The sequence below is a fragment of the Agrobacterium sp. MS2 genome, assembly GCF_003261015.1.
Classification (GTDB): domain Bacteria; phylum Pseudomonadota; class Alphaproteobacteria; order Rhizobiales; family Rhizobiaceae; genus Agrobacterium; species Agrobacterium pusense.
On sequence record NZ_QLNF01000084.1, the window covers coordinates 7916 to 461295 of the forward strand.

At 59.1% G+C, this 453380-nt stretch carries 456 protein-coding genes, 7 tRNA genes, 1 pseudogene and 1 riboswitch; of the genes and pseudogenes, 229 read left to right on the forward strand and 235 right to left on the reverse strand.

All coding sequences use genetic code 11. The annotated features are described in order from the left end of the window. Together DOU54_RS28290 and DOU54_RS20085 are read right to left on the reverse strand one after the other, a co-directional pair. Window positions 1-202 (reverse strand): annotated as a pseudogene (locus DOU54_RS28290) (methyltransferase); the annotation flags it as partial. A gap of 6 nt (window positions 203-208) precedes the next feature. Next, window positions 209-439 carry a putative signal transducing protein gene (locus DOU54_RS20085; RefSeq protein WP_004440111.1) on the reverse strand — a complete coding sequence of 77 codons (231 nt, stop codon included), beginning with the start codon at window positions 437-439 and terminating at the stop codon, window positions 209-211. Between the two features lie 111 nt (window positions 440-550). On the opposite strand from DOU54_RS20085, the gene DOU54_RS20090 reads away from it, so the two are divergent. The 4 genes from DOU54_RS20090 (at window position 551) to moaB (ending at window position 5080) form a co-directional block, all read left to right on the forward strand. Next, window positions 551-1567, forward strand: a complete 1017-nt coding sequence (locus DOU54_RS20090) for a polyprenyl synthetase family protein (RefSeq protein WP_004440110.1) — start codon at window positions 551-553, stop codon at window positions 1565-1567. 142 nt (window positions 1568-1709) lie between these two features. Then, window positions 1710-3602 (forward strand): tetratricopeptide repeat protein, encoded by a 1893-nt coding sequence (locus tag DOU54_RS20095; protein ID WP_162749558.1) that lies wholly within the window; start codon window positions 1710-1712, stop codon window positions 3600-3602. Window positions 3603-3608: 6 nt separating this feature from the next. Beyond that, entirely contained in the window at window positions 3609-4508 is a 900-nt protein-coding gene (locus DOU54_RS20100) for a 4-(cytidine 5'-diphospho)-2-C-methyl-D-erythritol kinase (protein ID WP_113380948.1), read from the forward strand. Between the two features lie 26 nt (window positions 4509-4534). Further along, window positions 4535-5080 carry a molybdenum cofactor biosynthesis protein B gene (gene moaB, locus DOU54_RS20105; protein ID WP_006699469.1) on the forward strand — a complete coding sequence of 182 codons (546 nt, stop codon included), beginning with the start codon at window positions 4535-4537 and terminating at the stop codon, window positions 5078-5080. Window positions 5081-5363: 283 nt separating this feature from the next. Here the strand turns inward: moaB and DOU54_RS20110 are convergent, their stop codons facing one another. From DOU54_RS20110 to DOU54_RS20135, 5 genes are all read right to left on the reverse strand, one after another. Then, the gene (locus DOU54_RS20110) at window positions 5364-6239 is read right to left on the reverse strand and encodes a dienelactone hydrolase family protein (RefSeq protein ID WP_113380947.1); all 876 of its coding nucleotides are present in this window, start codon (window positions 6237-6239) and stop codon (window positions 5364-5366) included. A gap of 118 nt (window positions 6240-6357) precedes the next feature. Continuing rightward, window positions 6358-7386: an alcohol dehydrogenase AdhP gene (gene adhP / locus DOU54_RS20115; protein WP_113380946.1), complete on the reverse strand. Its 1029-nt coding sequence runs from the start codon at window positions 7384-7386 to the stop codon at window positions 6358-6360. Between the two features lie 150 nt (window positions 7387-7536). Then, window positions 7537-7938 carry an MAPEG family protein gene (locus tag DOU54_RS20120; RefSeq protein ID WP_193603441.1) on the reverse strand — a complete coding sequence of 134 codons (402 nt, stop codon included), beginning with the start codon at window positions 7936-7938 and terminating at the stop codon, window positions 7537-7539. Window positions 7939-8050: 112 nt separating this feature from the next. After that, window positions 8051-9556: an IMP dehydrogenase gene (guaB, locus tag DOU54_RS20125; RefSeq protein ID WP_037090860.1), complete on the reverse strand. Its 1506-nt coding sequence runs from the start codon at window positions 9554-9556 to the stop codon at window positions 8051-8053. A gap of 179 nt (window positions 9557-9735) precedes the next feature. Then, window positions 9736-10737, reverse strand: coding sequence for an MBL fold metallo-hydrolase (locus DOU54_RS20135; protein WP_004440094.1), 1002 nt, complete (start codon window positions 10735-10737; stop codon window positions 9736-9738). Window positions 10738-10946: 209 nt separating this feature from the next. Between DOU54_RS20135 and DOU54_RS20140 the strand changes: the two genes are divergently transcribed. Then, entirely contained in the window at window positions 10947-12344 is a 1398-nt protein-coding gene (locus tag DOU54_RS20140; protein WP_004440092.1) for an MDR family MFS transporter, read from the forward strand. On the opposite strand, the gene DOU54_RS20145 is transcribed toward DOU54_RS20140, so the two are convergent. The 3 genes from DOU54_RS20145 to DOU54_RS20155 form a co-directional block, all read right to left on the reverse strand. Further along, a complete protein-coding gene (locus DOU54_RS20145; RefSeq protein ID WP_112555802.1) occupies window positions 12345-13085 on the reverse strand; it encodes an RlmE family RNA methyltransferase in 741 nt (246 codons plus the stop codon). After that, window positions 13082-14713: a Ppx/GppA phosphatase family protein gene (locus DOU54_RS20150; RefSeq protein WP_162749557.1), complete on the reverse strand. Its 1632-nt coding sequence runs from the start codon at window positions 14711-14713 to the stop codon at window positions 13082-13084. The genes DOU54_RS20145 and DOU54_RS20150 overlap by 4 nt, the downstream gene beginning before the upstream one ends. Window positions 14714-14924: 211 nt before the next feature. Then, a tRNA-His gene (locus DOU54_RS20155) sits at window positions 14925-15001 on the reverse strand. 314 nt (window positions 15002-15315) lie between these two features. On the opposite strand from DOU54_RS20155, the gene DOU54_RS20160 reads away from it, so the two are divergent. After that, window positions 15316-19059: an ATP-binding protein gene (locus DOU54_RS20160; protein WP_113380944.1), complete on the forward strand. Its 3744-nt coding sequence runs from the start codon at window positions 15316-15318 to the stop codon at window positions 19057-19059. A 79-nt stretch (window positions 19060-19138) separates the two neighbouring features. Then, window positions 19139-20803, forward strand: a complete 1665-nt coding sequence (locus DOU54_RS20165) for an ABC transporter permease (RefSeq protein ID WP_162749556.1) — start codon at window positions 19139-19141, stop codon at window positions 20801-20803. Between the two features lie 304 nt (window positions 20804-21107). Here DOU54_RS20165 and DOU54_RS20170 read toward each other — a convergent pair whose 3' ends face one another. The 5 genes from DOU54_RS20170 to DOU54_RS20190 form a co-directional block, all read right to left on the reverse strand. Next, a complete protein-coding gene (locus tag DOU54_RS20170) occupies window positions 21108-21920 on the reverse strand; it encodes an ABC transporter permease (protein WP_113380943.1) in 813 nt (270 codons plus the stop codon). Window positions 21921-21924: 4 nt separating this feature from the next. Next, complete coding sequence (locus DOU54_RS20175) at window positions 21925-22833, reverse strand: ABC transporter permease subunit (RefSeq protein ID WP_004440081.1); 909 nt, start codon at window positions 22831-22833, stop codon at window positions 21925-21927. A gap of 11 nt (window positions 22834-22844) precedes the next feature. Continuing rightward, a complete protein-coding gene (locus DOU54_RS20180; RefSeq protein ID WP_022555646.1) occupies window positions 22845-24002 on the reverse strand; it encodes an ABC transporter ATP-binding protein in 1158 nt (385 codons plus the stop codon). A 134-nt stretch (window positions 24003-24136) separates the two neighbouring features. Continuing rightward, the gene (locus DOU54_RS20185; protein ID WP_037090882.1) at window positions 24137-25234 is read right to left on the reverse strand and encodes a polyamine ABC transporter substrate-binding protein; all 1098 of its coding nucleotides are present in this window, start codon (window positions 25232-25234) and stop codon (window positions 24137-24139) included. A gap of 152 nt (window positions 25235-25386) precedes the next feature. Then, window positions 25387-26802, reverse strand: coding sequence for a helix-turn-helix domain-containing protein (locus tag DOU54_RS20190; RefSeq protein ID WP_112555808.1), 1416 nt, complete (start codon window positions 26800-26802; stop codon window positions 25387-25389). A 255-nt stretch (window positions 26803-27057) separates the two neighbouring features. On the opposite strand from DOU54_RS20190, the gene aceA reads away from it, so the two are divergent. Continuing rightward, window positions 27058-28347, forward strand: a complete 1290-nt coding sequence (gene aceA / locus DOU54_RS20195) for an isocitrate lyase (protein ID WP_004440074.1) — start codon at window positions 27058-27060, stop codon at window positions 28345-28347. Between the two features lie 84 nt (window positions 28348-28431). Next, window positions 28432-28689: an SMc00767 family acetate metabolism repressor gene (locus DOU54_RS20200; protein ID WP_004432604.1), complete on the forward strand. Its 258-nt coding sequence runs from the start codon at window positions 28432-28434 to the stop codon at window positions 28687-28689. A gap of 65 nt (window positions 28690-28754) precedes the next feature. Here DOU54_RS20200 and DOU54_RS20205 read toward each other — a convergent pair whose 3' ends face one another. From DOU54_RS20205 to DOU54_RS20220, 4 genes are all read right to left on the reverse strand, one after another. Continuing rightward, window positions 28755-29078: a hypothetical protein gene (locus DOU54_RS20205; protein ID WP_006698168.1), complete on the reverse strand. Its 324-nt coding sequence runs from the start codon at window positions 29076-29078 to the stop codon at window positions 28755-28757. Window positions 29079-29220: 142 nt separating this feature from the next. Then, window positions 29221-30093 (reverse strand): LysR family transcriptional regulator, encoded by an 873-nt coding sequence (locus DOU54_RS20210; RefSeq protein WP_113380941.1) that lies wholly within the window; start codon window positions 30091-30093, stop codon window positions 29221-29223. A 255-nt stretch (window positions 30094-30348) separates the two neighbouring features. Then, a complete protein-coding gene (locus DOU54_RS28295; protein WP_262621252.1) occupies window positions 30349-30483 on the reverse strand; it encodes a hypothetical protein in 135 nt (44 codons plus the stop codon). 358 nt (window positions 30484-30841) lie between these two features. Beyond that, entirely contained in the window at window positions 30842-32026 is a 1185-nt protein-coding gene (locus tag DOU54_RS20220; RefSeq protein ID WP_107340487.1) for a BaiN/RdsA family NAD(P)/FAD-dependent oxidoreductase, read from the reverse strand. 123 nt (window positions 32027-32149) lie between these two features. Here DOU54_RS20220 and DOU54_RS20225 point away from each other — a divergent pair, with 123 nt between their 5' ends. From DOU54_RS20225 to DOU54_RS20250, 6 genes are all read left to right on the forward strand, one after another. Further along, window positions 32150-33589: a glutamine synthetase family protein gene (locus DOU54_RS20225; protein WP_022555640.1), complete on the forward strand. Its 1440-nt coding sequence runs from the start codon at window positions 32150-32152 to the stop codon at window positions 33587-33589. Between the two features lie 12 nt (window positions 33590-33601). Continuing rightward, entirely contained in the window at window positions 33602-34888 is a 1287-nt protein-coding gene (locus tag DOU54_RS20230; RefSeq protein WP_113380940.1) for an NAD(P)/FAD-dependent oxidoreductase, read from the forward strand. 136 nt (window positions 34889-35024) lie between these two features. Next, entirely contained in the window at window positions 35025-36500 is a 1476-nt protein-coding gene (zwf, locus tag DOU54_RS20235) for a glucose-6-phosphate dehydrogenase (RefSeq protein WP_004440062.1), read from the forward strand. Window positions 36501-36510: 10 nt separating this feature from the next. Further along, complete coding sequence (pgl, locus tag DOU54_RS20240; protein ID WP_006698174.1) at window positions 36511-37209, forward strand: 6-phosphogluconolactonase; 699 nt, start codon at window positions 36511-36513, stop codon at window positions 37207-37209. A 124-nt stretch (window positions 37210-37333) separates the two neighbouring features. Continuing rightward, window positions 37334-39154, forward strand: coding sequence for a phosphogluconate dehydratase (gene edd, locus DOU54_RS20245; RefSeq protein ID WP_004440058.1), 1821 nt, complete (start codon window positions 37334-37336; stop codon window positions 39152-39154). 218 nt (window positions 39155-39372) lie between these two features. After that, window positions 39373-40737: a metallophosphoesterase gene (locus DOU54_RS20250; RefSeq protein ID WP_113380939.1), complete on the forward strand. Its 1365-nt coding sequence runs from the start codon at window positions 39373-39375 to the stop codon at window positions 40735-40737. 20 nt (window positions 40738-40757) lie between these two features. Here DOU54_RS20250 and DOU54_RS20255 read toward each other — a convergent pair whose 3' ends face one another. From DOU54_RS20255 to DOU54_RS20280, 6 genes are all read right to left on the reverse strand, one after another. Further along, entirely contained in the window at window positions 40758-41114 is a 357-nt protein-coding gene (locus DOU54_RS20255; protein WP_034496014.1) for a hypothetical protein, read from the reverse strand. 237 nt (window positions 41115-41351) lie between these two features. After that, on the reverse strand, window positions 41352-42440 hold the full coding sequence (locus tag DOU54_RS20260; RefSeq protein WP_113380938.1) for an ABC transporter ATP-binding protein: 1089 nt from the start codon (window positions 42438-42440) through the stop codon (window positions 41352-41354). Between the two features lie 20 nt (window positions 42441-42460). Continuing rightward, window positions 42461-44116, reverse strand: a complete 1656-nt coding sequence (gene bglA / locus DOU54_RS20265) for a beta-galactosidase BglA (protein ID WP_113380937.1) — start codon at window positions 44114-44116, stop codon at window positions 42461-42463. A 37-nt stretch (window positions 44117-44153) separates the two neighbouring features. After that, window positions 44154-45314 (reverse strand): carbohydrate ABC transporter permease, encoded by a 1161-nt coding sequence (locus DOU54_RS20270; RefSeq protein WP_022555635.1) that lies wholly within the window; start codon window positions 45312-45314, stop codon window positions 44154-44156. A 1-nt stretch (window position 45315) separates the two neighbouring features. Next, on the reverse strand, window positions 45316-46329 hold the full coding sequence (locus tag DOU54_RS20275) for a carbohydrate ABC transporter permease (protein ID WP_022555634.1): 1014 nt from the start codon (window positions 46327-46329) through the stop codon (window positions 45316-45318). A 105-nt stretch (window positions 46330-46434) separates the two neighbouring features. Then, complete coding sequence (locus DOU54_RS20280; protein ID WP_113731774.1) at window positions 46435-47796, reverse strand: ABC transporter substrate-binding protein; 1362 nt, start codon at window positions 47794-47796, stop codon at window positions 46435-46437. A gap of 274 nt (window positions 47797-48070) precedes the next feature. Between DOU54_RS20280 and DOU54_RS20285 the strand changes: the two genes are divergently transcribed. Next, entirely contained in the window at window positions 48071-49096 is a 1026-nt protein-coding gene (locus DOU54_RS20285) for a LacI family DNA-binding transcriptional regulator (RefSeq protein WP_004440041.1), read from the forward strand. A gap of 16 nt (window positions 49097-49112) precedes the next feature. Here DOU54_RS20285 and DOU54_RS20290 read toward each other — a convergent pair whose 3' ends face one another. The 29 genes from DOU54_RS20290 to motA form a co-directional block, all read right to left on the reverse strand. Further along, complete coding sequence (locus tag DOU54_RS20290) at window positions 49113-50012, reverse strand: bifunctional methylenetetrahydrofolate dehydrogenase/methenyltetrahydrofolate cyclohydrolase (protein WP_113731775.1); 900 nt, start codon at window positions 50010-50012, stop codon at window positions 49113-49115. 77 nt (window positions 50013-50089) lie between these two features. Then, entirely contained in the window at window positions 50090-51862 is a 1773-nt protein-coding gene (locus DOU54_RS20295) for a GumC domain-containing protein (protein ID WP_113731776.1), read from the reverse strand. A gap of 114 nt (window positions 51863-51976) precedes the next feature. Continuing rightward, window positions 51977-52651, reverse strand: a complete 675-nt coding sequence (locus tag DOU54_RS20300) for a WecB/TagA/CpsF family glycosyltransferase (protein ID WP_113731777.1) — start codon at window positions 52649-52651, stop codon at window positions 51977-51979. Window positions 52652-52859: 208 nt separating this feature from the next. Continuing rightward, complete coding sequence (locus tag DOU54_RS20305; protein ID WP_004440034.1) at window positions 52860-53399, reverse strand: flagellar basal body-associated FliL family protein; 540 nt, start codon at window positions 53397-53399, stop codon at window positions 52860-52862. Beyond that, window positions 53399-53767 carry a hypothetical protein gene (locus DOU54_RS20310; protein WP_006698182.1) on the reverse strand — a complete coding sequence of 123 codons (369 nt, stop codon included), beginning with the start codon at window positions 53765-53767 and terminating at the stop codon, window positions 53399-53401. The genes DOU54_RS20305 and DOU54_RS20310 overlap by 1 nt, the downstream gene beginning before the upstream one ends. A gap of 29 nt (window positions 53768-53796) precedes the next feature. Continuing rightward, window positions 53797-54354 carry a rod-binding protein gene (locus DOU54_RS20315; RefSeq protein ID WP_006698183.1) on the reverse strand — a complete coding sequence of 186 codons (558 nt, stop codon included), beginning with the start codon at window positions 54352-54354 and terminating at the stop codon, window positions 53797-53799. A gap of 115 nt (window positions 54355-54469) precedes the next feature. Next, on the reverse strand, window positions 54470-54889 hold the full coding sequence (locus DOU54_RS20320; protein ID WP_004440029.1) for a hypothetical protein: 420 nt from the start codon (window positions 54887-54889) through the stop codon (window positions 54470-54472). Between the two features lie 14 nt (window positions 54890-54903). Beyond that, window positions 54904-55659 (reverse strand): flagellar biosynthetic protein FliR, encoded by a 756-nt coding sequence (gene fliR, locus DOU54_RS20325; protein WP_004440028.1) that lies wholly within the window; start codon window positions 55657-55659, stop codon window positions 54904-54906. Further along, on the reverse strand, window positions 55656-57743 hold the full coding sequence (flhA, locus tag DOU54_RS20330) for a flagellar biosynthesis protein FlhA (RefSeq protein ID WP_004440025.1): 2088 nt from the start codon (window positions 57741-57743) through the stop codon (window positions 55656-55658). The genes fliR and flhA overlap by 4 nt, the downstream gene beginning before the upstream one ends. A gap of 159 nt (window positions 57744-57902) precedes the next feature. Continuing rightward, window positions 57903-58169, reverse strand: coding sequence for a flagellar biosynthetic protein FliQ (locus tag DOU54_RS20335; RefSeq protein WP_003515115.1), 267 nt, complete (start codon window positions 58167-58169; stop codon window positions 57903-57905). A gap of 49 nt (window positions 58170-58218) precedes the next feature. Continuing rightward, window positions 58219-58689, reverse strand: coding sequence for a flagellar hook assembly protein FlgD (flgD, locus tag DOU54_RS20340; protein ID WP_004440022.1), 471 nt, complete (start codon window positions 58687-58689; stop codon window positions 58219-58221). Continuing rightward, window positions 58680-59129: a flagellar biosynthesis repressor FlbT gene (gene flbT, locus DOU54_RS20345; protein ID WP_004432543.1), complete on the reverse strand. Its 450-nt coding sequence runs from the start codon at window positions 59127-59129 to the stop codon at window positions 58680-58682. Before flbT ends, flgD begins: the two co-directional genes overlap by 10 nt. Next, entirely contained in the window at window positions 59126-59470 is a 345-nt protein-coding gene (gene flaF / locus DOU54_RS20350) for a flagellar biosynthesis regulator FlaF (protein ID WP_004440020.1), read from the reverse strand. Before flaF ends, flbT begins: the two co-directional genes overlap by 4 nt. 34 nt (window positions 59471-59504) lie before the next feature. Then, window positions 59505-60608, reverse strand: coding sequence for a flagellar hook-associated family protein (locus DOU54_RS20355; RefSeq protein WP_006698186.1), 1104 nt, complete (start codon window positions 60606-60608; stop codon window positions 59505-59507). 3 nt (window positions 60609-60611) lie between these two features. Next, complete coding sequence (flgK, locus tag DOU54_RS20360) at window positions 60612-62105, reverse strand: flagellar hook-associated protein FlgK (protein WP_004440016.1); 1494 nt, start codon at window positions 62103-62105, stop codon at window positions 60612-60614. A 22-nt stretch (window positions 62106-62127) separates the two neighbouring features. Next, window positions 62128-63408: a flagellar hook protein FlgE gene (locus tag DOU54_RS20365; RefSeq protein ID WP_004440014.1), complete on the reverse strand. Its 1281-nt coding sequence runs from the start codon at window positions 63406-63408 to the stop codon at window positions 62128-62130. Window positions 63409-63513: 105 nt separating this feature from the next. Continuing rightward, complete coding sequence (locus DOU54_RS20370; RefSeq protein WP_006698188.1) at window positions 63514-64185, reverse strand: response regulator transcription factor; 672 nt, start codon at window positions 64183-64185, stop codon at window positions 63514-63516. Window positions 64186-64467: 282 nt separating this feature from the next. Continuing rightward, the gene (locus tag DOU54_RS20375; RefSeq protein WP_374709461.1) at window positions 64468-64998 is read right to left on the reverse strand and encodes a lytic transglycosylase domain-containing protein; all 531 of its coding nucleotides are present in this window, start codon (window positions 64996-64998) and stop codon (window positions 64468-64470) included. Next, window positions 64982-66340 (reverse strand): flagellar hook-length control protein FliK, encoded by a 1359-nt coding sequence (fliK, locus tag DOU54_RS20380; RefSeq protein WP_022555626.1) that lies wholly within the window; start codon window positions 66338-66340, stop codon window positions 64982-64984. The genes DOU54_RS20375 and fliK overlap by 17 nt, the downstream gene beginning before the upstream one ends. Further along, window positions 66337-67608: a chemotaxis protein MotC gene (gene motC, locus DOU54_RS20385; protein WP_022555625.1), complete on the reverse strand. Its 1272-nt coding sequence runs from the start codon at window positions 67606-67608 to the stop codon at window positions 66337-66339. The genes fliK and motC overlap by 4 nt, the downstream gene beginning before the upstream one ends. Beyond that, complete coding sequence (locus DOU54_RS20390) at window positions 67605-68909, reverse strand: MotB family protein (RefSeq protein WP_113380932.1); 1305 nt, start codon at window positions 68907-68909, stop codon at window positions 67605-67607. Before DOU54_RS20390 ends, motC begins: the two co-directional genes overlap by 4 nt. Continuing rightward, window positions 68906-69556, reverse strand: a complete 651-nt coding sequence (locus tag DOU54_RS20395) for a hypothetical protein (protein ID WP_035209056.1) — start codon at window positions 69554-69556, stop codon at window positions 68906-68908. Before DOU54_RS20395 ends, DOU54_RS20390 begins: the two co-directional genes overlap by 4 nt. A 303-nt stretch (window positions 69557-69859) precedes the next feature. Next, window positions 69860-71176: a flagellin N-terminal helical domain-containing protein gene (locus DOU54_RS20400; protein WP_113380931.1), complete on the reverse strand. Its 1317-nt coding sequence runs from the start codon at window positions 71174-71176 to the stop codon at window positions 69860-69862. A 305-nt stretch (window positions 71177-71481) separates the two neighbouring features. Further along, window positions 71482-71919 carry a BspJ family T4SS effector nucleomodulin gene (locus tag DOU54_RS20405; protein ID WP_113380930.1) on the reverse strand — a complete coding sequence of 146 codons (438 nt, stop codon included), beginning with the start codon at window positions 71917-71919 and terminating at the stop codon, window positions 71482-71484. A 5-nt stretch (window positions 71920-71924) separates the two neighbouring features. Then, window positions 71925-73007 carry a flagellar biosynthesis protein FlhB gene (flhB, locus tag DOU54_RS20410; RefSeq protein WP_004439997.1) on the reverse strand — a complete coding sequence of 361 codons (1083 nt, stop codon included), beginning with the start codon at window positions 73005-73007 and terminating at the stop codon, window positions 71925-71927. Between the two features lie 126 nt (window positions 73008-73133). Then, the gene (fliG, locus tag DOU54_RS20415; protein WP_004439994.1) at window positions 73134-74177 is read right to left on the reverse strand and encodes a flagellar motor switch protein FliG; all 1044 of its coding nucleotides are present in this window, start codon (window positions 74175-74177) and stop codon (window positions 73134-73136) included. Between the two features lie 27 nt (window positions 74178-74204). Then, window positions 74205-74744, reverse strand: a complete 540-nt coding sequence (gene fliN, locus DOU54_RS20420) for a flagellar motor switch protein FliN (RefSeq protein ID WP_113380929.1) — start codon at window positions 74742-74744, stop codon at window positions 74205-74207. Between the two features lie 64 nt (window positions 74745-74808). Then, window positions 74809-75768 (reverse strand): FliM/FliN family flagellar motor switch protein, encoded by a 960-nt coding sequence (locus DOU54_RS20425; protein ID WP_022555618.1) that lies wholly within the window; start codon window positions 75766-75768, stop codon window positions 74809-74811. Then, window positions 75765-76637: a flagellar motor stator protein MotA gene (motA, locus tag DOU54_RS20430; RefSeq protein ID WP_004439982.1), complete on the reverse strand. Its 873-nt coding sequence runs from the start codon at window positions 76635-76637 to the stop codon at window positions 75765-75767. The genes DOU54_RS20425 and motA overlap by 4 nt, the downstream gene beginning before the upstream one ends. Before the next feature lie 185 nt (window positions 76638-76822). On the opposite strand from motA, the gene DOU54_RS20435 reads away from it, so the two are divergent. From DOU54_RS20435 to DOU54_RS20525, 17 genes are all read left to right on the forward strand, one after another. Next, on the forward strand, window positions 76823-77602 hold the full coding sequence (locus DOU54_RS20435; RefSeq protein ID WP_045532749.1) for a DUF1217 domain-containing protein: 780 nt from the start codon (window positions 76823-76825) through the stop codon (window positions 77600-77602). Between the two features lies 1 nt (window position 77603). Continuing rightward, a complete protein-coding gene (gene flgF, locus DOU54_RS20440; RefSeq protein ID WP_004439975.1) occupies window positions 77604-78338 on the forward strand; it encodes a flagellar basal-body rod protein FlgF in 735 nt (244 codons plus the stop codon). Between the two features lie 11 nt (window positions 78339-78349). Next, window positions 78350-79756, forward strand: a complete 1407-nt coding sequence (gene fliI / locus DOU54_RS20445) for a flagellar protein export ATPase FliI (RefSeq protein ID WP_004439972.1) — start codon at window positions 78350-78352, stop codon at window positions 79754-79756. Window positions 79757-79797: 41 nt separating this feature from the next. Continuing rightward, window positions 79798-80322: a hypothetical protein gene (locus DOU54_RS20450; protein WP_373969202.1), complete on the forward strand. Its 525-nt coding sequence runs from the start codon at window positions 79798-79800 to the stop codon at window positions 80320-80322. A gap of 170 nt (window positions 80323-80492) precedes the next feature. Next, entirely contained in the window at window positions 80493-80885 is a 393-nt protein-coding gene (gene flgB / locus DOU54_RS20455) for a flagellar basal body rod protein FlgB (RefSeq protein ID WP_004439967.1), read from the forward strand. Window positions 80886-80888: 3 nt separating this feature from the next. Next, entirely contained in the window at window positions 80889-81308 is a 420-nt protein-coding gene (flgC, locus tag DOU54_RS20460; protein ID WP_004439964.1) for a flagellar basal body rod protein FlgC, read from the forward strand. Then, a complete protein-coding gene (fliE, locus tag DOU54_RS20465; protein ID WP_022555613.1) occupies window positions 81305-81640 on the forward strand; it encodes a flagellar hook-basal body complex protein FliE in 336 nt (111 codons plus the stop codon). Before flgC ends, fliE begins: the two co-directional genes overlap by 4 nt. Before the next feature lie 18 nt (window positions 81641-81658). Continuing rightward, entirely contained in the window at window positions 81659-82447 is a 789-nt protein-coding gene (gene flgG, locus DOU54_RS20470) for a flagellar basal-body rod protein FlgG (protein WP_003503427.1), read from the forward strand. Between the two features lie 20 nt (window positions 82448-82467). Further along, window positions 82468-82956: a flagellar basal body P-ring formation chaperone FlgA gene (flgA, locus tag DOU54_RS20475; RefSeq protein ID WP_004439958.1), complete on the forward strand. Its 489-nt coding sequence runs from the start codon at window positions 82468-82470 to the stop codon at window positions 82954-82956. Beyond that, the gene (locus tag DOU54_RS20480; protein WP_113380928.1) at window positions 82953-84074 is read left to right on the forward strand and encodes a flagellar basal body P-ring protein FlgI; all 1122 of its coding nucleotides are present in this window, start codon (window positions 82953-82955) and stop codon (window positions 84072-84074) included. The genes flgA and DOU54_RS20480 overlap by 4 nt, the downstream gene beginning before the upstream one ends. Further along, entirely contained in the window at window positions 84071-84607 is a 537-nt protein-coding gene (locus DOU54_RS20485) for a MotE family protein (RefSeq protein WP_004439951.1), read from the forward strand. The genes DOU54_RS20480 and DOU54_RS20485 overlap by 4 nt, the downstream gene beginning before the upstream one ends. After that, on the forward strand, window positions 84604-85323 hold the full coding sequence (flgH, locus tag DOU54_RS20490) for a flagellar basal body L-ring protein FlgH (RefSeq protein WP_004439948.1): 720 nt from the start codon (window positions 84604-84606) through the stop codon (window positions 85321-85323). Before DOU54_RS20485 ends, flgH begins: the two co-directional genes overlap by 4 nt. Before the next feature lie 27 nt (window positions 85324-85350). Continuing rightward, entirely contained in the window at window positions 85351-85851 is a 501-nt protein-coding gene (locus DOU54_RS20495; protein ID WP_006698201.1) for a flagellar basal body-associated FliL family protein, read from the forward strand. Then, entirely contained in the window at window positions 85848-86585 is a 738-nt protein-coding gene (fliP, locus tag DOU54_RS20500) for a flagellar type III secretion system pore protein FliP (RefSeq protein WP_004439940.1), read from the forward strand. Before DOU54_RS20495 ends, fliP begins: the two co-directional genes overlap by 4 nt. A gap of 374 nt (window positions 86586-86959) precedes the next feature. Then, on the forward strand, window positions 86960-88144 hold the full coding sequence (locus DOU54_RS20510) for a flagellin N-terminal helical domain-containing protein (protein ID WP_022555610.1): 1185 nt from the start codon (window positions 86960-86962) through the stop codon (window positions 88142-88144). Between the two features lie 401 nt (window positions 88145-88545). Continuing rightward, window positions 88546-89757, forward strand: coding sequence for a flagellin N-terminal helical domain-containing protein (locus DOU54_RS20520; RefSeq protein ID WP_022555608.1), 1212 nt, complete (start codon window positions 88546-88548; stop codon window positions 89755-89757). A 259-nt stretch (window positions 89758-90016) separates the two neighbouring features. After that, the gene (locus DOU54_RS20525) at window positions 90017-91228 is read left to right on the forward strand and encodes a flagellin N-terminal helical domain-containing protein (protein WP_022555607.1); all 1212 of its coding nucleotides are present in this window, start codon (window positions 90017-90019) and stop codon (window positions 91226-91228) included. A gap of 201 nt (window positions 91229-91429) precedes the next feature. Here the strand turns inward: DOU54_RS20525 and DOU54_RS20530 are convergent. Continuing rightward, a tRNA-Thr gene (locus tag DOU54_RS20530) sits at window positions 91430-91504 on the reverse strand. 155 nt (window positions 91505-91659) lie between these two features. Between DOU54_RS20530 and DOU54_RS20535 the strand changes: the two genes are divergently transcribed. The 10 genes from DOU54_RS20535 to DOU54_RS20580 all read left to right on the forward strand — a co-directional run bounded on the left by DOU54_RS20535 (window position 91660) and on the right by DOU54_RS20580 (window position 98488). Further along, window positions 91660-91926, forward strand: a complete 267-nt coding sequence (locus DOU54_RS20535) for a hypothetical protein (protein ID WP_113380927.1) — start codon at window positions 91660-91662, stop codon at window positions 91924-91926. Between the two features lie 102 nt (window positions 91927-92028). After that, window positions 92029-93321, forward strand: coding sequence for a UDP-N-acetylglucosamine 1-carboxyvinyltransferase (murA, locus tag DOU54_RS20540; protein WP_004439925.1), 1293 nt, complete (start codon window positions 92029-92031; stop codon window positions 93319-93321). Window positions 93322-93435: 114 nt separating this feature from the next. After that, window positions 93436-93876 carry a DUF2948 family protein gene (locus DOU54_RS20545; protein WP_004439923.1) on the forward strand — a complete coding sequence of 147 codons (441 nt, stop codon included), beginning with the start codon at window positions 93436-93438 and terminating at the stop codon, window positions 93874-93876. Between the two features lie 120 nt (window positions 93877-93996). Continuing rightward, entirely contained in the window at window positions 93997-95295 is a 1299-nt protein-coding gene (gene hisD, locus DOU54_RS20550) for a histidinol dehydrogenase (protein ID WP_113380926.1), read from the forward strand. A gap of 3 nt (window positions 95296-95298) precedes the next feature. Beyond that, entirely contained in the window at window positions 95299-95772 is a 474-nt protein-coding gene (locus DOU54_RS20555; protein ID WP_004439916.1) for a UPF0262 family protein, read from the forward strand. 2 nt (window positions 95773-95774) lie between these two features. Then, window positions 95775-96263 (forward strand): arsenate-mycothiol transferase ArsC, encoded by a 489-nt coding sequence (locus DOU54_RS20560; protein WP_022555605.1) that lies wholly within the window; start codon window positions 95775-95777, stop codon window positions 96261-96263. 144 nt (window positions 96264-96407) lie between these two features. After that, window positions 96408-96626 (forward strand): translation initiation factor IF-1, encoded by a 219-nt coding sequence (infA, locus tag DOU54_RS20565; RefSeq protein ID WP_003503453.1) that lies wholly within the window; start codon window positions 96408-96410, stop codon window positions 96624-96626. 31 nt (window positions 96627-96657) lie between these two features. Further along, complete coding sequence (locus DOU54_RS20570; RefSeq protein WP_004439909.1) at window positions 96658-97281, forward strand: Maf-like protein; 624 nt, start codon at window positions 96658-96660, stop codon at window positions 97279-97281. 3 nt (window positions 97282-97284) lie between these two features. Continuing rightward, window positions 97285-97512: a DNA gyrase inhibitor YacG gene (gene yacG / locus DOU54_RS20575; protein ID WP_004439907.1), complete on the forward strand. Its 228-nt coding sequence runs from the start codon at window positions 97285-97287 to the stop codon at window positions 97510-97512. Between the two features lie 139 nt (window positions 97513-97651). Next, window positions 97652-98488 carry a DUF6030 family protein gene (locus tag DOU54_RS20580; protein WP_113380987.1) on the forward strand — a complete coding sequence of 279 codons (837 nt, stop codon included), beginning with the start codon at window positions 97652-97654 and terminating at the stop codon, window positions 98486-98488. 12 nt (window positions 98489-98500) lie between these two features. Here the strand turns inward: DOU54_RS20580 and galE are convergent, their stop codons facing one another. The 3 genes from galE to mscL all read right to left on the reverse strand — a co-directional run bounded on the left by galE (window position 98501) and on the right by mscL (window position 101610). Continuing rightward, a complete protein-coding gene (gene galE, locus DOU54_RS20585) occupies window positions 98501-99532 on the reverse strand; it encodes a UDP-glucose 4-epimerase GalE (RefSeq protein WP_113731778.1) in 1032 nt (343 codons plus the stop codon). 334 nt (window positions 99533-99866) lie between these two features. Further along, window positions 99867-101033 carry a pyridoxal phosphate-dependent aminotransferase gene (locus DOU54_RS20590; RefSeq protein ID WP_006697663.1) on the reverse strand — a complete coding sequence of 389 codons (1167 nt, stop codon included), beginning with the start codon at window positions 101031-101033 and terminating at the stop codon, window positions 99867-99869. Window positions 101034-101181: 148 nt separating this feature from the next. Continuing rightward, the gene (gene mscL, locus DOU54_RS20595) at window positions 101182-101610 is read right to left on the reverse strand and encodes a large conductance mechanosensitive channel protein MscL (RefSeq protein WP_004439896.1); all 429 of its coding nucleotides are present in this window, start codon (window positions 101608-101610) and stop codon (window positions 101182-101184) included. A 217-nt stretch (window positions 101611-101827) separates the two neighbouring features. On the opposite strand from mscL, the gene DOU54_RS20600 reads away from it, so the two are divergent. Further along, complete coding sequence (locus DOU54_RS20600) at window positions 101828-105337, forward strand: PAS domain-containing hybrid sensor histidine kinase/response regulator (RefSeq protein ID WP_113380986.1); 3510 nt, start codon at window positions 101828-101830, stop codon at window positions 105335-105337. Window positions 105338-105391: 54 nt separating this feature from the next. On the opposite strand, the gene DOU54_RS20605 is transcribed toward DOU54_RS20600, so the two are convergent. From DOU54_RS20605 to DOU54_RS20665, 13 genes are all read right to left on the reverse strand, one after another. Then, window positions 105392-107239 (reverse strand): methyl-accepting chemotaxis protein, encoded by a 1848-nt coding sequence (locus DOU54_RS20605; protein ID WP_113380924.1) that lies wholly within the window; start codon window positions 107237-107239, stop codon window positions 105392-105394. Between the two features lie 97 nt (window positions 107240-107336). Then, window positions 107337-108038 (reverse strand): transcriptional regulator VisR, encoded by a 702-nt coding sequence (visR, locus tag DOU54_RS20610; RefSeq protein ID WP_034496317.1) that lies wholly within the window; start codon window positions 108036-108038, stop codon window positions 107337-107339. A gap of 53 nt (window positions 108039-108091) precedes the next feature. Further along, the gene (visN, locus tag DOU54_RS20615) at window positions 108092-108823 is read right to left on the reverse strand and encodes a transcriptional regulator VisN (protein WP_193603427.1); all 732 of its coding nucleotides are present in this window, start codon (window positions 108821-108823) and stop codon (window positions 108092-108094) included. A gap of 372 nt (window positions 108824-109195) precedes the next feature. Next, window positions 109196-110878: a flagellar basal-body MS-ring/collar protein FliF gene (fliF, locus tag DOU54_RS20620; RefSeq protein WP_004439882.1), complete on the reverse strand. Its 1683-nt coding sequence runs from the start codon at window positions 110876-110878 to the stop codon at window positions 109196-109198. Window positions 110879-111006: 128 nt separating this feature from the next. Further along, window positions 111007-111390 (reverse strand): chemotaxis protein CheT, encoded by a 384-nt coding sequence (cheT, locus tag DOU54_RS20625; protein WP_004439880.1) that lies wholly within the window; start codon window positions 111388-111390, stop codon window positions 111007-111009. 13 nt (window positions 111391-111403) lie between these two features. After that, window positions 111404-111949, reverse strand: coding sequence for a chemoreceptor glutamine deamidase CheD (gene cheD, locus DOU54_RS20630; protein ID WP_004439878.1), 546 nt, complete (start codon window positions 111947-111949; stop codon window positions 111404-111406). Continuing rightward, the gene (gene cheY2, locus DOU54_RS20635) at window positions 111946-112335 is read right to left on the reverse strand and encodes a chemotaxis response regulator CheY2 (protein ID WP_003503467.1); all 390 of its coding nucleotides are present in this window, start codon (window positions 112333-112335) and stop codon (window positions 111946-111948) included. Before cheY2 ends, cheD begins: the two co-directional genes overlap by 4 nt. Further along, entirely contained in the window at window positions 112335-113390 is a 1056-nt protein-coding gene (gene cheB / locus DOU54_RS20640; protein WP_004439876.1) for a protein-glutamate O-methylesterase CheB, read from the reverse strand. The genes cheY2 and cheB overlap by 1 nt, the downstream gene beginning before the upstream one ends. Continuing rightward, window positions 113387-114295, reverse strand: coding sequence for a protein-glutamate O-methyltransferase CheR (gene cheR, locus DOU54_RS20645; protein ID WP_004439874.1), 909 nt, complete (start codon window positions 114293-114295; stop codon window positions 113387-113389). Before cheR ends, cheB begins: the two co-directional genes overlap by 4 nt. Before the next feature lie 13 nt (window positions 114296-114308). Continuing rightward, window positions 114309-116570: a chemotaxis protein CheA gene (locus DOU54_RS20650; protein ID WP_035206775.1), complete on the reverse strand. Its 2262-nt coding sequence runs from the start codon at window positions 116568-116570 to the stop codon at window positions 114309-114311. 16 nt (window positions 116571-116586) lie between these two features. Next, window positions 116587-116952: a chemotaxis response regulator CheY1 gene (gene cheY1 / locus DOU54_RS20655; protein WP_004439870.1), complete on the reverse strand. Its 366-nt coding sequence runs from the start codon at window positions 116950-116952 to the stop codon at window positions 116587-116589. Beyond that, window positions 116949-117248, reverse strand: a complete 300-nt coding sequence (locus tag DOU54_RS20660) for an STAS domain-containing protein (protein WP_113380923.1) — start codon at window positions 117246-117248, stop codon at window positions 116949-116951. The genes cheY1 and DOU54_RS20660 overlap by 4 nt, the downstream gene beginning before the upstream one ends. Next, the gene (locus DOU54_RS20665; protein ID WP_286079949.1) at window positions 117248-118843 is read right to left on the reverse strand and encodes a globin-coupled sensor protein; all 1596 of its coding nucleotides are present in this window, start codon (window positions 118841-118843) and stop codon (window positions 117248-117250) included. The genes DOU54_RS20660 and DOU54_RS20665 overlap by 1 nt, the downstream gene beginning before the upstream one ends. Before the next feature lie 93 nt (window positions 118844-118936). Between DOU54_RS20665 and DOU54_RS27570 the strand changes: the two genes are divergently transcribed. The 8 genes from DOU54_RS27570 (at window position 118937) to mnhG (ending at window position 125841) form a co-directional block, all read left to right on the forward strand. Then, a complete protein-coding gene (locus DOU54_RS27570) occupies window positions 118937-119278 on the forward strand; it encodes a hypothetical protein (protein ID WP_162749555.1) in 342 nt (113 codons plus the stop codon). 79 nt (window positions 119279-119357) lie between these two features. Next, window positions 119358-119735, forward strand: a complete 378-nt coding sequence (locus DOU54_RS20670; protein ID WP_112555888.1) for a hypothetical protein — start codon at window positions 119358-119360, stop codon at window positions 119733-119735. 105 nt (window positions 119736-119840) lie between these two features. After that, window positions 119841-122759: a monovalent cation/H+ antiporter subunit A gene (locus DOU54_RS20675; protein ID WP_004439862.1), complete on the forward strand. Its 2919-nt coding sequence runs from the start codon at window positions 119841-119843 to the stop codon at window positions 122757-122759. Continuing rightward, complete coding sequence (locus DOU54_RS20680; protein WP_003514993.1) at window positions 122759-123094, forward strand: Na+/H+ antiporter subunit C; 336 nt, start codon at window positions 122759-122761, stop codon at window positions 123092-123094. Before DOU54_RS20675 ends, DOU54_RS20680 begins: the two co-directional genes overlap by 1 nt. Next, window positions 123091-124737: a monovalent cation/H+ antiporter subunit D gene (locus DOU54_RS20685; RefSeq protein ID WP_004439856.1), complete on the forward strand. Its 1647-nt coding sequence runs from the start codon at window positions 123091-123093 to the stop codon at window positions 124735-124737. Before DOU54_RS20680 ends, DOU54_RS20685 begins: the two co-directional genes overlap by 4 nt. Then, window positions 124734-125222, forward strand: coding sequence for a Na+/H+ antiporter subunit E (locus tag DOU54_RS20690; RefSeq protein ID WP_004439853.1), 489 nt, complete (start codon window positions 124734-124736; stop codon window positions 125220-125222). The genes DOU54_RS20685 and DOU54_RS20690 overlap by 4 nt, the downstream gene beginning before the upstream one ends. After that, window positions 125219-125500 (forward strand): K+/H+ antiporter subunit F, encoded by a 282-nt coding sequence (locus DOU54_RS20695; protein WP_004439850.1) that lies wholly within the window; start codon window positions 125219-125221, stop codon window positions 125498-125500. The genes DOU54_RS20690 and DOU54_RS20695 overlap by 4 nt, the downstream gene beginning before the upstream one ends. Continuing rightward, the gene (gene mnhG, locus DOU54_RS20700) at window positions 125497-125841 is read left to right on the forward strand and encodes a monovalent cation/H(+) antiporter subunit G (protein WP_004439848.1); all 345 of its coding nucleotides are present in this window, start codon (window positions 125497-125499) and stop codon (window positions 125839-125841) included. The genes DOU54_RS20695 and mnhG overlap by 4 nt, the downstream gene beginning before the upstream one ends. A 926-nt stretch (window positions 125842-126767) precedes the next feature. Here mnhG and DOU54_RS20710 read toward each other — a convergent pair. Then, window positions 126768-127559 (reverse strand): helix-turn-helix domain-containing protein, encoded by a 792-nt coding sequence (locus tag DOU54_RS20710; protein WP_193603429.1) that lies wholly within the window; start codon window positions 127557-127559, stop codon window positions 126768-126770. A 148-nt stretch (window positions 127560-127707) separates the two neighbouring features. Between DOU54_RS20710 and DOU54_RS20715 the strand changes: the two genes are divergently transcribed. The 41 genes from DOU54_RS20715 to DOU54_RS20910 all read left to right on the forward strand — a co-directional run bounded on the left by DOU54_RS20715 (window position 127708) and on the right by DOU54_RS20910 (window position 154150). Then, window positions 127708-127968 (forward strand): helix-turn-helix domain-containing protein, encoded by a 261-nt coding sequence (locus DOU54_RS20715; RefSeq protein ID WP_113731780.1) that lies wholly within the window; start codon window positions 127708-127710, stop codon window positions 127966-127968. Window positions 127969-128028: 60 nt separating this feature from the next. Beyond that, window positions 128029-128580, forward strand: a complete 552-nt coding sequence (locus tag DOU54_RS20720) for a hypothetical protein (protein ID WP_113731781.1) — start codon at window positions 128029-128031, stop codon at window positions 128578-128580. Continuing rightward, complete coding sequence (locus DOU54_RS20725) at window positions 128580-128858, forward strand: hypothetical protein (protein WP_113731782.1); 279 nt, start codon at window positions 128580-128582, stop codon at window positions 128856-128858. Before DOU54_RS20720 ends, DOU54_RS20725 begins: the two co-directional genes overlap by 1 nt. 8 nt (window positions 128859-128866) lie before the next feature. Beyond that, window positions 128867-129238 carry a hypothetical protein gene (locus DOU54_RS20730; RefSeq protein ID WP_113731783.1) on the forward strand — a complete coding sequence of 124 codons (372 nt, stop codon included), beginning with the start codon at window positions 128867-128869 and terminating at the stop codon, window positions 129236-129238. After that, window positions 129239-130084, forward strand: coding sequence for a ParB N-terminal domain-containing protein (locus DOU54_RS20735; protein WP_113731784.1), 846 nt, complete (start codon window positions 129239-129241; stop codon window positions 130082-130084). It abuts the gene before it with no gap. Beyond that, complete coding sequence (locus DOU54_RS20740; RefSeq protein WP_113731785.1) at window positions 130081-130545, forward strand: hypothetical protein; 465 nt, start codon at window positions 130081-130083, stop codon at window positions 130543-130545. Before DOU54_RS20735 ends, DOU54_RS20740 begins: the two co-directional genes overlap by 4 nt. Then, on the forward strand, window positions 130542-130769 hold the full coding sequence (locus DOU54_RS20745) for a hypothetical protein (RefSeq protein WP_113731786.1): 228 nt from the start codon (window positions 130542-130544) through the stop codon (window positions 130767-130769). Before DOU54_RS20740 ends, DOU54_RS20745 begins: the two co-directional genes overlap by 4 nt. Continuing rightward, window positions 130766-132787, forward strand: a complete 2022-nt coding sequence (locus DOU54_RS20750; protein WP_113731787.1) for a transposase domain-containing protein — start codon at window positions 130766-130768, stop codon at window positions 132785-132787. The genes DOU54_RS20745 and DOU54_RS20750 overlap by 4 nt, the downstream gene beginning before the upstream one ends. Window positions 132788-132884: 97 nt before the next feature. Then, window positions 132885-133886 (forward strand): AAA family ATPase, encoded by a 1002-nt coding sequence (locus tag DOU54_RS20755; RefSeq protein WP_246754055.1) that lies wholly within the window; start codon window positions 132885-132887, stop codon window positions 133884-133886. Further along, complete coding sequence (locus DOU54_RS20760) at window positions 133883-134194, forward strand: hypothetical protein (protein WP_113731789.1); 312 nt, start codon at window positions 133883-133885, stop codon at window positions 134192-134194. The genes DOU54_RS20755 and DOU54_RS20760 overlap by 4 nt, the downstream gene beginning before the upstream one ends. After that, on the forward strand, window positions 134191-134502 hold the full coding sequence (locus tag DOU54_RS20765) for a hypothetical protein (RefSeq protein ID WP_113731790.1): 312 nt from the start codon (window positions 134191-134193) through the stop codon (window positions 134500-134502). Before DOU54_RS20760 ends, DOU54_RS20765 begins: the two co-directional genes overlap by 4 nt. After that, the gene (locus DOU54_RS20770) at window positions 134499-134792 is read left to right on the forward strand and encodes a hypothetical protein (RefSeq protein ID WP_113731791.1); all 294 of its coding nucleotides are present in this window, start codon (window positions 134499-134501) and stop codon (window positions 134790-134792) included. Before DOU54_RS20765 ends, DOU54_RS20770 begins: the two co-directional genes overlap by 4 nt. A 2-nt stretch (window positions 134793-134794) precedes the next feature. Next, window positions 134795-135448, forward strand: a complete 654-nt coding sequence (locus tag DOU54_RS20775; RefSeq protein WP_113731792.1) for a DUF3164 family protein — start codon at window positions 134795-134797, stop codon at window positions 135446-135448. A 10-nt stretch (window positions 135449-135458) separates the two neighbouring features. Continuing rightward, a complete protein-coding gene (locus tag DOU54_RS27575; RefSeq protein WP_193603431.1) occupies window positions 135459-135605 on the forward strand; it encodes a hypothetical protein in 147 nt (48 codons plus the stop codon). After that, window positions 135602-136036, forward strand: coding sequence for a hypothetical protein (locus DOU54_RS20780; RefSeq protein ID WP_113731793.1), 435 nt, complete (start codon window positions 135602-135604; stop codon window positions 136034-136036). The genes DOU54_RS27575 and DOU54_RS20780 overlap by 4 nt, the downstream gene beginning before the upstream one ends. Continuing rightward, on the forward strand, window positions 136033-136239 hold the full coding sequence (locus DOU54_RS20785; RefSeq protein WP_113731794.1) for a hypothetical protein: 207 nt from the start codon (window positions 136033-136035) through the stop codon (window positions 136237-136239). Before DOU54_RS20780 ends, DOU54_RS20785 begins: the two co-directional genes overlap by 4 nt. Beyond that, window positions 136232-136630, forward strand: coding sequence for a hypothetical protein (locus tag DOU54_RS20790; protein WP_113731795.1), 399 nt, complete (start codon window positions 136232-136234; stop codon window positions 136628-136630). The genes DOU54_RS20785 and DOU54_RS20790 overlap by 8 nt, the downstream gene beginning before the upstream one ends. Window positions 136631-136724: 94 nt before the next feature. Beyond that, window positions 136725-137813 (forward strand): glycoside hydrolase family protein, encoded by a 1089-nt coding sequence (locus DOU54_RS20795; RefSeq protein WP_113731796.1) that lies wholly within the window; start codon window positions 136725-136727, stop codon window positions 137811-137813. Then, on the forward strand, window positions 137740-138201 hold the full coding sequence (locus tag DOU54_RS20800) for a gp436 family protein (RefSeq protein ID WP_113731797.1): 462 nt from the start codon (window positions 137740-137742) through the stop codon (window positions 138199-138201). The genes DOU54_RS20795 and DOU54_RS20800 overlap by 74 nt, the downstream gene beginning before the upstream one ends. Then, entirely contained in the window at window positions 138198-138680 is a 483-nt protein-coding gene (locus DOU54_RS20805; RefSeq protein ID WP_113731798.1) for a phage virion morphogenesis protein, read from the forward strand. The genes DOU54_RS20800 and DOU54_RS20805 overlap by 4 nt, the downstream gene beginning before the upstream one ends. Then, on the forward strand, window positions 138677-139306 hold the full coding sequence (locus DOU54_RS20810) for a hypothetical protein (RefSeq protein WP_113731799.1): 630 nt from the start codon (window positions 138677-138679) through the stop codon (window positions 139304-139306). Before DOU54_RS20805 ends, DOU54_RS20810 begins: the two co-directional genes overlap by 4 nt. Further along, on the forward strand, window positions 139299-139832 hold the full coding sequence (locus DOU54_RS20815; protein ID WP_193603433.1) for a phage baseplate assembly protein V: 534 nt from the start codon (window positions 139299-139301) through the stop codon (window positions 139830-139832). The genes DOU54_RS20810 and DOU54_RS20815 overlap by 8 nt, the downstream gene beginning before the upstream one ends. Before the next feature lie 12 nt (window positions 139833-139844). Then, window positions 139845-140090 (forward strand): hypothetical protein, encoded by a 246-nt coding sequence (locus tag DOU54_RS20820; protein ID WP_113731801.1) that lies wholly within the window; start codon window positions 139845-139847, stop codon window positions 140088-140090. Between the two features lie 20 nt (window positions 140091-140110). Next, on the forward strand, window positions 140111-140506 hold the full coding sequence (locus DOU54_RS20825) for a GPW/gp25 family protein (RefSeq protein ID WP_146617395.1): 396 nt from the start codon (window positions 140111-140113) through the stop codon (window positions 140504-140506). Next, window positions 140503-141441, forward strand: coding sequence for a baseplate J/gp47 family protein (locus DOU54_RS20830; protein ID WP_113731803.1), 939 nt, complete (start codon window positions 140503-140505; stop codon window positions 141439-141441). Before DOU54_RS20825 ends, DOU54_RS20830 begins: the two co-directional genes overlap by 4 nt. Then, window positions 141441-141665 carry a hypothetical protein gene (locus DOU54_RS27580; RefSeq protein ID WP_193603435.1) on the forward strand — a complete coding sequence of 75 codons (225 nt, stop codon included), beginning with the start codon at window positions 141441-141443 and terminating at the stop codon, window positions 141663-141665. Before DOU54_RS20830 ends, DOU54_RS27580 begins: the two co-directional genes overlap by 1 nt. Continuing rightward, on the forward strand, window positions 141658-142314 hold the full coding sequence (locus DOU54_RS20835) for a phage tail protein I (protein WP_193603437.1): 657 nt from the start codon (window positions 141658-141660) through the stop codon (window positions 142312-142314). Before DOU54_RS27580 ends, DOU54_RS20835 begins: the two co-directional genes overlap by 8 nt. After that, entirely contained in the window at window positions 142311-144599 is a 2289-nt protein-coding gene (locus DOU54_RS20840) for a hypothetical protein (RefSeq protein ID WP_113731805.1), read from the forward strand. The genes DOU54_RS20835 and DOU54_RS20840 overlap by 4 nt, the downstream gene beginning before the upstream one ends. 10 nt (window positions 144600-144609) lie before the next feature. Beyond that, complete coding sequence (locus DOU54_RS20845) at window positions 144610-144792, forward strand: hypothetical protein (RefSeq protein ID WP_113731806.1); 183 nt, start codon at window positions 144610-144612, stop codon at window positions 144790-144792. Next, window positions 144764-145516 carry a hypothetical protein gene (locus DOU54_RS20850; protein WP_113731807.1) on the forward strand — a complete coding sequence of 251 codons (753 nt, stop codon included), beginning with the start codon at window positions 144764-144766 and terminating at the stop codon, window positions 145514-145516. The genes DOU54_RS20845 and DOU54_RS20850 overlap by 29 nt, the downstream gene beginning before the upstream one ends. Beyond that, window positions 145509-146180, forward strand: coding sequence for a hypothetical protein (locus DOU54_RS20855; RefSeq protein WP_113731808.1), 672 nt, complete (start codon window positions 145509-145511; stop codon window positions 146178-146180). Before DOU54_RS20850 ends, DOU54_RS20855 begins: the two co-directional genes overlap by 8 nt. A 4-nt stretch (window positions 146181-146184) precedes the next feature. Further along, a complete protein-coding gene (locus tag DOU54_RS20860; RefSeq protein WP_113731809.1) occupies window positions 146185-146565 on the forward strand; it encodes a hypothetical protein in 381 nt (126 codons plus the stop codon). A gap of 300 nt (window positions 146566-146865) precedes the next feature. Next, the gene (locus DOU54_RS20865; RefSeq protein ID WP_113731810.1) at window positions 146866-148122 is read left to right on the forward strand and encodes a phage tail sheath protein; all 1257 of its coding nucleotides are present in this window, start codon (window positions 146866-146868) and stop codon (window positions 148120-148122) included. A gap of 11 nt (window positions 148123-148133) precedes the next feature. After that, the gene (locus DOU54_RS20870) at window positions 148134-148679 is read left to right on the forward strand and encodes a phage major tail tube protein (RefSeq protein ID WP_113731811.1); all 546 of its coding nucleotides are present in this window, start codon (window positions 148134-148136) and stop codon (window positions 148677-148679) included. Window positions 148680-148856: 177 nt separating this feature from the next. Further along, window positions 148857-149288 carry a hypothetical protein gene (locus tag DOU54_RS20875; protein ID WP_146617396.1) on the forward strand — a complete coding sequence of 144 codons (432 nt, stop codon included), beginning with the start codon at window positions 148857-148859 and terminating at the stop codon, window positions 149286-149288. Window positions 149289-149460: 172 nt separating this feature from the next. After that, on the forward strand, window positions 149461-151572 hold the full coding sequence (locus tag DOU54_RS20885) for a phage tail tape measure protein (RefSeq protein ID WP_113731813.1): 2112 nt from the start codon (window positions 149461-149463) through the stop codon (window positions 151570-151572). Continuing rightward, complete coding sequence (locus DOU54_RS20890) at window positions 151569-152036, forward strand: hypothetical protein (RefSeq protein ID WP_193603439.1); 468 nt, start codon at window positions 151569-151571, stop codon at window positions 152034-152036. Before DOU54_RS20885 ends, DOU54_RS20890 begins: the two co-directional genes overlap by 4 nt. Next, entirely contained in the window at window positions 152033-152254 is a 222-nt protein-coding gene (locus DOU54_RS20895) for a tail protein X (RefSeq protein ID WP_113731814.1), read from the forward strand. The genes DOU54_RS20890 and DOU54_RS20895 overlap by 4 nt, the downstream gene beginning before the upstream one ends. 3 nt (window positions 152255-152257) lie before the next feature. After that, entirely contained in the window at window positions 152258-153259 is a 1002-nt protein-coding gene (locus tag DOU54_RS20900; protein WP_113731815.1) for a phage late control D family protein, read from the forward strand. Between the two features lie 61 nt (window positions 153260-153320). After that, complete coding sequence (locus tag DOU54_RS20905; protein ID WP_113731816.1) at window positions 153321-153875, forward strand: hypothetical protein; 555 nt, start codon at window positions 153321-153323, stop codon at window positions 153873-153875. Continuing rightward, on the forward strand, window positions 153872-154150 hold the full coding sequence (locus DOU54_RS20910; protein WP_113731817.1) for a type II toxin-antitoxin system RelE family toxin: 279 nt from the start codon (window positions 153872-153874) through the stop codon (window positions 154148-154150). The genes DOU54_RS20905 and DOU54_RS20910 overlap by 4 nt, the downstream gene beginning before the upstream one ends. A gap of 213 nt (window positions 154151-154363) precedes the next feature. On the opposite strand, the gene DOU54_RS20915 is transcribed toward DOU54_RS20910, so the two are convergent. The 5 genes from DOU54_RS20915 to DOU54_RS20940 form a co-directional block, all read right to left on the reverse strand. Further along, window positions 154364-154439 (reverse strand) — tRNA-Phe (locus DOU54_RS20915). Window positions 154440-154723: 284 nt separating this feature from the next. Then, window positions 154724-155155: a hypothetical protein gene (locus DOU54_RS20925; protein WP_045532852.1), complete on the reverse strand. Its 432-nt coding sequence runs from the start codon at window positions 155153-155155 to the stop codon at window positions 154724-154726. A gap of 155 nt (window positions 155156-155310) precedes the next feature. Beyond that, window positions 155311-157527: a 3-hydroxyacyl-CoA dehydrogenase NAD-binding domain-containing protein gene (locus tag DOU54_RS20930; RefSeq protein ID WP_113380921.1), complete on the reverse strand. Its 2217-nt coding sequence runs from the start codon at window positions 157525-157527 to the stop codon at window positions 155311-155313. 138 nt (window positions 157528-157665) lie between these two features. Then, a complete protein-coding gene (locus tag DOU54_RS20935; RefSeq protein WP_004439838.1) occupies window positions 157666-158874 on the reverse strand; it encodes an acetyl-CoA C-acetyltransferase in 1209 nt (402 codons plus the stop codon). A gap of 36 nt (window positions 158875-158910) precedes the next feature. Then, entirely contained in the window at window positions 158911-160707 is a 1797-nt protein-coding gene (locus DOU54_RS20940) for an acyl-CoA dehydrogenase C-terminal domain-containing protein (RefSeq protein WP_113380920.1), read from the reverse strand. A 377-nt stretch (window positions 160708-161084) separates the two neighbouring features. On the opposite strand from DOU54_RS20940, the gene podJ reads away from it, so the two are divergent. The 4 genes from podJ to DOU54_RS20965 all read left to right on the forward strand — a co-directional run bounded on the left by podJ (window position 161085) and on the right by DOU54_RS20965 (window position 167435). Beyond that, a complete protein-coding gene (gene podJ / locus DOU54_RS20950; RefSeq protein WP_113380919.1) occupies window positions 161085-164828 on the forward strand; it encodes a cell division protein PodJ in 3744 nt (1247 codons plus the stop codon). A 261-nt stretch (window positions 164829-165089) separates the two neighbouring features. Further along, a complete protein-coding gene (locus tag DOU54_RS20955; protein ID WP_004439829.1) occupies window positions 165090-166016 on the forward strand; it encodes a sulfite exporter TauE/SafE family protein in 927 nt (308 codons plus the stop codon). Further along, the gene (locus tag DOU54_RS20960; RefSeq protein ID WP_035206762.1) at window positions 166013-166840 is read left to right on the forward strand and encodes a TIGR02186 family protein; all 828 of its coding nucleotides are present in this window, start codon (window positions 166013-166015) and stop codon (window positions 166838-166840) included. Before DOU54_RS20955 ends, DOU54_RS20960 begins: the two co-directional genes overlap by 4 nt. 157 nt (window positions 166841-166997) lie before the next feature. Next, complete coding sequence (locus DOU54_RS20965; protein WP_006697645.1) at window positions 166998-167435, forward strand: universal stress protein; 438 nt, start codon at window positions 166998-167000, stop codon at window positions 167433-167435. Between the two features lie 14 nt (window positions 167436-167449). On the opposite strand, the gene pdeM is transcribed toward DOU54_RS20965, so the two are convergent. Together pdeM and DOU54_RS20975 are read right to left on the reverse strand one after the other, a co-directional pair. Further along, window positions 167450-168178 carry a ligase-associated DNA damage response endonuclease PdeM gene (gene pdeM / locus DOU54_RS20970; protein ID WP_004439820.1) on the reverse strand — a complete coding sequence of 243 codons (729 nt, stop codon included), beginning with the start codon at window positions 168176-168178 and terminating at the stop codon, window positions 167450-167452. A gap of 46 nt (window positions 168179-168224) precedes the next feature. Continuing rightward, entirely contained in the window at window positions 168225-170816 is a 2592-nt protein-coding gene (locus tag DOU54_RS20975; protein WP_286079950.1) for a ligase-associated DNA damage response DEXH box helicase, read from the reverse strand. A 49-nt stretch (window positions 170817-170865) separates the two neighbouring features. Here DOU54_RS20975 and DOU54_RS20980 point away from each other — a divergent pair, with 49 nt between their 5' ends. Together DOU54_RS20980 and DOU54_RS20985 are read left to right on the forward strand one after the other, a co-directional pair. Next, window positions 170866-171369: an RrF2 family transcriptional regulator gene (locus DOU54_RS20980; protein ID WP_004439813.1), complete on the forward strand. Its 504-nt coding sequence runs from the start codon at window positions 170866-170868 to the stop codon at window positions 171367-171369. A gap of 107 nt (window positions 171370-171476) precedes the next feature. Next, window positions 171477-171938 carry a carboxymuconolactone decarboxylase family protein gene (locus tag DOU54_RS20985; RefSeq protein WP_006698962.1) on the forward strand — a complete coding sequence of 154 codons (462 nt, stop codon included), beginning with the start codon at window positions 171477-171479 and terminating at the stop codon, window positions 171936-171938. 26 nt (window positions 171939-171964) lie between these two features. Here the strand turns inward: DOU54_RS20985 and DOU54_RS20990 are convergent, their stop codons facing one another. The 3 genes from DOU54_RS20990 to DOU54_RS21000 all read right to left on the reverse strand — a co-directional run bounded on the left by DOU54_RS20990 (window position 171965) and on the right by DOU54_RS21000 (window position 174361). Next, window positions 171965-172606 (reverse strand): YitT family protein, encoded by a 642-nt coding sequence (locus DOU54_RS20990; protein ID WP_112555903.1) that lies wholly within the window; start codon window positions 172604-172606, stop codon window positions 171965-171967. Window positions 172607-172677: 71 nt separating this feature from the next. Beyond that, window positions 172678-173289: a YitT family protein gene (locus DOU54_RS20995; protein ID WP_006698960.1), complete on the reverse strand. Its 612-nt coding sequence runs from the start codon at window positions 173287-173289 to the stop codon at window positions 172678-172680. A gap of 130 nt (window positions 173290-173419) precedes the next feature. Next, window positions 173420-174361 carry a class I SAM-dependent methyltransferase gene (locus DOU54_RS21000; protein ID WP_022555586.1) on the reverse strand — a complete coding sequence of 314 codons (942 nt, stop codon included), beginning with the start codon at window positions 174359-174361 and terminating at the stop codon, window positions 173420-173422. A gap of 167 nt (window positions 174362-174528) precedes the next feature. Between DOU54_RS21000 and DOU54_RS21005 the strand changes: the two genes are divergently transcribed. Both DOU54_RS21005 and DOU54_RS21010 read left to right on the forward strand, forming a co-directional pair. After that, the gene (locus DOU54_RS21005) at window positions 174529-174795 is read left to right on the forward strand and encodes a DUF6460 domain-containing protein (protein WP_004439806.1); all 267 of its coding nucleotides are present in this window, start codon (window positions 174529-174531) and stop codon (window positions 174793-174795) included. Window position 174796: 1 nt separating this feature from the next. Beyond that, the gene (locus DOU54_RS21010) at window positions 174797-175294 is read left to right on the forward strand and encodes a CAP domain-containing protein (protein WP_004439804.1); all 498 of its coding nucleotides are present in this window, start codon (window positions 174797-174799) and stop codon (window positions 175292-175294) included. Between the two features lie 105 nt (window positions 175295-175399). On the opposite strand, the gene DOU54_RS21015 is transcribed toward DOU54_RS21010, so the two are convergent. Further along, entirely contained in the window at window positions 175400-176491 is a 1092-nt protein-coding gene (locus DOU54_RS21015; protein ID WP_004439802.1) for a quinone-dependent dihydroorotate dehydrogenase, read from the reverse strand. Next, window positions 176491-176844 carry a DUF952 domain-containing protein gene (locus tag DOU54_RS21020; RefSeq protein ID WP_037092338.1) on the reverse strand — a complete coding sequence of 118 codons (354 nt, stop codon included), beginning with the start codon at window positions 176842-176844 and terminating at the stop codon, window positions 176491-176493. Before DOU54_RS21020 ends, DOU54_RS21015 begins: the two co-directional genes overlap by 1 nt. A 241-nt stretch (window positions 176845-177085) precedes the next feature. Between DOU54_RS21020 and DOU54_RS21025 the strand changes: the two genes are divergently transcribed. Both DOU54_RS21025 and DOU54_RS21030 read left to right on the forward strand, forming a co-directional pair. Then, window positions 177086-177736 (forward strand): response regulator, encoded by a 651-nt coding sequence (locus DOU54_RS21025; RefSeq protein ID WP_006698958.1) that lies wholly within the window; start codon window positions 177086-177088, stop codon window positions 177734-177736. 112 nt (window positions 177737-177848) lie between these two features. Next, the gene (locus DOU54_RS21030; protein ID WP_004439793.1) at window positions 177849-178496 is read left to right on the forward strand and encodes a S24 family peptidase; all 648 of its coding nucleotides are present in this window, start codon (window positions 177849-177851) and stop codon (window positions 178494-178496) included. 68 nt (window positions 178497-178564) lie between these two features. On the opposite strand, the gene DOU54_RS21035 is transcribed toward DOU54_RS21030, so the two are convergent. Continuing rightward, entirely contained in the window at window positions 178565-179317 is a 753-nt protein-coding gene (locus tag DOU54_RS21035; RefSeq protein WP_004439791.1) for a polysaccharide deacetylase family protein, read from the reverse strand. A gap of 26 nt (window positions 179318-179343) precedes the next feature. Beyond that, window positions 179344-180642: a Wzy-type polysaccharide biosynthesis protein UppY gene (gene uppY / locus DOU54_RS21040; protein ID WP_004439789.1), complete on the reverse strand. Its 1299-nt coding sequence runs from the start codon at window positions 180640-180642 to the stop codon at window positions 179344-179346. Between the two features lie 268 nt (window positions 180643-180910). Here uppY and uppX point away from each other — a divergent pair, with 268 nt between their 5' ends. Further along, window positions 180911-182215, forward strand: a complete 1305-nt coding sequence (gene uppX, locus DOU54_RS21045; RefSeq protein WP_162749554.1) for a Wzx-type polysaccharide biosynthesis protein UppX — start codon at window positions 180911-180913, stop codon at window positions 182213-182215. 42 nt (window positions 182216-182257) lie between these two features. Here the strand turns inward: uppX and DOU54_RS21050 are convergent, their stop codons facing one another. Next, window positions 182258-183019, reverse strand: coding sequence for a transporter substrate-binding domain-containing protein (locus DOU54_RS21050; protein ID WP_112556146.1), 762 nt, complete (start codon window positions 183017-183019; stop codon window positions 182258-182260). Between the two features lie 170 nt (window positions 183020-183189). On the opposite strand from DOU54_RS21050, the gene DOU54_RS21055 reads away from it, so the two are divergent. Continuing rightward, complete coding sequence (locus tag DOU54_RS21055) at window positions 183190-185127, forward strand: glycosyltransferase family 2 protein (RefSeq protein ID WP_162749553.1); 1938 nt, start codon at window positions 183190-183192, stop codon at window positions 185125-185127. 182 nt (window positions 185128-185309) lie between these two features. Here DOU54_RS21055 and DOU54_RS21060 read toward each other — a convergent pair whose 3' ends face one another. The 4 genes from DOU54_RS21060 to DOU54_RS21075 form a co-directional block, all read right to left on the reverse strand. Continuing rightward, window positions 185310-185603 carry a hypothetical protein gene (locus DOU54_RS21060; RefSeq protein WP_004439782.1) on the reverse strand — a complete coding sequence of 98 codons (294 nt, stop codon included), beginning with the start codon at window positions 185601-185603 and terminating at the stop codon, window positions 185310-185312. A 52-nt stretch (window positions 185604-185655) separates the two neighbouring features. Beyond that, window positions 185656-186381, reverse strand: coding sequence for an aquaporin Z (gene aqpZ, locus DOU54_RS21065; RefSeq protein WP_113380918.1), 726 nt, complete (start codon window positions 186379-186381; stop codon window positions 185656-185658). Between the two features lie 140 nt (window positions 186382-186521). Continuing rightward, a tRNA-Gly gene (locus tag DOU54_RS21070) sits at window positions 186522-186595 on the reverse strand. A 58-nt stretch (window positions 186596-186653) separates the two neighbouring features. Then, window positions 186654-187751 carry a 2'-deoxycytidine 5'-triphosphate deaminase gene (locus DOU54_RS21075; RefSeq protein ID WP_045533194.1) on the reverse strand — a complete coding sequence of 366 codons (1098 nt, stop codon included), beginning with the start codon at window positions 187749-187751 and terminating at the stop codon, window positions 186654-186656. A 73-nt stretch (window positions 187752-187824) separates the two neighbouring features. After that, a riboswitch (SAM riboswitch) is annotated at window positions 187825-187903 on the forward strand. A gap of 43 nt (window positions 187904-187946) precedes the next feature. On the opposite strand from DOU54_RS21075, the gene DOU54_RS21080 reads away from it, so the two are divergent. Further along, on the forward strand, window positions 187947-189131 hold the full coding sequence (locus DOU54_RS21080; RefSeq protein ID WP_113380917.1) for an O-succinylhomoserine sulfhydrylase: 1185 nt from the start codon (window positions 187947-187949) through the stop codon (window positions 189129-189131). 233 nt (window positions 189132-189364) lie between these two features. After that, window positions 189365-189757: a Co2+/Mg2+ efflux facilitator ApaG/CorD gene (apaG, locus tag DOU54_RS21085; protein WP_006698948.1), complete on the forward strand. Its 393-nt coding sequence runs from the start codon at window positions 189365-189367 to the stop codon at window positions 189755-189757. A gap of 44 nt (window positions 189758-189801) precedes the next feature. Here the strand turns inward: apaG and DOU54_RS21090 are convergent, their stop codons facing one another. The 3 genes from DOU54_RS21090 to DOU54_RS21100 form a co-directional block, all read right to left on the reverse strand. Then, window positions 189802-190791 (reverse strand): Hsp33 family molecular chaperone, encoded by a 990-nt coding sequence (locus tag DOU54_RS21090; protein WP_113380916.1) that lies wholly within the window; start codon window positions 190789-190791, stop codon window positions 189802-189804. Between the two features lie 237 nt (window positions 190792-191028). Beyond that, entirely contained in the window at window positions 191029-191946 is a 918-nt protein-coding gene (argF, locus tag DOU54_RS21095) for an ornithine carbamoyltransferase (protein ID WP_113380915.1), read from the reverse strand. 57 nt (window positions 191947-192003) lie between these two features. Next, complete coding sequence (locus DOU54_RS21100) at window positions 192004-193203, reverse strand: aspartate aminotransferase family protein (RefSeq protein ID WP_113380914.1); 1200 nt, start codon at window positions 193201-193203, stop codon at window positions 192004-192006. Window positions 193204-193633: 430 nt separating this feature from the next. Between DOU54_RS21100 and DOU54_RS21110 the strand changes: the two genes are divergently transcribed. Continuing rightward, window positions 193634-194167, forward strand: a complete 534-nt coding sequence (locus DOU54_RS21110; RefSeq protein WP_113380913.1) for a GcrA family cell cycle regulator — start codon at window positions 193634-193636, stop codon at window positions 194165-194167. Window positions 194168-194456: 289 nt separating this feature from the next. On the opposite strand, the gene phoB is transcribed toward DOU54_RS21110, so the two are convergent. The 7 genes from phoB to phoR form a co-directional block, all read right to left on the reverse strand. Next, complete coding sequence (phoB, locus tag DOU54_RS21115; protein WP_003493692.1) at window positions 194457-195140, reverse strand: phosphate regulon transcriptional regulator PhoB; 684 nt, start codon at window positions 195138-195140, stop codon at window positions 194457-194459. A 30-nt stretch (window positions 195141-195170) separates the two neighbouring features. Beyond that, a complete protein-coding gene (phoU, locus tag DOU54_RS21120) occupies window positions 195171-195896 on the reverse strand; it encodes a phosphate signaling complex protein PhoU (RefSeq protein WP_004439770.1) in 726 nt (241 codons plus the stop codon). Window positions 195897-195991: 95 nt separating this feature from the next. Then, a complete protein-coding gene (gene pstB, locus DOU54_RS21125; protein ID WP_003519986.1) occupies window positions 195992-196807 on the reverse strand; it encodes a phosphate ABC transporter ATP-binding protein PstB in 816 nt (271 codons plus the stop codon). A gap of 14 nt (window positions 196808-196821) precedes the next feature. Beyond that, on the reverse strand, window positions 196822-198141 hold the full coding sequence (pstA, locus tag DOU54_RS21130; protein ID WP_006698947.1) for a phosphate ABC transporter permease PstA: 1320 nt from the start codon (window positions 198139-198141) through the stop codon (window positions 196822-196824). Then, window positions 198138-199622 carry a phosphate ABC transporter permease subunit PstC gene (gene pstC / locus DOU54_RS21135; RefSeq protein ID WP_004439765.1) on the reverse strand — a complete coding sequence of 495 codons (1485 nt, stop codon included), beginning with the start codon at window positions 199620-199622 and terminating at the stop codon, window positions 198138-198140. The genes pstA and pstC overlap by 4 nt, the downstream gene beginning before the upstream one ends. Window positions 199623-199894: 272 nt before the next feature. Further along, entirely contained in the window at window positions 199895-200929 is a 1035-nt protein-coding gene (locus DOU54_RS21140) for a substrate-binding domain-containing protein (protein ID WP_004439763.1), read from the reverse strand. Window positions 200930-201123: 194 nt separating this feature from the next. Further along, entirely contained in the window at window positions 201124-202392 is a 1269-nt protein-coding gene (gene phoR, locus DOU54_RS21145) for a phosphate regulon sensor histidine kinase PhoR (protein ID WP_113380912.1), read from the reverse strand. A 230-nt stretch (window positions 202393-202622) separates the two neighbouring features. Here phoR and ppk2 point away from each other — a divergent pair, with 230 nt between their 5' ends. After that, window positions 202623-203519 carry a polyphosphate kinase 2 gene (ppk2, locus tag DOU54_RS21150; RefSeq protein ID WP_006698945.1) on the forward strand — a complete coding sequence of 299 codons (897 nt, stop codon included), beginning with the start codon at window positions 202623-202625 and terminating at the stop codon, window positions 203517-203519. Between the two features lie 33 nt (window positions 203520-203552). On the opposite strand, the gene DOU54_RS21155 is transcribed toward ppk2, so the two are convergent. Next, window positions 203553-204698, reverse strand: a complete 1146-nt coding sequence (locus DOU54_RS21155; protein ID WP_004439757.1) for a hypothetical protein — start codon at window positions 204696-204698, stop codon at window positions 203553-203555. Window positions 204699-204951: 253 nt separating this feature from the next. Here DOU54_RS21155 and DOU54_RS21160 point away from each other — a divergent pair, with 253 nt between their 5' ends. The 4 genes from DOU54_RS21160 to DOU54_RS21175 all read left to right on the forward strand — a co-directional run bounded on the left by DOU54_RS21160 (window position 204952) and on the right by DOU54_RS21175 (window position 206953). Beyond that, window positions 204952-205914 (forward strand): NAD(P)H-dependent flavin oxidoreductase, encoded by a 963-nt coding sequence (locus DOU54_RS21160; protein WP_022555560.1) that lies wholly within the window; start codon window positions 204952-204954, stop codon window positions 205912-205914. A 136-nt stretch (window positions 205915-206050) separates the two neighbouring features. Continuing rightward, window positions 206051-206126: transfer RNA gene (locus DOU54_RS21165), tRNA-Thr, on the forward strand. A gap of 108 nt (window positions 206127-206234) precedes the next feature. Next, a complete protein-coding gene (locus tag DOU54_RS21170) occupies window positions 206235-206393 on the forward strand; it encodes a YqaE/Pmp3 family membrane protein (protein ID WP_004439740.1) in 159 nt (52 codons plus the stop codon). Between the two features lie 317 nt (window positions 206394-206710). Next, the gene (locus DOU54_RS21175) at window positions 206711-206953 is read left to right on the forward strand and encodes a DUF982 domain-containing protein (RefSeq protein ID WP_006698942.1); all 243 of its coding nucleotides are present in this window, start codon (window positions 206711-206713) and stop codon (window positions 206951-206953) included. 99 nt (window positions 206954-207052) lie between these two features. Here DOU54_RS21175 and DOU54_RS21180 read toward each other — a convergent pair whose 3' ends face one another. From DOU54_RS21180 to DOU54_RS21205, 6 genes are all read right to left on the reverse strand, one after another. Beyond that, complete coding sequence (locus DOU54_RS21180) at window positions 207053-207445, reverse strand: PRC-barrel domain-containing protein (protein WP_112555918.1); 393 nt, start codon at window positions 207443-207445, stop codon at window positions 207053-207055. Window positions 207446-207568: 123 nt separating this feature from the next. Further along, window positions 207569-208450 carry a helix-turn-helix domain-containing protein gene (locus DOU54_RS21185; RefSeq protein ID WP_162719254.1) on the reverse strand — a complete coding sequence of 294 codons (882 nt, stop codon included), beginning with the start codon at window positions 208448-208450 and terminating at the stop codon, window positions 207569-207571. Window positions 208451-208559: 109 nt separating this feature from the next. Continuing rightward, window positions 208560-210767 (reverse strand): TonB-dependent siderophore receptor, encoded by a 2208-nt coding sequence (locus tag DOU54_RS21190; protein WP_162749562.1) that lies wholly within the window; start codon window positions 210765-210767, stop codon window positions 208560-208562. Window positions 210768-210926: 159 nt separating this feature from the next. Continuing rightward, complete coding sequence (locus tag DOU54_RS21195; protein ID WP_113380911.1) at window positions 210927-212603, reverse strand: ABC transporter permease; 1677 nt, start codon at window positions 212601-212603, stop codon at window positions 210927-210929. A gap of 72 nt (window positions 212604-212675) precedes the next feature. Next, window positions 212676-213692, reverse strand: a complete 1017-nt coding sequence (locus DOU54_RS21200) for an extracellular solute-binding protein (protein WP_113380910.1) — start codon at window positions 213690-213692, stop codon at window positions 212676-212678. A 147-nt stretch (window positions 213693-213839) separates the two neighbouring features. Further along, complete coding sequence (locus DOU54_RS21205; protein WP_113380909.1) at window positions 213840-214892, reverse strand: ABC transporter ATP-binding protein; 1053 nt, start codon at window positions 214890-214892, stop codon at window positions 213840-213842. Between the two features lie 354 nt (window positions 214893-215246). Between DOU54_RS21205 and DOU54_RS21210 the strand changes: the two genes are divergently transcribed. From DOU54_RS21210 to DOU54_RS21220, 3 genes are all read left to right on the forward strand, one after another. Further along, window positions 215247-216959, forward strand: coding sequence for a long-chain fatty acid--CoA ligase (locus DOU54_RS21210; RefSeq protein WP_004439720.1), 1713 nt, complete (start codon window positions 215247-215249; stop codon window positions 216957-216959). 110 nt (window positions 216960-217069) lie between these two features. Further along, complete coding sequence (gene pgi, locus DOU54_RS21215) at window positions 217070-218695, forward strand: glucose-6-phosphate isomerase (protein WP_022555553.1); 1626 nt, start codon at window positions 217070-217072, stop codon at window positions 218693-218695. Between the two features lie 133 nt (window positions 218696-218828). Beyond that, window positions 218829-219383, forward strand: a complete 555-nt coding sequence (locus DOU54_RS21220; RefSeq protein ID WP_162749552.1) for an NUDIX hydrolase — start codon at window positions 218829-218831, stop codon at window positions 219381-219383. A gap of 61 nt (window positions 219384-219444) precedes the next feature. Here the strand turns inward: DOU54_RS21220 and DOU54_RS21225 are convergent, their stop codons facing one another. From DOU54_RS21225 to DOU54_RS21305, 17 genes are all read right to left on the reverse strand, one after another. Next, a complete protein-coding gene (locus tag DOU54_RS21225; RefSeq protein WP_113380907.1) occupies window positions 219445-220173 on the reverse strand; it encodes an esterase family protein in 729 nt (242 codons plus the stop codon). Next, the gene (locus DOU54_RS21230) at window positions 220170-221135 is read right to left on the reverse strand and encodes an acetylxylan esterase (protein WP_113380980.1); all 966 of its coding nucleotides are present in this window, start codon (window positions 221133-221135) and stop codon (window positions 220170-220172) included. Before DOU54_RS21230 ends, DOU54_RS21225 begins: the two co-directional genes overlap by 4 nt. A 125-nt stretch (window positions 221136-221260) precedes the next feature. Beyond that, window positions 221261-222187: a carbohydrate kinase family protein gene (locus DOU54_RS21235; RefSeq protein ID WP_037089369.1), complete on the reverse strand. Its 927-nt coding sequence runs from the start codon at window positions 222185-222187 to the stop codon at window positions 221261-221263. Between the two features lie 98 nt (window positions 222188-222285). Further along, entirely contained in the window at window positions 222286-222984 is a 699-nt protein-coding gene (locus tag DOU54_RS21240; RefSeq protein WP_004439706.1) for an orotate phosphoribosyltransferase, read from the reverse strand. Window positions 222985-223131: 147 nt separating this feature from the next. Beyond that, the gene (gene pyrC / locus DOU54_RS21245; protein ID WP_112766107.1) at window positions 223132-224169 is read right to left on the reverse strand and encodes a dihydroorotase; all 1038 of its coding nucleotides are present in this window, start codon (window positions 224167-224169) and stop codon (window positions 223132-223134) included. 112 nt (window positions 224170-224281) lie between these two features. After that, entirely contained in the window at window positions 224282-225319 is a 1038-nt protein-coding gene (locus DOU54_RS21250) for a 4-hydroxyproline epimerase (RefSeq protein WP_112766106.1), read from the reverse strand. Between the two features lie 124 nt (window positions 225320-225443). Further along, complete coding sequence (locus tag DOU54_RS21255; RefSeq protein ID WP_004439698.1) at window positions 225444-226766, reverse strand: alpha/beta hydrolase; 1323 nt, start codon at window positions 226764-226766, stop codon at window positions 225444-225446. 187 nt (window positions 226767-226953) lie between these two features. Then, window positions 226954-228450 (reverse strand): succinyl-CoA:acetate CoA-transferase ScpC, encoded by a 1497-nt coding sequence (gene scpC / locus DOU54_RS21260; protein WP_113380906.1) that lies wholly within the window; start codon window positions 228448-228450, stop codon window positions 226954-226956. A gap of 294 nt (window positions 228451-228744) precedes the next feature. After that, the gene (locus tag DOU54_RS21265; protein WP_113380905.1) at window positions 228745-229545 is read right to left on the reverse strand and encodes a phosphodiesterase; all 801 of its coding nucleotides are present in this window, start codon (window positions 229543-229545) and stop codon (window positions 228745-228747) included. Window positions 229546-229608: 63 nt separating this feature from the next. Next, the gene (locus DOU54_RS21270) at window positions 229609-230901 is read right to left on the reverse strand and encodes an ABC transporter substrate-binding protein (RefSeq protein ID WP_072493937.1); all 1293 of its coding nucleotides are present in this window, start codon (window positions 230899-230901) and stop codon (window positions 229609-229611) included. 42 nt (window positions 230902-230943) lie between these two features. Continuing rightward, a complete protein-coding gene (locus tag DOU54_RS21275; protein ID WP_045532917.1) occupies window positions 230944-231765 on the reverse strand; it encodes a carbohydrate ABC transporter permease in 822 nt (273 codons plus the stop codon). Continuing rightward, window positions 231765-232691: a carbohydrate ABC transporter permease gene (locus DOU54_RS21280; RefSeq protein WP_113380904.1), complete on the reverse strand. Its 927-nt coding sequence runs from the start codon at window positions 232689-232691 to the stop codon at window positions 231765-231767. Before DOU54_RS21280 ends, DOU54_RS21275 begins: the two co-directional genes overlap by 1 nt. Next, window positions 232688-233833 (reverse strand): ABC transporter ATP-binding protein, encoded by a 1146-nt coding sequence (locus DOU54_RS21285; protein WP_072493935.1) that lies wholly within the window; start codon window positions 233831-233833, stop codon window positions 232688-232690. Before DOU54_RS21285 ends, DOU54_RS21280 begins: the two co-directional genes overlap by 4 nt. Before the next feature lie 200 nt (window positions 233834-234033). Beyond that, window positions 234034-234846, reverse strand: a complete 813-nt coding sequence (locus tag DOU54_RS21290; RefSeq protein WP_112555941.1) for a class I SAM-dependent methyltransferase — start codon at window positions 234844-234846, stop codon at window positions 234034-234036. Between the two features lie 184 nt (window positions 234847-235030). Further along, window positions 235031-235107, reverse strand: a tRNA-Arg gene (locus DOU54_RS21295). A 217-nt stretch (window positions 235108-235324) separates the two neighbouring features. Beyond that, window positions 235325-236743: an ATP-binding protein gene (locus DOU54_RS21300; RefSeq protein WP_006698926.1), complete on the reverse strand. Its 1419-nt coding sequence runs from the start codon at window positions 236741-236743 to the stop codon at window positions 235325-235327. 244 nt (window positions 236744-236987) lie between these two features. Then, on the reverse strand, window positions 236988-239042 hold the full coding sequence (locus DOU54_RS21305) for a methyl-accepting chemotaxis protein (RefSeq protein ID WP_112555943.1): 2055 nt from the start codon (window positions 239040-239042) through the stop codon (window positions 236988-236990). A gap of 351 nt (window positions 239043-239393) precedes the next feature. Between DOU54_RS21305 and rpmH the strand changes: the two genes are divergently transcribed. The 4 genes from rpmH to yihA are packed head-to-tail and all read left to right on the forward strand — an operon-like array spanning window position 239394 to window position 242402. After that, window positions 239394-239531 carry a 50S ribosomal protein L34 gene (gene rpmH, locus DOU54_RS21310; protein ID WP_003493611.1) on the forward strand — a complete coding sequence of 46 codons (138 nt, stop codon included), beginning with the start codon at window positions 239394-239396 and terminating at the stop codon, window positions 239529-239531. A 35-nt stretch (window positions 239532-239566) separates the two neighbouring features. Further along, complete coding sequence (gene rnpA / locus DOU54_RS21315) at window positions 239567-239950, forward strand: ribonuclease P protein component (protein WP_004439680.1); 384 nt, start codon at window positions 239567-239569, stop codon at window positions 239948-239950. Beyond that, on the forward strand, window positions 239950-241752 hold the full coding sequence (gene yidC / locus DOU54_RS21320) for a membrane protein insertase YidC (protein WP_004439678.1): 1803 nt from the start codon (window positions 239950-239952) through the stop codon (window positions 241750-241752). The genes rnpA and yidC overlap by 1 nt, the downstream gene beginning before the upstream one ends. Next, on the forward strand, window positions 241749-242402 hold the full coding sequence (gene yihA / locus DOU54_RS21325; protein WP_004439676.1) for a ribosome biogenesis GTP-binding protein YihA/YsxC: 654 nt from the start codon (window positions 241749-241751) through the stop codon (window positions 242400-242402). Before yidC ends, yihA begins: the two co-directional genes overlap by 4 nt. A 12-nt stretch (window positions 242403-242414) precedes the next feature. Here yihA and DOU54_RS21330 read toward each other — a convergent pair whose 3' ends face one another. After that, window positions 242415-242792: a hypothetical protein gene (locus tag DOU54_RS21330; RefSeq protein WP_113380979.1), complete on the reverse strand. Its 378-nt coding sequence runs from the start codon at window positions 242790-242792 to the stop codon at window positions 242415-242417. Between the two features lie 266 nt (window positions 242793-243058). Here DOU54_RS21330 and argB point away from each other — a divergent pair, with 266 nt between their 5' ends. Further along, window positions 243059-243943, forward strand: a complete 885-nt coding sequence (gene argB / locus DOU54_RS21335) for an acetylglutamate kinase (protein ID WP_004439672.1) — start codon at window positions 243059-243061, stop codon at window positions 243941-243943. A 46-nt stretch (window positions 243944-243989) separates the two neighbouring features. On the opposite strand, the gene DOU54_RS21340 is transcribed toward argB, so the two are convergent. After that, window positions 243990-244907: an EamA family transporter gene (locus DOU54_RS21340; protein ID WP_113380902.1), complete on the reverse strand. Its 918-nt coding sequence runs from the start codon at window positions 244905-244907 to the stop codon at window positions 243990-243992. A gap of 106 nt (window positions 244908-245013) precedes the next feature. Between DOU54_RS21340 and DOU54_RS21345 the strand changes: the two genes are divergently transcribed. After that, entirely contained in the window at window positions 245014-245727 is a 714-nt protein-coding gene (locus tag DOU54_RS21345; protein ID WP_022555532.1) for a pyrimidine 5'-nucleotidase, read from the forward strand. A gap of 100 nt (window positions 245728-245827) precedes the next feature. After that, entirely contained in the window at window positions 245828-246424 is a 597-nt protein-coding gene (locus DOU54_RS21350) for an EF-hand domain-containing protein (protein ID WP_045532928.1), read from the forward strand. A gap of 41 nt (window positions 246425-246465) precedes the next feature. Here the strand turns inward: DOU54_RS21350 and DOU54_RS21355 are convergent, their stop codons facing one another. Together DOU54_RS21355 and DOU54_RS21360 are read right to left on the reverse strand one after the other, a co-directional pair. After that, complete coding sequence (locus DOU54_RS21355; protein WP_003503706.1) at window positions 246466-246723, reverse strand: BQ00720 family protein; 258 nt, start codon at window positions 246721-246723, stop codon at window positions 246466-246468. Between the two features lie 56 nt (window positions 246724-246779). Further along, complete coding sequence (locus tag DOU54_RS21360; protein ID WP_006698921.1) at window positions 246780-247205, reverse strand: Hsp20 family protein; 426 nt, start codon at window positions 247203-247205, stop codon at window positions 246780-246782. A 203-nt stretch (window positions 247206-247408) separates the two neighbouring features. Here DOU54_RS21360 and DOU54_RS21365 point away from each other — a divergent pair, with 203 nt between their 5' ends. Next, a complete protein-coding gene (locus DOU54_RS21365) occupies window positions 247409-248353 on the forward strand; it encodes a nucleoside hydrolase (RefSeq protein ID WP_004439655.1) in 945 nt (314 codons plus the stop codon). A gap of 69 nt (window positions 248354-248422) precedes the next feature. On the opposite strand, the gene DOU54_RS21370 is transcribed toward DOU54_RS21365, so the two are convergent. Beyond that, window positions 248423-250756: a methyl-accepting chemotaxis protein gene (locus DOU54_RS21370; RefSeq protein WP_004439652.1), complete on the reverse strand. Its 2334-nt coding sequence runs from the start codon at window positions 250754-250756 to the stop codon at window positions 248423-248425. A gap of 166 nt (window positions 250757-250922) precedes the next feature. Next, a complete protein-coding gene (locus tag DOU54_RS21375) occupies window positions 250923-251783 on the reverse strand; it encodes an LOG family protein (RefSeq protein ID WP_004439649.1) in 861 nt (286 codons plus the stop codon). A gap of 143 nt (window positions 251784-251926) precedes the next feature. Between DOU54_RS21375 and dapD the strand changes: the two genes are divergently transcribed. Genes dapD through DOU54_RS21390 form a run of 3 tightly spaced genes read left to right on the forward strand, consistent with a single transcriptional unit; the run spans window position 251927 to window position 254573 of the window. Further along, on the forward strand, window positions 251927-252781 hold the full coding sequence (gene dapD, locus DOU54_RS21380) for a 2,3,4,5-tetrahydropyridine-2,6-dicarboxylate N-succinyltransferase (RefSeq protein ID WP_113380901.1): 855 nt from the start codon (window positions 251927-251929) through the stop codon (window positions 252779-252781). A 15-nt stretch (window positions 252782-252796) separates the two neighbouring features. Then, entirely contained in the window at window positions 252797-253993 is a 1197-nt protein-coding gene (dapE, locus tag DOU54_RS21385) for a succinyl-diaminopimelate desuccinylase (RefSeq protein ID WP_006698916.1), read from the forward strand. Beyond that, window positions 253977-254573, forward strand: a complete 597-nt coding sequence (locus tag DOU54_RS21390) for a hypothetical protein (protein ID WP_004439642.1) — start codon at window positions 253977-253979, stop codon at window positions 254571-254573. The genes dapE and DOU54_RS21390 overlap by 17 nt, the downstream gene beginning before the upstream one ends. Window positions 254574-254585: 12 nt before the next feature. Here the strand turns inward: DOU54_RS21390 and truA are convergent, their stop codons facing one another. From truA to def, 3 genes are read right to left on the reverse strand one after another with little or no spacing between them, the layout of a single operon-like run. Further along, window positions 254586-255386, reverse strand: a complete 801-nt coding sequence (gene truA / locus DOU54_RS21395; protein ID WP_113380900.1) for a tRNA pseudouridine(38-40) synthase TruA — start codon at window positions 255384-255386, stop codon at window positions 254586-254588. Further along, on the reverse strand, window positions 255386-256321 hold the full coding sequence (fmt, locus tag DOU54_RS21400; protein WP_113380899.1) for a methionyl-tRNA formyltransferase: 936 nt from the start codon (window positions 256319-256321) through the stop codon (window positions 255386-255388). Before fmt ends, truA begins: the two co-directional genes overlap by 1 nt. A gap of 45 nt (window positions 256322-256366) precedes the next feature. Next, a complete protein-coding gene (gene def, locus DOU54_RS21405) occupies window positions 256367-256879 on the reverse strand; it encodes a peptide deformylase (RefSeq protein WP_004439632.1) in 513 nt (170 codons plus the stop codon). 149 nt (window positions 256880-257028) lie between these two features. On the opposite strand from def, the gene DOU54_RS21410 reads away from it, so the two are divergent. Next, window positions 257029-258222 (forward strand): DNA recombination protein RmuC, encoded by a 1194-nt coding sequence (locus tag DOU54_RS21410; protein WP_162749551.1) that lies wholly within the window; start codon window positions 257029-257031, stop codon window positions 258220-258222. A 54-nt stretch (window positions 258223-258276) separates the two neighbouring features. After that, window positions 258277-259176: a ribokinase gene (locus DOU54_RS21415; protein ID WP_035206699.1), complete on the forward strand. Its 900-nt coding sequence runs from the start codon at window positions 258277-258279 to the stop codon at window positions 259174-259176. 63 nt (window positions 259177-259239) lie between these two features. Here DOU54_RS21415 and trmB read toward each other — a convergent pair whose 3' ends face one another. The 27 genes from trmB to sppA all read right to left on the reverse strand — a co-directional run bounded on the left by trmB (window position 259240) and on the right by sppA (window position 288507). Next, window positions 259240-259938: a tRNA (guanosine(46)-N7)-methyltransferase TrmB gene (gene trmB, locus DOU54_RS21420; RefSeq protein WP_006698911.1), complete on the reverse strand. Its 699-nt coding sequence runs from the start codon at window positions 259936-259938 to the stop codon at window positions 259240-259242. 170 nt (window positions 259939-260108) lie between these two features. After that, the gene (metK, locus tag DOU54_RS21425; protein ID WP_004439623.1) at window positions 260109-261371 is read right to left on the reverse strand and encodes a methionine adenosyltransferase; all 1263 of its coding nucleotides are present in this window, start codon (window positions 261369-261371) and stop codon (window positions 260109-260111) included. A gap of 191 nt (window positions 261372-261562) precedes the next feature. Beyond that, window positions 261563-261982, reverse strand: a complete 420-nt coding sequence (locus DOU54_RS21430; protein ID WP_004439621.1) for a helix-turn-helix domain-containing protein — start codon at window positions 261980-261982, stop codon at window positions 261563-261565. 132 nt (window positions 261983-262114) lie between these two features. Beyond that, window positions 262115-263704 carry an apolipoprotein N-acyltransferase gene (gene lnt, locus DOU54_RS21435; RefSeq protein WP_113731818.1) on the reverse strand — a complete coding sequence of 530 codons (1590 nt, stop codon included), beginning with the start codon at window positions 263702-263704 and terminating at the stop codon, window positions 262115-262117. 204 nt (window positions 263705-263908) lie between these two features. Next, a complete protein-coding gene (locus tag DOU54_RS21440) occupies window positions 263909-265048 on the reverse strand; it encodes a hemolysin family protein (protein WP_004439615.1) in 1140 nt (379 codons plus the stop codon). A 15-nt stretch (window positions 265049-265063) separates the two neighbouring features. Next, window positions 265064-265570 (reverse strand): rRNA maturation RNase YbeY, encoded by a 507-nt coding sequence (gene ybeY / locus DOU54_RS21445; protein ID WP_006698908.1) that lies wholly within the window; start codon window positions 265568-265570, stop codon window positions 265064-265066. A 10-nt stretch (window positions 265571-265580) separates the two neighbouring features. Beyond that, a complete protein-coding gene (locus tag DOU54_RS21450) occupies window positions 265581-266636 on the reverse strand; it encodes a PhoH family protein (RefSeq protein WP_004439610.1) in 1056 nt (351 codons plus the stop codon). 40 nt (window positions 266637-266676) lie between these two features. Next, window positions 266677-268116, reverse strand: coding sequence for a tRNA (N6-isopentenyl adenosine(37)-C2)-methylthiotransferase MiaB (gene miaB, locus DOU54_RS21455; protein WP_022555517.1), 1440 nt, complete (start codon window positions 268114-268116; stop codon window positions 266677-266679). A gap of 62 nt (window positions 268117-268178) precedes the next feature. After that, entirely contained in the window at window positions 268179-268976 is a 798-nt protein-coding gene (gene olsA, locus DOU54_RS21460) for a lyso-ornithine lipid O-acyltransferase (protein WP_113731819.1), read from the reverse strand. A gap of 30 nt (window positions 268977-269006) precedes the next feature. Further along, a complete protein-coding gene (locus tag DOU54_RS21465; protein ID WP_004439602.1) occupies window positions 269007-269435 on the reverse strand; it encodes a Fur family transcriptional regulator in 429 nt (142 codons plus the stop codon). A gap of 64 nt (window positions 269436-269499) precedes the next feature. Beyond that, on the reverse strand, window positions 269500-269994 hold the full coding sequence (locus DOU54_RS21470; protein WP_006698905.1) for a GNAT family N-acetyltransferase: 495 nt from the start codon (window positions 269992-269994) through the stop codon (window positions 269500-269502). Between the two features lie 43 nt (window positions 269995-270037). Further along, window positions 270038-270706 carry a tRNA (adenosine(37)-N6)-threonylcarbamoyltransferase complex dimerization subunit type 1 TsaB gene (gene tsaB, locus DOU54_RS21475; RefSeq protein ID WP_113380896.1) on the reverse strand — a complete coding sequence of 223 codons (669 nt, stop codon included), beginning with the start codon at window positions 270704-270706 and terminating at the stop codon, window positions 270038-270040. Between the two features lie 17 nt (window positions 270707-270723). Next, window positions 270724-271287: a NifU family protein gene (locus DOU54_RS21480; protein ID WP_006698903.1), complete on the reverse strand. Its 564-nt coding sequence runs from the start codon at window positions 271285-271287 to the stop codon at window positions 270724-270726. A 144-nt stretch (window positions 271288-271431) separates the two neighbouring features. Continuing rightward, window positions 271432-271923, reverse strand: coding sequence for a universal stress protein (locus DOU54_RS21485; protein ID WP_003503758.1), 492 nt, complete (start codon window positions 271921-271923; stop codon window positions 271432-271434). A 113-nt stretch (window positions 271924-272036) separates the two neighbouring features. Beyond that, window positions 272037-273101, reverse strand: coding sequence for a tryptophan--tRNA ligase (trpS, locus tag DOU54_RS21490; RefSeq protein ID WP_072493875.1), 1065 nt, complete (start codon window positions 273099-273101; stop codon window positions 272037-272039). 103 nt (window positions 273102-273204) lie between these two features. After that, window positions 273205-273609, reverse strand: coding sequence for a VOC family protein (locus tag DOU54_RS21495; RefSeq protein ID WP_113380895.1), 405 nt, complete (start codon window positions 273607-273609; stop codon window positions 273205-273207). Further along, entirely contained in the window at window positions 273609-275198 is a 1590-nt protein-coding gene (gene murJ, locus DOU54_RS21500; protein ID WP_113380894.1) for a murein biosynthesis integral membrane protein MurJ, read from the reverse strand. Before murJ ends, DOU54_RS21495 begins: the two co-directional genes overlap by 1 nt. A 7-nt stretch (window positions 275199-275205) precedes the next feature. Further along, window positions 275206-278034: a [protein-PII] uridylyltransferase gene (locus DOU54_RS21505; RefSeq protein WP_113731820.1), complete on the reverse strand. Its 2829-nt coding sequence runs from the start codon at window positions 278032-278034 to the stop codon at window positions 275206-275208. 96 nt (window positions 278035-278130) lie between these two features. Beyond that, window positions 278131-280782: a DNA mismatch repair protein MutS gene (gene mutS / locus DOU54_RS21510; RefSeq protein WP_113380978.1), complete on the reverse strand. Its 2652-nt coding sequence runs from the start codon at window positions 280780-280782 to the stop codon at window positions 278131-278133. A gap of 189 nt (window positions 280783-280971) precedes the next feature. Continuing rightward, a complete protein-coding gene (olsB, locus tag DOU54_RS21515; protein WP_113380892.1) occupies window positions 280972-281853 on the reverse strand; it encodes a l-ornithine N(alpha)-acyltransferase in 882 nt (293 codons plus the stop codon). Between the two features lie 93 nt (window positions 281854-281946). Next, window positions 281947-284193 carry a hybrid sensor histidine kinase/response regulator gene (locus tag DOU54_RS21520; protein WP_113380891.1) on the reverse strand — a complete coding sequence of 749 codons (2247 nt, stop codon included), beginning with the start codon at window positions 284191-284193 and terminating at the stop codon, window positions 281947-281949. A gap of 55 nt (window positions 284194-284248) precedes the next feature. Then, on the reverse strand, window positions 284249-284737 hold the full coding sequence (gene lspA, locus DOU54_RS21525; RefSeq protein ID WP_004439571.1) for a signal peptidase II: 489 nt from the start codon (window positions 284735-284737) through the stop codon (window positions 284249-284251). Then, window positions 284737-285594 carry a TrmH family RNA methyltransferase gene (locus DOU54_RS21530; RefSeq protein ID WP_113380890.1) on the reverse strand — a complete coding sequence of 286 codons (858 nt, stop codon included), beginning with the start codon at window positions 285592-285594 and terminating at the stop codon, window positions 284737-284739. Before DOU54_RS21530 ends, lspA begins: the two co-directional genes overlap by 1 nt. Further along, the gene (locus DOU54_RS21535) at window positions 285591-286724 is read right to left on the reverse strand and encodes an RsmD family RNA methyltransferase (protein WP_113380889.1); all 1134 of its coding nucleotides are present in this window, start codon (window positions 286722-286724) and stop codon (window positions 285591-285593) included. Before DOU54_RS21535 ends, DOU54_RS21530 begins: the two co-directional genes overlap by 4 nt. A 93-nt stretch (window positions 286725-286817) precedes the next feature. Continuing rightward, on the reverse strand, window positions 286818-287159 hold the full coding sequence (locus tag DOU54_RS21540) for a LapA family protein (RefSeq protein WP_004439562.1): 342 nt from the start codon (window positions 287157-287159) through the stop codon (window positions 286818-286820). 64 nt (window positions 287160-287223) lie between these two features. Then, on the reverse strand, window positions 287224-287526 hold the full coding sequence (locus tag DOU54_RS21545; RefSeq protein ID WP_003493505.1) for an integration host factor subunit beta: 303 nt from the start codon (window positions 287524-287526) through the stop codon (window positions 287224-287226). 27 nt (window positions 287527-287553) lie between these two features. Next, window positions 287554-288507 (reverse strand): signal peptide peptidase SppA, encoded by a 954-nt coding sequence (gene sppA, locus DOU54_RS21550; protein ID WP_004439548.1) that lies wholly within the window; start codon window positions 288505-288507, stop codon window positions 287554-287556. 233 nt (window positions 288508-288740) lie between these two features. Here sppA and lptC point away from each other — a divergent pair, with 233 nt between their 5' ends. The 6 genes from lptC to ptsN all read left to right on the forward strand — a co-directional run bounded on the left by lptC (window position 288741) and on the right by ptsN (window position 293857). Next, window positions 288741-289406 (forward strand): LPS export ABC transporter periplasmic protein LptC, encoded by a 666-nt coding sequence (gene lptC / locus DOU54_RS21555; protein WP_035206688.1) that lies wholly within the window; start codon window positions 288741-288743, stop codon window positions 289404-289406. A gap of 13 nt (window positions 289407-289419) precedes the next feature. Further along, a complete protein-coding gene (locus tag DOU54_RS21560; protein ID WP_004439544.1) occupies window positions 289420-289983 on the forward strand; it encodes an LptA/OstA family protein in 564 nt (187 codons plus the stop codon). Window positions 289984-289992: 9 nt separating this feature from the next. After that, window positions 289993-290802 carry an LPS export ABC transporter ATP-binding protein gene (gene lptB / locus DOU54_RS21565; protein WP_006698893.1) on the forward strand — a complete coding sequence of 270 codons (810 nt, stop codon included), beginning with the start codon at window positions 289993-289995 and terminating at the stop codon, window positions 290800-290802. Between the two features lie 153 nt (window positions 290803-290955). Then, window positions 290956-292506 (forward strand): RNA polymerase factor sigma-54, encoded by a 1551-nt coding sequence (rpoN, locus tag DOU54_RS21570; RefSeq protein WP_113380887.1) that lies wholly within the window; start codon window positions 290956-290958, stop codon window positions 292504-292506. Between the two features lie 234 nt (window positions 292507-292740). Continuing rightward, complete coding sequence (hpf, locus tag DOU54_RS21575) at window positions 292741-293313, forward strand: ribosome hibernation-promoting factor, HPF/YfiA family (protein WP_003520085.1); 573 nt, start codon at window positions 292741-292743, stop codon at window positions 293311-293313. An 82-nt stretch (window positions 293314-293395) separates the two neighbouring features. Next, window positions 293396-293857: a PTS IIA-like nitrogen regulatory protein PtsN gene (ptsN, locus tag DOU54_RS21580; RefSeq protein WP_004439537.1), complete on the forward strand. Its 462-nt coding sequence runs from the start codon at window positions 293396-293398 to the stop codon at window positions 293855-293857. Between the two features lie 82 nt (window positions 293858-293939). Here ptsN and grpE read toward each other — a convergent pair whose 3' ends face one another. Next, window positions 293940-294575, reverse strand: a complete 636-nt coding sequence (gene grpE, locus DOU54_RS21585; RefSeq protein WP_004439535.1) for a nucleotide exchange factor GrpE — start codon at window positions 294573-294575, stop codon at window positions 293940-293942. Between the two features lie 112 nt (window positions 294576-294687). Beyond that, window positions 294688-295779: a heat-inducible transcriptional repressor HrcA gene (hrcA, locus tag DOU54_RS21590; protein ID WP_022555500.1), complete on the reverse strand. Its 1092-nt coding sequence runs from the start codon at window positions 295777-295779 to the stop codon at window positions 294688-294690. A gap of 136 nt (window positions 295780-295915) precedes the next feature. On the opposite strand from hrcA, the gene rph reads away from it, so the two are divergent. The 3 genes from rph to hemW are packed head-to-tail and all read left to right on the forward strand — an operon-like array spanning window position 295916 to window position 298499. Further along, window positions 295916-296632: a ribonuclease PH gene (gene rph / locus DOU54_RS21595; protein WP_003503798.1), complete on the forward strand. Its 717-nt coding sequence runs from the start codon at window positions 295916-295918 to the stop codon at window positions 296630-296632. Window positions 296633-296649: 17 nt separating this feature from the next. Continuing rightward, window positions 296650-297294 (forward strand): RdgB/HAM1 family non-canonical purine NTP pyrophosphatase, encoded by a 645-nt coding sequence (gene rdgB / locus DOU54_RS21600; protein WP_004439530.1) that lies wholly within the window; start codon window positions 296650-296652, stop codon window positions 297292-297294. 5 nt (window positions 297295-297299) lie between these two features. After that, complete coding sequence (gene hemW, locus DOU54_RS21605; protein ID WP_035206815.1) at window positions 297300-298499, forward strand: radical SAM family heme chaperone HemW; 1200 nt, start codon at window positions 297300-297302, stop codon at window positions 298497-298499. A 67-nt stretch (window positions 298500-298566) separates the two neighbouring features. Here hemW and dnaA read toward each other — a convergent pair whose 3' ends face one another. The 4 genes from dnaA to mutM all read right to left on the reverse strand — a co-directional run bounded on the left by dnaA (window position 298567) and on the right by mutM (window position 303055). Next, window positions 298567-300030 (reverse strand): chromosomal replication initiator protein DnaA, encoded by a 1464-nt coding sequence (dnaA, locus tag DOU54_RS21610; protein ID WP_006699682.1) that lies wholly within the window; start codon window positions 300028-300030, stop codon window positions 298567-298569. Window positions 300031-300895: 865 nt separating this feature from the next. After that, window positions 300896-301162, reverse strand: coding sequence for a 30S ribosomal protein S20 (gene rpsT / locus DOU54_RS21615; RefSeq protein WP_004439523.1), 267 nt, complete (start codon window positions 301160-301162; stop codon window positions 300896-300898). Between the two features lie 195 nt (window positions 301163-301357). Next, window positions 301358-302131: an enoyl-CoA hydratase gene (locus DOU54_RS21620; protein WP_004439522.1), complete on the reverse strand. Its 774-nt coding sequence runs from the start codon at window positions 302129-302131 to the stop codon at window positions 301358-301360. Window positions 302132-302158: 27 nt separating this feature from the next. Then, window positions 302159-303055 carry a bifunctional DNA-formamidopyrimidine glycosylase/DNA-(apurinic or apyrimidinic site) lyase gene (gene mutM, locus DOU54_RS21625; RefSeq protein ID WP_045532975.1) on the reverse strand — a complete coding sequence of 299 codons (897 nt, stop codon included), beginning with the start codon at window positions 303053-303055 and terminating at the stop codon, window positions 302159-302161. 143 nt (window positions 303056-303198) lie between these two features. Between mutM and ubiE the strand changes: the two genes are divergently transcribed. From ubiE to olsE, 3 genes are all read left to right on the forward strand, one after another. Then, window positions 303199-303975: a bifunctional demethylmenaquinone methyltransferase/2-methoxy-6-polyprenyl-1,4-benzoquinol methylase UbiE gene (gene ubiE / locus DOU54_RS21630; RefSeq protein ID WP_045532977.1), complete on the forward strand. Its 777-nt coding sequence runs from the start codon at window positions 303199-303201 to the stop codon at window positions 303973-303975. Between the two features lie 36 nt (window positions 303976-304011). Further along, the gene (gene ubiB, locus DOU54_RS21635) at window positions 304012-305586 is read left to right on the forward strand and encodes a 2-polyprenylphenol 6-hydroxylase (protein WP_113380886.1); all 1575 of its coding nucleotides are present in this window, start codon (window positions 304012-304014) and stop codon (window positions 305584-305586) included. Window positions 305587-305746: 160 nt separating this feature from the next. After that, window positions 305747-306661, forward strand: a complete 915-nt coding sequence (gene olsE / locus DOU54_RS21640; RefSeq protein WP_112766085.1) for an ornithine lipid hydroxylase OlsE — start codon at window positions 305747-305749, stop codon at window positions 306659-306661. An 8-nt stretch (window positions 306662-306669) separates the two neighbouring features. On the opposite strand, the gene DOU54_RS21645 is transcribed toward olsE, so the two are convergent. The 3 genes from DOU54_RS21645 to DOU54_RS21655 all read right to left on the reverse strand — a co-directional run bounded on the left by DOU54_RS21645 (window position 306670) and on the right by DOU54_RS21655 (window position 310001). Next, window positions 306670-307044 (reverse strand): MmcQ/YjbR family DNA-binding protein, encoded by a 375-nt coding sequence (locus DOU54_RS21645; RefSeq protein ID WP_113380885.1) that lies wholly within the window; start codon window positions 307042-307044, stop codon window positions 306670-306672. Further along, entirely contained in the window at window positions 307041-308246 is a 1206-nt protein-coding gene (coaBC, locus tag DOU54_RS21650; protein WP_113380884.1) for a bifunctional phosphopantothenoylcysteine decarboxylase/phosphopantothenate--cysteine ligase CoaBC, read from the reverse strand. The genes DOU54_RS21645 and coaBC overlap by 4 nt, the downstream gene beginning before the upstream one ends. A gap of 171 nt (window positions 308247-308417) precedes the next feature. Next, entirely contained in the window at window positions 308418-310001 is a 1584-nt protein-coding gene (locus DOU54_RS21655; RefSeq protein ID WP_022555492.1) for a peptide chain release factor 3, read from the reverse strand. Between the two features lie 90 nt (window positions 310002-310091). Here DOU54_RS21655 and dut point away from each other — a divergent pair, with 90 nt between their 5' ends. The 3 genes from dut to cysK all read left to right on the forward strand — a co-directional run bounded on the left by dut (window position 310092) and on the right by cysK (window position 312376). Next, window positions 310092-310562 (forward strand): dUTP diphosphatase, encoded by a 471-nt coding sequence (dut, locus tag DOU54_RS21660; RefSeq protein ID WP_004439510.1) that lies wholly within the window; start codon window positions 310092-310094, stop codon window positions 310560-310562. An 86-nt stretch (window positions 310563-310648) separates the two neighbouring features. Beyond that, window positions 310649-311266 (forward strand): LysE family translocator, encoded by a 618-nt coding sequence (locus tag DOU54_RS21665; RefSeq protein ID WP_006699689.1) that lies wholly within the window; start codon window positions 310649-310651, stop codon window positions 311264-311266. A 141-nt stretch (window positions 311267-311407) separates the two neighbouring features. Then, entirely contained in the window at window positions 311408-312376 is a 969-nt protein-coding gene (cysK, locus tag DOU54_RS21670) for a cysteine synthase A (protein WP_006699690.1), read from the forward strand. A 201-nt stretch (window positions 312377-312577) separates the two neighbouring features. Here the strand turns inward: cysK and DOU54_RS21675 are convergent, their stop codons facing one another. The 10 genes from DOU54_RS21675 to rsmI form a co-directional block, all read right to left on the reverse strand. Then, window positions 312578-314110 (reverse strand): YifB family Mg chelatase-like AAA ATPase, encoded by a 1533-nt coding sequence (locus tag DOU54_RS21675; protein WP_113380883.1) that lies wholly within the window; start codon window positions 314108-314110, stop codon window positions 312578-312580. Window positions 314111-314293: 183 nt separating this feature from the next. Further along, window positions 314294-315253 carry a glutathione synthase gene (gene gshB, locus DOU54_RS21680; RefSeq protein ID WP_113380882.1) on the reverse strand — a complete coding sequence of 320 codons (960 nt, stop codon included), beginning with the start codon at window positions 315251-315253 and terminating at the stop codon, window positions 314294-314296. Between the two features lie 237 nt (window positions 315254-315490). Further along, window positions 315491-316003, reverse strand: coding sequence for a cupin domain-containing protein (locus tag DOU54_RS21685; RefSeq protein ID WP_004439501.1), 513 nt, complete (start codon window positions 316001-316003; stop codon window positions 315491-315493). A 110-nt stretch (window positions 316004-316113) separates the two neighbouring features. Continuing rightward, on the reverse strand, window positions 316114-317214 hold the full coding sequence (locus DOU54_RS21690) for a sn-glycerol-3-phosphate import ATP-binding protein UgpC (RefSeq protein WP_022555486.1): 1101 nt from the start codon (window positions 317212-317214) through the stop codon (window positions 316114-316116). A 10-nt stretch (window positions 317215-317224) separates the two neighbouring features. Beyond that, the gene (gene ugpE, locus DOU54_RS21695) at window positions 317225-318067 is read right to left on the reverse strand and encodes a sn-glycerol-3-phosphate ABC transporter permease UgpE (RefSeq protein ID WP_035206675.1); all 843 of its coding nucleotides are present in this window, start codon (window positions 318065-318067) and stop codon (window positions 317225-317227) included. Between the two features lie 11 nt (window positions 318068-318078). Beyond that, entirely contained in the window at window positions 318079-319047 is a 969-nt protein-coding gene (locus DOU54_RS21700; protein ID WP_193603440.1) for an ABC transporter permease subunit, read from the reverse strand. 82 nt (window positions 319048-319129) lie between these two features. Further along, window positions 319130-320428, reverse strand: a complete 1299-nt coding sequence (locus DOU54_RS21705; RefSeq protein WP_022555483.1) for an extracellular solute-binding protein — start codon at window positions 320426-320428, stop codon at window positions 319130-319132. Window positions 320429-320535: 107 nt separating this feature from the next. Continuing rightward, window positions 320536-321096, reverse strand: coding sequence for a sugar O-acetyltransferase (locus tag DOU54_RS21710; protein WP_072493861.1), 561 nt, complete (start codon window positions 321094-321096; stop codon window positions 320536-320538). Between the two features lie 10 nt (window positions 321097-321106). Then, window positions 321107-321475, reverse strand: a complete 369-nt coding sequence (locus DOU54_RS21715) for a YraN family protein (RefSeq protein WP_004439484.1) — start codon at window positions 321473-321475, stop codon at window positions 321107-321109. Further along, on the reverse strand, window positions 321465-322406 hold the full coding sequence (gene rsmI, locus DOU54_RS21720; RefSeq protein ID WP_072493860.1) for a 16S rRNA (cytidine(1402)-2'-O)-methyltransferase: 942 nt from the start codon (window positions 322404-322406) through the stop codon (window positions 321465-321467). Before rsmI ends, DOU54_RS21715 begins: the two co-directional genes overlap by 11 nt. Window positions 322407-322671: 265 nt before the next feature. On the opposite strand from rsmI, the gene dnaN reads away from it, so the two are divergent. The 6 genes from dnaN to DOU54_RS21750 all read left to right on the forward strand — a co-directional run bounded on the left by dnaN (window position 322672) and on the right by DOU54_RS21750 (window position 327389). Beyond that, entirely contained in the window at window positions 322672-323790 is a 1119-nt protein-coding gene (gene dnaN / locus DOU54_RS21725) for a DNA polymerase III subunit beta (RefSeq protein ID WP_006699698.1), read from the forward strand. Window positions 323791-323984: 194 nt separating this feature from the next. Continuing rightward, on the forward strand, window positions 323985-324578 hold the full coding sequence (pmtA, locus tag DOU54_RS21730; RefSeq protein WP_006699699.1) for a phospholipid N-methyltransferase PmtA: 594 nt from the start codon (window positions 323985-323987) through the stop codon (window positions 324576-324578). 93 nt (window positions 324579-324671) lie between these two features. Continuing rightward, entirely contained in the window at window positions 324672-325268 is a 597-nt protein-coding gene (locus DOU54_RS21735) for a histidine phosphatase family protein (RefSeq protein WP_113380977.1), read from the forward strand. Between the two features lie 4 nt (window positions 325269-325272). Beyond that, complete coding sequence (gene pyrF, locus DOU54_RS21740; protein WP_004439469.1) at window positions 325273-325980, forward strand: orotidine-5'-phosphate decarboxylase; 708 nt, start codon at window positions 325273-325275, stop codon at window positions 325978-325980. A 20-nt stretch (window positions 325981-326000) separates the two neighbouring features. Further along, window positions 326001-326288, forward strand: coding sequence for a DUF1330 domain-containing protein (locus tag DOU54_RS21745; RefSeq protein ID WP_004439466.1), 288 nt, complete (start codon window positions 326001-326003; stop codon window positions 326286-326288). A gap of 120 nt (window positions 326289-326408) precedes the next feature. Continuing rightward, window positions 326409-327389 carry a complex I NDUFA9 subunit family protein gene (locus tag DOU54_RS21750; protein WP_035206671.1) on the forward strand — a complete coding sequence of 327 codons (981 nt, stop codon included), beginning with the start codon at window positions 326409-326411 and terminating at the stop codon, window positions 327387-327389. Window positions 327390-327969: 580 nt separating this feature from the next. On the opposite strand, the gene DOU54_RS21765 is transcribed toward DOU54_RS21750, so the two are convergent. Beyond that, a complete protein-coding gene (locus tag DOU54_RS21765; protein ID WP_037089424.1) occupies window positions 327970-328776 on the reverse strand; it encodes an undecaprenyl-diphosphate phosphatase in 807 nt (268 codons plus the stop codon). Window positions 328777-328935: 159 nt separating this feature from the next. Here DOU54_RS21765 and DOU54_RS21770 point away from each other — a divergent pair, with 159 nt between their 5' ends. From DOU54_RS21770 to guaA, 13 genes are all read left to right on the forward strand, one after another. Continuing rightward, window positions 328936-329628, forward strand: coding sequence for a glutathione S-transferase family protein (locus DOU54_RS21770; protein ID WP_006699702.1), 693 nt, complete (start codon window positions 328936-328938; stop codon window positions 329626-329628). Window positions 329629-329706: 78 nt separating this feature from the next. Further along, entirely contained in the window at window positions 329707-330858 is a 1152-nt protein-coding gene (queG, locus tag DOU54_RS21775; RefSeq protein WP_113380976.1) for a tRNA epoxyqueuosine(34) reductase QueG, read from the forward strand. Window positions 330859-330861: 3 nt separating this feature from the next. Continuing rightward, window positions 330862-331734, forward strand: a complete 873-nt coding sequence (locus DOU54_RS21780) for an SDR family oxidoreductase (RefSeq protein WP_113380881.1) — start codon at window positions 330862-330864, stop codon at window positions 331732-331734. A gap of 428 nt (window positions 331735-332162) precedes the next feature. Then, the gene (locus DOU54_RS21785; protein ID WP_113380880.1) at window positions 332163-332528 is read left to right on the forward strand and encodes a septal ring lytic transglycosylase RlpA family protein; all 366 of its coding nucleotides are present in this window, start codon (window positions 332163-332165) and stop codon (window positions 332526-332528) included. A 61-nt stretch (window positions 332529-332589) separates the two neighbouring features. Continuing rightward, complete coding sequence (locus DOU54_RS21790) at window positions 332590-333879, forward strand: RsmB/NOP family class I SAM-dependent RNA methyltransferase (RefSeq protein WP_113380879.1); 1290 nt, start codon at window positions 332590-332592, stop codon at window positions 333877-333879. A gap of 154 nt (window positions 333880-334033) precedes the next feature. Continuing rightward, window positions 334034-335311 (forward strand): imelysin family protein, encoded by a 1278-nt coding sequence (locus DOU54_RS21795; protein WP_004439448.1) that lies wholly within the window; start codon window positions 334034-334036, stop codon window positions 335309-335311. Between the two features lie 61 nt (window positions 335312-335372). Beyond that, on the forward strand, window positions 335373-336896 hold the full coding sequence (locus DOU54_RS21800; RefSeq protein WP_113731827.1) for a di-heme oxidoreductase family protein: 1524 nt from the start codon (window positions 335373-335375) through the stop codon (window positions 336894-336896). After that, window positions 336896-338017, forward strand: a complete 1122-nt coding sequence (locus tag DOU54_RS21805) for an imelysin family protein (RefSeq protein WP_113380878.1) — start codon at window positions 336896-336898, stop codon at window positions 338015-338017. Before DOU54_RS21800 ends, DOU54_RS21805 begins: the two co-directional genes overlap by 1 nt. Window positions 338018-338021: 4 nt before the next feature. Further along, window positions 338022-339116: a DUF1513 domain-containing protein gene (locus DOU54_RS21810; protein ID WP_113380877.1), complete on the forward strand. Its 1095-nt coding sequence runs from the start codon at window positions 338022-338024 to the stop codon at window positions 339114-339116. A gap of 51 nt (window positions 339117-339167) precedes the next feature. After that, window positions 339168-339620: a TspO/MBR family protein gene (locus DOU54_RS21815; RefSeq protein ID WP_113380876.1), complete on the forward strand. Its 453-nt coding sequence runs from the start codon at window positions 339168-339170 to the stop codon at window positions 339618-339620. 78 nt (window positions 339621-339698) lie between these two features. Then, complete coding sequence (locus DOU54_RS21820; protein WP_113380875.1) at window positions 339699-340151, forward strand: PaaI family thioesterase; 453 nt, start codon at window positions 339699-339701, stop codon at window positions 340149-340151. Continuing rightward, complete coding sequence (locus DOU54_RS21825; protein ID WP_113380874.1) at window positions 340148-340786, forward strand: 5'-methylthioadenosine/S-adenosylhomocysteine nucleosidase; 639 nt, start codon at window positions 340148-340150, stop codon at window positions 340784-340786. The genes DOU54_RS21820 and DOU54_RS21825 overlap by 4 nt, the downstream gene beginning before the upstream one ends. Window positions 340787-340869: 83 nt before the next feature. Beyond that, the gene (gene guaA / locus DOU54_RS21830) at window positions 340870-342447 is read left to right on the forward strand and encodes a glutamine-hydrolyzing GMP synthase (RefSeq protein ID WP_072493853.1); all 1578 of its coding nucleotides are present in this window, start codon (window positions 340870-340872) and stop codon (window positions 342445-342447) included. Window positions 342448-342517: 70 nt separating this feature from the next. Here guaA and DOU54_RS21835 read toward each other — a convergent pair whose 3' ends face one another. Together DOU54_RS21835 and DOU54_RS21840 are read right to left on the reverse strand one after the other, a co-directional pair. Beyond that, the gene (locus DOU54_RS21835; RefSeq protein ID WP_006699713.1) at window positions 342518-343006 is read right to left on the reverse strand and encodes a hypothetical protein; all 489 of its coding nucleotides are present in this window, start codon (window positions 343004-343006) and stop codon (window positions 342518-342520) included. A gap of 139 nt (window positions 343007-343145) precedes the next feature. Beyond that, complete coding sequence (locus DOU54_RS21840) at window positions 343146-343724, reverse strand: TetR/AcrR family transcriptional regulator (protein ID WP_113380872.1); 579 nt, start codon at window positions 343722-343724, stop codon at window positions 343146-343148. 417 nt (window positions 343725-344141) lie between these two features. Here DOU54_RS21840 and DOU54_RS21845 point away from each other — a divergent pair, with 417 nt between their 5' ends. Further along, a complete protein-coding gene (locus DOU54_RS21845; protein WP_077986565.1) occupies window positions 344142-344858 on the forward strand; it encodes a 2'-5' RNA ligase family protein in 717 nt (238 codons plus the stop codon). A gap of 169 nt (window positions 344859-345027) precedes the next feature. Here DOU54_RS21845 and DOU54_RS27585 read toward each other — a convergent pair whose 3' ends face one another. Next, window positions 345028-345195, reverse strand: coding sequence for a hypothetical protein (locus DOU54_RS27585; protein ID WP_003503889.1), 168 nt, complete (start codon window positions 345193-345195; stop codon window positions 345028-345030). 234 nt (window positions 345196-345429) lie between these two features. Between DOU54_RS27585 and DOU54_RS21855 the strand changes: the two genes are divergently transcribed. The 3 genes from DOU54_RS21855 to DOU54_RS21865 all read left to right on the forward strand — a co-directional run bounded on the left by DOU54_RS21855 (window position 345430) and on the right by DOU54_RS21865 (window position 347592). Further along, on the forward strand, window positions 345430-345777 hold the full coding sequence (locus DOU54_RS21855; protein ID WP_035206648.1) for an ArsC family reductase: 348 nt from the start codon (window positions 345430-345432) through the stop codon (window positions 345775-345777). A 12-nt stretch (window positions 345778-345789) separates the two neighbouring features. Further along, window positions 345790-346266 (forward strand): Cys-tRNA(Pro) deacylase, encoded by a 477-nt coding sequence (gene ybaK / locus DOU54_RS21860; RefSeq protein WP_004439416.1) that lies wholly within the window; start codon window positions 345790-345792, stop codon window positions 346264-346266. Between the two features lie 87 nt (window positions 346267-346353). Next, the gene (locus DOU54_RS21865; RefSeq protein ID WP_112766070.1) at window positions 346354-347592 is read left to right on the forward strand and encodes an aminopeptidase; all 1239 of its coding nucleotides are present in this window, start codon (window positions 346354-346356) and stop codon (window positions 347590-347592) included. 6 nt (window positions 347593-347598) lie between these two features. On the opposite strand, the gene pecM is transcribed toward DOU54_RS21865, so the two are convergent. Then, on the reverse strand, window positions 347599-348462 hold the full coding sequence (pecM, locus tag DOU54_RS21870) for a 4-hydroxybenzaldehyde efflux transporter PecM (protein ID WP_113380870.1): 864 nt from the start codon (window positions 348460-348462) through the stop codon (window positions 347599-347601). Between the two features lie 81 nt (window positions 348463-348543). Here pecM and DOU54_RS21875 point away from each other — a divergent pair, with 81 nt between their 5' ends. From DOU54_RS21875 to DOU54_RS21885, 3 genes are all read left to right on the forward strand, one after another. Next, entirely contained in the window at window positions 348544-349044 is a 501-nt protein-coding gene (locus tag DOU54_RS21875; RefSeq protein WP_113380974.1) for a MarR family winged helix-turn-helix transcriptional regulator, read from the forward strand. A gap of 104 nt (window positions 349045-349148) precedes the next feature. Further along, on the forward strand, window positions 349149-349856 hold the full coding sequence (locus DOU54_RS21880; RefSeq protein WP_004439405.1) for a FadR/GntR family transcriptional regulator: 708 nt from the start codon (window positions 349149-349151) through the stop codon (window positions 349854-349856). A 54-nt stretch (window positions 349857-349910) separates the two neighbouring features. Further along, entirely contained in the window at window positions 349911-351113 is a 1203-nt protein-coding gene (locus DOU54_RS21885; protein WP_113380869.1) for a mandelate racemase/muconate lactonizing enzyme family protein, read from the forward strand. On the opposite strand, the gene xseA is transcribed toward DOU54_RS21885, so the two are convergent. Then, complete coding sequence (gene xseA, locus DOU54_RS21890; protein ID WP_113380868.1) at window positions 351114-352712, reverse strand: exodeoxyribonuclease VII large subunit; 1599 nt, start codon at window positions 352710-352712, stop codon at window positions 351114-351116. It abuts the gene before it with no gap. A 188-nt stretch (window positions 352713-352900) separates the two neighbouring features. Here xseA and DOU54_RS21895 point away from each other — a divergent pair, with 188 nt between their 5' ends. Next, window positions 352901-353143, forward strand: a complete 243-nt coding sequence (locus DOU54_RS21895) for a hypothetical protein (protein ID WP_006699721.1) — start codon at window positions 352901-352903, stop codon at window positions 353141-353143. A gap of 13 nt (window positions 353144-353156) precedes the next feature. Next, window positions 353157-353528 carry a hypothetical protein gene (locus tag DOU54_RS21900; protein ID WP_048902645.1) on the forward strand — a complete coding sequence of 124 codons (372 nt, stop codon included), beginning with the start codon at window positions 353157-353159 and terminating at the stop codon, window positions 353526-353528. Here DOU54_RS21900 and DOU54_RS21905 read toward each other — a convergent pair. Then, window positions 353525-354508: a Gfo/Idh/MocA family protein gene (locus DOU54_RS21905; RefSeq protein WP_113380867.1), complete on the reverse strand. Its 984-nt coding sequence runs from the start codon at window positions 354506-354508 to the stop codon at window positions 353525-353527. The genes DOU54_RS21900 and DOU54_RS21905 overlap by 4 nt on opposite strands. A gap of 178 nt (window positions 354509-354686) precedes the next feature. Between DOU54_RS21905 and DOU54_RS21910 the strand changes: the two genes are divergently transcribed. The 4 genes from DOU54_RS21910 to DOU54_RS21925 all read left to right on the forward strand — a co-directional run bounded on the left by DOU54_RS21910 (window position 354687) and on the right by DOU54_RS21925 (window position 357732). Next, window positions 354687-355247 carry an isochorismatase family protein gene (locus DOU54_RS21910; RefSeq protein WP_045533036.1) on the forward strand — a complete coding sequence of 187 codons (561 nt, stop codon included), beginning with the start codon at window positions 354687-354689 and terminating at the stop codon, window positions 355245-355247. Then, window positions 355247-356230, forward strand: a complete 984-nt coding sequence (locus DOU54_RS21915; RefSeq protein WP_006699725.1) for a GlxA family transcriptional regulator — start codon at window positions 355247-355249, stop codon at window positions 356228-356230. Before DOU54_RS21910 ends, DOU54_RS21915 begins: the two co-directional genes overlap by 1 nt. 107 nt (window positions 356231-356337) lie before the next feature. After that, window positions 356338-357288: an aldo/keto reductase gene (locus DOU54_RS21920; RefSeq protein ID WP_113380866.1), complete on the forward strand. Its 951-nt coding sequence runs from the start codon at window positions 356338-356340 to the stop codon at window positions 357286-357288. Beyond that, window positions 357289-357732, forward strand: a complete 444-nt coding sequence (locus tag DOU54_RS21925; protein ID WP_035206628.1) for a GNAT family N-acetyltransferase — start codon at window positions 357289-357291, stop codon at window positions 357730-357732. It abuts the gene before it with no gap. Here the strand turns inward: DOU54_RS21925 and DOU54_RS21930 are convergent, their stop codons facing one another. Further along, complete coding sequence (locus DOU54_RS21930) at window positions 357733-358623, reverse strand: LysR family transcriptional regulator (protein ID WP_004439376.1); 891 nt, start codon at window positions 358621-358623, stop codon at window positions 357733-357735. Window positions 358624-358739: 116 nt separating this feature from the next. On the opposite strand from DOU54_RS21930, the gene DOU54_RS21935 reads away from it, so the two are divergent. Beyond that, on the forward strand, window positions 358740-359741 hold the full coding sequence (locus DOU54_RS21935) for an aldo/keto reductase (protein WP_113380865.1): 1002 nt from the start codon (window positions 358740-358742) through the stop codon (window positions 359739-359741). 53 nt (window positions 359742-359794) lie between these two features. Here DOU54_RS21935 and pheT read toward each other — a convergent pair whose 3' ends face one another. The 6 genes from pheT to infC form a co-directional block, all read right to left on the reverse strand. Continuing rightward, window positions 359795-362218 (reverse strand): phenylalanine--tRNA ligase subunit beta, encoded by a 2424-nt coding sequence (pheT, locus tag DOU54_RS21940; protein ID WP_113380864.1) that lies wholly within the window; start codon window positions 362216-362218, stop codon window positions 359795-359797. A 24-nt stretch (window positions 362219-362242) separates the two neighbouring features. Beyond that, window positions 362243-363325 carry a phenylalanine--tRNA ligase subunit alpha gene (pheS, locus tag DOU54_RS21945; protein WP_004439367.1) on the reverse strand — a complete coding sequence of 361 codons (1083 nt, stop codon included), beginning with the start codon at window positions 363323-363325 and terminating at the stop codon, window positions 362243-362245. Continuing rightward, window positions 363318-364196: a lipopolysaccharide kinase InaA family protein gene (locus tag DOU54_RS21950; RefSeq protein ID WP_113380973.1), complete on the reverse strand. Its 879-nt coding sequence runs from the start codon at window positions 364194-364196 to the stop codon at window positions 363318-363320. The genes pheS and DOU54_RS21950 overlap by 8 nt, the downstream gene beginning before the upstream one ends. 162 nt (window positions 364197-364358) lie before the next feature. Then, complete coding sequence (rplT, locus tag DOU54_RS21955; protein WP_003493358.1) at window positions 364359-364763, reverse strand: 50S ribosomal protein L20; 405 nt, start codon at window positions 364761-364763, stop codon at window positions 364359-364361. A gap of 40 nt (window positions 364764-364803) precedes the next feature. Further along, window positions 364804-365007 carry a 50S ribosomal protein L35 gene (gene rpmI / locus DOU54_RS21960; protein WP_003493355.1) on the reverse strand — a complete coding sequence of 68 codons (204 nt, stop codon included), beginning with the start codon at window positions 365005-365007 and terminating at the stop codon, window positions 364804-364806. A gap of 184 nt (window positions 365008-365191) precedes the next feature. Further along, window positions 365192-365728: a translation initiation factor IF-3 gene (infC, locus tag DOU54_RS21965; protein WP_004439353.1), complete on the reverse strand. Its 537-nt coding sequence runs from the start codon at window positions 365726-365728 to the stop codon at window positions 365192-365194. Between the two features lie 187 nt (window positions 365729-365915). Here infC and DOU54_RS21970 point away from each other — a divergent pair, with 187 nt between their 5' ends. Together DOU54_RS21970 and DOU54_RS21975 are read left to right on the forward strand one after the other, a co-directional pair. Next, the gene (locus DOU54_RS21970) at window positions 365916-366704 is read left to right on the forward strand and encodes an alpha/beta hydrolase (protein ID WP_113380863.1); all 789 of its coding nucleotides are present in this window, start codon (window positions 365916-365918) and stop codon (window positions 366702-366704) included. A 118-nt stretch (window positions 366705-366822) separates the two neighbouring features. Then, window positions 366823-367437: a transglutaminase-like cysteine peptidase gene (locus DOU54_RS21975; RefSeq protein WP_004439350.1), complete on the forward strand. Its 615-nt coding sequence runs from the start codon at window positions 366823-366825 to the stop codon at window positions 367435-367437. 58 nt (window positions 367438-367495) lie between these two features. On the opposite strand, the gene mbfA is transcribed toward DOU54_RS21975, so the two are convergent. Then, entirely contained in the window at window positions 367496-368479 is a 984-nt protein-coding gene (gene mbfA, locus DOU54_RS21980) for an iron exporter MbfA (protein ID WP_006699734.1), read from the reverse strand. A 140-nt stretch (window positions 368480-368619) separates the two neighbouring features. Between mbfA and DOU54_RS21985 the strand changes: the two genes are divergently transcribed. After that, complete coding sequence (locus DOU54_RS21985; RefSeq protein WP_022555454.1) at window positions 368620-369093, forward strand: group III truncated hemoglobin; 474 nt, start codon at window positions 368620-368622, stop codon at window positions 369091-369093. A gap of 185 nt (window positions 369094-369278) precedes the next feature. Further along, window positions 369279-370382: a TRAP transporter substrate-binding protein gene (locus DOU54_RS21990; RefSeq protein ID WP_004439343.1), complete on the forward strand. Its 1104-nt coding sequence runs from the start codon at window positions 369279-369281 to the stop codon at window positions 370380-370382. A gap of 7 nt (window positions 370383-370389) precedes the next feature. On the opposite strand, the gene DOU54_RS21995 is transcribed toward DOU54_RS21990, so the two are convergent. After that, the gene (locus DOU54_RS21995; protein WP_162749549.1) at window positions 370390-371484 is read right to left on the reverse strand and encodes a helix-turn-helix domain-containing protein; all 1095 of its coding nucleotides are present in this window, start codon (window positions 371482-371484) and stop codon (window positions 370390-370392) included. 140 nt (window positions 371485-371624) lie between these two features. Here DOU54_RS21995 and DOU54_RS22000 point away from each other — a divergent pair, with 140 nt between their 5' ends. After that, complete coding sequence (locus tag DOU54_RS22000) at window positions 371625-372698, forward strand: alpha/beta hydrolase family protein (protein ID WP_113380972.1); 1074 nt, start codon at window positions 371625-371627, stop codon at window positions 372696-372698. An 18-nt stretch (window positions 372699-372716) separates the two neighbouring features. Here DOU54_RS22000 and DOU54_RS22005 read toward each other — a convergent pair whose 3' ends face one another. The 3 genes from DOU54_RS22005 to DOU54_RS22015 all read right to left on the reverse strand — a co-directional run bounded on the left by DOU54_RS22005 (window position 372717) and on the right by DOU54_RS22015 (window position 374327). Beyond that, window positions 372717-373235, reverse strand: coding sequence for a GNAT family N-acetyltransferase (locus DOU54_RS22005; protein WP_022555450.1), 519 nt, complete (start codon window positions 373233-373235; stop codon window positions 372717-372719). A 19-nt stretch (window positions 373236-373254) separates the two neighbouring features. Beyond that, window positions 373255-373836, reverse strand: coding sequence for a helix-turn-helix domain-containing protein (locus DOU54_RS22010; protein WP_112766057.1), 582 nt, complete (start codon window positions 373834-373836; stop codon window positions 373255-373257). Window positions 373837-373925: 89 nt separating this feature from the next. Beyond that, entirely contained in the window at window positions 373926-374327 is a 402-nt protein-coding gene (locus DOU54_RS22015) for a ketosteroid isomerase-related protein (RefSeq protein WP_004439334.1), read from the reverse strand. Window positions 374328-374399: 72 nt separating this feature from the next. Here DOU54_RS22015 and DOU54_RS22020 point away from each other — a divergent pair, with 72 nt between their 5' ends. The 3 genes from DOU54_RS22020 to lepA all read left to right on the forward strand — a co-directional run bounded on the left by DOU54_RS22020 (window position 374400) and on the right by lepA (window position 377773). After that, window positions 374400-375008 (forward strand): GNAT family N-acetyltransferase, encoded by a 609-nt coding sequence (locus DOU54_RS22020; protein ID WP_162749547.1) that lies wholly within the window; start codon window positions 374400-374402, stop codon window positions 375006-375008. After that, a complete protein-coding gene (locus tag DOU54_RS22025; RefSeq protein ID WP_113380859.1) occupies window positions 375005-375874 on the forward strand; it encodes a carbon-nitrogen hydrolase family protein in 870 nt (289 codons plus the stop codon). The genes DOU54_RS22020 and DOU54_RS22025 overlap by 4 nt, the downstream gene beginning before the upstream one ends. Before the next feature lie 72 nt (window positions 375875-375946). Then, window positions 375947-377773, forward strand: a complete 1827-nt coding sequence (gene lepA / locus DOU54_RS22030; protein ID WP_082074379.1) for a translation elongation factor 4 — start codon at window positions 375947-375949, stop codon at window positions 377771-377773. A 71-nt stretch (window positions 377774-377844) separates the two neighbouring features. On the opposite strand, the gene DOU54_RS22035 is transcribed toward lepA, so the two are convergent. Continuing rightward, window positions 377845-378252: a DUF2000 family protein gene (locus DOU54_RS22035; RefSeq protein ID WP_004439326.1), complete on the reverse strand. Its 408-nt coding sequence runs from the start codon at window positions 378250-378252 to the stop codon at window positions 377845-377847. 94 nt (window positions 378253-378346) lie between these two features. Here DOU54_RS22035 and DOU54_RS22040 point away from each other — a divergent pair, with 94 nt between their 5' ends. Then, window positions 378347-379123: an AraC family transcriptional regulator gene (locus tag DOU54_RS22040; protein WP_162749560.1), complete on the forward strand. Its 777-nt coding sequence runs from the start codon at window positions 378347-378349 to the stop codon at window positions 379121-379123. On the opposite strand, the gene DOU54_RS22045 is transcribed toward DOU54_RS22040, so the two are convergent. Beyond that, window positions 379124-380011, reverse strand: coding sequence for an NAD(P)/FAD-dependent oxidoreductase (locus DOU54_RS22045; RefSeq protein WP_113380858.1), 888 nt, complete (start codon window positions 380009-380011; stop codon window positions 379124-379126). A gap of 152 nt (window positions 380012-380163) precedes the next feature. Between DOU54_RS22045 and DOU54_RS22050 the strand changes: the two genes are divergently transcribed. Further along, complete coding sequence (locus DOU54_RS22050) at window positions 380164-380622, forward strand: Rrf2 family transcriptional regulator (RefSeq protein ID WP_004439321.1); 459 nt, start codon at window positions 380164-380166, stop codon at window positions 380620-380622. Window positions 380623-380699: 77 nt separating this feature from the next. On the opposite strand, the gene DOU54_RS22055 is transcribed toward DOU54_RS22050, so the two are convergent. After that, window positions 380700-381017, reverse strand: coding sequence for a hypothetical protein (locus DOU54_RS22055; protein WP_004439319.1), 318 nt, complete (start codon window positions 381015-381017; stop codon window positions 380700-380702). A 73-nt stretch (window positions 381018-381090) separates the two neighbouring features. After that, a complete protein-coding gene (locus DOU54_RS22060; protein WP_113380857.1) occupies window positions 381091-382533 on the reverse strand; it encodes an aminotransferase-like domain-containing protein in 1443 nt (480 codons plus the stop codon). Window positions 382534-382637: 104 nt separating this feature from the next. Between DOU54_RS22060 and DOU54_RS22065 the strand changes: the two genes are divergently transcribed. Further along, a complete protein-coding gene (locus DOU54_RS22065) occupies window positions 382638-383513 on the forward strand; it encodes a DMT family transporter (RefSeq protein ID WP_113380970.1) in 876 nt (291 codons plus the stop codon). 13 nt (window positions 383514-383526) lie between these two features. Here the strand turns inward: DOU54_RS22065 and DOU54_RS22070 are convergent, their stop codons facing one another. The 4 genes from DOU54_RS22070 to DOU54_RS22085 form a co-directional block, all read right to left on the reverse strand. Next, window positions 383527-384624, reverse strand: coding sequence for a glycoside hydrolase family 25 protein (locus tag DOU54_RS22070; protein WP_113380856.1), 1098 nt, complete (start codon window positions 384622-384624; stop codon window positions 383527-383529). Window positions 384625-384798: 174 nt separating this feature from the next. Further along, window positions 384799-384987, reverse strand: coding sequence for a YegP family protein (locus DOU54_RS22075; RefSeq protein WP_004439314.1), 189 nt, complete (start codon window positions 384985-384987; stop codon window positions 384799-384801). An 82-nt stretch (window positions 384988-385069) separates the two neighbouring features. Next, on the reverse strand, window positions 385070-385768 hold the full coding sequence (locus tag DOU54_RS22080) for a type 1 glutamine amidotransferase (protein ID WP_045533058.1): 699 nt from the start codon (window positions 385766-385768) through the stop codon (window positions 385070-385072). 135 nt (window positions 385769-385903) lie between these two features. Next, window positions 385904-386353 (reverse strand): DoxX family protein, encoded by a 450-nt coding sequence (locus DOU54_RS22085; protein WP_004439312.1) that lies wholly within the window; start codon window positions 386351-386353, stop codon window positions 385904-385906. Between the two features lie 134 nt (window positions 386354-386487). On the opposite strand from DOU54_RS22085, the gene DOU54_RS22090 reads away from it, so the two are divergent. Both DOU54_RS22090 and DOU54_RS22095 read left to right on the forward strand, forming a co-directional pair. Continuing rightward, window positions 386488-386793 carry an Rdx family protein gene (locus DOU54_RS22090; RefSeq protein ID WP_113380969.1) on the forward strand — a complete coding sequence of 102 codons (306 nt, stop codon included), beginning with the start codon at window positions 386488-386490 and terminating at the stop codon, window positions 386791-386793. A gap of 119 nt (window positions 386794-386912) precedes the next feature. After that, window positions 386913-386999, forward strand: a tRNA-Leu gene (locus DOU54_RS22095). Between the two features lie 221 nt (window positions 387000-387220). Here DOU54_RS22095 and DOU54_RS22100 read toward each other — a convergent pair. Next, complete coding sequence (locus DOU54_RS22100) at window positions 387221-387631, reverse strand: pilus assembly protein N-terminal domain-containing protein (protein WP_004439310.1); 411 nt, start codon at window positions 387629-387631, stop codon at window positions 387221-387223. A gap of 414 nt (window positions 387632-388045) precedes the next feature. Here DOU54_RS22100 and DOU54_RS22110 point away from each other — a divergent pair, with 414 nt between their 5' ends. The 9 genes from DOU54_RS22110 to DOU54_RS22150 all read left to right on the forward strand — a co-directional run bounded on the left by DOU54_RS22110 (window position 388046) and on the right by DOU54_RS22150 (window position 396952). Next, a complete protein-coding gene (locus DOU54_RS22110) occupies window positions 388046-388231 on the forward strand; it encodes a Flp family type IVb pilin (RefSeq protein ID WP_004439309.1) in 186 nt (61 codons plus the stop codon). Between the two features lie 123 nt (window positions 388232-388354). Further along, a complete protein-coding gene (locus DOU54_RS22115; protein WP_113380855.1) occupies window positions 388355-388867 on the forward strand; it encodes an A24 family peptidase in 513 nt (170 codons plus the stop codon). Between the two features lie 127 nt (window positions 388868-388994). Beyond that, on the forward strand, window positions 388995-389801 hold the full coding sequence (cpaB, locus tag DOU54_RS22120; RefSeq protein ID WP_022555430.1) for a Flp pilus assembly protein CpaB: 807 nt from the start codon (window positions 388995-388997) through the stop codon (window positions 389799-389801). Then, window positions 389798-391381: a type II and III secretion system protein family protein gene (locus tag DOU54_RS22125; protein ID WP_113380854.1), complete on the forward strand. Its 1584-nt coding sequence runs from the start codon at window positions 389798-389800 to the stop codon at window positions 391379-391381. Before cpaB ends, DOU54_RS22125 begins: the two co-directional genes overlap by 4 nt. A gap of 56 nt (window positions 391382-391437) precedes the next feature. Further along, complete coding sequence (locus DOU54_RS22130; protein ID WP_045533066.1) at window positions 391438-392118, forward strand: CpaD family pilus assembly protein; 681 nt, start codon at window positions 391438-391440, stop codon at window positions 392116-392118. Between the two features lie 34 nt (window positions 392119-392152). After that, window positions 392153-393436: a CpaE/TadZ family protein gene (locus DOU54_RS22135; protein WP_060942482.1), complete on the forward strand. Its 1284-nt coding sequence runs from the start codon at window positions 392153-392155 to the stop codon at window positions 393434-393436. Between the two features lie 33 nt (window positions 393437-393469). Then, the gene (locus tag DOU54_RS22140) at window positions 393470-394936 is read left to right on the forward strand and encodes a TadA family conjugal transfer-associated ATPase (protein WP_035206587.1); all 1467 of its coding nucleotides are present in this window, start codon (window positions 393470-393472) and stop codon (window positions 394934-394936) included. A 15-nt stretch (window positions 394937-394951) separates the two neighbouring features. Beyond that, window positions 394952-395956, forward strand: coding sequence for a type II secretion system F family protein (locus DOU54_RS22145; RefSeq protein ID WP_004439301.1), 1005 nt, complete (start codon window positions 394952-394954; stop codon window positions 395954-395956). A 9-nt stretch (window positions 395957-395965) separates the two neighbouring features. Beyond that, the gene (locus DOU54_RS22150; RefSeq protein WP_004439300.1) at window positions 395966-396952 is read left to right on the forward strand and encodes a type II secretion system F family protein; all 987 of its coding nucleotides are present in this window, start codon (window positions 395966-395968) and stop codon (window positions 396950-396952) included. Between the two features lie 71 nt (window positions 396953-397023). Here the strand turns inward: DOU54_RS22150 and DOU54_RS22155 are convergent, their stop codons facing one another. Then, the gene (locus tag DOU54_RS22155) at window positions 397024-397734 is read right to left on the reverse strand and encodes a tetratricopeptide repeat protein (RefSeq protein ID WP_161794456.1); all 711 of its coding nucleotides are present in this window, start codon (window positions 397732-397734) and stop codon (window positions 397024-397026) included. A gap of 256 nt (window positions 397735-397990) precedes the next feature. Between DOU54_RS22155 and DOU54_RS22160 the strand changes: the two genes are divergently transcribed. Next, a complete protein-coding gene (locus tag DOU54_RS22160) occupies window positions 397991-399385 on the forward strand; it encodes a leucyl aminopeptidase family protein (RefSeq protein WP_113380853.1) in 1395 nt (464 codons plus the stop codon). Between the two features lie 42 nt (window positions 399386-399427). Here the strand turns inward: DOU54_RS22160 and pncB are convergent, their stop codons facing one another. From pncB to DOU54_RS22195, 7 genes are all read right to left on the reverse strand, one after another. Continuing rightward, window positions 399428-400732, reverse strand: coding sequence for a nicotinate phosphoribosyltransferase (pncB, locus tag DOU54_RS22165; RefSeq protein WP_004439297.1), 1305 nt, complete (start codon window positions 400730-400732; stop codon window positions 399428-399430). Window positions 400733-400942: 210 nt separating this feature from the next. Next, window positions 400943-401302: a hypothetical protein gene (locus DOU54_RS22170; RefSeq protein ID WP_072493832.1), complete on the reverse strand. Its 360-nt coding sequence runs from the start codon at window positions 401300-401302 to the stop codon at window positions 400943-400945. 93 nt (window positions 401303-401395) lie between these two features. Continuing rightward, window positions 401396-402247, reverse strand: a complete 852-nt coding sequence (locus DOU54_RS22175; protein ID WP_112556036.1) for a C40 family peptidase — start codon at window positions 402245-402247, stop codon at window positions 401396-401398. Window positions 402248-402265: 18 nt separating this feature from the next. After that, window positions 402266-402610 carry a MarR family transcriptional regulator gene (locus tag DOU54_RS22180; RefSeq protein ID WP_035206798.1) on the reverse strand — a complete coding sequence of 115 codons (345 nt, stop codon included), beginning with the start codon at window positions 402608-402610 and terminating at the stop codon, window positions 402266-402268. Between the two features lie 360 nt (window positions 402611-402970). Continuing rightward, window positions 402971-404077 carry a DUF475 domain-containing protein gene (locus DOU54_RS22185; RefSeq protein ID WP_004439293.1) on the reverse strand — a complete coding sequence of 369 codons (1107 nt, stop codon included), beginning with the start codon at window positions 404075-404077 and terminating at the stop codon, window positions 402971-402973. Between the two features lie 279 nt (window positions 404078-404356). Further along, window positions 404357-405274: a DMT family transporter gene (locus DOU54_RS22190; protein WP_006699764.1), complete on the reverse strand. Its 918-nt coding sequence runs from the start codon at window positions 405272-405274 to the stop codon at window positions 404357-404359. Window positions 405275-405397: 123 nt separating this feature from the next. Then, a complete protein-coding gene (locus DOU54_RS22195) occupies window positions 405398-406279 on the reverse strand; it encodes a LysR family transcriptional regulator (protein WP_004439288.1) in 882 nt (293 codons plus the stop codon). Window positions 406280-406384: 105 nt separating this feature from the next. Between DOU54_RS22195 and DOU54_RS22200 the strand changes: the two genes are divergently transcribed. Continuing rightward, window positions 406385-407881 carry a CoA-acylating methylmalonate-semialdehyde dehydrogenase gene (locus tag DOU54_RS22200; RefSeq protein WP_113380852.1) on the forward strand — a complete coding sequence of 499 codons (1497 nt, stop codon included), beginning with the start codon at window positions 406385-406387 and terminating at the stop codon, window positions 407879-407881. A gap of 90 nt (window positions 407882-407971) precedes the next feature. Here the strand turns inward: DOU54_RS22200 and DOU54_RS22205 are convergent, their stop codons facing one another. Then, a complete protein-coding gene (locus DOU54_RS22205; RefSeq protein WP_052114182.1) occupies window positions 407972-409021 on the reverse strand; it encodes a Fe(3+) ABC transporter substrate-binding protein in 1050 nt (349 codons plus the stop codon). A gap of 173 nt (window positions 409022-409194) precedes the next feature. Here DOU54_RS22205 and rirA point away from each other — a divergent pair, with 173 nt between their 5' ends. Further along, a complete protein-coding gene (gene rirA / locus DOU54_RS22210; RefSeq protein ID WP_004439283.1) occupies window positions 409195-409665 on the forward strand; it encodes an iron-responsive transcriptional regulator RirA in 471 nt (156 codons plus the stop codon). A 23-nt stretch (window positions 409666-409688) separates the two neighbouring features. On the opposite strand, the gene DOU54_RS27590 is transcribed toward rirA, so the two are convergent. After that, complete coding sequence (locus DOU54_RS27590) at window positions 409689-409844, reverse strand: hypothetical protein (protein ID WP_156779248.1); 156 nt, start codon at window positions 409842-409844, stop codon at window positions 409689-409691. Here DOU54_RS27590 and DOU54_RS22215 point away from each other — a divergent pair. The 6 genes from DOU54_RS22215 (at window position 409837) to DOU54_RS22240 (ending at window position 415433) form a co-directional block, all read left to right on the forward strand. After that, a complete protein-coding gene (locus tag DOU54_RS22215) occupies window positions 409837-410883 on the forward strand; it encodes an AbrB family transcriptional regulator (RefSeq protein WP_035206796.1) in 1047 nt (348 codons plus the stop codon). The two genes, DOU54_RS27590 and DOU54_RS22215, sit on opposite strands and share 8 nt — an antisense overlap. A gap of 122 nt (window positions 410884-411005) precedes the next feature. Continuing rightward, a complete protein-coding gene (gene osmF, locus DOU54_RS22220; protein WP_006699768.1) occupies window positions 411006-411917 on the forward strand; it encodes a glycine betaine ABC transporter substrate-binding protein OsmF in 912 nt (303 codons plus the stop codon). Window positions 411918-411998: 81 nt separating this feature from the next. Further along, window positions 411999-413165 carry an ABC transporter permease gene (locus tag DOU54_RS22225; protein WP_162749546.1) on the forward strand — a complete coding sequence of 389 codons (1167 nt, stop codon included), beginning with the start codon at window positions 411999-412001 and terminating at the stop codon, window positions 413163-413165. Continuing rightward, window positions 413162-414100 carry an ABC transporter ATP-binding protein gene (locus DOU54_RS22230; protein WP_004439277.1) on the forward strand — a complete coding sequence of 313 codons (939 nt, stop codon included), beginning with the start codon at window positions 413162-413164 and terminating at the stop codon, window positions 414098-414100. Before DOU54_RS22225 ends, DOU54_RS22230 begins: the two co-directional genes overlap by 4 nt. Continuing rightward, entirely contained in the window at window positions 414097-414837 is a 741-nt protein-coding gene (locus DOU54_RS22235; protein ID WP_113380851.1) for an ABC transporter permease, read from the forward strand. Before DOU54_RS22230 ends, DOU54_RS22235 begins: the two co-directional genes overlap by 4 nt. 107 nt (window positions 414838-414944) lie before the next feature. Beyond that, window positions 414945-415433, forward strand: a complete 489-nt coding sequence (locus DOU54_RS22240; RefSeq protein ID WP_072493826.1) for a gluconokinase — start codon at window positions 414945-414947, stop codon at window positions 415431-415433. On the opposite strand, the gene DOU54_RS22245 is transcribed toward DOU54_RS22240, so the two are convergent. The 7 genes from DOU54_RS22245 to DOU54_RS22275 all read right to left on the reverse strand — a co-directional run bounded on the left by DOU54_RS22245 (window position 415430) and on the right by DOU54_RS22275 (window position 425487). Beyond that, entirely contained in the window at window positions 415430-416731 is a 1302-nt protein-coding gene (locus DOU54_RS22245) for an NAD(P)/FAD-dependent oxidoreductase (protein WP_162749545.1), read from the reverse strand. The genes DOU54_RS22240 and DOU54_RS22245 overlap by 4 nt on opposite strands. 1 nt (window position 416732) lies before the next feature. Next, window positions 416733-418094: a glutamine synthetase family protein gene (locus tag DOU54_RS22250; protein WP_004439273.1), complete on the reverse strand. Its 1362-nt coding sequence runs from the start codon at window positions 418092-418094 to the stop codon at window positions 416733-416735. A 172-nt stretch (window positions 418095-418266) separates the two neighbouring features. After that, window positions 418267-419514, reverse strand: coding sequence for an NAD(P)/FAD-dependent oxidoreductase (locus tag DOU54_RS22255; RefSeq protein ID WP_004439272.1), 1248 nt, complete (start codon window positions 419512-419514; stop codon window positions 418267-418269). Window positions 419515-419614: 100 nt separating this feature from the next. Beyond that, window positions 419615-421255 carry an ABC transporter ATP-binding protein gene (locus DOU54_RS22260; protein WP_113380967.1) on the reverse strand — a complete coding sequence of 547 codons (1641 nt, stop codon included), beginning with the start codon at window positions 421253-421255 and terminating at the stop codon, window positions 419615-419617. 5 nt (window positions 421256-421260) lie between these two features. Continuing rightward, on the reverse strand, window positions 421261-422406 hold the full coding sequence (locus DOU54_RS22265; protein WP_004439269.1) for an ABC transporter permease: 1146 nt from the start codon (window positions 422404-422406) through the stop codon (window positions 421261-421263). Beyond that, window positions 422406-423500, reverse strand: a complete 1095-nt coding sequence (locus DOU54_RS22270; protein ID WP_022555406.1) for a microcin C ABC transporter permease YejB — start codon at window positions 423498-423500, stop codon at window positions 422406-422408. The genes DOU54_RS22265 and DOU54_RS22270 overlap by 1 nt, the downstream gene beginning before the upstream one ends. A 142-nt stretch (window positions 423501-423642) precedes the next feature. Then, window positions 423643-425487 (reverse strand): extracellular solute-binding protein, encoded by a 1845-nt coding sequence (locus DOU54_RS22275; protein ID WP_113731822.1) that lies wholly within the window; start codon window positions 425485-425487, stop codon window positions 423643-423645. A 199-nt stretch (window positions 425488-425686) separates the two neighbouring features. On the opposite strand from DOU54_RS22275, the gene mepA reads away from it, so the two are divergent. The 4 genes from mepA to dapB all read left to right on the forward strand — a co-directional run bounded on the left by mepA (window position 425687) and on the right by dapB (window position 429224). Beyond that, entirely contained in the window at window positions 425687-426742 is a 1056-nt protein-coding gene (mepA, locus tag DOU54_RS22280) for a penicillin-insensitive murein endopeptidase (RefSeq protein WP_113380848.1), read from the forward strand. A gap of 99 nt (window positions 426743-426841) precedes the next feature. Next, the gene (locus DOU54_RS22285) at window positions 426842-427225 is read left to right on the forward strand and encodes a methylglyoxal synthase (RefSeq protein WP_004439265.1); all 384 of its coding nucleotides are present in this window, start codon (window positions 426842-426844) and stop codon (window positions 427223-427225) included. A 22-nt stretch (window positions 427226-427247) separates the two neighbouring features. Then, window positions 427248-428270, forward strand: coding sequence for a glucokinase (locus DOU54_RS22290; protein ID WP_113380847.1), 1023 nt, complete (start codon window positions 427248-427250; stop codon window positions 428268-428270). A gap of 126 nt (window positions 428271-428396) precedes the next feature. Next, on the forward strand, window positions 428397-429224 hold the full coding sequence (gene dapB / locus DOU54_RS22295) for a 4-hydroxy-tetrahydrodipicolinate reductase (protein WP_113380846.1): 828 nt from the start codon (window positions 428397-428399) through the stop codon (window positions 429222-429224). Between the two features lie 21 nt (window positions 429225-429245). Here the strand turns inward: dapB and phnF are convergent, their stop codons facing one another. Beyond that, window positions 429246-429983: a phosphonate metabolism transcriptional regulator PhnF gene (gene phnF / locus DOU54_RS22300; protein WP_004439262.1), complete on the reverse strand. Its 738-nt coding sequence runs from the start codon at window positions 429981-429983 to the stop codon at window positions 429246-429248. Between the two features lie 82 nt (window positions 429984-430065). On the opposite strand from phnF, the gene phnG reads away from it, so the two are divergent. The 16 genes from phnG (at window position 430066) to DOU54_RS22380 (ending at window position 444382) form a co-directional block, all read left to right on the forward strand. After that, window positions 430066-430527 carry a phosphonate C-P lyase system protein PhnG gene (gene phnG / locus DOU54_RS22305; protein ID WP_113380845.1) on the forward strand — a complete coding sequence of 154 codons (462 nt, stop codon included), beginning with the start codon at window positions 430066-430068 and terminating at the stop codon, window positions 430525-430527. After that, a complete protein-coding gene (gene phnH / locus DOU54_RS22310) occupies window positions 430527-431135 on the forward strand; it encodes a phosphonate C-P lyase system protein PhnH (RefSeq protein ID WP_162749544.1) in 609 nt (202 codons plus the stop codon). The genes phnG and phnH overlap by 1 nt, the downstream gene beginning before the upstream one ends. Before the next feature lies 1 nt (window position 431136). After that, window positions 431137-432246, forward strand: a complete 1110-nt coding sequence (locus tag DOU54_RS22315) for a carbon-phosphorus lyase complex subunit (RefSeq protein WP_113380843.1) — start codon at window positions 431137-431139, stop codon at window positions 432244-432246. Window positions 432247-432379: 133 nt separating this feature from the next. Beyond that, the gene (locus tag DOU54_RS22320; protein ID WP_004439252.1) at window positions 432380-433282 is read left to right on the forward strand and encodes an alpha-D-ribose 1-methylphosphonate 5-phosphate C-P-lyase PhnJ; all 903 of its coding nucleotides are present in this window, start codon (window positions 432380-432382) and stop codon (window positions 433280-433282) included. Then, window positions 433279-434055 carry a phosphonate C-P lyase system protein PhnK gene (phnK, locus tag DOU54_RS22325; protein ID WP_004439249.1) on the forward strand — a complete coding sequence of 259 codons (777 nt, stop codon included), beginning with the start codon at window positions 433279-433281 and terminating at the stop codon, window positions 434053-434055. The genes DOU54_RS22320 and phnK overlap by 4 nt, the downstream gene beginning before the upstream one ends. Window positions 434056-434059: 4 nt before the next feature. Beyond that, the gene (phnL, locus tag DOU54_RS22330; RefSeq protein WP_004439247.1) at window positions 434060-434767 is read left to right on the forward strand and encodes a phosphonate C-P lyase system protein PhnL; all 708 of its coding nucleotides are present in this window, start codon (window positions 434060-434062) and stop codon (window positions 434765-434767) included. Further along, window positions 434764-435381 carry a transferase hexapeptide repeat family protein gene (locus tag DOU54_RS22335; protein ID WP_113380842.1) on the forward strand — a complete coding sequence of 206 codons (618 nt, stop codon included), beginning with the start codon at window positions 434764-434766 and terminating at the stop codon, window positions 435379-435381. The genes phnL and DOU54_RS22335 overlap by 4 nt, the downstream gene beginning before the upstream one ends. 215 nt (window positions 435382-435596) lie before the next feature. Next, window positions 435597-436457, forward strand: a complete 861-nt coding sequence (phnC, locus tag DOU54_RS22340) for a phosphonate ABC transporter ATP-binding protein (RefSeq protein ID WP_006699785.1) — start codon at window positions 435597-435599, stop codon at window positions 436455-436457. Window positions 436458-436543: 86 nt separating this feature from the next. Beyond that, window positions 436544-437449: a phosphonate ABC transporter substrate-binding protein gene (gene phnD / locus DOU54_RS22345; protein ID WP_004439243.1), complete on the forward strand. Its 906-nt coding sequence runs from the start codon at window positions 436544-436546 to the stop codon at window positions 437447-437449. A gap of 70 nt (window positions 437450-437519) precedes the next feature. Next, window positions 437520-438506 carry a phosphonate ABC transporter, permease protein PhnE gene (gene phnE, locus DOU54_RS22350; protein ID WP_004439242.1) on the forward strand — a complete coding sequence of 329 codons (987 nt, stop codon included), beginning with the start codon at window positions 437520-437522 and terminating at the stop codon, window positions 438504-438506. Continuing rightward, on the forward strand, window positions 438506-439855 hold the full coding sequence (phnE, locus tag DOU54_RS22355; protein ID WP_113380841.1) for a phosphonate ABC transporter, permease protein PhnE: 1350 nt from the start codon (window positions 438506-438508) through the stop codon (window positions 439853-439855). The genes phnE (DOU54_RS22350) and phnE (DOU54_RS22355) overlap by 1 nt, the downstream gene beginning before the upstream one ends. Window positions 439856-440129: 274 nt before the next feature. Next, a complete protein-coding gene (locus tag DOU54_RS22360) occupies window positions 440130-440828 on the forward strand; it encodes a DUF1045 domain-containing protein (RefSeq protein WP_162749543.1) in 699 nt (232 codons plus the stop codon). Beyond that, window positions 440825-441961: an alpha-D-ribose 1-methylphosphonate 5-triphosphate diphosphatase gene (locus DOU54_RS22365; RefSeq protein WP_004439239.1), complete on the forward strand. Its 1137-nt coding sequence runs from the start codon at window positions 440825-440827 to the stop codon at window positions 441959-441961. Before DOU54_RS22360 ends, DOU54_RS22365 begins: the two co-directional genes overlap by 4 nt. Next, complete coding sequence (phnN, locus tag DOU54_RS22370; RefSeq protein WP_162749542.1) at window positions 441958-442554, forward strand: phosphonate metabolism protein/1,5-bisphosphokinase (PRPP-forming) PhnN; 597 nt, start codon at window positions 441958-441960, stop codon at window positions 442552-442554. Before DOU54_RS22365 ends, phnN begins: the two co-directional genes overlap by 4 nt. Before the next feature lie 86 nt (window positions 442555-442640). After that, window positions 442641-443681, forward strand: a complete 1041-nt coding sequence (locus tag DOU54_RS22375) for an AraC family transcriptional regulator (protein ID WP_113380840.1) — start codon at window positions 442641-442643, stop codon at window positions 443679-443681. 455 nt (window positions 443682-444136) lie between these two features. Continuing rightward, window positions 444137-444382, forward strand: a complete 246-nt coding sequence (locus DOU54_RS22380) for a response regulator transcription factor (protein ID WP_022555391.1) — start codon at window positions 444137-444139, stop codon at window positions 444380-444382. A gap of 220 nt (window positions 444383-444602) precedes the next feature. On the opposite strand, the gene DOU54_RS22385 is transcribed toward DOU54_RS22380, so the two are convergent. From DOU54_RS22385 to DOU54_RS22420, 8 genes are all read right to left on the reverse strand, one after another. Next, window positions 444603-445592 (reverse strand): Ldh family oxidoreductase, encoded by a 990-nt coding sequence (locus tag DOU54_RS22385; protein ID WP_022555390.1) that lies wholly within the window; start codon window positions 445590-445592, stop codon window positions 444603-444605. Between the two features lie 119 nt (window positions 445593-445711). Further along, window positions 445712-446641, reverse strand: coding sequence for a TonB family protein (locus DOU54_RS22390; RefSeq protein ID WP_006699792.1), 930 nt, complete (start codon window positions 446639-446641; stop codon window positions 445712-445714). Continuing rightward, window positions 446638-447123 (reverse strand): TonB system transport protein ExbD, encoded by a 486-nt coding sequence (gene exbD, locus DOU54_RS22395; protein WP_006699793.1) that lies wholly within the window; start codon window positions 447121-447123, stop codon window positions 446638-446640. Before exbD ends, DOU54_RS22390 begins: the two co-directional genes overlap by 4 nt. A 6-nt stretch (window positions 447124-447129) precedes the next feature. After that, on the reverse strand, window positions 447130-448287 hold the full coding sequence (exbB, locus tag DOU54_RS22400; RefSeq protein WP_162749541.1) for a tonB-system energizer ExbB: 1158 nt from the start codon (window positions 448285-448287) through the stop codon (window positions 447130-447132). 189 nt (window positions 448288-448476) lie between these two features. Continuing rightward, window positions 448477-449214: a histidine utilization transcriptional repressor HutC gene (hutC, locus tag DOU54_RS22405; protein ID WP_113380839.1), complete on the reverse strand. Its 738-nt coding sequence runs from the start codon at window positions 449212-449214 to the stop codon at window positions 448477-448479. Window positions 449215-449248: 34 nt separating this feature from the next. Further along, window positions 449249-450034: an ABC transporter ATP-binding protein gene (locus DOU54_RS22410; RefSeq protein ID WP_004439229.1), complete on the reverse strand. Its 786-nt coding sequence runs from the start codon at window positions 450032-450034 to the stop codon at window positions 449249-449251. Then, on the reverse strand, window positions 450034-450807 hold the full coding sequence (locus DOU54_RS22415; RefSeq protein ID WP_004439228.1) for an ABC transporter permease: 774 nt from the start codon (window positions 450805-450807) through the stop codon (window positions 450034-450036). The genes DOU54_RS22410 and DOU54_RS22415 overlap by 1 nt, the downstream gene beginning before the upstream one ends. Before the next feature lie 134 nt (window positions 450808-450941). Further along, window positions 450942-451883, reverse strand: a complete 942-nt coding sequence (locus tag DOU54_RS22420; RefSeq protein ID WP_113380963.1) for an ABC transporter substrate-binding protein — start codon at window positions 451881-451883, stop codon at window positions 450942-450944. Window positions 451884-452088: 205 nt separating this feature from the next. Between DOU54_RS22420 and DOU54_RS22425 the strand changes: the two genes are divergently transcribed. After that, on the forward strand, window positions 452089-452799 hold the full coding sequence (locus DOU54_RS22425) for a YoaK family protein (protein WP_112766038.1): 711 nt from the start codon (window positions 452089-452091) through the stop codon (window positions 452797-452799). Window positions 452800-452811: 12 nt separating this feature from the next. On the opposite strand, the gene DOU54_RS22430 is transcribed toward DOU54_RS22425, so the two are convergent. After that, complete coding sequence (locus DOU54_RS22430) at window positions 452812-453330, reverse strand: hypothetical protein (protein ID WP_006699798.1); 519 nt, start codon at window positions 453328-453330, stop codon at window positions 452812-452814. Window positions 453331-453380 lie beyond the last annotated feature (50 nt).

The window sequence follows — 453380 nt, forward strand, 5'->3', positions numbered from 1 at the left end:
TTTCGAGCCGCGCCGCAACCGCCATGCCGGCGGCACCGGCACCGGCACCCAGATCGGCAATCCGGCAGGGGCGGTCATCCGCCACCAGCGAAGCCAGAAGCATGGCGTCCATGCCGGCCCGATGCCCCCTGCCCTTCGGCTGGATGATATGAAACCGGCCCCGATGAAAGGCATCGATCGTTTCGGAAATGCCGTCGTCCACCGTCGTTCAAGCCTCTTCGTTGCGCAACTCGTCGCCGAGCCCGGCATCGATGAGGATACGGCGGGCCTGAGCCGCCCGATCTTCCTCTACCAGAAACCGGCGGGGCAAAAGGCCGAGAGATCCCTCCAGAATGCTCATTGCCTGATCGGCAATGAGGCAATGGATGCCGGCATCCTTCATCAGGCTTTCGGCGAAGGAGAGCAGCACGGCATCGTTGGTACGGATCAGTTCACGCATGGATAGACCTTAAATTCCCATCTTTTTGAATGGCTAGCGGCAATTCGCCCCTTGCCGCGCAAGGCGTCAGTTTTTATTGTCGAATTCAAATTCGAACTGGAGTCCTGTCCCTTGGGCGTCGTCATACCGCTTGAAGAAAGCAAAAACAAACTCGCATCCGTCAAGCCGCTTGTCGACCTGACCCGCCCCGACATGGAACGGGTGAACCAGCTTATCCTTTCCAAGGCCGGTTCCGACGTTCAGATGATACCCGAGGTGGCCAACCACCTCATCTCGTCCGGCGGCAAGCGCCTGCGGCCGATGCTGACGCTCGCCTCGGCCTCGATGTTCGGTTATGAGGGCGACAACCACATCAAGCTCGCCACCAGCGTGGAGTTCATGCACACGGCGACGCTTCTGCATGACGACGTGGTGGATGAAAGCGATCTGCGTCGCGGAAAATCCACCGCACGCACCATCTGGGGCAACCAGGCAAGCGTTCTCGTCGGTGACTTCCTGCTTGGCCAGGCCTTCCGCATGATGGTGGATGTCGGCTCTCTCGATGCGCTCGACGTGCTCTCCACCGCCGCCTCGGTCATCGCCGAGGGTGAGGTACTGCAGCTTTCGGTCGCCAAGAACATGGAAACGACCGAGGACGATTATCTTCAGGTGATTCGCGCCAAGACGGCTGCCCTCTTCGCCGCCGCGGCCGAAGTCGGCCCCATCGTCGCCAAGACCGACAAGGCGACCCGCAGTGCACTGAAATCCTATGGCATGAATCTCGGCCTCGCCTTCCAGCTGGTCGATGACGTCTTGGACTATGGCGGCAAGTCCGCCGATCTCGGCAAGAATACCGGAGATGACTTCCGCGAGGGCAAGATCACCCTGCCGGTCATCCTGTCCTATCGCCGCGGCACGCAGGATGAGCGCGCTTTCTGGCGCAATGCCATCGAAAATGGCGAGAGCAGCGACGAGAACCTCGAAAAGGCGCTCGGCCTGATCACAAAATATAACGGCCTCGGCGATACGATAGGCCGTGCAACGCATTATGGCACCATTGCCCGCGATGCGCTTGCACCGTTGCCGCAGAGCCCCTGGAAAAATGCGCTTCTGGAAGTGATCGACTTCTGCATCGAGCGTCTGAACTGACGCCGCAGGCCAGGCGAAAGGCGGATGGAACACAGCATCCGCCCGAGGTTGCGGGCCTTGCTCTCCGCGAGGCGTGATTGTGGCCGGGGCCATAATTTCTTGCGGGGTTGCTTCAAAAAAGCCATTCTGTAGTGACCAAACAATGGAAACTGATTTTTCCGTGCTTCTGCACAAAGGCAAAGGTTCCCTCATGCGGCGTAAACCAGCACTCCGTCTTCTCTGCAGCGCGGCTCTTGCCGCCGCTCTCGCAATCGGCGCGGGTGCAAGCCCCGGCTTTGCGGAGACGAAGGCGACACCGGAAGACAAGGCCGTTACGTTCGACCCCGGCAAGGTCAACACCTTCTCCGGCGCCTTCCTCGCCGGACGCAATGCCGATGTCGATCAGGATTATCCCACCGCAATTTCGCTCTACAAGAAGGCGCTGGAATTCGACCCTGCCAACTCGGAAATCCGCCAGCGGCTGATGATCGCCGAACTTCTGAGCGGCAACTTCGAAGCCGGCGCCAAGATCGCCGATTCGATGAAGGACGATACCTCGGTGGAACGCGTCACGACCATCGTGCGTGGCCTCGACGCCATCAAGGACAAGGAATTCGCCAAGGCCGAGAAAATCCTGAAATATTCCGGCCCGAACGATCTGGACCGCATGGTCAACACGCTTCTGACCGCCTGGGCGCGCGCGGGTTCCGGCAAGCCGAAGGAGGCTCTGGCGCTCGTCAACAACATGAAGGGCCCGGGCTGGATTTCGATCTTCCAGAAATACAATGCGGCAGCCATCGCGCTTGTTTCCGGCAACACCGAGGCCGCCCGCAAGAGCCTGAACGAAGCGGTAACCGACCGCGAAGGCGGAGCGACCGCCTCCGATACCTATATGCGCGCAGTGATGGCGCTCGCAAGGCTGGAGGCTTCCGCCGGCAACAAGCAGAAAGCGCTGGATGCGATCGCGGTCGGCGACACTTTCGCGCCGAATTACGCACCGCTGAAAGCGCTCCGCCAGTCCATCGAAAAGGGTGAGAAGCCGGAGCAGCAGATCACCAATGCCGTGGAGGGCGCCGCCAGCGTCATGTTCTCCATCGCCGGTGCGTTGAACCGCGAAGGCGCCGAAGAGATCGTCACGCTTTATCTGCAGACGTCGCGCGCGCTCGATCCGAAGAGCCCGGATACGCTCATTCTTCTCGGCGGACTTGCAGAAGCCACGAAGAAGCCGGAACGTGCCATCGCCTTCTATCGTGAAGTGCCGAAGGACTCGCCGATGTATCGCATCTCCGAGCTGCAGCTCGGACTGACGCTGGCGCAGACCGAAAAGGTGGAAGAGGCGCGCAAACACCTCAAGTCTCTCCTCGAATCCGACCCCAAGGATATTCGTTCCTACCTCGCCTATGGCAGCGTGCTGTCCGATGCCAAGGACTACAAGGCCATGGCGGAGAATTACGACAAGGCCGTTGAAGTGATCGGCGCCGTGCCGCAGAAATCCGACTGGACGGTGTTTTTCCAGCGCGGCATCGCCTACGAGCGCCTGAAGCAATGGGACAAGGCCGAACCGAATTTCAAGCGGGCGCTGGAGCTCAACCCCGAGCAGCCGCAGGTTCTGAACTATCTGGGTTATTCCTGGGTGGACAAGGGCATCAATCTCGATGAAGGCATGAAGATGATCAGCCGCGCCGTCGAGCTTCGGCCGAATGACGGCTATATCGTGGATTCGCTCGGCTGGGCGCATTATCGCCTCGGCGATTTCGACGATGCCGTGACCGAACTGGAACGGGCAATCGAACTCAAGGCCGGTGATCCCACCATCAACGACCATCTGGGCGATGCCTATTGGCGCGTCGGCCGCAAGATCGAGGCGGTCTATCAGTGGAACCGCGCATTGATCGGCGACAGCGACGACGTGGACAAGGCCAAGGTGAAGGAAAAGATCGCCAACGGCCTGCCGCCAGTCGAAAAGGATGCCGAGAATACGGCCAAGAAGGACGTCGCGCCGCAGCCGCCGGCTCCTCCGGCCCCGGCGACCCCTGCTCCGGACAAGAAATCCTGACGCCGCATGGCGATGCAGGGAATTTCCGGGGCGGCCGAGACAGTCGAGGCGGCCCCGGCCAAGGTTAATCTGGCACTCCACGTCACCGGGCAGCGGGCGGATGGCTACCATCTGCTTGAATCGCTGGTGGTGTTTACCGAAGCCGGCGACACGATCCATATCCAAGACGCCGATGTCGACAGCTTCTCCATCTCAGGACCGTTTGGCGATCTTCTACACGCCGGCGACGGCGGCAATAACCTCGTCACCCGGGCCAGAGATTTACTGCGCAACGCGCTCGCATCAATGGGTCAACCAGCGCCCCCGGTCGCCATTCACCTTGAAAAGAATCTGCCCGTTGCATCAGGTATAGGGGGCGGCTCGGCGGATGCGGCGGCAACGCTGCGGGCGCTTCTGCGCCATTGGCGTGCCGGGATGACACCGGATAGGATTTCGTCCATGGCACTGACGCTCGGCGCGGACGTGCCTATGTGTCTTGAAAGCCGATCGCTGATCGCGCGCGGCATCGGCGAGGACATCGAACCGGTCAATGACCTGCCGGAACTGTTTCTGGTGCTGGCCAACCCGCTGAAAGCGGTCTCGACGCCGGAGATTTTCCGGCGATTGCAGAACAAGGCCAACCCGCCTTTGCCGACGCCAGCCAAGGTTGGCGAGGTGACAACCGGCTGGATGGATTTTCTCGCGGAAAGTCGCAACGATCTGCAACCGCCGGCCCAGGCGCTTCTGCCTGACATCGGCGAGATCATCGGGTTGCTGTCTGAGGAGGGCGCCACCCTTGTGCGCATGTCCGGTTCCGGGGCAACCTGTTTCGGGATTTTTCATTCCTTCGATGCCGCCCAAAACGCGGAAACATCGCTTCGGAAGAAGCGCCCAGGCTGGTATTTTCAGGCAACGCGGACCATTTGAGGGCCGGATATTTCGAGGACAAGGCCATGGCAGGCGATAGACCCTTCATTCCCCTTGGCATTGCGGTTCTGACCGTTTCGGACAGCCGCACGCTGGAGAATGACAAGTCCGGCGATACGCTGGTCGCAAGGCTGGAGGAGGCAGGCCACAGGCTCGCCGCCCGTGCCATCGTGCCTGACGACAAGGCGGCGATCGCAGACACGGTGCGCGAATGGACGCTCACTGACGGCGTGGATGTGGTCATCACGACAGGCGGCACCGGCTTTACCGGCCGCGATGTGACACCCGAGGCGCTGGAACCGCTGTTCGAAAAGCGCATGGACGGGTTTTCGGCGCTGTTCCATCGCATTTCCTACGACAAGATCGGCACCGCCACCATCCAGTCACGCGCGACCGGTGGTGTGACGAATGCGACCTTCATCTTCGTGCTGCCGGGATCACCGGGGGCTTGCAAGGATGCGTGGGATGGCATCCTCAAGGCGCAACTCGATTATCGTCATCTGCCGTGTAATTTCGTGGAGATCATGCCGCGGCTGGATGAGCATTTGAAGCGTGGAGCTGGTGGGGTTTAGGGCACTTGATCGAGGGTGCGTGGAGCTTTACCCCCCTCTGCCCTGCCGGGCATCTCCCCCTCAAGGGGGGAGATCGACTTGAGGCGAGGTCTCGCCCATCTTAGGGCTTGAGAATAAAGTGGCGGTAGCGCCTCTTGCAGATCTCCCCCCTTGAGGGGGAGATGCCCGGCAGGGCAGAGGGGGGTGAGCCCGACGCGCCTCGGTTCGCTCTCAATGGACAACATCCAAAAGCATTTCCGCCTCCTCCACCGGCGAGAAGAACAGCTGCCCGCTCAAAACCCAATCACCCCAGATATTTCCTGAAAAACTCCACCGTCCGCCCCCAGGCGAGATCAGCAGCCGCCTTGTCATAGCGCGCCGCGGAGGTATCGTTGTTAAAGGCATGGTTGACGCCGTCATAGACGAAAATCTCGAAGGTCTTGCCGTTCTCCTCCAGCGCCTTCTTGTAAGCATCGATGCCGGCATTGATGCGCTCGTCGAGACCGGCGTAATGCAAAAGCAGCGGTGCCTTTATGGCCGGCACATCGGCCGCCGGGACCTGCTGGCCGTAATAGGCGACACCGGCATTCAGGCCCGCCGATTTGGTGGCGAAACGATTGACCAGCCCGCCGCCCCAGCAGAAACCGATGGCGCCGACCTTGCCATTCGCCCCTTGCCTTGCCGCAAGCCAGACCCGTCCCGCTTCGGCATTGGCGACAGTTGCATCCATGTCGAGACCACTGAACATCTGCCGCGCCTTCTCCTCATCAGCGGGCGTACCACCCTGCGGCGAGAGGAAATCGACCGCGAGCGCCCGAAATCCGGCGAGCGCCACGCGTCTGGCCACATCACGGATATGGTCGTTGAGGCCGCGGTTCTCGTGAATGACGATGACGGAACCGATGGGGCCGGACGCCGATTTCGGCGTGACGAGATAACCCTTCATCTCGCCGCCGGGCGCCGGATAGGTCACGTCTTCCGCAACAATGCCAGCATCGTCAGGCGCGACGATGGCGGCGCGGGCGCTGTTGGCGGAAAGAAGGGGCGCAATTGCCGCCGCCGCCGCGCCGGAGCCGGCCAGCACGGTGAGCTTTTCCATGAATTTGCGGCGATCAAGGCTGAGATGGGTATACTCATCATAAGCGTCGATCATGGCCTGCGTAATCTTGGGCTTGTCCATCGCTCTATCCTCCTTGGACGCACGGATGCGGGAGGATAACGCAGATCTAAGGGCGGGGAATAATGCAGTCGGAAGGGGCGCCACACATTTGCGTGAGCGCCGCTTCCGGATTTTCACATCAGGCGGCGAGGTCCACGACGATACGGCCGTCGATCTTGCCCTCTTCCATGCGGTGGAAGATATCGTTGATGTTTTCGAGCTTATCCCACGAGAAGTGAGCAGCCACCTTGCCTTCGCCGGCGAAGGTCAGCGCCTCCTCCAGATCCTGTCGTGTGCCGACGATGGAGCCGCGCACCGTGATGCGCTTCAGCACCGTGTCGAATACCGGAATGGAGATGAAGCCCGGCGGCAGGCCGACAAGCGCCATGGTGCCCTTGGAGCGCAGGAAGCCATAGGCCTGTTCCATGGCCTTCGGCGATACCGCCGTCACCAGCGCACCATGGACACCGCCGGTCGCCTTCTGCACCTGCTCCACGGCGTCTGGCGCACGGCCGTTGACGACGACATCGGCGCCGAGTTTTTTGGCAAGCGCCAGCTTGTCATCGAAGATATCGGCGGCAACAACATGCATGCCCATGGCCTTGGCATATTGCACGGCCATATGGCCAAGCCCGCCAATGCCCGAGATGACCACCCATTCACCGGGCCTGACTTCGGTTTCCTTCAGACCCTTGTAGACGGTGACGCCGGCGCAAAGGACAGGTGCGGCCGGGCCGAAGTCGAGATTATCCGGCAGGCGGCCGACGAATTTCGGATCGGCAAGACCATATTCGGCGAAGCTGCCGTTGACGGAATAACCGGAATTCTTCTGGCTCGGGCATAGCGTTTCCCAGCCCGTACGGCAGGGGACGCAGCATCCGCAGGCCGTATAAAGCCAGGGCGTGCCGGCGCGATCACCTTCCTTGATGCCCGTGACGCCAGCGCCGATCTTTGCGACATAACCGACACCTTCGTGGCCGGGGATGAAAGGCGGATTGGGTTTGACCGGCCAGTCGCCGGTTGCGGCGTGCAGGTCGGTGTGGCAAATGCCCGTCGCCTTGTAGTTGATGAGAATTTCACCGGGGCCGGGATCCGGTATCGCCACTTCCTCGATGGTCAGCGGTTTTCCAAATGCGCGGACGACTGCCGCTTTCATTGTCTTAGCCATGACATACTCCCTAATCTCTGCTCGCCTGAAATCCTCGACGGCGAGGCAGAGATTAACGGGGATGGGGCATCATGGAATTGACCCATCGCAAATCGCACCATTTTGCAGGCCGGGATTGTCTCACTTATGAAGCAACCTCACGGTGCTGATTTACTCCAGCGCCAACCATATGGCGAGCCATCCCCACAGGCAGACGACCAGCGCAAAACCAATACCAAACAATGCGCCGCGCTGACGCAGGCGGTTGCTGGTCACGTGGAAATAGGAATGAGCATAACGCGAAAGCACAAAAAGCCATGCCAGGACAACGGTCACGATATTGTCCGCATCCGTGATGTAGAGCAGCAGGCAGGCGATGTGGAACAGGACCGGCACTTCGAACTGGTTGGCGATGTTGCGGTTCACCAGACGGCTTTCGCGTGCCTCCTCGCCGTGATCCCGGAGGCGGATCGCCGATTCGCGATCCTTGAATGCATATTTGTTGCGCCGAACGATCAGAAGCGCATAAAGCCAGAAGACCAGAACGACATGGGCGATCATCGGCCAGAACATTGCGGTCGTGGGTGACATGCTTTTCTCCAATCATGAAAACGCTCCCCGATCCGGCATGAATCGGGGAGCGCCAAATAACTAGCCTATCTTTTTACGGATTCGGCTCGAAAGATCAAACCGCACCGGGGTAGTTCGGGCTTTCGCGGGTGATTGTCACGTCATGGGCGTGGCTTTCACGCAGGCCAGCGCTGGAAATACGCACGAAAGTGGCGCGTTCCTGGAATTCCTTGATGTTGCTGCCGCCAACATAACCCATGGCAGCCTTCAGGCCGCCGGCCAGCTGGTGCAGAACGCCGGAGACCGGGCCCTTATAGGGAACCTGGCCTTCAATGCCTTCAGGCACGAGCTTCAGTGTGTCGCGCACTTCAGCCTGGAAATAACGGTCGGCAGAACCACGCGCCATGGCGCCAACGGAGCCCATGCCGCGATAGGCCTTGAAGGACCGGCCCTGATACAGGAATACTTCGCCCGGGCTTTCATCCGTGCCGGCAAGCAGCGATCCGATCATGACGGCCGAGGCGCCGGCGGCGATCGCCTTGGCCAGATCGCCCGAAAACTTGATGCCGCCATCGGCGATGACGGGGATATCAGCCGCGTTGGCGACTTCAACCGACGACATGATCGCGGCAAGCTGCGGCACGCCGACGCCGGCGACGATGCGGGTGGTGCAGATGGAGCCGGGGCCGATACCGACCTTGACGGCGTCCGCGCCGGCATCGATCAGAGCCTTGGTGCCGTCGGCAGTGGCGACATTACCGGCGATGATGCGAACCGAGTTCGACATCTTCTTGACCTGAGAGACGGCATCCAGCACGCGCTGCGAATGGCCGTGCGCGGTATCGACAACCAGAAGGTCGACGCCGGCATCTATGAGGCGCTCGGCGCGCTCGATGGCGTCAGCACCAACGCTGATGGCGGCAGCGGCGCGAAGGCGGCCCTGCGCATCCTTGGTGGCATTGGGGTTCAGCTGCGACTTCTCGATATCCTTGACGGTGATGAGGCCGACGCAATTGCCCTTGGCGTCCACCACGAGCAGCTTTTCAATGCGGTGCTTGTGCAAGAGGCGGCGTGCTTCCTGCTGATCAACGCTGCTTTCCTTGACCGTGACCAGGTTTTCGCGGGTCATCAGTTCGTAAATCTTCTGCTGCGGATCGGAGGCGAAGCGCACGTCGCGGTTGGTCAGAATGCCGACCAGACGGCCGTTCTTGTGGCCGCCGGAACCGCCGTTTTCAACCACCGGAATACCCGAAATGCCATGCGCCTTCATCAACGCCTGGGCTTCGGCAAGCGTCGCATCCGGGCCGATGGTGACCGGGTTGACGACCATGCCGCTTTCGAACTTCTTCACCTGCCGGACTTCTTCGGCCTGTTCGATGGGGGTCAGGTTGCGGTGGATGACGCCGATGCCGCCGGCCTGGGCCATGGCAATGGCGAGGCGACCTTCGGTGACCGTATCCATGGCGGAGGAGAGGATAGGCAGGTTGAGATCGATATCGCGGGCGATGCGGGTGGCGATATTCGTCTGTCCCGGCATGACTTCGGAATGTCCGGGCTGCAGCAACACATCGTCAAATGTGAGAGCGTCCAAACCAGTGGGTGTTTGAATGATGCGTGCCATGACCAAATTCCTTCATACTGAAAATGCGTGGCCGCTCCGGAACGAAAAGTTCACCCCGGCGCCGTGCAAGGATTGCTTGGAAGTTGGCGAGGGCTGGTAACACGTTCATGACAGGAAGGGAATAGAAAAAACCCGGAATCGGCTTCCGGGCTTTTCCTGTTGCTGCATTGCAGCAGATATCAGATATCAAACTGGTAAGATTTCGGCACGAAACGATAGCCCGTATCCAGCTTCTCTGCGTAACCGACAGACGGGAAAGGCATATGGTAGCCGAGGAAGGGCAGCCGGTCGGTGGCAATCATGTCGAAGACCTTCTTGCGGGTCGCAGCGGCTGCCGTCTTGTCCATGTCGAACTTAACTTCCCAGTCAGGTCTCTGCAGCGACAGCACGAAATGATTGGCCGTATCCGCCGTCAGGATCAGCTGCTTGCCTTCCGATTCGACACGGAAAATCATGTGCCCCGGCGAATGGCCGAAGGCTGCTATGCCTGTGATGCCAGACACCACATCTTGACCGTCGCCGATGAAGGTCGCCTTTTCGGCCAGCGGCTTCACGTTGGCGAGAACACCCTTGTGACCGCCCTCTGCCGGCGTGCCGACGCGCTTTTCATCCGTCCAGAAATCATATTCCGTCTGGCCGAAAACATAACGTGCCTTGGAAAAGGCCGGCGCGCCCTTCTCCATCAGGCCGCCGATATGGTCGCCATGCATGTGGGTCAGCACCACCACTGTCACATCTTCAGGTGCGTAACCGGCGGCTGCCATGCCCTCGATCAGGCGACCATTGCCCGCACCGCGCCCGGCCTCACCGAAACCGGTGTCGAACAGCACGAGGTCGGACCCTGTATTGACGAGGACGGGGGAGAAGGAATTGACGAACTGGTCCGTCGGCAGAAAATTGTCTTCCAGCAATTTACCGACCGTCTCGGCCGACTGGTCTGTGCCGAAGGTCTCGCCGGGATTGGGGGCCGCGCGCGCGCCATCCTTCACCACCAGCACTTCGAAATTACCGAGCTTGAAGCGGTTGGTTTCGGGCGGCATGGCGTGCTCTATCTCCATCGAGGTCTGCGGCTGGTTGGTCTGGGCATTTGCGCTGCGCGCCATCAAAAACGGCGCGCCGAGAACGCTTGCGCCGGCCGCACCGATCAGGCCGCGTCTGCTCATGTTCAGGGATTGGGTCATCATCTTGTCTCCGATATCGCCAACTGGCCGTGATTGCCAACTGAACTCACCCAACGGACAATAGAGCGAGAAAGTTGCAAGGAAACCGGCCTCACGCAGGTTTGATCGGAACATCAGAAATTGGTAATTAACGTGTTGGCAAGCCCGCCTATCAGGCGTAGGACGGACGGCGATATCCCTTGTCGCAGCGGAAAGCCGCAGGCAGCCTCATGAACCGCATCATTCCCCTCATCCTGGCAGTCGCTCTTTTTATGGAGCAGATGGACTCCACCGTCATCGCCACCTCGCTTCCGGCAATTGCCGCAGATCTCCACGTCGGCCCGATTACGCTCAAGCTGGCTTTAACGGCCTACATGGTGGCTCTGGCGATCTTCATTCCGATCAGCGGCTGGATGGCCGACAAATACGGCGCGAAGAAAATCTTCCGTTTTGCCATTGGCGTCTTCGTCGTGGGGTCGATCTGCTGCGCGGTCTCGTCGTCGGTGTTCGAATTCGTACTCTCGCGTTTCCTGCAGGGTATGGGCGGAGCGATGATGACACCCGTGGGCCGCCTTGTGCTTTTGCGCACGACAAAGCGCAGCGAACTCGTCTCCGCCATGGCGCTGCTGACAATACCGGGGCTCGTGGGGCCGCTGACCGGTCCGCCCATCGGCGGTTTCATCACCACCTATTTTTCATGGCACTGGATCTTCCTGATCAATGTGCCGATCGGCATCATCGGCATCTGGCTTTCGACGATCTTCCTGCCGGAAATCGAAACCACCAACCCGCCGCCAATGGACGGAAAGGGTTTCGTGCTGTCCGGCATCGCCGCCTCCGGCGTGGTGTTCGGCCTCTCCGTCGTCAGCCTGCCTGCGCTCCCGCCAGCCATCGGCATCGCGTCGACCATCATCGGTTTCATCTGCGGTTTTCTTTATATGCGCCACGCTGCGCACCACCCCGCCCCCATTCTGGACTTTCGAATTTTCCAGAACGCGACCTTCCGGGCAGCCTCCGTTGGCGGCACCATCTTCCGCATCTCCACGGGCGCCATTCCCTTCCTGATGCCGCTGATGCTGCAGATCGGTTTCGGATTGAACCCGTTCCAGTCGGGCATGATAACTTTCGCCGGCGCCATCGGGGCGATCACCACCAAGTTCATGGCCAAGCGGGTGTTTGCGGCGACCGGATTTCGCTCGACGCTGATCGGCGCGGGCATCGTCGGCGCGTTCACGACGCTCGCCAACAGTTTCTTCACGCCTGAAACGCCATACCCGTTGATCATGATCTTTCTTGTGACGGCCGGATTTGCCCGGTCCTTCTTCTTTACCGGATCGAACGCGCTCAGCTATTCCGATATCGAGGACAGTCAGGCGAGCCAGGCAACGTCCATGGCCTCCGTGCTGCAACAAATCAGCCTGGCGCTCGGCGTTGCATTCGCCGCTTCCATTCTGGAAGTCAGCAGCATGATGTCGGGCACGCATCTGCAGCTCGCCGATTTCCACATCGCCTTCACCATCGTCGCGCTGGTATCGCTCTTCGCCATCGTGCCGATCATCCGCATGGACGCACAGGCGGGTGCGGCCGTTTCCGGCCACCGCGGCAAGGTCTCGCAACCGGCAGAGTAATCAGTCTTTCGAGGCCTCTTCGGCTTCAGATGCACCCGCCGCCTCGGTCTTGCGGCCCTTGAAGTGTTTGGCAAGCAGGAACATTTCCACCGATTCCGAGCGTGACGACGCTGGCTTGATGTGGAGAACCTGCTTGAAGTTCTTCTTCAGCATATCCAGCAGCTGCTTTTCCGTGCCGCCCTGGAAGGTCTTGGCAAGGAAATGGCCACCTTCCGCAAGCACCTGAACGGCAAAATCGGCCGCGACTTCGCACAGATGCATGGTGCGGATGTGGTCGGTTTTCTGGTGCCCGGTGGTGGGTGCTGCCATGTCCGACAAAACAAGATCGGGCGTGCCACCAACGGCCTCCATCAGCTTTTCCGGCGCGCTCGGGTCGAGGAAGTCGAGCTGCAGAATTTTCACGCCGGGAATGGGATCGATCTCGAGGAAATCGATCGCTGCAACGCGGATATCGTCCTCGGTCGAATCCGTCACCTTGGCGGCGATCTGCGACCAGCTTCCGGGGGCGGCGCCAAGGTCGATGATGCGGGTTGCCCCTTTCAAGATCTGGTGCTTGTCGTTGATTTCCAACAGCTTGAAGGCGGCGCGGGCGCGATAGCCTTCCAGCTTGGCGCGCTGCACATAGGGGTCATTGATATGACGTTCGAGCCAGCGGCGCGACGAGGCCTTGAGCTTGGTCTTCTTGACCTTCTGGCCGATCTTGCGGCCGGTGCGATTGGTGCTTGTTGGCGCCTTGCTCATGTCAAACCTTCCGTCCTGTCCTGCCGTACCATCTGCATGCGCCTTATGCGGTTGCGCCGCCATGCGCCGTCATCCGCCATCATATCCGTCAGCAGGCCTTCGCGCAGACCGCGATCCGCCACGCGCATTCGGCGCGCCGGCCAGCGGCGGCGAATGGCCTCGAGAATCGCGCAGCCGGCGAGAACCAGATCGGCCCGGTCGGGCCCGATGCAGGCATTGGCGGCGCGGCCGGCGAAATCCCATGCCAGCAACTTGTCCTGCATCGCCGTCACCTCGGCATCGGAAAGCCAGAGACCATCCACCTTGCGGCGATCATATCGCGGCAGATCGAGATGAACGCCCGCGAGCGTCGTCACCGTGCCTGATGTGCCGATGAGGTGAAAATCCTCGTGATGCGTTTGCGGCGCGAGCGGCGGGCAATGGAAGGCGTCGAGCAGGCCTTCGACTTCCCGCACCATCGCGGCAAAAACGTCGGGCGTCACATCACGGCCGCCATGGCGTTCGGAAAGCGTGACGACGCCGACGGGCAGCGAGGTCCAGTGGGTGATGTGGTTGGCAAGCCGGTTCGAGCGATTCTCCCCGACCTTGATGACGGCGATCTCCGACGATCCGCCGCCGATATCGAACAGCACGACGGAACGCGCTTCACGGCCGACGAGGGAGGCGCAGCCCGAAACCGCAAGGCGGGCTTCCGTCTCGCGGCTGATGATTTCGAGTTTAAGCCCCGTTTCCCGCGTAACACGCGCCAGAAACTCCTCGCCATTCGACGCAGCGCGGCAAGCCTCGGTGGCGATGAGCCGCATGCGCCGGATCGGGCGGCCGGAGAGTTTTGCGGCGCAGACCTTGAGTGCTTCAACCGCGCGGTCCATCGCATCATCGGAAAGCCGGCCGCTCGATACCAGCCCTTCACCCAGCCGCACGATGCGCGAAAACGCATCGACCACCCGGAACTGGCCGGGCCGCGTCGGCTGCGCAATCAGCAGGCGGCAATTGTTGGTGCCGAGATCAAGCGCGGCATACATATCCGCCGGCGCGTCCGGGCCATGCTCGTGCTGCCGCCCTGGGTGACGGGCTGATGTTTCCGATTGCTGCCGATGCTGGTCCTGAACGGAGCCGCCGGCGCGACCGTTCTGCTTGCCAACGTGTTTCGGTGCATGGCTGGGGACAAGCGGGCGGCCCTGCGGATCACGTCCGCGCGGATCGCGATGCCCGCGTTTGCGGTTACGCGACTTTCGCCCGCCACCGGGTGGTACGGAGGATGGATTGGCCGGGTCAATTGCAGCTGAAGCCTGCACCTGTACAGGGGAAGCCGCAGATGCAGGCTGAGACGCACCCTTGCCTCGAGAACGCCTGCGACGTTTTCTCTTGCGCGGCTCAGCATCCGGCTCGAGCGCCGATACATAGGAGGAACCGGCCGGAACATCCGCGGCAACATCATGCAACAACACAGAGGCGTCACGGGGCTTACCGTCACGCTTGTGTTTCTTGCCACGACGGGAACGCTTCGCTTTCCCTTTGTTTGCCACCGACGCCCCTTGTTCCGACGGCTTTGGGCCGTTTCCGGGGTCGATCACTGTCTTGTCCATTTCGCCGCGCACAAGCGTAGACGCTATGCTGCAGGCTTTCATAAGGTTTCGTTGGGCAGACAATACCAGCGCAAGAGATTTTAGCCAAATGGTTTTTGCCGGACTGAAACCGCAGGGCCCCTGACACGACCCGCGCGCCGTGTGACCGCAAAGATTATTTTCCGGGAAAACGGGATATCTGACCAGCGGTGGAAGAGACTTTCCCCTCTCCCGGTAAGTCCTTGTGACATATAAACTTACTGGGAGAGGGGAATGGTACGGTTGAGTGGGGTCGAACCACCGACCTCAGGTGCCACAAACCTGCGCTCTAACCAACTGAGCTACAACCGCACATCAAACGCCAAAGCGGCGCCACGGGGGGTCACATAAAAGGTGTTTTTCCCATTTGCAAGTCCCTATCCGAATTTTGCGAAAAAAGGCAGCGAAAGGCAAGCGCTTTTCCAGCGCGGGCTGACACCGGAAAGCCGGCATTGAGGCTGTTGATGTTAACTCTATTTGGCGATTCATAAGCCGGGCGGTGGACCCGGCGACCCTGTGAAGTTATTTAAAATTCTGTTAACGTGATGCCTCGGCGGGTTTACGTTTCGGTTTCATGAGGAAGCCGGGAGCCCGCAAGGTCCGGTAGTGCCAGAATAGGTTTCGACATGCCCGCCGTCCAGTATCCCTTTATCGATATCGCAGTGCATGAACGGGTGCGTGAAGGTTTCGGGCGCGGTGAAGCGATGGCTTTGTTCTCGCTCGATCTTGGACATGTTCTATGGGCCAATGGACGCGGCGCTGCCCTGTTTGGCACGCCGATGGTTTATGACTTTCTGGAACAGGGGCCGAAGCGGCAGGATGTGACATTCCGCCAACTGGCGGCCACGGCGGCGCGGCTTTCAAAGACCGGCGACAGCCTGCCCTTCACGATCCGCATCACCTCCGGTTTCCGCAGCATTGCCGCGACTGCGCGCGCGGAGATCATTGAGGCCGAGCCCGGCCAAACCGCGATACTCTTTTCTGCCCGCGCCGATCAGGCCGAGCCCGACATGGCGGAATGCGCCCGGCGCATGATCGAAGGCTTCGACGACCCCGATATCCATATGGCAGTCACCGATGGCGACAACCGGGTCGTTGCCGCCTCGCCCGGCTTCTCTACACTCGGCATCACCCCGCATACGGCCAGAACACTGGTTGGAATGGCGGCGCGCCAATCGGGGCATCTCGTCAAACGCCCGGTACCCACCGGAAAGGGTTATCTGCCCGCAGCCGCCGGCCAAATCACCACCACGCCCGAACTCAACCTGATCTTCGTGGTCGAAACCGCACTGGGCACACTCGACCCCGATGGTTTTGCCGAGGACAAGCCGCAGGACGTCCCGGTCGCCGAGCCTGCGTCCCCGGTTGCAGAGACGGCGCCTGTTGTCGCAACGGCCGCCTCTTTCGACGCCGTTCTCGATGCTGTAGCAGACATCGAAGAGGTGGAAGACCCGCAGGAGCAGCCGTCCGACGCGGAGGAAGAAGCGGTATCCGGACAGGATGAAGACAGGCTTATGCCCTTTGCGGAAGAGAAGCCGGAGGCCCCCGCAGCGCTTTTCACGCAGGACGCCGATGCGGCTGCGGACGTGGCGATGACTGACGACATTGCCGATCTTTTTGAACTGGATGAGGATGAGGCGGAGGCGCCCTTCACCAAGAAGACGGACGACGAACCCGCCGAAGAGGCTCTCGATGCGGAGAGTTTCGTCGCAAAGGACGAGATAACCGAAAACGCGGCATCCCCGGTTGCGCCACCGGCGGACGAGGATGCTGCAATTGAGACCGCAGCAGTCGAACAGGCCCAGCCTTTTGCCTTCAACGCCGGCGCCCGCGCATCCCGTTTCGTCTGGAAAATCGACGCTGAAGGACGGTTCAGCTCCATCTCTCATGAATTTGCCGAGGCCGTGGGTGCCAGGGCGGCTGCGGTGGAAGGCATGGGTTTTGCCGACGTTGCGGCCCTGTTCAATCTCGATCCCGACGGCAAGATCCGTGAGCTTCTCGGCCGCCGCGACACGTGGTCGGGCAAGACAATCCATTGGCCGGTGGAAGGCACATCGCTGATGGTGCCGATCGATCTCGCCGCCCTGCCTACCTATACCCGCTCACGGGAATTTGACGGTTTTCGCGGTTTCGGCATCGTGCGCCTGGCCGACGCCACAGAGGACCCGCACGCCATCGGCCTTACCTTCTTGAAGGGCGAAGAGTCTGATCCGGCGGAGGCTTCTCCGGAGCCAACCGTCGACAGCACGAGCCATGAATTGCTGGCCTTCATCGATGAGGATGACGATGCGGAGGACACTCCCGGATCGGCTACTGACGATGAAATCCCGGCCGCGGAGGTCGGAGCGGCAGACGATGCAGCGGACGACGTTTCGACCGACGAACAACATCATGATTACACCCCGCCCGAATTCGAAGCCCCGGCAACTGCACCGGAACCGTCTTCCTCCGACAAGATCGTTCGTCTAGAAGAGCGCCGTTCGCGCTCCCGCGAAGGCCTGACCGCCGGTGAGCAGGCCGCCTTCCGCGAAATCGGCCGCGCCCTGGCGCCAGCGGATACTGCTTTCGAAGACGGCCGGGAAACGGATGCGGAAACCGTTTCCATCGATTTGGACACGCATGATATCCAACAGGACGTGGATGCGGATGCGCCTGACAGCGCACCTTCCGAGACTGACCTCAAGGCCACGGCGCCAGCGCAGGACGACGATCTTTTTGCCGACTATGTTCGGGGTGAACAGCCTGCGGCCGTCAGCGAACCCGTAGCGGAAAGCGGTTCGGACGAAATGCAGCAGCAGGCCATCGCCGAAGAGCGGCCGGTTGCCGAAGTCGCGGCAGCAATGGTCAGTCCTGTACCTCGCCCCGCCGACGCGCTGACGGCCGAGACGCTGGACCAGATGCCCGTTGCCCTTCTCGTGCATGCCGGCGACAGGCTGATCCACGCCAATCCGGATTTCCTGCGGCTGACGGGCTATGACTCTCTGGCCGAACTCGAAGAAGTGGGTGGGCTGGAAGCCCTGCTGCAGAGGCAGGAGCTCGAAGACATGCCTGACAATGAAGGCGGCATGGTGGTTGTCAGCGCCGAAAACGATATCATTCCTGTCAGAGCGCGGCTGCAATCCATCCGCTGGGAAGAGACGAAGGCGCTGATGCTTTCTCTCGTTCCGCTGGAAGAAAAAGCAGCGCCGGTTGCCGCCGCCAATGAAAACACTGCGGCGCAGAGCGCGCAAGCCGGCAGCATTTCCCTGCTTCAGGGCGAAGTCGAGGAACTGCACTCCATTCTTGAAACGGCCACTGACGGCGTGGTGCTTTTGGGCGACGAAGGCGAAATCCGCTCCCTCAACCGCTCGGCCAGCGCGCTGTTCAACTATGACAATGGCGAAATTGCCGGCAAGCCTTTCGTCACGCTCTTTGCCCATGAGAGCCAGCGCGCCGTGCTGGACTATCTCTCCGGCCTCGCCAATAACGGTGTTGCGAGCGTGCTGAACGATGGCCGCGAAGTGATCGGCCGCGAAGCGTCCGGCGGTTTCCTGCCGCTGTTCATGACCATCGGGCGGCTCAAATCCTCACATGGCTATTGCGCCGTAATCCGCGACATCACCCAGTGGAAGCGCACCGAAGAAGAACTGCGCAACGCCAAGCGCGCGGCGGAAACCGCCAATGCCCACAAGACCGACTTCCTGGCGCGCGTCAGCCACGAAATCCGCACGCCGCTCAACGCCATCATCGGCTTTGCGGACATGATGGCGACCGAACGTTTCGGGCCGATCGGCCATCCGCGTTATGTGGAATACGCCAATGATATCGGCCGTTCCGGCCGCCATGTGCTCGATATCGTCAATGATCTCCTCGATATATCCAAGATCGAGGCGGGGCAGATGGATGTCGACTTCATCGCCGTCCCGCTCAACGAAACGGTGGCCGAAGCGGTCTCGCTGGTGCAGCCGCAGGCAAACAACCAGCGCGTCATCATCCGCACGGCGCTTGCGCAATCCGTGCCGCAGATCGTCGCCGACCTGCGATCGATCAAGCAGATCGTGCTCAACATCCTGTCGAACGCCATTCGCTTCACCCCGTCAGGCGGGCAGATCGTTGTATCCACCGCCTATGAGGCCAATGGCAGCGTGTCGCTTCGCATCCGCGACACCGGTATCGGCATGACGCGGGCGGAACTGGAACAGGCGATGAAGCCGTTCCGGCAGGTGGCTTCTTCCGGCAAACGTGTACGCGGTGACGGCACCGGGCTCGGCCTGCCGTTGACCAAGGCCATGGTGGACGCCAACCGGGCGAATTTCTCCATCACCTCGACACCCAACGAAGGCACGCTGGTGGAAATCACCTTTCCGTCACAGCGGGTCCTTGCCAACTGAGGTCATGCGGGCGTAGCAATGCGAAAGCCGCCGGCTGGAGAACCAGCCGGTCAAGGCCTATGCAGGACAGCAGGCTCGCATGCCCATGACGGTTCCCCTTCCCGCGACAAAACGCGTTTCTCTATTGCCGATTGCGGCCATCATTGTTTCGGCCATCGCCGCCATGCCAGTTCTGGCGATCTTCTGGCTGGCGCTGACCGGCAGCACGGAGGGGTGGCGACATCTTCTCGTCAACGTCCTGCCGCGAGCCGGATTTCGTACGTTCATACTGCTCGGAGCAACGGCAGCGACGACCGCTTTCTTCGGCATTGTCTGCGCCTGGCTTGTCACCACGTTCGAGTTTCCGCTGCGGCGGCTGCTGTCGGCGGCGCTCGTCCTGCCGCTCGCCATTCCATCTTATCTCGCCGCTTATGCGTTCGGTGAGTTTCTCGACTTTACCGGGCCCGTGCAGAGCTTATTGCGTGCTGCTTTCGGCTATCACAGCATACGCGACTACTGGTTTCCTGATATCCGTTCCCTCGGCGGTGCGGTCATCGTCCTGAGCTCGGTGCTCTATCCCTATGTCTATCTCTCGGCCCGTGCCGCCTTTTCCATGCAGGGGCGTTTTGCAGCCGAAGCCGCACGCACGCTCGGCGCAAAGCCTCTCAACGTGTTCTTCTCCGTACAATTGCCCATGGCGCGACCGGCGATTGCCATCGGGCTTTCTCTGGTCTTGATGGAGACCCTCAACGATATCGGCGCGGTCGAATATCTCGGCGTGCAGACGCTGACCTTCACCATTTACGAGACCTGGCTCAACCGCGGCAATCTCGCCAATGCAACGCAGATCGCCGCCGTCATCCTCATCATCGTCGGCGCGCTCATCGTAATCGAACGCAACGCCCGGGAAAAACAGCGCTTCGGCGCACCCAAGGCGACAAACATGACGCAGCGCCATCGGCTGAAGTCGCTGACCGGCTGGCGGCGCGGCGCGGCAACTGTTTTCTGCTTCCTGCCCGTGACGAGTGGCTTTGTCATTCCCGTCATCGTGCTGGGTGGTTACGCGGCCAAACGGTTCGATGCGCTGCTTGCGCCGAAGCTTCTCAAGGCACTAGGGCACAGCCTCGAAGTTTCCTTTGCCGCGGCCCTGGTAACGCTGGTTGCGGCTTTCGTCTTTTCATACGCAATCCGCACGGGGCGGTCACGAACCTCGAAGTTTGCCGCCCGCTTCGGCTCCATGGGATATGGGGTGCCGGGAACGGTGCTCGCCATCGGCGTGCTCATTCCACTCGCGGCTCTCGACAACGGGGTGGACGGGTTCTTCCGTACACATTTCGGCTTTTCCACCGGCCTGCTGCTCTCCGGCACCGCCTTTGCCATCATCTATGCGCACGCCGTGCGTTTCATGACCATGGCGGAAGGCACGCTGGACGCCGGTTTCCAGAAGCTTTCGCCGCATATCGACATGGCTTCGCGAACGCTTGGGCGGAGCCGGGCGCAGACGCTGTTCAGGGTGCTGTTGCCCAATATGCGGCCCGCGGCGTTGACCGCTTTCCTTTTGGTCCTGATCGAATCCATGAAGGAGTTGCCGGCAACCATCCTGCTGAGACCCTTCGGTTTCAATACGCTTGCCACGCTTGTTTACGAGAATGCCTCACGCTCCAAGGTGCAGGATGCCGCCGTACCGGCGATCATCATCATCATCGCCGGGCTTGTCCCCGTCCTTCTCGTTTCCAGGTCGATGGATCATCCTGAAAACCGATGAGCGTCCCGCCACAAAAAAAGAAAGGCGGCCTTGCGGCCGCCTGGATAAGGTGTGCTTTTCAACGAGAGAAAGGGGGACAATCTCGCCAGATGGAAATTATCAATCCCGGCCATCAGTCATATGACGACCCTGCGTTGGGTTTACTTTCCGCCAACTCCCATTAACAAGCAGTTAAAACCAAAATCGATCAATCACCGACGAAAATTCCTATTCTGGAACCGTAAAGCCCCGAAACTAAATTACAGGTTTCTGATTTTATTGGCGTTTCAACAGTAACGCGAAAAAATCGTAGAGTTCTCTCCGGTCAGTTTCGCGCCGCGGCGTGTTCATCGCGCATCCGCTGCAACTCCGTGCGCTTCGAGGCGATTGAGGCGACGATGACGCCGACGGTCACAAGCCCGATCAGGATGGTGCAGATGGCATTGATTTCCGGGGTCACGCCGAGGCGAACCTGCGAATAGATCTTGATCGGCAGCGTCGTCGCACCCGGTCCGGTGGCGAAGCTGGCAATGACGAGATCATCGAGCGACAGGGTAAAGGCCAGCATCCAGCCGGCAATAACGGCGGGAAAGATCAGCGGCAGGGTGATACGGAAGAAGGTCTTGACCGGTGGGCAGCCAAGATCAAGCGCGGCTTCCTCGAGACTTCGATCAAAGGTCAAAAGACGCGACTGCACCACAATCGCCACATAACACATGGTAAAAGTGGTGTGCGCAATGACCACCGTCCAGAAACCGCGATCCACTCCGACGGCCACGAAGAGCAGCAGCAGCGACAGGCCGGTAATCACCTCCGGCATGACGAGCGGGGCATAGATCATGCCGGAAAACAGCACCCGGCCCGGAAAACGCGCAAAGCGCGTCAACGAGAGCGCCGCGAGTGTCCCGAGGATGGTGCCGATGGTGGCGCTGAGGATACCCACGCGCAGCGTCACCCAGGCGGCATCCATCAACCCTTCATTCGACCACATGGACCTGTACCATTGCAGCGAGAAGCCGCCCCAGACGGTGACAAGCTTGGAAGCATTGAAGGAATAAACGATCAGGATGATGATCGGTATGTAAAGAAAGGCAAAACCGAGTGTGAGGACGGTGACGTCAAATTTTCCGCGCTTCATGGCCTCACCCCACCTTCTTTTGCTGGTTCTGGAAGATGGCGATAGGCACGACCAGCAACAGCAGAAGCAGCACGGCAACGGCTGATGCCAGCGGCCAGTCGCGGTTGCCGAAGAATTCCGTCCAGAGCGTCTTGCCGATCATCAGCGTCTGTGCGCCGCCGAGCAGATCGGGGATGACGAATTCACCTGTTATCGGGATGAAGCAGATCATCGAGCCGGCCACGACACCCGGCAGGGAGAGCGGGAACGTAATCTTCCAGAAGGCTTTCCAAGGCGGGCAACCCAGATCGGCGGCCGCTTCCAGCAGCGTATTGTCGAGCTTTTCCAGCGCGGAATAAAGCGGCAGTACCATGAAGGGCAAGTAGGAATAAACGATACCGATGAAGATCGCGGTTTCGGTGCGGAAGATGTTGACCTGCTGGTCCGGCCCGAGCAATCCGAGCCACTGGAACAGCACCGTCAGCAGGCCTTCCGGCTTCAGAATCCCGATCCAGGCGTAAACGCGGATCAGGAACGAAGTCCAGAACGGCAGGATCACCAGCATAACCAGCGTCGGCCGCACGGAAGACGGCGCGCGGGCCATGGCCAGCGCCATGGGATAACCGATCAGCAAAAGCAGGAAGGTGGAAATGAAGGCGATGCGCAACGACGACAGATAGGCGTCGATGTAGAGCGGGTCTTCCGTCAGGAAGAGGTAATTTTCGAAATCCAGCTGCGAAAAGAAATCACCGAGCCTCGAGAAGCCTTCGAAGACAGGGGTATAGGGCGGCATGGAGATCGCCGTATCCGACAGCGAGATTTTGAAGATGATGAAAAAGGGGGCCGCAAAAAACAGCAGCAGCCAGAAATAGGGAACCGCGACGACCAGCCAGCGCCAGGGGCTTTGCCGGTTTTCGGGAGTGGTGATCGCCATCGAAGCCTCCCTCAGCGCGTCAGGACGAGGCCGGAGTCCGGCTTCCAGTTTAGCCACACCATATCGCCGAAGGTAATCGGGCGATCCACGAGACGCGAGACATTTGCCTGTGCGGCGCGGATGACGCGGCCATCGGCAAGCTTGACGATGAAGACCGAGAAGTCGCCCAGATAGCCGATATCCCATACCTCGCCATAGGCGGAGTTAATGCTGCTATCGGCAGGCTGATCGAGCGAGATGCGCACCTTCTCCGGCCGGATGGCGAAAGCCACCTGGCTACCGGCGGCAGCGGCACATTCCTGCTCAACCGCCACCTTCAGCCCGTCGCAATCCAGTGTCACGAGGCCGGGCCTGCCGATATCGGAAGCATTGGCGACGACATTGGCGTCGAAAATATTGATGTCACCGATAAAATCGGCCACGTAGCGGCTGTTCGGCGCTTCATATATCTCGGCGGGCGTCGCCACCTGCACGACAATGCCCTTGTCCATGACGGCGATGCGGTCCGACACCGTCATCGCCTCTTCCTGATCGTGGGTGACGATGAGGAAGGTGAGACCGAGATTGGTCTGGATATCCATCAGTTCGAATTGCGTTTCCTCACGCAGCTTCTTATCGAGCGCGCCGAGCGGCTCATCGAGGAGAAGCACCTTCGGCCGCTTGGCAAGCGATCGGGCAAGCGCCACGCGCTGCCGCTGCCCGCCTGAAAGCTGGCTCGGCTTGCGTTTGGCGAATTCCGTGAGCTTGACGAGGCGCAACATTTCCTCGACCCGGGCGACGATGTCCGCCTTGGGCAGGCCATCCTGCTCCAGACCGAAAGCGACGTTCTTTTCTACCGACATATGCGGGAAAAGCGCATAGGACTGGAACATCATGTTGGTGGGCCGCTTATAGGGCGGAACGCCGGAAATATCCTTGCCCTGCAGCAGGATGCGGCCCTCGGTCGGCTCCTCGAAACCAGCCAGCATGCGCATCAGCGTGGTCTTGCCGCAGCCCGACGGACCAAGCAGCGAGAAGAACTCACGCTCGTAAATATCGAGCGTCAGATTGTTGACGGCGACGAAATCGCCAAAACGTTTGGTGACGTTTTCAAAGCGGATGAAGGGCACCGCATCGGGATTGTCCCAGGGGCTAAATTTGCGTTTGACCGGCCCTAGAGTTTTCGCCATTCACCCTACCCTCAAATCCCGTTGGTCTGTCGATCGATGCTTCGGGGCGGGCAATACCGGCAGGTAACGGACCTGCCGGCAAAGTATCAGAGGAACAGGCCCGCCGGCCGTTCCTCAACCAGCGGGCGGAGGTGTCAGCTGCCGGTCTTTATCTGCGTCCAGACGCGGTTCAGCACGCGCTGTTCCTTGGGTCCGTAAGGCGAGATCGTGAAGAGCTTCTTCATCGTCTCGGCATCGGGATAGACCGCCGGGTTCTTGGCAACAGACTCATCCATCAGCGCCTGCGAAGCAAGGTTGCCATTGGCGTACTGAACGTAGTTCGACGCCTTGGCGATGACTTCCGGCCGCATCAGATAGTTGATGAAGGCGTGCGCTTCTTCGACATTCTTGGCATCCGCCGGGATGGCAAGGTTGTCGAACCACATGTAGGTGCCTTCCTTCGGGATGACATAATTCACCTCGACGCCATTCTTGGCTTCCTCGGCGCGGCTCTTCGCCTGGAGGATGTCGCCCGACCAGCCGATGGTGATGCAGCTGTCGCCATTCGCCAGTTCATCGATATAGGCGGAGGAGTTGAAGGTCTTCACATAGGGGCGGATCTTCATGTAGACATCGCCGCCCGCCTCGAGATCGGCGGTTTCTTTGCTGTCCGGGTTCTTGCCGAGATAATTCATGGCAATGGCGAAGGTCTCATCCGAGGCATCGAGAATATTGATGCCGCAGGATTTCAGCTTTTCAGCATTTTCCGGCTTGAACAGAATATCCCAGCTATCGACCGGAACATCGCCCAGCGCAGCCTTCACCTTGGCGACGTTATAACCGATGCCGGTGGTGCCCCACATGTAGTTCACGGCATATTCGTTGCCGGGGTCGTATTTCGCCAGACGCTCGGAAACCTCGGGCCACATGTTTTTCAGATTCGGCAACTTGGACTTGTCAAGTTTCTGGAACACGCCGGCATTGATCTGGCGGGCGAGAAAGGGGCCGGTGGGCACGACGACATCATATCCGGAGCTGCCGGCCAGCAGCTTCGTTTCCACAAGTTCATTGCTGTCGAAAACGTCATAGACGACCTTGATGCCGGTTTCCTTGGTGAAATCGGCGAGGATCGATTCGTCGATATAATCCGACCAGTTATAGACGTGGACGACCTTTTCCTGGGCCATTGCCGAGCCTGCTGCAACGAGCGCGGTGGTGAGAGCCAAGGTCAGGCGGAGAGAACGGTTTTTCATGATGTCTCCTGTTAACGCATCCTCACGACGGGAGCGTGATCCCCTTTTTTCGGAGAGACTAGAAAGGAAAACAGAAGGGAGCAAGGGGGAAATGTGCAGCACAGCATTTTCAACCAAATGTGTTCCGGTCGCAAAAAAGCGAATGAAAACACCTACTGGAAGTCGAAAACACTGAGGCCGGTGACCATTTCATCCAGCCCCAGCGGCCGCGTGAGCGGCGCTTCCGCCCGCGAAAGACAGCCCTGTCTTTCGCACAGCCGGCACGAAGGACCGACGGCGACGGGCGCAGCGCCCGAAGCGGCCGGGCCATAGACGGTCTCTGCCGCCTGAGCGAAATCGCAGCCAAGAAGCACCGCCGTTCGCCGCACCCTCTCGCCGAAACCAGCCTGCGGACCTTCTAGCGTGCGCGACACCGTGAGGAAAGCATCCCCGTCGGGCATCTCGACCGCTTCCACGAGCACTTGTCCCGGCTGGGCGAAAGCCGCATGAATATTGAGACGCGGACAGAGGCCGCCAAAACGCGCCCTTGGAAAACCGCCGGCCCCCGCAAGGCGAAAACGGTTACCGGCATTGTCGATTTCCATCAGGAAAAACGGGATCGCCGCGGCTGACGGCCGCTGCAGGCTGACGATGCGATTGGCCGCCTGTTCAAACGATACGTTGAAGCGCGACCGCAAGACTTCGAGATCGTACTTCGCCCGCTGGGCGGCGCCGAGGAATGCGCCATAGGGCATCATCAACGCATGAGCGGCGTAACGCGCCAGTTCGAAGCGGGCAATGCGTCTCGCCTCTTCCCCTTTCAGGCCAAGCCCTTCAAGCTCCGTACCGATTTCTTCGCGCAGCGCCAGAAGGCAGGTCTCCATCGCCATTTCCCTCAGCTGATCCGGCTGCGACAGGCGCTCGGATAAAAAGAGCCGCATGGAATGCCGGTCGTAACGTCGCCGGAGGTTCGGCATAGCGTGAACCGGCAGGGTGCGGACCACGATGCCGTGGTTTTTCTGGAGCCATGCGCGAACGCCGGAGGCGAGATCATCGCCCGTCGACAAATGTTTGTGGAGGTCTTCCGCAGCCGCATCGATGGAATGGAAGTAGGCCGGGCGGTTTTCAAAGACGTGTCGCACCTCGTCGATCGGCAGGCGGGTGGAGGAAAGCATCGTTTCATGACCCTCCCGCGCCAGAAGATCGGAGAGATCGGAGAGGCGCTGCGCCTGTTCCCGGTAAGCCCGGTATAGCTTGAGAACACCACTTGCCGCATTGGGCGCGGCATCGGCGACCTCAATCAGTTCCTGCGGCGACGGCACTTCGCCGACCAGCAGCGGATCGGCGAAGACCTCGCGCAGCTGCCCGGCGGAACCGGCGCTTTCGCCCTGCAGGTCATCCAGATCGACCTTGTACACAGAGGCGAGCTTCAAAAGCAGCTGCACCGTCAGCGGCCGCTGGTTGCGCTCGATGAGATTGAGATAGGACGGCGAAATCGCCAGCGCCTCGGCCATGGCCGTCTGCGTCAGCGCGAGACCGTTGCGAATGCGGCGCACGCGCGGGCCCGCAAAAATCTTGTTTTCCGACACAGCCTTTCCCCTCCACCCCCGTCAACACATACAATTCTATTACAAATCGACGGATTATACTCTTTTACAAAATTTACATTTTTACAGCGTCATTCTGTCATGCACACTACAGGATAACCTCTTTCAAGTCACTGTTTTTATGTTTGTTCTGGCGATCAAATCTCGAAAAATGTAAATGTAGTCACATCAAACGGCGCCATATGATGTTCAAGACGGCCCGCTACGAAAACCGCATTTATCATGGGAGAGAGAATTATGACGGATTTTTACAAACTTGTTCCGGGCGCACCGCAGGGACGTTTCGACGGCATCGAGCGCACCTATACCGCCGCCGACGTGGAGCGGCTGCGCGGCTCTGTCGAAATCCGCCATTCGCTGGCCGAAATGGGTGCGAACCGGCTGTGGAAGCTGATCAACGAGGAGAATTTCGTCAATGCGCTGGGTGCGCTCTCGGGCAACCAGGCCATGCAGATGGTTCGCGCCGGGCTGAAGGCGATTTATCTTTCGGGATGGCAGGTTGCAGCGGATGCGAACACGGCCTCGGCCATGTATCCGGACCAGTCGCTCTATCCCGCCAATGCAGCGCCGGAGCTGGCCAAGCGCATAAACCGCACCCTGCAACGCGCCGACCAGATCGAGACCGCGGAGGGCAAGGGCCTTTCTGTCGACACCTGGTTCGCGCCGATCGTTGCCGATGCGGAGGCCGGTTTCGGCGGGCCGCTCAACGCCTTCGAGATCATGAAGGCCTTCATCGAGGCAGGCGCAGCAGGTGTTCACTATGAGGATCAGCTGGCATCGGAAAAGAAGTGCGGCCATCTCGGCGGCAAGGTTCTGATCCCGACGGCGGCGCACATCCGCAACCTGACGGCAGCGCGGCTTGCGGCCGACGTTATGGGTGTACCAACGCTGGTCATCGCCCGCACGGACGCGGAGGCCGCCAAGCTTCTGACCTCTGACATCGACGAGCGCGACCGTCCCTTCGTGGATTACGATGCCGGGCGCACCGTTGAGGGCTTTTATCAGGTCAAGAACGGTCTGGAGCCCTGCATTGCCCGCGCCGTGGCTTATGCGCCCTATTGCGACCTGATCTGGTGCGAAACATCAAAGCCGGATCTGGAACAGGCGCGCAGGTTTGCTGAAGGCGTGCACAAGGTGCATCCGGGCAAGAAGCTCGCCTACAATTGCTCGCCGTCGTTCAACTGGAAAAAGAACCTCGACGACGCGACGATTGCGAAGTTCCAGCGCGAGCTAGGCGCGATGGGCTACAAGTTCCAGTTCATCACGCTCGCTGGCTTCCACCAGCTCAACTACGGGATGTTCGAACTGGCGCGCGGCTACAGGGACCGGCAGATGGCGGCTTATTCCGAGCTTCAGGAGGCGGAATTCGCAGCAGAGGCCAATGGTTACACCGCCACCAAGCACCAGCGCGAAGTCGGTACCGGCTATTTCGACGCCGTGTCTCTGGCGATCTCTGGCGGCACGTCGTCCACCACGGCCATGAAGGAATCCACCGAGCACGACCAGTTCCGCCCGGCGGCCGAATAAATCAAGAAAACCGCCCTTCCCCATCGCGGGAAGGGCTTGCAAAGCAGATCAAAAACCCCTGACAATAACGAGAGGAGAAATGCCATGAACGCCCACAATCCCATCAAGACGCACGTCAAGGAACGCGCCGAGGAGCAATCCTCCGCCATGACGCAGGATCAGCAGGCTGCCATCCGCATGCTGGCCAATGACCTGCACCGCCTCAACCAGGCCGTCATGAAAGCCGTCGAGGCCGGCGTTTCCGTCGAGCTGGTCCGCTCGGCCCGCCACCATGGCGGCGGCGGCAACTGGGGTGATCTGCTTATCCCCGTCATCGTTGCGCAGGGGCGTGACGCCGCGTGAAACGAAAGACCGGAACATCATAATCGATGTTCCGGCCTTCAGTGCAAACGTCAGAAGTGGCCGCCTCAGAAGCTCGCCGACACGGAAACGCCGATGCTTACATTGACGCCCATCGCCTCCACGTTACCCTGGAGTTGAGGCGCATAGGGAGCGAAGCAGGCAAGTTGCGTCAGGGGAATCGGGTTCAGAACGGCCGGCGATTCCCACGCCAGATGCATCGCCACGCCTCCCACGAGCTTTTCCCAGCCTGCGATTTTGGTGCCTGAGGCTGCCGGCGCAATTGCCGTGACGGATTGCGAAAGAGCATCGGCAACAACTGCCGCGAGCCCCTTACTGACTGCTGCATAAAAGAGCTTTGCTGCTTCTTCCGGCGTTCCTGCTGCGGACATCGCATTTACGTATGATGCTGAAATTATCATGGCGGCCTCAACCTGAAAGGGTTAAACTTACAAAAAGCAACCTATGGATATTTTGATGCGAACGCAACTATAAATTATTAAAATTTATTTATACAACTGAACGTGATTTCATCTATGCCGGGCGGCCCTTGCGTCCGGCGTAGAGATCGGAATGGCTCTTGATCAGACGGGTCATCCGATCCGCCACCGTCCTGATATCGGGTCGGTGGCGATCGTCATTATTCATGACGATCCATTGATTGTGGCGCAGCGGTTCGATTTCGCCGCCCTCCCGGACGAGGCGCGCATCCGCATCGCCCACGAAACAGGGAAGCACCGCGATCCCCGCCCCTGACAGGACAAGATCGAGAAGCGCCGTTGGCCGGTTCACCGTTACGACGATCTCGTTGCTCCGGTTTTCATGCGGCCAGCGAAGATAGGTTGAAATGGCGTTTTCCTCGGCTACCGACAGCCAGCGGTCAGCGACAGTGGCGGCGGCATTGCGCAGCCTGTAGGGAGCGTAGGCAACCTCCCCCGTCTTGATGGCGGCGAGATTGCGCTCCTGCGGCTCGAAAGCGCGGATACCGATATCGTTTTCGCGATGCGCCAGAGACGCCCTCTGCTCGGCGATAAAAAGGTCGATGCGGAAATCATCGCGATCCGTGCAGATGGCGGAGAAGTTGCTGGTCAAGAGCCAGGCATTCCAGGTGCCCACGGCAATCCGCACGATGGACGAGGCCGATGACGCCTTCTGCCACCCCTCGATATCCCTGGCCGCATTCTCCATGGCCTGAAGTCTGTCGAACAACGCACGGCCGTCCACTGTGAGGGCGTATCCCGTCTGGCTGCGGTTGAACAGCGCCTTGCCGATCCGCTCCTCCAGCTCGACCATGCGCCGCCCTATGGTCGCGGGGCTTAAGCCCGTCAGCGCGGCGGCACCCGTCAGGCCACCGCTGCGTGACACATCGAGGAAAAGCTGGTAGGAATCCCAGGTGACGTTTTTCATAATTGAAAAACGTAGCGCATTTTCTTGCGCAGATAAATCAAAAAACGGCGTGCATCATGGCCCTCTGCAGTAAGAAGGAGAGCGAACATGCACGCGATTTTTGCAGCACGGGCCATTATCGAAAATCAGCGACCGCGCACACGCCGTGAAGCGATTCTGCAGGAAGAAAAGTTTTACAGGGATATGGCCGAGGCATCACGGATGTCACGGTTTTTCAGCGCGCTTATCAACTTTGTGAAGGCGAGAAGCCGTCGATCAATGGAAGAGGGCGATAAGGGCTGCGAGAGCACCGGCTGCGATGAGGCTCAGCCGAAAGGCCAACTGCCGGCTCTCGTTGTCAGTGCGGGCGATGGCAATGGCGCGAGGGCGGCGATGTGCAGATCTGTTCATGCGCGGGCTCCAGACGAAAAACTCAACCGACCCATGCCCTGTTAAGGGCTTCCAGCGTGACATCATGTGCAGCGGGATCATTGAGCGATCCGGCCTTGCTGGCATTTGGTCAGGATGACTCCTCCCCCGTTAACAGATTATTAAAAAAGCGAGGAAGGGCCACAACTTTACCAACTGAAACTGGGTTGGCGAACAGGTCTCATCAGCTCCGTCACCCCGGACTAGTTCCGGGGTCGAGCGCGATCAAGTCCTTGATCACGAAAGACTCTTTACGGCCCAGAAGCGCCATGGCTGGATGCCGGATCAAGTCCCGCATGACAAAGGAGAGAGGTCCGATCTTTTCCACGGCCAGAGACGATCACGCGAATTCGCCGGCCGCCTGCCCGGACGCCCAGGCCCACTGGAAATTATAACCGCCGAGCCAGCCGGTCACATCGACACATTCGCCGATGAAATAGAGGCCGGGCACGGATTTCGCCGCCATGCTGCGGGAATCGAGGCCGGTCGTGTCCACGCCGCCGAGCGTGACCTCCGCGGTGCGATAACCTTCCGAACCGGCGGGCTTGATCTGCCAGTCCTGCACCTCTGCCGCCAGCTTCGCCAGAGCCTTGTCGGACATATCGGCAAGATGGCCGGTGAGGCCGGATTGTTCGACGACATGCTGGGCGAGCCGCTTCGGAAGGATCTCCGACAGGGCGGTCTGGGCGGACTGACGGCCGTTTTTCTGTTTGGCCTGCTTCAACACCGCGGCCAGATCGCGATGCGGCTCAAGCTTCAGGCGGATGGGATCACCCTCGCGCCAGTATGAGGAGATTTGCAGTATGGAAGGACCGCTCAAACCGCGATGGGTGAACAATAGCGCTTCCTCGAACGAGGTTTTGCCATGGGAAACCTCGGCCGGAACAGCGACACCGGCAAGCGGGCTCAGCTTTTCCAGAAGACCGGGATCAAGCGTCAGCGGAACGAGGCCGGGGCGGGTTTCAATGAGCTTGAGGCCGAACTGTTCGGCGATCTGGTAGGCAAAACCGGTCGCGCCCATCTTCGGGATAGACTTGCCGCCTGTCGCGACGACGAGGCTCTCCGCCTCGATGACGCCACCCGAGGTCGACACCCGAAAACGGCCGCCGTCATGGGTCACGGCGGAGACTGACGTTTCGAGCCGAAGCTTCGCATTCACCGCCTGCATTTCAGCCAGCAGCATGCGGATGACATCCTTGGCGCTGTCATCACAGAAAAGCTGGCCGAGCGTCTTTTCGTGCCAGGAGATACGGTGTTTTTCGACAAGGGCGATGAAATCGCGCGGCGTATATCGGGCAAGCGCGGATTTGGCGAAATGCGGGTTGGCAGAGAGATAATTCCTCGGCCCGGCGTGGATATTGGTAAAGTTACAGCGACCGCCGCCGGAGATGCGGATCTTTTCGCCCGGCGCTTTCGCGTGGTCGAGAACGACGACGGAGCGGCCGCGCTGGCCGGCGCGGATGGCGCACATCATGCCGGCGGCGCCCGCCCCCAAAATCAGCACGTCACATTTATCTGCCATCATTCCATCCGTTTCGTTTCCTTTCCTCTTTTCCAAGTGCCGCCGCTTGTCAATGGCGCTTTCCCCCTCGCCAATTGCCAAACTACGGTTATGATGGCGACAGTCGAAACACAGACCCGGTGATACATGCCCGCCAAGAAAACCATGCTCCGCCCGAAAAAACAGGCAACCATGGCAAAGAAGACCCCTCCCCTCGACCTTTCCTCCACCCGTGGCGTTTCCTCCTGGCGCGAAGCCGCGCAATGGCTGAGGGCGCGTGGGATAGAAGACATAGAATGCATCACGCCCGACCTTGCCGGCGTACCGCGCGGGAAAATGATGCCGACGGCGAAATTCACGGGCGATACCTCGCTTGCTCTACCCTCGGCGCTCTATCGCCACACGATATCGGGCGAATATCCCGATGAGACCGCCAATTTCCGCTACGAGCCGCGCGACAGCGATCTGAAGCTGGTGCCTGATCTTTCCACCCTCTCCGTCGTGCCCTGGGAAACCGACCCGACCGCGCAGGTGATCTGTGACGTGGTGGATGCGGAAGGCAATTTCGTGCCATACACGCCGCGCAACGTTTTGAAGAACGTGCTTTCGCTCTATACCGAAAAGGGCTGGAAGCCGGTGGTGGCACCGGAAATCGAATTCTACCTCGTCGCCATGAATGACGATCCGGACTATCCGCTGCATCCGCCAAAGGGTCGGTCGGGACGCTCCATCGTTGGAGGTCAAAGCTATTCCATCGCCGGCATCAACGAGTTCGACGAACTGATCGACGATATCTATCACTTCTCCGAAAAGCAGGGTCTGGAGATCGATACGCTCATCCATGAGGAAGGGCCGGCACAGCTGGAAATCAACCTGCGTCATGGCGATCCGATCGAGCTTGCCGACCAGGTGTTCCTGTTCAAGCGCACCATTCGCGAAGCCGCGCTGAAGCACGGCATCTATGCCACCTTCATGGCCAAGCCCATGCAGGGCCAGCCGGGTTCGGCCATGCACATCCACCAGTCGGTGGTAGAAATCGATAGCGGCCGCAACATCTTCTCCAATGAAGATGGCAGCCCTTCGAAAGAATTCTTCTCCTTTGTCGGCGGCATGCAGCGTTACGTTCCGAATGCGCTGGTCATGCTGGCGCCCTATGTGAATTCCTACCGCCGCCTGACGCCTGACATGGCCTGCCCGGTGAACAATGCCTGGGGTTACGACAACCGCACGACGGCCTTCCGCGTGCCGATTTCCGGCCCGCAGGCGCGGCGCGTCGAAAACCGCCTGCCGAGCTCGGACGCCAACCCCTATCTGGCGCTCGCGGCCTCGCTCGGCTGCGGCTGGCTCGGCATCGTCAACAGCATCGAGCCGACCGAACCCACCGCCGATACTGCCAATGAGGGCTCTATCGACCTGCCGCGTGGCCTGCTTGAAGCGGTCGCCTTGCTGGAGGGCGAAGCACAGTTCGACCGGATCTTCGGTCACGAATTTGTCGGCCTTTATGCCGGTCTGAAGCGGGGGGAATTCGAGACCTTCATGCAGGTCATCAGCCCCTGGGAGCGCGAGTTCCTGCTTCTCAACGTGTGAGGAATCCCGAGCATGACATGGCAAAGCCCGATTGCGCCGGGACTATCCTGGTATCAGGCAACCGTCGGTGAGCGGCCGGACTATCCCGCGCTCGATGGGTCGAAGCAGGTGGATGTCGCGATCATCGGCGGTGGTTACACCGGTCTTCAGGCCGCCTGTAATCTCGCTGAAAACGGCGTCTCGGTCGCCCTCATCGAAGCGCATCGTTTTGGCGATGGTGCTTCCGGCCGAAATGGCGGCCAGTTCGGCACCGGCCAGCGCTCTTTCCCCGATGAGCTTGAGGAAGAGATTGGCTTCGAGCAATCGAAGCTGCTGTTCGACATCGCCGAAAACGCCAAAAATTATGTGCGCGATTTCGCAAGCAGCCGCGGCATCGACATGGATTATCTGCCGGGCCAACTCTATGTGGCGCACAAGGCAGGTTACGAGGACGACTATCGCCGCAGCGTCGATGCGATGAACAACCGCTACGGCTATCCGCATATTTCCTACATGGAGCGTGGCGAAGCGCGCAAACGCGTCGGCTCCACTCATTATTTCGGCGGCACCCGCGACACCGGCACCGGCCATATACACCCGCTTAAGCTGCTGGTCGGGCTTGCGAAAGCCGCGAAAGATGCGGGTGCTCAGATTTACGAGATGACGCCTGCGAAATCCATCCGGCAAGTGGGCGGCAAGACCATCATCGACACCCCTTTCGGCACCATCACTGCGCCACGGGTGTTGATTGCGACCAATGCCTATATCGGCAATCTGGAACCGATAACGGCAGCCCATATCATGCCGATCCGCTCCTTCATCGGCGCAACCGCACCGCTGGATGCCTTCCCCGGCATCATTCCAGACCGGGAGGCCGTGGCGGATTCACGGTTTGTGGTGCGTTACTTCCGCAAGACGGCCGATAACCGGCTGTTGTTCGGCGGCCGCGAAGCTTACACGGCAGATATGCCGCGGGATATTTCCAGCCATATCCGCCGGCAGATCGCGGAAATCTATCCCGAGCTGAAGGATATCGACATCACCCATTCCTGGGGCGGCTCCGTCGGCATTACCCTGCCGCGCAAGGTCTTCGTGCGTGAGGTCATGCCAGGTGTCACCTCCATCGGTGGATATTCAGGCCACGGCGTGATGCTGTCGAATTATTGCGGCAAGCTTTATGCCGATCTGGTGCTCGGCAAAAAGGACATGCTGGCGCCATTCGCGCGGCTGAAAGTGCCTGCCTTTCCGGGCGGAACGTCACTGCGCGCGCCGCTGCTTTTCCTGGCGCTTTCGTGGTTTGCATTGCGAGACAGGTTTTAGTCCAATGTTTACAGTCCATTACCGGCGGCAAGCACACCGGCAAAAGCAAAATTCATAATTTCACATAACTGAGTCTGGCATTTTTAAATCGATTAGATTATTGATGCCCCAACCCTTGAAGATCGAGAGAATCGATATGAGCAGTCAGATCATTCCTGTTGAACCTTTTGATTGTGTCGTTTTCGGCGGCACGGGCGATCTTGCCGAGCGCAAGCTTCTGCCGGCCCTTTATCACCGGCAGATCGAAGGGCAGTTCACGGAGCCGACCCGCATCATCGGTGCGTCGCGTTCGGTCATGACCCATGAGGAATATCGCAAATTCGCACAGGACGCCCTGAAGGAGCATCTGAAGGCCGGCGAGTATGACGACGCGCAGGTTGCCGTGTTCCTGAACAGGCTTTTCTACGTGCCCGTTGACGCCAAGGGCAACAATGGCTGGGACGTGCTGAAGAAGCTGCTGGACGAAGGTAAAGAGCGCGTGCGCGCTTTCTATCTCGCCGTCGCGCCCGGAATTTTCGGCGATATCGCCGACAAGATCCGCGAACACAAGCTCATCACCCGCTCGACCCGTATCGTCGTTGAAAAGCCGATCGGCCGCGACCTCGCCTCGGCGCAGGAACTCAACGACACCATCGGCCATGTCTTCAAGGAAGAGCAGATCTTCCGCATCGACCACTATCTCGGTAAGGAGACGGTGCAGAACCTGATGGCGCTGCGTTTCGCCAACGCGCTTTACGAGCCGCTGTGGAATTCCGCCCATATCGACCACGTGCAGATCACGGTTGCCGAGGCGGTCGGTCTCGAAGGTCGCGCCGGTTATTACGACAAGGCCGGCGCGTTGCGCGACATGGTGCAGAACCATATTCTCCAGCTGCTCTGCCTGGTCGCCATGGAGCCGCCGGCTTCCATGAACGCCGAAGCCGTGCGCGACGAAAAGTTGAAGGTTCTGCGTTCGCTGAAGCCGATCGACACCAGCAACGTCGAAAAGCTGACGGTTCGCGGCCAGTACCGCGCCGGCGCTTCCGCAGGTGGCCCGGTCAAGGGCTATCTGGAAGAGCTGGAAGGCGGCGTTTCCAACACCGAAACCTTCGTCGCCATCAAGGCTGAGATCGCCAACTGGCGCTGGGCGGGCGTTCCCTTCTACATCCGCACGGGAAAACGCCTCGCGACCCGCGTTTCGGAAATCGTCGTCACCTTCAAGCAGATCCCGCATTCGATCTTCGACGACGCGGCCGGCAAGATCGAGGCCAACAAGCTGGTCATTCGTCTGCAGCCGGATGAAGGCGTCAAGCAGTCGCTCCTCATCAAGGACCCCGGTCCGGGCGGCATGCGCCTGCGCCAGGTGTCGCTGGACATGAGCTTTGCCGAAGCCTTCAACGTGCGCAGCCCCGACGCCTATGAGCGCCTGCTGATGGATACCATCCGGTCCAACCAGACGCTGTTCATGCGCCGCGACGAGGTCGAGGCCGCATGGGACTGGATTGACCCAATTCTCAAGAGCTGGGAAGAGCTTGGTCAGGGCGTGCAGGGTTACACGGCAGGAACCTGGGGGCCGAGCGGCTCGATCGCACTGATCGAGCGTGACGGTCGTACCTGGCACGATGCCGACTGAGGGCGCACGGATGAGCGAAACAATCCACGCCTTCGATAGCGCCTCCGATCTTGCCAATACGCTTGCGGCTGATGTCGCCCAGCGGCTCGACGCGGCAACCAAGGAACGGGGGACCGCAAGCATCGCGGTCTCTGGCGGCTCTACACCGAAGCTGTTCTTTCAGGCGCTTTCCCAGCACGATCTCGATTGGCCCAATATCAGCGTGACGCTGGTGGACGAGCGTTTCGTGCCGCCGGAAAGCGATCGCTCCAATCATCGTCTCGTCGCCGAGAATCTTCTGCAAAACAAGGCGAAGGCGGCTTATTTCGTGCCGCTGTTCCAGCCGGCGGCCTCGCCGGAGGATGCGGCAACGCTTGCGACCGTCAAGACCGAAGCGATCTGCGATCCCTTCGATGTTGTCATTCTCGGTATGGGAACGGATGGCCACACGGCCTCGTTCTTTCCCGGTGGAGACAATCTCTACGAAGCGCTTGATCTCGATGAGCCGCGCGGCGTTTTGACCATGGCGGCCGAGAATGCCGGCGAGGAACGGTTGACCTTCAACTTCTCCAGCCTGCACGATGCCGGTTTCCTGGTGCTGCATATCGAAGGCGCCGCCAAGAAGGCGACGCTGGAGAAGGCGCAGTCGGGCGAGGATGAGGAAGAAATGCCCGTCCGTGCCGTGCTGAACCGGGCAGAAACGCCAGTGGATATTTACTGGGCGCCATAAGCCGACGCGACGGCCGCTCCTGCGGTCCGCGACAAGCGCCCCGAAGACATGAAGACTGAAACACGACAACCGGCATTCGCCTCCCGGAACGCCGGCTGTCGACCAACGAACAGGATGAACGCCCATGTCCGCCGATTCCCGCATTCAGGCCATCACCGCCCGCATCGTCGAACGTTCCAAGCCCTATCGCGAGACCTATCTCGAGCGGCTGCGGCTGCAGGTCTCAAAAGGCGTTCACCGTTCCGTGCTTTCCTGCGGCAATCTTGCACACGGGTTTGCGGTCTGTTCCCCCGCCGACAAGGACATCCTTGCCGGCGACCGGGTTCCCAATCTCGGCATCATCACCGCCTATAACGACATGCTCTCGGCGCACCAGCCCTATGAGACCTTCCCGGCCATCATCCGCGATGCAGCCAAGGAAGCGGGCGGTATCGCTCAGGTTGCCGGCGCCGTACCTGCGATGTGTGACGGCGTCACCCAGGGGCAGCCCGGCATGGAGCTTTCGCTGTTTTCCCGCGATGCCATCGCCATGGCTGCGGGGATCGGCCTCTCGCACAACATGTTCGATGCCGCCCTCTATCTTGGCGTCTGCGACAAGATCGTGCCCGGCCTCGTGATCGCCGCACTCGCCTTCGGTCACCTGCCCGCGGTCTTCATTCCTGCCGGTCCGATGACATCAGGCCTCCCGAATGACGAGAAGTCGCGTATTCGCCAGCTTTACGCCGAAGGCAAGGTCGGTCGCGCCGAGCTGCTGGAAGCGGAATCCAAATCTTACCACGGTCCCGGCACCTGCACCTTCTACGGCACCGCCAATTCCAACCAGATGCTGATGGAGATCATGGGCTTTCATATGCCTGGCTCCTCCTTCATCAATCCCGGCACGCCATTGCGTGACGCGCTGACCCGCGAGGCTACCAAGAGAGCGCTCGCCATCACCGCGCAGGGCAACGAATTCACCCCCGCCGGCGAGATGATCGACGAACGATCCATCGTCAACGGCGTCGTGGGTCTGCATGCGACCGGTGGTTCCACCAATCACACCATGCATCTGATCGCCATGGCGCGCGCCGCAGGCATCATCCTCACATGGCAGGATATTTCTGATCTCTCTGACATCGTGCCGCTGCTGGCCCGCGTTTATCCCAACGGGCTGGCCGATGTGAACCATTTCCACGCTGCAGGCGGCATGGGCTTCCTCATCAAGCAGCTCCTGAAACAAGGCTTCGTGCATGACGACGTGCGCACCGTCTTCGGACAGGGTCTGGCCGCCTACACCGTGGATGCACTACTGGACGAGAAGGGCGCGGTCACCCGCCAGCCCTCCCCTGAACAGAGCCACGATCCGAAGGTTCTTTCCAGCATCGAAACACCGTTCCAGCCCACCGGCGGCCTGAAGATGCTGACCGGCAATCTCGGCAAATCCGTCATCAAGATTTCCGCCGTCAAGCCGGAGCGCCATATCATCGAAGCACCCGCGATTGTTTTCCACGACCAGCAGGAGCTTCAGGACGCCTTCAAGGAAGGCAAGCTTAACCGCGACTTCATTGCGGTCGTCCGCTTCCAGGGGCCGAAGGCGAATGGCATGCCTGAGCTGCACCGCCTGACGCCGCCGCTCGGCGTCCTGCAGGACCGCGGCTTCAAGGTGGCGCTTGTGACGGACGGGCGCATGTCCGGCGCATCCGGCAAGGTACCGGCCGCGATCCATGTTACGCCTGAGGCTTCCGATTGCGGGCCGATCTCGCTCATCCGCGATGGCGATATCATCCGTCTCGACGCCGTTTCCGGATCGCTCGAAGTGCTGGTGTCCGCCGCCGAACTGTCAAAACGCGAACCGGCGCGCGCTGATCTCTCCGGCAATGAATGGGGCATGGGCCGCGAACTTTTCGCCCCCTTCCGCCGTAATGCCGGTCCTGCCGATCAAGGTGCCAGCGTCCTGTTTCATTGATTTCCAAAAGGCGAAGGCTGGATGCGGCTTTCGCCTTTAAACCCCGCTCTGCGGCATCGTCACACCGCACTTTCACGCCCGGGACGGGCGGACGCAGAAACAGCTTTATTTCCCATGCCTTAAACGCCAAACTTGTCATGCGGCTGTGATGATCGCCTCTTAAGGCGTTCCCGACCAGCCGTGGGATGACGGCGCAGTTTCGGATAATGGGGCATGACATGACGATTTTTTCAAGCAACCGCCGCGATGTGCTGAAGCTTATGGCGGGCACCGCCATGCTGCCACTGATGGTAGCGGCCATGCCGGCAGCGGCGCAGGATGTAGCCCTGCGTGCCATCGTCATCTCCGATCTGCATTCGGCCTATGAGCGTATCGGCCAGCTTCTCGGGGCCATCGAAACGCGTATCGCGGCCGACAAGGCGCCCCACATCATCCTGCTAAATGGCGACCTTTTCGAACTCGGCAACGCGGTGGCCACACGTTCGGCCGGCGAAATCGAATGGACCTTCCTTGCGGCGCTCGCCAAGCTTGCCCCCACGGTCATCAATATCGGCAATCATGAGCCCGATATTGACAATGACCTCGCCAATTTCGTCAGCCGTGCTCAAGCCCTCGGCATCACCGTGCTTTCCAACATCATCGACAAGCGAAGCGGCAACCCCTATGCGCCGTCCAGTGCCGCGGTGAAGGCCGGCGAACGGGCGGTCATCGTCGCGGGCCTCGCGACCAATGCGATCAATACCTATCCGAAGGCGACGCGCGAGATGCTGGACATTCCTCAGCCGGTGGAATGGGCGAAGGCCAATCTGCCCGAAATCGTCAAAGCGGATGCGATCAATATTGTTCTGAGCCACGCCGGCGTTGTCGCCGACCGCGATATTCTGCCGGTGCTGCCTGACGGCACGCTGCTGGTGGGCGGCCATGATCACCTTAATTTCGTGCACGAAGAGGGCGCGACGCGTTATGTCCACACCGGCTCCTGGTGCACCTCCATGACGGTCGCGACAATTACCGGTCCCGGCAAGGCCGCCGCCATTGAGACGGTCACCATCGATCGTGATGCTCCCGCCTCGCCGGCTCTCAAGACCCTCATCGAGCAGACGCTTGAAAAGCACCTGACCGCAGAAGAACGGGAAGTTGTCGGCAAGGCCGCCAAGGCGATGACCGTCGACGAAGCAGGGCGCCATGTGGCGCATCTGATCGCCGCGAAGACCGGCGCCGATGTCGGTTTCATCGGCCACACCTCTTTCGGCGCAGGCCTGCCTGCAGGCGATATTCGCCGTTATGATTTCAACGCCTCGCTGCGCTTCGACGGTAAGCTGATGGTGACCGAAGTGGACAGCGAGACGCTCGTCCAAATCCTAAAGCGATGCAATCAGGACAGCAACATTCCGCTCGCCGCACGCACGGGCGACTATCTCTACGCCATGCCGGAAAAGCCGGAGAAGAAAGGCCGTTACAAACTGGTCTGCAACGACTGGTCCGCTACCAACCAGAAATCCTATTTCGGCCGCAGCGATCTCGCCTTCATCGAAGTGCCGGATGTGAAGCTGAAGCAGACCGTTCTGGGCGGGCTTTCCTAAAGCCGCAAATCGTCAGGGTCTTAGAACGACCGGATATCCAGCTTTCGGTCCTTGTGGGCCGGGTGCGTGCTGAATACGAAAATTCGATCCAGCTCCTTCTGCGTCAGCATACGCAGGAAACGGACATGGATGGTGTTGTTGGCGTTGACGCGCAACATCACGCAGCCGATCTTGGTAATGCGGGCATCGGGGATATCGAGATAGAACTGGTTCGGCAGGTTGTACTTGGTCAGTAGCGCCAGCACGGCCTCTGTCTGGGAGATGCGAATGACGTCGCAGCGGCGTGCCGCCATGTGCATCACGGCCTTTTCGGTATATTCGATGCGCGCCGCGTTCATGGTGTCTTCCATGCGGAACCGGCTTTCGCGGTCATACATGAAGGACTCTTCCTTGCTCAGATAATGATTTCTGATGACACCCGCACCGCTCTGCACGCCCGAACTCCCAATGCTTATCAATAGGACGAGACTAGGCCATAGTCTTTAACAATTCATATCAGCGTCAGCTTAAACAGGACGGAAGCGGGACATTTCCGACGTTTTTCCACACGGCTGATAACCAGTAAAAAGCCCCGGAACGGACAGTTCCGGGGCTTGTTTCAGTATCGCCACCGTTTACTTGCGGTAGGCTTTGCCTTCCGCATCGAAAAGATGAAGCTTCTCCTGCAGGGCGGAAAAGCGCAGGGTTTCACCCTTACCCACGGAAACAATGCCCGGCACCTTTACGATGATCGGCTCCTGGCCCTTGGGCGCTTCGAGATAAAGCAGGGTCACCTCACCCAAGGCCTCCACGATCGCGACTTTTCCCTCGAATAGATAGTCGTCGTCCGTCGCGATGCTCAGGTCTTCCGGCCGAACGCCAAAGCTTGCGGCCTTGCCCTGCTCAGATGCGGATGTGGGAACATCGACGACCAATGTCTTGCCGCCGGCAAGTTCGATGGAGGTCCGTTCACCCGTGCCGGTCACTTTCGCACCGATAATATTCATGGCGGGCGAGCCGATGAAACGCGCCACGAAAAGATTGGCCGGCCTCTCATAAAGCTCGAGCGGCGCGCCGACCTGCTCCACCCGCCCCGCGTTCAAAACGACGATGCGGTCAGCGAGCGTCATCGCCTCCACCTGGTCGTGGGTAACGTAGATCATCGTTGTATCGGCCATCTGCTCGTTGAGCTTGGCGATTTCGATGCGCGTGGCGACACGCAGAGCCGCATCGAGGTTCGAGAGCGGCTCATCGAACAGGAAGACCTTGGGGTTGCGGCAGATCGCGCGACCGATGGCGACACGCTGACGCTGGCCGCCGGACAGCGCCTTTGGCAATCGCTCCAGATATTGCGTGAGCTGCAGGATTTCGGCGGCGGCGCGAACGCGGCGGTCGATCTCCTGCTTGCTTTCCCTGGCAATCTTCATGCCGAAGGCCATGTTGTCGTAGACAGTCATGTGCGGATAAAGGGCATAGGACTGGAACACCATGGCGATGCCCCGGCGCGAAGGCGGGATTTCGTTGACAAGCTGGCCGTCAATATACATCTCGCCGCCGGTAATTTCCTCCAGCCCGGCGATCATGCGCAGCAGGGTCGATTTTCCGCAGCCGGAGGGGCCAACAAAAACGATGAATTCGCCCTGTTCGATATCGAGATCGATGCCGTGCAGCACCTTCACCTGTCCGTATGATTTACGGATATCCTTGAGAACGAGACTTGTCATGGGTGTTCCTCCCTCATCTGTCAGGCGTAACGGGCGAAGAAAGCGCCCCATGCCGGAAGTTCGACGCTTCTGCCCTTCAGTCCGCTTGCAAAGCCATGGCCTTCAAGAACCTCCCAGTTCCCTTCCGGCAGCGTGGCCTCTGCCGGCGTCGCTGACAAGTTAAAGACGCAAAGAACGGTTTCGTTGCCCAGCTTGCGGGTATAGCTCAACACCTCACCCTGCACGGGCTGAAATTCGATGCCGCCCTTTGCGAAAGCCGGATGCTGCCTGCGGAACGCGAGGAAGCGGCGGTAATGCTCCAGCACCGAAGCCTCATTGCCCTGTTGGGCGCTGACGGCACGCTGCTTGTGCTCAGCGGGAATGGGCAGCCACGTTTTGTCGGCCGTCGAGAAACCGGCCTGCGCATGGCCGGCGTCCCATACCATCGGCGTACGGCAACCGTCGCGGCCCTTGAATTCAGGCCAGAACTGAATGCCGTAAGGATCCTGCAAATCTTCGAAAGCGATATCGGCTTCGGTGAGGCCGAGTTCTTCGCCCTCATAGATGCAGACGGAACCGCGCTGGGTCATGAGAAGTGCCGACAGTACCTTCGCGAAAGCATCCTTGTCCTCGACATGCTCGCCCCAGCGGCTGACATGGCGCACGACATCATGGTTGGAGAAAGCCCAGCAGGCCCAGCCTTCCGGTGCAGCTCTCGCAAAATCCGCCTGTACATCGGCAACACGCTGCGGGGTCAGCGCATCGGGCGCGAGGAATTCAAAGGCGTAGCACATCTGCATCTTGTCATCGCCGGACGTATATTCGCCGACGATTTCGAGGCCACGCTGGCTGTCGCCCACTTCGCCGACGGCGGCGATATCAGGGAATTCGTCCAGTACGGCGCGGAAGCGCTTCAGGAAGGCGATGTTTTCCGGGCGGTTCTTGTCGTAGAGATGCTCCTGGAAGTTATAGGGATTGACCGCAGGCGCGGTGGAGGCATTGCGCCGTTCCGGCGCCAGCGCCGGATTATCGCGCAGCTCAAGGTCGTGGAAATAGAAGTTGATGGTGTCGAGGCGGAAACCATCGACGCCGCGCTTCAGCCAGAAGCGTGTGATATTCAGCAGCTCTTCTTGCACTTCCGGATTATGCAGGTTGAGGTCCGGCTGCGAGGTCAGAAAGTTGTGCATGTAATATTGCATGCGGGTCGGATCCCACTGCCAGCCCGAGCCGCCGAAAATCGACAGCCAGTTGTTGGGCGGCGTGCCATCCGGCTTGCTGTCCGACCAGACATACCAATCCGCTTTCGGATTGTTGCGGCTGGCGCGGCTTTCCACGAACCATGGATGCTGGTCCGAGGTGTGCGACAGAACGAGATCGATCATGACGCGGATGCCGAGACGGTGGGCTTCGGCGATCAGCCCGTCGAAATCGGCGAGCGTGCCGAACATCGGATCGACATCCACATAATTCGAGACGTCGTATCCAAAATCCTTCATCGGCGAGGTGAAGAAGGGCGAAATCCAGATCGCATCGGCACCGAGGCCTGCGATGTGATGGAGGCGATCGGTAATACCCTTGAGATCGCCGATGCCGTCGCCATTGGAGTCCTGATAGGAGCGCGGATAAATCTGATAGATAACAGCGCCGCGCCACCAGTCCTTGTTGGGCGTCAAAGCGGAAGTCACCGAAGCGGTCATAGAAGTGTCCTGTGTGGTATGGGCGTTCATGGAATGATCAGCCTCCCTTGACGGAGCCTGCCAGCAGGCCACGCACGAGATAACGTTGAAGAGCGAAGAAGACGCCGAGCGGCACGACGATGGTGACGAAGGCCGAGGCAGTGAGAATTTCCCAGTTGCCGCCGCGCGAACCGAGCAGCGCGTTAAGCGCGCCTGTCAGCACCAGCTCGTCCTTCTGCGTGCCGAGGAAGACCATGGCGACGAGAAGGTCGTTCCAGGTCCAAAGGAACTGGAAGATGGCGAAGGAAGCGAGTGCCGGGAAAGAGAGCGGCAGGATGATCTTGACGAAGATTTCGAAATCGCTTGCGCCATCGACACGGGCGCTTTCGATGATCTCTTTCGGCAGGCCGGAAATATAGTTGCGCAGCAGATAGATGGCGAGCGGCAGGCCGAAAGCGGTATGCGCCAGCCAGATACCGGCATAGGTCTTGGACGGCACGCCGAAGATGGTGCCAATTTCATTGTACAGTCTCAGAAGCGGGATCAGCGACATCTGCAACGGCACGACGATCAGGCCCACCACCATGGCGATCAGCAGATTGCGGCCGGAAAAGTTCATCCATGACAGGGCATAGGCGGCAAAGGCGGCGATGAGGATGGGGATGACGGTTGCAGGTACGGCGACCGTCAGCGAGTTGACGAAGGACTGGCCGATGCCTTCCGATGTTAGAACCGTACGGTAGTTGTCGAGAGTGAAGACGGGCGGCGTTGCGACAGAGATGTAGACGCGCTTGCCGCGCGAACCCTCGAAGCTTGCGGCTTTGCTATATTCGTAAGTGCCGTCTTCATTGATAAGCAGCGTCTCGCCATCGCCGATGTCAGCGGCTTCACCTGCCTTGAAAGCTGTCGGCTCCTGCACGCGCACGCCGAAGGCCGCAACCTTTCCGCCCTGGCCGTTTTCGAAGACATTGCCTGATATGACGTAGCGGCTGCCATCCTGCTTCTGAGCCGAGGCATCGGCCAGACGAACGGCTTGCGTTTGTTCGGAGCTCGAAAAAGCGGTCCACCAGCCCGACACCGTGATCTGATCCTTGTCGCGCAGCGAACTCACGAGAATGCCGAGCGTTGGCAAGAGCCAGAGCAGCACGACGATCAGAACGCTGGCGTGAACGATGAGCCGCGGCAGGCCGACGCGGCGGAGGCGTTTGACAATATCCATCTCAGCGGCCCTCCATCTCGCGGTTTGCCTGGCGGATGTTCCAGACCATGATCGGGGTGACGGCCGCCATGATGATGAGCGCGATAACAGCACTTCGGCCGCTATCACCGCCGCCGCGGAACATCCAGTCGAACATGAGATTGGCCAGAACCATGGTGTTCCATTGCCCGTTGGTCATGGTCAGCACGATATCGAAGACCTTCAGCACGAGAATGGTGATCGTCGTCCAGACGACGGCGATAGTGCCCCAGATCTGCGGAACCATGATCTTCCAGAAGATCTGCCAGCCATTGGCGCCATCGATGACAGCCGCCTCGATGGTCTCTTCCGGAATACCGCGCAACGCCGCAGAGAGGATGACCATGGCGAACCCGGTCTGAATCCAGATGAGGATGACCATCAGGAAGAAGTTGTTCCAGAAGGGCATGGAAATCCAGACCTGCGGATTACCACCGAAAAACTCGACGATGGCGTTCAGCAGGCCGATCTGCACCTGACCTTCGGCGCGGTATTCATAGATGAACTTCCAGATGACGGAAGCGCCGACGAAGGAGATCGCCATCGGCATGAAGACGATGGACTTGGCGATGTTGCCCCACCAGATGCGGTCCGTCATGACCGCGATAACGAGGCCGAAGAAGGTGCAGGCGGCCGGCACGACGGCGAGCCAGAGAATGTTGTTGAAGATCGACTGACGGAAACCGGCGTCGAAAAACGCCCAGCGATAATTGGCGAGACCGACGAATTCGCTGCCGGTGCGGTCGTAGAAGGAGAGGATCAGCGTCGCGATGACGGGATACACAAGATAGACGAGCAACAGGATCAGCGCCGGGCCGATGAACAGCCAAGGCCGGACGGCGGCGCGGCGGTTTAAGTTGCGGGATGCGTGAATGACGTCTCCCGAGCGGACGGGAAAGATTGCCTGCAACGCCTTATCGGATAGCCAGTAATAGGCAGCACAGGCAAAAACGCCCGCTACCATAACGCCGATGGCGGACACCAGTTGTTGAGCCATGTTCCCTCCCTGATCCTCTCCGCGCCGCGTTGATTTATGCAGCTGTCGGGCCGTTCCTGCGGAAGAGGCCCGGCAGCGAGCCGCCAGGCCTCGTCTTAATCCGTGTTACTTCAGGCCGTCCCAGGCCTTCTGGATATCGGCGGCGACCTGATCGGCAGACTTGCCACCGACAAAATCGATCATGCCGGTCCAGAAAGCGCCGGCGCCGATCTTGCCGGGCATCAGGTCGGAACCGTCAAAACCGAAGGTCGTCGCCGTGGTCAGGATTTCACCCTGACGCTTCATCTGCTCATTGGCATAGGTTTCGACATTCACACCCTTGTACGGCGTCAGGAAGCTGGACTGCGCCATCCACACTTCGTGGGCGATCGGCGTCTGCAGGAATTGTACGAATGCCTTAGCAGCGGGCGCTTCCTTAGTGATGGTGACGAGCGTGCCGGCACCGAGAACCGGCTTGCCGAGGTCCGGCTTTGAGGCATAGGTCGGCATGTAGAAGAAATCCGCATCCGTTCCGACCTTGGTGCCCTCAGGGAAGAACGAGGGAATGAACGATGCCTGATGGTGCAGGTAGCACTTCGGCGGAATGTCGAAGAGGCCCTTGGGGCTGTCGCGGAAGTCGGTGGAGGCTACGGCCGCAACGCCGCCACTCACATATTTCTCGTTCTTGGCAAATTTGCCGAACTCGTTGATCGCCTCGACCACGGCCGGATCGGTGAATTTCACCTCGTTGGTCGTCCACTTCTGGTAGACATCCAGCGGCTGCGTGCGCAGCATCAGGTCTTCCACCCAGTCGGTTGCCGGCCACCCGGTCGCACCACCGGAGCCGAGACCAATGCACCAGGGCGTGCCGCCATCAGCGACGATCTGATCGGTGAGCTTGAGCAGGTCTTCCATGCTCTCGGGAACTTTATATCCCGCTTCCTCGAAATTCTCGGGAACATACCAGACGAGCGACTTCACGTCGGCCTTGAAGGGGAAAGCGAAATAGGCCTTGTTGCCGTCCTTGCCCTTATAACTGCCGAGATCGACCCAGGATTTACCCGCGCCGTAATTTTCCTCGACCCATTTGGCCGTGTCGTCGCCGAGCGGCACAAGAAAACCCTTGGCGGCGAGATCGGCAAGAAGGCCAGGCTGCGGCAAAATGGCAATATTGGGCGGCGAGCCGGCCTGTGTGTCGATAACGATCTGCTGCTCGTAGTTTTCCGACGAGGAATAACGGACATTCACGCCCGTCGCGTCAGCGAAATAGGCGAGAACGGACTGGAACAATGCCTCGTCCTCACCACGCCACGGGCCGAAAATCGTCAGCGTCTGGCCTTTAAGGTCAGCATGGGCCGCCTTGAAGTCTTCGTAGCTTTTCCAGTTGAACTTGGCGTCCTGGCCCGGCGCGAATTTCAGATCGGCGGCAAAGGCCGAACCCGACAGCAGCACGATTGAAGCAGCCGTCGCCAAAAGGGTCTTCCGCATGTGATTTACCTCCCATCACATAAAAGGCTCAAAGCGTCCTCTCCAATCAAAGCGCTTTGGCTGCCTATTCATCTCATTGTCATCAAGATGGAGTCAAGAGGCTCTTTATTCGGAAACGCTGCCTAACCTTCCAAATAGTCATATTGATTTAGGAAGGCGGCTATCATTTTCGATTGAGAAAAGCGGACAGGGCTGTTAAAAATCTAAAGCGCTTTGGGAAAATGAGGAGGGGCTTTTGGCCTTTTCCGGGCGCGCGCATGGAGGAATGACAGACATGAACCTGAAACAGCTGTCGCAACTGCTGGGCATTTCGCAGACGACCATCAGCAGGGCGCTCAACGGCTATCCCGAGGTCAGCGCGGAAACGCGCCGCCGCGTCATGGAAGCCGCGGAGAAGACGGGATATCGCCCTAATGCCGCGGCACAGCGGCTGGCAACCGGCAAGGTCGGCTCCATTGGGCTCGTGATGCCGATTGGCGAACATCACCGTTCGGATGTGCATTTCGGCGAATTCCTGAGCGGTCTTGGCGAGGAAGCCTCGCGCAGCGGCTTTCATCTCGTCATCATGCCCACCGAGCCGGAAAAGGAACGCGAAGCCCTTCGCGGGCTCGCCGCTAGCGGCAGCGTCGACGGCATCTATCTCGCTTATATGAAGAATAACGATCCACGCATCGCCATGATGCAGTCGCTTTCCCTGCCCTTCCTCGTGCATGGCCGCTCCATCGGCGTGGAGGAGGATTATCCCTATCTCGACGTGGACAATGAAGGCGCCTTCCGTGATGCGACCCAGCTTCTGCTTCAGCTTGGCCATACGCGCATCGGGCTGCTGAACGGTCCGGAAGGCTATGATTTCACCTACCGGCGCTGTCTTGGGGTGGAAAAGGCGCTGGCGGCAAACGGCCTGGCCTTGCACGCAAGCAATAAGAGACACGGCAGCATGACCGACGAGGAAGGTTATCTCGGCATGGAGGCCCTGCTTTCACGCCCCGAGAAACCGACCGCCATTCTCTGTGCCAGTACCGCGCTTGCACTTGGCGCGATCCGCTCGCTCAACCAGCGAGGCCTGAAACCCGGCAAGGATATTTCCCTCATCGCCCATGACGATGTGCTGCCGCTTTTGAAACCCGATAATTTTTCCGTGCCGCTCACCACCACGCGCTCGTCGCTGAGAGCGGCAGGCGTCCGCGTGGGCCAGCGCCTGATCAATCGTATCAAGAACGACCAGACGGAGCCGTATCAGGAACTCTGGAAGGCGGAACTGGTGGTCCGCGCCTCGACGGGGCCGGCTCCGAAAGCGTAGCCGGCCGTTTCAACGCCTAGAACTTCGGCGCCGCCAGGCCTTCGGCGCGATGAGCGGCGATGACGGTGTTGGCCATCAGCATCGCGATCGTCATCGGGCCGACACCACCGGGAACAGGGGTGATGGCCGCGGCAACGGCGCTTGCTTCATCATAGGCGACGTCGCCCACCAGCTTCGACTTGCCTTCACCCTTTTCGGGTGCGGGAATGCGGTTGATGCCGACGTCGATGACGGTCGCGCCGGATTTCACCCAGTCACCCTTCACCATCGCCGCGCGGCCAACCGCCGCCACCAGAATATCCGCCGTCTTGCAGATGCCGGCCAGATCCTTGGTGCGCGAATGCGCCATCGTCACAGTGGCGTTGGCATTGAGCAGAAGCTGGCCCATGGGCTTGCCGAACAGGTTGGAGCGGCCGATGACAACGGCGTTCAGGCCGGAAAGGTCGTCTCCGTGAATGCCGCGCACCAGAAGCATGGCGCCTGCGGGCGTGCAGGAAATGAGACCGGTGGCAAGATCGCCGGTCGCGAGCTTGCCGGCATTCAGCACGCTCAGGCCATCCACGTCCTTCTCAGGCAGGATCGATTGGATTATCTCGTCTGAATTGAAATGTTTCGGCAGCGGCAGCTGAACCAGAATGCCGTGGATGGAGGCATCGGCGTTCAATTCGCCGACCAGCTTCAGGAGGTCAGCCTGTGTGGTCTCCTCCGGCAGCGTGTGCTGGATGGAATTGAACCCGCATTGCTTGGCCATCTTGCTCTTGGAGTTCACATAAGCGTGGCTGGCCGGATCATTACCGACGATGACGACCGCGAGACCGGGCTTGACGCCCTTTTTCGCCTCAAGCGCTTCTGCCGATGCGCGGACCGCCTCCGTTACCGAGGCCGCCTTCGCCTTCCCGTCAATCACAACTGCCATGCGTCCTGCTCCTCATGGGTTACGTAGGCTCCGTATGGTGCCCCCGTCGCAGGAATGCAAGCTAAAATGCGGCGTTTTCAGGCGGTTTTGCGGTAGTCTTCTTGGTGGTCGGCATAATCGACGAGACGCTCCCTCAGAAGCGCCAATTCCCGTCGCAATTCCATCAGCTCCTCCGCTTCCGCCTGGGCATGATCGGCGTGGCCGGCAAGCGCATCAGCCAGCAGCGGCGGCAGCGCGGACGGTGCCTGACCGGCGATCCCAACCGTGCGGTTGCCCATCAGAACCTGCCTTACACGCTCGTCGAGCGGCATGCGCTCATCGTCGTTAACCGCACCGCCGTAATAATCGGCGAAGCTCTCCTCGTCGTGGCCAGCATCCAAGCCGGCCGTTTCGGCATCAGGAGATTGCAGATCGTCAAACACAGCCGGTTCGATTGGCTCGAATTCGGAAAATTGCGCGGGTTCCTCCTCGGGGAGCCGGATTGCCGCTTCCGGTTCGAAGGCGGAGGCATCCTGCTCTTCCTCGTCAGGGCGACGGTACGTCAGAAGATAGAGACTGCCCAGCAATCCGATCAGGCCGCCGCCGCCCGCCATCATGGCGGCCTGGGCAAGATCACGCGATAGCTCTCCCGGACCTGCCTTTTTCGCGAGGCGGGTCTCAAGGGCAGGCGTCGCAGCAGAGGAGAGATCGCGGCGTTCGCTCGCCTCCAGATAGGTGTTTCTCGCCGTTTCGAGCTCCCCCTGCAGTCTGGAGAACTCTCCCGGAGCAACACCGAGACCATTCAGGCGATCAAGGTTCTTTTTCCGCTCGGCTTCAGCATCGGCGATTTCCTCAGCGATGCGCTTCTCGTCCGCTCGCAGTGCATCGAGCAGTTGGCGCAATGCTGGAGCAGCGAGTGCCTGTACGGCATCCACCGCGTTCCGGGCGGCGATGTGTCGGGGATGTTTCGGGCCGTAATCGACCGAGATGCTGGAAAGCGCCATACTGGCGGCGGCATGTTTCTGCCTGATATCCTCGAGTGCAGAAAAGGCGATGCCGGAAGGAAGCGGTTTGGAGAACAGATCGTTGGGTTTCAGGGCCGAAGCCGCCGCCAGATCCGCCTGCAGCGACTGCTGTTGTCGGGTCGCCGCGGTGATTCTGTCGTTCACGTCACGCAATTGCTGCTCGAGCTGCTGCACCTCGGTCACCGCATCGCCATGGCGCATCTGGAAACCGCTTAGCGCCGCCTCGGCCTCGTCCATCCTTGTCCGCGCCCGCTCCATCTCCCGCATAGCGGGCATCATGGTGCCGGCCTTGCCGTCCGCCATGATACGCATCGAAAGATAGTCGGTAAGCCGCATGGCCGCTTCTGGCGTCGCAGCCCTCGAAGTCACGATCAGCGTCGTCTCGTCGGGCGACAGTTCAAGCCCTATCCCATCTCCCACCGCGCCGTTAAGCGCCTCACGCGGGGAGAGCGGACGCGCATCCGCGCCGGTCAGAAGATCGACAAGCAGGTGAAATTCACCCTGTTTGCGAACGCCGACCAGATCGGCAGGCTTCAGCTTGAGATCGCTGCTGATCCGGTCCAGCCCGCGAGGTGAAAGCAGGGTGCGCCGCGCCATCGCCAGAAAGCGGGTCGCATCTGGTGCATCATAAGCGGTCTGTGATACCTCGATCTGCGCCTGCGAAACATAGCCGCGAAAACCGGAATCAACGAGCAGCAGCGGAAGGGCTGCGCCGGTTACCGTGGCGGCCGCAATGCATCCGGCGGTCAAAAGCCGAAGACAATGCCTGCGCCACTGCGACGCGGGCGCGGCAATCTCATCCCCTTCCGGGCGGGTCGCCGTCATATCTGGACTGTGATCAACCATCTGAAGCCGTCTGCCACCTTCACCGCCGCCCGCGGACGGACAGCTGTCAAAACCTTACGAGAGGTTAAAGGATCGTGGCAAACAAATGGTTAACGGACCTTCGCCGAACTCGCCTCAGCCCTTGCCAAGGGCGATATGCCAGGGTTCGGCGCAAAGGCTGTAAAGCCAGCTCATATGCAGCCTGCGGAAGATTTCAGGCATGCCTGCCACTTCGGACGATAATATCTTGAAAAGCGGCCCGACTGCGATGGCGACTCGCGCGTCCTCGCGGTTGACGGTGCGATGCAGCCACATCTCCTGATTTTCCTTCGTCATTCCCGCCAGCAGCATATCCACTTTCACGCCGGACGTCTCGCCGCTCAGCATGACGAAGTCGTGCCAGGGCGCATGGCTACGCAGCTTCGTAAGAACGACACCGAGCTGGGCTGCATCGTCACCCGCAACGCCGATCCGTTTCGGTACTGCCATATAGGTGAGAAGCGCCATGACAAAGGCGACGCCATCGATCACGACCGGCAGAGGCTCACCATGTGCGCGCCGCGCGGCAGCGTTCAACGCCTTGCCCTGCGGGAAAAGCAGGCAGCTTTCGAGGACCTGCCGATAGCCGATGTCCTTGAGTGAAAGCTTTGCCTTTTCAAGGGAGAGAAATGAGAGCGACGTGTGGCCCTCAGAGGCGGAAGCCCTGTCGCTCACATGTTCCAGCGCTGCGTTCCAGTCGAGGTCGCAGAAGTGCAGCCCGTAAATGTCCCGCTGCTGTCCCGGTCGTGCAAAACCCGTCGTTACGTTCATACCCAGCCCCCGATGCAAGCCCCGCCCGTCACGCGCAGGTTTCTGCGGGTTCGCGGTTCATGGACCGTTTATACATGTGCTGGTTGAATTTACGCTGAAAGCAATCAATAGAATTCCAAGGCCGACGCAAAGGAATGATTAACCACGTGGATCACGCGACCGTCCCTTGCCTCTGGCCATGCCGAAGGCACGAAGCGGGGCGGCGCTATCAGTGGCCTGGCGCGGCGGCCGCTTCCTTGCCGGCGTCGGCTTTTTCACCTTCGACGATCTTGATGGAACGGGGTGTTCCATTCCCGTTCTGCTCACGAATGTCGGCTTTGGACAGATAATCGAGTTGCTCGATCAGCACGTCCTCGACCACCTCGTCATCGAGCCTCTTGTTCAGCCCCTCGCGGATGCGCTGCTTGAAGGCGTCGGGATCGAAGGTAGAGATATTGGCGATGTTGACCATGGAAGAACCCGCCAGGAGCGTGAACAGCTCATCGGTCATCAACTGGGTTGCCGGCAACTCGATTTTCGCCATCTTGTCCTTGTCGACGCGCAGCGAAATACGGCTTAGGAAATAACCGTTTACCCCGCCATCATTGATGACGGGAATGGTGATGCTTTCGCCCTTGACCAGTTGCAAGCTGGCCTTTTTTGCGCCCGCCTCATCCGGCGCGGGCGCCGTCGCCATCTGGACGGAGAAATACACCGCGCCGAGCGTGACGGCGCAAACCCAGACGCCGGTGAGAAGAAGCTTCAACATCAGGAGGCTGCGCCGTACATGAACTGTTCCTGGGAGTAGGTACCATCCGTGTCGGCTTCCTGGATTGCGTTCTTCAGGAGGTCGGCGACCGCACGAACTGCATTCAGATGTGCCTCGACGCGGCTGGCATTGGTGGCTAGCTTGGACTTGATGCCCTTGACCTGCTCCATGTAACCGGCAGCGATTTCCTCGCGCGGGGTATCCCGGAACAGCATCGTCAGCTCATAAAGGCACCGGCTCTTATGGGCATTGGAGACCTTGAAGTCGAACCGCGGGTCCTTACCGATATTGTCGTTCTCATGGTCGATGATCATTTCAAGGCGGCCGAGAACGGATTGGATACGGTGGTCGTTCGACATAAGGTCCATGCTTGTCTCCTCGTTAGGGTTTTTCATTCTCAAGCCTCGTCCGTTTTCTCATTGGAAACGCCGAGGACCTGCCGCTCGAACTCCGCCACCATCCGAATTGCAGCATTATGGTCTTTTTCATTCATCGATACGTCGGTTATGCCTTTGCTTTCGGCCTTCCGAAGCGCATCCTTGTATGCCTGCTCTGCAATGCCGACACCGCCATTTCTGGAGATCGTGTCGGCAAACTGTTCGGCCATCATGCTCTTCCAGATTTCGCCGGCATTACCTTTGCCGTAAACTTCCTCGCTGTCTTTCGGCAGCATGTTGGCTACGAAGGTCTGGAGGACAGAGGCCTCATATTTGCGATATGTTTCAGGAATTTCGGTGCGAGCCGCGCGAATATTCGTATTGCCAAGGCCCGCCTTCGAGGAGGCGCCATCCAGCATATCCACCGCGGCGCCAAAGCCCTTGCCGGCATCTGCAAGGCTGGTTGCGGCAAAAGCCGCCTTATTGGCCTTGAGTTTCTCCTGGGCAACCTGGACTTCCTGGGGGTCCGCAGCACGCACCACATCCATCACCAGATCACTTATAACCGATATCGCCACGTCCCGATCTCCCGAGCTGATGAACGCGCGGCACGAACCGGCACGTTCACCCAATCAAGAAACATCGCTTTAGGCGTCCTCAAAAAAAACGCCCGCGATGCAACAATGGAGCAGACTATGAATCGCCAACCTTGCTGGAGGCTGGTGTCCGGGAAGCATTCGTAATTTCTAACAAATCATAGATTGCATTGTCGTCGGCCTCGCGATCCTCGAGATCACGGGCCAGGTGCATCCTGTCCTCCAGCCTGTCGGCCTTGGTTTTTTCTTTGAGCACCCTGTTTTCCTGCAATTGCTGCACGCCGGAGAGCTGACGGTCCTTGACGACCAGACGGCCGTAACGATCCGAATAATGCCTCGAGAATGTCTGATGCACCGGCTCCATCGAACTCATGGCTTCCAGCACGCTGTCCATCGATTGCGCCACCTCGCTTCGCGTGCGGGTGGTGTCGGCCAGTTCGACCTCGGCCATTTTTTCCATGTGGCGCTGGACCGTGACCAGACGCTTGAGTTTCTCCGACCGCTTGTCTGAGGCCACCGCGTTTCTCCCGATCAAAAGCCGATGAAGACCGGGCCGAAGCCATCCACGAACTGGCGGATGAGGGCCGCGACCGACAGATAGAGCATGAAGATGCCGCCGGCGAGAACAAAGGGCGTCGATATGAAGTAGACGGGGATTTGCGGTGCAAGCTTGTTGATGAGGCCGACCGCGACGTTGAACATCAGACCGTAGATCACGAAGGGGCTAGCAAGCCGAAGCATGATCGAAAACGACGCCCTGAGCGTGTCAGTCAGCGTAATCAGCATCTTCTGGCCGCTGATGAGCGCGCCGACCGGCGTGGCGGTATAAGAATCCACAAGGGCCTTGAGGACGATGTGGTGAAAATCCAGCATGAACAGTACCAGCAGTCCGCCGAAGGTGATGAAGTTGGATATCTGGTTTTCCTGGGCGTCTTCGATGACATCGGCGCCGCCGGGCGCACTGAGGCCGACCGATGCGCCAATAAGGGCGCCGGTGAACTGAAAACCAAGCGTGTAAAAGCGCGCGATCAGCCCGTACATCGCACCGATCGCGATCTCCGTGGCGATGAGGCCGACGACAGTGCCCTGATTCGCGCCGGAAATTTTCGGATAGATCGTATCCCACAACACCGGCAACAGGGCCATGGACACAGCCACACACAGCAACATGCGAATCTGCGGTGAAATGCGCGAGCTGGAAAAGCCCGGCATGGTCATGAAACAGGCGCCGATACGGCAGATGGCAAGGAACAACGCGATAATGGTTCCCTGCGGGTCGGTTATCATGAAATGGCGCCCAGGATCTTGATCTCCAGCCCCTTGGCAAGTTCCACATGCGAGAGAACCGGCAGGGTCGCGAAGAGTCGCTCGATAATCATGCGCACATAGGACCGCGTTTCCGGTGAGGTTACAAGCACAAAGGGCAGGCCGCGATCCATGAATTCACGGATAACTTTCGACGCCTGTTCGGAAAACTCCTCGAGATGGCGGGGGTCGATATCGAATTCGACGATTTCGCCCTTCTGGTCGCGCTTCAGCGCCTGATGGAAGACCATGTCCCACTTGTTGCCGAGACGCAGGACGCGAAGCACGCCATTGTCGGCCAGATCACCGCAGAGCTGCTGCGACATCCGCACCCGCACATGTTCGACGATCTGCTCCGTCTTGCGCACATGCGGCGCAAGTTCGGCGACGGCTTCGAGAATGAGATGCAGGTTGCGGATCGACACACGTTCGGCAAGCAGCAATTTCAGCACGGCCTGCAGGCCGGAATAGGACATGTGCGACGAACAAATCTCGTCGGCGAGCTTCTTGTATTCGGGATCCAGCCTGTCGATGAGTATCTTGACGTCCTTGTAGGACAGAAGCTGCGGCAGATTGTTGCGAATGACTTCGCTCAGATGCGTCAGTACAACGGAGACGTTATCGATCGGATGGAAGCCTTCGCGCTTGAGATCCTCGGTGAAAGTTTCGAGGATCGATACGGCCGGCATGCCGAAAGCGGGTTCGCGGATTTCGTCGCCCGGGATGCTCGGCTTGCGCCCTGCCCCTGTCACGACGAGAACATCTCCGACGCGCAGATTGCTCGATGCGATGGTCGTGCCGTGAACGCGGATCTGATAGGCCTTCTCCGGGATCATGATGTCGTCGGAAACCTTGATCTCCGGCACGACGAAACCGTATTGCGTTGCGAATTTCTTGCGCATCTTGCCGACGCGGAAAGCCAGTTCCTGATGCGCGCCGAGAAGGCGGGTCGAAACCTGTTTGCCGAGCGCCAGTTCGATCTCGGCGGTTTTCAGAACCTGCTTGACCGAGTCTTTTTCCGCCTCTGTCGTCTGGAGAATCTTGCTCTCCTCCTCCTGGCGACGAAGCGCGCTTTCGGCTTCAGCCTGGCGCGGAATATACCAGCTGCCGAAAGCCATGATGCCACCGAGGAACATGAAAGGCAGGAAGGGCAGGCCCGGAATAATGGCAAGCAGGCCCATCAACATGGCAGAAACCATCAATGCGCGCGGATAACCGCTGAGCTGATTGACGACCGCCTGATCCGTGGACCCCGCCGTGCCGCCACGCGACACAAGCAGGCCGGCTGCCAGCGATACGATGAGGGCTGGAATCTGCGAGACGATACCGTCACCGACGGAAAGCTTGACGAAAACATCGGCCGCTTCGCCGATCGGCATGCCGTGCCGGAAATAACCGATGATGATGCCGCCGAAAATGTTGATGGCGGTGATGATGAGGCCCGCAATCGCATCGCCGCGGACGAATTTCGAAGCGCCGTCCATCGAGCCGAAGAAAGAGCTTTCCTCTTCCAGCTCGCGGCGGCGGCGCTGCGCCTCCTTCTCATCGATGATGCCGGCGGACAAGTCCGCATCGATCGACATCTGCTTGCCGGGAATGGCGTCGAGGGTAAAGCGTGCGCCGACTTCAGCGATACGCGTCGCACCCTTGGTGATGACGATGAAGTTGACGGTGATCAGGATCAGGAAGACGATCAGACCGATAACGAAATCGCCTGACATGACGAGACTGGAGAAGCCGGCGATTACACCGCCGGCCGCCGTCGGACCCTCATTGCCGTGGGAGAGGATGACGCGCGTCGTCGCGATGTTCAGCGACAGGCGGATCATGGTCGCGATCAGCAGCACCGTCGGGAATGACGAGAAATCCAGCGGCCGTTGTATCCATAGCGCCACCATGAGGATGAGGACCGAAAGCGCGATGGAAAACGCCAGGCCGATATCCACCAGAACGACCGGAATGGGCAGGAACAGAACGCAGAGGATCGCCACGATGCCCAGTGCGAAGCCGATGTCACGCGTGCTCGGACTGACCTTGGGCAAGGAAATGACTGGTGGTTGCGCCATAAATTTCGTCCTGTCTCTTCATGAGAAGGGCGACGGAAAAGCCGCCGCACGGTTCCGCGGCATCGTTTCGCGAAATCGCTCACGCAATTCGGCCCGATGCTTCAACCTATCCCTAGCCGCCGAAGCTTGCGCGAGGATGGCATCCTGGCCGGATCGATATCAGAAGCCCGATTGCACGCGTGAAAAGACGAGATTGGAAAAAAGCGCTATCTGCGCGCCCACAAAGGGGGCGGCAACGCCGAGAACAATCATGATCGTGACGATCTTGGGAACAAAGGTCAGCGTCATTTCCTGAACCTGCGTCAGGGCCTGAATGAAGGCGATGGCGACACCGACGATCATCGCGGCGAGAACCGCAGGACCGGCCGCGACGAGAACCGTCCACACTGCCGCCTGCATGATATCAAGCGCATCGGCCTCGTTCATCGTCGCATCCCTCGTTCCGGAAAGGCGGCATTATACCGCCTTATCAATATCAGGAACCAGCTGGCGTATCCGAATCGGTTCCGCTATCAGATTTATCCGTGATCGGACCGTTGGAGAAGGTCACACCGGCCTGCAGCAGCACCTTGTCACCAGCTTCGGTGATGGCAACGACGCCGTCTGAATAGACTTCGACTTCCTTTACCACGCCCGTGACGGTATCGTCGGCGCTCTTTACCGTCTTGCCGACCAGATCCGACGCACGGGTCAGTGCTTCGGCCTGCAGCATGCTCTTCAGATGGGTGTTCGTCTTGATGGTCTGCTCGACCTGCGAAAAGCTTGCAAGCTGCGACATCTGCTGACCAGCATCCATCGGGCTGGTCGGATCCTGGTTCTTCATCTGGGCGATGAGGAGCTTCAGGAAGCTGTCATAGTTCAGCGAGGCCGCGTTCTTGTCGTTGCTGCTCGCCCCGGCATTCGCCCAGGGGTTTGCCGCCGCCGCATTGACTGCATCTACCGCCATGGTGCGATCTCCTTGCGAATCTGTTCGATCGTTGCAGGGGTCATTTCCTGATTGTTGAGGATTTTCTCCTCGATCGGGTAAAGGCCGCGGATGGCCTTCAGCGCTTCGAAAGCCTTGCCGGAGGCAACCAGCCCGTCTATGCGCTTTAGCTCCGCCAGGACCTCGTCATGCTGGAAGCAATTCAAGAGCATGCTCACGGACTTGCGGAACATGTTGGTGGACTGTTCCCGCCCCTCCGGATTGATGAGAATCATCTGCGCGATGAAATAAAGCTGTCTCAGCGGGGTGGTAGCCTGGTCGGGCTGCAATACGTGGTTCTCGAGCAGGAACGTGACATCGTTCAGGAATTCCAGCGCCACCTTGCGATCCACACGCAGAACTGCGCCGTTGATGAAAATCTTTTCGCCCGACTTCAGCGAAATTCGAAGTGTACTTTTCATTTCAGTCCATCCCTGATGATGGTTGTCACGTCAATTATGCCCTGGAAATTCGTCGACTGACGTTTCCGGATCAGTTCGCACTCTTTCAGTATCCAGATCGCGATCGAAATCAGATTGGCCCGCAGTTCCATGGCCAGTTGATTATCCGGCTGCTTGAGATCCTCAATGAAGCGGATCCAGACCCGTCGAGTGTAAAAAAGCGCTTCGATCGTGTGCCGCTGAGAAGAGGAGTCCTTCGCCTCCGCAAGCAGTTCGATCGATTTGGTCAACGCCTGTCGCTCGCGGTCTTTCGCGTTGGCGACACCATCCTCCATGATTTCGGCGTAGGAAAACTGGTACATTCATGTATCCTTTATCTGCCGCCACCCCTGTTCATCAGAGGTAGTTCACCAGACTCATTTTTTGCAGACGCGACGTGAGGCTGTATGCGATCTCAATCTGCTGCTGCAGCAGATCGAGGCGGGTCTTCGCCTCGTAGGTATCGATCCCCTCGATATCCAACAGATGTGTTTCGATGATCTTCTTCTGGGCAGCCAGAGAGTCATTCGACTTTTTGACGCGCTCCTGCGAAAGGCCAAGACTGCTTGCCTGCTGGTTCAGCCCACTGATCGCCTTGCCGATAGTCGTCACCGACTGGGTGGCGACCGCCTCGCGGACCGTGCTCGAAACATTGTCCTTGAGGAAGGTCATCGCCGTGATTGCCGTCATCGCGAAGTAACGCATGCCCTGCGAATTGCTGTTGGTCGACGTTTCGACCACTTCGTTCTGGCTGATCCGGCTCGTCATGTTGGTATCGCTGGCGTTGGAACCGAACCTCGTCCAGAAATCGACATTCTGTCCCACAGCGAGACTGCTGTGTGGCGGGTTGGTTACGGTCGTCGTACCGTTGAATACGCCTTCCATATGCGTCATGAAGGCGTTGACCTGATCTTTGGACAGGTCCGAGATACTCCCCACGGCCGGCGTCTGTGTCGCCATGAAATGGTTCAGTTCGGCGTCATAGGCGGCTTTCAACGGCGAACCGTCGGCGAAATAGTCCTGGACCGGCTTCACATCCGTATTCGTACCGGAAAACAGATACTCACCATCCACGGCCGTGTTGGCAAAGCTGGTGAAATTGTTGAAGGCGATCGTGATTTTCTGGTTGACGGTGGCAAGCGTGGGCTGCTCGCTACTCGTATTCGGCACCAGAACATTGAGGATTTCCTGGGCGGCCTTTGCCATGCCGTCCAATGCGGTCTGCGACGATTCAAGACGCTGTGTGGCGAAGGAGTTGACCGTGACGAGCGAGGAAATCCGCTCCACGTCCCTGTTGAGATCGAGGCTGCGGGCCGTATTGGCACCCAGCGTCACACCAAGATCCGCGTGCTTGCCCGTTGTCAGCTCGGTATTGAGATTCGTCATCTCAAGCTGAGCCTTGAGGATGGTGCTGCGCATGCTGTTCTGCATCGCCAGCGATGAAATGAATGACGTTTTCATCCTTTACCTCACCATGTCCATCAAGGACTTGAGCATTTCATCAACGGTCGTCACCAGTTTCGTGGCCGCCTTGTAAGACTGCTCGATATCCATGAGCAGCGACAGCTCCTCGTCCAGGCTAACCGCCGTATTGTTCGAATAGGATGTCGCAGAGCGCTCATAAAGCGCGCTTTTCGCTTCGTTTGCCGAAGTCGCACCGGACCGTTCCTGTTCGAGCCAACCCATCGAGTTGGTGCCGTATTTCAGGATGCTGGTATTCGTATCGATACGTGTCGACGCGGCGAAATTCATGGGCGCGTCGAATGCGGTCACATAGCTGTCGATCAGAGCGGAAAACCCGGTTCCGCCCGTAGCTGCGGGATTGACTATATAAGCGGTACCGTTGATGCCGCCGTCGCGCAACAATTCCGGATTGCCACCTTGCGAAATAATTAACGCGGAGTTGACGGTAATGGTCGCAGCGAGCCCCGGGACGACGACGCCGGCGGGAGGAATCTCGCTCGTTGCGGTTGCCGTCGACCAGGTGAAAAGGCCGGGCTTCGCCGTCAGAGGCGTCGCAGGCGGCGCCGGCTGGGTAATCGGCTTTTCCGCAAACATCGTGATCAGGCCGCGCGCGATTTCGTCGAGCTGGCTCTGCATGGTCGGCGCAAGTTCATCGCGAACCTGCATCAAACCCTGAAGCGATCCTTCCGCCGTCGTGTTGCTGCCGCTGCCGGCCTTGAGCGCCACACCGTCCACATAAATCGCGTTGCCGGTGGTCGTCGCGTCGTAGCCCGGCTGCGCCTTGAAGGTTACCGGACGCGGTACGATCTCGAACAGCGTGGCGCCGTCGGTCGTGTAAAGCGCGACGTCATTATTCGGGCGGTTGACGACATTGATGCCGATGATGGACGAAATGTCCTTCAGCAAGGTCTCGCGCTGATCGAGTGCGTCACTCGGATCGCCGCCGATCGCTGTCTGCGCCTTGACCTCGTTATTGGCTTCCTCGAATTTCGCGAGCAGGCCGTTCAGCTTGTCGACCTGAAGGGAGATTTCTTTGTCGGCACGCAGACGCATCGCCTGCAATTCGGCAGACGCCTTGTTCAATGAGCTGGCGACATCCGCGGCGGAAGTCACGGCCGTTGCGGCAAGAGCAGCATTGCTCGGCTTGGCGGCATAGCCGCTAAGGCTCTTGAGCAGTTCCTTCATGTAGGTGGACGGCGCGCTCTCGTAGTCGTTGCCGCCGAAAATGCTCTTCATCTCCTCGAGACCGGTCAGAACAGTGTTCTGCCCGGTGGCCAGCGAGGCGCTGGAAATCGTCTGCCTGAGAAGACTTTCATTCTGGGCACGGCCATTGGAGACGATACTCGCTCCGGCCATGGTCGTGCCGAGAATGGCGGTTCGCTTGACGTAGTTCGCATTGCCGACATTGGCAATGTTTTTCGAGGTAACGTCCGTCTGCTTACCTGTATTATTGAAAATCGACTGCGCAGTATTCATTGCTGACGTGAGCGACATTCATCTGTCCCCGTAGGAATTACTATCTCTTCAGATTGATCAGGACGTCCATCAAATCCGATCCAGTCTGGAAGACCTTCGAATTCGCGGTATAGATGCGCTGGGATTCAATCATGTCGGTGAGTTCGCTGGCGATATCGACGTTCGAGCCTTCCAGCGCGCCCTTCTGGACGTAACCAAAGCTGCCCGATTGCGGGAAGCCGATGGTAACGACACCGGACTCGTTGCTCGGAAGATAAACGTTGCCGTTCTGCGGGCTCAGGTTGTCGACGCTCGGCACGGTGGCCAGCGCCAGCTGGTAAATGTTGCGGCGGCCGCCATCCTGGTAAACTGCCGTCACTACGCCATCCTTGCCGATTTCGACATCCTTGATCTGGCTCGGACCGTTACCGTTCAGGATCGCCGTGCCGGGCGTGAACTTCGACGAAAACTGGGTCATGTCGGACAGGTCAATGTTGATCGCCTGCGCCACGCCGCTGTTGTTGTCGTCGATGGTGATGGATTTGGGAGACGTAGTCGTCAGCTTGTTGGTCGCAGGATCGAAGGTCAGCGTGACGCTTTCCTGCACAAGGGATGCCGGCGCAGTCGCCGTATAGGGGAAGCCACCATTGGTCGACTGATCCTGACGGTAGACCGCCACTTCCCAGGTGTTGTCACCAGTCTTGGTGTAATAGAAGTCGTAGAGCACCTTCGCGCCGCCGCTATCGAATGCGGTCAGCGAAGTCTTGTTGCCGAACTTCGCCGTTGCGGAGTTGGTGCTGGGGAGCGACGCCGCCGCTACGGCCGTATCGTCACGATTGAGGTTGGCCGGGAAGCTGCCCTGCGTGGAGGGCGATGCCGTCAGGCCGAAATTGTTGACGTTAATGGCTTCAAGACCTGTGAAGCCGTTAACGACGGCAGCCGGCGGGTTGGAACCGTAGGGGTAACCCATCAGCTGGAAGCCAGCGGCGTTTTCCAGATAGCCTTCCGAGTTTTTCACGAAAGAGCCGGCACGGGTGAGATAAGGCGTGCCTGCACCATCCTGGACAACGAAGAAACCGTTGCCCTGAATGGCAAGGTCAGTACCCGAGGTGGTGTAGGAGAGGTTGCCCTGCTCCGAAATGCTGTAGCGAACGTTGGACTGCACACCGCCAGAAGCGTAGCTGCCCGACGAGGAGGGCAGAACGAGCGACGAGAACGACGTCGATGCACGCTTGTAACCGGTGGTGCTTGCGTTGGCGATGTTGTCGCCGACGGTGCCCAGCTTGTTCGCCTGTGCATTCATGCCGGACACGCCGGTTCGCATAGTGCCGAAAATACTCATTCAAAAACCCTCGTGGTCATCTTTCAAGGAGAAGGTAAAGCGTTTGGCTTGCGTGAAGCTGTCTGAAATACCGCGTTTGAAAAAGACCACGCGGGTCAATGAAAATCATTGCCAATCAATGCTGTAGCCGAGGAACCGCTTGGAATCGACCGGGTCGTAGCCAAGTTTCTTGCGCAGCTTCTTGCGCAGCTTGCTGATGTGGCTTTCGACGACGTTTTCTTCGACGTCATCATCGAAGATGCCGTAGATGGCATTGAAAATCTGCGCCTTGGAAACGCGGCGTCCGCGATTGGCGATCAAATATTCAAGAATGCGGCGCTCGCGGCGCGGCAGGGGAAATACCTCGCCGCCCACTTCCGGGTCGCGTCCATCGGAGAAGACCCGGATCGGACCGGCGTCGGTGAAATTCGAAATGACCTGCAGCCGGCGGCGAATAGCCGCCGCACGTGCGAGGATTTCCCGAGGGTGAACGGGCTTGCGCACGACATCATCGACGCCGCTGTCGAACAGCGCGAGTGTCGCTTCCAGCGAGGGCTGGTCGCTCACCGCGATGACAGGCGCCGTCGTGCGATCCCTGATCGCCTTTGGCAAGGAGAAGCTCCGGTCGCCCTGGCCGATCAGGAAGGCTTCCACAGCCGCAAGATCGCTTTCCGCCGCCGTCGAGACCCATTCCCCGAATTCGACCGGATCGAACCCGGTCGAGGGAATGCCCTCACGCCCAAATAGAGATGTATAGCCGTCTTTAACGAGCTCGCGCTCATCAACCACTACGATCATTCGTCCGCCTCCGAATCAGTGTGGTGTTTTCCAATGAGGCATTGGTACGAATCGGGGGATTCAGCGACAACTGTAGGAAATCATCGATAGTTATTAATAATTGATTAACCATTTTGTGCCGATTTGATCTATATATAGTGGGTATTAACCATATATGGCACAAAATTTTTGTGCAAAAATTTCCGAAATCGCTAAAAAACGCTTGAAACGCCTTTTTTCGGGCTTTGTCTCGCCACATTTCCGATAACGAGTCCCAACCCCTGATAAAGCAATTTCAGGTTGTTATCCTTCGCAGAAATTTTTAGCGTTGGGCGTCCATTTCCCGTAGCCCGTCGCCACCAGATTGGCGATGACCCGGCAGACATATTTCTTCTGGGCCGGGTCATTATTGGGCCCTGCGTGATAGCGGGCAACCGCCATCGTCCAAGTCTCGTGTCTGTTGTGGAGGTTACGCAGGAACATGGCGGCATATTCGACATTGCGACGCGGATCGAACATTTCGCGCGCAGATGTGAAATTTTCGCCGTGGAAATAATGATTTATCTGCATGCATCCAAGGTCGATCAGCTTGGCGCCATTGCGTTTGGCAGCCTCAAAAGTCATCAAGGCCTCTTCGGTAGAGGCCGCAAATACCGGTTTTCCTTCGATATTCATGGCGTTGGGGTCGAGCCGCCCCTTGCGGCCAGTCTCCGTCAGGCCCACTGAATAGAGAATTCCCTCCGGCACGCCGTATTTGCGTGCCGCAGACTGGATCTCTCTTTCACACACGCCTGACGTTGCCGAGGCCGATGCGTTCTCAGAGATAGACGCCATTGTCAGCAGAAGTGCGGGCAGAGCCAAGAGCGCCGTCCATGCCTTCATTATGCACCCCCAAATTATCGCCATTGCCTTGCCGGCCGCCTCGTGCACCGGACTCGTCACGGTTGCGGCCCGCAGCCGCCTGCTGGCCCTGCTGCTGCGCCTGCTGATTTTGCTGATTGTTGGCTTGTGTGCCCGTTTGGTCACTCTTATCGGAAGAAGCGATGCTGATCGTGATGTTATCGACCGTCAGACCCTGCGCCTTGAGGCCATCAAGGATGCTCTTGCTGTCTTCCTGGAGCTTTTTATAGGCCGCGACGCTCTCCACAGTCATGTGCACGGCGAGTTCGTCACCGGCAAGACGCAGTGACATCGTCACCGATCCAAGTTCGATCGGCGTCATATGCAGCTTCAGCGTATGCACGACCTTGCCGGTGCTGCTCTGGGCGGCTGCGTTGGACAGCGCTGAACCGGGCTGCATGGCGCTGACCCATTCCGGATCATTGGCGATCAGGCCGGTCAGAGCCGAGGCATTGGAGGAGGGCGCCAGACCGATGAAGCGCCGGGAATCGAGAACCGTTATGGTATCGGCCGCCTTGCCGCTGCTTTCCCGCGTGTCGAACTCCACGCGGCCTTCGCGCTGAACCGTGCTCATATCAAGAGCGCGGGCTGTACCCGAACGCGGAGACGCGAAGCGGAATGACGAGGCATCGCCTTCGTTTTCCGAAGCCGAACCCGCCGCATCATTGGCAGCTGCAACCCCAGTCGGCATGTCTTTGGCCGGATGTTCAGCCTTGCTGCGGACAGGTTCAGCCCTGTCGGACTTGACCGTGTCGGTCTTGCCGGCAATTGCCTGCGCAATTTCTTCCAGCGGCGTCTTGGCCGTGGCCATTGCCCCGGCGCTGGCCGTAACCAGCTGCAGTTCGGCGAGCTTCGGATCGAGAGTATCCGTTATCGCCTCGGCATCCTTATCCGCCTCATCTTTAAGCTTCTTGCCAGGCTTGCCGTCCCCCAATTGTGCCCGCGAGGATTTGACCGCGTTCTGGAACTCGGCAGCTGTGTCGTGAACTCGACCATCCCCGGCATGCTCGTTGACGATGACATTCAGGAAGGCTGCAGGCCGTTTGACCGGGACATCCATCTTTTCCCCCTCGCCGTCGGCCTGTCCGTGCTGTTGCCCTGCTGAACCAGAATCGTCCGACCGCGAATGCGGCGCCTGCGGCGGTCGCTCGTCACGAACCGTGGAAAGGGCATCGCCAAAGCTGCCGCCTCTCGCCTCGTCACGTGCGGCAGCACTGCCTGCGCGCGGATCGGACGGTGGCGCATTCGTTAGCGCATTGATGGTTGCGTCGATCATGGTGCCCCCTCGCCTTTCTTCAACAGGCTGTCGATTTCATCGAGCTTGCTGCGGCCGCTTGTCACGAGCTGCCGGACATTCTCACCGCCATCGTCGGCCTTGTGGGTTTCAACCCGCCATATGCTTTTTTCCCCGCCAGCCACCGCATCATTTTTGGCTGCGTTCTGTCTGGCGCCCTGCGCCGCCGCGTCGACATCAGCACCTGATAGCGAGGGAGGACGAACCACCTGTTCGGCGATCGCCCTTGCGGCATCTCTGAGGGCCCTGTCCCGGTCCGAAAGCTGTGTTTCGGGAATTTGTCCGATCGTCTCGATCGCGCTCACCACATCGGGTGTTCCAATGTTGGAAAGGCTTTCGTAGAGATTGGCCTGCGCTTCCGGTTGATCCGGCGCGGCGGACGACAGCGTCTTCGCTTTAAGCGCCGCCATGCGGGCCAGCGAATCCTTGCCGCTGATCGCCGCAAGACGCGAAAGACGCAGATAGGCTTCCTTCTGCCTTTCCGCATCCATCATCGCGAAGGTCTCCACTATCGCGTCTTCGCCGAGGGAATCAGAGCGTTTGACCACCAGCGAGACCAGAAGATCCGCGAACTGGCTTGCATAGGGCGAATGCAGGAACCGCCGCGCGTAACGCTGTGCGTATTCGACGCCGCGTTTTGCATCGCCGTCTTCAACCGCAATGGCGAGCGAGCGGCGCAATGCCGCCTCCTCAACGATTGTCCCGGGCGCTTCAAGCCGGGCAATGTCGTAAAAGCCGAGCGCGGCCAGAGGATCGCGCGGGATCGTCACATTGCCACCGATCAGCGCCAGATAGGCGCCTATCCGGGTGCCGCGATATTCAGGCACCATTGCCGCGATGCTCTGCGCCACCAGCGTCCCCTTGCCTGACAGATACTTGCGCAGGATATCGGCGACGCGGCTGTCGAAATTGCCGTCCACATCGCGCGCGACCAGCAATTCAAGCGTGGCGGGATTGCCGCCGCTCATCGCATAGATCAGCGCCGCATCGACATTGCGTGGGTCCTTGAAGATCGCCGAGGGCGCGCTCTTCAGCCGCTCGTCAATGGTCTGGAGCAGGAACCGCTGCATTTCCGTTGCCGAATGGTCTCCCTTGGCAACCGAATCCTGCACGAATTGCAGGGAGCGCAGCATGGCATAGGGCATGAGATTGTCTTGCGACTGCGAAAACGCCTTGAATGGTCCGGCACCGAGACCACAAAGCGTCGCCGCAAGAAGAAGCCAGCGTTTCGAGGTTTTCGTCACACTCACCCCCGATCAGCCTCAAGCAGGATTTCGATACGGCGGTTGGCATCCGCCAGGGGATCTGCCGGGACCTGCAATCTGCGGTCCGCAAACCCAGAAACCTGCTTTACCCGCTCTTCCGACAGGCCGCCGCGCACCAGCATGTAATAGGCGCTGTGCGCGCGGTCCATGGAGAGCCGCCAATTGTCGTTGGCCTCGCCCTTGAACTGCCGCCCATCGGTATGGCCGCGAATTACCACGCTGCCACCGCGCTCCTGAAGCAGTTTGCCAATCTTTTCCATGGCAAGAACCATTTCGCGCCGGGGAACGGCCGATCCGATATTGAACATCGGTGTTTCCGTCTGGTCGGAAATGGTCAGCAGCAATCCGCCTTCCGCAGGCGTAACGACCAGCCCTTCCGAGAGCCTGCCGGTTATGCCGGATATCTGTTTCTCGATTTCTTCGCGCAGCGTATCGGCCTTTTCCCATTCAGCATCGCTCGCTTTTTGCTGAACATCCTTCGCCTCTTGCTGCTGGTCGGGCCTGGGCCGTACAAGCGCTGCCTGCTCGGCGGCATCCGGCCGTTGCTGCGGCACAACGGCGGCGACGTCCATGGGCCTGCCGTCTTGCGCCTTGTCTTCCTGCGCCTGAGACGATTTAACCGCAACGGCCTGAGCGCTGTCAGCAGCATTCTCCTGCTTGTTTTCGGCGGCCTGCTGCTCAACCGGTTTTTGTTGCTGATCGGCGCGGGTGATTTTCACCTGCTGCGTCCAGAAATCAGGATCGAAGGGATCGCGATAGGCCTCGCCGCCGCTTGCGCCGGTTGCAGGGCCGGAATCGGCAGCACCGCCCTCGCCCTTGGCGCTGACGTTGGCCTGCTGCCCGACCTGCTGGGCGATTTCCGCCAGCACGGAATAGGGATTTTCGAAAAAGTCCGCTTCGGAGAAATTCGACTGTTCACCTGTCTGGGACGTCAGGTCTTCGCCCGTCGCCGCGGCGGATCCCTTGGTCACTTTCTCTGCCTGAATGTTGGACTGGTCCTTTTTCTGGACGCCCTCTTCCTTGTCCACGGGCTTTTCCAGCCCCTTGGACGAGGGTTTCTCATCGGACAGTTTTATCGGATTGAAATAGCTCGCGACCGAGGCCTTGGTTTCCTCATTGGCGGCATTGACCAGCCACATGACGAGGAAGAACGCCATCATCGCCGTCATGAAGTCGGCATAGGCGATCTTCCACGCACCACCATGCGCACCATCGTGGCCACCTTTATGGCGCTTGACGATGATGATCTCGTTTTTGCCGTGGTGATGGTTTTCGCCTTCACTCATTTCATCACCTTGCGAAGACTGGAGGCCCAGGCGGACATGCGCGTCACGAAGACGCTCTCACCCAGCTCGACTGAAAGATCGATATCGGCGGTCTCGGTAAACTTCATCGTCTCTTCTTCAAAGCCGGGCTGGGTCTTCAACTGCTCGAACAAATCCTTCGGACCTTTCACGACAAGCGTGACGGCGTCACCATCCGGCATGGAAGCGCGCACCACATCCGCCAGCGCCGAGACTGCTTTAAGCGACAGTTCTTCCGTCAAAACCGGAGCAAGGATTGCGGCGGTCTGTTCGCTGAGGGTGGCGGCAATCGCATCAATGCCCTCTCGCAGCCCGCGCGACAGAAAGACCGCGATTTCCTCGAGATAGGCGGATCGCAGCGCCTCCAGCTCAGCCGAATGGGCGGCCAGCAGCTCGTCGCGTTCCGCCTGCATCTTTTCGGTGATTTCGCGTGTCGCATCCTCATGGCCACGGGCGTAAGCGGCCTGCCTTTCACTCTCCACGTCGACGGATTCGAATTCATCGAAACCGGATGCAGCGTCGGCAAATGGCGAAACGCCATCGGTATCCGCCAGGGGATCGCCGAAGGCCAGTCCTGCCGGCTGAGCGTCACCGAAGTCCTTCAGATATCTTGCGATGGAGGTGGTCATGCACGCCCCCGGCAAAACAGGGGACGAGACATGTTTCGCTGCCTGCGATCTGGAACGTTCTGTCGCATTTCCGGGCGGAAAACCGAGGTCCGCTTTTCCTGGAAATGCTCTAAGCCGTTTGGCGGCACCACCGTCATCCTTGCTACCCTGCCCGTCTCTTCCATGATTGCCGGAGGACCGCGCCATGCGATCCGCCCCCATATTGCCCCGACGTTAGGTGTTCAAACTTGTGCGAGGATGAAGGCGGAACTGTTCAGCACGTCTGCGCCACGTTTCCGCGCATGCCCGTGCGAGGAAGCTCCATTACTTGAAGAGCTGAAGAATATTTTCCGCATTGGCGTTGGCGATGGAGAGTGACTGGATACCGAGCTGCTGCTGTGTCTGGAGCGCCTTCAGCTTGGTCGATTCCTCGTTCATGTCAGCATCGACAAGACGACCGATGCCCTTGTCGATCACGTCCATCAGGCTCGACACGAAGTTCTCCTGCATGTCGATACGGCTCTGCAGCGAGCCCAAGCTGGACGCCGCGCTGGTCATCGCTTCGAGCTGGCCGTCGACAAAGGACATCATCGCATCCAGCACGTCGGCTTCGGTATATTGCTCTCCCGTCATGGTTCCCATTTTCTGGGCGAGATCGGTGAGCTTGTTGATGTCGAGCGTGGAGACGGAGATTCCGAGTTTACGAGTGTCGGGGTCAATTGCCGCAGTGACATCGTAATACCAGTTGGTGCTCGGCGATGTCGTGGTCGCGACGGGGGTCGTGCTGTCGGTCGCCGGAGCGCCCGCCGCTGCCGGGTCGGTGGAGGTGAGCTTTACCCACACACCATCACCGATCTTCAAATAACCCTCCGTATTGGCGGCATTGGTATAGATGCCGGTCGCCTTGACGGAAAAACCTGCCAGTGCCGCCAATTCGCTATCTTTCAGCGTCGGAACGACATAATCCTTGTCGGTGACGGTGGGAGCGGCGGGTGCCGCGGGCGTATCGGTCGTGCGCATCGTCACGATCGTCTCGTTCTTGCGCAGGAATCGCGCTTCAGTGTCGAGAATGCCGAACTTGCCGCCGCTCAGATCGAAAAGCACCGTGCTCGAATCGAGTGAATAATCGACCGTCGTCACCCCGACTGCGCCTGCGGCGGTGCGGGTAAATGAAGCGACGATCTTCTTGATGACCGGCTCTTCCGCGGGCGGCGTCTTGCCGTCGCCGATCTTCGCCTGGAGCCAGTTTTCGCCGGAGAAAGACGCCGATTCGGAGATGCTCTTCAGCTGATCCTGAAGCTGCTTGATTTCTTCCTGGATCTTCGTGCGGTTGCTGCCCACGCCATAGGCGGCAACCAGCTTCGCCTTCAGCGATTTGACCGTCTCAATAGCACTTTCCACGGCTTCGAAGGCGGTGTCGACCTTGGCGGCGCCGAGACCAAGTGCGTCCTGAACGGCCGAAAGCGCCGCATTGTCCGAGCGCATGGTCGTGGAGATAGACCAATAGGCCGCGTTATCCGCTGCCGTCTCGACGCGGTAACCGGAGGAGACGCGCGCCTGCGTGGTCTCGAGGTTCTTGTCGATCATGCGCAAGGTTTGCAGCGCGGCCATTGCCGCCGCATTGGTCATAATGCTGGTCATGGGTTCCACCCAATTCAAAATGTAAGAAAAAATCCGGCGCTGCGCCGGAAACGAGCAGAGGCATCATGCGCATCGGCGGTGGTTGAAATGATCCACCGCGACCTGCCGTTCGTTAACAAATCGTTAATTCGATAGGTACCAAACAACAACGCTGATTTGCAAGGCGTTCCTCGCTTTCCCATAACGGTTTTGCGCGCGGTGGCAGGCTTCGGGCAAGGTCGGGTGAAAAAGCGATCAGGCAAAACCGTCGCGACCGCCGTTTCGGCAGTCGCAACGGGTCATTGGCTGGGTATTCGGCGGATGGTTCAGGCCGCTTTGCCCTGGTGGGTCGAAACGAATCGGGCGGCCATCAGGCTATGGCGGAGGAACTCGGTGTTTTCGTCCGGATTTTCCGAAGGGTTCTGAAACGACACATGATTGATTTCGACCGCCGCATGTTCATTGGCCAAGATCAATTGTGCATAGACCGTGGCGCCGATCGGTTTGATTTCGAGATCGAGAACGATCTCCGGCGCGCCTTCCCATTCGAGTTTATATTCACCGCCGGCGCCGAAATTGATCGTACCGGGATGATAATAAAGCTCCGCAGCCGATGACACGAGATCGGCAATGCTGCCGTAGCACTCGAATCTGAGCAGCGAAATCAGGTCGGCCGGGTCTAGCAATCGTAGTTCTGTAGCGATCGGGTTGATCGCCTCTGCGACGATCATTTCCCGCTGTTCAGAATAGGCGGATTTTTTCATTGGTCTTATTGAACCCGTATTTTCGATGACTTCATGGCGTAAACCCGATGAACAAGCTCAGCCACAGCCTTATAAAAGGCTGGTGGAATCACACTATCGATCGAGACTTGCGCAAACATGGAGCGCGCAAGCGGCGGGTCCTCAAAAACGGGGATATTATTTTCTTCCGCAATCTCGCGGATTTTCAATGCGATAAGGTCCTGGCCCTTGGCAACGACAACAGGCGCGTCGCTTTCTTCACGCACGTAACGCAACGCCACCGCAAAGTGTGTCGGGTTGGCGATGACGAGGGTCGCGCGAGGCACGTTGTTGATCATACGGCGGCGGGCACGGTCGCGGGCAATCGATCGCTGACGGGATTTGACAACCGGGTCGCCCTGCGACTGCTTGTATTCTTCCTTCACCTCATGCTTCGTCATTTTCAGCTGGGTGAACCAGTGATGGCGCGTCCATAAAACGTCCACGGCGGCGAGCAATGCGGTCGAAAGCAGGATTACGATCATCATCTTTTTGACGATCTCGACGACCCGGACAAAAATAACCTGCGGATCGGAAAACATCAGATCGATGAGGCTGTAGAACTCGCCGCGCAGAGCGAAGAACATGATGGTCGAGACGATCATGATCTTGAAAACGGACTTTCCGAATTCCACGAAACCCTGCTTGCTATAGATGCGCGTGAAACCCTTGGCGGGCGATACGCGGGACCATTGCGGGCGCACCCGTTCCAGCACCGGCGACGGCAGGTTCTGGAAAAACGAAGAGGCGAGGCCGAAGACGATGAACATGATCATGGCCGGCATGAGCAGATAGGCCATGGACGTGCCGAGGAAGTACAAAAGCGACAGGGCGTCTGGCCTGGTGCTCAGGTCCCATTGTTCGGGCTGGCCGAACAGGTCCTTCAGCGTCTCGCCGATGCGGCTGGCACCGTCGGGCAGAAAGAAAACGAGATAACAGTAAAAGGCCAGTGACGACGCAAAGATCGGCACTTCACGGGAAAAGGGCAGATTGCCCTTTTCCGCCGCATCACGGAGTTTTTTCTCCGTTGGGGCTTCTGTTTTACTGTCCTTGTCCTGATCGTCTGCCAAGGCACGTTCCCGGGATAAAAAAAGGCCCGCCGATCCCGGCAGGCCGTCGTCCCGAAACTAGCGCCGGCGGCTGGCCACCGCAATGGCCGCCTGCAGCAGATGGGCCGGTTATCAACCGGCTTCCACTCAGGCCGCCGCCGATTGTTCTTCCGCGGCAGCGTCCTTCAGCTGGATCTGGCCGGAATTGGCCAGCCGGATCGCCTCCTGCGCAACGGCACGGCGGGCAATCGCCACTTCGCGGGTGTTGATCGAGGCCTGCGGCACCGCAAGGTCCGATTCGATCATGCGGCGCTGGCGCGGACTGATGCTGGAAAGCACACATTCCTTGATTTCCATCGTGGCGCCGCGCAGCGCCATCGTCAGAACATCGGCCGACACATCGTTCAGCAGCATGACGCGGCTGCGCTGCGGCATGAACATGAGGTCGTCGAAGAGGAAGATCTTCGGCTTGACCTTGTTTGCGGCTTCCTTGCTGAGCGTCTCGAGCGAGCTGAGCAACGTATCGACCTGCGGCTTGTCCAGTTCGTTCATCAGGTCGGCAACCTTCGTGGAACCGCCGGCATTGCGCTCGGCTTCGATTTCGTTGATGAGGTTGACCACACGCTTCTCGATGATCTGGGCGGCCGTCGGGCTCACCTCCTTCATGTTCACCGTGCGGTTCATGATATCGGCGCGCTGCTCTTCCGGAATGGTCAAAAGAACCTTGGCACCGAAGGACGAGGGCAGCATGGAGAGAATATAGGCAATGGTCTGCGGATGTTCGCGCAGCAGGAACTTGCCGACGAATTCCGGCTCTGCTTCCTGCAGGCGGTCCCAGATCGATGCTTCATAGGCCTGGAACGCTGCGCGGCGGCCGAGAAGGCTGTCCACTTCTTCAGGGGTCAGACCTTCTTCCAGAATGCTCTCGATTGCCTTGGCATTGTCCATCAGACCCGTTCCTTCGGTGAACAGGTCCTCGAACTCGGCCACGATCTGCGCAAGTTCATCGGGAGGAATGACGCGAAGGGTCTGGGCCGAGGAAATGATCATCTGCAATTCGTGCTGCGTGAAAAACTTCAGCAGCTTGCCGGCGACGCCCTTGCCCATGGCAAGAAGCACCGCGGCCGCCTTGTCGGCCTGAGACAACGGCTTGCCCGCAATTGGGTTACCGAAATCTTCAAAGTCCATCATGGTCTTTCCTCTCCGTCCCCACAGGGATCAGGCTTTCTTCGTACTCAGTACTTCAATCAATTTTACGCCGAAGCGCGTATCGTCGTCTTCCAGAACCGTTATTTCACCGCGCGCAATACGGCGGCCATTCACCATGATCTCGACCGGCTCGCCGATCTTGCGGTCGAGTGCGATCGTCGCGCCCTCCTCCAGGCTCATCAGCCCCGAGACGAGCATTCGGCTGGTGCCGAGAACGATCTGGACATCGATCGGGATATCCATGATCAGGTCGATGTTTTCGGACAGGCCGCTGCCCAGCGGTGCCTTTACGCCCACAACCTGCGGGGCGGCGGCAAAATCGTCCATCGCAAAATCGGCCGCTCCGCCACCGAAGGCGGAAAGGTCGGTATCCGTAGAAACCTCGTCCGTACTTCCGAAATCGCCGAAGTCGCCAAAATCGGAGAGCGAGCCTTCCGCATCCGTCTTGAGGACGCCACGCAGATCGCCGATAGCCTGGTCGAGGTCGCCGCCGTCTTCAAACGACGGCAACGCCGCATCATCGGTCACAGGTGTTTTCTTCGTAGCCATGCGCTTATTATTCCCTTTGAAACTTGCGTCAGCCTGCCCAAACCCAAAAAGGTCGGGCAGGATTTTAACCCATCAAATGTCGTAAGATCTCGTCGTCCGTGCTGACATTGTTCTTGACCCGAACCATGTAGCGGTCGCCTGACTTGCCGAATTCGCAATTATAGAGCTTGGAACCGTTAGCACTGACCTCAACGCCGATATCGTCCTGGTTGAGGGCCTGAAACGGAATGACATCGCCGGCCACCAGCTTCGAAATCGTACGGAGTGTCAGCGTTTCGAGCTTGATGCGCGCCTCAAGCGTGACCTGCGATCTCTTCACCTGTTCCGAGATCATCTCCATCCACTCTTCCTGCTTCTTCAGCGCCTGCGCTGAAGCCTTGGGAGCGACGATGGATGTCTTGAGCAACGGACGCTGCGGTATGATCAGCGAGAATTCCGACGACACTTTGCCAATGTCGATTTTCATGCGGATGTTAACGCCGTAGAGGCCCGCAATCATCTCGTCGAAGGCACTTTTGCCATTGGAATTGAACGGCGGCTCGATAGCCGCTTCAAAACCGCCCGGCGCGTTGACTCCGGAACGGAGCACGCCACCGATACGTCCAAGGACCATGGCAGCCAGATCGAGCTCGATATGGGAAAGACTGCGCTCATCGGGTTCGCCGATGCTGTCCGGTGCTGCACCGAGCATGCGCTCCATGAGCGCGATGACGAAGCCATTACCGACCGTCATCATGAAGTTCGGGCACCAGTTGCGCAGGGAACAATCGGCCACCGCGACATTCTGCCCGACATTGGCGATCAGGTCGGTCATGAGCCCCGATTCGGAGCCGATATATTCGACGTCTATCGCAATGCCGGTCTCGCTGTGAAAAATATCCGGCAGGAATTCGCTGTAGAGGTGGCCGATATCGGAACCGATCTTCGCGATCGTCCTGCGGTCGGAAAGCCCGCCGGTGAGTTTCGCGAGCAAGGCGGTGTCGATGGCGGGAGCTTTTTGCGCTGCAGCTTTTGCCATGGTCATGCCGCCTTGTTCTCGCCGCCGGGATTCATCATCTCCTGCTCGACGGCGTCGATGGACGGCCGCTCGTAGTTGGAGATGGTCTTGCGGCCATATTCAAGCGCAACCTGCGGCACCGAACCGTTCATGTAGGCGATCAGCGTCTGCTTGACGATGATGTAGAGGCGATGCTGCTTGGTGCGGACGATCTTGACCTGCGAGGCGAGCGGATTGCAGATCGAATAGGACAGGATGATACCGAGCATGGTGCCGACCAGCGCGGCGCCGATGAGGCCGCCCAGCACTTCAGGCGATTCATTGATCTTGCCCATCGCCTTGATGACGCCGAGAACCGCTGCGACGATACCGATGGCAGGGAAGGAATCGCCCATCGTGGTGATCGCGTGGTAAGGCTTCAGCTTGTCGTGGAGGATGGTCTCGATTTCTTCATCCATCAGCGCCTCGATTTCGTGGCTGCGGGCATTGCCGATGATGATGAGGCGGACATAGTCACAAATGAACGAGGTCAGTTCCTTGTTCTTCAAAACCGATGGCGCGCTCTGGAAGATCGAGGATTCCTCGGGATTGTCGATATGGGCCTCGATCTCGTTGCGCGATTTCGTGCGCAGGTCTCGCATCAGCGAATAAAGCACGCCGAGCACGTCGAGATAGTTGCGCTCCTTCGGAACCGAGTGCTTGAAGGCCTCGCCGAGCGCCTTGCCAGAATCCTTCACGACCTTCATCGGGTTCGCCATGATGAAGCCGCCGAGACCGGCGCCGCCGATGATCATCAATTCGAACGGCTGAATCAGCACGTCCAGATGACCGCCCATCGCCATGTAGCCGCCGATGATGCAGCCGAAGGTGATTATAAGTCCAATTACAATATTCATTGATCGACCACGCCCGAACAGTGTTCCATGCCGCCATGTCTAAAAAATGTGGCTTGCGTGAACCTGTCCGCAAAGCCTCTCCGCGCTTCAGCCTCCAGCCAGTTTCGCACAAGCAAGCCGCGGCACTATGCCGGCAAAGGCGGACGTGCGCCTTGAGATCGGGATCAAACGAGAGCGGCGGTTCAGTGACTTCCACCTACACCAGCTACAGACTGATCAGTCAGGATATCGGCAAGTCGCTTGAGCGGGTGTCGAAGCAGCCGGACGTGGCGCGTGAGACCGAATATTACCGCGCAAAGATCGGCGACGTGAAATCCATAGACGATTTCATGGCGGATACCCGCCTTTACAATTACGCGCTCAAGGCGCACGGGCTCGAGGATATGGCCTATGCGAAAGCCTTCATCCGCAAGGTCCTGACAGAAGGCACGACCGACAAGAATGCCTTCGCCAACAAGCTTTCTGACAGCCGTTACGCGGATTTCGCGAAATCGCTGAATTTCGCGGATCTGGGTGCGGCGGCGACTTCGGTCGATGCAGCCCAGTCGGGCGTCATTACCAAATACACCCGGCAGACGCTGGAACAGGAAGCGGGCGACGACAATAACGGTGTTCGTCTCGCCCTTTATTTCGAGCGCAAGGCGCCGACGATCAAATCCGGCCTCGACTTTCTGGCCGACGATGCGCTCGCGCAGGTGTTTCGCACGGCCTATAACCTGCCCGACGAATTCGCCGGGGCAGATGTCGAGAAACAGGCCGCCCTCATCGAAAAAACCATCGATGTCAAGGACCTGCAGGATCCTGAAAAGGTCGGCAAGCTGCTCGAGCGTTTCACCATCATGTGGGAAATGCAAAACCCCTCGACGACCTACGATCCCCTCGCCGTCTTCGGCTCCTCCAGCGGCTACGGTATCTCCGCCGACCTGCTGATATCCATCAACTCCCTGAAACTCGGAGGCAAATGATATGCAATCCGGACTATACGTCGCCTTGTCCTCGCAGATCGCGCTGGAGCGTCGTCTTACCACCATTTCCGACAATATGGCGAATGTGAACACGGTCGGCTTCCGCGGTTCCGAAGTGAAATTCGACGAAATGGTCGCCAAGAACCATAATGACATGAATGCCAAGATCGCCTTCGTGTCCCAGGGCAACGACTATCTCTCCACGCGCCAGGGCGCTTTCGAGCAGACCGGCAATTCCTTCGATTTCGCCATCAAGGGCGATGCCTGGTTCTCGCTGGATACGCCCGACGGTCAGATTCTGACCCGTGACGGCCGCTTCACCATGCGGCCTGACGGCGCGCTCATCTCCTCCAGCGGTTACCCGGTCCTCGACGCCGGCGGCGGCCCGATCCAGCTCAATCCGAATGGCGGCCCGATTACCGTGGGTCTTGACGGAGCCATCAGGCAGAACGAAAACATCGTCGCCACGCTTGGCATCTTCCAGGCGGATTTTTCGCAAGGTTTCCTGCGCCACCCCAATAGCGGCGTGAAGCCCGTGGCTCAGCCGGTCCCCGTCGTCAACAATCACGAGGTCGGCGTCGTTCAGGGTTATCTCGAACAGTCGAACGTCAACGGGATTTCCCAGATGACGCAGCTCATCCAGGTCAACCGTGCCTTCGAAAGCATCTCCTCTCTGATGCGCGATACCGAATCGACGTTCGGTGAGGGCATCAAGACGCTTGGTGGCGCGCGCTGAGGAATTGACCAATGACAATGCCGGTATCCATGCTTTCGGCTGAAGCCATCTCACCGAAGCTCGCCCAACTGGCCGGCCTTGCCGGACATTATGCCGATCCGGAATTTTCGGTGGCGCCGGGCGGCCACGTTCGCACCATCGCAGCCGGGCACTATACCGTGTCCGGCCTGTCCCGGCATGTGCGGCTCGGCGAGTTTGTTGCCCATCGCAGCCCGACCGGCATCCATCTCGGCGAAGTGGTGCGCGTTGAGCCGGATATCTGCTACGTGTGCCCTATCGAGCCGGGCGAACCGATCGGCATTCACGATACCGTCATCCGCAAGGGCGCCTTCCGTGTCGCGCCTGATGATAGCTGGTGCGGACGCACCATCAATGCGCTTGGTGAACCTATCGACGGTCAGGGACCGCTTGCCGCTGGCCTTGAACGCCGTTCGATTTCCAACAATGCGCCACCCTCAATGACCCGCAAGAGGGTGGAGACCCCGTTCAAGACCGGGGTGCGGGCAATCGATATTTTTTCGCCGCTGTGTCTCGGCCAGCGCCTTGGCATTTTCGCCGGCTCGGGCGTCGGCAAATCCACGCTGCTGTCCATGCTTGCAAAGGCTGACGCCTTCGACAAGGTGGTGATTGCACTGGTCGGCGAGCGCGGACGTGAAGTGCGCGAATTCATCGAAGACACGATGGGCGAGAACATGAGCAAGTCCATCGCCGTTGTCGCGACAAGCGATGAAAGCCCGATGCTGCGCAAGATGGCGCCGCTTTCCGCCGTCACCATTGCAGAGCATTTCCGCGATCAGGGCGACAATGTCCTCCTCATCATTGACAGCGTGACGCGATTTGCCCATGCGATCCGCGAAGTGGCCGTTGCTTCGGGTGAACCGCCGGTGGCGCGCGGTTACCCCGCCTCCGTCTTCACCGAGCTGCCGCGTCTTCTCGAGCGGGCGGGACCGGGCGCCGAAGGCACGGGCACCATCACCGCCATCGTTTCCATTCTGGTGGATGGAGACAATCATAACGATCCGATCGCCGATTCGACCCGCGGTATTCTCGATGGTCACATTGTGCTCGACCGCAGCCTTGCAGAAGAAGGCCGCTACCCGCCGATCAATCCGCTCGCCTCGATCTCGCGTCTCGCCAAGAAAGCATGGACGCCGGATCAGGAAAAGCTGGTGTCACGCCTCAAGGCGCTGGTGCATCGCTTCGAGGAAACGCGGGATCTTCGCCTCATCGGCGGTTACCGGCCGGGCACCGACCCAGACCTCGACATGGCGGTGAAGCAGGTTCCGATCATCTATGAAACGCTGAAACAGCTGCCGAACGAACCGGCGGCACAGGATGCCTATGCTGACCTTGCGACCGCATTGCGCGGCGGCGCGCAGAACGGCCAGCCGCAGGTAACCCCGAGAATGAGAGGCTGACCGTGAAGAAAAAGCGGAATAACGATAGCTACGATGAAGACGTGCTGCCCAAGCCCGTTTTCTTCACACCCGACCGTATTCTGGCATGGACAGGCATCACGCTAGCCGCTGCAGCGGCCTTCTTCCCCTGGTACGTGTTCTTCAACGAGGAAAAATTCGGCATGAAGGTGGCTGGCGGCGACCGCACCCGCGATCTGCCCCATACCGGCCCGCGGGAAGTCTTCAGTGTTTCTCCGATGGCGATGACCAATCGCAACAAGGAAGACACCCCACCGCCGGCCGAACTGCCCGACATGCTGACGACGGCGACCGTGAACGCAGGCGGCAAGGAAAAACAGAACAATCTCGCAGCCGGGGTCGAGGACCAGCCCTTCCCCGGCCAGACCGCCTTCCGTCTGCTGCATGTCTCCAACGGCCGCGCCCTGATCGAAGACGGTTCGGGCATGTATATGGTGAGGGTCGGCTCGACCCTGCCTGATAATGCGCTGCTGACGAAAATCGAGCAACGCAACGGCGAGTGGTTGATAGAGACATCCTCTGGAAAAACCTATCACCCCGAAAAATAAAAGAATTTTCTTCCGATCAAAAGGCGCGCGGCATCTGCTGGTGCGCCTTTTTTCTTTTTGCAGGCCGCGCATCCATGTGCCTTTTCCCGTCGTCGCACCCCTTCGTCTTCTCCGCAAGTCTGACGCAAGATTAGCCCCGTAGGTTCGGGGCATACGAGATGGAGAAGTCTATGCAACCGATTCAACTGTTCGAACTGGCATCCCGCCAAGCGGAATGGCTGAGCGTGCGGCAGGAAGTCGTGGCGACCAACATCGCCAACGCCAACACACCCAAGTTCCACGCCAAGGATGTCAGCCCATTCGAAGCGGTCATGCAGGCCACCAGCCAGCAGGTCGGCATGGCGAGGACCAACCCTGCCCACTTCGGCGAGAGCACACTCAGCGACAATATCGCGGTGCGCGACAACCCGGTCAACAACGAGATCGGCATGCAGGAATCGGGCAATTCGGTCGCGCTTGCGGAAGAAATGACCAAGACCGGCGAGATCAAGCGGCAGTACGAGCTGAATGCCAATCTCGTCAAATCCTTCCATCGCATGATGCTGATGACGGTTAAGAGGTAAGCCATGGATCCCTTGAGTGCGGCGAGCAAGATCGCCGGCAGCGGCCTGGAAGTGCAGTCCACCCGACTGCGCATCGTGTCTGAAAACATCGCCAATGCCAGATCGACGGGTGACACACCAGGCGCGGACCCCTATCGCCGCAAGACAGTCACCTTCGGTTCGGAACTCGACCGTGTCAGCGGCGTCGAGCGCGTGACGGTGAAAAAGCTCGGCGTCGATCGCGGCGACTTCATCAACGAATACGACCCCGGCAATCCGGCCGCCGACGCAAACGGCATGGTGAAGATGCCCAACGTCAACATTCTGATCGAAATGGCAGACATGCGCGAAGCAAACCGCAGCTACGACGCCAATCTTCAGGTCATCCGCCAGACACGCGACCTCGTCGCCTCCACCATCGACCTTCTGAAGGCATCGCAATGATCGACGGCATCAAACAACTCGGCTCCCTCTCGCTGACGCGCGGCGCCGGCAGCGTTTCCTCGCTCACCGACAATATTTTCGGCAGCGAGAAGACGACACCAGCGCAGCAGACCGGCCAGAGCTTCGCAAGCGTTCTCGGCAATGTTTCCGTTGACGCGATGAACAACCTCAAGAAGGCCGAAGTCGCTTCTTTTGAAGGCATTCAGGGCAAGGCGAATACGCGTGAAGTCGTCGATGCCATGCTTTCGGCCGAGCAGTCGCTGCAAACCGCCATCGCGCTCCGAGACAAGATCGTGTCGGCCTATCTCGACATTACCAAGATGCAGATCTAGCCCAGCAGGAATATTGACATGAGAGCTCTTGCCATCGCTGCCACCGGTATGGACGCCCAGCAGACCAATCTGGAAGTCATCGCCAACAACATCGCCAACATCAACACCACCGGTTACAAGCGCGCGCGGGCGGAGTTCACCGATCTTCTCTATCAGACCGAGCGCATGCAGGGTGTGCCAAACCGCGCCAACCAGGCGATCGTGCCCGAGGGCGCCAATATTGGCCTCGGCGTGCAGACCTCGGCCGTGCGCAACATCCACACCCAGGGCAACCTGATCGAGACCGGCAACAAGCTCGACGTCGCGATCATCGGTCAGGGCTGGTTCCAGATCGAGGCGGCCGATGGTTCGACGCTCTACAGCCGCGCCGGCGCCTTCAACAAGAACGCCGATGGTAATCTCGTGACGGTGGATGGCTATAACGTCATTCCGAATATCAATATCCCGACCGACGCGCAGGACATCACCGTTACCCGCACGGGTCAGGTGACGGCCCGTATCGGCAACGCCGCCGACTTCACCGAGCTTGGCCAGCTGACCATCGCCAACTTCGCCAACGAAGCCGGCCTGAAGCCGCTCGGCGACAACCTCTTCGCCCAGACACCGGCTTCCGGCGACGCCGTCATCGGCGTGCCCGACGATCCGAGCTACGGCTATATCAAGCAATCCTACCTCGAAGGCTCGAACGTCGACGCCGTCAAGGAAATCACCGACCTCATCACGGCGCAGCGCGCCTATGAGATGAATTCCAAGGTCATCACCACCGCTGACGAAATGGCTTCGATTGTCAGCAAGAACCTGAAGTAAGAACGGAAAGGCAGGCGAACATGAGGTTTGGCCGGAAAAATAACAGCTGCAAAAGGGCACTCGCCCGTATGTGCCTGGCGTCTGCCTTTTCAATCGGCGCTTTCGCGCCTGCCTTCTCCCAGGCGCCAATGGCGCTGGTTCCCGTGCGTACCATCTATCCGGGCGAGACGATCACGTCCGAACAGGTGAAGCCTGTGGAGGTGACCAATCCCAATATTTCCGCGGGTTACGCGAGCGACATCAGCGAAGTGGAAGGCATGATCTCCAAGCAGACCCTGCTTCCCGGCCGCACGATCCCCGTTGCCGCCCTGCGCGAACCCTCGCTCGTCACGCGCGGCACCAGCGTCAAGCTCGTCTTCACCATCGGCAATATGACGCTGATGGCTTCGGGAACACCGATGACTGATGGCTCGCTCGGCGAAGTCGTACGGGTACGCAACATCGATTCCGGCGTCATCGTCAACGGCACGGTCATGAAGGACGGAACCATTCAGGTGATGGCGAAATGAGAGTGCTTCGTATCCTGGTCGCGGCCATCCTGTTTTCGGCCCAGCCCTTCCTTTCCGTTCCGGCAGCCCATGCGGATACGTCCCGCATCAAGGATATCGCATCGCTGCAGGCGGGGCGTGACAACCAGCTCATCGGTTACGGTCTCGTGGTCGGCCTGCAGGGCACGGGCGACAGCCTGCGTTCTTCGCCGTTTACCGAGCAATCCATGCGCGCGATGTTGCAGAATCTCGGCATCACCACGCAGGGCGGCCAGTCGAATGCCAAGAACATCGCCGCCGTGATGGTGACGGCCAATCTGCCGCCCTTCGCGAGCCCCGGCAGCCGCGTCGACGTGACGGTGAGCTCGCTCGGCGATGCCTCTTCGCTGCGCGGCGGCAACCTCATCATGACGTCGCTTTCCGGCGCCGACGGGCAGATTTACGCGGTCGCGCAGGGCGCACTGATCGTCAACGGCTTTTCGGCGCAGGGCGATGCGGCAACGCTGACCCAAGGTGTCACCACGTCGGCGCGCGTGCCAAACGGCGCGATCATCGAACGGGAGCTGCCGTCGAAGTTCAAGGATTCGGTCAATCTGGTCCTACAGCTGCGCAACCCCGACTTTTCGACGGCCGTGCGCGTCGCAGACGTCGTCAACGCCTTTGCCCGCGCCCGTTATGGCGATCCGATCGCCGAACCGCGCGATTCGCAGGAAATCGCGGTGCAAAAGCCTCGCGTCGCGGATCTCACCCGGCTGATGGCGGAAATCGAAAACCTGACCGTCGAGACGGATACCCCGGCCAAGGTCGTCATCAACGAACGCACCGGCACGATCGTCATCGGTGCGGATGTGCGGATTTCGCGCGTCGCCGTCAGCTACGGCACGCTGACCGTGCAGGTGACCGAATCACCGCAGGTCATTCAGCCGGCACCCTTCTCGCGTGGCCAAACGGCGGTACAGCCGCAGACGGATATCATGGCCATGCAGGAAGGCAGCAAGGTCGCCATCGTTGAAGGGCCTGACCTTCGCACGCTGGTTGCCGGTCTCAACAGCATCGGGCTCAAGGCGGATGGTATCATCGCCATCCTGCAAGGCATCAAATCCGCCGGCGCCCTTCAGGCGGAGCTTGTGCTGCAATGATGGAACGTCAGACCAAAAATCCGCTTTCGAATGGCCTCGTCCGCTTCGCGGCGGTCGCGTCGCTGCTGTTCCTGCTGCCGGCCGCCGGCGCGGAGAGCCAGCAGAACGTGGTTTCAGAACTCAGCACGCAGGATGAAATCCAGAAATTCTGCACCAACATTGCCGATGCGGCCCGGGATCAGCGTTACCTGATGCAGAAGCAGGAGCTTGAGAAGCTCCAGTCCGACGTGAACGAGCGCATTTCCGTGCTGGAAAACCGCAAGGCTGAATATGAAGACTGGCTGGCGCGCCGCGAACATTTCCTCAACCAGGCCAAAAGCAACCTCGTCGACATCTACAAGACGATGAAGGCGGATGCCGCCGCACCGCAGCTTGAGAAGATGCATGTGGAGATTGCTGCCGCCATCATCATGCAGCTGCCGCCGCGTCAATCCGGCCTCATCCTCAGCGAGATGGACGCGCAGAAAGCTGCCACCGTCGCCGGCATCATGTCGCAGGCAATCGACAAAAACACTTCGAAGGATCCTTCATGAGCACGCGTCGTCTTCCGGCCCTCCTCCTGCCGCTCGCTCTCCTGGCAGGCTGCCAGAACAACCAGACCCTGAAGGAAATCGGTAACGCACCGGCGATGAGCCCGATCGGCAGCGGTCTGCAATTCAGCCAGACACCGCAGATGGGCATGTATCCCAAGCAGCCGAAACACATGGCAAGCGGCTATTCATTGTGGAGCGACAGCCAGGGCGCACTTTTCAAAGACCTGCGCGCGCTGAACATCGGCGACATCCTGACCGTCAACATCCAGATCAACGACAAGGCCGATTTCGACAACGAAACCGAGCGTAACCGCACCAATTCCAGCGGCTTGAACTGGAAGGCAAAAGCCCAGATCCTTGGCTGGACGCCGGACGCGGATTCCAACATCAAATACGGCTCCGACACCGATACCCAGGCCAAGGGCAAGACAAAGCGGTCTGAAAAGCTGACGCTACTCGTGGCCGCCGTCGTGACGGGTATTCTCGAAAACGGCAACCTCATCATCAGCGGCTCGCAGGAAGTGCGCGTGAACCATGAAATCCGCATCCTCAACGTCGGCGGCATCGTGCGGCCGCAGGATGTGGATGCTCAGAACATGATCTCCTACGAGCGCATTGCCGAAGCGCGCATCTCCTACGGCGGTCGCGGCCGTCTGACGGAAGTGCAGCAGCCTCCGGTCGGGCAGCAGGTCGTCGACCTGTTCTCGCCGCTCTGACGCCGCACACGGGGAACGGACTGATCCATGGAAAACGAACAGGCAGAGGGCAAGAAGAAATCCTCCCCTCTGATCATGACCATCGCAGGTGTTGTGATCCTCACCCTACTCGGCGTGGGCGGAGGCTGGCTCGTCGGCGGCATGATCGCACCGAAGATTGCCGCAACCGAGGCCCATGCCACCGCTGCGGCCGGTGGTCATGGCGAGAAGAAGGAAGAGGGTGTCGAGAAAATCGCGGCCGAACCGAACGGTATCGTCCAGCTCGATCCCATCACCACCAATCTCGCCTACCCCTCGACGAACTGGGTGCGGCTGGAGGTGGCGCTGATGTTCAAGGGGCCGGTGGAAGTCGGACTGGCCGAGGATATCCATCAGGATATCATGGCCTATGTCCGCACCGTTTCCCTTCAGCAGCTGGAAGGGCCGCGCGGCTTTCAATATCTTAAGGATGACATTCAGGAACGAGTTGACCTGCGCTCTCAAGGGCGCGTATCCAAGGTCATGTTCCGGACCTTTGTCATCGAATGATTCGATTTCTTGTAACGATCGCCGTCCTCCTCGCTTTGCCGGGCCTTGCCAATGCCCAGCAATTTCCGTCCGATCTGTTCAACACGCAGATAGACGGGTCTGTCGCGGCATGGATCATCCGCACCTTCGGGCTTTTGACGGTTCTTTCCGTCGCGCCCGGCATCCTGATCATGGTCACGAGCTTTCCGCGCTTCGTGATCGCTTTCTCTATCCTGCGCTCCGGCATGGGGCTCGCTTCCACGCCGTCGAACATGATCCTTCTGTCGATGGCGATGTTCATGACCTTCTACGTCATGTCGCCCACCTTCGACAAAGCCTGGACCGATGGCGTGCAACCGCTGTTGCAGAACCAGATCAACGAGCAGCAGGCCGTGCAGCGCATCGCCGAGCCCTTTCGCACCTTCATGAACGCCAATACGCGTGACAAGGATCTGAAGCTGTTCGTGGATATTGCCCGCGAACGCGGCCAGGAAGTGATGACCGACAACGTCGTCGATTATCGAGTGCTGGTTCCGGCCTTCATGCTGTCGGAAATCCGGCGCGGTTTCGAGATCGGTTTCCTTATCATCCTGCCGTTCCTGGTCATTGATCTGATCGTCGCCACCATCACCATGGCCATGGGCATGATGATGCTGCCGCCGACTTCCATCTCCCTGCCCTTCAAGATCCTGTTTTTCGTGCTGATCGACGGCTGGAACCTGCTTGTCGGCAGCCTCGTCAGATCGTTCAACTGACGGGCATCCGTGCCGCATTGACACGCATTAACCCTGTTTCTTAACCCCGCAGCCCCACGGCCGCGGGGTTTTGTCGTTTTAATGCTTTGGTTACCATTTTTGCCAAGCAATAAATAACCATATACCGCAGGAAAGAAGTAACCATTTTAAATAACATTAAAATAACCATAAGTAATTCGTCACAAAAGCGAGCTCCAAAATTAAGAATTGTGCAATTTTTCGCTGGGAAACTCCAATTCACACGCAGCGTGTTTGGTTCCCAGAACATAATAATTCTGAACCGAGTGGCATGAAGCCGAAACGTTGCGGCCGGTAATACCAAGTCCGGAATGTCCCCACTCCAGTATCTCGTAAAAACAAGGGACACATTTATTATGGCAAGCATTCTCACCAACATTAACGCCATGTCTGCTCTCCAGACGCTGCGTTCGATTTCTTCCAACATGGAAGACACCCAGAGCCGCATTTCTTCGGGTTTGAAGGTTGGCTCCGCTTCCGATAACGCTGCCTACTGGTCGATCGCGACCACTATGCGCTCCGACAACGAAGCGCTCGGCGCTGTACAGGACGCACTCGGCCTCGGCGCTGCCAAGGTTGACACGGCTTACGCCGGTATGGAATCGGTCATCGACGTCGTCAAGCAGATCAAGAACAAGCTGGTAACGGCTCAGGAATCGTCTGCTGACAAGACCAAGATTCAGGGCGAAATCACCCAGCTCCAGGACCAGCTGAAGGGCATCGTCGAATCGGCTTCGTTCTCTGGTGAAAACTGGCTGAAGGCTGACCTTTCTGCTGCTGCAACCACCAAGTCTGTCGTCGGTTCGTTCGTTCGCGAAGGCGGCACTGTTTCGGTCAAGACGATTGACTACCTCATGGACGCGTCCAAGGTTCTCGTCGATACCCGCGCTACGGGCACCAAGACCGGTATTCTTGACAAGGTTCAGGACGTTGGCGTCGACACCGTAACGCTGACCATCAATGATGGCGGCACCCTGAGCGAGCACACGGTTCAGGCTTACTCGCTGGATACGCTGACCACGGCTGGTGCAGAATTCCAGGGTAACTTCGCCAAGACCGCTACCGACAACTACGTAAAGGTCGAAGGTTCGTGGGTTAAAGCAGTTGCCTCCGCCGGAACGCAGGAAATCGCATCCACGACCACGGCTGCGGGCACTATCACGGCAGGTACCTGGATGGTGGACACGACCAACGCCGGCGCAGGCACGGTTGCGGCCTCCGGTTCGGTTCTTTCCATGAACATCTCCTCGCTGACGGGCACGCAGCTTTCTGCTCTGGTCAAGGCGGTAGATAAGTCTCTTACCGAACTGACCAGCGCTGGCGCACAGCTCGGTTCGATCTCTTCCCGTATCTCTCTGCAGGAAGACTTCGCGTCGAAGCTGAAGGGCTCCATCGACAAGGGCGTCGGCCGTCTCGTTGATGCCGACATGAACGAAGAGTCTACCCGCCTGAAGGCGCTGCAGACCCAGCAGCAGCTGGCGATCCAGTCGCTCTCGATCGCAAACAGCGACTCGCAGAACATCCTGTCGCTGTTCCGTTAATAAACGGCATTCTCGTAGCCCATTGGGGCTGGGGGATTTAATATCGAACTGACTGTTCGGGGGCTGACCGGACAATCAACGAGATAGACAAGAAATGGCTGGAAGGCTGAACCAGCCAAATCAAAATAAGGCCGCCCCTTGAAAAGGGGGCGGCCTTATCTTTTTTTTAATGTCTTTTTGATACGCACGCGCGCACGCAAGGGTGGAAAAATTAAATCAAAAGATGTGATGTTTTCTTGTCTGCTTAGGGGTTCATTAACCAAACAGGGATTAGCTAAGGCCATCGAAACGGCGAGCTAACCTTTAAAAATCAGCTGGTTAGCAGGCATGACGCTGCGCGCCGTTCCCGGTGAAACCGGAATGTCCCTTTTTTAATCAGCCATTCAAGGGGCACCTTTATCATGACGAGCATTCTCACCAACATCGCAGCAATGTCTGCGCTCCAGACCCTGCGCTCTATCGGTCAGGACATGGAAGCCACTCAGGGCCGCGTCTCTTCCGGCCAGCGCGTTGGCACCGCATCCGACAACGCTGCTTACTGGTCTATCGCGACCACCATGCGTTCCGACAACATGGCGCTTTCCGCCGTTCAGGACGCTCTCGGCCTCGGCGCAGCCAAGGTTGACACGGCTTATGCCGGTATGGAATCGGCTATCGAAGTCGTTAAGGAAATCAAGGCCAAGCTTGTAGCCGCCACTGAAGACGGCGTTGACAAGAACAAGGTTCAGGAAGAAATCACTCAGCTTCAGGAGCAGCTCCGCGGCATTTCCGAAGCAGCTTCGTTCTCTGGCGAAAACTGGCTGCAGGCAGACCTTTCCGTTGCTGGTGGCACCGTCACCAAAGATGTCGTCGGTTCCTTCGTTCGTGATGCCAACGGTATCGTTTCCGTCAAGAAGATCGACTACACTCTCGACACCGATAGCGTTCTCTTCGATACCCGTGCAACGGGCACGAAGACCGGTATCCTGGACAAGGTTTACACAGTCGCAGAAGACGGCGTTACGCTCAGCATCAACACCGGCGGCGTGACTTCCGAAGTTACTGTAAAGTCCTTCTCCATCGACAGCCTCATCAAATCCGGCGCTGCATTCCAGGGCAACTACGCAAGCGTAACGACCGCCGCTGCTGGTGGCGCAGGTGTCGGCGACTACGTTAAGGTCGAAGGCACATGGGTTCTGGCTGCTAACGCAACCACCGCTCCCACGCAGGAAATCGCTGCTACCACCACTACGCCGGCGGCAGCAAGCTGGATCGTCGCCACGGCCAATGCACCGACCACGACGCCTGCCGTAACCTCTCTCGACGGTATCAACATCATCGGCCTATCCGGCACGCAGATCAACCAGATGATGAAGGCCGTTGACGCCGCCCTGAAGGACATGACGAGCGCCGCTGCAGACCTCGGCTCGATCTCCATGCGTATCGGCCTGCAGGAAGACTTCGTCTCCAAGCTGACCGACTCGATCGACTCGGGTGTTGGGCGTCTGGTCGACGCTGAAATGAACGAAGAGTCCACCAAGCTCAAGGCTCTGCAGACTCAGCAGCAGCTGGCCATCCAGTCGCTTTCGATCGCAAACAGCTCTTCGGAAAGCATCCTGTCGCTCTTCCGTTAATCGGCACAAAATCCAAAAAAACGGGCCGCGCTTTTTCGAAAGCGCGGCCTTTTTTGTTTACCCGGATCGTCGCCATTCACATTTATTAATTTTTCCAGTTTGCGCTTTAGGTTTTGTTAACCATTCGAGCCTTAGAAAAGGCCCATCGAAACGATTGGTTAACCAAGGCGAAAAAGAGGTTAACAGGCATCAGGCCGCTCAATCGTTCCCGGCGATCCCGGAATGTCCCTTCTCCATTAGCCAATCAAGGGGCACAAAGATGACCAGCATTCTGACCAATATCTCCGCAATGGCAGCTCTCCAGACCTTGCGGTCTATCGATGCGAAAATGGAAACGACACAAAGCCGCGTTTCCTCGGGCCTGCGCGTAGGCACGGCTTCCGACAATGCGGCCTACTGGTCCATCGCCACCACAATGCGCTCTGACAACATGGCGCTCTCCGCAGTTCAGGACGCTCTCGGTCTTGGCGCGGCAAAGGTCGACACGGCTTATTCCGCCATGGAATCGGCTGTCGAAGTCGTAAAGCAGGTCAAGGCGAAGATGGTCGCAGCGACGGAAGAAGGCGTAGACAGAAGCAAAATCCAGGAAGAAATCTCGCAACTGCAAGAACAGTTACGCAGTATCTCCTCTTCTGCCTCCTTTTCCGGCGAAAACTGGCTTCAGGCGGATCTGACCTCAGCTACCGGCAATGCAGTTACCAAAAACGTCGTTGGCTCCTTCATCCGCACGGCAGACGGCTCCGTATCTGTTAAAAAGATCGATTATCAACTGGACAGCACGACTGTACTTTTTGACGAAGGGGGCCAGCTCGGTATTATCGATCGCGTCTTCAACGTCACTCCTGCGTCCACGACCTTGAAGATCAACACCGGCGGCACAATCAGCGAGCATGCCGTTCTCACCAATTCCGTCGACAGCCTCATCAAATCCGGCGCCACATTCGAAGGGAACTATGCAAACGTCACCACGGCCGTTGCAGGTGGTGCAGCAGCGGGCGATTATGTGAAGGTAAACGGCGTATGGGTTAAAGCCGTCGCAGCAGCTTCCAACCCCGGGCAGGAGATCGCCGCAACCAGCAATGCTGGCGCCAACCAGTGGGTAGTCGATGTAACTCCCATTCCCGCAGGAACGGTTGTAACAGCCGCGGCATCGCTCGACACCGTCGACATAAGAACTCTGAGCAACGAAGAGCTCGACGTCATGGTTCGTGCAACCGACGCAGCACTAGAGGCAATCACCAGCGCAACTGCCGATCTTGGCTCCATCTCCATGCGTATCGCCATACAGGAAGACTTCGTCTCCAAGCTGACCGACTCCATCGACAAGGGCATCGGCCGCCTCGTCGACGCGGATATGAACGAGGAATCCACCAAGCTCAAGGCGCTCCAGACGCAGCAGCAGCTGGCCATCCAGTCGCTCTCCATCGCCAATACCAGCTCCGAAAATATCCTGTCGCTATTCCGCCAGTAAGCGGCGCCCATTGGCTACGGGCGGTTTCGTCCCGCTCTGGCAGCAACAGAATATTCGGATGTGGAAACCGCGCTTCGCAATGGGCGCGGTTTTCCCGTTTGCGAAGCTTTCACGAAGCGGCAACACTCCGGAATACGGTGAGCAACATGCAGGGTGTAGGGCTTGAGTAAGCGCGCAACTTCTTGAATTGTCGAGGTAAAATGGTGCTGCTAGAGAGATTTGAACTCTCGGCCTCTCCCTTACCAAGGGAGTGCTCTACCCCTGAGCTATAGCAGCATCCGGTGCCGAAGCGATCGCTTCAGCATCAAGCGTGGCGGCCTATTGCCACAGGTTTTTGACGAGCGCAAGTCGCAAAACGATATTCTTCATCAAGCGGCGCAAAAAAGCGCCCCCCCTGTTGAAAACAGCATTTTTCAGATATTGCTGAATCTATGACCGAACATCACGACAAACAGGTGAAGACAGCGCTCTGCGGGGACTTTTCCACGGGCGCATCCGACACGGCGGCCAGCGGCAAGCCGCAGGCGGGGCCCGGCGAAAAGGCGCGCCAGCGCGAGGCGGAACGGAAGGCGCGTGCCGCGAAGAAACTTCGCGAAAATCTTTTGAAGCGCAAACAACAGGTTCGCGCGCGCCGTGCTGGCGACGCAGACGACACCATCGGCCTGCCTGCCGCAAAAACGGACGAATCATCCTCATAGAGAATTCACAGCATAAAATTGAAACGCCGCGGAAATTCGTCTAAGGACGCGCCTTTCCGCAAGGCACGATAAAGAAAGGCGGGCACAGGCCCGTAGGGACGCATGGATCGCATCAGAATTACGGGTGGCAACAAGCTCAACGGCATCATCCCCATCTCCGGCGCCAAAAACGCCGCCTTGCCGCTGATGATCGCATCGCTGCTGACCAGCGATACGCTGACGCTCGAAAACGTGCCGCATCTGGCTGACGTGGAGCAGCTGATCCGTATCCTCGGCAATCATGGCGTGGATATTTCCGTGAATGGCCGCCGGGAAAGCCAGGGCGAAGCTTATTCCCGTACCGTGCATTTCACCTGCCGCACCATTGTCGATACCACCGCTCCGTACGAGCTGGTCTCCAAGATGCGTGCAAGCTTCTGGGTCATCGGCCCGCTTCTGGCGCGTGAGGGCCGCGCCCGCGTCTCCCTGCCTGGCGGCTGCGCCATCGGCACGCGTCCCGTTGACCTGTTCATCGAGGGCCTGCAGGCGCTCGGCGCGACGATGGAGATCGATGGCGGCTACATCAATGCCTCGGCCCCCAAGGGCGGCCTCATCGGCGCGGTCTATACCTTCCCCAAAGTTTCGGTTGGCGCGACGCATGTGATGCTGATGGCTGCAAGCCTTGCCCGCGGCACAACCGTCATCCACAACGCCGCCCGCGAGCCCGAGGTTGTCGATCTGGCGCACTGCCTGATCGCAATGGGCGCGAAGATCGAAGGCGCCGGCACCTCCACCATCACCATCGAAGGCGTTACCTCGCTTTCCGGCGCGCGCCACCGGGTTTTGCCCGATCGTATTGAAACCGGCACCTATGCCATGGCAGTGGCCATGACCGGCGGTGATGTCGTGCTGGAAGGGACGCGCGCATCGCTGCTCGACAATGCACTTGATACGCTCAGGCTCGCGGGCGCTACGATCAGCGAGACGGAAACCGGCCTGCGCGTGGTGCGCAACGGCAACGGCATTCAGCCGGTCGATGTCGTCACTGAACCGTTCCCCGGCTTCCCGACAGACCTGCAGGCGCAGTTCATGGCGCTGATGACCCGTTCCCAAGGCGTTTCCCACATTACCGAAACGATCTTCGAAAACCGCTTCATGCATGTGCAGGAGCTTGCCCGGCTCGGTGCGAAGATTTCGCTTTCCGGTCAGATGGCTCGCATCGAAGGCGTTTCCCGCCTCAAGGGTGCGCCTGTGATGGCGACCGATCTGCGCGCTTCCGTGTCGCTGGTCATTGCCGGCCTCGTGGCCGAGGGCGAGACCATGGTGTCGCGCGTCTATCATCTAGACCGCGGCTTCGAACGCCTCGAGGAAAAGCTCACCCGCTGCGGCGCGTTGGTCGAGCGCGTCAGCGATTGATCCATTCATCGCCGCTCATCCGTTTTCTACCCGTTGCACAGCGGGCCGGGACTGCCTATTTCCATTGTAAGTCATGGAAATAGCGGTCCTCACCGCACAAGAAGGAAGAAAAAGATGAGCGGCCTGAAATTGCTCGCGCTGGATACTGAAGATCTCTCCGTCATCTCGACCCATATGCAGGACAGTGTCTTCAAGCTGAAGGATGTTGCCTTCGAGCCGAAACACGGCCAGTTCACCTTTTCCGCCAACCGTTTCGTCTGGGAAAGCGCCGATAAAAAGCACCTGCCACCGGAACGCTGCCGCACAGTTGTTTTCCTGAAGCGTGTCTCCGCCGTTCGTTCGCAGTCCATCAACCTGGCCGACAGGGAGCAGGTTCTTTCGCTTCTGGCGATACGTTTCACACCGAATGGCGAAGGCCCGGATGGCCTTGTGGAACTGGCCCTTTCCGGCGGCGGCACCATCGCGCTTGATGTCGAATGCATCGAGGCGCAGTTGACTGATGTGAGCGGTGCGTGGGAAACCGCCACCAAACCGCATCATCCCGACAGCGAATAAGCTTTCCGGACTGTCGGGACGGTTGCCTTTCCGTCCCGTTTCGATTTATGCCACATACCAGAGCTGCAATCGTTCTGCGGTAAGTCGTGCACCCCGTGGGGACAATGAAAGGGTAATGGCGTGGCAATCTGGCTGGAGCAGGCATCGGCTGATTTCGAACAGAAATTCGCTGCCTTCCTGACAACCAAGAGAGAAGTTTCCGAAGACGTCAATGCGACCGTTCGCGACATCATCAATGATGTCCGACATCGCGGCGATGCGGCCCTCGCCCATTACTCCCGGAAATTCGACGGCATCGATTTTGCCGCGGTGCCGATGCGGGTAACGACTGATGAAATCGATGCGGCGATTGCCGCCGTCGACACGAGCGTGATCGAAGCGCTTGAACTCGCAGCCCGGCGTATCGAAAAACACCATGCGCGACAGATGCCGAAGGACGATATTTACGAGGACGATATCGGCGTCGGCCTCGGCTCGCGCTGGACCGCAATCGAGGCCGTGGGCCTTTATGTGCCCGGCGGCACGGCCAGCTATCCAAGCTCAGTGCTGATGAATGCCGTGCCCGCCAAGGTTGCCGGTGTGGAGCGCATCGTCATGGTCGTGCCCGCGAATGGCGGCGCGGTCAATCCGGCCGTTCTGGCTGCCGCGCGTATTGCGGGCGTCGAGGAAATCTATCGCATCGGTGGCGCGCAGGCCGTGGCGGCACTGGCTTATGGCACTGAAACCATCGCGCCGGTCGCCAAGATCGTCGGCCCGGGCAATGCTTATGTGGCGGCCGCCAAGCGTCAGGTCTTCGGCACTGTCGGCATCGACATGATCGCCGGCCCTTCCGAAGTGCTTGTTATCGCCGACAGGGATAACGACCCCGACTGGCTTGCTGCCGATCTTCTGGCGCAGGCGGAGCATGATCGTGGTGCGCAATCCATCCTGATCACCGATGATGCCGAGCTCGGCAAGGCGGTGGAAGCAGCCGTCGAGCGGCAGCTGAAGCGTCTCTCGCGTTCCGAAACAGCAGCGGCGAGCTGGGCGGATTTCGGCGCGATCGTTCTGGTCGAAAAGCTCACCGATGCCATCCCGTTGGCCAATCGGATCGCCGCCGAACACCTGGAACTTGCCATCGATGACCCGGATGCGCTAATGGCCCACATCCGCAATGCCGGGGCGATTTTTGTCGGGCGCCACACCCCCGAAGTGATCGGCGATTATGTGGGCGGTTCCAACCATGTTCTGCCGACGGCGCGCTCGGCCCGTTTTTCCTCAGGCCTTTCGGTGCTGGACTTCGTCAAGCGCACGTCCATCCTGCGGCTTGGTCCCGAGCAGCTGCGCCAGCTTGCGCCGGCAGCCATCACCCTTGCCCGTTCCGAGGGGCTGGACGCGCATGCGCGCTCCGTCTCCATCCGCCTCAACCCGGAAAGTTAAACGATGGCGTCAGGCGACTTCCGGCTCTGCGACGTGGTACTGGACGACAGCATCGGCCGGTCCACGCCCGACGTGGAGCATGAACGCGCCGTCGCTATTTTCGACCTGATCGAAGAAAATACCTTTGAGCCTGCCGGACATGACGGCGGGCCGTACCGGCTTTATATATCGCTCGTCGATTCCAAACTGGTTTTCTCCATCAAGACCGAGGACGACAGGGATGTCTCCACCCATATCCTGTCGCTGACGCCGTTCCGTCGCATCATCAAGGATTATTTCCTGATCTGCGAAAGCTATTACGAGGCGATCCGCTCTTCCACGCCGAGCCAGATCGAGGCGATCGACATGGGCCGGCGCGGCATCCACAATGACGGGTCGCAGACGCTGATGGACCGGCTGTCCGGCAAGATAAAGGTGGATTTCGACACGGCGCGCCGGCTCTTCACCCTTGTCTGTGTGCTTTATTGGCGGGGTTAGAGATGAGCGATCCTGCCGCAGCGCCAAACGAGGGACGAGCGCCGAAATCGGTCCTGTTCATGTGCGGCATGAATTCCATCCGCTCCCCCATGGCCGAGGTGATCGCCAAACGATTGGTCGCGCCCGGCATCTACATCCAGTCGGCAGGTGTGCGGGCGGGCGAGCGCGATCCCTTCGTGGATGCGGTGCTGGAGGAGCAGGGTTTTTCGCTCGGCAAGCACAAACCGCGTACTCTGGACGAGATCGAGGATGATTTTTTCGATCTGATCATTACATTAACACCAGAAGCTCATCACGCCGCACTGGAACTGACGCGCTCGAACTCTCTCGATGTGGTCTATTGGCCCACCATGGATCCGACGGTGGTCACTGGCACGCGGGAGCAAATACTCGACGCCTATCGTGAGGTGCGGGACCATCTTGCAAAACTGATTGCCGAACGCCTGCCGAAGCGGCAACAGCCGGTGGCGGATACGCTTTCAAAAGACTGAAAACTGCCTCGGCCTGTTAAAATCGATCGCGATTTTCAAGCCGATGCTTTAGAGGTTCACAAATGTGCCGGGATTGTGTAGTTTCCGCGCAATTTTCCCGGACAGGACACGGTCCGGCACTATCAACAGGAAGAAAACCCTTACATGACAAAAGAAGAAGTCCTTGAATTCCCGGGCATCGTAACCGAATTGCTGCCGAACGCAACATTCCGCGTGAAGCTTGAGAACGACCATGAAATCATCGCCCATACGGCGGGCCGCATGCGCAAGAACCGCATCCGCGTTCTCGCAGGCGACAAGGTTCTGGTCGAAATGACGCCTTACGACCTGACCAAGGGCCGCATCACCTATCGCTTCAAGTAATCCGTTTCCGCATCCTACGCCCGGCAGCGCAATGACGAATTCAAAACAAAAGCTCGTTCTGGCTTCTGGATCGCCGCGGCGTCTGGAGCTGCTGCATCAGATCGGCATCGAGCCGGCTCGCCTGATGCCGATGGATATTGACGAGACGCCCGTCAAGCTCGAGCATCCGCGAACGCTCTGCCGCCGTCTTTCCTTGCAGAAAGCGGAAGCGGCGCAGGCGGCGCTGAAAAACGAGCAGGCCTGGAAGGACGCCTATGTTCTGGGGTCCGACACGGTCGTTGCTGTCGGTCGACGTATCGTGGGCAAGGCCGAATATACGGAAGAGGCTTCAGCGGCCCTGCATCTTCTTTCCGGACGCAGCCATTGGGTCTATACCGGCATCTGCCTCGTAACCCCGGGCGGCAAGATCCGGCAGAAAGTGGCGGAGACCAAGGTACGCTTCAAACGCCTGTCGACCCGTGAGATAGATGCCTATATCGCCTCCGGGCAATGGCGCGGCAAAGCGGGCGCTTATGGTATTCAGGGCATCGCCGGCGCGTTTGTGCAGAAATTGACGGGCTCTTACACCAATGTCGTCGGTCTGCCGCTCTATGAGACCATGTCGCTTCTTGCCGGTGAAGGGTTCGAGGTGACGTCTGGCTGGCTGGAGGGATAGGCTATGGCAAAATCCTCCACCGAAGGCGCTGGAAACGTTACGCCGCTCCGCAAATCCCAACCGTGCCCGGAATGCGGCCGACCATCGACGCGGGAAGACTACCCGTTCTGCTCGGATCGCTGCCGCTCGCTCGATCTGGCCCGCTGGCTGAACGGTTCCTACGCCATTCCCGTGGCGGATGATGAGAGCAGCGCCGGCGGACGGGATGGTGACAAGAATTCCTCCGACTGAGGACGTCCGCCGGACATTCCGGCGGAACCAGATATTTTAGAACTTTTACTCGCAATTGATATTCGCCGGACCGCCAATGGTCCGATAATTCGCTCCAAACCGGCTGATGCCTATAACAGACAGCCAACAAGGTCCCATGATGGACGCAGGCCCGCAAAAGAGAGTCAGTCTCCGCGCGCTGCTTGTTGCGGTGCTCGTCGTCTGTTCCGCCATATCGGCAACGGTTCTGCTCGCCAATGACAAAAAGCATCTGAGAAGCCTGCTCACCTATCTCAATCTGGCGCCCGCTCCTCTTTCCGCCGTACCATCTGCCAGGGCAAAACCCGTCAAACGGCAGAAGCCTGCCGCGAGAACCATTTATCTGCCACCTCACCTGCTGAAATTCGAGCGCAATGGCGCCAGAGCGTCTTTCGCCCGCGATTTCATCATCTCCGGTAAAGACCTTTGCGACCGGTTCACGGCCGAAGGCTTCTCCAGCCCGCGAGGCTGGCATCCTAGTCCGGTGAATAACCGCAGCTTCGAATGTATGGCCGATCTGGGCAAGGCAACGACGGCGGACCCGGCTGACGCGGCGTCGCTTTTCCTGGAAATCCGCGGCAAGGTTTCCGGGGAAATCCGGTCCGTCAGGCTGAAGGCAGTTGCACCGCAGACATCGGCCGGACGCGCTGTCAACGCGAAGCTTGCGGCAGCACTTGCCATGATTATCGAGCAGACCCGTTGGAGAGATATTGGCTCGGTGCTTGAACCGGCGCAGAAGATGCAACAGTATCAGGCGCGACACTTCGGCATTTCGGCTTCCGTGAAGCCGGAACCCACCGCGCCGCACCGCGTGAATGTGATTTTGCTCGCGACCGAAACTTCGGCCGGACTGAAGCTGACACGCAGCTTCTTCGATCGTGATCGATGGCTTCGCCCCGCCAGCGCGTCAGACCGCCCGACTGACTATCGTTCAGTCAAGAAAAACAGGGCAAGGTGATGCGCAGCCGGTTCATCCTATCGCCGCCAGTTTACGCCGTATTGGAGGAATTATCTCGTTTTTCTGGGCCTGGCGCTTGGCCTCCCATTGCAACGCGGTGCGGACGATGGTCGAAAGATCGTTGAAGCGCGGACGCCAACCAAATTCTGACTGGATGCGTCCCGAATCCGCCACCATGGTGGCGATGTCGCCGGCCCGGCGCGGACAGTGGATGACCGGAAAATCATGTCCGGATTCCCGCTGCACGGCATGCAGGACGTCAAGCACCGAATAACCGACGCCATAACCGCAGTTGAGCGTTCTTGTGCCGCCGCCGGCGCGCAAATGGGCCATGGCCAGCATGTGCGCTTCGATGAGGTCGCTGACATGGATATAGTCGCGAACGCCGGTGCCATCGGCTGTCGGATAATCCGTCCCGTAAACCTCCACGTGATCCCGGCGCCCGGTTGCAGCTTCGCATGCCACCTTTATGAGATTAGCGACGCCTGTTGGCGAAGGTCCGGCGCGACCCTGGGGGTCGGCTCCGGCCACATTGAAGTAACGCAACGCCACGTAGTTGAAGTCATGGGCGCGCACGACATCGCGTAGCATGATTTCAGAAGCGAGTTTCGACAGACCGTAGGGATTTTCGGGGCTGAGGACCGCCGTTTCCGGCACCGGGCCTTCGAAAGGCTTGTTTCCATACACAGCGGCTGTGGAGGAGAAGATGAAATTGCGGATATCATTCCGCACCGCGGCAGCGACAAGCGCGCGGGTGGTGCCGGTGTTGTTTTCGTAATATTCGAGCGGCCGGCTGATGGATTCGGGAACGCTGACGGAGCCGGCGAAATGGAAGATGGTCTCGATCTGATTTTCTTCGAAAATCTGGTCGAGCAACGCGGGATCCGCCGCATCGCCGAGATAAAAACGCGCCGCTGGCGCGACGGCCCAGCGCGATCCGGTCGAAAGCCGATCGACAACGACGACTTCTTCCCCGGCATCGAGCAAAGCCCACACCATGTGGCTTCCTATATAACCGGCCCCACCCGTGACCAGAACAGCCATGACACTACTTCCCTGTTTGCTTTTCTTGAGCTCATCAAAGCCAATAATTCTTCATCATTGATTACTTGCACAGCGAATACCCAGCCAATCCTCCGCCTCTGTGAAAAGGTGGCTTACGATTGGTTAGTGCGATGCAAGGCATTTTATTTATTGTATGAAAATGTTCTCATAGACGGAACGAGGGCGCATTAGCACAAAAAAACCCGCACGTCGATGGCTACGCCGTGGGGTTGTAATTTTCGCGCTTCGGCGTGATGCCCAAAGGCGCGCCGGACAGAGTCGTGCCGATGCTATGTAGGCGCCGTGAAAGGGCAGAGATGCCGGCGAGCGAGGCTTACCGACTAAGGATGTAAGAGGCCAGCCTGTCGGCCGCGTCTTCTATCTGCCTGGGGTTGCGCAGGAAGCAGGCGCGGAGGAACAATTCTCCCCCTGGGCCGAAGGCAGTTCCGGGCGCAAGGCCGACGCCGGTCTTATCGACGATATCAATCGCGGTTGCGCGGCTGTCCGTCACTCCATCGATCTTGAGGAAGGCATAAAGAGCGCCATCCGGTTTCAGAGTTTCGACGCGGTTCGTTGCAATCAAGGCGTCACAGAGAATATCGCGTGAGGTCAAAGCGCGCTCGTAATTCTCGCGAATGAAACCATCGCCCTTGTCGAGGGCCGCGACCGCGCCGCGCTGCATGAATTGCGCCACGCCTGACGTGGAATATTGGATAAGGTTTTCGATCACCTGGCCGATGACTGGCGGAGCGACAAGCCAGCCGACCCGCCAGCCGGTCATCGACCAGTTCTTCGAGAAGGAATTGGCGAAGACGATCTTGTCGTCCGGCTCCATCACATCGAGGAAGGACGGCGCACGGCTGCCGGAATAATGATAAAGCGCATAAATCTCGTCGGCGACGATCCAAAGATCATGTTTGCGGGCAAGCGCCAGAACATCACGGAGATTGTCTGCCGTCGCTGTCCATCCAGTCGGGTTGGAAGGCGTATTGATGAAAAGCGCCTTCGTCTTGCGGGTAATCGCGCTTTCCAGCCTGTCGATATCGAGATCCCAGCGGCCATCACGAAAATCGATGCCGACCGGAACCGCCTTCGCCCCTGCCACACCGATGGCGGCAACGATATTCGGCCATGTGGGTGAAAGATACACCATCTCGTCGCCCGGTGACGTCAATGCCTGAACGGCAAGCACAATCGCCTGCATACCTGAACCGGTCGCATAAAAATGCTCCGGCGGCAGCGATGCCGCGAAATGGCGTTCGTAATAACGGCTCAGCGCCTGGCGCAGTTCTGGAATACCGCGCTGCCAGGTATAGAAGGTCTCGCCATTGTTCAGACCATCGATGGCGGCCTGATTGATGAAGTCGGGGCTTGGCAGATCACCTTCGCCAACCCACAGCGGCAGGAGGTTGTCCCGCCCCCGGGCATAATTCACGACTTCGACAATACCGCTCTCGGGAGCCGCAAGAGAGCGTGCACTCAGACTGTTCAAAATGGACATTAAAGACACTCCGTTTGGTGCCTTCTTATCGCATCGCACCCGCCATGTGCATGATAATCCGTGAGGCGGCCATGGATTTTCTTTATGGATCATCCCGGCAGGAGATCGCCGGCCGCATGGGCCGGCGGTTAAACCAGATATATCTGGCTCAGCGCGTCTTCAGCAGATCGCGAATTTCGGTAAGGAGCCTCACGTCCTCCGGCGGCGGGGCAGCTGCCGGCTTTTCCTCGACCTTCTTGCGTTCGACGGAATCGCGAAGCTTATTGACGCCCTTCACCATCAAGAAAATGATCCAGGCGAGGATGAGGAAGTTGATGAGAACGGTCAGAAAGTTACCGTAAGCGAAAACGGCGCCCTGCTCGCGGGCTGCGGCGAGCGAGGTGGCATTGACGTTAGAGCTCAGTGGCAGGAAGTAGTTCGAGAAGTCGAACCCGCCGAAGATTGCGCCGACGATAGGCATGATAAGATCGTTGACGACGGAGTCGACGATCTTGCTGAAAGCGGCACCGATAATAACACCCACGGCAAGGTCCATGACATTGCCGCGGGCAATGAAGGTTTTAAATTCGTTAAGCATTCAGATTGTCCCTCTCGTGCTTTGCGAGCTGAAGCTATGTGACTGTCCCTACACCTTCAACCATACAGATTCCCTTACACTTTTGGAATTCGTCAAGATTGCATTTATCGGGTTTTTTGCGCGCTGATCTTGAACTTTATGATCAGACCGCGCTCATTCTCAATGGCGCGGATTTCGCCTATGCTTGATATCAGGAAACTCTTGCATGGGAGGATGCGTGCTTCCTGGGTGGATCATATTCGGTTCGGCTTTCGCCTATATCCTGCTGCTGTTTGCTGTTGCGAGCTACGGGGACAGGAAGAGCCGTAAGAGAAACGCGCCGAAAAAGGGGCGTCCGTTCGTTTATGCGCTCAGCCTTGCGATCTATTGCACCTCCTGGACCTATTTCGGTGGTGTTGGGCTTGCAGCCGACAAGGGACTGGAATTTCTTGGCATCTATACCGGGCCTATCCTTGCCTTCACCCTTGGCATGCCAATCATCCGACGCATCGTTGAGCTTGCCAAAACGGAAAAACTGACCTCGGTTGCAGACTTCATTGCCGCCCGTTATGGCAAGAATTCCACCGTGGCGATGATTGTCGCCATCATCGCGCTCGTCGGCGCCATTCCCTATATCGCGCTGCAGCTGAAAGCGGTTTCCAGCTCGGTGGCGACGATGGTCGACCCCGGTGATTACGGCATCGGCAGCGGCAACCTCTATTTCCTCGATCTGCCGCTTGTTGTCACCATTGTCATGGCGGGCTTCGCCGTCATGTTCGGCACCCGCCACACGGATGCAACCGAACATCAGGACGGGCTCATACTGGCGATCTCGATGGAATCGCTGGTCAAGCTCGTCGCCATGTGCACCGTCGGCTTCTATGTGCTCTTCGTGCTCTTCGATGGTCCCGTGCATCTATGGCAGCTCGCCTCCGCCAATGAACAGGCGATGCAGGCCATCTCCTATCACACGCCCGTCAGCCGCTGGATCGTCATGACCCTGCTTTCCGGCTTCGCCATCATCCTGCTGCCGCGTCAGTTCCATGTCACAGTCGTGGAAAACCGGACGCCGGAAGAGTTGCGCATGGCGGGGTTCCTGCTACCGCTCTATCTCATCGCCATCAACATCTTCGTACTGCCGATCGCTCTTGCCGGCATTCTGACGCTCGGCGCCAATGGCGACGCCGATCTCTACGTGCTGCAATTGCCGCTCAACCATCAGATGCCGGTCGTGTCCCTGATCACCTTCATCGGCGGTTTTTCGGCCGCGACCGCGATGGTGATCGTCGCGTCGGTCGCGCTGTCGATCATGATTTCCAATGACATTGTCATGCCGATCTTCCTGCGACAGAAGCTGTTGAATCGCTCACCGCACCGGGACAACTTCGCCAAGACCCTGCTCAACATCCGCAGAACGGCGATCTTTGCCGTTATGCTGCTGGGTTATGGTTATTATCGCGCCGCCGACAGCGCCACGGGTCTCGCCTCCATCGGCCTGCTGGCCTTCGCTGCAATTGCCCAGATGGCCCCTGCCCTTTTCGGCGGCCTCTTCTGGCGGCGGGCCAATGCGCGCGGCGCAATCGCGGGGTTGAGTTCCGGCTTCTTCGTCTGGGCCTATCTGCTTTTCCTGCCGAGCTTCGGCGGGCCTGACAATTCCGAGGTTGCGGCGAATATTCTCGGTTTCCTGTTTTCCGGCAGCACCGTGTTCAACGGGCCTGAAGCCGATCCATTCGTGAATGCAGTCATTCTCAGTCTTCTCGTCAACAGCATGGCGTTTGTACTCGGCTCGCTTTCGCGCAATCCAAGACCGGTAGAACGCATTCAGTCCGGCATCTTCGTCAAGCGTCATTCAAAATCGCAATTCGCTACCCGCGGCTGGAAAACCCGTGTCAGCGTCGGCGATCTGAAAAGCGCGATCGCCCGCTATCTCGGCGAAGAGCGCATGCTCCGTTCATTGGCCACCTATGAAAAAACGGCCGGCAGAAAGCTGAATGACGACCAGCCGGCGGACATGGCGCTGATCCACTTCTCCGAACAGTTACTCGGCAGCGCCATCGGCTCTTCCTCCGCCCGCCTGGTGCTCTCGATCATTCTGCAGAAGGCGGAAGACACCAGCGCAGACACGGCGTGGCTGCTCGACCAGGCAAGCGAAGCGCTGCAGTATAATCAGGACATGTTGCAGACGGCGCTGGCGCAGATGGACCAGGGTATCGCCGTTTTCGATAGCTCCCAGCAGCTGACGATCTGGAACCGGCGCTTTCGCACTCTTCTGGACCTGCCCGAGCAGTTCGGCCAGGTGGGCGTACCACTAACTGACATCGTCTCCATGCTGCAGGAACGAGGCGACATGCCGGCCGGTGATACGGAACAGTTGATCACCAGCTTTCTGACCATGGACCTGCCATTCCCTCTGGTGCTGGCGGGCGGCGAACGCATCATCGAGGTGCGCTCCAACACGATGCCGGACAAGGGCATTGTCGCAACCTTCACCGACATTACCCAGAGGGTGGCAAGCGATCAGGCGCTGAAACAGGCGAATGAAACGCTGGAACAGCGCGTGGTGGAGCGGACCGCCGAACTGACCCGCGTCAACCGCGCGCTGGCTGAGGCGAGAGCGGCAGCCGACGAGGCGAATATCGGCAAGACGCGGTTTTTCGCCGCCGCCGGCCACGATATTCTCCAGCCACTGAATGCCGCCCGTCTCTACTCATCCTCGCTGGTCGAACGGCTCGGAGAATCGGGAGAAAGCGAACTCGTGCAGAATATCGACTCGGCGCTGGAATCGGTCGAGACCATCCTTGGCGCGGTGCTCGATATTTCCCGTCTGGACACCGGCTCGATGAAGGCGCGCATGACATCCGTTCCGCTGAACGACTTTCTGAAGCGGATCGAGACCGATTTTGCGCCGATGGCGCAGGAGAAGAACCTCAACCTCGTGGTCATGCCGACTTCGCTGACGGTACGGTCTGATCCCAACCTCCTGCGGCGTCTGATACAGAACCTGGTTTCCAACGCCATCAAATACACGTTGAAGGGCAAAGTGGTTGTCGGCGCGCGCCGCCGGGGCGGCGAAGTGGTCATTCAGGTGACGGACTCCGGCATCGGCATACCCGCCTCCAAGTTCCGCACGGTCTTCAAGGAATTCGCCCGGCTGGACGAAGGTGCAAAAACGGCCTCGGGGCTCGGCCTTGGTCTTTCCATCGTCGACCGGTTGTCGCGCATGCTGCACCATCCGGTTCAATTGATTTCCACGCCGGGCAAGGGCACGACCTTCCGTATTCACCTCACGCGTGAGGAAGATCGTGTCGCACCCGCGAAGTCGGGCGGCCCCATCGCCAATCCTGCTGCCAGCGATCGCCTCCAGGGCGTGCGGGTGCTGTGCATCGACAACGAGCCAAAAATCCTTGAGGGCATGACGCTGTTGCTGACGGGATGGGGCTGCGACGTTTTACCAGCGGGATCCGTGGCGGCGCTGGAAGAACCGTTTCTTTCTCTGACCGCAGCACCCGACGTCATCGTCGCTGATTATCATCTTGATGATGGCGATGGCATCAGCGCCATCCGCCTCATCAGGACATTTTATGGCAAAACGATCCCGGCTCTGCTGGTAACGGCGGATCGCAGCCCGGAAGTGCGCAGCGATGCCGAAAAATACGGAATTGCCGTCCAGCACAAACCGGTGAAACCGGCGGCGCTGCGCGCCTATATCAACCAGATATCCAGTACCGTGCGGGCAGCGGCCGAGTAAAAACTCCCGGACCTTGCGATCCGGGAGCGGTATCTATCTTCAAAAACCGGCGTATCAGGCCGCTTGATTGTACCGGTCTCGGCCTGTCGCCGAGCCCTGCTCCATCTGGAACCGCTGCACGAGTTCGAGAAGCGCCTTGACTTCACCGGACAGTATCATGCTGGCCGCGCTTGACTGTTCGGCAAGCGCCGCGTTCTGCTGGGTCATCTGGTCCATCTGGTTGACGGAACTGTTGACGTTGTGAAGTGCGGAAGACTGATCCTGCGTTGCCGTCGCAATGGTTTCGACATGCTGGCTGACGGTAACGATCTGCTGGCTGATGGCGGAAAGAACCGTGCCCGCCTCCTGCACCAGCTTCGACCCGGAACTGACCTCATGCGTCGACTGATTGATGAGCTGCTTGATCTCGCGGGCTGCGTCGGCGGAGCGCTGGGCAAGCTCGCGCACTTCCTGCGCCACGACGGCGAAGCCCTTGCCGGCCTCACCAGCACGTGCGGCCTCGATACCGGCATTGAGCGCCAGAAGGTTGGTCTGGAAAGCAATGTCGTCAATGACCTCGATGATCTGTTCGATCTTGCGTGAGGCATCTTCGATGCGGCCCATGGCGTCGACGGCATTGCTGACGACCGAACCGGAGCTGTCGGCGCTCTGCTTGGTAATGCGAACGGCCTCATTGGCCTCGCGCGCCCTTTCAGCCGATGACTTGACGGTAGCGGTGATTTCCTCGACAGCGGCAGCGGTCTCCTCCAGCGAGGCGGCCTGGTTTTCGGTCCGCTTCGACAGATCGACCGAAGATTGCTCGATTTCGATACCGCTGTGCTGAATGATGAGCGTGCGCTCCCGGATCTGACCCAGCGCATCCCGCAGGTTGAGCAGGGAACTGTTGAAGTCCGTGCGCAGCCGGTCGAGGCGACCCGAGAAGGGCGTATCAATCGTACGGCTGAGATCGCCACGCGATAGCCTGCCGAGACCGGACGCAATCTCGTCGACCACGAATTCGATCTGGCCGTCCAGCTCCCGTTTCTCGGCGTCATTGCGGTAACGTTCGGATTCGGCCGCAGCACGTTCCTCGGCGCTCTTGCCCTCAATCGCCAGTTTCTCAAGTGCATTTTCGCGGAAAATCACCAAAGCGCGGGCAATGTTGCCAAACTCATTGGTGTTGGTGGCATAGGGGATCGGTGTATCGAGATTGCCGTCCGAAAGGGACTTCACTGCATCGGTCAGCTTGCCCAGGGGCTGAAGCGTACGCTTGATGACGAAATAGGCGAGCAAACCGACGCCAAGCATGGCGAGCCCGCCACAGATCAGCATCATGTCGCGCAGGCTGTATATCTGCGCATCGTAGACATCCATGGGAACACCCACGAACAGAATGCCGACGGTTGCGCCGGTTTTGTTCGTAACGGGCATATAACCCGTCATGTAGCTGGTGCCGAACAGCGTCGCGGTGCCAAAATAGGATTCACCCTTGGAGACTTTTTCGAAAGCGGGATGATCGGTCGCAAGCTTGGTTCCTGCTGCTCTCTCGCCCTTTTCGTTCTTCAGATTGGTGGTCATGCGAATGAATTCGCCGCCTCTGGCTTCAAAAACAGTGGAGATGCCACCGTTTCCGGCTGCGGTGCGGTCGACGAGATCATTATCGCGCATCGTTCCGATGCTGGCGCGGCCCACGCTCTTGAGGTCGCCATCCACCAATTCGAGGGCAACACCACCAACTTTCAGTTCGTAAAGGATCGCCATGCTGCGCATTGCGCTGTGCGTATCACGCAGCGCGGTGGTGATGATGTTGTCCTTCAAGCGAATGTAAGTCGAAAAACCAACCGCCGCCACGCTGAGCGCGATCAGACCGATCGTCAAAGCTACGACCTTGCCAGCAACGGACTTAAAGAGCCGGTTGTGCATGAAACAGTTCCCCAAAGCCAAACTTATAAAAGTTCTAATGGGCAACTGTTAAAAAAACGCGAAGTGCCGGCGAAGGGGGCGGTAGACCCGCCCGCCGTTAATGGATGTAGCCGAGCCGGATGGCTTTCGCGATCGCCTGGATACGGTTGACGGAATCAAGCTTGATCGTCGCCGAACCAAGATAGGCGTTGACGGTGTGGACCGACAGCCCGAGCTTGACCGCGATTTCTTCGCTGATACGGCCATCGCCCGCCAGTTGCAGGCAGGCGATTTCCCTCTCGCTCAACGCTTCCGAGGGCGCCGCCTTGCGCTCGTCCAGCGCCAGCATATCGACCATGATCTCGCAGCACTTGATGTGCTGTTCGATCACCACTTCATTGTCGAGAACGAGATTGGTGCCGCAGAAGACGATATAGCCGTTACCGATGGTGCCGAGGCGCACCGGTAGCGCCAGACCCGCATAGGGCAAAGTATCATTCTCGATCCGGCGCAGAAGCGCAGGCACGTCGGGGAGATCGGCAAAACCGCCGGCATTCTTGTTGCGCCAGATGACCGGCAGAAGCGACGTCTCGATGTGATCGAGAAGAATATCGCCGACAGCGCGAATGAACTGCGTGCTCTGCTCCGCGGCATTCATGCCCCAGTTTTCCAGCTCGCAGGTCAGCTTCTTCTTGTTGGGGAAACCGGAAGCGGCCGCCTTCGTCACCACGAAATTGCGCGCGCCGACCAGCTTCTGCATGGCGACAAGCTTCGGAAACAGATCCGACCGGCTCGTCACGACAGGGCTGCGGTAAAACATGCCCGTTTGACCAGTACCCTCATTGTCTTTCGTCTGTACCATCCGTCCGACCATCATACGAGGTTGTTGCGCACGGCGTAGGCAATTGCCTCCGAGCGGGTTTTTGTCGCAGTTTTACGCATCACGCTTGTGATGTAATTATTGATCGTATTGCGTGAAATGCCAAGGATCATCGCAATTTCGTCACTCGTCTTGCCTTCCGCGATCCAGAAAAGGCACTCCAGCTCGCGCTCGGTGAGCGTCGATTCGCGCACGGCTTTTGCCTCGCTGGCAATGCCGAAACTGACGCAATAGCCCGTCAGAAGCGCGATTTCACGCAGGCGTTCCGGCGACGGAACCGCTTCCTCGGGGAACAGCAGCAGGAGAGAAAGGCGAATGCGCCCCACGCAGAAAGAGAGCGCAGAATACTGCCGGTCTATGCCATAGGGAACCGAAACGTCCTCTGGAAGCAAGAGCAGCCGCGGCTGCAGAAGCGAAAGGCATTTTTCCATTTCGCTCGAACGGTTCTGGCTATTGGCAAGCTCAACGCCCAACCGGCGCACCAGATCGAAAGGCCAATCGGATGTGACTATGAATTTAAGCCCGGTTTCTTCGAGAAGGTCATCCCGCGCCAGCAGGTAGTGCGAGGCGCCAGCGTAAGTCACGAGCAAATCAAGCGCGCCTGCAACGTTACCGGCAGCAGCCGTGGCTGCGACGTTCTTGGCAAGCTGATCACGCGGCAGGGGCTTACCCATGCCCTCCATAGGCTTGGCAGACAGCCTGCGGATATCAACATCGACTTTCAATCGCCTACGCCCTCTTGCTCCCAGTGGGAGATTATACCTCGGGATGGAATCATTCCATTCGAGAAGCTTACCAAAATGGGACGGCAAGCCCCCGGAGACCGAATCATTTCATTTTATGGAACGGACTGGGATTTGCCATTACCTGACACCAGCCTTTCCACGTATTTCACCGTTCGTCTATTGCTAAAAAAACATACTGAAAAGCTGTTCAATCCATAAACGGCATTCTCAGCCAATTCCCAGCAAACTGTATCGTTGCTGAATTTTTTGTAAACACTGTCCTAAAACGAGATTGCCACGATGCGTCCGCCAAGGATAGCGAAAAGCCCAAAAACGGAAAAAAGGCCGGGTAAAACTCCGGCCTTTTCGATATTACGCTGCTTTTTCCACTGCCCATTTGCGCAGAATCTTGGCGGCTCTTTCCTCGCTGATTTCCACCATGCGGGAGAGCCTGCGTTCGGGCCCTTCGCGTACCCGGCGGTTGAAGGTGCCTTCGCCATCGCCGCCCGCCAGAAGATCGTCGGTGCTGTCGAAGCCGAAATCCGCCCCGAACCCTTCCATGAGACCGCCCGCGCCCGCATCCATGCCGGGAGAGAAGTCCGGCAGTTCGAGACCGGCGGCTTCCTGGCTGAGTTGGCCTGCGGCCGCGCCATTGCCGGTAACCGTGCGGACCAGCGGGCGTACACCGAGCCAGACGACAAGGAAGGCGACCGCGACAAAGGCGAGGGAATTGATGATGCCGGCGGAATTGCGGCTCAGCACTTCCATGACACCCGGTCCGCTGGCGGCCTCGTCAAGCAATTGGGTTTCGAGGAAATCCATTGCAGTCAAGGTGACCATATCGCCGCGGTCGGACGAAATGCCGGCGGCGGAGGTGACGATCTTCTGCATTTCGGCGAGGTAGGCGTCGATCTTGGCCTGATCGGCGGGTTCACCGACCATCTTTGCGATACGCCCCTTGTTGACGACCACCGCGACGGAAATCTTTTCGACCGTATAGCCGTTCTTCACCGTGGCGACCGTCTTGGAGTTGATCTCGTAGTTGGTCTGTTCTTCTTTCTTCGCCGATTCGTCCGACGATTGCGGCGTGCTGCCGCCGCCCTGAGGTGCGGCCTGCGGAACATTCTGCTCCACGGTCGCGGCCGTGTCGGGCTGCGTTTCCTGCGACTTCTGGTCTTCTTTGACGGTCCGCACCGACCGTTCGACACGCGATTCCGGATCGTAGACGGTTTCCTGAATCTGGCGGCTGTCGGTATTGAGCTGCGCCGTCACGCTCGAGCGGAAATTGTCCATGCCGAGGAAGGGCGCCAGCGCCTTGTCGATATTGGTTTCGATTTCCTGCTGAACGTTCTGCGCCAGCGTCAGCGAACGGTTCATGGCGGCATTGGTGACGTCGTCACCGGACGCCAGAAGCTGACCCGTGGAATCGAGCAGGGTCACATCATCGACTTCAAGGCCGGGAACGGCCGATGCAACGAGGTGACGAATGGAAGCGGAGGCCTTGCGGCCGGCGGAGGCGCTCGCACGGATCATGACAGATGCGGTGGGCTTCTGTTCGCCGCGTCGGAAATTGCCGACGTCGGGCATGACGATATGCACGCGTGCGGCTGCGATGCCATCGATCTGCTGGATGGAGCGGCCGATCTCACCCTCAAGGGCGCGAACGCGCGTCACTTCCTGCATGAAGGAGGTCAGGCCGAGAGAACCGACATTGTCGAAAAGTTCATAACCGGCATTGGCGCTGTCGGGCAGGCCACGTTCAGCCAGAAGCAGCCGCGCCTTGCTGGTAAGCCCGACCGGGACCTGAAGGCTGGAACCATCGGTCCCCACCTGAAAGTCCAGACCCGACTCGGCGAGCGCAATGCTGATCTTGTTGAGGTCGCTCTTTTCAAGCCCCACATAAAGGGTCTCGTAAGCGGGACGGTTCACATAAAGCGCTGCAGCGAGGATAATGGCCATGGACACAACGCCCACGCCGCCCAACATCAGCAGCCGCGTCTGCCCCAGCGCCGCGACATTCTTCAAGACCTGAGGGATTTGATTTAACAGATTCATTCTGTTCCGCACCGTCATTCATAGAGTCCGAGACCTTTTGGCCCCGTGATGACAATAGGGTGCGAAGCTTGCGCGAGCGTTGCCTTTCTCCGCATTCTGCGAAGAGGCAGGCGCCGCTGGAAACAGCGCTAGAAGAGGTCGAAGTCGCCGGAGGCCTTGTCGAGCGGCTGGGAATGGCCGTGGCGGAAGGCCGCGCCGAGGGCCTTCTGCATTTCAGCAAGCTTGACGAGGCTGAGCGCGGTGGAGACATCCACGATCCAGTCACCCGGGATGGAGCCGGTGATGGTGTCTATGAACTCGGCCAGGCCACGCGTCTTCTGGACCGCAAGGTCGATGCCCTGCAGCAGCTTGACGCCTTCGCTCGACAATTGGCCGCTGGTCACCTCAAGCAATTGCGGCTCGATGCGCTCGATGAGATAGGCGACATCGTGCAGTTCCGATACCACACGCATCAGAACATCCGGCAGGGCTTCTTCGAACGGAGTGGTGGCGGTGTGCTCTGCAAGCTGCATTGGAAACTCCGTACTAGAAAAATTCGATATCGTTGGCGACGGGTTTGGGCGCCGGCACCGGACGCGTTTCCATGGCCACCGTCTTCTGTGTTTCCGCGCCGCTGAGCGGATGCTGGCGGGCGCGGCCCGAGACCGGCCAGAATTCGATCTTGCGGCCATGTTCCCCGCCCGTGGAGGAGCTTATGACTGGAATGCCTTCATCCTTGAGAAACTTCATGGCGAATATGGCATTCTGCTCACCGACATTGGAGAAGCTGGCGATCGTCTTCGCGCCGCCGAAAATCTTGGCCTCCAGCCGGTCACGACGGGCGCCCTGCTTCAGCAGGCCGTTGATCAGAAGTTCCATGAGATGCACGCCATAACGCGTCGCATCTCCGCCGGTCACGCTACCGGTTCCCGGCAGCAGGAAGTGGTTCATTCCTCCAACGCCGGAAACGGGGTCTCTCAGACAGGCAGCCACGCACGAACCGAGTATCGTCGTCAGCACCACATCGGGATCGCTGACGACCTTATACTCGCCCTGAATGATATGTACGCGCTTGGCTGCAGCTTCAATCATTTCAGCGATCCGAAAACCGCTTCGATGGCAGCGCGCATCTTGTCGATGGTGAAGGGCTTGGCCAGCACGTTGTTGGCGCCGAGCTGGGCAGCCTTCTGCACCAGCGCGCGGTCGCCCTGCGCGGTGAGAATGATGAAGGCGGCCTTCTTGGTGGTCGGGTTGGCCCGCACGGCGTGCAGGAAACCGAGACCATCCATCTTCGGCATGTTGAAATCGGAGATGACGAGATGATGGGGCTGCTGCTCCATGATCTTCATTCCCTGCTCGCCGTCACCTGCGGCGGTGATCTGCTTGAAGCCGAGCTGTGTCAGCGCATCGCTGAGGAGCAGCCGGCTGGTCACCTGATCGTCAACGATCAGAACTTTGATCTTTTCTGCGAGAGACATTAGTCAGCACCTTCTTTGCGGGCAGTGGTTAGTTTGAGGATTTCTTCGCCGATGGAGCCCAGCGGCAATTGCTGTTCAACCGCGCCTAACTCGTAGGCCACACGGGGCATGCCATAGACGACACAGGTTTTTTCATTCTGGCCGACGGTACGCGCACCGGCATGGCGCATTTTCAGAAGTCCGGCGGCACCATCGCGCCCCATGCCGGTCAGGATGACGCCGACGGCGTTGCGTCCGGCAAGTTCGGCTACAGAGTCGAACAACACATCGACGGAGGGCCGATGGCCGTTGACGGGATCGCGCTCCACGAGCCGGCAGCAGGGCGCCGAACGATTGGCGATCTGCAGGTGACGCTCGCCGCCCGGCGCGAGGTAGATCTTGCCGGTCTGCAGGCGGGCGCCATCCGTCGCCTCTTCCACCACGGGAGCGCAGATGCGGTTCAGCCGTTCTGCGAAGCTCTTCGTGAAGGTGGGCGGCATATGCTGGGTAATTACGGTCGGCGGGCAATTGGCCGGGAATTTCTGCAGCACCGCGATCAACGCTTCGACACCCCCCGTGGACGAACCGATGGCCACGACCTTGCGCCCCGCACGATATTCGCTGACCGGAACCGGCTGCGGCGCGGCTGCGGCTTCCGGCCGCGCCGCGCGGTAAGCAGCGTGTTGGGAGCGCGCGGCAGCCTTCACCTTGTCAGCCAGATCGCCGAAGGGGCGCGCATCGCCTGGTGCCGGCTTGCCGACACAGTCGAAGGCGCCGATTTCGAGTGCCGCGAGCGATGCGTCCGCCCCGCGATGTGTCAGCGACGAGACCATGATGACCGGCATGGGCCGCAGGCGCATGATCTTTTCGAGAAACTCCAGCCCGTTCATTTCCGGCATCTCGATGTCGAGTGTCACGACATCGGGATTGAGCTGCTTGATGGCGGCACGCGCTTCCATGGCGTTGCCGGCCTGCCCGACGACCTCGACCTCCGGATCGGCCTTGAGAACAGCCGAAATCAGGCCGCGCATGGTCGGACTATCATCGACGACGAGTACCCGTGCGAGTGCGCTCATGCCTTCCTCCCCGAAGCGTGACCGATGTAGCGATAGGTGGTGATACCCGTATTATCGAACAGGTTCTTGGCGTCACCGGAGACACGTTCGGAATGACCGATATAAAGATGACCACCTTCCGGCAGCAGGCCTGCAAAACGCGACCAGATGCGCATCTGCGTCGGCTCGTCGAAATAGATGACGACGTTGCGGCAGAAGATGACGTCGAAATTGCCCTTGAAGGGCCATTGCGTCATCAGGTTCAATTCATTGAAGGTGATGAGGCGCTTGACCTTGTCGTCGATCTGGAACTTGCGGCGGCCGCCAGCATCCACTTCCGTGAACCATTGCTTGCGCATGGCGGGAGACACGGTTTCGAGCGCATTATCGTCATAGACCCCGGCACGGGCCTGCGCCAATATCTTGGGGTCGATATCCGTGGCCAGGATTTTGAAGTCGTAATCGGCTGCATTCGGAAACATGGCGAGCACGGTGAGCGCTATGGAATAGGGCTCCTGTCCGTCGGAGCAAGCGGCGGACCAGATGCGAACACGCCCGCCGCTCTTAGCCCTTGCAATGAGGCCAGGAAGAACCTCGTCACGCAAATGTTCGAAATGATGGTTTTCGCGGAAGAAGCGGGTGAAATTCGTGGTCAGGTGCGACAGCATTTCGCGCCGCGCCTGCGCGCCATCTGGAGATGACACCAGAACACAATATTCACGAAAGCCCGAAAGGCCGAGATTGCGGATGTGTTTCGACAGGCGGGAGTAAACCAGCGACGCCTTGGTGTCGTTGAGATAGATGCCCGCATCGGCATAGATCATCGCCGCGATTTCCGAGAGGTCACGTCTCGTCAGCGGGTATTCACCGCTGGCAAGAACGTCATCCGGAGACTGGCGCTGGTCGTTGAAATTAAGTGCTGCCATGAATGATCCGCTTTCAACCCGCCGCCGCGAGCGACATTTCCTGCTTCAAGGGCTGTCCGCGCGAGGCGCTGACGATGGCATCGACATCCAGAATGAGAGCGACGCGCCCGTCGCCGAGAATCGTTGCGGCGGCAATGCCCGGAACATGGGTATAGTTGGCCTCCAACGACTTGATGACAACCTGGCGCTGACCCTGGATCGCATCGACCATCAGGGCACGCTGGCCGCCGCCTTCCGATTCCACCAAAAGAGCGACGCCTTCGACCGGATCGGCCTGCGTCGGGCGGAAATTCAGCACGCGGCCGACATCCACCAGCGGGCAGAAGGAGTTGCGGATGGAGATCAGCCGCTGGTTCGCACCGAACGAGTGAATGTTCTTCGCTTCCGGCTGCAGGGTTTCCACGATCGCGGTCAACGGCACCACCAGTGTCTGGCCGGCAACCGTCACCACCATGCCGTCGAGAACGGCAAGCGTCAGCGGCAGGCTCATGGTGAAGGTGGAGCCTTGGCCGGGGCGCGAGGAGATGTTGATGCGACCGCCGAGCGCCTGAATGGAGCGCTTGACCACGTCCATGCCCACACCGCGGCCGGAAATGTCGGAAATCTTGTCGGCGGTCGAGAAGCCGGGGGCGAAGATGAGATTGTCGATCTCTTCATCCGTCAGGTTCGCATCGGCAGCGATGAGATCGTTGTCGATCGCCTTCTGGCGCACGCGCTCGCGATTGATGCCGGCACCGTCGTCCTGAAGCTCGATAAGGATGCGGCCGGAGCGGTGTTTGGCCGAAAGCTTGATAGTGCCTTCCGGGTTCTTTCCAGCGGCTTCGCGCTTTTCGGGCGTTTCGATGCCATGATCAACGGCGTTGCGGATCATATGCGTCAGCGGTTCGGCCAGCTTGTCGATGACCGTCTTGTCGACTTCGGTGTTCTCACCTTCGGTGACAAGACGGATCTGCTTACCGATCATGTCGGCGACTTCGCGAACGATACGCGACATGCGCTGGAACACCGGTTTTACCGGCTGCGCACGGATCGCCATGACGCTGTCCTGGATTTCGCGCGTCAGCTGCTGCAGCTCGTCGAGACCCATATTGACGGCTGACGTACCGCTCGCATCGTTTTCGATGACGCTCTGCGACAGCATCGCCTGATTGATGACGAGCTCGCCGACGAGATTGATCAGGCGATCGACACGGTCGAGATCGACGCGAATGGTCTGGCCGGCACTTGCATTGGCAGCGGCATTGGCGTTTGCCTGCGCTGCGGCAGGTGCTGCCGCAGCTTCACGCTTTTCGATGGCGGCATTGACGCTCTGGGCGATCTGCGTCGTTGCGACGGCCGTTTCGACAGCTGCCGCAACATAAGACGCTTCCGCCGTGGCGACTTCAACAACGGGCTGCTCTTCCGCGCCGCTATCAAGCGCCGAAAGGTCGAACGGCACGGGGATCATCGGGAGTTCTTCCTCGTCGGCAGCGGCCTCCGAAAGAACTGGCGTGATTTCGAGATCGCAATCCCATTCGGCAAATTCGAAGACGCTGCGGATACCTTCTTCACCCTTGTCGGTCGTGATCGAAACCGTCCAGGAGAGATAGGATGCTTCAGGATCGAGTTTGTCGAGCGAAGGCAGCTCGGACATGTCGCAATTGATGCTCATCTCCCCAATGCGGGAAAGATCGCGCAGCAGAAGTGCCGCCTCGTTGCCCTTTGAATAAAGCGATGCATGCGGCTTGAAGGTGATCTGGAAGGATGGCGCTTCCATCAGCGGCGTGGTTTCGTCGGCAAAGTCCGTGAAGGAGAAGGGGATCGGCTCGAAGCCGCTCTCATCCGTCGGTTTGGCCTTCACGGGTTCCGGCGCCTTTACTGCGACGGGAGCGGGCGCGGATGCCGGAACGGCTTCGCCGTTTGCCAGCGCCTCCAGTTCCTTCACGAGGCCACGGGTGCGGCTTTCATCGACGCTGCCACCGTCTCTTGCGGCATTGGTGAGGTCTGCCAGCACGTCGGCAGAGCGCAGCATGACTTTGAGAACATCCTGCGTCGGTTCCAGCTTATTGGAACGCACGCAGTCGAGGGTCGTTTCAAAGACGTGCGCAAAGGCCACGAGATCATCGAGACCGAAGGCACCTGCTCCGCCCTTGATAGAATGAACGGCACGGAAAACGGCGTTGACGGTTTCCGGATCACGGTCGCCGTCATTCAATTTAAGAAGCCCCGATTCCAGTTCGGCGAGCTGCTCCTCGCATTCCTGGAAAAAGATTTCCTTGATTTCGTTCATATCCATCGTGAAATGTCCCGTATCAGGCGGTTACGCGCTCAATGGCATCGATGAGTTTGGCAGGGTCGAACGGCTTGACGATCCAGCCCGTCGCACCGGCCTGGCGGGCGCGGTTCTTCTTCTCTGCATCGCTTTCGGTCGTCAGAACGAGGATAGGGATCGCACGGTACTTTTCGTTGCGACGAACACCCTCTATGAAACCGAAACCGTCGAGACGGGGCATGTTGATGTCAGTCACGATGACGTCGGGGTTGCTCTGCTCGAGCACTTCGAGGCCCTCGACGCCGTCTTCGGCCTGAATGGTTTCGAAACCGGCATTGTTGAGCGTGACCAGGAGCATGTTCCTGATCGTCCGGGAATCATCCACGGTAAGAACTTTTTTCTTCACTTTTGCATCTCCTTCAGGAGCAAATGATCGATATCGACGCCTATCAGTTTCATGGTCCTGTCGAATGCATCGGACACGCTGGCAAAGCCGAAGCGTTTGCCGTCCTCTTCCCAGGATTTGGCGCCGGCCATGAGGACCTGCGCACAAAGGGCGCCGATACGTTCCACCTCTGACGCATCCACCGACAGCGGTGCTCCCCGCAACGTCATCAGCTTGCCGTGCAGGGCCGATGCTTCGTTGAGGTCCAGCACCGGTGACAGTTTCAGCGTCGCCTCAGCTGCTTTTCTGGCTGCCATTACATGACTCCCTGACGTCTGAATTGTTGGTAATCCTGGCGGTAATCCGTGCGGCTATCCTCACGGGCCATAAATGATGATTGCTGCCGATCCGCACCGATGGCGGCAGCGAAATGTTCCTGGCGGGCAATACGAAATTCGCGCACGGTGCGGCCGAGTTCCAGAATGACGGTTTGAAGCGTGTCGGCCTCGGAGGCGCTCGCGCTGATATCGACGGCATTGCGGTCCGCCTGCCGTTGCTGCCCGCCAATATCGGCGGCAACAGATTGCAGTTCACCGGCCTGCTCGGCCGTAAGCCGCGAGACTTCAGCGATCATGTCGTTGATGCCCGAGACCTGCCGGACGACGCCGCCGATTGCGTCCTGTGTGCGGTTGACCATGCGGACGCCGCCCTCGACCTGGGTCTTCGTGGTTCCGACAAGGCTCTTGATCTCCCTTGCGGCATCTGCAGACCGCTGGGCGAGCGCCCGGACTTCCTGTGCGACGACAGCGAACCCACGACCGCTTTCACCCGCACGCGCCGCCTCGATGCCGGCATTGAGCGCGAGAAGGTTGGTCTGAAAAGCGATCTCGTCAATCGTACCGATGATCCTGCCGATCTGTTCGGCGGATTGTTCGATGTCCGACATGGCGTCGATCGCCTCGCCGATCGCACGGCCACTTTCGACCGCCGCGTCGCGGGCGCTCGAAACCGCCTTTTCCGTCGCCGCAATGCGAGCGCCGTTTTCGGCAACGTTCCCGATCAGGGCCTGAATCGCATGCGAGGTTTCGGCAAGGGCTTCGGCCTGCTGGCGTGAACGCTCGGCAATGGAACGGCCGATATCGGCAAAACGTCCGCTCAAGGCCTCCGCCTCGCCGACGCTGTTATGGGCCGCCGTCAACGACGCGCCTATGGTTTCAAGGGCCGTGTTGAATGTTGTCGCGACATCCCGATAGGCGTCTGGAACGTCACCGTCTATCCGTGCGTGCAAATCGCCTGCCGCAAAAGCTTTCAACGCGACGCCGAAGAGGTTTGCCGCTTCAGCCCGGTCATTGTCGCGTTGTTCCTGAAGTTCGCGGCCATGACGCAGGCGTAGTTCATTAAAGCGCAGCGAGACCGCTATCTCGGTATCGACCATCACGAGGCGAACGACATTCTTTACCGCTTCGGCGAGCTCACGGCTCTTCTTGCGGCTACCCGGCAGGATGGATCGGGGTGCGTGTTCCGCCACCAGTCCACCAACGAGGTGCTCCAGAACGACGGCGTGGCTGGCGATTTGCCAGCGCGGATCGAGACCCATGCGGCTGGCATTGTCGGAAAGCACCTTCACCCGCTCGGCATAGAGCGCATCGAAACGTGCATCCGTCAAAACGCTCCAGTGCGACGATTGCAGATCGTGCAGGCGTTCGAGCTGGTTTTCGCTGTCGAAGGACGGGGAACAGTCCGGCATGGACTGGAAACGGGTCATCACATCGCGCAGGCCGGCCTTGACGTAAGGCTCCAGCATGCCGCGATAGCTGCGCAGGAAGTCGGATTGCGTCTCATCGAGGCCGGCAAAACGCAACCGCCCCGCCAGGCTTCCGCCTGCCGATCTGCGCGCTTGATCTGATGGCAAGTCCTGCCCCAACCGACGTCCCCAACAACATGACGGCCGGTGACACCCGGCCAATTTGCCAAGGTTCAGAACGCCAGCACCCTGAGGGGATTTTTGAACGAACACACCCATCGCGGACGATGCGGCATCGACGCTTGCCAGACCTTCTTGAACCAAGAAACGAAATACCGGATCGGCACCGGTACGGCAGTGCGGCGTCATGCCTGGAAGGGGAGAGACCCCATTCCGCCGTGGAAATACCACCAATCTTTATGGTTAATTCCTTGCTTGAAAGTTAAGAAACGCGGCGTTGCGGGTCAAACGGTAAAATTTGTAAAGTCTTTTAACGGCCCCTGCCCCGACTTTGCCGCAAATGAGCAAAAACAAAAAGGAATCGAGCGCTTCGGGCGGTTTTTCCGGCCTCTGTGCTGGACAAGCGCGGGTGGCTTCCCCTAAAACAAATCAACGGGATATTCGCGCAGCGGTGATGCTTTAAAGAGACGTTTTCGATCAAGGAGATGCCAACTTGCAATGGATGGAGAAAGGCCGCAGTTCAAGGCGCCATCCGCAAGTGCTGATCGGTCTCGTGGTCGCCAGCCTTCTTCTCATGATCGGCTTCCAGGCGCCTTCGGGTATCAAGCCGCTTTCCAAGACCAGCCGCCTCGAACGCATGCAGACCGTCGATCTTGGCCGCTCCCTTTCGCTTCGCGACAAGGATTGCGACAACGGCGGTGATTTCGGTTGCCGGTCAGGCAATGCGGCCCCGGGTATTGGTCACGACGCGTTTTCCTTAACCGCCGTCAGTGTTGACCTTGAGGCAAAGGCGCGGCTCGTTGCTGTTGCCGTCGCGCCACAAGCGTCCCGAGACTTTGCCAGCGTGGTACCACGCGCGCCTCCGCATCTTATGTACTAGTCATTCCGGCGGTCATCATCATTGGATTCATTGGAATCCTGAGGGATTGGAGTCGTCGGAAATCCGCCGCAAGCTCCCATTCCAGAGAGAAAACCGCCGCCGCATATGACACTTGCAACCATTCTTCCTTTTATTGTCGCATTGCCCTTCGTCGGCGCACTCCTGACGGCGTTCATGCCGCGCGAGGGTGCTGCTGCAGCTCCCGCTTCCGTTGCGGGGGCAGTTGCCCTTTTCGGGCTGGTCAGCAGTATTTTCCTTTATACCAGCGTCAGCGGGGGCGCCGTTCTTAAATACGATGTGGAATGGCTGCCGCAGCTCGGTTTGAACTTCACACTGCGGCTCGACGGATTTGCCTGGATCTTCTCGATGCTGATTACCGGCATCGGCCTGCTGGTGGTGCTTTACGCCCGCTACTACATGTCGACTGAAGACCCCATACCGCGCTTCTTCGCCTTCCTTCTCGCCTTCATGGGTTCGATGCTCGGCGTCGTCCTATCCGGCAACGTCATTCTGCTGTCCATCTTCTGGGAAATGACGAGCATCTTCTCATTCCTTCTGATCGGCTACTGGCACCAGAATGCCGGCGCCCGCGACGGCGCTCGCATGGCGCTGACAGTGACGGGGATTGGTGGCTTCAGCTTGCTGGCGGGTCTGCTGATCCTCGGTCACATGGCCGGCAGCTACGATCTCGACAGGATCATCGAGGCCGGCGCCGCCATTCGCGCGCATCCGCTTTATGTGCCTGCGCTCATTCTTATTCTCGGCGGCGCTCTGACGAAGAGCGCGCAGTTTCCCTTTCACTTCTGGCTGCCCAATGCCATGGCGGCACCAACACCCGTTTCCGCCTATCTCCACTCGGCTACCATGGTGAAAGCGGGTGTTTTCCTGCTGGCAAGGTTCTGGCCGGTGCTTGCGGGCACGCCGGAATGGTTCTGGCTGGTCGGCGCGGCCGGCGTCATAACTCTGCTGCTCGGTGCCTATTTCGCCATGTTCCAGCAGGATCTGAAGGGATTGCTGGCCTATTCCACCATCAGCCATCTCGGGCTCATCACCACGCTGTTAAGCCTTGGCAGCCCGCTCGCTGCGGTGGCGGCCATCTTTCACATGGTCAACCATGCCACCTTCAAGGCCTCGCTCTTCATGGCGGCCGGCATCATCGACCATGAGACCGGAACACGTGACATGCGGCGGCTGAGCGGGCTCTATACCTATATGCCGGCAACGGCGACACTCGCCATGGCGGCAAGTGCGGCCATGGCCGGGGTTCCTCTGTTCAACGGGTTCCTCTCCAAGGAAATGTTCTTTGCCGAGGCCGTCGAAACCCATGCCGACTCGCTTCTCGACCGCGCGCTGCCCTATGTGGCCACATTATCTGGCGCATTTGCCGTCGCCTATTCGCTGCGCTTCATTCACACGGTGTTCTTCGGCCCCAAGCCAGTCGACCTGCCAAACCCCAATCCGCACGAGCCGCCGCGCTGGATGCGGTTTCCGATCGAATTCCTCGTCTTCGCCTGCCTGATCGTCGGCATCGTTCCGAGCCTTTCCATCGGCCCGTTCCTGCATACGGCCGTGCTTTCCGTTCTCGGCGCACAGACACCCGTGTACAGCCTGTCGATCTGGCACGGTTTCAATCTGCCGCTGATCATGAGTATCGCGGCGCTGATCGGCGGGGTAACGATCTACGTCCTGCTCGGCGGTTATTTCTCGCGCTGCGATGACGGTCCGCCGATCTTCCGGCATTTGCGGGGTCAGCGCATCTTCGAGCGCATTCTCGTCACCGTGTCCTGGAAGTGGGCGCGGTGGCTGGAAAGCACGCTCGGCACCCGGCGCCTGCAGCCGCAGCTGAGGCTTCTTATCCTCGTGGCGCTTCTTGCCGGTTTCTCGCCGCTCTTCCTTTCGGAGTTCTCCCTGTCGCTGCCGCGGGTAACAACCTTCGATCCGATCTTCGCCATTCTGTGGCTGATCGGTATGATTGCGGCCATGGGTGCTGCCTGGCAGGCGAAATATCATCGCCTCGCAGCCCTTGTCATGCTTGGCGTTTCGGGGCTCGTCACCTGCCTCACCTTCATCTGGCTTTCCGCACCGGATCTGGCGATTACCCAGCTTTTGGTGGAAATCGTCACCACCGTTCTCATCCTGCTCGGCCTCAGGTGGTTGCCGAAACGCTTCGAAAAAGTGGACAGCAGCGACGAGTTGCCGGCGCAGCTTCGCCGTGCCCGCGACTTCCTGCTGGCAGCCGCCAGCGGCATTGGAATGTCCGTCATCGCCTATGCGGTGATGACGCTGCCAGTGCCGAATGCCATTGCGACCTATTTCCTCGAACGCGCTTACAGCGAAGGCGGCGGCACCAATGTGGTCAACGTCATCCTGGTCGATTTCCGTGGCTTCGACACCTTCGGCGAAATCGCGGTTCTGGCCATCGTGGCGCTCACCGTCTTCGCGCTGCTTCGCCGTTTCCGTCCCGCCCATGAAAGCATCGGACTTCCGGAACAGCAGCAGATGCAGAACGCCTTCGATGCGGAGCGCCCGGATCGCAGCAAGGGCGATACCGTTCGCGACTATCTCTACGTGCCATCCATCGTGATGCAGTGGATGTTCCCCGTCATCATCACCTTTTCCATTTTCCTCTTCATGCGCGGCCACGATATGCCGGGCGGCGGTTTTGCGGCCGGTATCACCATGGCGATCGCCTTCCTTCTGCAATATCTCGCCGGCGGGGCGCGCTGGGCCGAGGACCGCATCCGCATCCTGCCGCTGCGCTGGATGGGCTTTGGCCTCTTGATGGCGGCGGCGACGGGTATCGGCTCGTGGTACTTCGGCTACCCGTTCTTGACCTCTTATTTCCAGTATACGGAGATACCCTATATCGGCAAAATGCCGACGGCTTCCGCCCTGCTGTTCGATCTCGGCGTCTTTTCGCTGGTCGTCGGCTCCACCGTTCTTATCCTGATAGCACTGGCACACCAATCGTTGCGCAACTACCGCGTTCGCACGCCTGACGCCGCAAAAGCGGAGGACGTGTAATGGAACTCATTCTTTCAATCGGCATCGGCATCATGACTGGCTCCGGCGTATGGCTCATCCTGCGCCCGCGCACCTATCAGGTCATCGTCGGGCTTTCGCTTTTGTCCTATGCCGTGAACCTGTTCATCTTCGGCGTCGGCGGCATCAAGACCAACGCACCCCCGGTGCTGGTGAACGGCGTCGACAGTTCGACGCTTGCCGACCCGGTGCCGCAGGCGCTGGTGCTGACCGCAATCGTGATCGGCTTTGCCACGACAGCGCTTTTCCTCGTCGTGCTGCTCGCAGCGCGCGGCCTCACCGGCACTGACCATGTGGATGGGAGGGAGTCGAAATGATGTCGTTCCCCTTCCACATCGTCATCGCACCCATCCTGCTGCCGCTCATTACCGCCGCGCTGCTGCTGTTCTTTGACGAGCGCCAGCGTGTGGCCAAAGCCGCGATCAGCTTCACCTCCACGGTGCTGCTGCTGGTGGTTGCGATTCTGCTGTTTCGCGAGGTGAACTCAACCGTTAATACCGAGATCGCTGCTGTGGTTTCGAGCGGCGTCTATCTGCTCGGCAACTGGCCGGCACCCTTCGGCATCGTGCTCGTCGCCGACCGCCTGTCGGGCCTGATGGTCCTGTTGACCGCATTGCTCGCCATTCCCTCGCTCATCTATTCGATGGCGAAATGGCACAAGGCGGGCGCCCATTTCCATTCGCTGTTCCAGATGATGCTGATGGGCGTCAACGGCGCGTTCCTGACCGGCGACCTCTTCAACCTCTTCGTATTCTTCGAAGTGATGCTGGCGGCATCTTACGGGCTGCTGCTGCATGGCTCCGGCCAGCAACGCGTCAAGGCGGGGCTGCACTATATCGCCATCAACCTCGTTGCCGCCTTGTTTTTCCTGATTGGCGTCAGTCTGATCTATGGCGTGACGGGCACGCTGAACATGGGTGATCTCGCCCACCGGATCGAGGGGCTGAACCCCGACCAGCGCATGCTGCTGGAAACCGGCTCGGCCATCCTCGGCATCGCGTTTCTGGTCAAGGCCGGCATGTGGCCGCTGAATTTCTGGCTGCCCTCCGCCTATGGTGCGGCATCTGCACCGGTCGGCGGGCTATTCGCGATCATGAGCAAGGTCGGCATTTATGTCATTGCCCGCCTGTCCTTCCTGCTGTTCGGGCAGACGGCCGGGGAATCGGCCGGTTTCGGCCACGATGCGCTGCTGGTCGGCGGCATCGCCACCATCATCTTCGGTGCCATCGGGGTTCTGGCGTCGCAGGCGCTGGGACGGCTTGCCGGCTTTTCGGTTCTGGTCTCATCGGGAACGCTGCTTGCAGCCATGGGTACCGGCAATCCCACGGTGGCGGCCGGCGCACTTTATTACCTTGTCAGCTCCACCCTCACCATCAGTGCCTTCTTCATGCTCATCGAACTTGTCGAGCGCGGGCAGGATGCGGGCGCAAACGTTCTTGCCGTAACCATGGAGGCTTATGGCGAAGGCGAGGAAGAAGACGAGGAAGAGGAAATCGGCGTGACCATGCCTGCCACCATGGCCGTGCTGGGCGCATGCTTTGCCGCCTGCGGCATCCTGCTCGCCGGCCTGCCGCCGCTTTCCGGCTTCATTGCCAAATTCTCGATGCTATCGGCCATTCTCAATCCGTCCGGTCTCGGCGCCAATGACAGCATCTCCACCCTGTCATGGTGGATCGTCTTCCTGATCGTCTTTTCCGGCTTCGCTTCACTGATCTCGATGACCCGTGCCGGCATCCGTACTTTCTGGGCCTCCATCGAAGGCACCGTGCCGCGCGTGCTCGTCATCGAAATCGCACCCATCATGCTGCTTCTCGGCCTGACACTCGCCATGACCGTTCAGGCGGGGCCGGTGATGCGTTACATGCAGGAAACAGCGCGCATCCTCGATCTGCCCGCGAGCTATATCCAGGGCGTCATTTCCGCGCCACGGGCGGGCGGCAATCCGGAGGCAGAGCCATGATGAACCGTGTCCTGCCCTACCCGCTACTGACCGTTTCCCTGATCTTCTTCTGGATGACGATCAACAGTTTCTCGCCGGGGCATCTGCTGCTCGGAACTGCGGTGGCGCTCATCGCTTCCTGGGCGATGGCGTCGCTGAGGCCGGCAAAACCCCGCATCCGCAACTGGCATCGGCTGGTGCAGCTGATCCTTATCGTGCTTTACGATATCGTCAGGTCCAATCTCTCGGTCGCGAAGATCATTCTGTTCAGGCGCGAAAGGGACCGCAAATCGGGTTTTCTGGCCGTGCCGCTCGATATACGCGATCCCATGGCGCTGGCCGTTCTGGCGACAATCCTCACCTCGACGCCGGGAAGCGCCTGGCTTGAATATAATTCCAGTCAGGGCACGCTCCTGCTCCACGTCCTCGACGACGTGGACGAGGCCGCGTGGATAAGCCTCATCAAGAACCGATATGAAAAACTGCTGATGGAGATATTCGAATGAGTTCGATTATCCTTTTCTGGTCCTTTTCGCTGGCGCAGCTGATGCTGGCCATTGCCATGACGATTTCGGTCTATCGCATCGCCATTGGCCCGCGCGCGCAGGACCGGGTGCTCGGCATGGATACGCTCTATGTCAACGCCATGCTGCTGCTGCTGACCTTCGGCCTGCGCACCGGCAACGACATTTATTTCGAGGCATCGCTGCTGATCGCCATTCTGGGCTTCGTGTCCACCGTCGCCCTTTCCAAATTCCTGATGCGCGGGGAGGTCATAGAATGAGCAACGCCGCAGAATTTCCGCTCTGGGCCGCCATCGCCGTAGCTTTTTTTGTCCTGCTGGGCGCCTCGTTAACGCTGATCGGCACCATAGGCTTTGCCAAGCTCAACAGCTTCTATGAACGCCTGCATGCGCCCACACTCGGCACCAGCTGGGGGACCGGCGGCATCGTCATGGCCTCCATCATCTATTTCTCCGTCTCCGGCGGCCGCTTCGCCTTCCACGAAATCTTCATCGGCATTTTCATGACGGTGACGACGCCGGTTTCCCTGATGCTGCTGGGGCGGGCCGCGCTTTATCGGGACCGGGCGGAGCAGAATTCGGATAACCGAGAGCATTTGTAATTGCTTAGGTGCGCGTTGAAGCAATGACTTTACGAAAAGTCAGGGAAATCCTCCTGCTTCGAACGGTCTTCACCCCGTTCACAATATCCGTATCCCGGATAGTCGGAAAACTGAAACGGGTACGCAACCGGCCTGGCAAAACCACTGCGTTCAGCAGCCCGATCCATATCAAAGGCTCCATCGTAGTGAGAACTGTTTACGACAGTAATTGCAACTTTGCCGGAGCTCAAAAGATGGGCTGCGGCACTCCCAAGAAAACGGCGATCAATTTTGTTGTCACGAGCATTTCACGCCGAACGGTCACGGGAATGGCAAATCGCCAAGCTGGGCAAAAAATCCATTAAGCAGAGGTTAAGTATCTGCCAAACATTTGATATTTCTAGGATAATGTTAGCGGACGAAATACACTCACCCAAAAAACATATTTACGAGGATTTTCGCCTACCCCCCCACGAGGCAAATTGTTGTCTGACACATAGAACCGGAATAATGGGAACAGGTGATAACAGCCGATAACAGCTGATAACCAGCAAGGAAAAACAATACCTTGAGGCGATTGGCGTTATGGCCACGCGCTGCGGTTTCTGACACGAGGTTTTGGGCAGAAACGTTCGGAACAGGCAAAATCGACAGCGGAGACGCGTCGCTTCAAGAAAAGCCTCAAAAATCTTCGAGATGCCTTTGAGGCGGCTTCAAGCCATTGAAAAATAATGACCGAGGCATTTTGGCATAGTCCGCCTAGCGGTCTGGATGACGCCTCTTGGGGGGCGAAATTCCAATTTGAGGTTCCCTACTGAGGCGGAACCTCAGATTTTCGGAGGGGCTGAGAGAGAGAAAAGCCCGGATTTCCGGGCTTTTTTAATGCTTTCGTACGCAATTCGAGGGATTTTCAAGGCCCCGCAAGGTTCCTCCTGGCTGCCGCGATTTCAGCGCTTCCGACTGCGCCTTGAGGCGACATATTTGTACGTCCTCTCAAGCTCGTCGTTGGCCAGTTCCTTGATGCTCTCGCTCCCGAAATTCTTCAGAGCATAAGCACGCAGCGCGGCTTCATCATCGGGGGTCTTGGTGTTGGCCCAGATTGCCTGGATCTTGCGCTTGCGCCAGTCCTCGCCATCCTTCAGCGGCGCCGAGCGCATGCCGTGCAGGCTTCCTATCCACTGGTTCAAATAGCTGCGGGCTTTTTCGAAGTCCGCCGCCGCGATGAGCTGATAGCTGTTCACCTTGCAGTGCTTGTTCAACGCGGCCCAGACAGCCCTATAGGATTTGGGCGCCTTTTTCAAAAGCTCTTCCTTCTCGACGACCTTGTTTACCAGTTCGGTCAAAACGGCACGCTGCTCGATCGAGATATGCTCCTCACCCGGCTTTGTCTCGGGGCGGACCGTGGTGCGGTGGGTCTGGGTGTTGACGATGCTGATGTTCGCGCCGGCTCCGGCAAAGCCGACGCCTGAAACATTGCCCTGGATGACCTGCTTTTCGAAGCCGACCTCGTCGGCAACTTTTTCGACGTTAGTCGAGCGAACGCCCGTCAGCACATATTGGACATCCATCCCGGCAGCAGCAGCGGCCACAAGCACTCCGCTTTTGAACTCATTTTTCCCCGACTCGACATTCGCCAGCGTCACTCGCGTGACGTTCAGCAACCGCGCAAAACTCGATGCGGTATAGCCCAGACGCTCACGCTCCTGCGCGAAACGGGCGCCAATCACCTCAAAATCCATATTCGACCCTTCGGGGCGCATAAAACTTTTGACATGCAAAATGAATTATGCACACTACACATGAAGCCGCTTTGATACGGCTTCGATTGATCCAAACCATTCAACAAAAAGCCGATGCGCCAACACCGGCTTCCTGAGGAGTACACAGATGACCAAGCCCAAGTGGGACCGGCATTCCATTCTCGGCGAATTGCGCCGCCGAGGCATGACGATGAGCAAGCTTGCAGAACTTCGCGGGATCTCTCCCGGCGGGTTCCGCACGATCTGGACGCGCCAGAACGAGAAGTCCGAACGGGCGATCGCGGAGTTTCTTGGCGTGCCAGTCGAAGAGCTGTTCCCCGACCGCTACCCCAAGACCGCCGCGAAGATCCTCGCCCGCGAATACCAGACGTCCGGCAAGGCCGCCTGATCGTTCCTGCGCGGCTCTCGCCGCTGCAGGCCTATCTTCATCTTTACCGCGAGTCGATCAATGACAAAACGCGACGAGAGAATTACCTGCTTCGACCTTCAATCCTTCGGTCAGCGGTTCCGCGAAGAGTGCGGCAGCTGGCGCGACGACGAGCTGTCGGAGTGCCTGACCCTGACGCCATCGGCGATCGAGAAGATCCGGACAGGCCGCATCAATCCCGACGGGTATCTGCTGTTCAGCATGGCGACCTGCGGGATGGACATCCAGTACATGATCAGCGGCGTGCGCGCGGGCAATACCTATGACGTTGCCGCCTCGATCAACCGGTTCGACGAAATGGAAATGGAGGAGCGCGATCTTTCGCCCGAGGAGATCGCGGTCGCCGAGACCATGGCACACAAGCCGATCTGGGCGAATGGGCGCCGGCCAAAGTGGTGGAGCCATATCGGCGTCAGGGCCGTTCTCACCAGCGCGCACCGGCAAATGACGATCGAGGGGGCGCTGTGGCGGGTGCGACACCTGTTCGGGGCGGCGCAAGTGCCGTCGCGAAGCTCGGTCGGTCGCTACTGGCAGAGGCTGGACGCGCTGCACGAGCAACGGGAGGCTGCGTGATGCGTGACGCCAGCCGCACCGCTGTTCTCGCCCTCTACCTTGCGGTTCGCAGGGATCTGATCCCCGGCGGACAGACCCGGCCAGCCAGCGTCACGACCCGAGCTTCCGTCAAATTGGGTGCGCTGCCAATGGCGAAAGCGGGTGGCGAAATCGCCAACCGCAACCCGTTTATTCCCTCCCCCTGTCCGGCCTGCCAGGTCGCGGACCTGATCATGATCTTTTCCATCGTCGCGAGTGCGCTTGCGGCGAGCCTCGTCCTCCTTCTCGCCCAGTTCTGAGAGGCCCCATGCTTAATCCCTATTCAGAAGACGAACGGCTGCAGGCGATGATTTCGGCCTGCTACCGCGCCAGCCGATCGCATTTCAACCACATCGCCATTCGCGACATCATCGCGCCGCCGCGCGAGATGTTCGATGCGAAGCTCGCCCGGCAGATCGCCATCCATATCCTGAATGTCGAATTTTCAATCCCGCGCCGCCGACTGGTGATGATCCTGACAGTTGCGCGCACCACGATCCTGGGCGCTGTTCGCACCGTCGACGAGCGGATGCACGACCCCGTGTTCGAGCGGGCCTATCAGCGGATCTCGGCGCGGGCGAAGGACCTGTTCATGGCCGAGCTGCAGGACGCCGCCCGTCGCGACGAGGAGGCGGCATAAATGGCAACGTTCAAGACCGTTTCGATTGCCTCGATCCATGTCGGCGAACGGGCTCGCCCGATCGACGAGGATCACGCCGCCGCCATCGCTGCATCCATGGTGGATCGCGGGCTGATCAACCCGCTCACCGTTCGCTCAACACCGGCTGCCAATGGCGGTAAAACCCCGCTAACACTGGTGGCTGGTGGTCATCGCCTTCGTGCGGCCGAGTTGAACGGCTGGGAAGAGATCGATGTCATCGTCGTCTCTGCAGATGCTGTCGAGGCGCAGCTGATCGAGCTTTCCGAGAACATCTACCGCAACGAGCTCACTCCCCTTGATCGCGCGCTCTTCGTTCTGAAGTTTCGCGAGGTCTATGAGGAGAAGTTCGGAAAGATTGATCGCACGAGGAACCTCAAGGTCGGCAAAAATCTCCCGAAGGGGCACGATGCACTTTCGGTGTTTTCACCTGGGCGGGAGCTGTCTCGGCACGTTCAAGAGCGCCTTGGTATTGGCCCCGACACTTATAAGCGTGCGACCCGGATTGGGCAGAAGCTGACGCCTGCGCTTCGTGCTGCGGTACGGGGCACACCAGCCGAGAACGACCAGAAGGAGCTGCTGAAGCTCGCCAAGCTGCCCGCCGACGATCAGGGCCGCGTTGCTGCCGGTTTGCGCGAGGGCGCCGATCTCAAGACCATCTGGAGCTGGCTGAAGCCGAAGGTCCAGCTCAATGCCGCAGCCTTGCAGGACGAGACCTACAACAGAATTGTCGCGCTCCTCGCCAAAGCCGACGAGACCACGGTCCGGCGTGTGCTCGACCACATTGTCGACATGCGCGGCTCCTCCAGCCTGGAGGCCGCAGAATGAAGCGCGACCCTGCCCAATTCGATTTCTGGCCCTCGGCGGTCTTCCCCGTTCGCGCCGCCAAGGAACAGATCGACCTTGATCGTTTCCGCTCGCGGCTCAAGCGGGAGATGGCACGCGCCATTCGCGAATGCCCGCATGACCGCCCGACGATTGCGGCCCGCATGGCCCATTATCTGCGGCTTGAAGCCGTCTCGAAGGGGGCTCTCGATGCCTATACCGCCGAGAGCAAGACCGGCCACGATATCAGTCTCGTCAGGTTCAAGGCCTTTGTGCGCGCCACCGGGGCAAGCTGGCTATGGGATGTCGTGCTGTCGGATGACGGGCTGCTTTTGCTTGAGGGCGACGAGGCGCGGCTCGCGGAAATCGCGCGTCTGCGCCAGGAGCAACGGGCGCTGACACGCGAGCTCAACCGCCTGACCTCAACCCCGGTCACCATTCGCCGCAAGGGAGACCTGAGGTGAAGAAGATTTCGATCATCGGACAGATCGCCGAAATAGACCGCGAGATTGCCATGCGCCAGCGGGTTTATCCCGAGCAGGTGCGCACCGGCAAGATGCGCCAGGCGGAAGCCGACATGCTGATGGAGCGCGCCTACGCGATCCGGGCAACCTTGATGTTCTGCCGCGAGCACGAGGCCGATATCCGCGCCTACATGGTTTCCCGTTCGAAGGGAGGTGAAGCATGAAAGAGTGGTTCACCCTTTCCGATCTGGCGGAAGCCAAGCTTCCCGACATGCCCTGGACGATCAAGGGCTATGACAAATACATCATCCGCCATGGGTGGCGGGCCATTGGCAAAGTGCGCAAGCGCGAGGGTCGCGAAGGCGGCGGTGGCTTCGAATATCATATCTCACTTTTGCCCGATCCAGCCCGGCAGAAGCTTGCTTTCCTGCATTCGGCCCCTGTCGGCGGTGACGGCGACCGCTCCGCGCTTTTGTGGCGCAAATACGAGGCGCTGACGGAGACACAAAAGACCGTCTGTAAGGAGCGACTTGCGATCATCTGCTCTGTCGAGGACATGAAAAAGTCCGGCATCAGGGCGCTCGACGCGATCAAGCATGTCAGCCGCAAGGCCGATATCTCCGTCTCCACTTACTACCAGTGGCAGTCTTTGGTCGAAGGTCATGCCCGGCAGGACTGGCTTGCGGCCCTTGCTCCATCCTCATCGAAGATTGCCGAAGGTGTCGTCGCCGATCTCGCCCCTGTGCATCCCGACGCCTGGGACATGCTGGTTTCGGATTACCTGCGCCCGGAAGGCCCGGCCTTTGCCGCATGCTACCGGCGCATGGAGGAAGTGGCCAAGCGGAAGGGCTGGGAACCGATCCCGCATGAGCGGACGCTTCGCCGCCGGATCGACATTCAGATCCCCAAAGCAGTGCAGGAACTTGCGCGCAAGGGCAAGGAAGCCGCCAAGAGGCTCATTCCGGCCCTGCGGCGCTCGGTCGCCCATCTCCACGCGATGCAGATGGTCAACACCGACGGTCACAAGCTCGACCTGCATGTCTCCTTTCCGGGCCGTGAGAAGTGGGGCCGCGTCTATCTGATGGCGATCCAGGACATCTATTCGCGCAAGATCCTCTCCTGGGTGCTGTGCGAGGCCGAAACCTGGGAAGCGGTGCGCACTGTTATCGGCAACATGGTCGAGACCCATGGCATTCCCGACCGCATCTACATGGACAACGGCCGCGCCTTTGCCTCGAAGATGATCTCCGGCAAGGCCAAGCGCCGCAACCGGTTCAAGATCACCGAAGACGAGGTGGCGGGGCTCTTGAAGACGCTCGGAATTGATGCCCGCTTCGTCAATCCCTATTCCGGCCAGTCAAAGCCGATCGAGCGCGGATGGGGTGACCTTGCCGAGAACATCGCCAAGCATCCGGCCATGGCCGGTTGCTATACGGGCCGCAGCACGCAGCACAAGCCGGACAACTACGGCTCACGGGCAGTCCCAATCGACGAGCTTGAGCGGCATGTGGCGATGTGCATCGAGGAGCACAATGCCAGGACCGGTCGCAAGACCGAGACGGCCAAGGGCCGGAGCTTCGACGCGGTATTCGCCGAGAGTGTTGCGAACCCCGCCAATACCTATGTGCGCTTTGCCAGCCCGTCGCAGCGGGCGCTGTGGATGCTCGCCGCCGTCAATGTGACGGCCCGCAAGCCTGACGGCGCGATCCACCTCTTCGACAACCGGTACTTCCACCCGGCGCTCAACAACTGGATCGGCAAGAAGCTCAAGGTCCTGTTCGATCCGTCCGACCTGCATGGCGCGGTCAAGGTCTACGCACCTGACGGCCGGCTCCTCTGCGATGCCGAGTGCGTGGACAAGACCGGCTTCGATTGCGCCGACGCCGCGCGCGAAATCGCCCGTGCCCGCGCCATCAAGAAGAAAGACCAGCAGGCGGCGCTGAACAGTGCCCGCAAACTGTCCGATCTCGAACTGAAGGAGCTGACGGGCCGAAGCGGCAGCCGCAAGCCGGCAAAGCCGAAACCTGCAGCGCCCGTCGTCACACGGCTGATCACCCGCACACCTGTCGCAACCAAGGTTGTGGAGGTGCCGGAGGTGACCGTCGACGAGCATCAGTACGAGGACGCATTCAGCCGCGGGCTTGCCCGCGTGGCAGGTGGCGATGCCGCCATCATCGAATTCCCGAGAGGGGATCGCCCGACAAGTGGTGCGTTCGGGCGCAGACCGAGAACCGAGAAGTAGTGCGTACGGTTCCACCGAAAAAAAGAGGGCGGGTCAAAGTGACCCGCCCGACAATCAAAAGCACAGGAACCCTTAAATGCTAAAGCCGAAGAATACAATGCAAAACTGGACTTTCCCGACGCCCGCGCCTGAGTTTCTTCAGCGCCACCCGGAACCGGATGTCGAAACATGGCGAAAGCTCTTGAGCCGCGTCATCGACGCGGCCAATGCAAACTCCTGGAACAAGGCCGAAGTTGCCCGCCGCGCAGGCATCAAGGACGGCACCTTCTCGCAGTGGTCCAATGGTAACTATCCGGGGGTTCTCGCCAACATCAACGAGCAGGTCAGCAACTGGCTGGAAGCGCTGGAAGAGAGCGCCAGCATCGCAGCAAGCCTTCCGGTCTCGCCTACCTTCGTCAAGACCATGGTCGGGGCCGACATCTATAATGTTTTGCTGTTCACGCAGATCACGGCAGGCTTCACCGCAATCACCCTGCCCTCCGGCTCCGGCAAGACGACGGCTGCGCGGCATTTCTGCAATACCCGCCCTCATGCCTGGATCGCCACGATCAGCCCGCACACCAAAACCGTGCACGCGATGCTCATCGAGCTTGCCGCCGAACTTGACGTTCAGGAAAACAACCCGACCAAGCTGGTCAGGGCGATCGGCAGGAAGTTGCAGCGCCTGGGCGACGGCACGCTTCTCATCATAGACGAGGCGCAGAACCTTGTGCCGGACGCAGTCAACCAAATCCGCCATTTCGTGGACATCAACAAATGCGGCGTCGCCCTTATCGGCAACGAGGATACAGCCGTTTCCTTCGTGAAGGACAAGGGATCGGTCGCAAGCCGCGCCCAGGTGGCGACACGCTTTGACCGCCGTCTGAAACGGGAGCGTGACCCCGTGCACGACGCCGCCATGCTGATTTCCGCCTGGGGTATCACCGATCATGATTGCGTGCGCTTCCTGCACAATATCGCGACGAAACCCGGTGCCCTGCGAAACATCGACAGGACGATCAAAGCCGCGATGATGGCAGCGCTCGGAAACGGCGAGGAGCTTAACCTCAGCTACCTGAATGCCGCCTGGCGCAACCGCGACATGGGAGACATTTCATGAGCAACGCGCCTCATAACCTTAGCGAAACCCTTGCTCTCCTTGTGTCCGATTTTGAATGCGTCCCCGCTGTCGGAGCTTCGGTCACTCTGGATGCAGGCGAGTTCGAACGGCTCATAGACATTCTGCGCGCTTCGCACTCCCTTGCCGCCAACCTCGAACTTGAAGTCCGCCTTCTCCGTGACATGGAAGCTGGACGCGAGATCCGGTCGAGCCTTGACCGCGAGACTGCCGACCAGATCAAGGCGCTGCGCGCGCCGGGGGGCGACAACGTGGTGCGGCCCAGCTTCCGGAAAGGAGCGAAATCATGATGACCGATCCCTTCGCTTCAGACCTTATTGGAAATGTCATCCAGGCGTTCTGGCCCCACCGCGAGACCGGTATGATCCTTGCTCCGAAGGCGGTGGACACGCTGATCAGGAACCTGCGCACCATCCAGGAGGTCGCCGCCAATACCGAGCAGGAGTTGGCTATCCAGATAGAGATGTCACGCATTGACATCGGTCGCCGTAGTGTTCGCGTGACCAATGGCCTCGATCAGATCGGTGGCAATGTCATCCGGCTGCCGACGCGTCTGCGGACCATTGAGCACAGCCCCGACGGAGGTGATGCGGCATGACCGACGATCACATCCTCGTCCTTGCTGAAGTCCGCATCCCGCTTGATCGCATCATCGATCAGGTCGGGGCCGGCGTCTCCACCACACTGGTCGGCGCTAGCACCAATCCGAAGAGCGGCAGCAAGAAGAGCCGCACCTTCTTTGTCATGCAGCGCGTCGAACAGGTCGTCGCCGCCTTCGATCACCAACAGCTCGCCAGCGGTACCGCCGGCGAGAAGGAAGCCCGCAAGCGCCTGCATGATTCCCTCCTGCGGCTGCGCACGTCCTACCTCAAGCACAAGGTGTCCTGATCATGGAAGCCGTCATCATTGAAGAAAAGCCAGAAGCCGGTGTGGTCGTAGTGACCGGCCGCGAATACATGCACGACTCCAAGGGTCACCTCGTTCCCGTCGTGAACATCAAGGCTGAAGACAAGCTCGAAGACGAGATGGTCCGCAAGATCATTGGCTTTGCGCGCGACCTCAGCGCTCAGATCACGCGTTTCCGCGATCATACCATGGCCGATATCACCGCCTTCGATCAGCTGATTGCCCAAGAGTATGGTGCGACAGTCGGAGGCAAGAAGGGCAACAAAACCTACTCCAGCTTCGATGGCCTGATGCGCGTCCAGGTGCAGGTTGCCGATCAGATCGCGTTTGGTCCTCAGTTGCAGATCGCGAAGGCTCTGATCGATGAATGCCTGAATGAATGGTCGGCCGACAGCCGGCCGGAGATCCAGTCGATCGTCACACGGGCTTTCAATACCGACAAAGAAGGCCAGATCAATAAGTCGGAGCTGTTCATGCTGCTTCGGCTGGAGATCGCGGACGATCGTTGGAACCGGGCGATGGACGCGATCCGGTCGTCGATTAGGGTCACCGGCTCGAAAGAGTACGTCCGCTTCTACACCCGCGAGTCGATCGAGGACGGCTGGTCAGCCATCACGATCGACCTCGCCAAGGCGTGAGGGCGGGGCGATGGATATCAATACTCTGAAAATCCTTGGCATGCTTGTCGTCTTCGCCGCCATCTTGATCGCGGGCTTCCTTGTCGTCACCGACAAGCCCAGCTGGGGCTGGTTTCTGCTCGTCGCAGTATTGATGGCAGGGGCGATTTTTCCATGACCTCGGCCGTCATTACCCTCGTTGCACAGAGCAACTGCCCGATTTGTGGAAGCCAGATCACGAGCGGAGGCGGCGGCGTCGCCTTCGCCTCGGCCACTTTCGCCTGCGGCAGCGAGTTGCAGACGGCCAACGGTCAGATTGTCATCGGCACACCGTGCCCGGCGCCGAGTTATGTGGCCGTCCGAGCGCTCAATAAAACCTTCGATTCTCAGATGCCAACGCCTCCCGGTAACCAGATCCGGACAGCGGAGTGCGATGGCGAGGACGCTGTGCCGGTGACCGGGCAGCTGCCGGTAGGCACAGCGTCCAACCCGTCAATCGGCCATCGCGCTAAGGTCACGGTCAATCCGCACAGGCCGCAGATGAAGTCTGCAGAAGAGCGCGCAGCCTGTGCGGAAGCGCGAGCAGCCAGAAAGGCAGGTGAAGCATGACCGAGTTCACCCGCCGGGAGCGCATCCGCACCATCCTCATTGAAGAGTTCAAGGGCGACGGTCACGAGCTGTTCGAGCACGAAGGCGAGACTTATGCGCGCCTGCCCGCACCCGCATTCACCGGGAAGAGCAGTTGCGCGTCCTTACCGCCCGGCAGATTGAAATCGAGCTTAGGCTTGGGATTGCGGGGCGAACATGACTAGCCTTCCAGGAATCCTCGCGGACATTGCCGATATCGCTGGTACCGACGTCGCCTATGAGATTGCTCGTAGCCACGGTGGTACGCGTGTTTCCATTCCTCCGCGCGCTGTTGCAGGACACTGGCTGACAGAACTTGTCGGCTTCGAGACGGCCGACAAGATTTGCCAGGGACTGGCGACACTCGATCCGGATGGAAAGCTGCGAGGCGTGCAGCACGAGGTTATTCCGAAAGGACCTGCGGCGGTCCTCAAAGCTGCACGCCGGCAGGCGCGCACGGCACTGGCGAGAGGCGTGAGCGTCCGAGAAGCCGCCCGCATCTCGGGCTTGCACGAGCGCACAATTTGGCGCATGAAAGCAGACGAAGACGACGACGCCCAAGGCAGTCTCTTCTGACCGGCTGACAGCTGTCAGCCCCGCAAATCCCCCCTTGATTGCATAGTCGCTCCAGATCACCGCCCCTCGGCCGTTCGCATTTCTGGAGCCAATCATGACACGTTCTGTGAGCCCGAAGGGGCGGAAGTTCCTCTACGCTCACGAGGGTGTGGTGAAGAAGGCCTATCGCTGCCCGGCCGGCATCTGGACGATCGGCGCGGGCCTGACGACGGCGTCTGGCGTCATCATCGTCAAGCCCGGTATGGTCATCACCGAGGAAGAGAACGATCGCCTCGTCGACCTTGCGCTGAAGCGCAACTATCTGCCGCGCGTCCTGAAGGCTCTTGGCGACAGCTGCAGCCAGCACGCGCTCGATGCCAGCACGAGCTTCGATTACAACACCGGCAAGATCCACTCAGCCTCCTGGGTCAAATCCTTCCTCGCGAATGATCCCGTCGATACCCGCCGCCGGCTGCTGATGTGGAATAAGGGCAACGGCCGGGTTCTGCCTGGGCTGACCCGTCGTCGGGGTGAAGAGGCGACCCTACTGCTCGACGGTCGCTTCCCGGCCGAAATCGAACGCTCGGTCATCGGCTTTCAGCAGACGAAGCCGGGTGCGTATGCGGCCATCGTCGTTTCACTGACCACGGCTGAGATCGAAGAGGCCAAGAAGGCGCTGGTGAAGCTTGGCTACAATGCCGGCGCACCCACGGGAGCCATCGATCGCGTCGCTGTTGAGCTCTTCCAGAAGGCGCATGACCTGACAGTCGACGGCAAGGTCGGGATGGCCACGCTTGCCACTCTTCAACGCGAACTCGATGCCCGTTCGAAAGCCGCTCAAGGCTCCGTTGCCACGGCCGGCGGCGCGGGTGTGGCTGGCGGCGACCAGGTGGCGGGAGCGGTCACGGGGCCAGCACCCGTTGATCCCACCGCTGTCGCTCCCGATCAGATTGCCACGCTCGTGGGTCTCGGCATCGCAACCGTCGCGATCGTCTATCTTGGCTGGCAGGCCTATCGGTACCGCGACGTTATCGCTGCGCGTAGGCGAGGCCCGCGCGCACGGTGCCTGCAACGTCTGACAATGGACGTGACAGCCGGGAGAGACCGGCACCAATTTTCAAGAGGACGCCATGCAGCCCTACGCCACCATCGCAGATATCGAAGCCCGGTTCCGCGATCAGCTCACGCTGGTGGCGGCCGATGAGCAGACGGGCCTGCGCGATGATCTCCGCATCGAGAAGGGGCTGCTCGACGCCTCGATCGAGATCCGCGGTATCCTCGCCGGCCGCTATTCGCCGGCCGAGCTTGCCAGCCTCGACGCCGATTCGCTTTCGCTTCTGCGGCTCTACTGCATCGACGTGGCCTTCTACCGGATCGCGCTCGACTTCTCGCGATCGACCGAGAACATCAAGGAGCGCTACGACCAGACCATCAAGCGGCTGGAACAGATCGCGGCCGGCAAGGGGGCACTGACATCGAGCGCGCCTTCCGGCGGTGGCGACACGATCGATGCCGGCGACATCGGCCAGAACGAAGTCGTGCTGCAGGCGCCGGAGCGCATGTTCACCCGAGACCGGTTGGGCAGCATATGAGCACCTCCATCACCATCGACGTTTCCGAGCTGGACACAGCCTTCGTTCGGCTGCGCCCGATCTTCGAGTTCGAACCCTCCGAGCTGATGACCGCGATCGGCGCGCTCGGCGACAGCCAGACGCGCCGGCGCATCGAAGAGGAAAAGACCGCGCCCGATGGCACGCCCTGGCTGCCCAACACGCAGCGCACGTCGATCCTGATGGAGACCGGCCAGCATCTTCTGGCGTCGCTGGTCTGGACGGCATCCGCTGAGCAGGCCGAATGGGGCGCTGCCTGGGAATATGCCCATGTCCACCAGGAGGGCATGACGATCGTGCCGAAGAACGGCAAGTCGCTCGTGTTCACGCTCGGCGGCAACGCCCAGGTGATCCATGCGAAGAAAGTCACGATCCCGCCGCGTCCCTTTGTCGGCCTCTCCGATGACAACATCGAAGAGATCATCGACGTCGTGACCGACCACTTCGGAGTGATGCAATGATCGCGCCGAAGCCCCTCGATCAGCTGCTCGCCACCGATGCGCTCGGGCCGCTGCAGGCCGCGATCGTCTCGACGCTTGCCACGCTCAATCCGGGCGTGACCGTCACGGCCCATCCGGGGAAGGTCGATATCTCCGAACTCATCAACAAGACCGTCGTCAAGTCGCCCGGAATCGGCGTCGGCTTCTCGAAGATCAAGACCGGCCAGCAGTCAGACGGGCACTTCTGGCTGGTGATCGAATGGGTCGCTTATGTGGTGGCCGAAGCCAAGGTCGTTGGCGCGAGGCGCGTCGAGAAGGAAGCCGTGGGTCTCGCGATCGGCGGGCGGGTCTTGGAGATCCTCGCCGACCTCGAAACCTCGCTCTGGGGACGCACCGGCGTTTTCCCACCTGAGACGACGCCGCCCGCTGAGCTTAAACCCCTCTTCACGATCAAGGATCAGTCGCAGGGCGTGGCCTATTACACGGTGACCTGGACACAGATCATGGCCGACCAGGGGATGAGCGTGTTCCCTGATGATGCCGGCCGCTATGACGAGGAAAGCGGCCTGATCCTCTATGATGATCCTGCCTCGATCGAGCAAATGGCACGTTTCATCCCGGCCCGCGAGGTGGATGACGATGCGTGATCCCGTCGCCCTTGAGCTGCGCCGCCAGGTGGCCCGGATCGAAGCGGCCGAGCGTCGGCTTGCCCAGACCGTGCTGACCGGCAAGGTCGCTGCAGTCGATCGGGAAAAGCGGAAGCTGCGCCTTAAGTTCGGTACCAACTCCAAGGGTGAGGACGTGCTCGGCCCCTGGGTGCGCTGGCAGGAGGCAGGTGTTGGTGTGTTCTCGATCCACAGCGAGCCACAGCAAAATGAGCAAATGGTCATGGTGTCCATGTCCGGAACAATTGGCTCCGGTTCGTTCGTCGTCCCCGGCAGCTTCGATCAGGACAACCCGTCGCCATCCGATGCCAGCGACGAAACCGTGATGAAGCGGAAGTCCGGCAAGTTTCACCTGGTCGCAACCGACGGCTTCCTCTTTGAAGGTCCGGTAGAGATCAAGGGTGATTTCCAGGCGCGCGACGGCACCTTCCGGCACAACGAAAAGAACGTGGGCGATACCCACGGCCACGTATCTGCACCGCCCGGCATCCCCGGCGGCCCCGTTTAAAGGAGAAAGACCTTGGTCAAGACACCGAAACGCCCAGCCTCGGCCTCCGCATCCTCAGGTGCCGCACCTGTCAGCCCGCTGCCGGCAGGCCTTGAGGATTACATCGTCAATGAGGCTGCGCCCAGCCATGTCGCCGGGCGGCGCGTCGAAAAGGGGCAGACGATCACGCTGTCGGAAGAGCAGGCACGCGGCGAGCTGCTGGCCCAGCACATCCGGCCGGCGCTTGCCGTCAAGGGCTCTGAAGACGCCGATAAGTGAGCTTTGAAGGGGGTTTGAAGATGGCGGGAGAGATCCGCTACAGGACTGGACGAGATCAGCGCACCGGGGAGATGATCTCCGGTCCGCGCCATCTTGCGCAGTCGCTGGGCAAGATCATCGACACCCGCCTCGATACCATGCCGATGCTTCTGGATTTCGGGATGGATCTCAGATCCTACCTTTCGGAAGATCTGACGCCGGCGCTCGCACTCAGCATCTACACCGATATCGCCGCTGCGTTTGCCCGTTCTGAGCCCGAATACGAAATCCGCCAGGTACAGCTGGTGAGGTTGACCGATGGCGGTGCGCTCGGTCTGCGCCATGGCGGGCTCTACTATCCTGAAGGGCGGTTCGGAAACTATGACCTGGCCGTGTCACTTGCGCTCGATCCCCGGCGCGTCGGAGTGCGCTCATGACCTCTGCTCCGACCGCCATCGATCTCTCCCGGCTGCCGGCGCCGACCGCAATCGAGCCACTGTCGTTCGACGTGCTGCTGCAGGGCGCCATCGACCGGTTCGTTGCCGATTATGCCAGTGCGCGCGCGCTTGATCCGTCTCTGCCGGCCTATAGCGTAGAGATGCTGCAGACCGATCCCGTCATCATCGAGCTGCGCACCTGGTCGAACCTCAGGCTTTACGATCGCCAGCGGGTCAACGACGTCTTCGAGGCCCTGCTGGCGGCGCGTGCACGCGGCAGCAATCTCGACGCCATCGCCGCCGGCCGCAACATCGAGCGGCAGACCATCGTCGCGGCGACGTCTACTGCGGCTGCAATTATGGAAAGCGATACCGGCCTGTTGCGGCGGTATCTCTTGTCTTTCGACGTTCCGGCGGCGGGATCTGCAGGACGATATCTGTTCGACGCCTGGACGGCTTGGCCGCACGTCAGCGACGTGTCTGGAATGCTCGATGCCCGCGTGAATGGCTATGCGGTGCACGGCCGGCGCGGCGACATTGATCTTGTCATTACCGGCCCCGGTGGCGCTGTCCCAACGACGGAGCAGATCCTGACAGTGCGCAATGCCGTGACTGACATCAACCGCGCGCCGGAGGGCGTGGCAATTACGGTGCTCGGTGCGGTGCGTGTTGAATATGCCGTGTCGCTGGTGGTCGAGGTTCCGCAGTTCGGCCCCGCGCCGGAGCTTATCAGGCAGGAAGCCCTCGCTCGCGTCAATGCTGCTGCCAAGGACCGTCTGCTGATCGGTGGCGAGATCCCCGCAGGGTTTCTGGCTGGTGCTGCCTACGGCCCCAATATCATCAAGGTTCGTGATCTCGCTCCGGTGCTGATCGAGCCTGACCCTTACAAAATCCCGGTCATGACGGCTGTGGAAGTCACGGTTGAGGTGCGGTGATGTCTGAGCTAGCACCTTCTCAAAAGGTCATCACCTCCGCATCCGCTCTCATTACCAGGCGCGGCAATGCGCCGGAATCGTTGTTCTTCGATCTGCTTGAGGACGGTGTGACCGTCGCTAGTGCTCCTTGTGTTGAGACCGATGGACAACTGTTGGCCAGGTTTGACAAACCAGTCATCATCAAGGCTGGCGCTCGCTATGAATTGGCGGTGCGCCATGTCTGACGTCAAAGCAATCCTCCCGCCATCTTCTGGGCCATTCGAGCGCGCGATTGCGGCCGGCATGTCCGACACATTGCCGGTGCCCTATGCGGAGCTTTTCGACCCTTACACCACGCGGGAAGATCTGCTGGCGTGGCTTGGTGCCAATGCCAGCCTAGACCTCTGGTTTGACGACTGGCCACTTGCGCGCAAGCGTGAGGCGATCGCCCAGGCGGCTGGATTGTCTGAGCTATACGACGGCGAGCTTGCGGCACTGAAGACGACGCGCGGCGGAGCGATCCGGTATCTTGCGCTTGTCGACGGCACCGTTGTCGATGCGGTCTCCTATCCCGCGCCGGCCTTTGCCGACGATGCCTTCTGCGATTCCGCCATCATCGACCACCCGCCGTTCCTTGCGACTTATCTGGTCGGCGTCGAGGTGCTGGATGCTGAGGGCACCTATGCCGACCAGGGCTATGAAGGCGAGGCATTCGCAGAGGCGCCGATCACCGAGCCTTATGACCGATGCCTTGCGGCGTTGCGCGCGGCCAAGGCCGAACACAATGAAATCCTGGTCGACTTCACGACCTTCCGCGTCATCACAGCCGGCGACGGCCTGACCGCAGGCGGCGGATATACCGCCGGCCAATACATTGCGAGGACGAAGCTTTGAGCAAGCGCAAGATTTTCAACCTGAACGAAAAGATCACGTCTCCTGATCTGACGGACGTCGGGATTCACGCCAAGGAAACGACCGGGAACATCGTAGGGGACGCCATCGGCTACCCCAACCACTATGCGACGGTGACGGTGAGCGAGGGATCGGCGGTGACGGCCGTCATCAACCCGGGCCGGCTGTTTATCAACGACAAGCTTTATGACCTGGACGAGGCGTTCTCGCTCGACCTGACGGAGCGCCTGCCGTTGGTTCTTGGGGATACCGTCTGGGTGGCGCTGCTTCTTCGCGGCGCCACGGAAACTGAAACGGCGCTGCGCAACGTCCGTGTCGATGCTGATACCGGCGCGACCGTCAACCAAGTCGTACCGAAAACGGAGAAGTTGACCGTCCAGTGTGTTCCGCAATCAGGTATCCCCGGTCCGACGCCGCTGAAGCCTACTGTGGCCGCCGGCGAGTGCATCGTTGCCTGGGTGCTGCTGTCACAGACCGGCATTCAGTCGATCGAGATGCACACCCCGCACCGGGTCAAGACGCTTCACGAAGTCGAAGGGCGGGTGACGATCCTCGAAGCCCGCATGGATTCGATCGAGCAGGTGGCGGCATCGCTGCGCACCGACTTGTCGGCCATCTCGGCAAAGCAGCGTGAGGCGGTTCGACCAGAGATCTTCAATCAGGTCCGGCTCGACATCTCGGCCATCAAGCGATTGCTGCGCGTGTTCGAGAATGAGCCGCGTGCGCAATACTACGACCCGGCGCTGGTCAAGGATGGATGGGACACCGACAACAGTCTGTGGCTTGCCCGCATTGCCGAAGGCATCCGGTTCCAGTTCGCCAATTTCCGCGATAGCCAGTTGGCGCTTGCCAACCCGGCCAACCCGGATGTGACCATCACCAACAATCTGATGCTGCCGAAGTGGACGGAAGAGGTAAAGCTCTCGGTCTCCGGCGGCACGGGCTCGAAGAACATATCGCAGTTGGTCCACACGGAAGTCACGGCGATCCGGCGCGAAATCTCGCGATCGTCCGTGTCTTATGGGCCGATCGTTCAGGTCTGCCAGAACCAGCAGGATTGGGCGGCGGCGGGGCTTGCCGACGCGAGGGCCGGGGCAACACTCGCGGTTGCTGGCGAAACATTCCAGGTCGTTGGCCAGTCTTCGAGCGGCGTCGGCGGCGCATGGAATGCCGACCCGGCCTCTACCGGCCACAAGAATTACGACGTGCAGTCGGTGTCCGTCTCCACATGGACTGAGGTCTATTGGGATTACGTTACGGAGACATTCGGCCTTAACGGTTCGGTCTACGGCCAGACCTTCCTGAACAGCCAGGCCATGATTATGACCGGCCTCAACCTGCGCTTTACCCGCGTGGGCACGGACGGCGATGTGCATGTCTGCGTCTGTGAGGTGGGCGACGACGGTGCCCCGCGCACCGATCGCGTCTTGGAGCGGGCGACCGTGACCCGAGCCAATCTGTCTGTCGGCAAGGTGCGCTTCGGCTTCCGCCCGATGCTGCTGGAACCGGGCAAGCGATATGCTTTTTTCCTGACCACCACCGGCAATCACCAGATTGCCTTCGTGTCGGAGAACAAGTTCGCGCAGGGCTCGCTGTTCCAGATCACGGACGGCATCTGGGCGCAGGGCTCGGCCACCGAGGATCTGGAATTTGACATCCTCGGCGCAAAGTTCGCATCGACCCGCACGGTCGTTGAGTTCGACGCACTGACGCTTGATGCTGGCATGTCCTATCTGCGGCTTGTAGCGGCCGGCTGGGCACCATCAGGGACAAGCCAGATCTGGCAGTGGCAGCCGCAGGGCGATACCGAATGGTATGACCTCAGCCCCGAGAATGCTGACATCCTCTATGGCTTGCCGCCGCTGATCCGGCTCAGGCTGGTCATGGTCGGAACCACGGACCTTGCCCCGGCCATCGTGCTCGACAACAAGGCGCGCGGTGAAACGGGGCGTACCCGTGGCGACATCCGCGCATTGACCGAGGTCATCAACTTCGGGGTCACAACGACGAAGGTCACGGTCGATCTGACGATTGATCGCTGGGTTAACGCCGAGCACACGGCCGTCGTCAAGCTGATTTCCGGCGGTGTCACGCGAGACGCCTTTGCGACAAGCACCTGGCAAGATCCGGACAATCCACTGCGCCGCCGATTGACGGCAGTTTTCGACAGCATCCCGTCGACAACGTCGGCTGCGGTTCAGATCGAAGGCACGAAGACGGGCGTCGATGAGTGGTTTGGCGAAAGCCTGTTCGTGATGGCGGATTGAGGACAAGACAATGGCAAAAGCTGCAACCCCGACATTTGAGCCGGACACGACCTACCGCTTCCGGCTCCTGAAATCGGTGAAGGCGCCTGTGCGTCTTTCCCGCATGGATGAGCACCAGGGCAAGGGCGCGCTCTTGAACCGCATTGTTGAATTGGAGGGCGCAGATGCCATCGACACCGCCGAGCCAGTCTAACAAGTATCGGTTTGAGGCCGACACGCCGCTCGATCCGCCCACCCTTAGCGGCATCATGGAGAGCATCCATGACCGCATTGCTGCGCAAGAGGCGCTGGTTGTCGATTACCAGGCGGCGATCGACAACCTCAACAATCTCGGCCTGCAGGTCATTGCCGAAAACCTTGCGCCGCAGATCGAAGCCGCGCGCGAGCAGCTGGATGCATTGCAAGAGCAGGCCGACGGCGTCGAGGATCAGATCGCGGCGCTGCTTGCAAGCGGCCTTGCCGCGACTGGCGTTTCTCTGACTGCGATTGATGGGCTGACGGCCACAAACGCGCAGGCTGCTTTTGCCGAGATCGTGGACGACATCACGGGCCTAGCCGAGGCGCTGGGTGAGATCGAGACGGATGTTGCGGCGGCGATTGCCGGTATCAGCTTCACGGCGATCCGCCCTGTCATCACGGTTACGGCTGCTCATACGGCTGTCGCAGGCCAGCGCGTCCAAGCCGACAGCACGGGCGGCGCGTTCAACGTCACTTTGCCGCAAGACGCCGCACAGGGTGCGACGGTTGACGTTGATCCGGTGGGATTCGGCGTTTCCGTTGTGCCAAACCCGGCCGGGGCCGCAACTACAATTGAGGGCCATTCTTCCATCACCATCGACCAGCCGAATGTCGGGCTCACGCTGACGTTGCGCGGGACGGTCTGGAAGATCGAGCGCAGGAGTATCGTCAATGCCTAATCTGAGCGATCTTTTCCCGTCGAGTGGTGGTGGATCATTGCCGGGGGGAATGACGAAAGACCCGAGGCTGTTGCCTTGTTATGATGCAACGGGAGTGCTGGAATTGAGGCAAGCGAACACCGGAGCCCAATGTACTGTCGCTTCTCTTCAATTCTGGGATTCCATTGGCTGGCACGGAGCATTTGCGGCGTCTTCAACAGACGATACGTACAACACTGTTTGCGACATAACCGGATCTGGGTTTCTGTTTCAGGTAATCTCCCAAGCGATCACTAATGTCACAGATGATGTAACTTTCCGCATTACCGTGGATGGTACTGAATATGTCATCGCAAAAACTCAGACATGGGCTTCCGCGGTCAGTGATAACGGTCGCCGCGTGGTCTTAGGGGCGTGTGGTAGTGTCGCAAACTTTTACGATGCAGCGAATGGAACATGGCTGAGAGGTTTCCCAAGCAATGCGTCGAGCGCCTCCATCCAATCTTTCAGGTCGTTTGGGAGCGGTGCGGCTGCTCACCTACTCGCACCTGAGAGCATCGTTACGCATGGATTAGGGCCTTACGTGCGCTTCGATGCAAGCCTCAAAGTCGAAGTTAAGGTGACAGACGTCTACACGGTGCAGACCTACGGCGGCCGCTGCGGCGCAACCTACATACTGGATTAAGCCGATGATGATCGAAAACCTCACATCACCCGGCGTTGATCCTGTTGACGGCGATCTTGTCCGCATCACCCATGGCAATGGCGCGATTGAGATCAAGCAGTATTTCACCCCGGCACCTCCTAGCCCGCCAGAGCCGCCAACCCTTCCCCCGCTCACTCGCCGCCAGCTACGTCTAGCGCTGCTGTCCATCGGTGTGACCGCTGACCACGTCGAGACCCATATCGCCGATATCACGGACCCGGTAGACAGGGCAGCGGCCCTGATCGAATGGGAAGACGCCACGCATTACAAGCGGGATCATCCCCTTGTCGCTGATGTTGCGGCGGCTATGCAGCTACCACCCGAGCAGGTGGACGCGCTCTGGGTATGGGCGGCGGGGATTTGAGATCCCCGTCGGATCGGACCCACGAAGCGCTGAAGGCAGACGGCGCCCCGCGATGGCGACGGCTCGTGATGTTCCTCGCCGTTGTTCTCTGGCGATACAGCTGACTAAAACGTACCCGCTAACTGAGGCGGCGGCGTGATCGTATTGATTTTCGGCTGTCGAAAGCGCATGCTAAAGCCTTGGTGACCTCCTAGCCAGATCGTTCGCAGAAACCCCTCGGCTGACAGCTGTCAGCCGAGGGGTTTCGCGTTCCAGCGCTAACGTCCTTCCAGTCTTGCACTTCACAGACAGGAATGACCGATGTCAGGCACCACGGATTTCGTCGGCGTACGCCGGTTTTCCAATCTTCTCTCGACCGTCGCCAAGATCGACACGCGCGATAGCACCCGGCCTGCCATGGTCGTGCCGGCGCCGCTTGCGGACGAAGACGCTTTTCCGCTCAATGAACTCGTTTCGCTGTCGCTCGACAATCCCGAGCAGCTCGGGCTCTTGGGTGCCGGCATTGCCCGCGACGCCTGCGATCAGTTGCTGATGGAAGGCATCGTCACCGACGTCGCCTTCGTCCGCACACCGCATTCCACGGAGGCCGATCCAGCGGACAAGCTGGAAGCCGAAATCAACGGCATCGTCGGCTCGGCCGGTGCAAAAACCGGCATGTACGCGCTGCTCGATGCCAAGAGCAAACTGAAGTTCGAGCCAGGTGCGATCATCTCTCCCGGCTATATGAGTGCCCGCCTGGGTGACGCCGCAAACCCGGTTGCGGCTGCGGCTCGCATCGTGGCCGATCGCATCATCGATTGCCTTGTGGTGGCCGACACGCCCTCGAACACGCGCGAAGCGGCGATCGAGTGGGCAGAAGACTTCGCAACCGCCCTGAACGTCGTGGCGCTCTATCCAGGCGGCACGTACAATTTCGGAGCTGGCAACGTCGTCCGGCCCCTTTCCGCGTCCTATGTCGGCCGGATGATCCGCCGCGACAAGGAAACCGGTGGACCCTACAAGGCCTGCTGGAACCGGCCGCTGCAGGGTGTTCTCGGCCCCTCGGTGCCGGTTGGCTACACCGACGGCGACGTCGGCTCCGAGGCCAATCTCCTGGCGCAGGCGGGCGTTGGCACAATCATCGAAGGCAATCTGCTCTGGGCGCCGTTCACAACCGCGATCGATCCGACCGTGAAAAGCTGGCGTTCGGTCAAGAAGATCCGGACGCGCCTCGCCGTCTCCAAGGCCATGCTGCGCCCCATGCGCCAATATGTATCCGAGGACATCACGCCGCACATGGTCACACTGATCTACCGTGCTGCCGACCAGTTCCTGTCTGACCTGGTCACGCTTGGCGCGATCATCGACTACGAGCTTTTGTGGTCGAAGGCGTTCAACCCGTCGACGCTGCTGGAGGCCGGGGGGCTCCGGGCCAAGATGCGCTGGGCAGAGACGCCGGATCTCGTGGATCTGCAGCTCTATGATGAGCCGATGCCTGAGGCCTTCGACGTGCTCAACGCGGCGATCGCCAGCGCGCTCTCGCAGCTCGGCTCCACCAACATCCGCGTTACCGCTTAAGGAGAGCCATCATGGATCGCATCATTCGAGGCGCAAACTGGTATTGCGGCGAGATCAACCAGCGCCAGCGTATTGACGAAACCACACTGCCGGAGCTTTCCCGCGAGATGCTGCCCTTCGTCATGGGCGGCGGCTGGTTTGCAATGGAGCTGCCGGCCGAGATCGCACCGCTCACCTGCGAGATGGCCGTCAACGGTGTGCACGAGGATCTGAAAACCCGCTTCGGCCGCGAGCCGGGCGACTGGACCACGCTCGCCTACTACGAGAACCTTCTCAACGTTTTCCCGGCCTCGTCTGACGGCTCGGTGAACCCCGGCAATGGTCCGCAGCTGCGCGGCCGCGTGGTGACGATGAAGGGCCTGTTGAACGGCTATGCCCAGGGCGGCGTCAAGGGTCAGAAATCCACGGCCCCGACCCGGCTGCGCTGGTCAACCATCGTGCTCTACCAGGACATGATGGACGGCGTGATCGTCCACAAGCTCGATATCCAGAACAACATCCTGATCATCAACGGCGTGAACTACACCGCCGAGCACAACAGGATCATCGCGGCCTAGCGCCTGAGGCGAATACCCCGGCGCGCCCACCGACCGGCGCGGAACTTGAGGCTGGTGGCGCGCGGTGGCGCGGCCAGCCGCTCCTTTTAAAGAGGCTTCAAGATGACTTCGAACCCCGGTCAAACAGCGCTCAAGGCCAAGGTTTCCGAGCCGCAGTCGAAGGATGATCCGACCGACGTGAAGTTCGTCGAGATCGAGCTTCCCCCGCCGGAAATGTGGGATGAGCTGGATAACAGCGGCAAGGGAAACGCCGAGCCGGAGAAGGTGGCGGAGAAGGCGGACGCCATTCCGACCGATCCGATCGAGGAGCTTGATTTTGTCGGCGATGCCCATCTCAAGATCGTACACTTGGCGCATCCTTTTCGCTGGAAAGGTGACATCAAGACCGAAATCATTGTTCAGCGGCTTCGCATCGGAGATGTTGATCGTTTCATCAGGCGCGCGGGCCTTGGCAGTTTTTCGACGTTTGAAGTCTATGCCGAGATGACCGGGTTTCCGGCGTCTGTCCTTCGCGGCCTGGTGGATGAGGACGGCGATGCAGTCACCGACGCGTGCTACGATTTTTTGCCCCCATCTCTGCGTCCGGTACCCGCGTCTTCGGAGAGCTGAGGAACTGGCGCTCCTATGCCGCTCGCGTCGCAGCCTATTTGCACACACCGCTGCCGGTCATTGCGGCCATGTGGTGGGACGAGGTTCTGCTTTGGCACGAGGAGGCGCGCATGATCCACAGAGAGAGTTTTGGCCTGCTGTTGCCGCAGTCGGTTCAGCCGAGAGGTGAAGCATGACGCTTGATGTGTCGCTCAGGCTCCGCCTGCAGAATCAGCTTTCCAAAGATGCCAAGGTCGCAGAGCGCGATCTAAAAGAGTTGGGAGATGAAGCCCGCAGACTCGGCAAGGGAAATGGAGCTGATAGGCTCGGCCGTGATATCCGGGAGATCGGTCGAGAGGCTGGGCGTGCTGAGCGCCCGATCGAGGCCCTGGATCGTCAGGCGCGTCGGATTGGCAACATCTCGGCCGATAAGACACAGCGCGAGATCAAGGGCATCGGAACCGCTGCGACGCAGACACAGCAGCAGCTGAATCGCCTGCATGGCAAACTACGCGAAGTCGGACAAACTGATGTCAACAAGATCGACAAGGTGAACCTTGCCGCCGGGCGGTTAGGCGGTGCGCTTGGCCTGATTGGTGCCGGTGCTATGGGCGCGATCAGTGGGCTTGTTGCCTTCGCTTCGGTGGACAACATCGTTCGGGGGCTTGAAACGCTGGCCGATCGGTTCCGAGCCTTGAACAAGGAGATTGCCGGCGTCGCAATCACGGCCGACATGAAATCTCCCGAGGGTATGGCGCGCATTAAAGCTTCGAATGAGAAGCTCGGGATTAGGTTTGGCCTGTCACAAACGGATGTCAACGCGGCCAGGTCTGACTACACCGCAGCCGGAATCGGCTTTGACTCGCAGGAGCAGGTGCTGGATCCGACACTGAAGACTGCGGTTGCGCAGAATGCATCGCCATCAACTGTCGCAACGTCGGTTGTCTCGATGCTGCAGAACCTTGGCATCAAGGAAACGGAAGTGCCCCAAGCTCTCGATATGATGGCGAAAGGGACGGATCTGGGCCGTTTTGAGGTCGAGGCTTTCGCAAAGAACCTACCGAAACTTGCCACCATGTATGCCGGCACTGGCCGGAAAGGTCTGCCCGCCCTGGCTGAGCTGGTTACTGCAGCTCAGGTGGTCATGAGATCATCCGGATCTGAAGACATCGCGGCGAACAATTTAGATAACCTCATTGGCAAACTCTCCGCGCCGGACACGGTCGAAAACTTCGCGGATGCCGGTGTAGACATCGAAGCAATCAAGAAAAGGTCAGTAGAACGCGGCACGCCGTATATGCTTGACGTCGTCGACGAAGTCATGCGGGTGACGGGCGGAAACGAGTTTCGCATCGGAGAGCTATTCGGCGACAAAGAGGCGAAGATGGCCCTCGCGCCGTTGATCGACAATCGTGCACTATTCGATGAATGGCTCAGTCAAATCCGAGATGGCTCGACCGGCATGGTCGACGACAACTTCGCGTTTCGGCAGACTACGCAGTCACAGAAATCAGCACGTCGAGCAGCTGCGCTAGAGGTCACGGGCAACAAGGTCGGCGAAGTCTACGACCGGCAGATGAGCCCGCTGGCTGATCGTGTTGTGAGGCTGGTTAATCCGGAATATGACCGGCTGCGGACAATCGAGGAAGAGCCTGAGCGGCTGAAAGAAACGGGCGAAGAACGACTTCGTTTGGAAAACGAGCTGCTCCGTCTGCAAGGCATGCAGCGCGACATGGGCGGCGGTGGAACGGCACTCGGGCCACAGATCAATCGCCTGCGCGAGCAGCTCAGCACTCTTGCCGAGGAAGAGGCGGCGATCATCCAGAATGCACGCGATGCCGCCGATGAGGACAATGCGCCGCCGCCAACAGTTTCGCCGAATGGCGACCTCGGGGTCAGTACGGGTAAGATCCCCATTCCATCTCCGAGGCCAATAGAGCAGAAGCTTGGTGGCGACCTCTCCGGCGCGGCCGACAAGGCGATGACTGGGTATAATGACACACTCGGCAAGGAACTCGACAAGGCGATTGCCATCTCAGCTGAGAAGGCTGCCGAGATGCAGCGGATCCTCAACTTCACGGCGCAGCCGACTATTCAACCGAACTTCCTGCCGCCGGCATCTTCTGTACCGTCGCCAGCGCCGGGCCAGCAGTCTTCGATCAGCCCGAGCAACTATCGGATCAACCAGACGATCACGGCTCCCAATCCGCAACAGGCGGCACTGCGCGTGCGCCGCGAGCAGGCCCGCGAGATCCGCCAGGCACAGGCGCGCTCGCTCTATGATACCGGCAGGAGGCTTGCGTGAGCGTCTTTCAGCCCAATGGTGCTTTGATCTCGATCGGCGGCGCGATCCTCTACACGATCGGGCTCAACCCGCAGCGGATCGGTCTGTCATCGACGGCGCGTTTTCCGGTGCATCCTGTGCAATCCGGGGTTCGGATCCAGAAGACGGGGCTCGACGCGCAGCGCGTGACGATCGAGGCAAAGACCTTTCCCCATGTGGTGGGCGGGCTGGACGCCTATGCGGTGCTCAAGGGCTATCACGAGGCACAATCCGTCGTTCCCTATGTGCGGCTGCGCGGCAACTATCTGGGCGAGGCCGGAGGCCTTTGCGCCATCGAGACGCTCGACACGGATGAAGAGCGGCTGCATCCGTTTGACGGCGTCGGCCGGGAGGTGGATGTGGTGATTGGTCTCTTGCTTGTTCCCTACAAGGCAGCGCTCGGCGGCCGGCTCGATGTCTCAAGTCTCGGAGGGCTGATCCGATGAGCCGGTATACTGTCAAGCTCGGCGGCGAGCGGCTCGATCGCCTGGCCAAAAAACTGATGCAGACCGAAAAGCGCGGCACCGTCGAGGCTCTTCTTCGGACGAACCCGGATCTTGCTGCGCGCCTGGTCGACGGCGTGGTGCCGGCGGGCACTGTGATTGAGGTGCCGGAGGCCTTTGAGCCGGATCCGGTCGAGAGCTTCACGCTGGCCTGGGAGTGATCGATGCGCAAACCTGTGGTGCGAGTGATCGGGCAGTCCGGACGCAACCTGGTCGAAAGCTGGGGCAGCGATCTGATCGCAGTCCGGTTCACCGACAATGAGGGAGGTGAAGCCGATGAGATCGAGATCGAGTTTTCGGTTTCCCCCCCGTTTCCAGGGCCACCTGCCGCCGGCACGCGGTACCGGCTTTCCTATGGATGGGAAGGCGGTGGCCTGCGCGATGCTGGGCTCTTCACCTATCAGAACGCCCGCCTGACACCATCGCCGGGCTCTGGTTGGACGATGACGATCGTCGCTCGATCGGCTGATTTCGTTGAGGCGGACAAGTCGGCCGACAGTGAACATTTCGAGGAGACCACGGCGGGCGATATCTTCAAGCGACTGGCCTCCGATGTCGGCAAGGCGGCGAAGGTTCACCCCTCGATCGGCGATGTCGAGATCCCCTTCAGGCTCCGGTACCAGCAATCACCGCTTGGCTTCGCCCAGTCGCTGGCCGACGAACTGGGTGCGTCTCTGAAACCGGCGAACGGGCAATGGCTGGTGACCAAGAAAAACAGCGGAGAAACGGCATCTGGCTCCACAATGCCGCCGATCATCATTGATGCTTCCGAGATCATGGACGGAACCGAACTGATGGCCGAGGAGCGGCCGCGCCACGGTCAAATCCAAGCCGGCTTCTTCGACCCTGAGCAGGGCGTGTCCCTGCTGGAGAGCATTCCCGGCCTGGGCGGAGCGGCGCGCTTCCTCGCCCTTCATCCGGCCGCGTCCGCGACCGAAGCCGTCAAGCGCGGCGAGGCCGAGGCGCTGGATCTGGCGCGTGCGACGATCACCGGAACGGTTGTGGTCGAAGGAAGGCCCGAAGCGATGGCCGGAGCTCCGGTTTCGCTCACGGGCTTTGGTGCCTGGTCGGCCTTCGGTCTGGTCACGCCGACGATCAGCCACGAGTTCACCTTTGATGAGAGCGGCGGCTGGCTGATGACACTGGAGTGTGCGGCGAAGACTTGAGGCAACGCAGGTGAAACCCTTTGCGCGTTGTGCTAGTTTCCGACCAAAGGAGACAAAGTCCATGCTCGCCGATCTCACCATCGATCAAGCCCTGTTCAACGCAGCTTTAACGACATCACCGCCCGCGCTCGTTCGGCCCTATTTCGACTTTGCGGATAAGGAAGAAGCTTTCTTGGCAGAGAACCGGGCGCGGCTAGCCGCTACGCTGGAGGACGTTAAGGCTTTCGAAGAACGCGGAGAGATAGCCCGTCGTGGCCTAGAACAGGCGTTCTCGACCAACTTGGTAGAGGCTCATCACATCGAGAACCTGTCTGCAATGATCTCTGTCATCGAGCAGAAAGCCGAGCTTTTGTCCGACGAGCTGCAGGGGATTTTCAAGCGCGGCAAAGGCATGTTCAAACAGTTAGAGGCTTACTTCTCGGAAGATGGTCGCAAAGCACTGCGGGCTCTGCATGAGGGAATGATCGCCTCAAGCCGTCGGGAGATTGATGAGCACAGCAACATGGCACTGTTCATGCGAGCGCTAAGAGCGGAGTACGATCCGCAGAACCCCACGATTGGGTCCTTTTCAGATGCGAAGGAACTTGGCGCGTACCTGAACACGCTGATTGCATGAAGTGTAATGTCACAGTTCGTGAGAGCTTTAAGAAAGGCCTGAAGTCGCTTCCGCCAGATAGGGCAAAGGCGGCGATACAGACCATCGAGCTGTTCATGCAAGAGCCGGCTCGGCCGAGGTTTAACTATCGGCAGCTTCAAGGCTCGAAAGGTTACTTCATCATCAACGTGAAGCGTGGCGATCGAATCATCCTGCAGAAACTGGATGACAACAGCTACGTGGCTCTAGACGTCGGCCCTCATGACAACATCTATCGGCGCTGGAACAGGCTTTGAGGGCACTTCGAGACTGCCTTGAATGCGCTTAACTCATTTTTTGACACGTGAACTGGAAATCCATTTTTTCCGGATTTAGCTGTCAAATTTCCGGATTTTCGCGTCCGGCTACACAAATGTTTATTGCCATTATGGCTATCGTTGAATCCCACAAGATTAGATCGGATCGGTCCGAACACGCACCTATATAAATTTATCAGTCTGGAGATTTAATGGTGCCCGGAGGCGGATTTGAACCACCGACACGCGGATTTTCAATCCGCTGCTCTACCAACTGAGCTATCCGGGCACTTCAGGTCCTTGAAGAACCTCCGCTTTTCGCGGTCGGGGTCGTTTGCGCCCCGAAAGTGAGCGGGGTTATAACATCTTGTTCGAACATGGCAAGCGTCCTTCCGAAGTTTTTTGACAGTTTTTTCACGGCGCCTGTGGATGGCTGGAAAGAGCGCAGGGCGAAGGCCGGTTCACGCAGCAAAACTCACTGTATGGCCTACTGATGCCAGAGCGCATTTGCCCGCCGTCATGTTTGCGAGGGACCGATCCCGGCCGGTGGCGGGCGCAGCATGGCAGGTGGGGCTATGCCCCTTCGCGGCGCCGTGCTGCGAAACCAAGCGCGAAAGGCACCACGGCTACCAGCGCCGCCATGACGGGCGAAGACGCAAAGATGCGGCTTGCAAGCGAGGTGACGGCTACGGAGCGCACGACCGTCATCAGGCGGGAATTCTCGCGGTCGCGCTCATGGTGGGGCTGTGCGGGCCTGTGGCGGGACATCTCGGCCGCCTCAAGCCGCTTGACATCACGCCGGATCTTTTCGACCTGTTGGCGAAGTTCGTCCAGTTCGGCACGCAGCGCCGGGTCGATGGTATTGGCGGCAGGTGTCCTCCTGGCTGCGGTTTTTTCCACCGTCTCTTCGGCGGCCACGGCTTCCGCCTCTTCGTCCAGTTCGGCCAACTCGTCGTCCAGGTCTGATGGCTTATCGAAACCGTGGGATCGCAGTGGTGCTTTCATCGCTGTCTCCTGAGGCGTGCTGAATTGCGGCGGCGGGCGCTTTTGCCCGGTCAGACTTTTCAACGCCTCAGCCCGGCAAAGGATGCATGGAAAGCGGGTAGACAGGCATAATAAAACAGGCCCCGAAGGGCCTGTTCAATCATCTCGCTGGAGCCTCAGGCCGCCTTCGCGGCGCTGGCATAGGGATCGAAGCGACCGTAGAAGGTCTCGCCCTTGGCGGCCATATCCTTCAGCAGCGGCGTTGGCTGGAAGCGCGGTCCGTATGTCTCGCTGAGCTTTTCGGCGAGCGCCACGAAGCTCTTCACGCCCATGCCGTCAATGTAGGACAGCGCGCCTCCGGTATAGGGCGCGAAGCCGAAACCGAGGATGGAACCGACATCCGCCTCACGCGGATCGGTGACGATGCCCTCTTCCACCGTGCGGGCGGCTTCCAGCGCCACGGTGACGAGGAAGCGCTGCTTCAGCACCTCCATATCCACGTCTTCAGGCTTCTGCTGCGGATAGAGGTCCTTCAGGCCAGGCCAGAGGGACTTCTTGGCGGGCTTTGGCGGGTAGTCGTAAAAGCCCTTGGCGTTCTTACGGCCAAAGCGGCCCTCGCCTTCCACCAGCTTCTTCACCAGCTCCATATGGCGCGGATCGACCGCCTTTTCGCCGAGATCGGCGACGGTGGCTTTCAGGATCTTGTAGGAAAGATCGATCGCCACTTCGTCGTTTAGCGCCAAGGGGCCCACCGGCATGCCGGCGAATTTCGCGGCATTTTCGATCATTGCGGGCGGCACGCCTTCGATCAGCATGTCGTAGCTTTCGGCCATGTAACGCAGCACGCAGCGATTGACGAAGAAGCCGCGGGTGTCGTTGACGACGATCGGGGTCTTCTTGATCTTGGCCACATAATCAAGTGCGACGGCAAGCGCCTTGTCGCCGGTTTCCTTGCCCAAGATGACTTCCGTCAGCATCATCTTCTCGACCGGCGAGAAGAAGTGGATGCCGATGAAATCGGTCGGACGCCTGGAGTTCTTTGCCAGCCCCGTGATTGGCAAGGTGGACGTGTTGGAGGCAAAGATTGCGCCTTCGGGCAGAACGGCTTCCACGGCTTCGATGACGGCTTTCTTCACGTCGCGGTCTTCAAAGACGGCTTCGATGACGAGATCCGCATCAGATAATGCAGTGTAATCCGCCGTTGGGGTGACGAGATCGAGCAGGGCCTTGCCTTCATCCTGCGTCAGCCTGCCCTTGCCGATGGCGGCCTTGACGCTTTCCTCGCAATGGCCCTTGCCCTTGTCTGCGGCTTCCTGATCGCGATCCACCAGCGTGACGGGAATACCCGCTGCGGCGGTGACGTAAGCGACCGCCGCCCCCATGAAGCCCGCGCCGACGACGCCAACCTTTTTGAACTCCGTCTTGGGCTGGCCGGCCGGACGGCGCGCCCCCTTGCCCAGCTCCTGCATGGAAATGAACAGCGAGCGGATCATGCCGAAGGCTTCCTTCGAGCGAAGGATTTCGGTGAAATAACGCTGCTCCACCTTCAGCGCCGTATCGAAAGGCAATTGCAGCCCTTCATAGACGCATTTGAGGATGGCGAGTGCGGCCGGATAGTTGCCGGCGCTTTCGCGGCGCAGGATCGCCGGAGCGGCGGGCCACAGCTGGGCAGCGGCGGGCGTCCAGATGCCGCCGCCGGGCGCCTTGAAGCCCTTTTCATCCCAGGGCGCGACCGGCTTCAGACCGTCCTTGATCATCTGCTTTGCGGTTGGAACCAGCTGATCCGGCTCGACTACCTGGTGCACCAGCCCCATGGCCTTGGCGCGCGCGCCGGTCAGCGACTGGCCCGTCGTCATCATCTGCAAGGCGGATTGCGCGTCCGTCAGACGCGGCACACGCTGCGTGCCGCCAGCACCTGGAAAGATGCCGACCTTGACTTCCGGCAGTGCAATCTTGAGGCTCTTGGCGCTGGAGGCCACGCGGCCGTGGCAGGCGAGTGACAGTTCGAAAGCGCCCCCCATGCAGGTGCCGTTGATGGCGGAAACCCAGGGCTTGCCGTTGGTCTCGATCTTGCGGAACAGGCCGGTCATGCGGCCCACCAGCTCGAACAGCTTTGCTGCCGCCTGATCCGGGTTCTTCGTCTTCTCGTCATTGTAGAAGGAGAACATCGACTTGATCATCGACAGATCGGCGCCGCCGGAAAAGGTACTTTTGCCCGACGTGAAGACGACGCCCTTGACGGCGCTATCGGCGACGGTGGCGTCGAGAATGGCGTTCAGCTCGTCCATCACCTCTGACGTGAAGACGTTCATGGACTTTTCCGGCATGTCCCAGGTGACGAGGGCAATGCCGTCTGCGTCCGTCTCGATGGTGAAATTGGTGTAAGTGCTCATTTGGGATTCCTCTTCCCTGAATCGTAATGGCCGCTTCGCTTTCCTCGTCATCCTCGGGCTTGACCCGAGGATCCAAGCACCGGGGATAGATCCTCGGGTCAAGCCCGAGGATGACGGAAGCGGGCCGTAGCCGCTGCCTTAAACCCGCTCGATGACGGTTGCTGTACCCATGCCTGCACCGATGCAAAGCGTGACGAGCGCGGTGTTCAGATCGCGCCGTTCCAGCTCATCCAGCACCGTCCCGAGGATCATCGCGCCGGTTGCACCCAGCGGATGACCCATGGCGATTGCGCCGCCATTGACGTTCATCCGGTCGTGATCGATGTCGAAAGCCTGCATGTAGCGCAGGACCACGGCGGCGAAGGCTTCGTTGAGTTCGAAGAGATCAATATCGGCAAGCGACATGCCGGTCTTTTTCAGAAGCTTTTCGGTAACATCCACCGGGCCGGTCAGCATCAGCGCCGGGTCGGAGCCGATATTGGCGAAAGCCTTGATACGGGCACGCGGCTTCACGCCCATTGCCTCGCCGCCCGCTTTCGAACCAACCAGCACGGCGGCAGCACCATCAACGATGCCGGATGAGTTGCCGGCGTGATGGACGTAATTAATCCGCTCCACTTCCGGATGCGCCATGATGCCGACAGCTTCGAAGCCGCCCATTTCACCGGGCATCTGGAAGGACGGGTTGAGCGAAGCCAGCGCCTGCATATCGGTGCCGGGGCGCATGTGCTCGTCGCGGTCAAGGATCGTCAGGCCGTTCTGGTCCTTCACCGGAATGACCGATTTGTTGAAATAGCCCTTTTCCCAGGCATGCGCGGCGCGCTTCTGGCTTTCGACGGCATAGGCATCGACATCGTCACGGGAAAAACCGTATTTCGTGGCGATCAGATCGGCCGACACGCCCTGCGGCATGAAGAAGGCCGGAAAGTTGACCGAGGGGTCCATGTACCAGGCGCCGCCCGACATGCCCATACCGACGCGCGACATGCTTTCGACACCGCCGGCGATGACGATATCGTCCGAACCGGCCTTGACCTTGCCGGCTGCGAAGTTGATGGCATCGAGACCGGAGGCGCAGAAGCGCGAGATCTGCATACCCGGCGCCTTGTTGGAGTAACCGGCCTCGAAGGCGGCGGCCTTGGGGATGACGGCGCCGGCATCCATGACAGGATCGACACAGCCCATGATGATGTCATCGACAGCGGAAGTGTCGAGCCCGTTGCGGTCGCGGATGGCTTCCAGCGTCTTGGCGGCAAGGCGAACGGACGGCACCTCATGCAGGCTGCCATCCTTCTTGCCGCGTCCGCGCGGGGTGCGGACATGGTCGTAGATAAATACGTCGGTCATAACTCTCTCCCTGTGGCGTCAGAAACGCCAGATGTCTCAGAATGCTTCCGCGGCCAGTTCCATCATGGTGTCCGCACCGGTTTCGATGCGGGCCTTGCGCAGCGCCGTTTCCGGCATGATGCGCTCCATGTAAAACTTCGCCGTGACAAGCTTGGTCTTGAGGTAATCCTCATCCGAGGCGCTGCCTGCCGCAAGCGCTTCGCTGGCGGCTTTCGCCATGCGCGCCTGCATGTAACCCAGCACCACGATGCCGAAGAGATGCATGTAGTCGGTCGAGCCGGCACCGGCATTGTCGGGCTTTGCCATGGCGTTCTGCATGAACCACATGGTTGCGGCCTGAAGATCGTTCAAGCCCTTCTTCAAACCCTTGGTGTAGAGGCTGAGCTTTTCATCGCCGCGGTTTTCCTCGCAGAAATCGCCGATTTCCTTGAACAGCGCCATGACGGCGCGGCCGCCATTCATGCCGAGCTTGCGGCCGACCAGATCGAGCGCCTGGATACCGTTCGCACCCTCATAGATCATGGTGATGCGCGCATCGCGGACATATTGGCTCATACCATGTTCTTCGATGTAGCCATGACCGCCAAACACCTGCTGCGCCATCACGGCGTGGTCGAAGCCCTTGTCAGTCAGAACACCCTTGAGGATCGGCGTGACGAGACCGAGCAGGTCGTCTGCCGCCTGCCGCTCCTTCTCATCGGTCGAGCGGTGGGCGATGTCCGATTGCAGCGCTGTCCACAAAAGGAAAGCGCGGCCAGCCTCGTTATAGGCCTTGATGGTCATCAGCGTGCGGCGGATATCCGGGTGCACGATGATCGGATCGGCCTTCTTGTCCGGGAACTTGGCACCGGACAGAGAGCGGCCCTGAATGCGCTCACGGGCATATTCCACCGCATTCTGATAGGCGATTTCGCCCACGGAAAGCCCCTGCAGGCCGACGCCGAGGCGCGCCTCGTTCATCATCACGAACATGGCCGAAAGGCCCTTGTTTTCCGCACCGAGCAGATAACCCGTCGCATCATCGTAATTCATGACGCAGGTGGCGTTGCCGTGAATACCCATCTTGTGCTCGATCGCACCACAGGTGACGCCGTTGCGCTCACCGGGCGTGCCGTCTTCCTTGACCAGGAATTTCGGCACGATGAAAAGCGAAATACCCTTCGTGCCTTCAGGTGCGCCCTCGATGCGGGCGAGCACCAGATGGACGATATTATCGGTCATGGAATGTTCACCAGCCGAGATGAAGATCTTCTGGCCGGAAATCTTGTAAGTGCCATCTCCCTGCGGAACCGCCTTGGTGCGCAGGAGACCGAGATCGGTGCCGCAATGGGGTTCGGTAAGGTTCATGGTGCCGGACCAGGTACCTTCAACCATATTCGGCAGATAGGTTTGCTTCTGTTCCTGCGTGCCATGCACGAGGATGGCGGCAATAGCGCCCTGTGTCAGGCCGGGATACATCATCAAGGACAGGTTGGCGGAAGACATATATTCGCCGATCGCCGCATGCAGCGTATAGGGCAGGCCCTGCCCGCCAAATTCCTGGGGAACGGCAAGGCCGATCCAGCCGCCTTCGCAATAGGCGTCATAGGCTTCCTTGAAACCATCGGGCACGGAGACAGAACCGTCATCGGCGCGCTTGCAACCCTGCTGGTCACCGGAAAGATTGAGCGGGAAAAGTCGTTCCTCGGCAAGCTTTGCCGCTTCGCCGGTGATTGCCTCGATCATGTCCGGCGTCGCATCCTCGAAGCCGGGCAGGTTGTTATACCGCTCCAGGCCGAGAACGTCATTCAGGATAAAAAGCGTGTCCTTAACTGGGGCCTTGTAAACAGGCATTACCGATGTTCCTCCGCATCGTGGGCGCCGGAGATAATCCGGCAGATATCGAGTGACAATATTTGACGTGCGCGTAAACGTCAAATAAATTCCATGGGGTTATCGCTATCCCTTTTTGCGTAATTGGCCTCCGCACCACCGCGGAGCTCGGCCTGCACCGCAAAAGTTAAAAAATTCCGACCTTGGTTAACCACTTCTTTACCACGTTTCGTGAATTCTCCCGATGGAGGTAACTGCTTCGTTCATCGGCGCATTTTCCTCCACGGGGGCAAATACCGGCTCTAGAATTGCTGCATGTTGCGGCGACGGCGTGTCCAAACAGGCAACGTCGCGACAGATAACCGGGCACGGCGGGCGGAAGCGAAGCGAGCGAAAAGATGAACGGATTGCGATCGAAAACCCAACAGCCAAGCGACAGGTCGTCTCTTGATGCTCTCAATCGCACCATTGAAGGCCTTGAAGCCCGCATCGAAGGGTTGATGAGCCAGAAGTTTCCGCGCGACCAGCGGGCCGCTGGCGCCCCGCCGGAAACGAAGAGCGAAACCTATGCCGCACCACGCGAGCCACGCACAAGCGTGACGCCACCGCAACTTGATCCCGTCAACGAAATACGCCAGCGCCAGCGTCTGCTGGAGACCAGCTTCCAGCGACCGCAGGAACCTGCCGCCCGCGCGGAACGCACGATCACACGGCCGCTCGCGCCGGAATATCGGCAGAGGGAGCCCCAGCCGGCTCCTCAGGCCGCACCGCGCGCACGCGCCATCCCGCCCTATCAGGAGCCACGCAATGACGCGGCCCTGCAGGAAATCGCGCAGGCACTCGTCAACCTTCGCCACGAATTGAAGCACGATATTGCCGAGGGCGTTGCGCGGGAGGCGCAGGGACTGCGCGCGGAAATCCGCAATATCCGCGCCGCGGCGGAAGACCAGCAATTCATCGGCGATCTGCGCGATGACATCGCACGGCTTGCCGGAAGCATCGACCAGCTCGGCAATCTGGCATCTCCGGATGTCTATGCGCTGCGCAACGAATTCGAGGACCTGCGCCTCACCATTGACCAGCTGGCGCGCGAAGACAGCGTCCATCGGATCGAAAGCCGCTGGAACAATGTGGAAGACACGCTGCGCGGTTTCGATGCCGGCGCCCTTCAGGATGAAATCGTCTCGCTCGCTTATCGTCTCGATGACATCAAGACGCAACTCGGCGGCATGAGCAACAATCCGGCCGTTCGCGTGCTCGAGGAGAAGCTGATCGCGATCGCCAGCGCGGTCGAGCAACTCGGCAAGCACATGCAGCCGAATGAAGCGGTCTTCAGCGAACAGTTTTCCGGTCTCGATCAGCGGCTGGACGAAATCAGCCGCGCCATTGCGGCGACCGGCACACGCGCCAATGCGCAGGCAACCGACAATGCGCTCGCCCAGCGACTGGAAAACCGCCTGAACGGCCTCGCCGAACAGCTCGGTGATATCAACCGCCTCGCCGCCGCAAAACCGGAACCCTCCGTTGATCTTACTGCGCGCCTTGAAGCGCTGGCCGGCAAGATCGATGAGCTGAGCACCGCGCGCGATGCAGCGCAACTGCATGAGAGACTGGACCAGCTTTCACTGCTTCTGGAACGGTCGCAGCGCCCCTCGCAGCAGGCGGAGCTGACGTCTTTCCTCAGCGACATTTCCCGCAAGATCGATGCGCTCGACCACGGCACCGTCAATGAGGGTCTGGCCGAACGGCTCGACACGCTCTCTCGGCAGATCGAGGAGCTCGATTATCGCTATAGCCAGCCGCAGCTGGCATCGGGCCTCAGTGAAAGCGCCTTTTCGCGCCTGGAAGAGCGGCTTGGCACTATCGCCGCGCGACTGGATGAGACCGCCCATGCCGCCCCCGCTGACAGCCATGCGCTGGCGAGCCTTGAAAACCAGATCGCCCATCTCTCGACGCTGATCAGCCAGCCGGTGCAGATGCAGGCCGCAGGCATGTCGGCTGAACTCGATGCGCGCATGGCGGCGATCGAAGACTATATGGCTTCGAACGACGAATATATCATCGAAGCGGCCCGGCAGGCAGCCGAGGCCGTTCTCGACGCCTATACCCGCAACAACCTCTCGGCCGGCGCGAACATCGCCGACATGTCGATGCTGACCGACCTTGCGGCCGATTTGCGCAACCTTGAAGCGCTGAGCCGCAACACCGAAGAGCGCACGCACCGCACCTTCGAAGCACTGCACGAAACGCTGGTGCAGATTGCCGGCCGCCTGGATAATCTCGACAACGGAACGCCCTACCGCGAAGAGCCCACCCGTCACGTTGCACAGCAGGCTGTTGCCGCAGGCCGCGACGACGTCGCGATGCCGGCCGCCATATTCCCGGAAGAGGGCTATATAGCCGAAGAGCAGGCCATTCTCGAGGATGTCAGCGACAACGACGCGACCGCCATCGTGCCGCCCGCTGCCGTCAAGCCCGCAAAAGCAGAGAAAACGAGCCTGCTCGCCGGGCTGACGAAGCGCTTCAAAACAAGCACGGCGAAGCCCGCAAAGACCAAGGAAGAACCCGTATCGGCCTCTTCCGCCCGCACCCAGGTTGAGCCTGCCCCGTCGCTTGATCCGATCGACGTTCTGCCAGCCGGTCAGGAGAACGAACTCCTGGAGCCCGGTTCGGGCGCGCCTGATATCAAGAAAATCCTGGAACGCGTGCGCGCCAGCCAGATGGCCGCCACCGGCAAGGCCGTGGACGCGGAAGGACGGACGGACTTTATCGCCGCCGCCCGCCGTGCCGCGCAGGCCGCCGCGATGGAAACAGCGCCGGAAAAGCTTGAAACCGGCAAAAAGAAAAGAAAGACCGAAACTTCGGCTCTTTCGCGTTATCGCCGGCCGCTGCTGCTCGGTATCGGCGCGATCCTTCTGGCGATGATGGCCATGCCCCTCGTCAAGACACTGATCAGCGGCACGGAAGCCCCGGCGCCGGTGATTGAACAGAAGATGGACAATGCACCGGTTTCCGCCCTTCCCGAAACCGGCGACAAGGCCGTCACCATACCGTCTGACCTCGCGATCGGATCCGAGCAGGCAGCCCCGGCCGACAGCATCGAGAACTCCGCTCCGGCACAGAATACCATTGACCACCGGACCATTGGCGGTGCGCCGCTACCCGAGGAGCCGCCGGTCGCCGATGTTCCCGCCGTGGATCCCGCAAAATCCGGCACCGTCGCGCAGGCGGAACCGCCGAAACCGGCTGAGGCCGTCGTCACGGCCGCTCCCGCCGACGGCGCCATCGTCGTTCCCGCCGGGATAGAGCCCGCATCACTTGCTGAAGCCGCCGCCAAGGGCGACACGCAGGCGCTTTTCGAAATCGCAGCCCGCTACACCGACGGTCGCGGCGTTGCCGCCGACCGTGCCGAAGCCGCGAAGTGGTACAAACTGGCTGCCGATCGCGGTCTTGCGCCCGCGCAATATCGTCTCGCCAATCTCTACGAGAAGGCGAACGGCGTCGAACGCAACCTTCCGGAAGCGAAGCGCTATTACACGCTGGCCGCCGAACAGGGCAATGCGGGGGCCATGCACAATCTCGCCGTCCTGCTCGCTTCCGACGCGGCTGGCCAGCCGGATTTTGCTGCCGCCGCGCAGTGGTTCATCAAGGCCTCCGAACTCGGCGTCCGCGACAGCCAGTTCAACCTCGCCATTCTTTATGCCCGCGGCAGCGGGGTTAAGCAGGACATCGAGGAATCTTACAAGTGGTTCGCCATTGCCGCCAAGGATGGCGATGCCGATGCCGCCCAGAAGCGCGACGAAGTGGCGGGGGCCTTGAACCCGCAGCAGCTCCAGAGCGCCAAGGCCAAGGTGGAGGCGTGGAAGGTCAAGCCGCTTTCGGAAGATGCCAACAGCGTCAACCCGCCGGAAGAGTGGGCTGGCAAGGAAGGCGTGAAAACCGCCTCCGTGGACATGGAAAAGGCGATCCGCAACATTCAGGCGATCCTCAACAAGAACGGCTTCGATGCCGGGCAGCCGGACGGCAAGCTCGGCAAGAACACCGTGACGGCCATCAAGGACTTTCAGAAATCCGTGGGCCAGACCCCGGACGGGCGCATTACCAACGAACTGGTGACAGCGCTTCTCGCCCGCAATAAATAATGGTTCTGAAACCCAAAAAGCGGCCCCCGGCCGCTTTTTTGCAACGCCTGACAGGAATGTGGGCGGCTGCCTTCGCCAGACCTCTATCTTTCCAAATTATCAACGTATTTACCGTTGAATGTTGACAGGTTAGGCCCTCGCGGGCATGACGGATGAAGGCTGGGCATGCCCGGTCTTTTCAGACAGAAAGTATAAATCGCGGCAAGGCCCCCTCACCGGACAAGCCATGCCGCCCGGAACCATTTGCCCGAGGTCCGAGCCGTGACTGTCTATCTGCCGATCGCAGAACTGTCGGTGAATATTTTCATCATTCTCGGCATGGGCGCGGCCGTCGGTTTTTTGTCCGGCATGTTCGGTGTGGGCGGTGGCTTTCTGATCACCCCGCTGCTGATTTTCTACAATATTCCGCCAGTCGTGGCCGTGGCGACCGGTGCGAACCAGGTGGTCGCCTCCTCCGTTTCAGGCTCGATCACCCATTTCCGGCGTGGAACCCTCGACGTCAAGCTCGGCAGCGTTCTGCTCGTCGGTGGCCTTCTGGGGGCGACGGTCGGCGTGTGGATATTCTCCTTCCTGCGCAGCATCGGCCAGCTCGATCTCATCGTTTCGCTGCTCTACGTCATCCTGCTCGGCACCGTAGGCGGGTTGATGCTGAAGGAAAGCATTTCGGCACTTCGCCGCGCCGCCCGCAACGAGACGGTGACGCTGCGCCGGCCGGGACACCACAACTGGGTACACCGCCTGCCGCTGAAAATGCGGTTCAAGAAATCGAAGATCTATCTCAGCATCATTCCAGTCGTCACGCTCGGTTTCGGCATCGGCATACTCACCTCTATCATGGGTGTGGGCGGTGGTTTCATCATGGTGCCGGCGATGATCTATCTATTACGCATTCCCACCAGTGTGGTTGTTGGCACCTCACTGTTCCAGATCATTTTCGTCACCGCATACACGACCGTCGTACAGGCAGCGACCAACTACTCCGTCGATGTGGTGCTGGCCTTCATCCTGATGGTGGCTGGCGTCATCGGCGCGCAATATGGTGTACGCGTCGGCCAGAAACTGCGCGGCGAACAGCTGCGTGCGCTGCTGGCGCTTCTTGTCCTCGCCGTCGCCCTTCGCCTTGCGGTGTCGCTGGTGGTGCGGCCGGAAGATCTGTTTTCGGTCGCCGTCGGGGGGTTAGGTTATTGACCCGCTATTTGTTGCTTGCCGCCCTTGCCCTGCTCTCCTGTCTTGCCTTCGGGCAAACTGCTTCCGCCCAGACGCCGCCGCTTGCGCTGCCGCCGGGTCCGCAGCAGCGCCCCCTGCAGGAAAACATCGAAATCGGCGCTTCGACGACGGAAATTCCGATAGCCTCGGATTTTCGCGGGGCGGATTTCACGCTCTTCGGGGCGCTCAACAATACCGACCAGCTGCTGCTGGCCATCGGGCAATATGACATCGTGGTGACGCTGGAGGGACCGAGCGACTACATGACCGTGCGCAAGAAGGAGCGTGTGGCAGGCATCTGGATAAATACCAGCGCCATCACCTTCACGCCGCTGCCGGAATCCTACTCCATGGCCAGCACCCGCAATATCAGCGATGTCGCCTCCCCCGGAACGCTGCGCGCCATGGGGCTCGGCGTCGACCATCTATCGCTCAAAAGCGCTGTCTTTTCGGGCGTGCCCGACAATGTCTTCGATTTTCAGGAGGCCTATCGTCGGCTCAAGCTTTCGAGCGGCATCTACCGCAATGACACGACAGGGGTGCGGCTGGAACGCACGGGCCTGTTTTGGGCGACCTTGCGCCTGCCCGCCAACGTCCCAAACGGGGTGCACACGGCACGCGCCTATCTCTTCAAGAGCGGCAAATTCATCGCCCAGCGCGAATTAAAACTGCGCGTCGTCAAGACCGGCATGGAACAGGCGATCACCGATGCTGCGCATCAGACGCCGCTTGCTTACGGCGCGCTTTGCGTTCTGCTCGCCGTCGTCACCGGCTGGGGCGCCAGCATCATCTTCCGCAAGGACTGAGCGTTTTCAATCGCGCAAAAGAGAGCGTCTGCCACCCGCACGGGCAAAGATAGCATTCGCTTCCTTCCGGGGTTTGCTGTAAAATTCAAGGCGTTACAAACGCACGAAGCTGATGGCGGCAAGTGCGGTTGTAACGGGGATGAAAAGGAGAAATGTCATGTTCAAGCACATTCTCATTCCCACCGATGGCTCGCCGCTGGCGCAGATCGCAATCGACCAAGGGTTCGCTCTCGCCAAGGAGGCAGGCGCAAAGGTGACCGTGGTGACGGTATCGGAACCCTTTCATGTGATTGCCAGCGATGTCGAGGACATTGCCGCCATTGCCGAAGAGGAATTCCACCGTTGCGAAGAGGCGGAGCATCTGCTTCGCGATACGCAGGCGCATGCCACCGCCATGGGGCTGGATTGCGAGGCCCTGCTGGCGCGGGCGGGGCGGCCGGACGAGGCGATCATTGAAATAGCCGACAAGACCGGCTGCGACCTCATCGCCATGGCCTCGCACCGGCGCAGGAGTTTCGTCGAGATGCTGCTCGGCAGTGTGACCGCCAAGGTGCTGAAGAATTCGAAGATACCGGTATTGGTCTACCGCCAATAGGCTGCGCTAAAATCTCAGCCGAGCAGACTGGAAAACCGCACCGAGTAGATGCGATCTCTCCCCATCAGATGCGCGACGAGAGCGGCATGATCGAACAGGCCGCGCATTGCCTTGTGGCGCAAATCCAGCCCGCCGCTCAAGACCCCGAATGCCGGCATCAACAGACGCGAACCATCGGTGGCGAAACAGGGCCGCCGCACTGTCTTCTCGCGGCGTCGCACAGTGGCGGAGGGATGCAGATGACCGGCGATTTCACCGGCCGCATCGCCCGGCTTAGGCTCGTGGCGGAAAACGAGATTGCCGTAAAACATCTCATCCACCGAAGAACCCGGCAGATCGACCGTGCCATCGGGGTCGTGGTTGCCGTTGATCCATATCCATTCGCGACCGCGGGCCATCTCGCGGATGAGTTCGCGCAACGGCAGCGGCAGGTGCTGGGAGCCAACGCGATCATGAAAATTGTCGCCGAGGCTGACGACGATCTTCGGATCGTAGCGGCTGACGAGGGAAGACAGTATCTTGAGGGTGGCGATGGTGTCGTAGGGCGGCAGCATGCGTCCACGCCTTGCAAAAGCCGCACCCTTTTCCAGATGCAGGTCGGAAACGACGAGCAGCGACAGGTCGGGCAGGTAGAGCCCACCCAAAGGGTCGCACCAGGCGGAAACGCCGTTGATGGCGGTCTCGCTGCCCAGGCATTCGAAGCCGTTGGAAAACCTGTCGCTCAATGTCAGCCGGCTCAGCACTTTTGTCGTTGTTCCTTCAATGCATACTTCAGCACATGGGCATATTTCAGGACATGGCCTCGGCGATCAGCTCATCGGCAGCTTCCGCCAGCACATCGTCCATCGCTTCGCCCGCCACCGTCTCCCGGCCGATTTCCAGCATGACCGGAACGGCGAGGGGCGAAACGTGCTCCAGCGCGCGATGCGTGGTGTGTCCCTTGATTCGCTTCAGCATATCGCCAAGGCGGCCAATATCCAAAAGTCCTGCTGCGGCATCGCGTCGCGTCGCTTCCAGCAGGATATGATCCGGCTCATGGCTACGAAGAACGTCATAAATAAGATCGGCGGACACCGTGACCTGCCGGCCGGTCTTTTCCTTGCCGGGATGGCGGCGTTCGATCAGCCCGGAAATGACTGCGCAATTGCGGAAGGTGCGTTTCAGCATGAAGGATTCGTCAAGCCATGCTTCCAGATCGTCGCCAAGCATGTCCTCATCGAGAAGGTCGGCCAGCGACAGGCGGCGGGATTTCAGCCGCATGCCGATATCCTCCATGGCCCAGATGGCCAGCGAATAATCGGTGGCGACGAAACCCATCGGTTTTGCCCCGGCCCGCTCCAGCCGCCGCGTCAGAAGCATGCCCAGTGTCTGATGCGCCAGCCGTCCCTCGAAGGGATACATGACCATGAAGAAGCGCTTGCGGAAAGGGAAGGTCTCCACCAATAGCTCGTCGCGCTTGGGAATGATCGACTTCTCCTTCTGGATTGCCAGCCAGTCGCGAACCTGATCCGGCAGGGCATGCCACCGTGTCGGGTCTGCCAGCATGGAGCGCACTTGATCTGCCAGGTAGGTGGAAAGCGGAAATTTGCCACCGGCATAGGAGGGTATCTTCGGATCCATGGAAAAGGCCTGTGAAACCAGGCATTCATTCTCCCTGATGCCCTCGAACCGCAGCACCTTGCCGGCAAAGAGAAAGGTATCGCCCTGCACCAGCTGCTCTAGGAAATATTCCTCGACCTTGCCGAGCGACATGCCACCGCGACCGACCGTGCCCTTGGCATTGCGCTTGACCATGCGGACATTGAGTTCCGCCGCCTCGACGATGGTGCCGAGGTTGAGGCGATATTGCTGCGCTACCGCCGGATTGGACACGCGCCAGCGACCGTCCTTCATCTGGCGGATGCGGGCATAACGTTCATAGGTGCGCAGCGCGTAGCCGCCGGTGGCAGTAAAATCCACCACCCGATCGAAGGTGGCACGCGGCAGGTCGGCATAGGGCGAGGCGCTGGTGACTTCGCGATAAAGTTCATCCGCATCGAAAGGCTCGGCACAGGCCATGCCGAGTACGTGCTGGGCGAGAACATCAAGCGCGCCTTCGGCGATCGGCGGCGTATCCTGCGCGCCGATATAGTTGGCATCCAGCGCTGCCCGGCATTCCATCACCTCGAAGCGGTTGGCGGGAACGAGGATCGCCTTTGACGGCTCATCCATGCGGTGGTTGGCACGGCCGATACGCTGAGCGAGGCGGCTAGCGCCCTTCGGCGCGCCGACATGCACGACAAGGTCAACGTCACCCCAGTCTATGCCGAGATCGAGGGTGGAGGTGGCAACGACGGCACGTAACCTGTTTTCCGCCATGGCCGCTTCCACCCTGCGGCGCTGCCCGGCATCCAGCGAGCCGTGATGCAGTGCGATCGGCAAATTGTCGTCATTGATCGTCCAGAGCTCCTGAAAGACCCTTTCCGCCTGCGAGCGTGTGTTGACAAACACCAGCGTCGTCTGATGCTGCTTCAACGCTTCGTATAAGTCCTTTCCGGCATAACGTGCCGAATGGCCGGACCATGGGATGCGTTCTTCCGTGTGCAAGATGGAAATATCCGGCTTTGCACCGCCTTCGACGGTTATCAAACCGGCGGGCGGCTTCCCCTGCCCCTGCGGTGCAAGATAACGGCGCAAATCCATCGGCTCCGCCACCGTGGCCGAAAGGCCGATGAAACGGACATCGGGCGCATGCCGGCGCACGCGGGCGAGCGCCAGCGACAGCAGATGGCCGCGTTTGGAGGTGACGAGCGAATGCAGCTCATCCAGCACCACATATTTCAGGTCACGGAAAAAGCGCTCGGCCTCCTTGTTGGCGAGCAGCAGCGAGACCTGTTCCGGTGTGGTCAGCAGGATATCCGGTGGGCGCACCTTCTGGCGCTGGCGTTTCGCCTGGGGCGTATCGCCGGTGCGGGTTTCGATGACAATCGGCAGACCCATTTCGGAAACGGGCTTGGTGAGATTACGCTCGATATCGACTGCAAGCGCCTTCAGCGGTGAGATGTAGAGGGTGTGCACGCCGACAAAGCCGGAGCCAGGCGGTATCTTGCCCCGCTCTGCCAGGTCGGTGAGCGAGGCCATGAAGCCGCCCAACGTCTTGCCAGCACCGGTGGGCGCGATCAGCAACATGTTCTCGCCGCCCCGTGCCCGCGCCATAAGCTCCAGCTGATGGGCGCGCGGAGACCACCCTTTTTCGACAAACCATTTCTGGAATGAAAGGGGCAAGGTGCCGACATCTATGCCGGAAATGGGGGACTCGGTGTGTTTCACGCCTTTAACGTAGTGAAAAACCTGAGAAAAAGAAGGGCGGAACAGGGCCGCTTGACAGGAAAACAGAATCATGGATAAATAATATCCATGATAGCGCAGCAACAAGACATGGAAAAGACCGATGAAACTCGGGGACGGCGTTGAACAGGCCATTCACAGCGTGGGAATGCTGGCGGGACTTTCCGAAGGCGGCGTGCTGTCCGCAGCCGCGCTCGCGGAATTCCACGGCGTTTCCACCAGCTATCTTCTGAAGCACCTGCAATCATTGTCCAGCGCCGGAATAGTTGCCACGGTGCCGGGGCCGAAGGGCGGCTATCGTCTGGCGCGACCGACTGACAAGATCACCCTGCTGGACATCGTTCTGGCCGTTGAAGGGCCGCAGCCGGCTTTCCGTTGCGCGGAAATCCGGCAACGCGGTCCAAACCCATTGCCGGGCCGGTATTTCACCAAGCCCTGTGGTATCAATGCAGCGATGTTGAAGGCGGAGAAGGTCTATAGGGCGGAACTCGCCAAAACCACCATTGCCGATATTCTGGGCGATCTTGCCGCCACTGACGATGGTGGGATTGCTGCGCGTGGCTGTGCCTTCCTGGAGTTGAACGAGCGCAAGACAGCAGCGCGCTGAGACTGGAAAACAGGCTCCGAAGAAAAACCGATCTACGCTGGAGGGCTTCGTCGCTTTCCGGACTGATGACGCATGACTTCAAACTGACCCAACCAACGGAGAGACCCATGAAAACCCGTATCAACTATGCCAAAGCATCCCCCGAAGCCTTCAAGGCCGTCATGGCGCTTGAAAATTACGTTCAGGGCAGCGGACTTGAACGCCGTTTCGTTCACCTCATCAAGCTGCGTGCCTCGATCATCAATGGCTGCGCCTTCTGCGTGGATATGCATGTAAAGGAAAGCCGCCATGACGGGCTTTCCGAACAATGGATCAACCTGATGAGCGTGTGGCGGGAATCTCCCGTTTATACACAGCAGGAACGCGCATTGCTCGGCTGGGTGGATGCGGTGACGAAGATTGCTGAGACCGGAGCTCCGGACGATGCCTTCGAAACGCTGAAAGCACATTTCTCCGATGAGGAAATCGTGAAGATTACGGTGGCCATCGGCGCCATCAACACCTGGAACCGTATTGCCGTCGGTTTCCGCTCGCAGCATCCGGTTGATGCGGCTGCGAAGGCGGCCTGACCTCGCAAACCCGCGACCGGCGGCCGCTACATGGCAATGTAGCGGTCGTTCCTGTGATTGATAGCAAGCGTGAGGTTCATAACCAGTGCTCCGAGAACGGAGCAGATAATGACAAAAGGTGTGGCAACGAAGAATGAGCAGGCCAGCACCATGCCGTCAAAGGCGAGCTGCACGAGGCCGGCGCGCCAGCCGAAACGATCCTGCAGATAAAGCGCCAGAATGCCGAAACCGCCGAGGCTGGTGCGATGACGAAACAGCGCCAGCATGCCCGCCGCAACCGTCAATCCGCCGAAAAGTGCTGCGGCAACCGGATTGATGCTCTGAAAGGCGAAAAAGCCGGGCATATATTCCGACAGCAGCGCTGTCAAAGCGATGGCGCAGAAGGTCTTGACCGTGAAGGCGAGGCCGAGGCGGCGGAAGGCGAGATAATAAAACGGCAGATTGACGATGAAGAAGACCGTACCAAAGCTGAGGTCGGTACCGTAATGCACGAGGAACGCCAGACCAACCGTGCCACCCGTCAAAAGACCGGCTGCGGAAAACAGCGTGACGCCGAGCGATACCAGCATGCTGCCCGCAAGAACGCCCTGCGCATCTTCCAGCAGCGAATGACGATCCGGCGCGGAGGCCCAAAGATTAAGACGCCTTCGCGCGCTCGTATCGTCCATGCCTTGTCCCCTGAATACCAAGCCCTGCCGAGCTATTGCGCTGAAGTGCGGGAGATTTCAACCACCCTCGCTCAGCGCACGACGATATATCTGTCCGAACGGTGATTGATGGCCAGAAACATGTTGAGGACAAAGGCGCCGACGATCGAATAGACAACCGTGACCGGATCGATGACGAGGAAAGCACAGAGCATGACGAAGGCATCGAAGGCGAGCTGGATCAGGCCGGCGCGGATGCCAAAGCGATCCTGAATATAGATGGCCAGAATGCCGATGCCGCCAAGGCTGGCGCGGTGGCGATAAAGCGCCAGCAATCCGTAACCCAGCAGCAGACCGCCGAGCAGCGCCGCCCACAGCGGATTGATGCTGTCGATCACCATCCAGCGCGCTTCCACTTCCGTCAGCACCGAAACAAGGCCGATGGCGATGAATGTCTTGAAGGAAAAGGCGAGGCCGAGCCGACGGAAGGACAGGTAATAGAATGGCAGATTGACGAGGAAGAACAGCAGCCCGAAGCTGATGCCGAAGGCATAATGCAGGAGAAAGGCGACACCGGCGGTCCCGCCCGTCAAAAGGCCGACCTTGTTCAGCAGATAAAAGCCGAGCGCCGAGACAATGGCGCCGGTGACGATGCCCTGCACGTCTTCCACCGGCGCGTGTCTGGCCGGATCGGAACTCCACATGCCGTAAACGCTTCTCGTTCTCAAGCTTTGCCCTCGGTTTCTTTCATATTTTGCACTGCAAAACGAACCCGATCAAGATGGATACGTAAGGAAGGCTGACCTATCGAGAAAATGGAAAGAAATGAGATGTTCAGACCTTGGCCCGGGCAAGAAAAAGAATGCCGGAAAGGGGTTTTCCGGCATCCTTGCGAATGGTGGTCTTGCGAATTTCCATGAGATCAAAACCCGCCCGTTCCAGAAGACCGCTGACATAGGTTTTCGAATGGGCGTAACGAAGGGATTCCCGCAGAACGAAACCATCCTCCCCTGCCGCATCCTCAACCGAAAAGGCAAAGAAGCCGGAGGGCGCCAACAGGGCGGAAACGAGGGGCATGACGGTTTCGAGACTGCCGAGATACATCATTACATCGGCGGCGGCGACGAGATTGGCGCGCTTCGGCGCCAGGGTCGTGGTGAAGAGCCCCGAAGTTTCCGCTTCGAGGGAAAGATCGGCCTGGCCGAGGTGATCGTAGAGATCTTTTTCCTCCGCCTTGGCAAGCATGTTCTGTGAAATATCGAAACCTTCCAGCCGCTTTGCGAAGGCTCTGATTTCAACGCCGAGGAGTCCCGTGCCGCAGCCGATGTCGACGACAGTGTCGAATACCCGGCCATCCGCCGCCTTCTCGATCAGTTCCGCCAGTTTCTGCGGCACGCTGTAATCGAGCTTTTCGACCAGCGAAGTTTCGAAACGATCGGCATAATCGTCGAACAGCCCTTCCACATAACGGCTCGGCGGCTGTTCCGGTGTTTCTGCGGCGCCGAGAACCGCAAGCTTCAGTTCGGCTGCAAACAGGCCTTCCTCATCCATCTCGGCGACCTTTTCGTAAGCCGCCACGGCCTTGTCCGTTTCCCCCGCCTTTTCGTGATATTCCCCGAAGCGAAACCAGCCCGCCGTCCACCGTGGCGCTAGTTCCAGCGCCTGTTCCATGAGTTCGGCGGCGGCGGGATAATCACCGCCCTCCGCCAACATGCGGGCATAGTCCGCCCGGCGGTCGGCAATGACGTCACCGGAAGAAAACTGGTTTGGGGCCATTCAAGATTCCTGAGAAGATGCGCGCTGTCATTTATCAAGCCATAAAAAAACTCAAGTCCTATTTCATGGCGCACTCGTGGAATTGGCTGATATGCGCGATATAGTGCGCAAAAACTTGCATCGATGTGGTCCGTTTCATATGTCAGGACAAAACAGGAGACTTGCTGATGGCCGGTGAGGTCAACAAATTGCTGGGCGACACAGTGGCCCGAACGGTGGTGAAGCTGCTCGTGGTCTCACTGCTCGTCGGCTTTCTGATGGCGATCTTCGGCTTGACGCCGTGGAACATCATTTACGGCGCGCGCGACTTCGTCGTCGACCTGTGGCGCAGCGGTTTCCATGCGCTGGGGGCGATCGGCGACTATCTGATCCTGGGCGCCACGATCGTCATTCCCGTCTTCATCATCCTGCGCCTTCTGAGCTATCGCCGCTGACATGACCGACACTTCTCTCCAGACGCTTACACGGCGCGGTTTCGTGCTGCTTTCCGCCGGTTCGGTTCTTTCAGCCTGCGTTTCCGTTCCAACCAACAAGGGCGTACCTTCAGGCACCCGCGATGAGACCGCAGCGGCGCTTCCAATGGTCAACGACCTGCGACGCTCGAAAGGACTTTCGCCGCTTTCCATCAATGGTGCAGCCAGCAGCGCCGCCGCCTATCAGGCCGGACGCATGGTCAAGGCGCAGAAGATGGCGCATCTGATCGGACTGACCGACAGTTTCCTGATCCGAATGAAGGAGGGGAATGTGCCGCTTCCTGCGGCGGAGAATGTGGCCGCCGGTCAGGATAGCGTGGAGCGGGTGGTGAAGGCCTGGATCGGCTCCAAACACCACCTCGAAAACATGCTTGGGCCTTATAACGGCCTCGGCGTGGCGGTCGCCTACGATGCCACCAGCCGCAACCGGCCCTATTGGGCTATGGTGCTCTGCGCCTGAGGTAAAGGGCGGGAAACCAGCCTCTTCCCTCACTCCTGTGACAAGCACAGGGATGAGGAAGGAGAGCCCCTGAGGAAGCGCTGCCTCGACCTTCCAGGCCCGCTGTCAGCCGAGCTTACGATCCGCCCAGCGGTCAACCGCGCTGTCACGCAGATCACGGATCGATTCCACGCCCTCACGGGCAACCAGCTTCGACAGGCCCTTGACGATGGCAGATGGCAGACCGGGGCCTTCATAGACCATGCAGGAGTACAGCTGTACCAGATCCGCACCTGCCCTTACCTTTTCCAAAGCCGTTTCCGGGGACGAAACGCCGCCGACACCGATGATGGGCAAATTGACGCCGACGCGGCGGCGCACCTTGGCCAGAACCGTGGTGGAGAGTTCGAAGAGAGGCTTGCCGGAAAGGCCACCCGCCTCACCCTTGTGCGGGCTGGCTCGCAGGCCGTCGCGTGAGAGGGTGGTATTGGAAACGATCAGGCCGTCCAGATCATGGGCAAGCGCTTCTTCAGCAACGTCGTCCAGTCCCTCTTCGGTCAGATCGGGAGCGATCTTGAGGAAGACGGGGATGCGTCTGCCGAAACGTTCAGCTTCCGCCCTGCGGCGTTCCAGCACGGCCGAGAGAAGGGCGGCAAGGCTTTCGCGTGCCTGCAGGTCGCGGAGACCGGGTGTGTTGGGGGACGAAATATTGACGGTGAAATAGGATGCGACCGAATAAAACGCCTCGATGCCCTGCACATAATCGGCGATACGGTCTTCACTGTCCTTGTTGGCGCCGATATTGACGCCGACAATGCCACGCAGATGCGCCTGCTTCAGACGCTCCAGCGCAGCGGCATGGCCTTCATTGTTGAAACCGAGGCGATTGATGACGCCCTCATCTTCCACAAGGCGAAAGATACGCGGCTTCGGATTGCCGGCCTGCGCCCGCGGCGTGACGGTGCCGATTTCAGTGAAGCCGAAACCGAGCTTCAGAAGCGGTCCCGGTACTTCCGCATTCTTGTCGTAACCCGCCGCCATGCCGAGCGGATTGGGGAAGACAAGGCCCGCCACGGTCTGCTGCAGTCGCGGATCGTGCGGCACCATGCAGGTGGGCAGGAAGCCGCTTTTCAGGGCCGCAATGGACAGCCCATGGGCCTTTTCCGGATCGACCAGGAACAGGCCCTTGCGGCCGATCGAGGAAAATAATCCGCTCATCACAAAATCTCCGGAAACTGGTGCTGGCCGTCGTGATCGAGTGCAAGCGGCGTCTCCCAGAGCACGGCGGTCAAGGGAAGAGGCCCATAAAGGTGAGGGAAAAGATCGCCGCCTCTTGAGGGTTCATAGACCAGCTTGTCGCCGAGGGCCGCGCCGTCGACTGCGATCAGCAGCAGATCGGCCTGGCCGGAAAAATGCCGCGCGGCTGTTTCCGCCACCTGCCTGGCCGTGGAAAAATGGATGAAGCCATCGGTCAGGTCGATGGCGGCGCCGTCGAAGGCACCCTTTGCCCTGGCCTCGTTCCACAACGTCTCCGGCACGATTTTATAGATGATCGCGGGCGTTTCCTGCATGCGCTCTCCATGGCTTTCCAACCATCGCGGTTTGCCGTAAAGCTGGGGGATTGTCCACAGTTTCCACGGTATTTTTATTGCTGAAAGCCTGAAAGACCGCCTGTCCACAAGCTTTTCCTTGTAAAGAGGAACCGATTGGCGCAACCTTTGGCGGAGGAGCCGGGCGTGTTTCGACCACCGGCAAAGGGAGTGAGTCAATAACTGGAAAAGAACCGCATAATGCCCTTGGGAGGGGGCCAGAATGTCGGAACTTGTCATTATCATTGCAGATGATCATCCACTTTTTCGCGGTGCCCTGAAACAGGCCGTATCCGGCCTCGACGGACACCAGACCATCGTTGAAGCCGGTGATTTCGAGGCTGCCAGACGCGCAGCCGCAGCCCGCAACGATGCGGATCTGATGCTGCTTGACCTTGCCATGCCAGGGGTCAGCGGGTTTTCGGGCCTCATGGCGCTACGCGCAGAGTTTTCCAGCCTGCCGATCGTCATCGTATCGGCGACGGATGACGCGACGACCGTCCGCCGCTCAATCGAACTCGGCGCTTCCGGTTTCATTTCAAAATCCTCCGGCATCGATGACATCCGTGATGGCATCCGCGCGGTTCTGGAAGGCGACCTGTGGGTACCGGCCGGCCATCACGGCGAAAAGGAGCACGATCCGGATGTCGCCGATCTCATCGGCAGGCTGCGAACGCTGACGCCGCAGCAGAGCCGTGTTCTCGGCATGCTGGCAGAAGGCCTGCTGAACAAGCAGATCGCCTATGAACTCAATGTCTCGGAGGCGACGATAAAGGCACATGTCTCCGCGATCCTGTTGAAGCTCAAGGTGGACAGCCGCACGCAGGCGGTCATCCAGCTCGCCAAGATCAACACATCGGCTCTTGTGGCGTAAGCAAGGATTTTATTCCTTTCCTTCCTTTACTCCGGACCGGATATGGTCTAGATTTCGAGGTGTTAACGACAGGAGCTTTTCCGCTATCGGCTCCGTTTGCGGGCTTTCTACCATGCTTTCACATGAGACGATCTGGAGCGCCATCGATACGCTTGCCGAACGCCATCAGCTGACGCCTTCGGCATTGGCGAAGCGTGCCGGTCTCGACCCTACTTCATTCAATAAGTCGAAGCGTTTCGGGCCGGACGGCCGCAAACGCTGGCCCTCGACGGAGTCCGTTTCCAAGGTGCTCGAAGCAACGGGAGCGAGCGTGGATCAGTTTTTCGGTTATGCTTTCGGAAAGGCGCAGACGCGACCTGCCGGTGCGGAAAGTGCCATCCCCCTGCTCGGTTTCGCTCAGGCCGGTTCCGGCGGTTTTTTTGACGACGGCGGCTTTCCGGCAGGTCAGGGCTGGGACGTGGTTGAGTTTCCCTCGTCTCCCGAACGCAAACAGGGAGTCTACGCGCTGGAAGTGCAGGGAGAGAGCATGATGCCGCTTTACCGCGACGGCGACATCCTCATCGTGGAGCCTGGCGCGCAGGTACGGCGCGGCGACCGCGTGGTGTTGAAGAGCCGTGACGGTGAAGTGATGGCCAAGGTGCTGGCGCGGCAAAGCCCCAAGAGCATCGAACTTCTTTCGCTCAATCCTGAGCATCCCAATCGGAGCTTCGAGATGGCCGATGTGGAATGGATCGCCCGCATCATATGGGCCAGCCAGTAGGCCGATAGCCTACACGTCATAATCGCTTTCACTGCGACGGCTAAAAGCGCGCAGCACTGTGCCGTGCCTTAGAGGCCGAGTGCCGTCACGGCCGCGTCAACCGTCATGACTTTTGCGCCACCGGATGCCGCCTTACGCACGAAACCCTGAAACCTGTCTTCCGGGCAACCGTAAAAGCTTGGCGCAGACGACACGTCATGGGTAAAAATGACGAGCCAGCCGCCGTTTTGCAGGACGTCGTCAAGCCAGCGATCAGCGGCATCGAGATAGTTCGGATCGGGCCGCAATTCGACGGCAGCAAGATTATGCGGATCGATGCTGCCGCGGTTGATGCCGGGCATGATCCCGCGGGCGGTCCTGAACCTGCGCCGCAGCATAGGCTGCATGAGTGGCGAAGCCATGCCGAAGGGGGTGGAGAAATTCCGCCTGTGCCCGTTTTCATCGAACGAGGCCAGCACCTTTTCATTACGATCGAGATCCTCTTCCAGCCCTCGCCGTGAAAAGCTCGAGAGTTTGCGATGGGAATAGGTATGGCAGGCGAGCTCATGACCGGCCGTAGCCAGTTCCGAACAGCCCCTCGCGGAAATCATGTCCTGCGGTTCGTCATGCCTGTCGATGAAGACCCCGGAAATATAAAAGGTCCCGCGAACATTCTCGTTTTCCAGAATGCGGGCACCGCTGGTCCAGGCGCTCGCCGGAACATCGTCGAATGTGAAGGAGACAATCGGTTCGGATGTCTCGATCCGCGCCGTCGGTCCAGGGAAATACCGCACCAGCCGGTTATTAACCCGGTCTGCGATCGTTCCGATTTTCTGCGTCATACTAGCCCCCCGGCCCGCCGTGCAAATTACTGTCCCTGTTCCAGTATGTCGTAAGCCTGATGTCTCAAACAATAGATCGCAATAAGAAGAGAAGACCAGATAGGCCCGGTTCCGGTAAAGAAATTACTCTCAAGACAGGAAGAAAGCAGCGCATATACCCAAATTCGCCCAAAAAGCCGCGTCAGGCCGGGATCCGTGCCTCTGTCCACCGCTGTTCGGAAATCATTTGCGGGGATGATCACGAGCCATATGAGAGTGAGGACAAAGGCGGGCAATCCGCCATTCAAAAGGCTCTCGACATAGCCATTATGCGCGTGAAAGGCCGTGACCGCCCAAGTCTCGGAGATATCGGCCTGTGACAGAAGCCGGTCGCTTGTCCAGAAGGCCTGGAATCCCTGTCCGAAGATCGGCGATTGCGCAAAGGTGTCGAAAGACAGGCGCCATATATCCGTCCGTCCAGTGAACGTGGAATCGATGCCCAGGCTTTCGACGAGGCTCTGTATGCTCGGGAAATAGGTGGAGCCGATTGCAACGATATTGAGAAACGCCAGAAGGCCACCGATCATCAGCAATGTCCGCCCGGCATGCCGCTCCATGACCCAGACCAGGGCGATGGTGACGGGCAAAAGCATCGCTGCAGTTTTCCCGTTGGTCTTCCAGAGAAAAAAGCCGGCCAGCAGCGTGATCGCTATTCCGCCCAGCGTGGACCAGGCATTGCGCAGATAAAGGCCCACCATGAAAAGAATGATCATTGCCGGCGCGGCGGCGTTCTTATGATTGAATATTCCGCGCCAATCGCCTGCAAGCGCCTTCTCATCGAGATCGTAAGGCTGATGGATTGCGCGCGAACTCAGGAAGATAACCCCGAGATAACAAAGCGCCAGCAGGAGAATGGCGAAAACGGCCATCATCCGGTCGAATTGCCGCCTGTCGCGTGGCATGACGACCAGCACGCTGGTGATAAAACACAGGAGCGCCGTGAAAATCAGGCGCTGCAACGACGTGCCGGGCTCCGCACCAAGGACCGAACAAAGCGCGAGCCAGGAAAAGAGCAGCAGGATTGGCAAGCGGGGCCTCAGCAAAAGCCCCGTCAGACGATGGCGCAGTGCGAAGACACCGAGGATGAGCGCGATCACCAGACCGGTCAGCTGATTGGCGGCGGCGCGCGGCACGGGCGGCGCCGCGAGATTTTCAAAGGGCGCGACAGAAATCCAGATGTAAAGCATCGTTGCGACAAAAAAAATCGCGTCGCGACGGCCGCCCGAAAGGGACATGGCACTGCTGTTTTCCGCAGAAATGGACCGCGTATCAGCAAAACGCGGCATGGTAGCCTGCTTCGGGAACGGAAAATCGGATCATGGACCTGCCCTGCAACGAACAACGAAACCCTTCTGAACCGGGCGATGTCCTAATAACCATAAACAGTCATTATCATCATTATTGTGTAATTGCTTTAACCCTCTCTTACCTCAACAGGGCTAAGACAGGAGAAACTGTCATTCATTCAGGTCGTCGGTGTCGAATACCGCCCGGTTGCCGCCCTTTCAGTTCGTAAGACTTTAAAAGGGACAGTCCTTTTGAATTCGCCCGGCAATGCCGGAAAAAACGGAGAATGAGGTGTCGTTGAACACGCCGCGGCTCGGCCATCTTGTCAGACTTGGATTGGCCTATATGGCATCCGGAGGCGCGCTGCTGATGTCCAGCGCCGCCCAACTCTTGACCTTCGCGCTGCTAGCCCGCCATCTGGGTGTCGAACAATTCGCGCTTTACGCTTCGATCACGGCCGTGACCAATCTGGGCGTTCAGATTTGCGGTATCGGCTCACAGGAATCGCTCATTCGTCGCGTGGCGCAGGATCGCGGCATGTTCCCCGTCATGCTTGGCCACAGTTATCTCCTCAGCGCGGCAACGGGTGTGGTCCTGACGCTCATCGGCATGGTGACGATCCCGGTGTTTTTCCCGACGTCGGAAACGTTGCTGCACACGCTGATCACCACTTTCCTGATCCTGTTCACCAACCTCGTTCTCCTGAAGGTTATTTCGCTTTCCACGCAAAGCTTCATCGCCCATTCCGACTTTGCCTCGGCCAACAAGCTGGAGGTGATGTTTGCCATCGCCCGCACCATTGCTGCCGTGGTTGCCTGCCTCGTCTTCAAGGTGGAAACGGTCGAGGCCTGGGCACTCTGGAACCTCGCCGCCCACACGATTGCAGCCGTGATTTCCGTCAAGGCAATAGGAAGGCTCGGCCGACCGGTCTTTCGGATCGTCCGGGAGGAAATTCGCATCGGCATCCTGTTTTCCACCCAGTTCCTGTTCAAGGCGGTACGCGGCAATGCCGATATTCTCGTCCTTGGAGCCATCGCCAGTGCGGAGGTCCTGGGCAGCTATTCCATCGCCCGGCGGATTCTCGACAGCTCCTATCTTTCCGTCGAGGCTCTGAACCGGCTCATCTATCCCGGATCCGCCTCTGCAGCGCTGCAGGGTATCAGCAAAACCATCGAACGCGCCTATAATGTGCTGAAAGCGGCGCTGTTCATCGCGACAGGCAGTGCGCTGGCAATCTTCATCATCGCGCCCTTCCTGCCGCTTTTATTTGGCGACGAATATGTTTCGCTTCCCACCATCACCCGCGTGCTTTGCTGGGCCGTACTGCCGATGGCCGTGGCGGCTACCGCGCTGGAGGCGCTGGGCGCCTCCGGGCGCCAGGATATCCGCGCCAAGATATGGAACAGCGGCAATCTCATAGGCTCCGTCGTCGTTGCCTTCTTCACCTGGTCTTTCAGCATTTCGGGAACGATCGGCAGCTATTTCATCGTCGAAACCGCCATAGCGGCAGCTGTGTGGGTGGCGCTTCTACGGCTGCGGCGGAACGAAGAGGCTTTCGCTGCGGTCAAATAGAGCCCGCCTCATTCAGTTGAATCGAGTCGGTCCGGGTCTCTCCTAATAGAGCCCGTAGGGAAAATAACGACGATAGATCTCTTCGAGCCGGCCGTTGCGGGAAAGAGCGGCAAGCGCCTGATCGAAGGCCGGCACCAGCACATTATCCGGATCGACCGTCATGATGGAAAGGCCCTCGCCGAGGAACCTGTCCGACATATAAGGCCCCCCAAAAAGAGCGCAGCAGCCTTCGGATGCGCTTCCTGAAACCCAGAACGGCAAGCGCAGGGCATCGGCAAAGATGGCGTCGACCTTACCGGCCTTCAGAGCACCGTACATGGGTTCGTAGCCGTCAAAACCCTCAACCGCCGCCTTGGGAAAAAATGCCTTGAGCATCTGTTCGTGCCGGGAACCGGTCACCACGCCCACTTTCTTGCCAGACAGTGCATCGGCGCCGGAGCCGGCAAGTTTCGTCGCCTTGTTGACAGCCAGCCGGGCCGGCAACAGAAGATAGGGCCGCGAAAAGGTGAAGCTCTTGCGCAGCTCGGCCGTGACGGCGAGACCGGAAATCACCGCTTCGCCCTCTCCCATCTCCAGAGCCGCCTCCAGCTCGTCAAAGGGTAAGGCCTGTACCTGACATTTGCTCTCCACCTTGAGCTGCGCGCACACCTCGCGGACGAGATCGACATGGAAACCCGCAAGCCGGCCTTCCTGATCGGTAAAATTGAAGGGCGGAAAATCCACCGACATCAAAAACCTGATGCGGGGGACGGAGGAAAGGTCGCCACCGGGAAACCGCTCCTGAGCGTCGAAAAGCACTGGCATGCGGTTCCCGTCCGACAGGCCCTCCGCATGAAGCTTTTCGAAAATACCGACAACTTGCAAAGCGAACACTAAAGTAAAAACAAGAATTATATTTCGCGTTACAATCGTCATTCTCATCTATACTATCCGCAGCAGGAAGTGGGGCGTTACCATGACGGTGGCGGCAGTGCATGGATTATTTGCGACACTATACACGAGAATCGTTTCGCACGACGTCTGCCGGGCGAAAAATTGTATTTTCCCGCATACGCGACAATCCACCCCAGACGGTTCCTGATCGGGGTGAAGCCGGACACATGCGCTTCCTTCGGGCGCTGGGATTTGGCAAGCCCTACATCAGCGCGTGCGAACGGCTGGCGCTGGAAAACGGCTCGACGCTGGAAGCGGAACTGCTGGCCGGCGGCCTTGTCGCGACGGATGCCTATTTTGGCGCTTTCGCCAGGTTTTTGCGGTTACCCTTTGTCGCGGAGATCGATCCGGACCGGATCGCAGATGTCCATCGTCTCGATACGCAGCTAGCCGAGCCGCGCTTGCTACGGCTGACGCCTACGAACGGTAAACCAGCACTTCTGATCGTGCCAGAGCTGGCGCGGATGGAATTACTGAAAAGCCTGCTGGATCGACATCCGCATCTTCTGGACGAACTCGTGGTGACGACGCCGCATGCCATGCGCGATGCGATCTGGAAGGCGGGTGAAACACGCCGCTGTCGTGAGGCTCGCCAGCAACTCTTCAACACCGCGCCGCAGTACTCTGCCAGGATCACGCTTCAAGGTCATCAGGGCTTTTATAGCGGTGTCGTCGTCACCCTGCTGACGCTCTCGCTGCTGTTTCACACACAGACGGCCATGGCCGTCATCCACGTCGCCCTGACGATGCTTTATTTCTTCACACTGCTGTTCAGGCTGTTTGTGCTGATGCAGACTTCAGGAGAGAAAGACACGACGACCGCAGCTGCGCTCGAACCCGACGGAAATCTGCCGGTCTATACCATTCTGGTGGCGCTCTATCGTGAGGACGCCATCGTCAGCCAGCTCATCGGCGCGCTGGAGCGGCTCGACTGGCCCAAATCCCGACTGGATATCAAGCTCGTCTGCGAGGCAGATGACGGGGCCACAATCGACGCCATCCTTAGATTAAATCCCGGACAGCATATTGAGATCGTGAGAGTGCCGCCTTCCCTGCCGAGGACCAAGCCCAAGGCGCTTACCTATGCGCTCTCCGGCGCGCGTGGGGCGTTCGTTGCCATCTATGACGCGGAAGATCGGCCACATCCGCTGCAATTGCGTGAAGCCTATGCGACCTTCCGCCATCAGCCGGAGAACGTGGCCTGCCTGCAGGCGCCGCTTATCATCAGCAATGCGCGCTCTTCCTGGATCAGTGCCTGTTTCGCCCTGGAATATGCCGGTCTGTTCCGTTCAATGTTGCCCGTGCTTGCGGCGCACCGGCTACCGCTGCCGCTTGGCGGCACGTCCAACCATTTCCGCACCGCCGTATTGCGTCGCGTCGGCGCCTGGGATCCTTACAATGTGACTGAGGATGCCGATATTGGCCTCAGGCTGCACCAACTCGGCTATCGATGCGGCGTCATATACCGCCAGACGCTGGAGGACGCGCCCACCACGCTTCCCGTGTGGCTCAACCAGCGGGCACGCTGGTACAAGGGTTGGCTGCAGAGCTGGCTGGTGATGACCCGCGCGCCCGTTGCGACGGCGCGCCGCATGGGATGGCTCTCCTATATCGTCTTCCAACTGTTGATCGGCGGCATGCTGGTGTCGTCGATGGCTCATCCCCTGCTCTTCGTTTCCGTGGCGTGGATGGCCACGGCTATCGGGGACAGCGGTGCAGACATGCTGTTTTCGTGGCAGGGCGTTCTGTTTCTTACCGATACGCTGAACATCGCCGGCAGTTACGCCATATTCGTGCTGATGGGCAGGAACAGGATGATCGATTACGAGAGGAGGCAGGTGGGAAAACGCTGGCTGGCAATTCCGCTTTATTGGCTGATATTGTCTCTGGCGGCCTGGCGTGCCGTGCTTGAGTTAAAAACCAAACCTTTCGTCTGGAACAAGACGCCTCACGTACCAAGCGTTAGCAACACTACCTGAAACGGTTGCCGCTTCGATCCTTTACCTGGTCGCAGAAGGCGGCTTCTATTTTCTGCCGATATCGTCGCGATTTGCAAAACCGAAGCCGGCCTTACGCAACTCGCCCACCGATGCGCATATAATCGACGTCTGCCGGAGCGCTTCGTCCGGCAGACGTCCCGTTTCATTTCAAGCGCGGTCGGTTATCGTGCAACAAGCTTGTTCTTGATCAGGCCGACGATGACCTGGACGATCAAACCGCCGACACCGCCGCCAACGAGCTGGCCGGCAAGGACGCCGATATCCACACCGCCAGCCGCCGCGTCTCCCGCCGCCCCAAGCAGCGATCCGAGCACGGTTCCACCGCCAATACCGCCAATGGCGCCGGCAATCAGGTTGCCGAGCGCGCCAAGGTCAGAGTCCTTCAGTATCTTTCCACCGGCTGTCCCACCAGCCGCACCGCCGATGATCTGGGCCAATATCGAAGCAAGATCCATGTCATCCTCCTCACTTGTTTTCCCGACCATTCGGAAAAACAAAGCCTCCTAATCACGTCTGTGGGGGCTGGATGGAGCCGGCATGGCCGACCTTCTCTTCCTCACCGAAAATTTTCCAGATTACAGCGCCAATCGCCCCACCGACGATCGGGGCAAGCCAGAACAGCCACAGCTGCTGCAGAGCCCATCCACCGACAAACAGGGCCTGCCCCGTGGAGCGGGCCGGGTTGACCGACGTGTTGGTGACCGGAATGGAGATCAGATGAATGAGAGTAAGCGCAAGACCGATGGCGATCGGCGCGAAACCGACCGGCACCCTGCCATGCGTCGACCCCAGAATGATGATCAGGAAAAACGCCGTCAGAATAACCTCGATCAGCAACGCCGACAGGAGCGAATATCCCCCCGGCGAATGCTCCCCATAGCCATTGGCAGCAAAACCGCCAATGTCCGCCCCCGCCTTGCCGGTAACGATCACGTAAAGAGCCGCCGCGGCAACGACCGCCCCCAAGACCTGCGCAACGATATAGGGCAGTAGGTTTGCTGCCGGAAATTTACCGGCAACGGACAGGCCGACCGAAACAGCTGGATTGAAATGCCCGCCGGAAATACCGCCAACCGCGTAGGCCATGGTCAGAACCGTCAGGCCGAAGGCGAACGCGACACCCAGGAAGCCAATGCCGAGTTCAGGAAAAGCAGCAGCAAAAACCGCGCTGCCACAGCCACCAAAGACCAGCCAGAAGGTTCCCAAAAATTCAGAAAGAAGTTTGCGACTCATAACATTTCCCCATCATGTTACGACTGGATCAACTATTACGTGCAATTTAATCGTAGTCAAGCAAAATCACATAGTCCCGCGGCCACCGACGTGGCAGCAGACAGGGGGCCGATCTTTTTGGCGAGGGGATCAAGGGAGACTGGAGCGGGTGAAGGGAATCGAACCCTCGTATTCAGCTTGGGAAGCTGCTGCTCTACCATTGAGCTACACCCGCACCCACAAACAAGACATCGGATAGTTCGCGGCGGGTGTCAAGCGCCCGCCGGGGCTCATTATGCGGCGCGAAAGTGCTTGGAGAGCTTCAGCCCCTGCGCCTGATAGTTGGAGCCGAGACCGGTGCCATAAAGGCCTTCCGGTTTCTGCAGCATATGCTCATAAACCAACCGGCCGACGATCTGGCCATGCTCGAGAATAAAGGGCACCTCGTGGCTGCGCACTTCCAGCACGGCGCGGCTGCCGGTGCCCCCCGCCTGCGCGTGGCCGAAGCCGGGGTCAAAGAAACCGGCATAGTGCACACGGAATTCGCCCACCAGCGGATCGAAGGGCGTCATTTCGGCCGCATAAAGCGGCGGCACGTGGACGGCTTCGCGCGAAACGAGAATATAGAACTCGTCCGGGTCGAGGATCAGTTCGGCGCGGCCGCGCGCATAGAGCGGTTCCCAGAAGTCGAGAACATCGTGCTGGGCCTTCTTGTCGACATCCACCACCGCCGTATGGTGTTTGCCGCGATAACCGATCAGCCCGTTTTCGCCAAATCCCTTGAGGTCGATCGAGAGTGCGATACCACCGCCCGTCACGTTCGGGCTTTCGCTGGCGACCAGCGTTTCCGTCTCGTGCAGTTTCAGAAGCTCGCTTTCATTCAGCAGCGAATGGCCAATGCGGAAACGGATCTGCGACAGGCGCGAGCCACGGCGAACCACCACGGGGAAGGTGCGCGGGCTGATTTCCAGATAGAGCGGACCTGTGTATCCCGCCGGTATCTTGTCGAATTCCTGCGCATTGTCGGTCATGACGCGGGTGAAGATATCGAGGCGACCGGTCGAACTCTTAGGATTGGCCGAGGCCGACATGTCCGCCGGCAGCGCAAGGCTTTCCATCAGCGGAACGATATAGACACAGCCGGTTTCCAGCACCGCGCCCTGACTGAGATCCACCTCGTGCAGGCTGAGACGATTGAGCTTGTCGATGACCTTGGTTCCGGGGCCGGGCATGAAACTTGCACGAACACGATAGGCCCTGGAGCCAAGCCTGAGGTCGAGGCTGGCGGGCTGCACCTGATCGACATCGAGATCGGCCTCGCTTTTCAGCTTGCCGCCTGCAAACAGCGCGCGGATTGCGCCATCCGCCAAAATGCCCGTGGTTCTCATCATGGTCGTCATTCCTTTTTACGGCGACAAAACCAAAAGGAAAGCATTGACGCAAGCCGGTAACGGCAGTATGGCAAGCTTATCCCGTGGTGATTTGGCCGGTCGGCTTGCAGCCACGTTAAACAAGTGGCTAAAAAGACCGGGTGCTAGGAACCGGTCTGCTTTTGCGGCCGGTTTTTTTGTTTTGAAGGTGATCACATGAGCAATAAATGGCGCCCGGCAACCCAGCTCGTTCACGGCGGTACGCTACGCTCCCCTTACGGTGAAACGTCGGAAGCGATTTATCTGACCCAGGGTTTCGTCTACGAAAACTCTGAAGCAGCCGAAGCGCGCTTCAAGGGTGAAACCGACGGCTTTATCTACGCCCGATACGCCAGCCCGACCAATGACATGTTCGAAAAGCGCATGTGCCTGCTGGAAGGCGCTGAAGACGCCCGCGCACTTGCTTCGGGCATGGCCGCCGTCACCGCCGCCATCATGTGTCAGCTGCGCGCCGGCGACCATATCGTTGCCGCCCGTGCCCTCTTCGGCTCCTGCCGCTGGGTGGTTGAAACGCTCGCGCCGAAATATGGCATCGAATGCACGCTGATCGACGGACGTGATCTCGGCAACTGGGAAAAGGCAATCCAGCCAAACACCAAGCTGTTTTTCCTCGAAAGCCCGACCAATCCGACACTCGAAGTGGTGGATATCGCCGGCGTAGCGAAGCTTGCCAACCAGATCGGTGCGAAAGTGGTCGTTGACAATGTCTTCGCCACGCCGCTTTTCCAGAAGCCGCTCGAACTCGGCGCCCATATCGTCGTTTATTCGGCCACCAAACATATTGACGGCCAGGGTCGCTGCCTCGGCGGCGTGATCCTTTCCGACAAGAAATGGATTGAGGAAGAGCTGCAGGATTATTTCCGCCACACCGGCCCGGCCATGTCGCCGTTCAATGCCTGGACGCTTCTGAAGGGCATCGAGACGCTGCCGCTGCGCGTGAAGCAGCAGACGGCCAACGCCTCGAAGATCGCGGACTTTCTTGCCGATAGCGCTAAGGTCGCCAAGGTCGTCTATCCCGGCCGCGCCGATCACCCGCAGGCCGACATCATTGCACGGCAGATGTCCGGTGGTTCGACGCTGGTGGCTTTCGAATTGAAGGGCGGCAAGGAAGCGGCCTTCAAACTGCAGAACGCGCTTGAGATCGTGAAGATTTCCAACAATCTGGGCGACGCCAAGAGCCTCATCACCCATCCCGGCACCACGACGCACAAGAACCTTACAGACGAGGCACGGGCGGAACTCGGTATCTCCGGCGGCACTTTGCGCCTTTCCTGCGGCATCGAGGATACGGACGATCTGCTGGAGGATCTAGCAAAGGGTCTGGCAGCCGTTTCGGCCTGACATTCATATTCAATAATCGACATGGCCCCGCGGGAACGCCGGGCCATGTCGCGTTTGATGGCCTCGAAAGCCAGTATCAGGCAACCATTATTTACCTTTTCCGTTATCCCTAACGGTAAAAAACAGCGCAACGGGAGACAGCTCCTGCCCCTCAAGTCATTCATTTTCTTGACGATAGCCAGAGCCTATAGTGTAGGATAAACGGGCAGGGAAAATATCGAGGTGTGGCGCGTATGTATCGTGCTCTGACAAGGGATATCGAGGTGACGGTTGATCCGTATTATCTCGAAGAACAATCCGACCCGGATGACGACCGCTACGTCTGGGGCTACAAGGTCGTGATCGCGAATAACTCGGATGTTCCCGTTACTCTCGTCAATCGCTATTGGCATATCACTGACCAGAACGGCCAGGTGGACGAAGTCTACGGACCGGGTGTCGTGGGAGAACAACCGCATCTCAAGCCCGGCGACACCTACGAATATTCCTCCGGCTGCCCGTTGGACACGCCGTCCGGCCTTATGTTCGGACATTACGAGATGGAAACGGAAAGCGGAGAAGTGTTCAACGTCACCATACCGGCTTTTTCGCTGGATTCTCCGGGGCTGATGCGGGTCTTGAACTGACCCGCAGGCCATGAAAACCGCGCCTTTACAGGCGCGGCCCTTATTCAGGCGTTTTCAAATTCGCTGACATCGTAGCGATAAGTGGTCGAGCAGAACTCGCAGGTCACGGCAATCGCGCCGTCTTCCTCGCTTGCCTTGATCTCTTCGGCGGTAAAACCCGAGAGCACGCCCTTGATCTTATCCCGCGAGCAGCTGCAGCGATCGAAAATGGACTGCGGATCATAGATGCGCACGCCGCTTTCATGGAACAGCCTGAAGAGGAGTCGTTCCGCCGGCACCTGCGGATCCGTCAGTTCGTCCGTATCCACGGTGTTCAAAAGCGTCACGGCTTCCGTCCAGGCATCGTCCTCCTGCACATCGTGACCGCCTTCATCGCCATCGCCGCCGTGCAGGTCACGCATACGCAGCCGCTCTGGCGCCTGCGGCAGGAACTGGGCGATAACGCCGCCCGCACGCCAGCCATGACGCGGCTTGCCTTCCCCGTCGCGATCGAAGAATTCGGCCACACCGAGGCGCACACGGGTTGGAAGCTGCTCCGACTGACGGAAATAAACCCCGGCAATGTCTTCCAGCGACGAGCCATCGAGTGGCACGATGCCCTGATAGGGTTGCATGCCCGCGCCCTGATCGATCGTGAAGGCCAGAATACCGTTGCCCAACAATTGTTCCGGCGAAGTCGCCCCTGCCGCAAGCGCCTCCGCCAGCCGCTCCTCATCAAAACGGGCATAAGCGCGCATGCTTTCCGGCGCGGTGAAATCCGCCACCAGCAGGTCCACCGGACCGTCGCCCTTGGTCTGTACCGTCAGCTTGCCGGAAAACTTGAGCGATGTGCCGATCAACGCCGTCAGAACGGTCGCTTCCGCCAGCAGGCGGGCGACCGCAGCCGGGTAATCGTGGCGCTCGAGAATGGCATTCAGCAGCGGACCCACCTGCACGGCGCGGCCGCGCACATCCAGACCTTCGACCTGAAAGGGCACGACCTTGTCGTCGCCAGCAAAATCGAGATCGTCCAGTTCAACCGTTACATCTGCCATGTCATACTCCCTGGCGCAGCCGTGGCGCCGCTACCGTCCAAAAGTCCGGCTTTCGAAATGTGCTTTTTCCGCTTGTCGCACAGAGACCCGGGAAGAGAAACCGCTTCCGGGGAAAAACGTGCAAATTGTGACGATGGCCCGCCAGAAAACCGACGAGCCTCTTCGAAGTCCAACAGATGGTAATCGCTGCCGAGAAGTTCAAGCACCCGCCCGACGTTGATCAAACGGGTGATATTTTCAGATGACGCCCATGCACCAGGCGATGATGGATTTCTGCGCGTGGAGGCGGTTTTCCGCCTCGTCGAAGACCACCGATTGCGGGCCGTCGATCACCGCATCCGTCACCTCTTCGCCGCGGTGAGCCGGCAGGCAATGCATGAACAGCGCGTCTTTTTCCGCCTTGGCCATCAGGGCTTCATTGACCTGATAGGGCTGGAAGATGTTGTGGCCGCGCGCCTTGTGTTCCTGATTCATTGAGACCCAGGTATCGGTGACAACGCAGTCGGCGCCCGCCACCGCCTTGTCGGCATCGTGGCACAACATTATCTCGCCGCCATTGTTGCGGGCCCAGTTCAGGAACTTGTCATGCGGTTCGGAGCCCATCGGCACTGCCATCGTCATGCGGTAGCCGAAACGGGCCGAGCCCTCCACGAAAGAATGCAGGACATTATTGCCGTCCCCTGTCCACGCAATCGTCTTGCCTTTGACCGGACCGCGATGTTCTTCGAAAGTCATGATGTCAGCCATGATCTGGCATGGATGCGTGTCATCCGTCAGGGCGTTGATGACAGGCACTGTCGCATGTTCGGCAAGCTCGAGCAGGCGCGAATGATCCGTCGTGCGGATCATGATGGCGTCGACATAACGCGACAGTACCTTCGCCGTATCACCGATCGTTTCGGCGCGACCGAGCTGCATTTCAGTACCAGAGAGGAAAAGCGTCTCACCGCCAAGCTGGCGCATGCCGACATCGAAGGAGACGCGGGTGCGGGTGGAAGGCTTTTCGAAGATCATCGCCAGCATCTTGCCGGCAAGCGGCTTTTCCGCCGTGCCGGCCTTGGTGGCTGCCTTGCGCGCGCGGGCATCATCAAGAATCGCCCGCAGATCCTGCGAGCCGACGGCCGACAGGTCTAGAAAATGTTTAGGTGAAGCCATTTCAAACTGTCCCATGCTCGCGAGCCCCGGCAAAGAGGCCCGCCCTTTAATGTTTCCTCAGGCGATTTTCGCCTGTTTTGCGGTCAGGGATGCGGCGGCCGCTTCCACGCGTGCCAGACCCTCACGGGCCTCTTCCGCCGTGGTAACGAGCGGCGGCAGAAGGCGGATGACGTTGTCGCCAGCGGGCACGCCGAGCAGATGTTCCGCACGCATTGCCTGCAGCAATTCGCCCGAGGGAATTCTTGCCTTAATGCCAAGCAGCAAGCCTTCGCCACGAATTTCCTCGATAACGTCAGGGTAGCGATCCTTCAGCGAGGCAAGGCCCTGGCGGAAGACCAGCGTGACATCGCGGACCTTGTCCAGAAAGCCCTCGGCGAGAACGACATCGAGCACGGCATTGCCAACAGCCATGGCCAGCGGATTGCCGCCATAGGTGGTGCCGTGCACGCCGGCCGTCATGCCGGAAGCGGCATCCGCCGTTGCGAGGCAGGCGCCAAGTGGGAACCCGCCGCCGATACCCTTGGCAACTGCCATGATATCGGGCGCGACACCGGCGTGCTCATAGGCAAAGAGTTTGCCCGTGCGGCCGACGCCGGTCTGGACCTCATCGAAAATCAGCAGCATGCCATGCTCGTCGCAGAGCGACCGCAGCAGTTGCAGGAATTCCTTGGCCGGCGCGCGGATACCGCCTTCGCCCTGAATGGGCTCGATAAGCAGCGCTGCCGTCTCGGCCGTAATGGCAGCTTTCAGCGCATCGACATCGCCGAAAGGTACCTGGTCAAAGCCTTCGACCTTGGGACCGAAACCTTCGAGATATTTCTGCTGGCCGCCGGCTGCGATCGTTGCAAGCGTACGACCATGGAAGGCGCCTTCGAAGGTGATAATCCGGAACTTTTCCGGGTGGCCCTTGGAATAATGATAACGACGCGCGGTCTTGATTGCACATTCCAGTGCTTCCGCGCCGGAGTTGGTGAAGAAGACCTTGTCTGCGAACGTTTCCTCCGTCAGGCGCTTGGCAAGCTTTTCCTGGCCCGGAACTTCATAAAGGTTCGAGACATGCCAGACCTTTTCGGCCTGCGTCTTGATCGCGTCGACAAGATGTGGGTGGGCATGGCCCAGCGAATTGACGGCAACGCCGGCCGCAAAATCGAGATATCGTTCGCCGCTTTCCGTGTACAGCCAGACGCCCTCGCCTCGCTCGAAGCGCAGGGGGGCTCTTGCAAATGTATCGAACAATGGCGCGGCGGCTTCGGCCATGGCTGTATCACTCCTTGCGCGGATGCGCTGTCAGACGGTTGTCAATAGGCTTCAAGGGTTATCCCTCGCCTGAAAATCAAAAATGCCGCCTCGCGGCGGCAGGGGCACTATTGTCACTTCGCTTGCCGATGTCAACAAAAGTCCGTATTTCCTAGGCTTCTCAAGCCCTAGTAGGTGGCAGGTCGCAAGGCCCAAGGTGTTGCCTTTCTGACTCAACTCGCCAGCAAGTTGGGGAAAACCGGAAAATCGATTCGAGATGATTCCCGCGACTCTTGCCACGGAGTCTGCGTGGCACTAGGTTAATCGCTAATTACTAGACTGCATTGCGGCGGAACTAGTCACCAAAAATCAGGCAGAAACCACGCTCGCGGCATGCCCGCGAGACGGAGAAGGATTCTGTCGAAATACGCGCGAAAAGCGGAGAAGCGGCATGAACTGGACAGACGAGCGGGTCGAGAAACTCAAGAAATTGTGGGCCGAAGGTCTGAGCGCCAGCCAGATAGCAGCTCAGCTGGGCGGCGTCAGCCGCAATGCCGTGATCGGCAAGGTCCATCGTCTTAATCTGCCCGGACGCGTCAAGGCTGGCGGCCCGGTGACGTCGGCGCGTTCTGCGCCCAAGCGGACTGCTGCACCTGCCCCGCGCACGGCGAATTTCGCTGGCCGCGTCAACGCTGCACCTGCTCGGATCCTGACCCGCGCCAACGCGGCGACCGCTCTTCAGGAAGAGGTTGGCATCGAAACTGCGGAAATTCTCGATTACGTTCCTTCCAGAAACGTCGTTACTCCGATCTCCCGCCGGCTGACGCTGACGGAACTGACGGAGCGCACCTGCAAGTGGCCGGTCGGCGACCCCCTGAAAGATGATTTCCATTTCTGCGGCTGTGAAGCGCTGGAATCTTCGCCTTATTGCAAATTCCATGCGAAACTCGCCTACCAACCGGTCAGCGAGCGCCGCAAGGCTTGAGTGTTGCGGCACACATTTGACACTCAAAAACTACGGGCCTTCGGGCCCGTTTTTTTGTGACAAAATACCGCGCTTCCCGGACAGCGACAGCAGAACATCAAGGCTTATTCATCGTCGTCGGGTTTCGCCCCTCAATCGAATTTCGGTGGACTCTCAACCGCTCGTCAAAGAGATGAAATTATCGTGCTTGCGGAAGGTTCAAAATAAAAAGGCCCGACACCAGACCGGTTTCGGGCCTTTTTATTTTGGCGGAACGTCATGCTGAGGGGAACCCTCAGTTCGGTTCCGATCAGGCTTCCATCGAATATCCGGCACCGCGCACGGTGCGGATGACATCCTGCATATGGGAAAAATTGAGCGCCTTGCGCAGACGTCCGACATGCACGTCAACCGTCCGCTCATCCACATAGATATCGTGACCCCAGACGCCGTCCAGCAATTGCGAACGGGAGAACACGCGGCCCGGAGAGGTCATCAGGAATTCCAGCAGGCGGAACTCCGTCGGACCGAGACGCACCTCGCGGCTTTTGCGGTGAACGCGATGCGTCTCGCGATCCAGCTCGATATCGCCGCACTTCAGCACCGAAGACAGAACCTCCGGACGGGCCCGGCGCAGCATGGCCTTGACGCGGGCCATCAGTTCCGGCGTGGAAAACGGCTTGACCACATAATCGTCCGCGCCGGTGGCGAGGCCGCGAACCCGTTCGCTTTCCTCGCCGCGCGCCGTCAGCATGATGATGGGAAGGCGCTCGGTTTCCGGCCGCATCCTGAGCCTACGGCACAGCTCGATACCGGAAACGCCGGGAAGCATCCAATCCAGGATGAGCAGATCCGGAATACGTTCCTGCAGCCTGATCTCTGCCTCGTCTCCACGGGGTATGGTGTCGACGTCATATCCCTCAGCCTCGAGATTGTAACGAAGCAGGACGCTCAGCGCTTCCTCATCTTCCACAACTGCAATCTTGGGCACCATATGCTAACTCCGCAAGCCGCTGCTTGTCTGTTACTCGGTCACCGAACCGAGCGTGTTGGAACTGTCGTCCTTCGGACGCTCGCCTTCCGGCTGGCTGCCGGTGGTCATGTAATAGATCGTCTCGGCGATGTTGGTGGCATGGTCACCGATGCGCTCGATATTCTTGGCGCAGAACAGAAGATGCGTGCAGGTGGTGATGTTGCGCGGATCTTCCATCATGTAGGTCAGAAGCTCGCGGAAGAGCGAGGTATACATGGCGTCGATTTCCTCGTCGCGCTCGCGAATGGCATTGGCCTTTTCGGCGGAACGTGTCGAATAGACGTCAAGGACTTCCTTCAGCTGCACCAGCGCCAGCTCCGACAGGTGCTCTATGCCGCGGGCGAGTTTGCGCGGCACGCCCGTTCCGGCGACCGCGATGACGCGTTTTGCGGTGTTCTTGCCGAGGTCGCCAACGCGTTCGAGGTCGGCGGCGATCCGTAGGGTGCCGATGATTTCGCGAAGGTCTGCCGCCATCGGCTGGCGCTTGGCGATGGTGACGATGGCCTTGTCGCCGATCTCTCGCTCGGAATGATCGAGGATAGCGTCATCGGAAATGACCTTCTGGGCAAGCGCGGCGTCGGAATTGACGAGCGCACGCACGGCGTCGGCACACATCTGCTCGGCGAGACCGCCCATCTCGGCGATGCGTCGCGTCAGGAACTTCAGTTCGTCATCATAAGCAGACAGAATATGCGAATGGGTCGTTGTCTGGTTCACGGTCTATTCCTCCGGCTTGGCCTCGCATGCGACCGCCCGAAGCGGGGCCGCAGCGGCACCAGTCTTGTTGGGTTGCGATAAAGCGCCGGCCGCGATCAGCCGAAGCGGCCCATGATGTAATCCTGCGTGCGCTGGTCATCCGGATTGGTGAACATCTTGTCGGTTTCATTTTCCTCGACAAGGTGACCGAGATGGAACATGGCCGTACGCTGGGAAACACGTGCCGCCTGCTGCATGGAGTGCGTGACGATAACAATCGTATAATTGGTGCGCAGTTCGTGGATCAGTTCCTCGACCTTGGCAGTGGCGATCGGATCCAGCGCCGAGCAGGGTTCGTCCATCAGGATCACTTCCGGGCTGACGGCAACGGCGCGTGCAATGCACAGACGCTGCTGCTGACCGCCGGAAAGACCGGTGCCGGATTCGTGCAGGCGATCCTTAACCTCGTTCCAGAGACCCGCCTTCTGAAGGCTCTGCTCAACGATCTGGTCCATATCCGCCTTGTTGCGGGCGAGACCGTGAATGCGTGGACCGTAGGAAATGTTTTCGTAGATCGACTTCGGAAAAGGGTTTGGCTTCTGGAACACCATGCCGACGCGGGCGCGCAACTCCACGACGTCAATCGCCTGATCATAGATATCGTCGGTGTCGAGCGTGATCTTGCCCGTGACCCGGCAACCGTCGATCGTGTCGTTCATACGGTTCAGGGTACGCAGGAAGGTGGATTTGCCGCAGCCGGACGGGCCGATAAGCGCGGTTACCGTATTTTCGCGAACGTTGAGGTTCACGTCGTAAAGCGCGCGTTTTTCGCCGTAATAAACCGAAACGTCCTTGCCGATCATCTTGTATGAGACTTCATTCATTTTCTTGTCCAGCGCCTTTTCAACTGCTGCTTCCGACAACATGTTCATTGCTCAATCTCCCTTTACCAGCGCCGTTCGAAGCGGCGACGCAACAGGATTGCGCCAACATTCATGACGATAAGGAACAAAAGCAGGATGATGATAGCGCCTGAAGTCCTTTCGACAAAGGCGCGCTCCGCTTCATTCGCCCACATGTAAATCTGCACCGGCAGGGCCGTGGACGGGTCCATCGGCGTTGTCGGGTAATTTGCTACGAATGCCACCATGCCGATCAGCAGCAGCGGCGCAGTTTCGCCCAGCGCGTGTGCGAGGCCGATGATGGTGCCGGTGAGGATGCCGGGCATGGCGAGCGGCAGCACGTGGTGGAAGATCGTCTGCATCTTGGACGCGCCGAGGCCCAGGGCGGCGGCGCGGATTGACGGCGGCACGGCTTTCAGGGCAGCGCGGGTCGCAATGATGATCGTCGGCAGGGTCATCAGCGTCAGGACGAGGCCGCCGACCAGCGAGGCCGAGCGCGGAAAGCCCATGAAGTTGATGAAGACGGAGAGGCCGAGCAGACCATAAACGATCGAGGGAACAGCCGCGAGATTGTTGATGTTCACCTCGATGAGATCAGTCAGACGGTTCTTCGGAGCAAACTCCTCAAGGTAGATCGAAGCTGCAACACCGATCGGCAGCGACAGCACCAGCACGATCAGCATCATGTAGAAGGAGCCGATCAGCGCCACGCCGACACCCGCCGCTTCGGGACGGCTCGAGGCGCCGTTGATGAAGATGCCGGTATTGAAATGCTTGCCAAGCTGCCCGCTTTCGGCGAGTTGGTTCATCCAGCCGAGCTGCTGGTTCGAGATACGGCGATTGGCTTCATCCGCCGTCAGATCGACCTGGCCCTTGAAGGCGCTGTCGACGTCGCCCGAGGCCAGCAGCGTCACCGTGCGGGTGGTGCCGATAACGGCGGGGTCGGCAACGACGATATCGCGAAGCTGCGTACGTACGCTATCGGAGATCAGAAGGTTGACGGCGCGAAGACCGGTGCGGTCCGTTGGCGCGACGCCCAGAACCTTGGCAACCGCATCACGGGCAAGAACGGGATAATTGGCCGTCATAAGCTTGGCCGGATTGGTGGCACGCTCGTTCTTGGGATCGATGATCTGTTCGGAGAACTCGACCGGAACGGTGATCATCGTCTGCTGGAACGCGGTGTAACCCTTGGAGACAACCGAGAAAAGCAGAAGGAAGAGAAAGATGAGGCCGAAGGAAATCGCTGCCATGCCATAAGCACGGAAACGGCGTTCCGCGGCATAACGGCGCTTGATGCCGATATCACGACGCGTCGCCTTGACGGCGTTCGCACCAGCTGCGGGAGAGGCGATGTCGGTCATTCATATTGCTCCCGGTATTTGCGCACGATGTAAAGCGCGTAGATATTCAGGCAAAGCGTGATGGCGAAAAGCGTGATGCCAAGCGCAAAGGCAACCAGCGTCTGCGGTGAGGTGAATTCAAGGTCGCCCGTCAACTGGCTGACGATCTTGACCGTCACCGTGGTCATGGGCTCGAAGGGATTAAGCTGCAGTCGGGCAGCGACACCTGCCGCCAGAACCACGATCATGGTTTCGCCGATGGCGCGCGACGCCGTCATCAGCACGGCGCCGACGATGCCGGGAAGAGCAGCCGGAAGAATGACCCTCTTGATGGTTTCGGAGCGCGTGGCGCCAAGTCCGAGCGAACCATCGCGCAGCGAACGCGGCACGGCGGTGATGATGTCATCCGACAGCGACGACACATAGGGGATCAACATGATACCCATGACGAAGCCGGCGGTGATGACACTCTGCGCCTGGATGAAGTTGGCGTAGTTACCCGTCGCCAGCCCGTTGATCTGCGCAGAAATGTCTCTGAGGAAAGGACCGACCGTCGTCAGCGCGAAAAAGCCGTAGACGATGGTGGGGATGCCGGCGAGCACCTCGAGCAGCGGTTTTGCCACCGAGCGCAGGCGGGGTGAAGCATATTCCGACATATAGATCGCCGAAAACAGTCCGACGGGAACGGCAACCAGCATGGCGACGAAGCCGATATAAAGTGTGCCGGCAAGCAGCGGGATCAGGCCGAACTGTCCCGATGAATCGGTCGCACCGGCAGCCGCAAAACGCGGATCCCACACCGTGCCGAAGAAGAACTGGTGAGCCGGAACCATGTTGAAGAACTGGATCGCTTCCGTCAGCATCGACAGAACGATGCCGATCGTTGTCAGGATAGCGATGGAAGATGCGACAAGAAGAGCGCCGAGAATGACCTTTTCGACCTTGTTGCGTGCCCGGAAGCGCGGTGCAATCGCCCGCAGCGCATAGGTGGCGCCGCCAAGCGCGGCCAGCAGCACGACAGCGATCATCGCAAGACGGCTCGTGGCGGTCATGGTGTTCAGCGTTTGGGCGGCGTCAACCATGAACCGTTCCGGATCACCGGCAATCGCCACGCCCTTGGATGCAAGCAGAGGCCTCACCGCGCTTGTGTCCGCATCGACCTGCGCCGTTTCTTCCGGTGTCAGCCGCTGAAGGCCGCGGGCGATGGAGGTTACCATGCCGTAGGTCAGGCTCTGCTGCGCCTCGGATTGCGCCCGGATGTCTTCCGGGAAATCGCCGCGGACCGCTGACGTCACGATGAGCGGGCTGATAATCAGCCAGACGCTGAGAATGAACGCCGCGGGCAGTACCGCCCAGACGACCGCGTATGAACCGTGATAACCGGCTCGGGAATGCATGCTGGAAGGACGCCCACCAGACAGGGCAACGGCACGGCGGCTGCCGAGCAGATAACTGCCGATGCCGATCAGCGCCAGTATCAGCAAAAGGATCGATGTGTTCATTAGAGTTCCCTCGGCGTGCCGCAGGAGCACGGTGCGATATAGGGCAAATCAAAAAGTCATCAAAACGAGACCGCTGGACCATCCCGGAATGCCTGCCAAGTGACTGTATCAAAGTCCGGCAAGCGTCAAGGTTGATACATCCTATCCATCTGTAATCCATAGACAATCATGTGGACGACGATGAATAGGAACTGTCAACCGGAGACATTCGCCCAAGCGGAGAGGCACCGGATGGTATGAGGGGCGCGGCAGGCCGCACCCCTCCTTCTTCATTACATCGTGGAACCGGCCGAGAACTTGGCACGGATTTCTTCGCGCTCTGCGTCCGGAGCGGCAACCAGGCCGTAATTTGCGAGCGGGGAATCCGGGCCGATCATTTCGTCGGAAACGAAGAACTCGACATATTCCTTAAGGCCCGGGATAACGCCCAGGTGAGCCTTCTTCACGTAGAAGAACAGCGGGCGGGAAACCGGGTACTTGCCGCTGGCAACGGTTTCAGTGGACGGAACAACGCCCGAAACGGTTGCGACCTTCAGGCGGTCGGCGTTGTTTTCATAGAAAGCGAGGCCGAAGACGCCGAGGCCGGTCTTGTTGGCGTCGATGCGAGCGAGCGTCTCGGTGTAGTCGCCGTCGATGTCGACTGCAGCGCCGTCCTTACGGACTGCTACGCACTTGGCAGCAGCCTGCTTGGCGTCGGTGATCAGCGTCTTGATGACGTCGGTCGCCTTGGCTTCCTTGCAGCCGTCAGCCATGATCTTCTCTTCGAAGACTTCGCGGGTGCCGTGCTTGGAACCCGGGATGTAAGCGGCGATCGCTACATCCGGCAGTTCCTTGTTGATTTCCGACCACTTCTTATAGGGGTTGGCAACGAGCTTGCCGTCCTTGACGATTTCAGCGGCGAGAGCGAGGTAAAGGTCCTTCGGCTCAAGCTTGATGTCCTTGTTGGAAGAATCCATTGCGAAGACGATACCGTCGTAACCGATCTTCACTTCCTGAACGTCGGTAACGCCAGCAGCCTTACAGGCGGCCAGTTCGTCGCTCTTGATCTTGCGCGATGCGTTGGCGACGTCGATGGTGCCTTCGCCCACGCCCGAGCAGAACGCCTTCAGACCACCACCCGTGCCGCCCGACTCGACGACCGGAGCCTTGAAGTTCGGGAAGGTTTCGGCAAAAGTCTCGGCAACGATCTTGGCATAAGGCAGAACCGTGGAGGAACCGGCAACCTGGATCTGGTCGCGAGCAGCGGCGGCGCCAGCGAAGGCGACAGAAGCCACCAGAGCTGCTGCGGAAAATTTAACGAAGTTCATTTGTCTCTCCCGTCGTGGGCTTGTTTGTGGACGCAGCCGATAGCGGCACTCGCTCTTAGCATGCGCTCGGCGACCTCTTCTTAACCACCGTAGCCCCATCCTTTTATGTCACTTCGATGAAAGATTTGTGACAAGCTAAATAATTGATTTAAAATGCAAATTTACGTGATATTTTGTATGTACGGGTATTTATGTCAGAATCTGACGGTAAAATCCGTGCCGCTGCCCAGTTCAGATTTAATGATGAGCCGAGCGCGGTGGCGGGTGAGAATGTGCTTCACGATGGCAAGACCAAGCCCCGTTCCCTTTTTGGAGCGGCTGTCGGCGACGCTGACGCGATAAAACCGTTCCGTCAGACGCGGCACATGTTCGGCCGGTATGCCCGGCCCCCGGTCGACGACGCTCACCTCTACCGGTTTGCCGGGCTCAGCCCGCAGCCAGACATCAACAATCTTGCCTTCCTGGCCGTATTTGCATGCATTTTCCACGAGGTTCTGGAATACCTGCACCAGTTCGTCGCGATCTCCCTGCACCTCCGCAGGACCATCCGGCAGATGCAGGGTGATATCGACATCGAGTTCGTTGGCAAGCGGCAGAAGCGTATCGCGCACATGGCCTATGACGGGAACGAGATCGACCTTCTGATCCGGCGCGATATTGGCGCGCAGCTCCAGCCTCGAAAGGGACATGAGGTCATCCACGAGCCTGCTCATGCGGGTTGCCTGATCGAGCATGATGGCGAGGAAACGCTCCTGCGCCTTGGGATCGTTGCGCGCCGGCCCCTGCATGGTTTCGATGAAACCGCGCAGGGAAGCCAGCGGAGTGCGCAGTTCATGGCTGGCATTGGCGACGAAATCGCTGCGCATGCGGTCGATGCGGCGAAGTTCCGAGACATCGCGGAATGACAGGATGTAGAAAAGCGGGCCCGCCCCCTCGCCCATATCCGCACGGGCGATACGGACGATGAAGACCCGTTCCGAGGGGAAACGCTCGGAATGTTCGACCTGATTGGGCTCACCGGTGGTGATGGTTTCGCGAATGACATCCAGCAGGCCCGGCGAGCGCAGCCTTGCGGAAATATGCGCCCCGGCGGGAAGCTGACCAAACGCCCGTTCGGCCGCGCCGTTCTGAAACAGCACGCTGGCATTCTTATCGAGAATGAAAACGGGCGTATCCAGCACGGCAAGGCCCGCCCTGACGCCGGAAATGACACTTTCAGCCGGAACATCAGGCTCATCCACCTGTCCGGCCGCGTTTTTGGCCTTTTCGGAAAAGGCCGGTTTTTCGCGAACGGCCAGAATGGCGATGACCGCGCAGAGCCAGAGGACGGCCAGCATATAGGGCGTGTGCAAATCGGAAACTGCCACGATGGCGAGCATGCTGACGACGAGCACAGGCAGCCAGTTCCGGCCAAGCTTCTTTGCCAAAAGCCTTAATCCACCATCGCCTTCCATGACTGCCATTTCAGCCTGCTTTCCACTCTCGCTCGACAGCGCATCGAAATCTCATAGGCCAGCTTCATGACAGAGATTCATCACCGCATATTTTCCACAGCGTATATGTGCAAATTCCACGCTGCAATCGTCACACCGCCACAGCTTTCTCAAGCAATCCTCTTTCGCTTGAATTCTGCCGGGCGATGTGAACTCATTGGCGGCGAGTTGCCTTTACACAACAACAGCCGGAGGAAACCATGGCCGATGAAACGAAGAAGCGGACAGTCGAGATTACCGTTGGCGGAAAGCTGCGCAGCTTTGACATCGACGATCCGGTTCTTCCCGACTGGGTGGAGGAAAACAAGCTCTCGGCCGGCAATTTTCCCTATGACAAGAAAATGAAGCGCGAGGAATACGATGCCGCGCTGGAGGCGCTGCAGATCGAGCTCGTGAAGGTCCAGTTTTGGCTCCAGGCCACAGGCAAGCGGGTCATGGCAGTTTTCGAGGGCCGCGATGCGGCCGGCAAGGGCGGCGCCATCTTCGCGATCCGGTCTTATCTCAACCCACGCTATGCCCGCGTCGTGGCGCTGACCAAGCCGACGGAAACCGAGCGTGGGCAATGGTATTTCCAGCGCTATATCTCGCATTTTCCCACGGCAGGCGAACTGGTTCTGTTCGATCGCTCCTGGTACAATCGGGCCGGAGTGGAACCGGTGATGGGTTTCTGCACCCCCGAGGAACATAAGCGCTTCCTCAAGGAAACGCCGCGCCTGGAAAAGATGCTCGCCCACGAGGACATCCACTTTTTCAAGTTCTGGCTCGATATCGGACGGGAAACGCAGATCGACCGTTTCCACGATCGCCGCCATAGCCCGCTGAAGTGCTGGAAACTTTCGGACATGGACATAGCCGCGCTGACGAAGTGGGACGACTACACGCAAAAGCGCGACGAGATGCTGGAAAAGACCCATACCGATGTCGCGCCCTGGACGGTGGTACGCGCCAATGACAAGCGCCGGGCCCGGGTCAATCTCATCCGCCACATTCTCAATTCGCTGGACTATGAAGGCAAGGACAAGAAGGCGATCGGCGAGATCGACAATAAGATATTGGGGGCGGGCCCGAATTTTCTCGGAAAAGCCGAAGAGAAATGAGGAGAGCCGCCTTTGGCGGCTGCTCGTACCCTTTTACTGACCCGGCAGGATGCGCACGGAATAAAGGTTGACCGGGCGGCCGCTGCCATCGATATCGCTATTGATGAAAATCCTGCCCGGCGCGTTGGGGGCCAGCGAACGCTCGAATGTCGCGTTCAGCAGCATGTCGGCGCGCTCGGCCGTGGCCGTAAAGCGGTGGCGCGAACAATCGCCCAAGGTAGCGAAATCGCATGCGACGGACACCTGTGTCTGCCGGTCACTGGAGGATTGCAGGGTAATGGATATGGTCGAGGATTTCCCGGCCATGTCCCGCATCACTTCGACTGGAACCTCGATGCTGACGGCGCCATCCTGCGCCACGCTCCTCGACGTCACCCGAATTGCCTTGCCGGCGGGCGTTGCGATATTTTCGACATTGGCGCGTGGACCTGCCGAAACTCCGGAATTACCGCGCTCGGCGTTAAAAACCTCGACCCAGTCGTCGGAAAAACCACGCCCGGCCGATAGGCTCGGGGCGGGTTCGGCGCCATTAAAGTCCTCTGCCTGCACCTGCGCCGGCGGATTGGGCACGCTGGTATCCCGCTGTTCCGGAGAGAGCAGGACACCCGAGGAATAGGCCCACCAGGCGCCGAAACCGACAAAGGCCAGAAGCGTGACATAGATGAAAAGCCGGGCAAAAAGCCCGCGGCGCTTGCGGCGACCAACAGCACCTTCGGGGCGGAAGGCAAGCGATGCGTCAGCCGCGCTGGAACCTCTCCTCGATGGTTTTCCGCCGCGCCGGCCTGGTCGGGGGGATTCCGGGGCCGTGGCGGCACCGGGTCGCGCATCGCGCGTTTCACCGCGCAGTTCCGGCTCGACAGCCACTTCATCCCGATGGGGCGGCTGCGAAACGGGATAGACGGAATCATCATCCTGCGCCGCGCTTTCCTGCACGGGCGGTCGCAATTGCTGCTCCACCCTGTCCAGAAGCCGGTTGCGTTCCTCGTTCTCGATGAGGTGGATCAGGCTTTCAAGCCGCTGGCGCTGCTGGGCAACAATCTGCGGGTCGTCGATGCCCTGCTTGCGCAGGCCCGCTTCCAGCGCCTGACGGGACGATTGATAAATACGTGCACGAACTTCGGCGTTCGATCTGTCCGATTTTTCCAGAGCATTTCTGATTGCCGTTTCCAGTCCGCTCACGACCGATCCTTGTTCTAATGCGCTTTGCAAAATATGCGGCGCTGCGCCATGGGTTCACGATTCGGTAACGGCTATGCCGCCCCTCCGCAAGCATCGTTTGTGATAAAGACCGGATTGTCTTGGGGAAAATCGATCTATTGTGGCGCTACGAACGCAGGTTCGGCGACGCCTCGCGTTACTGTTTTCGCTTCCAATCCAACATCGAACACGATAATGACTTACGTGCGCGTAAACGTAATCTGGGGGAGGAGCCATGCTACCGTCCGTACTGAAAGACAATCTGCGTCTTCCGGTCATAGCGTCACCATTATTCATCATTTCGCACCCGCAACTGACGCTGGCGCAATGCAAGGCGGGCGTCATCGGCGCTTTCCCGGCGCTGAATGCGCGGCCGGAAAGCCAGCTCGATGAGTGGCTGGCGATGATCACCGAAGAGCTTGACGCGCACAACCGGGCCAACCCGGATCGTCCGGCCGCGCCTTTCGCGGTCAATCAGATCGTGCATATGTCCAACCGGCGACTGGAACATGATCTCGGCCTTTGCGTGAAATATAAGGTCCCGGTGGTTATTTCCTCGCTCGGTGCCGTGCCGGAAGTCAATGCGGCCGTGCATTCCTATGGCGGCATCGTCCTGCACGATGTCATCAACGATCGCCATGCAAGGTCGGCCATCCGCAAGGGCGCGGATGGGCTGATCGCCGTCGCGACGGGCGCCGGCGGCCATGCGGGCACACTTTCTCCCTTCGCTCTCGTGCAGGAAATCCGCGAGTGGTTCGATGGCCCGCTGCTGCTTGCCGGCGCCATTGCCAATGGCGGCTCCATCCTCGCGGCACAGGCGATGGGCGCGGACATGGCCTATATCGGCTCCCCTTTCATCGCCACGCAGGAGGCCCGCGCATCCGAAGCCTACAAGCAGGCAATCGTCGATGCGCAGGCCAAAGACATCGTCTATTCGAACTATTTCACCGGTGTTCACGGCAATTATCTGAAAAGTTCGATCGTCGCCTCCGGCCTCGACCCCGACAAGCTGCCGGAAGCGGATCCCTCAAAGATGGATTTCGAATCGGCTTCCGGCGGCGCAAAAGCCTGGAAGGACATATGGGGCGCGGGCCAGGGTATTGGCGCGGTCAAGGCGGTGGAGCCGGTAGCGGCTCTGGTTGATCGGCTGGTCCAGGAATACGAGGTTGCGAGGGGCCGCATCTGCGCCTTAGCCTGATACGCCCCTTAAACATTGGACAGGCAAAGCTTTTTGCGGAAATTTCAAAAGCCACGCATTCAAGGCTTGAAATCCGTCGGCATTGCCTGTATCAGCCCGCCATGAAGCTGATCCGTGACAGACGGATCACAACCGGGCCGCTTTAGCTCAGTCGGTAGAGCACATCATTCGTAATGATGGGGTCACGTGTTCGAGTCACGTAAGCGGCACCATTTTCAAACAAAAATCCATCTCAAAAAGCACGTCCGTGCTTAAGTGAAACCAAACCGCCCCACACACGTTCTCCGGCTGGTCAACAGTCAACCGGAAGGCCTGTCATCGTGGACGTCATTCGTATTCTCATCGCCATCATCCTGCCGCCGGTTGGTGTATTTCTCCAGGTCGGACTGGGGCTGCACTTCTGGCTCAACATTCTTCTGACGCTGTGCGGTTATGTGCCCGGCATCATCCACGCGATCTGGGTGATCGTGCGGAGGTGACGTTCCGCACCGCGTGACGATGGAATGTCCGCAATTTTTTAGCACGTGATTAAATTATCATGTGCTTCTGGAACCGCATCTTCTCCTTCACGTTATGGTGATGACATAGACAAGGAGAAAATCATGAACCAGATCATCTACATCGTCGGCCTCGTCGTTATCGTCCTGGCGATCCTATCGTTTTTCGGCTTCCGCTGATCACCGTTGTCAATTCCATTGCTTGCGCTTATCCTAGGCGGCAGTGACACAGGACAGCGTTCATGGGTTGCTCCGCTGTCGGGTTTGTTTCGGGATCGCGTTGCTCTGGGAGGTGCACGATGAAGAACGAGAGATGGACAGAGCCTGTTGAGGTCAATCTGGATGCGAACGGCAAGAGTGTCGTCGCCGGCCCATTCGAAGCACTGACATTGTTGACCGAAGGCTGGCCAAATCGGCGCGGATTGAGTTTCGTGAGAGCCAGAAGTGCCTGCCGCGCTGCACTAGACGGGCGAAAATCGCCGGAGGAAGCGCGTAAGTGCTTCACAGATGCGGTTTCCGACATGCAGAAGAACCCACATTAATACAGAAAAAACGGCTCCTACAGGAGCCGTTTTCGTCAGGCGTTTCCGGCTGAAGATGAGCCGAAAACGCCACAATGCCCATTGGCAAGATTATTCGCCTTACATCCAGTAGGGGGCGACGCCGTAATAGTCGTAGACCTTACGATCCCTTGCGTTCAGCAATTCGTCATCATCGAGATTGGCGAAATGCGGGGCATTTTCGATCTGTTCCTTCGTCAGGTCGATGCGGTAGCCGTCGAGCTCTTCGTCGTAATGCAGCTTCTCCCACGGCAGCGGATAATAATCGTCGCCAATGCCGAGAAAACCGCCGAAACTCAACACCGCATAGGCTACGCGGCCGCCGCGCTTCTCAAGAATGATGCGCTGGATCGAGCCGATATGCTTGCTGTCGGCGCCATAAACGCGGGTGCCTTCAACCTTGTCGCTGGCGATGAGGCTGGGCGTGTCCTTCACATAGGGGTCCTGGCCGGCGCGGGGTTCCTGATGCAACATGATAGTTTCCTCCTTGATTTCCTCAATGGGTCACGTCTGTAAACCCGTCGCCGGAGAAATCGTTCCGGTGCGTTTCAGATGCCGTCAGGGAATTTTTTGGAGAAAGAACGGAACAAAAGGCAGCTACTGGCGGCTCCTCTGCCAGACCGAGGGGGACACCCCGACCATCTTTCGAAAGACGCGGGAGAAGTGCGCCTGATCGGAAAATCCGGCTGCGATGGCAATGTCGGTAAGCGCCATCTCGGTTCGCATCATCAGATCCTTGACCCGATCAATACGCGCCTGCATCTGCCACTGGTGCGGCGGGACGCCGGTGGAGGCCTTGAAGGCATGGCTGAAATGGGATTGCGACAGGTTTGTAAGTTCCGCAAGTTCCTCCAGACGGATCGACCGAAGGCAATGTTCGCGAATATAATCCGTCGCCGCCCTCAATTGCCAGGCGGCGAGCTTGCTGCGCTTTTTGACCGGCTCCCGCCTCACTTTCAGAAAATCCGTCAGCAGCGCCAGCACGAGGCTCTCGCCATAGAGATCGTGCAGCGGATCGGGATTGTCGCATTCGGCTGCGATCAACCGCGCCAGCGCCAGCAGGCGCTCATCCTCGAACATCAGATGCGGGTCGAGCAAACCGTGCGGATCGAAACCCTGCACCAACCGAGCCCCCAGCAGTCCAGCGTCGAAGTGCAGATCGAGGTGGCGGAGGAAGGAAACGTTGCTCAACTCCGCATGCACATCCAGATCGGCAGGCACGAAGGAAATACGGTTCACCTCGGAGGCAATATACTTGTCGCGGCGGCAGCCGTTCATGACGAACCTGCCATCATCCTTTCCATCCATCTCCAGCAGAAAAACAAAACGCGGGTCCTTGCCGACATAACGTCCACCTGCTTTCGGTGCACAACGCACGTCCCAGAGATCGGCAACGATGCCGTTCCAGACCCTTGAGCGCGGGCCGCCTATAACGGCAAAACCGTCGATCTCATTTTCCATCCGCACGCGGAAAGCCATGGCTTCTCGATCCCGCAGGGCGCGCCATGGCGCCACTATAACATGATAAGTTTATTCATGTTTATAGTGGCAAACCAATTTTCCCGCAACTGCGGCCTTTGACCAGGCCTTACCACTTCTTGGAAAGCTTGAAGGTGATGGTTCGGCTGTCACCCCAGCCACAGACGGAGACACCGGCGCAGCCCTTGACGTATTCTTTGTCGAAGACATTGGCGACGTTGATGGATGCGGTCCAGTCGTCCTTCTGGTAACGGACCGCGGCATCGAAAACAGCGGCGTCAGGAACGCGCAATGTATTCGCCGCATCCGCCCAGGATTTGCCCTGATAGCGCACGCCACCGCCGATGCTCAGTCCGTCAAGTGTATCCGTGGTGAAAGCATAGTCCAGCCACAGCGACGCGGTATGGGCGGGCACGATCCATGGCGATTTGCCAATGAGATTTGGATTGGCATCGCGGGTAATGTCGATATCGGTGTAGGAATAGGAGGCGAGTGCCTTCCAGTTTTCATTGAGATTGGCTTTGGCCTCCAGCTCGAAGCCGGTGGATTCGACCTGTCCGAACTGGCCGCTGGTGGTCACCCCACCCGCCGTATACGACACGATAGCATTATCCTTGACCAGTTTGAAGACCGAGGCGGTGATGCTGCCATCGAAGAACGTCGGCTCGTATTTGATGCCGGCTTCGAACTGGTGGCCTTCTTCCGGCACGGCGGGTGTGCCGTCTGCAAGCGTATCGATAAGCGGATTAAAGAAGGTGGCGGCGGAGACGTAGGGCGTCAGGCCATTGTCGAATTCGTAGGCAAGGCCGGCGCGGCCGCTCAGCGCGTCGTCACTGGAGCGGCGGGACAGGCCCGTCGGCAATCTGTTGTTCAGCTCCGTATCGACATAGTCGTAACGGCCATTCAGCGTCACAAGCCAGCCATCTCCGAACCGCAGCTGGTCCTGCGCATAAATGCCGATCTGCTGTTGGGTCACGATGTTATCGGCATAAACGAAATTCGTTCCCTGCGCCGAACCGTAAACCGGATTGAGCGCGCCGATCGCATTCGACCCGCAGCAGGCCTGCACCTGATCCAGCCGGTAATATTTATAGTCCAGACCAAAGAGCAGTGAATGGCTGACAGCGCCGGTATCGAACTGGCCTTCCACTCGGTTATCCACACCGAAGCTATCGACCTTCGACACGCCGTCGTAACCGAAGCGGGTCAGCATATAGTCCTTGGTGATCGGATCGAGTCTCGGCTGGCCGTTGGCATCGGCATTTGCCCAGCCGCCGGGATAGGGCCCGGTCTCGTGCTTGTACAGATGCCCATAGCGGGCGTTCTGACTGATCTTCCAGCCAGTGTCGAATTCATGGCTGACCTCGTAGCCCACCATCGATTGATAGACGCGGCCGTTATCAAGGTCCGGCTCACCATAAAAGGCTTCACGGTTGAGCTTGCCGAAGGGCGCGTCGGCCACGGTGCCGACATAAGGCAGGAAACCGTTGCCCACATGCACCTGGTCAAGCGCCGAAAAATACCCATAGAGCGTGGCGCTTGTCTGCGCATCCGGCTCGAAAGTGACTTGCGGCATGATGAAGCCGCGCAAATCCTCGGAGTAATTCGTATAGTTGTCGCCGCCCGAGACCTTGCCGGTGACGCGGTATTTCCATACGCCCTCATCATCCACCTTGTCGCCGAGATCGAAACCGAAGAAAGCGTTGCCGAAATTATTGATGCCGATTTCCGTTTCGCGAACGGGTTCCTCCTGGGTGCGCTTGCGGATCATCTCAACGATGCCACCGGGATTGGCGCCGCCGTAGAGCACCGACGCAGGCCCCTTCAGGACTTCAACCCGCTCCAGACCATAGGCATCCATCTGGAAACCGCCGAAACCGTAACTGAACAGGTTCAGCCCATCCAAAAACACCCCAGTCTGGGTGGCCTGAAAACCGCGAATGTAAAACCAGTCTGTATCCGGATCCGTGCCAAAGGGCTCCGCCGTCACGCCTGGGGTATACCGCAACACCTCGTCGATCTTCGTCACCGCGCCGCGGTCGTTCATTTCCTGGCGGCCGACGACCGATACGGATTGCGGAATATCTCTGGTTTCCGTTTCGGTTTTTGAACCCGTCGCGCTTTTCTTCGCGACGTAGCCCCGGACGGGGCCAGTTGCGTTTTCCGCGCCCTGCCCGTCAACGGTAATCTGCTGAAGGACGGTTGTGTCCTGCGCGTGCACCATCGCAGGCGCCAGCAAAACTACGGCAGCCGTTCCCAAAGCCAGATGGCGCAAAAACATCCCATGCAAATTTTTCAAGATATGCCCCGAAAACATCGCGACCATATTGATATCCCAAGGGTCGCAGCACCTCAATTAAGCTGAGTGTTTACATCAGGATTAAGGCCCGATGCTTGTCGTTTTCTGGGTGGATTTGAAGCTTATTGGCCTCTTGCACAATTTTTCGCCCGCAATTTATCCGGCGGAGCTTCGATGTCAGCTCTTGCGCCGGCCGATCCTTGCAAGTTGCATGACCGGAAGCATGCCGATGACGACGATTGCCAAGGCTGCGATGGCCGCCTCCTCGTAGGTGCCACGCGCCGCTTCGCCATAAAGATGGGTGGCAAAGGTTTCGAAATTGAGCGGCCTCAACAGGAGCGTAGCGGGAAGCTCCTTGACGCAATCCACGAAGATCAGCAGTGCCGCAGCCGCAAGTGAGGCCTTGGAAAGCGGAAGATGGACGTGTCGGAATGTCTGCGTTGCGGATCGCCCGAGCGTTCGCGAGGCGTGATCGAAGGACTGCGGGATGCGGCTGAGGCCAGCATCCACCCCACCAGCGGCAATGGTAAGGAAACGTGCGGAATAGGCGTAGATCAGCGCGGCGCCACTGCCGATGAAGATGAGGCCTGTCGATAGGCCGAACCAGTCGCGCATGGTCTCGTCGACAAAGCGGTCAAAGCCGCCGAGCGCGATCAGGACGCCGATGGCGATGACCGTTCCGGGGGCAGCATATCCCACCGTCGAAAGACGATAGGACCAGAGCGACAGGCGGCCCGGCGCAAGGCGCATGGCGTAAGCGACGACAAGGCCGAGGATGAGGGTGATCACCGTCGCCACCCCGGCAAAGACGATGGTGTTCAGGGCCTCATCGGCAAAACGGGGGGACAATCCGTTGAAACGAAACCGCTTCCATGCCTCGGTGACGAGATAGCTGGCTGGCGCCATAAAACCGATCAGGACCGGCAAGCTGCCCAACAAGAAAGCGGCCCAACCCTTCAGGCCATTGAGCCGCAGCGGCTCCAGTTGCCTGCTTTTCTGCGCAGAGACCGCGTAGCGCTGCTTGCGTCGCGCCCAGCGCTCAAGCGCCACGAGGGCGACAACGATGAACAGCATGGAAAGTGCAATCTGCGCTGCACCCGGCAGGTCGGATTTCGTGACCCAGGTGGTGTAGACGGAGACGGTGAGTGTGCGGACGCCAAGAAATTCGGACGCGCCGATATCGTTCAGCGCTTCCATCAAGGCAAGGCTGACGCCGACCGCAATCGCCGGGCGCGCCAGCGGCACCGCTACCTTGAAGAAAGCCGCACGTCTGGAGACTCCGAGCGTGCGCGCCGCTTCCAGCAGGTTGCCTGCCTGCGTGAGGAACATGGCGCGCACGGGAATATAGACATAGGGAAACAGCACGAAGCCCAGAAGGACGATGCATCCGGTCATGGACCTTATGTCCGGAAGACGGAATTCACGCGGGCTGGAATAGCCGAGCAGCCAGCGGATCGCGCCCTGCACAGGCCCGATGGGATGCAGAATATCCAGATAGGCGTAAGCGACGATATAGGTGGGCATGGCCAGCGGCAGCAGCAGCGCCCATTCCAATATTTTGCGGCCGGGAAAATCATAGGCGGTGACCAGCCAGGCGGCACAGGTTCCGACGATACCTGCCAGCAGCCCGACACCGGCAAGAAGGATCGCCGTATCCGGAAGCGCCGTCCAGAGCACGGTTGAGCCCAGATGCGACCAAAGGCCATCAGAACCCTGCAACGCCTGCGAGACAAGCGCCATAACCGGAACCATGGCGCTGCAAACCGCCAGCACTGAAAGGCACAGCCACCAGAAGGAGGATGAAAATCTGGCTCGGGCACGAGGTGACAATGGCTGGGTGGCGTCTGGGTTCATGTGCTTCTGGAAAATACGCGGAAAGGCGCCCGCAATTGCGAACGCCTTTCACATGTTATCGCTGATTGGCCTTTACTTGTCGAAACCGACCTTGTCGACCAGCTCGCTCGCCTGCTTGCGATGCGATACGATTTCCGTCAGCGGCTTGTTATCGATCTTCAGCGTGCCGAACGAAGCGACGATCTCGTTGAGAGCCGCGCCCTGCTTGACCGGATATTCGTAGTTGGCCTCGGCATAGATCTTCTGGGCTTCGTCGGAAACGAGATATTCCAGAAGCTTGACAGCTTCCGCCTTGTTCGGCGCATTCTTCGCCACGGCTGCGCCGCTGATATTGACCTGCGTGCCGCCATTCTTGAAGGTCGGCAGAACCACCTTGATGGCGTCGCCCCACTTCACCTGCTCCTCGCCGCCCTTGCCCGAGCGCATCAGGCCGACATAATAGGAGTTGGCGATACCGATATCGCAAATGCCGCCGAGGATGTCCTTGGCGACATCGCGGTCACCGCCACCTGCCTTGCGGGCGAGGTTTTCCTTGACGCCGGCAAGCCACTTCTCGGTGTCTTCAGCGCCATAATGGGCGATGTAGTCCGCAAACAGCGCCGTATTGTAGGGATGCTGTCCGGCGCGAATGCAGACCTTGCCCTTCCACTTCACATCAGCGAGATCTTCATAATTGAAGGAAGCGAGATCGAGGTCCTTGGCTGCATACAGAACGCGGGCTCGCATGGAAAGCGCGAACCAGTGACCCTTGGCATCGCGCAGTTCAGCGGGGATCGCCTCGCTCAGGGTCTCGGATTCGACCGCCTGCGTTACGCCCTTTTCAGCGAGATCGACAAGATTGCCGGCGTCCACCGTCATCAGAACGTCAGCCGGCGAACTCGCGCCTTCGCTCAGAACACGCTCCGCAAGGCCGTCCTTCAAAAACACGGTATTGACCTTCACGCCGCTCGAAGCGGTGAAGGAGTCCAGGAGGGGCTGAATGAGGCCCGGCTCGCGGGTGGTATAGATATTGAGTTCAGCGGCATTGGCTGCGCCGGCTGCACAGGCAACCGTGCTAGCAAGCAGGGCGAACCCGGTAAATTTCTTCATGTTTTGTCTCCCTCTCCGATAACGGCAATAGGGGGAGCAGACATCATACATGATGATACAAATCAAGTTTTATTTCGCCATTTTCCGCCGCATTTTGATCACCAAGAGTTGAAAACGTGCAGAAAAAGAACATGCAAATGCGATCATTCAACTTGAGGTAAATATCAGCACGCCCTTCGGATCAATTCCGAAGCGTATCGCCCGCGTCTTGGCGGCTGTACGCTGCATTGTTCTGACGCGAAGATCAGCTGGTAATCCGGGCACGGCGATGCCGAGCTGTTCGATCTCCCCCAAGAAGACCCGGCTCGATATTTCGCCAGTGATACCTTCTTTCGCGGCGTCTTCGATAATCGAAATCGCATTGGGCCGAACATAGGCAACCGCCGCGAGGCCATCGGGCAGATCGGAGGCATCCCCCAGCAGGCCAAGCGGCGTTTCCACGCGACCCTGCCTTACCCGTCCTTCAATCTTGTTGAAGGCGCAGAAAAAATCAGCGGCATAGCGGGTCTTGGGATGGTCGTGGATTTCGTAACCCGTGCCGCTTTGCACGATCCGTCCGCGCTGCATCAGAACCACGCGATCGCCCGCCGAAAGCGCTTCTTCGGGATCGTGAGTAACCATGATTGCCGTCGTACCCAGCTGGCGTAGAAGACCTAGCGTCTCTTCGCGCACATCGTCACGCAATCCCCTGTCCAGATTGGAAAAAGGCTCGTCCATCAGCAGAAGGCCAGGCTGCGGGGCGAGTGCACGGGCAAGCGCGACGCGCTGCTGCTCACCGCCCGACAGCGTATGGGGATAACGTTTCGCAAGTTCCTTGAGATGCACATGTTCGATCATCTCCGCAGTGCGCGCCCGGGCCTGCGCTTTCGGCAGCGAGCGGAGGCCGAACATGACGTTCTGCTCGACGGTAAGATGTGGGAAGAGCGCATAATCCTGAAATACGAAACCGATATTGCGCTTTTCGGGCTCGATGAAAGCTCCAGACCCGGCCACGACAGCGCCGTTCAGGGAAACGCTGCCTTTATCGGGTGTCTCCACGCCTGCGATGATACGCAGCAAGGTTGATTTTCCGCAGCCGGAACGCCCTACAAGACAAATGATCTCACCGCTTTCGACGGACAGATCGATGTCGGACAATACATCCGTATCGCCGAATTTCTTGCCCACCGATTTCAGTTCTAGCGCTGCGCTGCCTGCCATTTCCAATCCTGCCTTGCTTTGCGAATTATGTTGATCGCTCAAATCAGGATTAAAGTCAAAAAAGACCGGGAAAATGCGTTTTCCATCACGAGTTGGCGAGATGTGCGGCAGCAATATTGACGTTTACGTTAGAGTTAAATAGGTTTCGCCGACAAGATGGACGTCAAGGGATTACGCGTCTATCATTCGTCACCGGGGAGCGGGAGGAGCAGTCGATCCGGTGACGTCACAAGTGGTTCCCTCACGCCGGCAGATGCCGGCAGGTGCGGGAGCCTCGTGAACATCAGGCAGCCGAAAGCGCTGTTCACGCGTTCCACAGAATGCGCGGCGCGAAGAGACTCTGGGAGGAGCAGCATGAGTGAATTGTCCCTGGGACACCCGCAGAACGCCGTCATTGGGAAGCGCTGGCTGTCTTCCTATCCGCCGGGCGTTCCTTCCGAAATTCCCGTATCGACCAATGCCTCCCTCGTCGATCTTCTCGAAAAGAGCTGTGTGCAGTTTGCCGACCGGAAGGCCTTTTCCAGCATGGGAAAGTCGCTGACCTACCGGGAACTGGACGCTGAAACCCGAGCCGTCGCCGCCTGGCTGCAGTCCAGAGGACTGGAAAAGGGCGACCGGGTTGCCGTGATGATGCCGAACATCCTGCAAAATCCGGTTGCGGTCTATGGAATCCTGCGGGCAGGCATGGTGGTGGTCAATGTCAATCCGCTTTACACACCGCGCGAGCTGGAACATCAGCTGAAGGATTCCGGCGCGAAGGCGCTTTTCGTGCTGGAGAACTTTGCACATGTGGCGCAGCAGGCGGTGCCGAAAACCGCGGTGCGGCACGTGGTCGTCGCGGCGATGGGCGATCTTCTCGGCCTCAAGGGACATATCGTCAATCTGGTGGTCCGCAAGGTCAAGAAACTGGTGCCCGCCTATACCATTCCCGGCTCCATCAGCTTCAAGGCGATGCTGAAGGAAGGTCAGGGATTTTCGCTGAAGCCGGTCAGCCTCACGGCGCAGGACATTGCTTTCCTTCAATATACCGGGGGCACGACGGGTGTATCCAAGGGTGCGGTTCTCACGCATGCCAACCTTCTGGCCAACAAGCTTCAGATCAGCCTGTGGCTGGACGCCGCCTTCAACGGCCAAAAGGATCGCCCGGAAGTTCTCAACTTCATCTGCGCGCTGCCGCTCTGCCACATCTTCGCCTTGACGGTGAATTCGCTGATGGGCATTGCGCTTGGCGGCCACAATCTGCTGATTGCCAATCCGCGCGATATTCCCGGTTTTGTGAAAGAATTGTCGCATTATCAGCCGCATATTTTCCCCGGCATCAATACGCTTTTCAACGCGCTGATGAACAACGAGGATTTCCGCAAGCTCGATCTGTCGTCGCTCATTCTGGTTCTCGGCGGCGGCATGGCGGTGCAAAGGCCTGTCGCGGAACGCTGGCTTTCCATCGTCGGCTGCCCCATTGCGGAGGGCTACGGCCTCTCCGAGACATCGCCGGTTGCCACCGTCAACCGCCTCGATTCCACGGAGTTCAGCGGAACCATCGGCTTGCCGATCTCTTCCACCGAAATCGATATTCGCGACGAGGACGGCAACAGCCTGCCCACCGGAGAGGTCGGAGAAATCTGCATTCGTGGGCCGCAGGTGATGGCGGGTTATTGGCAGCGGCCGGACGAGACGGCAAAGGCGATGACATCAGACGGCTTCTTCCGTTCCGGCGACATGGGCTTCATGGATGAACGCGGTTATACCAAGATCGTCGACCGCAAGAAGGACATGATCCTCGTCTCCGGCTTCAACGTCTATCCGAACGAGGTGGAGGAAGTGGCCGCCAGCCATCCAGGCGTCCTGGAATGCGCCGCCATCGGCGTTCCGGACGAGCACTCCGGCGAAACCGTCAAGCTTTTTGTGGTCAAGAAGGACCAGTCGCTCACGGAAGCGGAACTCAAGGCGTTTTGCGCCAAGAACCTGACAAACTACAAGCGGCCGAAGATCATCGAGTTCCGTACCGAGCTGCCGAAATCGAATGTCGGCAAGATCCTGCGGCGCGAATTGCGCAATCTGAACTGAACGAAATCGAGCCGGGTGACCGGCTCTTTTCTTTTATCGAAGCCGCCTTGATTTGGCCGCCTGAAAAAGAATAGTTTCCTCATCCTTCCACGGAAGCCGAGGAGCACAAGATGCAGGCCACCATCGAAAAACTGAAAGCAACGGCGAGCAGCACAGCCGCAACCGATCTTCGCGCCGCCTTTGCGGCCGATGACAAGAGATTCAGCCGTTTCAGCGCCAAGTTCGATGACCTGCTGATGGATTATTCCAAGTGCGCCGTGAATGAAGAGATCGTCACGCTTCTCGAACAGCTTGCACAAGAAGGCGGCGTCGAGGCCAAGCGCGAGGAGATGTTCTCCGGCAAGGCGATCAATTTCACCGAAGACCGTGCCGTCCTGCATACCGCGTTGCGCAATCGCGCCAACACGCCGGTTCTCGTTGACGGCAAGGACGTGATGCCCGATGTGAACGCGGTTCTGTCTGCCATGGGCAAGTTTGCCGATGCCATCCGTTCCGGTTCGCTGAAGGGCGCGACCGGTAAAAAGATTACCGATGTCATCAATATCGGCATTGGCGGTTCCGACCTCGGCCCGGTCATGGCGACGCTGGCGCTGGCACCTTTCCATGACGGCCCGCGGGCGCATTTCGTCTCGAACATTGATGGCGCGCATATCGCCGATACGCTGAAGCTCATCGACCCCGAGACGTCGCTCTTCATCGTGGCGTCGAAGACCTTCACCACCATCGAGACGATGACGAACGCCGCCACGGCGCGCCGCTTCATCGCCGAAAAGCTGGGTGAAGACGCCGTCAAGCATCACTTTGCCGCGGTTTCCACAGCGCTGGACAAGGTTACCGCCTTCGGCATCGAAAGCGACCGCATCTTCGGTTTCTGGGACTGGGTTGGCGGCCGTTACTCGATCTGGTCTGCCATCGGGCTGCCGCTGATGATCGCCATCGGTCCGGATAATTTCGGCAAGTTCCTGGATGGCGCCCACGCCATGGATCGCCACTTCCGCGAGGCGCCGGTCCGTGAAAATCTGCCGATGTTGCTCGGCCTGATCGGTTTTTATCACCGCAACGTACTGAATTACCCGACGCGGGCGATCCTGCCCTATGACCAGCGGCTCTCGCGTTTCCCGGCTTATCTGCAGCAGCTGGACATGGAATCAAACGGCAAGGGTGTGACCATCGACGGCACGCCGGTCGAAGGCCAGTCCGGCCCGGTTGTCTGGGGCGAGCCCGGCACGAATGGTCAGCACGCCTTCTATCAGCTGATCCACCAGGGCACGAGCGTCATCCCGGCGGAATTCATGATCGCAGCCAACGGTTTCGAGCCCGAACTGCGCCACCAGCACCAGCTTCTCATCGCCAATTGCCTGGCGCAGTCGGAAGCGCTGATGAAGGGACGGACGCTGGCTGAGGCAAAAGCCCAGCTCACCTCCAAGGGCGTGGATGACAGACATGCGGATTTCATTGCGCCGCACCGTGTCTTCACCGGCAATCGTCCGTCCATCACCTTCGTCTACGACAAGCTGACGCCATTCGCGCTTGGCCGCCTGATCGCGCTTTACGAACATCGCGTCTTCGTCGAAGGCGTGCTGTTCCGCATCAACTCCTTCGACCAATGGGGCGTGGAGCTTGGCAAGGAACTGGCGACCGGCCTGCTTCCGGTCGTCGAAGGCAAGGAAAGCGCCGCTGGCCATGACAGCTCTACGCAGGGCCTGGTGAAGGCGCTGGCGGGTCTGGCGGGGTAAGTTCTGCAATATTGATCAGAGCCGGGAGGATACTTTCGGCTCACAATCGACTAGCAAAAGCTGTCACGAGGCTGATAAGCAAGGTTGCTAAGCCGTCAGTATCACTTCGATTTTACGCGGGGATAAGATGGACATGTTTGAACCCACTATGCGGGCGTTGCTTGATGCCTATCCAAACACACATGTCACATCTGGCCTCCAACCCGTCTCATTGAGCGATTTCCAAGCTCAAAAGGACAAACATCTTTCCCGTAATGCCTTGGGCGGAGCAATAGGCGTTATTAGAACACCCGAGAACCGTGTTGTTCTGGTCGAACGCAGCACTATGCACGCCGGCTGGGCCCTGCCAGGTGGCACTGTGGAGCAGAACGAAGATTTCACGGAGGCCTTTCTTCGTGAAATCCACGAGGAGATCGGCATCGATCTAATTAATGTGCGGCTGTGTGAGTTGGAAATAAAGACATTCCTCTCACCAGTCGGCGACTCCCTGAAGTTTGCATTGGCTGTTTTCGCCGCCAAAACCGGGATTTACGCCCTTCCGGAAGCTACGGCCGACGCCGCAGCTGAGGGTCTGACAGCATCTCTTTTTCCTATAGATCGCCTTCCGGACAGGATGATATTGGGCGACCGGCAGAAAACAATAGCGTATGGCGGGCATGAGGCCATTTCCGGCTCCGTGCAAACTTAGTCAGTTCGCTATCGCTGCCTCCTTGCAGCACCGGGCAAGGCGAACGACCTTCACTCACCTATTAAATATAAAGCGCCGCCATCTTGCGCCACGCACCCGCCCGATGCGCGCGGCCTTCCCAGACATGCATCTGGTGCCCCACCTGCTTGCCTGAAAGCACGCGGCTTAAGTGGTGATTGTTGTCCAGAAAGGGGTCAGCGTCGCCAATGGTGAAGACCATGTCGATGCGGCGCAGGTGATCGAGCCGCCATGGGCAGTTCAACCCGGGAAGAAAGTGGCTCGGCATGTGGAAATAGACGTCATCGTCATAATAGCCGTCGAACAGATCACCGAAAGACTCCACCTCCATCGTCAGGTCATAGCGGCCGGAAAAAGCGACGAGCTTGGTGAAGAGATGCGGGTGACGGAACACGAGGCTGGCGGCCTGAAAGGCACCGAGGCTGCAGCCCTGCACGATGGTGCTGCCGTGCGGATTTTTCTCTGACATCAGCGGCAGCACTTCGCCCAGAATATAGGCCTCGAGTGCGGCGTGACGTCGGAGACGGTCAGCGGGGTGGTTGTGGCCCGCGTAGAAACTTTCCCGTGCCAGACCCTCGATACAATAAAGCTGGAGGTGGCCGGCCTCCAGCTTGTGGGAAAGACTTTCGACGACGCCCAACTCCTCATATTCGAAGAAGCGCCCGTCGCGTGTCGGGAACATCAGCACCTTCGCGCCGGCATGACCGAATATCAGGAGCTCCATGTCGCGATGGAGCCTGTGACTATACCAGCGGAGATATTCGCGTTTCATGGCACATTGAAAAACCGTCTGACCTTGTCCTTATGGACCGCATCTTGCGATGCGCTGTCAGGGTATTCGAAATGCCCGGCGTCGAGGATGAAGATTTCATTAAATTTTGACGGCGGCAATGCGTTGGCCACCGCGAACTGGCAGGGCGGCGCCACGGCTGGATCAAAAAGCGCAGGCGCAATCAGCATGGGCACGCTTATGCGGGCGGCCGCGCAGGCCGCATCGAAGAGGCGCAACGTTTCAAGCACATGGGCGTGCGTCTTCGCATAGGTCTGGACGGCGTCCGCGCTGCCGACCGTTGGCAGCGTCAGCCAGAACGGTCGGTGGCCGAAGGTCGGCACAACGAGATGGCCGCGGTCGATACGCTTATCATAAGGGATCGCAAGAGCGCCGATACCACCCCCGAAGCTGATGCCGCTATAACCCACCTGCCCTTCCAGCCAGGGATAAAGGCTGAGAAGCGTCGAGACCGCGATCCAAAGGTCATCGACACAGCCTCCGATAATATAATCGTCTTTCCGCTCGATATTATAGAGAACGTGAAGGGCCGGATCGGATGAAATCGGCGGACAGGCACTCAGCGACAGTCCACGAAAGCAGGGAAACAGCACGGCTGTCTCTTCCACCGGCACATCGAAATCAGGCTCGCCGCGCCCGCCATAACCGTGGCCGACGACCAGGCCGCGGCGGACCTGTCCTTCGCGCGGCAACAGCAGCCATCCACCGATACGGAAACCGTCGGTGGAGGTGTAGGTGAGATCGAGGACCTGCCAACGGGGATCGCTCAGCTTGCTCCGGCGCAGCACCGGGCGCGGATCAGTGGCAAGCGCGCGGCGATAGCGCTTCTCCCAGAAGTCATCGAAACCGGGTGGCGCTTCCGGGGGCGTGATGGCAAGCAACTGCTCGCGTTGCATGCCGTAGGTCGGATCGAAATCAAAGGGATGGGCTGTTGAAACACTCATGCGACGCTTGTTTCTCGAAAAAACAGCAGACACAAGCTTGATAATACCGAAATAACGGTTTTTCACGATTTTGGCGGCGTGATGCGTGTTGAACCATCTTTTCAAAATGGTTCAACCCTAACCCATCACAAGCCGATTTCGTGCGCGAAAGGCGGATTGGCGCCAGCGCGCGAAACGGTGACTGCCGCCGCCTTTGCACCGAGCGCAAGCGCCTTTCTGATCTGCTCTTCCGTCAGTGACGCCACCTGCGCCTTGGTCAGCAGGCCCTGCATTTTCAGCGACGCAAGAATGCCGGCATCAAAGGTGTCACCCGCACCGACGGTGTCCACCACCTCCACGCGTTCAGAAGCAACTTCGACCTTCAGGCCGGTCGTATAGCCAACGGCACCTTTCGCACCGCGGGTGACGACGACCAGCTTTGCGCCATGGTGGAGCCAGTGGCGGGCAAGCGTGTCCTCATCGCCTTCAAGACCGAACCAGGCAAGGTCCTCATCCGAGAACTTAACGATATCGGACATGGCGGCCATGCGGCGGATGCGGGCCATATGCGACTGCTTGTCCTTGATGAAGCCGGGGCGGATATTGGGATCGAGCGAGATGACACGGCTTTCTTGCTCACGCGTCATCAGCGCTTCATAGGTGCTGCCGCAGGGCTCGGGGATGAGGCTGATGGCTCCGAAATGCAGCGCTTCGCAATCGGCGCCCAGCGCCGGAAGCTCGGCTTCGGTAATCATCCGGCCGGCGGTGTTCTCGTCATAGAAGGCATAGGTCGCGTGGCCGTCGACCAGCTTTACGAAGGCGATGGTGGTGGGGCGCGAGAGGGTGGCGCAATAGCTGAAATCGACATGGCTCGCCCTCAGGGTTTCCCGCAGGATATCGCCCATCATGTCATCTGAAAGACCAGTGAAAAAGGCGGAGGGAACGCCGAGACGTCCCAGCGCAATGGCCGTGTTGAAGACCGCACCGCCTGCATAAGGGGCAAAACCCGCCTCTCCCAGCGTTGTCTGCCGGGGCAGCATGTCGATCAGGGCTTCACCACAACACAGGATCATTACGGTCCTCCTCAAAACAGCAAATCAAATGGACTTAAATCGATTTAGACGAAGATGGATCGGAAGGCCAGCCACAAGCTGGCCACCCGCATCCGAAATTAGGATTGCGGCAATTCGCTGACACCGCCGCGCTTTGCCGACCAGGGCAGCGGGTTATCGAGGAAGGCTTCAACCTCGGAGAGGGTCTTTTCATCGAACAGTTTTTCAGCCCGGGCAACGGCCAGAACATCGCGCCAGGTCGTCAGGTAATGCAGCTTAACATTGCCGTTGGCAAAGCGTGCTTCCGCCTCCTGGAAGATGCCGTAATAGAAGAGTGCGATGCCGTGATCGACGATGCCGCCCGCCGCACGAATGGCGTCGATAAAGGTAAACATCGAGCCACCTGCGGTCGTCAGATCCTCGATGACGAGAACGCGGGCACCCTCGGGCATATGTCCTTCGATCTGGGCATTGCGGCCATGGCCTTTCGGCTTCTTTCGGCAATAGATCATCGGCAGGCCGAGGCGCTCGGCAAGGAAAGCGGCGAAGGGAATGCCCGCAGTTTCGCCGCCGGCCACACAGTCAAACTTCTCGAAACCGGCCTCGCGCAGGACAGCCGCCGCCGCAAAATCCATGGCTGCGGAGCGAATGCGCGGGAAGGAGATGAGCTTGCGCATGTCGATATAGACAGGGCTCTTCATGCCTGACGCGAAGGTATATGGGCTTTCGGAATTAAAATGGACCGCCTTGATTTCCCACAACATTTTCGCAACCAGTTCGGCAACGACGGCGCGATCGGTGAATGTGAAGTGGTTCATAGGCGTTCTCCTTTTAGGCCTTGGTTTCTCGCTCCGAAAACCCGGATCGGTGTTCGGAAAGCACGCGTCTTTGTTCGGTATTTCGTGCGCCAGCCGAGGTGCCGGCGGACCATAACAAAACCGCCGGCAGTGCCGGCGGTCATAAAATCAGTTTACATCCCAATGAAGCGGGAACATCGGATCGAATACGGTCACCGGCCCGGCGCCCGTTTCGATCTTGGCGGGGAATGACACTGGCTCGTCGCGCTTGACCAGCGTGATCGTCTCCTCATTCGGCGCCAGACCATACCAGGCCGGGCCGCTGAGCGAAGCGAAAGCTTCCAGCTTGTCGAGAGTGTTTTCGTCCTCGAAGACATGGGCAAGGCAGCTCATCGTATTGATGGACGTGTAAATGCCCGCGCAACCGCAGGCGCATTCCTTCAGCGGGTCCACGTGCGGAGCGGAATCCGTGCCAAGGAAAAAGCGCGCATCGCCAGAGGTCGCGGCAGCCCGCAGCGCAAGCCTGTGCTCCTCACGCTTGGCGACGGGCAGACAGTAATAATGTGGCTTGATGCCGCCAACCAGAATGGCGTTGCGGTTGATGATGAGATGATGCGTGGTGATCGAGCCGGCCAGATTGGCCTTGGAAGACTTGATATAGTCAACGCCATCGCGGGTGGTAATGTGCTCCATCGTCACCTTCAACTCCGGCAGGCGCTGGCGCAGCGGTTCCAGAACCGTCTCGATGAAGACCTTCTCGCGGTCAAAAATATCAACTTCCGGCGTTGTTACTTCTCCATGCACGCAGAGGGGCAGGCCGATCTTCGCCATGCGCTCCAGAACAGGCATGGCCTTGTTAAAATCGCGCACACCGCCGTGGGAATTGGTTGTGGCACCGGCGGGATAAAGCTTTACAGCGGTAATCAGGCCGCTTTTCTTGCCCTCTTCCACGTCGTCGGCCTGCGTGTCCTCGGTCAGATAGAGCGTCATCAAGGGCTCAAAGCTGTCGCCCGCGGGAATGGCCTTGACGATGCGGTCGCGATAGGCGCGGGCATCTGCGGTGGTGACGACCGGCGGCACCAGGTTCGGCATGATGATGGCGCGGGCGAAATGCCGACTCGTATCCCCGATCACCCCTTCCAGCATGGCGCCATCACGAAGATGCAGGTGCCAGTCATCAGGGCGGCGCAGGGTGAGCGACTTCATCGGGATACCTCGGAGCATGATGGAATTGCGCCCGCTTAGCATCTTTTGTCGCGGGAAAACAGCCGCCCGACACGATCAGGCAGCCGTAAATGTCATTTTTTTGAAGCGCGCTTCAGATGTTGCCCGCTTCCGGACCCCAGACGTCGGTCATGGCAAAACCATCGGCCAATGGGTCGAATGGGTCGAGGCCGACCTGATGCAGACCAAAGGTAAAGCCGCGCCCGGCAATCGTGGGAATGACGGCCGGACGGCCCGCCACCTCGGTGACGGCGGAAAGGCCGACATCAAATTCCGAACCGATGATCGAGCGGGATTTATACTCGTCGCCCACCTTCACCTTGCCGCGCGCATAAAGCGTGGCGAGATTGGCGGAATTGCCGGTGCCGCAGGGCGAACGATCCGCCCGGCCGGGCCACATGGTGGTGCAGGTGCGGATGGAGCCATCGGCGTCCACATCGCGGAACATCACATAGGCCACGCCCGATATGGCGGGGATTTCGGGATGCACAACGGTCATTTCGCGGTTGACCAGATCCTTAAGGATCATGCCCGCAGAGACCAGCTTCGCGGCATTGGCTTTTTCGATCGTTAGACCAATCTGACGCACATCCACCAGCGCATAAAAAATGCCGCCATAGGAGATGTCCATCGTCACCTTGCCCCATTGGGGCGTGTCGATGCTGACATCAAGCGCATGCACGAAAGACGGCACCATGGTCAGCTTGACCTTTTCGCAGCGCCCGTCACGGCAGGTGGCCGTTGCCTTCACCAGACCGGCCGCCGTTTCCAGAATGATGACGGTTTCCGGTTCGTGCATCTCCACCATGCCGCTTTCCAGAAGTGCCGTCGTCGCGCATATGGAATTCGATCCGGAGCTGGCATGCGCCTGGTCCGGCTGAAGGATGACGAAGGCGGCGTGCGCATCCGGATGCTTCGGCGGCAGCAGAAGATTGACCGAGCCCATGGGCGTGCCGCGCGGCTCCAGCGTCAGGAAGCGACGAAGCGCCTCTCCCTTTGGGTCGGTATTCATCCAGTGAAGCTGTTCAGCCACCGTATTGCCGGGAATTTTCGGCGCGCCGCCGGTGACGACACGGCCGATTTCGCCTTCGCAATGAACATCGAGAAGCTGGAGGGTGCGTTTCCAACGCATGGGGTCTTACTCCGAAAGGGGTTGTCGACCGACCATACAGATAAAAATACAAGCTGTATACAAATCTGCGACGCTCTGTGACAAAAAGCGCCTAGCGTTCCCGCTGCCCCTAACGCATCGCAGTTTAGCGATTGCGGCATTCCGCCCGGTTTCGATTGGCAGCGGCATCGCAGTTGATCCTTGACGACTGAAGCGCCTGATCGTCCACCACGGAGCCGGCCGTATCACCCACCGATCCGACGGTATTTTCCACCGAGCGGCCAAGCCGCTCCACCTGCCTGCCGTAGTTTTCCCGCGTGCGGGGATCGAACACAGCAATTGGCGCGCTGACCACAACGCTCGCTGCTGTTCCCACCGTCTGCGCGGCACCGATGCTGACGGCGCCCAAGGCTTCGCCCAGGCCGACATCAGAATCCGTCACGGTCTGGCCCGCGATGAGGCGGTCGCCGATCAGACGCACGACCTCCGGGCTTTCGGCAAACTTGCCGTGGTTCAGGCGGTCACCCGATTGCAGCTTCGTCAAATCGAGAACCGTGATACCGGCCTTTTCCAGCTGGCTGCTGTAGGGCTCAACGGAAGGATCGATCTGGCCAAGACGGTCAACATTGCCGGAAATGCGGCGCGACAGGCTGAGCGCGCGGTCATCCTGCGAAACGAAGAGCGTGAATTTCGGTGGTGTCTTGCCGAGGCTTGCGAACTGGCGGCTGAAGACATCCACGTCGAGATCAGGTGCTGCCAGAATGACGTTGCCGATCTTCGGATCGACGCGGCCATTGCGGATAGCCATCTGCCGCAACGCCTCCACCGCAAGCCAGGTGCCCATGGAGTGCGCCATGACCGTGACTTCACGGATGGATTTGTCTTTCGCCAGCCGCGTCAGCATCTCTTCCAGCGCGTCACGGGAATAGTTCGTGCTTTCCTTGTCGTAATTATAGTCGAAGATGCTGGCGCGTGACGGCCAGGTGAAGACGACGGGCACGACATCGGTTCTGGAATCATGGACGATCTGGGCAAAGCGATAGACGGATTCCTCGTAGCGGTTGTTGAAACCATGCACGAAGACCAGCACGCGGCGGTCCTTTTCAATATGCCGGCCGATCCAGCTTCGCGTCTCGGCTTCGGAGCGGATGGGCTCGACCGCAACGGTAGTGAAATCCTTCAGCGGATTGGGCGGCAGCTTCTTCGGCCACTGCACCTGCCCAACCTTGCGGTTGGCGTCTGGCGGTATCGAGACGGTGACCGCGTCGACCTTCAGCCCCGTACCCCGCTCGCCGCCGAAAAGAACCGCGGGATTGTCAGACGGCGCGCGTGTCGTCGCGACAAGGAGATTCACCGGCGTCGTACCGGCCACTGTTTGTCCCGTTGGCGTCATCACTCCGATCGGCCGCCCACCGCAACCGGCAAGCAGGGCAACAATCGCGATCATGGCGACGAAGCGAATGGGCATCACATCACTCTCCTGCAACCCTGAGGCAGCCGGGTCGCTGCCGAGAGAGAGGATTTTCTACCGGAGGCGGAACTGACGCGCCAGCAACCACAGCGAAGTGGCGGATGATTTCCGTTCCGGTGTGTCCAAACGGACCCAATTTCGCGTAGGCGCGTCCGATACCTCAGGCTGGTTTCCTGGTCCGCCGCTATTTCTGCGGCAGCATGGTGCCCCTTTCACGCAGGGCGCCATGCCACGATAGCGCTTCTTCGATGAGATGCGGTGTGTGCCCTCCCCGCGAGACTGCCCGCTGGAAATAGTCCGTCAGCGCATCACGATAGGCCGGATGCACGCAGTTCTCGATGATGACCGCCGCGCGTTCACGAGGCGCAAGGCCACGAAGGTCGGCAAGGCCCGTCTCGGTCACGAGGATATCGACATCATGTTCAGTGTGATCGACATGGCTGACCATGGGAACGACGCTCGATATGGCGCCGCCTTTGGCGATAGACTTGGTGACAAAGATGGACATATAGGCGTTACGGGCAAAATCCCCCGAGCCGCCGATGCCGTTCATCATATGCGTTCCCCCGACATGGGTCGAATTGACGTTTCCGTAAATATCGAATTCCAGCGCCGTGTTGATGCCGATGATACCGAGGCGACGGATAACTTCGGGATGATTGCTGACCTCCTGCGGGCGCAGAATGAGCCTGCTTTTATATTCGGCCAGACGCGGCATGACCCGCTCATTCATGGCGGAGGACAAGGTGATCGACGAACCCGACGCGAAAGTCAGCTTGCCCGCATCGAAAAGTTCGAATGTGGAGTCCTGCAGTACCTCCGAATACATTTTGAGATCGTGAAACGGCGTATCAATGAAACCGTGCATCACAGCATTGGCGATCGTGCCGATGCCGGCCTGAAGCGGCTGAAGTTCGTGGGTCATACGGCCTTGACGCACCTCTTTCAGCAGGAATTCAGTGAGGTGGCCGGCAATGGCCCTGGTTTCATCATCCGGCGGCAGCACTGTCGAGAAGCTGTCGCTCTTGTCACTCAGGACAATAGCGGCGATCTTTTCCGGCGGCACCGGAATGAAGGGCAGTCCAACGCGGCTATCCGTCGCCACCACCGGGATGGGCATGCGGGTCGGACGTTTTGCGGGAATGAAGATGTCGTGCAGCCCCTCCAGCACCTCGGGCTGGGACAGGTTGATCTCGACGATGACCTTATCGGCCAGGATGGCGAAACTCGCGGAATTGCCAACGGAGGTGGTGGGCACGATGCCACCTTCAGCCGTGATCGCCACGGCTTCAACGATGGCGATATCGACGCCGTGAATCTGACCACCGCGCAATTGCTCGACGGTCTCGGAGAGATGCTGGTCAATGAACATGACCTTGCCGTCATTGATCGCCTTGCGCAAAGCCGGATCGGACTGGAACGGCATGCGACGCGCCAGCATGCCCGCCTCGACCATGGTCTTGTCGAGATCATTGCCCAGCGATGCCCCCGTCATCAGGGTGATTTTCATGGGATGCAGCTTGGCACGCTCCGCCAGCGCCAGCGGCACCGCCTTGGCCTCGCCGGCACGCGTGAAGCCACTCATGCCCACAGTCATGCCATCCCGAATGAGACTGGCGGCCTCTTCGGCACTGACGATCCGGTTCAAAAGGGACGCGTTGCGAATACGCTTTTCAAGCATGCACTTCTCCATGATCTGCAATCACGATGGCACGGCATTCGGCTGGCCACCTATTCGGCGACTATGGCGTGCAATTTCATCGATGAAACTGACATAGATCAAGGGCAAGAAGGGAACCATCACTTCTGCGTATCAAATCCCGTTCAGCGACAATAAGTGACGCATTGGCGCGACAGGCTGGCAGTCCCTCACACCATACCGGCCCTGCGATCGGCAGGAGACTTCCGTTACGCCGTGACCGGCGAGGAGTGACGAGCCCACTTCGCGTCATCGCAGTGAGGAAAAAGCAACTCGTCAGGGGCCTTCGCAGACAGGCGCCCGCCCAAGCACGACCTGCCCCACTTCCACATCATAGGCACGCAGGCCGAACGCACCGAGGCTTATGACCCGGTAACAGGGATTGCCGCCCGTCCACAGGGGATCGACGACGTCGATATCAGTGATAAAGCGATGCGCGCAGGCCTGACCGGAACTATAAGCGATGCCTCCGGCCGTCGTGCCTGCCATCGGCACATGGATATGGCCAAAGATAATGTGACGCACACCGGCCGGGTGAGCGGCGAGCAGGCGCATGACAGCCCCGTCATCATGCATGCCGATATGTTCAAAATGGCGGATGCCACAATCCATCGGCGGGTGGTGAATGAAAACCGTCACGGGCAACTCGCCCGCGCTTTCCAGCGCGCTCTCCAGCCATGCCAGACGATCCTCACCATACATGCCGCCTATGACATCGGCTTCATGGCTGTCCAGAAACAGTAAACGACCAAAATCGGTGTCGATGAAGGACTGGATGTAACCGTTATCGTCGCGCGGCTGTTCGGGAAAGGCGGCCACGAATTCCGGGCGGCGATCGTGATTGCCGAGCATCAGCCGCACCGGCATGGAGACCGACGCGAGGATGCCGCGCAGCAGCTCATAGGCTTCCGGCTCACCGTAATTGCAAAGATCGCCCGTCATGACAAGAAGATCGGCGTCGGCGTGTTTTTCAACGATATCGGCGATTGCCGCGCGCAGCTGCTTTTCCGGGTCGACGCCATTTATGGCGACGCCGGGCAGCAGAAGATGGGTATCGGTGATCTGGATAATCTTCATTTGGGGCTTCCTGCGCAAAATGGCTGCGGGAACGGATTTCCCGCAGCCTCTCGATGGTGCTGATTATTTCAGCAGGGCGTTGGTCTGCTCGACGATCTGCTTGAGACCGGCTTCCGGCGTCACCTCACCGCGCATGACGGTGCCGATGATATCGCGCTGGGTGCGCCAGATGCGGACGGAATCGCCACCGGGGTAACCGGCCCAGGGCAGAGAACGGTCAGCCTGAAGCGAAGCGGTTTTCACATTCGGGTTCTCGACGTAATAAGGAGCGAGGAAGTCCGGGCCGGTTGCCAGCTTGTTGGTCGGCAGGTAACCGGTGATGCGAACGATGGTGTTCTGCGCTTCCGGACCGGTGATCCACTTCAGGTATTTCCAGGCAGCATCCTGCTTGGCCTTGTCCTGCGTCAGGATAACGGCAGAGTTACCGCCGGTCGGAACGCCGCCCTCTTCCTTGTTGTCCAGCGGGAAGGTCGCCGTCTTCAGCTTGAAGCGATCGCCAACCAGGCCCTGGATCGTCTGAACGTGAGCGGGCGTCGAGAAGATGAAGCCGGTGAGGCCTGCACCGAACTGCTGGCGGGACTGGTCCCAATCGAGCAGGTTCTGGCCACCTTCGGTGACGAACTGGCGGGTCATCTTCAGGGCGTTGAGGCCGATCTCGTTGTCGAAGGCAACGGTCTTGGCCTTCTCGTCAACGAGCTTGCCGCCCTGTTCGACGATGAGCGCCTGCCACAGCCAGTCATCCGGCCAGCCGTTGATATCGTAGCTCATGCCAGCAAACTTGGGGTCGAGAGCCTTGATCTTCTTGGCAAGAGCGATGAGCTCCGCAAAGGTCGTCGGCATCTTGTCCGGGTCGCCGCCGGCCTTGGTGACGAGGTCCGAGTTGATGTAGATGATCGGCGAGGAAGCGTTGACCGGCAGACCATACTGCTTGCCGTCGATCTGGCCGAGTGCCGCCATCTTCGGGCTGTAGTTCTTGTCGAGGAACGCCTGACCGCCTTCAGCCTGAATGAACGGGCCGAGATCGGTGATCTGGTTACGCGGTGCGAGCGTGTGCACCAGTTCCGCCGTCAGATTGTAGCCCGAGAAATAAACGTCGGGCAGATTACCGGTAACGGCAGAGCGCAGAACCTGCTGCTGGCCTTCGTTATAACCGGCAGCCGGAGCGAGGAAGTTTATCTTCACGTCCGGGTTCTTCTTCATGAATTCATCGGCCAGCGGCTGATGGAATTTCGTGAAGCCCGGCAGGTTGTAGAGAACATTGAGCGTGATTTCGTTGGCGAAAACCGGCTGAGCGAGGCCCGCAAAAGCCATGCCAAGGGCCAGACCGCCCATCACAGCGCGTCGGTTGAGTTTCATGTCAGTCTCCAGAGAGGTTGGGAGGAGGAAGTCTGAACGGCGTCACTTGACGCCGGTCATGGTAATACCGGCGATGAAATGCCGCCGTGCCAGGAGGAAGCACAGCACCATCGGCGCGGTAATCAGTGTCGCGCCCGCCATCAGCGCGCCGTAATTTGCGCCGGATTCAACATCGGCGAAAAACATCATGCCAAGCGGCGGTGGCGCGAGATTGGTGTCAGAGATAACGATCATCGGCCAATAAAGGTCGTTCCAGTGGGCGACGAGCGAAAAGACCGAGAAGGCGGCGAGTGAAGGCAGCGAACCACGCAGCACAAGCCCCCAGCAGATCTCCATTTCAGAGAAGCCGTCCATGCGTGCCGCTTCGATGATTTCATCCGGATAGCTGCGGAAGGACTGATTGAACAGGAAGATGGCGAAGACGGAGAGAAAGAAGGGCATCATCATCGCGAAATACGTGTTCAGCAGCTCCGTCTTTGCCAGACCGACGAAAAGCGGCAGGGCAAGGGCCTGGATGGGGACGCAGAGCGCGGCGACGACCAGGCCAAGAAGCAGCTTGCGGCCCGGGAACCGCAGTTTCGCCAGAGCGTAGGCCGCCGGCACAGATGTCAGTATCTGGACGAAAAGAATACCGAAGCAGACGATGACGCCATTGAGCATGAAGCGTGCCATGGGCACTTGCCCGGCTGCGCGGGTGTAATTATCGGCCGCGTCGAATTTCTCCGGGATCGGCCAGAGCGAAACGTTGAATATTTCCGCCGGCGAACGGATTGACGTCAGCACCATCCAGTAGAACGGCAGGAGCATCAGGAAAGCGCCGAGCGCCAACACAAGATGCGGAAGATATTTGCGGAGTGCGGCCATCAATAATGCACCTTCCGGTCCATATGCAGCGTCTGGCCGATCGAAAGCACCAGTACGATTGCGAGGAAGATCACCGTCAGCGCGGCGGCATAACCGGTGTTGGAATACTCAAAACCTTCGAGATAGAGATCGAACAGCAACGTCTCCGATCCGAAACGGCCCTTGGTCAGCACTGCCACCGTCTCGAACACCTTAAAGGCCGAGATGGAGGTGGTGACCACAACGAACATGGTCGTCGGTCCGAGCATCGGCCATGTCACCGTCAGGAAGCGGTCCACCGGGTTCTTGGCGCCATCGAGACGCGCCGCCTCGTGCAAATCCTTCGAAATGGCGGTGAGACCGGCAAGGAACAGCACCATGTTGAAGCCGAGTATCTGCCAGACGCCCATCAGCGCCATGGTAGGGATAAGGAGAACGGGGTTGGAGAGGAAAGCGACGGGCTCGAAGCCCATCCACTTGATCGCCGCATTCACCGGGCCGAGAGATGGATGGAGCAGGAATTGCCAAACGGTCGCCATGGCCACCAGCGTTGCGGTGACCGGAAGGAAGTAAGCTACTTCCCAGAAGGCGCGGCTGCGCTTGCGATTATAGACAAGCAAGGCTACGCCGAGCGCCAGAAACACGCCGAAGGGAATGACGATGGCAGCGTAGATAGCCGTATTCGTCAAGGCACGCAGGAAAACCGGATCCTGAAACGCCTTGACGAAATTTCCCAGCCCCACAAAGCGCGTGGACAGCGCGCCAAGCTGATAATCCGTGACGGAAAAACCGGCGAGAACGAGCATCGGCACGATATAGATCGCCAGAAGCAGCAAGCTTGCGGGTGCCGCAAAGATCAGGCCGCGCCGGATCATCCGCCGGTTGGCCTTTGAAAGCCGCGGGCGAGCGCTGGCACGCGCCGCGCCAGAAAAATCAACCGCCGTCATGCCGGCACCTGCTCGCGAACGGTCACCTTGCGGCGGAGACCATCGGCGGCGAAAAGATGCGCGCGCTCCGGCACAAAACCGAGGGTCATGACGCCATCCGCATCAGCGCCAAGCGTTTCGCCGGCACCCTGTCGCAGGGTTATGGCCACCGTCTCATCACTTAAAAGACGGCAACTCACGAAGCGGTCTGCGCCATGGGTTTCGCTGCGGACCACGCGCACGGCCAAACCTTCCGCGCCGGGACGCAGATCCTCTGCGCGAAGACCAAGCGTTGCGGGACCGGCGTCGCGGCCCGCGGCTTCGAGACCAAGATCCCGGGCGAAAGCCGTCACCTTGCCGCTGGCGGCGATTTCGACCGGCAGCAGATTGATGGAGGGCGTCCCGATGAAGCGCGCGACGGTGAGCGTGGCGGGTTTGCGGTAGAGTTCATCCGGCGTGCCGAGCTGCTCGATACGACCTTCAGACATCAACGCGATACGATCGGACATCGTCATGGCTTCGATCTGGTCATGGGTGACATAGATGAAAGTTGCGCCGAGCCGCCGGTGCAGGCCGGCCAGCTCTTCGCGCATGTGGGCGCGAAGCTTCGCATCAAGATTGGAGAGCGGTTCGTCCATGAGGAAGGCGGCCGGCGAACGCACCAGTGCCCGGGCAAGCGCAACACGCTGACGCTGGCCGCCGGAAAGCTGCGCCGGCTTGCGATCCAGCAGATGCGCGATCTGCAGCGTCTCGGCCGCCTGCTCGACGGCTGCTTCGATCTCTCTCACCGTTTCGGCCGGGGCCGCAAACCGCCCGATCAGCGGTAGCCGCGCGGCAAAGGGCAAACGCCGCATCCTAAGCGGCGTCGCGATGTTCTGGCGCACGCTCATATGCGGATAAAGGGCGTAGGACTGGAACACCATCGCGAGATTACGGTCGCTCGGATCGATCTCGGTCACATCCTGTCCGCCGATGGACACCGAACCGCGATCCGGCGTTTCGAGCCCCGCTATGATGCGCAGCAGCGTGGACTTGCCACAGCCCGACATGCCCACCAGGGACAAAAACTCTCCGGGGCGGATGGAAAGATCGATCTCTTTCAGAACATCGTCGGCGCCGAAGCCTTTGCCGATGCCCGAAAGTTCAAGTGATTGTGGCGTCATTCTGCGCTCCTTTTCTGAAGCGCATATGCTTATATTGTATGACAATATGACGAAGGTTTGAGGAAAGTTCGATGACACGCGAAAGCCCGGAAATCTCGGACAATCGGAAACCGCGATGAATAGGCCTTTACTCAAAACCACTAATATTGATGGGCATTTCCGCGCTTGTCCGTGAACCGAAAATCGCTGGGGGCGCAGACTTATAATGCGGCGAGAATCACATGCGCCTGAATTTTGCCGGTAACCTCACCGCTGCCATGGCGGGCTTCAATGGCTGCGGTGACGTAATCTGTCGCAGCATCCAGTGTTCCGGGGGCCCTTGCCTCGATTTCCGTGCGCAGAACCGTTCCCTGGCAATAAGCGACCGCCGGAACACGGGGCGAAGCGGCCCGACTTTGCGCCGCCACCGTCTCGATCGTCACCCGCGAAAACCCCGCGTCCTCCAGTTCGCGACGGATCGCGGCCACATCATGATAACCATGCGGGGTGCGTGCCAGGAAGCGGGGTGGATCATCGGGAAACAGGCGCGCCAACGCGTTTGTCACTTCATCGGCGAAGTGGTTTTCCCCGATGCGATCCCAGACATTGAATAAATAATGCCCGCCGGGCTTCAGTACCCGCTTTGCCTCGCGATAGGCCGACGGCCGATCACCAAAAAACATTGCGCCGAACTGACAGAAGACAAGATCAAAAACAGCGCTTGCAAAAGGCAGGAGCTGGGCATCGGCCTGTTGCCATTTTATGCGGTGATCCGGTGCCTGCTGCGACGCGGCAAAGTCGAGCATAGGCTGATTGAGATCGGTCACCACATAGCTGGCGGCAGGCAATAATCGGGACGTGAGTTCGCGCGTGACGGCGCCGGTTCCCGCAGCGACCTCCAGAATATCAACCGGCATCAAGGCCGCCGCCCGCCGCGCCAGATCAGTGGCGAAAGGTGCGAAAATCAACGGCACCATATAGCGGTCGTAATTTTCCGGGATCGACCCCGCAAATACCTTATCCGCTTCCAACATGGCTTTCACCCCGAGCCATCTGACGATCGGATGATTTTAACATATATTCGGGATGTGTGGAATTCGTTCGGTCCTGCCGCGTGCCAGAGGGGCCGAGGAATCTGGCGGAACGGACTTGCTCATCCAAGCCGCATACGAGGCTAGAAATATCGCGTGTTTCAATGCTTGTTTTTAAGAAAGGAAATGGCGCACCCGAAGAGATTCGAACTCCTGACCCCCAGATTCGTAGTCTGGTGCTCTATCCAGCTGAGCTACGGGTGCGTGCCGTTCCGGTCGTTTCCGGTGGCGTGGCGATCCTCTAAAACGTCCTCATTCCGATTGCAAGCGATTTTGCTTCGAAATTGTCATTTTTCCGCAGCAATTCAATTATCGCATTGAAAATAAACGACATTCCTAAACGTGCGTTTTCGAGAGCGCGTGAGCCGCATATCATCCAGCGGGTATGAAGGCTGCGCTGGACTATCCGGGTGGGGGTCTTTCAGGCGGTTCTGGCCGCCTGCACCGTCGTGGCGCGATCGGCGATTTCGATGCGGAACTGCGTGCCGGGGCCCGGCTTCTCGACAAGCGCGATGGTGCCGCCGTGGGCCAGCACCAGTTCGCGGGCGATGACCAGGCCGAGCCCGGTGCCGCCGGAACGGGCCGAGCCCCTGAAGGCGGAAAACAGGTTCTCCTTGGCCTTCCGCGGCATACCCGGACCGTTATCGTCGATCACGATGCTGACGACGCTGCCGGCCCTCTGGCCCGAGATGGAAAGATACCTCGGCGCGGCATTGGCGGCATCGGATTGCAGGGCCTGGACGGCATTGCGACACAGATTGTGGATTACCCGGAATAGCTGCTCCGAATCCGCATCCACCGTCAACTCCGCGGGCACGCTGTCGCGGAATTCAATACCGCTGTCCGGCTCCAGCGCCAGGATATCGCGCACGTCCCGCACCAGAAGGCTCAACTGCACCATCTTGCGTTTCGGCGCACCTTCCGTCGCCTGGCCATAGGCCAGAACTTCGCCGGTATAGGCAACGGCACGGTCGATGGTACGCAGCAGTTTCGGCGCGAAGCTTCGCACCATCGGGTCTTTTGCGTCCACCAGACGGTCAGACATCAACTGCGCGGATGAGAGGATGTTGCGCATGTCGTGGTTTATCTTCGAGACGGCGAGGCCGAGATCCACGAGGTTTTTCTGTTGCCGCAGCGTTTTCTGCAGTTCCGTCTGCATATCGGCGAGATGACGCCCGGCAACGGCCAGCTCGTCCGTTCCCTCCTCCGGCACGAAAATCCGCTCCGGGTTGCCAGGATCTTCCGAAAAATTCTGCATGCCGAGCGTCAGCCGGCGTATCGGCCGTATCATGATGCGGTTGATGGAGATGAAAATGAGGCCGGCGGTGATCAGCGACAGAACGATGGAAATGAGGAACACATTGCGGGCATAGGCCAGCATGGCAGCCCTGAGCTTGTTCTCGCCCAGCACCAGTTCGATGATGGTGTCGCTGTCGCCAACGACATCGAAAACGCGGATGACGCGGTTACCGCCGAACAGCAGGGTGGAAAAGGCATCGCGTACTGCGGCCACCTGCGACACATCGGAAAGATCATATTGCTCATCGACGCCGGGCGGGGTTTCCGCAGCCGCCAGCAGCCGCGACGTACCGTCCTTGCGCAGGGCTATCAGTTTTGCCCCTGTCGCCATCAGGGTATCGTTCTGCACACTTCGCGGCAATTCGGCCTGCAGTCCGTCAATCACCGCGCCGGCCGCGGCAGCCGTATTCAGACGATCCCGCAACCAGGACAGGCGCATATTGGCGACGGAAGGCACGAAGATGAGCACTTCCGCGATCATGACAAAAATGACCGTGAGCAACAGCAGCCGCCCGGAAAGACCGGCAGTCAATCCCGGCATGCCGTGCGCCGGATTGTCTTCCGTGCGGTCCAAGCTGTCTACGCCTTTAGAAAACACCGGGCCCTGATCCTGTATGCGCGCCGCCGCTTCGGTTGAACGGCTCGGTTTATATGCACCAACGATAATAGGACCTAACGGATTTTTTTCCAATGCGCTGCGACGCAAGGTTTTCATCGCAATAAAACAAACGCCGCCACAAGGCGGCGTCTGAAGCAAGAAGCGGCTTAGTTATCAGGTAACCCCGTCAGAATTCCTGCCAGTCCCCCTGCGCCGGCGCTACGGCTGGCTGAGCGCTGAGTGCCCGGCTGACGCTGTTCATCAATTTGCGCGCCGGAGAAGCCACCGCCGTCGTTCTGTCTGACACTGCAACGGGCCGCATGGGCTGCGCGGCGCGGGCCGGACGCGACACGGTCTCGGCGCGAAGGTTCCGCTGAACACCATCCGCGCCGACATTGAAGCGGGTCACCAGCGTGACAAGATGGTCCGCCTCGCTGCTGAGCTTATGGGTTGCGGCCGAGGTTTCCTCCACCATGGCGGCATTACGCTGTGTAACCTGATCCATCTGGTTAATGGCCGTATTCACCTCGTGCAGGCCTGTGGACTGTTCCTTCGCCGCGGTAGCTATGGAGTGGATATGCTCGTTGATCGCCAGGACGCGCGTTTCGATCTCACTCAAAGCGCTGCCGGTTCTCTGGACCAGCGATACCCCGCGCCCGACTTCCTCACCGGACTTGGTGATCAGCGCCTTGATGTCCTTGGCCGCCGTTGCCGAGCGCTGTGCGAGCTCGCGCACTTCCTGAGCGACGACTGCAAAACCCTTGCCTGCCTCGCCGGCCCTGGCCGCTTCCACGCCCGCATTCAGGGCAAGGAGATTGGTCTGGAAGGCGATTTCATCAATAACATTGATGATCTGGCTGATTTCCCGCGACGCATGCTCGATACGGTCCATCGCCGAAACGGCATCGCGTACGACATTGGCGGATTCTTCGGTCTTCTGCTTGGTTTCAGCCACCATGGCGCTGGCTTCCTGGGCGCGGTCGGTGGAATTTCGGACGACGGCAGTGATCTCGTCCAGAGCGGCGGATGTTTCCTCGAGCGCCGCGGCCTGCTGTTCCGTTCGCCTGGAAAGATCATCGGCGGCCGAGCGCAATTCGCCGGCATTACCGCTGATACCCTCCGTGCTGCTGCGCACTTCGCGCATTGTTTCCCGCAGCTTGGCCAGCGTCTGGTTGACGTTCGACTGGAGTTCGGCGAACACGCCGCGGAACTCGCCATCCATCTTCTCCGTCAGATCGCCCCGCGCAAGACCTTCGATGACTCGGCTGGTCTCGGAGACACCATTGTCCACGCCGATGAGCAGGGCGTTGATCGTGGCTGCGAAACGGTTGAGGTTGTCGTCGCCATAATCCTTGTTGATACGGCGGCTGAAATCCCCTGCGGCGGCGGCATCGACGACAACGGCCATGCCGGCCTGCAGGTCGTCACTCTTGGCCCGCATGGCGGATTCCTGAGCGTTCATGCGGCGCACTTCGCGGCCATTGGTCTTGAAGACCTCGACGGCCGCGGCCATTTCGCCGATCTCGTCCTTGCGCCCAAGGTAGGGAACTGCCGCATCCAGATTTCCGTCGGCCACCTCGCTCATGACTTGGGATACCCGGCGGATCGGCGCACTCAGTTGACGCGTTCCGATATAGAGGCCGAAAGCAGCCCCCGCCCCCACGCCGGCGACAGTCACCGCGACAATTACCCAGAATATGGCAGTGCTGAAAGCGTCGACCCCCGCCTTGACGACTTCAAGCTCGGCAATGTCGTTTTTCACGATACTGTCGATCTCCGCCTGATAGGCCTTGCGATTGGCGCGGTTTGCTTCGTTGTTGCCCTGCTGGCTCGCCGCCTGCGGCCCGCTTTCCTTAGCCAGCCGGACGGTCTCCAGGCGGAAAGTCCGGAATTCCTTCGAGCGGCCGGCAAGCTTGTCGAAACCAGCCTTCTGTTCCGCCGGCACGAGCGGTGCCCAGCTGGTAATGAGCTTGTCCATGGCGTCGAGGTTCTTGACCATGCCGTCGGCAAAGGGTGCGGCCGCAGCAATGTCCGCCGCTGCATAGATGCCACGCGCCTCCATGACGACTGCCGTTACCAGACGGTTGAGCGCCTCGCCCTTGTAAGCCCGTTCGGCCGCTTGCTCGAAATGGTGCGACCGAACCCAGAATTCGTTGATCGCATAGATGGACAGCCCGCCGATGGTACAGGCAACGAGGCTCATCAGCCCGACAAGTAGATTGATACGACCGCGAATTCTCAATTTCGTTCCCCCAACAAAAACCAGCTGCGCTATGAAAATGGGAAGCTGGCATAACTTTTCGCGTCACAAGATTTATCAATGCGGCCTTAAGAAAGAATTTCAGATTTTATCGATTGCGGATGGGAATCGGCCCTTATCTGTCGTCGACAAGAGAAATCGCGGTGCGTTTTCCGCAAAAGGTGAAGGGCGAAAACCCCTTCGGCAATTGACTTTGCTTGGCCTATGCCCTTATAAGCCGCGCACGCTCGGCCATTGAAAGCTCGCCCAGGCGGGTTTAGCCGTGCAAAAAACGAAACGCTCTTGCAAATAATTGCAAATTCAAGAAGGGCCGCACACCGCGGTATTAAATAAATGTCGAAGCGTACCTACCAACCGTCCAAGCTTGTTCGCAAGCGTCGTCATGGTTTCCGTGCCCGCATGGCTACTGCCGGCGGCCGCAAGGTTCTCGCAGCCCGCCGTGCGCGCGGCCGCGCTCGTCTGTCGGCTTAATTGCCGATCTGTGGCCCGATGAAAGTCGTGGGCACATGAGCGAGACTAAGAAAAGCCCCGGCCGGCTTAAAAACCGGTCGGAGTTTCTTGCCGTTCAGGCAGGTGAAAAACGGCGGGGAAGCACCTTTCTTCTGGAAGTGCTTGATCGGAAATCCCCGGAAACCGAGCCTCGCGTCGGTTTCACCGTAACAAAAAGACAAGGCAACGCGGTCGAGCGAAATCGCATGCGCCGCCGTCTGAAGGAAGCCGTCAGGCTTTCTGCCGGGGTCGCAATGAAGCCCGGTCATGACTATGTGATTGTCGCCCGCAGGGATGTGCTTGATACGGCCTTCCCGAAACTTCAGTCTCTCCTTGCCGAGCGCATTGAAGGAACGGCGAAACCGAAACGGTCCCAGGAGACCCGCTCCAGGAAAGAATGATGGAAAAGAACCGCAATTACTTCATCGCGATAGCCCTTTCGGTTGTCATCGTCCTCGCCTGGCAATTCCTTTACATGAATCCGCGTATCGAGCAGCAGCGCCGCGCCGAAGAGGCCCGCCAGGCGCAGCAGCAGACCACGCAGCAACAGCAGCCGGCGCCGGGCGCCGCACCAGGTGCTGCCGTTGAAGGCGCACCGCCCGCCTCCTCACCGCAGACTGCCGCAACGGCGACCCGCGAAGAGTCGATTGCAAGAACCCAGCGTGTGGCCATCGACACCAATGCCATCGCCGGCTCGATCAATCTCACCGGCGCCCGCTTCGACGACATCCGGCTCAAGGACTACCATGAGACCGTCGATGACTCGAGCCCGATCATCACGCTGTTCTCGCCCGCTGACACCAAGGACGGTTACTTCACCGAGCTCGGTTACGTTGCAGCGCAGGAAGTCGGCGGCGTTCCCGGTCCGACCACCGTCTGGACGCTCGCAAGCGGCGACAAGCTGACGGAAAACACGCCCGTCACCCTCACCTACACCAATGCCAAGGGTGTGATTTTCTCCCGTACGGTTTCGATCGACGAGCATTACATGATCTCGGTCGCCGACAAGGTTGAGAACCCCGGCCAGGCGGCCATCTCCTTCGCCACCTATGGCCGCGTGACGCGCAACAACAAGCCCGCAGTTCCTCCGGTCTTCGTCATCCATGAAGGTTTTCTCGGCGTTTCGGGCAAAGACGGCAGCCTGACGGAAGAAAAGTACAAGGACGTCGAAGAAGCACCGGTAACGGTTGCCAAGGCGACCGGCGGCTGGCTCGGCATCACTGACAAGTATTGGGCTGCGGCCATCGTTCCGCCCCAGACGACGCCATTCGAAACCCGTTACTCGCACATCACCGGCAATCAGCCGAGCTATCAAGCAGATTTCAAGAGCGACCCGATGACGGTCGAGCCCGGCCAGTCGATCGAGCTGAAGAGCCTTGTTTTCGCTGGCGCCAAGGAAGTGCCGCTGGTTGACCGTTACGAGACGACCTACGCAATTCCGAAGTTCGACCTTCTGATCGACTGGGGCTGGTTCTACTTCATCACCAAGCCGATGTTCAAAATGATGGATTTCTTCTTCCGTTATTTTGGTAACTTCGGCGTAGCGATCCTGCTTACCACCATCGTCGTCAAGGCCCTCTTCTTCCCGCTCGCCAGCAAGCAATATGCTTCCATGGCGAACATGAAGCGCGTGCAGCCGAAGATGGAAGAGCTGAAGGCCAAGCACGGCGATGACCGCATGGCCATGCAGCAGGCGATGATGCAGCTCTACAAGGAAGAAAAGATCAATCCTGTTGCCGGCTGCTGGCCGATGCTGCTGCAGATTCCGGTCTTCTTCGCGCTCTACAAGGTCATCTACGTCACCATCGAAATGCGGCACGCGCCGTTCTTCGGCTGGATTCACGACCTTTCCGCGCCGGACCCGACATCGCTGTTCAACCTCTTCGGCCTTCTGCCTTACGATGTGCCGCACTTCCTGATGATCGGTGTCTGGCCGCTTGTCATGGGCATCACCATGTTCCTGCAGATGCGCATGAACCCGACGCCGCCCGATCCGACGCAAGCGATGATCTTCAACTGGATGCCGCTGATCTTCACCTTCATGCTGGCCTCCTTCCCGGCCGGTCTGGTCATCTACTGGGCATGGAACAATACACTCTCCATCACCCAGCAGGCGGTCATCATGAAGCGCCAGGGCGCCAAGATCGAGTTGTTCGATAACATCAAAGGGCTGTTCAAGCGAAAGCCGGTGCAATCGAAATGAGTGAAACCGGCGCGGCAACCGAAAAGCCACTATTCGGACGACCCTGGATTTTCATTCGCGGCGTCCCCGCGATGAAATTCCTGCCGCCTGAAGGGCCGCCGGAAATTGCCTTCGCCGGTCGTTCGAATGTCGGCAAGTCCTCGCTCATCAATGCGCTGGTGGGCCACAAAGGGCTTGCCCGCACCTCCAACACGCCGGGACGCACCCAGGAACTGAATTATTTCGTTCCCGATGGTTACTCCGGTGCAGAGGGCGATCTTCCGCCGATGGCGTTGGTCGACATGCCGGGTTATGGTTATGCGCAGGCCCCCAAGGATCAGGTCGATGCCTGGACGAAGCTCGTCTTCGATTACCTCCGCGGCCGTGCGACGCTGAAGCGCGTCTACGTGCTGATCGATTCCCGCCACGGCGTGAAAAAGAATGACGAGGAGGTTCTGACCCTCCTCGACAAGGCGGCTGTGTCCTACCAGATCGTGCTGACGAAGACGGACAAGATCAAGGATGCCGGCGTGCCGCGGCTGATTGGCGAAACGCTTGAGAAAATCCGCAAGCGCCCTGCCGCCTATCCGGAAGTTCTCGCCACATCCTCGGAAAAATCAGTCGGGCTGGATAACCTGCGGGCCGAGATCATCAGAACGATCTCTCTTTGAGAGGCGTGCCTCTCAGGCGATGGTGAAAAGCAGAACGGCGGTCCAGAGCATCGCCGTCAAAGCCAGAAGGCGCCAGAAGCGCACGGAATGCCATATCTCCGAGAGCATGGCTGCTAACATGCTGCCACTCCGCAACGGCTGGCTCCTGAATGGCAGGCCCGATCGGCGGGGGTCCCGTTCCAGCAACGCAGCGACGGTCGCATTTTCGCGATATTCGGTTTCCGCCAGATTGTCACGCCAGCGCCTGACCATGGCCGCGAACTGCCTGTCGCGTTTTACGCGCTTGGCAAGCTCCGCCATGCTTTCCGGCGGCAGGGCACCCAGCACATATTCGCCGGCGAGCACTTCGTCCCGCAAACCGCTTTGCTTGTCTCGATCGGGTGCCGTCATGTATTTAATCACTCCTCGGTCGTTCAGGTGCACCATTTCCACGGCGCGAGACATCTTCATCACCCTGAATTAACCCCTCCCCTTCATCAGCAAGGCTGGTCCCATTGGCCCTTTATGTCAATCTCATTACAGGGCCGGAACAGGCAAAAAAAAGAAATTTGACCGCAGCCGACACAATAAGGCCCGGAGGTTATTTCATCCGTCAAAGACTTGCTTTAGAGCGGTGACAGGCTTCAACGGCCGCAACCACAGACCGAGGTTTTTAGATGACGTCTTCCGAAAGCGAAACTCAGGCGCGGCTGCTCGCACAGGCTCTGCCTTTCATGCAGAAATACGAGAACAAGACCATCGTGGTGAAATATGGCGGCCACGCCATGGGCGATTCCACGCTTGGCAAGGCATTCGCGGAAGACATCGCCTTGTTGAAGCAGTCGGGAATCAACCCCATCGTCGTGCATGGCGGCGGCCCGCAGATCGGCGCCATGCTGAGCAAGATGGGCATTGAGTCAAAATTCGAGGGCGGCCTGCGCGTCACCGACGCCAAGACGGTCGAGATCGTTGAAATGGTTCTGGCCGGCTCGATCAACAAGGAAATCGTCGCCCTCATAAACCAGACGGGCGAATGGGCCATCGGCCTGTGCGGCAAGGATGGCAACATGGTCTTCGCCGAGAAGGCGAAAAAGACCGTGATCGACCCCGACAGCAACATCGAGCGCGTGCTCGACCTCGGCTTCGTCGGCGAAGTCGTGGAAGTCGACCGCACACTGCTCGACCTGCTCGCTAAATCGGAAATGATTCCGGTCATCGCACCGGTCGCCCCTGGCCGCGATGGCGCGACATACAACATCAATGCCGATACCTTCGCCGGCGCGATTGCGGGTGCACTTCACGCTTCGCGTCTGCTGTTCCTCACCGACGTTCCCGGCGTTCTCGACAAGAACAAGGAACTCATCAAGGAGCTCACCGTCTCGCAGGCACGCGCCCTCATCAAGGACGGCACGATTTCCGGCGGCATGATCCCGAAGGTCGAGACCTGCATCGACGCCATCAAGGCTGGTGTTCAGGGTGTGGTGATCCTCAATGGCAAGACGCCGCACTCCGTCCTTCTGGAAATCTTTACCGAAGGCGCCGGCACGCTCATCGTGCCCTGATGTGCTTCAGGGTGGCGGACGGCAAACCTGTCCGCCACATCAGGCATTAGCCGAATGCCAGAAGCGACAGCACACCGACCACAATCAGCAGACAGCCGGACAGTTCAAGCCGGTTGATCTTCTCCTTGAAGAAAAGCACCGTCGAGGCGAAGGCGAACAGCATCTCCACCTGCGCCAGTGCCTTCACCACGGCGGCCTGCTGCAGGGTCATTGCCGTGAACCAGCCGAACGAGGCCGTGGCACCCACGAAACCGACCGCAAGCGACGGTTTCCACACCCTGACGATGCGCCGCAGTTCTTCCCTCTCCCGCCAGATGATCCACAGGAACATCGATACCGTCTGCATGACGATGACGATGACGAGGGTGAAGCCCGCCTGCATCATCGCATCCGGGGCAGGCAGGCTTGGTGCTAACGCCAGCGATGCCGACCGATAGGCAACAGACGACAGTCCGAAGAACGCACCCGAGGCGAGGCCGATACCCGCCGTTAGGCTGAAGATCGAGGTCATGAAGGAAGCGGGCGTTACTTCCGTGCGCGCCACGGAAATCAGCATGACGCCGGCGACCGAAATCGCTATCGCCGCCAATGTACCGCCCGTGACGCTCTCGCCTATGAAAATGAGAGCAAACAGCGCCGCCTGTGCCGGCTCCGTGCGAGAATAGGCCGTGCCGACAGCGAAATTGCGGAAAGAGAACAGGTGCACCAGAAGGAATGTGGCGGCGATCTGCGCCATGGCCCCGACCGTTGCCCACACGGCGAAGGCCATGTTCGGCACCGGCAGCGGACGGCCAAGCCCAAGATGCAGGAATGCAAGATAAGCGAGAGCGAAGGGCATGCCGAACACGAAGCGCACAAACGTTGCACCCGTGGTGCCCATCATGCCCTTGAGGTGTTTTTGCAAAGTCGAGCGCAGGTTCTGCAAAAACGCGCTTGCGAAAGTAATGCCTATCCAGAGTTCCATGGCTTTGGCGGTATCATGCGCGCGAGGCCGCAGCCAAGCCCGAATTTCTGATCAATCGTCCTCTTTTCGATTTTCTTCAGCATTCGAAACAGGCATAAAGCTGCCCATGGACACAAAGCCGAAAAACCTGCCAGACGCCGCCGATTTCGCCCATGTCAGCGAATGGGTCTTCGATCTCGACAACACGCTCTATCCGCATCACGTCAATCTGTTTTCCCAGATCGACCGCAACATGACGGCCTATGTGGCGGAGCTTCTGAAGCTCGACCCCGACGAAGCGCGCGCCTTGCAGAAGCGTTATTATCACGACCACGGCACGACACTGCAGGGCCTGATGATCCATTACGGCATCAGCCCGGACGAGTTTCTGGAACGCGCCCATGCAATCGACTACTCGGCGCTGAAACCGCATCCGGAACTGGGTGAGGCCATCAAGGCTTTGCCGGGTCGGAAGTTCATCCTCACCAATGGCAGCGTCAAGCATGCGCAGGCTGCCGCCGGAGCGCTCGGCATTCTCGATCAGTTCGAGGATATTTTCGATATCGTCGCCGCGGGTTATTTGCCGAAACCTGCCAGCGCAACCTACGAGAAGTTTGCAGCACTTGCAAAACTCGATACGAAAAAGGCTGCGATGTTCGAGGATTTGCCGCGCAATCTCGCGGCCCCGAAAGCGCTGGGCATGAAGACCGTGCTACTCGTGCCATCAAATCTTGAGGGCGTCATCATGGAACGCTGGGAAATCCCTGATGTGACGGATGAGCATATCGACTACATTACCGACGATCTGACCGGGTTCCTGACAAAAACCATCGCCCGCTGAGTAGCGAACATTACCGAAGCTTCATGCACCTTACGGATGTTTAAGTGGTGGGGCTTGCTGGACGTCACTATCTTTTCTTCAGGGACACCAAAGAAAGGTAATGACGATGACCACACGCAAAATCGCCCTGTCTGCTCTTGGCGCAGCCCTTGTGCTCAGCACGGCCGCAACGGCCAGTTTCGCCGCACCTGGTAAAGGCCATAAGGATCGCATGCCGATCCGCCAGGAGGCTGCCTTCGTTCACCTGCTGAAGGTGGCCGACACGAACAAGGATGGCAAGATTTCCAAGGAGGAATTCACCGCCCGTCAGGATGCCCTGTTCGCTGAGATCGACAAGGACAAGGACGGCTCGATCACGCCAAAGGAAATGCGCGAATATCGTCAGGCAAAGATGGAGGCCTTCCGGGCCGCTCACCCGCGCCCCGAGCGGGAAGAGGCCAAGGCGGATGAAGCCAAAGCCCCTGAGGGCAAGCGTGCCGAGCGTGACCATGGTGGTCGTTTCGGCCATCAGGGCTGGGGCAAGCACGGCGGTAAAGGTGGCGGCTTCGCGCTGATCCGCTGGGCCGATACTGACGAGAACGGCCAGGTCAGCAAGGCCGAATTCGCCGCCGCCGGAGAAAAGATGTTTGAACGGCTGGACAAGAACAAGGACGGCGTCATCTCCATCGACGACATGCCGGACCGGCCGTTCCTCTAAGCCAAAAAAGCAGAAAGCCCGCTCAACCGGCGGGCTTTTTCTTAATGCAGGCTGACGGTTTTAAGATCGTCTTCCGCCGCCTTGAAGAAGGTGCTCGAACGATTGTCTGTCAGGAGAATTGGCGTCCCGTCCGCGCCGAACAATGCCCAAAGGTCCAATTGCGGATCGAGATCGGGCGCCTCCGGGAAACAGCGGCTGACGTCTTCCGCTCGGATCTTGCGGATATATCCCACTTCTCCTTCGCCGATATGGGCGAGCTGGGATTGGGTGAGACGCGCATGCGCTTCTTTCAAAAGCATATTTCAGCCTCCTTCTTCACGCCGAGCGATTCATGTCCGATTCCGGCGTTCATGGTCTACTCTGAGACGGAAATATTAATTTTCTTTACCACGTTTGAAATTTCGGGCCGGACCAGATCGATGGAAAGAAGGCCGTTGCGCAGGCGCGCCTCCCTGACCTGCATGCCATCGGCAAGCACGAAGACCCGCTGGAACTGGCGTGCCGCGATGCCTCGATAGAGAAAATCGCGCTTCTCCTGTTCCTGCTGGCGTCCGCGAATGACGAGCTGATTATCAGCCGTCGTCACGTCGAGATCATCCTCGGAGAACCCCGCCACGGCAATGGTGATGCGCAGGCGTTCCGGTACGTCATCGCTGCCGGGCAGGCGCTCAATATTGTAGGGAGGATAGCCGTCATTGGCCTTCGCCATGCGCTCCAGCGTCTTTTCCATGGCATCGAAACCCAGCAAAAGCGGGTGGGTGAATGGCGTCATGCGGCTCATATCTGTTCTGTCCTTGCAACCAAGCGACGTTTAGCGGCCCCGCTTCCGGCAACCTCGCCGGTCAATCGCACCGGCCCCTGCAATATGGGAAGCCGAACCGCGATGCGCAAGTCAAAGTGACCGGTGAGCGGCGGCAGGAATGAGGCTTGACAAGTGAGCACCCGCGGCTCGAAAAAAGCGCTCATCTCAACGGCGGGCAAGACATGGCAGAACGCAGAAAAATCATTATCGACACCGATCCCGGACAGGACGACGCAGCCGCGATCATGCTGGCCTTCGGCAGCCCGGAAGACATCGAAATTCTGGGGTTGTGCGCAGTTGCCGGCAATGTTCCCCTGAAGCTGACAAGCCGTAACATTCGCATCATCTGCGAATTGTGCGGTCGCACCGATATTCCCGTTTACGAGGGCGCCGAAAAGCCGCTGGTGCGCAGGCCCATCACCGCCGAACATGTTCACGGCAGTACAGGTCTCAACGGCCCGGTTCTCGACGAACCGACCATGGAGGCAGAAAAGCAGCACGCGGTCGACTTCATCATCGAGACGGTGATGCGGGAGCCTGAGGGCACCGTTACCCTCTGCACCCTCGGGGCCTTGACCAACGTGGCGCTGGCGCTCCTGAAGGCGCCGGAGATCGCCGATCGCGTCAAAGAACTGGTGATGATGGGCGGCGGCTTCTTCGAGGGCGGCAACATCACGCCCGCGGCGGAATTCAACATCTATGTGGATCCGCAGGCTGCCGACATCGTCTTCCGCTCCGGCATGCCCATCGTCATGATGCCGCTCGATGTCACGCATCAGCTGCTGACGACCAAGGCACGCGTCAATCGCATTCGGGAGATCGGCACGAGGCCGGCGATCGCCATGGCGGAAATGCTGGAATTCTTCGAGCGGTTCGACATCGAGAAGTACGGCTCGGATGGCGGTCCGCTGCATGACCCAAGCGTTATTGCCTATCTCATCAAGCCCGAACTGTTCGAGGGCCGCGAATGCAATGTCGAGATCGAGGTCCATTCCGAACTGACCATGGGCATGACCGTGGTGGACTGGTGGCGCGTGACGGATCGCCCCGCCAATGCCCGCGTGATGCGAAAGGTGGATGCGGATGGTTTCTTCGAGTTGCTGACGGAGCGTTTCGCGCGTCTTTGACGGACGCTGATAATAAAAAAGGCCGCTGGCGATACCAGCGGCCCTTTATATTTCAAACGGAAAACCGCATCAGAATTCCGTCCAGTCATCCTGAGCCAGCGCATTTGCGCCGCTGGTTCTAGGACGCGCGCGGGGCGCAGCTGGACGGGCGGACGTCGGGGCGGCAGCAGCGGGAGCGCGCATGGCCGCAGCGGCGGCACGCAATTGCTGGCTGGGCTGACCGCCGGAAACTACGAAACCGGCGACAAGCGATTTGAGCGTTTCGGCCTCGCTGTTGAGCGTCACGCTGGCCGCAGTGGTTTCCTCCACCATCGCCGCATTTTGCTGGGTGACCTGATCCATCTGCGTAACGGCGGAGTTGATTTCCTTCAGGCCCACCGCCTGCTCACTGGCTGAGGCCGAAATCTGCCGTATAAGCTGGTTGATCTGCAGAACTTGATCGGCGATCTTTTTCATCGTGTCGCCGGCCTTGCCGACCAGCTGAACACCCTCGCCCACCTGCGTGGCCGAGGTGTTGATGAGACCCTTGATCTCCTTGGCAGCAGTTGCAGAGCGCTGCGCGAGTTCGCGCACTTCCTGTGCGACAACGGCAAAGCCCTTGCCGGCATCACCCGCGCGGGCCGCTTCCACCCCGGCGTTCAGCGCCAGAAGATTGGTCTGGAAGGCGATCTCGTCGATGACCCCGATGATGCGAGAGATTTCCGCCGAAGATTGCGCAATGCCCTGCATGGAGTTCACGGCCTGCTGCACGACCTCGCCAGACTTGCCGGCGTCTTCACAGGCATGGCTGACGGCACCGGCCGCCTCTGCGGCGTTTTCGGCGCTGGAATTGACCTGGGCGGTCAGCTCGTTAAGCGCAGCGGCAGTTTCTTCAAGGCTGGCGGCCTGCTGTTCCGTGCGATGCGAGAGATCGCTGGCGGCGCGGGTGATCTCACCGGTGCCATTGCCGATGCTGACGACGGTTGCGTTGACGGTGGAAACCGTTTCCTCGAGGCTGGCAAGCGCCGAGTTGAAGTCCTCGCGCAGCTTTGCATACTCACCCGGGAACTCGTCCTGAATGCGGTAGGTCAGATTGCCCTGCGACAGGGCATTCAGGCCGGAACCGAGAACGCTGACAATGTGCTGCTGCATACGGCTGTTTTCATTGCGCTCGAATTCAGAGCGCTGGCGCTCCGTCTCGGCGTGACCACGCTGGGCGTCGGCTTCGGCCTCCATCTCACGGATGCCGGCAAGCTTGGCGCGGAAACCTTCAAGCGCTGTCGCAACCGAACCGGTCTCATCCTGCCGGTCTTGACCGGAGACGGGCACATCGTAGCGACCGTCGCTCAGCGTCCTGACGTCGGTAACCAGCGATGCAAGCGGGTTGCGGACGAAATAACGGACTGCAAAATAAAGCGCTGCAATGACGGCGGCAAGAATGACGATCGCACCGATGATCATCAGATAGGTCTGCTCCTGAACCGGAGCGTTCAAGGCCTGATGGGGAATATCAACAAGGACGACCCAGGTTGCGTTGAGCCCTGGAACGGCGAAGGGATAAACGAGACGGTTATACGGCGCGTCGGTATCAAGGCCGAGGTCTTCGATGAGGCCCTGCTTGCCCGAAGCGATCGCGGTCTGGACAGTGGCTGCGCCCTCTCCGTCATAGGCTTTCATGTTCTGCTCGGGCGTCGGCGGCACCAGCCACTGGCCACCCTGGGAGACGAGCGTCACACGGCCGGTCTCGAAAGGATGCAGAGCCTGCAGTTTCTGGGTGAGAGACGCGAGCGAAATATCGACACCCGCCACGCCGATCATCTTGCCATCCGACATGACGGGATAGGCAAGCGAGGTCATGGTGGTCGGCACTTCCGTGCCTTCGGCGAGATAAGGTTGGGTAATCGCTCCCTTGCCGGTCTTGGCGGCCAGCGCATACCACTCCGCTGCGTAATCGTTCTTGAAGGTCGAGAACTGGATATCGCCCTTCTGGGTCTTGGACCAGTAAGGTGCGAAGGCGCCGGTCGCGTTGGTGCCGAGATCGAGCCTGTTGGCGATCTCTGTCGTCTGACCATCGAAAAGACCGAGCTGTTCGCAGAACCAGCTGCCGAATGCAAAAGTATTCTGCTCGACATTGGCCTTGAGGATGTTGACGATGCCAGGGCGATCCATCGACTTCGCCTGATGCGCCCGACCGATGACGCCAGCCATCGAGCGGGCAGCGCTGCCGAGTTCACCGACATCGGCGGCGATGACGTTGGCGATGGCGCGGGCTTCCGTATTGGCCTGATCCATGGTCAACGCGTGCACGCGCTCACTGGTCTGGGAGATGAGGAAAGAATTGGATGCAACGAGAACCGTGGTGATGGCACAGCCGGTTACGAGGATCAGCTTGGTCGCAAGCGACTTCACTTTGAGATTGAACATTTAGGCCCCAATGGAAATCGTCAACCCGAAGGAGCTGACGTCAACGGATGACAATCTCCGTCATGGAGGCCCGTCCGCATGGGACAGTGCGCTGCAGCGCGACAGGGCGAAGTTAGAATATGATTGCTAATTAAGCCCTAATAATACTTCGCCGCGCCGTGCATCTTCAGTGTTCGTAGTAGTCGGAGATGATCTTCCAGGCATCGTCTGCCGTTTCGGCAAAGTGCAGGAGATTCATATCCTCGGGAGCGATGGTGCCGAAATCCGCCAGGAACTCGAAATTGACGACGGATCGCCAGAACTTTTCTCCAAAAAGAATGAGAGGGATCGGGGCCATGCGCTTGGTCTGGATCAGCGTCAAGGCTTCAAAAAGCTCATCGAGCGTGCCAAAACCGCCGGGGAAAACCACCACGGCCTTTGCCCGCATCAGGAAGTGCATTTTCCGGATCGCGAAGTAGTGGAAATTGAAGCTCAGTTCCGGCGTTACATAAGGGTTGGGCGCCTGCTCGTGCGGCAGGACGATATTGAGGCCGATGGAAGGGCCGCCGGCATCCATGGCGCCCCGGTTACCCGCCTCCATGACGCCGGGACCGCCGCCGGTGACCACCACATATTCCAGGTGACCGGATTTCGCGCCGTAGTCGGTGCAAAGGCGGGCGAATTTGCGCGCTTCGTCGTAATAAACCGAGGACTGCTCGAGATTGCGCTTCTGCGTTTCATTGCGCGCGGCCCAGGCCTCTCCTCCCGGTTCGGGAATGCGGGCGCCGCCAAACATAACGACGGTGGAATTGATACCGCGTTCGGTGAGCGCCATTTCCGTCTTCAGAAGTTCCAGCTGCAGCCTGACGGGTCGCAATTCCTCGCGGCAGAGAAAGTCCGTATCCACATAGGCCAGCCGGTAGGACGGGGAGTCCGACTGCGGCGTCTTGACAACGACCTCGGCCTGCTGCTTGTCCACAGCGCTGCGCTTCAACGGGTCCCATACCCCGTCCTTGCGCCGCAATTTGCCGTTTTTCAGTCGTGTCATTTCCATGCCCTTCATCTGCGGCGCCAAATCACCCAAATCGCATTGACGCCTTTCCAACACTCCCTTAGATCAAATGGCCAAAGCCTTCCAGCGGCACGGAACCCGCCGTGACCACGAACACACGCGACTTTAAGGAATTTTCCATGAGCCTCACGGATCTCTCTTCCCTCGAAACGATCATCCAAACCGCCTTCGACAACCGCGACAGCGTGAATGTATCGACGAAGGGCGAGGTTCGCGACGCCGTGGACACATCTCTTCAACTTCTCGACAGCGGCGAGGCACGCGTTGCTGAAAAGCAGGCGGATGGAAACTGGAAGGTGAACCAGTGGCTGAAAAAGGCCGTGCTTCTCTCCTTCCGTCTCAATGACATGGAAATCGTGACCGGTGGTCCGGGCGAAGCCACCTGGTGGGACAAGGTTCCGTCGAAGTTTGAAAACTGGGGTGAAAATCAGTTCCGCGCCGCCGGTTTCCGCGCGGTGCCAAACGCCGTCGTGCGCCGCTCGGCTTACGTTGCCAAGAACGTCGTGCTGATGCCTTCCTTCGTCAATCTCGGCGCCTATGTTGATGAAGGCACGATGGTCGATACCTGGGCAACGGTCGGCTCCTGCGCGCAGATCGGCAAGAACGTGCATCTCTCCGGCGGCGTCGGTATCGGCGGCGTTCTGGAGCCGCTGCAGGCAGGGCCCACCATCATCGAAGACAATTGCTTCATCGGTGCGCGTTCGGAAGTCGTGGAAGGCTGCATCGTGCGCGAGGGTGCTGTTCTCGGCATGGGCGTCTTCATCGGCAAATCGACCAAGATCGTTGATCGCGCCACCGGCGAGATCACCTACGGCGAAGTCCCTCCCTATTCCGTCGTCGTTGCCGGCACCATGCCGGGCAAACCGTTCCCGAATGGCGAGCCGGGCCCCAGCCTCTATTGCGCCGTGATCGTCAAGCGCGTCGATGAAAAGACCCGCTCCAAGACCGGCATCAACGAGCTTCTGCGCGACTGATATAAAGCTGATACCATGACCACGACCGATCCCGTTGCCAATCTCGCCGCCCTCATCCGTTGCCCTTCGGTGACGCCTGCGGAAGGCGGCGCGCTTACTCTGCTCGACAACCTGCTTTCGCCGCTCGGTTTTGTGGTGGAAAAAATGGTGGCGAGCGAGGCGGGAACACCCGATGTAGAGAACCTCTATGCCCGTCTCGGCAACGAGGGGCCACATCTGATGTTTGCGGGCCATACGGATGTGGTTCCCGTTGGGGATGAGGCCGCATGGAGTCACCCGCCTTTTGCCGCAGAGATTGCCGGTGGCGAAATGTTCGGTCGCGGTGCGGTGGACATGAAGGGCGGCATCGCCTGTTTCGTGGCAGCCATTGCCCGCCATATTGAAAAACACGGCAAGCCGCAGGGCTCCGTCTCCTTCCTGATCACCGGTGACGAGGAAGGCCCATCAATCAACGGCACTTCCAAGCTGCTGGAATGGGCTGCTGCAAAGGGCGAGACGTGGGACGCCTGTGTCGTCGGGGAACCGACCAATCCCGACCAGCTGGGCGATATGATCAAGATCGGCCGCCGTGGATCGCTCTCCGGTCGCATCACGGTCCATGGCGTGCAAGGCCACGCCGCCTATCCGCATCTCGCCGACAACCCAATTCGCGGTCTGCTGCAGTTGACGCATGCGCTGATGCATCCGGCCTTCGATCACGGCACAGATGATTTCCAGCCATCGAATCTGGAAGTGACGACCGTCGATACCGGCAATGCTGCCACCAATGTGATCCCGGCGCGGGCGACAGCCGCCTTCAACATCCGTTTCAACGACACCTGGACCGCGGAGAGCCTTCGGGCGGAAATCATCCGCCGCCTGGATGCCGCTGCGGCAGACGGCGAGCTTCGCCCCGACCGCACACCGGTAAAGTACGAGATCGTCTGGGCGGACCGACCGGCCCATGTCTTTTTGACCCGGAACAATGCCCTCATTTCGTCGCTGTCAGGCGCGGTGGAGGCCGTGACCGGCAAGGAGCCGAAGCTTTCAACCACCGGCGGCACGTCGGATGCGCGCTTCATCAAGGACTATTGCCCTGTCGTGGAGTTCGGCCTTGTCGGGCAGACCATGCACATGGTCGATGAGCGGGTAGCCATTGCCGATCTTGAGACGCTGACGCGCATTTACGAAACCTTTATCGAGCGCTGGTTCGCCCATGCCGACGGCAAGTGAAGTCAGGCTCTATCTGACGGGCCTGTGGCTGTTGCTGCTCGGCGACCATAATGGCGCACGTTACTTGGACCTGACCGAACGCGGCATGTGGCGGTCCTTCTATTCCGTCCTTTGGTGCCTGCCCGCCATGCTGGTTTCCTGGCTGTGGCTGCGGGCAGCGTTTCTCGCCAGCTATCCGCCGGGAACAGGAACGGGGTTCATCTTCTTCTTTCGCCTGGCGATGGTGGAGGCCATTTGCTGGATCGTGCCGCTGCTTTTGATCGGCATGTTGCTCTTTGCCTTTGGCGCACGTGAAAAATTCACGCCTCTCGTCACCACCATGAACTGGCTGTCGCTGCCCTTCTCATACGCCTACGCCGTTCTGATCCTGATTGCGTTCTTCCTGCCACCGTTGCAGGGGCTGATCGCGATTTTGTGGCTGGCGCTGCTTCTGTCGCTGGTCTTTGCCTTTTCACGGATCGTGCGGTTTTTTATCCGCGACCAGTCGCTGCTCGTCTCCGCCATCGTCATGACGCTACTGGTGCCCGGCATGCTTCTGTCGGAAGCGTTGCAGCGCTTTCTCGGTGTCTATCCGGCCTGAGAGAATTAGACGTCAATACGCATCCTGAGTGACCTCGGCTTCGGGGTGGCGGCGCGGCGGAATGACGTCGGGATAATCGACCTGCATGAAATAAAGACCGTCCGGTGGCGCGACCGGGCCACAGGCCTTTCGATCGCGTGCCTCGAGTGCGGCACGCACGTCCTCTGGCGTCATCGTGCCCTCGCCTGCCAGTTTCAGCGTGCCGGCGAAAGAGCGGATCTGGTTATGAAGGAAGCTCTGCGCCGTCGCGCGTATCTCGATGAGATCGCCATCGCGCGTCACATCCAGCCGGTCGAGCGTGCGGACGGGGCTGTTCGCCTGGCAGTGCACGGAGCGGAAGGTGGTGAAATCATGCCGGCCGACGAGCATCTGGGCGGCTTCATGCATGCACTCGTGATCGAGGTCCTTCGACACCCACCACGCCCGCTTGTGCTCCAGCGCCAGCCGGGCTTTGCGGCAGATGATGCGGTAGAGATAGTGCCGACGAAGGGCGGAAAAACGGGCGTCGAAATCCTCAGTCACGGAAGCGGCATCGAGCACGGCCACCGCTTCACCCGCCATGGCGAGATGCGCATTGATGGCATTGCGAAGCTTGTAGGGCTCCCAGTCTCGCGAGAGATCGACATGAACGACCTGCCCAACGGCATGCACGCCGGAATCGGTGCGGCCAGCGCCGCGAATGGAAACGCTCTCGCCGGTCAGCGACCGAACCGCAGCCTCCAGCGCACCCTGAACCGAGGGGCCGTTTTCCTGTCTCTGCCAGCCATAATAGGGCGTACCGTCATATTCGACGGTCATGCGGAAGCGTGGCATCAGCCGAGCCTTGTAGTGGCCGGAACCGGGGTACCGCGCACGAAATCGGCCGCCGACATCGGCTTGCCACCCGCCTTCTGCAAACGGGTAAGCCGCACGGCGCCGCTGCCGCAGGCAATGGTGAGAACATCATCCAGTGCGCTGCCTGCCTCGCCCATTCCGCTGGCGAGCTCGGACGCCAGTACCTTGACGCGCTCGGGCTTGCCGCCGATCTCCATCTCCAGCCATGCGCCGGGAAACGGCGAAAGGCCGCGAATATGATTATGCACATCCTGCGCCGGCCTTGAAAAATCGATACGGGTTTCACCCTTGTCGATCTTTGCGGCGTAGAGCACACCCTCTTCCGCCTGTGTGACGAGGGGCAGGTCATCTGCTTCCAGCTTGTCCATCGCCTGACGCATCAACCGAGCGCCTGTCAGCATCAGGCTGTCATGCAGCTCGCCGGCCGTCATGTTCTCGGCAATCGCGACTTTAGCGGTCAGCGCGACAGGGCCGGTATCCAGACCCTTTTCCATTTTCATGACCATCATGCCGGTTTCGGTGTCACCCGCCATGATCGCCCGCTGGATGGGAGCCGCGCCGCGCCAGCGCGGCAGCAGCGAAGCGTGACCATTGTAACACCCAAGCCGCGTGCCGGAGAGGATCGCTTCAGGCAGCAGCAGCCCGTAAGCCACGACGACCGCGACATCGGCATTGAACTCCCGAAACTGCTGGCGATCTTCCTCCGCCTTGAAATTCAAGGGTGTCAGTACCGGTAAGCCCAGCAGTTCCGCAGCCTGATGCACCGGCGATTTCTGCAGATCAAGGCCGCGACGGCCGCCTGGACGCGGTGGCTGGGTATAGACAGCAGCAATCTCGTGGCCCGCTTCCACCAGTGCACGCAACGTCGGAACGGAAAAATCCGGCGTGCCCATGAATATGATGCGAAGAGCCATGATTGCCCCCTGCCCTGTCTTCCGCTCCGTCAGCTGTGCGACGGATCAGACTTTTGCGCGGGCTGCTTTCGTGAATTTCTTGATGACCATGTCCCGCTTCAACCGCGAGATATGGTCGATGAACAGAACACCATTCAGGTGATCGATCTCATGCTGAAGGCAGGTTGCCAGCAGACCATCCGCCTCGACCGTCTGCTGCTTGCCGTCACGACCGACATATTGCACCGTGAGCGACGCAGGGCGCTCCACCTCGGCATAATAATCGGGAATCGAGAGACAGCCTTCCTCATAGGTGGAAATGTCATCGGAAACCTTGAGGATTTCCGGATTGATGAAGACGATCGGGGTCTTTTCTTCGCCTTCACGCGCAACATCGATCACCAGCAACCGGCGCGGCACACCGATCTGGATGGCGGCAAGGCCGATGCCGGGGGCATCATACATCGTTTCCAGCATGTCGTCCGCCAAACGCAGCACCTCGGCATCCACCTTTTCGATGGGCTTCGATTGCTGGCGCAGCACGGGATCGGGCAAAATGATAAGCGGTTTGATGGTCATGGCTTCCCATAACGTATCTCTCGCGCGGAGGAAATAAAAAACACGACGATGAAAACGGTTCGCGGCATCCGTTCTGCCGGACTCATTTCCGCCGCAGGAATGTTCTTGTTTTGATCTTCCGAATCAATCGAAATCTGCTAGATTTAGTCATGAACACAGACTTCTCCGTTCTCCTTCAACCCGCGCTGCGGGCCGGCTCAGTCGACATCAGCTTCGGCGCGCTTTTCGCTGCCGCGATTTTCGGCCTTGTCGTTACATGGCTTGTGACGGCGAACCGGTCGAAGAAAGCTGGGGCCGATGGCGAGATCTCCGACCTGCTCAAAACCCAGTCCGAACTGCATGGCCGGATCGCGGCCATGGCGGAAACGCTCGGCACGCGTCAGACGGAGATGAGCCAGACGCTGAACCAGCGTCTTGATGGCATGTCGCAGCGGCTGGGCGAAACGCTGACGGAGCAGACCCGGTCTACCCATGAAAATCTGAGCCGCCTTCAGGAGCGCCTGGCGGTCATCGATGCCGCACAGGGCAATATTCAGGATCTGGCCAAGGACGTGGTCGGGCTTCAGGCGATACTTTCCAACAAGCAGACACGCGGAGCCTTCGGACAGGCGCGCATGGAGACGCTGATCGCCGACGCCCTGCCGCCGGGTTCCTTCCAGCTGCAGCCGACACTTTCCAACGGTTACCGGCCGGACTGCACCATCAAGATGCCGAACAATGCGCCGCCGCTCGTCATCGATGCCAAGTTTCCGCTGGAAGCCTGGAACGCCATCAAGGCGGACGAGACGCCGGAAACCAAACGTGCCGCCGTGCAGCAGTTCCGCAGGGACATGGAGGTGCATATTCGCGATGTCGCCGAGAAATATCTCATTCGCGGCGAGACACAGGATACCGCCTTCATCTTCGTGCCGTCGGAATCGATTTTCGCCGATATCCACCAGCATTTCGAATATCTGGTGCAGCGCGCCCATCGCGCCCGGGTGGTCATCGTTTCGCCATCGCTGCTGATGCTGTCGGTACAGGTCATCCAGTCCGTGCTCAAAGACCAGCGCATGCGCGAACAGGCGCATCTCATTCAGGGTGAAGTGGCGCTGCTCATGGACGATGTGCGGCGGCTGGACGACAGGACGCGCAAGCTGCAGGCCCATTTCGGGCTGGCGCAGAAGGACGTCGACATGATGCTTATCTCCTCCGACAAGGTACTGGCGCGCGGACAGAAAATCGAGGGGCTCGATTTCTCACCAACGGAAAAAGACGCGCCGCACGGAGAAATCGAGCAGGCCCGGCGCTTTGCCGAAAACCGAGCCGGTGCGGCCAAATTGCGGGTGGTTGACGACGAGTGATCGTCTCGGGCAAAGTCGCCGCCTTGCTTAAATTTCATACGGACCCAGCGCCCCATGATTACTGTTTTCGGCTCCATCAACATGGACCTCGTCGCGACCGCCAAACGTCTGCCCAAGCCCGGTGAAACCGTAACGGGAGAGACATTCTCCACGGCCGCCGGCGGCAAGGGAGCCAATCAGGCGCTGGCCGCACGGCGTGCGGGCGCCACGGTCAAGATGGCGGGCGCTGCGGGTGATGACACCTTTGCCGCTCCAGCACTGACCTTGCTGCGGGACGCGGGAACCGATCTGTCATTGGTCAAAACCGCGCCCGGCCCGACTGGAACGGCGGTTATCCTGATCGGTGAAGGCGGAGAGAACATGATCTCGGTCATTCCCGCTGCGAATGGTGAGGTCTCGGCATCCGACGCGGCAAAGACCATATCCGAAATGGCTGCAAGCGATATTCTCATGCTGCAGTTCGAGATACCGGCACCCGCCATCGAAGCTGCACTAACGGCCGCAAAGGCGAAACGCGTCACCACCGTCATCAACACAGCACCGCTGACCGCGGACGGACCGCGTCTCGCCGGCCTTGCCGATATCGTCATCGCCAATGAAACCGAGTTCGAGCTGCTGATCGGCAAGAATGGCCTCTCCAGCGACGAGCGGGAAAACGAACTCAAGGCCCTTCACGAGAGGACCGGCCAGACTTTGATCGTCACGCTTGGTGCGGATGGCGTGATCGCCATTCGTAATGGCAAGCTCTACAGGGCTTCCGGCCTGAAGATCGAGCCGGTCGATACGGTTGGTGCGGGCGATACCTTCTGCGGATACCTCGCCGCGAGCCTCGATCAGGGAATGGATTTCGAAAGGGCTCTGAAGCGCGCCGCGGTTGCGGGCTCGCTCGCCTGCACGCGTGCCGGCGCGCAGCCTTCCATTCCGCAGGCAGCGGAAGTTGACGCGGCCCTTTAAGGGGTCTTGCCGTTAGCGCATTTTCTAGACGTGAAACCGCTGCGCACTTTTACTGGAAATGCTTTAGCGACGGATGAAGGTGAGATAGGCCGAGCTGCGGCCTTCTCTTTTCGCCTTGTTCTCGTAACGCGTGCCCGGCCAGTTGGCATAGGGCGTGCGCCAGTCATCAGCGCTTGTCGCCGTCCATTCAAAGCCGCCGTGCCGGGCGCAATGCTGCAGCGTCCAGTTGACGTAAGTGTCGATGTCAGACGCAAAGCAGAACCTGCCGCCGGGTTTCAACACACGATGGAAACGGGCGAGATTGACGTCTGACACGAAACGCCGCTTCCAGTGCTTCTTTTTCGGCCAGGGATCGGGATAAAGCAGATCGATGTGATCGATCGATCCCTCAGGCAGCCAGTCGAGCAGCTGCGTCGCATCATCGTCGTAAAGGCGGATATTCATCAGTTCACGTTCGCGAACCGTGGCGAGCAGCTTGGCCATGGAATTGACGAAGGGCTCGACACCGATGAAACCCGTCTCGGGATTTTCGACCGCGCGGTGGGCGAGATGTTCGCCACCGCCGAAACCGATCTCAAGACGGATCGATCGCACATCTGCCGGAAAGAGCGCGGCGAGATTTTGCGGTGGCACGCTTTCCAGATCGATTTTCAGCAAAGGCAGCAGATTTTCGATCGTATCGACCTGCTGATTGCGCAGGGGCTTGCCCTTGCGCCTGCCAAAAAACGCTTCCGTCGCGCGCGAACGCCGTTCTTCCGTCATCTCATACTCTCAAGACCAAATAGACTTAACCCGCACAGCACCCCGTGAGGCACTGTGCGGGTTACAAAACTCGGTGACGGTATCTCTCAATCGCCGCCAAATAACAAGCGCGATATCCAGTTGACGCATTTTCCGGACGTAAAACCGCTACGCACTTTTACTGGAAATGCTTAAGCGCTCAAAGCTTCCTTGAGCGGCTTCACCAGATCGAGCTTCTCCCAGGAGAAGGAGCCGTCGCGGCCAGCCTTGCGGCCGAAGTGGCCGTAGGAAGACGTCTTGGCGTAGATCGGCTTGTTGAGATCGAGATGACGGCGAATGCCCGATGGCGAAAGGTCCATGACCTTGCGGATCGCGGCCTCGACCTGATCTTCGCTGACCTTGCCGGTGCCATGCAGATCGACATAGATCGACAGCGGCTGCGCAATGCCGATTGCATAGGAAATCTGAATGGTGCAGCGCTCGGCGAGGCCGGCAGCCACGACGTTCTTCGCAAGGTAGCGGGCGGCATAGGCGGCGGAACGGTCGACCTTGGTCGTGTCCTTGCCCGAGAATGCGCCACCACCGTGCGGGGCAGCACCGCCATAGGTGTCAACGATGATCTTGCGGCCGGTCAGGCCGGCATCACCATCGGGACCGCCGATGACGAACTTGCCGGTCGGGTTGATATACCACTGGCAATCGTCGGCGATCTTCAGGTCGCCAAGCGCTTCGCGGATATAGGGTTCGACAACAGCACGAACCTTCTTCGAATCCCAGCTTGCATCGAGATGCTGCGTGGACAGCACGATGGAGACGGCTTCGGAAGCCTTGCCGTCGACGTAACGAACCGTCACCTGGCTCTTGGCGTCGGGGCCGAGCTTGGCCGCCTCGCCTTCGCCGCTTTTACGGGCGGTGGCGAGCAGCTGCAGGATACGGTGGGAATAATAGATCGGCGCCGGCATGAGGTCAGGCGTTTCCTTGCAGGCGTAACCGAACATGATGCCCTGGTCGCCGGCACCCTCGTCGCCCTGCTTGTCGGAAGCGTTGTCCACACCCTGCGCGATATCAGCCGACTGCGGATGCAGGAGAACGTCGATCTTGGCGGTCTTCCAGTGGAAACCATCCTGCTCGTAGCCAATATCGCGGATAGCCTTGCGGGCGGCGGATTTGAACTTCGAGGGATTGATAACCGGATGGCCGGCTGCGTCCTTGAGGACCTTGCCGTCCTTGTCCTTCTTCAGCAGCGTATCGGGAACCCGAACCTCACCCGCAATCACGACGCGGTTGGTCGTTGCAAGCGTTTCGCAGGCGATGCGCACGGTCCACGGGTCCACGCCCGTCTTGGCCGCTTCACGGTAAATGAGATCCACGATTTCATCGGAAATACGATCACAAACCTTGTCCGGATGACCCTCGGCCACGGACTCGCTGGTGAACAGATAATTGGCACGCATGCGGGATTCCCCTCAAAGAACGGTCTTCGAGTTTGTTAGTCATTTCGGCCGCGAAAAACAAGGACACAACCACATAAATATATCTTTATGTGAGAATTCCTTTCTAATCTGGCACAAAAAAACGGTCCCTGCGGACCGTTGAGTGCCCGGCATCCCGTGCCGGAAATTTTCTGCGCTGCAGGGGCCAGGCCCTACTCGGCATCGCCCTCGGCGGCGAGCGCCTTGACGAGATCGACCAGACGGCGACGGACCTTCGGGTCGGCGATCTTCACGAAGGCGCGGTTCAACTGCAAACCTTCCGCCGAAGACAGGAAGTCGACGACGTAATTGGAGCTCGAGGCTTCCGCCATGCCGGATGTACCGCCAGCCTGATCGCCGGGTGCATCTTCGAAAAAAAAGGAAACCGGTACATTGAGGATCGCCGAGATATTCTGCAGGCGGCTGGCGCCAACACGGTTCGTGCCCTTTTCGTACTTCTGAATTTGCTGAAAGGTAATTCCGAGACTTTCACCCAGTTTTTCCTGGCTCATGCCGAGCATGGTTCTGCGAAGACGAATTCGGCTTCCGACATGAATGTCGATGGGGTTAGGCTTTTTCTTATTTTCGGTCATCATGCGGTCCTGACACTCGGATGGGTTGATATCTCGCTTCATTACTATTCGAAGAAATGAGCCGGTATTTCGACAGCAGCTAAACTTGTTTTACGACTGACGTATTCACTATGCAATTGCAGGAGTTCCCGGTCAATTCTGGCACCGGGCAAAACTCCAGGCAGGAAATACCGCAGCGATCATCATCACGGAAAAAATCAACCAGAAATACGTCCGATGTGTGTCGTAAGTAAATGCGTCGTTTGACCCACCACTCAAAGTGGCGTCAACAATGCCCACCCGACCGTAATCCAATCCGGCAATAATGCGGCCATAAGGGTCTATAACCGCCGAGATACCCGTATTGGCACCGCGAATCACCGGCACACCCGTCTCAACCGCCCGCACTCTGGCCTGAAGAAAGTGCTGATACGGCCCAGGCGTATCACCAAACCAGCCGTCATTCGTCACATTGAGGATCGCCGCCGAGCCAGCGAGAGCCGGAGTCATCTCACCGGGAAAAATGATCTCGTAACAGATCAGCGGATAAAAGGTCTTTCCGGATGGAAGCGTCAGGGGCGTGCGCGAAGAGGCTGCTGAAAAGCCCCCGGGCAGGGCGATGACATTATCAATGCCAAACTCCCGCAGGATACCCTCGAAGGGAACATATTCTCCAAAGGGGGTCAGATGGACCTTGTCCGTCGCGCCGATGATTTCTCCCTGACTGTCGATGGCGTAGACCGAGTTATAATAACGCGGCGGCCTGCCAGCACCCGCATCTTCCATCCTGACGGCTCCGGTGAAGAGCACCTGCCCGTCTTGCAGCGTCTTTGCGATCTCGGCCAGCGCGTCGGGATTTTGCGTTAGGATGAACGGCACCGAGGTTTCGGGCCAGACAATGATGTCGGGGCGCTTTTTGCCTTCGCCCGGAGGCAGGGCTGTCAACCGCAGATGCTCGCCGAAAATCTCGGCGCGGTCATCATTCAGCATCTTGCGAGACTGATCGATGGACGGTTGGACGATTCTGACTGTCACCGCATCTGCCGGTGTCTCCGCGGGTGTCTGGAGGCGGTAGAAGCCATAACCCACATGGCTGGCCAGCAGCAGCGCCGCCAGGGAAAGGCCGGGCCACATGCCTTTTCTCGTGGCGATGAGCGCGGGGGACGCGAAGATGAAAACGGCAAGCGTGGTCACACCAAAAAGACCGATCAGATGCGCCGACTGCATCATGACCGGGATCGGCATGATGCCGTAACCTATGGCGTTCCACGGAAAGCCCGTCGCCAGGAAACTGCGCAGCCATTCCGTAAATCCGAATGCGGCGGCAAGGGCGGCGATCCGACCTAGACCGTTTGACCACACAAGATTGGCCGCAGCAACCGCGAAACCGTAAAACAGCGCCAGAAAGGCCGGAAGCCCAAGGATGGCAAGCGGCAGCGCCCAGGCAAATTCATCCGCTTCAAGCAGAAGCGCGTTGCCCAGCCACCACAGGCCAGCCACGAAATAACCGAGACCGAAACACCAGCCTATACCAAAAGCGGGAAGGATGCGGCTGAAGAGGCCGCCGCCCGGCTTGCCGGTGCAGCCATCCACCAGCCAGACCAACAGGGTGAAAGACAGGAAAAGCGCTGCGAAGAAACCGAATGGAGGAAGGGCGAGCGCTCCGACCGCGCCTGCAGCAATCGCCATCACTGCGCGGCTCATGCCGCCGGCCAGCATCACCCTGCCTGCAAGACGCTCCATGCCATCTCCGTATCATGCGCATCCGGAAACCCGCTCCAGGCAAGCCATTCCGCGAAATTTCCCTTTCTTTCGACGTAAAGGAAAAAAGATCCGCCGTCCACATCAGGCAGGGCAGATGGAGCGGGATCTCATGCCCGGGTAGTCGAACCCGCAGAATCCGGAAGATCAAACGGCGGGATCGACGGGGGCTACCCGTCTATCCTTTCAGTCCACGTTCTGCTGATGGGCGATCAACCGCGTCTCCGGCGGCGGCAATGCAATCACCTCACCGGCATCGCCAGGGGCGCGGTCGTCTTCCCCTTCGGAGCCGTGATCGCGTACGATACGAACGCCCTTGATACGCCTCGTATCCGCATCGAGGATCTGAAACTCGAAACCGGGCACGGCGCGAACGACCTCGCCCTTGGCGGGGATACGGCCCAGCGCGAAGAAGATGAGTCCACCGAGCGTATCGATTTCTTCCAGATGTTCGCGCACGTCGAATTCCGGACCGATAGCCTCGGCAAGTTCGGTGAGTTCCGCGCGGGCATCCGCCACGAGCACATCGGCAGAAAGACGCGAGAACATCGCCTCGTCCTTGTCGTGCTCGTCGTCGATGTCCCCAACCACCATCTCGACGATGTCCTCATGGCTGACAAGACCGTCGGTACCGCCATATTCATCGATCACCACGGCGAGCTGGGTTCTCTGGGCCTGCATGGTCTTCAGAAGATCGGAGGCCAACATGGAGGGCGGCGCGAAAAGAATCTTGCGCACCAGCCCGGCATCGGCAACCGTCTTTTCCAGATCGACCCGCGCAAGATCGAAATTCGGCCGCGGCGACCGCGGCGCCTTCACTTCACCGTAAGCGACGCCACGCGATCCCACCCGGCGCTTGTTGCGAGCCTGTTTGGCAACATAAGCAAGCAGATCGCGGATATGGATCATCCCCTTGGGGTCGTCCAGCGTCTCTTCATAAACCGGCATACGGGAACGTCCGGTTTCCTCAAACAGGATCAGCGCGTCACCGATCGTCATATTCTGATCGAGACCGTCAATATCCACCCGCGGGATCATGATATCTTCGACCCTGATCTCACGGAAACGGAGGATGTTGTGTAGCATCGCCCGTTCTTCGGGCGTAAAGGCGGCGCCTATTTCAGTGTCGTCCATCAGCGCATCGGTCAGATCCTCGCGCAGGCGCTCACCCTGAGACGGTTTCAGCAACCGCGCGATGCGCGACCAGATGGTCGATCTCGGTTTGGCATTGTAGTCCTGACGTAAGTGACTACTGCCCTCCTCCGAAGAGGACTGCTCGCCGTTTTCTCTGCCCTCATTGGCAGGTCGTGCAGAATGTTCGTTCATGGCTCCAGACAATATTTAAAGCGGTTCTTGACCCGCATAGGGATCAGATAGGCCAAGCACCGCCAAAATGCGAGTCTCAAGCGACTCCATTTCTTCCGCTTCTTCCTCGTCCATGTGGTCATAACCAAACAAATGCAGGAACCCATGAACGAGAAGATGGGTCAGATGATCCTCGAAACTCTTCTCAAGTTCAAGGGCCTCTCGCTCTACCGTTTCTCTCGCGACGACGATATCGCCCAGCATAGGGCCGGGCATTCCGCCCGGTTCCAGCGGAAAAGCAGGGAAAGACAAGACGTTGGTCGCCTTGTCCTTGTCACGCCACTCGGCGTTGATTTCCCGGATATTTTCATCGTCGGTGAAGACCAGCGAGAGCTCGACCGGCATTTTCGGGAAGGGTTGATCCTCTTCCCGCTTCAGAAAATCGACCGCCGCATCCAGCGTCTTTGACGCAAAGGCAGACAGGTCCTCTTCCGAGGACCAGCCTTCGGCCTCGACGCTGATTTGAATATCCAAAGCTGTCATTGTCTTTTCGTCAGTCGCCCTTCAGCAGGCTCTCATCCGGCACAGCCGTATGGGATTCATAGGCCCGGACAATGCGCGCCACCATCGGGTGACGGACAACGTCCACATCCTTGAAACGCACAACGGACACGCCTTCCACATCCGTGAGGATCTGCAGGGCTTCCACGAGGCCAGACTTCACGCCGCGCGGCAAGTCCACCTGGCTTGGGTCGCCGGTCACAATCATGCGACCGTTTTCGCCAAGGCGCGTCAGGAACATCTTCATCTGCATGGTAGTAGTATTCTGGGCTTCGTCCAGAATGACGGCGGCATTGGCAAGCGTGCGGCCGCGCATGAAAGCCAGAGGTGCAATTTCGATGACGCCCGCCTGAATGGCGCGCTCCACTTTGTCGCCGGGCATCATGTCATACAGCGCGTCATAAAGCGGGCGGAGATACGGATCGACCTTTTCCTTCATGTCGCCGGGCAGGAAGCCCAGACGCTCACCCGCTTCAACGGCGGGACGCGAAAGGATGATGCGATCGACCGCGCCACGCTCCAGAAGCTGCGCGGCATGCGCCACGGCCAGATAGGTCTTGCCCGTGCCGGCAGGACCAACACCGAAAACGAGTTCGGATTGTTCCAAGGCGCGCATATAGACGTCCTGCGTGGGCGTCCGCGCCGAAATGGTTTTCTTGCGCGTTGAAATCTGCGCCATGGAAATCTTCGCCTTGCGCTCCATGGTCGGCAGCGTCAGCTGGTCGTCCGCTGCGACGGCCATGCGGATCGCCCCCTCGACATCAGAAAGCTCGACGGCGCCACCCTTCAGCAAACGCTCGTAAAGGAAATCAAGCGCGCGGCGGGCCTGATTGGTGGAGACCACATCGCCGGTGATGGCGACTGAATTTCCACGCGGACGAGCGTCGATATTGAGGCGCTGCTCCAGAAGCTTCAGGTTCTGATCGAACTGACCGAATAGCTCTCCTGCTATCCTGTTATTCTCGAACGTGAGGACGAAGTGATTGGCGTCGGTCGCGGCTTGGCGTGGCTGGCGCGATGAATTTGATACCAATTCGTGTGCGTTCAAGCGGTCAGGCTCCTGTCCCAATCAGTGTAGGCTCCCCACTCTAACTCTCTGCCACCTCGGCAAACAAGCTGTTTGGACCCGTTGCGGTGATTCGTACATTAACAATGTCACCGATTTTCAAAGTCTTTGCATCAAGATTCACGGATTGCAGCCACGGAGAACGACCTATCAACTGCTCAGTCATGCGGCCGGGCTTTTCCAGCAGCACATCCATGGTCTTTCCGACCAGCGACTCCGCAAATTCCTTCTGTTGCCGCAGCAAGAGAGCCTGCAATCTTTCCAACCGCTCGGCCTTCACGTCTTCCGCAACCTGGTCCGTGAGGTCGGCCCCCGGCGTGCCGGGACGGGTGGAGTATTTGAACGAGAAGGCCTGCGCGTACTTTACCGTTTCGACCATCGCCATCGTATCTTCGAAATCGCGATCCGTCTCGCCGGGGAAACCGACAATAAAGTCTCCAGACATGGCAATATCAGGGCGGGCGGCGCGGATTTTTTCAATAAGCTGGATATATTCCTCGCCCGTATGGCGACGGTTCATCGCTTTCAGAATTCGGTCCGAACCGGACTGAACCGGCAGATGCAGATAGGGCATCAGGATGCGCAGGTCGCGATGGGCGCCGATCAGGCGATCGTCCATGTCGCGCGGATGGCTGGTGGTGTAGCGAAGCCTCGCAAGGCCCGGAATTTCCGCCAGCCGGTAAAGCAGTTCGGCAAGGCCCCATTTTTCGCCCTTCGGGCCTTCGCCCTGCCAGGCGTTGACGTTCTGGCCGAGCAGCGTGATCTCACGCACGCCGGCATCGACAAGCTTCATCGCCTCATCAACAATCTGGCGCACGGGACGGGAAACCTCCGAACCGCGCGTATAGGGCACGACACAGAAGGTACAGAACTTGTCGCAACCTTCCTGCACGGTCAAAAAAGCCGTAACACCGCGCGTTCGCAGCGTGGATTTCTCGGCAACCGGCAGGTGTTCGAACTTGTCCTCAACCGCGTATTCGGTCTCGATGACGCGCTCGCCTCCACGTACCCGTTTCAGTGCTTCCGGCAGGCGGTGATAGGTCTGCGGGCCGATGACGACATCCACGGCGGGCGCCCGGCGAAGGATTTCCTCGCCTTCCGCCTGCGCCACGCAGCCGGCAACGCCGATCATGAATTCCCGACCCTGCTCTTCGCGCGACTTTTTCATGTCCCGCAGGCGGCCAAGCGCAGAGTAGACCTTTTCCGCCGCCTTTTCGCGAATGTGACAGGTATTCAGCAGAACCAGATCCGCCTCGCCCATATCCTCCGTCTGAACATAACCGTCCTTCGCCAGCGCATCGCTCATGCGGACGGAATCGTAGACGTTCATCTGACAGCCATAAGTCTTGATGAAGACCTTTCTGCTGTTTGCCCCATCGCGCGCGATGGATGCGGGCTGGCTGTTCGAACCCTCGCGGGCGATCATGGGTGGGGCGTCAAGGCCAAGCGTTTCCTGGGTCATGGCGGCTATCTAGTGTTTTTCACGGCGAGATTAAACAGAAAAATGCCGGAAAAGCTACGATCTCACGAATTCCGCCAGCCGCCGCGCAAGCTGAAGGCCAGCATTGAGCGGATGGAGGCGGCGATATCGGTCGCCAGTCGCTTGCGGTTGTCGGTGCTGTGGAACCGGACGCTGTCACCAAATGTCACGTCGACATCGATGGCGCCCGCTTTGATGATGCCGAGCAGATGCGGCACGAGCGTGATGCTGCCCGGCCAGGCGGCGATGACGCGATGGTAGCGCCCCATCGCCATGCCATGCAGCCGCGTATAGGCGATGGCGACCGGCTGGACATAAACAAGCTTGCCCGGTACCTGTTCTGCGGCGGTGGACGCCGCACCGAAGAGCGAGGATTTGACGGCCAGCATGCGGTTTCCGTCCGAGGTGGTTCCTTCGGGAAAGAGGACAACGATCTCGCCATCGGCCATGCGGCTGGCGATCTCGCTCACCTGCATGCCGGTGCTGCGTTTCTGCTCGCGTTGAACGAAGATGCTTTTCTGCAGCCGCGCGAGCCAGCCGAAAACCGGCCAGTCGCGCACCTCGGTCTTGGCGATGAACACCACGTCGGCAATGCTGCCCAAAACGAGGATGTCTTTCCATGAGGCGTGATTGACCGCGAGCATTAACGGCTTTGCCCGCTCCACTTCCCCGTGGACATGCACGCGTATGCCGAGAACATGGCAGGCGATACGATGCCAGACGCGGGGAATGCGGCGGCGGAGCCGCCAGTCGAAGGCAAGGCCCAGCAGTTGAAGCGGCAGCAAAACAAGCGTGACGATCAGGAGTACGACCGCAATATAGGCTGTCCGCAGCCACATCATGATGGGAACGCCCGCTTGTTCACCGGCGTCTCAGTGTTCGCCAGGCTTCAATGGCACGCCGTAAAGTTCCAGCCGGTGATCCACGAGCCTGAAGCCGTGTTCGCGGGCGATCTTCTCCTGCAGAGCTTCGATCTCGGCCGAGTGAAATTCAATGACGACGCCATTCTTCAGGTCGATCAGGTGATCGTGATGCTCTTCAGGCACGGTCTCGTAGCGTGAACGGCCGTCGCGAAAATCGTGACGCTCGATGATGCCGGCATCCTCGAACAGCTTCACCGTTCTATAGACGGTGGAAATCGAGATGCGCGGGTCCACGGCGGAGGAACGGCGGTAAAGCTCCTCGACATCTGGATGGTCGGCCGATTCCTGAAGGACGCGGGCGATGACACGGCGTTGGTCGGTCATCCGCATACCGCGTTCGGCACAAAGCTCCTCCAGCGTTTTCGAAAGGTCTGTCACGTCTTATGGCCTTTTGAGAATTCCGGTTTGCGGCTTTCGCCGAAAAAATGCCTGTCGCAGGGAACTAGCGAAGATCGCGGCGCATGACAAGCGCCGTCGACTTCGTTCCATCCTTGGCGGTGTAATAGGCCTTGCGTTCCGCGACGGTTTTGAACCCGAGCTTCCTGTAAAGACCCAGAGCGGACGCGTTGTTATTATCAACTTCAAGGAACATGGTTTCTGCGCCGCGCATCATTGCCTCGCGGATGGCCGACTGCATCAAACGCCAGCCGAGACCCGCACGTGCGAACTTGTCGGCAACCGCCACGGTCAGGATTTCAGCTTCTCCCGCCACTTCCCTCGCCAGCACGAATCCACCGAGCGGCTTGCTGAAAAAGGCGTTTGTCTGCCGGGCAACGGCACCGAAAACCGATCCCTGCGTCAGCAGTCCCGAAAACTCCCCGTCGTTCCACGGGCGCGGAAAGCGCAACGCATGCAGTTCCGCAACCGCGGCGCAATCCTCATGCTGCATCGGCACGATCTCGAAATAGGGCTTCCAGCTTAGATATTCGTCAAACATATCAGGAATCGGGAATCAGAAACATGCACTCATGCATGCCGTATCAGGCAACGTCCTGACGTGCCAGCGCAAAACCGGTTTGTGGCCGGGCATCCGGCCCACGCAGATAAAGCGGTGCCGGTTTCGCCTGCCCTTCCGGCTTGCGCGCGCCAGCACGGGCAACGGAGGCGATCGGAAAGTGGTCCGGCCCGGACCCGCTTTCCTCTCCTGCAAACAGCGGCGCGGCGGAGCCGATGACGGGACCATTAAAACCGGAAAGAACACTCTTGGCGTCATCCAGAGACAGAAGCGCCGCCTCGTTGAGTGGTAATCCGTCCATGCCGAATGTCTGGAGATAGGTTTCGCCACGTTTGGCATCCAGACCGACCGCCACTGGCCGGTCGGGGTTTTGCAGCAGATGATGCAGGGCGAGCGTTTCTAGCGTGGTGACGCCGACGGCCTCGACGCCGAGCGACAGGGCAAAACCGCGCGCCGCGGCAACACCGACCCGGATGCCCGTGAAGGACCCGGGGCCGATGGTCACGGCAATACGCCCGACATTCCGCAGCGACAGTTGCGCCTGCTCCAGAGCCCCATCGATCACGGCCATCAGCCTTTCGGCATGGCCCTTGCCAATTGTTTCGCAGACTTCCCCAAGCACCCTGTCCGAGGTGCTGTCATAGATACAGGCGGAACAGTCCACACCTGCGGTGTCGAGTGCGAGAACAATCATGATCTGGCTTTACAGCATTATACCGCTTCGACTTCGCGCACTTCCGGCACGAAATGGCGAAGCAGATTCTGAACACCATGCTTCAGCGTGGCGGTGGAGGATGGGCAGCCCGAGCACGCGCCCTTCATGTTCAGGAACACCGTGCCGTCGCGGAAGCCGCGGAAGGTGATGTCGCCGCCGTCCTGCGCCACGGCGGGACGGACGCGGGTTTCCAGCAGTTCCTTGATGGTGGCGACGATGGTTTCATCACCCTCTTCGAAGAACTCGCCTTCCTCATCCGATACTTCGGCCGCAATGGCAGTGCCCATGATCGGGCGGCCGGACATGAAGTGTTCCATGATCGCGCCCAGAATGGCGGGCTTCAGGTGCTGCCATTCCGCGCCGTCCTTGGTGACGGTGATGAAATCGAAACCGAAATAAACGCCGGTCACACCCGGTATCATGAAGAGGCGCTCTGCCAGCGGCGAAGCTTGGGCCTGCGACGGGTTGAGGAACTCCACCGTTCCGCTTTCGAGCACGACCTTGCCCGGCAAGAACTTCAGCGTTGTCGGGTTCGGCGTGGCTTCCGTCTGAATGAACATCGTCAGTCTCCTTCGAGGTCGCCGTTCACGCCCCGCAATTTAGAATTCTTCCAAAAAATACGCCCGGCGAAGCTACACTTCAAGCCCTGACATGATAATTACATTCAAGAAATCGTCAGGCCCTGAATCTCGCCCGAAACCGGATCAGCAGAGAGCGTCGATTTCCTCATCGGACAAAGTATCCGGCAACACGGTGACGGGGATCGGGAAGGCTGCCCCTCGCCCGGCGATGGAGGAAACGAGCGGTCCCGGACCTTCCTTCGTCGATCCCGCCGCCAGAACGAGAATGGCGATATCGCGGTCTTCCTCGATCAGCCCGTGGATCTGCTCGGTGGCGCTGCCTTCGCGGATCACCGCTTCCGGCTCGATGCCGATCGTCTCGCGCACCTTCTGGGCGATCTTGGCAAGCGTGGCTTCCGCCTCCTCGCGCGCCTCGGCCCGCATGATCTGCTCGACGCCAAGCCACTGCTGGAAATCGCCTTCCGGGATCATGTAAAGCAGCACCAGCCCGCCATTGGAGTTCTTGGCGCGACGACCGGCATAGTGCACGGCCCTCTCGCATTCCGGCGTGTCATCGATAACTGCAAGAAACTTGCGCCGATGCCCTTCCAGACGCGACAGCCGTTTTGAAACCATTCTGCACTCCCTAGGTCCGCCGTGATCCGTAAACCGCCCGACGGTTCGGGCGGAGATTATATCAAATCACGACAGGCGCAAACCACCCGACGCATTCGAGCAGCGGCGACCTGTCAGCGCAGGAAGCCGATGATGTCGCGCACCTCGTTCATGGTCTTTTCGGCAATGGCGCCCGCCCGTTCGCCGCCCTGCTTGAGGATGGCGTCGATATGGGTCGGGTCATCGAGAAGGCGGCGCATCTCATTGTTGACGGGGGCCAGCACATTCACCGCGAGCTCGACCAGGGCCGGCTTGAAAGCCGAGAACTGTTGTCCGCCAAATTCGGAAAGAACCTCGGCCTTCGTCTTGTCGGAAAGCGCGGCATAGATGCCAACGAGGTTGTCGGCCTCGGGGCGACCTTTGAGGCCTTCCACTTCGCTCGGCAGCGCATCAGGATCGGTCTTTGCCTTCTTGATCTTCTTCGAGATGGCATCGACATCATCCATCAGGTTGATGCGCGACAGATCGGACGGGTCGGACTTCGACATCTTCTTGGTGCCGTCCTTCAACGACATCACGCGCGGAGCCGGACCGCCGATCAACGGCTCCACCATCGGGAAATAGGCGTGCACCGGCTCATCGCCGACCGTTATATCGAGCCCGAGGCCCGCCTTGCGGATATGGTCGCTGAAATCGATGTTGAATTTCTGGGCGATGTCTCTGGCGAGTTCCAGATGCTGTTTCTGGTCGTCACCAACAGGAACATGGGTGGCACGATAAACGAGAATGTCGGCAGCCATCAGGCTCGGATACGCAAGGAGGCCGAGCGACACCTGTTCGGCATTCTTGCCGGACTTGTCCTTGAACTGCGTCATCCGCTCCATCCAGCCGATGCGCGCCACGCAGTTGAACACCCAGGCCAGTTCCGCATGCTGCGGCACGGCCGACTGGTTGAAGACGATATGCTTCACCGGATCAATGCCCGAGGCGATGAAGGCGGCCGCGATAGAGCGGGTCTGCGCCTTCAGGTCCGAGTGAACGAGCTGGGCGGTGATGGCGTGCATGTCGACGACGCAATATATGCAATCATTATCTTCCTGCAGCGCCACGAATTTGCGGATCGCGCCGAGATAATTGCCGAGATGCAGATTGCCGGTCGGCTGGACGCCCGAGAAAACCAGCGGCTTGAATGCGTTCATTGTCGTCCTCGAAAAGGCTTGTGGAGGGCCCCGCCCCGTGATTGGAATTGCACGCGCGCTTATGCACCCGCAGCCCCTCGCAATCAAGCGCTTTCAGGGCCTGTCAGCCGCGCGGCTCCAGAAGATCCCAACGATTTCCATAGGGATCGACAAAGACCGCAACGGAACCGTAAACCTCATGGCGAGGCTGTTCCAGAAAGCGCACGCCGCGGGCAAGCATCGTCTCATAATCGCGTTGGAAATTGTCGGTATGCAGGAAAAACCCGACACGGCCGCCGGTCTGGTTGCCGATGGCAAGGCGCTGCTCTTCACCATCGGCCTCGGCGAGCAGAAGGGCGCCACCGTCAGCGCCCTGCGGCTTGACCACCAGCCACCTTTTGCCGTCGTCCAGTGGCTGATCGGAGAGGCACTCGAAGCCGAGAACATCGCAATAAAACGTCTTCGCCCGATCGTAATCATCAACCACGAGGGTAACGAGGGCGATGCGGCGGTTTTCAGCAAAGGACATCAGCCAGCCTCCGTCTCGACGTTCTTTTTTCCGCGCTTGCGGACGGCCCGCTTCACCATGCCGATGTCGGCACCTCCAGACACGAAAGCCAGGACGAAATAAACCAGCATGGCGGCAAAGACGAGGCCCATGATCGTGCCGGCCCGCACGAAAATGGACGAGGCGGAAGACAGCTCGAAGGTCAGCCACGTCAGCGCATAATGCACAAATACGGCCATCAGTGCCGCGGCCAGGAGCAGGCGCGGGATACGGGTGAGTAGCGGAATATCCAGGTGCCAGTGACCGCGCCACAAAAGCATGCCGAACAGCAGGGCGGCATTCACCCAGCCGGCGGTGATTTCGGCAATGGCAATGCCCGGGCCGCCAAGACGCGGGAAAAGCGTCAGTGCCAGCGAGACGTTCACGACAACCGAAATCGCCGCGAAAATCATTGGCGTGCGGGTATCTTCGCGCGCGAAGAAGCCCGGAATAAAGGCCTTGATGAGCACGAAAGCCGGCAGGCCCAGACCATAGATGCCAAGAATTTGCGCAACGGTGAAGGTGGCCGAGGGCAAGAAATTGCCGCGCTCGTAAAGGAAACGAACGATGGGTTCGGCCATGACGAGAAGAGCGGCCGCAGCGGGCAGGGTCAGGAACAGCACGAACTCGACCGCGCGGTTCTGCAGGCTTCCGGCCTCCACCATATGGCCGCCGCGCAGCGCCCGCGCCAGTTCCGGCAGGAGCACCGTGGCAACAGCAATGCCGACGACGCCGAGCGGCAGTTGATAGATTCGGTCCGCATAGGCAAGCGAGGATATGACGCCCTCGCCGCCGGAAGCGATGTTGGTGTTGATGAGCAGATTGATCTGGGTAATGCCGCCGGTGATGGCTGCCGGCAGGGCAAGGACCAGAAGCCGCTGCACGTTCTTGGTCAGCCGTGGTCTGCGGAAACCAATGCGCATGCCGGCATTGCGCACCGCAATCCAGACGATGGCGAGCTGCACAAGACCTGCCACCATCACGCCCCACGAGAGCGCGTAACCGACCTGAAGCGGATCGTAATTTTTCCACCATGCCAGCGCGAGCACACCGATGAGAATGATGTTGAGGAAAACGGGAGCAATAGCAGCCGCAAAATAACGGTGCAGAGAGTTCAGCATGCCGCCCATCATCGCCGCCAGCGACATGCAGGCGAGATAGGGGAACATGATGGTGGCAAGGTGGATGGTGTTTTCGAACTTCACCGGGTCATCGACGAAGCCGGGAGCAATCACCGTGCGCACGATGAAAGGCATCGACAGTTCCATCAGGATCGTCAAGGCCAGCAGCACCGTGAACAGGACGCCGAAGACCTCTTCCGAGAAACGCCGCGCGCCTTCCATGCCGTTCGCCTCGATCTCCTTGGCGAAAAGCGGCACGAAGGCAGAGTTGAATGCACCCTCGGCGAAAAGCCGCCGGAAGGTATTGGGAAAGCGGAAAGCGGCGTTGAAAGCATCCGCCACCGGCCCGGTGCCGACGGCGGCTGCCATCAGCGTTTCACGCAGGAAGCCGAAGATGCGGCTGCCGAGCGTGGCTGTGCCGACTGTGGCGAACTTGCCGATGAGACTCATGGGACTTTCAAGCCTTTGCCGTGCGCGCGGCCGGCAGCGCCGCCACGTCTGGATGGGCGATGATGCCGTTTGGCATGCGGTCGCGCAATTCGTCTTCCTGCTCGCTCATGACCGCCTTCAAACGTTGCGCGATGCTGGCCTGCCGGTTGTCGTTCGTCACCTTCTGACCGAAGAGATCAGTGACGTAGAAGGTATCGATGACTTTTTCACCAAATGTCGTGATGCGGGCGGAGTGAATGTCGAGTGACAGGTCGGCGATGACAGCCGTCATGTCGGCCAGAAGCCCCGGCCGGTCGAGGCACTCGACCTCGATCACGGTGAACTTGTTGGACAAGCCATTCGAGATCGTCACCGAAGGCGGAATGGTGAAGGCGCTCTTTTTCTTCCGGCTCTTGGTGCGGGTGGCGATCATTTCCGGCAGGCGCTGCTTGCCGGAGAGAACTTCCTCGATCAGTTTGCCGACATTGTTGCCACGCCGCGTCTCGTCCTCGTCGATCGGAAATTCGCGGTTGATGAGGATCGTATCGAGCGCCCGCCCGTCTGAGGTGGTGAAAATCTGCGCATCGGCAATGTTGGCGCCGGCCGCGGCGCAGGCGCCGGTTATGATCGAAAGCAGGCGCGGATGGTCGGGCGCCAGAACGGTGATTTCCGTGATGGCGTGGAAGGAATGGGTGCGCACCATGGTCGAGAGTGCCTTTTCCTGCTTGTCCGCCTCGCGGATGAAGCGGGTGTGTCGCACCTGATCTTCCAGCGCCACCGTCAGGAGATAAGGCTCGTAATGCAGCTTGGTGTATTTGCGCCGCGCCTTTTGGCCCCAGTCATCAAGGGCGTCGTAGAGCGCCTGCCGGGCAATCTGCGCGCGCTCCTTGCGCGAAACTTCCGAGAAACCGCCGGAGAGAAGCAGTTCCGTCTCATAATAGAGCGAGCGCAGCAGCTGGCCCTTCCAGCCGTTCCACACACCCGGACCGACAGCCCTGATATCGCAGACGGTCAGGATGAGCAGCATCTTCAGCCGCTCCATGGATTGCACCTTGTCGGCAAAATCGGTGATGGTCTTGCGGTCGTGCAGGTCGCGCGTTTGGGCAACCATGGACATCAGAAGATGCTGCTCGATAAGCCAAACGACGGTTTCGGTCTGCTTGCCGGTGAGACGGAAGCGCTGGCAGAGCTTGCGGGCGACGCGGGCACCGGCGATCGAATGATCTTCCTGCCGGCCCTTGGCGACATCGTGCAGCAGTACCGCCACATAAAGCGCCTCGCGTTCCTCGACGCCGGGCATCAACTGATTGGCGAGCGGATGGGCATCGACAGCCGTTCCCTTATCCACTTCCGACAGCACGCCGACCGAACGAATGAGATGCTCGTCCACCGTGTAATGATGATACATGTTGAACTGCATCATCGCGACGATCTTGCCGAATTCGGGGATGAATTTGCCGAGCACGCCGGCCTCGTTCATGCGCCGTAATGTCAGCGCCGGATCACGCCGCGATGTCAGGATCGACAGGAAAAGCCGGTTTGCTTCCTCGTTTTCCCGCAGCTCGTCATTGATGAGCGAAAGCGAACGGGTGACCACGCGCAAGGCATCGGGGTGCAGTTCGAGATTGTTGATATCGGCGATATGGAAGAGCCGGATGAGGTTGACCGGGTCGTTCTTGAAGACGTCGGGTTTCGCGAGCGCGATGCGCCCCCGGTCCTCGACGAATTCCACGGAACCCGGAATCTTGCGAACGCGGTGGGCGAAGCGGCTGAGCACACCGGAAAGGCCCGGCACGTCCTTCGCCTGCCTGTCTTCCAGCCCGGCGCAGACGATGCGGGTGAGATCACCGACATCTTTAGCGACGAGGAAATAGTGCTTCATGAAGCGTTCGACGGCGGAGAGGCCTGGGCGCGGCTGATAGTTCAGCGCATCGGCAATTTCGCGCTGAATATCGAAGGAAAGGCGTTCTTCCGCCTTGCCGGTGATGAAATGCATCTGGCAACGGACGGCCCAGAGAAAATCATCGGCCTTTTCGAACAGTTTCAGTTCTGACCGCGACAAAACGCCGAGTTTGACGAGATCGGCCGTATCACGGACGTGGTAATAATATTTGGCAATCCAGAACAGCGTGTGCAGGTCACGCAAGCCGCCCTTGCCTTCCTTGACGTTCGGCTCCACCAGATAACGCGTATCGCCGGCCTTGCGGTGGCGCTGGTCACGCTCGGCGAGCTTGGCGGCGATGAATTCCGGGCCGGTGCCGGTCACGACTTCTGACTCGAAGCGTTTTTCGAGATCGTCGGTCAGGGATTTCTTGCCGCAGATCGCCCGCACTTCCAAAATAGCGGTGCGGATCGTCATGTCGGATTTGGAAAGCCGAATGCACTCATCCACCGTGCGGGTGGCGTGGCCGACCTTGAAGCCGAGATCCCAGAGGAGATAGAGCACGAACTCCACGGCCTTGTGCATGTCAGGCGTGTTCTTGGTGGGAAGCAGGAACAGGAGGTCGATATCCGATCCCGGCGCCAGCGTGCCGCGTCCATAACCGCCAACCGCGGCGACAGCGATCTGCGGCGCATCTTTCGGATAGACGTATTGGCAGGAGAGATCATAGAGCGTTTCGATCAGACGATCCTGCAGCCAGGAGATGCGGCGGGCGCAATCAATACCGCTGCCATCGGCCTTGAGCAGTTCCCTGGCCTTTTCCCGGCCTTCCGTACTGGCCTTGCGGAAGATCGGCAGCAGATCGGACTTGATATCGGCGATGCGTCTGCCGTCTTCCCTGAAGATGACGTCGCAGTCTCGCTTCAGCGCCGATACATCGAGAATGTCGGAAAAATCCAGGTCCTTGATGGCCATCTATGCCGTTACCCATGTCCTGTGGGAAACCCCACCGCTTGCGATGGGAGTGTCCTATAAAGAGTTTCAGAGGCTATGGACAGGCACTCTATGCCTTCAAGCCTTGCCAAGTTCTTTCTTCAACGCATAGAGCGCGTCCAATGCCTCACGCGGTGTCATTTCGTCCGGATTGAAGCTTTTCAGGGCTTCCTCCACCTTTGATGGTCCTGCCTTGCGGGTTTCCTCGCGGCGAACCGCGATCTGGAACAGCGGGAGATCATCAATCAGCTGGCTTGCCGGGTTCTTGCGGTCGGCATCTTCGAGCTTCGTCAGCACCTCGCGGGCGCGTTCCACCACCGAAGCCGGCAAGCCCGCAAGCCGTGCGACCTGAATGCCGTAGGAACGATCCGCAGCGCCCGGTCCGACTTCGTGCAGGAAGATGACGTCACCTTCCCACTCCTTCACCCGCATCGTGGCATTGGAAAGGCGGCCAAGTTTTTCCGACAACACCGTCAGCTCATGAAAATGCGTCGCGAAGAGGCCACGGCAGCGATTGACCTCATGCAGGTGCTCCACCGACGCCCAGGCGATGGAAAGTCCGTCGAAGGTCGCTGTACCCCGGCCGATCTCGTCCAGAATGACCAGCGAGCGGTCCGTCGCCTGATTGAGGATGGCGGCAGTTTCCACCATCTCCACCATGAAGGTGGAGCGGCCACGCGCCAGATCGTCAGACGCGCCGACACGCGAAAACAACCGGTCCACAACGCCGATATGGGCAGCTTCCGCCGGCACGAAGGAACCGATCTGCGCAAGGATGGCGATCAGCGCATTCTGGCGCAGGAAGGTCGATTTACCGCCCATGTTGGGACCGGTGAGCAGCCAGATCGCGCCGTTCTTGCCGCCATTGATCGCCGACAGATCGCAATTGTTGGCGATGAAGGGCCCAGCTGACTGCCGCCTGAGCGCCTGCTCCACAACCGGGTGCCGCCCACCCTTGATCGAGAACGTCATGGAGGCATCGACGATCGGACGGCAATAGGCCTGTTCGGTGGCGAGATAGGCGAGGCTCGAGGCGACATCAATGACCGCTAGCGCCAGCGCGCCGGCCTTGATCGCGTCGGCCTGCTGCACCACCGCCTTGACCATCCGTTCGAAGGCTTCCAGCTCCATGGTCAGGGCTTCGGCAGCAGCATTGGCGATGCGGCTTTCGAGATCGGCAAGCTCGGTGGTGGTGAAACGCATGGCACCGGCCATCGTCTGGCGGTGGATGAAGCGGGCCTTCGCCTCGTCGGTCGCCGTCATCATATCGGCATTGCCCGCCGTCACCTCGATGAAATAGCCCAGCACATTGTTATGCTTGATCTTGAGCGACTTGATGCCGGTCTCCTCGGCATATTGCAGCTGCAGCCCGGCGATCACCCGACGCGACTGATCGCGCAGCGCCCGCACCTCATCGAGTTCGGGATTGGCGCCCTCACGCAGGAAGCCGCCATCGCGCTTCAGAAGCGGCAGATCGTCGGCCAGCATCGAGCCGAGCATCGCTTCCAGCCCGCTCGGCAAGGCTTTCAGATCCGCAAGGGCTGAGGCAAGCTCCTCCGGCAACAGCCCCTGATCGAGAATGGCGGCAATTCTCTCGGCCGACGCCAAGCCCTGCCGGATCGCGCCGAGATCGCGCGGGCCGCCGCGCTCCAGCGCAAGGCGGGAAAGCGCGCGCGGCATATCGGCCACCTGCTTCAGCGCATCGCGCAGACCGTCGCAGAGGGAGACGTCGTCAATCAGATAAGCAACCGCGTCGAGACGGGCATTGATCCTCTCCGGATCGGTCAAGGGTGACATCAGCCGCTCGGCGAGAAGCCGCGCACCGCCGCCGGTGACCGTTCGGTTCAGCGCATGCAGCAACGAGCCGTCCCTCTCACCCGAGAGAGTCTTTACCAGTTCCAGATTGGCTCGGGTGGCGGGATCGATGAACAACGTGGAGGCAGCGCTTTCGCGTTCCGGCGCGCCGAGCGGCGGGCGCTCGGCGATCTGCGTTTTTTCGACATAGGCAACGGCGGCAGCGGCCGCGGACATTTCCACGCGCGAAAACGTGCCGAAACCATCGAGCGTCGAGACGTTGAAGTAACGCGCGATCCGCCCTTCAGCCGTAGCGCTGTCGAACAGAATGGCCGGCTGCGGCACCGCCACGCGGCCCAGCATATCGAACACCGGCCGCAATTCCTCGTCGTGGAACAGGCTGTCGGCAACGATCAGCTCGCGCGGGTCGATACGCCAGATATCGGCAAGAAGCCGCGTCAGCGTCGTTTCCGCCAGACGGAAGACGCCGGTGGAAATATCAATCCAGGCAAGCGCGAACTGTGCCTCCGCACTGCCGCGAATACGAGCAAGCGCCATCAGATAGTTGGATTCCGTTGGCGAAAGCAGCTTTTCTTCGGTGAGCGTGCCAGGCGTGACAAGCCGCACCACATCGCGTTTTACCACGGATTTCGATCCGCGCTTCTTCGCCTCGGCCGGGTCTTCGACCTGCTCGCAGACGGCAACGCGATAGCCGCGCATGATGAGCTTCTGGAGATAATCATCCGCAGCATGGACGGGAACGCCGCACATGGGAATATCGTGACCCATGTGTTGGCCACGTTTCGTCAGCGTGATACCGAGAGCGCGGGAAGCTTCCACCGCATCGTCAAAGAACAATTCGTAAAAATCGCCCATGCGGTAGAAAAGCAGCGAACCGGGATTGTTCGCCTTGATCTCGATATATTGCTCCATCATCGGAGTGGCCGTCGCGCGGCTCTCCTCCGAGATCAGGGAAGCGGTTGTCAGAACGTCCGTCAATGGCCTGCCGATGTCATATCGTGTTGCGGAAAAGGAGCGCTGACACTAACGGGAATGGCTACCCCAAGACAACACGCACGGCACCGCTGCCCACAGGAACATCCCCTCCGGCTACGCAGAACCCGCTCAGCCGTTGATACGTTCGGTCTCGCCGCCATAATAGCTGATGTATCGGCCGGCGATCGACGAAACCGGCAGGACCACCAGCACGTCGGTCGTGTTGAAGGCGTGGTCTACCACCGCGCCGGAGCCGAACATGGCGCCGAGGCGCATATAACCCTTGATCAGCGGCGGCATGGCGTTCAGCGCCTTGCGGGCGTTCAGGGCTTCTGCCGGAACGAGGTCCATTTCATGGTAGAGCTCAGGAAGAGCAACCGCCTCCCACTCCCCCTTAGCAAGGCAATTATGGTGCAGGAAAGACAAGGCGAGCGCATGTGCTTCCGGCTGCACACCCGGGAAGGAGGCGCAGCCGATCATGGCGTCCATCCGGTGTTTAACGGCGTAGGACCAGTTGCCCTGCCACAGAAGCTCGACGGTGCGCTTGGTGCGATATTCCGGCAGCACGCAGGAGCGGCCAAGCTCCATGAAGCGCTTGCCTGGGTGGCGCGCAACGAGACCGGCGATGTCAAATTCGCTGGCGGAATAAAAGCCATTATTGGCGAGCGCGACTTCCTGACGCAGCAGGCGATAGGTGCCGACGATCTGATCTTCGCTGTCACCCTCGATCGACTTATCGAGCACGAGCAGATGGTCACACACACTGTCCCAGGCGTCGAAGTCGCGCTGGCGCCGCATCGCTTCTGCCGGAAGCCTTGCCTTCATCTCCTCGACGAACACCCGGTACCGTACGGACTGCGCAGCATCAATCTCGCGTTCATTTCTGGCAAGCCGGGTTTCCAGCGTGCCGATGCGACCGAAAAGGCCCTCATTGTCCTGAGCTGTCTCCGGACGAGCAGTAATGACAACATTGTTTTCACAAATGTCGTGATTGAGGATTTCGGCAACCATGGGGAATCGCTCCGCCACCAAAGATTTTCCTGTCATAAATCACTATTTAACGACAGAATAGTGACAAAATGCAGCCAGAGCGAGTCTGTCAATTTACGATAGCGACAGGCGTTTCGCCTCCAGCAGACGACGGATTTCCTCAACCAGCCGTCGCGGGTCGGCAGGTTTCGTCAAAATCGCGCCAACACCAGCCTTCAGCAGGATTTCGGCGGTCGCGTCACTGGTATCGCCGCTGAGCACGATGACAGGAATATTTCTTTCGCCCTGCAGCATATGGAGGAGGTCAGGGAGCGCTTGGAGCCCGTCGCCGCCCGGCATGTTGAGGTCGGAGACTATGAGATCAGGCAAACGGGATACGCCCTGCTCCAGAGATTGCCGCAACGCCGCAAAATCCCCGACGGCGCGGACGATATAGCCGCTTTTTTCCAGAACGGCGCGGATGATGCGCTGATTAACAGCATCGTCTTCCGCCACGAGTATCTCGATACCACTCGCCCCCTCCACCACCCGCGAGGAAAATCCCACATCCGGGTGGTTGTCGTTGATGGCGTCCCGTCGCTCTATGCCGCGCAGACGACCGCACAACACGTCGATCAGGGATTTTTCCCGCAGCGGCCGGATCAACCACGCGTCGAAGGCCACATGCATTGTCGACGGCCGCTCTTCGGGGCTGACGAGCAGCGTGCGGCGGACATTGCCGTCCGGCCAATCCTTCAGTGCATCTTTGAACAACGGCGAAATGCGCCGGTCGACGATGACATCGGTAAGGGGGGCGGTCCCGATGGCGGAACTCTTCCTCAGCTTTTCCAGATCTTCAGGCTGATGGATAAGTGTGCATTGCCCGCCGAAGGCCTCGATCGCCTCCATCGTGACCGCTGCCGCCACACCCCCTGGTGCGACGAGCAGGACATTTGTATGTCGCAGGCAATGGCGTCGCGCCGGATCCGCCATTTCGGCAGGCGCGCCTCCCGGGCGAAACGCCAGCTTGAAAGTGCTACCCTTGCCCTTGCGGCTGGAAACCGTGAGACGGCCGCCGAATTCCCGCACGATACGGGCGGAGATCGCAAGTCCAAGGCCCGTGCCTGCGCTTCGCTGCGACAACGGGCCAGCCTGTTCGAATTCCCCAAAAATACGGGCCTGTTCCGCCCGGCTCATGCCCGGGCCGGTGTCTTCGACGGCGATGTGCAATTCGTCACCGATCATGCGCGCCCGGATGACGACGCCGCCTTCCCGCGTGAATTTGACGGCATTGCCGAGGAGATTGAAGAGGACCTGACGCAGCCTCGCCGGATCGAAATCGAGATGATCGGGTACTTCAGGCGCAACGAAGGATGTAATCTCTATACCTTTTTCATGGGCGCGATGGGCGAGCATCTCAACGATGCTCTCAATCAGCCGCCGCAGGTTCTCCGCGCGCGGATTGAGCCTGAAGCGGCCAGCCTCCATGGTCGAATAATCCAGCAGATCCTCGACCAGCTGCACCAGCGACTGGCCGGATTGCCGCATGCCATCGAGATAGTTGCGCTGCTCGTCGCTGAGTTTCGTCTGCGACAGAAGATGGTTCATGCCGAGCATGCCGGAAAGCGGCAGGCGGATTTCATGACTTACTGTGGCAAGCAGCCTCGCCTTTTCCGCCTCGGCCTTTTCGGCGCGCAGGCGGGCATCTTCCCTTTCGGCAAGTGCAAGCCGCTCCTCAGTCACATCTCTGGCGATGCTGCTGATGTGAAGACGGCTGCTTGCCAGATCGCGGGTCACGACATCATGCCAGGAGAAGATGCGCTGACCGAACGGGGTCGCGATCTCCACATCATAAGCGTGGACCTTTTCGCCCGGGCGGAAAGCGATGCCGATTTCCTCGCAGCTCAACCCTTCCGGGGCCGTGCAGCCGGTCATTTCGCGAAACACTCTATTCGCCTCGACAATACGCCGGTTCATGTCGCGGATCACGACTATATCGCCCATGAACTCCTGCATTTCGGCAATCAGAGACCGGTTTTGCGTCTGGCGCAGCCGGAGATCTGCTTCTGCAGCCAGGGCATCGGGCCGATGCAAAGACTCATCAAAGAGCGCATGGAAAAGGACACCGACGAGCACTGCGCCGAAGAAGATCGCCATCGCAACAGTGACAGCATAAGGCACTGCAAGCGCGATCAGGGCAGCGGAAAAAGCCCCCACCGATAACGACACGGCGACATAGAGCGCAATCGACCCGGTACCGGTCGCATGTCCTTCATCTGCAGGGCGTGCCGTCGTATCGAGACGATCCGCAGGCTGCACCGCCGTGGCAGCCAGGCCAAGGCCATCCGAGACTTTTTGCCGAAGTTTTGCCAGTTCGCTCATAGGCAACCGCTACCACGGCAGCGGTTTTGATATGTTTGGCCGAAACGGTAAAATTTTACTTTTTAGCCGCCCGGGCGTGCAAAAACTCGTCGAGAATGACGCAGCCTGCACCGATGGTTATGAAACTGTCAGCAAGGTTGAAAACAGCGAAGGACCATGTCTGTGTGTGGAACAGGATATAGTCGATGACGTGCCCGTAAAAGAAGCGGTCTAGAAGATTACCCGCTGCTCCGGCGATGATGAAGGCAAAACCGAGATGGGCGAAGGTGCGATCGGCAGCCGTCTTGCGCCATAGCCACAGAACGAAGACAACGATGACGAGCCGCATGCTGACGATGAACCACCCGTGCATGTCTTCGAGCATGGAAAAGGCGACACCAAGATTGTAGGTGCGGTAAAGCGCCAGAAACGGCGCGACAGGCACCATCTCCTGCAGCGGCAGATAGGCTTCGACCAGCTGCTTGACGATTTGATCCAGCACCAGCGCGGCGACGATCAGGGCAAAGGCCGGGCCAAATTTCGAGAACAATGCCGCCTTGGCCATTACGTCACCGGTGCGAGTTCGAGGAGATGTCGCCGTGCTTCGAACAGCATGACGGCGGTTGCGATGGCGAGATTAAGGCTGTCTGCGCGACCCTGCTGGGGAATGCGCGCCAGCTGGTCGGCCTTGCCGGCAAGCTCCGGCGGAAGGCCGGATTGTTCATTGCCCATCAGGATCACGACCGGCTTGCCGGCATAATCGATCTTTCGATAATCCACAGAACCGGCAAGATGGGTGGCGACGACGCTGACATGTGCCGATTTTTTCCAGGACAGGAATTCCTCGACCGAGGCGCGCGCAACGGGCGTGGCGAAGATCGAACCCATGGTGGCGCGTACCGTTTCCAGCGAAAATGGGTCCGTGCAATCCCCGACCAGAATGACCCCCGAGGCACCAGCCGCGTCCGCTGTGCGGATGATGGTGCCGAGATTGCCGGGATCACGAACCCGGTCGAGTGCGATATAGGTCTCGCCCTTTTCCGGCCGGATATCCTTCAACGGCTTCCATTTCTGCTCGAAAATGCCGACGACCATTTGCGGATTGTCGCGGCGGGTGATCGAGGCGATGACCTTTTCGCTGACTTCGAGCACCAGCCCGCCGGATGCGACCGTCTTCACCGCCGCCTGCTCCACCAGCGGCTTGCCCTTGGCGGCCTTGGCGTAAACCAGCGTCTTTATCGTCCAGCCGAGTTCGAGGGCATCGATGACCAGCTTCAGGCCTTCCGCCATGAAAGTGCCGGTCTCCTCCCTGCCCTTTTTCTGGGTGAGCGCCTTAATGTCCTTGATGATGGGATTGGCGAGGCTGGTCACTTCCTTGACCTGACCAACCCGGCGCGTTGTATTTTCGCGCATATCCTTCATTTCGGCTCCCAGCGGCTGAACAGCGATGTGGAAAGCACGCGGCCCGGCGTCTTGCCGTCCAGCCCGGCTTCACGGATGACAAGTTCGCCGGACGTGACGACGCCAGCGGCGCCGCGCATGGTTTCACGCATCAGCTCATGCATTGAATAGAAGCTCGCCCTGATCGAATAGGCTGTCAGCACCAGGCCGAGCGCCTTGGGCGACAGGATTTCCCGGCAGATGTCCAGCATCAGAGGCAGATGGTCGAACAATTGCCAGACCTCGCCGTGGGTCCCGCGGCCGAACTTCGGCGGGTCGGTGAGGATGATATCGTAGCTGTTGCCGCGGCGTTCCTCACGCTGGATGAACTTCATGGCGTCTTCGCAGATCCAGCGGATCGGCGCCTGCTCGAGCCGGGCAAGGGCCTGATTTTCCTTGGCCCACCCGATCGCCTTCTTGGAGGCATCGACGTGGGTGACTTCAGCGCCCGCAGCCGCCGCAACCAGCGAGGCGACGCCTGTATAACCGAACAGATTGAGCACCTTCAGCGGCCGGTCAGCCGTCTCGATGGAATGTTTCAGCCACTCCCAATGAACGATCTGCTCGGGAAAGACGCCAACATGCCGGAAAGCCGTGAAGCGGCCGAGAAAATCGACGCCCAAGAGCGACAGGGGCCAGGTTTCTCCGAGCGCTTCCTTGGGAAACCGCCAGCGGCCCATGCCGTCCTCGTCCGTATCGCCGGTAAAAACGGCATCGGCATTCTGCCATACGCGGTCGGGGATCGACGGTCTCCAGAGCGCCTGCGCCTCGGGACGGACGATGCGATAATCGCCATATTGCTCGAGCTTCAGGCCGTTGCCGCTATCGATGAGGTGAAAATCACCGGCGCCGCTCGATTCCAGAATGACGGGAACCTGTTCCGCAGGCAGTGCGCCGGTGCGCTGGATCAGTGCGCGCGCAGGAACCTGTTCGATGGCGGCGGCTACAACGGTTTTTTCCTTCGGTGCGGCCTTCTGCACGCTGCGCACCGCATCAGGCTCGCGCTTTTTCGGCGCGGCATCCGCGCGGCGCGCCGCCTTTACGGCATGAGGCTGTTTTTTCTCGTTTCCGGCTCGCGCGCGATTGCCCGGCCGGCTGTCTTTTTTCTTCAATGGAAATCTTTCCGCTTTTGCCCGCGTCTTATCGCGCCAGCAAATAACATTCCGTAGGCCGCTCGACTAGAGCCGGGACCAATGCTGGCGCCATCACTTTGCCGGGAGTTGTCCCGCCTGTGGAAGCTGGCCGGCCGCGGCAGCCTTTTGACGGTTGGCCTCGTCGTGCCAGCGAACGGCTTCCTTCGCCTCGATGCGGGCGCGTTTGCGATGTTTGCCCTGAGCGAACCAGGTGGCCGCAGACCCCAGCAGCACACCAAAAATGACCGCCAGAAACAGGAAAACGAAAAATGGCGCGGTGAAGGACAGAACGCCATCTTCCGGTCGGAACGGATTGAGCGCCAGCGTCACGGACTGGCGGTTGGCCACGCACAGGATGACGAGGATAATCGCCAGCGGAAGCAGGATGATGAGGTTGATGATTTTTTTCGACATCCGAGAATACTCCATCGCTGCGGGGCTCCGCTAGCTCCGTTTCCGGCGCGGGCAGTGAGGACGATCAATCGTCCTCTTCGTCACCCATGCCGGGGTTCAGGCGCTCGCGCAGTTCCTTGCCCGTCTTGAAGAAAGGCACCCATTTTTCCTCGACGAAAACCGACTCACCCGTGCGCGGGTTCCGGCCCGAGCGCGACGGACGGTTTTTCACCGAAAACGCGCCAAAACCGCGGAGCTCAACACGATTTCCTGCCGCCAGAGCGTCGGTGATTTCATCCAGCACCGCATTGACGATGTTTTCCACGTCACGGTGATAAAGGTGCGGGTTACGCGCAGCAACGATCTGCACCAGTTCAGATTTGATCACGGTTGCCCCCCTGAAAGAATTGGATTTTTAACGCGGCTCAACCTGCCAAACGGAAACAAGACCGTCAAGAAACAACTTGTCCGTACCGAGCTGGCCAGGCCCTGCGAAGGGAATTAAATCGTCATATCCCAGAAACTTCGCTATTTGCGCAACACTGAAAAGCGCGAAAGGCGAATTGGAGGACGGCGCACGCCATTCGACAATCGGCAAATCCTTTGCCACACCGCGGGTTTCGAAATAGGTGCGAATTTCCTTTTCGCCGCCGAGCGTGTCGACCAGCCTGTTGGCAAGAGCCTGACGGCCGGTATAGATCGATCCATCAGCCAGTTTCAGCACATCCTCGCGTGGCAGTTTGCGGCGATCTGCCACAAGGTCCACAAACCAGCCATAGCTGTCCATCACCATGGCGCGGATCATCGTCTTTGCTTCTTCCGGCGCCTCGTGGAACGGTGAAGGCTCCGCCTTCATCGGCGACGACTTGATTTCCTGCAACGAGACGCCGAGCTTGTCCATCAACTGGCCAAGTTGGGGATATTGGAAGATCACGCCGATCGAACCGGTGATCGAGGTTTCGCCGGCAACGATGACATCGCCCGCCGATGCGATCATGTAACCTGCGGAGGCAGCGAGCGTGCGCACATCCGAAACGACCGGCTTCTTTTCTGCGACCCCTCGAATGGCCTTAAAGATGCGCTCACCGCCATAGGTGGTGCCGCCTGGCGAAGAAATCGACACGATCAGTCCTTTGACATTGTCGCTCTTGGCGATCCTGTCGAGCCGCTCGAGAAGTTCGGTATTGTCGGTGATCAGGCCAGAGACCTCGACGCGGGCAATATGGGGCTTCGCACTCTGCTGCGGTCCATCCCAGAAAAGACGGTAGAGGCCGAAGAAACCGGCAACGAGCAGAAGAACGGCGGCAATCCGCCAGAAAGTCAGCTTGCGGCGCAACCGCCTGCGATCCGCTATCGCCATATTGTCCATAAAAACCTCTGTCATCCGCTCTTGCGCTTCAGGCCATATGGTTCTTCTAACGCGAAGCCGCAAGGAAACAATAAGGAAACCAGAATTACGATAAAATTCGCATTTCCCTTGCACCTTTCCAGACAAAAACCATATTGGCAGGACAAAGCACTCGTGCCAAAGACATTTAGATAGAGACACAAGCTTCAATTGTGCGCCTGAAAGGCGCCGAGAAGCATTCCGGACCCGCTCTTATGCTCGAAAGACTCCGCGAACCCGCGCCAGCATTTCCGCTGCCCAATGACCAGAACGGCGCTTACGGGCGTGCGCTCCGGCATTCAGCGCGTGTGAAACGGCTGAAAATCATTCTGCCGCTCGCGGCGGCAATCGTTTCGCTTGCCTTCATCGCTGTCTCGGTTATCCGAACCTGGGCGCCTGAAGAAGTCTCCCTCGAAAGCGCGAGGATAGAAGACGGCAAGATCGTGATGGAAAAACCTGCCGTTGCGGGCCGCAACGAGAAGGGAATCGATTACTCCATGAACGCCGACCGCGCGTTGCAGGACATCGCCAACCCCAATCTGATGACGCTCGAAAAGGTTCTGGCGGCGGTTCCGGTAAACGACAGTGTCGCGCAGGTGATCGCCCAGGAAGGCATTTTCGACCGCGCCACGAACAAACTAAAGATGACCGCCCCTTTTGACATCAATCTCAGCAATGGCATACAAGCGAAATTCCAGTCTGCGGAAGTCGATCTGAAGGCCGGGAAAATGAGCAGCCAGCAGCCGGTTTCAATCAAAACAAACGACGGCTCGATTGTTGCGCAATCGATTGACATCGCCGATAATGGCAAGACAATTACATTTTCGGGGCAGGTACGGGCACGTATCGCTGCATCCAATATCAAAAATGAAGGCAAGTGAGAGCCCGGTCCAGATGATGCAAATTTCCCGTCCCGTTTTCCTTGGCAAATCCGCAGGCTTAACAGCCGCAGGTCTTGTTTTTTCGTGTCTTGCAACTGTGGCTTTCGCCCAGAACACCACCAGCAACATGCAGGGTGTCAAGCTTTCCGGCGATCAGCCGATTGCGATTGAAAGTGACCAGCTCGAGATTCGCGATCAGGAGCGTAAGGCATATTTTACCGGCAACGTGAAGGTTGTGCAGGGAACGACCACCCTGCAGGCCGGCAAGATGACGGTGAATTACAAGGGCGAGGGTTCTTCGCTCACCAGTGGCGACGCCAACATCGAAAAAATCTTCGTGGACAATAATGTCTATCTGACGTCCGAGACCCAGAAGGCCACGGCTGATCACGGCGAATTCGACATGGCGGCGCAGACCTTCATTCTGACGGGCAAGCAGGTCGTGCTGTCCGAAGGCACCAATGTCTTCACCGGCTGCAAGCTCACTGTTCTGATGAATACGGGACAGGCCAAGCTCGAAAGCTGCGGCGGTCCTGTCCGGATCATGCTCGATCCGAAATCGCAGAAGAAACAGTAGTCTTTCCTCGTGAAGATACCCTCGATCTCAAAAATATTCGGCGGCGGGCGCCACCGATCCGCGGACTCCGCCTCACCGGCGGACAAGACCCCCTATCAGGGCACGCTGATCGCGCATGGTTTGACCAAGACCTATAATACGCGTCGCGTGGTCAACGGTGTTTCGCTGGTCGTTCGTCGCGGCGAGGCTGTGGGCCTGCTCGGGCCGAACGGCGCCGGCAAAACCACCTGTTTTTATATGATCACGGGCCTGGTTCCAGTCGATACCGGCAAGATCGCCATCAACGGCAATGATGTGACCACCATGCCGATGTATCGGCGCGCCCGTCTCGGCGTCGGTTACCTGCCGCAGGAAGCCTCGATCTTCCGCGGGTTGACCGTGGAGGAGAACATCCGCGCCGTACTGGAAGTGCACGAGCCGGACGCAGCCAAGCGCAACCGCAAGCTCGATGAGCTGCTGGAAGAATTCCATATCGCGCAGCTGCGGAAGTCGCCCGCCGTGGCGCTTTCGGGTGGCGAGCGCCGCCGTCTGGAAATCGCACGCGCGCTTGCGACAGATCCGACCTTCATGCTGCTCGACGAGCCCTTCGCAGGCGTCGATCCGATTTCGGTCAGCGACATCCAGAATCTGGTAAGGCATCTGACAGCGCGCGGCATCGGTGTTCTCGTCACTGATCATAATGTCCGAGAAACGCTTGGCCTCATCGACCGCGCTTACATCATCCATGCAGGCGAGGTGCTGACGCATGGACGTCCCGACGATATCGTCAACAATCCGGATGTGCGTCGCCTCTATCTCGGCAATAATTTCAGCCTTTAAGCTGTAGGGCGCGAAAGATTCTTCGTCGCGCCCTGCCCTGACGCTTGACCAAACAAAATAAAAAAGCAATTTTTGGGCCAAGTTCTGTCGTCTCGGTAAAATTTCTGGAAAATCTGGCGACGGAGAAGCTGTAAAGGGAGTTTCGCGTTCGCCATGGCATTGTCTGCCAGCCTTTTGCTGCGTCAAAACCAGTCTCTCGTGATGACACCGCAACTGATGCAGTCCATCCAGCTGCTTCAGATGACGCATTTCGAGTTGACGCAGTTTATCGCGCAGGAGGTGGAACGTAATCCGCTGCTGGAAATTGCGGCAAACGATGGCGATTTGAGCAATGAAATGCCGGCGGAAGCCGACAATTTCGGCGACAGCGATGGTGACGGCGCGGGAAAATCCCCCAGCGTGACCGCGGATAGTGAAGACTGGTACGGGGATCGCGCCGCCAATCTTGGCGATCAACTCGACACGAGCTTCGAAAACGTCTTTCCCGACGATGGCGAGCCGAGAAAGGCCGATGCGCCCGAACTGGCGAGCCAGTGGAAATCGATGCCGGGCCAGGAATCCGGCGAAAGTTACGATCTCGATGACTTCGTCGCTGCAAAACAGAGCCTGGGCGACCATCTCAGTCAGCAATTGCCGCTCTCCATCTCTTCCCCCGAAGACAGGATGATCGCCGATGTGCTTATCGGCCAACTCGATGAGACCGGCTATATCGCCGCAGACGCTGTCGACGAGGTCGCCGAGCGGCTGGGAGCGGCTCCTTCGACTGTCGAGCGGGTTCTGAAGACACTCCAGGGCTTCGATCCTCCGGGCGTATTTTCACGTTCACTGAGCGAGTGTCTGGCGATCCAGCTCGCGCAGAAGGACCGGCTCGACCCGGCCATGCGGGCTTTCATCGACAATCTCGAGCTTCTGGCGAAACGGGATTTCGCCTCCTTAAAGAAACTCTGCGGGGTCGATGAAGAAGATCTGCTCGACATGCTGGCGGAAATCCGCACGCTCAATCCACGCCCCGGTGCAGGCTACGATTCAGCGGTTTCGGAGACCATCGTTCCCGATATCATCGTTCGCCCCTCCTCTTCCGGCGGCTGGCTGGTGGAAATCAATCCTGAGACCCTGCCACGCGTGCTCATCAACCAGAGCTATTTCGCCGAAGTCTCGAAACACAAGGCTCGCGCAGGAGAGGACCAGGACTTTCTGGCTGAATGCATGCAGACCGCCCATTGGCTGACCCGCAGCCTCGACCAGCGCGCCCGGACGATCATGAAGGTTGCGACGGAGATCGTGCGTCAGCAGGATGCCTTTCTCCTCAATGGCGTGGATCACCTGCGGCCGCTGAACCTGAAGACGGTTGCGGACGCCATCAAGATGCACGAATCCACCGTCAGCCGTGTGACATCAAAGAAATACATGCTGACGCCACGCGGGCTGTTCGAGCTCAAATATTTCTTCAGCGTATCGATCAGCGCTGTGGAAGGCGGTGACAGCCATTCAGCGGAAGCAGTTCGTCACCGCATCAAGGCCATGATTGCGCAGGAAGCGGCTGATGCGGTGCTTTCCGACGACGATATCGTAGACAATCTAAAGAAGAACGGTATCGATCTCGCCCGCCGCACCGTCGCCAAATATCGGGAGGCGATGAACATCCCCTCCTCCGTGCAGAGACGCCGGGAAAAGAAGGCTCTTGCCAGGTTGTCCGCCTTCTGAGCGATGAACCCGATCACGTTTATGGCGGTTTTTTGCCGCACCATTGACTCTTGTCGCGGCAAGGGCTAGAAGCCCGCCGCACACGTAAGCAAGGTCATTTGTAACGGATTCATCTCCACCGTCCATGGGCGTAAAATTCGAATGAGGGCTTTTTAAGGTCTTCGAAACGCTTGGATGCGCGCGCGGCTTGACGTAAGCTGGTACTCGCAAATCACTACAAAAAGGAAAATTTCCATGAGTGTGCGTGTATCTGGTAAACATATGGAGATCGGTGAATCTTTCCGTCAGCGGATTGAGGACAATATAGGTCTGGCGGTTACCAAATACTTCGATGGGGGGTATTCAGGCCAAGTGACCGTAGAGAAGTCCGGATCGCGTTTTGCGGCCGATTGCAAGCTGCATCTCGATACGGGCGTTGTATTGCATGCGGCGGGTCAGGCGAATGATCCGCAAGCGAGCTTCGATGCCGCCGCCGAGCGGATCGAAAAGCGCCTGCGTCGCTACAAGCGCAAGCTCAAGGACCATCACAATGGTGCGAACGGCGTGTCGCAGGAAATCGCCTATACGGTGATGGATGCTATTCCCGATGAGGACCACGAGGTCCCCGAAGATTACGCACCCACCATTGTGGCCGAGAGTTCGAAACAGATTAAGACCATGTCTGTTGCCAGTGCCGTGATGGCGCTCGACATGACCGACGAACCGGTTCTGCTGTTCCGCAGCCCGGGCAAGGAATATCTCAACATCGTCTACCGGCGTCACGACGGCAATATTGGCTGGATCGACGCGGAAACGATCAAGAGCTGAACAGTCTGACAAGACGTGGAAGGCAGGACGCGAAAGTGCATCTGCCTTCCGCCTCGTCTCGATGGCATGAAGGAAAAAGAGAATGGCGTTGGCAGATTTGCTGCAACAAGATGCGATTATTCCCGCCCTCAAGGTGAATTCCAAAAAGCAGCTGCTTCAGGAGCTGGCCGCAAAGGCAGCCAGAATTACCGGAGTCTCGGAACGGGAAGTGTTCGACGTCATCCTCCAGCGTGAAAAGCTCGGTTCCACCGGTGTGGGGCACGGCATTGCCATTCCCCATGGCAAGCTCAACAGCATCCAGCAGATCACCGGTGTTTTCGCACGTCTTGAAACGCCGGTCGATTTCGAAGCGCTGGACGATCAGCCTGTTGATCTGGTTTTCCTGCTGCTGGCGCCAGAAGGTGCCGGCGCCGACCATCTGAAGGCACTTTCACGCATTGCGCGTGCCCTGCGCGACCCTGAACTGGTGGCCAAGCTGCGTGCTACAGATTCCGATACGGCGATCTACGCCTTCCTTAATCAGGAACAGGCAACGGCTGCCTGACGGCAGGCCTTCCTTTCCCAGTTAATGGCAATAAAAAACGCGCCCTGAAGGCGCGTTTTTCGTTAAATCGGCACAGATGGCCTCAAGCGTCTTTTTCATTGACCGACGCAGTGCCCGGTTCAGCCGAGGCAGCGGTTTCCGCCTTCGGGCCGCCCTTGGAGACACCGACCATGGCGGGGCGCAGAACGCGGTCGCCAATGGTGAAACCGGCCTGAATTACCTGCAATACGGTATTGTTGGGAACCGTCGTGTTGGGAATTTCAAACATGGCCTGATGGAAATTCGGGTCGAACTTCTGGCCTTCGGCATCGATCTTCTTCACGCCATGGCGTTCCAGCGTCGACAGCATCGAGCGCTCGGTCATTTCGACACCTTCAATCAAGCCATTCAGACCGGCTTCGCCATTGGTCTTGAGCTCAGCGGGAATGGCCTCGAGAGCGCGGCGAAGATTGTCTGAAACCGCCAGCATGTCGCGGGCAAAAGCGGCCATGGAATAGGTCTTGGCATCTTTTACGTCGCGTTCTGTGCGACGACGAAGATTGTCCATTTCCGCGGCAAGGCGCAGGAACTTGTCGCGCAGGTCGGCATTTTCCGCCTTGAGCACTTCGACCGGATCAGGCTCCGCCGTTTCAGCCTGTTCTTCACCTGCCTGAGCAGGATCGACAAACTCTTCCGCGACGTCCGCGTCAGGTCCGGGCTTTTTTGTATCGTCGGTCATGACGTTCTCCAGATTTGAATATTGTTGGTTGCGCCCGATATCGAGCTTTGGCGGGCAAAAATCAAGGCTTGCGGCGAAAAGCTTGCCGCATTCTCCTTCCTTGCCGGCTTGTCTATCTCTGTTTGCGGGAAAGGCGGGCCATGATCTGCGCGGTGTAATCCACCATGGGCACGATACGGGCATAATTCAGCCTGGTGGGCCCGATGACGCCGACCGCACCAACGACACGATTGTCCTCGTCACGATACGGCGCGACGATGAGCGAGGAACCCGAAAGCGAAAAGAGCTTGTTTTCCGAACCGATAAAAATCCTCACTCCCGACCCACTTTCCGCGAGGTTGAGGATTTCAATGAGGTTTTCCTTACGCTCCAGATCGTCAAAGAGCAGGCGAACACGATCGATGTCTTCCTCGCCGGCCAGTCCCTCCAGCAGGTTGGACCGTCCGCGAACGATGAGACGACCAAGCTTGCCGTCCTCGCTATCGCCCGCCCAGACAGCCAGACCGCGTTCGATGAGATCCTGTGCCAGCGTGCCGAGTTCGGATTGCAGCTCCGCCTGCTGCTTCTGGAACTGGCCGCGCAATTCCTGCAGCGTCTGGCCGGACAGATGGGCATTGATGAAATTCGCAGCCTCGGTCAACTGTGACGAAGAAATGCCAGTCGGTAACTCTATGATGCGATTTTCGACCTGATTATGATCACCCACCAGCACGGCGAGCGCCTTGGTCGGTTCGAGCCTGATGAATTCGACATGCTTGAGCACCACATCGTTCTTGGCCGTCAGCACCAGGCCTGCGCCCCGCGACATCCCGGACAACATGCGGCTCGCTTCCGTCAGCAGCCCTTCCAGCGATTGCTCGTGACCGGCGACCGGCCCGATCTGGCGATCGATGCTTGCGCGTTCCTCCGCGGGCAGATCGCCTACCTGCATGAAGGCATCAACGAAAAAGCGCAACCCGGTCTGGGTGGGAAGGCGCCCAGCGCTGATGTGAGGGGAATAGATGAGGCCCAGTTCCTCCAGATCGCTCATGACGTTCCGTACGGAGGCCGGTGAAAGCGACATCGGCAGCAGCCGCGACAGGCTGCGTGAGCCCAACGGTTCGCCGGTATCGAGATAACCTTCGACGATGCGCCGGAAAATTTCCCGCGACCGTTCATCGAGAAGCGATGCCTGATCTTTTGAAAGCGGTGCAGAAAAGCCCATTCGTCCGTTCTTTGTCGTCCATATCCTGTCTGCCATCAATATAATGCGTCGCGCGGCCGCGGCAAAATGGAAATTGGCTTTGCAAAAGCCAGGACCTCGCCTTAGAAGGCAGGGACCAACATGGAGAGTGGATCATATGCGGCCTTCAGGCAGAAAAACCGACCAGATGCGCAAGGTTTCCTTCGAGCGCAATTTCTCGAAACATGCCGAAGGCTCCTGTCTCGTGAAATTCGGCGACACGCATGTGCTCGTCACCGCAAGCCTCGAAGAAAAGACGCCGCCGTGGCTGCGCAACAGCGGCAAGGGCTGGGTTACCGCAGAATATGGCATGCTGCCGCGCTCCACCCATGAACGCATGAAGCGCGAAGCTGCTTCCGGCAAGCAGGGCGGCCGTACGCAGGAAATCCAGCGCCTCATCGGCCGCTCGCTGCGCGCCGTCGTTGACCTGCAGGCGCTCGGCGAACGCCAAATCAGCATCGACTGCGACGTCATCCAGGCCGATGGCGGTACCCGCACCGCCTCCATTACCGGCGCGTGGATCGCGCTGCACGATTGCCTGAAGTGGATGGAAACCCGCAACATGATCAAGGTCGAGAAAGTCCTGAAGGATCATATCGCGGCGATCTCCTGCGGTATCTTCGCCAACCAGCCGGTTATCGATCTCGACTATCTGGAAGATTCCTCCGCCGAGACCGACGCGAATTTCGTCATCACCGGCTCGGGCGGCATCGTCGAGGTTCAGGGTACTGCTGAAGGCGCGCCCTTCTCCGAAGAAGAATTCCTGACGCTGCTCGGCCTGGCCAAAGCCGGCTGCAGCGAATTGGTCGCCCTTCAGAAGCAGGCTATCGCCTGAGCCGACAGGAAAGCGTGATGCGCAAGCTCGATACCAGAACCATCGTCGTCGCCAGCCACAACAAAGGCAAGATTGCCGAAATTGCCGATCTCATCGGCCCTTTCGGCTTTTCCGCCAAGTCGGCGGCTGAGCTCAACTTCGAAGAGCCGGACGAGACAGGTACGACCTTCGAAGAAAATGCCGCCATCAAGGCGCTTGCCTCTGCGAAGGCATCCGGTCTTCCGGCTTTGTCCGACGATTCCGGTCTGGTTATCGACGCGCTTGACGGTGCGCCCGGTGTCTACACCGCCAATTGGGCGGAGACGGCCGACGGCACACGCGACTTCGCCATGGCGATGCGGAAAGTTGAAGATGCGCTGGCCGAGCACGGCGCATCGAAACCGGAAGATCGCACGGCCCGCTTTGTCAGCGTGCTGTGCCTGGCCTGGCCCGACGGTCATGTCGAGTATTTCCGTGGCGAGGTGGAAGGCACTGTCGTCTGGCCACCGCGCGGAACGAGCGGATTTGGCTATGATCCGATCTTCAAACCCGAGGGTTACGACACCACATTCGGTGAGATGACCGCGGACGAAAAACACGGCTGGAAACATGGCGACAGCTTTGCGCTATCGCACCGTGCCCGTGCGTTTAAAAAATTCGTAGAAACCTGCCTGGAGGCATGAACCCGATGGTCGGGGAGCATCAACTTTCTGCCCCCGGCGCATCGCTTCTGCCGGATACGGGCGATCCCGGTTTCGGGATTTATCTGCATTGGCCCTTCTGCGCGGCCAAATGCCCCTATTGCGATTTCAACAGCCATGTCCGCCACCGGCCGGTGGATCAGGAGCGGTTTACGGCTGCCTTCCTGCGTGAAATGGAACATATGCGGTCGCTGAGCGGCCCGCGCGTCGTCACCAGCATCTTCATGGGCGGCGGCACGCCATCGCTGATGGACCCGCAGACAGTCGCAGCACTTCTTGATGGCGTCTCGCGCTTCTGGCATGTGCCGGATGGCATCGAGATCACCATGGAAGCCAATCCTTCGAGCGTCGAGGCAGAGCGGTTTCGCGGTTACCGGGCGGCGGGCGTCAACCGCGTCTCTCTCGGTGTGCAGGCGCTGAATGACCGCGACCTGAAATTCCTCGGACGGCTGCATGATGTCGCTGACGCCCTGAAAGCCATCAGGCTGGCGCGTGAGATTTTCCCGCGTATGTCCTTCGACCTGATCTATGCCCGCCCGAACCAGACGGTGGCCGAATGGGACGCCGAGCTGAAGGAAGCAGTCTCCTATGCCGTTGACCATCTGTCGCTCTATCAGCTGACGATAGAAGAAGGCACGCCCTTCTACGGCCTGCACAAGGCCGGCAAACTCATCGTGCCAGATGGCGAGCATTCGGCCGTGCTTTATGAAGCCACTCAGGAAATCACCGAGCGTTACGGCATGCCGGCCTACGAGGTTTCCAACCATGCCCGGCCCGGTGCTGAAAGTCGCCACAACCTCACCTATTGGCGTTATGGCGATTACGCGGGCATCGGTCCTGGCGCGCATGGGCGCCTGACGCGCGGCTCCTCCAAGCTCGCAACGGCGACCGAACGCCACCCTGAGACCTGGCTGGAAACCGTTGAGCGGGAAGGCCACGGCATGATCGATCAGGAACTCCTCGGCGTCGATGAACAGGCCGACGAATTGCTGCTGATGGGCCTTCGCCTGCGGGAAGGCATCGATCTCGCCCGCTGGAGTGATCTTTCCGGACGCGACCTCGACCCGGAAAAGGAAGAGTTTCTTCTCCAGCACGGCTTTGTGGAGCGGCTCGGAAACTCCCGGCTGCGCTGCACCCCATCGGGCATGCTCATTCTGGACGCCGTCGTCGCCGACCTCGCCTGCTGACACCCGCGCATCGGCTTTAGTCATCAAACAAGAAGAGAATAAAAAAGCGGCCCGGAGGCCGCTTTTTTCATGCGTTGTTTTCGTTGATCAGGCGCTTCAGCAGTTCGACCTCATGACCGAGCTTGGTATCGCCGGAGATCAGCTCCTCGATCTTGCGCACCGCATGCAGAACCGTGGTATGGTCACGTCCGCCAAAACGGCGGCCGATCTCCGGGAAAGACCGCGGCGTCAGCATCTTCGCCAGATACATGGCGATCTGGCGTGGCTTGACGATGACTCGGGTGCGGCGGTTGGACACCAGTTCCTGCCGCGACACGTTGTAATGCTTGGCGACGATCCGCTGAATATCCTCAATACGCACGCGCTTGGCCTCGCCCGTGCCGACGAGATGCGACAGTAGTTCATCGACCCGGTCGACCGACAGATTCGGTTCGAAAGAGCGCCGGAACATCAGCTGGTTGAACGCACCCTCAAGTTCGCGACCGCTCGCCGTAACGCTTTTGGCGACATGGGTCAGGATTTCGTCCGAAATATCAAAGGAAGGATCTTCCTGACGGGCCGAACCGAGGCGGCGGTTGAGCATTTCATAACGCATGTCGTAATCGGGCCCTTCGATCTCGATGGCCATGCCGCCCTGAAGGCGGGAGCGCACGCGCGGATCGAGCGATTCCAGTTCCCATGGAGCGCGGTCAGCCGCAACCACGACCTGCTTGGCGCTGTCGAGCAGCATGTTCAGCAGGTGGCAGAATTCGTGCTGGATCATCTTGCCCTGCAGAAACTGCATGTCATCGATGACGAGCAGATCGATATTGCGTAGCGTATCCTTCAGCGTCAGAGCGTCATTGTCACGGATCGCGGTTGCGAAACGCCACATGAAATATTCGGCCGTCAGATAAACCACGCGCGGATTGCGCGGGCTGTCGATGGCCGCATTCGCGATAGCCTGCAGAAGATGTGTCTTGCCGAGGCCCACACCCGCATGGATGAACAGCGGATTAAAACGCACAGCGCCGGCGCCGGCTTCTGCGATCGTCTTTGCGGCTGCAAGCGCAACACGGTTGGAGGAACCTTCTACAAACGTCTCGAAGGTGAAACGGGTATCTAGCGGTGACCCGAACAGCGGACCGGAGCCGCCCTGACGCAGGGTTGCCTGCGCGGCCACGGGCTGCGCAGAAGGCGCCGCCGCGGGCTGCTGCGGGACAAAAGGCTTGTTGCGCTGAACCGCCCCGATTTCCTGAGCGGGCTGTGTCCGTTCCTCAGCCTGGGCCGGGCGCACCGGGCGGCTGGCCGAGCGGACCAGAATCTCCACCTTCAGCACATCCGGATCCTCGCTCTGCACGAGGCTGGTGATCAGGTCCATATAACGGTTATTGATCCAGGACTTCAGAAAGGTCGTCGGAACGGTAAAACGAACGACGCTTTTCGAAACGGAATGGAGTTTCAGCCGTGCAAACCAGCTCGCATAGACTTCCGGACCAACCTGTGCCTTGAGCCGCGCGCTAAAACGTTCAAACAGCGCATCATGCTTCATTGCCGATTTGTCCCCTGCCGCCTCTGAGCAAGCTGCATCACATGCCTTTGGTGCGCGGTCCCCATCAGCCACCGCACCCATCGCCAAATTCAATTGCATATTGCCGCCTTTCAAATTGCCAATCATAGCCTGACGACCAAAATAGATCGCCAGAGATCCCCCTCGTTTATTCCCGCCCTCAGCGTTCCCCTCGAAAGAACGTCAAAGACTATTCTCGTTTGCGAGCCGGTTTCCCATTTCCCTCTCCCTCATGGAGAGGCCTGCGACACGCTCAAAACGCTCCTTTCGCCACAACCTTAAGGCGCATTTTTGAGGACAAAAAGCTCCCGCCCGTTCCGAGACCGAAACGGTACAAAAAGCTCCATGACCTGAAAAAACGGACCTCGAAAGACCCGTCAGCAAGAAGGTGAATATCGTCGATACGAACATCGAGATAATCTGTGGACTGAGATCCGCACCCCTTGTTGGAATGCATTTAGGCAGGATCGTGGAGAGAGATCAATGGCGTTTTTTCTGCAAAAACGTAGATCGGCCATTGACTCGCAAAGGCCGTTTTGCATCACCGTCAAGGTTCAAAGCAGAATCGCTTATGAATCAATGAGATTCAATTTTGGCGTTTTTTGAGAGCCTGTTTTGGCAAAAAAATAAAAATCTTCTTGACTCAAAACTTGCCCCGACTTCCGTAGAGCAAGCTTCCCATTTTGGAGAAGACCTCCAGCAAGTAATTGTTTTTGCTTAGTTTTTCCTGTCGTTCAGTTGACACGCATTTGTCACGTTACGGGAGGAATGATTAACAGGCGGTTAGAATCAGAAAAAGCCCGGTCAAAGACCAGGCTTTTTGAATAATTATTTGTAATTAGCCGGATTAGGCGGAAAGAGCCTTCACGCGCTGTGCAAGACGCGACACCTTACGGGATGCCGTGTTGCCATGCAGAACGCCCTTCGTAGCGGCGCGCTGGATCTCGGGCTGAGCTGCCTTCAAAGCTTCGGTAGCGACAGCGAGATCACCGGTAGCGATTGCTTCCTCGACCTTGCGGATGAAGCCGCGAACGCGCGAACGGCGAGCCTTGTTGACTGCGGTACGGCGAGCGATCTTGCGGGTCGCCTTTTTCGCCGAAGTTGTATTGGCCATGTATGCCTCTCTTCGAATTCAAACCAAATTCCGCAACCAGAGGATCGGGTCTTTCGAAGACCTCACGTAACCCAAGAATGCGGGAGTAATTTCGGACAAGCCGGATGGCTTTCCTTAACCGTGGGCGGGCATATACCGCTAAAGCTTACGCCCGTCAACGCGCAAAACGCTTAAAAGCGCCGATATTCCGAATCCTTAGCGATTCCGGAAAGCAGGTTTGCGCTTTTCGACGAAGGCCGCCATGCCCTCCTTCTGATCTGCCGTGGCGAAAAGCGACTGAAAGGACCGTCTTTCATATCTCAGACCTTCCGAAAGCGGCACTTCGAAGGAACGATTGACACTTTCCTTGGCCATGAGCACGGAGGCACGCGACAGCGACGCGATGCGGGTGGCGGCCTCCACCGCCTCGTCCATCAGGTTCGCGGCCGGTACGATTCTCGATACGAGACCGGCGCGCTCGGCTTCCGCCGCATCCATCATGCGGCCAGTCAGAACGAGGTCCATCGCCTTTGCCTTGCCCACCGCACGCGTCAGCCGCTGGGAGCCGCCCATGCCTGGAATGACACCCAGCGTGATCTCAGGCTGGCCGAACTTTGCCGTATCGGATGCTATGATGAAGTCGCACATCATGGCGAGTTCGCACCCGCCCCCGAGGGCAAAGCCGGAAACGGCGGCGATGACGGGTTTGCGGGTGGCCGCAACCTCGTCCCAGCCGCCAAGAAAATCGCCGACATAGGCATCGACGAAATCCAGCCCCTGCATTTCCTTGATATCGGCACCCGCCGCAAATGCCTTCTCAGAGCCAGTGATAACGACCGCACCGATGGAATCGTCTACGGAAAATGAAGACAGGATGTGTCGCAGCTCTTTCAGAAGCACGGAATTGAGAGCGTTTAGCGCCTTTGGACGATTGAGCGTGATGACCCCTACCTCGTCGCGCTTTTCGACCAATATCGTTTCATAATCCACGGCAGTCTCCCCTTCTCCGTCGTTCGTTCATTTCTGGCAGGCGGCGCAATAAAAGGTGGAGCGGCCAGCCTGCACCACCCTTTCAACCGTACCCCTGCAGCCGGGGGTACGGCAAGGCTGCCCCTCCTGATCGTAGACCGAAAAGGAATGCTGGAAATAACCAAGCGTTCCGTCCGTCTGTATATGGTCGCGCAATGATGAGCCCCCGGCGGCGATGGCATCGGCGATGACATCGCGGATTTTCTCCGTGAGATCGACAAGCTTCGCTGTGGGCTTGCCACCTTTCGTTACCAGCGTTCCGGCGGCACGCAGGGGGGAAAGATGGGCGCGCCACAGCGCCTCGCAGACATAGATATTGCCGAGGCCGGCAATAACCTTCTGGTCCAGCAGCGTGCTTTTCAGCGGTTGGCTTTTACCGTCGAACCGGCTCGCGAGATAATCCGCGCTCAGCGTATTGCCTGTTGGCTCCGGACCAAGTTCCGCAAAGGCGGGATAAAGATCGAGCTTGCTGCGCTCCACCAGATGCATGAAGCCGAAGCGACGCGGATCATTATAGATAACGCAGATGCGCTCTTCGCCTTTATCCAGATGAAAGACGACGTGGTCGTGCTTGCCGTCCTTCGAGCGGGGATGGTGGAACACGCCGGGTATGCTGCCTTCTGCATCGGCTTCCGCTTCCACGCGGAAAGAGCCGGACATGCCGAGATGGGACACGATTGTCAGCCCGTCCTCCAGCTCGATCAGAAGATATTTTGCCCGCCTTCCGAGCGAGATGATTGTCTTCCCCTCGATAAGCTCCGCGAAATCCTCTGGAAACGGAAACCGCAGGTCGGGGCGGCCGAGATGGAGCTTGCGAACCCTTGCCCCTTCCATGGCGGGAGCAAGGCCGCGTCTGACGGTTTCGACTTCTGGCAATTCTGGCATCTGGCTTATCCGGCAGTTTTTCGTTAGGACCATGTGGTCTATAAAGTGCACGCGAAATGTCGCGCCCAGGCGATGCGGCAACAGATAGCGTCGCCATGGCGTTTCCGCTATGGTCCGCCACGCAATAAATATGGAGACAGACGATGACCGACGCCCGTACCACCGCCCAAGGCGGCATGGAAACGTCCTATGGCTTCCACAAGGTGGACGAAGGCCAGAAGCAGGGGATGGTCAACGAGGTCTTCCACAAGGTGGCCAAGCGCTACGATATCATGAATGACGTGATGTCGGCCGGCCTGCACCGGCTGTGGAAGGACGCCATGGTGTCCTCGCTTTCGCCGCGCAAGGATCCCTCCTACAAGGTTCTGGACGTGGCTGGTGGTACCGGGGATATTGCCTTCAGGATCGTCGAAGCTTCCAACCGTCTGGCGCATGCCACCGTTCTCGATATCAATGGCTCGATGCTTGCCGTCGGCGAAGAGCGCGCGGCGAAAAAGAAGCTTTCGGACAATTTGACCTTCGTGGAGGCCAATGCCGAGGAACTACCTTTTGAGGCGAACAGCTTCGACGCCTATACGATCGCCTTTGGCATTCGCAATGTTCCGCGCATCGACGTTGCGCTGAAGGAAGCGCACCGTGTGCTGAAGCGCGGCGGGCGGCTTCTGGTGCTGGAGTTTTCCGAAGTTGAGATGCCGCTGCTTGATCGCGTCTACGACGCGTGGTCGTTCAATGCCATTCCGCAATTCGGCAAGATGATCACCGGCGACGCTGAACCCTATCAGTATCTGGTCGAATCGATCCGTAAATTCCCCAATCAGGAGGATTTTGCGACGATGATCCGCACCGCCGGCTTCTCCCGCGTGACCTATACCAATTACACCGGCGGCATCGCCGCCCTGCATTCCGGCTGGAAGCTCTAAGACCATGGCCGGCACAGGCAGGAGACAAGCATAAGCATGAGCACTTTGGGCGCATATTTCCGCCTCGCAAGGGTAGGCTGGGTTCTCGTGCGCGAAGGCGTCGTCCTGGCCCTGCCGTCCGATGATCTTCCTGCGCCCGCGCAGGTGTTAAAAGCCCTGCTGAAGCCATTCGCCCGTAGCAAGGCGAAAAGAGCGCAGCGTAGCGATCGGCTGGCGGTGGCCGTCGAGCGGCTTGGACCGTCCTATGTGAAGATGGGTCAGTTTCTGGCCACCCGTCCGGATGTGGTGGGCGCGGAGTTCGCGGACGATCTCGCAAGCCTTCAGGACCGCATGGCCTTTTTCCCAGCCGCAGCCGCCAAAGCGAATATCGAGGGATCGCTCGGACGGCCGGTTTCGGAACTCTACAGGGAATTTGGCGACCCGATCGCCGCCGCCTCCATCGCCCAGGTCCATCCGGCGATTGTGGATACGCCAAAGGGGCCACGCAAGGTTGCCGTGAAGGTGATCCGTCCCGGCGTGCGACAACGCTTCCAGAACGATCTCGAAGCGATGTATCTGATCGCCGACCTGCAACAGCGCTTTGTCCGCTCGGCCCGTCGTCTGCGCCCAGTCGAAGTGACGCGCACGCTGGAGCAGACCACCAAGATCGAGATGGATCTGCGGCTTGAGGCCGCCGCCCTTTCCGAGCTTGCGGAAAACACCAGGCAAGATCCCGGTTTTCGTGTTCCCGAAGTCGACTGGGAACGCACCGGTCGTGACGTCGTCACCATGGAGTGGATCGACGGCGTCAAGATGTCGGACATTGAAGGCCTGAAGGCCGCCGGTCACAACCTGAACAAGCTCGCCGACACACTGATTCAGTCCTTCCTGCGGCACACCCTGCGCGACGGTTTTTTCCATGCCGACATGCATCCCGGCAATCTTTTCGTCGATCCGCAGGGCATGATAGTCGCGGTCGATATGGGCATCGCCGGACGGCTCGGGAAAAAGGAGCGGCGGTTTCTCGCCGAAATCCTCTACGGCTTCATCACGCGCGATTACATGCGGGTGGCGGAAGTACATTTCGAGGCCGGTTACGTGCCGGGCCATCACGACATAGCGAGTTTCGCGCAGGCGATCCGCGCCATCGGCGAGCCAATTCACGGCCAGCCGGCCGAGACGATCTCCATGGGCAAGCTCCTGACCCTTCTCTTTGAAGTCACTGAGCTTTTCGACATGGAAACCCGGCCGGAACTCGTGATGCTGCAAAAGACCATGGTGGTGGTTGAAGGCGTGTCGCGTATGCTCAATCCGCGCTTCAACATGTGGAAGGCGGCTGACCCTGTTGTCAGTGGCTGGATAAGGGACAATCTTGGCCCGAAACGTATCGTAACCGATCTAAAAGACGGCGTGAAGGCCGCCCTGAAGCTCGCCGAGGCAGCGCCGGAGATCGCCGCCAAGACGGAGAAGCTGCATTCCGAACTGATGTATATGAGCGAGCACGGCTTGCGTTTCGACGCCCAGACCGCAGAAGCCATCGGCAGGGCAGAAGCGCGCCATACCAGATGGGGGCGGATAGCGCTGTGGGTTATTGCGCTGACGCTTGTCTTTATTGCCATCAAGGTAAGCTGAACATCTCGGCACGTTTTCGTGCCATGTTTGTGTAACGTCTCGAGGTAATAAAGACTTCGCCTTTCTTCGGGTCAGGCAGTTGTGCGGGTAAGGGCTGCTTTGAAGCCGCGATAGTGCGCGGGTATTAGAGACGGATGATGCCGGTCGGGATTTGATTGTGATGGCAAAAGCGCAGATACTGAAACAGACCCTCTCCTATTCCTCCTGGCCACTCGTCTTTGTTGGCGGCCTCGTGGGGTCATATTTCGCCTTCTCGAGCAGCCATCCGATCGCGGCGTTTCTCAGTGTTTATGCCTGCGCGGTTATCACTCTCTTTCTTCTCGAACGCTATATTCCCTATGAAGTCGAATGGCTCGAAGGGGATGGCGAGACAATGACGAGCATCGGCCACACGCTTTTGACCAAGGGGCTGGTGCAACTTGCCGCCGCAGCATCGGCCATCTTCCCGATGCTGGCCGCGAACGTGCTCCAGCCGCTCGCGGCAATGCGCTTTGACCTGTGGCCATCGCATCTGCCACTGGTGGTGCAGGTCTCGCTTGCGGTAACGATTGCCGAATTCGGTCTCTACTGGGCCCATCGCATCGCGCATGAAACCGTTTTTTTCTGGCGGTTCCATGCCCTGCATCACAGCGTCGTACGGCTATGGGTCGTCAATACCGGGCGGTTCCATGTGGCCGATTCCCTGTTCAAGATCGCGCTCAGCCAGATTCCGCTTTATTTCATGGGGGCGCCGCTGCAGGTGTTCTGGTGGCTGGGTGCTGTGACCGCATTCATCGGAATCTTGACCCATTGCAATGTCGACATGAAAACGGGTGTGCTCGACTATGTCTTCAGCACGCCGCGCCTACATCGTTGGCACCATTCAAAACAGCTTCCGGAAGGCAATACCAATTACGGCGAAAACCTCGTCATCTTCGATATTCTCTTTGGCTCCTACCATAACCCTAACCGACCCTCATCAACTGATATCGGCATCAAGGGTGAGATCGCCAAGGGGTTTTTGCCACAGCTCGTGCAGCCCTTCACCAAAGAAGGCGTCCGCCAGATCATCGGCAAGGACAAAAAGGTCAATTGAAGCGGGAATTATAGGGCGGGTGCGGGATCGATCACGATGCCCAGCTCGCCCCGCAGTTTTTTTGTCAGGCCGGCTGCCACAAGCTCATAGGAGCGGCGCACATAGTGCTCCACTTCTTCCCGTTCGAGCGGAGAATGATCGGCAATCGATATCCATTTGCGTTTGGCAAAATACGGCGCCTGGGCGATACCGTCGAGCGCAGTGAGGATTTCAAAGCTCTCCTCCGAGCATTTCACCACCAGCCGCCAGTCTTCCCGTTCGCCCAGCACGGCAAAGACCTTGTCGCCCACCTTGGCAACATGCGAATCCCATTGATCGACGAAACGCACGCCCGGCCATTCGCCAAGCATCCTGTCGAATGTCTTGCGATCAAAGATGGTCATGTGAGTTTCTCCGCGACAAAGGCTGCCAGACGTTTTGCCACTTCGGCCTTATCGAGATCCGGCCATGCCTCAACACCCTCAGCCGAAATGATTTTCACGCTGTTGCGGTCTCCACCCATGATTCCGGTTTGCGCCGAGACGTCGTTGGCGACGATGTAATCCGCGCCCTTGCGTTCCAGTTTGGCGCGACCGTTTTTTTCCACGTCCTGCGTTTCGGCAGCGAAGCCCACCACTAGCTTCGGACGGTTTTCATGGTGGCCGACGGTTTTGAGAATATCGGGATTTTCTGTCAGCTGGAGCGCCGGCGGCGCATCACCTGGCTGTTTCTTGATCTTTTGTTCTGATGAACCCGCCACCCGCCAATCGGCGACGGCGGCAACCATGACGGCGATATCCGCCGGCAGCCTTGAGATCACCGCGTCCCGCATTTCTTCGGCGCGCTCGATATGGATTACCGTCACACCGGCGGGATCAGCAATGGTCACCGGCCCGGAAACCAGCGTTACGTCTGCACCGAGTTCCGCGAGAGCCGCTGCAATCGCATGGCCCTGCTTGCCCGATGAACGGTTGGCGATGTAGCGCACGGGATCGATCGGCTCATGCGTAGGGCCGGAGGTCACGATCGCCGTCTTGCCCTTCAGGGGCATCGTCCCCCCATCCAGCAGCGCTTCAACGGCTTGGATGATCTGTAAAGGCTCCGCCATTCGGCCGAGACCTGCCTCCCCCTTCTCAGCCATCTCGCCGGCCATTGGTCCGACGAAAAACACACCATCTTTCTTCAGCGTATCGACATTGCGCATTGTTGGCTTTGCCGACCACATTTTTGGGTTCATCGCCGGCGCAACCAGCACCTTGCGGTCGGTCGCAAGAAGGACCGCCGAAGCTAGATCATCGGCCAAACCATGTGCCATCTTCGCCATGAGATCGGCGGTGGCGGGCGCCACCAGCACGAGATCGCAATCGCGCGCCAGCCTGATATGACCGACATCCTGCTCGTCCTGCCGTGAAAAAAGCTCCGTGAAAACATGGGTGGCGGACAATGCACCAACGGCGAGCGGGGTGATAAATTCCTGCGCGCCTTTCGTCATGACAGGCGTAACCTTTGCGCCGCGCTCTTTCAGACGGCGGATGAGGTCAAGGCTCTTATAGGCTGCGATGCCGCCTGAAATGATGAGGAGAATATGTTTGTCTGAAAGCGTCATGATGCCGGACCAGTTTCCCGTTTCAGCGGGAAACTAGAGCATTTTCGGTGAAAACGTAATCACCTTCAATGCTCTAGCTCTTTGTTTTCCGCATTTCTGGACGGAAAGACGCTTGCGCATTTTTCCTGAAAACGCTCGGCCCTTGGCATGCAAAGTGCAACCCGGCCGATATCACGCCGCCTTGGCGACGTGATATTCCTTGATCGCAACCATCTTGATAGCGGGGAAACGCTCGGATTCATAACGCAGCGAAAAGGCATCCTGCGCCAGAAATACCGGATCGCCATCCAGGTCGCGGGCGATATCGCCACGCTTGACGTTGAGGAACTTGTCCATTTCTGCCGGCTGATCGGACGAAATCCAGCGGCAGACCGAGAAGCGCGACATTTCGAAGGAAACCGGCAGGCCATATTCGCCCATCAGCCGTTCCTTCAACACGTCAAGCTGCAGCGCACCGACGACGCCGACGATGGCTGGCGAGCCGTCTTCCGGCGAAAAGAGCTGCACGACGCCCTCTTCGGCCATTTGCTGCAGGGCTTCCTTCAGCTTCTTCGCCTTCATCGCATCTTCCAGACGCACACGGCGCAGGATTTCCGGCGAGAAGTTCGGCACACCCTGGAACACGAGGTTTTCACCCTCGGTCAGCGTATCGCCGATGCGGAGCGTACCGTGGTTCGGAATGCCGACCACATCACCTGCAAAGGCTGTGTCGGCCAGCTGGCGTTGCGAGGCGAAGAAGAATTGCGGCGCGGTGAGCCCCATCTGCTTGCCGGTGCGTGACAGGCGCGCCTTCATGCCGCGCTCAAGCTTGCCGGAGCAGATGCGGGCAAAGGCGATACGGTCGCGGTGGTTCGGGTCCATATTGGCCTGAATCTTGAAGACGAAGGCAGTCATTTTGTCTTCGGCCGCATGCACGGTGCGGGTATCCGCCACCTGATCGCGCGGCGGCGGTGCGAAATCACCGAGCGCATTGATAAGGTCACGCACACCGAAATTGCGCAGCGCCGAACCGAAGAAGACCGGCGTCATATGACCTTCGAGGAAAGCCTGCCGATCGAAGGGACGGCAGGCTTCCATCGCCAGTTCCGTTTCTTCGATGAAAGCATCGCGCTCATTTTCCGGCAGTCGATCCGCCACCGCCTGCGGACCGTTAACCTTCATGGCCTCCACCTGCGTGTCGACGCCGCGGAACGTGCTGTCGGCAAGATGATAGGCGCCGCAGAAGGTTTTGGCGCGGCCCACCGGCCAGGTGATCGGCGCCGTATCGAGCGCCAGCTTCTCCTCCACCTCGTCCAGTATCTCGAAGGGGTCGCGGCTTTCGCGGTCCATCTTGTTGATGAAGGTGATGATCGGAATATCGCGCATGCGGCAGACTTCGAACAGCTTCAGCGTGCGCGGCTCGATACCCTTGGCGGCGTCGATGACCATGATCGCCGCATCCACGGCCGTCAGCGTACGATAGGTATCGTCGGCGAAATCTTCGTGGCCGGGCGTATCGAGGATGTTGAAGACGCGGTCGTTATATTCGAAAGTCATGACCGAGGTGACGACCGAAATGCCGCGCTCGCGCTCGATCTTCATCCAGTCCGAACGGGTCTGGATGCGGTCCTTTTTCGCCTTCACCTCACCGGCAAGCTGGATCGCTCCGCCGAACAGCAGCAGCTTTTCGGTGAGCGTGGTTTTACCCGCGTCCGGGTGCGCGATAATAGCAAAGGTGCGGCGGCGGGAGACCGCCTCGGCAAGTGTTTCGGCCATCTGACAAATCCTGTGGAATTGCGGGGTATCTAGCGTTTCAGGCCCGGTTTTGCAATTGACCTTGCCGCGATCTCGGCAAACTAATGCCGCATGACCGTTCAAAACAACAATCTGCCTCCTCTTCGTCTCGCCCGCCTCGCCCACGGCGCGGGCCTTGAACTCCCCTCTTACGAGACCGGCGGCGCCGCCGGCATGGACCTGCGTGCAGCTGTGTCCGTGGGTGAGCCGTTGACCCTAAAACCCGGTGAACGGGCGCTGGTGCCGACCGGCTTCGTGTTCGAAGTTCCCGCCGGATATGAGGCGCAAATCCGCCCCCGCTCCGGCCTTGCCATCAAGAACGGCATCACCTGCCTCAATTCCCCGGGCACGGTGGACAGCGATTATCGCGGCGAGGTGAAAGTCATCCTCGCCAATCTCGGTCAGGACGATTTCGTCGTCGAGCGCGGCATGCGCATTGCGCAGATGGTCATCGCGCCCGTGACGCAGGTGACTGTTGTCGAAGTGATGGAAACTTCGCAGACGGCGCGTGGCGTCGGCGGTTTCGGCTCTACCGGCGTTTAGCGACACCCCTGGTGCAGAGGAGCGGACTGATTGTCTTTGCCCGGCATTTTCGCTATGGATCTGGCGGATTTTCAGGGAACACGATCATGACGCTGACCACCCTATTCGCTTATGCCACCGCACTCTTCATCGCTGCCGCCATTCCCGGCCCCGGCATGACGGCAATCGTGGCGCGGGCGCTGGGTTCGGGTTTTCGGGAAACCTTTTTTATGGGTCTCGGGCTGGTGCTTGGCGACATGATCTATCTGACCGCTGTGATCCTGGGGCTGGCCTTCGTCGCGCAGACCTTTCAGGAGGCCTTCATGGTCCTGAAATTTGCAGGTGCGGCCTATCTTCTCTATATCGCCTGGAAGCTCTGGACCGCCGGTCTCTTGCCGCAGGACCTGAAGGCGAAGAAGAGCACCAGCATGTCCATGTCCTTCCTGTCCGGCCTGCTGATCACCCTCGGCAATCCAAAAACCATGCTTTTTTATGTGGCGCTGGTGCCGACGCTGATCGACATCCGCATGATCGGCCCTTCGGAATATGCAACGCTTCTTGCCATCACCTTTGTCGTGCTTATGGCGGTTCTCCTGCCTTACATCCTGCTTGCGGCCAAAGCGCGCAACCTCCTGAAAAGACCGAGCGCCCTGACAATTCTCAACCGCACCGCGGCGGGTATTCTGGCCGGAACCGCGACGATGATTGCCATCCGCAGCACGTAAAACAAATTCGTGCATTTCAGCAATCTGACGTGAAATTATTCCCGCAATTCACGGATATTAGGACGAACGTTCGCTAGCTTGCGGAGGTTATTGCTCCTATTCTGCCGCTCAAATCTTGCGGTCTTTACACAGGAGAGCATCATGCCGGAAGCCAGAAAGCCCGGACGCGGACGCGTCTATTCCTCGATTACGGAAACAATCGGCGATACACCGATCGTGCGGCTCGACAAGCTGGCGAAGGAAAAAGGCGTGAAGGCCAACCTTCTTGCCAAGCTCGAATTTTTCAATCCCATCGCTTCGGTGAAGGACCGCATCGGCGTCGCCATGATTGAAGCTCTGGAAGCCCAGGGCAAGATTACGCCCGGAAAGACGACGCTGGTGGAACCGACCTCCGGTAATACGGGGATTGCGCTCGCCTTCGCTGCCGCCGCGAAAGGCTACAAGCTGATCCTGACCATGCCTGAAACCATGTCGGTCGAGCGTCGGAAAATGCTGGCTCTCCTGGGCGCGGAACTGGTGCTGACCGAAGGCCCGAAGGGCATGAAGGGCGCCATCGCCAAAGCGCAGGAACTGGCAGAAACCCTGCCTGACGCCATCATTCCGCAGCAGTTTGAAAACCCCGCCAATCCGGAGATCCACCGCAAGACGACGGCTGAAGAAATCTGGAACGACACCGAAGGCACGGTTGATATTCTGGTCTCGGGTATCGGCACCGGCGGCACGATCACAGGCACGGGTCAGGTTCTGAAATCCCGCAAGCCCGAGGTGAAGGTGATTGCGGTGGAGCCCGCCGACAGCCCCGTTCTTTCCGGTGGCAACCCCGGCCCCCACAAAATTCAGGGCATCGGCGCCGGTTTTGCCCCCGCCATTCTCGACACCGGCATTTATGACGAGATCGTCACCGTCACCAATGATGAGGCTTTCGAAACCGCACGTCTGGCGGCGAGGCTGGAAGGCGTGCCCGTTGGCATCTCCTCGGGTGCGGCGCTGGCGGCGGCAATCAAGGTCGGTGCGCGTGAGGAAAATGCCGGCAAGAACATTGTCATCATCATTCCCTCCTTCGCGGAACGTTATCTTTCGACAGCACTTTTCGAAGGGCTTGGGCTCTAGCCCCTTCTCGGCACCCAGTTGCGGAAGAGCGAATATTTGACGTGCCGCCGGTTTGCCGGCGGCACTTCCGTTTCAAGGCCCCCTCATTCGGCCCATCACCTACCGAGCTGTCCAAACAGCATTTTACCCGTCATTCCCGGAACCACCTGATTGACCGGCAGGCATAAGCGTCCTTCCCAGACAAAGTGCCCGTAGCTGGTTTTACGCCGCGGGGGTTAGCCTTTCGCCGGCGATACGATAGGACACTGCTTCGGCAATATGGATACGCCCAACCGTTTGTCTGCCATCCAGATCCGCCAGGGTGCGGGCCACCTTGAGAATGCGATGGTAACCGCGCGCGGAAAACTTCATGCGCTCCGCCGCATCACGGAGCAATTGCAGCCCGGACTGGTCCGGTTCGGCGTATTTTTCGATCATTGCTGTCGTGCAGCGGGCGTTGGTGCGGATGGCAGGGAAGCCCGCTGCCGCATAACGTTCCTGCTGAGCAAGGCGCGCTTCGGCGACGCGCGCCGCGACCACGGCGCTCGGTTCGGCCGTCACGGGCCGAATGAGATCGGCGGCGGAAACGGCGGGAACGTCGATACGGATGTCGATGCGATCGAGCAGCGGGCCAGAAATGCGAGCCTGATAGTCTGCCACACAACGTGGGCCTCTGGCACAGGTAAACCCCGGCTCTCCCGCCATACCGCAACGGCAGGGATTCATTGCCGCGACAAGCTGGATTTGCGCGGGATAGCTGACACGGTGATTGGCTCGCGCAATAATGCATTCGCCGGTTTCGAGCGGCTGACGCAGGGCATCCAGCACCTGCGGCGAAAATTCCGGGAACTCATCCAGAAAAAGAACGCCATGGTGAGCAAGCGAAGCCTCGCCCGGTTTGGCCCGCAGCCCGCCGCCGATCAGGGCCGCCATGGTGGCGGAATGATGCGGCGTGCGGAAGGGCCTGCGATCCGAAAGCTTGCCACCCGACAATTGGCCGGCAATGGAATGGACCATGGACACTTCCAGCAGTTCTGCCGCCTCCAGCGGCGGCAGGATCGAAGGCAAGCGGGCGGCGAGCATGGATTTTCCCGAGCCGGGCGGGCCGACCATCAGCAGATTATGGCCGCCGGCGGCTGCCACCTCCAGCGCCCGCCGGGCGCTCTCCTGCCCCTTTATGTCAGCTAAATCAGGCAGATTGACCGGATTGGCGCGAATGGCGGGCGTCGGGCGCGAGAGGATCTGCGTGCCACGAAAGTGATTAGCGAGCGCAATCAGGCTGCGCGGGGCGAGAATATCGATCCCGGCTCCGGCCCATGCCGCCTCCGGGCCGCTATCAGCCGGGCAAATCAGTCCCTTGCCAAGCGCATTGGCCCCGATCGCGGCCGGAAGCGCGCCCGCAACCAAGCCGATAGTACCATCGAGATTGAGTTCGCCAAGGACCACGTAACGCCCCAGCGCTTCGGCCGGTATGGCTCCCAGGGCGGCCATGAGGCCAAGGGCAATGGGAAGATCGAAATGCGATCCTTCCTTCGGCAGATCGGCAGGGGCAAGATTGACCGTGACCTTCTTTGCCGGCAGCGCCAAGCCTGAGGCATGTAATGCCGCCTGCACGCGCTCCCGGCTTTCGGCGACGGCTTTATCCGGCAGACCGACAATCTGGATGCCGACCCTTCCCGGTGCGACCATGACCTGCACCTCAACAGGCACACCCTCTATGCCCTGAAATGCCACCGTATTGACCCGTGCCACCATGGCCTGCCCCCGCAAACCGTCGCGCTTTCAGAGCCTTATGCCCCATCCACGACCATTGCCAAGCAACGTGACACAGCTCAAAGAATAAAACAAGAACATCCAGCGAACAATTTATCGCATCCGCTGTATTTTAGTTGTATCGAGTTGTATAGCCGGAACAAACCGAGAGCGATTTATGTCTCGTCAAAAATCCTGAGCTTCGCGCTTTTTCTCGATGGCGTCCCACAGCAGGCTCGCCACATCGGCGCCGCCGAATTTCCGCACCTCTCGAATGCCGGTCGGCGAGGTGACGTTGATTTCGGTAAGGTAATCGCCAATGACATCAATTCCAACGAACAGGAAACCACGCTCGCGCAGGGCGGGGCCGATACGGCGGCAGATTTCCTTTTCGCGCTCGGTCAGTTCCGTAGGCTCAGGGCGGCCGCCAGCGTGCATGTTGGAACGGGCATCGTTTTCCGCTGGAACGCGGTTGATCGCACCCACCGGCTCTCCATCCACCAGCAGGATGCGTTTATCGCCCTTGCGGACGTCGGGCAGATATTCCTGAGCAATGTAAGGTTCGCGGAACATCTGACCGAACATTTCCAGCAGCGAGGAGAAATTGCGGTCGTCCCGCGCTGAATGGAAGACGCCCGCACCGCCATTGCCATAAAGCGGCTTGAGAATGATATCGCCCATTTCGTTACGGAAGCGCGCGATTTCCGCGACATCCTTCGTGATCAGCGTCTTCGGCATGAGATCCGCGAATTCAGTGACGAAGATCTTCTCCGGCGAATTGCGCACCCAGGCGGGATCATTGACCACCAGGGTCTTCGGATGAATGCGCTCCAGCAGATGGGTGGAGGTAATATAGGCCATGTCGAATGGTGGATCCTGACGCAGATGGATGACATCCATCGTGGAAAGATCGACGCGCTCCGGTTCGGAAAGCGAGAAATGGTCACCCTTGATGTCGCGCAGTTCCATCTGCTCGACGGTCGCGTAAATCTTGCCGTCGCGCATGGAAAGGCGGTCGGGCGTGTAATGGAACAGCCGATATCCGCGCGCCTGCGCTTCAAGGCTCATGGCGAAGGTGGAATCACCGCCGATGTTGATGCCGGAGACATGATCCATCTGGATCGCGACGTTCTTGATCTTCGCCATGCGCATGTTCCTCTCGCAGCATACGGACGCCTGCGATCCGCCATGCCGTGTCTCATCTTTCAAGCGTTCCGGCAGGACCGGAAGAGACCCGGAAATGCTTCAGAAAACTTGAAAGATGTAGGGCAGCGACCATTCAAACGCAACTGCTGCGAGCCGTGGTTTCTGTGAGTTTTATTGATCCTTCATAATTCCTGCGGCGAAGTCACACCCGCGCCCGCCAACGGCATGGGCGACGGCTCAGGCTGCCAGCTTGTAGGAGCGACCGGCGAACAGCTTGTTCTTGACGCGATAGGCAAATGCCAGCGCCGTGGGGAACGGACGACGCATGAAGGCAACCTTGCGCACATAATGATCAACACGCCAGGTGGCCCATGTTCCGGCCCTGAAATAAGCGACGTCACCGACCCGCAGGATGCTGACCGAGCCGTCCTCGGCCGTCACATGCACCTCGCCTTCCAGAATATAGACGGTCTCATCCCAGCCGAAGAACCAGCGGAATTCGCCTGCAGTGCAATCCCACATGGCAGTGCTTGAGGCACGGTCGCCGCTTCGGGAATGATCCGCAGCACGTGCCTGCGGGTTGCCGGCAATGATCCATTCAGGATTGATAGGCGCCGGCTGAAGCCGCAGATCGGTGCAGGATGCGCTGACCACGGCATCGTCTTTTTTCCGACGCAGATAGGCCGGCAATATCGGCACCGTACGGATAGCCATGGTTGCGGCCGCCGCGAACATCATTTTGAACGACATATGAGAAAACCCCCGTGAAATATCGGAGGCCTTTTATCATCGGGATCGTAACAAACCAGTTTTGACAATCGGCGCAATTTTAGCCATCGCGCCGATTTCAGGTGACGCAATCAGGCCGTCGCCAGTTGAGCGTCCTGCGCCACCGTCTGTTCCGCTCTGCTGGCGATACGCTTGCCAGTTTCGCTGGCGAAGAAGTGCAGTTTTTCCGGAGCAATCGTCACCGAAAGCGCGGACGGAACCTCGACATCAGGCGGAAAGGCCACGGTCAGGCTCTGATCGCCGATCATGCCGTGTATAAGGCGTTGCGAACCCAGCTCCTCAATATAATCCACGCGAAGTGCGAAACCCTGGGCGTCAGCAGCAGCGAGACGAAAATCTTCCGCCCGCATTCCAACAGTCACCGGGCCGGACGTGGGGGCGAAGCCATTGAGCGCAAACAGCGACGGCCCGATGGCAAGGCTATCGCCGTGCAATTCGGCGCTGAGAAGATTCATGGCCGGAGAGCCGATGAAACTTGCGACGAAGGTTGAGGCAGGCGTGTGATAGACATCCAGCGGTGCACCGATCTGCTCGATACGGCCGCCATTCAGCACGACGAGACGGTCGGCCAGCGTCATGGCTTCCAACTGGTCATGGGTAACGTAGATCGATGTCGTGCCGAGACGTTTTTGCAGCCGCTTGATTTCGCCGCGCATGGAAACACGCAACTTGGCATCGAGATTGGACAGGGGTTCGTCGAACAGGAAGGCAGCAGGCTTGCGAACGATCGCACGCCCCATGGCGACGCGCTGACGCTGACCACCGGAAAGGGCGCGTGGCTTGCGGTCCAGATAGGGTTCGAGTTGCAGCATACGCGCCGCTTCAGCCACACGGGCGTCAATTTCCGCCTTGGGTGTCCTGCGGTTCTTCAGCCCGTACTCCAGGTTCTCGCGTACCGACATATGCGGGTAAAGCGCGTAGTTCTGGAAGACCATGGCGATATCGCGGTCGGCCGGATCGGTCTGGTTGACCACCCGGTCGCCGATCTTCACCGTGCCTTCTGAAATATCCTCAAGCCCGGCGACCATACGCAAAAGCGTGGACTTGCCGCAGCCGGAGGGACCGACGAGAACGATGAACTCGCCGTCCTTGATGTCGATATCGACATGATGCACGGCGCGCACGCCGCCATGATAATCCTTGCAGACCTGACTGATTTCTATCGCGGCCATTTCGGTCTCCTTATTTATCGCTCTCGGTCAGGCCCTTGATGAACCAGCGCTGGAAAATAACGACGATCAGCACGGGTGGCAGCATGGCCAGCACGGCGAGCGCGAAAGCTTCGTTGTAATCGGGGATTTGCGAACCGACCCAGACCTGCAGGATCGACTTGATGCCACGCATCAGGGTGAAGAAACTCTCATCCGTCGTCATCAGCATGGGCCAGAGATACTGATTCCAGCCATAGACGAACATGATGATGAAGATTGCCGCCATCATCGTGCGCGACAGCGGAATGAGAACGTCGATGAAAAATTTCACTGGCCCCGCACCATCGATACGGGCAGCCTCCAGCAGCTCTTCAGGCACGGATTTGAAGAACTGCCGGAAATAGAAGGTGCCCGTCGCCGAAGCGAGAAGCGGCACGATCAGACCGGTATAGGAGTTCAACAGTCCGAGTTTGCTCATTACCTCGTAGGACGGCATGATGCGCACTTCGAGCGGCAGAAGCAGCGTGGTGAAAATGATCCAGAAGGCGAGCGTCGCAAAACGGAAGCGGAAATAGACGATCGCATAGGCCGCCGTCATCGACAGGACAATTTTGCCGACGGCAAAGCCGATGCCGAGGATCAGCGAATTCAACACCATGTTCAGGCCTGTAACCTGTCCGGTGAAACCACCCTTCTGGGTAAGGACCTTCTCATAGGTTTCGATGAAATTGTCGCCGGGAATGATCGCAAGGCCGCTGCGGTGAATTTCAGCCGCCGTGTGGGTGGACGTCATGAAGGCCACGACAACAGGCAGGATTAGAAACAATGCGCCAATGATCAGCACCAGATGATCGAGGGGTTTGGTCTTGTACATCGTCTTTTCCCTCAATTGTAATGGATGCGCTTCTCGATGAAGCGGAACTGGATGATGGTGAGGACGAAAACGACCAGCATGAGGATGACGGACTGGGCCGAGGAACCGCCGATGTCATTGCCGCGGAAACCGTCGAGGAACACCTTGTAGACCAGCGTGATCGGGTTGTTCGCGGCCTTATCCTTCACCATCACGTCGATGACACCGAACGTATCGAACAACGAATAGGTGATGTTGATGATGAGCAGGAAGAAGGCCGTGGGCGCCAGGAGCGGCATGATGACGGTCCAGAACCGGCGGAAGCCCGAACGGCAATCGATGGAGGCGGCTTCCCGCACGGAGACCGGAACGCCCTGGAGACCGGAGAGGAAGAAGATGAAGTTGTAAGGAATCTGCTTCCAGACCGCGACAACGATCATGGCAAAGGCCGTATCGAAATAATTGAGGCCGACCTTCATGTCCCAACCGAGAAACGCGGCCATCTTCACGAAGGGGCCGATATGCTGGTCGAAAAACATCATGCCGATAAGGCCGGCGACTGGCGGCGCAATGGCGTAAACGGAAATCAGCAGCGTCTTGTATGTCGAACTGCCGCGAATGACCGCATCCGCCTTGACGGCGAGCAGCAGGCCGAGCGCCAGCGAAAAGAAGGTGACGAGCACGGTGAAGACTACCGTGAATTTCGCGATGCTGAGATATTCGGGGCTGAAGATCGCATCCGAATAATTGGCGAGTCCAACGAAGGAAGCGCCGAACCCGAACGGGTCTTCGATATAGAAAGACGAATGGATGGCCTGAACGGATGGCCAATAGAAGAAGATGAAAATCACCGCAAGCTGCGGTGCCAGAAACAGATAGGGCACAAAGGACGAAGAGAACTGCACGCGCTTCATGCCGGCTTCTGCGGGCTTGGCGGGTTTTCCAGCCTTTGCGGACCGACCGGAGAAAAACCGGCGCGGTTGAGACGATGTATAGGCCACGCTTGCGCCTCCTTATCCAGAAGTGAGCCTCCCTTCCGTCAGAAAGGAGGCTCGACAAGATCAACGGTTTCGAAGAGATCGATCAGCCGGCCGTCTTGGCGAAGCGGGCCAGAAGGTCGTTGCCTTCCTTCTCGATGATTTCGAAAGCAGCCTTCGGCGTGACTTCGCCGGAGAAGATGCGGTTATATTCGCGTTCCATCACGGCGCGGATCTGCGGGTAGAAGCCGAGGCGATAACCCTTGGACCAGTCGCCACCCTGCAGTGACAGCTGCTGGATGCCGACTTCGGCGACCGGCTTTTCCTTGTAGTAGCCTTCAGCCTTGGCCTTTTCATAAGCGGCCTTGGTGATGGCGACGTAACCGGTTGCCTTGTGATAGAAGACCTGGATTTCCGGCGAGGTCAGGAACTGGAAGAAGTCGGCCACGCATTTGTTTTCGGCTTCGGACTTGCCCGACATTGCAAAGAGGGCGGCGCCGCCGATGAAGGAGTTGGTACCCGCGCCCTTGATGGAGCCCCAGTAAGGGAGGAAAGTTGCCGAGAATGGCATTGTGGCCGTCTTCTGAAGGCCGCCGAAGGAACCCGACGAACCGATCCAGAGTGCTACCTTACCTTCTTCGAAGGGCTTCTGGTTGTCGTTCCAGCCGGCGCCATAATAGGCAAACAGGCCCTTGTCCTTCCAGTCCTTCAGCTTCTCGAACATCATGACGAGGTTCGGGTCGGTGACCTTGAGCTTGGTGTCGGTGACGCTGTCGTAACCATTGTTGTTCGTGGCGAACTGGATGTTGTTACGCGAGAAGAAGTTCTCCGTGAACTGCCAGGTCAGCTGCGACTGGACGAGCGGAATATAGCCGGCTTCCTTCAGCTTCGGCGCGACCTTTTCAAAGTCTTCCCAGGTCTTCGGAGCTTCGACGCCGGCCTTCTTCAGGGCCTCGTCGTTGATGTACATGATGGGAGCGGAGGAATTGAACGGCATGCCGACGAACTTGCCGTCAGCGGCAGCGTAGAAGTAGCGCACGCCGTTGATAAAGGCGTCGCGATCGAACTTGTAACCGGCCTTGGTGATCAGGTCTTCGGCAGGAATCACCGCGCCCTTGGCGTTGATGATGGTGGCAGCACCTGCATCGAAAACCTGAAGAATGTTCGGCTGTTCGCCCGAACGGAAAGCTGCGATGCCGCTGGCGAGAGCTTCTTCATAGGAGCCCTTGGAAACCGGCGTCAGCGCGCATTCTTTCTGGGCTTCGTTGAATTTCTGGGCGACTTCGTTGATGACTTCGCCGTTACGGCCGCCCATGCCATGCCACCAGGTGATGTTGGTCGCAGCCATGGAAGAGGTCGCGGAGATGCTGACAGCCACAGCGGCCATGGAAATCTTCTTGAACATATCAAATCCTCTCCACCATTTATTGGGGTGAGGATGCGAATAGAGAGGTTCAATGACGCCTCTTTGACAGTTCCATGTCAGATTTATTACAGCGGCGGATGAAAATCTCAGTCGGATATGCGTTTCAGGGGCCGCGCCGGGTTCCCGACCACCGTCACGCCAGCAGCGACGTCGCGTGTGACGACCGAACCGGCACCGACAATCGCACCGTCACCCACTGTCACGCCCGCAAGCAGAATCGCTCCGCCGCCGATCCAAACGTCGCGACCGATTGCCACGGGTTTTGCGATTTCAATGCCTTGGGCACGCGGCACCGGGTCGAGATGGTGTTCCGCACAGTAAATCTGCACCGCAGGCCCCAGCATCGCGCCGTCGCCTATCGTTACCTTAGCGGAATCGAGAATGGTGCAGCCCGCGTTGAGATATACATTCTTTCCCAGCGCGATATTAAAGCCGTAAGCGCAATGAAACGGCGCTTCGAGAAACGCGCCTTCCCCGACAGAATTAAACAGCGCGCGCAGCAGCGGTGCAATTGCCCCGCGCTCATCCGGCGGCATCGTATTGTGCTGGTGGACGGCCCCTCGTGCGCGCCGGCGCAATATATCCAGCTCGCCATCCATGCAGCTGTACCATTCGCCCGCGGCCATTTTTTCACGCTCGGTGGACATCGTCTCCCCTTCAAAAGGCATCGATAAAATGCTGCGGCAGACCTCGCGGCAGAATGGCGACGATATCGAAGCGCAGTGAAAGCCGCCCGGCATCGCCGTGGCGGGCCAGCCACAGGTCCGCAGCCGCCCGGATGCGTTGCTGCGAATGAAAGCCGACGGCATCGATCGCGCTGATGCCGGACGGCCGGGCCTTGACCTCCACAAACGCGACGACGTCCGCCTTGCGGGCGACAAGGTCAATCTCCCCCAGCCGGGTGCGATAACGAATGGCGAGAATGCGATATCCCTTCAGCAGCAGAAAAAGTGCCGCCCAATATTCCGCAGCATGACCACGCCGCTCGGCTTTTCGCCTTTTATCGTTTCGCCAGTTAGCGGCCATCCGCTTCCTTCATGTCCAGCAGCCTTTGATAAAGCTCCTTGCGCGGCAGGCCCGTCAGCTTCGCGGCTTCGCCTGCAGCCCTTGCGGCGGGCATGGTGGCGACCAGATCCTTCAGCAGCTTCTCGACATCCTCGATATCGGGAATCTCGTCATAGGAAGGCGGCTCCACCAGAAGCACGATCTCGCCCTTCACTACACGGTCACCGTCATAGTAATCCGCAAGCTCACCGAGCGTGCCGCGGCGGAATTCCTCGAACGTCTTGGTCAGCTCGCGGCAGACCACGGCACGGCGCTCACGCCCGAGCACTTCCGATGCGACCTTGATGGAAGCGCTGATGCGGTGCGGTGATTCAAAAAAAATGAGGGTCGCGGGGATTTTCGCCAGTTCGGCAAAACGGTCGCGCTTGCCGCGGTCCTTTACCGGCAGGAAACCCGCAAACAGGAAGGCGTCACTTGGCATGCCCGAACCGACCAGCGCGGCTAACGGCGCCGAGGCGCCCGGCACCGGCACGACGCGATGCCCGGCCTCGAGTGCAAGCTGGCCAAGCCGGTAACCGGGATCGGAAACAAGCGGCGTTCCCGCATCCGACACCAGCGCCACGGATTTTCCTGCTTCCAGCGCCGCGATGAGCTTTGGCCCCACTTCGTTCGAATTGTGCTCGTGATACGCAAACGGACGGGTACGGATACCGTAACGCTCGAGCAGGATGCGCGTGACGCGGGTATCCTCGCAGGCGAGAACATCAGCAGAAGCCAGCGTCTCCAGCGCGCGAATGGTGATGTCGCCCAGATTGCCGATGGGGGTAGCGACGAGATAAAGCGCGCACTCCAGCGGACGCGCGGGAATTGTGGCCGCCCCGATCCTGAATTCCTTCACCGCCTGCCTGGCGTCAATCTTCGATGTTTCTTCCGTCACACGGCTTCCAATCATTCTTGCCGATCATTTCCGGCCGGTCGCTCCAGTTATTCCTCTTTATGGGCAATTGAAAACCGGCGAACAAGGGCAACGGACGGCGCCAGCCTGTGGATCATGCTGTATAGCAGCAAAATGACCCGCGGCAGACGAACTCGGCTCTTGCATTCTCCGCAATAACTCTGCCATTTTGCCCGTCCACATTATCCGGCATTTGCCGGTGAAGACTCTTCTTGCCGATCCGGCGGTGGCCGGTTCGCAACGGTTGAAAGCGGTAGTGTCCATGCGTATTACTCTTGAGCGGTCGAACCTTCTGAAATCGCTGAACCACGTCCACCGGGTCGTCGAGCGTCGCAACACGATCCCGATCCTGTCGAACGTTCTGCTGCGCGCTTCCGGCGCCAATCTTGACATGAAGGCGACCGACCTCGATCTCGAAATCACCGAAGCGACCCCGGCCATGGTGGAGCAGGCGGGCGCCACCACCGTGCCGGCACACCTGCTCTATGAAATCGTGCGCAAGCTGCCGGATGGTTCCGAGGTGCTTTTGGCGACCAATCCGGACGGTTCCTCCATGACCGTTGCGTCCGGCCGCTCGAAATTCTCGCTGCAATGCCTGCCCGAGGCGGATTTCCCTGACCTGACCGCCGGCACCTTCAGCCACACCTTCAAGCTGAAGGCGACCGATCTGAAGATGTTGATCGACCGCACGCAATTCGCGATTTCGACTGAAGAGACACGTTATTACCTGAACGGCATTTTCTTCCACACCATCGAAAGCAATGGCGAGCTGAAGCTGCGCGCCGTTGCCACCGATGGTCACCGTCTGGCACGCGCCGATGTGGACGCGCCGTCCGGTTCCGAAGGCATGCCTGGCATCATCATTCCGCGCAAGACTGTCGGCGAATTGCAGAAGCTGATGGACAACCCCGAGCTTGAAGTCACCGTCGAAGTCTCGGATGCGAAAATCCGCCTGACCATCGGCTCGGTCGTTCTGACCTCGAAGCTGATCGATGGGACTTTCCCGGATTACCAGCGCGTGATCCCCACCGGCAACGACAAGGAAATGCGGGTCGACTGCCAGTCTTTCGCCCAGGCTGTCGATCGCGTTTCGACCATTTCGTCCGAACGTGGCCGCGCCGTGAAACTCGCCCTCACCAATGGACAGCTCACTCTTACCGTCAACAATCCCGATTCGGGCAGCGCGACGGAAGAAGTTGCCGTCGGCTATGACAATGATTCGATGGAAATCGGCTTCAACGCGAAATATCTGCTCGACATCACCTCACAGCTTTCCGGTGACGACGCGATTTTCCTTCTGGCAGATGCAGGGTCGCCGACGCTGGTTCGTGACACCGCCGGCGACGATGCCCTGTATGTTTTGATGCCGATGCGCGTGTGAGTACGCTGATTTCTTTCCATTTTAGTCAAAACGCCGGTGGATCGCTCCGCCGGCGTTTTTTGATTCGATTATCGCCACCTTGGGCCCAGAGGTGAATTTTCCCAGCTACGACATTTTGCCTTGTTTTTGCGTCAAATGGGATCAACATTGCGTAACAGTTTTTTGACAATGACCAAATGCATTTGAGGGGAATTATGGCACTTAACCTGAAGCAACGCCTTGAACAGAAATTCGAGGAAGAAATCCGCTTTTTCAAGGGCATGGTCAGCCAGCCGAAAAAAGTCGGCGCCATCGTACCGACATCAGCCATCACAGCGAAAAAGATGGCGAGTGTCATCAATCCCCATTCCGGCCTGCCGGTTCTTGAACTCGGCCCAGGAACGGGTGTCATCACCAAGGCCATCCTGGCGCGCGGCATCAAGCCGGAGAACCTGACCGCCATCGAATATTCGACCGATTTCTATAATCAGCTGCTCAAAAGCTATCCTGGCGTCAACTTCGTCAATGGGGATGCCTTCGATCTTGATGCAACGCTCGGCGAACACGGGCATCAGATGTTCGACAGTGTCATTTCAGCCGTGCCGATGCTGAATTTTCCGATGGCCGCCCGCATCAAGCTTCTCGACGAATTGCTGAAGCGCGTGCCGCATGGCCGCCCCGTGGTGCAGATATCCTATGGCCCGATCTCGCCGATCGTCGCACAGCCGCATCTTTACCACATTCGTCATTTCGATTTCATCGTGCGCAATATTCCGCCGGCGCAACTATGGACCTATACTCGGGCCTGACGTCCGGCAGATCGAGAAAATCCGTCATTTCCCGGTCGTAGCGCATGGTTAGGGTGTCGATGCCCTTCCATGGCCTTTTGGGGACCGATTGCCGTGCATGCACTCTACATTACCCACCCCCAGGTCAGAATAGATCCGGCTGTTCCCGTTCCTCAATGGGGGCTTTCGGAAAGAGGTGCCGAGCGGTCGCGAGAGGCAGGCCGCCTGCCTTGGGCGCTGGCATTGCGCCATATCGTTTGCAGCGCCGAGACGAAGGCGATTGAAACCACCCGTATCCTTGCCGAGACATCCGGAGCGGAGATAGAAATCGTCGAGGAGATGCATGAAAACGACCGGTCCTCCACCGGTTTCCTGACGCCACCGGAATTCGAGAAGGCGGCGGACTGGTTCTTCGCTCACCCGCAGGAAAGTTTTCGCGGCTGGGAGCGGGCAATCGATGCGCAGGCGCGGATTGTCAATGCCGTCAGAGCTATTCTTGACCGGCACGATACACAGCGGCCTATCGCCTTTGTCGGCCATGGCGGTGTGGGGACACTTCTGAAATGCCATATAGAAGGCCGCCGCATCAGCCGCGGCGAGGACCAGCCACCCGGCGGCGGCAATCTCTTTCGCTTCTCCATCGCCGACTTTTCACTTGCAGCCGCCTCCCCCGCATGCGACTGGACGGCAATGGAAACATGGCAGGGATAAGACAATGACCGCGCGCGAAAAACTCATCGTCGGGCTCGATGTTCCGACTGTGCAGCAGGCCGAAGACATCGTTTCAAAAATCGGCGACGAGGTTCTTTTCTACAAGATCGGTTATCAGCTCGTCTTCGCCGGCGGTCTGGAATTCGCGCGCGACCTTGTCCAAAGCGGTAAGAAGGTCTTCCTCGACATGAAGCTGCTCGATATCGACAACACCGTCGCCTCCGGTGTCGAAAACATCGCCCGGATGGGCATGTCGATGCTGACGCTTCATGCATATCCTAAAGCCATGCGTGCTGCCGTCAAGGCAGCGGAAGGTTCCGGCCTCTGCCTGCTCGGTGTCACGGTGCTGACGTCGATGGATGACAGCGATCTGGCCGAAGCCGGTTACGCCGCGGATGCCCGTTCGCTGGTGCTGCGCCGCGCGGAACAGGCGCGCGAGGCGGGCATGGGCGGCATCGTCTGCTCGGCGGAAGAATCGACCGCCGTGCGCGAAATCCTCGGCCCCGATCTTGCCGTCGTTACCCCTGGCATTCGCCCCGCGGGCGCCGATCTCGGCGATCAGAAACGGGTGATGACGCCTTACGACGCCATCAAGGCTGGTTCGAGCCACCTGGTCGTCGCCCGACCGATCGTCAGGGCGGAAGATCCCAAAGCGGCGGCCCGCGCCATTCTCGATGACATGCTGCGCGCCAGCTTTCCAGCCAATCAATAATGACGACGGGAGGAGATGAAATGGCAAAGGGATATTGGATCGCCCGCGTCGATGTTCGCGATAGCGAGCGTTACAAGGACTACGTCTCAACGGCAAAACCCGCCTTCGAGCGGTTCGGTGCGAATTTCCTCGCTCGTGGCGGTGCTTTGACCGAGCTTGAGGGCAAGGCACGGGCGCGCAACGTCGTCATCGAGTTTCCTTCGGTGCAACACGCCATCGATTGCTATAATTCCCCCGAATACCAGGCAGCCGCCAAAATCCGCCAGGAAGTCGCGGATGCGGAAATGGTGATCGTCGAGGGAATTTGACGGTCGTCAACCCTATGTCCCAAACCCGCCTCTCCCCGGCGAGAACATCTCTTCCCGTGCGCGCGGCTTTGGGCTAAGAGACTGAAAAACGCTTTATCGACAGCTTCTGAGGAGCCTCCCATGACCTTGGCCAACCTTCCCCCCCTCGTCACCGTATTCGGCGGTTCGGGTTTTGTCGGGCGGCATGTGGTGAGACTGCTCGCCAAGCGCGGTTATCGCATTCGTGTCGCCGTGCGCCGACCCGATCTCGCCGGCTTTTTGCAGCCGCTTGGCAATGTCGGCCAGATTTCCTTTGCGCAGGCCAACCTGCGTTACCGCGATTCCATCGTAAAAGCCGTGGAAGATGCGGATCATGTGGTCAATTGCGTCGGCATCCTGACCGAAAGTGGCCGCAACACCTTTGACGCCGTGCAGGAATTCGGCGCGAAAGCCATCGCCGAGGCCGCCCGCGATGCCGGCGCCACGCTGACGCATATTTCCGCCATCGGCGCGGAAGCCGGTTCATCCACGGGTTACGGCCGCACCAAGGGCCGCGCCGAAGCTGCTATCCATTCCGTTCTGCCCGCCGCCGTTATCCTGCGTCCTTCGATCATCTTCGGACCGGAAGATGATTTCTTCAACAAGTTCGCGAAGATGGCCCGCGGCATGCCCTTCCTGCCGTTGATCGGTGGCGGAAAAACCAGGTTCCAGCCGGTTTATGTCGAGGATGTCGCGGAGGCCGTCGCCCGTAGCGTTGACGGCAAGCTGAAACCCGGCGCCATCTATGAGCTCGGCGGCCAGGATGTAATGACGTTCCGCGACTGTCTTGAGGCCGTTCTTGCCGCTACCTATCGCGAACGTCCGTTCGTCAATCTGCCTTTCGGCGTTGCCTCAATGATCGGCAAGGTTGCTTCGATGGTGCCGCTGATCACGCCACCGCTGACATCCGATCAGGTGACCATGCTGAAAAAGGACAACGTCGTTTCCGCCGAGGCGGAAAAGAACGGCCTGACGCTGGAAGGCATCGGCATTACGCCCGTTCGTGTTGCGTCTGTTCTGCCGTCCTACATGGTGCAATATCGCCCGCACGGCCAGTTCTCGAATGCGGGCAAGGCGGCCTGAGTTCTGTCGCCATGCGGCACCTACTTGAAAGGCGGGACTTGTTCCCGCTTTTTTTTGTGCATTCTTCATCGCAACCAAACCGCTTTCGGTGCATTTCTCCTTCGATAACGGGAAGGAGACGACATCAATATCGGGGCTGGCGAGCCGCTGGAAAAGGTTAACGGCGGAAAGGTCTCCGCAGGCAAGCGTGGCACAAGCGCAACTGTGGAAAAGACTTCGCATTAACCCGGTATTCAACAAGCTGCTTTATTGATATTCGCCACATTCCAAACATATCCCGAACTCTCAATTCACACACGGCGGCACGATCCGCGCGAACGAACGTCTGAAAGGCAATCATAAAATGGGCAGATCTATCGCACTCTTTTTTGCGTGTGCGGCTTTGGTGGTTCTGGCGGGTTCATTCATGGCACCGGGCACGGTTGCAGCGGGCAAGAGCGGTTGTGCTCCGGCTTATGGCGTGGACCCCTGTGCGACGGCTTCGATCAGCACCAACTGACCAGCCTTTAGAAGTTTAAAAAAAAAGCGCCGCCGGTTTTCCGGGGCGCTTTTTCTTTTTCAGTCCATATAAATTAAAGCCTCAGCCCAGGACCAGAAGCGCGATAAGTCCCAGCGACCCGATGGCGATGCGCCACCAGGCGAAGGGCGCGAAGCCCCGTCGCGAGACGAAATCCAGGAGCGAGCGAACGACAAAAAGACCCGAGACGAAAGCGGCGATGAAGCCGACGGCGATCAGAGCGCCGTCATCGAAACTCAGGGCATCGCGGTTCTTGTAAAGATCGAGCGTGAACGCGCCGAGCATGGTCGGCATCGCCAGGAAGAACGAAAATTCGGCGGCGGAGCGCTTGTCCGTGCCCATCAGCAACGAGCCGACGATCGTGGCACCGGAACGCGATGTGCCGGGAATCATCGCGAGGCACTGGAAGAGGCCGATCTTGAATGCAAGCGACGGCGGATAATCCATGATGTCGGTATATTTCGGATTCAGCGGCATGCGGTCGACGGCAAGCAAAATGACCCCGCCGATGATCAGCACCACGCAGATGAGCATGGGCGTTTCAAACAGCACAGTCTTGATGAAGTCATGCGCCAAGGCGCCGATGATGGCCGCCGGCAGGAAGGCGAGAGCGACGGCCAGCACGAAGCGGCGCGCTTTCGCGCTTGTCGGCAGAGCGAGCGCAATCGATACAAGCTTTTGGAAATAAACAAGAAGTATCGCAAGAATCGCACCGAGCTGGATGAGAACCGCAAAGGTGTTGCCGGGTGATTTGAAGCCGAGGAAGTGCCCGGCCAGCAGCACATGCGCCGTTGAGGAAACGGGAATGAACTCCGTCAGACCCTCGATGATACCCAGCAGAAGCGCGCTGATGATCGATTGGTCACCCATGGGGAATCCTTCTTTTCAGGGGGGAAGTGGCAATGGAAGGCAATTGCGTTAAACTTGTTTTAAAGTAGCCAAGCTCTTATAGCGTCTTGATGAAGCGAAACTGAAAAAGTTTTCCGGCAGATGCCGATCATGACAACCAATCGTAAAAATTGAGTACCGATGCCAACTCTCTATCACTCTCCGATGTCGACCGCATCCCGGTTCGTTCGTCTGATCCTTGCGGAATACGGGTTCCAGACCGATCTCGTGGAGGAGCAACCGTGGGAAAGACGGCGGGAGTTTCTGGCGCTCAATCCGGCCGGCACCCTGCCGGTCTATCTCGACGACAATATGCGCTCCCTCAGCGGGCCTTACGTGCTTGCGGAATTTCTCGATGAAACCCATGGGGTTTTGAAGCGTGACAGGCGTCTTCTGGCGGAAGACCCGTTTCAGCGGGCGGAAATTCGCCGCCTGACGGAATGGTTTCTGCAGAAGATGGAAAATGACGTGACCCGGCCGCTGGTACGGGAGCGTGTTTACAAATTGCAGATGACGACCGCGCAAGGCGGCGGCCCGCCGGATTCCAAATTGCTGCGCACAGCCCGCAACAATATCCGCCAGCACATAAAGTATCTGGAATGGCTGGCCGGTTCGCGCACATGGCTGGCGGGTGATCGGCTGAGCTATGCCGATCTTGCCGCCGCAGCCGCGGTTTCGGTTCTGGATTATCTCGGCGAGATCAACTGGCTCGAGGCACCCATCGCCAAGGAATGGTACCAGCGGGTGAAATCCCGTCCGTCCTTCCGGCCGTTCCTGAGCGAGCGTATTCCACGCCTCGCCCCCTCCTCCCATTATGCCGATCTGGACTTTTAAGTTCAGCCTTTCGGTTGTTTGCTGCGGCCCGGGACTGCGCCTATATATGACGCGCAACAACCCGCAGGAGAGACTACCATCGACGTTGCCGACGAGAAGCAGCGGATACGCGCGCGCAAACTGACGGATTTCATTCGTCACGAAGCCCTTTCGCTTGGCTTCGATCTATGTCGCGTCACAGCGCCGGACGGCATTCCGCTCGCACCGGAACGGCTGAGAGAATTTCTCGGCAAAGGTTATCACGGCACGATGGCGTGGATGGAAGAAACCGAGGCCCGGCGGGCGGAGCCGAAAACGCTGTGGAGCGATGTACGCTCCATCGTCATGTTCGGCCTCAATTATGGTCCCGACGAAGACCCGCGCAATCTGCTCTCGAAACCGGACAAGGCAGCCATTTCGGTCTATGCCCGCAATCGCGATTACCACGACGTCATCAAGGGGCGGCTGAAGGAAATCGCCACGCGCTTCGCCGCACGCGCCGGCGAGGATGTGAAGGTCTTCGTCGACACCGCCCCGGTGATGGAAAAACCGCTCGCCGCCGCCGCCGGTCTTGGCTGGCAGGGCAAACACACGAACCTCGTCAGCCGCAGCCATGGTTCCTGGCTGTTCCTCGGCAGCATGTTCACCACCGCTGATCTCTGTCTCGATGAGGCCGAGAAGGATCATTGCGGCTCCTGCCGGGCCTGTCTTGATGCCTGTCCAACGGCGGCCTTTCCCGCCCCCTATCAACTCGACGCCCGTCGCTGCATCTCCTATCTCACCATCGAGCACAAGGGGCCAATTCCGCATGAGTTTCGGCCGATGATGGGCAATCGCATCTACGGCTGTGACGATTGCCTCGCCGCCTGCCCATGGAACAAGTTCGCGGCCAGCGCCTCGGAAATGAAATTGCAGGCGCGCGAGGATCTGAAAGAACCGTCCATCGATTTCCTCCTGACATTGGATGATGCTGCCTTCCGCAGCTTTTTCAGTGGCTCTCCCGTCAAACGCATCGGCCGTAGCCGATTTATCCGCAATGTGCTGATTGCGGCCGGCAACTCCGGAAACCGGCAGTTCGTGGAACGATGCAAGGCTCTTGCCGAAATGGACCCTTCGCCGGAGGTACGCGGCATGGCCGCGTGGGCTTTATCGCGGCTTATGGACAGGCAGGAATTCCGTACATACTCTGCCACGCGCGCACCGGAGACTGATCCGGAGGCGGAAATGGAATGGCAATTGGCAGAGGCGTGAACCATGCATGTGATGATTTTTGGCGCGGGTTATTCGGGGAAAGCCATTGCCAACGCGCTGAAATCCCAAGCAGCAGGGATCTCCGGCACCACGCGCAGTCAGGACAAATTCTCTGGCCTCGCCAGCGCACAGATGACGCCCTTGCTCTTTGACGGCGTCCAGCTCAATGATGAGCTCGTCGCTGCAATGGACAATGTCACGCATCTCATACAATCCGTCGCGCCGGGCAAGGATGGCGATCCTCTCCTTCCGCTTCTGGGCGGCGACTTGAAAAAGCTCCTGCCCAATCTGGCATGGATCGCTTACCTTTCCACCGTGGGTGTTTATGGCGACCACGGCGGCGCTTGGGTGGACGAGACAACACCCTGCCGCCCCGTTTCCCCACGTTCTGTGGAGCGGGTAGCGGCTGAGGCCGCATGGACTGAAGCGGCCCGCGACGCCGACGCGCCGCTTTCCATCCTGCGTCTATCCGGAATTTATGGCCCGGGGCGCAATGCCTTCATGAATTTCGAGAAGGGAACGGCGCGGCGGCTGGTGAAGAAGGACCAGGTATTCAATCGCATCCGCGTGGAGGATATCGGCGCGGCGGTTGCCTTCCTGGCACAAAAACACGAAGGCGGCATCTTCAACGTGACCGATGATGAACCCTGCCCCCCGCAGGATGTGGTAAGCTTCGCCGCAGCGCTGATGGGAGTGGAACCACCACCCGAACAGGCCTTTGAAACTGCCGATCTAACACCGATGGCGCGCTCTTTTTATGGCGAGAACAAGCGCGTTTCCAACGCCAGAATTCGCGATCTGGGCTTCGATTTTCGCTTCCCGGAGTACAGGGTCTCGCTTCGACAATTATGGGAAAACGGCCTCTGGCGATGCTGAAAAATGCCATCTCCAAAAGCGATGAAAAATCCTTCCAATCCCGCTTTTGCGGATGGTTTTCGTCTTATTTCAGCCAATTAGGATTTTATTAACCAAGCCGAAATGACTAAAATCGTAGTCATTAGAAAAATATTTCACTCACATTTCGTGAAGTGGATTCACGAAGCCGTGACTTGCAACAGCATTCCCATTGAGCATTGATTCTGCGTTATTTTTTCCGCTTCTTCAAACGGGCGCGGCAATGGCAGCTTCCGGCCGATGATCACGAATGTTACAGTCTGTAACAGTTCGTGATTTGAGATCAGCTTTTTTTCGCCATTTTTCCCTCGCCCTACAATCTCGCATCAAAAGGCGTTCAGGCCAGTTCATGGCCGTTTAGCAAGGGCACAATCAATCGGCGCGGGGCCGATTTTCAGGGAAGCACTGTTTTGAATATCCGTCGTATAACTTTCACCGCTGCAACTATCGCCGCCTGTTCCATCATCACGCCTCTTCAGGCGAATGCGGCAAATGGTTGTGGAGGCGCATCGTGGTATGCGTTGACCTCCAAGACTGCTTCTGGCGAGCGTATGAACGCCGCCAACCTGACCGCCGCTCACCGCTCCCTGCGGTTCGGCACCAAGGTCAAGGTTACCAACGCGCGCAACGGCAAGGCCGTTGTCGTTCGCATCAATGACCGCGGGCCATTTATCAAGGGTCGCGTTCTCGATCTTTCCAAGGCTGCGGCCAAAAACATCGGCATGATCAACTCCGGCACTGCCAAGGTCTGCTACGAGGTCGTCAAAGCCGATTGAGCCTTGCCCTCGCCGCCATTCGCGTCTACCAACCGGACTTATCAGGAAAACGAGGTAGACAATGCGATTAGGCGGGCGTTTGGCCGGAGCAATCGAAGTATTGGCGGATATTGAGGGACGCAGACGTCCCGTCGCCGATGCTCTGAAGGACTGGGGCCTTGCCCATCGTTTCGCCGGGTCGGGCGACAGGGCCGCGATCGGCAACATCGTCTATGATGCGTTGCGCATGAAACTGTCGCACGCCTGGCTGATGGATGACGACAGCGCCACCTCACTCGGCTACGCTGTTCTGTTGCGTCAATGGGGCAAGAGCTTCACGGAACTGGCAGCGGAATTCGATGGTGACAAATTCGCGCCTGCCGCACCGGACGCTGAAAGACAGCAGGCATTTCTCTCCCGTTCCCTTGCCGAGGCGCCGGCCCATGTTCAGGGCGACATTCCCGATTGGGTGCAATCTTCCTTCGAGACCGCATTCGGGGAGCGCTGGCTGACTGAGGCTCAGGCGCTCAATGAGCGCCCTACTCTCGATCTGCGTGCCAACACCTTGAAGGCGACCCGTGAAAAGGTTTTGAAGGTTCTTGAGGAAAGCGGCGCGGAGGCCACGCACATCGCCCGTCAGGGTGTTCGCATTGCCGCAGGCGAAGGCCCATCCCGCCTGCCGAACGTCACCGCCGAACTCTCCTTTCAGAAGGGCTGGTTCGAAGTGCAGGACGAGGGGTCGCAGATCGTCGCCGATCTCGCCGGCGCGCATGAGGGTGATCAGATCCTCGATTATTGCGCAGGCGGCGGCGGCAAGACGCTGGCCATGGCTGCCAGCATGACCAACAAGGGTCAGGTCCACGCCTTCGACGCCGACCGCAAGCGCCTCGCGCCGATCATCGAACGGCTGAAGCGGGCTGGCACGCGTAATGTGCAGGTTCATGACCGTCCATCGGGCCTCACGCCGTTTCAGGAAAAATTCGACCGCGTTCTCGTCGATGCCCCCTGCACCGGAACCGGAACATGGCGGCGGCGCCCCGACACCAAATGGCGGCTGACCGCGCGCAATCTGGAAGAGCGCGTGCAACAGCAGGGCGAGGCACTTTCGCAGGCCAAGGGATTCGTGCGCCCGGGCGGAGAGCTGCTCTATGTAACCTGTTCGGTGCTTCCCGAAGAAAACGAACAGCAGGTCCGTCGTTTCTGCGAGCAAAATCCAGATTTTGCCATTGGTTCGGCGTTGGAGCGGTGGCAAACGACTTTCGGCAGCAATGCCAGCAAACCACATTCTTCCGACGGCAAGACAGTGACGCTCACGCCTGCAACCACAGATACGGACGGTTTCTTCTTCTGCCTGATGAAACGCAGAGCATAAAAGCATTTTGCATCCAGGGATTTTACCTGGGAAATACAGCACGGGCTTGTTTCAAAGCATTCTAAACTAGAATGTTTGACACAAGTTTGTGATTGGGTCAGAACTCGCTTGCCGCAGCGTGAAGTTATTTCATGCCTGCTCAAGGAGAGGGATCATGATCCGCAAAACCATTCTCAGCGCTTCTTTCGCGCTTCTTGCCGCATCGGCGGCTTTCATCGCGGTTCCTGCAAAGGCTGCCACCGACGCGGCCGCTGTTGTCAAGCACTATGCTGATGTCGCACATGCGAAATACGAGGATTCGCTGATCACAGCGAAGGCGCTGGATAAGGCCGTCGACGCATTGATCGCCACACCGAGCGAAGAATCGCTAAAGGCCGCGCGGGAAGCCTGGATCAAGGCACGTGTTCCCTATCAACAGTCGGAAGTCTATCGTTTCGGCAACCCGATCGTTGACGATTGGGAAGGCAAGGTGAACGCCTGGCCGCTGGACGAAGGCCTGATCGACTACGTCGACGGTGCCTATGGTACGGAAAGCGACGAAAACGAGCTTTATGTTGCGAATATCATCGCCAACCCGAAGATCAAGATCAGTGGTGAAGAGGTCGACGCCTCCAAGATCACCCCGGAACTCATCGAAAGCCTGCACGAGGCGGGCGATGTCGAAGCCAATGTGACGACCGGTTACCACGCCATCGAATTCCTGCTCTGGGGCCAGGATCTGAACGGCACCGGGCCGGGCGCAGGCAACCGCCCTTACACCGATTACGACAAGGCGAAATGCACGAACGGCAATTGCGATCGCCGTGCCGATTATCTGAAATCCGCCTCCACCCTGCTGATCAAGGATCTGCAGGAGATGGTCGACGCCTGGGCGCCGGAAGGCGAAGCAACCAAAACGCTGGAAGGCGATCCGAAGGCAGGCCTCACCGCCATTCTCACCGGCATGGGCTCGCTCTCCTATGGTGAATTGGCCGGCGAACGCATGAAACTTGGCCTTTTGCTGCACGATCCGGAAGAGGAGCATGATTGCTTCTCCGACAATACCTATAATTCGCATCTCAACGACGCGATCGGCATCGCCTCGGCCTATACCGGCGACTATACCCGTGTGGACGGAACGAAGATGACTGGCGCGTCGCTCTCGGAACTGGTCGGCGCCAAAGACAAGGCGTTGAACGACGAGATGCTGGCGAAGCTGGACAAGACGCTCAATGCCATGCACGCGATGGAAAAGCGCGCTCAGACGGTTGAGGCCTACGATCAGATGATTGGCGAGGGCAACAAGGAAGGCAACGCCGTGGTTCAGGCCGCCATCGATGGCCTCCTCGACCAGACGAAGTCGGTCGAACGCGTCATTGCTGCACTCGATCTCGGCAAGATTGACCTCGAAGGATCCGACAGCCTCGATAATCCGAACGCCGTTTTCAAATAAACGGCAAAAACTGGCCGCAGGGAGACTGCGGCCTGTTGCTCCCCGCACGCGTTTGACTTTCATGGAAATGTCTCTGTCGCCGATCCGTAGGCCGTTCTTATTCGCCGGGGCAGCCTGTCTTTTGGCGACGGCGACGCTTGCCGCATCCTTGCGTGACGATCTGACGGAAAATGACAGAAACCGCGTTCTTGCCGTAACCGCTCCGGCGATCGATTCTACCGGCCCGGAGCCTTTCGAGGCCATGTCTGGCGGGGCGTCGACCAATACCAACAGAACTGACAGCACCGCGTTTTCCCATCCGTCAGCCACCATGCCCCCGAAGCGGAGGCAGGATTTTAAGCTCGGCAACGCGCTGTTTCAGAAATTGTGGGTCTCTTCTCCTTCTTCCACGCAGGCTTCAGACGGTTTGGGGCCGCTCTTCAACGCCCGATCCTGTCAGACGTGCCATGTGAAGGATGGCAGGGGCCGTCCGCCTCTTGCCGGCGAAGACGCCGTCTCCCTGTTTCTACGGCTGGCAAGGCCGGCTCGAGACGAGGCGGAACGGACGGCGATCGCGCGCCATGAAGTGTTGAACTTTCCTGACGACACTTATGGACGGCAGCTTCAGAATCTTGCCATTCCCGGCCTTGAGGCCGAGGGCAAGGCTGTCATCACCTATACGGAGAAGCGGGTGTCCCTGGCGGATGGCGAGATGGTGACGTTGCGCCAGCCTGATTATGCCGTGGCAGAGTTGAAATATGGCCCGCTCGGCGCCGATACTTCGCTGTCAGCACGCATTGCCATGCCGACCCTTGGGCTCGGCTTGATAGAAGCTATCAGCGACACCGATATTCTGGCCAACGCCGATCCGGACGACAAGAATGGGGACGGCATTCAAGGGCGTCCCGCTTGGGTCAAGGATCATCGCACCGGCGAAACGAAACTCGGGAGGTTTGGTTGGAAAGCTCAGAACGCGAGCGTACGCGACCAGAGCGCAAGCGCTTTCTCCCACGATATCGGCATCTCCACACCGGATGCGCCGAATGCCTATGGCGACTGTACCGACAGGCAGAAAAAATGTCTCGCCATGCCAACGGGCGTGCAACCGCGGCTCGGGCCGGTGGAGGCGCCGGATCAGGTTCTCGATCTCGTGACCTTCTACACTGAAAACCTCGCCGTGCCGCAACGGCGTGATGTCGGTGAGCCGATGGTACTGCGGGGCAAGCAACTCTTTTACGCATCGGGCTGCACGGCCTGCCACACCCCCAAATTCGTCACCCGACGCGATGCCGCCGATCCGATGCATGCGTTTCAGCTTATCTGGCCCTATTCCGATTTTCTGCTGCATGACATGGGAGAGGAGCTTGCCGATGGCCAACAGGTGGGCGAAGCAAGCGGACGACACTGGCGGACCCAGCCTCTCTGGGGCATAGGTCTGACAGAACGCGTGAATGGCAATGGTTTTTACCTGCATGACGGGCGCGCGCGCAGCCTGACGGAAGCGATATTATGGCATGGCGGCGAAGGTCAGAAAGCGCGCGACGCCTTTGCCGTCTTGAAAAAATCCGACCGGCAGGCTTTGCTGGCCTTTCTGGAGTCTCTTTAATGAAAAAAGCCATGCGAAAAATCTCCGGTCTCATATCTGTACTGATGCTTTTAACCACACAGCCGGCCATGGCGCAGGATGTGGAACTGATGCCGCCGCTACCGCTCGACCCCGCACAGGTACGCGGCGTCATGGAAAAGGCAGTGAACGGCTTCATCCGACCCGGCTACGACCACTTCCGACGCTCGGCAGAGACGCTGGAGGACAGCATGAAGGCTTTCTGCGCGGCGCCTTCTGCTACGACGGAGAAGACGGCGAAGGACGCGTTTGCCGATACCGTCTCAAGCTGGTCGACCATCGAGATCGTGCGTGTCGGCCCTGTCATCGAACAGAACCGTTTCGAGCGCGTCCTTTATTATCCCGATAAGAAGGGGCTCGGGCTGAAACAGGTTCAGCGTTACCTTTCCGACAAGGATGAAAGCGTTACCACCGCTGAAGGCCTGAGTGGCAAGAGCGTTGCCGCACAGGGGCTGGGCGCCCTGGAATTCATTCTCTACGGCACCGGCGCGAACGAACTTCTTGATAAGAAGGGCGATTTCCGCTGCCGTTTCGGAGCCGCCATTGCCGGCAATATCGCCGACGTCGCGGCAGAGCTTTCCGATAGCTGGAACGCGGCCGATGGCGCACAGAAAAACTGGACGCAGCCGGGGCCTGATAACCCCGTCTTCCGCGACGAACGAGAGGCGCTGGTTGCCCTGCTCGGCATTCTGGTGCACGGCGCCGAGGCGATCCGCGACCAGCGGATCGAGACCTTTTACAAGGGGCCGGACAAGGCGAGGTTTCCCCGCACCGCCATTTACTGGCGGTCTGGCCTGACATGGAGAAGCATCTCCACAAACATCAAGGCCATTCAGACACTGCTGCATACCGCCGATATGGCCGAACTCGTCCCCTCCGACCAACGCTCCATCGTAAATTCCATCGACTTCATCGCCAAATCGATGATCCGCGTGGCCGGGACAATCGATGCAGATGTGCAAAAGGCGCTGGATCAGGACGATCAGCGCGCGAAGGTGGATTATCTTCTGCTGAACGGCAAAGACCTTATCTACCGGTTAAACGATCAATATGGCGGCGCGATTGGCCTCAGTTCCGGCTTCTCTTTCGCCGATGGGGATTGAGCCGATGATCTCCGGCACCAAGCGGACACTGATAGATCGGCGCAGCTTCATCAAAGCGGCGGGAGTTTCCTTCCTCACCGCCTTGGCTCCCCGTTCACTTTATGCGCTTGAGCGGACAGATGCGGTCTTTGCTTCTGCCTTCCGCGCCCGTGACGGGTCCTACGGCATTGCGACGGTGAGCGAGCGCGGCGAGATCATCGACCGCGTCACGCTTCCTGCCCGTGCCCATGGAATGGCGACGAGCCACGCGACCGGCGTAACCGTGGCCTTTGCCCGCCGGCCGGGGACATTCTTTATGGCCTTCGACCCCGGGGGGCATCGCGAACCGATCGTGATGCACACGCCGGAAAACCGCCATTTCTACGGTCATGGACAGTTTTCGCCAGATGGGTCGATCCTCTATGCCAGCGAAAACGACTTCGACGGCAATCGTGGCGTTATCGGGCTCTATGACGCCAGAAACGGCTTCATACGCATCGGCGAATATGACGCGCATGGCGTCGGCACGCATGACATGACGGTGAGCGACGACGGGCGAACGATCATCATCGCCAATGGTGGTATCGAAACCCATCCGGATTTCGGCCGCACCAAGCTCAACCTTGACAGGATGCAACCTTCTCTCGTGCTGCTGGACGTCGCAACCGGCCATTTGATTCAGAAACACGCGATGCCGAACGGACTGCGGCAGCTATCCACACGTCATGTCGATATCGGGGATGACGGACGCATCTGGTTCGCCTGCCAGTATGAAGGACCGCGCAACGATCTTCCGCCACTTGTCGGCCATTTCTCTAGGGGTGAGGATGTAACCTTTGTGGATCTACCGGAAGAAACAACGGTCCGCCTTGCCAATTATGTGGGTGCCATCGCCGTCAACCGACGCGATCAGCTGGTTGGCCTGACCTCGCCCAACGGCAACGCCGCCGTGACGCTGGATGCAAAAACCGGGCGTGTGGTTTCCGAGACGACAGTGCGGGACGCGGCAGGTGTTGCGCCCGCCTTAAGAGGCATCGCGGTTTCGTCCTATCAGGGGTTTTTCGGAACCCGGCGCAGCGATGTGGCATGGGACCAGCACATCGTGCGGCTATCCAGCTAAAATATTGAAAAAACAGGGGAACAAAAGCCCAGCCGGCGCATTGGACCGATCATGAGAAATCTTGCGATCTATATTGTCTTTGTGGTTGTCGTTGTTGCCGTAGGGGCGTTGATCGGCGTCAACAATGTGCCCGGCGAATGGTATCAATCGCTGCAGAAGCCTTTCTTCAATCCGCCCAACTGGATTTTCGGGCCTGTCTGGACCGCGCTTTACGTGCTGATCGGCGTTGCTGGCGCCCGAACCTGGATCAGGAAGCGGATGGGGACGTGCATGCGGCTCTGGTTTACGCAGATGGTGCTGAACTTTCTGTGGTCGCCGATCTTCTTCGGTATGCAAAGCCCTGTAGGCGCGCTCATCATCATCATTCCCATGCTGATCTGCATCATCGCCTTTATGGTTCTGACCTATAGCCGCGACCGAACATCCACCCTGCTCTTCGCGCCCTATGCCTTGTGGGTCGCCTTTGCCACGGCGCTCAACGCCAGCATCGTCATGTTGAACTAATTGCCGCACTACCCTTGCCTTGCCTGCCGCCACGCGCCATGTCAGTTTGCGTTGGGACTTAAAGCAGGCAGGTAGGCCATGGAGATTACGGATCCCGGCGATTTTCGTCAGCGGATAGAAAGAAGCTTTGCGCGGCAAGGCGTGGTGCAGGCCATCAATGCCGAGATAAGCCGCATCGAACACCGGCTGGTGGAAATCGAGCTTCCCTTCCATGAAAAGCTGACCCAGCAGCATGGCATATTGCACGCAGGCGTCATCGCTGCCGGCCTTGATACTGCCTGCACCTATGCCGCCTATACGATCATCGAGCCGGAAGCCTCCCTTTTGACCATCGAGTTCAAGGTCAACCTGATGTCGCCGGGACGCGGTGAGCGGTTCCTGTTTCGCGGCGAGATCATCAAGCCCGGCAGCAATCTCATCGTCGCCGATGGCCGCGCCTATGCGCTTTCGGACGGGGGACCGGCAAAGCTGATCGCCTCAATGACGGGCACGATGATGGTGGTGAAAGGACGCGAGGATATTACCGGATGAGCTACCGGCTTTCGCACGTCGCCGATAAATCCATTCTTTTCGTCATGGCGGCTTCTGCCGAATACGGCCCCCACCTTCAGGCGCGCATTACGCCCCTGATGACCGGCGTCGGCCCGGTTGAAGCGGCCATTTCGGTGACGGCCGTTCTTGCTGGTCTCGATGCGGCTGACCATCTGCCCGACCTCGTCGTTTCGCTTGGCTCCGCCGGTTCGCGGACATTGCAACAAACGGGCATCTACCAAGTGGCTTCGGTTTCCTATCGCGATATGGACGCATCCGCCTTTGGTTTCGAGAAGGGGCGCACGCCGTTTCTCGATTTGCCCGCCGAACTGGCCCTGCCGCTCCGGATACCCGATATTGCCGAGGCAAGGGTTTCCACCGGCGGCAACGTCGTTTCGGGAGAAGCCTATGGGTTGATCGATGCCGATATGGTGGAAATGGAGACCTTTGCGGTCTTGCGCGTCTGCCAGCGCTTCGGTGTGCCCCTCATCGGCTTGCGCGGTATTTCCGACGGCAAGGGCAATGTGAACCATGTAGACGACTGGACAGAGTATCTTGATATCATCGATGAAAAGCTGGCAGACGCCGTCGACCAGCTCTGCCGCGCTATCGAAGATGACGTGATTGCCCTTTGAAACCTTGCGATTTTAGCAAATTTCCGCCGTTTGAAGCCCGCTTCCGGGTTGCCTAAAGCCGCCATTTTCTTTAAAGGCTCGCCATGACCCAGATAGCCCATCCCGACAGCATTCTCATCATCGATTTCGGCAGCCAGGTGACGCAGCTGATTGCGCGCCGCATCCGCGAAGCCGGGGTCTATTGCGAAATCCACCCGTTCCAGAATGCCGCAGAGGCGTTTGAGAAACTTCAGCCCAAGGGCGTGATCTTCTCCGGCGGCCCCGCATCTGTCACGGCGGAAGGAAGCCCGCGCGCGCCGCAGGCAGTGTTCGACAGCAAGGTACCGATCCTCGGCATCTGCTATGGCCAGCAGACACTGTGCACACAGCTCGGCGGCGTGGTCGAGGGCGGCCATGCGGCGGAATTCGGCCGTGCCGATATCGACATCAAGAAGGCTAGCCCGCTGTTCGAAGGCTTCTGGGAGCAGGGAAAAAGCTACCCGGTGTGGATGAGCCATGGCGACCGCGTGACGAAGCTGCCGGAAGGCTTCGAGGTCATCGCAACCTCCGAAAACGCACCGTTCGCCATCGCAGCGGACGAGACGCGCCACTATTACTCCACCATGTTCCATCCGGAAGTGGTGCATACGCCCGATGGCGGCAAGCTGCTGTCAAACTTCGTGCACAAGATCGTTGGCCTGAAATCCGACTGGACGATGGCGGCCTATCGCGCCGAGATGATCCGCAAGATCCGCGAGCAGGTCGGCACCGGCCGGGTGCTCTGCGCACTTTCAGGCGGCGTCGATTCTTCGGTTGCAGCCATACTCATTCATGAGGCTATCGGCGACCAGCTGACCTGCGTTTACGTCGATCATGGGCTGATGCGGCTTGGGGAAAGCGAACAGGTCGTCGGCATGTTCCGCGACCACTACAATATTCCGCTTGTTCATGTGGACGCATCCGACCTGTTCCTCGGCGAACTCTCCGGCGTTTCCGATCCGGAAGTGAAGCGCAAGACCATCGGCCGTCTGTTCATCGAGGTTTTCGAGGCCGAAGCGGCCAAGATTGCCGCCGATGGCAAGGGTGCTCCGAACTTCCTCGCGCAGGGCACGCTCTACCCCGACGTCATCGAAAGTGTCTCCTTCTCCGGTGGCCCTTCGGTGACCATCAAGAGCCACCACAATGTCGGCGGTCTTCCCGAGCGCATGAACATGCAACTCGTCGAGCCGCTGCGTGAACTCTTCAAGGACGAAGTGCGCGCTCTTGGCCGCGAACTCGGCCTGCCGGAAAGCTTCATCGGCCGCCATCCCTTCCCCGGTCCGGGTCTTGCGATCCGATGCCCCGGTGCGATTACCCGTGAAAAGCTCGATATCCTGCGTAAAGCGGATGCGATCTATCTCGACGAGATCCGCAAGGCCGGTCTTTACGACACCATCTGGCAGGCTTTCGCCGTGCTGCTGCCGGTCCAGACTGTTGGCGTCATGGGCGACTACCGAACCTATGACTTCGTCTGCGCGCTGCGCGCGGTGACCTCGGTGGACGGCATGACTGCGGATTTCTATCCCTACGACATGAACTTCCTCGGCCGTGCGGCAACCCGCATCATCAACGAAGTGCGCGGCATCAACCGTGTCGTCTACGATGTCACGAGCAAGCCGCCCGGCACGATCGAGTGGGAATAGGACCATACTCGATACGGTGAGGTTGCTGCCGCAACGCCACCGTATCTAAGGAAGAAAGACGACGCCGCGACTAGTTCGCGGCGTTTTTGTTTTGTCGGATGAGATAGATCATCTGGGCAGTCAGGCCGACCACGAGGATCGCCAGCAATCCTGCCTGGGCGCCGAGAAGCAGCGGCGATTTCAGGTCTGTCACTATCGGATGACCGTCGGGAACACGGCGCAGAATTTCACTCACCGTCGGGACCATCAACAGAAACGCGGTAATGCTGAGACAGATGGTTTCAATATATCTGGCGATACGCGTTGAACCCAGAACGCGTTCGATACCGTAGCCTGCAAGCAGGAACAGGATGGTCAGGACGCCAACGACGTAGCTGATTGGCTGATGCGCCACAAGAAAGACAGTTGCAGCGCCAATCAGCATGGACACAAAGTAGATTGCCCCGGGCGTGGATCGGGGGACGATGCGACCGTAACGGGTAAACATGAAAATGGCCGCGGGAATGGCGGGCAGACTGCCGAGCGTGTGGATCCAGCCAAGCGAAGAAATACCGAACATGCGAAATTGCCTTTCTCTTCCTGAAAGATGGGGTGGTCCGGAACGCAGATTGTCGCCGGCATGTCTGCCAGAGCAGCGTCATTAGTTGATCGGTCGGTCTCGTTTGGGTCATGCGTCGACGCCCCTCGCAAGATGCAGTTCAAGCGGTGATGCGCTCCAGCATCGGGCGGGTTATGGCGCCAAAGCTTGCGGCATCGCCATGTGCGCGCGCTGAGAGCATTGCGCCGTGCATGGTGGCCATGAACATCTCAGCATTGACCCGCGCTGTGCCGGTTAGTGCAAGGCGCCCCTGGGAAGCGCCGCGCTCCAGCACGGCTGTAAGCCAGTCCGAGAGACTCCGAAAATGCGCACGCACCTCGAAAACGACCGCTTCGGGAAGAATCGGTATTTCGCCGGCAAGCAGCGCACAGACGCAGAAGGGGTGGGTTGCATCGGCGATGCAGCGCTCCCAATAGCCGATATAGGCGCGAAGCTGCTCCAGCGGATCTGGAATGTGCTGCTCCAGCGCGGCGATACCGGCTTCGGCCTCGTGCCTGTACTGTGACACCAGTTTCGCGACCAAGTCCGCCTTGCTGGGAAAATGGTGATGAATACTCGCGTTACGAATGCCGACTACATGGGAAATATCGGCATAGCTAAAACTATTATAGCCCCCTCTTACAATCAGGGTCCGGGCGCACTGGAGAATGTCATCGGCTTTGGATTTAGAGCTTTTCATGCTTTTACCTACCAACTAGTAGGTAGAATGTCAAACACGTTCTTCGCAGTGAATAAGCCCGCGCGATGGGATCCGGACGAGGATCGACCCCGACGATCACAGGCAGAGAACCATAAAAGAAAGGCATGCCCTCAGCCACTGCCCCGTCATTGCCTGGCCCCATCGACATGCCACTCGCATTGGCTTGTTGGTTGGCCCTGCTTCCCGCCACCTTGGCTAGCGGAATGTTGGTCCCGCGGACCAGCTCGGAAGATCGTCTGTTCCAGACCGAGTTGCCGGGTCATACGGATTGCGTTCGCGAACGGCCGTATCGGATATTGCCCGGCATATGGTGAAGTTTTGTTCGCTTTTTGTTCTTCCAATTTTCCTCGGCGATGATAATATTGCGGCCTTGAGCAAAGGCCGTGGAGCATCGTCGTGAGTTTCGAGTTGACGGATAATGGAGGGTCAGGGCAGCTTTTCCTCGAAGGCTTCGATCTGGAGAAGCAGCGACGGGTCAATCCGCGATTTGGCAACAAGGTCTTAATCGTGCTGAAGCCGCCCGTGGCCTTGGCGGAGAGAATTTTCACCGATGCATCGTGCCATGCCGCCGGGCGGACGAAGCGGGCGGCCCATCCAGCCGAGCTTCTGCATATCACCCTCCTTTGCGTCGGGTGTTTCGACACCGTGCCTCGCGGTTTCGCAAACCGGCTGAAGGCGGCACTGGCGGAAATAAGGGCGCGTCCCGTTCCGATTACGTTCGATGGCAGCTCGCTTTTCGGCAATCGCAGCTGTCTGGCGCTAAGCAGCCGCCGCGAGATGCTGGAGCTCAGAGCATTGGCGAAGATGGTGCAGCGCGCGCTTTGGCGGGCCAATCTGCCCTTTGTTGCCGCATCGTCGTTCACGCCGCATCTCACCGTGGTCTATGGCTGCGGGAAAATCGACATCATGCCTGTTGAAAAACCATATAGCTGGCTGGCGGGCAGCTTCGAACTCATCTTCAGCCATAATGGGGAGACGCGGCACGAATCTCTCGGGCGCTTCCCGCTTTCGGCGAAAGCGGACCGCTATGAGCAGCCGGAAAGTCAATTATATCTGCCGGAAAAAATATTCAGGCCGCAGAAGCGGTCGGCGCACAAGATGGCGGCGCGATAACGCTTGCGTGAAAAAGCACGGCATACATGCCTGGCATTAGCTGCCCCACTGCTGTTAGACGCAGAGGATGCGCCAGCAAAAGCGCAGTTTGTAGCGCCCGCCGAGAACAGGGTGTTCCGGTATCTGGCGCGAGCGAGGCGGTGCCGCCTCGCCGGGAACGATAACCAGCTTAGAGCTGAACCTTGTCGAATGCCTTGCCATCGATGCCGAGGGCTTCGAGATCGGCACGGGCGGGCTTGCGATGCGCGCGAACAGCGGCCGAAACCGAGAGCGCTGCACCGAGAACGGCGAAAGTTTCACCGAAGAAGTTACGCGATGTCTTTGCAACCTGACGCATTTTTCTCTCCATCTTTGATGCCCAGATAATGGGCATTTCCGCACCGTTCTACAACTCATGATGTAGCAGGGAAGCCATGCAGCTTTGCCCGCGCTCGTTCGGATATCAGCCATTGCGATTTCGCATGGCTCAGGCTTAACGTCTTCAAAAGGACGCAGGGCGCTTCAGCTGGCGGGTTGAATAAGGCGGATATTTTGTTATGCCGGAAAGCTTGAAGACAAAGAGGCTGGCAGCATGACGATCATCATTTACGGCATCAAGAACTGCGACACGATGAAGAAGGCCAGAAGCTGGCTGGAAACCCATGGCGTCGACTATTCTTTCCATGACTACAAGGCCTCGGGCATTGACCGCGCCCATCTGGAGACATGGTGCGATGCCGCGGGCTGGGAAACGGTTCTCAACCGCGCCGGTACGACCTTCAAAAAACTCGATGACGGCCAGAAGGCTGGCCTGAGCCGCGAGAAGGCCATTGCACTGATGCTGGAGCAGCCCTCCATGATCAAGCGTCCGGTGCTGGAGGCGAAGGGCAAGATAACCGTCGGTTTCAAGCCTGAAACCTACCAGACTCTTTTTGCGTGACTGCAATCTGCCATGTCCAAAACAACCCGCGCCACCCAGATGCTGAACAAGGCGGGCGTCGCCTTCACCACCGTTACCTATGATTACGACCCGAATGCAGACCGCATTGGCCTGCAGGCGGCCGAGGCGATCGGCGAGCCACCGCATCTGGTGCTGAAAACGCTGATGGCGGAGCTGGACGGCAAGCCGGTCTGTGTCGTCGTCCCTTCGGATCGTGAGGTCAGCATGAAGAGGCTTGCGGCCGCTTTCGGAGGCAAATCCGCCAGCATGATGAAACCTGCCGATGCCGAGCGTGCCACCGGTTACCATGTCGGCGGCATCAGCCCTTTCGGGCAGAAGAAGCAGGTGCCTACGGCCATCGAGGCCGAAGCGATGACGCATGATTATGTCTACATGAATGGTGGGCAGCGCGGCTTGCAGGTGAGGCTTTCTCCCCGAGATGCCCAAACGGCACTGAAGGCCATTGCCGCACCGCTGGTCGCCGATTGAGGCGCAGGGGCGCGCCTGAAAGCGTTTGGCTTTCAGGAGGAATGGGCTATGGTCGGCGCCTCCGATTGAAATAGACGAAGGCAGATCATGACCGTTTCCCCCATCGATCCCGTCAAACTCGAAAAACTGGCCGAAGTCGCCATCAAGGTCGGTCTGCAATTGCAGAAGGATCAGGATCTGGTGATTACCGCGCCGCTGGCAGCGCTGCCGCTGGTGCGATTGCTGACAAAACATGCCTATATGGCGGGCGGCGGACTGGTTACCACCTTTTACTCCGACGAAGAAACCACGCTTGCCCGCTATCGCCATGCGAGCGACGCCAATTTCGACCGGGCTTCCGGCTGGCTTTATGATGGCATGGCAAAGGCCTATTCGAACGGCGCGGCGCGGCTGGCAATTGCCGGCGATAACCCCATGCTGCTGGCCGAACAGGACCCCGCCAAGGTTGCCCGCGCCAATAAAGCAAACTCCACCGCCTATAAGCCGGCGCTGGAGAAGATTTCCAACTTCGACATCAACTGGAACATCATCTCCTATCCGAACCCCTCCTGGGCAAAGCAGGTGTTTCCCGACGTGACGGAAGACGAAGCGGTCCGCAGGCTTGCCGACGCCATCTTCGCTGCTTCGCGGGTGGATCTGGCTGATCCGGTCGCCGCATGGGCTGAGCACAATGCCAACCTTGCCAAGCGCTCGGCGTGGCTGAATGGCGAACGTTTCGCTTCACTGCATTTCACCGGCCCCGGCACGGATGTGAAAATCGGCCTGGCGGACGGCCACGAATGGCATGGCGGCGCCTCCACCGCCAAGAATGGGGTCACCTGCAACCCCAATATCCCGACCGAAGAAGTGTTCACGACACCGCACGCGTTGCGGGTCGACGGTTACGTCTCCAGCACCAAGCCCCTGTCGCATCAGGGAACGCTGATCGACGATATCCAGGTGAAGTTCGAGGGTGGACGTATCGTCGAAGCCAAGGCTTCGAAGGGCGAAGCTGTATTGAACAAGGTACTCGACACTGACGAAGGCGCGCGGCGTCTCGGTGAAGTGGCGCTGGTGCCGCATTCCTCGCCGATTTCGGCAAGCGGCATCCTGTTCTACAACACGCTGTTCGATGAAAATGCCTCGTGCCACATCGCGCTCGGTCAGTGCTATTCGAAATGCTTCCTCGACGGCGCGTCGCTGTCGCAGGATCAGATCAAGGCGCAGGGCGGCAATTCCAGCCTGATCCACATCGACTGGATGATCGGTTCCGACAGGGTGGATATCGATGGCGTGAGGCCGGATGGCTCCACGGTTCCTGTCATGCGCAAGGGCGAATGGGCCTGACGACACCTATCTCGGCAACTGGCTGCGCTGACTGAGCCAGATGCTGAAGAGCACCGCAACGAAACCTGCGATCTGCGCTGGCGTGAGGCTTTGGCCGAGCGCCAGCCAGCCGAGCAGGGTTGCAACGACCGGGCTTAGAAAACCAAGCGATGCGGCGGCGGAAGGTTCGATGCGGGCAAGTCCGCGGAACCACAGAAAATAGGTCAAGGCAGCGCCGATAAGACCCAGATAGGCCATGCCGAGAATATTGGCGGCCGTCGGCGTCGGCAGTGCGGGTTCAAAAAAATACGCGACCGGCAGCAGCAGGATACCACCGGCTGTCAGTTGCCAGGCGGTAAACGTCAGGTTCGACACCGGCGGACGCCATTTGCGGGTCAGCACTGTTCCAAAAGCCATGGACACGGCACCGGCAAGGCCTGCCGCCACGCCGATACCATCCATCGCAGGCCCCGGCGCCAGAACCAGAAGCGCCACACCGACAATACCCAGAAAACCGGCCGCGATAGCCAGCGGCCGGACCGGTGTCGCGAGAAACAGCCGGGAAAGGCCAATCACGATCAGGGGCTGGACCGCGCCCACCGTTGCCGCCACGCCGCCGGGCAGCCGATAGGCCGAAACGAAAAGCATCGCCCAGAAGAACGAGAAATTCAGTGCCCCCAGAATGAGGCTGCGCGGCCACCAGATACCGTTTGGCAGTTTTCTCACGAAAAGCAGCAGCAACACGCCAGCCGGCAATGCGCGCAGCATGGCGACATGCAGAGGGTATCCATGAGGCAAAAGCTCGGTCGTGACGAAATAGGTCGTGCCCCAAATAGCGGGAGCAAGGGCAGTCGTCAGCACATCGGCGGCATAGCCTGTGTTTTTCTTCATTTCAAGAATCTCTATATCAAGACAAATGCATCCTAAGTGATTTTATCTTGACGTCAAGATACTAATTGTTATGCCTTGATGATGAGCAAAGAATCACTTGACCGTGTCGATCACATTCTGGCGCAATGGCGCAGGGAGCGGCCCGATCTCGATGTCGAACCCATGGCGCTGCTGGGGCGCCTGAACCGTCTCACCACCCATCTAGCGCGAGAGGTGGAGACCGTGTTGCTGAAGCACGGTCTTTCCTCCTCCGCTTTCGATGTTCTTGCAACATTACGGCGTTCCGGATCACCCTACCGGCTTTCCCCCGGCGATCTGCTGGCGATGACAATGGTAAGCTCCGGCACCATGACCAACCGCATCGACCAGCTCGAAAAAGCTGGGTTTGTGAAGCGCATACATAATCCCGATGACCGGCGCAGCGTTTTGATATCGTTAACAGAACCGGGATTTTCCATTGTCGAGGAAGCGGTCGGTGCACATGTCGAAAACCAGCAGCGCCTGGTCTCCACTCTGAGCGAGGAAGAGCGCACGACGCTGAACCAGCTGTTGAAACGGTTCTTGCGGGATTTCGAAGCGTAGGCATTTCCGCTTGGCAAACATAATGCTCCATGATGCCGCTTGTTTCGCGCCCAAAAATCCTGTAAGCAATTTTCCGTAAACCTGTACTACAGGTTGGAGGAAAAATGTTAAGTGCCATTTCGCATGAATCCGGTCTCGTCAGCAGCACGATTGGCGCGATCACCCGTCATATCCGCGAAAACGAACTTGCGCCCGGCGCCAAGCTCCCGAGCGAACTTTCGCTCTCGCAGCAGCTCGGCGTTTCCCGCACCGTCGTCCGTGAGGCCTTCCGGTCCCTATCGGCCATGCGGCTGATCGATGTCAGCGCCGGCAAACGCGCTACGGTAGCGACGCTGGATCATGGTGCGATGTCATTGATGTTCGAACACGGCATTCACACCGAACAGATCAATATCCAGCAGATCTACGATGTGCGCCGCACGATCGAAGTCAGAACCGTGACGCTCGCGGCGCTCAGACGAACGGATGCGGAAGCGCTCACCATTCTCGACCATGCCAACAACATGGAGCGGGACTTTGGCGACAATGACAAGGTCATGGAACATGATCTGGCTTTTCACCTTGCTGTTGCAAGAGCCTCCAAGAACCCGGTTTTTGAACTCATTCTCGGCGCCTTTCAGAATGTAACGCGCCAGACGTGGCCGATCGGCTGGAAAAGCCGCACATCCGATGCACAGCGACATGCTGCAGGCGAACTTCACATCGCCATCGGACAGGCCATTGCCGCCGGTGACCCGCAAACCGCTTCAACGCTGATGGCGCGTCATTTCGATGAAAGCGTTCACGCGCTTCTGGCGGCCGGCATCGCCTGATTTTTTTCAACGCAGTCCCAGACGGAAACTGACTGCCTCTGGAGGAGACACTTCATGAAAATCACCAAACTCGAGACCGTCCGCGTGGCGGAACGGGCAAACCTGCTCTGGGTTCTGGTCCATACGGATGAAGGCATTACCGGGCTTGGCGAAACCTTTTATGGCGCCGAGACGGTGGAGACCTATGTGCATGAATATATTGCACCCAGGGTCATCGGCCGCGATCCGCTGCAGATCGACCTTCTGGCGCAGGATCTCGTCGGTTATCTCGGCTTCCGCTCATCCGGTGCGGAAGTGCGCGGCAATTCGGCATTCGATATTGCGCTTTGGGATATTTTCGGCAAGGCCACCAACCAGCCGATAGCCCAGCTGCTCGGTGGTTTCAGCCGCAAGGAAATCCGCACCTACAATACCTGCGCGGGCACTGAATATATCAAGAAAGCTACCGGCCAGCACACGGCCAATTACGGCCTCTCCGGTGGCAAGGATTATGACGATTTGAACGGCTTCCTGCATCGCGCGGACGAGCTTGCCCATTCGCTGCTGGAAGACGGCATCACGGCCATGAAGATCTGGCCTTTCGATGCAGCGGCGGAGAAGACGCGCGGGCAATATATCTCGATGCCGGACCTGAAGACTGCGCTTGAGCCGTTTGAAAAAATCCGCAAAGCGGTGGGCGACAAGATGGATATCATGGTGGAGTTTCACTCCATGTGGCAGCTTCTGCCCGCCATGCAGATCGCCAAGGGGCTCACGCCATACCAGACCTTCTGGCATGAAGACCCGATCAAGATGGACAGCCTTTCCAGCCTGACGCGGTATGCCGCTGTTTCGCCCGCACCGATTTCCGCGTCCGAAACGCTGGGCTCCCGCTGGGCCTTCCGCGACCTGCTCGAGACAGGTGCTGCCGGTGTGGTGATGCTTGATATCAGCTGGTGCGGCGGGATTTCCGAAGCGCGCAAGATTGCCTCGATGGCGGAAGCCTGGCATCTGCCGGTCGCCCCGCATGATTGCACCGGGCCGGTGGTGCTCTGCGCCTCCACACATCTGTCGCTCAATGCGCCGAATGCGCTGGTGCAGGAAAGCGTGCGTGCCTTCTACAAGACCTGGTATCGCGATCTCGTGACCGCATTGCCGGAAGTGAAGAACGGCATGATCACCGTGCCGCCAGGCGCTGGCCTTGGCATGGAGCTGCATCCCGATATCGAAAAAACCTTCACCGTCAGCCGCCGTTTTTCAGATGCGGCATCAATCTGATCAGAACAGGCTGCCTTGATTGCCAGGGTCCGAAGAAGCCGGTTTTACCGGCTTCTTTTTCAACGCGACGGGCGTATCCGGGGACGGCGTCCCCTCTCCCGTTGTGATGGCGGAGACGCGACCGTCGGCAAATTCCATAGAGACAACAGCGCCTGACGCGATAGCCGCCGCACGAGTCAGCGGCCGGTTCTCATCATCGCGGATCACCGCGTAGCCGCGATTCAGCACGTTCTTATAGGACAGCGATTGCAGGATACGATCATGGGCGGCGAGACCGGAACGGTTCTGCGCCATGCGATGCAACACGGCGGTATCGGCGCGACGAGACGCGGTGACGACGCGTTCCTTCTGCCGCTCCAGTTGGCCGAGAAGTCGGGCGGGGAGCGAACGCAACGCGGAATCGAAAGCATCAACGCGGCCCTTGCCCTGCAACAGGCGGCGTTCCACCAGGGTCTCGGCCCGGTGTATGCGTTCGCTGATCCCCTGCCTGTGGTGTTTGAGACCGTTCAACAGGCTTTCCGGTCTGAGACCCGAGGCAGAACGTTCGAAGGCACGGCGCTTGTTGAGAGCTGTTATTTCCAATCCGCGACCAAGACCACTCGCGGCCTCGTCGAACCGGCGGCGCGGCAAAGCAAGAAGCTGATCGAGCGAAGGCAGCGCGCGCACCAGCGCCCGCACACCTTGACGGCGATTGTCCATCTGCCGCAAGACCGAACCGGAAAGGCGGGCAGCGAGGCCCGACAGCTGCGCTTCCAGCTCTGCACGCACGGGCACGGCCATTTCGGCGGCTCCCGTCGGCGTCGGGGCGCGCACGTCCGCGGCATAATCGATCAATGTCGTATCGGTCTCGTGTCCGACGGCGGAAATCAGCGGGATTTCGCTCTCGGCAGCGGCGCGCACGACGATTTCGTCATTGAAGCTCCAGAGGTCTTCGAGGCTGCCGCCGCCGCGCGCAACGATCATTACATCGGGGCGGGCAATCTCGCCGCCGGGCTGAAGCGCGTTGAAGCCGCGAATGGCGTTCGCCACCTCCTCACCCGAGCCTTCGCCCTGCACTTTGACCGGCCAGACGACGACATGGACCGGGAAACGATCCGAAATGCGGTGGAGAATATCGCGGATGACCGCGCCCGTTGGCGAGGTCACAACTCCAATGACGCGCGGCATGAAAGGCAGGCGGCGCTTGCGAGCCGGATCGAACAGCCCTTCCGCCGCCAGCCGCCGGCGGCGATCTTCCAAAAGCGCCATCAGCGCGCCGGCGCCGGCGGGCTCAAGGTTTTCGATGACGATCTGGTATTTCGAGGAACCGGGAAAGGTGGTGATCTTGCCGGTGGCGATGACTTCCATGCCCTCTTCCGGGCGGAATTTCAGCCGCGAGAAGGTGCCCTTCCAGATCACCGCATCGATGCGGGCGCGATCATCCTTCAGTGAGAAATAGGCGTGTCCTGACGAATGCGGCCCACGATAACCAGAAATTTCGCCCCGCACCCGCACCTGTTCGAACGCCGTCTCCACAGTGCGTTTGATGGAGCCCGACAGTTCGGAGACCGAGAATTCGGCAAGATTGCTCAATGCGGCGTGGGAGAAGATATCGCTCATGCCTGTTTGTAACCAAAAGCCGTCGATTCGGAAATGCCAGCGCCGGCCAGCGCTTTTTTAACCGCGATGAAACCATATCCTCAACTACCGAGTTAGGAAAATGGGGAATGGAGGAGAAAACAAGGGTTCGTTAGGGAAGACGGCGTTACGTCTGTCCTAGGCCCGGCAACCAAAGAGGAGGCGGCATCATGATTTTTCTTACCGCCACATTGCTTGGCGTAACCGCAGTTGCGTTACGTTCGGTTTTCAGCATCGTTTTCATTTGCATGATGATTATCGGTGCCTATGGCGTGGCGATTGCACTTTCTCCCACGGCCGTACCGCTGATGTCGCTGCTTCTGGCACTCGCCGGTTACAATTTCGGTGTCGTCGGTGTCGTTATCAGCCTTCTCGTGCTGCAGCGCTCGCGTTCCACCCAGCCAACCCTCTAAAAGCCCCCCGGCCTTGAGGCTTCCGCGCTTTGCCCTTACCGAGATTTGCGGGCTGGCCGCCGACATTATCGTTACCTGTCTGCTTATGTTCTATCTCGGCGTTGATGCGCTCGTCGCCCGCGTGCCCGGCGCGGCAACGGGGCTCGCAACAAGCTGGCGGCTGAACAGGGTCAATGCTGAGGCATCAGTTAGGCCGAACGGTTTCTTGATGAACGCCGTAACTTTTACAGCACGTATTGTCAGCGTCGGGCTTTTTGCGCTGCTGCAATGGCGCAACCCCCTGGTGCAACCGCTCGTGCCACTTGTCTTTTCAGCATTCGCGGCACTGGTGCTGGCGCTTTACGGCTATTGGCGGCTTCAAAGGCAACGGCAAGAGCGAGACTAAACCGTTTCCCAGCCGTCCTTTTCCGCCGCCCGGTAGATGGCGTCGATGAAAAGCTGGTTCTTCCTTGAGCTTTCCAACGTGACGACGTCGTCCTCACCTTTCGCCGCACGGGCAAAGGCCTCCGCTTCCAGCTTGTACTGACGGCTGTCCTGAAACCGGAAGATTTGCGAGGCGTTATGGGTCTGATTGGTTAACTCGATCTCTTCCGCGCCCCACCGATTGGCGTTGAAGGGCGACTTTACCTCGATGTAACCGTTCGTGCCATGGAAGACCATGAGCTGGCGGGAGGCGAGTTGTGTCGCCAGATAGAAGCTCAGTTCAAAACCGCCGAAATCGGCCCTGACGCTAGCGTAGATATCCGTGCCGAATTCACTGTCGCGTTCGACGGTCGCTTGCACACGTTTTGGTTCCGCACCGGTGGCAAAACGCGTCACGATCGTCGGGTAGACGCCGATATCCGGCAGGGCGCCGCCGCCCAGTTCGGGAATATTACGCATATTACCGGGATCGCGGTTGAAGTAGGTGAAAGCGCCCTGCACATGTTTCAGCGAACCAATTGCGCCCGAAGCCAGCAGTTCTTTCACTTTCGCCCAGACCGGAGCGTAGGCCACCATGAAGGCCTCGGATACGATAACGCCGTTACGGTCGCGCGCGGCAATAAGGGCGTCTATCTCCTCGGCCTTTAATGAAATCGGCTTTTCGCAAAGAACATGCTTGCCGGCATCAGCCGCCCTGACGGTCCATTCCACATGCTGCGAGGTGGGAAGCGGAATATAAACCGCATCGATGACATCAGAAGCCAGCATTTCTTCATAGGAGCCGAAAGCGTAGGGCACTGAAAAGCGATCGGCCACCGCGCGCGCTTTGGCAGGATCGCGGCTGGCGATGGCGCTGACCACACAGTTCTGTGCATCCTGTATTGCCGGAATAACGTGGTCCTGAGCGATTTTCGCCGTTGAGATTATTCCGAAGCGCAGCATTCCGTTCTCCCGTTCTGTCATTCCTGGAAACTTAGCACCGCCACACACTCTGGCAAGCCGCGGCAGCGCGACTGATAAAGAATGGCCGGATTTGTCCGGTCATTGTCGGTCTGGCTGCTTTTATACGTATATCAAAAGGAAAATGATGCTAGACATGAACCCAACAGAGAACCGTGAAATGTCCTCTTCCAACACCGCGCTGCTTGTCATCGACGTTCAGGAATCCTTTCGTCACGCCCCCTACTTTGATGAAAGCGGCCTCACGCTTTATCTTGAGAAGCAGCAGGCGCTCATCGATGGCGCCAAAGCTGCTGGTATTCCCGTTGTGCAGATCTTCCATGTCGATGGTGACAAGGCCTTCTCAAAAGACAGCGGTTACATCCGTGCACTTGAGGGCGTAAGAATTACCCCAGATGTCACCTTTCACAAGAACCGCCATTCGGCCTTTGCCGGCACCGGTCTTGAAATCTGGCTGACTGAGAAGGGCATCAACCGATTGATCGTCTCCGGCATCCGTACCGAGCAATGCTGCGAAACCACGACCCGGCACGCTTCCGATCTTGGTTACAAAGTCGACTACGTCAGCGAAGCGACGCTGACTTTCCCGATGACACATGCTTCCGGCACCGTTTTCAGTGCGGAAGATATCCGCAAGCGAACCGAACTGGTGCTGGCTGGCCGCTTCGCGCGCATCGCAACTGTCAGCGACGTGCTTGCAACCATCAAAGAGGCCGCCTGATGGATGAGGGCGGCACCCGCGTCGTTCCCTTTTATACGCTTGTGCCGCCACATGCGCTGTTGCTCGATATAGCCGGCCCGCTTGAGGTGATCCGTTATGCCAACGGGGAACAGCGCGACATTCATTTTGACTGCCGGTACATTGCTGCGAGCGACGAGCAACAAACTTCCATTGGCCTTGCGCTTGCCCGGCTTGAGAGCTTGCCGGCGACGTTGCCGGAAAATGCTCTTCTACTGATCTCCGGGAGCACATCACGCTTCGACAGTGATCCGGGAACGCAGCGTGAGCGGCAGGCGCTGGCGACATGGCTGCGCCGTGCAGTGCGTCCCGACACTACGGTGATTTCCATTTGCTCCGGCGCGCTTCTGGCGGGCGAAGCGGGCCTTTTCGACGGCCGCAACTGCACGACCCATGCCGACTGTATAGAGGGGCTACGCCGCATTGCGCCATTGTCACAGGTGGCCGAAAACCGCCTTTTCGTCGAGGACGGCAACCGTTTCTCCAGCGCCGGTATTTCCACCGGCATCGACCTGATGCTGCATGTGGTCTCCCGGCTGACATCGCCTGCGGTTGCGGCACGCATCGCCAAAACCATGGTGGTTTATCTCAGGCGTAGCGGTAACGATCCGCAAATCTCCCCCTGGCTCACAGGCCGCAACCACATCCATCCCGCCATTCACCGGGTGCAGGATCGCGTAATGGCCGAACCGGCGCAGGACTGGTCGCTGGAGCGGCTAGCGGATATCGCCGCGCTCAGCGAAAGGCATCTCTCACGTCTGTTTCGCGAGCATGCCGGCATCAGCGTCATCGATTATGTCAACCTGATGCGGGTCAACCTCGCCCGTGATATTCTCGCAAACAGCCGCCTTGATATGGAGGCCATTGCCGAACGGGCGGGTTTTGCCTCCGCCCGGCATTTGCGACGGGTCTGGCAGCAGCATAACCGTTATCCGCCCAGCCACTATCGCGGCTTTCACGCCTGATAATCTCGGACCTCCCGCAGCCTGATGATTGCCATCAAAGGAATTGAATGGTTATGCCGGCGGGCAGTTGCTAACCTTGCGATAAGACAGCAACAGGAGCATTCCCCGTGGAAAAACGAAGCCTCGGCCGCACCGGCCTCTCCATCGCCCCCGTCGTCTTCGGCGGCAACGTGTTTGGCTGGACAGCGGATGAAAAGACGTCGTTTGCCCTGCTTGACGCCTTTTTTGATGCGGGGTTCAACGCCATCGACACCGCAGATGTCTATTCCGCCTGGGTGGATGGGCATGTGGGCGGTGAATCCGAGGCCATCATCGGCAAGTGGCTGAAGCAATCCGGCGTCAGGCGCGAGGACGCGGTGATCGTCACCAAGGTGGGTTTCGACAATCGCGGCCAGAAGACCGGTCTCAGTGCCAAGTGGATCGCCGAAGCCGTCGAAGCTTCGCTGAAGCGGCTTCAGACTGATTATATCGACCTTTACCTCGCGCATAAGCCGGATGCCGACGTGCCGCTGGAAGAAACACTTGTCGCCTTCGCAAAACTGAAGGAACAGGGAAAAATTCGCGCCATAGGCTGCTCCAACTATTCCGCGAGCCAGCTTCAGGATGCGCTGGACACGGCAGAAAAAAATAATCTTCCGCGTTACGACGTGCTGCAGCCGGAATACAACCTCTATAACCGCAAGGATTTCGAAGGCCTGCTTGCCGAGCTTTGCCAGAAGGAAGAGATTGGCGTCATCAATTATTACAGCCTAGCGGCCGGCTTTCTGACCGGGAAATATCGTGCCAAGGCCGATACAGAGGGCGTCGCCCGCAGCTATCGCGTGGGCGAATATGTCAATGCCCGTGGCCTTGCCGTCCTGGGGGCCATGGATGCGGTGGCGGTCGAAACGGGGGCCAAGCTTGCAGATATTGCACTGGCCTGGCTGTTGAGAAAGAAGGCGATAACCGCGCCCATCGCCAGCGCCACCAGCCTGTCCCAGCTCGAAAGCTTCAAACGCGCCGTTGAGTTGACCTTGACGGATGAGATGATGACGCTTCTCGACAAGGCGGGTGCATAAATGGAGCTTGTAATTCGCGATGCGCAGCCGGCTGACCGGGCGGAATGGCTGCGCCTGTGGAACGACTATCTCGCCTTTTACGATGTCGATCTTGCCGACGAGGTAACCGACCATACATGGGAGCGCATTCTCGACCCCGCCTCCCGCGTTTCGATGCGGGTGGCAATGCTTGGCGACCGCATGGCCGGTTTCGCCATTCACCACTTCCATGATTCTACCTGGGTGAAAACGCCTGACTGCTATCTGGAAGACCTTTTTGTCGATGGCGAAATCCGCGGTAAGGGGACGGGCCGGGCGCTGATGGACGACCTTATCGCTATCTGCAAGAAAAAGGGCTGGTCCAGGCTTTACTGGAACACCGGTGAGGACAATTACCGCGCCCAGAAGCTCTACGACAGCTACGTGAAAAGCGACGGCCATATCCGCTATCGCATCACCTTCTGATCACCCCCGGAAGCGGAAGAAATCCACGAAGGCCCTCAGCGCCGGACGCATCTGCCGGCGCGAGGGGTAATAGATGTAAAATCCGTCAAACGGCGCGCACCAATCCTCGAGAACGCGGATCAGCCTGCCCTCCCTTATATCGTCTTCGACACGCTGTTCAAAAACGAAGGCAAGCCCTGCGCCGTCTATCGCCGCCCGGCGAATGAGACTCTGGTCCGACAGGATCAGCGGCCCCTGAACGTCGACCACAAGCGCTTTGCCATTTTTCTCCAGCTCCCAGCGATAGATCAATCCACTCGCAAAACGCCGGCGGATGCAGCGATGCCGGATGAGGTCCCTCGGATCACGGGGAGGCGGATTTTCCGCAAAATAGGACGGTGCGCCGACAATCGCGCCACGCCAGGCCCCGCTCGCTTTCACGGCGATCATATCTGCATCGAGATGTTCCCCGAGACGAAGCCCGGCATCGAAACCTTTTGCGACAATATCTTCAAAGCGATCATCGGTCGAAATTTCGAGGGAGATTTCGGGATAGAGCCGCAGGAATTCCCCCAGCCGGGGCACAATAAGATCTTCAGCGGCAAGTCTGGGGAGAGTGATGCGCAAAGGACCGGCGGGTCGACCGCCCTGTTCGGCAAGGGTATCGATGACGGCGTCGATATCGGCAAGCGCCGGACCCAAGGTTTCGAGAAGCCGCTTTCCTTCCTCTGTCGGAGAAACGCTGCGGGTGGTACGGTGAAGTAGCCGCAGGCCCAGGCTCGCCTCCAGCGACGAGACCGCATGGCTGACGGCGGAAGGGGCAATGCCGAGTTCGGCAGCCGCCTTGCGAAAGCTCCGGCCTTCGGCAACGGCGGAGAGAACGGCCAGTTGGGAGAGTTGCACACGGTTCATTGTTCTAAATTATAGAACAACCCACGCGGATTTGCAGTGATTATTTTTGCTGTTCTCATTCGCTATGTTCCAATCACGCCCTGATGACGGGCGGTTCCTTATGGAAGGACGAACAGATGAAAAGCAGAACCCTTGGAGACAATCTGACCGTATCGGCGCTCGGACTCGGTTGCATGGGAATGACCCATGCCTATAGCCCGACGGGCGATGAAAGCAGTGCGATCGCGACGCTGCATCGCGCTGTTGACCTCGGCGTTACATTTTTCGATACGGCGGAAGTTTATGGGCCCTACACGAACGAAATTCTCCTCGGCAAGGGCCTGAAGCCTTACCGTGACAAGGTGGTGATTGCCACCAAGTTCGGCTTCAAGATTGATGGCAGCAAGCCCGCGGGCCAGATGATGGTGGGAACGGACGGTCGACCGGAAAATGTTCGTGCCGTCGCCGAAGCCTCCCTCAAGCGCCTCGACGTTGACGCCATCGACCTCTTTTACCAGCACCGTGTCGACCCGGATGTGCCAATCGAGGAAACTGTGGGGGCGATGGCGGAACTGGTGAAGCAGGGCAAGGTAAAACATCTTGGCCTCTCCGAAGCCAGTGCCGAAACGCTTCGAAAAGCCCACGCCACCCACCCGATTGCCGCCATTCAGAGCGAGTACTCGCTGTGGACCCGCGACCCGGAAGAAAATGGCGTGCTGGATACCTGCCGTGAGCTGGGCATCGGTTTCGTACCGTTCAGCCCGCTTGGGCGCGGTGCGCTGACCGGAGCGCTGAAATCGCTGGACGGACTTGCAGCCGATGATTTCCGGCGTGGCCTGCCGCGTTTCCAGGGTGAAAACTTCGACGCGAACCTGGCGCTGGTCAGACTTCTGGAAGACATGGCTGCCGAAAAGGGTGTGACTGCCGGGCAACTTGCATTGGCCTGGGTGTTGGCGCAGGGGCATTTCATCGTACCGATCCCGGGCACCACGAAGATTGCCAATCTGGAGAAAAACGTCGCGGCCGCTGATGTGTCCCTGACGCCGGAAGAAGTCGAAAGCCTTGGCGCGTTGCTGGCTCCGTCCAAGGTTGCGGGCGAACGTTATCCCGAACGCATGTCACAGATGGCCAATCGTTAAAAAACAAAAAGCCGCGGTGGTTGCCGCGGCTTTTTTCAATCTGTTATCCGACGTCAGGCGCGCAGAACGCCGCCTGTCGATTTCTCGACATTGCCGACGATCTTGGCCGTCAAGGCTTCGAAATCCTCATCGGTCAGAGTCTTGTCGACCGGTTGAATCTGCACTTCGATGGCGACCGACTTGCGGTTTTCTCCGAGCGATGCGCCTTCGAAGATATCGAAGACATTGACGCCTGTGATCAGTTTGCGATCAGCGCTCGTTGCCGCCTTGATGATCGCCCCCGCCTCTACGGCCTTGTCGACCACGAAGGCGAAGTCGCGCTTGACCGCCTGGAAGGGGGAGAGTTCGAGCGCAGGCTTGGTGCGGGTGGCTTTCTTCTTCGGCTCCTGCATGGCGTCGAGATAAATCTCGAAACCGCAATAGACACCCGACACATCCAGCTCGGACAGTGTTTTCGGATGGAATTCACCGAAGTAACCAAGCACGACCTTCGGGCCCATCTTGATGGTGCCGGAGCGGCCGGGATGATACCAGGCAGGCCCGCCGGCCTCGATCTGGACATTGGCCATGGGGAGGCCGCAGGCTTCCAACACCGTCAGTGCATCCGCCTTTGCGTCGTAGATATCCACGGGCTTGCCGCCGCCCTTGGACGCATTGGACCACATGCGGCCGCTGCCAGCGAGCGAGGCCGTGCCACGGCGAACACCGCCAGCAACACGGCGCTGCGTATCAGGCGTGTCGCCTTCATAGGTGCCGGAGACCTCGAAGATTGCGACGTCACCATAGCCCTTGTCGGCATTGCGCTGCGCGGCGGTCAGCAGGCCCGGCAGCAGCGAGGGCCGCATATCCGACATATCGGCCGCAATCGGGTTGGCGAGCTTCAGCGCCGGCGAGCCGCCGCCGAATAGCATCGCCTGCGCTTCCGGAATGAAGGACCATGTGACGGCCTCCAGCATGCCGCGGCTTGCCAGCGCACGGCGCGCGGTGCGCGTGCGGACCTGCAGCGTGGTCAGGATGCGACCGTTGACGGCACCGAAGCTTTCCAGCGGCTCGGGTTTGATATTGTCAACGCCATGAATGCGCATGACCTCTTCAACCAGATCAGCCTTGCCGTCGACATCTGGGCGCCAGGACGGCACAGTGACGGACACGCGCTCGCCCGTTCCCTCGACCCCAAAACCCAGGCCCTTGAGGATGGCGAGGCTCTCTTCAGCCGAGACTTCGAGCCCCGTCAGCCGCTTCACTTCCGCAAGCGGGAAATCCACGACCCTGGGCTGATATCCCTTGTAACCAACGACCCTGGCTTCGCCGGCAACGCCGCCGCAGAGCTCCAGAACCAGTTCGGTGGTCCGCTCCAGGCCCGGAACCATGTATTCCGGATCGACACCGCGCTCGAAACGGTAGCGCGCATCGGTGATGATGCCGAGCGAACGGCCGGTCTTGGCAATGTTGATCGGGTCCCAGAGGGCGGATTCGATCAGCACGTCGACGGTGTTTTCGTCGCAGCCGGAATGTTCGCCACCCATCACGCCGCCGATAGACTCGAGGCCCTTTTCATCGGCGATGACGACATTGTTCGGGCCGAGCTTATATTCACGCTGATCGAGCGCGAGGATCGTCTCACCCTCCTTTGCGCGGCGAACGGTCAGATCACCCTTGACCTTGGCGGCGTCGAAGACGTGCATCGGCCGGCCCTGATCGAAGGTCATGTAGTTGGTGATATCAACAAGCGCATTGATCGGACGCAGGCCGATCGCCAGAAGACGCTGCTGCATCCATTTCGGGCTGGGGCCGTTCTTCACACCGCGCACGATGCGTAGTGAAAAGCCAGGGCAGAGGGCGGGATCGTCCAGTTCCAGCTTCACATCGACGGGCGTTGCGCCTTCCACCTTGAAGGAGGGTGCAGGCTTTGTCTTCAGCTTGCCGAGACCGGAGGCCGCGAGATCACGCGCAATGCCGTAGATCGAGGTGCAGTCCGGACGATTGGGCGTGAGATTGATCTCGATGACAGGATCATCGAGGCCGGCATATGATGCGAAGGAAGTACCGACGGGCGCATCCGCCGGCAGGTCAATGATGCCGTCGTGATCGTCGGAAATGTTGAGCTCCTTTTCGGAGCACATCATGCCATGGCTTTCCACACCGCGAATCTTCCCGATGGCGAGCGTGACATCGATGCCCGGGACATAGGTGCCTGGACGTGCGAGCGCACCGACGAGGCCAGCGCGCGCATTCGGTGCACCGCAGACGATCTGCACCGGCTTGCCGTCACCGGCATCGACCATCAGCACTTTCAGGCGGTCGGCCTCCGGGTGCTTTTCAGCGGAAACCACCTTGGCAATGACGAAGGGCTTGTAGGCCGCCTTGTCGTCAACATCCTCGACCTCAAGGCCAATCGCCGTCAACCGCTCGCAGATCTCGTCCAGAGTCGCATCGGTATCGAGATGCTCTTTCAGCCAGGAAAGAGTGAATTTCATGTCTTTGCTCCTTGGCTAACCGGATTAAACGCTCAGACCGCCGAACAGCGTCGGCATGTCGAGCGGGCGGAACCCGTAGTGGTTCATCCAGCGGACATCGGCGTTGAAGAAATCGCGCAGATCGGGCATGCCGTATTTCAGCATGGCGATGCGGTCGAGACCCATGCCCCAGGCAAAGCCCTGATATTCATCCGGATCCAGCCCGCCGGCGCGCAGCACGTTCGGGTGCACCATGCCGCAGCCGAGAATTTCCATCCAGTCCTTGCCCTCGCCGAACTTGACGATGGGGCCGGAACGGTCGCACTGGATATCCACCTCGAAGCTTGGCTCCGTGAAGGGGAAGAAGGACGGGCGGAAGCGCATGACGACGCTGTCGACCTCGAAGAAGGCCTTGCAGAACTCCTCAAGAATCCAGCGCAGATTGCCGACATGCGCCTTCTTGTCGATGACAAGACCTTCGACCTGATGGAACATCGGCGAATGGGTGGCATCGGAATCCTGGCGATAGGTCTTGCCGGGGATGACGATGCGGATCGGCGGCTTCTGGCTCTCCATGGTGCGGATCTGCACCGGTGAGGTGTGGGTGCGCAGCACCTTACGCTCGCCTTTTTCGTCCGGCTGGAAGAAGAAGGTATCGTGCATCTCGCGGGCCGGGTGGCCTTCCGGGAAGTTCAGTGCCGTGAAGTTGTAATAGTCAGTCTCGATGTCAGGACCTTCGGCGATGGAGAAACCCATATCCGCGAAGATGGCAGTGATTTCGTCGACGATCTGACTGATGGGATGAATGCGGCCGCGCTCTGCCGGAGACTGGCGGACAGGCAGGCTGACGTCCACCGTTTCGGCCTTGAGACGCGCGGCGATGGCGGCGTCTTTCAGCGCGTTCTTGCGCTCGCCGATAAGGTCGGTAATTTCGGTCTTGAGCTGATTAATGGCGGCGCCGCGGGTCTGGCGCTCCTCCGGGCTCATGCTGCCAAGCGTCTTCAGAAGCTCCGAAACCGAGCCCTTCTTGCCAAGCGCGGAGACGCGCACGGCTTCGATGGCCGGTTCATCGGCAGCGGCGGCGATCTCCGACATCAATTGCGATTTCAAGGTATCAAGTTCAGTCATCTTTTCCTGCCTTGCCGGATTTTTTAACAGCGGCGTCGGTGTTCACAGCATTCATCAGATAGTCGGTCGCCATGATAAAGCGTCGCAGATCACTACCCATCCGCACGCGCCCGATCAACCGGGCAAGCGGTAAAAAACGCCCGAGAATGCGGGTCAAGCGGGTTAATTCTTCCAGTGCGCGGGGCGGAGCATTTTCGAGCCAGCGCGAAAAGGCGGCGTCGCGGGTTTTGGGGGCATCATTGGCGCGCGTGGCCACCTGCAGAAACAGCAGCCAGATATCACGAGCCTGCGCCGTTTCCAGCGGCATGACATCCTGAGGGCGCTCCTCGAAATCCATGAAACCGATACGGCCATCCTTCAAGAAGAAGTCTCGTACATGCGGGCGGCCGTGGCAGAGGCCTGCGGCATGCAGCTCGCCAAGTGCTTCTGCGGATTTAACAAGCAGGGCGTCATGCTCGGTCGGATCGGAGGCCTTCAGGGCATCCATGCGCTCCATGAGCGTCGGGCCTACATCTCCCAGCACCACGGCCGTGCGGGATGAGTAGATCAGCGGCGGAACCGGGAAGCCGCGCTGCTGGAACTGCTGCAAGGTTTCCAGTTCCCGCTGCATGAGGCCCGCGCCATCAAGCGGTTCGGAAGGGCGAAGAAAAGCGTAGGGCAGCAGTTTTGACAGCAGCTTCTGAATTTTCATCCACCACGTCACACGCTCCGTGCCCTGCCGTTTGATCCACACCGTCAGCTGTGAGAGTTCAACCTTCTGAATGCGACGGTCACTTTTCAGGAGGACACGCATCACGGTTGCGATGTCATCGTCGTCGAGATGAACGCGAAAACCTTCCGCTTCCACAACCTCACTTTTATTGACCTGCATTTCGTCCACCAAAGGTTTCGCTTCAAACGGCGTGAATACTCCAAGTCTTCTAAATTTCTAAATTAAAAAACGCCGATAGAAATGTATGGCAGCTGAAAAGAAAAAACCCGCGCCGGTTGCCCGACGCGGGTTCAAATGAACAACAGATTGTCCGCGCCGTAATTACTTTACAGCGGTTTCAAACTCGTTGGCCGTACCAGCATCCTTGAGGTACTCAAGCGCCTTCTTCGCTGCTTCGACGAGCGCGCCGAATGCTGCCGGCTCATGGATAGCCATGTCGGACAGAACCTTGCGGTCCACTTCGATGCCAGCCTTGTTCAGGCCGTCGATGAAGCGGCCATAGGTGAGGCCGAATTCGCGGACAGCAGCGTTGATACGCTGGATCCAAAGAGCGCGGAAGTTGCGCTTGTTGACCTTGCGGTCGCGGTAAGCGTACTGCTTGGAACGATCCACGGCAGCCTTTGCTGCGCGGATGGTGTTCTTGCGGCGGCCGTAGAAACCCTTGGCTGCCTTGAGTGTCTTGGTGTGCTTGGCGCGGGAAGTTACGCCACGTTTTACGCGTGCCATGTCATGATCTCCTTAAAGTGTCCAAAAATGCGGAAAAGTCTCAGAGACCGTTCGGCAGGTAGTTCTTGACGACCTTCTTGCCGTCAGCTTCGGCGAGAACCATGGTTCCACGCGCGTCGCGAATGAACTTGTTGGTACGCTTGATCATGCCGTGGCGCTTACCGGCGGCGGCTGCAACAACCTTGCCGGTTGCAGTGATCTTGAACCGCTTCTTTGCAGCGGACTTCGTCTTCATCTTGGGCATTTTGCTACTCCGTTTTTGTATCGAAACAGGCAGACGAGGCCTATTTCAAGCTATTCAGGAACGGCCTCGGCATGCCCTGCCGGACCGTTCGGACGCGCGCTTATAACCGCAGTCGATTAAAAGCGCAACGGGGAAAGCGAACTTCCCCGTGCGGCTCATTACGCCAGTTCTGTGGCGGTATAAGTTATTTCGGCGCGAGAACCATCATCATCTGACGGCCTTCCAGCTTCGGCTCGGCCTCCACCTTGGCAATCGCCTGAGTGTCTTCCTTCACCTGAAGAAGAAGCTTCATGCCCAGTTCCTGGTGGGCCATTTCACGGCCACGGAACTTCAGCGTCACCTTCACCTTGTCGCCATCTTCAAAGAAACGGCCCATCGCCTTCATCTTCACGTCATAATCATGCGTGTCGATGTTAGGGCGCATCTTGATTTCTTTGACTTCGACGATCTTCTGTTTCTTGCGCGCTTCAGCGGCCTTTTTCTGGGTCGCGTATTTCAGTTTGCCGAGATCGAGGATCTTGCACACCGGCGGTTCAGCGTTCGGCGAAATCTCAACGAGATCGAGACCGGCCTCCTCCGCCAGTTTCAATGCCTGATCCGTCGGCATGCTACCGAGGTTCTGGCCCTCTTCATCAATAAGCTGAACTCTGGGAACCCGAATTTCCCGGTTGGAGCGCGGCCCCTCCTTGACGGGGGCATCGGCTTTGAAAGGTCTGCGAATGGTCGTATTCTCCTGATCTGTTTCTGGATCACGTCGGCAAAAAACAGCTTGTTTGGTACAAGCGGCGGAAATGTCGTTATTGCCGTGGCGAAGTCAATAGCATATCTGCCCGAAAAGATCACCTGTTGTCACGGTTTTTGCAAATACGCCGCCGTTGTTGCACTAAAATCAGGAGAATTGCATATACATGAGCGAACAAGCCGCCGAATTCCTGCGCGTAGGTCCCGATAACGACAGCCGCGAGATTGCCATTCTCCATCGTCCGGCCATTTCCGGCAAAAGCGCACCCATGCTGGTGTGGCTCGGCGGCTATCGTTCAGACATGACCGGAACAAAGGCGGTCGAACTGGATCGCTTTGCAGCGAAAAACGGCCTTGCCTGCCTTCGGTTCGACTATTCCGGCCACGGCGCGTCCGGCGGAGATTTCAAAAAAGGCACGATCTCCCGATGGCTGGAAGAGGCACTCGCCGTAGTGCGTGCAAAGGCGCCGTCGAGCGTCATTCTCGTCGGCTCTTCGATGGGCGGATGGATCGCCTTGCGCATGGTTGAGGAACTACGCAAGACAGGTGGCGCCCCATCCGTCGCAGGCCTGATCCTCATCGCGCCTGCGCCTGATTTCACGGCGGAACTGATAGAGCCCAGCCTGACGGAGGCAGAAAAGACATCGCTGCTGGAGAGGGGCTATTTCGAGGAGCACTCGGAATACAGTCCCGAGCCCAACATCTTCACCCGCGCGCTCATGGAAGACGGCCGGCAGAACCGCGTGTTGCAGGGCATCATCACCACCGGTTGCCCCGTTCACATCCTGCAGGGCATGCGCGATCCCGACGTGCCCTATCAACACGCGCTGAAACTTCTGGAACACCTGCCAGCCGACGACGTGGTTCTGACGTTGATCCGCGACGGCGACCACCGGCTCTCCCGGCCACAGGACATTGAAAGGATGCTCACGGCGGTGAGAGCCCTTGCAACATAGGCATTTCCGCAACGCTCTTAACCATATTCAACGAGTCTTGCGCGCCATTGATTGCTAAAGATTGACTCCTGCCCCCCAACCCTCTTAACTTTTCATTAAGAATTAAGGGACGGGTTTCATGATGAACGCACCGCTGGCGCGTGCGCTGCTGTCTGCAGTTGCCGCCGGGCTAATGACTGCTGCCTCCGCCATGGCGGAAACCAAGGGAAGCCCTTCCATGGTGACGGGCGGGATCACCTCCCAGCCGATCGGCCATTACGAGTTCTGTCAGAAATATGCCGATGAGTGCAACATTCGCAGCAAGGCGACGCCGCCGCCACGCGTCACCGACTATGGCTGGGGCGTCATTCGCGAGGTCAACACCTCCGTCAACACGACCATCGTGGCGATGACCGACCAGGAAATCTATGGCAAGGACGAGGTCTGGGAATACCCGACAACCGCCGGCGATTGCGAAGATTTCGTACTGCTGAAGCGCAAGAAGCTGATCGAGCGCGGATTTTCCGTGGCCGACCTGCTGATAACAGTCGTTCGCAAGCCTGATGGTGAAGGTCATGCGGTGCTTACCCTTCGCACCACGGATGGCGACTATATCCTCGATAATCTCACCGACGACGTGAAGCTCTGGACCGACACAAACTACACCTATCTGAAGCGGCAGGCGTCCTTTAATACGGGCCGCTGGGTTTCCATCGAGGATGGTCGGGACGTTCTGGTCGGCGCGTTGCGCTGATCTGCATGAAATCGATTATATCGAAAAGCCCGCGGCAGGCGCCGCGGGCTTTTGCCTTTTAGCCATTGCCGATGATAATGCCGGCCGCCAGCACCAATGAGCCACCGAGGACCACCTGAAAGACGGCGCGCAGGAATGGCGTTTCCATGAAGCGGTTCTGAATGAAGGCGATAGCCCAGAGTTCCACGAAAACAACGATCGCGGCAATAGCCGTGGCTGTCCAGAAATGCGGGATGAGATAGGGCAGCGCGTGGCCGAGGCCGCCAATGGCCGTCATGATGCCCGATGCCAGGCCGCGCTTCAGTGGCGAGCCGCGACCGGAAAGCTTGCCGTCGTCATGAGCGGCTTCCGTAAACCCCATGGAGATGCCCGCGCCGACGGAGGCGGAAAGACCGATGAGGAAGGTCTGCCAGGTATCCTGTGTGGCAAAGGCCGCTGCAAAGATTGGCGCCAGCGTCGACACGGAACCGTCCATAAGCCCGGCGAGACCCGGCTGCACATAGGTCAGGAGGAACTGACGCTTGGCGGTCTCCTCTTCTTCCGTTCTGCCGTTTTCATCGAGATGTTTTTCCTCGAGCATATGCGCGATATCCTCGTGGCCGCGCTCTGCCTCCGCCAGATCACCGAGCAACTTGCGCGTCGAAGCATCCGTGGTGCGCTTGACGGCTTCGTCGTAAAAACGGATTGCCTGCGCTTCCATCAATTCCGCCTGGGCGCGAATTTTTTCCAGTGAGAGATTCTTCACCAGCCAGTCCGGTGTGCGTTCGTAGAAACCACGCACATGTTCGCGGCGTATCAACGGTATGGTTTCTCCGAAGCGGCGGCGATGCATGTCGATCAACACGTTTCGATGCTGCTGCTCGACCTCGGCCATGTCGTCAAAAACCTTCGCCGATTGAGGATATTGCGCGCGCAGGTGATCGGCATAGGAGCGGTAGATGCGGGAGTCATCTTCTTCCGACGAGATGGCGAGCGCCAGGATTTCCTGTTCGCTGAGGGAGGAAAAGGGACGTTTGGAAAGCGAGAAAAGACTGTGGAACATGGCTGAAACCTTTTTAGAATAATTCTAAATACATCCACATCACCCCGCGATCAAGCCATCTTAGAATAATTCTAATCAGTCAAAGCGCCGCATTGCCGATGGCAGCGCAGCGGCGTAAATTCGTCGGGAAAGGATCGATGATGCAGAACCCAGCCGCGGCAAGAGCCGCCCACAGCGCAGAAATTCAGGACAGGGCAGAAAAAGCGATGGCGGCTATCGGTGTCGATGCCCGTTTCATCGATCTGCTGGTGGAAACATTTTACGGTCGCGTGCTGGAGCACCCCGCGCTCGGGCCCGTTTTCGATGCGCGGCTTGCAGGCCGCTGGCCGGAACATATGGCCAGGATGAAGCAGTTCTGGGCGGCCGTCGCGTTCAAGAATGGCGGCTATGGCGGCAAGCCGGTCCAAGCCCATCTTGGCGTAAAAGGCATGACCGCCGAGCTTTTCCCCCAATGGCTTGCGCTGTTTTCCGCCACACTCGATGACATTGCACCGGGCAGAGAGGCGCACGACTGGTTCATGGAAACCGCCGAACGCATCGCCAGAAGCCTGACGCTCTCGCTCTTTTACAATCCGGCGCTCGATGATCCCGCGTTGACGCGATCGTCGTCTTAACCGCAAGGCGCGGGGCCTGGGTACGGCACCTGATTGCAGAGTTGGAACGATGACGAAGCGCCGCGCAGGAGCGCGCAGGTTTCGAACATTCCCTCTTGATGGCCGTAAGGATAAATGTTTAGTAGCCGGCGGGAGGCGTACCGTGCGGTTCGCCTGTAATATGAAGTATAGCAGGGCTTATCGACATGGATCGCAGATCATTTATCCGCAAGGCTGGCGCCGTGGGCGCCGGTGTTACCGCAACGGCGCTGGCCGCTCCGGCCATCGCACAAGAAAATCCCAAGATTACCTGGCGCATGACGTCGTCCTTCACCAAGGGCCTCGACATTCTGTTCGGCGCGGGCCAGATCGTCGCCGATCACGTTAAGGAAGCTTCCGGCGGCAATTTCGTCATTCAGCATTTCGCGGGCGGAGAGATCGTGCCGGCCCTGCAGGCTGCGGACGCGGTGACGGCCGGAACCGTCGAAATGGCGCATACATGCGCCTATTATTACGTTGGCAAGGACCCGACCTTCGCGCTCGGGACCTCGGTTCCCTTCGGCCTCAATGCGCGCCAGACGAATGCCTGGTTCAACCAGGCCGGCGGCAACGAGCTGCTCAATGAGTTCCTTGCCCAGCACAATATCTACTCGATCCTGCTCGGCAACACCGGTGCCCAGATGGGCGGCTGGTTCCGCAAGGAAATCAACACCATCGACGACCTCAAGGGTCTGAAGATGCGTATTGCCGGCCTTACCGGCCAGGTGATGCAGAAGGTTGGCGTGACGCCGCAGCAGATCGCCGGCGGCGATGTCTACGCCGCGCTCGAAAAGGGCACGATCGACGCCACCGAGTTCGTCGGCCCCTATGATGACCAGAAGCTCGGCTTCTACAAGGTCGCGAAATATTACTATTACCCCGCATGGTGGGAAGGCGGCCCGGCCGTTCATGCCTTCGTCAACCTGCAGAAGTTCAACGAACTGCCGGAAAACTACAAGCGCATCCTGAAAGACGCCTGCGCCGCGGGCAGCGCCAGCATGCTGGAACGCTACGATGCACGCAATCCGAAGGCGCTGAAGGAACTGGTAGCGCAGGGCGCGATCCTGCGCCCCTTCAGCCAGGAAATCCTCGATGTCTGCCACAAAGCGGCGCAGGAAACCTACGCGGAGATTTCGGCCAAGAACGAGAGCTTCAAGAAAATCTACGAGAGCCAGCAGGCCTTCAAGAAGGATGCCTATCTCTGGGCACAGATCGCCGAATACACCTATGACACCTACATGATGATCCAGCAGCGTAACGGCACGCTCTGATCGACAATCATTTCCCGACGATCTTCAAACGGTCATCCGGCATCTGCCGGGTGGCTGTTTTGTTGGGGGAGACCAGTTTCCAAACCTGCCGTTCCCGCCAGTCGACCGGGCTCATGCCGGTGACGCGGCGAAATTCCCGGTTGAAGTTGGACTTGGTTTGAAAGCCGGAAGAAAACATGATCGATGTCACCGATTGATCCGTCTCCTCCAGCAACCGGCAGGCTTCGCGGATGCGCAGCTGGTTGACATATTGCGAGACGTTGACGCCAAGCGAACGATTGATCGCACCCGAAATCTGCCGGCTCGGCAGGCCGAGGCGTTTTGCTAGGCGCGACAGGTTGAGATTTTCGTCGCGGTAGAGCGCCTGCGACGTCATCAGGCGATCGAGGCCCGCAACAATCTCGCGGTCCTGTTGTGTTGGTTCCGAAGGAGGCGGCACCTCTGCCGGCGGCTCCGCGGCCGCTTGCGACGCCTTGCTTTTCCCGGCCATGGCCGCCATCAGCCCGATCAGCAACAGGCCGAAAAGATTGGCGTTGCTGACGAGCGCCGCGACGTTCTCGCCATGTGCCCATTCGAAATCGAGAAACACCAGAAGATCGAACATCGCGGAAACGCACAGCGCCGCAGCAGCGATGATCAGCGCCTTGTGTGCCGAAGCGACGCTCGCAAATTGCGCCTCGTCCAGCCCATCAGGCCCTTTTCTTCCGAGCAGCAGCAGGGCGGTGGCATGGCCAACGAAGAGGACAATCAGGCCAAGATCGATAGCGACCGGGAATGTGAATTCCAGAAGAATGATCAGCAGAGGGGACAGGACGAGGCTTGCCAGCATGGCTCTTCTGCTTTCCGGCCCCACCTTCATCAGGCCACGAAAGGCAATGTACACAAGTGGTGGCAGGCAGGCGGCCAAAACCGGCAGCACGTACCGAACCAGGCTCACCCCATATCCCCAGCGCAGGCCGACGAGCACAGACTGCAAGGCGCAAAGGGCGATAAGCGCCAAAAATACGCGGTTTGTCCGCACATCGTCTCCGCTTCGAAAGAAGACGATGAACATGACCACCAACAACAGCGCCACGACGAAAGGCAGGGGAATGAAAAGCACGATAACCATCCCGGAGCGAAACCTTGTCGCACTTCATGGACCAGATCGCGTTTCGGTACGACCTTTAACGCGATCAAGGACGCAAAAAATACGTGGCGGCGCAGATTGAGCCCCGTTCTTCCCAGAAACACGAGGTTTTCATGCGCCCTGTCACCACCATAGCGACCATGTTATTTTCCGCTTTCGTCACTCAACCGGTTTTTGCGGCGGACGCCGTCGGCATCAGCGAAACTACCGTCCATTCGCCAGCTCGCGGCAAAGACCTCGCTCTCACCGTCTGGTATCCATCTGACGGAAAGGGCACACAGGCGCCTTCCGGCGAGGACCGAATTTTTCAGGGCACGCCCGTGTTCAAGGATGGTGCGGTGAAAACGGGCCGCTTGCCGCTCGTGCTTCTGTCCCACGGCTCGGGTTCAAGAGTGTCCGGCATGGCATGGATCGCCGCGAAGCTTGCGAGCGAGGGTTTCATCGTCGCCGGCACCAACCATCCCGGCACCACCAGCGGCGATTCCACGCCCGCCGATACGCCGAAAATCTGGGAGCGAACAGACGATCTCTCAACGATCATTACGGTCATGACGGCAGAAGGCAAGTGGTCGAATGCGATCGACACGAAGAGGATCGGCGTTCTCGGCTTCTCGCTGGGCGGCAGCGCGGCGATGGAGATTGCGGGTGCGCGCGCCGATCTCGATGCCTATGCCCGCTATTGCGAGGACTATTCTTCGATGATGGATTGCCAGTGGTTCGCCGGCGGCCGGGGTTACCTCAATGGCGAGCCGGTCAGCGTTCCGAAGCTGGATATCAAAACCCTCGACAAGGCCCATTTCGAGCAGCAGAACCGCGATCCCCGCATCCGTTCCGCCGTGCTGGTTGATCCCGGCCTGGCGCTGGCTTTCAAACCGGAGAGCCTGAAAGCGATCGATATTCCGCTGACCTTCATCAATCTCGGCAGCAAAGGTAAAATTCCGCCGGCCGTGCTTGCGGATAAACTCGCAGACGACGTGCCCGGCGCGACCTATCTGCGGGTGGACGACGCCAACCATTTCAGCTTCCTGCCCCTCTGCAACCCGGATGCCGATGCATTTCTCAAATCCATCGGCGAGCGTGATCCGATCTGCGAACCGGCCGGACCACGAGACCGCGCGGATATTCACGCACAATTGGAGACGATGATCCTTACAGCTTTCAACCGCACGCTGAAGCCGGGCCAGTGAGGCTGCAGTCTCAAAGGCCTAGCCGATCCGCTTATAGAACAGGGTCGTGCTGCAAAAGCGTCCATCCGGAAACAGGGCGTAATCCGGAATGACGCCGACCCGTTCCCAGCCGAGACGGGGATAAATCGCCTCGGCATCGCTGCCAGTTGCCGTATCCAGAACCAGAAGGGTACGGCCACGTTTTGCCGCTTCCTCCTCCACCCTTTGCATGAGCTTGCGAGCGACGCCAAGGCCTCGGGCGGATGGGTGCACGAGAAGTTTCATCAGATCGCCGCGATGTGGCTGGTTGGGTTTGGAGGCGAGCCCCACCTGCACGGTGCCGACTACCTTGCCATCCACTTCCGCTACCACATGAATAGTCGCACCCTGACCTGCCGCTTCAGCCACGGATCGCCAGAAGGGTTCGGCATCCTGCGGGGAAAAGGGCAACATGAAGCCGACGGAGGCGCCGCCGTTCACGCAGGCGGCGAGGACTTCGCAGAGTTCTGGCAGGGCATCGATGGTTTCTTGCCCGTTCAACATGCGGATGATGGTCATAAAAACTCCTGTGGGGAAATCAGCGCTGTCTTTGATCCAGCACAACGGCATAACGGGCAGGTTTTTTGGAAGGATTGTGGAAGACGTGCCCTTCTCCGACCGGCATGAAAAGGCAATCGCCCGGCTCCAGCCGGTGAACGTTTCCGCCGCTCGTCATTTCCAGCACGCCTTCGAAAAGCCAGACATATTGCGTCATGCCCCGGCTTGCCGCATGCGGCGGAAAACCGACGCGCGCGCCGGCTGGAAATTCGACTTCGACAATATCGACATCCGATCCCACACGCGGCGGGGAAATGGCGCGGCGGACATAGCCTGTCTCGGGATCTTTCCAGAGCTGCTGATCGCGCTTTCTCACCAGCGGAGAAACGGTTTCCTCATTTTCGGCGAAGAAACCGGAGAGCGACAGGCCAAATGCCGCGCAGATGCGGGCGAGCAGCGACGCGGTGGGGCTCGCCTCTCCCCTTTCAATACGGGAAATCATGGCGCGGCTGACGCCCGATTCGGATGCAAGCCTGTCCAGCGTCAGGCCGCTTTCAGCCCGCAACGTTTTGATACGCTCGCCGATCGAGCGTTCGAGAATGTGATCTTCGTTTTCCATCATATGAGAATTTCACTCTCACATGATGGAGTCAATATCTTTCATAGTGGAAATTGTCATTTTTCCGCCGGGTGCTTATCGGCAAATAGGCGTCAGGCGCCGACCTGGGCAATCCAGTCATTCAGATTATAGTAGTTCGTTACTCGACTAACCTTTCCATCTTTCAGATCAAAAAAGGCGCCGGCCGGCAGCACATATGTCTGACCGTTCGCCTCGGGCAACCCTTCGTCAGTCTTGAGATATTCGCCATTGACAATGAATTCGGCGGACGCGCGCTTTCCATCCTCGCTCGCCATGATCACCATATCGGTAAGGTTTTCCTTATAGCAGCGGTTCATATGATCCATGAAGGACGCAAAGGCGGCCTTGCCGGTCTGGCGCTCGCCCTGATTAATGTCATGCACCACCTCATCGTGAAGCAGCGCCAGGAAGGCATCCATATCCTGACGGTTGAAGGCATCGTAATAGGCGCGGATGGTCTCGGCAGCGGTCATCGTCTTCTCCGTTCATGCTTGCGCGGGTGTTCCATGACGGTATAACCAGTGCAACCGAGAGTGAAAATGCCCATGACCGTCGAAATCAAGTCTCTTTCCGGCATTGACGCCACACCTTATTTCGATGACCTCGCGCGCCTGCGGATCGAGGTGTTTCGCGCCTTTCCGTATCTCTATGACGGCTCGCTTGAGTATGAGCGCAAATATCTTGCGACCTATGCCGATACGGATGGGGCGGTCTTCGTGCTGGCGCTCGATGACGGCAGAGTGGTCGGCATGTCCACCGGCATGCCGATGGCCGCCGAAACCGACGAGGTGAAAACGCCATTCGTGGAAGCGGGCTACGATCCGGACCGGATATTCTACTTCGGTGAAAGCGTGCTGCTTCCCGGCTATCGCGGCCACGGCGTCGGCGTGCGCTTCTTCGAGGAGCGGGAGGCACATGCAAAGCGGCTCGGCTTCAACCAGTGCACCTTCTGCGCTGTCGAGCGGCCTGCCGACCATCCCCGCTGGCCGATGGATTACGTGCCGCTCAATGCCTTCTGGGAAAAGCGCGGTTATCGCCACCACCCCGAGCTGCATACAAGCTTTACCTGGCAGGACCTCGACGAAAGCACCGAGAGCCCCAAACCCCTGTCATTCTGGATGAAGACCATCCTTGCCGGAGATGGAGACACATGACACGCCTCGCCGCCAGCCAATATGCCATCGAGCTGATCGAGACATGGGAGGCCTATACCGCCCATCTGTCCGCCGTTGTCCGCGAGGCCAAGAGCGAGGGCGCAGAACTGCTGCTGCTGCCGGAATATTCGGCTATGACGCTGACCGGTCAGTTGCCACCCGACATCCGTTCTGATCTGCACCGTTCCATCGAAGAGATACAGCCGATGATCCCCTCCTGGGTAGAGCTATGCGAGGAGCTGGCGCGGCAACATCAAATTCTGTTCCAGCCCGGCAGCGCGCCTGTGAAGGACCCGGACGGCAAATTCCGCAATCGCGCGTGGCTTTTCGGTCCGGATGGCCTGATCGGTTATCAGGACAAGCAGATCATGACCCGCTTCGAACGGGAGCAATGGACCATCCATGCCGGCGTCGAGGGCCTTAAAGCGTTTGATACGCAGATCGGCAGGCTGGGCATTCTCATCTGTTACGACAACGAGTTCCCGATGCTTGGCCGCAGGCTGGCGGAACTCGGCGTCGAACTGGTCCTCGCGCCCAGTTGCACCGATACGCTCGCGGGTGCTTATCGGGTCCGCATCGGCGCGCAGGCGCGGGCGCTGGAAAACCAGTATGCCGTCCTGTCATCGCCCACCGCCGGGGAAGCGCCATGGTCCCCGGCCGTCGATGAAAATCGTGGTCGCGCTGCCCTTTACGTGCCGTCGGACTACGGCATGCCAGCATCCGGCATCATCGCGGAAAGCGAAAGTGATGCGGTGACGCAAAGCAGCCTTTTGATCGCCGATATCGATCTTGCCGCAGTGGCGAGGCTCCGCACCGAGGGGCAGGTTGCCACCCGCCGCGACTGGCCGGAGCAATTTGCGGTCTGAAAGCCCATTTTAAAGGGCTTTTAACCAAATTCCCGCTTTGCGGCATGACAAGCCCCTGCTATAGCGCGGAACATGAGCACAAATTCGACCCGCACGCCCCTGGACCACATCCGCAACTTTTCGATCGTAGCCCACATCGATCACGGCAAATCGACGCTGGCCGACCGGTTGATCCAGTCGACAGGCGGCCTCGCCGAACGCGACATGTCGGAACAGGTCCTCGATTCGATGGATATCGAGCGCGAGCGCGGCATCACGATCAAGGCTCAGACCGTGCGCCTGCATTACAAGGCGAATAACGGCGAGACCTATGTGCTTAATCTTATCGACACGCCCGGCCACGTCGACTTTGCCTATGAAGTCTCCCGCTCGCTTTCGGCCTGCGAAGGTTCGCTGCTGGTGGTCGACGCTTCGCAGGGCGTGGAAGCCCAGACGCTCGCCAATGTCTATCAGGCAATCGACAATAATCACGAACTGGTCACGGTGCTCAACAAGATCGACCTGCCGGCGGCCGAACCCGACCGCATCAAGGAACAGATCGAGGAAGTCATTGGCATCGACGCTTCCGACGCCGTGATGATTTCCGCCAAGACAGGTCTTGGCATTCCCGATGTTCTGGAAGCCATCGTCCATCGCCTGCCGCCGCCGAAGAGCGATGTCGGCGAAAACGGGCCGCTGAAAGCGCTGCTTGTTGACAGCTGGTACGACACCTATCTCGGCGTCATGGTTCTGGTGCGCGTCATTGACGGCGTGCTGAGCAAGGGCCAGCAGATCCGCATGATGGGCTCGGGCGCGAAATACGGCATCGAGCGCGTCGGTGTCTTGACCCCGAAGATGGTCAATGTCGATAGCCTCGGCCCCGGCGAGATCGGCTTCATCACCGCCTCGATCAAGGAGGTGGCCGATACACGCGTTGGCGATACCATCACCGACGAAAAGCGCCCGACGGCGCAGGCCCTGCCCGGCTTCAAGCCCGCGCAGCCCGTGGTGTTCTGCGGCCTCTTCCCGGTCGATGCGGCCGACTTTGAAGATTTGCGCGCGGCGGTGGGCAAGCTTCGCCTTAACGACGCCTCCTTCTCCTTCGAAATGGAATCGTCTGCCGCTCTCGGCTTCGGTTTCCGCTGCGGCTTCCTGGGCCTGCTCCATCTCGAAATCATTCAGGAACGCCTCGAGCGCGAATTCAATCTCGATCTCGTCGCGACAGCGCCTTCGGTCGTTTATGAAATGACGCTGACGGATGGCACGGAAAAGGAACTTCACAACCCGGCGGACATGCCCGACGTGGTGAAGATCAAGGAAATCCGCGAGCCCTGGATCAAGGCCACGATCATGACGCCGGATGAATATCTCGGCGGCATCCTGAAACTCTGTCAGGACCGGCGTGGCCTGCAGACCGAGCTGACCTATGTCGGCAACCGCGCGATGATCACCTATGAATTGCCGCTCAACGAAGTGGTGTTCGATTTCTACGACCGCCTGAAGTCCATCTCCAAGGGCTATGCCTCGTTCGATTACAACATCATCGATTATCGCGAAGGCGATCTCGTCAAGATGTCGATCCTCGTCAATGGTGATCCCGTCGATGCGCTTTCCATGCTGGTCCACCGCTCGGCGGCCGACCGGCGCGGGCGCGGCATGTGCGAAAAGCTGAAGGAACTCATTCCGCCGCACATGTTCCAGATCCCGATCCAGGCCGCCATCGGCGGCAAGGTCATCGCCCGCGAAACCGTGCGCGCGTTGCGCAAGGACGTGACGGCGAAGTGCTACGGCGGCGACGCCACACGCAAGCGCAAACTTCTGGACAAGCAGAAGGAAGGCAAAAAGCGCATGCGCCAGTTCGGCAAGGTGGAAATTCCGCAGGAAGCCTTTATCGCCGCTCTGAAGATGAACGACGAATAAGCGGCGAAGTACCGCGATTGCTTTTGAAAGGGAGGCTTGCGGCCTCCCTTTTCCTTTCAAAAACACCGTTCTCAGGCGTGCAGCTTCGCGCCTTTTGTAATCTTGTCGACGATTTTCTTATCGGCTCTAAGCGCCATTCCGACAACCTTTGCGGTTTCCGGAGAAAATTCCGAGAAGACCTGACGGTTCGCCGCGTCGTGTCCGGTGGAGAACATTTCCTCGATATAAAGCGATGTCGTGACATCACGCTCAAGAGAACGCTGATGGATTTTGCGCAACGCCTCCTGATCCGCGGCCATCACGACAATCGGCTGGACAGACAGAGGATTGTAGACGTTCCCCGCCCCGTCGCGGTATGGTTCCCCGATGATCTCTCCGGTCTGGGCTACGATCCCGGACATGAGAAATGCGGTGACGTTCAATTTTTGCCAAACGGCAAGGTCGTCACGAAGGACGACGGCGATCTTGGTATCAAACATGCGAACTCAATCTGGCTGTGGTTACGAACGAGAAGCAATCCTACAGCCTCTGCATGCCACCGATCTTGAACGTTCGTGCAAATTCGAGGGCATCGTGCAGGCCCCCGCGAGCGACGGTTTCGAGCGCATAGAAGCGCGCTTTCACGGTAATGCTTACGCGCCGCACCGGCATGATACCTATGCGCTGGGCGTTACGCTCTCAGGCGTTCAGACCTTTTCCTATCGTGGCGCATCGCATTTCAGCATGCCCGGACATGTGATCGTGCTGCATCCCGACGAAGTTCACGATGGCGGCGCCGGCACGGATGAGGGCCTGCGCTACCGCATGCTTTACCTTCCGCCTGAAAAGATGATGCAGGCAGGACATAAGTCGCTGCCTTTTTCCAAACATCCCGTTATCGAGGACGAGGCCTTTCGCCTATGCCTGATCGAAGTGCTTGCCAACCTCGAAAGCGAGCCGGACAATCTACTTGTGACAGACTGGCAGGCGCGACTTGCGGTTCTGCTCTGCAAACATTCGAATGAAAGAACTGGGAAAATCAAGCGAGTTGACAGGGCCGCCGTCCTGCGGTGCAGGAATTACCTGCTGGAGAACAGCACCGCAACCGTGGGGTCGGAAGAGCTGGAAGAGATAAGCGGGCTCGACCGCTTTACGCTTTTTCGGCATTTCCGTTTCCTGTTCGGAACGAGCCCGCACCGTTATCTCATCATGCGGCGGTTGGAAAAATGCAAGGAGATGATGCGGGCCGGTGGCAGCCTTGCGGAAACAGCCTTCGCCTGCGGGTTCGCGGATCAGGCACATTTCACGCGGCATTTCAAAAATGCCTTCGGCATGCCACCGGGGCGCTGGCTCAACCTCGTTTCACACTGATCATTGCGGAAACAGGATCGACCGATGCGCCGCCGCACCTGCCATTGCGCCGTCGCCAACCGAAAGGGCCACAGAGCCGGCAGCCCTTGCCACATCGCCGCAGGCAAATACGCCGGCAATGGTCGTCTGTTTCATCGGATCGGTAACGACGGTCGACCCCATCGGTCCCTCCTCGATGGCGCAGCCAAGTTTTTTTACCCAGTCTGAGGCGATGCGCAATTTCGGCTGGGTGAAAAGGCCCGCCAGTGCAACATTACGCCCATCCACCAGAGCGATATCCGCAGGTCCGGCGATTTCCCGGATATGCGTTTTTTCCACATGGACCCCGCGAGCAGACAGAAGCGCATCCTGATCAGCATCCGGCTCGAAGACACCATTGGTAAAGAAGGTCGTCTCCCCCCAGTCCGGGAGCATCAGTGCATGATGTATGGCGAGAGGTGAAGCCGCGATAACGCCGATCTTTCCCTGATCCAGTTCGTAGCCATGGCAATAAGGGCAGTGGAAAACAGAGGACCCCCAGCGGTCCCTCAGCCCGGCTATATCCGGAAGTTCGTCGGTCACGCCCATTGCGAGAATGAGACGGGCGCCGCTTTCACGGCGACCGCCATCGATTTCAACCTCAAAGTCACCAAAAGTCCCTTCCGCATCCGTTACCCTCCCCCGCGCCCACTCGATCGTCGGGTAGCGCTCGATCTGGCTGCGCGCCTCGCTCACGATCTCGCCGGGCGCCTTGCCGTCCTGCCCAAGAAAACCATGGGAGTGGCTGGCAAAGCGATTTCGTCTTTCGCCTGCGTCCACCACCAGAACCCGCTTCCTTGCGCGGCCCAGCTGCAGGGCGGCGGATAACCCGGCGTAACTGCCGCCTATTATGATCACGTCGAATTTCATGATGCACCCATGGTTTGAGACCGACCGTAACCCCGGTCCATATCATGTCACTTATATTGTTACATGAAAGATCGAGTCAATGGTCATGCAACTTATATTGTTACGTCAGCCGGAGGGTGGTAAGCGTGAATGCAAACAGGCGGGCTTCAACAATGAGACACGACACGCGACTTTCCCGGGTGCTGCATATTCTGATCCATATGGAAAAACACGAGGGCGCGGCGACTTCGGAAAGTATCGCAGCCATGTTGCAGACCAATCCGGTGGTGGTGCGCAGGACGATGGCGGGCCTGCGCGAGCAGGGATATGTTTCTTCGGAAAAAGGACATGGCGGAGGATGGGTTCTGGCGCGCCCACTCGATGAGATTACATTACTCGATATCTACAGAGCGCTTGGCGCACCCGGACTGTTCTCTATCGGGCTGGCAGGTGACAATCCGGATTGTGTTATTGAACAGGCAGTCAATGCTGCACTTTTCGAGGCCATGACCGAGGCGGAGAGCATTTTGTTATCCCGCTTCGGAAATATTACGCTTTCGGCGCTGGCGGCAGAATCGATCACCCGCTGGTCAAAAGTCTCCAATCATCCTTCCGCCATGGACCAGCTCTGAGCGAGCAAACCAGCGATTGCTCAATCGAAAAAACCGCCTGCTCGGAAGCAGGCGGCTTCATCATGTCCAGTCAGCCATTAAGGCTGGGTCTGGGTTCCACCCGTGTTCGGACTTGCCGGGGCGGCGTTATTTGCCGGCGGCGTTGCCGGGGTAGTCGGTGCCATCGGTGCCGGCGCCTGGTCCGTCGCAGCGGGTGGCGTAGTGGACGACGTCGTGGCCGGATCGGTGGTCGGGCCGCTCATCTGCGACCAGGCGAAGACGCCCACCAATACGACGACGATGATTGCCAGCCATGGCACCCAGGACGACGAGGTGCGGGCACGCGGTTCGTTGTTGATATTCAGTTCCGGACGAAGATCGCGGTCCGGACGCGGGTTGTTGGGATCGAATGTCATGGTGTTTCCTCCTCTTCATTCTGCCGAGAAAACGACGTTCCCGCGATTTTGTTCCGATCAGTCGCCCCTGCGGTCAGGACGAAGGTGAAACGGGCGGCTGACGAAGAGCGTCTGCAAGCACGGTCATGACGTGTGGACCACCCATTTGCGACACGTTGAAACGCATGAAACCGGACGCGCTCTGCGAGGAACTGAACACATTCCCCGGCGCCAGCACCAACTGCTGCGCGAGCGCGCGGCGCGCCACATCGGCAGCATCCGCGCCTTCCGGCAGGCGGCACCATAAAAACATGCCCGCCTGCGGTTCGATCCACGGCACGCATCCAAGTGAGATGAGGCGCGCCGCCGCCTCCGGCATCGCCGCCGCAAGCCGCAGACGAAGCGCCTCGACATGTTTGCGATAACTGCCATCCGTTAGAAGCGACAGGACCAGCGCGGCTGAGAAATGCGCTCCGCCAAAAGCGGTGGCGATCTTGAGGTCGGTCAACGCTTCCACCCACGCCAGAGGCGCTGCTATGAAACCGCAGCGCACGGAAGCCGACAGTGTTTTTGAAAAACTACCGATCTGGACAACGCGGTTCAGGCCGTCGAAAGCCGCCAGACGCGGGGCGGCCTGAGTTTCGAAATCGGCGAAAATATCATCCTCAATGATGGTCAGTCCCGACTGTTCGGCCAACATCAACAAACGGTGGGCATGAACGGCGGAGAGCCGCGCGCCAGTGGGATTATGGATCGCGGAATTGGTGATATAGAGCCGCGGCCGGTGCTCTTTCAGCGCCTGCTCGAAAATCGGCAGGTCCGGCCCTGTAGGTGTATAGGGCACGCCAATGGCCCTGACGCGGTGCGCGCGCAAAAGGGCGTGGAAATTGAAATAACATGGATCGTCGACGATTACTGTATCTCCAGGCTGCAGCAAAAAGCGGCACAGGAGATCGATTGCCTGGGTACCGGAATCGGTCAGCATGATCTGGCTGGCCCCGGCCTGAACCCCGTGATCGGCCAGCCTGCGCGACAGGAGCTGCCGCAGCGGCAGAAGCCCCATCGGGCTCGCATAATCCGTCAGCAGGGCGGCATCCGCGCGCGCAAGCCCCCTGATCGCCCGCCGCATTGCCTCTTCCGGCATCCAGGACGCGGGAAGCCAGCCGCAACCGGGCTTGGCAAGGACGGACCCTTCGTCCAGCGCCTGGCGGGATACCCATAGCGGGTCCACCGCCCTGTCCAGCCGGGGCTCGATATCGGCGAGAGACAGAGGCGCAAGCGGACCGGCTACAAAAAATCCGGAGCCCGGCCGCGAGCTTATCGTGCCATCGGCCACCAGCCGGTCATAGGCTTCGACAACAGTGGAGGTGGAAACCTGCATGGCTTTCGCCAGCCCGCGCACCGAAGGCAGGCGCGCGCCTGGAACGAGGCTGCGCGAAGCAATGCGCTGGCGAATGCTCGCCATGACCTTTTCTATGCGCGTACCGGGTTCGATCTGCGCGAGGGTTGAAAGCCGCCCGTCCACAACTCTCTCCATCCGTACTGGAACATCAACCATAACAGTTTCTTTAAATTGTACATGACTGTCGCTGTTGCCGCCAGCAGTTCCGGAGGAAGAAGGACAAAATGCAGGAGATGACGATGGACAAGGCGACAAGCGGCTGGCTGAACGGTCTGACGGGCGTGGTGATATTTAGCGGCTCGCTGCCCGCCACGCGCGTTGCGGTGACGGGTTTTGATCCCGTGTTCCTGACTGTGGCCCGCGCCAGCATTGCGGGTCTATTGGCGGTGGTGCTGCTGCTTGTTTTCAGGCAAAAGCGCCCGGCGCGCCATGATCTGACATCGCTCTTCATCGTCTCGCTTGGGGTTGTCGTGGGCTTTCCGCTGTTGACGGCGCTTGCCCTCCGGCACGTTACCTCGGCGCATTCCATTGTTTTTGTCGGGCTGTTGCCGCTGGCCACCGCAATCTTTGCGGTTCTGCGCGGAGGAGAGCGCCCGCGCCCGGCCTTCTGGCTGTTTTCCTGCTTGGGCAGCGCCCTGGTGGCGGGCTTTTCGATGTGGAATTCATTTTCGACCGGGCTTGAGGCCTCGCTTGCCGGTGATCTCCTGATGCTCGGCGCAATCATCGTCTGCGGACTTGGTTATGCAGAGGGTGCCGCCCTTTCCCGCAGACTGGGGGGCTGGCAGGTCATTTCCTGGGCGCTGGTTCTCTCCCTGCCGGTGATGCTGCCGCTCGCGTTTTTCACAGGGCCGCAAACGCTTGCCGGCATCGATCCCCAGGCTTGGGGCGGCCTTGCCTATGTTTCCCTGTTCAGCATGCTGATCGGCTTCATCTTCTGGTATCGCGGCCTGGCGCAGGGCGGCATTGCCGCAGTCGGACAATTGCAGCTGTTGCAGCCGTTCTTCGGCCTCGCGCTTGCCGCAACCCTGCTGCACGAAGAGGTAAGCCCTGCCATGATTGCCGTTACGCTGGTTGTGGTGCTCTGCGTCGCGGGCGCCAGAAAATTCGCGCGCTGACACGGGCGATCCTTCAGCTGGAACGGCGATCCACCCAGCGGTGCCACGCATCTTCGCTGCCGTTGAAGACATTGAGATCGATTCGGCCATCGACGCCATGTGACAGGCCCGAGCCGGAATATTGCCAGAACAGCCATTTGCGACCGGGATAGACCACTGATGGGTGCTGGGCGACGGCGCGCAGCCAGAAAGGATAGTCCTGGAACTCGCCGGTCAGGTTATCCTTGTAAAAATCCGGCGCGGTATAAATGATAGGCCGCTGCCCGTAATGGCGCTCGAGCTTGTTCATGAAGACGCGCATCTTTTCCAGAACGCGCTCACGGGAATGGCGCATCTTGCAGCTCGACTCGCCGTTATATTCCACATCGATCACCGGTGGCAGCGCGTCGGGATCGCGTGGCACGTTGCGAATGAACCAGTCTGCCTGCTCGCTGGCCGAACGGCACCAGTAGAAGAAGTGATAGGCGCCACGGCGAATGCCCGCGGTCTTTGCACCCTGCCAGTTGGTGCGGAACATCGGGTCAAGGTGGTCGCCGCCATCCGTGGCCTTGATGAAGGCGAAGTTGGCCCCGCGGGTGCGCAGCAACGGCCAATCGATATTGGCCTGCCAGCGCGACACATCCACGCCGTGCACCTGGAAATGCCGCGGCTGAACCCGGCCGAAATTGATCGGTTTCGCATCGCTGAAGCTGGAACGGAAAATGCGGGAGCGGATCTGCGCACCGGCGCTCGCCGCCGGAGCCGCCGCCATGGCCAATTGGACCGGACGCTCCATCGGCCGTTCGGCCGGCCGTATCATCCCGGCCTGCGGCGGGACCGGCAAACGGATTTCAGGCGCATCCTGCGGCAGCGACGCCCTCGGCGTGACGGCGGAAAAAGCCTTGGGCTCTTCCGGCACCGGCCCACCCCAGGCCAGTACTTCCTGCCGCGGTTGAGCGGTTATCGGCTGCGAGCCGACGCTTGCCTGCGGCACCGGCGCTGATGGCGTGACAGAACTCGTGGTTTCCTTCGACGGCAAGCCGGCAACCAGGCTTTCCGGACCGGAACTGGACGTGCAGCCGCCAAGCAGAAGGCAACCGAAAAGAAGTGCTGGCACAGCCGATGAACGCATGAGAACCCGTACGCAAAACAAATCGGGGACGCACTGGCGCCACCCGGAGACCTCGAAATACAAATGCTAACGGAAGATTATCAAAAAAGACTGAATCTTATCTTTACGCCGGCACCCACCAATGCGCCCTTCATTTCTGGCAGGTAAATTGCATTCCGGTTCTCATTGGACGACTCAGGCCGTCATGGTGCTGAGATCAACGGTATCGGCGCCGGGGGAATTTCTCTTGATCGACTCGATCGCGTGAATGGCCGAGGCCTTGGCCTTATAGCCTTCAGAGACAAACATCGTCTCGCCGTTCGAAGCCTTGAAGCGAAAGCGAAACTCTCCGGCTTTGTCTTGATAGATCTCGAATTTGTACATGGGCTTTGCGGCTCCTTCGCGCTGAAAAATGAACTCCACGCAATTCTGGTCTGGCACCATGATATTCGCAACAGAAAATCCGTCAGATGAGCCGCACCCAGGCACGGGCAATCTCCAGACCCGCTGCATCCGCCATCCCTGCACGCAGGTCGCGATGATCGGGATATTGTGCCAGCCAGCCGGGCGCCATTTTTTCGATGGAAGCGGGAAAGGCCTCGCACCACCCGTCGACGACTGCGGCGGAGGCCTCGAAATGGAACTGTGTGCCATAGACCGCCCGTCCGAGGCGAAAGGCCTGATTCCGCGTCGCGGCATTGGTCGCAAGCCGGGTGGCGCCGGGTGGTAGTGTAAATGTATCGCAGTGCCATTGAAAAATCGGAAAAGCTCTATCCAGCCCGGCCAAAAGCGGATCGGAAATGCCCTCTTCCGTGAGGGACACCTTTTGCCAGCCGAATTCCGGTGGACCGGAGAGAATATTATCGCCACCATAAGCGCGGGCCAGCAGCTGGCTGCCGAGGCAAACACCCATGACTGCCCTGCCCGCATCGCCAAAGGTTTTCATCAAACGCGCAAGCTCTGGAAGATAGGGATAGAGGGCATCGTCGAGTGCGTTCTGCTCCCCGCCCAGAACGATAAGGGCATCATGACCGCCCGCATCTTTCGGAAGCGGTTCCCCCGCATAGGCGCGAATGACGTGTACCGCCGCATTCGCCTCCGCCAATGCCACGCCGAGTTGTCCATACGGCGTGCCCGCCATGTTTTCGATAATTGCGACGCGCATGCGACCTCTTGATGATAACAGATGATTCAGCCGGCAGGTTTCGCCGATTGAATCCAAGCTTCATCATGATGAAAAGGGATTTTCAAGAGGTACGGCAGCAGTGGCGTGGCACAGCATGGGCCCTGCCACTGGATATTAGAATTCCCGCGAGAGCTTCGCGTCGACCGAATGCCGGTTGCCGCCCCGAATCGCGAAGAACAGGAAAATCGCCGCCCAGAGAATCGATTTTTCCGCACCGCCCAGACCTTCCGCCTTCACCACACCATGGAACCAGACCGTTACCAGAAGGACGATCATGGCGGCGAAGGATGCCGGCCGCGTGAAAAGGCCGATGGCGATGAAAATACCGCCGAAGAATTCCGTTGCCGCCAGCAGCGGCGACCAGAAGACGCCCGGGTAAAAACCGAGGCTCTCCACCATGCCGACCGCCCCGAAGGGATTGAGAATCTTGCCGAACCCATGGGTAACCAGCAGAAGTCCCGCCGTGACACGCAAAATGGTCTCCACCACATCGTGTGTCCCGTTATAAAGCGGTGCAACGGCGGGAACGAACAGACGCTGACGATTATTGTCGAACTGGGCCATAGGATCTCTCTGTTTGAGCATTCGATTGACTTATCTGTTCGCAAAGCCCCGTGATAAGAACAAGCATATGCCGGGTAAAAACATGAGCGTTAAAGTTAACATTATCGTGACTCGGCCGCGAAGGAGACGTGATGATGACCGACACCAAACCGCGCATAACGATACGCTACTGCACCCAGTGCAACTGGATGCTGCGGGCTGGATGGATGGCGCAGGAAATCCTGCAAACCTTCGCCTTGGATATCGGCGAAGTGAGCCTTGTCCCCTCAACCGGCGGCGTGTTCGAGATCGGGGTGGACGGTACCATTATATGGGAACGCAAACGTGACGGCGGTTTTCCCGGCCCAAAAGAGCTCAAACAGAGAATCCGCGACATCATCGATCCGGAACGAGACCTCGGTCATGCCGACAGGACGAAGCACGAAGGCCTCGACACCTGACCCGGCGACGGGTTTCAACAGCACCAGACAAGTTTTTTCCCTTTAAAATCAATGACCGTCATAAAAGTTCAAAAAGCCTGTTGACACCGGGCGGCTGCCCTCGTACATCGCTCTCCGTCGCCCAGATGGCGGAATTGGTAGACGCGCCAGCTTCAGGTGCTGGTACTCGCAAGGGTGTGGAGGTTCGAGTCCTCTTCTGGGCACCATTCCATTTTGATCTTAGCCAGATCAAATACTTAGACGAAAAAACAGCAACATTTGGCCCTCCTGCAGAACGCAGGGGTACATGTTGCGGTTTTTCGTTTTGCTGACGCCCAGCGCCAATCTTACCCTTAGGAAAAGATGCAGATGACGAGCCAAGGCTCACGCCTTCACGGCATCGAATACGGCGGCTCGATCGTTCGGATTTGAGGCGGACCAAGCCTTGTTAAGGTTGGGCGTCCTTGTCGCCACTGTTTTGCGAATGCTGCTCACAATTGGGCGTGCAGGAAAGAACGGTTCGCTCCGTCTGGCGGAAAACACGGACCGTATTGCCTTCATCAATGGAGACGAGAATCCGCTCATCGACGATTGGATTCCCTTCGGCGTCGAGAAGTACGAGATTTGTCGTGCCGAAACTGCGGCCGGTCAGAACGATCGTGGTGGCGTCGGCAACCGTGGCATCGGCAACTTTCGAGTTGCCGACGATAACCTTGCTGACAGGACGGTCGAGACGGAGGACGCGGGCGTGATTCATCGAGACGCGCAATATGTCTTCCTGGGCAAAACCGGGCTGGAACGCCCCTCCCAGAATGACCGACAAGCCGACCACAATTTTCGTCAGTTTTCCGGATGACACGCTTTTTGCCCTTGCTCACTAACCAGCAGTTTACCGCGTCAAAGAATGCGTGGTTTTAGTGAATGAAGCGTTAAGTGACGAGAATGCGTGATGCGCACGGTAACCATGCATAATTCCTGGCATTCCCGACCTGCGCCGCCCCGCATCATAACTGAACATCTGCGTCTCATTGAGGAACCCGTTTTCCCAAAATGAGAACAGCCCCTCGACAGAAGAAGTTTGTTTATAAGCAAATATAGAAATACATTAAATACTTTTCATATTTATTTACCAAAGGAAACTCATCCTGCCGTTTACTTTGAGTTAATCGTTTTTTTTAAGCGCTTGGAAATCGCTCGTCTGTAGTTTGAAGGCAACCGAACAACGGAGAACAGTTGTCGGCGTGCTGAACTACACAAGAGTTAGGAGATACTCATGACCAAGATTTTCGCTCGTTTCCTCAAGGACGAATCCGGCGCTACGGCAATTGAATATGGCCTGATTGCTGCCCTGCTGTCCGTCGCAATCGTTGGCGGTGCAGGCGTCGTCGGCACTCAGCTCGACGCGCTCTTCGACCGCATCGGCGGCGTAATGACGACTGCCCGCAACACAACTTTCTAATTGCTTCCAATCTGAAATCGAAATGCCGCTCAAAACTTGTGAGCGGCATTTCACATTGTGTTCAATACCTGGAATACCTGTGCACGCCGCCTGTAAGTGTTCGAATAAACGGGAGTTTCCTTCATGGTTATAGCCGTCATCTTCCTGGCACTTCCGCTTTGCCTTGCATTCGCGGCGTTTACCGACCTGCTAAGCATGACTATCCCCAACCGGATTCCGCTGATTTTGCTGCTGTCGTTCATAGTGATCGCGCCTTTTTCCGGCATGGACTGGCAGACTTTCGGAATGAGCCTTGCCGCGGCGGGCGCAGTTTTTGCTGCCTGCTTCGCGCTTTTTGCGGCAAACGTCATGGGTGGTGGGGATGCAAAACTCCTGACTGGCGCAGCGGTGTGGTACGGCTTCAACGTTTCCCTTGTTGAATTTCTGCTTTCAGTGACATTCGTTGGAGGACTGCTGACCCTCGGCATTTTGCTCTTGCGGTCGCGCGCCCAGGAAATCATGGCCAGCGGCATTCCCGTGCCGGCTTCGCTGCTCGTGGCAAAAAAAATTCCCTATGGGATCGGCATCGCCATTGCAGGATTCCTGACCTATGGTGACGCACCAATAGTAAAAGCGGCAATCGCCAGCCTCTCCTAGAGAGAATTACTGCCTCGCCGGAATTAAGGCATCATTAACTACAAATCCAAGCGCAATATTAACCATAATTACACCAATCGCGCGCCATCCTGAGGGGAGAAGAATCTGATTCCCTCAAGGATCGAGCATGAAACCGTCGCGTATCGTCATTATGTCCGTTGCTCTGGTGGCTGCCGGTCTTGCCGGCCTTGTCGCCATGAACATTTCCGGGACGAAGCAGGTCATCGAAAAGGCGGAAACGATCATCCAGAAGGAGCCGACGGTCAACGTTCTGGTTTCTTCAGTAAATCTTCCCGTCGGCAGCCGCCTGAATGACAGTTCTGTTCGCTGGACGCCCTGGCCGCAGGGCAACGTGGTCGATAGTTTCATAACCGACACAAAAAATCCGGACGCGATTAAAGACCTTGCCGGTGCCGTCGTGCGGTTGCCCCTATTCGAGGGCGAGCCGATACGGCCGGAAAAAGTGGTCGATTCCAGTGCACGCATCATGTCTTCGCTTCTGCCGGCGGGCAAACGCGCCGTCGCGACGGAGATTTCCGTTTCAACCGGTGCCGGCGGTTTCGTGCTGCCCAATGATCGCGTCGACGTCATCATGGTCCGGAAGGGTGACGGCGGTAATTTTCTGACAGAGAATGTCTTGAACAACGTCCGCGTCCTGGCAATCGACCAGCAGATCAAGGAAGGCGAAGACGGCATTTCTGCGGTCGTTGGCGCAACAGCGACACTGGAACTGACCCCCGAACAGGCAAAGATCATAACCGTCGCGCAGCAGATGGCGGATCGCCTGACGCTGGCCTTGCGATCCGTCGCCGATGCGCAGGAGAACGATACATTGTCAGCCGGTTATCTTCTCAACGGCGGTGCAGGGCAGCCAGAAATCCAGGTGATCAAATCCGGCTCCATCGTCAAGGGCGGTCAAGGAGCAACACAATGACCGGGGGGTTCATGACAAGACGTCTGGCAAAAGACCTGCGTTCATCATTGGTTGGCGGGCTGGCGTTCTGCGTGGCCTTCTCAGGCGTTCCGGGCCCGCATTCGCCCGAATTTCTGCGCCTCAGTGAAGCGAAGGCTCAAAGCGCCAGTATCGTGCGGATCACTGAAAGCGGCTCGGGCATCCGCAAGCGGCTGAAGCTTGGTCTCAACAAGGCGCTGGTCATCGACCTGCCTGAGGACGCCCACGACATTCTTGTCGCCGATCCCAGCCTCGCGGATGCGGTAACGCGTACATCGAAACGCATTTACCTGTTCGGAAAAACGGTCGGTCAGACCAATATCTTCATTTTCGGCGAGGGTGGGCGCGAGATCGTCAGCCTTGATCTGGAAGTGGAGCGGGATATTGTTGGTCTTGAAGCCAATATTCGTCGCTTCATCCCTGAATCCGACATCAAAGTCGAAATCGTCTCCGACAATATCGTTCTCACCGGATCGGTACGCACACCGCAAGATTCGGCGCGTGCAGTTCAGCTTGCCGAAGCCTTCTTGAAAGGCGGTGAAGCCACCACCCGAAATATCTCGCTGACGGGCGGAAATAACGGGGGTGACGCAGCAATTTTCGCCGAAAATCGCCAGGTATCGCAGATCGTCAATATGCTGACGATCGAGGGCGAGGACCAGGTGACACTGAAGGTGACCGTCGCTGAAGTCAGCAGACAGGTGCTGAAGCAACTTGGCTTCAACGGCTCGATCAGCAGCTCGACAAGCAACAACGGTTTCGAGTTCTCAAACCCCTCCAACCTCGGGAATACCATCGACAGCGCCACGCGCATCGCCAGCGGCGCGATTGGCTCCGGCTCCCTGAGATTTGCCTCTTACCTGAATGCCATGGAGCAGGCGGGGGTAATGCGGACATTGGCGGAACCGAGCCTCACGGCGATCTCTGGCGAACAGGCCAAATTTTATGTCGGCGGGGATTTTCGAATTGCCGCGGAACAGGATGTTTCGCTCGACAAGGACACAGGTATCGCGACCGTCAAACGCGAAACGGAAACAGTCGACTACGGTATCACTTTGAACTTCAGGCCAGTGGTGCTTTCACCCGGCAGGATAAGCCTCAAGATAGAGACCAATGTGTCCGAACCGACCTATGAGGGCAACGTCGTCACCGGAAATTACGGGCGCAACATCCCGGGTTCGACTTACATGTCCGTTCGTAAACGCGAGACATCGACAACGGTCGAGCTTCCGTCGGGCGGTTCGATCGTGATCGCAGGTCTCGTTCAGGACAATATCCGCCAGGCCATGTCGGGGCTTCCGGGCATGTCGAAAATCCCCATTTTCGGCACGCTTTTCCGCAGCAAGGACTTCCTTCGCAACGAAACGGAACTTGTCATCATTGCAACGCCCTATCTGGTGCGCCCGGTCGCGCGCAACCAGATTGCCCGCCCGGATGACAATTTCAATCCTGAAAACGATGCAGCCATGTATTTCATGAACCGCGTCAACAAGGTCTATGGCCGCAAGGACCAGGTTCAGGCGGCTCCTTATCAGGGATCGGTGGGGTTCATCTACAAATGACCAAACGCGCACGAAATCCCCTCTTCAGAGCAAGCCCGGCGGGGGCAGGAAACATCATGCAGGAAACCTCTTCCTTTTTGTCCATCAAACGCGCCGGTCTCGTCGCCATGGTTGCGCTCACCGCCGGCCTTCTGCAGGGCTGTGCGCGTGACCCTTTGACGACCAATGCCATTCCTGACGACTATCGCACCCGCCATCCCATCACGCTCTCGGAAGCGGAACATTCGCTGGACATTCCGGTTTCGGCAGGCGACAGCCGGCTGACCACGGCAGTGGCGGACAATGTCCGCGGGTTTGCCCAGAATTACGCGTCCATGTCGACCGGCATCGTCAATATCCAGGTGCCGTCGGGGTCCGCCAATTCGGCGACCGCATCAAAAATGGCGAAACAGATCCGCTCGACGCTTTCCGGCGCCGGAGTTTCTTCGGGCAAGATCATGGAAACGCGCTACGCCGCCTCCCCGAATGGCGATGCTGCTCCCATTCGTTTGAGCTATGTGGCCGTCACCGCCATGACCGGGCAATGCGGTCAATGGCCAGAGGACCTTTCGGACAACACCTTCGCCAACAAGAACTGGTACAATTTCGGGTGCGCTTCGCAAAGCAATCTCGCGGCTCAGGTCGCCAATCCGATGGATCTGGTCGGCCCGCGCGGCATGAGCCCCATCGATGCCGAGCGCCGTGCAGTGGTTATCGATACGTATCGTAACGGCAAGAACACGGCCACCGCAAACTGATGCGGTCCCAACAATTGTCACGGCAGGAAAGACGATGAGCGCTGTAGAATACGACATCAAGTCAAGCGACGGAGCAGACACCCTGCAGCCGGTGCGCACCTCCGATATGGACCGCCTGCGGCCCCTGCCCCGCATCTCCATCCACGCCTTCTGCGTCAGCGACAACATGCAGGGCGTCATGGACGCATTGTCCGGTGACAGGCGCATGAGCAAGGTAACATTGCGGGTGACGAAGGGTGACATCAACGCTGCGGCCACGATGTTCTCCGCCTCGCCTACGCCAAATCTCATCATTTTGGAGACGGCAAGCGCGCCGGCTTCGCTGCTGGATGACCTTGCTCCTCTCGCGGAGGTTTGCGATCCCTCCACCCGTGTCATCATTGTCGGCCGCCACAATGACATAACATTGTATCGCGACCTCATCCGCAACGGTATTTCCGAATATCTGGTTGCCCCGGTCAACATGGCCGATCTTCTGGGTTCGATCGCCGCGATCTTCGTCGACCCCGAAGCGGAGCCGCTTGGCCGCAACATCGCCTTCATCGGCGCCAAAGGTGGGGTGGGCTCCTCGACGGTCGCACATAATTGCGCCTTCGGCATCTCGACCCTGTTTTCGACGGAAACCATTCTCGCCGACATGGATCTGGCTTATGGCACAGCCAATATCGATTTCGATCAGGATCCGGCCCAGGGCATGGCGGAAGCGGTTTTCTCGCCGGAGCGGCTGGATGAGGTATTTCTCGACCGCCTTTTGACGAAATGCTCCGATCACCTATCGCTGCTCGCGGCACCGTCGCTTCTTGACCGGACTTACGATCTAGACCGCCAGGCCTTTCTGCCGATCCTTGAGGTTTTGCAGCGTAGCGCGCCCGTCGCCGTCCTCGACCTTCCCCACCAATGGTGCGACTGGACAAGGGCTGTGCTTGCGGAAGCGGATGAGGTCGTCATTACCGCGGTTCCGGATCTTGCGAATCTTCGCAACACCAAGAACCTGTTCGACGCGCTGATAAAACTGCGCCCCAACGATAAATTGCCGCATCTCATTCTCAACCAGGTGGGCATGCCGAAGCGACCCGAAATCGCTCCGGCGGATTTTTTCGACCCGCTGGAAATCGAGCCGATTGCGATCATTCCATTCGAGGCGCAATTGTTTGGAAACGCCGCAAACAGCGGACGCATGATTAGCGAAATGGATGAAAAATCCCAGATCGCAGAAACCTTCTCGCAAATTGCCCATACCATCACCGGTCGCACGGTGCTGCGCAAAAGCCGGCGCGGCGGTCTGGACAGACTTAAGAATATTCTCAAGCGCAAGTAGGGATTCCCTCCGCGCCTATTGACGGAAACGCCGATGTTCGGAAAACGCGGGGCCGAGGGCCCAGCCAGAAGCACGAAGCCGGATCCCGTCGCACCTGTCCCCATGCAGGTGGCGGCGCCCGAGCCGCGCTCTCTCTCCATCGACACGCTCGAGCCGGGCCAATCACCCGTAGCGCGACAGATGGCGGTCACGCAGCCGGCGCAAAAAAAGCGCGCCCGCACGGAGGATTATTACAATACCAAGAGCCAGGTATTTTCCGCGCTCATCGATACGATCGACCTTTCGCAGCTCGCCAAACTTGATGCGGAAAGCGCGCGCGAGGAAATTCGCGATATCGTCAACGACATCATCACGATCAAGAATTTCGCAATGTCGATTGCCGAGCAGGAAGAACTGCTTGAAGACATCTGCAATGACGTTCTCGGTTATGGGCCGCTTGAGCCCCTTCTTGCCCGCGACGATATCGCCGATATCATGGTCAATGGTTCGGGCCAGACCTTCATCGAAGTCGGCGGCAAGACCATCGAATCCGACATCCGCTTCCGCGACAACGCGCAATTGCTTTCCATCTGCCAGCGCATCGTCAGCCAGGTGGGCCGGCGTGTGGATGAATCGAGCCCCATATGCGACGCCCGCCTGCCGGACGGCTCGCGCGTCAACGTCATCGCGCCGCCGCTCGCCATCGACGGCCCGGCGCTGACAATCCGAAAATTCAAGAAGGACAAGCTTACGCTCGACCAGCTCGTGCGTTTCGGTGCGATCACACCCGAAGGCGCGACACTGCTCAAGATCATCGGTCGTGTCCGCTGCAACGTCGTCATCTCGGGCGGCACCGGCTCCGGCAAGACCACGCTTCTCAATTGCCTGACGAGCTTCATCGACAGGGATGAGCGCGTCATTACCTGCGAAGACACCGCCGAACTGCAGCTGCAGCAACCGCATGTCGTCAGACTCGAAACGCGGCCTCCGAACATCGAAGGGGAAGGTGAGATCACGATGAGGGATCTCGTCAAGAACTGCCTTCGCATGCGGCCGGAACGCATCATCGTCGGCGAAGTGCGCGGACCGGAGGTATTCGACCTGCTCCAGGCGATGAATACCGGCCATGACGGTTCAATGGGAACGCTGCACGCCAATACACCACGCGAGTGCCTCAGCCGCATCGAATCCATGATCGCCATGGGCGGCTTCACTCTGCCGGCCAAAACCGTGCGTGAAATCATCTCGGGATCGATCGATGTCGTCATTCAGGCGCAGCGCCTGCGTGATGGTTCACGCCGGATAACCCAGATCACGGAAGTGATCGGCATGGAAGGCGACGTGATCGTCACTCAGGATTTGATGCGATACGAAATCGAAGGTGAGGATGCCAACGGCAAACTGATCGGCAGACATGTATCGACGGGCATCAGCAAACCCCATTTCTGGGACCGTGCACGCTATTATGGCGAGGAAAAACGCCTTGCCGCCGCACTCGATGAAATGGAAAAGACCTCGTAAGGGAAAGCGACCGCCATGGACCCGACAATCCTCTTATTGGCCGCACTCGTCGCCGTTTCGGCGGGCGCGCTCGCTTACGCTTTTCTTTTCCAGCAGATAGAAGTCGAAAAAAAGACCACCAGCCGCTTCAAGCGGGTCCAGGCCGCGGAGACGGACCACACCAACATCAAAGCCGCACGTGACCGCGTGCATGAGCTCAGCAAACGCCGCAAATCCATGCAGGACAACCTGCGGGAAATGGAGAAAAAACAAAATGAGAGGGCAAAAAAGGCCAAAAATGTCGGTTTGCGCGAAAAGCTCGTTCAGGCAGGGCTGACGCTGTCTCTGCGACAGTTTCAGCTGCTGAGCGTCGGCGCGGCGGGCTTTGCCACCCTCATCGCACTTCTTTATGGCCTGTCATTGCTTATCGCCCTACCGATAGGCGCCGTTATCGCGCTGGGGCTGCCGCGCTGGGCACTGGCGTTCCTCCTCAAGCGCCGGCAGAAAAAATTCCTCGAAGAGTTTCCCAACGCACTTGATGTCATGTGTCGCTCGATCAAATCCGGCTTGCCGCTGAACGACGCGGTGCGATTGATCGCATCTGACGGGCAGGAGCCGGTGAAAACTGAGTTCCAGCGGGTTGTCGACGCACAGCAGGTCGGCATCGGCATTCCGCAGGCGATCGAGCGCATGATGCTGACAATGCCGCTTTTCGAAGTGAGCTTTTTCAGCACCGTCATCAACATTCAGGCGCAGGCCGGCGGTAACCTCTCCGAAGCGCTGTCGAACCTTTCAAAAGTTCTGCGCGACCGCAAGAAGATGCGTGCCAAGGTGAATGCACTTTCGATGGAGGCAAAGGCGTCTGCGGTCATCATCGGCTCGCTGCCCTTTGTCGTCATGATGCTGGTGCACTTTACCTCGCCCGAATATCTATCGGTGCTTTTTACCGATATTCGCGGCCATATCATTCTTGGGGCGTCAGCCGTCTGGATGTTGATCGGGATATTCATCATGCGCCAAATGATCAATTTCGATATTTGAGGGCGCAGAATGAGCGGGAGTTTTCTTTCGAGCCTTACCAATCCGCAAACGATCGTCGCCGTTCTGGTGACGCTGGCGGTTTTCGCCACCCTTTATACGCTCATCATGCCGGTTTTCGAGCGGAAGGATTTTGCCAAACGCATGAAAGCCGTGTCGTCGGAACGCGATCTCATCCGCAGCCGCGAGCGCGAGCGGCTTGCGACCGTTACCAGGGAAGGCAAAACCTCCCTGCGCGGCAACAATAACAAGTCCGCCCGGCGCATCGTGGAGAAATTCAACCTCCAGGAAGCGCTTGCGGACAAGAACACGATGAACAAGCTGCGGGCAGCAGGGCTTCGTTCCCAAAACGCGTTCAACACGTTTCTCGCCGCCCGCTTCATCCTGCCTTTCATTTTTCTGGCCGTAGCCTTCACCTGGATCTTCGTGCTCGGCAATCTTTCCGACAAAGCCTTCATCGTCCGGCTGATGGCTGTGTTACTGTTCGGCTATATCGGTTTCTATGCTCCCAATATTTATGTGTCGAACCGCATGAACAAACGGCAGGCGTCGATCAAGAAAGCCTGGCCGGATGCGCTCGACCTCATGCTGATCTGCATCGAATCCGGCGTGTCGATGGAGGCTGCGATGCGCCGCGTGGCAGAGGAAATGGGTGAGCAGTCACCCGAACTGGCTGAAGAAATGATGCTGACGACGGCGGAACTGTCGTTCCTGCAAGACCGGCGGGTCGCTCTCGAGAATTTCGGCACGCGAACACAGCTCGAAGCCGTGAAAAGCGTCGTGCAAGCGCTTATTCAGGCGGAACGTTACGGAACGCCGCTCGCTCAGGCGCTGCGCGTTCTCGCACAGGAAGGCCGCGACGAACGCATGAACGAAGCGGAGAAAAAAGCGGCTGCACTACCGCCGAAGCTGACCGTGCCGATGATTGTATTTTTCCTGCCGGTCCTCATCGCCGTCATTCTAGGCCCTGCCATCATCCGCGTTTTGGACACGTTCTGAAAAACATGCCGCCCGAATTTCGCGGCGACGCGTCAAGTTCTGGATATAAGGACGCGGCATCGCGCGAAGCATCAGCCCGCCGGCTTTCCGTCTTTTTTTGCGAGCTGCTGCCAGGAATTTTGCTGGGACAGCATTGCCCGCAGATAAGTCAGGTTTGCCTGGGCCTGCTGCGGCGAGAGTTCCTGTACCGCAATGCGCTCTGCTTCGGCGAAGCGACCCTGGAGGCCGACAACGAGCGCGAGGTTCTGGCGAACGCGGCTGTCGGCGCCAGGCTGGGCGATGGCCGATTGCAGGTAGGTTTCGGCAGTGCGCGGATCGCTCGATAGCACATAGGACATGCCGAGATTTGAAAGCACGCTCGGATCGTTCGGCTTCAGGTCAAGCGCCTGCCGATAGCGGGAGCGGGCTTCGCTGGAACGTCCAAGCTGGTCGAGCACCGCGCCTTCGGCCGAGTAGAGGCGCCAATCGGGTCGATCGGGTGTCTGCGCCCGCTGGATGGTTGAAAGCGCCTGCTCCAGCTGTCCCGCAGCCGCCTGTGCCTTGCCATACGCGGCAAGCACGTCGCGGTCGGCGGGATTGGCGATGGCTATCTGCTGCATGACTGCAAGAGCCTGCGTGTTCTTGCCCGTCATCATCAAGACGCTGGCATAATTCATGCCCACCGACTTGTCCTTGGGATTGCGTTCATAGGCTTTGCCGGCGGTTTCTTCCGCCTGGCGAAGCTGGTCCATGTTCATGTGATCATAGGAGCGCGCGGCGGCGGGAATGGAGCCGGTAGACATCCGGTCCGGTTTGTTGGTGCTTGCACATCCAGAAACCGCAAGAACCAATGCGGCAAAACACGCGCCCCGCAGCAACCCTGTCCGGCCTGTCTCAGCCAAAGAAAAAGCAGTCATGGCAGCGCCCTCGCCCAAGAATGATCAATCTTGCGCCCGACAAACGACAGACTCACATGACGCAACTTTCGCTTAAGCAATAATCTGTTAACCCTAACAGAGCGTTAATCGCACCGATTCTCGACATTTACGGAAGCACATAATGGCGCCCTATCAGTTCATTGAACGCCCGACCCCTTTCAGCTCAAAGGCAGGCAGTACACTGCCGGTTTTCGCAGTCACGCCCGCCCACATCGAGCAGGGCGCCATTGACCCCGTCGCTCTGGACTGGGCAAAGAAAGCAGGGTTCAAGGCCGAGGCCGATGCCATCCTGCTCGTTCCCTCTGCCGATGGTTCGCTCGGCGGCGTGCTTCTCGGCCTTGGCGGCAATCCCTCTGAAATCCCGTTCATCACCGGCAAACTCGCCCGCGAACTGCCTGAAGGCGAGTGGCACATCGAGACCGCACCACTGACGGCCAATCGCCTCGCTCTCGGTTTCGGCCTCGGCAGCTACCGCTTCGACAAATACAGGACCACCAAAACCAGCGGGGCGAAGCTGCTCATTCCCCAGGATGCCGAAGACGGCGAGATCAAGCGCATTCTCGCGGGCGTCTTCCTCGCGCGCGATCTCATCAATGTACCTGCCAACGACATGGGACCTGATGAGCTGGAGATCGCTTTCCGGGGCCTTGCCGCCCATTACAAGGCGAAGGTGAGGGTGACCACCGGCGACGACCTGCTGAAGGAAAACTTCCCCCTCATCCACGCCGTTGGCCGCGCCAGCGAAAGCGCACCACGCCTTCTGGAAATGAACTGGGGTAAAAAGGGTAATCCGCGTCTGACGCTTGTTGGCAAGGGCGTGTGCTTCGACACCGGCGGTCTCGATATAAAACCCGCAGCGTCCATGGCCCTGATGAAGAAGGACATGGGCGGCGCCGCCAATGTCCTCGGCCTGGCGCTGATGATCATGGACGCGAAGCTGCCGGTCGACCTGCGCGTCCTCGTGCCCGCCGTCGAAAACTCCATCTCTTCCAACGCCTTCCGTCCCGGCGACATTTACCGGAGCCGCAAGGGGCTGACGGTGCAGATCGACAATACCGATGCGGAAGGCCGCCTCGTTCTGGCGGACGCTCTGGCCTATGCCGATGAGGACGCGCCAGACCTGATGATCGACATGGCAACATTGACCGGCGCCGCCCGCGTCGCGCTCGGTCCCGATCTGCCGCCCTTCTACACTGACGACGACGATCTGGCCCACGACATCGCTGAAGCCAGCATCGATACCGACGATCCGCTGTGGCGCATGCCGCTCTATATGGGATACGACAAGGACATTCGCTCGCGCGCGGCCGATATTACCAATGCGCCTTCCGGCGGCATGGGCGGATCGATCACCGCCGCGCTGTTTCTCAAGCGTTTCGTGACCAACACCCGGCGCTGGGCGCATTTCGATATTTACGGCTGGTCGCTGAGTGAAAGGCACCACTCATCGATCGGTGGAGAAGCGCAGGGTATTCGCGCCCTCTTCCATTATATCGCACATCAGTTCACGAAATAGTGGCTTTAGGGGTGCTTCGTCGACCGGAGCGCCCCGCTTTGATCAAACCAGAACCTTCTGTTCCTTGTGATCTTCCTGGCCGAAGAATTTCAGGTAACGCTCCACTTCGGCCGGTTCACCGGTTGCTTTTTGCGGATTGTCCGAGAGTTTCACAGCCGGCCGGCCATTGGCATCACTGACCTTGCAGACGATGGAGATCGGCTTGAGGCTGGCGATGGTTTTTGGCGCGCAGCCAGCAAAATCATTTGTGAGGTTGGTGCCCCAGCCGAAGCTCATGCGAACGCGGCCTTCGAAATGCCTGTAAGTGTCGATGATGGCATCGACATCGAGGCCATCGGAGAAGATCAGCATCTTCTTGCGCGGGTCGCGACCCATCTTCTGCCACCACTCGATGATCTTCTCGCCACCCTCGATCGGCGGTGCGCTGTCCGGGCGGAAACCCGTCCAGTCAGCCACCCATTCCGGCGCATTGCGCAGAAACGCCGCCGTGCCGAAGGCGTCGGGCAGAACAATCAGCAGGTTGCCACCATAAAGCCGGTTCCAGTCCTTCAGAACCTGATAGGGCGCGGCAGCCAGCTCCTCATCCGTCTGCGCCAGCGCCGCGACCACCATCGGCAGTTCATGCGCGTTGGTCCCGACGGCTTCAAGATCCGAATCCATGGCGAGCAGCACGTTGCTCGTACCGGTAAAGGCCGGCCCGATGCCTTCCTTCAACGCCTCGACACACCAGCGCTGCCACAGAAAGCTATGGCGGCGGCGGGTGCCGAAATCGGAAATGCGCAGGCCCGGCAGTTCCCGCAGCCGCTCAACCTTCTCCCACATCTTGGCCTTTGCGCGGGCATAGAGAACATCCAGCGTGAAATAACCGAGCGAGCGCATGGCGCTACGCGAACGCAACTCGTTGATGATGGCGAGCGCCGGGATTTCCCAGAGCGTCGTATCCATCCAGCGGCCGTGGAAATTCAACTCGTACTGCCCGTCGCGCTTGAAAAGCTCATATTCCGGCAGCTGATAGCTTGATAGCCAGGAGAGAAATTCCGGCTCGAAAATCTGCGAGCGGCCGTAAAACGTGTTACCCGCAAGCCAGATATTCTCTTTTTTGGAAAGACGCAGAGTACGCGCATGATCGAGCTGTTCGCGCAGCTCCATCTCGTCGATCTCCTCGGCCAGCCGCACCGTCTTGGTGCGGTTGATCAGTGAAAACGTCGCGTCGACTTCCGGATAAAGCTTCCAGATCATCTGCAACATCAACAGCTTGTAGAAATCCGTATCGATCAGGCTGCGGACGATCGGGTCAAGTTTCCAGGTATGATTGTGGACACGGGTGGCTATATCGGTCTTCGTCATACTTGCATTCCCCAGTATCGGCCAAAGGTCAGAATAGCCGATGTCAATCCGCACCCTGGCAGGTATCAACCCGTCATGCGGAAGATTTATCTGAAAAAGCGACAACAAGTCCAGAGCACCGGCCCGGCAAATGCCTCACCAGGCCGCCCGCGCGTTGATTTCCCGGCAACCTCATTATCGTTTTCAGCCAGGGGCTACGGGCACGCCGCGTCAGAAAGTCGGATCAACGGGATTGATGCCGGGGTACCAATCCTTGGAAACGGGGTTACGTCCGCCAAAGCTGGAAATACCGTTTTCATCGGTGCAGCGGTAACCCTGGACGGGAAGTCCGCGACTGCCGAAGACGGTCCGGTAGGGCCCACGTGAATATCCGGTACTTCCCAGTTCGCTATGGCAGTTATAACGGACCTTGGGTTGGAGCGTTCGAGGGTCTTTTACACCGGGCAGGTTGGCATAGGCGTCGGGTGCCGGGGCAAAACCGTTCTGGAACACCGTCTGGGCCTCTGCCGAAGTGCTCAATAAGACCGCCGCGAGGATCGCTGCCAATCGTGCCGCCGTTCTTGTCTTCATCAGTGTCCGTCCCGTACCATTATTGACAGCATGTAGGCCGGCGCCGGCTGTCGCACAAAGGGCAAGACGGGAACAATTTCGTGAAGCGCTCCCTCAGTCCTCCAGGCGACGGAACGCCGTCGGCTTTTCATAAAGCCAACCGATGCGCTCAATGGCTGCAGCGAGATTTTCGCGCGCGACATTCATGGTATGGCCGTTGGCGTGCAGCAGCGTTTCCTCATTTTCCATCAGCCCGACATGGCCTTTCCAGAAAACCAGATCGCCGCGCCGCAACTCGTCCCGCTCTATTTCCACACCGAGCGATTTCACCTGCATGTCGGTATCGCGCAGCACCCGCCGGCCCGCCATCGCCATGGAAAGCTGTACGAGGCCTGAACAATCGATACCAAAGCCGGAGCGACCGCCCCACAGATAGGGGGTTTCGATGAAGCGCAACGCCACCGCGACATAGTCGTCGTCAGCGGCAGCATCGACGGTCCGGCAGTGGGCGGCAATGACGCCTTCGCCATTTTCGGTCATGAGATACCGGGTGCCACGGGTCTCCTCTTCACCGACGATCCGGATCAGGCTGCCCATGGACAGCGCCGCCACCGGCGGCTTGCGCAGTTCGGCCGAAGGATAAACAAAGGTACGGGGAGCAACGATACGGTGAGTAGCCGCGACGACATCACCAATGGCCGTTTCCGGCACGTAACCCGCATAACCATCCGCATCCGCCTGCACCCAGGCCCAGCCGTTCGCCCTGTCGAAAACGCGCAGGGTCTCGCCGAACAGCAGTTCGGTATCGATACCGGCGACAAGGTCCGGCGTGGGCCGCAGGCCGATGACAGGTACCACGACCTGTGCGGGAGATCCGCTGACGAAACGATCGGCCTGCACCGCCCCTTGCAGTTTTTCGTCGGCGAGATCGGAGCGGAAGACATTCAGGCGGCGGTCGAGCATCATGGGGTTCACGTCCAGAGGTTAGATATTACGGGCCTGATCAATAATCAGATCGCCGAATTTTTCCAGATAAAGCGCGCCTGCGACGGTGCGCTTTATCACGACATTGCGCCTGTCCCGCTCATCCCGGGCCCGGTCAACCAGCCCTAGCGCGCCGAGACTGTCGAGCGCGCGGGTGATGACCGGCTTGGTCACGCCCAGCAGGCCGGCGAGGCCGCGCACGGTATGGGGCGGCGGCACAAGATAAATCTGCAGCAGGATGGCTGTCTGACGCAAGGTCAAATCTGGCGCATCGGCCGTGACCTGCGCCATCGAGACGCGATGCCAGAGCCCGAGGGCGGCCGTGGGCGAAAGTTCTGCAGGCAAGCCGATAAACCTTCCAGTCGTTGTCCTATCGTTTTCATGCAACAGCGCGAAAAACTCAAGAACCATCCCCACAAACAGAACCGCCGCACGGCGCAGATCCGAAAGATCGCGCGGCGCGGCGGTACTTGTTGACCCATTTTTGGGCCATATGTCCCCTCTGGACTTGCAAGATGAGATGCAGAAATCGTGCCAGTTTTGCTGCGCCGCACAAGTATATTTTAAATCAGGGACTTAATAGATAAATGACGCGCGCAGCGAAGGCGTTTGCAAGGCGTAAATGGCGATAAAAAGAGGCAAGAACGAACTCAATGCTTAAAAACTGTCTCCCGCCGTGACGGCGGAAGACAGGGGTATTGTGGATCAAATCTCTGCGCCGCGTGCGGCATCGACTGCATCGGCATTCTGCTGCCGATTATAGCGGATCGACGACCAGAGCGAGATACCGATCAGGGTTGCGCCGCCAAGGCCCGTGATGACTTCAGGTATATGCACCATGGTCTGCACATACATGATGACCGACAGGATCAGGATCGCATAAAAGGCGCCGTGCTCCAGATAGCGATATTCGGCAAGCGTTCCTTTCTCGACCAGCATGATCGTCATCGAGCGCACGTACATGGCGCCGATGCCGAGGCCGATGGCGATGATGAACAGGTTCTGCGTCAGCGCAAAGGCACCAATCACGCCATCGAAGGAAAAGCTGGCGTCAAGCACTTCGAGATAAAGAAACGCACCGAAACCGCCCTTTGCTGCGCCTTCCAGCATTTCCTGGCTACGATCGAGAATGCCGCCAACAACTTCTACCAGCAGGAAGGTCAAGAGACCCCAGATCGCCGAATGGAAGAACGTGTTGGCCGCGACCGGGCCGAGTTCCGGGTTGTCGCTGGCGCCGATGATGCGCGAAAAGATCAGCATGACAACAAGCACGAAGGCGATCTCGATGCCCTTGACGGAGGAATAGGTCGCAGCCTTTTCCTCGATCCAGCGCACCCAATGCACGTCCTTTTCATGGTCAAAGAAGAAGTTGAGACCGACCATCATCAGGAAGGTGCCGCCGAAAGCCGCAATCGGCAGATGGGCGTCCTGCATGATTTCCGCATAACGTTCCGGCTGGGTTGCCGCCATGACGATGGCCGTCCAGGGACCGACATTGGCGGCGACGACAACGATCAGCAGCGGGAAGACGATACGCATGCCGAAAACGGCAATGAGAATGCCCCATGTCAGGAAGCGGTGCTGCCAGACCGGCGTCATGTCCTTCAGCTTGTTCGCGTTGACGATGGCGTTATCGAAAGAAAGCGAGATTTCCAGCACCGCCAGAACGACGCAGATGAAGAAGATCGTCGCGGTACCGCCAACCGTACCGGTCATTTCCCAGCCAAGATAGCCGCCGAGGATGAGACCGACGATGGTGACGATAAAAGCCCACTTGAAGTAGGAGAGCGTGGTTTTCTGGGCAGCGCTCATGTCCGGTCACCGTTCATTACGAGGACGGTTGCAGACCGACGCGGGGCGTCAGGCCGCACGCAGAAAGCACGCGCGCGAAGCACATTCAGGTTTTTCATAGTTTTTAATCCGCCGGCGAATTTTGCAGGCGGTACCGACATCACGAGAGCGCCGTAAAACTCTCGCCAGAGGGGCCCGGCACCTTTGTTTCCTCTGCCCTTGCGAGACAAATCATCGCAGGGCCCCTTCTTACTCACTGAAGATCACGCCTTCGTCAAGTCCCGTGATTGCAACCAGAGATCAAACCTGCTCTGCGGCCAGATCTTCGGCGGTTTCGCGACGGCGTTTGAGCGTATTTTCGCGAAAGAAGATGTAAAGGCCCGAAAGAACAATCAGGCCCGCGCCGACCACGATACTTGTCTGGGGCACATCGCCGAAGAACAGCCATCCAAAAATGACCGCCCAGAGCAGCAGCGTATATTGCAGCGGCGCAACCGTTGCAGCATCGGCAAGTTTGAGCGCCCGGTTGACCAGCACATGCGCCGCCATGGCGACGACGCCGAGCAGGCCGAGGAAGGCAAGATCAAAACCGGATTGCACCGGCAGCCATCCCGACGGCGTGACGAGCACGGCGACAATGCCCGCAAGCGCAGCGCCGATGATCTGCCAGAAGGCGAGCACCGTGTCGGGCGTATTGCGCAGCTGGCGGCCGGACAACATCATGAATGCAAAGGCAGCGCTGCCGAGGATAGAAAAGAGTGCAGCGGAGGTGAGGCTTGCCGAGCTCGGCTTGAGCGCGATGAGAACGCCGACAAAACCGATGCCAATGGCCGTCCATCTACGCCAGCCGACCTTTTCTCCGAGAAGAAACGGTGAGAGCGCAGCCACGTAAATCGGCGCCGCGAGCCAATAGGTCATGACGTCCGCCAGGGGCAGCGCCGCGACCGCGAAATAGAAACAGAAAAGCTCGGCCGTGGAGAAAAAGACCCGCGCCGCCTGAAGGCCGGGCCGCTCGATTTTCACGAGCCCGGAGAGGCCGGCTCTCCAGACGATCGGAACAAGGATGACCAGCGCCGCGGCGCTTCGGATAAGGATCACCTGGCCCTGGCTGTAGGTCGATACGAGCCATTTTCCCATGGCGTCGTTCAACGCGAACAGCAGCATTCCAAGCAGCATCACGGCCACGCCGAGGCCTGTCGGCGAAAGCTTTTTTATCATAGTCGACATGTCAGTTCCGATCTCCCAATGGTTGCATTGGTCGTCCAACCAGCCGTCCTTTGTCAAGTCCAGCACGGACGGGTTTGCACAATTAATAGTACTATTACGCCGGAGCTTCGGATATCAGGTGAAGATGCGTCGTTCTTCGGCCACGAGTTCCTGGAGAAAATTGACCACTGTGCGGACACGGACCAACTGGCGAGCGGATTCGTGATAAGCCGTCCAATAGGACCGGCTGATGGTGAGATGCGGGATGATCCGTATAAGTTCGGGATATTGGCCCGCGATGTAATTGTGCAGGATGCCGATTCCCGCACCGGATCGTACTGCCTCCGTCTGGCCGGTAGCGCTTGAGATTTCAAAGGCGGCGTCCCAGTCACGCATGATTTCGCCGGTGAAGTTCAGCGAAGGCGAAAAGATCAGGTCCTCCACGTAACCGATCCGCCGGTGGCGTTTCAGTGCCTCGACATCATCAGGCGTTCCGTAGTCAGCCAGATAATTCGCCGAGGCATAGAGGCCGAGTGAATAATCGGTGAGCTTGGAAAACATCAGCCTGCCCTGTTCCGGCCTTTCGATAGTGATGGCGATATCAGCCTCACGTTGCGACAGCGAAAAGGAACGCGGCACCGGAACGAGCTGGATTTTCAGATCGGGATAACGCGCCGTCAGTCTGCCAAGCCTTGGCGCGAGGAAGGATACGCCGAGGCCGTCCGGCGCGCCGATGCGCACCGTTCCCGCAACCGCAGTATCGACGCGACCGAGATTGGCCTGGGCATTCAGCATTTCAGTTTCCATGCGCTCCGCACTCGCAAGAAGCCGCTGACCCTCCTCCGTCAGTTCGCAGCCATTGGTGCTGCGCAGGAAGAGCTGGGTGCCGATGGCGGCTTCCAGCGCGGAAACCCGGCGGCTGAGAGTGGCATGGTTCACACCGAGCTTTCTGGCCGCGGAAAGAAACTGGCCGCTTCGCGCCACGCTCAGGAACAAACGTACATCATCCCAGTTCATGCCACGTTCCTTGTGTCTATTTTTGCACAATTGATGCTTATTTCAGGCGATTGATTTGTGCAAATCGAAAGGCAATGCTGCGCCATCACATTCTGGAGGAACACCATGAAGGAAATCGGTCATTTCATTAATGGCAAACATGTGCCGGGCACCAGCGGCCGCACATCGAATGTCTACAATCCGGCCACGGGCGAAGTTCAGGCTACGGTCGCGCTTGCCAGCGACGCCGAACTGCGCGCGGCTGTCGAAAGCGCCAAGGCGGCACAGCCGAAATGGGCTGCGACCAATCCGCAGCGTCGTGCCCGCGTTTTCTTCAAGTTCGTCGAACTTCTGAACCGAGACATGAACGAGTTGGCGGTGCTGCTCTCCAGCGAGCACGGCAAGACCGTCGAAGATTCCAAGGGCGATATCGTCCGCGGACTTGAAGTCTGCGAATTCGTCTGCGGCATTCCGCATCTGCAGAAGGGTGAGTTCACCGAAGGCGCAGGCCCGGCCATCGACATGTATTCGATCCGCCAGCCGGTCGGCATCGGCGCAGGCATCACCCCGTTCAACTTCCCCGGCATGATCCCGATGTGGATGTTCGCCCCGGCGATCGCCTGCGGCAACGCCTTCATCCTCAAGCCTTCCGAGCGCGACCCGTCGCTGCCGATCCGCCTCGCGGAACTGATGATCGAAGCCGGTCTTCCGGCCGGCATCCTGAACGTCGTCAACGGCGACAAGGGTGCCGTCGACGCCATCCTCACCGATCCCGATATCGGCGCGGTTTCGTTCGTCGGCTCGACGCCGATCGCCCGTTACGTCTATGGCACCGCTGCCATGAACGGCAAGCGCGCGCAGTGCTTCGGCGGCGCAAAGAACCACATGATCATCATGCCGGACGCCGATCTCGATCAGGCCGTGAACGCGCTGATGGGCGCCGGTTACGGTTCGGCCGGCGAGCGCTGCATGGCTGTTTCCGTTGCAGTTCCTGTCGGCGAAGAGACGGCAAACCGTCTCGTTGAAAAGCTCATTCCGCAAATCGAGGCACTGAAGATCGGTCCTTACACCGATGACAAGGCTGATATGGGCCCGCTCGTCACCAAGGAAGCCCAGACGCGCGTCAAGGGCCTGATCGACAGCGGCGTGGAACAGGGCGCAAAGCTCCTGGTCGACGGCCGCGACTTCAAGCTGCAGGGCTATGAAGACGGCTATTTTGTCGGCGGCTGCCTGTTCGACCACGTCACCCCTGACATGGACATCTACAAGACGGAAATCTTCGGACCGGTTCTGTCGGTCGTTCGTGCCAAGAGCTACGAAGAGGCGCTGGAACTGCCGATGAAGCATGAATATGGCAACGGCGTCGCCATCTTCACCCGTGACGGCGATGCAGCCCGCGATTTCGCAAGCCGCGTCAATATCGGCATGATCGGCATCAACGTTCCGATCCCGGTTCCGCTCGCCTACCATTCCTTCGGCGGCTGGAAGGCTTCGAGCTTCGGCGACCTCAACCAGCACGGCACGGATTCGATCAAGTTCTGGACGAAGACCAAGACCATCACCTCGCGCTGGCCGTCTGGCATCAAGTCGGGTGCCGAATTCGTCATGCCGACGATGAAATAAGCCGCAAGCAGGCAATACAAAAAAGCCCCGCTGTTTTGCAGCGGGGCTTTTTTGACTGGAATTTATCCGTCCTGGAAGCAGGGCCTGAGATCAGTTGGTCGGGCCGTCATTAAAGCCCACTTCGTCCACCAGTTCGGATGCCTGCTTGCGATGGGCGGCGATGTCCGTCAGCGGCAACCTGTCCGGATTGATGGGGCCGAAGCCCTTCACCACATCCGACGGCTCGGCGCCGGGCAGCACCGGATATTCGAAGACCTGCCTGGCGTAGATTTCCTGTGCCTCGCGCGATGCCAGGAATTCCATGAGTTTCAGGGCATTGTCCTTGTTGGGGGCGTATTTCGTCAGGGCCATGCCGGAAATATTCACATGCGTGCCACGGTCGCCCGCATTGGGAAAGATGACCCGCACGGAACCCGCCCATTCCTTTTCTTCCGGCTCGCGGTCATTTGTCAGCATCAGGCCGACATAATAGGTGTTGCCAAGGGCAATATCACACTCGCCGGAAAAGATTGATTTCGCCTGGCTGCGGTCGGTTCCATCAGGTTTGCGGGCAAGGTTGTTCTTCAGGCCGGCAAGCCAGGTGCGGGTATAATCGACACCATGATGTGCAATCATTGAGGCGATCAGCGCAATATTATAGGAATGCTGGCCGTCGCGAATGCAGATCCTGCCCTTCCATTTCGGATCCGCCAGTTCCTCATAGGTGATATCCTTCTGGCTCACCCGCTCCTTCGAGGCATAGACAACCCGGCCGCGTGTCGTCAGGCCGAACCATTCGCCCTCGGGATCACGCAGATTGGCGGGGATATCCTTTTCGATGACGGGATCGTTGAGAACAGGCTGCGTGACACCGCCCTCCTTGGCCTCGACCAGACGGGCGATATCGACCGTCAACAGCACATCGGCCGGCGAATTGACGCCTTCTGCCTGGATGCGTTCCACCAGTCCCTTGTCGAGAAAAAGAACATTCGTCTCTATTCCCGTTTCCTTGGTAAAGGCGTCGAGCAGCGGCTGGATCAATTCAGGCTGGCGATAGGAATAGACATTAACCTCTCCCTCTGCCCAGGCTTTGGGTGCGCAGGAAAGGATCATCATCCCTGAAAAAACGGCAGCGGAAAAATATGATTTCAAGCTTGCCATTGTGAATGCCTCCATTACATTCCGATTCTTGACTTGTTTGTTCATGAATCATGAAGGCGGTCAACAAGGCTGTTTGAGAAATCTCGGATGGATGCCAGTTTTTTCGGTTTCTGGAATTGTTCTAAACTGAAAAAGAGACTATATAACTCCACATTGAGAGTTAGGAGACCAGCATGCGCTTGACCAAACAGACCAACTATGCCGTGCGCATGTTGATGTACTGCGCCGCAAATGAAGGCCATCTGAGCCGCATTCCGGAGATTGCCAAGGCCTATGGCGTTTCCGAGCTGTTCCTGTTCAAGATCCTCCAGCCGCTCAACAAGGCCGGCCTGGTGGAAACAGTTCGCGGCCGCAATGGCGGCGTGCGGCTTGGCAAGCCTGCCGAAAAGATCAGCCTGTTCGATGTGGTCAGGGTCACCGAAGACAGCTTCGCCATGGCGGAATGTTTCGAGGACGGCGCCGTCGAATGTCCTCTTGTTGACAGCTGCGGCCTGAACTCTGCGCTGCGCAAGGCGCTCAACGCCTTCTTCGACGTGCTGGCCGAATATTCGATCGACGATCTCGTCAAGGCTCGGCCGCAGATCAACTTTCTGCTTGGCCTCGACACCACGATGCCGAAGGTCGCTGCCCTTCCGGCTGCATGATCGTCTTATTGCTTCCCTGGCGATTACACCATAGCCCGTGCCCATGAGGTCACGGGCTTTTCTTTAAGGAAGCCGCGCGAGACAGAATATTTTTGATCCCGCGTGTTGACCTCGCGAACGGAAGCGGCGCATTTGGTCGCGAGCTTTTTCAAGCAACCAATCAGCGTCGCAATGATCATCAAGCCTGAATTCCATACATTTGCGCTTACCGCGCTCATCGGCAGCATAGGTGCGCTGCTCGCCAGCCTCATCGATATCCCGGCACCCTTTCTATCCGGCCCGGCACTTGCGGTGACGATCTCTGGACTGGCAGGCCTCAGGCTTGGCATTCCCGCCTTCATCCGCAATGCCTGTTTCGTCGTTGTCGGCATTTCGATGGGAACGAGCGTGACGCCCTCCGTGATAGACGCTGCGAAGACCTGGCCGGTGAGCTTTGTCGTCGTCCTCGTCGCTGTCGTCATCATGCTCTATGTCGCTTACTGGATACTGCATTACGGTTTCGGTTACGACCGGACCACGGCAATGCTCGGCGCTTCCCCCGGCCACCTCAGCTATATCATCAGCCTCGGGGCCGAGACGAAAAGCGACCTCGCAACCGTCAGCATCGTGCAAAGCGTCAGGGTACTTGCGCTCACTCTTTCCGTACCGCTGATCGTGGAATATTTCGATCTTGTCAGCACCGAACCGCTCCTCACCAAACCCCCGATGGATCTCCTCACCTTGGGACTGACCATCGTCGCTTCCCTGCTGACCGGCTGGCTTTTCCTGCGCTGGAAGTTTCCTGCTGCCCTGCTGCTCGGCGGCGTCGCGATCTCCATTGGCACGCATATTACCGGCCTCACTGAAGGCGGCGTCCCGACCTGGCTCAGCCTTCCAGTGTATGTGCTGATCGGCTGCCTGATCGGGACACGGTTTTCGAATGTCTCGCTGATGGAGGTGCGCAAGGGCTTTGTAGCGGGCTTTGTCGTCACCATCGCCGTCATGGTGATCGCCGGCAGTATTGCCTGGATGATTTCCCACGTGACCGGCGTTCCGCTCAATGCGGTAATGATCGCCTATTCACCGGGCGGCCTCGAAACCATGGCTGCGATGGCGGTCATGATGCACGCAGATACCGCCTATGTCGGCTCGCATCACGTCATCAGGCTTCTGTTCCTGTCGGTTCTTATGCCGCTCGTCATGGGAAAGGATGCCCGAAAACGAGACGGCGAAACCTGACATCTGCCGGAAAAATGCTGCAGCATTGCAACCTTTTTCTCTCCGGTACGTTCAGGCTTAGCCGCAATTGTGGGCGGCGACCTTTCGCCTGTTCGGCAGGCTGACCCATCGGAGGACCATTCATGAACCGCTTGATGACGTTGACGGGCGCCGGACTTGCGCTTGCCTTTTCTGTTTCGATCGCTCAAGCGCAAGTGGTCGTGTCGTCGAAAATCGACACGGAGGGTGGCGTTCTCGGCAACATCATTCTCGCCGTTCTCAGCAAGAACAATATCGAGACGACGGATCGCATTCAGCTCGGCGCAACGCCAGTCGTCAGAAAGGCGATTACCGCGGGCGAGATCGACATCTACCCCGAATATACCGGCAACGCCGCCTTCTTTTTCTCCAAGGCGGATGACCCGCTCTGGAAGGACGCCGCCAAGGCCTACCAGGAAGCAAAGACGCTCGACTATGACGCCAACAAGATCGTCTGGCTGACGCCCTCCCCGGCCAACAATACCTGGGCAATCGCGCTGCGAAAGGATGTTGCGGACAAAAACAAGCTGAAGACGCTCTCCGATTTCGGCAAATATGTTGCCGACGGCGGTGAAGTGGTTCTTGCCGCTTCTTCCGAATTCGTCAACTCGGCTGCTGCCCTGCCGGCGTTTCAGACCACTTATGGCTTCACCATGAAGCCGGACCAGTTGATCACGCTGTCCGGCGGCGATACGGCCGCTACCATCGCAGCCGCAGCCAACCAGACCAACAACGCCAATGCCGCCATGGTCTACGGGACGGATGGCGGCATCGCCCCGTCCGGTCTCGTGGTGCTGGAGGACGACAAACATGTGCAGCCTGTCTATCAGCCGGCGCCCATCATTCGCGAAGAAGTCCTGAAAAAGCATCCGAATATCGAGGAACTTTTGAAACCCGTGTTTGAAAAGCTCGATCTGGCGACCCTGCAGGAGCTTAACGCCCGTGTGCAGGTGGGCGGCGAGCAGGCAAAAACCGTCGCGCTCGACTTCCTGACCAAGAACGGCTTCGTCAAGTAATAGTCTGTGGTTCCGGGCGACGGGTCGGGAAAAATTCGTTCTTCCGGCCTTCGCCTGTTCGATGAGACAGGGGAGCGGGATTTGACGAAATGGCCTGACAAGGTGGGGGTGGTGATTTCATGCCTGCTTCTCTATGCGCTTCTCGTGGCGCCCTTCATGACATTCCGTGCGAACCGGATCGTTCAGGGTGAGACACGAACGGTTTTCGAAGCCCTCCCGGCTTCGGCTGCCGCCATTATCACCACCGTTGTTCTTCTTGCTGCTTTCATCGCGTTCTTTCGCTTTTCCGCCCGCCTCAAACTCACGATTGCGCTGGTCGGGCTTGCAGTACTGGCGGTTTTCGTCGGTCAGGCTGCTTCTTTCCTGACACCGGAGGGCAATAGTTTTGCCCGCGTCTCGCCTGCCAGCGGTTTCTGGCTGATTTTTGCCGGGCTGGCCCTGCTTGCTACGGATTGTATAGCCCGTCTCAGGCCCAGGCCCGTCGTTCGGATTTTGCTGTTGCTGCTGGCGATGGCTGCGCTTGCGGCCGTGCTGACAAGCGGTCTCTGGAACGATCTCTCGATCATCAGGGAATATACCGGGAGAGCCGACACATTCTGGACCGAGGCACTGCGGCACGTGCAGCTCGCCATCGGCTCGCTCGTTGCGGCGACGCTCGTGGGCATTCCGCTCGGCCTCCTCTGCTACAAGGTGGAGCGGCTGCGGGCGGGCGTGCTGAACACCCTCAACATCGTCCAGACCATACCCTCCATCGCTCTTTTCGGTTTGCTGATCGCACCGCTTGGATGGATCGCAGCGACGGTGCCGGGCGCGGCAAAGATCGGCATCGCCGGCATAGGCATGGCGCCCGCCTTCGTGGCGCTATTTCTCTATTCGCTGCTACCGGTGGTTTCCAACACGGTGGTTGGCCTTTCCGGTGTTTCGCGAGCAGTCCGGGAGGCAGCGCGCGGACTCGGGATGACTTCGACGCAAAGCCTGCTGCGGGTGGAGTTTCCGCTGGCCATGCCGGTCATCCTCACCGGCATCCGCATCGTGCTGGTGCAGAATATCGGGCTCGCGACGATCGCGGCGCTGATTGGCGGCGGTGGTTTTGGCGTTTTCGTCTTCCAGGGCATCGGGCAGACGGCGATGGACCTCGTGCTGCTGGGTACCGTACCGACCGTTCTCCTCGGCTTTGCGGCAGCAATCATGCTTGACGCCCTCATCGACAGCAATCTCTTCAGCGCAGGCGGAAGGCAAAAGGCATGATCGAGATCGACACCATCACGAAGCGATATGGCGATACGACCGTTGTGGACCAGGTGTCACTAACGGTCGCGCCGCGCACCGTCACCGTCATCGTCGGCACGTCGGGGTCGGGAAAAACCACCCTGCTGCGCATGATAAACCGGCTGGTGGAGCCAACTTCCGGCGCAATCCGGATAGACGGAAAAGATGCCAGCGCGATACCCGGATTCAGGCTTCGCCGCCAGATAGGCTATGCCATTCAGGGCCATGGCCTGTTTCCGCATCGAACGGTGGCGGAGAATATCGCGACCGTGCCGCAGCTGATCGGCTGGGACCGCAAACGCATCGCTGCGAAGATCGATGCGCTGATGCACCTCTTCCAACTCGAACCTGCGCTTTATGCCGAGCGTTTCCCGCATGAACTTTCCGGAGGCCAGCAGCAGCGTGTCGGCGTGGCGCGGGCGCTGGCCGCTGAACCGAACATTCTCCTCATGGACGAGCCATTCGGCGCTCTCGATCCGGTTATCCGCGCCAAGGCCCAGAAAGACCTCATCGATATACAAAAGAAGCTGGGCGTGACCATCGTTCTCGTCACGCACGACATGGACGAGGCTTTTCATCTGGCTGATCGTATCGCAGTCATGGACAAGGGACGTATCGTGCAGGACTGTCCGCCGGCAGAACTGGTGCTGAAACCCGCGAATGACTTCGTGCGCACCATGATCGGGGAAAACGAACGCGCGCTGAAACTGCTCTCGGTCCTCTCGGTTGCCGATGTCGTGGAGCCGGGAAGCGCCGAGGGCGAGCCGCTAAGCGAACATACAAGCCAGCGCGACGCGCTTTCGGCCATGTTATGGGCGGGCCGCGATGTCCTGCCAGTGATAAAAGACAGCGGACAGCCCGCGGGCCTGGTGCGGCGTGACGTTCTCCTCCAGCGCGCCGCCGGAAACCGATGAGAAAAGCCGCTTCTTTCTTCGCCCTGGGATTTCTGGTGCTGGCGCTGATGGCGTTTCTTGCCTCGCCCCAGAGCTTCTCGCCCCTGTTCAGCCCCCTTGTGCAGGCCAATGCGCCAGCCATCTACACGCAGGCCAATCTGCTTTCCCTCACCCTTTCGCATCTCGCCACTGTCGCTATCGCAACGGGGCTTGCCGCGATGATGGCGGGTGCGCTCGCCATTCTCGTAACCCGGCCCTTCGGAAGGGATTTCCTTCCGCTCTCCCGCAGCATCGTCAATATCGGCCAGACCTTTCCCCCCGTGGCGGTGCTGGCGCTTGCGGTGCCGATAATCGGTTTTGGCGAAAAACCCACTCTGATCGCGCTGTTTCTTTATGCCCTGCTGCCTGTCTTCGAAAATACGCTGATCGGACTTACCACCCTTCCGCCAGCAGTGGTGGATGCCGCAAGAGGCAGCGGCATGACCGGCTGGCAACGGCTCGTAAAAGTGGAGCTGCCGCTCGCCCTGCCGGCCATCCTCGCCGGGATCCGACTTTCGGCGGTCATCAGCCTTTCCACCGCCACCATCGGCTCAACGGTTGCCGCAAGGACGCTTGGGGAAGTTATCATCGCCGGCCTGCAATCCAACAATCTCGCTTTCATCCTTCAGGGCGGGCTTATCGTTGCGGCACTGGCGATCCTGATACACACGGGCTTTTCCGCCCTGGAAAGAACCGCGGCCCGCAGAACCGGGCAATGAACAGGACATGCATCACATTTTATATTCCCGGCGTTCGCCGCACATGGTAGGGGCAGACCGTCGAAACAGAAATTTCAGAGGTTCGGGTGACACAGGCAATCGTCGTGATGGGAGTGAGCGGTTCTGGCAAGTCCACGGTCGCGGAAGGTCTGGCGGAAAAACTGGGCATTGCCTTTATTGAGGGCGATAAACTCCACCCCAAATCCAATGTCGAAAAGATGTCAGAGGGTATTCCTCTTACTGATGAAGACCGCTGGCCCTGGCTCGATCTCGTCGGCGCGGAACTTCGCAAAGGCAGCGAAAGCAACGGTGTTGTCGTTTCCTGCTCGGCGCTCAAGAAAATCTATCGCGACCGCCTCCGCCAGGCCACAGGCGGCCCGCTGGCGTTCGTCTATCTGGATGGCAGCCTGGAACTGCTTAGCCGCCGGATGGGCGAGCGCAAGGGCCATTTCATGCCGCTCTCGCTGCTTCAGACCCAGCTTGCCACGCTGGAAGTACCAACGGGAGAGCCCGGCGTCGTGGCCGTCAGCATCGATACGACCCCGGAAGAGATCGTTTCGAACGCGCTTTCCGCTTTGAAAACGGTCGCGTTTTAAAGCCCGAGCCTGTCTCTCAGGCCATACCACCAGGCGCCAAGTACGGTCAGCGGAACGCGGAACGTCTTGCCACCCGGGAAGGGATAGTTCGGCAAGGAGCTCCAGATATCGAAACGTTCGGCGTGGCCTGCGACGGCCTCGCCCAATATCTTGCCGAGCAGATGCGTGGTCGTTACCCCGTGACCGCTGTCGCCATGGGAAAAGTAGATATTGTCCGACAGTTTGCCCATGTGCGGAATACGCGTCAGGGTCAAGGCGAAGTTGCCGCTCCAGGCATACTCAATCTTTATCTTTTCCAGCTGCGGGAAGGTCTTCAGCATGTTCGGGCGGATCACGCCTGTCAGGTCGGCCGGATCGCTGCCGCCATAACCGATACCTCCGCCGTAAAGCAGACGGTTGTCCGAGGTGCGACGGTAATAATCGAGAATGTAATTGGCATCTTCGACGCAGTAATTGGCGGGCAGAAGCGCCTCGATCAGATCGGCGTTAAGCGGCTCCGTTGCCATGACCTGGCTCGAGACCGGCATCATCCGTTCGCCAATTTCCGGCAGCAACTTGCCGAGATAAGCATTGCCGCAGACGAGAACATATTTCGCCCTCACGCTGCCCGTTGCCGTCCGCACGACGGGGTTTTCCCCCTGCTCTACCGCAATGACCCGCGAATTTTCGAATATCCGAGCGCCCAGGCTTTCGGCAGCCGCCGCCTCGCCCTGCACGAGATTAAGAGGATGGATATGGCCGCCGAAACGATCGATCATGCCACCGGCGTAACGATCGGTCTTCACGTAGCGGCCGACATCCGCTCCGGAGACCATTTCCAGGCCGCCATGACCATGTTTTTCCCAATGGGCCTTGTGTGCCTCCATTTCGCGAATCTGCTTTGACGTGAAGGCGGCGAAGAAACCGCCGTCGACCAGATCGCAGTCGATGGCATATTTGGTGACGCGGTTGCGGATGATCGCGCCGCCTTCAAGCGACATCTCCCCAAGCTTCACTGCCTTGTCATGCCCGTAGCGGCCGGCGATGGTTTCGAGATCCCGGCTGTAACCGTTGACGATCTGCCCGCCGTTGCGCCCCGACGCGCCGAAGCCCACCCGCACGCCTTCCAGCACAATGACCGCGTAGCCACGTTCACTGAGTTCAAGGGCGGCGGAAATGCCGGTGAAACCGCCGCCGATCACGCAGACGTCGGCTTCCAGCGCGCCCTCAAGCGTCAGCCGCACGGTTTTGACATTAGCGGAGGCCGCATACCATGACGATGTGTGGCCGGGATTGGGAATGTTGGTGACCTCAGCCATTTCACACAGTCCTGATATAGGCGTCATATTCGACGTCGGTTACACGCAGGGAGAATTCGGAAAGCTCCTGCTGTTTGCAGGCGGAAAACAGCGTACGGTATTTTTGGCCAAGCGTCGCATAGGCGAAGCTGGACCGCGTGAAGCGTTGCAGCGCATAGTCCCAGTTGGTGGGCAGCGGCTCATGGTTGATCGCGTGACTGTCGCCGGAAATCGCGCCGCCGGGCTGGCGCTTCTCCTTCATGCCGGCGAGCGCGGCGCTCAGTATCATCGCGAGAACCAGATAGGGGTTGGTGTCGGCGCCGGCGACGCGGTGTTCGATACGCGTCGCCGCCTTGCTGGCAACAATGACGCGCACCGCTGCTGAGCGGTTATCGATACCCCAGGAGGCGTAGGTTGGCGCATGTTCGCTCGGTGTGAGACGGCGATAGGAATTGGCATGAGGTGCAAAGATCGCCATGCTCTCTCCCATGTTTTCAAGGAGGCCGCCGACCGAATGCAGCAGCGCATCCGAAGGGCCGTTTTCTCCCGCGTAGATATTCCTGCCATCCCTGTCGAGAACGGAGAAATGCACATGCATGCCATTGCCTGCCTGCAGCCCATAAGGCTTGGCCATGAAGGTGGCGTCGAGGTCATGCCGACGCGCCACTCCTTTAACGATACGCTTCAGAAAAACGGCAAAATCGGCAGCCTGCAACGCGTCAGGCACGTGATTGAGGTTGATCTCATATTGGCCGGGACCATTTTCCCGCAGCGTCGTATCGGCAAGCACGCCCTGCGCGCGGCACGCTGTCGCGATGTCGTGGAAAACATCTTCGAAATCCTGCAACTCTGAAATCGACAGGACCTGCGTCTGGCCCGTATGCCACCGGCCCTCGCGGCTGTGCGGCGGACGCACGGGATCGAGCGCCGAACGAACGGGATCGATCAGGTAAAACTCGAGTTCAGTGGCCACGACAGGGGTCAAACCCGCTTTTTTATATGCATTGAGAACCTGCGCCAGAACATGGCGCGGATCGCCGTAAAAACCGGTTCCATCCGGATTCTTCATGGCGAGCAAAACCTGCGCCGTCGGCCGGCCGAGCCATGTCACCCGCGACAGTGTGCCGGGAACGGGAAAGCAGAAGCCGTCCGGATCACCCGTGCCCTCCGCGAGGCCCGCAGCGTGGACATCACGTCCCCAGATATCCAGCGCATAAACGGAACGGGGAATGGCCATCCCCTTTTCAAGCACGTCGATTGCCCGTTCGCGCGGAATCCATTTGCCGCGCGGCACGCCGTTGGCATCTATGACAAAGGCTTCGAGTATTTCGATATCGGGGTTATCGACGAAAAATTTCTTTGCGTTTTCAATATCATCCATCATGCACCAGCAAGCCGTTTCCATCTCTGATCATGCGCAGCAATCTTCGCTAGCGAAAATCATCCTGCTGCTGATAGATGAGAAACCTCGCCACCATGATGACGTCTGCCCCTTTTCCCCTTTGCATGGGACCATGTTACGTGGCCTGCTACCATAAGGCCAGCGGATTTCGTTCTCAGGGATTGAACCTTCCCGGGCGATACGCGTCAATCGCGATAACAGGCGTTTCGCCCAGCATCGTTTCAGCCAGAACACGACCGGTAATGGGCCCGAGCGTCAGCCCGTGATGGGCGTGGCCGAAGGCAAACCATAAAGTCCGGTGACGTGGCGCCTTGCCGATTATGGGCATCATATCCGGCGTGCAGGGCCGGGCACCCATCCACGGTTCCGCATCCAGCCGGCCGCCAAGAGGAAAGACGGTCCGCGCCACCCGCTCCGCCCGTTCAATCTGCACGGGCGATTTCGGCGCATCGCGTTCGGCAAATTCCGCCCCCGTCGTCAGCCGGATACCTTTTCGCATCGGCGCAAGGAAATATCCCCGCTCTGCATCGATCAGCCAGTTATTGAGCTTAGTGCCTTCCTGCGGCGCGTAATGCATGTGATAACCGCGCTTCACGCCGAGCGGAAAACGGTAGCCCAGTCGCTCGGTGACGGTATCCGCCCAAGGGCCTAGTGCCACGACGGCATGTTCGGCCTCGACTGCGCCGGTTTCGGTGCGCACCGTCCAACCGCTTGCCGTCTGACTGAGGGTGGACGCATCGCCCCTTGACACTCGTCCACCGAGGCTCTCGAACAGCCGGACATAAGCGAGCGTCAGCGCATGCGGATCGAGCACCGACCAGGGATCGTTCCATTTCAGGCCGCCAACGAAATCATGGCTCAGATGCGGTTCGGCAGCGGCAAGTTCCTCAGCGTCGAGTTTCGTATGGGAAATGCCATGGTCTCGCGCCAGACGTTCGGCAAAGGCAAAATCAGCGTCCCGCCGTGCGGCGGTTCGGTAGGCCTCCATCCAGCCATTCTTGACGATCAGGTCACCGGCTTTGGCCTCCTCGATCAGGATGTTGTGCTCGGATACCGAGTGCTCGATCAGCGGTGCATAGGCCCGGGCAATTGCCGCATGGCGCGCGGCTGCGGAATTATACCAGTAGCGGCCCAGAAAAGGCGCGATCTTGGGCAGAGCTGAGAGGTGATAACGGGCATCGATGCTGTTATTCAGGGAATAGCGCAGCAGCAGGGCGAGATCCTGCGGAAAGGCATAGGGCACCACACCTTCTCTCTGGATCAACCCGGCATTGCCGAAAGAGGTTTCCTCACCCGGTCCGCGCCGGTCGACCAGCACCACCGACCTGCCCCTGCGGGCCAGCTGCAAGGCGGTGGAAACCCCAATGATCCCCGCCCCCAAAACGATCACATCCGCTGCCATGGCAATCAATCCGTCTCTGCGTCACATACCCAGCAACATGGGTCGGCATTTTTCGCGAAGCAACAGAAAAATCATTGCCTTAACAGAAACACCACGCGGCCTACTGGCTAATGGCCTTCGTTTTCACGGCCTCGATGTGGAAGGCAGCCGCCAGGAGCGCCCGGGTATAGTCCTGCTGTGGACTGGCGAAGATTTCCGCCGCCGGGCCGCTCTCCACCACCTTGCCGTGACGCATGACGATCAGGTCGTTGGCAAGTGCCTTCACCACCTTCAAGTCGTGGCTGATGAAGAGATAAGCGAGTTCATGCTTTGCCTGGAGATCACGCAAGAGATCGACCACCTGCGCCTGCACACTCATGTCGAGTGCCGATGTCGGCTCGTCCAGCATGACAAAACGGGGTTTAAGCACCATGGCACGGGCAATGGCGATGCGCTGGCGCTGGCCGCCGGAAAATTCATGCGGATATCGCCAGCGGGTGGCCGGATCGAGACCGACCTCTTCCAGCGCGGTGGCGACGCGCGTATCGCGTTCGTCGGCAGACAGCGACCGCTCATGCACCTTCAAGCCCTCGGCGACGATCTCACCCACCGACATGCGCGGGCTGAGTGAACCATAGGGGTCCTGAAACACGACCTGCAGCCGGTTCCTGAGCGGCTTCATCATCTCATAGGAATAGTGGTCGATCGACTGGCCGATGAAGCTGATACGTCCTTCAGATGCGATCAACCTGGAGAGCGCGAGACCAAGGGTTGTCTTTCCGGACCCGGATTCCCCGACCACACCCACCGTCTGGCCGGCACGCAGCGTGATATCGATACCGTCCACCGCCTTCACATGGTCGACAACGCGACGCATCAGCCCCGCCTTGATGGGAAACCAGACCTTGATATCGTCGCCCTGCATGACCACAGGCTTACTGCTGTCGGAAACCGGTGGCTCGCCCTTGGGCTCCGCCGCCAGCAGGTGGCGTGTATAGGCATGCTGCGGATCGTTGAAAACCTGTTCGACGGTCCCGGTTTCTACGATCTTCCCCTTCGTCATGACGCAGACGCGGTCGGCAAATTTACGGACGATGCCGAGGTCATGGGTGATGAACAGCATGGACATGCCGTGTTGCTTTTTCAGATCACCGAGGAGTTCAAGAATCTGGGCCTGAACCGTCACGTCCAACGCCGTCGTCGGCTCGTCGGCAATCAGCAGTTTCGGCCGGTTTGCCAGCGCCATGGCGATCATCACACGCTGTCGCTGGCCGCCGGACAATTCGTGCGGATAGGCTTTCAGGCGTTTTTCCGGTTCACGGATACCGACCTGGCGCAGAAGCTCCAGTGTGCGTTCACGCGCCTCGCTCCCCGTGATTGCCTGATGCAGCTCAAGAATCTCTCCGATCTGTCGCTCGATGGTGTGAAGCGGATTGAGCGAGGTCATCGGCTCCTGGAAGATCATGGTGATGTCGTTGCCGCGCACCGCACGTAGCGAGCGCTCCGGCAATGTCAGCATGTCCTTACCATCAAACAGGATTTGTCCCGAGGGGTGGCTTGCTGCCGGATAGGGCAGCAGTTTCAAGATGGAATTGGCCGTCACCGACTTGCCAGAGCCGGATTCGCCGACAAGGGCAACGACTTCGCCCGGCATAAGGTCAAAGGAGACGTGATCGACCGCAACACTTGTCGCGCCGCCCTGGTGGAAGGCGACGGAGAGATCGCGAACGGAGAGCAGCGGCTGGATATTTGTTTCCGTCATGGCGATCACCGGAACGTCTTGCGTGGATCGAAGGCGTCGCGAACGGCCTCGCCGATGAAAATAAGGAGCGACAGCATGATGGACATCGTGAAGAAGGCTGTGAGACCGAGCCAGGGCGCCTGAAGGTTGTTCTTGCCCTGCGCAATCATCTCGCCCAGCGACGGCGATCCCGGCGGCATGCCGAAACCGAGAAAATCGAGCGAGGTGAGTGTCGTGATCGACCCTGAGAGAATGAAGGGCAGGAAGGTCAGCGTCGCCACCATGGCATTGGGCAGAAGGTGTCTGAACATGATCGTCCAGTTGCCGACGCCAAGTGCGCGGGCGGCACGGACATATTCGAAGTTTCTGGCCCGCAGGAATTCGGCGCGGACAATGCCGACGAAGCCGACCCATGAGAAGAGCAGCATGATCCCAAGCAACACGAAGAAGCCGGGCGGCAGAATGGCCGCAATGATGAGCAGGATGTAAAGCACCGGCATGGACGACCAGATTTCGATGAAACGCTGCAAAAGCAGGTCCGTCCAGCCGCCGAAATAGCCCTGAATTGCGCCGGCGGTGACGCCGACAATGGCGGAAGCAATGGTCAGCGTCAGGCCGAACAGCACGGAGATGCGGAAGCCGTAGATCATCCGCGCCGTGACGTCGCGGGCCTGATTGTCGGTGCCGAGCCAGTTCAGATTACCAAGCGTGCAGCCGGGATCGGCATCGCCCTGCGGATAGGCCGAGCAGCGCTCCTTTTTATCCATCAGCCAGAAAGGTGCCGTGGGCGCGGAATGCGGAATATTGGAATTGACCGTCTGGTAGGAGTAGCGGATCGGCGGCCAGATCATCCAGCCATTGGCGTTGATCTCGTCCTGAATGAAAGAGGATTTGTAGTCGGTCTGGGCCAAGAACCCGCCGAATTTCTCCTCCGGATAATCCACCATGACCGGCACCAGCAGCTCGCCCTTGTAGGAGGCGAGGATGGGTTTGTCATTGGCGATAAATTCCGCCATCAGGCTCAGGAAAAACAGGATCAGGAACAGCCAGAATGACCAGTATCCACGGCGGTTTGCCTTGAAATTCTGCCAGCGGCGCTTGGTCGTCGGCGAAAACCACGGGCGCTTGGGATTTACCAGCGTCTCGGTTCCTGCAGGATGAGCGAGCGACATCACACGTCCCTCCGCTCGAAGTCGATACGCGGATCGATCCATGTGTAGATGAGGTCAGAGAGCAGGCCGACGACAAGGCCCATCAGCGAGAAGATGAACAGTGTGCCGAAGACGATCGGGTAATCCCGGTTGACGACCGAGAGATAACCGAGGCGGCCGAGACCATCCAGCGAGAAGATATTCTCGATGAGCAGTGAGCCTGTGAAAAAGGCCGAGATGAAAGCACCCGGAAAGCCGGCGATCACGATCAGCATCGCGTTGCGGAAAACATGCCCATAAAGGACCTTGCGCTCGGTGAGACCCTTGGCGCGGGCAGTAATGACATATTGCTTCTTGATCTCGTCGATGAAGGAATTTTTGGTCAAAAGCGTCGTTGTCGCAAAGGCGGAGAGCGACAGAGCGATCAACGGCAGGGTAAGATGCCAGAAATAGTCGATGATCTTCTGCCACCAGTTCAGCTGGTCGAAATTATCAGACACCAAGCCCCGCAGCGGAAACCAGTCGAAAAACGATCCGCCGGCGAAAAGCACGATGAGCAGGATGCCGAACAGGAAACTCGGCACCGCATAACCGATGATGATGATGCCTGAGGTCCAGACATCGAAGGTCGAGCCATCGGAAACGGCCTTCCTGATGCCGAGCGGAATGGAAATCACATAGGATATGATCAGAATCCAGAAACCGAGCGAGGCCGAGACCGGCAGCTTGTCAATGATGAGATCGATGACCGACGAATTGCGGAAGAAGCTGTCGCCGAAGTCGAAGCGAATGTAATTCCACATCATTTCAAGGAACCGGGTGAGCGGCGGTTTGTCAAAACCGAACTGCTTTTCGAGCTTCTTGATCAGCTCCGGATCGAGCCCCTGTGCACCGCGATATTTCGAACCGCTTTCATCGAAGCCGCCTGATTGCCCCATGAGATCGCCGCCGCCCGAGAGCCGGTCGGAGGCGCTGTCGCCCTGACCCGTCAGCTGCGCGACGACCTGTTCCACCGGCCCACCCGGGGCGAACTGGATGACAAGAAACGAAATGCCCATGATGCCGATGATGGTCGGGATCATCAGCGCCAGACGTCTGAGGATATAGGCGCCCATCAGCCTTTTCCCCCAGCCGTTCGGTCAGCGATTTTCGTCTCGGTCAAGCCCGGTCCTTTCCTCAAAGCGGCGTCACGCGCATTTCAAGCGATTCGTCTCGGCCTATGTGAATCAAGCCTTGATCGCGAAAGCAAGGCCGGCGTCATTTTCCGGCTTGGCTGGACCACCAGGCTTCAGGAAAACCGATGCCATATTCAGGCAGGTTTTCCGGGCGGACAATCGTGTTCCAATAGGCGATGAACAGCTCGCCGCGGTAGAATTGCGGAATGACATAGCTGTTGGCGAGCAGCACCCGGTCGAGCGCACGGGCAGCAGCGACCTGCTCATCGCGATTGGGCGCAAAAATGACTTTGCGCACCAAAGCATCGACGGCCGCGTTCTTGATGCCGGCGAGGTTGTTCGATCCCTGACGATCAGCAGCCGCCGAACCCCAGTAATCGGCTTGCTCGTTGCCCGGATTGGCCGACGTCGCCCAGAGCTTGACGATAATGTCGTAATCGAAGCTGCGGGTGCGGTTGGTGAATTGCGAGGCATCGACCGTGCGGATGGTCGCGTTGATGCCGATTTTCTTCAGACTCTGGACGTAAGGAAGGATCGTTCGTTCCATGCCGGCGGAATCAATCAGGAATTCCATATCGAGTTGCTGGCCGGTTTTCGCATTGACCATGCGATTGCCGCGCAGTTCATATCCCGCCTCCTTCATCAGCCTGACGGCTTCGCGCAGATTGTCGCGTTGCTTGGCCGGATCGCCCGCCACGGGATTCTTGTATTCCGTCGTGAAGACCTCAGGTGGAACCTGATCCTTGAGCTCCTGAAGCAGTTCCAGTTCGCGACCCGTTGGCAGGCCTGACGAAGCCAGTTCGCTGCCCATGAAGAAGCTGTTGATACGCTGGAACTGACCGTAAGCCAGCGTGCGGTTGAGTTCCTCAAAATCGAAAGCATAGTTCAGCGCCTCGCGCAGTTTCGGGTTCTGGAACTTTTCCCGCCGCATGTTCGGCACAAAGGCCTGCATGATGCCTACGGAACGGTAGATGTTCGGCAGCTCCTCCTTCTTCACCCGACCGTCTTTGACAGCGGGAAAATCATAACCCGTGACCCAGCGGCTGGAGGAAGCCTCCCGCGCGAAATCGATCGTACCCGATTTAAACGCCTGGAATTCCACGTCCTGATCGGCAAAAAAGGTGTATGCGATGGTTTTGAAGTTGTTCATCCCGACATTTACGTTGACGTCCTTGCCCCAATAATCGTCACGGCGTTCATAAGTGATGGTCGATCCAGGGGCGACGGCAGCGATCTTGTAGGGGCCGGAACCCATCACAGGCTCCAGTGTGCCGCGCGATATGTCACGCGGTTTGCCGTCCGGGCCGGTGCCCTCCCACCAGTGCTTGGGAACGATCAGCAATTGACCGACGATCTGCGGCAGCTCGCGATTGTTCTTTTCATCGAAGGTGAAGGTGATGTCCCTGTCGCCGCTCACCTCCGCCTTGGTGACGTGGGTGTAATAGGTCGCAAGCTGCGGGCTCAGGTCCTTGGCTTTTTCGAAGCTGAACACGACATCCTCAGGCGTCACAGGCTTACCATCCGCCCACTTGGCCTCCTGACGCAGGCGGAACGTCGCTTTGGAGATATCCTCGGGATAGCTGACGCCTTCCGCCAGCAAACCATAGGAGGCCGAGAGTTCCTCTTCCGTCGATTTCATCAGCGTATCGAAGACGAGCGAAAGGCCCGTCGCAGCCTCGCCCTTCGCCAGCAGCGGGTTCAGCGTATCGAAGGTGCCCGATGTGGAGAGGCGCAACGTGCCGCCTTTTGGTGCATTGGTGTTTACATAATCGAAATGGTCAAATCCATCGGGATGCTTCAGCTCCCCGACCGTCGAAATCCCCTTTCGCCAGACATCGCCCGACTGGGCGGAAGCCGCCGCGGGCATCAGGAGGGCGGACGCCATAAGGGCGATAAGAAGTCGGGATTTCAGTGGTGCCAATATCATCGGGTCAATGTCCCTGTTTTGTGCCTGTTGCGGAGAGCATAAAAGAAACATTGGCAAAAAACAGATGCGCTGTCTCACAAGCTCTTTATCAGCGTCGTTATCCCGCCCTGAAGGGCAACACGAAACATGGTTTTAACAAAATCCCGTTCCAGTTTATTCTTGGGGCAAGAGAATCAACTGATCGGACGGGCACGGCTATATGAGGGCGGGATCATCGAGAATTTTCAAGGCGACGATGCTGGCGATGTCGGTCGTCTTGTCGCTGCAGTTGCAGATCGAAACCGCATCGGCCGAAGACAGGCCCGCAAAAGAAGTGTTCGGCCACATGGCGCTGCCTTCTGCCGCAGCATCCCAGCCGATCGGCTCCTATGCCAAGGGCTGCCAGTCCGGCGCAGTCGCCATGCCAACGGATGGTCCCGGCTGGCAGGCCATGCGCCTTTCGCGCAACCGGCGCTGGGGCCAGCCGCAGCTGATTTCCTTCCTTGAGCAATTTTCGCAGGACGCCCAGAAAATCGGCTGGCCGGGCCTGCTGCTCGGCGACATTTCCCAGCCGCGCGGCGGTCCGATGCTGACAGGCCATGCCTCGCACCAGATCGGCCTCGATGTAGATGTCTGGTGGCGGCCCATGCCCACGCCTCGGCTCACTGTCGAACAGCGCGAAACGGTGCCCTTCATCTCCATGCTGGACAAGAGCAAGTTTCTGACGGTTGACGACCGCAAGTGGTCGCCGCTGAATGCACGGCTGGTGATGATGGCGGCAAGTTACCCGCAGGTGGAGCGTGTTTTCGTCAACCCGGCGATCAAGCAGAAGCTCTGCCAGACCTGGACCGGCGATCGCACCTTCATGGGCAAGATCAGGCCGATCTACGGCCATGACGAGCATTTCCACATCCGTCTCGAATGCCCGCCCGGCGCGCCGAACTGCAAGCCGCAGGCCGCCGTCGGCAGGGGCGATGGCTGCGACAAGTCTCTTGCCTGGTGGTTCACCAAGGAGCCATGGGCGCCGCCGAAAAAGGACCCCAATGCCAAGCCGGTGAAACCGCGTCCCGTCATGGTTTCCGACCTGCCCGCTGCCTGCGCCGCCGTGGCCGCCGCTCCTTCCGCCAACCCCGAGGGGATTGCAGCCCAGGCTTATTCAACTTCGCCGACCCAGGCCGTGCGCCAGCAAAGCGTGGAACAGGTCATTCAGGCGGCCCCCGCCCTGCAGCCGCCTTCGGATATTCCACTTCCGACCCAGCGCCCGACATTGAACTGAAACAGAAATGAGGCATTCAACAGCTTCCCTTTTCAAATGGCGGCAAGCTGTTATAGAAGGCTTCAAATCGATTTAATTCTACGGGGACGGGCTGGGACCATGGAAGGACAACGCTGTATCGCGCTCATCGCTCACGACGAGAAAAAGGACGATATGGCGGATTTCGCCCGTCATCACCAGAAGGCGCTTGCCAATTTCAAGATTGTCGCAACCGGCACCACCGGTGGACGGGTGCAGGAAGCCTGCCCCGGGCTTGAAGTCATTCGCCTCAAAAGCGGCCCTCTCGGCGGCGACCAGCAGATCGGCGCGATGATCGCCACTGGCCAAGTGGACATGCTGATCTTCTTCACCGATCCACTGACGGCAATGCCGCATGATGTCGACGTGAAGGCTCTGACGAGGCTTGCCACGGTCTATGATATTCCCATGGCGCTCAACCGCGCCACCGCAGAAAATCTCATCGACTTCCACGTCGCCAACTGACCCTCCCACCATGGAACAGGCAATGCCGAAGACGTCCGATACCGAATATCTGTCCTTTCCAATCCTTCTTGGCGACATCGGCGGCACCAATGCCCGCTTTTCCATCCTGATCGATTCCTTTGCGGAGCCCGTGCACCTCACAACGGTGAAGACGGCGGAATACCCAACTATTGACGACGCCATCCAGCAGGCTGTTCTGGAGAAGACCTCGCTTCAGCCCGTCTCGACCATCCTTGCCATTGCCGGCCCGATCGAAGGTGACGAGATACCGCTCACCAACTGCCATTGGGTCGTCAAGCCGAAGGGAATGCTCGCCAATCTCGGCCTGAAGGACGTCATCGTCATCAATGACTTCGAGGCGCAGGCGCTCGCGATTGCGGCTCTGGATGACAACAACCGCGACGCCATCGGCTCCGGCAAAAAAGACGTGCTGGCCTCTCGCGTCGTTCTTGGACCGGGCACGGGACTTGGTGTGGCCGGTCTGGTTTATGCGCGCCATATGTGGTTTCCGGTTCCGGGCGAAGGCGGCCATATCGATATCGGCCCGAGAAGCGCGCGTGACTACGCGGTTTTCCCGCATATCGAAACCATCGAAGGTCGCGTCGCAGGCGAACAGATTCTGTGCGGGCGCGGGCTGGTCAATCTTTACCGCGCCGTCTGCAAGGCCGATGGCATCGAAGCCGTCTTTTCCGATCCGGCCGATATTACCGCGCAGGGGCTCACGGGCGAGAATGCACAGGCCAAAGAAACGCTTTCGCTTTTCAGCACCTATCTCGGCCGCGTGGCGGGCGACCTCGCGCTAATCTTCATGGCCAAGGGCGGCGTTTATCTCGCGGGCGGCATTTCGCAGAAGATCATTCCGGCGCTCAAGAGCCCGGAATTCCGGACCGCCTTTGAAGACAAGGCGCCGCACAGTGCGCTGATGCGGACCATCCCCACTTTCGTCGTCACCCACCCGCAGGCGGCCCTTTCCGGCCTCGCCACCTATGCGAGAACACCTTCCGATTTCGGCCTGGCGCTGGACGGGCGGCGCTGGAGGGTCTGATCGCCCGAACCGTTCCGACGTGATGCTTGCGAAGCGGGCGGACGGTCTTTAACGTCAATGCGGAACACATCAAACATCCGATACCGGCGGGTTCCGATCCGCCCGACATGAGAAGTGAGTGACAGCATGGGCAGCAGCGGCATGAAACTGGTGGTGGTCGGCGCGGCGGGCCGCATGGGACAGGCGTTGATCCGCCTCATTCACCAGACGTCGGGCGTTCAGCTGCATGCTGCGGTCGCGCGCGAGGGTTCGGCCTTTGTCGGCCGCGATGCCGGGGAGATTGCCGGTCTCGGCCCCATCGGCGTCGAAATCACCAGCGATCCGCTGCAGGCATTTCTCCACGCCGAAGGGGTGATCGACTTCACTTCACCGGCAACCAGCGTCACCTTTGCCGGTCTCGCTGCACAGGCCCGCATCGTGCATGTCATCGGCACCACGGGCTGCGCGCCGGAAGATGAGGAAAAATTCAAGGCGGCGTCGCGCCATGCCCGCATCGTCAAGTCGGGCAATATGAGCCTCGGTGTCAACCTGCTCAGCGTCTTGACGCACCAGGCGGCGCAGGCGCTGGATGCGCAGAACTGGGATATTGAAATCCTGGAAATGCACCACAAGCACAAGGTGGATGCACCTTCCGGCACAGCGCTGCTGCTGGGCGAAGCCGCTGCCGCCGGCCGCCAGGTCGATCTTTCCACGTCATCCGTTCGTGTGCGTGACGGCCATACCGGGGCGCGCGAGACGGGAACCATCGGCTTTGCCACACTGCGCGGTGGTTCGGTGATCGGTGAACATTCTGTCATCTTCGCCGGCGAAGGCGAGCGCGTCGAACTTTCCCATTACGCTGGCGACCGCTCCATCTTCGCGCGCGGCGCAATCACGGCAGCGGTCTGGGCCTTCGACAAGAAGCCCGGTTTCTATTCGATGCTGGATGTGCTGGGGTTGTCGCAGGCGGAATAGTCTTCCACCTCGATTTTGACCTTAGTTTTCCACCGTGAATTCGACCGTATCGGCCGAAAAGCGGCTGATGGCGTATTGCACCGGCACGCCGTCCATATCTGCGTTCAGTGCCTGTGTTATCAGCAGGATGGCGCCTGGTGACAATTCGAGATCGGCGAGATCGCGCGTATCCGCGTGACTAGCGGAAATGACGGTCGAAATGCGCACGTAGTCAGCCACGCCAAGCATCTTGAACGCAGCCGTAATGGAGCCGCTTTTCTGATAGGCCTCTCCTATTCCGGCAAAACGGTCGGCGGGAAACCACGTGGTCGAGCGGGAGACCGGGCGAGTATCCGCCTTGCGGAGCGTTTCGAGACGTATGAGCGGCGTACCCAGCGGCAATTGCAGTCGCGCCGCCAGATCGGCATTGGCCGGCTCGGTGATGTGGGAAAGCAGCAGCGCCTCCATTTCCTTTACCTGATCGCCGATGCCAGCCGTAAAGCGCGTGCGTAGCGATATCGGAAAGCTCAGACGCTCCTTGCGGGCGATGATCGTGCCGCGTCCCTGCATCGGCTCGAGTATGCCCTCGCTCGCCAGTGCGGCAATGGCACTCCGGACAGTATGGCGGTTGACGCCGAATTTTTGCGCCAATGTCATTTCCGGCGGTAACATGCCGGTTTCGTCGTGATCACCAGCGGCGATTTCGCCTCTGATCCGGTCGGCGATCTGCCGCCAGAGCGCCACTCCATTCTTTCTTTTCATCGTTGCCGAAGGGCTCATGTCACACGCTTGTCATTCATCGCCATTACTTGTAGCTTATATTGTATAGTTGTCTATATCAATAGACATTAGAGGTCAAGCGATGACAAACGATACGGCAGACATACACGCAGGCAGAAAAAGAGCGGCAGCGCTTCTTGCCCGCGCCACGGTTCAGGAACTTGAAACGGCTTGGAACCGCCAGGGTGAGAACCCCAAAACGGAAACCGTACGCGGGCCGGAAACCGGGCTGGTGATGGTCAAGGGCCGGATCGGCGGTGGCGGCGCTCCTTTCAACCTCGGTGAAACGACAGTCACCCGGGCGACGATCAAGCTGGCCTCCGGCACCGCGGGTCATGCGCATGTTCTCGGCACCGGCCGCAAAAAAGCCTGGTACGCCGCCGTTTTCGATGCGCTCTGGCAGGAAAGCCCGACACGGGATTTCATCGAGACCGAGCTTCTCTCGCCTCTCGAAAAAAGGCTGACCGCAGAGAAAGAGCGGACAATGAAGGAGACTGCCGCAACACGGGTCGATTTCTTTACCATGGTTCGAGGAGAAGATTGATGGGTGTCAAGGCCGAAGCACTGACGGGCGGTTTCTCCGACGCCGTCTTCGATTCCCAACGGGTTTTCAAAAAACTGATGGACGGCATGGCCCGTCCGGGCACCACACAGGCGGTCGAAACAGCAGTCTTTCCGCCGCTGCCGCTTGCCGCGGCGACCGGAGCGGTTCTGCTGGCGCTCTGTGACCATGACACTCCGGTCTGGCTGAGCAGCGCACTGCGAAAAACCGCTGTCCCCGGCTGGATCGGTTTTCACAGTGGCGCAGCTGCGACAGAAGAAAAGGGCACGGCACATTTCGCGGTCTTCGAGGCCGGCAGCGCCATTTCGTCCTTCGGTCTCTTCGCTCTGGGAAGCCAGGAATATCCCGACCGTTCCACCACGCTCATCATCGAGTTGCCTGATCTCGATGGCGGTCGGGAATTGCAGCTTTCCGGCCCTGGCATCCGCCACGTCAACGTGATCAGTCCTTCCGGTCTGCCCGACATATTCCCGAGGCTCTGGGCGGAGAACAACGCCTTCTTCCCGCGCGGCGTCGACGTGATCCTGACGGCTGGCGATGAATTCGTCTGCCTGCCGCGCACGACGCGCATCAAACTCGTGGAGTCATAAGATGTATGTTGCTGTCAAAGGCGGTGAAACCGCCATCGCCAATGCCCACCGGCTTCTGGCCGACAAGCGGCGCGGAGACCGGGACCTGCCGGCCATGACGGTCGCGCAGATCGTTTCACAGCTTTCGCTCGCTGTCGACAGGGTAATGGCGGAAGCGTCTCTCTACGATCAGTCGCTCGCGGCCCTTGCCATCAAGCAGGCGCGCGGCGACATGATCGAAGCCATCTTTTTGCTGCGTGCCTACCGCACCACGCTGCCGCGCTTCGGTTACTCGGTACCGGTGGACACAGCTGATATGACGGTGAAGCGGCGCGTTTCCGCGACTTACAAGGACCTGCCGGGCGGACAATTGCTGGGGCCGACCTTCGATTATACCCACCGCCTGCTCGACCCCTCTCTTCTCGAAGACCAAACGGTCGAAGCAGCGACCCAGCGGGATAGCGAGCCGGAACATGTCATGCGCGTTTCCGATATTCTCGCCCAGGAAGGGCTGATCGAAAGCGATGGCGAGTTGCCGGACGACCATATTGCCGGTGACCTGACGCGGGAACCGATGGAATTCCCGATGTCGCGCGATCTGCGCCTGCAATCACTGGCACGCGGCGATGAGGGTTTTCTTCTGGCGCTCGCTTACTCCACGCAGCGCGGCTACGGCCGGACACATCCTTTTGTCGGCGAGATTCGCATCGGTGAAGTTGAAATCCAGCTAGACGTGCCGGAACTTGGCTTCGCGGTCTCACTGGGCGATATCCAGGTTACCGAATGCCAGATGGTGAACCAGTTCAAGGGTTCGTCCAAGGCCCCTCCGCAATTCACGCGCGGTTATGGCTTGGTGTTCGGTCAGAGCGAGCGCAAGGCGATGGCCATGTCGCTGGTCGACCGTGCACTACGCGCCGGCGAATTAGGCGAAGATGTCGTCGCGCCAGCGCAGGACGAAGAATTTGTCATCTCACACGCCGACAACGTGCAGGCAACGGGCTTTGTCGAACATCTGAAACTGCCGCATTACGTGGATTTCCAGGCTGAACTCGGCCTCGTCCGAAAAATGCGTGCTGATTTCGAAGCGACGAACGCGACTGGCGCGGAATGGATGGGCGATGCGGCCGAATGACTCAGCGGCTGTGCTGCTCGCCAAACCAGTAAGCACAAAAGACGGTCGTTGCTGCAAAGACAGCAAAGAACACGGCTACAAGAATTCCAATCTCCATGAGCTTGTACTCCTTTTTTCACAAGGCTAACGCGCAATGCTTGAAGAAGTTTCATTTGACGACGGACTGGCTGCCTACAACTTCGCCTATCTGGACGAACAGACCAAGCGGATGATCCGCCGGGCAATCCTGAAAGCCATCGCGATTCCGGGTTATCAGGTTCCCTTCGCTTCCCGTGAAATGCCCATGCCCTATGGCTGGGGCACGGGCGGTGTGCAATTGACAGCCTCCATTCTTGGCCCCGACGACGTGCTGAAGGTAATTGACCAGGGCGCCGATGACACGACCAATGCGGTTTCCATCCGCGCCTTCTTCCAGAAGGTGTCGAACGTTGCCGTTACGACCCGAACGAAGGATGCCACCATCATCCAGACGCGGCACCGCATTCCGGAAGAGGAACTGCATTCGGGCCAGGTGCTTGTCTATCAGGTACCCATTCCCGAGCCGTTGCGTTTCCTCGAGCCGCGCGAGACCGAAACGCGCGTCATGCACGCGCTGGAGGAATATGGCCTGATGCACGTCAAGCTCTATGAGGACATTGCCCGCAACGGCCGCATCTCCACCACATACGCCTATCCGGTGAAGGTGGCCGGGCGTTATGTGATGGATCCATCGCCAACCCCGAAATTCGACAACCCGAAAATGCACATGTCGGACGCGTTGCAGCTGTTCGGCGCCGGGCGCGAGAAGCGCATCTATGCCGTACCGCCCTACACCGACGTCGTCAGCCTCGATTTCGAGGATCATCCTTTTGAAATCCAGCGCTTCGACAAGCCCTGCGCGCTGTGCGGCGCAGAAAATGTCTATCTCGACGAGGTGGTGCTTGATGACAGAGGCGGACGGATGTTCGTCTGCTCCGATACCGATCATTGCGAGGACCGCCGCGCCCATGGCCACAAGGGCCATATGCTGGCGGATGTGAAGGAGGCCGCAGAATGAGCGACGCACCGCTTCTCAAAGTCCGTGACGTTTCAAAATATTACGGTGACCGAGCCGGTTGCCGCAATGTCTCTTTCGAACTTTATCCAGGTGAAGTTCTCGCCATAGTCGGCGAATCCGGTTCCGGCAAAACCACGCTCCTCAACTGCATTTCCACCCGGCTGATGCCAACGGCAGGCAGCGTGGAATATCGCATGCGCGACGGCTCTATGCGCGATCTCTACCATATGGGTGAGGCCGAACGGCGTTTCCTGATGCGCACCGACTGGGGCTTCGTGCATCAGAACCCGGCAGACGGGTTGCGAATGGCGGTTTCGGCCGGTGCAAACGTCGGCGAGCGGCTGATGGCAGTTGGCAACCGGCATTACGGGAATATAAGGCAATCTGCCAGCGAATGGCTGGAGAGGGTGGAAATCGGCACCGACCGTATCGATGATCAGCCGCGCGCCTTCTCAGGCGGCATGCGCCAGCGTTTGCAGATCGCCCGCAATCTCGTCACCTCGCCGCGCCTGGTTTTCATGGATGAGCCAACGGGTGGTCTCGATGTGTCCGTGCAGGCGCGTCTGCTTGATCTTGTGCGAGGCCTTGTCAACGATCTCGGCCTCGCCGTCGTCGTCGTCACCCACGACCTCGCGGTAGCCCGGCTGCTGTCTCACCGCATGATGGTGATGAAGGGCGGCGACGTCATCGAGCACGGCCTGACCGACCGGGTGCTGGACGATCCGCGCGAGCCCTATACGCAATTGCTTGTTTCCTCCATCTTGCAGGTTTGACGCCATGCCGACGCCTCTCATCGTTTCGGAAGTCTTCAAAAGCTTCACCATGCATCTTCGCGACGGCATCGAACTGCCTGTCGTCCGCGATGTCAATTTCTCTGTCTGCAGCGGCGAATGCGTCGTGCTCGGCGGGCCCTCCGGCATCGGCAAGAGCTCGATCCTGAAGATGCTCTATGGCAACTATGCCATAGACAGCGGACAGATTCTGATCCGCCATGAGGGTGAAGTTGTCGACATCGGCAGCGCCTCCCCTCGCACGATCCTCGACATTCGCCATCGCACCATCGGTTATGTCAGCCAATTCCTCCGCACGGTACCCCGAGTCGCCGCCATAGACGTTGTTGCCGAACCGCTTCTGGCGCGCAGGATTGCCACTGAAGAGGCACGTGAGCAGGCGGCCGCTCTGCTTTCGAAACTTAACCTGCCGCGCGAATTGTGGTCGTTGCCGCCCGCCACTTTCTCAGGTGGTGAACAACAGCGCGTCAACATCGCCCGCGGCTTCATCACCGATCATGCGATCCTGCTGCTCGACGAGCCAACTGCTTCCCTTGATGCCACCAACCGGCGTGTCGTCGTTGAGATGATCAGGGAGAAAAAGGAAAAGGGCACGGCACTGCTCGGCATCTTTCATGATGAAGAAGTGCGGGAAGCCGTGGCCGACCGCATTCTCGACGTTTCGCAGTTTTCTCCGCGGAAGGCTGCAGCATGAGTGTGAAGGTCGGCCTTGAGCCCGTCATCCACGAAACCGCCCGCGTCACCAACAGCGCGATCGGCCGCTACACCGAAATTTCGGAGCGTTGCCGCATCGAGGAGGTCGAGATGGGCGACTATTCCTATGTCATGCAGGACGGCGCCATCTGGTGCGCGACCATAGGCAAATTCGTCAACATCGCTGCCTCCGTCCGCATCAATGCCACCAATCACCCCATGCAGCGGGCGACCTTGCATCATTTCACCTATCGCGCGCGCAATTACTGGGACGATGCGGAAGACGAGACCGATTTTTTTGCCGCTCGCCGCGCCAGACGCGTTGTGATCGGTCACGATGTTTGGATCGGCCACGGCGCCACCATCCTGCCTGGTGTCGCCGTTGGAAACGGCGCGGTGATCGGAGCAGGTGCTGTCGTCTCGAGGGACGTAGCGCCCTACACCATCGTGGGAGGTGTACCCGCAAGACTGATCCGGGAGCGTTTCCCCGCAGAACTGGGCCGGCAGATGGATGACCTCGGCTGGTGGGATTGGGATCACAGAAGACTGCGCGACGCGCTCGATGATTTTCGCAGCATGTCGGCCGAGGATTTCATCAGAAAATATCGCGGCTGAAACATTACAGACCTGACCGACCCCGGGAAGTTCCCGGGGTTTGCTTTTTCAGTTTGGTGTCCTGAAGACGCGGCGGGCTGGTTCCCAGACATTCGCCGGCAAACATGCGGCCGCAACACTTGAGCTCTTTGTAATATTTTCTTCATCAAACTGACATTCGCACTTCACGCACCGCTGTTACGCCGAACCCCGTCAAAAGAAGATTGGACGGGGAAATGAGCTTTCACCTGAAGCAAGTCACGCGCCGTTTCGGCAATCACACTGCGGTCGATTCCGTGAATGTCGAAATTCCGCAGGGCCAGATGGTCGGCGTGATTGGACGTTCGGGCGCCGGCAAGTCGACGCTGCTGCGCATGATCAACCGCCTCGTCGATCCGTCCTCGGGTTCCATTTATTTCAATGACACGGAAGTCTCGTCGCTGAAGGGGGCTGCATTGCGCAACTGGCAGCGCGACTGCGCCATGATCTTCCAGCAATTCAATCTTGTTCCGCGCCTCGACGTGCTCACCAATGTCATGCTTGGACGCCTCAACCACCGTTCCACGGCATTGAGCCTTTTTAACATCTTCACACATGAAGAGCGCCTGATGGCCATCGCCGCGCTGGAGCGACTTGGTATCGAACATGTGGCCATGCAGGCGGCCGGTACGCTTTCCGGCGGTCAGCAGCAGCGCGTCGCCATAGCCCGCGCCCTGATGCAGTCTCCGAAGATGGTCCTTGCCGACGAGCCGATCGCCTCGCTCGACCCGCTGAACGCCAAGATCGTGATGGACGCGCTGCGCGACATCAATGAGCGTGAAGGTATCACCGTCATTACCAACCTGCACACGCTGGATACCGCGCGCAACTACTGCGAACGCATCATCGGCATGTCTCAGGGCCGCGTCGTGTTCGACGGAACGCCCGCCGAACTGACGGCCGCAGCCGTTACCGAGATTTACGGAACCGATTCTCAGGGATCCGGCATCGACGAGACCATGACCTCGACCAGCATCAATATTCCCGGCGCGCAGCTTGCCGCGCGTCCGGTGCAGCAATCTGCCGGTCCCGAACCGCTCGCTCTCGCCGGGCTCTGAGGGAACCGCCCAGCATCGTTTGCGCCCGCGTCAAGGGCCGATGGTTCACAACAAACTCCGGCTTGCCGGGAAACAGGAGAAAGTCCATGTTGAAGAAAATCCTTCTTTCGGCAGTCGCCCTTGGCGTTCTGGCCGGTTCCGCCATGGCCCAGGACGTCAAGGTCCTGCGCATCGGTCTCGACGGTTCCGAAAACGAAGCGGACCAGATCCGCAACACGAAGTGCGTAGCCGATGGCCTGAAGGCCGCGACCGGCGTTTCCGAAGTTCAAATCTTCCCATCGCCGGACTATAACGGCGTCATCCAGGGTCTGCTCGGCGGCACCATCGACATCGCCTCCATGGGCGCTTCTTCCTACGCCAAGATCGCCCTGGCCGATCCGAAGGCCGTTGATCCGATTCTGACCACCGCCGGCGCTGACGGCTCGACCGGTTATTACACGATCATGGTTGCCCGCAAGGACAGCGGCATCAAGACGCTGGCTGATGCCAAGGGCAAGAAGATCGGCTTCGCGGACCCCGATTCCACCTCCGGCTTCCTCGTTCCGAACGTCGCTATTCCGAAGGAAACCGGCGTTCCGGTCAAGGAATACTTCTCCGAAACCGGCTTTGGCGGCGGCCATGAGAACCTCGTTCTCGCCGTTCTCGACAAGAAGTTCGATGTCGGCACCACCTTTGGTTCGGGCGTGGGCAAGTGGGAAGAAGGCTACACGGCCGGCAACCTCTACCAGATGGTCAAGAAGGGCAACCTTGACATGGACGATATCGTCGAAGTCTGGAAGTCGCCACTGATCCCGAACGGCCCGCTGATGGTCACCAACAAGCTCGGCGACGCGATGAAGCAGAAGGTCGAAAACTTCTTCATGGAACTGCCGAAGAAGGACCTCGCCTGCTTCCAGGGCTTCACCCAGGGCAAGAACACCGCCTACATCAAGGTCGATCCGTCTTTCTACCAGACGATCATCGACGCCCGTAAGTCGGTTATCGGCGGCTGATCCTCAGATCATATCCGGAAGCGGCGGTGCCTTGCGGCGCCGCCGCTTTTGCAAATAAAGGAAAAGCGGCATGGCGACCACACTGCACCATGGTACCTTCTCGCCAGAAGGATTGAGCGCATCGTCCCAGACGGTCATGCGTCATTATCAACAGCAGCTTGCGACTCGGCGAATCTATACCGTCATTTCGCTCGTGATCTTTCTCGTCATCCTTGCCGCCTCCCTGAATTTCGCCAATGCGGCCAATTCAGGCAAATTTTTCGAGCGCCTGCCCTATTTCTTCGATTTCATGAAGACCTTCGTACCCGATAGTCCGCTGGAAATCTTCCGGGCCATGTTCGACCTGCCGTCGCCCTATGCGGACGGTTCGCTGAAATACAACTATGTCGCGGATCGCGTTTACATCACCAGCGGTTTCTATATCCCGCACTTCATCTACCAGCTGATCATCACGCTCAATATTGCGCTGGTCTCGACAATCATCGGCACGGGCTTCGCCTTCGTGCTCTGCTTCTTCGCCTCCACCAATCTGGTTGGCGCCGGCCTTGTGCGCTGGTTGGTGCGCCGGGTGATGGAAGTGCTGCGCGCCTTTCCTGAAATCGTCGTCGCCGGGCTTTTGACAGCCATTCTGTCGATCGGTCCGATCGCTGCGATCATCGCAATCTCGGTCCATACCATCGGCGCTCTCGGCAAGCTCTTCTTCGAAGTGGTGGAAAATGCCGACATGAAGCCGGATGAAGGCCTGCGCGCCGCCGGTGCCAACTGGCTGGAGCGGGTGCGTTTCGCCATCGTGCCGCAGGTGCTGCCAAATTTCGTTTCTTATGCGCTGTTGCGCGCCGAAATCAACGTGCGCGCCTCCACCATCATCGGCGCCGTGGGCGGCGGCGGCATCGGCGAAGTGTTCCGGCTGTCCATCGGCAATGATCATGCGTCGAAGACCTATGCCATCATCATTCTGCTGCTGATCACCATCATCGCCGTCGATCAGTTTTCCGGCTGGCTGCGCCGCAGGCTGATCGGCCATCAATCCTTCGAATTCGGACGGGGAGCGGCCTGATGTCTTCCAGCTTCATTCTCAACACTGCCGAGCGCGAGAGGCTGACGGCTGCGCATCCTGAGGTATTCAACCGCAGTTTCATGCAGCGATATGGTCTGCTTGTCGGACTTCTTGCCGTCACCGCCTACCTCGTCGGCTGCTTTTTCCTCTTCAATGTTGGTCCGGCTTTCATGCAGGGTCGATGGGATCGCGCCTCCAGCTACATCCAGGACTGGTATTCCTGGCGCGCCCAACCGCGCCTCCGTTTCGAAGCCGGCAAGGTTGAACCGCAATGGTCGAGCCGCGGTCAATATCCGGTCGATGCGAAGATCGACTGGCTGCAACCCCTGCCCGATGGCGGTTATAGCGTTGTTTATGTGGGTTCGGACAACCGCCTCGATGTGACGCCAACCCGCGTGGATGTCTATGTCGACGGCAAGAACTATCCCGTCATGATCAACGACGACGGCGTTGTTGCACCACAGGGGCTGCCTGCCGAAATCCAGCAGGACGGCAAGAAGGTGCTGGTGCATTACGGCTTCGCCGGTCAGGCGGAAATCCGCACCAGTCAGGTTTATGTGCAGCGCCGTTTTCTTGGATGGGCGAACTTCCTGTTCGATACGAAATCGGAATTCTGGGGCAAGGGTTATGGCGAGCTTGCCGCTCTCGCTCTCTGGGGAGAGAGGCTCGATCCCGCGCGCTCCAATCTCAGCCATATGGTCGATGATTTTCTCGACAACAGTGTCTGGCAACACGCCGACATCCTGTCCAAGCTGATGCAAACGCTGGTCATGGCTTTCGTGGGTACGCTTTTCGGCACCGTCATTGCCCTGCCGCTCGCCTTTATCGCCGCACGCAACATCACCGCGAACAGGGCGGCGAACTGGGGCATGAAGCGCCTTTTCGATTTTCTGCGCTCGATCGACATGCTCATCTGGGCACTGTTCTTTACCCGCAGCTTCGGCCCGGGACCGATCCCCGGCATTGCCGCGATCTTCTTCACCGATACCGGCGCGCTCGGAAAGGTCTATGCCGAGGCGTTGGAGAATGTCGACGACAAGCAGCGCGAGGGTGTCAAATCGGTCGGCGCCTCCCCGATTGCAGTCAATCGCTTCGGCGTGCTGCCGCAGGTTCTGCCGGTGTTCATTTCACAGTCACTCTATTTCTGGGAGAGCAACACCCGGTCCGCCACCATCATCGGTGCGGTGGGAGCCGGGGGTATCGGCCTGAAACTGCTGGAAGCGATGGGCACCAATGCCGACTGGGACAAGGTGGCCTATATGGTCCTGCTGATCCTCTTCGTCGTTTTCCTGTTCGACCACATTTCTAACTCGCTGCGTTCGCGTCTCATCGGAAAAACGCAGCATTAAACCCGGTAAGGCGGGACTTCACGTGACGCCGCAAGCGTTCGTCATCCCGCCCCGCACATCAGGAGAAGCGACTGATCCTTTCTCCGTCCCGCGTCCGTAGGGCTAAGTTATCCTCAAGCGCACCCGTAACCTCTATGAGGTTCCAGACGCGCTTTTTTCCATCCGCATCATCATTCTGTCACGGAAAGAGATTACTTCGCACTCCTGACCTTGCGGGAGGCGGGCGAGTCACGCCAAATAGCTTCTCATCCCTGGTTTTCCATGACACCGAAGAGTGCTTGCCGTGCGCTATGCCATCTATTTTTCTCCGGCTAAAGATCATCCTCTGACCGAAACGGCATCCCGCTGGCTTGGACGAAACGCGTTTTCCGGCAGACTGCATGATGACCATGCCGACTATGCGGAGATGACGGAAGAGCCCCGCCGTTATGGCTTCCACGCAACCCTGAAAGCGCCTTTCGAGCTGTCCGAGAAATACAGCGAAGCAGAGCTGCTGGCGGCCGTCGCGGACTTTGCTGCAAGCCAGCCGGCCTTTGACATTCCGCGTATCGTGGTTGGTGCACTTGGGCCATTCTTCGCCTTGGTGCCGGATCGCATTTACCAGCCGCTGCAAGACTTTGGAGCGGCGATAGTGGATCATTTCGACCGGTTCCGCGCCCCCCTGTCCGAAACAGATATTGCCCGCCGCCGGCCGCAGATGCTGACCGAAAGCCAGCGGGAAAATCTTTCGCTCTGGGGCTATCCGCATGTCATGGATGATTTCCGTTTTCACATGACGCTGACCGGTCGGATCGACGAAAGCGAACAGCCCGCCGTGCATGAGCTTCTCACCGCACGATTTGCCGAATTCACCGACAAACCCCTCACCGTTTCCGGCCTCGCCCTGTTCATTGAAGAAACGCGCGGCGCCCCCTTCACCGTTCACAGCTGGCACCCGCTTGGCCAGCAGCCAAAGGAAGATGCGACACCATGACTGAGCACGCCCTTTCCAACGCCCGTATCGTTCTGGAAGACGATATTATTCTGGGCTCCGTTCTGATCCGCGACGGCAAGATCGCCGATATCAGCGAAGGCGCCTCCAAGACCGGAGAAGATCTTGAAGGCGATTTCCTGATTCCCGGCCTGGTGGAACTGCATACCGACCATCTCGAGCAGCATTATTCGCCGCGCCCCGGTGTCATCTGGGACAAGATTGCCGCCATTCAAGCCCATGACGCACAGGTGGCGGCCTCCGGCATCACCACCGTATTCGATTGCCTGCGACTTGGCTCGGATGAAGACGGTGGTTTCAAAAAAGGTGAAATGCGGGAAATGGCTGACGCCATCGAGGCGGCGGCGGATCAGAACCGCCTGCGCTCGGACCACCTGCTGCATCTGCGTTGTGAGGTCGCTTCCGCCGATGTGCTGGAGCATTTTGAAGATTTCGAAACCGATCCGCGCGTGCGGCTGATTTCGCTGATGGATCATTCCCCGGGCCAGCGCCAGTTCCAGTCGATGGACCAGTATATTTTCTATTATCAGAAGAAGCGCGGTCTGAGCGACGAGGCGTTCGCCGAATTCGTGCGGCGCAGGCAGGCGGCATCGGCGGAATATTCCGCCAAACATCGTGATTATCTGGCTGCCCGCTGCGCCGAGCGTGGAATCACCGTTGCGAGCCACGACGATGCAACAGAAGCGCATGTCGGCGAAGCAATTGGTCACGGCGTGAAGCTGGCGGAATTTCCCACCAGCGTCGAGGCGGCAAAAGCTTCGCACAGCGCCGGCATGAGCGTCTTGATGGGTGCCCCTAACATCGTTCGCGGAAAATCCCATTCCGGCAACATCGCCGCCCGCGATCTGGCCGAAATTGGTGTTCTGGATGTTCTCTCTTCCGACTACGTGCCCTTCAGCCTGCTCTTCGCGCCGTTCCTGCTTGCCGATCAGGTGGAAGCCATCACGCTGCCGGAAGCTCTGCGTATGGTCACCGCCACACCGGCGCGGACCGTTGGTCTTCACGACCGCGGCCGCATAGCCGGCGGTCTGCGGGCCGATCTGGTCCGGGTTCACCGCGAAGATGGCGTTCCCGTGGCACGTTCCGTCTGGCGTCTGGGTAAGCGCGTGGCATGACCGGCGACGGACAAGACAGCCGGCGCGAGGGATCGCCCGGAACCATGATCGTCATTGTCGGCCCCAGCGGGGCCGGCAAGGATACGCTGATGGATTATGCGGCAATGCAGCTGTCCGGCCGGCCGGGCTTTCACTTCACCCGCCGCGTCATTACCCGCAGTGGCGACGCGGGCGGTGAAAACCACGACGCAGTTTCCATGCAGGAATTCAACCGGCTTGAGAGTGAAGGCGCTTTCGCAGTCTCCTGGCAGGCGCATGGGCTGAAATATGGCATTCCGGCCGCTGTCTATCGTCAGCTGGACGCCGGGGACGTGGTTATCGCCAACGGTTCCCGGTCGGCCCTGCCTCAGTTCGGTATTGCTTTTTCCCGCCTGAAGGTCGTGAATATCGTGGCGCGACCGGAGGTTCTGGCACGAAGGCTGGAACAGCGAGGACGGGAGAGCCGCGACGATATCCTGCGACGGCTGGAACGGAGTTCTCTCTGTGTCGACGGCGGTTTTGACGTGATTACTGTGGACAACAGCGGCGCGATCGAAGATGCGGGAAGAACAGTGATGGAGCTTCTGGAGCAAAGCGTCCGCAACCGTACATAAAATCCCCGGCCGCGCTGCTCGACAAACGGGTGCGCGAGGCTTACCATCAGGCGACAATTTCCAAACATGGTACGCCAAGGCTAGGGATGCCCGAAAAGAGGCTCAGCGACGAAATAACTGTGGTGGCCGGTCTGGCCGCCGGCGTCAGCAATTATGCGCGGGGGCGTGGCATCGATATCGCACCCATCTGCAAGGCTCTTGAGATCGATCCCGGCAATTTCGGAAGTCTCACAGAGCGCATCAGCCTCGATAGATTATGCCGTCTGCTGGAAACCTGCGCCCTGATATCCGGCGACGACGCTTTCGGATTGCAGTGCGCCTCCACTTTTCCCGCGGGCGCGTCCGGTGCTTTCGGATATGGCCTGATCAGCGCCCCGACCGTGCGGGCGTTTCTGCGCTTTCTTCAGGATCACGTCTATTATGCGACCAATAACAGCAATTTCACCATGGTTGCAGATGCGACCGGGGTGACGCTGTCATGGTCTTTTGCACCGGTGATTGTCAAGCGTGATCAATATGTCGATCTGTCCCTGGCAATCCTGATACAGCGACTCCGCGATATTCTGGGAGAGCGCATCCATCAGATCGAGATTGGGATGGAGCGGCCGAAACCCGATGATATTCAATTATTTAAAGAAAGAATGACGAAGCGGATCAGCTTTTCCCAACCGATCCATACCATGCGCCTTCCCCTATCTCTCCTTGAGGTGGCCAATCCCAACGCCGATGAACGCCTGTTCGAATTGATGAATTTGCAATGCCGGATGCTTCGACCGGAGACATCGGCGGACGCGACGCATTTCATTGATCAGGTGAAGCGGTATATGCAGATGAGGCTTTCCGATGCGGAGCTTTCGCTCAGCGAGATTGCCCCTTATTTCAACCTTTCGGAACGCAGTTTTCAGCGTCGCCTTGCCGAACTCGGGACCAATCTCAACGAGATAAAGGATGCCATTCGCAAGAATGCCGGATTCAAGCTTCTGGTGGAAAGTGATCTTCCGGTCTCTGACATCAGTTACCGGCTTGGATATTCGACCCCAGGTGCATTTTCCCGCTCCGTTTCCCGCTGGTTCGGGGCAACACCTACGGATATTCGCCGGAAACACGCGCATCATTCCGCCGGATAATACATGGCTACAGCATCAATATTTCGGAACGAGGCATTAAAGTTGATGAATATATCAACAGTTGTCGCGATGTGTGCCGAAACATAACAATAAAATGAAAAACTTGGCGCGTCATGTTATTTTATCGGTGGAACACATCGATTATTAGAGCGCCGATCTCCTTCGGGTGTGACGAAAACATTCCAAAGCTTTGAAACTGCATTTTACGCCAGACAGATTGTCGTCGCTGGGCGTCGTTGTCGCAGGCCCTCAATGGCTGGAATAGAACTTCCGCATCGGATTTACAGGCTGCGAAAGCGGCCCCTTACCGCAAAACTCCTGAGGCCAGATGAAACCTATTGGCGAAATTGGCGTTTCTGTTCGCGTGTGGACGGATCGGCCAACGAGCTGGTGTCGGAGAATGAACACTGCCTGCTCCTGCCCGGGAAGGCCAATCTTTTTTGAGGCTGAAAGAAATGTCTTCAAATTCGCCGCATGAATATCGCCAGACGCATGAAGTCGTCCTCTCGGAGCGTGAGCGGCAATATCTGGGGTTGGTCGCGCGGGGTAAACATCCCTCGCACGTCGCCGTGATAGTCGGCGCCGACGAAGCGGACGTCAAGGATACTCTGGAAAAGGTGCGCCACAGGCTGGGTGCGACCAATCTGCTGAATACCGTCAGTATTGCCCTGCTGCGCGGCCTGATCGAACAGGAGGCATAATCGCCACCTGCTCAACTCAAGCTTCCGCGGCAAAGTCCTTTCCGGAAGCTGAAAACCGAATGAGCGGCTTTCTGCGTCAAAATCCTTCCATATCAATGGCTGGATCGGCGGACCAAATGGCGGCTGGACATGATGTCCGGTCCCATCGACGCAGATAAACGCAGCCATTTACGATTTACCCGGCGGGTCACGGTCGACCCGCCGGGTTTTTAATGTCCGGTCAAAGCGATTGAATTTCGCCAAGAATATCGCTTTCGATCACGATACCGCTTTCCAACGCCTGTTTGCGGATACCTTGGCTGCGGCGACCGGGCAGGCGGACATTTTCCTGTTTTTCTATCTCCTGGGCGATGAGAGCCAGCCTTTCGGTAAAGGCAGAGCCGCCTGATGATACAGGGTCTATTGCGATAATGGTGTGTCCGAGCGAGGGGGGCGCACCCTTGTCGTCCAGAAGGGAGGAGGCCTCGAAGGCGAAGTTTCCGCCGGTAATTGCAGCGGCCATGATTTCCACCATCAGCGCCAGCGCTGCGCCCTTGGCTTCGCCCGCAGGAACCATGGTTCCTTCTATGGCCTCCTCCGGATCGGTGGTCGGTCGGCCATTTCTGTCAAGCGCCCAGTCGCCCGGGATCGTCTCCCCCTTCTGGCGCGCCGCCATGATTTTTCCGCGTGCGACCTTAGAGAGAGCCAGATCGATGACGAGTGGATCAGCGCCGCCAACGGGCGTGGCAAAGGCAATCGGGTTCGTACCATAAAGCGGCTTGCTGCCGCCCCAGGGTGCCATGGACGCAGGCGCATTGGCGAACATCAGCGCCACGAGACCCGTTTCGGCAATACGTTCGACAGTCAGCGCCATGACGCCGGCGTGATGGGAACGGTGGATGGCGGCGAGCGCGATCCCCTGCTGGCGCGCCATTTCAGGCAATTCCTCAAGCGCGAGATCGATCGCCGGATAGGCATAACCATGATTGGCGTCGACCGAGAGGACGCCGGGCTTCACCCGTGTGGCCACCGGACGCGCCTTGCCATCGACCTTGCCTACACGGGCCTGACGCACGTAAACGGGTATACGGCGAAAACCATGACCACCCTGCCCGGCGGCCTCGGAGGCGACGAGCGCCTTTGCCACCGAGCGGGCGTTTTGCGGTAGAACGCCGTTGCGCTCAAAGATAGAGGATACGAGATCCTCCGCCTCTGCGATTGAGAATTTCATTCCGGAATGCCTCTGCTTGTGATGTCGTCAAGACCTACACCATCGAAAACATTCGCGAAATATCATTGAGGCCACACCACGGGACAGGTCGGAAAAAATCGGTCCCGCCAGGGGAGCTGCTAGCGGATGCTGATCGGCAGCGTGATCGTCCTGTTTGCTTCCGGCGGCGGGGCGGGCACGGGCGACGCGCTCTGAATCCAGGCGGCGATCTGCTGATCCACGGACGAATCGCCGGTGGACTGAACAACGCTGACACCGCTGATGGCACCGGCATCATTGACGCGGAACCGCACCGTCGCAGTCATTGCATCGCTGCGGAGTGAACGTGGTTTGCGGCGCTGAATATGCGAGCGGACTTTCGATCCCCATTTTGCCGGGGAGGCGGATGACGAAGAAAAGAAGCCGGCATTGCTGCGCGATGCGGCCGTGCGGTCGGATTGCTGGGCTTCCGCCTTCGCAGTTTCACGCAGTTCCGAGGCCTGCTGCGGTTTGGGGCGCTGGCGCTCGACCTTCTTTTTCTCTTCAGGCTCTTTCTTTTCCACCTTCTTTTCGACGGGCGGAGGCGGAGGCCGCATGACGGGCAAGGGGACCTCGACATTTTCAAGTTCCGCCATCATCTGCTCCTGAACGGGATCGACAGGCTCAACCGGCTCGGGAATTTCCTGCGGTTCGACGATCTCCTCGACCGGTGGCTCAGGCGGCTGCACCGGCTCAGGCGGCGGCGTTTCGGCAACCGGTTCAGGTGGTGGCGGGGTCTCTTCAGGAGCAGCTTCCTCAACCGGTTCGCTGCTGTCGCTCTTCACTTCTTCGGCGTCCTCGACATCCTGTGCCTGCGTCGTTTCTTCAGTTTGGACGGCTTCCGGTATCGCCGCCATTTCGATCATGATGGCGGCGGGGGGCGGCCCGCCGGCCTCAAGCTCATCCGGCTCCTGCATCAGATAATAAGCGAACCCGGCATGGACGCTGAGCATCAGCAACGCCGCGGCGGACCACAGCGTCACCTCCCAAAGGCGGGAATGTCGGGCCTGTGGATAGCCGTTTTCACTCATGGCGTCGCTTCCTGCACCGCCGACGGGGCGGGCTGGCCAGCAGCCGGAGGCTGCGACACGGCAGCGGCATTTTCCAGCCCCACAAGGGCGATCTTCAGATAACCGGCATCTCTCAGCAGGTTCATGATTTCCATGAAGTGGCCGTAATCAACCGCCTTGTCTGCACGCAGGAAGATGCGGGTATCCTTCTTGCCACCCGTCTGGCGGTCGATGGCGGCCGCCAAGGCTTCACGGGCGACCGCATCATTGCCCAGATTAAGCGAGAGATCGTCCTTGACCGTGAGATACAGCGGCTCCTCCGGTCGTTCCGCGGGTTTTGCGGTGGATGCGGGAAGATCGACATTCACATCGACGGTGGCGAGCGGCGCGGCCACCATGAAGATGATGAGCAGAACCAGCATCACATCGATGAAGGGCGTGACATTGATCTCATGGTTTTCGGAGAGATCGTCACCGCTGTTTTCGCGAATTCCTCCAGCCATGTCCGATCACCGTCCAACCAGCGATACTGCGGGTTTGCTGGTGCTGCCCGGCGGAATGCGGCGGAAATCGAGATCGCGGCTGACGAGGCGCTCCACGCCGGCTGCGGCATCCGCCAGCAGATGGCGGTATCCGGTGATCGAGCGCGCGAAGACGTTATAGATCACCACTGCGGGAATGGCGGCAACGAGGCCGATGGCGGTGGCCAAAAGCGCTTCGGCAATGCCGGGCGCGACGACGGCGAGATTGGTGGTCTGCGATTCCGAAATGCTGATGAAGGAGTTCATGATGCCCCAGACGGTGCCGAACAGGCCGACAAAGGGGGCGGTGGAACCGATCGTTGCCAGAACGCCCGTCCCGCGTGACATGCGGCGACCGGCGTGGGTTTCGATACGCGACAGCGCCGAGGAGACACGTTCCTTGATACCGCCGCCATCCGTATGCTCGACCACGGCATCGGAAAGCTGCATTTCATGAGTTGCCATGCGCAGCATGAGCGCCGCAGGTCCGCCCTTCTTCTCGACAGCCTCGGTAGCCTCGTTAAGGGTTTTCGCCTTGCGAATGACCTTCAGCGTTGCGCCGGCCCGAACACGCGCACCTGCAAGTTCAACCGACTTTGCAACCCACACCGTCCAGGTCACCAGCGAGGCGAAGGCCAGACCGATCATGACGCCCTTCACGACCCAGTCCGCCGCCATGAACATGCCCCAGGGGGACAGGTTGTGTGGGATATCCGCTCGATGTTCGGCACTTGCCGGGTCGGCGCCGACGGGCTCTACCCGGGTTGAAACCTCGTTGGTCGGCGCAGCACCTTCGGGTGTCAGGGCGGGAGCGACTGAAAATTGTGCGCGCTCTGCAGGCGCGGCTTCATTGCCTTGAGGTTGTGCAGGCGCCACGGCTGCCGGCCGTTCCTGTGCGGGCATGGAAGGCTGGTTCGGCTGAACGACTGGAGCGTCCGGCGCCGCCGGGGTTTGTGGGGACGGCTGTGCCGGCTGGACCGTTTCCGCTTGCGGTGCGGACTGAATCTGGGGTTCGGATGCCGTCTGAGCGAAAACCGCACCGGCGCTCAATCCAACCAGTAAGGTAACCCTCGTGGCAAGGGAAATGCGCCGTGTCCTGCTTGCCTTGTTGAGAGACGCGGAAGAAGTGGTGGTCGCAACTGACATGTTTTTTATCCCGGATTTCCGTCGATGAACCCATCCGCAGATTGACCGGTTTGAAGCCGGGGTCATAACGGATGCCGTCGTAAAAGCTTGACGTTCCGATAATAAACCTGAGTTCTTTTGACAACTATTATATTGCCAAAAGACGACCCGTAAACTCTTCTTTACAAAAAATTGACCGATCTACCGTCTTCAGCTGCTCTGCGAAGGCGAAAACTGCGCAACGAGCGCGTGTCGGTCACCGGGATAGGTGACCGACACGCGGGTGATGTGATCCGTTCCGTGCCAGGTCCGGCGATCGATGACCAGACAGGCGGCTCCCGATCCGATACCCAGCGCAGCGGCATTTTTGCGGTCGGCCGAGACGGCGCTGATGCGATGTTCAGCAGCGCTCCAGGGCACCATCTTCAGCAGCCACGTTCCGGGGCCGATCTGCGAAAAATCGGCAAACTCGGCCTCCGGTACAGCAGTGACATTGATGAGGCGCTCTTCCAGACAAAATGGAACGCCACCGGCAAAATGCGTGCAGGTGAGTTCCAGCACGGGCGCGTCGGCCGCAAGCGCCATAGCCGCTCCATCGTTTTTACCCGCAGGCCGCAGACGCCGCTTATCGAGGCGATACCTGTAAACCAGCCCAAGTGCCTGCACCTCGCGTTCGATATCGTGGATTTCCAGCACGGCCGATTGCGCGTGAGGCTGACGGACGAAACTACCGAGACGCCGGCGTCTTTCGATAAGACCCCGCTGCACCAGTTCTCCCAAAGCCTTGTTCACCGTCATGCGCGAACAGGCATATTGGCGCGTCATTTCGTGTTCGAATGGGATACGATATCCCGGCGGCCATTCGCCTGACATGATGTGGCGCTCCACATCGTTGCGGATTCGCTCGTGCAGTGACTTTTCCTGAAGATCGGCGCCTGTGCCCCTCATCCCGATGCTTTTATCCTCCCCGTTCCATACCCTGCTATCCGTGAGCGGCGGCGGCGATCGCTTCGCTGCGGATTTCTTCCGTCAGCCTTGCACGCAGTTCGGAAAATTCCGGGCTGGCCTTGACGGTGTAGTGGCGCGGATGCGGCAGGTCGACCGGCGTGATCGATTTGATACGGCCCGGCCTCGCAGACATGGTCACCACGCGCGACGCCATGAAAACCGCCTCCTCAATATCGTGCGTGACGAAAATGACCGTCTTTTGCTCACGCTCCCATATGCCGAGCAACAATTCCTGCATCAGCCCGCGGGTCTGATTGTCGAGAGCGCCGAAAGGCTCGTCGAGCAGCAGGATTTTTGGGCCATTTGCCAGGGCGCGGGCAATGGCCGTTCTCTGCTGCATGCCGCCGGAGAGTTGTTTCGGCCAATGGTTTTCGAAACCACGCAGGCCGACCTTGTCGATATAGCTGTCAACGATCTCCCATTTTTCCTTCTCCGCAACGCCGCGTTCGCGCAGGCCGAAAGCGACGTTTTCACGGATCGTCAGCCAAGGGAACAGCGTGTAGGACTGGAACACCATGCCGCGGTCCGCCCCCGGGCCAGTCACCGCCCTGCCTGACAACAGCACCTCGCCCGTTGTCGGACGGTCAAGCCCGGCGATGATGCGCAGCAGGGTCGATTTTCCGCATCCCGAAGGACCGAGGATGGTAACGAAATCATTGCGCGGGATTTCCAGATTGGTGGGCTGCAGGGCCAGCGTCGGCTGCCCGCCATGTACGCCTGGAAAGGTGCGGCTGACGCCCTTGATAACGAGTTCGCTCATCAGGCAAGCCTCCAGGCAAAAAGCTTCCGGTTCAGCGATTTGAACGCGAAATCAGAGATAAGGCCGATAACACCGATGACGATGATGCCAAAGATGATCTGGCCGGTCGCCATCAGCGCCTGGCTGTTGATGATCATGTAGCCGATACCGGAGGAGGCGCCGATCAGTTCCGCGACGATGACATAGGTCCAGGCCCAGCCGAGGACGAGACGGAGGATTTCGGCAATGTCGGGCGCATTGGCGGGAATGAGGACACGGCGCACCACGCCCCGATCCCGCGCGCCCAGCGTATAGGCGGCCTCCACCAGATCCCGCCGCGTGCCGGCGACGGCCACAGCCACCATCAGAATGATCTGGAAGACGGCGCCGATGAAGATCACCAGCAGCTTCTGCATCTCGCCGATGCCGGCCCAGAGAATGAGGAGCGGCACAAAGGCGGAAGCCGGAAGGTAACGCGCGAAGGAGACAAAGGGCTCAAGCAGCGCCTCGATGGGCTTATAAGCCCCCATGGCGATACCGAGGGGGACGGCGACTATGGAGGCCAGCACGAAACCGCCCACGACACGCCAGATCGTCATGCCGATATCGCTGGCAAAACCCTGATCCGTCAGCAGATAGATACCATCCTTCAGCATGGTAACGGGGTCGGCCAGAAAGGTCGGCGACACGAAACCGCCCAGCGTGGCAAAGCCCCAGGCCGAGAAAAAAAGCACGAAGAACAGGATGCCGAGCGCTATCCTCGTGCTGTTCTTTATGGGTTGAAGTGGTTGCATTCTGTCGCCTGTCCCGAACCGGCGCGGCACTTCGCCACGCCATCAACATGTTCCCGCACTCAAGACGCGGGAACACTGTCGCGCTTCTTACTGGCTGCAATATCCGGAGAGGGAAATGCAGCTGGCTGTTTCCGTCACTTGATGAAGGACGTGTCCGCGAGGGTCGAAAGATCGGGCTTCGACTTGATTACGCCGATTTCGAGCAGCAGGTCAGCCGATTTTTCGGAAAAAGTCTTGAACTCGCCCTCGAAGAATTTCTGGTTGGCGGCCTTGTCCTGCCATTCGAGGAATTTTGCCGAAGCGGCAAAGGCCTCGCCGGACTGTTTCACATCCGCGCCCATCGTCGCATAGGATTTTTCGGGATCGGCCTTGATAAGATCGAGTGCCTGGAAATAGCTGTCCGCCAGAGCCTTGGCTGCCTGCGGATTGGCCTTCAGGAAGTCTGGCGTGCAGCCAAACGTATCCATGACCGCCGGATAATCCAGTGTCGTGGCAAGAATCTTACCCTTGTCGGGAGCGGTGCGCACGGTAGAGAGATAGGGTTCATAGGTCATCGCTGCATCGTTCTGTCCGGCGACGAAAGCCTGCGCGGCCGGCCCCGGCTCAAGGTTGACGACCTTCACATCCTTCAGTGTCAGGCCGTTTTCCTTGAGGATCCAGGCGAGGAAGAAATAAGGAGAGGTGCCCGGTGCGGACGCGGCCACCGTCTTGCCCTTGAGGTCCGCGACCTTTGCGACATCGCTGCGCACCGCGATGCCATCGGCACCGTGCGATTTGTCCATCTGGAAAATCTGCGTGGATTTCACGCCATTGGCGTTCCAGGCGATCCAGGTTTCCACCGTGGTGGCGGCGCACTGGATGTCACCGGAAGCGAGAGCGAGATGGCGGCTGGCCTGCGGGATTTTCTTGATCTCGACCTTCAGGCCGTTCTTTTCGAAAATGCCGGCCTGTTTTGCAAGCGTCAGCGGTGCAAAACCCGTCCAGCCCGACATGCCTATCGTCACGGACGTTTCGGCATAGGCGGAAGCGGATGAGAAAAGTGCCGCCAGAGCGGCGAAAACCCAGGTTTTTTTCATGATCGGAACCCCTTTTGATTTATTTTTGTGCGACATTGTTTTTCGCTTTATTTGAGGCATCGTAGGCAGGCATTTTGTATTTGTCTAGACAAAACAGAAAGCGCACGCACATCCCTGAAGTGATTGCAAATGCACGGCCAGCCATTCTAGACATAGAGAACGCGGCCGGCGAGCAGGCCCAACGATTTCCCGTATCGAGCTCTCCATGACCAGACAGAGACGTCGTAATATCATCAAGGCCAGAAGGACCGGCACGGGTATCGCGCTGGTTGCCGCCATTTCCTTCATCGCGGGCATGACGGATGCGGTTGGACTGCATATTTCCGGCGACTTCGTATCCTTCATGACCGGCAATACCACGCGCGCCGCGGTTTCAGCGGAAGCGGGCATCTATTCCCACGCCGTGAAACTCCTTGTCGCGATCATTGCCTTTGTGGCGGGCAACGCGGGCGGGATCGTGGTGGCCCACAAGTTCGAGCGGCGTATATTTGCAGTCCTCATGGCGGTCGGATCGCTTGTGGCCATTTCGGCACTGCTTCGTGGCGAGAGCTCGGGCCTCGTGCAATTTTACCTCGTGGTCTTCGCCATGGGCATGGTCAACGCGGCCGTCGAGCATATCGAGGGACTGCCGATCGGCCTTACCTATGTGACGGGTGCCCTTTCCCGTTTCGGCCGAGGCATCGGCCGCTTTCTTCTCGGTGACCGGAGCTTTGATTGGGGCATCCAGATCGTGCCGTGGCTGGGCATGCTGAGCGGTGCGATATGCGGTGCCGTTCTCGGGGCCAAGATGCAGTCGGATGCTCTCTGGGTCGTGGCGGTCGCTGTCTTCGTTGTCGCCATCGCCACACTCATCATTCCGCGCTCACTCCGACAGCGCTATAATCAGAGGGTGAAAATCCGGCGGATTACGCCGTAGCAACCGTTGCGCTCACTTTCGCGAGATCGTGACGAATTTTGTCCCGCGCACCCGCACTGTCATCAGGCAGGGCTCCTTATCAGTACGCTCGCAATAACGCGGATGCATCTTCAGCACGAAGACCATGTTGCCGAACCGCTTGATGAAGTCATAACCGTAGATGCGGGCCGTCGCGATCATCAGGTAGCCGCCTTCTTTCACCTGCACGTAAAAATTATAGGGGCATCCCTCGTCATCACAGGCGCGGCCTTTTTCGCCATCGCAATCCAGAACCCCGTGATTGACGACGGCATCCATCAACCCGTCATTGTTGATATCCAGCCGTGTGACGAAATCGTCGCCGAATGCTGCCACCTTGCACTCGTTGCGGAAATGATCCTTCTCGTAAATCTCCGGATCGCTCACCAGCTGCTGCTGCGCCGAGAGCGCCACCGGGAACATCAAGAGAACCAGCGCCTGAAGAGCGGCAACGAGAGCGATTCGCACGGCATTTTCCTTTGCATCCGTTTGGGTTATGGATGTTGCGATCATCCGGGCGGCCAGCCTAGAGTTTAGTGCTTGCGCGACACTGACGTGTTCGC

Bases quoted from the DNA above. Each gene is read 5' to 3' on its own strand.
- DOU54_RS20085 (WP_004440111.1), bottom strand. From the start codon at position 439: ATGCGTGAACTGATCCGTACCAACGATGCCGTGCTGCTCTCCTTCGCC.
- DOU54_RS20095 (WP_162749558.1), top strand. From the start codon at position 1,710: ATGGAAACTGATTTTTCCGTGCTTCTGCACAAAGGCAAAGGTTCCCTC.
- DOU54_RS20100 (WP_113380948.1), top strand. From the start codon at position 3,609: ATGGCGATGCAGGGAATTTCCGGGGCGGCCGAGACAGTCGAGGCGGCC.
- moaB (WP_006699469.1), top strand. From the start codon at position 4,535: ATGGCAGGCGATAGACCCTTCATTCCCCTTGGCATTGCGGTTCTGACC.
- DOU54_RS20110 (WP_113380947.1), bottom strand. From the start codon at position 6,239: ATGGACAAGCCCAAGATTACGCAGGCCATGATCGACGCTTATGATGAG.
- adhP (WP_113380946.1), bottom strand. From the start codon at position 7,386: ATGGCTAAGACAATGAAAGCGGCAGTCGTCCGCGCATTTGGAAAACCG.
- DOU54_RS20120 (WP_193603441.1), bottom strand. From the start codon at position 7,938: ATGTTCTGGCCGATGATCGCCCATGTCGTTCTGGTCTTCTGGCTTTAT.
- guaB (WP_037090860.1), bottom strand. From the start codon at position 9,556: ATGGCACGCATCATTCAAACACCCACTGGTTTGGACGCTCTCACATTT.
- DOU54_RS20135 (WP_004440094.1), bottom strand. From the start codon at position 10,737: ATGACCCAATCCCTGAACATGAGCAGACGCGGCCTGATCGGTGCGGCC.
- DOU54_RS20140 (WP_004440092.1), top strand. From the start codon at position 10,947: ATGAACCGCATCATTCCCCTCATCCTGGCAGTCGCTCTTTTTATGGAG.
- DOU54_RS20145 (WP_112555802.1), bottom strand. From the start codon at position 13,085: ATGAGCAAGGCGCCAACAAGCACCAATCGCACCGGCCGCAAGATCGGC.
- DOU54_RS20150 (WP_162749557.1), bottom strand. From the start codon at position 14,713: ATGAAAGCCTGCAGCATAGCGTCTACGCTTGTGCGCGGCGAAATGGAC.
- DOU54_RS20160 (WP_113380944.1), top strand. From the start codon at position 15,316: ATGCCCGCCGTCCAGTATCCCTTTATCGATATCGCAGTGCATGAACGG.
- DOU54_RS20165 (WP_162749556.1), top strand. From the start codon at position 19,139: ATGCCCATGACGGTTCCCCTTCCCGCGACAAAACGCGTTTCTCTATTG.
- DOU54_RS20170 (WP_113380943.1), bottom strand. From the start codon at position 21,920: ATGAAGCGCGGAAAATTTGACGTCACCGTCCTCACACTCGGTTTTGCC.
- DOU54_RS20175 (WP_004440081.1), bottom strand. From the start codon at position 22,833: ATGGCGATCACCACTCCCGAAAACCGGCAAAGCCCCTGGCGCTGGCTG.
- DOU54_RS20180 (WP_022555646.1), bottom strand. From the start codon at position 24,002: ATGGCGAAAACTCTAGGGCCGGTCAAACGCAAATTTAGCCCCTGGGAC.
- DOU54_RS20185 (WP_037090882.1), bottom strand. From the start codon at position 25,234: ATGAAAAACCGTTCTCTCCGCCTGACCTTGGCTCTCACCACCGCGCTC.
- aceA (WP_004440074.1), top strand. From the start codon at position 27,058: ATGACGGATTTTTACAAACTTGTTCCGGGCGCACCGCAGGGACGTTTC.
- DOU54_RS20200 (WP_004432604.1), top strand. From the start codon at position 28,432: ATGAACGCCCACAATCCCATCAAGACGCACGTCAAGGAACGCGCCGAG.
- DOU54_RS20205 (WP_006698168.1), bottom strand. From the start codon at position 29,078: ATGTCCGCAGCAGGAACGCCGGAAGAAGCAGCAAAGCTCTTTTATGCA.
- DOU54_RS20210 (WP_113380941.1), bottom strand. From the start codon at position 30,093: ATGAAAAACGTCACCTGGGATTCCTACCAGCTTTTCCTCGATGTGTCA.
- DOU54_RS28295 (WP_262621252.1), bottom strand. From the start codon at position 30,483: ATGAACAGATCTGCACATCGCCGCCCTCGCGCCATTGCCATCGCCCGC.
- DOU54_RS20220 (WP_107340487.1), bottom strand. From the start codon at position 32,026: ATGATGGCAGATAAATGTGACGTGCTGATTTTGGGGGCGGGCGCCGCC.
- DOU54_RS20225 (WP_022555640.1), top strand. From the start codon at position 32,150: ATGCCCGCCAAGAAAACCATGCTCCGCCCGAAAAAACAGGCAACCATG.
- DOU54_RS20230 (WP_113380940.1), top strand. From the start codon at position 33,602: ATGACATGGCAAAGCCCGATTGCGCCGGGACTATCCTGGTATCAGGCA.
- zwf (WP_004440062.1), top strand. From the start codon at position 35,025: ATGAGCAGTCAGATCATTCCTGTTGAACCTTTTGATTGTGTCGTTTTC.
- pgl (WP_006698174.1), top strand. From the start codon at position 36,511: ATGAGCGAAACAATCCACGCCTTCGATAGCGCCTCCGATCTTGCCAAT.
- edd (WP_004440058.1), top strand. From the start codon at position 37,334: ATGTCCGCCGATTCCCGCATTCAGGCCATCACCGCCCGCATCGTCGAA.
- DOU54_RS20250 (WP_113380939.1), top strand. From the start codon at position 39,373: ATGACGATTTTTTCAAGCAACCGCCGCGATGTGCTGAAGCTTATGGCG.
- DOU54_RS20255 (WP_034496014.1), bottom strand. From the start codon at position 41,114: ATGTATGACCGCGAAAGCCGGTTCCGCATGGAAGACACCATGAACGCG.
- DOU54_RS20260 (WP_113380938.1), bottom strand. From the start codon at position 42,440: ATGACAAGTCTCGTTCTCAAGGATATCCGTAAATCATACGGACAGGTG.
- bglA (WP_113380937.1), bottom strand. From the start codon at position 44,116: ATGACCGCTTCGGTGACTTCCGCTTTGACGCCCAACAAGGACTGGTGG.
- DOU54_RS20270 (WP_022555635.1), bottom strand. From the start codon at position 45,314: ATGGATATTGTCAAACGCCTCCGCCGCGTCGGCCTGCCGCGGCTCATC.
- DOU54_RS20275 (WP_022555634.1), bottom strand. From the start codon at position 46,329: ATGGCTCAACAACTGGTGTCCGCCATCGGCGTTATGGTAGCGGGCGTT.
- DOU54_RS20280 (WP_113731774.1), bottom strand. From the start codon at position 47,796: ATGCGGAAGACCCTTTTGGCGACGGCTGCTTCAATCGTGCTGCTGTCG.
- DOU54_RS20285 (WP_004440041.1), top strand. From the start codon at position 48,071: ATGAACCTGAAACAGCTGTCGCAACTGCTGGGCATTTCGCAGACGACC.
- DOU54_RS20290 (WP_113731775.1), bottom strand. From the start codon at position 50,012: ATGGCAGTTGTGATTGACGGGAAGGCGAAGGCGGCCTCGGTAACGGAG.
- DOU54_RS20295 (WP_113731776.1), bottom strand. From the start codon at position 51,862: ATGGTTGATCACAGTCCAGATATGACGGCGACCCGCCCGGAAGGGGAT.
- DOU54_RS20300 (WP_113731777.1), bottom strand. From the start codon at position 52,651: ATGAACGTAACGACGGGTTTTGCACGACCGGGACAGCAGCGGGACATT.
- DOU54_RS20305 (WP_004440034.1), bottom strand. From the start codon at position 53,399: ATGTTGAAGCTTCTTCTCACCGGCGTCTGGGTTTGCGCCGTCACGCTC.
- DOU54_RS20310 (WP_006698182.1), bottom strand. From the start codon at position 53,767: ATGGACCTTATGTCGAACGACCACCGTATCCAATCCGTTCTCGGCCGC.
- fliR (WP_004440028.1), bottom strand. From the start codon at position 55,659: ATGATAACCGACCCGCAGGGAACCATTATCGCGTTGTTCCTTGCCATC.
- flhA (WP_004440025.1), bottom strand. From the start codon at position 57,743: ATGGCGCAACCACCAGTCATTTCCTTGCCCAAGGTCAGTCCGAGCACG.
- DOU54_RS20335 (WP_003515115.1), bottom strand. From the start codon at position 58,169: ATGAACGAGGCCGATGCGCTTGATATCATGCAGGCGGCAGTGTGGACG.
- flgD (WP_004440022.1), bottom strand. From the start codon at position 58,689: ATGGCGGTAGATGCAGTCAATGCGGCGGCGGCAAACCCCTGGGCGAAT.
- flbT (WP_004432543.1), bottom strand. From the start codon at position 59,129: ATGAAAAGTACACTTCGAATTTCGCTGAAGTCGGGCGAAAAGATTTTC.
- flaF (WP_004440020.1), bottom strand. From the start codon at position 59,470: ATGTACCAGTTTTCCTACGCCGAAATCATGGAGGATGGTGTCGCCAAC.
- DOU54_RS20355 (WP_006698186.1), bottom strand. From the start codon at position 60,608: ATGAAAACGTCATTCATTTCATCGCTGGCGATGCAGAACAGCATGCGC.
- flgK (WP_004440016.1), bottom strand. From the start codon at position 62,105: ATGTCGCTCACGTCAGCAATGAATACTGCGCAGTCGATTTTCAATAAT.
- DOU54_RS20365 (WP_004440014.1), bottom strand. From the start codon at position 63,408: ATGAGTATTTTCGGCACTATGCGAACCGGCGTGTCCGGCATGAATGCA.
- DOU54_RS20370 (WP_006698188.1), bottom strand. From the start codon at position 64,185: ATGATCGTAGTGGTTGATGAGCGCGAGCTCGTTAAAGACGGCTATACA.
- DOU54_RS20375 (WP_374709461.1), bottom strand. From the start codon at position 64,998: ATGGCGTCTATCTCTGAGAACGCATCGGCCTCGGCAACGTCAGGCGTG.
- fliK (WP_022555626.1), bottom strand. From the start codon at position 66,340: ATGATCGACGCAACCATCAATGCGCTAACGAATGCGCCACCGTCCGAT.
- DOU54_RS20390 (WP_113380932.1), bottom strand. From the start codon at position 68,909: ATGAGTGAAGGCGAAAACCATCACCACGGCAAAAACGAGATCATCATC.
- DOU54_RS20395 (WP_035209056.1), bottom strand. From the start codon at position 69,556: ATGACCACCTCCATCGCAAGATATCTGAAGGACTTCGGTGACGCTCAG.
- DOU54_RS20400 (WP_113380931.1), bottom strand. From the start codon at position 71,176: ATGACCAGCATTATGACCAATGCGGCGGCAATGGCCGCGCTGCAAACC.
- DOU54_RS20405 (WP_113380930.1), bottom strand. From the start codon at position 71,919: ATGAAAAAATCCGCCTATTCTGAACAGCGGGAAATGATCGTCGCAGAG.
- fliG (WP_004439994.1), bottom strand. From the start codon at position 74,177: ATGATGGACTTTGAAGATTTCGGTAACCCAATTGCGGGCAAGCCGTTG.
- fliN (WP_113380929.1), bottom strand. From the start codon at position 74,744: ATGGCTACGAAGAAAACACCTGTGACCGATGATGCGGCGTTGCCGTCG.
- DOU54_RS20425 (WP_022555618.1), bottom strand. From the start codon at position 75,768: ATGACCATGGCAAAAGCTGCAGCGCAAAAAGCTCCCGCCATCGACACC.
- motA (WP_004439982.1), bottom strand. From the start codon at position 76,637: ATGAATATTGTAATTGGACTTATAATCACCTTCGGCTGCATCATCGGC.
- flgF (WP_004439975.1), top strand. From the start codon at position 77,604: ATGCAATCCGGACTATACGTCGCCTTGTCCTCGCAGATCGCGCTGGAG.
- fliI (WP_004439972.1), top strand. From the start codon at position 78,350: ATGACAATGCCGGTATCCATGCTTTCGGCTGAAGCCATCTCACCGAAG.
- flgB (WP_004439967.1), top strand. From the start codon at position 80,493: ATGCAACCGATTCAACTGTTCGAACTGGCATCCCGCCAAGCGGAATGG.
- flgC (WP_004439964.1), top strand. From the start codon at position 80,889: ATGGATCCCTTGAGTGCGGCGAGCAAGATCGCCGGCAGCGGCCTGGAA.
- fliE (WP_022555613.1), top strand. From the start codon at position 81,305: ATGATCGACGGCATCAAACAACTCGGCTCCCTCTCGCTGACGCGCGGC.
- flgG (WP_003503427.1), top strand. From the start codon at position 81,659: ATGAGAGCTCTTGCCATCGCTGCCACCGGTATGGACGCCCAGCAGACC.
- flgA (WP_004439958.1), top strand. From the start codon at position 82,468: ATGAGGTTTGGCCGGAAAAATAACAGCTGCAAAAGGGCACTCGCCCGT.
- DOU54_RS20480 (WP_113380928.1), top strand. From the start codon at position 82,953: ATGAGAGTGCTTCGTATCCTGGTCGCGGCCATCCTGTTTTCGGCCCAG.
- DOU54_RS20485 (WP_004439951.1), top strand. From the start codon at position 84,071: ATGATGGAACGTCAGACCAAAAATCCGCTTTCGAATGGCCTCGTCCGC.
- flgH (WP_004439948.1), top strand. From the start codon at position 84,604: ATGAGCACGCGTCGTCTTCCGGCCCTCCTCCTGCCGCTCGCTCTCCTG.
- DOU54_RS20495 (WP_006698201.1), top strand. From the start codon at position 85,351: ATGGAAAACGAACAGGCAGAGGGCAAGAAGAAATCCTCCCCTCTGATC.
- fliP (WP_004439940.1), top strand. From the start codon at position 85,848: ATGATTCGATTTCTTGTAACGATCGCCGTCCTCCTCGCTTTGCCGGGC.
- DOU54_RS20510 (WP_022555610.1), top strand. From the start codon at position 86,960: ATGGCAAGCATTCTCACCAACATTAACGCCATGTCTGCTCTCCAGACG.
- DOU54_RS20520 (WP_022555608.1), top strand. From the start codon at position 88,546: ATGACGAGCATTCTCACCAACATCGCAGCAATGTCTGCGCTCCAGACC.
- DOU54_RS20525 (WP_022555607.1), top strand. From the start codon at position 90,017: ATGACCAGCATTCTGACCAATATCTCCGCAATGGCAGCTCTCCAGACC.
- DOU54_RS20535 (WP_113380927.1), top strand. From the start codon at position 91,660: ATGACCGAACATCACGACAAACAGGTGAAGACAGCGCTCTGCGGGGAC.
- murA (WP_004439925.1), top strand. From the start codon at position 92,029: ATGGATCGCATCAGAATTACGGGTGGCAACAAGCTCAACGGCATCATC.
- DOU54_RS20545 (WP_004439923.1), top strand. From the start codon at position 93,436: ATGAGCGGCCTGAAATTGCTCGCGCTGGATACTGAAGATCTCTCCGTC.
- DOU54_RS20555 (WP_004439916.1), top strand. From the start codon at position 95,299: ATGGCGTCAGGCGACTTCCGGCTCTGCGACGTGGTACTGGACGACAGC.
- DOU54_RS20560 (WP_022555605.1), top strand. From the start codon at position 95,775: ATGAGCGATCCTGCCGCAGCGCCAAACGAGGGACGAGCGCCGAAATCG.
- infA (WP_003503453.1), top strand. From the start codon at position 96,408: ATGACAAAAGAAGAAGTCCTTGAATTCCCGGGCATCGTAACCGAATTG.
- DOU54_RS20570 (WP_004439909.1), top strand. From the start codon at position 96,658: ATGACGAATTCAAAACAAAAGCTCGTTCTGGCTTCTGGATCGCCGCGG.
- yacG (WP_004439907.1), top strand. From the start codon at position 97,285: ATGGCAAAATCCTCCACCGAAGGCGCTGGAAACGTTACGCCGCTCCGC.
- DOU54_RS20580 (WP_113380987.1), top strand. From the start codon at position 97,652: ATGGACGCAGGCCCGCAAAAGAGAGTCAGTCTCCGCGCGCTGCTTGTT.
- galE (WP_113731778.1), bottom strand. From the start codon at position 99,532: ATGGCTGTTCTGGTCACGGGTGGGGCCGGTTATATAGGAAGCCACATG.
- DOU54_RS20590 (WP_006697663.1), bottom strand. From the start codon at position 101,033: ATGTCCATTTTGAACAGTCTGAGTGCACGCTCTCTTGCGGCTCCCGAG.
- mscL (WP_004439896.1), bottom strand. From the start codon at position 101,610: ATGCTTAACGAATTTAAAACCTTCATTGCCCGCGGCAATGTCATGGAC.
- DOU54_RS20605 (WP_113380924.1), bottom strand. From the start codon at position 107,239: ATGCACAACCGGCTCTTTAAGTCCGTTGCTGGCAAGGTCGTAGCTTTG.
- visR (WP_034496317.1), bottom strand. From the start codon at position 108,038: ATGTTTTACCGCAGCCCTGTCGTGACGAGCCGGTCGGATCTGTTTCCG.
- fliF (WP_004439882.1), bottom strand. From the start codon at position 110,878: ATGAATCTGTTAAATCAAATCCCTCAGGTCTTGAAGAATGTCGCGGCG.
- cheT (WP_004439880.1), bottom strand. From the start codon at position 111,390: ATGCAGCTTGCAGAGCACACCGCCACCACTCCGTTCGAAGAAGCCCTG.
- cheD (WP_004439878.1), bottom strand. From the start codon at position 111,949: ATGATTGAAGCTGCAGCCAAGCGCGTACATATCATTCAGGGCGAGTAT.
- cheY2 (WP_003503467.1), bottom strand. From the start codon at position 112,335: ATGTCTCTCGCAGAAAAGATCAAAGTTCTGATCGTTGACGATCAGGTG.
- cheB (WP_004439876.1), bottom strand. From the start codon at position 113,390: ATGAGCGCACTCGCACGGGTACTCGTCGTCGATGATAGTCCGACCATG.
- cheR (WP_004439874.1), bottom strand. From the start codon at position 114,295: ATGGCAGCACTTAATTTCAACGACCAGCGCCAGTCTCCGGATGACGTT.
- DOU54_RS20650 (WP_035206775.1), bottom strand. From the start codon at position 116,570: ATGGATATGAACGAAATCAAGGAAATCTTTTTCCAGGAATGCGAGGAG.
- DOU54_RS20660 (WP_113380923.1), bottom strand. From the start codon at position 117,248: ATGGCAGCCAGAAAAGCAGCTGAGGCGACGCTGAAACTGTCACCGGTG.
- DOU54_RS20670 (WP_112555888.1), top strand. From the start codon at position 119,358: ATGGAGAAAGGCCGCAGTTCAAGGCGCCATCCGCAAGTGCTGATCGGT.
- DOU54_RS20675 (WP_004439862.1), top strand. From the start codon at position 119,841: ATGACACTTGCAACCATTCTTCCTTTTATTGTCGCATTGCCCTTCGTC.
- DOU54_RS20680 (WP_003514993.1), top strand. From the start codon at position 122,759: ATGGAACTCATTCTTTCAATCGGCATCGGCATCATGACTGGCTCCGGC.
- DOU54_RS20685 (WP_004439856.1), top strand. From the start codon at position 123,091: ATGATGTCGTTCCCCTTCCACATCGTCATCGCACCCATCCTGCTGCCG.
- DOU54_RS20690 (WP_004439853.1), top strand. From the start codon at position 124,734: ATGATGAACCGTGTCCTGCCCTACCCGCTACTGACCGTTTCCCTGATC.
- DOU54_RS20695 (WP_004439850.1), top strand. From the start codon at position 125,219: ATGAGTTCGATTATCCTTTTCTGGTCCTTTTCGCTGGCGCAGCTGATG.
- mnhG (WP_004439848.1), top strand. From the start codon at position 125,497: ATGAGCAACGCCGCAGAATTTCCGCTCTGGGCCGCCATCGCCGTAGCT.
- DOU54_RS20710 (WP_193603429.1), bottom strand. From the start codon at position 127,559: ATGGATTTTGAGGTGATTGGCGCCCGTTTCGCGCAGGAGCGTGAGCGT.
- DOU54_RS20715 (WP_113731780.1), top strand. From the start codon at position 127,708: ATGACCAAGCCCAAGTGGGACCGGCATTCCATTCTCGGCGAATTGCGC.
- DOU54_RS20720 (WP_113731781.1), top strand. From the start codon at position 128,029: ATGACAAAACGCGACGAGAGAATTACCTGCTTCGACCTTCAATCCTTC.
- DOU54_RS20725 (WP_113731782.1), top strand. From the start codon at position 128,580: ATGCGTGACGCCAGCCGCACCGCTGTTCTCGCCCTCTACCTTGCGGTT.
- DOU54_RS20730 (WP_113731783.1), top strand. From the start codon at position 128,867: ATGCTTAATCCCTATTCAGAAGACGAACGGCTGCAGGCGATGATTTCG.
- DOU54_RS20735 (WP_113731784.1), top strand. From the start codon at position 129,239: ATGGCAACGTTCAAGACCGTTTCGATTGCCTCGATCCATGTCGGCGAA.
- DOU54_RS20740 (WP_113731785.1), top strand. From the start codon at position 130,081: ATGAAGCGCGACCCTGCCCAATTCGATTTCTGGCCCTCGGCGGTCTTC.
- DOU54_RS20750 (WP_113731787.1), top strand. From the start codon at position 130,766: ATGAAAGAGTGGTTCACCCTTTCCGATCTGGCGGAAGCCAAGCTTCCC.
- DOU54_RS20755 (WP_246754055.1), top strand. From the start codon at position 132,885: ATGCAAAACTGGACTTTCCCGACGCCCGCGCCTGAGTTTCTTCAGCGC.
- DOU54_RS20760 (WP_113731789.1), top strand. From the start codon at position 133,883: ATGAGCAACGCGCCTCATAACCTTAGCGAAACCCTTGCTCTCCTTGTG.
- DOU54_RS20765 (WP_113731790.1), top strand. From the start codon at position 134,191: ATGATGACCGATCCCTTCGCTTCAGACCTTATTGGAAATGTCATCCAG.
- DOU54_RS20770 (WP_113731791.1), top strand. From the start codon at position 134,499: ATGACCGACGATCACATCCTCGTCCTTGCTGAAGTCCGCATCCCGCTT.
- DOU54_RS20775 (WP_113731792.1), top strand. From the start codon at position 134,795: ATGGAAGCCGTCATCATTGAAGAAAAGCCAGAAGCCGGTGTGGTCGTA.
- DOU54_RS27575 (WP_193603431.1), top strand. From the start codon at position 135,459: ATGGATATCAATACTCTGAAAATCCTTGGCATGCTTGTCGTCTTCGCC.
- DOU54_RS20780 (WP_113731793.1), top strand. From the start codon at position 135,602: ATGACCTCGGCCGTCATTACCCTCGTTGCACAGAGCAACTGCCCGATT.
- DOU54_RS20785 (WP_113731794.1), top strand. From the start codon at position 136,033: ATGACCGAGTTCACCCGCCGGGAGCGCATCCGCACCATCCTCATTGAA.
- DOU54_RS20790 (WP_113731795.1), top strand. From the start codon at position 136,232: ATGACTAGCCTTCCAGGAATCCTCGCGGACATTGCCGATATCGCTGGT.
- DOU54_RS20795 (WP_113731796.1), top strand. From the start codon at position 136,725: ATGACACGTTCTGTGAGCCCGAAGGGGCGGAAGTTCCTCTACGCTCAC.
- DOU54_RS20800 (WP_113731797.1), top strand. From the start codon at position 137,740: ATGCAGCCCTACGCCACCATCGCAGATATCGAAGCCCGGTTCCGCGAT.
- DOU54_RS20805 (WP_113731798.1), top strand. From the start codon at position 138,198: ATGAGCACCTCCATCACCATCGACGTTTCCGAGCTGGACACAGCCTTC.
- DOU54_RS20810 (WP_113731799.1), top strand. From the start codon at position 138,677: ATGATCGCGCCGAAGCCCCTCGATCAGCTGCTCGCCACCGATGCGCTC.
- DOU54_RS20815 (WP_193603433.1), top strand. From the start codon at position 139,299: ATGCGTGATCCCGTCGCCCTTGAGCTGCGCCGCCAGGTGGCCCGGATC.
- DOU54_RS20825 (WP_146617395.1), top strand. From the start codon at position 140,111: ATGGCGGGAGAGATCCGCTACAGGACTGGACGAGATCAGCGCACCGGG.
- DOU54_RS20830 (WP_113731803.1), top strand. From the start codon at position 140,503: ATGACCTCTGCTCCGACCGCCATCGATCTCTCCCGGCTGCCGGCGCCG.
- DOU54_RS27580 (WP_193603435.1), top strand. From the start codon at position 141,441: ATGTCTGAGCTAGCACCTTCTCAAAAGGTCATCACCTCCGCATCCGCT.
- DOU54_RS20835 (WP_193603437.1), top strand. From the start codon at position 141,658: ATGTCTGACGTCAAAGCAATCCTCCCGCCATCTTCTGGGCCATTCGAG.
- DOU54_RS20845 (WP_113731806.1), top strand. From the start codon at position 144,610: ATGGCAAAAGCTGCAACCCCGACATTTGAGCCGGACACGACCTACCGC.
- DOU54_RS20850 (WP_113731807.1), top strand. From the start codon at position 144,764: ATGCCATCGACACCGCCGAGCCAGTCTAACAAGTATCGGTTTGAGGCC.
- DOU54_RS20855 (WP_113731808.1), top strand. From the start codon at position 145,509: ATGCCTAATCTGAGCGATCTTTTCCCGTCGAGTGGTGGTGGATCATTG.
- DOU54_RS20860 (WP_113731809.1), top strand. From the start codon at position 146,185: ATGATGATCGAAAACCTCACATCACCCGGCGTTGATCCTGTTGACGGC.
- DOU54_RS20865 (WP_113731810.1), top strand. From the start codon at position 146,866: ATGTCAGGCACCACGGATTTCGTCGGCGTACGCCGGTTTTCCAATCTT.
- DOU54_RS20870 (WP_113731811.1), top strand. From the start codon at position 148,134: ATGGATCGCATCATTCGAGGCGCAAACTGGTATTGCGGCGAGATCAAC.
- DOU54_RS20885 (WP_113731813.1), top strand. From the start codon at position 149,461: ATGACGCTTGATGTGTCGCTCAGGCTCCGCCTGCAGAATCAGCTTTCC.
- DOU54_RS20895 (WP_113731814.1), top strand. From the start codon at position 152,033: ATGAGCCGGTATACTGTCAAGCTCGGCGGCGAGCGGCTCGATCGCCTG.
- DOU54_RS20900 (WP_113731815.1), top strand. From the start codon at position 152,258: ATGCGCAAACCTGTGGTGCGAGTGATCGGGCAGTCCGGACGCAACCTG.
- DOU54_RS20905 (WP_113731816.1), top strand. From the start codon at position 153,321: ATGCTCGCCGATCTCACCATCGATCAAGCCCTGTTCAACGCAGCTTTA.
- DOU54_RS20910 (WP_113731817.1), top strand. From the start codon at position 153,872: ATGAAGTGTAATGTCACAGTTCGTGAGAGCTTTAAGAAAGGCCTGAAG.
- DOU54_RS20925 (WP_045532852.1), bottom strand. From the start codon at position 155,155: ATGAAAGCACCACTGCGATCCCACGGTTTCGATAAGCCATCAGACCTG.
- DOU54_RS20930 (WP_113380921.1), bottom strand. From the start codon at position 157,527: ATGAGCACTTACACCAATTTCACCATCGAGACGGACGCAGACGGCATT.
- DOU54_RS20935 (WP_004439838.1), bottom strand. From the start codon at position 158,874: ATGACCGACGTATTTATCTACGACCATGTCCGCACCCCGCGCGGACGC.
- DOU54_RS20940 (WP_113380920.1), bottom strand. From the start codon at position 160,707: ATGCCTGTTTACAAGGCCCCAGTTAAGGACACGCTTTTTATCCTGAAT.
- podJ (WP_113380919.1), top strand. From the start codon at position 161,085: ATGAACGGATTGCGATCGAAAACCCAACAGCCAAGCGACAGGTCGTCT.
- DOU54_RS20965 (WP_006697645.1), top strand. From the start codon at position 166,998: ATGTTCAAGCACATTCTCATTCCCACCGATGGCTCGCCGCTGGCGCAG.
- DOU54_RS20975 (WP_286079950.1), bottom strand. From the start codon at position 170,816: ATGATTCTGTTTTCCTGTCAAGCGGCCCTGTTCCGCCCTTCTTTTTCT.
- DOU54_RS20980 (WP_004439813.1), top strand. From the start codon at position 170,866: ATGAAACTCGGGGACGGCGTTGAACAGGCCATTCACAGCGTGGGAATG.
- DOU54_RS20985 (WP_006698962.1), top strand. From the start codon at position 171,477: ATGAAAACCCGTATCAACTATGCCAAAGCATCCCCCGAAGCCTTCAAG.
- DOU54_RS20990 (WP_112555903.1), bottom strand. From the start codon at position 172,606: ATGGACGATACGAGCGCGCGAAGGCGTCTTAATCTTTGGGCCTCCGCG.
- DOU54_RS20995 (WP_006698960.1), bottom strand. From the start codon at position 173,289: ATGTGGAGTTCCGATCCGGCCAGACACGCGCCGGTGGAAGACGTGCAG.
- DOU54_RS21000 (WP_022555586.1), bottom strand. From the start codon at position 174,361: ATGGCCCCAAACCAGTTTTCTTCCGGTGACGTCATTGCCGACCGCCGG.
- DOU54_RS21005 (WP_004439806.1), top strand. From the start codon at position 174,529: ATGGCCGGTGAGGTCAACAAATTGCTGGGCGACACAGTGGCCCGAACG.
- DOU54_RS21010 (WP_004439804.1), top strand. From the start codon at position 174,797: ATGACCGACACTTCTCTCCAGACGCTTACACGGCGCGGTTTCGTGCTG.
- DOU54_RS21015 (WP_004439802.1), bottom strand. From the start codon at position 176,491: ATGAGCGGATTATTTTCCTCGATCGGCCGCAAGGGCCTGTTCCTGGTC.
- DOU54_RS21020 (WP_037092338.1), bottom strand. From the start codon at position 176,844: ATGCAGGAAACGCCCGCGATCATCTATAAAATCGTGCCGGAGACGTTG.
- DOU54_RS21025 (WP_006698958.1), top strand. From the start codon at position 177,086: ATGTCGGAACTTGTCATTATCATTGCAGATGATCATCCACTTTTTCGC.
- DOU54_RS21030 (WP_004439793.1), top strand. From the start codon at position 177,849: ATGCTTTCACATGAGACGATCTGGAGCGCCATCGATACGCTTGCCGAA.
- DOU54_RS21035 (WP_004439791.1), bottom strand. From the start codon at position 179,317: ATGACGCAGAAAATCGGAACGATCGCAGACCGGGTTAATAACCGGCTG.
- uppY (WP_004439789.1), bottom strand. From the start codon at position 180,642: ATGCCGCGTTTTGCTGATACGCGGTCCATTTCTGCGGAAAACAGCAGT.
- uppX (WP_162749554.1), top strand. From the start codon at position 180,911: ATGCCGGAAAAAACGGAGAATGAGGTGTCGTTGAACACGCCGCGGCTC.
- DOU54_RS21050 (WP_112556146.1), bottom strand. From the start codon at position 183,019: ATGCCAGTGCTTTTCGACGCTCAGGAGCGGTTTCCCGGTGGCGACCTT.
- DOU54_RS21055 (WP_162749553.1), top strand. From the start codon at position 183,190: ATGGATTATTTGCGACACTATACACGAGAATCGTTTCGCACGACGTCT.
- DOU54_RS21060 (WP_004439782.1), bottom strand. From the start codon at position 185,603: ATGGATCTTGCTTCGATATTGGCCCAGATCATCGGCGGTGCGGCTGGT.
- aqpZ (WP_113380918.1), bottom strand. From the start codon at position 186,381: ATGAGTCGCAAACTTCTTTCTGAATTTTTGGGAACCTTCTGGCTGGTC.
- DOU54_RS21075 (WP_045533194.1), bottom strand. From the start codon at position 187,751: ATGATGAGAACCACGGGCATTTTGGCGGATGGCGCAATCCGCGCGCTG.
- DOU54_RS21080 (WP_113380917.1), top strand. From the start codon at position 187,947: ATGAGCAATAAATGGCGCCCGGCAACCCAGCTCGTTCACGGCGGTACG.
- apaG (WP_006698948.1), top strand. From the start codon at position 189,365: ATGTATCGTGCTCTGACAAGGGATATCGAGGTGACGGTTGATCCGTAT.
- DOU54_RS21090 (WP_113380916.1), bottom strand. From the start codon at position 190,791: ATGGCAGATGTAACGGTTGAACTGGACGATCTCGATTTTGCTGGCGAC.
- argF (WP_113380915.1), bottom strand. From the start codon at position 191,946: ATGGCTTCACCTAAACATTTTCTAGACCTGTCGGCCGTCGGCTCGCAG.
- DOU54_RS21100 (WP_113380914.1), bottom strand. From the start codon at position 193,203: ATGGCCGAAGCCGCCGCGCCATTGTTCGATACATTTGCAAGAGCCCCC.
- DOU54_RS21110 (WP_113380913.1), top strand. From the start codon at position 193,634: ATGAACTGGACAGACGAGCGGGTCGAGAAACTCAAGAAATTGTGGGCC.
- phoB (WP_003493692.1), bottom strand. From the start codon at position 195,140: ATGGTGCCCAAGATTGCAGTTGTGGAAGATGAGGAAGCGCTGAGCGTC.
- pstB (WP_003519986.1), bottom strand. From the start codon at position 196,807: ATGAACATGTTGTCGGAAGCAGCAGTTGAAAAGGCGCTGGACAAGAAA.
- pstA (WP_006698947.1), bottom strand. From the start codon at position 198,141: ATGACCGACATCGCCTCTCCCGCAGCTGGTGCGAACGCCGTCAAGGCG.
- pstC (WP_004439765.1), bottom strand. From the start codon at position 199,622: ATGAACACATCGATCCTTTTGCTGATACTGGCGCTGATCGGCATCGGC.
- DOU54_RS21140 (WP_004439763.1), bottom strand. From the start codon at position 200,929: ATGAACTTCGTTAAATTTTCCGCAGCAGCTCTGGTGGCTTCTGTCGCC.
- phoR (WP_113380912.1), bottom strand. From the start codon at position 202,392: ATGGCAGTCATGGAAGGCGATGGTGGATTAAGGCTTTTGGCAAAGAAG.
- ppk2 (WP_006698945.1), top strand. From the start codon at position 202,623: ATGGCCGATGAAACGAAGAAGCGGACAGTCGAGATTACCGTTGGCGGA.
- DOU54_RS21160 (WP_022555560.1), top strand. From the start codon at position 204,952: ATGCTACCGTCCGTACTGAAAGACAATCTGCGTCTTCCGGTCATAGCG.
- DOU54_RS21175 (WP_006698942.1), top strand. From the start codon at position 206,711: ATGAAGAACGAGAGATGGACAGAGCCTGTTGAGGTCAATCTGGATGCG.
- DOU54_RS21180 (WP_112555918.1), bottom strand. From the start codon at position 207,445: ATGTTGCATCAGGAACCCCGCGCCGGCCAGGACCCCTATGTGAAGGAC.
- DOU54_RS21185 (WP_162719254.1), bottom strand. From the start codon at position 208,450: ATGGCTTTCCGCGTGCGGATGGAAAATGAGATCGACGGTTTTGCCGTT.
- DOU54_RS21190 (WP_162749562.1), bottom strand. From the start codon at position 210,767: ATGTTTTCGGGGCATATCTTGAAAAATTTGCATGGGATGTTTTTGCGC.
- DOU54_RS21195 (WP_113380911.1), bottom strand. From the start codon at position 212,603: ATGAACCCAGACGCCACCCAGCCATTGTCACCTCGTGCCCGAGCCAGA.
- DOU54_RS21200 (WP_113380910.1), bottom strand. From the start codon at position 213,692: ATGAAGAAATTTACCGGGTTCGCCCTGCTTGCTAGCACGGTTGCCTGT.
- DOU54_RS21205 (WP_113380909.1), bottom strand. From the start codon at position 214,892: ATGGCAGGCAGCGCAGCGCTAGAACTGAAATCGGTGGGCAAGAAATTC.
- DOU54_RS21210 (WP_004439720.1), top strand. From the start codon at position 215,247: ATGAGTGAATTGTCCCTGGGACACCCGCAGAACGCCGTCATTGGGAAG.
- pgi (WP_022555553.1), top strand. From the start codon at position 217,070: ATGCAGGCCACCATCGAAAAACTGAAAGCAACGGCGAGCAGCACAGCC.
- DOU54_RS21220 (WP_162749552.1), top strand. From the start codon at position 218,829: ATGTTTGAACCCACTATGCGGGCGTTGCTTGATGCCTATCCAAACACA.
- DOU54_RS21225 (WP_113380907.1), bottom strand. From the start codon at position 220,173: ATGAAACGCGAATATCTCCGCTGGTATAGTCACAGGCTCCATCGCGAC.
- DOU54_RS21230 (WP_113380980.1), bottom strand. From the start codon at position 221,135: ATGAGTGTTTCAACAGCCCATCCCTTTGATTTCGATCCGACCTACGGC.
- DOU54_RS21235 (WP_037089369.1), bottom strand. From the start codon at position 222,187: ATGATCCTGTGTTGTGGTGAAGCCCTGATCGACATGCTGCCCCGGCAG.
- DOU54_RS21240 (WP_004439706.1), bottom strand. From the start codon at position 222,984: ATGAACCACTTCACATTCACCGATCGCGCCGTCGTTGCCGAACTGGTT.
- pyrC (WP_112766107.1), bottom strand. From the start codon at position 224,169: ATGAAGTCGCTCACCCTGCGCCGCCCTGATGACTGGCACCTGCATCTT.
- DOU54_RS21250 (WP_112766106.1), bottom strand. From the start codon at position 225,319: ATGCGTTGGAAACGCACCCTCCAGCTTCTCGATGTTCATTGCGAAGGC.
- DOU54_RS21255 (WP_004439698.1), bottom strand. From the start codon at position 226,766: ATGCCCATTCGCTTCGTCGCCATGATCGCGATTGTTGCCCTGCTTGCC.
- scpC (WP_113380906.1), bottom strand. From the start codon at position 228,450: ATGCTTGAAAAGCGTATTCGCAACGCGTCCCTTTTGAACCGGATCGTC.
- DOU54_RS21265 (WP_113380905.1), bottom strand. From the start codon at position 229,545: ATGAAGATTATCCAGATCACCGATACCCATCTTCTGCTGCCCGGCGTC.
- DOU54_RS21270 (WP_072493937.1), bottom strand. From the start codon at position 230,901: ATGAAACTCAACCGACGCGCTGTGATGGGCGGTCTGGCCCTTGGCATG.
- DOU54_RS21275 (WP_045532917.1), bottom strand. From the start codon at position 231,765: ATGGCCGCACTCCGCAAATATCTTCCGCATCTTGTGTTGGCGCTCGGC.
- DOU54_RS21280 (WP_113380904.1), bottom strand. From the start codon at position 232,691: ATGACGGCGGTTGATTTTTCTGGCGCGGCGCGTGCCAGCGCTCGCCCG.
- DOU54_RS21285 (WP_072493935.1), bottom strand. From the start codon at position 233,833: ATGACGCCACAATCACTTGAACTTTCGGGCATCGGCAAAGGCTTCGGC.
- DOU54_RS21290 (WP_112555941.1), bottom strand. From the start codon at position 234,846: ATGTTGGAAGCGGATAAGGTATTTGCGGGGTCGATCCCGGAAAATTAC.
- DOU54_RS21300 (WP_006698926.1), bottom strand. From the start codon at position 236,743: ATGCCGGGATTGACTGCCGGTCTTTCCGGGCGGCTGCTGTTGCTCACG.
- rpmH (WP_003493611.1), top strand. From the start codon at position 239,394: ATGTCGAAGCGTACCTACCAACCGTCCAAGCTTGTTCGCAAGCGTCGT.
- rnpA (WP_004439680.1), top strand. From the start codon at position 239,567: ATGAGCGAGACTAAGAAAAGCCCCGGCCGGCTTAAAAACCGGTCGGAG.
- yidC (WP_004439678.1), top strand. From the start codon at position 239,950: ATGGAAAAGAACCGCAATTACTTCATCGCGATAGCCCTTTCGGTTGTC.
- yihA (WP_004439676.1), top strand. From the start codon at position 241,749: ATGAGTGAAACCGGCGCGGCAACCGAAAAGCCACTATTCGGACGACCC.
- DOU54_RS21330 (WP_113380979.1), bottom strand. From the start codon at position 242,792: ATGACGGCACCCGATCGAGACAAGCAAAGCGGTTTGCGGGACGAAGTG.
- argB (WP_004439672.1), top strand. From the start codon at position 243,059: ATGACGTCTTCCGAAAGCGAAACTCAGGCGCGGCTGCTCGCACAGGCT.
- DOU54_RS21340 (WP_113380902.1), bottom strand. From the start codon at position 244,907: ATGGAACTCTGGATAGGCATTACTTTCGCAAGCGCGTTTTTGCAGAAC.
- DOU54_RS21345 (WP_022555532.1), top strand. From the start codon at position 245,014: ATGGACACAAAGCCGAAAAACCTGCCAGACGCCGCCGATTTCGCCCAT.
- DOU54_RS21350 (WP_045532928.1), top strand. From the start codon at position 245,828: ATGACGATGACCACACGCAAAATCGCCCTGTCTGCTCTTGGCGCAGCC.
- DOU54_RS21355 (WP_003503706.1), bottom strand. From the start codon at position 246,723: ATGCTTTTGAAAGAAGCGCATGCGCGTCTCACCCAATCCCAGCTCGCC.
- DOU54_RS21360 (WP_006698921.1), bottom strand. From the start codon at position 247,205: ATGAGCCGCATGACGCCATTCACCCACCCGCTTTTGCTGGGTTTCGAT.
- DOU54_RS21365 (WP_004439655.1), top strand. From the start codon at position 247,409: ATGGCAGAACGCAGAAAAATCATTATCGACACCGATCCCGGACAGGAC.
- DOU54_RS21370 (WP_004439652.1), bottom strand. From the start codon at position 250,756: ATGTTCAATCTCAAAGTGAAGTCGCTTGCGACCAAGCTGATCCTCGTA.
- DOU54_RS21375 (WP_004439649.1), bottom strand. From the start codon at position 251,783: ATGACACGACTGAAAAACGGCAAATTGCGGCGCAAGGACGGGGTATGG.
- dapD (WP_113380901.1), top strand. From the start codon at position 251,927: ATGAGCCTCACGGATCTCTCTTCCCTCGAAACGATCATCCAAACCGCC.
- dapE (WP_006698916.1), top strand. From the start codon at position 252,797: ATGACCACGACCGATCCCGTTGCCAATCTCGCCGCCCTCATCCGTTGC.
- DOU54_RS21390 (WP_004439642.1), top strand. From the start codon at position 253,977: ATGCCGACGGCAAGTGAAGTCAGGCTCTATCTGACGGGCCTGTGGCTG.
- truA (WP_113380900.1), bottom strand. From the start codon at position 255,386: ATGCCACGCTTCCGCATGACCGTCGAATATGACGGTACGCCCTATTAT.
- fmt (WP_113380899.1), bottom strand. From the start codon at position 256,321: ATGGCTCTTCGCATCATATTCATGGGCACGCCGGATTTTTCCGTTCCG.
- def (WP_004439632.1), bottom strand. From the start codon at position 256,879: ATGACCATCAAACCGCTTATCATTTTGCCCGATCCCGTGCTGCGCCAG.
- DOU54_RS21410 (WP_162749551.1), top strand. From the start codon at position 257,029: ATGAACACAGACTTCTCCGTTCTCCTTCAACCCGCGCTGCGGGCCGGC.
- DOU54_RS21415 (WP_035206699.1), top strand. From the start codon at position 258,277: ATGATTACTGTTTTCGGCTCCATCAACATGGACCTCGTCGCGACCGCC.
- trmB (WP_006698911.1), bottom strand. From the start codon at position 259,938: ATGACGGAAGAACGGCGTTCGCGCGCGACGGAAGCGTTTTTTGGCAGG.
- metK (WP_004439623.1), bottom strand. From the start codon at position 261,371: ATGCGTGCCAATTATCTGTTCACCAGCGAGTCCGTGGCCGAGGGTCAT.
- DOU54_RS21430 (WP_004439621.1), bottom strand. From the start codon at position 261,982: ATGACCGAAAATAAGAAAAAGCCTAACCCCATCGACATTCATGTCGGA.
- lnt (WP_113731818.1), bottom strand. From the start codon at position 263,704: ATGGAGCGTCTTGCAGGCAGGGTGATGCTGGCCGGCGGCATGAGCCGC.
- DOU54_RS21440 (WP_004439615.1), bottom strand. From the start codon at position 265,048: ATGAACGAACATTCTGCACGACCTGCCAATGAGGGCAGAGAAAACGGC.
- ybeY (WP_006698908.1), bottom strand. From the start codon at position 265,570: ATGACAGCTTTGGATATTCAAATCAGCGTCGAGGCCGAAGGCTGGTCC.
- miaB (WP_022555517.1), bottom strand. From the start codon at position 268,116: ATGACCCAGGAAACGCTTGGCCTTGACGCCCCACCCATGATCGCCCGC.
- olsA (WP_113731819.1), bottom strand. From the start codon at position 268,976: ATGATGTGGCTGCGGACAGCCTATATTGCGGTCGTACTCCTGATCGTC.
- DOU54_RS21470 (WP_006698905.1), bottom strand. From the start codon at position 269,994: ATGTTTGACGAATATCTAAGCTGGAAGCCCTATTTCGAGATCGTGCCG.
- tsaB (WP_113380896.1), bottom strand. From the start codon at position 270,706: ATGATTGTTCTCGCACTCGACACCGCAGGTGTGGACTGTTCCGCCTGT.
- DOU54_RS21480 (WP_006698903.1), bottom strand. From the start codon at position 271,287: ATGTTCATTCAGACGGAAGCCACGCCGAACCCGACAACGCTGAAGTTC.
- DOU54_RS21485 (WP_003503758.1), bottom strand. From the start codon at position 271,923: ATGGTTTCAAAACGGCTGTCGCGTCTGGAAGGGCATCGGCGCAAGTTT.
- trpS (WP_072493875.1), bottom strand. From the start codon at position 273,101: ATGAACGCATTCAAGCCGCTGGTTTTCTCGGGCGTCCAGCCGACCGGC.
- DOU54_RS21495 (WP_113380895.1), bottom strand. From the start codon at position 273,609: ATGTCCTTTGCTGAAAACCGCCGCATCGCCCTCGTTACCCTCGTGGTT.
- murJ (WP_113380894.1), bottom strand. From the start codon at position 275,198: ATGAGTCTCATCGGCAAGTTCGCCACAGTCGGCACAGCCACGCTCGGC.
- DOU54_RS21505 (WP_113731820.1), bottom strand. From the start codon at position 278,034: ATGGCCATCAAGGACCTGGATTTTTCCGACATTCTCGATGTATCGGCG.
- mutS (WP_113380978.1), bottom strand. From the start codon at position 280,782: ATGATGGAGCAATATATCGAGATCAAGGCGAACAATCCCGGTTCGCTG.
- olsB (WP_113380892.1), bottom strand. From the start codon at position 281,853: ATGGTTGCCGAAATCCTCAATCACGACATTTGTGAAAACAATGTTGTC.
- DOU54_RS21520 (WP_113380891.1), bottom strand. From the start codon at position 284,193: ATGAGCGAACTGGCAAAACTTCGGCAAAAAGTCTCGGATGGCCTTGGC.
- lspA (WP_004439571.1), bottom strand. From the start codon at position 284,737: ATGGCCAAGGCGGCATTGTTCTCGAAATTTGGCCCGGCCTTTGCCCTG.
- DOU54_RS21530 (WP_113380890.1), bottom strand. From the start codon at position 285,594: ATGAAGGATATGCGCGAAAATACAACGCGCCGGGTTGGTCAGGTCAAG.
- DOU54_RS21540 (WP_004439562.1), bottom strand. From the start codon at position 287,159: ATGTCGAAAAAAATCATCAACCTCATCATCCTGCTTCCGCTGGCGATT.
- sppA (WP_004439548.1), bottom strand. From the start codon at position 288,507: ATGGACAATATGGCGATAGCGGATCGCAGGCGGTTGCGCCGCAAGCTG.
- lptC (WP_035206688.1), top strand. From the start codon at position 288,741: ATGCTCGAAAGACTCCGCGAACCCGCGCCAGCATTTCCGCTGCCCAAT.
- DOU54_RS21560 (WP_004439544.1), top strand. From the start codon at position 289,420: ATGATGCAAATTTCCCGTCCCGTTTTCCTTGGCAAATCCGCAGGCTTA.
- rpoN (WP_113380887.1), top strand. From the start codon at position 290,956: ATGGCATTGTCTGCCAGCCTTTTGCTGCGTCAAAACCAGTCTCTCGTG.
- hpf (WP_003520085.1), top strand. From the start codon at position 292,741: ATGAGTGTGCGTGTATCTGGTAAACATATGGAGATCGGTGAATCTTTC.
- ptsN (WP_004439537.1), top strand. From the start codon at position 293,396: ATGGCGTTGGCAGATTTGCTGCAACAAGATGCGATTATTCCCGCCCTC.
- grpE (WP_004439535.1), bottom strand. From the start codon at position 294,575: ATGACCGACGATACAAAAAAGCCCGGACCTGACGCGGACGTCGCGGAA.
- hrcA (WP_022555500.1), bottom strand. From the start codon at position 295,779: ATGGGCTTTTCTGCACCGCTTTCAAAAGATCAGGCATCGCTTCTCGAT.
- rph (WP_003503798.1), top strand. From the start codon at position 295,916: ATGCGGCCTTCAGGCAGAAAAACCGACCAGATGCGCAAGGTTTCCTTC.
- rdgB (WP_004439530.1), top strand. From the start codon at position 296,650: ATGCGCAAGCTCGATACCAGAACCATCGTCGTCGCCAGCCACAACAAA.
- hemW (WP_035206815.1), top strand. From the start codon at position 297,300: ATGGTCGGGGAGCATCAACTTTCTGCCCCCGGCGCATCGCTTCTGCCG.
- dnaA (WP_006699682.1), bottom strand. From the start codon at position 300,030: ATGAAGCATGATGCGCTGTTTGAACGTTTTAGCGCGCGGCTCAAGGCA.
- rpsT (WP_004439523.1), bottom strand. From the start codon at position 301,162: ATGGCCAATACAACTTCGGCGAAAAAGGCGACCCGCAAGATCGCTCGC.
- mutM (WP_045532975.1), bottom strand. From the start codon at position 303,055: ATGCCAGAATTGCCAGAAGTCGAAACCGTCAGACGCGGCCTTGCTCCC.
- ubiE (WP_045532977.1), top strand. From the start codon at position 303,199: ATGACCGACGCCCGTACCACCGCCCAAGGCGGCATGGAAACGTCCTAT.
- ubiB (WP_113380886.1), top strand. From the start codon at position 304,012: ATGAGCACTTTGGGCGCATATTTCCGCCTCGCAAGGGTAGGCTGGGTT.
- olsE (WP_112766085.1), top strand. From the start codon at position 305,747: ATGGCAAAAGCGCAGATACTGAAACAGACCCTCTCCTATTCCTCCTGG.
- DOU54_RS21645 (WP_113380885.1), bottom strand. From the start codon at position 307,044: ATGACCATCTTTGATCGCAAGACATTCGACAGGATGCTTGGCGAATGG.
- coaBC (WP_113380884.1), bottom strand. From the start codon at position 308,246: ATGACGCTTTCAGACAAACATATTCTCCTCATCATTTCAGGCGGCATC.
- DOU54_RS21655 (WP_022555492.1), bottom strand. From the start codon at position 310,001: ATGGCCGAAACACTTGCCGAGGCGGTCTCCCGCCGCCGCACCTTTGCT.
- dut (WP_004439510.1), top strand. From the start codon at position 310,092: ATGACCGTTCAAAACAACAATCTGCCTCCTCTTCGTCTCGCCCGCCTC.
- DOU54_RS21665 (WP_006699689.1), top strand. From the start codon at position 310,649: ATGACGCTGACCACCCTATTCGCTTATGCCACCGCACTCTTCATCGCT.
- cysK (WP_006699690.1), top strand. From the start codon at position 311,408: ATGCCGGAAGCCAGAAAGCCCGGACGCGGACGCGTCTATTCCTCGATT.
- DOU54_RS21675 (WP_113380883.1), bottom strand. From the start codon at position 314,110: ATGGTGGCACGGGTCAATACGGTGGCATTTCAGGGCATAGAGGGTGTG.
- gshB (WP_113380882.1), bottom strand. From the start codon at position 315,253: ATGGCGAAGATCAAGAACGTCGCGATCCAGATGGATCATGTCTCCGGC.
- DOU54_RS21685 (WP_004439501.1), bottom strand. From the start codon at position 316,003: ATGTCGTTCAAAATGATGTTCGCGGCGGCCGCAACCATGGCTATCCGT.
- DOU54_RS21690 (WP_022555486.1), bottom strand. From the start codon at position 317,214: ATGGCCGCGATAGAAATCAGTCAGGTCTGCAAGGATTATCATGGCGGC.
- ugpE (WP_035206675.1), bottom strand. From the start codon at position 318,067: ATGTACAAGACCAAACCCCTCGATCATCTGGTGCTGATCATTGGCGCA.
- DOU54_RS21705 (WP_022555483.1), bottom strand. From the start codon at position 320,428: ATGTTCAAGAAGATTTCCATGGCCGCTGTGGCTGTCAGCATCTCCGCG.
- DOU54_RS21710 (WP_072493861.1), bottom strand. From the start codon at position 321,096: ATGTCCACCGAGCGTGAAAAAATGGCCGCGGGCGAATGGTACAGCTGC.
- DOU54_RS21715 (WP_004439484.1), bottom strand. From the start codon at position 321,475: ATGGCCGCTAACTGGCGAAACGATAAAAGGCGAAAAGCCGAGCGGCGT.
- rsmI (WP_072493860.1), bottom strand. From the start codon at position 322,406: ATGATTGGAAGCCGTGTGACGGAAGAAACATCGAAGATTGACGCCAGG.
- dnaN (WP_006699698.1), top strand. From the start codon at position 322,672: ATGCGTATTACTCTTGAGCGGTCGAACCTTCTGAAATCGCTGAACCAC.
- pmtA (WP_006699699.1), top strand. From the start codon at position 323,985: ATGGCACTTAACCTGAAGCAACGCCTTGAACAGAAATTCGAGGAAGAA.
- pyrF (WP_004439469.1), top strand. From the start codon at position 325,273: ATGACCGCGCGCGAAAAACTCATCGTCGGGCTCGATGTTCCGACTGTG.
- DOU54_RS21745 (WP_004439466.1), top strand. From the start codon at position 326,001: ATGGCAAAGGGATATTGGATCGCCCGCGTCGATGTTCGCGATAGCGAG.
- DOU54_RS21750 (WP_035206671.1), top strand. From the start codon at position 326,409: ATGACCTTGGCCAACCTTCCCCCCCTCGTCACCGTATTCGGCGGTTCG.
- DOU54_RS21765 (WP_037089424.1), bottom strand. From the start codon at position 328,776: ATGGGTGACCAATCGATCATCAGCGCGCTTCTGCTGGGTATCATCGAG.
- DOU54_RS21770 (WP_006699702.1), top strand. From the start codon at position 328,936: ATGCCAACTCTCTATCACTCTCCGATGTCGACCGCATCCCGGTTCGTT.
- DOU54_RS21780 (WP_113380881.1), top strand. From the start codon at position 330,862: ATGCATGTGATGATTTTTGGCGCGGGTTATTCGGGGAAAGCCATTGCC.
- DOU54_RS21790 (WP_113380879.1), top strand. From the start codon at position 332,590: ATGCGATTAGGCGGGCGTTTGGCCGGAGCAATCGAAGTATTGGCGGAT.
- DOU54_RS21795 (WP_004439448.1), top strand. From the start codon at position 334,034: ATGATCCGCAAAACCATTCTCAGCGCTTCTTTCGCGCTTCTTGCCGCA.
- DOU54_RS21800 (WP_113731827.1), top strand. From the start codon at position 335,373: ATGGAAATGTCTCTGTCGCCGATCCGTAGGCCGTTCTTATTCGCCGGG.
- DOU54_RS21805 (WP_113380878.1), top strand. From the start codon at position 336,896: ATGAAAAAAGCCATGCGAAAAATCTCCGGTCTCATATCTGTACTGATG.
- DOU54_RS21810 (WP_113380877.1), top strand. From the start codon at position 338,022: ATGATCTCCGGCACCAAGCGGACACTGATAGATCGGCGCAGCTTCATC.
- DOU54_RS21815 (WP_113380876.1), top strand. From the start codon at position 339,168: ATGAGAAATCTTGCGATCTATATTGTCTTTGTGGTTGTCGTTGTTGCC.
- DOU54_RS21820 (WP_113380875.1), top strand. From the start codon at position 339,699: ATGGAGATTACGGATCCCGGCGATTTTCGTCAGCGGATAGAAAGAAGC.
- DOU54_RS21825 (WP_113380874.1), top strand. From the start codon at position 340,148: ATGAGCTACCGGCTTTCGCACGTCGCCGATAAATCCATTCTTTTCGTC.
- guaA (WP_072493853.1), top strand. From the start codon at position 340,870: ATGACCCAGATAGCCCATCCCGACAGCATTCTCATCATCGATTTCGGC.
- DOU54_RS21835 (WP_006699713.1), bottom strand. From the start codon at position 343,006: ATGTTCGGTATTTCTTCGCTTGGCTGGATCCACACGCTCGGCAGTCTG.
- DOU54_RS21840 (WP_113380872.1), bottom strand. From the start codon at position 343,724: ATGAAAAGCTCTAAATCCAAAGCCGATGACATTCTCCAGTGCGCCCGG.
- DOU54_RS27585 (WP_003503889.1), bottom strand. From the start codon at position 345,195: ATGCGTCAGGTTGCAAAGACATCGCGTAACTTCTTCGGTGAAACTTTC.
- DOU54_RS21855 (WP_035206648.1), top strand. From the start codon at position 345,430: ATGACGATCATCATTTACGGCATCAAGAACTGCGACACGATGAAGAAG.
- ybaK (WP_004439416.1), top strand. From the start codon at position 345,790: ATGTCCAAAACAACCCGCGCCACCCAGATGCTGAACAAGGCGGGCGTC.
- DOU54_RS21865 (WP_112766070.1), top strand. From the start codon at position 346,354: ATGACCGTTTCCCCCATCGATCCCGTCAAACTCGAAAAACTGGCCGAA.
- pecM (WP_113380870.1), bottom strand. From the start codon at position 348,462: ATGAAGAAAAACACAGGCTATGCCGCCGATGTGCTGACGACTGCCCTT.
- DOU54_RS21875 (WP_113380974.1), top strand. From the start codon at position 348,544: ATGAGCAAAGAATCACTTGACCGTGTCGATCACATTCTGGCGCAATGG.
- DOU54_RS21880 (WP_004439405.1), top strand. From the start codon at position 349,149: ATGTTAAGTGCCATTTCGCATGAATCCGGTCTCGTCAGCAGCACGATT.
- DOU54_RS21885 (WP_113380869.1), top strand. From the start codon at position 349,911: ATGAAAATCACCAAACTCGAGACCGTCCGCGTGGCGGAACGGGCAAAC.
- xseA (WP_113380868.1), bottom strand. From the start codon at position 352,712: ATGAGCGATATCTTCTCCCACGCCGCATTGAGCAATCTTGCCGAATTC.
- DOU54_RS21895 (WP_006699721.1), top strand. From the start codon at position 352,901: ATGATTTTTCTTACCGCCACATTGCTTGGCGTAACCGCAGTTGCGTTA.
- DOU54_RS21905 (WP_113380867.1), bottom strand. From the start codon at position 354,508: ATGCTGCGCTTCGGAATAATCTCAACGGCGAAAATCGCTCAGGACCAC.
- DOU54_RS21910 (WP_045533036.1), top strand. From the start codon at position 354,687: ATGTCCTCTTCCAACACCGCGCTGCTTGTCATCGACGTTCAGGAATCC.
- DOU54_RS21915 (WP_006699725.1), top strand. From the start codon at position 355,247: ATGGATGAGGGCGGCACCCGCGTCGTTCCCTTTTATACGCTTGTGCCG.
- DOU54_RS21925 (WP_035206628.1), top strand. From the start codon at position 357,289: ATGGAGCTTGTAATTCGCGATGCGCAGCCGGCTGACCGGGCGGAATGG.
- DOU54_RS21930 (WP_004439376.1), bottom strand. From the start codon at position 358,623: ATGAACCGTGTGCAACTCTCCCAACTGGCCGTTCTCTCCGCCGTTGCC.
- DOU54_RS21935 (WP_113380865.1), top strand. From the start codon at position 358,740: ATGAAAAGCAGAACCCTTGGAGACAATCTGACCGTATCGGCGCTCGGA.
- pheT (WP_113380864.1), bottom strand. From the start codon at position 362,218: ATGAAATTCACTCTTTCCTGGCTGAAAGAGCATCTCGATACCGATGCG.
- pheS (WP_004439367.1), bottom strand. From the start codon at position 363,325: ATGACTGAACTTGATACCTTGAAATCGCAATTGATGTCGGAGATCGCC.
- DOU54_RS21950 (WP_113380973.1), bottom strand. From the start codon at position 364,196: ATGCAGGTCAATAAAAGTGAGGTTGTGGAAGCGGAAGGTTTTCGCGTT.
- rplT (WP_003493358.1), bottom strand. From the start codon at position 364,763: ATGGCACGCGTAAAACGTGGCGTAACTTCCCGCGCCAAGCACACCAAG.
- rpmI (WP_003493355.1), bottom strand. From the start codon at position 365,007: ATGCCCAAGATGAAGACGAAGTCCGCTGCAAAGAAGCGGTTCAAGATC.
- DOU54_RS21970 (WP_113380863.1), top strand. From the start codon at position 365,916: ATGAGCGAACAAGCCGCCGAATTCCTGCGCGTAGGTCCCGATAACGAC.
- DOU54_RS21975 (WP_004439350.1), top strand. From the start codon at position 366,823: ATGATGAACGCACCGCTGGCGCGTGCGCTGCTGTCTGCAGTTGCCGCC.
- mbfA (WP_006699734.1), bottom strand. From the start codon at position 368,479: ATGTTCCACAGTCTTTTCTCGCTTTCCAAACGTCCCTTTTCCTCCCTC.
- DOU54_RS21985 (WP_022555454.1), top strand. From the start codon at position 368,620: ATGCAGAACCCAGCCGCGGCAAGAGCCGCCCACAGCGCAGAAATTCAG.
- DOU54_RS21990 (WP_004439343.1), top strand. From the start codon at position 369,279: ATGGATCGCAGATCATTTATCCGCAAGGCTGGCGCCGTGGGCGCCGGT.
- DOU54_RS22000 (WP_113380972.1), top strand. From the start codon at position 371,625: ATGCGCCCTGTCACCACCATAGCGACCATGTTATTTTCCGCTTTCGTC.
- DOU54_RS22005 (WP_022555450.1), bottom strand. From the start codon at position 373,235: ATGACCATCATCCGCATGTTGAACGGGCAAGAAACCATCGATGCCCTG.
- DOU54_RS22010 (WP_112766057.1), bottom strand. From the start codon at position 373,836: ATGATGGAAAACGAAGATCACATTCTCGAACGCTCGATCGGCGAGCGT.
- DOU54_RS22015 (WP_004439334.1), bottom strand. From the start codon at position 374,327: ATGACCGCTGCCGAGACCATCCGCGCCTATTACGATGCCTTCAACCGT.
- DOU54_RS22020 (WP_162749547.1), top strand. From the start codon at position 374,400: ATGACCGTCGAAATCAAGTCTCTTTCCGGCATTGACGCCACACCTTAT.
- DOU54_RS22025 (WP_113380859.1), top strand. From the start codon at position 375,005: ATGACACGCCTCGCCGCCAGCCAATATGCCATCGAGCTGATCGAGACA.
- lepA (WP_082074379.1), top strand. From the start codon at position 375,947: ATGAGCACAAATTCGACCCGCACGCCCCTGGACCACATCCGCAACTTT.
- DOU54_RS22035 (WP_004439326.1), bottom strand. From the start codon at position 378,252: ATGTTTGATACCAAGATCGCCGTCGTCCTTCGTGACGACCTTGCCGTT.
- DOU54_RS22045 (WP_113380858.1), bottom strand. From the start codon at position 380,011: ATGAAATTCGACGTGATCATAATAGGCGGCAGTTACGCCGGGTTATCC.
- DOU54_RS22050 (WP_004439321.1), top strand. From the start codon at position 380,164: ATGAGACACGACACGCGACTTTCCCGGGTGCTGCATATTCTGATCCAT.
- DOU54_RS22055 (WP_004439319.1), bottom strand. From the start codon at position 381,017: ATGACATTCGATCCCAACAACCCGCGTCCGGACCGCGATCTTCGTCCG.
- DOU54_RS22060 (WP_113380857.1), bottom strand. From the start codon at position 382,533: ATGGAGAGAGTTGTGGACGGGCGGCTTTCAACCCTCGCGCAGATCGAA.
- DOU54_RS22065 (WP_113380970.1), top strand. From the start codon at position 382,638: ATGGACAAGGCGACAAGCGGCTGGCTGAACGGTCTGACGGGCGTGGTG.
- DOU54_RS22070 (WP_113380856.1), bottom strand. From the start codon at position 384,624: ATGCGTTCATCGGCTGTGCCAGCACTTCTTTTCGGTTGCCTTCTGCTT.
- DOU54_RS22075 (WP_004439314.1), bottom strand. From the start codon at position 384,987: ATGTACAAATTCGAGATCTATCAAGACAAAGCCGGAGAGTTTCGCTTT.
- DOU54_RS22080 (WP_045533058.1), bottom strand. From the start codon at position 385,768: ATGCGCGTCGCAATTATCGAAAACATGGCGGGCACGCCGTATGGACAA.
- DOU54_RS22085 (WP_004439312.1), bottom strand. From the start codon at position 386,353: ATGGCCCAGTTCGACAATAATCGTCAGCGTCTGTTCGTTCCCGCCGTT.
- DOU54_RS22090 (WP_113380969.1), top strand. From the start codon at position 386,488: ATGACCGACACCAAACCGCGCATAACGATACGCTACTGCACCCAGTGC.
- DOU54_RS22110 (WP_004439309.1), top strand. From the start codon at position 388,046: ATGACCAAGATTTTCGCTCGTTTCCTCAAGGACGAATCCGGCGCTACG.
- DOU54_RS22115 (WP_113380855.1), top strand. From the start codon at position 388,355: ATGGTTATAGCCGTCATCTTCCTGGCACTTCCGCTTTGCCTTGCATTC.
- cpaB (WP_022555430.1), top strand. From the start codon at position 388,995: ATGAAACCGTCGCGTATCGTCATTATGTCCGTTGCTCTGGTGGCTGCC.
- DOU54_RS22125 (WP_113380854.1), top strand. From the start codon at position 389,798: ATGACCGGGGGGTTCATGACAAGACGTCTGGCAAAAGACCTGCGTTCA.
- DOU54_RS22130 (WP_045533066.1), top strand. From the start codon at position 391,438: ATGCAGGAAACCTCTTCCTTTTTGTCCATCAAACGCGCCGGTCTCGTC.
- DOU54_RS22135 (WP_060942482.1), top strand. From the start codon at position 392,153: ATGAGCGCTGTAGAATACGACATCAAGTCAAGCGACGGAGCAGACACC.
- DOU54_RS22140 (WP_035206587.1), top strand. From the start codon at position 393,470: ATGTTCGGAAAACGCGGGGCCGAGGGCCCAGCCAGAAGCACGAAGCCG.
- DOU54_RS22145 (WP_004439301.1), top strand. From the start codon at position 394,952: ATGGACCCGACAATCCTCTTATTGGCCGCACTCGTCGCCGTTTCGGCG.
- DOU54_RS22150 (WP_004439300.1), top strand. From the start codon at position 395,966: ATGAGCGGGAGTTTTCTTTCGAGCCTTACCAATCCGCAAACGATCGTC.
- DOU54_RS22155 (WP_161794456.1), bottom strand. From the start codon at position 397,734: ATGTCTACCGGCTCCATTCCCGCCGCCGCGCGCTCCTATGATCACATG.
- DOU54_RS22160 (WP_113380853.1), top strand. From the start codon at position 397,991: ATGGCGCCCTATCAGTTCATTGAACGCCCGACCCCTTTCAGCTCAAAG.
- pncB (WP_004439297.1), bottom strand. From the start codon at position 400,732: ATGACGAAGACCGATATAGCCACCCGTGTCCACAATCATACCTGGAAA.
- DOU54_RS22170 (WP_072493832.1), bottom strand. From the start codon at position 401,302: ATGAAGACAAGAACGGCGGCACGATTGGCAGCGATCCTCGCGGCGGTC.
- DOU54_RS22175 (WP_112556036.1), bottom strand. From the start codon at position 402,247: ATGATGCTCGACCGCCGCCTGAATGTCTTCCGCTCCGATCTCGCCGAC.
- DOU54_RS22185 (WP_004439293.1), bottom strand. From the start codon at position 404,077: ATGAGCGCTGCCCAGAAAACCACGCTCTCCTACTTCAAGTGGGCTTTT.
- DOU54_RS22190 (WP_006699764.1), bottom strand. From the start codon at position 405,274: ATGATAAAAAAGCTTTCGCCGACAGGCCTCGGCGTGGCCGTGATGCTG.
- DOU54_RS22195 (WP_004439288.1), bottom strand. From the start codon at position 406,279: ATGAACTGGGATGATGTACGTTTGTTCCTGAGCGTGGCGCGAAGCGGC.
- DOU54_RS22200 (WP_113380852.1), top strand. From the start codon at position 406,385: ATGAAGGAAATCGGTCATTTCATTAATGGCAAACATGTGCCGGGCACC.
- DOU54_RS22205 (WP_052114182.1), bottom strand. From the start codon at position 409,021: ATGGCAAGCTTGAAATCATATTTTTCCGCTGCCGTTTTTTCAGGGATG.
- rirA (WP_004439283.1), top strand. From the start codon at position 409,195: ATGCGCTTGACCAAACAGACCAACTATGCCGTGCGCATGTTGATGTAC.
- DOU54_RS22215 (WP_035206796.1), top strand. From the start codon at position 409,837: ATGATCATCAAGCCTGAATTCCATACATTTGCGCTTACCGCGCTCATC.
- DOU54_RS27590 (WP_156779248.1), bottom strand. From the start codon at position 409,844: ATGATCATTGCGACGCTGATTGGTTGCTTGAAAAAGCTCGCGACCAAA.
- osmF (WP_006699768.1), top strand. From the start codon at position 411,006: ATGAACCGCTTGATGACGTTGACGGGCGCCGGACTTGCGCTTGCCTTT.
- DOU54_RS22230 (WP_004439277.1), top strand. From the start codon at position 413,162: ATGATCGAGATCGACACCATCACGAAGCGATATGGCGATACGACCGTT.
- DOU54_RS22235 (WP_113380851.1), top strand. From the start codon at position 414,097: ATGAGAAAAGCCGCTTCTTTCTTCGCCCTGGGATTTCTGGTGCTGGCG.
- DOU54_RS22240 (WP_072493826.1), top strand. From the start codon at position 414,945: ATGGGAGTGAGCGGTTCTGGCAAGTCCACGGTCGCGGAAGGTCTGGCG.
- DOU54_RS22245 (WP_162749545.1), bottom strand. From the start codon at position 416,731: ATGGCTGAGGTCACCAACATTCCCAATCCCGGCCACACATCGTCATGG.
- DOU54_RS22250 (WP_004439273.1), bottom strand. From the start codon at position 418,094: ATGATGGATGATATTGAAAACGCAAAGAAATTTTTCGTCGATAACCCC.
- DOU54_RS22255 (WP_004439272.1), bottom strand. From the start codon at position 419,514: ATGGCAGCGGATGTGATCGTTTTGGGGGCGGGGATCATTGGGGTTTCC.
- DOU54_RS22260 (WP_113380967.1), bottom strand. From the start codon at position 421,255: ATGACGGAAACAAATATCCAGCCGCTGCTCTCCGTTCGCGATCTCTCC.
- DOU54_RS22265 (WP_004439269.1), bottom strand. From the start codon at position 422,406: ATGTCGCTCGCTCATCCTGCAGGAACCGAGACGCTGGTAAATCCCAAG.
- DOU54_RS22270 (WP_022555406.1), bottom strand. From the start codon at position 423,500: ATGGGCGCCTATATCCTCAGACGTCTGGCGCTGATGATCCCGACCATC.
- DOU54_RS22275 (WP_113731822.1), bottom strand. From the start codon at position 425,487: ATGATATTGGCACCACTGAAATCCCGACTTCTTATCGCCCTTATGGCG.
- mepA (WP_113380848.1), top strand. From the start codon at position 425,687: ATGAGGGCGGGATCATCGAGAATTTTCAAGGCGACGATGCTGGCGATG.
- DOU54_RS22285 (WP_004439265.1), top strand. From the start codon at position 426,842: ATGGAAGGACAACGCTGTATCGCGCTCATCGCTCACGACGAGAAAAAG.
- DOU54_RS22290 (WP_113380847.1), top strand. From the start codon at position 427,248: ATGCCGAAGACGTCCGATACCGAATATCTGTCCTTTCCAATCCTTCTT.
- dapB (WP_113380846.1), top strand. From the start codon at position 428,397: ATGGGCAGCAGCGGCATGAAACTGGTGGTGGTCGGCGCGGCGGGCCGC.
- phnF (WP_004439262.1), bottom strand. From the start codon at position 429,983: ATGAGCCCTTCGGCAACGATGAAAAGAAAGAATGGAGTGGCGCTCTGG.
- phnG (WP_113380845.1), top strand. From the start codon at position 430,066: ATGACAAACGATACGGCAGACATACACGCAGGCAGAAAAAGAGCGGCA.
- phnH (WP_162749544.1), top strand. From the start codon at position 430,527: ATGGGTGTCAAGGCCGAAGCACTGACGGGCGGTTTCTCCGACGCCGTC.
- DOU54_RS22315 (WP_113380843.1), top strand. From the start codon at position 431,137: ATGTATGTTGCTGTCAAAGGCGGTGAAACCGCCATCGCCAATGCCCAC.
- DOU54_RS22320 (WP_004439252.1), top strand. From the start codon at position 432,380: ATGCTTGAAGAAGTTTCATTTGACGACGGACTGGCTGCCTACAACTTC.
- phnK (WP_004439249.1), top strand. From the start codon at position 433,279: ATGAGCGACGCACCGCTTCTCAAAGTCCGTGACGTTTCAAAATATTAC.
- phnL (WP_004439247.1), top strand. From the start codon at position 434,060: ATGCCGACGCCTCTCATCGTTTCGGAAGTCTTCAAAAGCTTCACCATG.
- DOU54_RS22335 (WP_113380842.1), top strand. From the start codon at position 434,764: ATGAGTGTGAAGGTCGGCCTTGAGCCCGTCATCCACGAAACCGCCCGC.
- phnC (WP_006699785.1), top strand. From the start codon at position 435,597: ATGAGCTTTCACCTGAAGCAAGTCACGCGCCGTTTCGGCAATCACACT.
- phnD (WP_004439243.1), top strand. From the start codon at position 436,544: ATGTTGAAGAAAATCCTTCTTTCGGCAGTCGCCCTTGGCGTTCTGGCC.
- phnE (WP_004439242.1), top strand. From the start codon at position 437,520: ATGGCGACCACACTGCACCATGGTACCTTCTCGCCAGAAGGATTGAGC.
- phnE (WP_113380841.1), top strand. From the start codon at position 438,506: ATGTCTTCCAGCTTCATTCTCAACACTGCCGAGCGCGAGAGGCTGACG.
- DOU54_RS22365 (WP_004439239.1), top strand. From the start codon at position 440,825: ATGACTGAGCACGCCCTTTCCAACGCCCGTATCGTTCTGGAAGACGAT.
- phnN (WP_162749542.1), top strand. From the start codon at position 441,958: ATGACCGGCGACGGACAAGACAGCCGGCGCGAGGGATCGCCCGGAACC.
- DOU54_RS22375 (WP_113380840.1), top strand. From the start codon at position 442,641: ATGCCCGAAAAGAGGCTCAGCGACGAAATAACTGTGGTGGCCGGTCTG.
- DOU54_RS22380 (WP_022555391.1), top strand. From the start codon at position 444,137: ATGTCTTCAAATTCGCCGCATGAATATCGCCAGACGCATGAAGTCGTC.
- DOU54_RS22385 (WP_022555390.1), bottom strand. From the start codon at position 445,592: ATGAAATTCTCAATCGCAGAGGCGGAGGATCTCGTATCCTCTATCTTT.
- DOU54_RS22390 (WP_006699792.1), bottom strand. From the start codon at position 446,641: ATGAGTGAAAACGGCTATCCACAGGCCCGACATTCCCGCCTTTGGGAG.
- exbD (WP_006699793.1), bottom strand. From the start codon at position 447,123: ATGGCTGGAGGAATTCGCGAAAACAGCGGTGACGATCTCTCCGAAAAC.
- exbB (WP_162749541.1), bottom strand. From the start codon at position 448,287: ATGTCAGTTGCGACCACCACTTCTTCCGCGTCTCTCAACAAGGCAAGC.
- hutC (WP_113380839.1), bottom strand. From the start codon at position 449,214: ATGAGGGGCACAGGCGCCGATCTTCAGGAAAAGTCACTGCACGAGCGA.
- DOU54_RS22410 (WP_004439229.1), bottom strand. From the start codon at position 450,034: ATGAGCGAACTCGTTATCAAGGGCGTCAGCCGCACCTTTCCAGGCGTA.
- DOU54_RS22415 (WP_004439228.1), bottom strand. From the start codon at position 450,807: ATGCAACCACTTCAACCCATAAAGAACAGCACGAGGATAGCGCTCGGC.
- DOU54_RS22420 (WP_113380963.1), bottom strand. From the start codon at position 451,883: ATGAAAAAAACCTGGGTTTTCGCCGCTCTGGCGGCACTTTTCTCATCC.
- DOU54_RS22425 (WP_112766038.1), top strand. From the start codon at position 452,089: ATGACCAGACAGAGACGTCGTAATATCATCAAGGCCAGAAGGACCGGC.
- DOU54_RS22430 (WP_006699798.1), bottom strand. From the start codon at position 453,330: ATGATCGCAACATCCATAACCCAAACGGATGCAAAGGAAAATGCCGTG.